Raw genomic sequence first — 454,057 nt, forward strand, 5'->3', positions numbered from 1 at the left:
GGGCCTTGCGGGCCGAGGATCTCGGGGAGGGCCGCGCGCCACAGGACATCGGTCGTCACGGGCTCGGCGGCGAAGAGGCGGTTGGACAGCAGCACGACCGATGCGCCGATGCCGGGGAGGACGCCGAGGGCGCAGCCTGTGAAGCCCGGATGCCACAGCATCCGCTCCGGCCGGCCGTCGACGCGCGCGAGCTCGCTGCGCCAACCCAGCGCCTGCCCCTGATCGGGACCGTCGCGGAAGAACTCCGTGACGGCCTCGACGGACCAGAGCTCCGGATGCTCCTGCGGCCGGGCGAGGGCGGAGCCGAGCTCGAGCAGCTCGCCGGCGGTCGAGAACAGACCGGCGTGGCCCGCGACGCCTCCGAAGGCGTGTGCGCAGTTGCCGTCGTCGGCGACCCCGAGGATCTCGTGGTCGCGCCAGGGGAAATCGCGACGCGGCGCCAACACCGGATAGGGCTCCCCCGTCTGAACCATCCGTCGTTCCGCGTCATCGCCGAGGGCGCTGGACGCGACGGGAGCGGCGACGGGCTCGAAGCTCGTGCGGGCGAGGCCGAGGGGCTCCGCGACCAGCGTCTCGAACGCCGCGCCGAGCGAGGTGCCGGCGACCTGCGAGATGATGCGGCCGAGCAGCATGAAGCCAAGGTCTGAGTAGTGGCGTTCCCGCCCTGGCGGGTACCTCAGTGGGAGCTCATCGATCGTCGAGGACGCAGCGGCGTCGAACAGGTACAGGGGCTGCCATTCCCACAGCCCCGCCCGATGCTGCAGGAGATCGCGCACAGTGGTCTGGGGCGCGCACGAGGTGCTTGGCAGCAGACGTGCCACTGTGTCATCGAGGGCGAGCACGCCCTCGGCGACGAGGCGCAGGATCATCGTGGTCGTCGCAGCGACTTTGGTCACCGAGGCCAGGTCGAACGCCGTCTCGGTCGTGACGGCGGTGCCGTCGAGCGAGGCCGTTCCGCCCGCTGACACGGATGTCCCGTGCGCCGAGGCGATTCCGGCGACCGCGCCGAGGGGAGCCGACGCATGGGCGAGAACCGCCCCGACGGCGGTGGCGACGCTCATGCTCGCACTCCTGCGCGGATGTCGAAGAGCACCTCGGCGTCGGCCTCGGGGTCGAGCCCGGCGACGCCGATCCCCACGACGTCGCCGAGTTCGAGCTGATCCGCGGCGGAGCGCGCTCCCCCGACGACCGGCGAGCGGCTCAGCCACAGCGCGGCGTCCAGGTCATGGGTCTCTTCGGGCGAGAGGGCGGCCGCGAGGTGCGCCGCCGCGGTCACCCCGACCGCCGACTCCATCATGCAGCCGAAGACGACGTCGAGGCCGTGCTCGCGGGCCGCGAGCGCCGCACGTCTCGCCTCGGCAGGCCCCCCCGTCTTCGCGAGCTTGATGTTGACGATCTGCGCCGCACCCCGCTCTGCGACGGCCCGCACATCGGCTGCCGTGCGCACGGATTCATCGGCCATGATCGGCGTCTGCACGGCTGCGGCGACGCGAGCGAGGCCGTCGAGATCCCCTGCCGCGACCGGCTGCTCGACGAGATCGAGCCCGAGTCCTGCGTCCTCGCACGAGCGGATGACGGCGATCGCCGTCGCGGCGTCCCACGCCTGGTTCGCGTCGACGCGCAGCGCGATCCCCTCTCCCACCGCGGCGCGCACAGCGCGGAGTCCGGCGAGCGCGTCCGTCTGGGCCGAGACCTTGGTCTTCAGACAGCGGAATCCGGCCGCGACATGCTCGGCCGCCTGCGCGGCGAGGTCGTCGGGGCCACCGGCGGAGAGCGTCATGTCGGTCCTGATGCGGAGGGACGGCGCGGAGGATGAGAAGGCTCCCTCGCCCTCGGCGAGCGCGACGTGCAGCGGGACGCCTCGTGCCTGCGCCGCGAGGTCGACGAGCGCGCATTCCATCGCGCTGCGCGCCGCCGCGTTGCCCCACACCACTCCGGCGAGACGCTCGCCCGCGTCGGCAGCGGCGGCATCGATGCCGAGCACGACGTCGGAGAACGGACCGGCCACGACCTCAGCGACGCTCGCAGGGCTCTCTCCCGTCACCCGCCAGCTGATCGCGGCTTCTCCCCATCCGCGACGCCCGTCGGAATCGGTCGCCTCGATCAGGACGACGTCGAGCGTGTCTGTGCGGCGCACGTTCGTGACGAAGGGGCGCACGAGCGGACTGGACACGCGCAGTACGCGCAGACGGTCGATCACGCTCATGGCAGCTCCCTGCGCATGCGCTGCTCCGGCTGCCCGAACTCGGGCTGCGTCCTGGTCGCGCCGTCGGCCCTCCACCCCTGCGCTTCGTAGAACCCGATCGAGGGAGCGTTGGCCGCGAACACCCACAACACGGCCGAGCGCGCGCCCGCTCCCGTCAACGCGTCGACGGCCGCAGTCAGCAGCAGACGGCCGACACCGCCGCCGTGCGCCTGCGGGGAGACGTACAGCGAGTGCACGATCCCCCGGTCCCCCGCGCGGACGAAGCGGGTGAGCCCGAGGATCGTCACCTCGCGCTCGGCGACACGCACCTCGCCCTCCTCGTCAGCGAGGGCTCTTGCCCACAGCGCCCGCGCGCGCTCGTCGGTCATGGCCTCGATGACTGCGGCCGGGAGGATGCCGCGATAGCTCTCGCGCCAGCATCCGAGGAACACGCCGAGCACCCCGGACAGATCGTCCGGGGTCGCACGGCGCACCTCGACCGTCATGACGCCGCTGCCGCCGTCAAGGTCAGCGTCGCGATGCCGCCGAGCGGCGCCGGCAGCACGAGGGGCCCGGCGCCCGGGGTGATGGTCCCGAGGATGCGGGGCTCACGTGCTCCGGTGCCGCCGGGCACGATCGCCGGCACTCCGTGCAGCGTGCACCAGCCGATCAGCGCGAGGAGGATCGCCTCCTTGCCGTCGGCTGGAGCCCCCAGCTGGTCAGCCAGCACGACCTCGGTCTCGGGAAGCGCGGCTCGCAGACCGTCGAGGATGAGGGGGTTGCGGCACCCGCCCCCGGAGACCGCGAGGAAGCCGATGCCGGCGGCGCGCACGTCGCGGGCGACCGTGCGCACCGTCAGCTCGGTCAGCGTTCGCACGAGATCTGCGACCGGGATCTCGCGCCCCTGCGCGGCCAGGTGCTCGTGCACGTAGCCCAGATGGAAGTGCTCCTTGCCCGTGCTCTTCGGCGGGGTGAGCGCGTAGTACGGGTCGGTGAGGAGCGCCTCGAGCAGGCGCTCGTCCACCTCACCCGTGCGAGCGATCCGAGCATCGTCGTCGTAGCCGAGCGGGTTGAGGCCCTGCTCGACGATCACGGCGTCGACCAGCGCATTGGCGGGGCCGATGTCGTAGGCGACGAGGCCGTCGGGTCCGACCACCGTCATGTTCGAGATGCCGCCGAGGTTGAGGGCTGCCGCGGTCCCCTCGCGCGAGCGCAGCAGCAGCTCGTCGAGGAACGACACCAGCGGCGCGCCGTGGCCGCCCGCGGTGATGTCGCGGATCCGGATGTCGGAGACGACGGGAACGCCGAGGCGCTCGGCGATCCAGGCCGGCTGCCCGATCTGCAGCGTCCCGAGGGCGTGCGCGCCGTCGACCCAGTGGTAGACGGTCTGGCCGTGCGAGCACACGGCGTCGACGCCCCCGGTCTGCGCGGTCACCTCGGCCGCGACCTCGGCGAACGCCTGTCCGATGAGGGTGTCGAGTTCGCAGATCTCGGCGAGCGTGGTCTGCGCAGGCGGGAGCGCGGCGATCAGCCGCGCTCTCAGCTCGGGGGCGTAGGGCACGCTGGTCGAGGCGAGCACCGCGCCGGTGAGCTCTGCGCCCTCCGTGGTGAAGTCGACGACGGCCGCATCGATCCCGTCGTGCGAGGTGCCCGAGATGAGCCCGAGAACGCGCATCAGTCCTTCTCCAGTGCAGTGCGCAGCCGGCCATCGGCCGCCCTGAGGCGTGAGGTCGCGGCGGCGAGGTCCTCGCCGCGTCTGATCATGATCGCCGCGACCTTGACGTCGTACTGCGCCTCGTCGAGGGCGCGGACCGCAGCATCGCGGTCGACGTCGGCGATCGTCCGCACCATCCGGATCGCGCGCTCGCGCAGCTTGTGGTTGGTGGCCTTCACATCGACCATGAGATTGCCGTAGACCTTGCCCTGGCGCACCATGACGATCGTGGAGAACATGTTGAGCACGAGCTTCTGCGCGGTGCCCGACTTCAGACGGGTCGAGCCGGTGAGCACCTCGGGTCCGACTTCGACCTCGATGCCATGATCGGCGGCGGCGCTGAGCTCGGTACCCAGGTTGCACGACAGGCCGACGGTCAGCGCCCCGCGCTCGCGGGCGCGGCGCACCGCAGTCACCACGAAGGGGGTCCGCCCGCTCGAGGCGATCCCGATCACAGCGTCCAGGGGGCCGATCGCCGCCTGGTCGACGGCGGCGGAACCGGCATCCGCGTCGTCCTCTGCGCCCTCCACCGGGTTCACGATCGCACCGGAGCCGCCCGCCATGATCGCGAACACGAGCTCGGGCGGGGTGCTGAAGGTCGGAGGGCACTCCGAGGCATCGAGCACGCCGATCCGGCCCGGCGTACCGGCGCCCACGTAGATGAGGCGCCCCCCGCGCGCCATCCGCTCGGCGGCTGCCTCGATCGCCGGCACGATCTGCGGCAGTGCGCGCTCGACGGCGGCCGGCACGGTCGCATCGGCCTCGTTCATGGTCCGCGCGAGCTCCGCCACGCTCATGCGGTCGAGATCCGCGTACCGCGGATCGCTGGCCTCGGTCACCAATGTGCTCAGATTCTCCACGGTCATCATCGCCTTCCCCTGTTGCGCGGATCAAGGCTGTCGCGCAGGCCGTCGCCCAGCAGGTTGAGTCCCACCACGAGCAGCACGACCACGGCCCCGGGAGCGATCATCGTCCACGGGGCGATGGTCACCAGCGTGCGGGCCTCGAAGATCATCGACCCCAGAGACGGGGCGGGCGGCGGCGTGCCGAGACCGAGGAAGCTGAGCGACGCCTCGGTGAGCACCGCCCAGGACAGAGACAGCGTGACCTGGACGATGATGATCGAGGTGATGTTGGGCAGCACGTGCCGGAACATCGTCGCCATGCGGCTCTGGCCCGTGCTCTTGGCGGCCTTGACGTACTCGACCTCTCGCAGCGAGAGCACGGGTCCCCGGGTGACGCGGATGAAGATCGGCACGTAGACGATCGCGATGGCCACCGCGATCGTGAACCAGTTGCGGTCGAACACCGAGGCCAGGGACAGCGCGAGCAGCAGCGGCGGGAACGCGAACAGCACGTTCGTCACCGCGGTGATCGCTCCGTCGGAGACGCCCCGGTAGAACCCCGCGACGAGGCCGCACACCGTGCCGACGACGGTCGCGAAGGCGACGGCGACGACGGAGATGAGCGCAGAGTTCGCGACGCCGGCGGCGACGCGCGCGAAGACGTCGCGGCCGAACTGATCCGTGCCGAACCAGTGCGCGCCGTTCGGAGCCTGCATCCGTGACGGCGGATCCTGCGCGAGCGGATCGAACGGCAGCATCCCGAATGCCGAGATGAGGCTGAGCGCGGCGAGCAGCACGACGATGATGAGCCCCGTGAGTCCGCTGCGGCTGTGCAGCAGCAGCCGCACGCGTTCGATGGTCCGGCCTCCGCCGGGGGCGAGGGTCGGGGTCTGCGAGATGTCTGTCATGCGGCACGCACCCGGGGATCGATGACCCGGTAGAGCAGGTCGGTGAGCAGATTGACGATGACGAAGGCGAGCGCGATCACGAGCACCGTGCTCTGGACCAGCGCATACTCCTTCTGCTGGATCCCGAGCAGAACCTGGCGTCCGATGCCCGGGAGGGAGAAGATCTGCTCGACGACGACGGCTCCGCCCAGCAGATAGCCGAACTGCAGACCGGTCATCGTGACGATCGGAACCAGGGCATTGCCGAGCACGTGGCGCAGCTGCAGCCGGCGCGGCGGCACACCCTTGGCGCGTGCGGTGCGGATGAAGTCGTTGGCGCGGATCTCCAGCACGGCCGTGCGCGTGGTGCGCATGATGGGCGCGGCGATCCCGAAGCCGAGCACGACCGAGGGAAGCAGCATCTGCTGCAGGTTGAGGACGGGGTCCTGAAAGAAGTGCGCGAATCCCTGGCCGTTGGGATTGAAGCCGAATGACGAGGCGAGCACTGCGAGCAGCGCCGTCCCGAGCAGGAACGCCGGGATCGACAGGCCGGCGAGGCCTACGACCTGACCGGCGCCGTCTCTGATCGAGTCGGGCTTCGACGCCGAGAGCATGCCGAGCGGGATGCCGATCAGCAGGGCGATGACGATCGAGAAGATCGCGAGCTCGAACGTGACGGGCAGTGCCGCCGCGGTGAGGTCGAGCACGCTGGTCTGCGCGCGGGAGGAGAAGCCGAGGTTGCCGGTGAAGATGTTGCCGAGCCATGAGAAGAACTGCACGAAGAGCGGCTGGTCGAGACCGTAGTACGCCTCGAGGGCGGCACGCTGGGCCGGGGTCAGGGCCGCAGCCTCTGTTCCGAGGCCGGAGCTGATCTGGTCGCCGGGGATGGCGCGCAGCATCAGGAAGACGAACACGGCGACGCCGAGGAGCGTGCCGAGGGCTGCGAGGATGCGGCGCAGCACGCTGTTGCGGAGGAGCTGTCTGAACATGCGCTGGTGGATGCCTGTCGTCGGGGCGGCGGTGCGAGCGGGACTCGCCCGCACCGCCGCGTCGCACTGCTTACTTGATGGAGGTCGTCCGCAGGTACTGCAGCGAGCCGTTCGCCATCGGGACGAAGCCGTCGACGGTCGACGCCGTGGCCGTGTAGGTGTAGCTGGTGAACAGCCAGATCCACGCCGCGTTGTCCTCGAGGTTCTCGGAGACCTGCGCGTAGATCTCCTTGCGCTTCTCGGGGTCGGCGGTCTGACGTCCCTCCGCGAACAGGGCGTCGAGCTCGGGCGACGAGTACCCCGCGACCTTGTTCAGGTTGCCGGTGCTGGTGAAGTAGCGGCCGTACATGCCGTCGGGATCGGGGCGTCCGCCGTTGAGGGCGACGGCGGCGTCGAAGTCGGCGGCGATCCAGCGGTCGACGAACGCTCCGGACTCGAGCACCTCGAGTTCGAGCGTGATCTTCGCGTCGGCGAGCTGCGCCTTGAGGTTCTGCGCTTCGTTGACCGATGTCGCGTACTCGCCCTGCGAGACGATGGCCTTGATGGTCACTCCGTCGGACTTGCCAGCCTTGTCGAGGTAGTCGGCTGCCTTGTCGAGGTCGCGCTCGGGGCACGGACGGGCGTCGGGGTCGGACTTGTACGCCGGCGAGGTGATCGGACCGGTGACTTCACCTTCGCCGAGTGCGGCGGTGTCGAGCACCTCCTGACGGTCGATCGCGCACTGGATCGCGAGACGAACGTTCACGTCGGCGAGGTCGCCGTGCGTGGCGTTGAGCTGAAGCGCGTGGTAGCTCAGCTGCGGGGTCGTCGCCACCGTCACGTTCGCGCCCTCGGCGGTCTGCGCGACGAGCGGGTCGTCGAACACGGCCAGCTGCACGTTGCCGGACTGCATCGCCGAGACGATGGAGGATTCGTCGGGGATCACCCGGAACTCGACCGTGTCCAGGAGCGCGGCGTCTCCCCAGTAGTCGTTGTTCTTCGCGAGGGTGAGCGACTGGCTGGGCGTGCGGTCTTCCATCACGAACGGACCGGTGCCGTTCGGGGTGGTGTTCAGGCCCTCCTCGGTGTCGTCCGAGGAGAGCATGGCCATGTTGATCACGGCGAGGTTCGCCGGCAGCGCGGCGTCCGGGGTCTTCAGGGTCACGGTGACGGTCTTCTCGTCGGTCGCCTCGACGCCGGCCACGGATGCGAGCGAGCTGCGTGCGACCGCAGCCGTCGCCTCCGCCGCGATCGCGTCGAGAGAGTACTTCACGTCCTCGGAGCCGAAGGTGCTGCCGTCGGCGAAGGTGACGCCGTCGCGGAGGTGGAAGGTCACGGTGAGGCCGTCTTCCGAGACATCCCACGACTCGGCGAGCCCGGGGACGACGTTGAGGTCCTCATCGAACTCGGTGAGGGTGCCGTAGATGTTCTGCAGGACGTTCACGGCCTGGAACTGCGTGGCCTTCCAGGGGAACAGGGTGTCCGGATCACTGGTGACGCCGATGACGAGGTCGCCTCCGGCGGCCGCACCGTCCGACTGCGCAGGCTTCGACGACGGGGCCGAACAGCCGGTGATGACGAGGGCCAGGGCGACTCCTGTCGCAGTGAGGGCGCCGAAGGACGCCCGCCGTGCTGTGCTCATTGCTGATTCCTCCAGGCTTGGGGATGCATCGCTTCGACGTCGGGTCAGCTGATCGCTGTTGTCGCCCCGCGAACATCATCGGTCTTGGTGAGTACCAAAAGTACACCAAGTTCGCTTCTCATGTAACAAAAATTCCTCTACTGTGTGATCAGCGATCGGAGACTGCCCATGCCCTACGAAGCCGCCCGCGACGACGCCGGCGCCCACCCCGTCCTCGTCCGCATGCGCGCGATACGCCCCGAGCTCCGCCCCAGCGAACAGCGCATCGCCGACCTGTTCCTCGCAGACCCCGCGACCACCGCCGGGTACTCGGTCGCCGAGCTCGCGCAGCGATGCGGCACGTCGACGACCTCTGTCGTCCGCTTCTGCAAGCGGCTGGGATACGACCACGTGCGCGAGCTGCGCAACCACGTCCTCCGCGACGTCGAGCGCGAGACCTTCGACACCGCGGCCCTGCCCGACGTCTCGGGCGACATCGACCGCAACGACACCCTGGCCGATATCGTCGCCAAGGTCTCGCTCGCCGAGACCCTGTCCCTCGCCGACACCGCGAAGGTCCTCGACACCGACGCGCTCAGGGCATCGGTCGACGCCATCACCGCCGCGAGCCGCGTCGACATCTTCGGCGTGGGCGCGAGTTCGATCGTGGGCCTCGACCTGCAGCGCAAGCTGACCCGCATCGGCAGGACCGCGCTCGAATGGTCGGACCCGCACGCGGCGTGGACTTCTGCCGCCACACTCCAGCCGGGCAACGTGGCCATCGCGGTGTCGCACAGCGGTGCGACCACCGACACGATCGAGTTCCTCATGCTGGCGCGGCACTCCGGCGCCACGACGATCGCGATCACGAACCACTCCGGCGCTCCGCTGGCCGGTCAGGCCGACATCGTCCTCACGACCGCGGCCAGGGAGACGGGCTTCCGCTCCGGCGCGCTCGGCAGCCGAATCGCCCAGCTGATGGTCGTGGACTGCATCTTCATCGGCGTCGCGCAGTCCAACTACGACCGGTCCATGGAGGCGCTCCGAGACACCTTCGCCGCCGTCCACCACGTGCGAGCTTCGGGCGCGTGAGCCGTTCGCGCCGCCATGCCCTCACCGGCTTGTTCGCGGCGTTCGCGAGCCTGGGCGTCACCGCATCGTTCGTGCCGGCGGTCCTGCCCGCGGCGGAAGCGAGCATCGGCGCCGATCTGAGCCCGGCCGTCCCCGCCCTGTTCGCCGGGCTACTGGTCGGAGTCCTGCTCTCCGGCCCCCTGATCCTCCGGCACCCCGCTCGCACGACCCTGATCATCGGCAGCGCACTACAGGCCGTCGCACTCGTGGCCGGAGCATGCGCTGACACCGCCGCGCTCTTCTTCGTCGCGGCCGCCATCGCGGGAACGGGATTCGGCCTGGTTGAGGCCTCAGGCTCTGTTACTGCGAAAGACGTGGCGACTGGCAGCGCCACGGGAGTGCTGAGCGCGCTCACCGGGACGGTGGCCGTGAGCGCGGCGATCACTCCGCTTGCAGTGTCGGCCGGAGCCGGCGCCCTGCCCGTGCTGAGCGCTCTCGCGGCGGTTCCGCTCACGACGATCCTGCTCCTCGCGATCGCGCGGACCGAACGCCGAGAGGCCGCCGCGCCTCTTCCCAGGAAGCTCGGGGTTCTGGCATCACTGGCGCCGTTCGCCGTGGCATTGCCGCTCTACGTCGGGGTCGAGACCGTCCTGTCCGGCTGGTCGGCCGTCATCCCCGAGCGCGCACTCCTCCTCTCTCCTGCGACCGCTGCTCTCGGCACGACGGCGTTCTGGACGCTGATGGCGCTCGGACGGTTCGGGGCCGCGGGACTCCGCAGGCGAAGCGTGCCCCCGATCGCCATCCTCGCCGGGGGCACGACGGGCGCCGCCGTGCTGATGGGATCCGCAGGACTCCTCGTCGCCGCGGCGCCGATCGGGGCGCTCATCGCGCTCGCGGCATCGGTCGCTCTGCTCGCCCCCAGCTACGGCCTCATCGTCGGCCTCGCGCTCGATCCGCTGGACACCGCGCAGAGCGCGGCGGTCACCGGCGCCCTGGTCGCCTGCGGCGCCCTCGGCGGCACCTTCGTGCCCGCTCTGGTGCTGCTGATCGGCCGCGATCCCGCGTCGAGCGCGACTTTGCTCGTGTCAGCAGGGCTGTGCGCGGCCGTGCCGGTTCTGACAGTGTTCGCGGTGCGTCACCCGTTCAGGGTCAGCGCAGAACGAACGCGGCCGCCCCGATGAGCGGCCCTTCATCGCCGAGACCAGAGCGCACCACGCGCGTCCGCCGCGAGTACTCGTGCGCGGCGCTCGCCGTGAGCGCCTGCTGCACGAGGTCGATGTAGTCGGCCGACACCCGCGAGAATCCGCCGCCGATCGCCACCGTGTCGAGGTCGACGAGCGTCGCGGCATCCGCCAGCGCTTCGCCGACCGCCTTCGCCGACCGCTCGATCGCCGCGCGGGCGACGGCGACGCCGGCTGCGGCATCCTTCGCCAGGTCTTCACCCGTGGAACCCGCCCACCCCTGCTGCCGCGCCCACGCGGCGCTCGCAGGCCCCGAGGCGATCTCCTCGAGCGTCAGCCCGCCCTCCCGGCGGACCTGGCCGAGGTGACCGGCGTTGCCCGAGGCGCCAGAGATGTAGGCGCCGTTCACCACGAAACCGCCGCCCACCCCCGTCGACACGACGATCGCGAGCGAGGAGCGCGCGCCCTTCGTGGCGCCGAGCCAGGACTCGGCGAGCGCGAGCGCACCGCCGTCGTGGCCGAACACCGTCGGCAGCTCACGGCCGAGAATCCCGGATGCGGTCCTGCGCACGGCATCCGCGAGTGCGTACCCGCGCGCTGCCGGCATGTTCACGGGGAGGATCTGGCCGGAGTTCCGGTCGATGGGACCTGCGCTGCCGATGCCGGCGCCGACGAGCTCGGCGTCTTCGGGGAGGCGGGAGAGAGCGTGGGCGACCACGGCCGCGATCGCGTCATCGAGCGACGCGGGGGTCGCCTCCCGTCCCGTCTCCCGGCGACTGCGACTCCCGCGCACGAGCGCGCCGTCCTCGCCGACGAGCGCGGCCTCCATCTTGGTGCCGCCGACGTCGACGGCGAGGGCGAGGCGCATCACTGCGGGTCGAGCCCCAGGTCGTCGAGGTCGAACGCGGCACGCCACTCGAGGCCCTCGGCCTCGATCGCGGCCTGCGCCCCGGTCTTGCGGTCGACGATCACGGCGACGGCGACTATCTCGGCGCCTTCCTTGCGCAGCGCCTCCACCGCCTTGAGCGCCGACTGCCCGGTGGTCGAGGTGTCTTCGAGCACGACGACGCGCTTGCCCTTGACGTCGGCGCCTTCGATCTGGCGGCCGCGCCCGTGGTCCTTCGGCTCCTTGCGCACGACGAAGGCATCCAGCGGCGTGCCGGCGGCGACCGAGGCGTGCAGCACCGAGTTCGCGATCGGGTCGGCGCCGAGAGTCAGTCCGCCGACGGCGACGACATCGAGGTCTGCGATCAGGTCGAGCATGATGCGGCCGATGGCGGGAGCTGCCCGATGGTCGAGGGTGAGCTTGCGCATGTCGACGTAGTACGTCGCCTTCTTGCCGCTGGAGAGCGTGAAGTCGCCGTGGAACACCGCCTCGTCCTTGATGAGATCGAGAAGGGCCTGGCGGTCTGCGTCGAGTGCGGTCACGCTGACCAGTGTAGAAGCAGCGGATGCCGGATTCCCCGTCCACGTCCTGGACAACATCCGCCTTCATGTCGTAGTATTCCATCATGCGAAATCACTTATTCGCATGATGAATAGTCAGAACAGGGAGGAGACGCCGATGTCTACCCACCGCCAGACGGTCGCGATCACCTACGAGACGGCCGTCCGCGCCGTCTCGATCGCCATGGAGGTCGGCGAGACCTCCGGCGTGAAGGCCGTCGTCTCGGTCGCCGACCCGTCGATGACCCTGATCGCCTACGGCATGGCCGATGGCGCGACGCCGCACAGCGCCGAGACGAGCAAGCGCAAGGCCGCCACCTCGGCATCCACCCGCCGTCGCACCGGCCTCATCCCCGAAGCGCTGACCACCGCACTTCCCCTGGGCACAGGGGGCGCGCTCACGACGATCGACGGAGGCGTGCCGATCTTCTTCGGCGAGACCTGCGTCGGCGGCCTCGGCGTCGCAGGCGGCAGCCCCGCCCAAGACATCGAGATCGCACTCGAGACCCTGAAGCGCCTCGGCGCTCGAGTAGAAGGACTGGAATCATGACCTCGTATCTCTCCCGTGCCGACCTCTCGGTCGCCGAGCCCATCGTCGAGTTCGCCGAGTCGGCGCTGGCCGATTCCGGCCGTGACGCAGAGGCGTTCTGGGCCGGGGCGAGCGCGCTGATCCACGACCTGGTGCCCCGCAACGCCGCCCTGCTGCGCACCCGCGATGAGCTGCAGCAGCGCATCGACGACTTCCACCGCGCGAATCCCGGCGTCCCCGACAAGGACGCCTATCGCGCCCTCCTCACCGAGATCGGATACCTCGCGCCTGTACCCGAGCACGTCGCCGTCACGACCGAGAACGTCGACGCGGAGCTTGCGACCATGGCCGGACCGCAGCTGGTCGTGCCGCTGCTGAACGCACGGTTCGCGATCAACGCCGCGAATGCCCGATGGGGCTCGCTGTACGACGCCCTCTACGGCACCGACGCGATCAGCCAGGAGGGCGAGCTCGCCCCTGGCAAGGAGTTCAACTTCACCCGCGCGGCCGAGGTCGTGGTCTGGGGTCGAGAGCTGCTCGACGAGATCGCCCCTCTCGCCGAGGGGTCGCACCGCGACGCCACCGGCTATCGGATCGACGCCGATGGGCTCATCGTCGACACCGCGGGCGGCGAGCGCCGCCTGCGCGATACCTCGGGGTTCGTCGGCTACACCGGAGCGGCGGATGCTCCCACCGCCGTGCTGCTCGTGCACAACGGCCTGCACGCCGAGATCGTGATCGATCGCGACGGCCGGATCGGGAAGACGGATGCTGCCGGCGTGCAGGACATCATCCTCGAGTCCGCGGTCACCGCGATCCTCGACCTGGAGGACTCCGTCGCGGCCGTCGACGGCGATGACAAGGCGCTCGGATACCGCAACTGGCGCGGCTTCATGGACGGCACGCTCAGTGAGACGGTGACCAAGGGCGGGCGCACGTTCACGCGCACCCTCGCGGCGGACCGCACCTACACAAGCGCAGACGGATCAGAGATCACCCTTCCCGGACGTGCACTGCTCTTCGTCCGCAACGTCGGCCATCTGATGCGCACCGACGCGGTGCTCGACCGCGAGGGCGAGCCGATCTTCGAGGGCATCCTCGACGCGATCATGACGGCTCTCGGGTCGCTCCCCGAGCTCGAGGGTCCGAACGCCGGCCGCAACTCGCGCACGGGGTCGATGTACATCGTCAAGCCCAAGATGCACGGACCAGAGGAGGTCGCGTTCGCCGCCGAGCTGTTCGGCCGCGTCGAGCAGCTGCTGGGGCTCCCCGAGCGCACCATGAAGGTCGGCATCATGGACGAGGAGCGCCGCACCTCGGCGAACCTCGCAGCCGCGATCGCCGCGGCATCCGACCGGGTGGTCTTCATCAACACGGGATTCCTCGATCGCACCGGCGACGAGATCCACACCTCGCTGCACGCGGGTCCGTTCCTGCCGAAGGCCGCGATCAAGCAGCAGCCGTTCATGAAGGCCTACGAAGACCGCAACGTCGCGATCGGCGTCGCGTGCGGCCTCGACGGGCATGCCCAGATCGGCAAGGGCATGTGGGCCGAGCCCGACCTCATGCACGACATGCTGCAGAAGAAGATCGCGCATCCCCAGTCCGGAGCATCCACCGCCTGGGTCCCCTCCCCCACGGCCGCGACGCTGCACGCCCTGCACTACCACCAGGTCGACCCGTTCGCGGTGCGCGCGACGCTCGCGCCCGTCGGCGACGACGCGCTCGACGCGCTGCTCGTTCCGCCGCTGGCCGGCGAGGGCGACCTCACGCCCGAGGTCGTGGCGGAGGAGATCGACAACAACGTGCAGTCGATCCTCGGGTACGTGGTGCGCTGGATCGACCAGGGCATCGGCGTCTCGAAGGTGCCCGACATCAACGGCGTGGGCCTCATGGAAGACCGCGCGACGCTGCGCATCTCGAGCCAGCTGCTGGCCAACTGGCTGCAGCACGGCGTGATCACCGAGGAGCAGATCGACGACAGCCTGCGGCGTCTCGCCGTGGTCGTGGACGAGCAGAACGCGGGAGATGAGAACTACGAGCCGCTGGCGTTCGGCGAGGGCGAGCAGCCCGGCATCGCGTTCACCGCGGCCCGCCGCCTGATCGTCGAGGGTGCGTCGCAGCCCAGCGGCTACACCGAGCCGCTGCTGCACGGCCTGCGGCGCGAGAAGAAGGCGCAGCAGGCGGCGCGGGTCTGAGCCCGAGGGGCGCCGGTCTTCGTGGGGCGCCCCACTCGGAGAAGTACGCTTCCCTCGGTTGAATTCACCGGATTCGACCGAGGGATGCGCACACTTCCGAGGCACGTGCTCGCGCCGGCCCCGGCATCCGCTGTCCGACCCCGCAACTAGGCTGGTCTCATGCGCTTGGCCACCTGGAACGTCAACTCCATCCGCACCCGCGTCACCCGCACCGTCGAGTTCGCCGTCCGTGAAGACATCGACGTGCTGGCGATGCAGGAGATCAAGTGCAAGCCCGAGCAGTTCCCGTACGGGCCGTTCGAAGAGGCCGGGTACCACGTCGAGGTGCACGGATTCAATCAGTGGAACGGCGTCGCGATCGCGAGCCGGCTTCCCATCACCGACGTGCAGACCGCGTTCGCGGGCATGCCCGGTTTCGCGAAGGGTCACGAGGGGCCGGATGCTCCGCAGGAGGCCCGTGCGCTCGGCGTGATGGTCGACGGGGTCCGGATCTGGAGCCTGTACGTGCCCAACGGCCGCTCGCTCGACGATCCGCACCTCGCCTACAAGCTGCACTGGCTCGAAGAGCTGAAGAAGTCCACCGCCGCCGAGCTCTCGGCCAACCCCGAGCTGCCGCTCGCGCTGGTCGGCGACTTCAACATCATCCCGTTCGACGCCGACAACGGCGACCCCGACATCGTCGTCGGCCGCTCGACGCATGTGTCGCCGCCCGAGCGCGCCGCGTTCTTCGCGCTGGCGGATGCCGGAGTCAGCGACGTCGTTCGTCCGCTGCTTCCCGAGGGGTACACCTACTGGGACTACCAGAGGCTGAAGTTCCCGCGCAACGAGGGCATCCGCATCGATTTCATCCTCGGTTCGAAGACCTTCGCAGATGCCGTCACCGGCGCGTCGATCCACCGGAACGAGCGCAAGGGCGAGCAGCCCAGCGACCACGTGCCCGTGGTGGTCGATCTCGACTTCGGCGGCTCCGCCGAGGACGACGATCTCCCCATGATCTTCTCCTGATCCCCCGCGCGGATCCCTGAGCCGTACCTGGGTCCCTGAGCCTGTCGAAGGGTCCGGTCATTGAGCGAGCGAAGCGAGACGAAATGCGCCTGATCGCCACCGATCTCGACGGCACGCTTCTCGACTCGGCATCCGCCGTGACCCCCCGTACCCGCCGAGCTCTCGACGCCGCCCGCGCCCATGGCGTCCACGTCGTCCCCGTGACGGCGCGCCAGCCGATCGGCCTGCGCGCGATCGCCGCCGAGGCCGGCTTCACCGATTGGGCCCTCTGCGGCAACGGCGCGTACGCCACGAATCTCTTCGATGGACGGCTGCTGTTCGCCGAAGAACTGCCACCCGAGACCATCCGCGCTCTCGCCGAGGCGCTGCGCGCCAGCATCCCGGGGCTCCTGTTCGCCAGCGTGCGGGAGGGCGGAGAGACCTTCGTCGCCGAACACGGGTACGCCGAGATCGCCGACTATGCCGACCACAAGCGCCATCCGCACTCCATGGGCGGCGTGCCGATCGACGACGTGCTGGCGGCACCGACACTCAAGCTCGTGATCCGGCATCCCGAGCTCGCACCTACCGTCCTCTTCGAGAGGCTGCAAGAGCTCGAGCTGGCAGGCTTCGAAGCGACGCTGTCGGGTGCTCCGTTCGTCGAGGTGATGGCGGAGGGCGTGACGAAGGCCACGGGCCTCGCGCGACTGTGCGAGCACCTGGGCGTCTCACAGTCCGACGTCGTCGCGTTCGGTGACGCCCTCAATGACGTCGAGATGCTGCGCTGGGCGGGCCACGGCGTCGCGATGTCAGGTTCCGCCGACGTCGTGCTCGACGCCGCCGACGAGGTCGCCGCATCGAACGACGACGACGGGGTCGCCCGAGTCATCGAGCGGATGCTGGCTCAGGCCTGATCGAAGTCCAGCTCAGCCTGATCGGCCGGTCTGCTCATGATTGGCCCTGAATCCTCTCGCAAGACCTCGAGCTCGTCGAGGTAGCCGTCCACCACGTGCAGGAGCAGATGCACCCGTACCCGGTCTCGATCGACGTAACTTGCCTCGACGGGGATTCGCCGGCCGACCGCAGCGCGCACCGATGAGCGCGTGGAGAGTCGGAGGCTCCCATCAGCATCGATCTCCGCGAGCGTGATCGTCCGAAGCTGCTCCCGGAGCTCGGCACTGCCAGGGAACTCCCTGGCGAGAAGGCGCTCCAGAAGAGCTGCCTCTTCGGCGCGGATCTCCCGAAAGCCCTCACGGCTGCGTCCGGCGCACATGCGTTACTCCGCCGAGCGCACTTCGTCACAAGACCTGTTCACTCAGGCGTCATGCCTTCGCAGCCCGACGACGCAGCAGCACCCCTCCGCACAGCGCGAGGAAGAGACCGGCGACCAGGATGCCGCCAGGGGCCTCAGCCCCGGTGCTCGCAAGTCCGGTGGCCGCCGCACCCCGAGAAGGCGGAGTCGACGCGGATCCGGACCCGCTTCCCGTACCCGTCGCTGCCGTGACCTGCAACGCGATGCTCGCCTCGATGGCGGACTCCGCGCCGAGCGCGACGAGCGTGTGCGAACCGGCGGGCACCGTGGCGGGGATGCGCAGAGACCCGCTCAGCCTTCCGTCACCGTCAGCGATGAGGGAGCCGAGCGCGATCGGGTCCGAATGCAGCTCGAATGCGACGACCTCGCCGGGTGTGAAGTTCGCGCCGGTCACGGCGATCTCGCCTCCAGCGGTCACCGAACCAGCGGCGACAGAGATGCGAGGCGTCGGAGCCGGGCAGTCGGTCGTGAGAGTCACGTCGACACCATGGAGCACGTCGCCGGCAGCAAGGTCGACGGACTCTGCATCACCGATCTCGCTTACCTCCCCGAGGAACTGGGTGCAGAAGCCTTCCGCCTCGACGCCGATCGTGTAGGTGCCCGCGGGCAGCGGGCCGCCCTCGGTCGGGAATGCCGGATCCATGTTGCCGAACCCGTACTCGCCGTCCGTATAGACGGTCGCCGCGGCGCGCCACGAGCCATTGCTCCACAGGTAGGCAGTCACGGCAACTCCCCCGTCAGGAAGATCTGCACCTTCCGCCGCCACCACTCCTCGAATGTCTCCGCCTCGAGACAGATCGAAGTCGATGCCAGTGGTGTCCGCGTCGGAACCGAGATCCACGGGAGTCGCCTCCGAGATCGTGTCCGCCGCGTCGTAGAACTGAGTCGCGTAGATCGGGTTATAGGTTTCACCCCGCGCGCTGACCATGTAGGAACCTGCCGGGAGCACGAGCTCATAGGCGCCTTCGCCGTTCGCATAGGCCATTCCGACGAGCTGTCCTTCAGACCACGCCTCGACGATCGCATCTCCAAGAGGAACACCCCCGGCGAGCACGCTCCCCGAAATCGCCGTGCCGCGTTCGAGTTCCGCGTTCAACGTCAATGGCTGTCCAGCGAGCACCATGACCGGAGTCGCATCAGCCTCATCGCGCGCGTTCTGCCAGTACTCGGAGAAGGCCCTCGGATCGTAGCTCACGAACTGCACCGTGTAGGTTCCGGGGGCGACGTCCAGCGAGTACGCGCCGTCAGCACCGATCGGTGCTGTCGAGGCGCCCGAGTCGCCTTGTACCCACACAGAACCGACAGCGGCGGCTCCGTCAGGCGACGTCGTCACGTGGCCGGAGATGTTCACCGATGCGACCAATGAGGCGTCGATGCCGGAGCTCTCGTGTCCGGCCGCCACGGTGACGCGCGTGGCAGCCCACTGCTGATGCGCACCGTCCCAGTACTCGTCCGACAGAGAAGCGTCAGGGCCGTCGAAGCCGATGACGTAGTTGCCCGGTGCGAGCCCTGTGATGCGGTAGAAGCCGTCAGGGTCGGTGAACGCCATTCGTTGACCTCCCACGAGCGAGTCCGGCATCGCCGAGACCCTCGCCCAACTGACCGCCGACCCGTCACTCTCGCGGGTGACCCGTCCGGTGATCACGCCGCCTTCTTGCAGGCTGGCGTCGATGCCGGAGAACGTCTCTCCGCCCGTGACCGTGATCAGCTGGGCGGTGTCACCCGTCATGGCGCCGTCCCAGAATTCCGAGATGAGACCGGTTCCGGTCGGCTCTGTGGAGAAGCGGACGGTGTACTGTCCGGGCTCGAGGCCCGCCACGGAGTAGTCGCCGTTCGCGTCGGTGATGTCCGTGCCGTTATGGGCGAAGTCGGTGCTGTTGACGAAGACCGTCACGCTTCCCACCGGCGCCCCGCCGTCTTCCCGCGTGACGTGTCCCGAGATCGTGGCGGTGGGCGTCTCCTCGGCAGCGGCAGACACTGCACCCGTGAGTGCGAGGGCCAAAGAACCCGTCCCGGCGAGCAGCATCCTCAGGAGCGCACTCCTCTTCGTCCGTCGTGACAGCATCGTCGGGTCCCCCTCAGGACTCGGGGCGCATCGCGCCGATCAGCAATCCGCCCGCCGACCTGGGTCGCAACGTGCCGTCCGAATCTATTGGGAAATCCACAGGAAAGGAATAGTCGAAACCAAAGAGATATTCCGGTGGTCTGAGCTACTCCCCCATCGTCCCCGTGCGCACCTCCCCCGACACCGGCGCATACCGCAGCAGCAGCGTTCCGCCGTCGCCCGACTCGGCGTGCAGCAGCTTCATGCTCGCGGGCGCCGCTCCGTCGGGGAAGACCTTGCGGCCCTGACCCAGCACGACCGGGTACACCCACAGCTGCAGCTCGTCGTACAGCCGCTCGGCGAGCAGGGTCTGCACGAAGTCGACGCTGCCGATCACGTGCACGTCCTGGTGCTTCTCGCGCAGCTGGGCGATCTCGGCCGCCAGATCGTCGCCGATCCGAGTGCTCCCCTGCCAGTCGAGCTGGATGTCGGCATCCCGCGAAGCGACGTACTTCGGCACCCGGTCGAACAGCTGACCGATGAAGCCTTCGGGACCGGTCGTGTGCTGGGGCCAGTATCCGGCGAAGATGTCGTACGTGCGGCGCCCGAGCAGCAGGGCATCGAGCGTCTCCATGCCCGCAGTCACGCTTCGCATGACGGCTTCGCTCGGGTACCCGGCCTGCCAGCCGCCGTATGGGAACCCGTCTCTGGTGTCCTCCTCGGGCCCGCCGGGGGCCTGGGCGACTCCGTCGAGGGTGGTGAACAGATCGATGATGATGCGTCCGGTCATGATGAGACTCCTTGCACTGTGAGCGGTGCGATGTGGAATGTGCGGGCGAAGTCGTCGAGCACCGAGACATCGCCGCGCACCACGGCGAGCACGTCCTGCTCGAGAGCTTCGGCGGGGGTGAGCTCCCCCGAGATCAGACGGCGGATGCCGGGACCGGCGACGATGACAGCATCCGCTTCTGCCTCGGATCCTTCGTCTCGTCGCTGCGCTCCTCCCACCCGCGCGACCGACAACCTCCCGTCGCGCACCGAGGCCCGCAGCGCCACGTCGCCGACGTGCACCTCGTACTCGGCATCCGCCGCGGCATCCGCCTGGAAGGCTGTGCGCAACGCCATCGTGAGCGAATCCGGGGTGACGATATCCCCCTCGCCGGGGTCTCCCATCGTCTGGAACCCCCACCGTCCGAGTGCGAGGATGACCGGCTCGAGAGCGCGGCCGTAGTCGGTCAGCTCGTAGACGAGCCCGCAGTTGTGCAGCGGCACCCGCCGCACGACTCCGGCCTCCTGCAGCTCTTTGAGCCTGGTCGAGAGGATGTTGGTCGGGATGCGCGGCAGGCCCTGTTTGAGGTCGGTGTAGCGTCGCGGCCCGACGAGCAGGTCGCGGACGATGAGCAGCGCCCATCGCTCGCCGATCAGCTCGACCGCCGTCGTCACACCGCAGTACTGGCCGTAGCTGCGCGCCGCCATGTCAGTGCGCTTCGACGTGCTCCGGACCGTTCTCCGCGGCCTCGGGGGTCATGTACAGGAACCCGAGCGAGTTGCCGTCGGGGTCGTCGATGTCGCGCGAGTACATGAATCCGTAGTCCTGCGCGGGCTTGGGCTCGGTACCGCCTGCGGCGAGGGCCTTCTCGACGATCGCATCGACGTCCTCACGCGAGTCCTGCGCGAACGACACCGAGACCTGCACGACCTGATTCGGGTCGGCGATCGGCTTGTCGGTGAACGTCGCGAAGAACTCGGTCTTCAAGATCATGAAGTAGATGTCGTCGCTCCACACGACGCACGCGGCGTTCTCATCCGTGAACAGCGGATTGATGTCGCAGCCGATCGCCGTGTAGAACGCCTTGCTGCGCTCGAGGTCGCTGGTGGGCAGGTTGACGAAGACCTTGGTCATGATGACTCCCTTGTCGATGGACCGGCGGATGTCGACCCGTTGGAGCTAGCTTGTTAAAAACAAGCAACTCTGTCAAGGGTGATCTGTGCACGCCCGCTGCGGCGCCCGGAAGGATGCTCGGCCCGAGCGAGAACGTCAGCGCCGCCGCAGGCCGAGCAGCGCGAGGCCGCCGGCCCCGAGGGTCAGCGCCGCGACCACGGCGAGGCCCAGACCGGGAACGGATGCCGTCGCCACAGCGCCGGCCACGAGCGGGCCGCCCGCATCGCCCAGTTCACGTCCCAGCTCCGCGCTGCCCATGGTTCGGCCCATGCGATCGGCCGGGGTGGATGCCGCGAGGTGCGAGAACGCGACCGGCGTCGCGGCCCCTACGCCGGCACCGATGAGGACGGCTGCTGCCACGAGTGACACCGGGTGATCGACGGCCGCGACCAGCCCGATGCCCACGGCGATGAGCGCGAGACCTCCGACGGCGCCCAGGCGGACGGACACGCGACCCCGGTCGTTCGCCGCCCCGACCAGCGGCTGCACGACGGAGGACACCACGGCGAGCACCGTCACGATGGCCATGCTGCCGACGGTGCCGAGGCCGATCTGGCGTCCGAGCAGCGGCAGGAAGCCGACCGCGACAGCGAGGCCGCCGGTGGTCGCGGCGAGCACGAGCGTCGGCACGAGGAACCCGGGTGCGATCAGTTCGCGACCGAGGTCGACGAGCGTGACGCGCTTGCGCGGGAGCACCGGCACGGCGGGCACGGCGAATGCCACCCAGGCCGCGGCCGCGACGCCCAGCACCGCGAGAGCCCAGAACAGCGCCGGCATCCCTCCCCACACCACCAGCACAGCCCCGAGCAGCGGGCCGAGGGCGTAGCCGAGGCTCTTCCACGAGCCGTAGCGACCGAAGTAGCGACCGCGCGAGGAGTCGTCGACCAGCCGCGCGACCGCTGCGCTGGACGCGGGTGAGAAGGCGGATGCCGCGGCGCCCTGCCCGAACCGGGCGACCACGAGCGCGGTCATCCCCGGCACGACCGCCCCCACGACCGAGAACGCCGTGAACGCGAGCAGACCGCCGACGATCACCGGGCGCACCCCGATGCGATCGCTGAGCGCCCCGAACAGCGGCTTCAGGAGCACCTCGGCCAGGTCGTACAGCGCGAGTGTGAAGCCGAATGCGAGCAGGGTCCACCCGATGTCCTCGCTCTCGGCGCCGAGGGCCGCGGCGATGCCGTGCGCACCGAATGCCGTCGTGAAGCCGGCGAGGTAGAGCGGGGCGAGGCGGGGGCGCGCAGAGGTCACGCTCGATTCTCCCAGAGAAGATCGGAGTGACCGCGGCGAGGGGCGGCATCCGCCGCGAGGGGGATGCCGCAGCATCCGCCTCCGCCCTACCGTGGAGGGCATGCCCTTCTCGCGCACCCCCTCCGCTCGCGACCACCGCGCCGACCTGATCCTCGCAGGCGTGCTGCTGGTCGGCGCCGTGCTCAGCGCCGCGCTCTCGTCGATCGCCCAGGTGTACGGCGATGAGGCTCGCGAGCTGTGGACCGCCCTGATCTACGCCGTGTTCATCTCGGTGCCCCTCGCCGCCCGCCGCCGCTGGCCCGGCATGGTCGCGATCGTCGTGTCGCTCGCCTACTTCGCCGCCGTCTCGCTGAAGGTGCCCGAGATCTTCGTCGGCAACATCGCGATGTTCGTCGCCCTGTACACGGTCGGCGCCTGGATGAACGACCGCCGCCGCGCCATGATCGTGCGGATCGGGATCATCATCGGCATGTTCGTGTGGCTCATCATCACGATGTACCGCGATGCGATCACCGAGGCCGACAAGGCCGACGTCGCCGCCGGCCTCTTCTCGCCCTACATCGCCTACATGCTGATCCAGCTGCTGCTGAACGTCCTCTACTTCGGCGGGGCGTACTACTTCGGCGATCGCGCCTGGGCCGCGGCGAGCGAACGTGCCGTGCTCGAGGAGCGCACCGTCGAGCTGGAGCGCGAGCGCGAGGTCACGGCCGCACAGGCGGTCGCGCTCGACCGCGTGCGCATCGCGCGCGAGCTGCACGACGTCGTCGCCCACCACGTGTCGGTGATGGGAGTGCAGGCGGGGGCGGCCAGGCTCGTGATCGAGCAGGACCCGGAGGGCGCGCGCCAGATGCTCACGGGCATCGAGACCTCGGCACGTGAGGCGATCCGCGAGCTGCACCAGCTGCTCGAGACCCTGCGCACACCCGGTGGTGAGACGACCGAGGCCGCGTCCACGCTGGGTCTCGACGACATCGCCGAGCTCGCGGCGTCGTCGACCGAGGCCGGACTGCCCGCCGACTACGCGGTGATCGGCGACCCCGTGCCGGTGCCGCCGATGATCGCGGTCAACCTCTACCGCATCGCGCAGGAGTCGCTCACGAACGCACGCCGGCATGCGGGAGCGGGCGCCACCGCCGATGTGCGCGTGCGGTACGACGACGAGGGCGTCGAACTCGAGATCGTGAACACAGGACGCAGCGTCGCGAACCTCCGCCCCGGCCTCGGCCAGCTCGGCATGCGCGAGCGGGCGGCCGCGTCGGGCGGCACCCTCGAGGTGACGCCGCGCGCCAGTGGCGGCCTGCGCGTGCGCGCCCGGGTTCCCCTGGAGGCGAGCGCGTGATCCGGGTGCTCCTGGTCGACGACCACGCCATGCTGCGGGCGGGATTCCGCACGATCCTCGAGAGCCAGCCCGACATCGCCGTGGTGGGCGAGGCTGGAACGGGCGCAGAGGCCACCGTGCTCGCGTCGACCCTGCGGCCCGACGTCATCACGATGGACGTGCAGATGCCCGACATGGACGGCATCGAGGCGACCCGCCGCATCGTCGCCGACCCGGAGGTCGCCGCCGCCATCGCGATCGTGACGACGTTCGATCGCGACGACTACCTCTTCCAGGCTCTGGATGCCGGGGCCGCCGGATTCCTCCTGAAGAACGCCGGACCGGAAGACCTCATCACCGCTGTCCGTGCGCTCGCCGCGGGCGATGGGATGCTCTCGCCCGAGGTGACGCGGCGGGTGCTCGCCCGGTTCGCAGCTCCCGCTGGGCCGGCCGCGCAGGCCGCCCCGGCCTCCGCCGCCTCCCCGGCCTCCGCCCTCTCTCCCGCTCCGCGACCCGCGCCCGTGACGCTGGCCGAGCCCCTCACCGACCGCGAGGCTGAGGTGCTCGTGCTGCTCGCCGACGCCCGCAGCAATGCCGAGATCGCGACCGCGCTGTTCATCGGAGAGGCGACGGTGAAGACGCACGTGTCGAGGATCCTGCAGAAGCTGGGCGCCCGAGACCGCGTGCAGGCCGTCGTGACGGCGCACCGGATGGGGCTCGCGTAGGCGACGAGCCGATTCGCACCAGTACCCTCGGAACCATGCCCGAGGCCGCACCGCTGACACGTCCGATCATGGCCGGCGTCGTGACGGCGCTGGTCGGCTTCACGAGCTCCTTCGCGGTCGTGCTCACGGGCCTCTCCGCCGTCGGCGCGACGCCGAGCCAGTCCGCGAGCGGCCTGCTCGCGGTGAGTCTCACGATGGGTGCCGCCTGCGTGGTGCTCGCCTGGCGGTATCGGATGCCGATCACCTCCGCCTGGTCGACTCCGGGCGCCGCCCTGCTCGCCGCGACGGGCGCGGTCGAAGGAGGATGGCCGGCCGCGGTCGGGGCCTTCCTGATCACCGGCGCCCTGATCCTGCTGACCGCGCTGTGGCCGGCCCTCGGCGCACTGATCGCCCGCATCCCGCCGTCGATCGCACAGGCGATGCTCGCGGGCGTGCTGCTGCCGCTGTGCCTCGCCCCGATTACGGGACTCGTCGAGAATCCGTGGGGCGTGGTGCCGGTCGTGCTGACCTGGCTGGTGTTCGCGCGGCTCGCGCCGCGCTGGGCGGTGCCGCTCGCGTTCGTCGCGGCATCCGTCGTCGTCGCGATCTCCCTCATCCAGGCAGGTTCCGCGGTCGACCCCGCGCTGCTCGTTCCGCGGGTCGAGCTGACGGCGCCGACGTTCACCCTGGGCGCCGCGGTGGGCATCGCGCTGCCGCTGTTCATCGTCACCATGGCCTCGCAGAACGTGCCGGGCATCGCCATCATGCGCAGCTTCGGGTACGAGGTCCCGTGGCGGCCGGCGATGCTGGTCACCGGATTGGGCACCGCGATCGGGGCCCCCGCGGGCGGACACGCGATCAACCTCGCCGCCATCAGCGCCGCCCTCGCCGCGGCGCCCGACGCCGACCCAGACCCCGAACGGCGCTGGGTCGCGGGCGTCTCCACGGGCATCTCGTACCTCGTGCTCGGCGGCTGCTCGGCGGCCTTCGCCGCCCTGGTGCTGCTGGCGCCGCACGCCGTCATCCCTGCGGTCGCGGGTCTCGCCCTGTTCGGCGCGTTCGGCTCGGCCGTGCAGCAGGCGATCGACGACCCCGGCGAGCGCCTGCCGGCTGTGGCGACTTTTCTCGTCGCAGCATCCGGCGTCGCCGTCCTGGGAGTGAGCGCCGCTTTCTGGGCCCTCGTCGCCGGCCTTCTCGTGCGGGCCGTGCTGCACACCGGAAAGCGCCCGCGGCGTTAGCGTGGAACTGTGAGCGCTCCAGGATTCTTCGACGCCAGGCCTCTCGTCGATCCCGTCGACAGCGCCGAGGTCGCGCGCTTCGCGCGAGAGCAGCGCGGGGCAGGGGCGTCGGCATCTCAGGTGATCGCGTGGGTGATCCTCGCGATCGTGGTGGTGCTCTTCATCGTTCCGATCGTCTACGTGATGGCGATGGGACTCGGGTACGCGATCGCGCGGGGCGCCGGCGTCGCCGTCGCCGCTCTGCTCGCCACCGTGTTCACGGGCGGGCTCGTCGCTCTCGGCGTCATCGCGGTGCAGCGGGCCAGGGCCGCTCGGGCGCTGGCCTCATACCGGCTCGCGAGCTTCGCGGCCGCGAACTCGATGCAGTACTTCGCGCGGTTCGACGCCCCGCCCCTGCCGGGCATGATCTACTCCCACGGCACGAGCCGCATGTCGACCGACGTCGTGCGGGGCACCTCGCCGCGCTTCGTCGAGTTCGGGAACTACCAGTACACGACCAGCAACGGCGAGAACTCGACCACCCACCGCTGGGGGTACGTCGCCATCAAGCTCGACGTGCCGCTGCCGCACATCGTGCTCGACGCGCTGAGCGACAACACCCTCGGCTCCGACGTCGCAGCCGGCTACTCCCGTGAACAGCGGCTGTCGCTCGAGGGCGACTTCGACAGGTACTTCTCGCTGTTCTGCCCCTCGGGCTATGAGGTCGACGCTCTCTACCTGTTCACCCCCGACGTCATGGCGCGCTTCATCGACAGCCTCGCGCAGCTCAACGTCGAGATCGTCGACGACTGGATGTTCTTCTACACCCGACGGCCCGTGTCGACGCTGGACCCTGCGACCTGGTCGTGGCTCTTCGGCGCGGTCGCGGCGATGATGACGAAGCTCGACCAGTGGGCGCGGTGGCGCGACGACCGGCTGCGTACCCTCGCCCAGCCTGCCGCTGCGGCGGCAGGGGCCGCGGCTGCGGGTCCGGCATCCGCCCTGCCCTTCGCCCCGCCCACCGCGCTGCTCACCCCGCCGCCTCCCGGCGTCGCCCCGCCGGGGCGACGGCTGCGCACGCGGAGCCCGTGGCTGATCATCGCGATCCTGGTGGCCGTCGTCGGCGGAATGGCTCTGCTGCCGTTCGCGCTCGGCATCGTGGCTGTGCTCTTCTCGCGCTGATCCGCCGCCAGGGGGACTCCGCACCAATCCGCCGTGCGGAGGATGCCCCGCCCTGTGCGCCGGTCATAGCGTGAGGTCATGCGTTGTACTGAGCGGACGGAGTGAGCCGAAGTGACCACAGGAAAGCTCGAACTGAGCGGCATCACCAAGAGCTACGGCGCGCGGCGCGTGCTCGACGACGTCTCGTTCCAGGTCGCCCCCGGGCGCCTCACGGGCTTCGTCGGCGGAAACGGCGCCGGCAAGACCACGACCATGCGGATCGTGCTCGGCCTGCTCTCGGCCGACGGCGGGCGGGTGGAGCTCGACGGCTCACCACTCACCGCCGAGGACCGCAGGCACTTCGGCTACATGCCCGAGGAACGCGGTCTGTACCCGAAGATGAAGGTGCTCGAGCAGATCGTCTACCTCGCGCGGCTGCACGGATTCAGCAAGACGGATGCCGCGGCTCGCGCCACCGCCCTGCTCACCGAGCTCGGGCTCGACGCCCGTCTGAACGACACGATCGAGTCGCTCTCGCTCGGAAACCAGCAGCGCGCGCAGGTCGCGGCCTCGCTCGTGCACGACCCCGAGGTGCTGATCCTCGACGAGCCGTTCTCGGGTCTCGACCCGCTCGCGGTCGATGTGGTCGCCGGCGTCCTGCAGGCGAGCGCCGCGAAGGGCGCGGCGATCCTGTTCTCCTCGCACCAGCTCGACGTCGTCGAGCGGCTCTGCGACGACCTCGTGATCCTGGCAGGCGGCACGATCCGGGCGGCGGGTTCCCGCGACGCGCTGCGCGCCGAGCACGCCGGCGACCGGTACGAGCTCGTCTCGGCCGGAGACGCCGGCTGGCTGCGCACGGAGCCCGGCATCACGGTCCTCGATTTCGAAGGCGGCTACGCCCTGTTCGAAGCCGAGAGCGCTGAGACCGCGCAGCGCGTGCTGCGCGCCGCGGTCGACCGCGGCGACGTCGCGAGCTTCGCCCCCAAGCATCCGTCCCTCGCGCAGATCTTCAAGGAGGTCATCCAGTGAACCCTTCATCCGCGATCTGGCTCGTCGCCGAGCGCGAGATCGGCTCGAAGCTGCGCAGCAAGACGTTCCTGATCTCCACCGGCATCCTGCTGCTCATCGCGCTCGCCGGCATCCTGATCGGCGGATTCACGAGCAAGAACCCCGAGGCCACAACGGTCGCTGTGACCTCGCAGACGATCGCCGCCGTCGAGGCGCTGCCGAACGTCGAGGTCACCGAGGTCGCCGACCGAGGAGAAGCCGAGAAGCTCGTGCGCTCGGAGGACGTGGAGGCGGCCGTGCTGCCCGATGACGGCCCGCTCGGCTACACCGTGATCGCCCTCATGGACGCTCCCGGCGACATCGTGAGCGGACTGTCGGTCTCGCCGTCGGTCGAGATCCTGGATCCCGCCACCACGAATCCCCTGCTTCGGTACTTCATCGCGATCGGCTTCGGCCTGGTGTTCTTCATGGCCGCGTCGACGTTCGGCGCCACCATCGCGCAGAGCGTCGTCGAGGAGAAGCAGACCCGCGTCGTCGAGGTGCTGCTGTCGTCGATCTCGGCCCGCACGCTGCTGGCAGGCAAGGTGATCGGCAACACGGTGCTGGCGATGGCGCAGATCGTCGCTCTCGCCGCGATCGCCACGGTCGGGCTCATCGTCATGGGTCAGAACGAGGTGCTCGCAGGTCTCGGGGCGCCGATCATCTGGTTCACGGTCTTCTTCCTGTTCGGGTTCGTGCTGCTGGCCGCCCTCTATGCCGCAGCCGCCTCGATGGTGTCGCGCATGGAGGACATCGGATCGACCACGACGCCGATCATGATGCTCGTGATGGCGCCGTACTTCCTGGTGATCTTCTTCAACGACAACCCGCTCGTGCTGACGATCATGTCGTACGTGCCGTTCTCGGCCCCGGTCGGGATGCCGATGCGCCTGTTCGTCGGAGAGGCGCAGTGGTGGGAGCCGCTGGTCTCGCTGGCGATCCTGCTCGCGTCGTGCGTGGCCGCGATCATGGTCGGAGCGAAGATCTACGAGAACTCGCTGCTGCGCATGGGTACGAAGGTCAAGCTCGCCGAGGCGCTGCGCGGCTGAGGCGATCACGCCCGGCACGCGGCGCGCTCACGGCCGGGTTGCGCGCCGACGCCCCACCCAGCTGACGACGCCCCACCTCACGGACGTCCGCGAGGTGGGGCGTCGTCGCGCAGGTGGGGCGCCGGCACCGTCTGGAGATGGGATCAGATCACGCCGTCGGCCAGGTTCGTCGGGTTGCCGAAGCGGTGGTTGGTGATCGAGACGGCCTGCTCGTGCAGGAACGGCAGCATCTCGACGCGACCGGCTCCGGTCACGGCGTGCGACCAGACCGCGACGTCGGGAATGCCGCCGAGCGCCTGGAACAGCGGCGCCGGGTCGCCGCCGACGAGACGAACCCGCCGCCAAGTGTGCGCGGCCTTCGACTGCGCCTTCGCGAAGCGCTTGACCCAGGCGGCGTCCTTCTCGTGCGTGACGTCGACGCCGGCCGCGCGCAGCGCCTTCTCGACAGGCGAAGGCAGCGCGGGCGCCGAGACCGTGAACGGGCTGCCGCTGCGCAGGGCGGCGGCGAGGACGCGGATGCCGTCGACGAGAGGCGCGCGCTCCGCGATGCGCACGTCGACCTCGGTCGGCCGGTACCGGAACACGTTGCGCTCGACTCCCAGGCCCGACTTGTCGCTGGTGATGCCGAACTCGCTCGTCCAGGCCTGCTCGTCGGACGCGGCCGCACGGCGCAGCCACTCGGATTCGACCGGGTCGAGCGCACCGTCGGCGGCGGAGAGCAGCCGGGCGATCGGGGCCGAGATCGCGGCCCCCGGTGCCGCGGCGGGCAGCTCGGCGGGCTGCCACTCTCCCAGGCCGAGCAGATAGTTCGGGCCGCCGGCCTTGGCCCCCGCACCCACGGCCGAGCGCTTCCACCCGCCGAAGGGCTGGCGCTGCACGATGGCACCGGTGATCCCGCGGTTCACGTAGAGGTTGCCGGCCTCGACACGGTCGAGCCAGGTGGCGACCTCGTCGGAGTCCAGCGAGTGGATGCCGGCGGTGAGGCCGTAGTCCACGGCGTTCTGCAGACGGATGGCCTCGTCGAGGTCCTTCGCGCGCATCACGCCGAGCACGGGGCCGAAGAACTCGGTCATGTGCGTGGTCGAGCCGGGCGCGACGCCGGTCTTCACGCCCGGCGTCCACTGCCGGCCCTCTTCGTCGAGCTTCTTGGGCTCGACGAGCCAGCGCTCTCCCCTGTCGAGAGTCGTGAGCGCCTTCAGCAGCTTGCCGTTCGCCGGTTCGATGATCGGCCCCATCTGCGTGGCGGGGTCGCTCGGCACGCCGACGCGCATCGAGGTGACGGCATCCACCAGCTGACGCTCGAACCTCTTCGAGTCGGCGACCGAGCCGACGAGGATCGCGAGGGATGCCGCCGAGCACTTCTGCCCCGCATGGCCGAAGGCGCTGCGCGCCACGTCGGCGGCTGCAAGGTCGAGGTCGGCCGAGGGCGTCACGATGATCGCGTTCTTGCCGCTGGTCTCGGCGAGCAGAGGCAGATCCGCGCGGAACGACCGGAACAGCTGCGCGGTCTCGTAGGCGCCGGTGAGGATCACCCGGTCGACGACGGGGCTCGAGACGAGCTGCGTGCCGAGATCGCGCGAGGCGAGGTCGACGAGGACGAGCAGGTCGCGCGGCACGCCGGCGGCCCACAGCGCCTCGACCATCACGGCGCCGCAGCGCTGGGTGAGCTTGGCCGGCTTGATCACCGCCGCCGATCCCGACGCGAGCGCGGCGAGCACGCCGCCTGCGGGGATCGCCACGGGGAAGTTCCACGGCGGGGTGACGACCGTGACCTTCGACGGCACGAACTCCGCGCCGGTGATCTTCTCGAGATCGAGGGCGCGCTCGGCGTAGTAGTTCGCGAAGTCGATGGCCTCGGAGATCTCGGGGTCGGCCTCGGCGATCGTCTTGCCCGCCTCGTGAGCCATGATCTCGATGAGCTGCCCTCGACGTGCTGCCAGCTCGGCCCCGGCGCGATGCAGCACGGCGGCGCGATCCGCGGCGGGGAGCGCAGCCCACTTCTCGGCGGCGGCGGACGCTGCGGCGAACACCTCGTCGAGCTGCGCGGCCGTCTCGATACGAGCGGCGGCGATCGCTCCCTCGCCGAGCGTGGAGTTCACGCTGCGGCGCAGGATCTCGCGGCCCCAGGCGCGGTTCGCGGCGAGGGCCGGATCGGTGTCCGGCTCGTTGTGGAAGCCCGTCACGGTGCGGGCCTGCTCGTCCGCGCGGTTCTGCACACGGTTCGGAGCCGGCACAGAGCGGTCGCGCTCGAGACCGGCGAGTGAGCGCTCGAAGCGCTCGCGCTCGCGCGTCAGCAGAGCGGGGTTCGAGGCGAGCTCGAACACGGCCGACATGAAGTTCTCAGGGCTCGCGTTCTCCTCCAGCCGGCGCACGAGGTAGGCGATCGCGACGTCGAACTCCGCCGGGTTCACGACCGGCGTGTAGAGGAGCAGGCGGCCCACGTCCTTGCGGACGGCCTCGGCTTGACCTGTGGCCATGCCGAGCAGCATCTCGTACTCCACGAAGGACTCGACGCCGCGCGCCTTCGCGAGCAGCCAGGTGTACGCGATGTCGAACAGGTTGTGTCCTGCGACGCCGATGCGCACGGCATCCAGCCGCTCGGGGGTCATCGCCCAGTCGAGCACGCGCTTGTAGTTCGTGTCGGAGTCCTGCTTGCTGGAGTAGGTCGCGAGCGGCCAGTCGTGGATCTTCGAGTCGACCTCCTCCATCGCGAGGTTCGCGCCCTTGACCACACGCACCTTGATGGGCGCCCCGCCGGCAGCCCGCCGGGCAGCGGCCCACTCCTGCAGGTGCTGCATCGCGCCGAGCGCATCGGGAAGGTACGCCTGCAGCACGATGCCGGCCTCGAGCTTCTCGAGCCCCGGCTGGTCGAGGATGCTGGTGAACGCCGCGATCGTCAGGTCGAGGTCGCGGTACTCCTCCATGTCGAGGTTGATGAACTTCGGGGTCGGCGACGCCGCCGCCAGCTCGTACAGCGGAGTGAGCTTGGCGACCACGTCGGCGACGGCCTCGTCGAACGACCACATCGACAGCTGGCTGACGACGCTCGACACCTTGATCGAGACGTAGTCGACATCATCGCGGGCGAGGAAGTCGTAGGTCCCCTTGAGGCGCCGGCCGGCCTCGCGCTCGCCCAGCACTGCCTCGCCCAGGAGGTTCAGGTTCAGCCGGTTGCCGCTCTTGCGGAGCTTCGCGATCGCGGGCCCGAGCTTCGCGGGCGTGGCGTCGAGCACGAGGTGGCCCACCATCGCGCGCAGCACGCGGCGCGAGATCGGCACGACGACGCCGGGGAGCTTCGGCGCCCAGAAGCCGCCGGTCTTGATCGCTGCGCGCAGGTAGCCGGGCAGGAGGGTCGGGGTGATCTCTGAGAGCTCGGCCAGCTTGCGTCCTGCGACGGAGAGGTCTTCTGGCCGCATCACGCCGTCGACGAAGCCGACGGTGAAGTCGAGCCCGTTGGGGTCTTTCAGCACCTCGGAGAGACGCTGCGCTGCGGGCTCGACGGGGTACGTCTCGCTCTCCTTCAGCCAGCGCTGCACGAGGGCGGCGACCTCTTCGGTACGCGGGGTGGTGTCGACGACAGACATTGGCGGGGAACCTTCCACAGACAGGGCGCACGCCCGGGGTCCGCGTGCGTCTGGTTCATTGTCCGACCCGCGAGTAGGCTACGTCTATCAACCGATCTGCATGATTTCTGTTCGGTTAGAGTGAACAATCGGAAGGATCGGATGCTCGACGTCAACCGCTTGCGGATGCTCGTCGAACTGAGCCGTCGCGGCACCCTCTCCGCGGTCGCCGACGCCCTGTCCTACAGCAAGGCGACGGTGTCTCAGCAGCTCAGCGCGCTCGAGCGCGAAGTCGGGGCTCCGCTGCTGCGGCGCGTGGGTCGCGGCGTGCAGTTCACTCCGCAGGGCAACGTCCTCGTGGAGCAGGCCATCGGCATCCTCGACCAGCTCGAGCACGCCCAGGTCGCCGTCGCCGAATCGCTCACCGAGGTCACCGGCACCGTGCGGATCGCCGTCTTCCAGACCGCGGCTCACGCGCTGCTTCCGCCGGCCCTTCTGGCTCTCCAGGCGCAGCATCCGGCCCTCCGCGTCGACGTCACCGAGAGCGACCCCGAGACCAGCCTGGTCGGGGTCGCGAGCCGCGACTTCGATCTCATGCTCGCCGAGCAGTATCCGGGTCGGACCCGGCCGATCAACGCGGACCTCGACCGGGTCGTGCTCACGCATGACGCGATCATGCTCGCCCGCACGCCCGGCGCGGAGAAGGCGGATGCCGCGGCCGCGCTCTGGGCGACGAGGAGCGAGCCCTGGGTGCTGGAGCCGGCGGGCACGGCGTCTCGCGCCTGGGCCGAGCAGCTGTGCCGCACCTCCGGGTTCGAGCCCGACGTGCACTTCGAGGTCGCCGACCTCACCACGCACATCCGCCTGATCAGGGCCGGGCTCGCAGTCGGACTGCTGCCCGAGCTCGTGTGGGCGGGAGACGCCCCCACGGTCGATCTCACCCCGCTGCCAGGGGCGCCCCGCCGGGAGATCTTCTCGTCCGCGCGGCGCGTATCGGCGGCCGCCCCCTCGATCAGGGCTGTTCGGCGTGCGCTCGCGGATGCGGCATCCGTGATCCTGCCCGGCTGACCTCCGCGGCGGTGACCACCACCTCGTCGAGCCGAGGCGGATCCGCGCCGGGGCGCGAGACCGTCACAGCCGCTGCCGCCGCGCCGAACTCGAGCATCTCGCGCAGATGCTGCTCCTCGATGCCGCGCAGCGGCTCGCGGGATGCCGCACCGGAGAGACCGGCCTCGTGCAGCGAGTGGATCAGGGCGCTCATGAACGTGTCGCCCGCGCCGACCGTGTCGACGACGTCGACGCTGTGCCCGTCCACGAACACCGTCCCGGTGGCGGTGACCGCGCACGCGCCGTCGCCGCCGCGCGTCACCACCACGACAGCGGGGCCGGACCGCTGCAGCCGCCGGGCCACGTCGAGCGGGTCGGCGCCCGGATACAGCCAGGCGAGGTCCTCATCACTCGCCTTGACGACGTCTGCGAGTGCGACGAGCGCCTCGACCTCGCGCACGGCTCGAGCGCGGTCGGGAACCAGAGCCGGGCGGATGTTCGGGTCGTAGCTGATCAGCGCGATGGGACGAAGGCTCTCGAGCAGGGCGCGTACCGTGTCAGCCCCGGGGTGCAGCAGCGCCGCCACCGACCCGACGTGCACGACCCCCGGGCTCTCGGCCGCAACCGCATGCGGATCGAGTCCCTCCAGCGTCCAGGTGAGATCGAACTCGTACTCGGCCGATCCGTCGGCGCTCAGCCGAGCGGATGCCGTCGAGGTGCGCTCCGCGCCGGCCAGGAGCAGCTCGACCCCCGACGCCTCCAGCCACGACCTCACGGTGCGGCCGCGCGGGTCATCGCCGAGCTGGGTCAGCAGCAGCGGCTCCTCCCCCAGCCGCGCGAGCGCGATGGCGACGTTCGCGGGGCTGCCGCCTGGCGTCTCCTCGATCCGCCCGGCATCCCGGTGAACGATGTCGACCAGGGCCTCCCCGATCACGAGCACGTCACGGCTCACGTGCGACGCACCGGCGTGAGGAAGCTGAGCACGCTGTGCGGCTCGACGATCAGCGGCTGCAGCCGGGCGTTGAAGGCGCGGCCTGCCTCGCCGCCGAGATGCTCCTCGAAGGCCGCCTGATCACGATAGACCTCGAACACGACGAACCGGTGGTCGTCCTCCCGGCGCCGGTACACCTCGAAGACCTGGTTGCCGGGCTCGGCGCGGACGACATCGGCGTAATCGCCGATCAGCCCCGCCACCGTGTCCGCGGCGCCGGGCACGGCCGTGAACTCCGCATACAGCGCGACCTGCTCGCTCATACGGTCGCCGCTCCCGTCATGATCGCGACGGCATCCGTCATCGAGTGCGAGTCGGGAGTGATCGTCGCGGCCTTCTTGCCCAGTCGCTGCACGTGGATGCGATCGGCGACCTGGAAGACGTGCGGCATGTTGTGCGAGATGACGATCACGGGAACGCGCTGCTCGCGCAGCCGCTGGATCAGCTCGAGCACCTGGTTCGACTCGCGCACGCCGAGCGCCGCCGTGGGCTCGTCGAGGATGACGACCTTCGAGCCGAACGCGGCCGCACGCGCCACCGCGACCGCCTGACGCTGACCGCCCGACAGGTTCTCGACCGGCACCGTGACATCCTGCAGTGTGGAGATGCCCAGTCGCTGCACCTCGGCGCGGGCGTCGGCCCGCATGCCCTTGGTGTCCAGCGCCCGGAACAGCGAGCCCATGATGCCGGGCTTGCGCCGCTCGCGACCCAGGTAGAGGTTCGAGGCGACGTCGAGCGCAGGCGAGACGGCGAGATTCTGATAGACGGTCTCGATGCCCGCGCTGCGGGCATCCTGCGGCCCGCGGAACTGCACAGGAGCGCCGTCGAGCAGCAGCTGCCCCTCGTCGGGGATGTACGCGCCGGTGAGGCACTTGATGAGCGTCGACTTGCCGGCGCCGTTGTCGCCGATGATGGCGAGCACCTCTCCGGGGAAGACCTTGAGGCTGACGCCGTCGAGACCGACCACGCGGCCGAAGGTCTTGACGAGGCGCTTGGCCTCGAGCACGGGGACGCCCTCGGGCGTCGGAGCCTCGAAGGGCTGGGTGTCGGTGGCGCTCACTTGCGTACCTTCCTGATCCACTGGTCGATGGCGACCGCGACGATGACGAGGATGCCGATCGCGAGGGTCTGGTAGAGACCGTCGACTCCGGCGAGGAACAGACCGTTGCGGAACACGCCGACGATGATCGCTCCCAGCAGGGTCCCCCAGATGATGCCGCGGCCGCCGAACAGCGACGTGCCGCCGATCACCACGGCGGTGATCGAGTCGAGGTTCAGATCTGCACCGGCGTTGGGGCTCGCCGCCCCCGAGCGGCCGATCTGAATCCACGCGGCGACGGCGAGCACTGCGCCGGCGGCCACGTAGACGCTCATGAGCACCTTCTTGGTCGAGATGCCCGCCAGGCGAGCCGCCTCGGCGTCGTCGCCGACCGCGTAGACGTGCCTGCCCCACGCGGTGCGGCCGAGGACGTAGGCGACCACGAGGTACAGCGCGAGCATGATGATGACGCCCACAGTGAGCCGCACGTCTCCGAGCGGGAGGGCGGTCGCGGTCCAGGTGAGGAGCTCGGGCATGTCCGCCTTGCGGATCGTCTGGCCGCCGCTGTAGAGCAGCGTCAGAGCGATGAAGACGTTGAACGTGCCCAGCGTCGCGATGAACGGGGGCAGCTTGACCCTGGTCACGAGAAGTCCGTTGAGCGCGCCGGCGGCGAGCGCGGCGATCAGGCCGGCCAGGAGCGCGATCGGAGCAGGCAGGCCGTTGTTCGCCGCGGTCTGCGCCATCACCATCGACGTGCCGATCATGAGGGCGCCGACGGAGAGGTCGATGCCCGCGGTGAGGATGATGAGGGTCTGCGCGATCGCGACGGTGCCGACGACGGCGACCTGGTCGAGCACGAGCGAGAGGTTCGCCGCCGCGAAGAAGCGCGGGTTGATGATGCCGAAGACGATGACGGCGATCACCAGAACCACTGCGGGGCTGATGGCCGGATATCGGTGGAGCAGGCCGCGGATGCGGTCGACCGGCGTGCGCCGATCGAGGAACTCGGCGGCGAGGTCCAGGGTCGAGGTGGCTGCTTGCTGAGTCACGGGGTCACTTCCGATCAGGGTTGGACGGATGCCGCGACCGGAACGGGTCGACGGCCGCGGCATCCGAGAGGGTGTTACTTGCCGCCCCAGCAGATGTCGAGGGCAGCGGCGGTGTCGATCGACTCCACGCCCTCGACGGGCGTGTCGGTGACCAGCTGGACACCCGTGTTGAAGAAGTCGAGGCCCTCGGAGTTCTCGGGCTTCGTGCCGTCCTTGACCAGGTCGACGATGGACTTCACGCCGAGCTCCGCCATCTTCACGGGGTACTGCTGGCTGGTGGCGTCGATGATGCCGTCCTTCACCTGGCCGACACCCGCGCATCCGCCGTCGATCGAGACGATCAGCACGTCGTCCTTGCTCTTGCCCGCGGCCTCGAGCGCCTGGTACGCGCCGTAGGCGGCCGGCTCGTTGATCGTGTAGACGACGTTGATGTCGGGGTTCTTGGCGAGCAGGTTCTCCATCGCCGTACGGCCGCCGTCTTCGGCGCCCTGCGAAGCCTCGTTGCCGACGATCTCGTACGAGCCGCCCTTGCCGCCGGTGTAGCTGCCGGTCGACTCCTCGTCGCCGTTCACGTTCTTATCGCCGAGGTCGACACCGAGGCCGGAGAGGAAGCCCTGGTCGCGGTTGTAGTCGACGCTCACGGCCTTGTCGTCGAAGAGATCGATCAGGCCGATGACCGCGTCCTTGCCGTCGAGCGCCCCTGCGGTCCACTCGCCGACATACTCGCCCGCGAGGAAGTTGTCTGTCGCGAAGGTGATGTCCACGGCGTCCGCCGGGTCGGGAACCGTGTCGAGAGCGATCACGTAGATGCCCGCCTGACGCGCCTTGTCGATCGCGTCGAGCACGGCGGGGCCGTTGGGCGTGATGAGGATTCCCTTGTCGCCCTTGGAGATGGCGGCCTCGATCGCCTGGATCTGGGTGTCCTCGTCGCCGTCCTCCTTGCCTGCGGCGAGCGTCAGCTTGACGCCGTCCTTCTCGGCTGCGGCCTTCGCGCCATCCTGCATCGCGATGAAGAACGGGTTGGAGTTCGTCTTGACGATCAGCGAGACGCCGATCTCGTCATCCGCGCCGCCGCCGGTCGCGGGGCCGGATCCGGCGCATCCGGTCAGGGAGACCGCGAGCGCGGCCGAGGCGCCGATGGCAGCGGCGAGCACGCGGCTGCGACGGGTGAAGTGCTTCGTCATTGAATGGTCCTCTCGGGCGGTTCGTCGCCTCATTGACAACGATGTCAGGGATAGTTGTACCCGCATCGCCCAGTAGAGTCAAGTGCAATCGCAAGAATCGAGATCATCCCGTGACACCGATGTCAGAACCCCGTCAGGGCAGCGGCGGCCGCCCGAGAGCCACCATGAAGCAGGTGGCCGCTCTGGCCGGAGTGGGCACCAAGACCGTCTCGCGCGTCATCAACGACGAGCCCAACGTCTCCGACGCGACCGCGGCCCGCGTGTGGGACGCGATCCGCGCACTCGACTACCAGCCCGATCTGCAGGCGGGCAGCCTGCGCCGCTCCGACGGGCGCACCCGCACCCTCGGCCTGCTGGTCGGCAGCGTCGACAACCCGTTCGCCGGTGCGATCCACCGCGTGGTCGAAGACCTCGCCGCCGAGCGCGGCATGGCCGTGTTCGCCTCGAGCCTCGACGACGATCCCGCCCGCGAGGGCAGTGCCGTGCGCGCCTTCCTGCAGCGCCGGGTCGACGGCCTCATCCTCACCACGGCATCCCGCCGACCCGACTACCTGCCGCAGCTGCGCGAACGCGGCATCCCCGCGGTGTTCGTCGACCGCGAGCCGCTCGTCGACGGGCTCGACACGGTGGCGAGCGACAACCGCGCGGGCGCAGAGGCCGGGGTCGCGCATCTCATCGAGCAGGGGCATCGCCGCATCGCACTCCTCGCCGACCGGCTCGACCTCGCCACCGCGAGTCAGCGCCAGCAGGGGTACCTCGACGCCCTGGCCGCTGCGGGCATATCCCGCTCGGACGCGCTCATGGCCACGGACCTTCACGACGTCGATTCGGCGCGCACGGCGCTGGAGCGGATGCTCGGCGCGGCCGAGCCGCCGACGGCCGTGTTCAGTGCGCAGAACCTCATCACGATCGGTGCGCTGCATGCCCTGCGCGATGCCGGATGCTCGCGCTCGGTCGCACTGGTCGGCTTCGACGACCTTCCTCTGGCCGACCTTCTCGACCCCGGCGTGACGGTCGTCGCGCAGGACCCGCAGGAGATCGGCCGCCGAGCGGCCGAACGGCTCTTCGCGCTGCTCGAGGGCGCGGATGAGGCGCCGATCCGCTCGGTCGTTCCGACGCGTCTGATCGCCCGAGGATCAGGCGAGATCACGCCTGCGGCCTGAGCGAGTTCCGAACTCGCTCTTGCGTTGTCCACCGGACAAGCCGTAAGTTCTCGCGTCAGAGATTGACATCGATGTCAATCCGGAGAGTCACGCACGAAGGAGCGCGAATGATCCCCCCACTGAACCCTTCTCCCGGCATCCGTCGGCGAGCCCGCGCCACCGCGGGCGTCGCGCTCGGCGCCGCCCTGATGATCGGATGCATCTGCCTGCCTGCCATGGCCGCCGAGAACACGCCCGGCGATGAGCAGTACCGGCCGCTCGTGCACTTCACGCCCGAGCAGAACTGGATGAACGACCCCAACGGGCTCGTGTATGTCGACGGCACCTATCACCTGTTCTTCCAGCACAATCCGCAGGGCACGACCTGGGGCAACATGAGCTGGGGGCACGCCACGTCGACCGACCTCCTGCACTGGACGCAGCAGCCCCTCGCGATCCCGCAGACCTTCGACGATCAGGGCCGCCCGATCGAGGACATCTTCTCGGGCTCGATCGTCGTGGATCACGACAACTCGGCAGGATTCGGGCCCGCGGGCTCCAGCCCGATGGTGGCGATCTACACCTCCGCGTACACGCCCCAGCATCCGGAGCACGCGGGAGTGCAGGCGCAGTCGCTCGCCTACAGCCTCGACGACGGCCAGACCTGGACGAAGTACGAGGGCAACCCCGTGCTCGATCGCGGCTCCGCGAACTTCCGCGACCCGAAGGTCTTCCGGTACGACGGCCCGGCCGGAGAGTACTGGGTGATGGTCGCGGTCGAAGCGCTTGAGCACAAGGTCGTGATCTCCAAGAGCACCGATCTGAAGAACTGGGAGCACCTGTCGGACTTCGGCCCGGCGAACGCGACCGGCGGCATCTGGGAGTGCCCCGACCTGTTCCCGCTCCCGGTCGACGGCGACCCGTCGAACACGAAGTGGGTCATGGTGGTGAACCTGAACCCCGGCGGGCCGAACGGCGGCAGCACAGGGCAGTACTTCGTCGGCGACTTCGACGGCACGACCTTCACCTCCGAGACGACGGATGCCGCGCCCGCAGCTCCTGAAGGGCGCGTGTTCGGCGGATTCGACGACGGCGACTTCGACGGATGGACCGTGCGCAACGACCCGTCGAGCGACGTCGCAGGCCCCTGGGGCGCAGCGCCCGCGACCGGCACGATCCCCGGCCAGCAGGCGGTGTCGGGCTGGGTGGGAGCGGGGCTCGTGAACGGGTTCCTCGGCGGCGACGCCCCGACCGGCACGCTCGAGTCTCCCGAGTTCACGATCGACGACGACTACATCGACCTGCTCGTCGGCGGCGGCGATCACCCGCACGTCGACGGCGCGCAGCTCTCCAACGAGCCGCCGGCCGGCTCCGCCACCCTGTTCGACTTCGAGCTGCCCGAGGGGCAGAACCTCGCCGAGTCGGGCTGGGCACTCTCGGGCGATTTCGCCACCGACCCCGACCGCAGCCCGTCGACACAGGGTGGCGAAGGCTACCTCGGCACGCGCCGTATCAACACCTTCGAAGCGGGGCCCGCCGGCGACGCGAACCGCGGCGACATGACCTCGCCGGCGTTCACGATCGACGGCGACTACGTGTCGTTCCTGATCGGCGGCGGCCGGAGGGCCGACGGATCGCTGCAGGCCGAGCTGCTCGTCGACGGCCAGGTCGTCCGCACTCAGACCGGAGCGAACTCCGGCAGCCTGAACTGGGCATCGTGGAACGTCGCCGACCTTCAGGGACAGCAGGCCGAGATCCGCATCCATGACGACGCAGACGGCGGATGGGGCCATCTGACGTTCGACAACGCCGTGATCGGCGACGCGCCGGCGCAGGTGCGCTCCGACGAGACGTCGGTGAACCTCGTGGTCGACGGGCGCGTCGTGCGCACCGCCACCGGCTCGAACAGCGAAGCGCTGAGCTGGAGGTCGTGGAACGTCGCCGACCTCCGCGGTCAGCAGGCCAGGATCGTCGCGATCGACAACAACCGAGGCGGCTGGGGGCATCTGCTCCTCGATCAGGTCACCTTCTCCTCTGCGGGGGTGCCGCTCCCGGCGGACGGGTACGACTGGCTCGACTGGGGCCGCGACTACTACGCCGGGGTCTCGTATTCGGGCACGCCCGACCCCGGCTCGCGCGTCATGCAGGCGTGGATGAACGACTGGGATTACGCGGGAGACATCCCGACGTCGACGTGGCGCAGCTCGATGGCGCTTCCCCGCGAGGTGCGACTCGTGAGCACGCCGGAGGGGCCGCGTCTGAGCCAGAGCGTCGTGCCGCAGATCGACGGCCAGCTCGACCTGAGCCGCACGCAGACCCGCACGGGTGTCGAGGTCGACGGGCCGACCGCCCTCGACCTCGAGGGGGAGGTCGCCAAGATCGACGTCGTCCTGGAACCGGGGGCGGCGCAGAAGGCCGGCATCACGGTCTTCGGCGATGAGACGAGCGGCACGCGAATCGGGTACGACACCGCCGAGCAGCGCGTGTTCATCGATCGCACCGCCTCCGGGAATGTCGGCTTCAACCCGTCGTTCGCGTCGGTCGACGACGCACCTCTGCCGCGCGCCTCGCTCGCGGCAGACGGATCGGTGACGCTGGAGCTCTACATCGATCGAGCATCCGTCGAGCTGTTCACGGCCGGCGGACGGGTGACGCTCACCGACCAGGTGTTCCCGAACGAGGGAGCGACCGAGATCTCGGCGTGGTCCCAGGGAGGCGCAGCCCGGATCCGCAGCATAGCGGTGACGCCGATCGCGCCGACGATGTGGCAGAGCGCGGAGGACGGGGCGACGGCTCCCCCGGCGAGGGGAAAGCTCTCGGAGTCGAAGGCCTCCGACGGCTTCACTGTCAGCATGACCCAGAAGAAGGGCGAGGACGCGACGGTGTTCCGGCTGTATGAGAACGGAACGCTGATCTCCACCACGCCTCTCGATGCAGATGCCGGGCAGCGCTCGGTGGACGTGCACCTGACCGCGCGTGCGCCCGGGACGTACGTCTACACGGGAGAGCTGGAGAACTCGCGAGGCGTGACGGCGACCTCGAGCACGAAGGTGAAGGTGAAGTGATCCGGGTCTGAGCAGGAGAGCGGATGCCGCGGCGCCCCGTCGCGGCATCCGCTTGCGTCGCAGCATCCGCCCGCGTCGCAGCATCCGCCCGCGTCGCAGCATCCGCCCGCGTCGCCGAGACCCCCAGTTCGTGCCGAGACCCCCAGTTGTTCGCGCGAATAAGTGGGGGTCTCGGCAACATGTGGGGGTCTCGGCAGGCACGACGAGCACGCCGGAAGTCATTTCTCGTCTCAGGGAATATGCATGCACATACATGCGTTTAGGTTCGATGTAACCCGGACGAAGGAGTCCGATCCGCTCCTTCTGAAAGGCACTTCAATGAGCACTCCCGTTCTCGACCGCACCGCCCCCACCGAGCACCCCGTTCTCGACGTGCTCGCAGGACGCTGGAGCCCCCGCGCCTACGACGCCGCCAACGAGATCGACGAGGCCAAGCTGAACGCCGCCCTCGAGGCAGCGCGCTGGTCGCCGTCCGCCTACAACCTGCAGCCGTGGCGCTTCATCGTCGCCCACCGCGGCACCGCGCTCTTCGACCAGGTCGTCAGCTCGCTCGTCGAGTTCAACCAGCTCTGGGCAGCCAACGCCGCTGTGCTGATCGTCTCGATCGCCGAGACCGAGTCCGAGGACGGCAAGCCGATCAGCCACGCCGTCTACGACCTCGGCCAGGCCGTCGCCCACTTCTCGGTGCAGGCGCACCACGAGGGCCTCGTCGTGCACCAGATGAGCGGATTCGACCCCGAGGTCGTGCGCGAGTTCGCCGACCTGGAGCCGCGCTTCAGCCCCACCACGGTCATCGCCGTGGGCGAGCTCGGCGATGCATCCGGTCTTCCCGAGGGCCTGCAGCAGGCGGAGACCGCTCCGCGCGTACGCCGCCCGATCGCCGAGACGGTCATCCTCAGCGCCTGAGGACATACGCCCTCGCGCGTCGACGCCCCTGCTCAGCATCGCTGAGCAGGGGCGTCGATCTGTCAGGACGCTCCGCCCTCAGCGCGGGCGGTGCGCGCTGCGCGCCAGAGCGTCGGCGGCGCGCACGAGCGCCAGATGCGAGAAGGCCTGCGGCGTGTTCCCGAGCTGCCGGCCGGCGACCGTGTCGTACTCCTCCGACAGCATCCCGACGTCATTCGTCAGACCGCACAGCCGGTCCATGAGCGCGTGGGCCTCTTCGTGCCGGCCGGTGACGGCGTACTGCTCGACGAGCCAGAACGAGCAGGCGAGGAAGGCCCCCTCCGTTCCGGCGAGACCGTCAACGCCGGTGTCTGTGCGGTAGCGCCGTACCAGCCCGTCGGGCATGAGGGTCTGCTCGATGCGCTCGACCGTCGCGAGCATGCGCGGGTCATCCGGCCGGCAGTACCCGACCTGCGGGAGCAGCAGCAGCGAGGCGTCGACCTCGGTCGTGCCGTAGTACTGCACGAAGTGCCCCTCGACGACGCCTTGCTCGTCGATCTCGTGCCGCATCCGATCGCGCAGTCCGCGCCAGCGCTCGACCGGACCCTCCAGGCCGAAGTCCTCGACAGCGCGCACGGCCCGATCGAACGCCGCCCAGATCATGACGCGGGAGTGCGTGAAGTGGTGCGGATCGCCGCGGATCTCCCACAGCCCCTGGTCGGGCCGCTCGATCTGCTCTGACGCGAACCGCACCAGCTGCCGCTCGAGCGGCCACGAGAACTCCGACTCGTCGAGACCCGCCGCGCGCGCGGCCGAGAGCGTCACGAGCACCTCGCCGACGACATCCGCCTGATACTGCGCGGCCGCGCCGTTGCCCACGCGCACCGGCGACGACTTCTCGAAGCCGGGGAACCCCGGCAGCACGCGCTCGAGCAGGTCACGCTCCCCCGCGAGGCCGTACATGATCTGCAGGTCGGCCGGGTCGCCGGCGACCGCGCGCAGCAGCCACTCGCGCCAGCGATCGGCGACCGTGAGGAAGCCGTGATCGAGCAGCGCCTCCAGCGTGAGCGCCGCATCGCGCAGCCAGACGTAGCGGTAATCCCAGTTGCGCACTCCGCCGATCTCCTCGGGCAGCGCCATGGTCGCGGCGGCCGCGATGCCTCCGGTCTCGTGATTGGTCAGTGCACGAAGCAGCAGCAGCGAGCGCACGACGTCGCCGCGCCTGGGGCCGTCGTGCGAGATGCGGTCGGCCCAGCTCTGCCACCAGTCCTTCGTGCGCTCGACCTCGTCGTCGACCACGAGAGGGGCCGGCACCTCGCGATGCGAGGGGAACCAGGTCAGCTGCAGATCTCGCTCGTCTCCGGCCGACACGGTCAGCTCGCCGCGGTGCTGGTGGTCGACGGCTGTCAGCTGCGCGCCGCGAAAGGCCACGGCATCCGGCCCGCCCATCGCAACCAGGCAGGGCTCGTCAGCGGTGCCCGTCTGCCGCACCCACGGCATGCCTCGTGCGTAGTCGAAGCGGATGCTGATCTGCTGCACGAAGTCCATCTCGCCCTGCACGCCGACGATGCGGCGGACGAGGTCGGTGCGGCGGATCGCGACGTCGGGGTCGAGCCCGATCGGCATGAAGTCGTGCACCTCGGCGATCGCGTCATCGAGCTCCCAGCGGGTGATGAGCACGAAGGTGTCGCCGTCGTAGCGACGGCTGCATTCGGCATCGGCGTCGGCCGGATGCAGCTCCCACCGGCCGTGCGCCTCGTCGCCGAGAAGTGCGCCGAACACCGACGGGGAGTCGAGACGCGGCAGGCACAGCCAGTCGATGCTCCCTGTCCTCGACACCAGCGCCGCGGTGCGGCAGTTGCTCAGAAGTGCGTAGTCCTCGATGCGGGCAGCCATGACCGGAGTGTGTCATCTCGCGGCATCCGACTCAAGCTCGCCGCTCAGTGCACGGACGCACGCACCCGCCCCCGGCCCACGCCCCACCTGCGAGTCGACGCCCCATCTGACGGACGTGTGCCAGATGGGGCGTCGACGCTCAGATGGGGCGCCGGGGTCAGTGCGCGGGTCGTTCGACGATGACCTCGTTGCCTTCCTTGTCGACGACCTTGCCGTCGACGACGGAATCGCCGTCCTCGAGGGCGTCGAGGATCGCGACGGGGATGCTGCGGGTCGGCGCCGACACGAACGCGTTCTTGCGCTTCGCGCTGCCGAGGTGGTTGAACAGCAGGTTCAGCAGGATAGCGGCCACGGCAGCGGAGCTGATGCCCGAGTGGAAGATCGTCACGAACCACGACGGCATCTGGTCGTAGATGGTCGGCGCGGCGATCGGCAGCATGCCGATGCCCAGCGCGGACGCCACGATCACCAGGTTCATGTTGTCGCGGTACTCGACCTTGGCGAGGGTGCGGATGCCGGATGCCGCGACCGAGCCGAACAGGACGATGCCGGCTCCGCCCAGGACGGGAGAGGGGACCGCGGCCACGACGCGGCCGAGCACGGGCAGCAGACCGAGGATCACGAGCACGGCGCCGCCGGCGGTGACCACGAAGCGGCTCTTGACGCCGGTGATGGCGACCAGGCCGACGTTCTGCGCGAACGCCGACTGCGTGAAGGTGCCGAACACGGGCGAGACCGCGCTCGAGAGCATGTCGGCACGCAGGCCCGCAGCGATCCGCTTGGAGTCGACCTTGGTGCCGACGATCTCGCTCACTGCGAGGATGTCGGCCGTCGTCTCGGTCAGCGTCACGAGGATCACGATGAACATCGAGATGATGCCCGCGATCTCGAACGTAGGCAGGCCGAACGCGAAGGGGGTGGGCAGCGCGAAGACCGGTCCTTGGCCGACGGTGCTGAAGTCGGCCTTTCCGATGATCACCGCGAATATCGTGCCGATCACGATCGCGAGCAGGATGGCGAGGCGCGAGATGGCGCCGACGCGGACCTTGCTGAGCACCAGCACGATTACGAAGGTGACGCCGGCGAGCATGAGGTTTTCGGGAGAGCCGAAGTCGTCGGCGTTGCGATTGCCGCCCATCGCCCAGCCTGCCGCGACCGGCAGCAGGGTGAGTCCGATCGTGGTGATGACGACTCCGGTGACCACGGGCGGGAAGAAGCGGATGATCGTCGCGAACACCGGCGCGATCAGCAGGCCGATGATGGATGCCACGATCACCGCGCCGAACACTGCCGGGAGCCCGCCACCGCTCGTGACGATCGCGCCCATGGTGGCGACGCCCGCGAACGACACACCCTGCACGAGCGGCAGCTGCGATCCGAAGAACGGGATGCCGACGGTCTGCAGGATCGTCGCAAGACCGCCCATGAAGAGGCATGCGGCGATGAGCACGCCGATCTCGGTGCTGTCGAGGCCGGCGATCTGGCCGATGATGAGCGGCGGGGCGATGATGCCGCCGTACATCGTGAGCACGTGCTGGAGCCCGTAGGCGATCGTGGAGCCGAGTGGCAGTCGCTCGTCTTCGGGGCGGCGGCCGGGGGCCTTGGTCTGTTTCGTCATGGCGACCTCTTCGTCGTGTGTTCCGGGTTCGGGTGGGTGGTCGGGGTTCGGGGTCAGACCTGCCGCGCGAGAAGGCTGCGGGCGGCCTCGCTGTGGTGGGCGATGAGACGGGGCACGTCGAGGTCGGCGATCTGCCCGTCGAGCACTCGCCAGCGACCGGCGACCATCACGCGGTCGGCGCGGTCGGCGCCGCACAGGAGCAGAGCGGCGACCGGGTCGTGGCTGCCCGAGAAGCGCAGCTCGTCGAGAGTGAACATCGCGAGGTCGGCCTGCATGCCGGGGGCAAGAGCGCCGATGTCGCTGCGTCCGAGGGCTCTGGCAGAGCCCGCGGTCGCCCAGCCGAGGGCGCGCTCGGGCGTGATCGCGGCGGCGCCGTAGCGCAGACGCTGCAGGTACAGCGCCTGGCGGACCTCCTGGATCATGTTCGAGCCGTCGTTCGAGGCCGAGCCGTCGACACCGAGGCCCACGGGTGCGCCGGCCTCCTCGAGTTCGAGCGCGCGGGCGATGCCCGAGGCGAGGCGCATGTTCGACGTCGCGCAGTGCGACACCGCGGTGCCGGCGGCTCCCAGCCGGGCGATCTCGGCATCGTCGAAATGGATGCCGTGCGCCAGCCAGGTGCGATCCGAGAGCCAGCCGACGCTCTCCAGGTAATCGACCGTGCGCAGACCGAACGTCTCGCGACAGAAGTCCTCTTCGTCGAGGGTCTCGGCGAGGTGGGTGTGCAGGCGCACATCGAGCCGCTCGGCGAGGGCAGCCGTGTCTCGCATGACGCCGGTGGTGACCGAGAACGGCGAGCACGGCGCGAGGCCGATCTGCACGAAGGCGCCCTCGCCGCGCTCGTGATACGCGCCGATCAGGCGCTCGCTGTCGGCGAGGATGATGTCGGCATCCTGCACGGTGCGCTGCGGGGGCAGGCCCCCCTCATCCTCCCCCAGCGACATCGAGCCGCGGGTCAGCATGGCGCGCATGCCGAGCTTTCGCACGACGTCGACCTGCACGTCGACGGCCTCTTCGAGGCCGTCCGGGAAGAGGTAGTGGTGATCGGCGGCCGTCGTGCAGCCCGAGAGAAGCAGTTCGGCGAGCGCGACGGTCGTGGCGAGCTCGAGATCACGGGGCGTGAGGCCGGCCCACACGCCGTAGAGGCCCTTCAACCAGGGGAAGAGCTCGGCGCTGACGACCGGCCGCCAGGCGCGTGTGAGCGTCTGGTAGAAGTGGTGGTGGGTGTTGATGAGTCCGGGGATGACGACGTGCCGAGAAGCGTCGAACACCTGATCGACGGGCGCGGAGGGCGCTCCGCCTGCCGGTACGAGCTCGCGAACGAGGGCGCCCTCGAGGACGATGCCGCCCGCGGCATCCGCATCGGTCCCGGTGTACACACCGAGGGGGTTCTTCAGCCAGGTGCTGGCGATTGACTGCGACATGAGCGACTCCATCTGTGACGGTGGAGCCGGGGAGCGGCCCCACGTGGGGCCAGCTCAGTTTCCCTGTCTGCTGATCCAGGTGCCCCGTCATCGGAACAGTTCAGGTCTACCAGTCACGCTTCGAACGAGTCAAGACTTTTCTCATATCTCGGACTCGTAATTTCACATCTTGGAAGCTCTGTAGGGTGTGATGGTCTACCAAATGCCTTCTCGCATCGCCAGAGGGTGGCCATTCCGGGCCGATCGGGCTAACGTCCTGGCCATGGCGACCACTCCCACGACCCTGTTCATCCTCGGCGCCTCGGGCGACCTGACGTCCCGGCTGCTGCTCCCCTCTCTCGCCGCCCTGCTCGCGAGGCAGCCGCAGTGGCGGGTGGTCCTTCGCGGATCGGGCACGGAGGAGCGCGACCCGGAGGCGTGGAAGAAGCTCGTGGGCGTCGCCTTCGCCGACTACCCCGGCGCGATCGACCGGGTCACGATCGGCGATTACACCTCTGCGGACGTCACAGACCGCGACGCCGTGGCGGCGCTCATCGAGACCCTCGAGCCCGGCACCGTGCTGTACTTCGCGCTCCCGCCCGCCGTGACGCGCGCCGCGATCGCCGCCATGCAGGGCATGACTCTTCCCGAGGGCACCGTGCTCGCGATGGAGAAGCCGTTCGGCGACGACGAGAAGACCGCGCGTGAACTCAACGACATGCTCACGGCTCTCGTACCAGAGCGTCAGATCTTCCGCGTCGACCACTTCCTCGGCCGTTCCATGCTCCTCAACCTCATGGGCGTGCGGCTGGCCAACCGCATCCTGGAGCCGGTGTGGTCGGCGGAGCACGTCGAGTCGGTGCTGATCCGGTTCGACGAGAGCATCGCCCTCGAGGGCCGGGCCCGCTACTACGACAAGGCCGGCGCGATGATCGACATGATCCAGAGCCACCTCCTGCAGGTGCTCGCCCTGGTCGCGATGGACCCGCCCGCGAGCATCGACGAGCGCGATCTGCGCGACGCCAAGGCAGCTGTGCTGCGGGCGACGCACGTACTCGGCGACGACCCGGCTCAGTCCTCTCGTCGAGCACGGTACACAGCAGGCCGGATCGACGATCGCGAGCTCCCTTCGTACGTCGACGAAGAGGGGGTGGATGCATCTCGCAACACCGAGACGCTCGCCGAGGTCGTCTTCGAGGTGGCCAACGACCGGTGGGCCGGTGTGCCGTTCACGCTGCGCTCGGGCAAGGCGCTGGCTGCGAAGAAGTCGGAGGTGGTGCTGACGTTCCGTCAGGTGAGGCACGTGCCGAAGGGCCTGGCCGGTTCGCCGGTCGACGGCGGGCGGCTGACGTTCTCGCTCGGCCCCGATGAGATGCGGTTGCGACTGCACGTCACGGGCGGCGATGACCCGTTCGCGCTCCGCGACGAGGAGCTGTGCGCCGATCTCGGCGAAGGGCAGCGCCGGTCGTACGAAGAGGTCATCGACGAGCTGCTGGACGGGGAGGTCGCGCTCTCGGTGCGCGCCGACGAAGCAGAGGAGTGCTGGCGCATCCTCCAGCCCGTCAGGGACGCCTGGGCGTCGGGTGCCGTTCCCCTCGAGGAGTATCCGGCAGGTTCCACGGGCCCCGAGGAGTGGGCGACCAGCTGAGAGCCTCGTGCACGGGTCCCGCATGAGGGATCACCACAGCGATTCCGGCCGCCTCACCACCCGAGGGCTTTGCTTCGTACTGTCTTCCGGGTGAAGAAGAACGCTCATGATTCTCGACATCCCTCTGCTCCCGGACTCGTCTCCATCTGGATCCTCTGGCCCGTCCTGACGCTGCTTTTCGGCAGCATCCCGTTCGTGGTGGTGCTGGTCCTGAGCACAGGTGCCCGCCCGCTCATCGCGGACTACTGGGCGGCGATCTCATCGATCGGGGAATGGCTCGCCCCGGCCTTCGCGAATGGATTCAGTGCACTGCAGACCGTCGGCATGCTGTTGGTCGCGGCCGCGGCCTTCACCGGGCTCGCCGGAGACTGGCAGTCCGTGCCACTCCGTGCGCGGCGGCTGATCCGTCCGCTTTCCACGGTGTGCCTCGTCACGATCGCCGCCATAGGAGTGTTCGCAGGGCCCGTCATCATCCACGCCCCGGAATCGGCGTCCAGCATGATCCTGCTCTGGATGTGCAGCTGGGCGGTCATGTTGTTCGCCCTCGGCGTCTCGGAGATAGCGCCCCTGCGGCGTCAGATGATCCTCGCCCGCGCCCGGCATGTTCGCGCCCTGCGGCTGCTCGGCACTGACGCCCTCACGGGCACCCCGAAGACATCGTCATTCGTGATCGCCCTCGTGACCGTCTTCGGCATCTCGATCGCCACCACGTATGCGACGAGCGGGATCGTCGCACTCGTCATCGGGCACCTCTGGCCGTTGAATCCGGTGATGCTGCTGCTCGCCTATGCCACCTTCGTCGGGCACGTCGGATGGACGATGCGCGCCGACAGGACTCAGAGCACCGCGCTTCGCCGGGTCGGGACGTTCATCATCCTTCTCGGCGGCGTAATCGGTGTCTTCTTCGGCGCCGCCCTGATGGCCGTCCCGCCGGCGGGGATCGCCTTCATAGCGTTGAGCGTGTCGTGGACCTTCGTCCTGTTGCGGCCGGGCACCCTCACGCGGCTCTGGCCCTATCGCGTCATCTCGGCCACCATAACGAGCCGCGCGCTGACGGCGCTCGACGAGCAGACGATCCGTATCCGGAAGGCATGGGAACGGGAGCATCGGCTCAGCGTCGCCGCTGTTCCACGTCGCGGGCTGAGAGAGATGATCCTCTCCTGGCTGGCATCGCGGTGAGAGGGGAACGCTGAGAAGAGGGACGGATGTCACAGCATCCGTCCCCCTTTTCGGCGACCCCTATTCGTCGAGCAGCTCGGCCTCGATCACGTCGTCATCGAGACCGCCCGTGTCGAGCTTCTCTGACGTGAGCACGAGCCCCATGCCGTCGGCCGCGAGGTCCACCCTCACCGTGTCGCCGTCGTGCACGCCGCCCGACAGGAGCGCCGTCGCGAGCTTGTTCTGCACCTCGCTCTGGATGAGCCGACGCAGCGGGCGGGCGCCGAACACCGGGTCGTACCCCCGCTCGGCGAGCCACGACCGCGCATCGGGAGTGACGGCGAGCGTGAGCCGGCGATCGTGCAGCCGCTTCTGCAGCGCGTCGATCGTGAGTTCGACGATCTGCGCGAGATCGTCCTCGCTGAGGGAGGAGAACATCACGATGTCGTCGAGACGGTTCAGGAACTCCGGGCGGAACACCTGCCGCACCAGCGTCATCACCTGATCGCGCTTCTGGTCGACCGACAGCGTCGGGTCGATCAGGACCGGCGAGCCGATGTTCGAGGTGAGCACCAGGATCACGTTCGAGAAGTCGACCGTGCGCCCCTGACCGTCGGTCAGACGCCCGTCGTCGAGCACCTGGAGCAGCACGTCGAACACCTCGGGGTGCGCCTTCTCGACCTCATCGAGCAGGATGACGCTGTACGGACGACGACGCACGGCTTCGGTGAGCTGACCGCCCTGCTCGTAGCCGATGTACCCCGGAGGGGCTCCGACCAGGCGCGACACCGAATGCTTCTCGCCGTACTCCGACATGTCGATGCGCACCATCGCGTGCTCGTCGTCGAACAGGAACTCGGCGAGCGCCTTGGCCAGCTCCGTCTTGCCGACTCCGGTAGGCCCGAGGAACAGGAACGAGCCGGTCGGGCGACCGGGGTCGCTGATGCCCGCGCGGGAACGGCGGACAGCATCCGACACCGCCTTTACGGCGTCCTTCTGCCCGATCAGGCGCTTGCCCAGCTCGCTCTCGAGGTGCAGCAGCTTCTCGCTCTCGCCCTGCAGAAGGCGGCCGACGGGGATGCCCGTCCACGCCGCGATCACCGCGGCGATGTCTTCGTCGGTGACCTGCTCATTGACCATGCGCCCCTCTGACGACGCGGCGGCCTCCGCCTGCTCGGCCTCGGCGATGTCGCGCTCGAGGCGCTTGATGGTCTCGTACTCGAGCTTCGACGCCTTCGTGTAGTCGGCGTTGCGCATCGCGAGATCGCGCTGCGTGATCGCGTCGTCGAGCTGCTTCTTCAGCTCACCCACCCGGTTCAGTCCCTGCCGTTCGCGCGCCCAGCGGGCTTCGAGCTCGGCGAGCTCCTTCTCCATCGTGACGAGCTGCTCGCGCAGCGTGCTGAGCCGTTCCTTCGAGGCGTCGTCCTTCTCGCGCTTGAGCGCGAGCTCCTCGAGCTTCATGCGGTCGACCTGACGCTTGAGCTGGTCGATCTCGACCGGCGAGGAATCGATCTCCATCTTCAGCCGCGACATCGACTCGTCGATCAGGTCGATCGCCTTGTCGGGCAGCTGCCGGGCGGGCAGGTAGCGGTTCGACAGCGCGGCGGCCGCGACCAGTGCGCTGTCGGAGATCGTCACACCGTGGTGCGCCTCGTACCGCCCCTTGAGCCCGCGCAGGATCGCGATCGTGTCCTCGACCGAGGGCTCGCCGACGTACACCTGCTGGAAGCGGCGCTCGAGCGCGGCATCCTTCTCGATGAACTCGCGGTACTCGTTGAGCGTGGTCGCGCCGATCATGCGCAGCTCGCCACGGGCCAGCATGGGCTTGAGCATGTTGGATGCCGCGACCGAGCCCTCTCCGCCGCCCGCGCCCATGAGCACGTGCAGCTCGTCGATGAAGGTGATGATCCGCCCGTCGGACTCGGTGATCTCCTTCAGGACGCTCTTGAGCCGCTCCTCGAACTGGCCGCGGTACATGGCTCCGGCCACGAGGGCGGAGATGTCGAGGGAGACCAGCTCCTTGTCCTTGAGCGACTCGGCGACGTCGCCCGCGACGATGCGCTGGGCCAGCCCCTCGACGACAGCCGTCTTGCCGACGCCCGGCTCTCCGATGAGCACCGGGTTGTTCTTGGTGCGCCGGGTGAGCACCTGGCTGACGCGACGGATCTCGCTGTCGCGCCCGATCACGGGGTCGAGCTTGCCCTGGCGGGCGCGGTCGGTGAGGTTGATGCCGAACTGCTCGAGTGCGGATTGCTGGTCTTCGGTCTGCGGGGTGGCCATTCGTCCTCCTGAGGAGACTCCTTCTGCTGGATCCCTTCAGGGATCAAAGTTGAGTGGTGATGACTCAACTTTACTCCTCACCCCTCTCCTCCGTCAACGCCGACTCTCCCGCCCCGAACGCCGAGACCCCCACCTGTCGCCGAGACCCCCACCTGTTCGCGTGAACAGCCGGGGGTCTCGGCGATAAGAGGGGGTCTCGACGTGCAGAGATCACTCCGCGTCGGTCATGCCCCGGCGCAGCAGACGGCCTCGCGGAGTCTCGAAGTCGACGACCTCGCCATGCAGGTACGTCTTGCGCACGCGACCGGCCAGCGCCTTGCCGTGATACGGCGTGAGGTGGTTCTTGTGGTACAGCTTGTCCACGTCGACCACGTAGGCGTCATCGGCCGCGAACACCGAGAAATCGGCGTCGTAGCCCGGGGCGATACGCCCCTTCCCGGTGAGTCCCGCGAACTGCGCCGGGCGCTCGCTCATCCACGACACGACCGTCTCGAGCGACAGTCCGCGCTGGCGCGCCTCGGTCCAGATCAGCGACAGGCCGAGCTGCAGCGAGGCGACACCGCCCCAGGCAACGGCGAAGTCGCCGTTCTCGAGGTCCTTGAGGTCGAGGGTCGAGGGCGAGTGGTCCGAGACGATGAAGTCGATCGTGCCGTCCTCCAGCCCCTGCCACAGCAGCTCGCGGTTGCCCGCCTCGCGGATCGGCGGGCAGCACTTGAACTGGGTGGCGCCGTGCGGGATCTCCTCCGCGGTGAGCGTGAGGTAGTGCGGGCAGGTCTCGACCGTGATCTTCAGCCCGTCGTTCTTGGCGGTGCGGAGCATGGCCAGCGCGTCAGACGACGACAGGTGGAGGATGTGCGCGCGGCCGCCCGTCCAGCGGGCTCGTTCGATGACCTCGGCGATCGCCAGGTTCTCCGCTCCCCGCGGGCGCGAGGCGAGGAACTTGCCGTAGTCGTCGCCCTCGGGCTGAGGAGCGCGGTCGATCGCCCGGGAATCCTCGGCGTGCACGATCATGACCGAGTCGAAGTTCGACAGCTCGCGCATGTCCTTCTCGAGCTCGTCGGCGTCGAGGGGCGGGAACTCGTCGACACCAGAGTGCAGCAGGAAGCACTTGAACCCGAAGACGCCGGCGTCGTGCAGCGGGCGGAGGTCGGCCGTGTTGCCGGGCACGGCACCGCCCCAGAAGCCCACGTCGACGTGGGTCTGGCCCTTCGCCGCCTCGCGCTTGATGTTGAGCGCCTCGACGCTGACCGTCGGAGGGATGCTGTTCAGCGGCATGTCGAGGATGGTGGTGACGCCGCCGGCCGCAGCCGCCCTGGTGGCGGAGGCGAAGCCCTCCCACTCGGTGCGGCCGGGCTCGTTGACGTGCACGTGCGTGTCGACCAGGCCGGGAATGAGGGTCTCGTCGGCGCCCAGCTCGACGACCTCGACGCCGTTCAGGTTGTTGCCGAGGGGCTGCATCGCGACGATGACGCCGCCTCTGACGCCGACCTCGCGGGGCTGGATGCCGGCCGAGGTGAGCACGCGCTCTCCGCGGATCACGAGGTCGTAGTGCTCCCCCGTCGGGTCGAGCGACGTGCTCTGCGATTCTTCAGCCTGCGACATGTCGCGATTCCCTTCTCGCGGCCGCCGGCCGCATGTACTGATTCTGTCCCCTCGCTGTGGGACTCGGCTCAATTCGACGCGCGATCGAGCACGAGATCGAGCGCGAGCCGCCCGCCCAGGTCGACCAGCAGCGAGACGGCGTTCGCCATGCTCGCGGCAGGATCGGGCTCGATCTCGCTGAGCGCATAGACGCGGCGAAAGCCGGCGTCGGTCGCCTGCTCTTCGGTGATGGCCGAGCGCCCGCACACCGCGATGACCGGGATGCCGGCGGCTCGAGCGGCGGCGGCGACACCCATCGGAGTCTTGCCGCCGAGACTCTGCTCGTCGAGGCTGCCCTCGCCCGTGATCACGAGGTCGGCGCCGGAGATGCGATCGGCGAGTCCCGTGAGCCGCTGGATCACATCGATGCCGGGTTCGCGTCGTGCGCCGAGCACCGCGAGAGCCGCATAGCCCACCCCGCCCGCCGCACCGGCGCCGGGAGCGGTCGCCGACGGCCGCACGCCCGGCTGCTTCTCGAGCAGCTCTGAGAATCGGCGGAGGCCCGCCTCGAGGGCGGCGACATCGTCGGCGCTCGCCCCCTTCTGCGGTGCGAACACCACAGCGGCCCCCCGGTCTCCCAGGAGCGGATTGTCGACGTCGCTCGCGAGCACGATCGTCGCGTCGGCGAGACGCGGATCGAGCCCCGACACGTCGACATCGGCCAGTTCGGCCAGCGCCGCACCTCCCGCGCGCACCGGCCGGCCGGCGGCACGCAGCGAGACGCCGAGCGCCTGCAGCATTCCCGCTCCTCCGTCGGTGCACGCGCTGCCGCCGACGCCGAGCACGATCGTGGTGCATCCGCGGTCGAGCGCCGCCGAGATCAGGTCGCCGGTGCCGTGGCTGGTTGCGGTGAGCGCCGCCTTCTCGCCCCTCGGCAGCACATCCAGCCCGCTCGCCGCCGCCATCTCGATGATGGCCTCGGCGCCGCGCACCGCGAATCGCGCCTCCAGGGGTGCGCCGGTCGGACCCGCGACCCGCGCCGTGACCGCCTCGAATCCGCTCGCGATCGCGGCCTCGACGGTGCCCTCGCCGCCGTCGGCGACGGGTACCGTCTCGATCAGGGCATCCGGAATCACCGAGCGGATGCCGTCGCCGAGCGAGGCCGCGACCTCGGCTCCGGTTGCGGAGCCTTTGAACTTGTCGGAGGCGATCACGACGCGCATGGCGTGCTCAGTCCAGCAGCGCGTAAACGGCTTCCGGCGCGTCGGCCGCCGTCGTCGCGAGGTCTTCGAACTCGTTCATGGTGTCGAGATCGGCGCCCATGGCGATGTTGGTGACCCGCTCGAGGATCACCTCGACGACCACCGGCACCTGGAACTCCTCGCGCAGGCGCTCGGCCTCGGCGAAGCCGGCGGCGAGGTCCTCCGGGCGCTCGACGCGGATCGCCTTGCAGCCCAGGCCCTCGGCGACCTTGACGTGATCGACTCCGTAACCGGTGGCGACGCTGTTCTCATCGAACGGGGTGTTGATGTTGTCGAAGGCGAGGGAGACCTCGTAGTCCATCTCGAACGGACGCTGCGACTGGCGGATCAGGCCGAGGTAGCTGTTGTTCACCACGACGTGGATGTACGGCAGCTTGTGCTGCGCGCCCACCGCCAGCTCCTCGATCATGAACTGGAAGTCGTAGTCGCCCGAGAGCGCCACGACCTTCTCCTCCGGCTTGCCGCGGACCACGCCGAGCGCCGCAGGCAGGGTCCAGCCCAGGGGGCCGGCCTGGCCGGCGTTGATCCACTGGCGCGGACCGTACACGTGCAGCAGCTGCGCGCCGGCGATCTGCGACAGGCCGATCGTCGTCACGTAGGTCGTGTCGTGGCCGAAGGCCGACAGCATCTCCTGGTAGACGCGATGCGGCTTCATCGGCACGTTGTCGAAGTTGGTCTTGCGCTGCAGACGTGCCTTGCGACCGCGGCATTCCTCGGCCCAGCCGTTGTAGTCGGGCAGCTCCGCGACGCGGCCACGGGCGGCCTCGAGGAGCTGGTCGATGAACGCGCCGGCATCCGACACCACGCTGTAGTCGGGCGCGAACACGCGGCCGATCTGCGTGGGCTCGATGTCGACGTGCACGAAGGTGCGGCCCTTGCGGTAGGTGTCGAGGCCGCCGGTGTGGCGGTTGGCCCAGCGGTTGCCGATGCCGAGCACGAAGTCGCTCTCGAGGAAGCTCGCGTTGCCGTAGCGCTGCGAGGTCTGAATGCCGACGAGACCTCCGGCCAGCGGGTGGTCGTCGCCGATCGCACCCCAGCCCATCAGCGTGGGGAACACCGGAACGCCCAGCGTCTCGGCGAGCTCGACGAGCTTGGCGGAGGCGCCGGAGTTGACGATGCCGCCGCCCGCGATGATCGCGGGATGCTTCGCACCGATGAGCATGTCGAGCACCTTGTCGGCCTGCGCGCGGGTCGCGGCGGGCTTCGCCACGGGCAGCGGCTCGTAGGTGTCGATGTCGAACTCGATCTCGGTCATCTGCACGTCGAACGGCAGGTCGAGCAGCGCGGGACCCGGGCGGCCCGAGCGCATGATCTGGAACGCCGTCTGGAAGGCACCGGGGATCTGGCCGGCCTCGAGCACGGTCTTCGCGAACTTCGTGACCGGCTTCGCGATCGAGGCGATGTCGACGGCCTGGAAGTCCTCCTTGTCGAGCTTGGCGACCGGCGCCTGGCCGGTGATGCACAGCATCGGGATGCTGTCGGCGATCGCGGCGTAGAGGCCGGTGATCATGTCGGTGCCCGCAGGGCCCGAGGTGCCGATGCAGATGCCGATGCGGCCGTCGCCGGTGCGGCTGTAGCCGTCTGCCATGTGCGAGGCGCCCTCGACGTGGCGGGCGAGGGTGTGGCGGATGCCGCCGTGCCGGCGCATCGCGGAGTACAGGGGGTTGATGGCAGCACCCGGCAGGCCGAACGCCTCGGTGGCGCCCTCCTTCACCAGGATCTGGACGATGGCGTCCACTGCGCGCATGCGGGTCATGAGATGTCCTTACCGGAGAGTTCGTTGGTGAGCTTGAAGAGCCCGGAGTGGTCGAGGCCGCCGTCGCCGCGGGCGACGAGGGCGTTCACGAGCTGTGCGACGGCCGCGCCCAGCGGGACGGTGACCCCGACGGAGCGCGCAGCGGAGGTGACGATGCCCAGATCCTTGTTGTGGAGGGCGAGGCGGAAACCGGGGTCGAAGTTGCGGTCGAGCATCTTCTGCCCCTTCTGGTCGAGGACCTTGGAGCCGGCCAGCCCGCCGCCGAGGACCTTGAGTGCGGCATCCGTGTCGACGCCGAACGCCTCGAGGAAGACGACGGCCTCGGCGAGCGCCTGGATGTTCACGGCCACGATGAGCTGATTGGCGGCCTTGACGGTCTGGCCGGCGCCGGCGGGGCCGACGTGCACGATGGTCTTGCCGATCGCGTTCAGCACAGGCTCGGCCGCGGCGAAGTGCTCGGGCGAGCCGCCCACCATGATCGAGAGGGCGGCGTCGATGGCGCCCTGCTCTCCGCCCGAGACGGGTGCGTCGACCGCGCCGAAGCCTGCGGCGACCGCCTCCTCTGCGAGGGTCTTGGCGACGTCAGGCCGGATCGAGGAGTTGTCGATCCAGAGGGCTCCGGCCTTGGCGTTGGCGAACACGCCGTCCTCGCCGCGCACGACGCCCTCGACGTCGGGAGAGTCCGGGACCATCGTGATGATGACATCCGCGTCCTTGACGGCATCCGCAATGCTGGTGGCGCCCTTGCCGCCTGCCTCGACGAGCTTGTCGATCGGCTCCTGGCTGCGGTTGAAGCCGGTCACGTCGTATCCGGCCTTGACGAGGTTGGTGGCCATGGGCAGGCCCATGATGCCGAGACCGATGATGGCGATGCTGGTCATGTCTTCGCTCCTTCGCGGATCTGAGTCAGTTGCTGGTGTTCGCGGGCTGATTCAGCCAGGCGAACGGGTCGGCCTGCGTGGCCTTGTACTCGAGGCCGATGACGCCCTCGTAGCCGCCGGCCTGGGCGTCGGCGATCCACTGCCCGAGGGGCAGCTCGCCGGTGCCCGGCTCGCCACGACCTGGCGCGTCGGCGATCTGGATGTGGCCGAACTCGGCCGCATGCTCGGCGATCACTGCGGCGACGTCGTCGCCGTTCACGGCCAGGTGGTAGAAGTCGGCGAGCAGCGTGACGTTGTCGACGCCGTGCTCGACCTTGACGCGGTCGATGATGGCGAGAGCATCCGCCGCCGTCTTCAGGGGATAGGCGTCCATGCCCGAAACCGGCTCGAGCAGCACGATGCCGCCGATCTTCGCGACCGCCGCTCCGGCGAGCGCGAGGTTCTGCACTGCGAGGTCGTCCTGCGCCTGCGGGTCGGCGCCCTCGATGCGGTTTCCGTACAGGGCGTTGAAGGCCTTGGTGCCGAGACGCTCGCCGATCGAGACGACGACGTCGACGTTGGCGCGGAACTCGTCCTCGCGGCCGATCCAGGAGACGAGACCCCGGTCGCCGCCGGGCATGTCGCCCGCGAAGAAGTTGAGGCCGGTGAGCTGCACCCCTGCGTCGCGGATCGCGGCGACGAAGGCGTCGACCTCGTCCTGCGCGGGCGTCGCCTCGGCGAAGGGCCACCAGAACTCGACGGCGTCGAAGCCGGCGGCCTTGACCGCGGCGGGGCGCTCGAGGATCGGCAGCTCGGTCAGCAGGATCGAGGCGTTCACGGTGTAGCTCATGAGATCATCCTTGATTTCGAATCGTGGAAGAAGAATTCCTTGTAATGAAAGAATAGATCGAATCGACGGATGCTGTCAACAGATCATCCGGAACCTGATCCGGTGCGTGAATTCCACGATACGGATGTCGACTTCTCTATTGCGGAATAGTTGCGCCCGGCGCTACTGTACTCGAACGCCCTCACCCGGAGAGGCGTCCAGACTCAACTCGATGACGAGCAAGAGAGGTCTCCATGTCTTCCGTCGACTCACCCCGTCCCGCAGGGCCGCCTTCCGGAGAGAAGGATCTGATACCCCGCACCGGACTGATCATCCCGAAGGCGAGGAAGATCGGCCGCGTCCGCTGGGCGATCGGCTTCCTGCTCTTCTTCGCGGTGCTGATCAACTACATCGACCGCAGCTCGATGTCGATCGCAGAGCACGACATGCGGATGGAGTTCGGGCTCACCGAGGGCCAGATCGGCATCATCCTCGGCAGCTTCGGCTGGTCGTACGCCCTCATGCAGATCCCGATGGGCATGCTGCTGGACAAGATCGGCATCAAATGGGTCATGCGGGCCGCGACCGTCCTGTGGGCGATCTCCTGCTTCCTCACCGCCATGATCAGCGGCATGGGCCTGCTTCTCATCGCCCGGCTGATCTTGGGCCTGGCCGAGGCGCCGATCTTCCCCGGCGCCATGAAGACCACAAGTTACTGGTTCCCCCGGAGCGAGCGCGGAATGGCCACCGTGATCTTCGACAGCGGCCAGCGCCTGTCGAACGTGATCGGCTTCCCGCTCGTCGGCGCCGCAGTGGCCCTGTTCGGATGGCGCGGGGCGTTCATCACGATCGGCGCGCTCAGCCTGATCTACTTCATCGTGTTCTTCGTCTTCTACCGCGACCCGAAGGAGATGAACCGCAAGGGCCGGCTGAGCGACGCCGAGCTGAGCCACATCCTCGACGGCGGCGCGCAGCACGAAGACGCCCCGACCACGAACCCGCTCGCCAATCTCGGCTACATTCTGCGCCAGCGCAAGGTGTGGGGCATGTCGCTCGGTCTCGGCTGCGCGGGCTACGTGCAGTGGATGCTGCTCACCTGGCTGCCCGGCTTCCTGCAGTCCCAGATGCACATGGACGTCGCCAAGTCCGGCCTGTTTACGGCCGTCCCCTGGCTGTTCGCCGTGATCGTGCAGTACCTGCTCCCCGGGTACTTCCTGGACCGTCTGATCCGCAACGGCAGGTCGAGCACCGCCGTCCGCCGGGTGTTCATCATCGGGGGCATGCTGCTGGCCACCACGATCGTCGGGACGGCATTCACGACCGACCTCGTCTGGTCGCTCATCTGGATCACGCTGGGGATCACCGGCATCACGATCACGTTCAGCGTGACGAACTCGCTGCCCGCCCTGATCGCCCCCGAGGGCTCGGTCGGCGCGACAGGCGCCGTCATGAACACGGTGAACAACCTCATCGGCACGACCGCTCCGATCGTCACCGGGTTCATCGTGCAGTTCACCGGCAGCTTCGCCTGGGCGTTCATCGTCGCCGGCATCATGCTCGTCATCGGCATCGTCTTCTACACGGTCGTGCTGGGGCGCATCGAGCAGATCCCGACGGTCGAGGAGCGCGCCGCAGCCAAGGCCGCCGCGCAGGTCTGATCCGTCGCCGCAGTCGAGGAGCGGGGTCCCTCGGGGGCCTCGCTCCTCTCGCGTGCGCGGCCCCGCAGCATCCGTCATCCGCTCCGTCAGGCGGAGCGCCGGAACACAGAGGCGCCGCCCCGACCGGGAGCGGCGCCTCTGTGTCGACAAGAACTGTCAGGTGAGCTTTATCTGGCGGTTCATGTCCTTGTAGAGCAGGTAGCGGAAGTCCTCGGGTCCGCCGGCGTAGCAGGCCTGCGGGCAGAACGAACGCAGCAGCATGTAGTCGCCCGCCTCGCACTCGACCCAGTCGTCGTTGAGACGGTAGACGGCCTTGCCCTGCAGCACGAACAGTCCGTGCTCCATGACGTGGGTCTCCGCGAACGGGATGGATCCGCCCGGCTTGAAGGTGACGATGTTCACCTGCATGTCGTGCGCCATGTCGTTCGAGTCGGCGAAGCGGGTCGTCGCCCAGGCATCCGTGCCCACCATGGGGACCGGCTCGATGTCCTTGTCGCTCGTGACGAAGGATGCCGGAGCATCCACGCCCTCGAGCCACTCGTACGCCTTGCGGATCCAGTGGAAGCTCGTGATCTCGTCGCCCTCGTTGGCGAGCGACCAGGTCGCACCCGGCGCGAGGAAGGCGTATCCGCCCTCCTCCAGCACGTGGGTCTCACCCTCGAGCGTGAGCGTGAGCCGTCCTGTCGTCACGAACACGACGCCCTCGACGCCGGCCTCGGGTTCCGGCTTCGCGGCGCCTCCGCCCGGTGCGATCTCGACGATCAGCTGCGAGAACGTCGTCGCCGAGCTCGGGGTCGGGCGCGCGATGATCCACGCGCGGGTGTTCGTGAAGCCGGGGAGGCTGCTGGTGACGATGTCGCGCAGCACGCCCTTCGGGATGAAGGTGTACGCGAGCTTGACGACCGCGCGGTCGGTGAGCAGGTCGGTCTGCGGGGGCAGGCCTCCGGCCGGGGTGTAGTAGGTGCGGGTGCTCATGCGTTCTCCTCCTTGGATGCTGCGAGCTTGGGGTGCGCGAGCCGGATGAGCTCGCCTCGGGTGGCTCCGGTCGCGGCGAGCGACTCGGATTCGGTGACGGCGCCGCATTCCAGTCCGCGCACGACGAATCGCGCGAGGGCGCGGGCCGTGGCCGGCTCGTCCATGATGGTCGCGTCGCTGCCGTGCAGGTAGTTGTCAAGACGTCTGGCCGCGGCGGCGAAACCCTCGCGGTAGAACGCATAGGTCGCGAGGTACCGGGTGGGCAGCTGCGGGGCAGCGAGGTCCCACCCCTGGTAGTAGCCGCGCTCGAGCGAGCGCCGCACGAGCCGCGCGTGCAGCTGCCACGCCGCCTGCGCGTTCTCGCCGATCGGGATCACATTCGTCGACCCGTCGGAGAGCCGCACACCGGTCTCGGCGACGGCGACCTGCATGACCTGCTTGGCGAAGTCGGCGGCCGGATGCTCCATCGACTGGTACGCCGCGGCGATCTGCAGCGACGCGCTGTAGTCGTAGGTGCCGTAGTGCAGAGCCGAGACGCGGCCGTGCGCACGGTGCAGAAGCGCGGCCACCGGCACAGAGCCGTCGGCGGCGACGATGAGCTGCGGGGTCTCCATCTGCACCTCGAAGCGCAGCCGCCCGGCATCCAGTCCCAGCCGCTCCTCGAAGATCTCGCACAGAGCGACCATCGCCTCGACCTGCTCCACCGTGGTCACTTTGGGCAGGGTCAGGACGAGGCCGTCGGGGAGAGGCCCGAGCGAGGCGAGCGTCGACAGGAAGAGATCGAGGGTGCGGATGCCGCGGCGCCGGGTCGGCGCCTCGAAGCACTTGAAGCGGATGCCGATGAACGGCGGCGCGACGCCTGCCGCCACCGCCTCCCCCACACGCTGCGCGGCGAGCACGGCATCCGCGTCCTCCTCGTCATCGGGCCGCGCGCCGTATCCGTCTTCGAAGTCCAGCCGCAGATCCTCGATCGGCTCGGCGGCGAGCTTGGCGTCGACCAGCGGCGCGAGCTCGCCGGCCAGGTGGCCGAGGCCGACCGCCTGGGCCAGTGCTGCCGTGCCGCCGAACGCGGCGACGGCCTCTGCCGCCTGCGCCCCGAAGCGCGCGGGCAGCTGCGGATCGTAGCGGTCGGCCGGAACGTACAGCGTGTGCACGGGCTGCCGGGAGCCGTCGTCACCGGGGTACTCGGTGGCGAGAAGAGCGTCGGTGCCGGAGAGCCGCGCATCGATGCCGGCGACGTCGTCTTCGGTGAGAGCTGCCATGACCGCGGTCACTCCTTGATCGCTGCGGCTTCGACGACGCGGACGATCGCGTCGGCGACCGCGCCGGCCACCAGCGGGTCGAACACGCTGGGGATGATGAAGCTCGCGTTGAGCTCGTCCTCACCCACACGCGAGGCGATCGCGTCGGCGGCTGCGACCAGCATAGGCGGCGTGATGTCCGACACGCCCGCGTCGAGAAGACCGCGGAAGAAGCCGGGAAACGCCAGCACGTTGTTGATCTGATTGGGGAAGTCGCTGCGTCCGGTGGCGACGACTGCCGCGTGTCTCGAGGCGACGATCGGGTCGATCTCGGGAGTCGGGTTCGCCATGGCGAACACGATCGCGTCGTCGGCCATGGCGGCGATGTCGGCCTCGTCGAGCACGTTGGGCGCGCTGACGCCGATGAACACGTCGGCGCCGACGACCGCGTCCTTGAGCGATCCCTGGAATCCGCGCGGATTCGTGGTCTCGGCGATCTCGATGCGGTGCGCGTCGGTGTACTCGCCACCGGCGTGGATCGCGCCGTCGCGACCTGCCGCCACGATGTCATGGGCGCCCTCGGCGAGAAGAAGCTGGATGATCGCGTTGCCTGCAGCGCCGACGCCGGAGACGACGATGCGCACGTCGCCGATCTTCTTGCCGACCACCTTGAGCGCGTTGCGCAGGGCTGCGAGCGTCACGATCGCGGTGCCGTGCTGGTCGTCGTGGAACACGGGGATGTCGAGCTCCTCGCGCAGGCGGGCCTCGATCTCGAAGCATCGGGGAGCCGCGATGTCCTCGAGGTTCACGCCGCCGTAGACCGGGGCGATCGCCTTGACGATCTTGATGATCTCCTCGGTGTCCTTGGTGTCGAGGCAGACGGGCCATGCGTCGACGTTCGCGAACTGCTTGAACAGCGCGGCCTTGCCCTCCATGACCGGCAGCGCCGCCTCAGGGCCGATGTCACCGAGACCGAGCACCGCGGTGCCGTCGGTGACGACCGCGATCGTGTTCCGCTTGACCGTGAGCTTGCGCGCCTTACTCTTGTCCTCGGCGATCGCCATGCAGACTCGGGCGACGCCCGGCGTGTACGCACGGGAGAGGTCATCGCGGTTGCGCAGCGGCACGCGCGGGTTGACCTCGAGCTTGCCGCCCAGGTGCATGAGGAACGTGCGGTCGCTCACCAGACGCACCGTGACGCCGTCGAGCTCGTCGATGGCCGCGCGAACCTGATCGGCGTGCTCTTCACCGGTCGTGTTGCAGGTCAGGTCGACGACGATGCTCGTCGCGTGCGACTCGACGACATCGAGGGCGGTCACGGCGGCGCCGGCCTCTGCGGCTGCGGCTGCGAGCTCGCTGGTGACGCTGAACTTCGACGGAGCGTCGATACGCAGGGTGATCGAGTTGCCGGGTCCTGGACCTGCCATGTTTTCCTCCTCGTCGAGGTGAGCCGCCGAGATCGGTGGCGCACGCGATGCACTTCAATGAAGTCTTTCACGATTTTTCGTATCGTGGACTCTATTATCTACTTTATGGAAAGTTGACGCAAGGGTCGATACGCTGAAGGTCGAGATTTTCGATACATGGCTTTCGCATGGTGAAATGATGGCGAGCAGGAGGTTCTTAATGGCTGAGAGCAAGACCCCGAAGAGCGCCGGATCCGGTGTGCAGTCGGTCGAGCGCGTGTTCGAGCTCCTGGAGCTGGTGACGGATGCCGGCGGCGATGTCACGCTGAGCGAGCTGGCGGCATCCACCGATCTGCCCCTTCCGACGATCCACCGCCTGCTGCGCACGCTCGTGACGCTCGGATACGCCCGGCAGCTGCCGAACCGGCGCTATGCCCTTGGCCCGCGTCTGATCCGCATCGGCGAAGGCGCGCAGCGCCAGTTCGGCGCCCTCGCCCGCCCGCAGCTGAAGGGCCTCGTCGACGCGCTCGGCGAGAGCGCGAACATGGCGGTGCTCGACGGCGACATGGTCGTCTACGTCGCACAGGTGCCTTCGCTGCACTCCATGCGGATGTTCACCGAGGTCGGCCGGCGCGCCCACCTGCACGACACGGGCGTCGGCAAGGCGATCCTCGCTCAGCTGCCCGACGAGACCGTGCGCGGCATCGTCTCGCGCGCCGGAATGCCCACGCCGACCGAGCACAGCATCGGCACGGTCGACGCCCTGCTCGCCGAGCTCGAGGTGATCCGCGAGCGCGGCTATGCGATCGACGATCAGGAGCAGGAGATCGGCGTCCGCTGCTTCTCCATGGCTGTTCCGGATGCTCCGACCCCGACAGCCGTGTCGGTCTCGGGTCCGATCTCGCGCGTGGACGAGGCGTTCGGCGCCCGCGCTGTGCCTCTGCTGCGCCGCGCCGCCGAGGCCATCGTCGGAGATCTCGCCGACTGACGCACCACCCATCGTTGAGCGCCCTTCGTCTCGGTCGCCTTCGGCGTCCTCGCTCAATCGAGACGAAGGGCGCCCTCGCTCAACGTCTAGAGGTTGAGCGAGGGAGCCCCGCGTTCTACTCGGCGTCCGAGCCGCTCGTGCCGGCGTTCACGTCGAGCAGACGGTACTTCTCGGCGGCCTGAGCGGGGAGCGCAGCATCCACCTCTCCGCGCTTGGCGAGCAGCTGCAGCGCACGCACCACGACCGATGGGCCGTCGATCTTGAAGAAGCGGCGGGCGGCGGCACGGGTGTCCGAGAAGCCGAAGCCGTCGGCGCCGAGGGTCGCCCAGTCGTTGGGAACGAACTGGCGCACCTGATCGGGCAGGTCCTTCGCGTAGTCGCTGACGGCGACGATCGGTCCGTCGCTGCCGGCCAGCTGCGAGACGAGGAACGGGGTGCGCGATCCTCGACCGAGGAACTCGTCCTCCTCGGCGGCGATGGCGTCACGACGCAGCTCGGTCCATGAGGTGACCGACCACACGTCGGCCTGCACGCCCCAATCGTCGCGCAGCAGCTGCTGCGCCTCGAGAGCCCAGGTCACCCCGATGCCCGACGCGAGCAGGTGCGTGCGGGGATTCTCGACGGGCGAGATCCGGTGGATGCCGCCCAGGATTCCGGCCACGTCGACGCCCTCGGGCTCCGCGGGCTGCACGATCGGCTCGTTGTAGACCATGAGGTTGTAGATCACGTTCCGGTCCTCAGACGAGGGCCCGTACATCCGCTCGATGCCGGCGCGCATGATGTGGCCGATCTCGTACCCGTATGCCGGGTCGTAGGTGATCACGGCCGCGTTCGTCGCAGCCAGCAGCGGCGAATGGCCGTCGGCGTGCTGCAGCCCTTCGCCGGTCAGCGTGGTGCGGCCGGCCGTCGCGGAGATCAGGAACCCTCTGGCCATCTGATCGGCGGCGGCCCACAGCGAGTCGCCGGTGCGCTGGAACCCGAACATCGAGTAGAAGACGTACACCGGCACGAGCGGCACGCCGTGCGTGGCGTAGGACGTGCCCGCCGCGGTGAACGCGGCGATCGATCCCGCCTCGTTGATGCCGACGTGCAGGATCTGGCCGCTCGTCGCCTCCTTGTACGACAGCACGATGTCGCGGTCGACCGCGAGGTAGTTCTGCCCGTTCGGGTTGTAGATCTTCGCGGTCGGGAAGAACGCGTCCATGCCGAAGGTGCGCGCCTCGTCGGGGATGATCGGCACGATCCGCGTGCCGAACTCGGGATCGCGCATGAGGTCCTTCAGCACGCGCACGAACGCCATGGTCGTGGCGGCCTGCTGCTTTCCGGAGCCGCGAGCGGCGACCTCGTACGCCTTCGCAGAGGGCAGCGCGATCTCGCCGGACGCGTTCGGCCGCCGCTCGGGCAGGTAGCCACCGAGCGCGCGACGGCGCTCCTGCAGGTATCTGATCTCCTCGGCATCCGCCCCCGGGTGGTAATACGGCGGCTGATAGGGATCGGCCTCGAGCTGAGCATCCGTGATCGGCACCCGCAGGTGGTCACGGAAGTCCTTGAGGTCCTGCAGGGTCAGCTTCTTCATCTGGTGCGTCGCGTTGCGCGCCTCGAAGCGCTGGCCGAGGCCGTAGCCCTTGACGGTCTTCACGAGGATCACGGTGGGCCTGCCGTTGCGTTCCATCGACTTCGCGTAGGCCGCGTACACCTTGCGGTAGTCGTGACCGCCGCGCTTGAGTCCCCAGATCTGGTCGTCCGTCAGCCCGTCGACCAGCGCACGGGTGCGCGCATCGCGGCCGAAGAAGTTCTCGCGGATGAACCCGCCCGACTCGGCCTTGTAGGTCTGGTAGTCGCCGTCGACGGTCGTGTTCATGATGTCGACGAGGGCGCCGTCGGCATCCGCCTCGAGCAGCGAGTCCCACTCCCGCCCCCAGATCACCTTGATGACGTTCCAGCCGGCGCCGCGGAAGAAGCCCTCGAGCTCCTGGATGATCTTGCCATTGCCGCGGACGGGGCCGTCGAGGCGCTGCAGGTTGCAGTTCACGACGAAGGTGAGGTTGTCGAGGCCGTCGTTGGCGGCGAGCTGCAGCAGGCCACGCGACTCAGGCTCGTCCATCTCTCCGTCGCCCAGGAACGCCCACACGTGCTGGTCCGAGGTGTCCTTCAGGCCGCGACCCTCGAGGTAGCGGTTCGACTGCGCCTGGTAGATCGCGTTCATCGGGCCGATGCCCATCGACACGGTCGGGAACTCCCAGAACTCGGGCATCAGGCGCGGATGCGGATACGACGACAGCGCATGGCCCTCGCGCGACTTCTCCTGGCGGAAGCCGTCGAGGTCCTCCTCGCTGAGGCGCCCCTCCATGAAGGCGCGGGCGTACATGCCGGGCGAGGCGTGGCCCTGGAAGTAGATCTGGTCGCCGCCGCCCGGGTGGTCCTTGCCGCGGAAGAAGTGGTTGAAGCCGACCTCGTACAGGGTCGCGGCCCCCGCGTAGGTGGAGATATGCCCGCCCACCCCGATGCCGGGGCGCTGCGCGCGGTGCACCATCACGGCGGCGTTCCAGCGCATCCATGCGCGGTAGCGCCGCTCCAGCTCCTCGTCACCGGGATACTCCGGCTCGGCCGACGCGGGGATCGTGTTGACGTAGTCGGTCGTCGCGATCGGCTCGGAGCGGATGCCGGCGTGGCCGACCAGCGTGCGGACGATGTGCTCGCCGCGGTCGGAACCGCGTTCGGCGATGAGCGCATCGAGGGATTCGAGCCACTCGGCGGTCTCCTCGGGGTCGAGGTCTGCGGAGGTGGCGGAGGCGCGATTGTCGGTCACGGTTCGGCCTTTCTTGTTAGATGGGGGTAGAGGTCAAGAATCTGAGAGGACTCGAAGATGAGTGCACGCATCGCCGTCGTGACGGGTGCGGGTTCGGGCATCGGGCGGGCCGTGGCCCGGGAGCTGCTGGATGCCGGCTTCCTGGTCGCCCTGGCCGGACGCCGCGAAGGCGCCCTGCGCGAGACAGCCGCCGAGCATCCGCACGCCCTCGTGGTCCCCACGGATGTCACCGTCGAAGCCGAGGTCGAGGCGCTGTTCGCTCGGGTCGTCGCCGAATGGGGCCGCGTCGACGTGCTGTTCAACAACGCCGGGGCGTTCGGCCCCGCAGCATCCGCCGCCGAGATCTCACTCGCCGACTGGCAGAGCACCCTCGACGTGAACCTCACGGGCGCACTGCTGTGCGCGGGCGCCGCCATGCGCGCGATGATCGCGCAGGAGCCGCAGGGCGGGCGGATCATCAACAACGGATCGATCTCCGCCCAGGTGCCGCGGCCGCTGTCGGTCGCGTACACGGTGTCGAAGCACGCGATCACCGGGCTCACGAGATCGATCGACCTCGACGGCCGCCGGTTCGGCATCTCGGCGGGGCAGATCGACATCGGCAACGCCAGGACGTCGATCATGACCGCGCTCGGAGTGAGCGAAGGCGCCCTGCAGGCGGACGGCTCTCGGCGGGTGGAGCCGACCTTCGATGTGGCGGATGCCGCGAAGGCCGTGCTGTTCATGGCGCAGCTCCCCGCAGAGGCGAACGTCGCGAGCATGACGATCGCGGCATCCGGCATGCCTTTCGGCGGCCGCGGCTGATCGCCTCGACCGCCGAAAGGACGATGCCCATCGGTCAGTGCCCCGCGTTCGAGGGCTCCTCGTCGACGACGGGGATCGGCGCCCCCTTCGCGTCGACGAGCTTTCCTCCGGTGTAGCGGTCGCCCTCGCGGAGAACCCGGATGACGTCGGTCTTGACGGCGCGCACAGGGCTTGCGGCGAAGACCGAGGGGTTCTCGGGTGTGCCCTGCGAGAAGTGGTTGAACACGAGGTTCAGCAGGATGGCCATGATCGCGGCCGAGCTGATCCCCGAGCCGAAGATGACCTGGAACCACGTCGGGAAGTTCATGTAGATGTCGTGGTTGACCTCGGGCAGCACGCCGAAGGAGAGCGAGGCTGCGACGATGATCAGGTTCATGTTCCCGTCGTACTTGACCTTCGAGAGGGTGCGGATGCCGGAGGCGGTGACCGTGCCGAACAGCACCAGTCCGGCGCCGCCGAGGACGGCGGTGGGGACGGCGGCGACGATGCGGCCGAGCACGGGAAGCAGACCGAGGACGATGAGGATCACACCGCCCGCGGCCACGGCGTAGCGGCTCTTGATCTTCGTGACGGCGACGAGTCCGACGTTCTGCGCGAATGCGCTCTGTGTGAACGAGTTGAAGATCGGCGACACGGCGCTCGAGACCATGTCGGCGCGGAGTCCTGCGGCGATGCGCTTGCGATCGACCTTCGAGCCGGTGATCTCGGCCACGGCGATGACGTCGGCCGTGGTCTCGGTGAGGATCACGAGCACCACGATGGTCATCGAGACGATCGCCGCGAGGTCGAAGGTCGGAACGCCGAACGCGAACGGCGCCGGGAAGGCGAAGATCGGGCCTTCGAAGACCTTCGAGAAGTCGGCCTTGCCGATCAGGGCGGCGAAGATCGTGCCGACCACCATGGCGATCAGGATCGACAGGCGGGAGATCGTCGAGTTGCCGAGCTTCGACAGCAGCATGATCACGAGCAGCGTGAAGCCGGCGATGCCGACGAACACCGGGTCGGCGTAGTTGTCCGCCTGCGGGTTCGCGCCGGTGATCCACCGCGCGGCGACAGGAACGAGCGAGAGCCCGATCATCGTGATCACGGTGCCCGTGACGACCGGCGGGAAGAACCGCACGATCTGGGCGAAGAACGGAGCGATCACGAGACCGATCAGCGAGGCGACGATGACGGCGCCGAACACGGCGGGCAGCCCGCTGCCCTGGTTGACGATCGCGAGCATGGTCGCGACGCCGGCGAAGGAGACGCCCTGCACGAGAGGCAGCTGCGATCCGAAGAAGGGGACGCCGAGGGTCTGCAGCAGCGTCGCGAGTCCGCCCATGAAGAGGCAGGCGGCCACGAGCACGCCGACCTCGGTCGGAGTGAGTCCGGCGGCCGCGCCGATGATCAGGGGCGGCGCGATGATGCCGCCGTACATGGTCAGGACGTGCTGCAGTCCGAACGTGAAGGCGGTGCCGATGCCGAGCTTCTCGTCTTCGGGGCGCGTGGATTCTGTTCTGGTCTTGGTGGAGTTGCGTACAGCGAACATCTGGTGGACCTCCTTGTCCGTGACCCGCTCGGGGTGGGCGCGATGGCATGACGAATAGCGGTCGCCTCGCATCGAGGCGACCAGGCGGGGTTCAGGGGTGAGCCCGGTGCGTCGGGAACGGACTCACCCCCAGCGTCGGATCGGCGACCCGGCGCGTTCTGCGGGCGGGGGTCACTCCCCGCGCGAGAGCATCAGCAGAAGCCGGCGGAGCCGCTCCACGACCAGTGGTCGGTGTCGGCGCCCTCGCGGAGGAACGACGCCTCGATCAGGCCGTACGGCCGGTCGGCGGCGTAGAACACCTCGTTGGGGTTCTCCAGGCCGAACGGCGACAGATCGACGACGAAATGGTGGCTGTTCGGGGTGGAGAAGCGGATCTCGTCGATCTCGGGGTGCGCGTCGAGCACGGCCTCGGCCATCTCCTTCAGCGTGTGCTGCAGCGCGTAGGAGTAGTTGCGCGAGAAGCCTGCGAGCAGGCGGCTGCGGACGTCGGCGAACACCTCGTTGAAGTCGAGATCGTTGCGGTTGTAGCGCCATTTCGCCGTGACGGAGGTGGCGAGGATGCGATCCTCGGTCTCCGGAAGGGTCGTGTACTTGTCCTTGGGGTAGCCCACGAAGCCGCTCTGCGTGGACTTGAGGACCTTGAGGTCCTGCAGCCCTGCGATCACGGTCGTGTCATCGCCGTCGATCTGCACCAGCGCGGTGCGGGTCTCGGTGCCGCCGGCGACGAACGCGTGGTCGTGCGGGCCACCGTCGCCCTCGATGCGCTGCCAGGTGTACTGCTCGGCCTCCCAGCGTCCGCCGGTCACCCAGTCGAACTCTCCCGTGAAGTGGCGGCCGAGTCGGAGCAGGAACTCCTCGGGGCTGCCGACGCCGTCCTTGGCGAAGGCGTAGACGGTGTTCTTCTGCGTGTCGGTCGCGACGACGTGCTCGTTGTTGCCGTCGAAGTGCGCGCTGGCGAAGTCGCCGCGCAGCTGCGACGTGACGTTCAGGTCTTCGATCTCGTGGCGGGCGGTGTCTCGTGTGACGCGCACGACGCGGACCTCGGCCTTGCCGTACTGGTTCTTGCCCAGAATGATGTCGGTCATCTCGATACTCAGCTTCCTCGGTAAGTGGAATAGGCGAACGGACTCAGCAGCAGGGGCACGTGATAGTGCGCCTGCTCGGCGTCGACCAGGAAGGTCAACACCACCTCCGGGAAGAAGGTGTCCGTGTCGATGCCGGCGAAGTAGGCCGCCGTGTCGAACCGGAGGCGGTACGCACCGCTCTCCAGCCGCTCGGGGCCCAGCTCTTTCACCCGCCCGTCAGCATCGGTGAGGCCCGAACCGATCCCGACCCATCCGTCGCCGACTCGGGCCTCGAGTTCGACGGCGACGCCGGGCGCGGGGCGCCCGATCGATGTGTCCAGGATGTGGGTGGTCACGTGAGAGACGCTCATGCGCGTGCTCCTTCAGTCTCGATGGCTCCGGCGAGGCGGAGCGCGGCGATCTCGCGCAGCTGCTGGTCGATCACGGCCAGCTCCTGCTCGGGTGTGTGGTTCAGCCGCTCCTGCAGCAGGGCGAGGATGTCGTCGGCCGATCGACCAGCGGCGCGCACCAGGTACACCCGGTCGAACTTCGCCTCGTACGCGCGGTTGCCGGCGGCGAGGGCCTCGGCCGCGCTCGCATCGACACCGGCCTGCTCACTGCGGGCGTGCGCTGCCTCGACGCTGTCGCCCTGGGCGCGCTCCCCGATTCGGGGGTGGTGCGCCAGGGCGGCGTCGAGCTCCGCTTCGGTCAGAGGCGCGGCCACGTGCATCGCGGCATCCGTCAGGGCTTCGACCGACGCGTAGGGGCGCCCGTCGACGATGGCGTCGTACCAGCGGGGGATGTCCAGCGCAGGCCGCGCGACGCTGAGAGCCGCGTCGCGGGTGCTGGAGTTGAACTCCTCGAGCAACATCTTCGATCCTCAATCACATGTTGGCATCCGACGTGTAAGGACTATACGGAGCCTCCCAGTTGCGAGGATTGTTTTTCCGTATGTCGGAACTGTTATTTCAACATGTGTAAACAGTATGAGCGCGGATGTCGGAAGCTGTCAACCCTCTGCGGCCACTTTCTCAGGTTTCGGAATGCGATCGACCAACGTCCGCGCCGATGTCGCCTTTCCGCATCGAAGCGACAACAACACGCACCCAGACAGAGGAAATCGGATGCGGCGTGCCCACGAGGATAGGTGCGACGAAGCGGCGGGGCGCGCATCGCGCCCCGCCGCTGCGGTTCCGCTGTCAGACGCCGAGCTCGGCGCGCAGGCGCGCGACGTGGCCGTCGGCGTCGACGCCGTACTCCGCGCGCTGCACGACGCCGTCGCCGTCGAGCACGAAGGTCGAGCGGATGACGCCGTCGAACGTGCGGTCGCCGACGGTCTTCTCGCCCCAGACGCCCCAGGCCTTCGCCACGGCGGCGTCGGGATCAGCGAGGAGCGGGAAGGTGAGAGCCTCGGCATCCGCGAACGCGCGGATCTCCTCGACGCTGTCGGGGGAGATGCCGATCACGGCGTAGCCTGCCGCGTCCAGCGACGACAGGTTGTCGCGGAAGTCGCAGGCCTCGGTCGTGCAGCCCGGCGTCGCGGCCTTGGGGTAGAAGTAGACGACGACGTTGCGGCCGGCGTAGTCGGCCAGCGAGACACGATTGCCGTCGGCGTCGGCGAGCGTGAAGGCGGGAGCGGTGTCGCCTCCGGTGAGCTGGGTCATGGGATCTCCTTTGTTCGGATGCTGCGTTTCGTCTCGCTCCGCTCGCTCAACGAGCGGGAGTTGGGATATTGCGTTTCGTCTCGCTCCGCTCGCTCAGCGAACGAGAGCGGGAGCTTCGGATGCCTCAGCGCGCGACGACGTGGACCTGGAACGCCTCGGCGAGATGCATGATCTTGCGGGCGCGTCCGAGGCGGGGAAGGTCGCTGCCGTCGCGCACGATCTGGCCGCGTGCGTCGAAGTCCTCGAGGAACTCGTAGGCCCATTCCACGTCGGTGCGCGTCGGGCTGATGACCTCGTTGACGACGGGCGTCTGATCGGGCGACAGGCAGAGCTTGCCCGTCATACCCATCGACACCGTGATCGCGGACTGCTCGCGCAGGATCGGATGACTCGATCCGACGGTCGGCCCGTCGATGGGCCCCGGCAACCCCGCCGCACGACTGGAGATGACAAGCCGGGCGCGCGGATAGGCCATCGCCTCGCGATCGGCCGACATGCCGGTGTCACGACGAAAGTCGCCGCTGCCGAACGCCAGCCGGAAGACGCCCTTCGCCCTGGCGATCTCGGTCGCATTCTCGATTCCGATCGCCGATTCGACCAGGGCGACGACGGGCACCTTCGCGCCGAGGCGGTTGTACGTGTCCATGGCCTGCCCGCCGAGCTCGGTCTTGGCGAGCATCACTCCGCGCAGGCCTGGGGCTGCGCGGAGAGCCTCGATGTCCGCAGCCCAGTGCTCGCTCGTCGCGTCGTTGATGCGCACCCACGCGCTGCCGCCCGAGCTGAGCCAGTCCACGACATCCTGACGCGCCGAGTCCTTGCGGCTGGCGTCCACCGCATCCTCGATGTCGAGAACGACCACGTCGGCGTGCGATGCTGCGGCGGCGTCGAACGTCTCCGGCCGGGTGGCGGCGACCAGCAGCCACGAGCGCGCCAGTTCGGGGGCGATCTCGCGCGTGGTCACTGGTGCCAGCGGTGCCAAGGGAGCGTTCATCGTTCTTTCCGTTCTATGAAATTTCATTTCTACAGCACGAAAAGTCTACTCCTCGTTCCTGATGGCCGTCCAGAGCGGGCGGAGCGCGTCGAGAACGGCCGCCGCGACCTCCCGCTTGGAGCCGGATGCCGTCGAGACCACGTCGCCGTCGGAGCCGATCATCATCACCGCGTTGTGCCCCTTCTCGAACCCGCGCTCCCAGCCGACCTCGTTCACGACGAGCAGATCGACGCCCTTGCGCTTCTGCTTGCGGCGGGCCCGCGCCAGCAGCTCGTCCTGGTCGCCCTCGGCGCCAGGAGTCTCGGCGGCGAAGCCCACGACGACCTGCCCGTCGCGGCGCGTGCGCACAAGCCCCGCCACGATGTCCTCGTTCTCGACCAGCTCGATCGAGGCGATCCCGCCCGCGTCCTTCGTCAGCTTGCGATCGGCCACCTCCAGGGGCCGGTAGTCGGCGACGGCAGCCGCCATCACGACCGCGTCGGCGGACGCCGCAGCATCCGCCATCACCCGCCCGAGCTCTGCGGCTGTTCCTGCCTGCAGGATGCGGATCGACGGATGCTGCGCCTCCGCGAGCACGTCGCCGGCGACGTTCGCCGCGACGAGAGTCACCTCGGCTCCCCGCACAGCCGCCTCCGCGGCGAGCGCGACCCCCTGCCTTCCACTCGAGCGATTGCCGAGATAGCGGACCGGGTCGATCGGCTCGCGGGTGCCGCCCGCTGAGATCGCGATCCGCATCCCCTCGAGGTCGCGCGGGGCGAGCAGCGCCAGTGCGGCATCCGCGACGTCCTCGGGTTCGACCATCCGCCCCGGCCCGCTGTCGCCTCCGGCCAGCTCGCCGACGGCCGGGCCGATGATGCGCACCCCGCGGCTGCACAGCGTGGCGATGTTCGCCTGGGTGGACGGATGCCGCCACATCTCCGCGTGCATCGCGGGCGCGATGAGCACCGGAGCCTCGGTCGCCAGCAGCGTCGTGCCGAGCAGATTGTCGGCGATGCCTGCCGACATCTTCGCGATGGTGTTCGCTGTCGCCGGCGCCACGACCACGAGGTCGGCGCCCTGGCCGAGCGCGACGTGGCGCACCTTCGCGACATCGTCGTGCACGCTCGTGGTCACCGGGTTGCGGCTGATCGCCTCCCAGGTGGGCAGGCCGACGAAGCGCAGCGCGTCTTCGGTGGGGACGACCGTCACCTCGTGCCCCGCCTTGATCAGCAGCCGGACGAGCTGCACGGACTTGTACGCGGCGATTCCACCGGTGACTCCGACGACGATGTTCACGGTTCGATTCTGCCTGGTCGGACGCTCCTGCGGGTCGCGGTTAGCATCGACTGCATGGGGGATCTCGAGGATTGGGAGGCGGGTGTCGTGCGCGACCCGCGCACGCCGCCGCAGGCTCTGGCCGACATCGCCGAACGGCGGTACGATCTGCACGCCGCGATCGCGGCTCATCCCCGCGTGTATCCGGGACTGATCCAGTGGATGGACTCGGTGAAGCCCCCCGCCGAGGCATCCGCTCTGCCCGACCCATCCGCTCTGCCCGAGCCGTTCACGCCCACGCAGCTCGGCCTGCCCGCCGACACGGCACAGCCGGTGTCGCCTGCGCAGCCGATACCCTCCGCACAGCCGCCCGCATCCCTCGGGCAGTCGGCGCCCGCGCCGTATGCGAACGCCGCGCCGTACGCGAACGCCGGGCCCTCCTCGCAGTATTACCCGATCTCCGCTGGACGCCCCGTTCCCCCGCCCCGCCGACGCGGTGTCGGATGCTGGCTCGCCGGATGCGGCTGCCTCACTCTGGCCGGGCTCTTCATGGTCGTGCTGTTCGTGCTCGGCGGTCTCGGTTCGCTGACGTCGTCGGGCAGCGGGACTCCGGCTGGCGACTCGGGTTCCGAGGAGATCGCCGAGAACATGGCGGCCTATCAGGCCGATCTCGAGGCGATCCGCACGCTGTCCGCCGACTTCGCAGGCAACCCGGTCGCGCCCCTCATCCTCGATCAGTCCGAACTCGACAGGATCGCCGCGCAGGCGGCCGATCCTGACATGACCGTGTTCGCCTCTCGGAGCGTCAAGCAGAGCATCAGCTGGTTCCGCGCGAACCTCGAAACGGTCGTCGCCGCCGCCCAGCAGCGTCGCACGAACGCGTCGGGCACCGCCTCGGAGGCACTCGTCGACCAGGCGGGCAACGGATACATCGACATCGCCTGGGACGCCGCGCAGGAGTGCAACGATCCCTCGAGCGAAGAGTCGGCGATCGGATGCGCAGAGGGAGGCTCCTCCCCCATGGTCCACATCATGGGGGAGTCGGACTTCCCGAGCGCCCTGGCCGTCGAGCATGTCGTGCTGCACGAGCTCGCGCACGTGTACCAGCGGGCCGACGCCGCGCGTTTCGACGACCAGAGCGGCGAGGCCGGCCGGCTCACCGCGCAGGGGCTGTTCAACGGCAGCGACGAGTCGTTCGCCGACTGCTACGCGCTCACGTACCAGAACCTCTGGTCTCTGGACTTCGGCGAGTGGGTCTACGGCTACGGCTACGTATGCAACGACTCCGAGCGGCAGGCCATGCGCGAGTGGGCGGCGTCGATGAACGTTCCCCTGCCCTGACACCCCGGCTCAGGACACGCCTTGACCGTCCACGGCACGAGTCATAGGCTTTCAGCACCCTGCATAAGATTTCAGAGTTCAGTATTGGAATTCCGCATCTCGGAATGAACTGACCGCCTCGATGAAGAGGAGACGCGCATGAGCGAATCCGCCCTGACCGTGAACGGCGAGCCTCGTTCACTCGACGACGTGGCTACGCACACGACCGCTCTCGACTGGCTGCGCGGCCGGGGATTGTCCGGCAGCAAGGAGGGCTGCGCCGAGGGCGAGTGTGGCGCCTGCGCGATGCTCCTGGCGACTCCTTCCGCCGACGGCGGCACCACCTGGACTCCCGTCAACGCCTGCCTGGTGCCCGTCTACGCGCTCGACGGACAGGAGATCGTGACGGCAGAGGGTCTCGGCGACCGCGATCACCTGCACCCAGTGCAGGAGAAGCTCGCCGAGGCCGGCGGCTCGCAGTGCGGCTACTGCACTCCCGGATTCGTGTGCAGCATGGCGGGTGAGTACTACCGGGCCGACCGCCCTTCGACCCAGGAGAGCACAGGGACCTGCGCCGAGCACGGACCGAACGGCTTCGACCTCCACGCGCTCAGCGGCAACCTGTGCCGGTGCACGGGCTACCGGCCGATCCGCGATGCGGCCTATGCACTCGGCTCGCCGGAAGACGACGATCCGCTGCGGCAGCGCCTCGCGCAGCCGGCCCCGTCCGCCGTCGCCACAGACGTCGAAGTGGGCGGTTCGCGCTTCGTGCGACCGGCATCCCTCGAAGACACCCTGCGGATCCTCCGCGACGAACCCGACGCGCTGCTGGTCGCCGGCTCCACCGACTGGGGCGTCGAGGTGAACCTCCGGGGCCGCCGCGCCCCGTTCGTCGTCGCCATCGAACAGCTCGACGAGCTGCGCGACCTCACCGTGACCGACGAGGCGATCGAGATCGGCGCCGCCCTCTCGCTCTCCGAGGTGGAGAAGCGACTCGGAGACACGGTCCCGCTGCTGGCGGAGCTCCTCCCCCAATTCGCCTCTCGGCTGATCCGCAACCGCGCGACCTTCGGCGGCAACCTCGGCACCGGCTCCCCCATCGGCGACACTCCCCCTGCGCTGCTCGCCCTCGGCGCCCGCCTGGTGCTCGCGAGCGCCGGCCCCGACGACGGCATCGTCGAGCGCGAGGTCGAGCTGTCGGACTACTTCACGGGCTATCGGCAGACGATCCGGCAACCAGGCGAGCTCATCAGGTCGGTACGCATCCCGCGACCGCTGGCACGCGTCACGGCCTTCCACAAGATCGCGAAGCGCCGCTTCGACGACATCTCCAGCGTCGCCGTCGCCTTCGCCCTCGACATCGACGGAGGCGTGGTCACCGCAGCGAAGATCGGCCTCGGCGGCGTGGCCGCCACGCCGCTGCGCGCCCTCGCCACCGAAGCCGCCCTCGTCGGTCGGCCGTGGAGCATCGAGACGATCCGGGCAGCATCCGAGGTCCTGGGCGCCGAGGGCACCCCGATGTCCGACCACCGCGCGAGCGCCGAATACCGCGCGCTCATGCTGAACACCGCGCTGCTCAAGCTGTACAGCCGAAATCCGGCGCCTGATATGGACAGCAGCATCGAGTCGAAGGAGGTGCCGGCATGAGCACTCTCGCCGACCGCCCCGAGAATGCCGTCGTCGGCCGCCGCGCCGCTCACGAGAGTGCGGCCCTGCACGTCACCGGGGCCGCGATGTACACGGACGACGTCGCAGAGCACACCGCCGGCGTGCTCACGGCATGGCCCGTGCAGTCCACGAACGCGCACGCCAAGGTGACGATCGACGTCTCCGGCGCCTACGAGGTGCCCGGTGTCGTGCGCGTGCTCACCGCCGACGACGTGCCGGGGCTCAACGACGCCGGCATCCGCAACGACGAGCCGCTGTTCCCCAGCGAGGCCATGTTCTACGGTCACGCCCTCGTGTGGGTGCTCGGCGAGACGCCGGAGGCCGCACGCCTCGGCGCGGAGCGCGTGCAGGTCGAGTACGAGCCGCTCCCCTCGATCATCACGGTGCAGGACGCGCTCGACGCGCAGTCGTTCCAGGGCACGCCTCGCACGGTGCAGCGCGGCGACGCCGCGGCCGGTCTCGCCGGATCCGCCCGCGTGTTCGAGGGCGTGACCGAGTTCGGCGGCCAGGAGCACTTCTACCTCGAGACGCACGCCTCCTTCGCGATCCGCGACTCGGAGGGGCAGTACTTCATCCAGTGCTCGACCCAGCATCCGTCAGAGACGCAGGAGCTCGTCTCGCACGTGCTCGGCATCCACTCGAACGAGGTCACCGTGCAGTGCCTGCGCATGGGCGGCGGCTTCGGCGGCAAGGAGATGCAGCCGCACGGCTTCGCGGCCATCGCGGCCCTCGGCGCCAAGCTGACCGGCCGCCCCGTGCGGCTGCGCCTGAACCGCACGCAGGACATCACGATGACCGGCAAGCGGCATCCGTTCCACATCGCCTGGAAGGCGGGCTTCGACGACGACGGGATGCTGCAGGCACTGGATGCCGTGCTCACCTGCGACGGCGGCTGGTCGATCGACCTCTCGGAGCCCGTGCTCGGCCGTGCACTGTGCCACATCGACAACGCCTACTGGATTCCGAACGTGCACGCCTACGGGCAGATCGCGAAGACGAACAAGACCTCGAACACCGCGTACCGAGGTTTCGGCGGCCCGCAGGGCGTGTTCCTGATCGAGGACATCCTGGGCCGGGTCGCTCCGCAGCTGGGCGTCGATCCGCTCGAGCTGCGGCGGCGCAACTTCTACCGGCAGGGGCAGACCACGCCCTACGGTCAGCTCGTGAAGGATGCCGACCGCATGTCGACGATCTGGGATCAGCTGGCCGCCGAGGCATCCGTCGACGAGCGCCGGGCCGAGATCGCGGAGTTCAACGCGACGAGTCCGCACACCAAGCGCGCGCTGTCGATGACGCCGATCAAGTTCGGCATCTCGTTCAACTTCGCCGCCTTCAACCAGGCGGGCGCCCTCGTGCACGTCTACAAGGACGGCTCGATCCTCATCAACCACGGCGGCACCGAGATGGGTCAGGGGCTGCACACGAAGATGCTGCAGGTCGCCGCGACCGCTCTCGGCGTCGAACTGGAATCCGTGCGGCTCGCCCCGACGCGCACCGACAAAGTGCCGAACACCTCGGCCACAGCCGCATCCTCGGGCGCCGACCTCAACGGCGGCGCCGTGAAGAATGCGTGCGAGCAGATCCGCGATCGGATGGCCGCGGTGGCGGGACGGATGCTCGGCGTCGACGAGCGCGACGTGCGCTTCGGCGGCGGCTTCGTGACGGCTCTGGGCTCCCCCGTCAAGAAGGTCTCGTTCGCCGAGGTCGCGAAGGCCGCCTACCTGCAGCGGGTTCAGCTGTTCGCCGCCGGCTACTACCGCACCGAGGGCCTGCACTGGAACCCCGAGATCATGCAGGGCTCGCCGTTCAAGTACTTCGCCTACGGGGCGGCAGCCACCGAGGTCGAGGTCGACGGGTTCACGGGCGCCTACCGGGTGCGCCGGGTCGACATCGTGCACGACGTGGGCGACTCGCTCTCCCCCATGCTCGACATCGGCCAGATCGAGGGCGCGTACGTGCAGGGCGTCGGCTGGCTGACGCTGGAAGAGCTGCGCTGGGACGAGAGCGAAGGGCCGCACCGCGGGCGCCTGCAGACCCAGTCCGCCTCGACCTACAAGCTGCCGAGCTTCTCGGAGATGCCCGAGGAGTTCTCGGTGCGGCTGTTCGAGAATGCCCGCGAGGAGGGCGCCGTCTACGGCTCGAAGGCCGTGGGCGAGCCGCCGTTCATGCTCGCCTTCAGCGCCCGCGAGGCGCTCAGGGATGCCGTGGCGGCGTTCGGGCCGCCCCGTCATTCGGTCGAGCTCGCGTCGCCGGCGACACCGGAGGCGGTCTTCTGGGCTGTGCGCAGCGCCCAGAAGGCGGCGGCCGAGGCCGGCGCCGATACGTCCGAGCGGGTGCTCGTCGCCGGGGCCTGAGGTCCGCCGTGGACTGGCTCGACGCCCTCCAGGAGCTGCGGACTCGGCGGATCCCCGCCGTGATCGTGACTCTGGCGACCGTGCGCGGCCACGCACCGCGCAACGGCGGAGCGAAGATGGTGGTCTCCCCGGACTCCGTGTTCGGCACGGTCGGCGGAGGCAACCTCGAGCAGACGGCGATCGAGAAGGCACGGCGGATGCTGTCGGACGGCGCTGCCGAACCGGAGCTGCTCGCCATGACGCTGAGCGACAAGGCCGTCACCGAGTACGGGGTGCAGTGCTGCGGAGGAGAGGTCACACTGATGCTGGAGCCGATCAGGGTCGTCCCGACCGTCGCCGTCTTCGGCCTGGGACACGTGGGACTCGAGCTCGCGCGCATCCTCGCCAGGCATGAGCTCGAGCTGCACCTAATCGACTCGCGCCAGGAGATGGTGTCTTCCGAGCGGGTGGGCGGCGCGTTCGCCGACGCCGTGGCGCGAGTCCACATCACGCATGCGCCGGTGCCGGAGTCGGCTCTCTCGCCGCTGCCCGCAGGGAGCCACGTGCTCGTCATGACGCACGACCACGTGGAGGACCTCGCGGTGGTCGACATGGCGCTGCGCACGCCGGGTCTCGGTTCGATCGGGTTGATCGGGTCGGCGTCGAAATGGGCGCGGTTCCGGAAGAAGCTCGTGGAGCTCGGGCAGACGGAAGCCGATCTGGAGCGCGTCACGACCCCCATCGGCGTCCCCGAGGTGTCCGGAAAGCAGCCGGCCGCGATCGCCGTCAGCGTGGCCGCGCGGATGCTGCAGCTGATCGACGCGCAGGCCCGGCAGGGCGGATAGTGCGGTGTGTCCCGGCCTCACGACACCGCGGGATCACCTCGTTCGCTTCTGCTCGATCCGCACCGCTACACCCGGGTGACAGCCACGTTACCGACGCTGTCCGGTGCATTCGTGGAGTCGGTGATGATGGACGACACCCGATCCATGCTGCAGACGGTGGCGAAGGCGGCGACGCCTATGGCGTTCTCGTCTGCGATCACGATCGTTCTCTGAGACCGCTCGACGAACGAGGACAGGAACTCGGAGGTGACGTCGTCCTTGACGGAAGGACCCTCGGCGGTCAGCCCGTCCACCTCGAGGAACAGACGATCGAAACGGTAACGGCGGATGCTGTCCTTCGCGATGTCGCCCGCCATGGAGAACGACCGAGGGCGCACCGCCCCGCCGGTCACGAGCAGCTTGATGTGCGGGCGAGTGCTGAGCTCGTACGCGACGTTGACCGAGTTCGTGACGATGGTGATCACCTCGATCTGGTCGACGAACTCCGGGCGCGCGCTCAAGGCTCTCGCGACCTCGAGCGCGAGGTGCCCTCCGGCGATGCCGACGACGTCTCCCGCCTCCACGCTCGCAGCGGCGAGCGCCCCGATCCGCTGTCTCGCATCCACGCTCTTGTCCGCCTTGTACCCCAGCGGCAGATCGTAGGCGAGCATCGCGACGGCACCACCGCGCGTGCGGCGCAGAAGCTGACGCGAGGCGAGATGGTCCAGATCGCGTCGGATGGTGGCGCCGGAGACATTGAACGCCTCCACTGCGTCATGCACGCTGATCCGTCCTTGATCCGCCAGCACATCGAGGATTTTGTTCAGTCGCTCGTGCTGCTTCAGGTCGCCAGACAGTTCGCGCGCATCGATCTCAGACACGATCCCCCTCCTCATGTTCATTCATGATCAAAACGGGCCAATGATTTCATGAAAGCTCATTCATGGCAAGTCTTCGCGCCACCTCCTTCATGTACTCCCAGACGGCTTCGGGAGAGCTCTCGCCGAGCTCGCTCATGTGGGCCGCCGCACCGAACCCCCAGAACCAGACACGTGAGGCGCCTTCCCCCCTGGCGGCAAGAGTGGCGGCCACGAAGTCGCGCTCGTCGTCCAGGTCCAGTCCGAAGCCCTGGATCCAGCACTCCAGCGCCACGGAGGTGTCGCCGATCGCAGCACGGAGGCGATGCAGAGAATCGGGCACGAACGGGAGAACGGGGAGATAGGCGTTCTTCCAATACGGATCGGTCGATAGAGCGTCGAGACCCGGGATCGCAGCAACCTCGCGCCACGGCTGCCCCGGAGTGAGCGCCAGCTCGTCGGGGAGCAGGCAGACAGTATTTCGAAGATCGAGTGCAGCAGCGGTCGCGATCGATTCCGCGAGAAACGCCACCAGCGCTTGCTCGGCGTCGAGTTCGGGAGCATCGCGGCAGGAATCGCAGGAGCACCGTCGGTGCTCACGCGTGTCGAATGCCCAACCGGGCTCATCCCAGAGGATCTCGTCGAAGCCGACAGCGGCGGCGTCCGCCAGCCAGTTGTCGATCAGCGCCCTGGTTGCCGGTACGCGCAGGCACGCAGCGGGGTAGATCCTTCCACCCTCATCGCGCTGCCGATTCCTCGGATGCTCAGCGAGGAAGAAGCTGGCCTCTTCACCGCCGAAGATCCCTGCAACCCCGAAGGGAGCAGCAGTAGCAGTGAGACCGCGAGCATGAGTCGCCTCCACGATCCGCACCATCTGATCGAGGTAGTACCGCTGGTCCCCTTCGGAGAAGGTGTGCAGCACGTGACGGTAGCCGGCAGCGGCGATCTCGTCGAGGTCGGCTTCGACGTGGCGGAGGATCCGACTGCCGAAGTACGCGATGCCCGAGTCCATTGCCTGGCCCTTCGTCCGATGACTGCGTATATCAAGGTTACTCAGCTCTCATGAAGATTTCATGTTGACTCATGAGCATTTAGCCCTTAGATTGCTCATCAGTAAACGCGCACGGTCACCCCGAACCACGGCGCGCTTCTCAGACGAAGGAGACAGAGATGATGCAGCGACGTTGGCGGTCGACGCTTGCAGGCAGCGCAATGGTGGCGCTCGCGGCGACAGCGTTCACCGGGTGCTCGCTCAACGGCGGCGGAGGAGGAGATGGCGGCGAGCAGATCGAGCTCACGCTGTGGACCCACGAATTCGCCCCCTTGCAGGATTCCATGCAGAAGAAGTGGATTCCCGAGTTCGAGAAGGCCAATCCGAACATCAAGATCAAGATGACCAGCGTTCCGCTCGCCGGCGCTGTGTCCTATGACTCCAAGCTTCTCTCCACGCTCTCGAGTGGCGCAGGGCCGGATGTCTGGGACATGGGGTCGTGGAACTTCCCGAGCTTCCAGGAGCAGGGGCTCCTCGCGCCGATCGATCCCGCCGCCTTCGGCTACGACGACGACACCGACCTGGTCGGCGCCTACGACCCGGCCTCGCTGAAGGAGCTCAGCTACGACGACAAGCTCTACGGCATGTTCTCGGAGTTCGACACGCTCGCCACCTACTACAACACCGATGTCTTCGCCGAAGCAGGCATCCCCGAGCTGCCGGCGGATAAGCCGGTGTCCTGGGAGGAGATCGGCGAGATCGGCAGCAAGCTGCATCAGGAGGAGGGCGGCGCCGTCACACGCACCGGCTACCAATTCGGGTTCTTCGCGAACTTCAAGGACGCCCAGTGGTACTCGCAGAACTTCTACACGCTTCTGCGCCAGTACGGCCAGGACGACGTCTACGTGGACGGGAAACCTGCCGGAGACACCGAAGCCGTGCGCAGCACGCTTCAGTTGTTCAGCGACTTCGTCTACAAGTACAAGGCGTACGACCCGACGTTCCTGAACAACTGGTTCGCAGACGTGCCCGACGGCCGCGCCGCGATGGTGAGCGCGGGCACCTGGTATGCCGGGGCCGCTCTGGCGAACAACCCTGACTTCAAGTTCAAGGTCGTGCCGAACCCCGTCGTCGACCCCGACAACCCCGACACGTACAAGGACATCTCTTACTTCTGGGGATGGGCGGTCAACTCGCACGCCGATGACGCCCATCAGGCGGCTGCCCAGAAGTTCCTCGCCTTCATTCTCGGTAAGAAGGGCGAGACCGCACAGGCCGACTACTGGTTCAACGAACTCGGGTACCTCCAGCCGAGTACCGCATACCTCGAATCGGACGAGTTCGCCGCAGCGATCGAGAAGGCTCCGTACCTGCAGACCTTCATCGACGCGCTGAGCAACTACCAGGTCTCACCGCCGCAGCACGTCTACGACGAGGCGGGTGCCGCGATCGTGGCCGCGATCGACGCCGTGATCTACGATCGCGCGACGCCGGAGGATGCCGCCGCGGAGCTGCAGGCGGCCCTGGAGCGCATCGACGGCTGAGAGAACGGGGCGCCGGCATCAGATCCTCTCCCGACTGATGCCGGCTCCCCCTCGCCGCCCGAACCCACCCCATCCGAGCCGCTCCCGGAGCACACATGACCCAGCGTCGACAGGCCCTCACCGGTCTCACTTTCACCTCCCCGGCGATCATCGCCTTCCTCATCTTCTGGCTTCTCCCGGTCGCCCTCACGCTCTTCTACTCGTTCACCACATGGCGGCTGGGCTCTGATCCGTCATTCGTCGGGGTCGAGAACTTCATCGATCTGTTGGCCGACCCTCTCTTCATCAAGGCGACAGGGGCATCACTCAAGATCGCTGCGTTCGCGGTGATCCCGAGCCTTCTGCTGGCGATGCTGCTCGCAATCGCACTCGCTGATCCGCGGATTCGACTCGGACGACTCTGGCGCGTGCTGTTCATGATCCCCGTCGTCACCGACTGGGTCGCGACGGGACTCGTCTGGCAACTCATCCTGCTGCCGAACCAAGGGGTTCTCGCCAGTGTGGCGCAGTCTCTGAACCTGGACTTCCTCGTGAGGGTGCCGTGGACATCGGATGCCACGCTGGCACCGATCGCGATCGCCGTCTTCATCATCTGGAAGCAGACCTCGCTGTACATGATCTTCTTCTACGCAGCGATACGGTCGGTCCCGCGCGATGTGATCGAAGCCGCCCATGTGGACGGCGCGACTCCCTGGCAGGTCTTCTGGCGAATCAAGTGGCCCCTCATGAGGCCGATCACCGTCTTCGTCGTCGTGCTCTCGTTCATAACGACCCTCGGACTCTTCGAGCCCGTCTACATGCTCACCGGTGGCGGTCCCGCGAACGCGACGCGCACCTTGCCGATCTTCCTCTACGAGAACTTCTTCACGTACTCCCAAAGCGGTTACGCCTCCGCGGCCGGCGTGCTGTTCCTGGCAGGGTCACTCGCCTTCGCCGTCATCTGCTCCCGCATCATGAAGGAGGAGGCATGAGCATCATGCGCCCTCGACGCCGTCCGACCGTGGCGAGCCGACCCACGGTCGGCCTGTATCTCAAGTACCTGCTGCTGGTCGTGTACCTGCTGTTCGCCCTCATCCCACTCGCATGGATGCTGTCCGCGGCGTTCAAGGCCCGTGAAGACGTTCTCACCGTGCCTGTGCAGTGGATTCCCCCGAGCTGGCATCCGGAGAACTTCCTGCTCGCACTGATCGAGCCTCGCTTCACCGGACATTCCTTCGGCGAGTTCCTTCTCAACAGCACGATCGTGGCGACAGCGACCGCTCTCGCGGCCGTCATCCTTTCGATCGCCGTCGGATATGGATTCGCCAAGTTCCGCTTCCGTGGGCGGGAGGGGCTGCTCTGGACGCTTCTCGGCTCCACGCTCCTCCCGTTCTCCTCTGTCGTGATCCCCCTGTTCCTGATCATCAAATCGATGGGGATGTACGACACCCTCATCGCCCTGATCGTCCCGTTCGTCGTTTCGGGCCAAGCGATCTTCATCTCCCGCCAGTTCCTCACGGCCATCCCCGACGACTACCTGGAGGCCGCCCGCCTCGACGGCGCGTCAGAGTTCCGGATCTTCCGCAGCATCATCGTGCCCATGTCCGGACCGGTCATCACGACGGTCGCCGTCATGACGTTCATGACGTCCTGGACCATGTTCCTCTGGCCGCTCGTGGTCGAATCGTCACAGGCGAACTTCACTGCCCCGCTCGGGCTCTCGCTTCTCGGCATCGGTGCGACTTTCCAAACCGACTACCAGGTATGGATGGCCGGCGCGACGATAGCGATCGTGCCACCGCTGGTGTTCTTCCTGATCCTCGAGCGGCCGTACATGCGTGGCCTCGAAGCGATGTCGGGTCTCAAGTGATGGCCTCGTTCGCGCCGCGTGACACTCTCGTCCTCACCGCGGACGAGGTTCGCACTCTCGACGACGACGCGCGGGATCGGCTGCTCGACGACGCCGTGACGCAGGGTATCGGCGACGTGATCATCGAGATCGACGACGTCGCGCCGGAGCTCAGCACCGCAGTCACGGCGAGGGGGTTGCGCCTCCTCATCGGTGTGACGTGCTTCCACGAACATGGCGAGGTCGCGTTCGGCCCGGAACGAGCCCTCCGTCCGATCGATGAGGCGGGTCAACCCAGAAGGAGACTCGAATGGTACGTCGGACTGCTGCCCACTGATGCGGTCGTCGTCGCCGAGCTCGTAGCGAGGTGCTCGCGTCTGGCATCGACACCCGGCGTCAGTGGGCTGGTGCTCGACTTCATCCGGTGGCCACTGCACTGGGAGCTCGAGCTGAGGGCGGACGGGCCTCGACAGCCTGAATCGTCCTTCGATCGGATCACGCTGGGCGACTTCAGCGCACGCACGGGTTGCGTCGTCTCCGCCGATCCGACGGAGGCCGCCGCGCAGATCTTCTCCCGGCACCGGCAGGTGTGGGACCGATACCGTGCGGACACGATCACCCGCCTCGTACGGCTTCTCGCCGACATCGCGCACGCCCGCGGGATCATGCTCGGGGCGTTCGTCCTCCCCCACGGGCGCGCATCCGTCGGCCAGGACATCGCGGCATGGGAGGGCGTCGTCGATGCGCTTTACCCCATGACGTATCACGCGATCCTCCATCGCCCTGCCCGCTGGGTCGGCGACGTCATCGGCGAAATCGAAGAGGAGACCTCCATCCCTGCGGTACCGATCATCCAGCTCACCGCCGCCGCAGAGCACTCGGGCGGATGGGACTGGGGAGATGACGTGGACGGCGTCCAACTCGAGGAGGCGATCACTGCGGGCGGAACGCGCGGTCCCGTCGGCTTCTTCCCCGGAACAGCGTTGCGTCTCCTCCCCGAGGTGCAGACCGTAGAGACGGAGAGAGCCCGATGAGCGACGGCATCCGCATCGGCATCGATATCGGCGGTACGAGTACACGTGCGGTCGCGATCGATGCCGAGGGCACTGTACTCATGGAGAACCAGTTCGCCACCCTGCAGGGCGCGGATGCGGTGCTGTCGCTCGTCTGCGCACTCGTCGCCGAGCTTCGGGATCGCTCCGGCCGGCCACTGCTCGGCGTCGGCGTAGGCGTTCCCGGCGTCGTGGAGTGGCCCGACGGGCTGGTCGCCCACGCCGTCAACATCGGCGTGGAACGGCTTGCCCTCGGCCGAGAACTGTCGGAGAGGCTGGATACACCGGTCTGGGTCGACAACGATGTGAACGTGGCCGCGCTCGGCGCGGCCCGGATCTACCCCGGAGGAGGATCACTCGGCTTCTTGAACGTCGGCACCGGACTCGCCGCGGGAGTCATCCTCGAGGGAGCCCTCTGGCGTGGAACCCGCGGCGTGGTCGGCGAGATCGGTCATGTCGCGATCGACCCCGCGGCGGGCAGATGCCCCTGCGGGCAGATGGGATGCCTCGAGTTGATCGCGTCGGGCTCCGCACTCGCCCGCGCGCTCCCCCGTGGCGTCACTCCGGGGGCGCTGACTTCACGGCTCCTCCTCGATTCCGCTGACGTCCGAACGGCGTTCGATGCCTGGGTCAGAGGCGTCGCGATGGCGGCGAGGATGCTCGTGCTGAGCGTGGGAGTCGATCGGGTCGTCGTCGGCGGCGGCGCGGCTGCTTTGGGGACGCTGCTCCACGACGCGCTGGTCGACGTCTTCGATGCCTGGTCGAAGGAGTCGCCGTTCATCGCCAGCCTGAGGTTGCCTGACCGGACGTTCGTCGGAGTTCCCGATCGGACTGCGACTCTCGGGGCGGCATTGCTGGTGGAGTCGGCCCCGGAGCTGCATCCGCGTGAGCGGTGAAAGGGCAGCAGGAGTTCTGAGAGTTCACCCCTCCCGAGGTACCTGGGCGTCCGGAGGGTGAAGGCGATGTGCGCATCGCCGCCTACAGAGGCGCAGTGCCGTTCGTTGATCGGTCCGCGCCATCCATCGAATGCAGGGAAGGGAACACCATGAATACGAAAAGTCAGCAAAGGCGCTGGAGTCGACAGGGAGCCACAGCTGCGGCGACAGTCCTCGTGGCAGGTCTGTTCGTCGCGATCGCGCCGTCAGCCGCCCATGCCGCGGACCCCGGGGTGCCGGTCGTTCCGCGGACCGACGCGTTCAGCGCAGGGACCGGGACGTTCACGCTGACGTCAGGGTCACGGATCATCGTCGACTCCGCGACGGCGGGCGCTTCCACGACAGGCCCCACGGGCACTCTCTTCGCGGGCTCCACACTCCAGGAGGCGGCGACAAGTCTCGCCTCGCAGTACCGCTACCTCTCGGGCTTGAGCCTGCCGCTGGTGACGGGCGGAACTCCGGACGCCGACGACATCCTCATCACCCTCGCTTCTTCGACGTCCCAGGGGGTCGAGGGCTACCAGGTCGAGACATCATCGAGCGCAGGCGCGCGCATCACCGCGGCGACGTCCGCAGGAGCTTTCTACGGCGGGCAGACTCTGCTCCAGCGCCTGCGCACCGGGTCGTGGAGCGCCCCGGCCGGGACGATCGACGACGTACCCGACTCGGGGCACCGCGCGGTCTCCGTCGACGTCGCCCGCAACTTCTGGACGGTCTCCGAGCTGAAGGATCTCATCCGCCGGATGGGCGCGCTCAAGCTCAACGCCCTGCAATTGCATTTCAACGAGAACGAAGCGTTCCGTCTGTACTCGACCAACCCGGCGTACAGCGGGCTGGCGCCCTCCAGCGCTTCCTTTCGCTACAGCAAAGCGGACATAGACACGCTCGTGGCGTTCGCCAAGGCGTACCAGGTCACACTCATCCCCGAGATCGACACCCCGTATCACTCCGGTGCGATCACCCGGCTCGACAGCTCGCGCTCCTTCGCAGCCAATTGCGGTGCGACCTACTCGGACACCCTCGACATCACCAACGCATCGGTGCGGTCATGGACCGTGGGGCTCTACCAGGAGTTCCTCTCCTGGTTCCCCGGAGCGTACTTCCACATCGGCAATGACGAGGTTCCGCTCACTCTCAACTCCTGCGCCTACGTGTCCGGCTCCGGCAAGTCGATCGAGCAGTGGCAGACCGAGTTCGTCAACCAGCTGGACACGGCAGTGAACGCCGCAGGCAAGACCACGATGATGTGGGCCAACGGGCCTGACATCCTGCCGAACACCGATATCACCTTCGTCAACTTCGGGTCCGTCTCCAACGCGGCCTTCCTCCGCGGCCAGGGCTACAAGGTCGTCGACACCGCGTGGGGCGCCAGCGGCTACCAGCGCTTCTTCCTGATCCCGGGGATGATCCGTGACAGCCGCACAGCGAGCGAGAGCCAGATCTATGGCTGGAGCTGGCCGGGAGGTGCGAACAACCTCGGGCAGCAGTTCGCGATCTGGATGGATTTCGCAAACACTCAGGAGAACTACTCCGTCGTCGACCTCTACTCCACGAAGCTCGCGACGTTCGCGGAGCGGATCTGGGCCACATCGGCTCCGACGCTGACCGCCACGCAGTTCGCCGCCCGGTGGGCTGCGATCGGGGATGCCGCCGGAGTCGCGGCCCGTCCCGCAGCAGCAGCGAGCACGACGACACCCGCTCTGAAGTATTCATTCGACAGCACGGTGGCTCTCTCTGCCAGCGAGTTCACCTCAGCGCCCACCGGATATGCGTCGACCGGCTCGCGTGCGCTCGCGGCCGTCCGCGGCGCGGGAGGGACACCGGGGACCACCACGGGCCGCGGGGGTTCAGGAAGCGCCGTTCAGTTCGGCGGAGCCGCGAATCAGACGCTGACCATCGGCGATGAGCGACTGCCGTCATCTTGGACCGTCTCGCTCTGGGTCAAGCCGACGGCGACGAACACCGACACATCACTGGTCAGCAGTTGGCGCAGTGCGCTGAAGCTGTCGCAGTACAACACCTCGAGCAAGGTCGGCGTCACGGTTTTCGGTGTCGGCGACTACACCGTGGACTACTCCGCACCCACAGGCACCTGGACGCATCTGGCGTTCGTCTCCAACGGTTCCCAGGTGCAGGTCTACGCCGCCGGTGCACTGGTGGGGACGATCGCCGCGACCGTCCCGTATCCGGCCGCCGGCGGGATCGGGGGGCAGAAGTCCGTCAACGGCGCGATCGATGACGTGGCCATCTTCTACGGGGCTCTGTCCGCGACCGAGGTCGCGGCACTGGCCGCAGGCTGATGACCGTGGGTGTGGCGCCCGATCACGGGCGCCACACCCACTCCGCTATTTGTCGGAAGCCCGGATAGCTGCGGGCCTGACCCTGGGTACTTAGCCCAACTAGACTAAGCCCATGGCGATCCAGGTGAACATGCACGAGGCGAAGAGTCAGCTCTCCGCGCTGGTCGAGCGCGTCCTCGCCGGCGAGCAGGTCACGATCGCGCGCGCGGGGAACCCGGTGATCGACCTCGTCATCCACCGGGAGGATCGCCCCGTCATCGGCGCCCTCAAGGGCACGTTCACCTACGACGCCGACGCGTTCGACGACGCCGACGCCGAGGTCCGCGAGATGTTCTACGGATCCGCCGACTGATGCTGCTCGACACGCACGCACTGCTCTGGCTCGCAACAGATGACGATCGCCTTGGCCCGCGCAGCCGCGCCCGCATCGCAGAAGCACCTCGCGTGCACTATTCCGCCGTGTCCATCTCGGAGATCGTGATCAAGCACATGCTCGGCAGGATCGACCTTCCCGGCGGCGACCGCTTCCCCGAGGTGTTCGCACAGATGGGTCTCGTGGAGCTTCCTTTCACGTCTCGCCATGCGAACGCGTTGCGCGAGGAGCCGGAGCTGGCGCGCCGCGACCCCTTCGACCGCTTCGTTCTCGCGCAGTCGTTCGCCGATGGGATGCCGCTGCTCTCCGCGGATCGCGCCCTCCTCGAACTCGGGCGCACCTGGGTGCACGATGCCCGCGCATAGTCCGACCGGATCAGCACCTTGGATCCACCATGCGGAAATCAGAGTCCGAACTGTGGACATGCTGGTCGGACTGATCTAGAATCTCTTCAGGCCTAGGCGGGTTTCCACAACCATCTACCGGGCATCCCACGGCGAAGACGCCGATGTGACCCGGAGGTGCTCCATGCTCGACCGTCTGCCCGACTACGCAGAATGCCTGACCGACCCCGATCGATGGGCGATCGCCACGATCGCCGAGGTCTCAGGCTCCGTGCCTCGCCCCGCCGGCACCTCGATGGCCGTGCGCGACGACGGCCGCACGATCGGCTCGGTGTCGGGGGGCTGCGTCGAGGGCGCGGTGGTGGTTGCCGCGATCGAGTGCCTCGCGAGCGGGGAGGTCGAGCTGCACTCCTTCGGCTACGCCGACGACGACGGCGTCTCGATCGGGCTCATGTGCGGCGGCGATGTGCGCGTGCTCGTGCAGCCACTGAGCACCATCCCCGCCGGCATCCTCTCCGATCTCGCCCGCCCCGGCCGCAGTCCGCGGATCGTGCGGGAGCTGCCGTGCGACGACGCGGCACGCAACGGCGGAGTACGCGCCTTCGGGAGGAGCCTGCCCGCAGATCCCTCCGCCCGAGCACGCGTTCTCCTCCCGACCGACCCGACCGACGCGACTGCCGGCACCGGCGCCGACACCGCCGACTTCGACGAACGCGTCCGTGCGGCGCTCGAGCTCGGCGGCGCGCACGTCGTCGAGATCACCGACCGCTCGCGGCCGGAGTGCCCGGTGGTGCGCCGTCTGCTCGTGGAGTCGACGACGGCCCCACCGCGCCTCGTGATCTACGGGGCGAACGACTTCTCGGCCGCTCTCGCGCAGGCGGCTGCGCTGCTCGGCCGGCACGTCACGGTGTGCGACGCCCGCCCGGTGTTCGCGACGCGCGCCCGCCACCCCGGCGCCCACGAGGTCGTCCTCATGCACCCCGCCGAGCACTTCGCGCGGGAGACGGATGCGGGACGCATCGACACCCGCACCGCGATCGTCGTGCTCACGCACGATCCGCGCTTCGATCTGCCCGTGCTCGCCCGGGCGCTCACAGCAGACCTCGCCTACGTCGGCGCGATGGGATCGCGCGTGACGCACGAGAAGCGGATACAGGAGCTGCGCGCCGGAGGACTCGCCGAAGCTCATCTCGCTCGTCTGCACTCGCCGATCGGCCTCGACATCGGCGCACGGACTCCGGCCGAGGTCGCAGTGTCGATTCTCGCAGAACTCATCCTCGTCGAGACCGCGGCGCGCACGGCTGTCTCGGCCACGTCGCGGCGCAAGCTGCGCGACACAACGGGCGATGTCCACGAGGCGGGCCGCACCTGCGCGACCGATCCGCAGCGCACCGAGGAGGCGATCGCATGGATGTGACGAGCGTCGACGAGGTCCTGATGTGCGCCGACCCGACCGCCTGGCGCCCCGGAGACTCCTGGCTGGCGGGCGGCACGGTCATCTACTCCTACGGCACCGACATCACGCGCGGAGCCCCGACCCGCCTGCTCGACATCACGGGCGCGGGATGGCAGCCGATCACGTGGCACCCGAACGGCGACCTCGAGATCGCGGCGACCTGCCGCATCGCCGAGCTGCACGCTCTCGCCGACGACCCGAGGCCAGGCGGCACGCCCCGCGGCGACCTGCGGGGGCTCGACGTGATCCCGCCGGCGTGCGACGCGTTCGTCGCCTCGTGGAAGATCTGGAATGTCTCGACCGTCGGCGGCAATGTCGCCACCGCCCTGCCGGCCGGCCCCATGATCTCGCTGCTCACCGCGTGGGACGCCACGGCTCTGATCCTGCGCCCCGACGGGCGCCGGCACCGCGCCGCGGTCGCCGACCTCATCGTCGGCCCCGCCCGGACCCGTCTCGGCTACGGCGAGCTGATCCGCAGCTTCCTGGTTCCCGGCGAAGCGCTGCGTCAGCCCCACGCCTTCCGTCGCATGTCGCTCACCGAGCGAGGCCGCTCTGCCGCGCTGCTGATAGGCCGCCGCACGGCAGAGCGCGGCCTGCGCCTCTCGGTGACGGCATCCGTCCCCCGTCCTGTCGTCCTCGACCTCCTCGCCGACGCCCCACCTGCGCGCCCACGCCCCATCACAGCGACGTCGGTCACGTGGGGCGTCGACGGGCAGGTGGGGCGCCGACGCGCAGGACGCCCCATCCCCGCGGATGCCGCGGCCTGGCGCACGGCGATCGACACCGCCGCGGCGAGCGCGGGCGGCTGGTACGACGACATCCACGGCGAGCCGGAGTGGCGGCGGCTGATGACCCACCGGCTCGGTGACGAGATCCTCGCCGAGCTGCTCCCGGAGGCGACCGGTGTCGAGCGGGCGAGAGGCCGCATCACGGGCGATCTACGCATCGAGAGGAGAACCGCATGAGCATCATCGACGTCGGCACGGATGCCGAGGCCACGACCGCGACGCGCACCACCACGCTCGACGGCCGCACAGTGGAACTCGCACCCGAACCCGGCCAGTGCCTGCGCACCTGGCTGCGCGACCAGGGCTCCTACGGCGTGAAGAAGGGGTGCGACGGCGGAGACTGCGGCGCGTGCACCGTGATCGTCGACGGCGACGCCGTGCACAGCTGCGTGTATCCGGCCCATCGGGCCGTCGACAAGAACATCGTCACGGTGCAGGGGCTCGGCACGCCGGAGCAGCCGCATCCCGTGCAGCAGCGGTTCCGCAGGGCCGCGGGCTTCCAGTGCGGGTTCTGCACTGCGGGCATGGTGTGCACCGTGGCGTCGATGCCCGAGGACGCCGAGCACGACCTCGGCCGCACGCTGAAGGGCAACCTCTGCCGCTGCACGGGTTATCGCGCGATCGAGGATGCCGTGCACGGCGTGGAGAACGTCGACGACCGAGCCGGCGGCGTGGGCCACGCGACGGGCGCCCCCGCAGCCCTCGGCGTGGTCACCGGCACCGCGAGGTACACCATGGACATCGACCCCGACGAGCTCCCCGGACCGCTCCTCTACGGGGCCGTGGTGCGCAGCCCGCATCCGCATGCCCGCGTCATCCGCATCGATGCCGCGCGCGCCCTCACCTCCCCCGGCGTCGCGCGCGTGCTCACCGCCGCCGATGCGCCGCGGACCCTGTTCTCCACCGCGCAGCACGAGCTCGTCGAGGACGATCCGGAGGACACCAGGGTGTTCGACGACGTCATGCGCTTCGTCGGCCAGCGGGTGGCCCTGGTCGTGGCCGAGTCGCAGCGGGCCGCCGTCCGTGCGGCGCGACTCGTCGACGTCGAGTACGAGGTGCTTGCGTTCAACCTCGACCCCGAGCTCGCAGACCACCCCGGCACGCCGGTGCTGCACGGCGACAGCAACGTCGTGATGCAGATGCACTCTGAGGTCGGCGATCTCGAGGCGGCGCTCGCGGCATCCGACCTCGTCGAAGACCTCACCTTCCACACACACCGCGTCTCGCACACCGCCCTCGAAACGCACGGCGCGATCGCCTGGCAGGACGACGGCGGCCGCTTCGTCGTGCGCAGCAGCACGCAGGTCCCGTTCCTGGTGCGGCGCTCGCTCGCGCGGGTCTTCGGGCTCCAGAAGGACGAGGTGCGCGTGTATGCCGCACGGGTCGGCGGCGGCTTCGGCGGCAAGCAGGAGATGCTCACGGAAGACCTCGCCCTGCTCGCGGCCAAGGCCACCGGTCGCCCCGTGCGGATCGAGTTCTCCCGCAAGGAGGTGCTGACTGCGACGACCGTGCGGCATCCGTTCCGCATGCGCGTGCGCATGGGCGCGGCCTCCGACGGCACGATCACCGCGATCGCGGTCGATGTGCGATCGAACACCGGCGCCTACGGCAATCACGGCCCCGGCGTGATGTTCCACGGCGTGGGCGAGTCGATCGCGGTCTACCGGGCGGCGGCCAAGAAGATCCACGCCGCGGTCGTCTACACGAACTCGATCCCCTCGGGAGCGTTCCGCGGCTACGGGCTCAGCCAGATGATCTTCGCGATCGAATCCACGGTCGACGAAGTCGCCCGCCGGCTCGGTCTCGACCCGCTCGAGATGCGCACGCGCAACCTCATCGGCCCTCACGACGCCATGATCGCGGCCCACGAGGAGCCTGACCTCATCATCGGCAGCTACGGGCTCGACGAGTGCGTCGCCGTCGTGCGCGAACGGCTGGCCGGCACACGCGAAGCGGATGCCGCGGCCCTCGCCCCCGGCTGGACGATCGGCGAAGGCGCCGCCGTCGCGATGATCGCGACCGTGCCTCCGCGCGGCCATCACTCTCACGTCACGATCCGGCTCGACGCCGACGGGGCGTTCGGCCTCGACGTCGGTACCGCCGAGTTCGGCAACGGCACCTCGACCGTGCATCAGCAGATCGCGGCGACCGTGCTGCAGAGCACGACGCGTCGCGTGCGGCTGCGTCAGGCCGACTCCGACCTGGTCGAGCACGACACGGGCGCGTTCGGCTCGACCGGCACCGTCGTCGCGGGGCGGGCGACGCATGCGGCCGCGACCTCGCTGGCCGAGATGATCCGCACACGCGCAGCCGCCGTGCTCGGCGCACCGGTCGACGAGTGCGTGCTCGCGGGAGACCGCGTCATGTGCAGCGGCTCTTCGATCGCGCTGCGCGACCTCGCGGCGGACGGCCCGCTGGAGGCGACCGGCTACTGGGGCGGCAGCCCACGGTCGGTCGCGTTCAACGTGCAAGGGTTCCGGGTCGCGATCGACGAGAGCACCGGAGAGCTGCGGATCCTCCGCTCGATCCATGCGGCCGATGCCGGAGTGGTCGTGAACCCCGAGCAGTGCCGCGGGCAGATCGAGGGCGGCATCGCCCAGGCGATCGGCGCGACGCTGCACGAGATCGTGCGCGTCGACGAGACGGGCCGGGTGACCAGCGACATCCTGCGGCAGTACCACGTGCCGACCTTCGCCGACGTTCCACGATCGGAGATCTCCTTCGCGAAGACCAGCGACGTGCTCGGTCCGCTGGGTGCGAAGTCGATGAGCGAGTCGCCGTTCAATCCGGTCGCTCCGGCGCTGGCCGCCGCGATCCGCGACGCCACCGGCATCCGCATGACCACGACGCCCTTCACCCGCGATCGGATCCACGCCGCGATCCTCGAGCGCGACACGCGACGGAGGGCGGACGGATGACACTGCACCACCGCCACGCGATCGTGCTGGCGGCGGGCACGGGCTCTCGGCTGGGGCTCGGCCCCAAGGCGCTGCTGCCCTGGAACGGCGAGGTGCTCGCGACGCGCGCAGCACGGGCGGCCGCGCTGGCGGGCTGCAGCGTGTCGATCGCGATCGGCCCAGGGGCTGTGGAGGTGCGCCGGTGGCTGCGGCGCCGCTCGTCTTCTGCCGTCGCGGTGCACGTGCACGACGCCGCGCTCGGCATGAGCGCCTCGCTGCGCGCCGCCGTGCGGCAGCTGCGGTCTGCCGGACCTCGGCCCGACGTCGTGATCGTGCTGCTCGTCGATCAGCCCGGAGTGGACGACGCTGTCATCCGCCGTCTCCTCGACGCGCACACGACGGGCCGCGCGACCAGGGCCGCGTGGAACGGCGTGCCCGGCAATCCGGTGGTCTTCGACACCGACCACCTGATCGAGGCGGCGGATGCGGCGCTCGGAGACTCCGCCGCGCGGGTGTGGCTCGCCCTGCATCCGCACCTCGTCGATGCCGTCGAATGCGGCGATCTGAGCTCCGGCGCCGACGTCGACGAGCCGTCCGACCTCGCCGCCTGGCCCGAACTGGGCTGACAGCGCCGCGGGCGCGCCTGCGCATCCGCCCGCCCTGCGCACCAACCTCCCCCGCCGACGCCCCACCTGCGCGCCGACGCCCCACCTGGTCGACGTCCACCCGATGGGGCGTGGACGGCCAGGTGGGGCGCCGGCAGAGAAGGCGCAAGAGGAACGAGGGCTCAGCCCGCGAGCGCCACCTCGATCGGACCTCGCACGAAGTACAGAGCGAAGCCCGCGGCGACGACCCACATCAGCCAGTGCACCTTGCGCGCGCGGCCGGCGAGCGAGTTCACGAGCGCCCAGGAGATGAAGCCGACGCCGATGCCGTTGGCGATCGAGTAGGTCAGCGGCATCGTGACGATCGTGAGGAACACCGGCAGCGCGACCGCGAAGTTCGTGAACTTGATCTCCTTGATCTGCCCCATCATCATCGCGCCGACGACCACGAGAGCCGCGGATCCGACCTCGATCGGCACCACGAGCGTGAGCGGCGTGAAGAACATCGAGAGCAGGAACAGGATGCCGACGACGACGGCGGCGAGACCGGTGCGGGCCCCCTCGCCGATCCCCGAGGCGCTGTCGACGTAGACCGTGTTCGACGAGGTCGAGGTCGCACCTCCCGCGACCGCGCCGAGACCCTCGACGATGAAGGCCGAGCGCAGCCGCGGGAACGTGCCGTCCTTGTAGGCGAGTCCGGCGTTCTTCGCGAGCCCCGTCATGGTGCCCATCGCGTCGAAGAAGTTCGAGAACACCAGGGTGAACACCAGCATGGTGGCCGAGAGGGCGCCGATGCGTCCGAACGAGCCGACCAGGTCGAACTGGCCGATCAGGCCGAAGTCGGGGATCGTGACCAGCGCCGTCGGGATCTCGGGGATCGTCATGTGCCAGCCGCCGGGGTTCTCGACGCTCGGGCCCAGCTTGAAGATCGCCTGCGCGATGATCGCGAGGATCGTCGAGGCGACGATGCCGATCAGGATGCCACCGGGCACCTTGCGGGCGACGAGCACGCCGATCAGCACGAGGCCGATCAGGAAGATGAGGGTCGGGATCGAGGTGATCGACCCGCCGTCGCCGAGCTGCACCGGCGGGCCGCCGGCCGTGCGGTTCACGAAGCCCGAGTCGACGAAGCCGATGAAGGCGATGAACAGCCCGATGCCGACCGTGATCGCCGCCTTCAGCTGGGCGGGCACGGCGTTGAAGATCGCGGTGCGGATGCCGGTGGCGCCGAACAGCACGATCAGGATGCCGTTGATCACGACGAGTCCCATCGCCTCGGGCCAGGTGACCTGACCGACCACCGACACGGCGAGGAAGGAGTTGATGCCGAGCCCCGCGGCGAGCGCGAACGGCAGCCGCGCGATCAGGCCGAACAGGATCGTCATGACGCCGGCTGTGAGGCCTGTCGCCGCGCCGATCTGGGCGCCGTCGAGGGCGTTGCCCGAGACGTCGGCCACGCCGCCGAGGATGAGCGGGTTGAGGATCACGATGTAGGCCATCGTCACGAACGTGACGATGCCGCCGCGGATCTCGCGCGCGACGGTCGAGCCGCGGCGACTGATCTCGAAGAAGCGGTCGAGGGCGTTCTTGGGCTCGGCGTCGACCGTGGCGGTCGCTCCGGTGGCCAGGGGCGGGAGCTCCGGTGCGGGGATCGCGCCGGTCTCGGGGTCGTTGAACACATGTGAAGACATCGTCGGCTCCAGAAATTGGTCGTGCAGAAAAGGGGGCCCTTCGACAGGCTCAGGGCCCAGTCGTGAGGTGGTGGCTCAGCCCTTCGACAGGCTCAGAAACCCGTTGGGTCGCTGAGCTCGTCGAAGCGTCCCGAGGGATGGTCCCGCGCGTCAGTACTCGGTGCGCGAGGTGTTGGCGTTCCACTCGGTGAACGGAGCGACGCGCTCATCGGAGCTCAGCTGCTCCTGGGCGACGGGCATGATGGCGCGATCCTCGGGTCCGCCCTCGAAGTAGCGGTAGAACACCGCGTCATCGAAGCCGGCGTCGGCCGCGTCGTGGCGGTCGGCGGCGAAGTACACCCGGTCGATGCGCGCCCACAGCGAGGTGGCGAGGCACATCGGGCACGGCTCGCAGCTGGTGTAGAGGGTCGCGCCGGTGAGGTCGAACGTGCCGAGCCCCTGGCAGGCGGCGCGGATCGCGGTGACCTCGGCGTGCGCCGAGGGGTCGAGGTTCGCGGTCACCCGGTTGACGCCCTCGAAGACCTGGCCGTCGGCCGAGACGACGATCGCTCCGAACGGACCGCCCGCATCGCGGACGTTCTCGGTGGCGAGCGCGACCGCCCTGGCGAGGTATTCGGCTGCAGTCGGCTGCGAATCGGTTGCGGGCATGCTGATGCTGCTCATGAAGGCTTCCTTGCTGTCGTCGCAGTGATACGGCTTCCGGCAGCCCCGTGAGGGTCGGCCTCGAGATATACGTCGAACCGCTAGGTTGTGCTTTCGCGACTGGCGACCATCATCGGTCGTTCAGTCAGCACCGACTGTACCCCCGAGGGCGACCCTCGTCCAGGGATTTTCGAAATTCAGATTCCGTTATGCGAAATCGGCAGTTGCCGTTCCGCACATGCGGAACTATCGTCGTCCATGTGACGCATTTCCGGATCAGTGAGGCAGCGAATCTTCTCGACGTGAGCGACGACACCGTACGCCGCTGGGTCGGAGACGGCGTTCTCCAGACCTCGCTCGACCGCGCCGGCCGTCAGGTCGTCGACGGGGCCGAGCTCGCGGCACAGGCCAAGAGGCTCGCCGGTGAGGCCGCCGACGGCGACCCCGTCCGTCGCAGCGCCCGCAATCGCTTCACGGGTCTCGTCACCAGCGTGGAGATCGACGGGCTGATGGCCCAGGTCGAGTTGCAGAGCGGGCCGCACCGTGTCGTGTCGCTGATGTCGGCCGAGGCGGCCCGCGAACTCGCGCTCGAGGTCGGAAGCAAGGCGACGGCCGTCATCAAGGCGACGATGGTCGTCGTCGAGACCGAGCGGGAGAGCACTCCGTGATCCGGCTCCGCACCGCCGCGCTCAGCGCGCTGGCGCTCGTGTCGGCACTCGCCCTCGCGGGCTGCAACCCGACTCCCGATGCGCCCTCCGAGACCGTGTCCGCCCCGGAGTCCGACGAGCTGTCCGGCGAGCTGACGATCTTCGCTGCAGCATCGCTCTCCGAAGCGTTCGACGAACTCGCCGCCGACTTCGAGGCGCAGCATCCGGACCTCGACATCCTGCCGATCAGCTACGACGGGTCCTCCGTGCTCGCCACCCAGCTGATCGAAGGCGCCGAGGCCGACGTCTTCGCCTCGGCGGACGAGAAGAATCTCGCCAAGGTGACGGACGCCGGGCTCGCGGGCGCCGGCGACGCGTTCGCCACCAATGTGCTGCAGATCGCGGTGGCCCCCGGCAACCCCACAGGCATCAAGACGCTCGCCGACCTGACGAACCCTGATCTGACCGTGGTCGCGTGCGCTGCCGAGGTTCCCTGCGGCAGCGCCGCGCACACCCTGCTCGACGCTGCCGATGTGCCTCTCGCCCCCGCGAGCGAGGAGCAGAACGTCACCGCAGTGCTGTCGAAGGTCGAATCGGGCGAGGCCGATGCGGGTCTCGTCTACGCGACCGACGTGAAGGCCGCAGGCGACGCGGTGACCGGCATCGAGATCGACGGAGCGGATGCCGCGACCAACATCTACCCGATCGCCGCGCTGACCGCGTCGAAGAACCCCGACGCCGCGCAGGCGTTCGTCGAGTTCGTGCTGTCCGACGCCGGGCAGAAGGTGCTCCACGACCTGGGCTTCGGGGCGCCATGACCCGCGGCCGGGAGGCCCCCGTCAGGGGGCGGCGGATACCCGTCTGGCTGTGGATTCCGGCCGGGCTCGGCGCCCTCGTGCTCACGCTGCCCTTCGTCGCTCTGCTGATCCGGCTGGACTGGACGTCGGTCCCCGCCGCGATCACCTCTCCCGAGGCGCTGCAGGCGCTGAGCCTCTCGCTGTCGACCGCCGCCATCGCGACAGCGGTGTGCGTCGTGCTCGGCGTGCCCCTCGCCCTCGTGATCGCGCGCACCGCGGGCCTTCTCGCTGCCGTGCTGCGCACCCTCGCCACGCTGCCGCTCGTGCTGCCGCCACTCGTCGGCGGAATCGCGCTGCTGTCGCTCCTCGGCCGCAACGGGCTGTTCGGCGGGGCGCTCGCAGTGCTCGGCATCCGCATTCCGTTCACGACCGCAGCTGTCGTGATCGCCCAGGTGTTCGTCGCCCTGCCCTTCCTGGTGATCTCGGTCGAGGGTGCCCTGCGCACGGTCGGCACGGGGCATGAGTCGGTCGCGGCGAGCCTGGGCGCCCGGCCGCTCACGGTGTTCCGCCGCGTCACGCTGCCGCTTGCGGCGCCCGGACTCGTCGCCGGCGCCGTGCTGTGCTTCGCACGCGCCATGGGCGAGTTCGGCGCGACGGCCCTGTTCGCCGGGAACGCGCCAGGCGTCACCCGGACCATGCCCCTCGCGATCTACACCGCGTTCAACGGCGCCGGCGTGCAGGAGGACACGGCGATCGCCCTCTCGCTGCTGCTGATCCTCGTCGCGGTGGCCGTGCTTCTTCTGATGCGCGGCTGGCGAGCGGATGCCGTGCGATGAGCCTCGCGCCGCACCCTGCCCGGTCAGGGCATCGCCGCACAGAGGACACCGTGCGATGAGCCTCACGCCGCGCCCTGCCCGGTCAGGGCATCGCCGCACAGAGAACACTGTGCGATGAGCCTCGATGTCGGCATCATCACCCGGGCGGGATCGTTCCAGGTCGAGGCGGCGTTCACCGTCGCCGCCGGCGAGGTGCTCGCCGTGCTCGGCCCCAACGGCGCAGGCAAGTCCACACTGCTGACGGCGATTGCCGGACACCGTCCGCACGCCTCGGGCACGATCGCGTTGAACGGCGCCGTGATCGACGCGTCGGTCCCGCCCGAACGACGGCGGATCGGACTGCTCGGACAGCGCGCGATGCTGTTCCCGCACCTCTCGGCGCTCGAGAACGTCGCCTTCGGACCGCGCGCCCAAGGCGTGCCCGCGGCCGAGGCTCGACGACGCGCGCTCGCGCACCTCGAGGAGGTCGGCCTGGAGGACATCGCCGGCCGCCGACCGGCCGAGCTGTCGGGCGGGCAGCAGCAGCGCGTCGCCCTTGCGAGAGCGCTCGCGGCGGACCCGCTCACCCTGCTCCTCGACGAGCCGTTCGCCTCGCTCGACGCCGAGACCGGCACACAGGCGCGTCGCCTGGTCGCACAGCTGCGCGACCGTCTCGCCATCCCGATCGTGCTGGTCACGCATGATCCGCTCGATGCGGTGATGCTCGCCGCGCGAACCGCCGTCGTGGACGGGGGTCGCATCGTGCAGCAGGGCGACACGGCCGAGGTTCTCGGGCACCCGCGTACCCGATTCGTGGCGGCGATCACCGGAGTGAACCTCGTGGAGGGCACCGGCGCCGACGATGGCGCACTGGTCACGGCAGACGGGCTCCGCTTCCGCGGGCACGGCGACAGCCTCCGCGCGGGCGAGGCGGGGTCCGCCGTGTTCTCGCCGGCGTCCGCGCGCATCCTGCGCGCCGGCGAGAGCGTCGACCAGAACACCTGGCGCGGCACGGTGTCGATCATGGAGGCCGCCGCCGGCGGCATCCGCGTTCTCACCGCCGAGCATCCGCAGCTGGCCGTCGACTGTCCGTCGGGAACCGCGGCGGCGCTCGGCATCCGCCCCGGCGCCGCCGTCGCCTTCCGCGTCGATCCCGCCGACGTCTCCGTGCGACGCGAAGGCTGACATGCCGGCGTCCGGTGCTACCGTTGCCACTCGAAGGGTGGACGATGGCGATCTCGACGTCTCGCGAAACCGGTGCGCGCGCTGCCGGCGCTCTTCGTCTGCCCTCCGTCGGGCTCGTCGACGCTCGCGACCGCCCGCTGCGCGACCTGCGGATCTCGGTCACCGACCGGTGCAACTTCCGCTGCGTCTACTGCATGCCACGATCGGTGTTCGGCAAGGACTACGCGTTCCTCGACCGTGACGAGCTGCTGAGCTTCGAGGAGATCGAGCGGATCTCGCGCATCGCGGTCGCTCACGGCGTGCGCAAGCTGCGCCTGACGGGCGGTGAGCCGCTGCTGCGCCGCGGCATCGAGGAGCTCATCTCGCGTCTCGCCGCGCTGCGGACTCCCGAAGGCGGCAAGGTGGAGATCGCGCTGACGACCAACGGCTCGGCGCTCGCGATCAAGGCGCAGGCGCTGAAGGATGCCGGGCTCGACCGGCTCACCGTCTCCGTCGACACGCTCGACGACGCGCTGTTCCAGCGCATGAACGACGTGCGGTTCCCGGTGACGAGGGTGCTCGAGGGCATCGAAGCGGCGCACGAGGCCGGCATCGGCCCGATCAAGATCAACATGGTCGTCAAGCGCGGGCTCAACGATCACGAGATCGAGCCGATGGCCGCGTTCTTCAAGGCGACGCCGTACACTCTGCGGTTCATCGAGTACATGGACGTGGGAACCTCGAACGGCTGGGACCTCGACGAGGTGGTTCCCGCCGCCGAGATCGTCGAGCGGATCGGAGCACTGTTCCCGCTCGAGCCGCTGGGCGCGCGGGCAGCCGGCGAGACCGCCAAGCGATGGCAGTACGCCGACGGCTCGGGCGAGATCGGGATCATCTCCTCGGTCACCAACACGTTCTGCGGCACGTGCAACCGAGCGCGCATCTCGACCGAGGGCAGGCTCTTCACGTGCCTGTTCGCGACCGAGGGGCACGATCTGCGGGCGCTGCTGCGCGGAGGAGCATCGGACGCGGAGCTGTCGCGGGCGATGGCCGGCATCTGGCACGCGCGGGACGACCGCTACTCCGAGATCCGCTCCGAGCTCACCCCGGAGCTGAGGGCTGCACGCCCCCGCATCGAGATGAGCTACATCGGCGGCTGAGTCCTACAGCCCGACCCACTCGGAGACGCCGTCGTCGTAGTGCTGGCGCTTCCAGATGGGCACGCCGCGCTTGATCTCCTCGACCAGGAGCTCGCACGCCTCGAAGGCTTCGGCGCGGTGGCCGGCGGATGCCGCGGCGAACAGCGCCACGTCTCCGATCCGCAGGTCTCCGACGCGATGCGCGGCCGCGATCCGCCGCCCCGTCTCGGCCGAGACGCGTTCGACGATCTCGCGGAGGAAGCGCTCGGCGTCGGGGTGAGCGCGATAGTCCAGAGCCTCGACCGCTCGGCCGCCGTCGTGGTCGCGCACGACACCGCAGAACATCACGACCGCGCCGTCTGCGTCGCCGCCGACGGCGGCGCGGACCGCCGGCTCGTCGATCGGCTCATCCGTGATCAGCGCGAACGTCATGCGTGAACTCCTTCACCTCGGGCGGCCGACGCGTCGATCGCTGATTCGACCTCGCCGCCGACCGCGACGAAGGAGCGGATGCCGCCCGCGACGTAGACCGCATCGACGCCGCGTCCGCGCAGTGCCGCCGCCGCGCGACGCGACCGAGGATCCTGCTCGCAATAGACGACGACGGGAAGCGTCGCATCGACGCTCTCGCCCGCGTCGATCCGGCCGACCGGCAGCAGCTCAGAGCCGGGGATGCGCCGCGCCGCGGCCTCCTCGGCCTCGCGCACGTCGAGCAGCAGCATCCGCTCCCCCGCCCTGCGTCGCCTCAGCAGCTCGGCCGCCGAGATCGACAGGTCGGGATCCGCGGCCGTGCCGCACAGGACTTCGTAGTCGTCGAGCCCGGTGAGCTCCTCGCGCGTCTCGTCGACGGCGTAGCCGATCTCCCGCGTCCGCGCGGTGAGCGCGTCGTAGAACAGCACCCGCCCCAGCAGCGGCTCGCCGACGCCGGTGATCACCTTGATGACCTCGGTCGCCATGAGCGAGCCGATCGCCGTGCAGAGGCTGGGCAGCACGCCGCCGAGTTCGCAGGAGAGCGCCTCATCGGCGGGCGGCGGAGCGGGAAAGAGATCGCGGAAGGTGGGACCGCGGCCCTTCCAGGCGACGCCGACCTGGCCGTGGAAGCGGAGGATCGAGCCCCACACCAGCGGTTTGCCGGCGAGCTCTGCGGCGTCGTTGGCGAGGTAGCGGGTGGCGAAGTTGTCGCTGCCATCCACGAGCAGATCGTAGTCTTCGAGCAGCCCTGGCAGGTTCGCGGTGCTGACGCGCTCGCGGTGGCGGACGACGACGATCGCGGGGTCGATCGCGGCCACGGTCTCAGCGAGCGAGTCCACCTTGGCCCGGCCGATGTCGGCGACGCCGTGGCTGAGCTGCCGGTGCAGGTTCGAGAGCTCGACGACGTCGTCGTCGACGACGCCGATCGTGCCGACGCCCGATCCTGCCAGCACGGGGACGAGGGCGCTGCCGAGTCCGCCTGCGCCGATCACGAGCACCCGGGCAGCGGCCAGCCGGCGCTGCGCCGACTCGCCGAATCCCGGCAGCATGAGCTGGCGGCTGTACCGCATGATGCGGTCGGGCTCCAGCGTCGGCGCCGGTTCGACGAGCCACGTGCCGCGGGGTCGGATGTCGGCGGGCGGGGTCATGCGGGAAAGTCTACGGCGCGGCATCCGGCGCGGCCCTGCTGCACCCCGTCATAGGATGAGCGGCATGGCGATCGTGATGCTGAGGTACTTCGCCGCGGCCGCCGACGCCGCAGGGCGCGAGGCGGAAGAGCTTGACATCGGCCCCGAGCACACCCTCGGGGCTCTGCGTGATGAACTCACGACCCGCTACGGCGACCCCATGGCGCGTGTGCTCAAGAGCGGCTCCTTCCTCGTCGACGGCGTCGTGCGCCGGGATCTGACGCTTCCGGTCGGCGAGCGCGTCGACATCCTGCCGCCGTTCGCGGGCGGATGACGATGGCCTCGACCCTCGACGAGCACGCCGCCCGCATCGCGAACCTGCTCGCACCGCTTCTCCGATCTGTCGCCGACCCGGCCCGGGCAGAGACCGTCACGCTCGCTCCCGGCGGCCCGGCTCGCGGTCGCGTGCTGGCGGCCGACATCGCGAGTCCTCTTCCGGTGCCGCCCTTCGCGAATTCGCAGATGGACGGCTATGCCGTGCGTTCCGCCGACATCGCCGCGGCCTCGGCCGATCACCCTGTGCGCCTGCCGATCGGACCTGTGCGCGCCGCCGGCGACGCGGCCGGCACCCACCGACCGGGCAGCGCGACGCCCGTCATGACAGGCGCTGCGATCCCCGCGGGCGCCGACGCGGTCGTGCCGATCGAGGTCGTCGATCCTCCGCGTTTCCTCGGCATCGGAGGGTCTGACGGCGACCCCGGCGCCGGCGTCGCCTTCTCCGCTCCGGTGGCGCCGGGAGCATTCGTCCGCGAGGTCGGCAGCGACGTCACAGACGGTCAGCTGCTCCTTACGGCGGGAACCCGCCTCGGCCCCGCCCAGCTGGCGGCTCTCGCTGCGGTCGGCCTCACCTCGGCCCGCGTTCGTCCGCGCCCCCGGGTGCTGCTCGTCTCCACCGGCCATGAGCTGCGTGCCCCCGGCGAGCAGCTCGAGTCCGGGCAGATCTACGACGCGAACACGGCATCGCTCGCGGCATCCCTGCTCGACACCGGCGCCGACGTCGCCTGTGCCACGGCTCCCGACGACGCAGACGCGCTGCTCGCGATCGTCGCCGCGCACCCCGACGCCGACCTGCTGATCACGACGGGCGGCGTGAGTGCCGGCGCGTTCGAGGTGGTGCGCGACGCCCTCGAGCCCCGCGGAGTGTCGTTCGGGCACGTCGCCATGCAGCCCGGCGGCCCGCAGGGCGCGGGGATGCTGCGCCGCGAAGGCCTGGCGCCGCTTCCCGTCGTCGCGTTCCCCGGCAATCCGGTCTCGGCGCTGCTATCGTTCGAGATGTTCCTGCGACCGCTGCTGCGGCGCGCGGCCGGTCTGCGGGAGCGACGCGAGGTGCGCTGGCTGCCGCTCGCCCACGCGATCGATTCGCCGCAGGGCAAGCACCAGATCCGCCGGGGGATGCTGCGCGACGACGGCAGCGTCTCGGTGGGGGCGCCCGGGTCGCATCTGCTGCACGATTACGCTCGGGCGACGGTGCTGGTGCACGTGCCGTCCGGTATCGCCGCGCTCCCTGCCGGTGCCGAGGTCGAGGTCTGGAGGATCGATGAGTGAGCTCTCGCATCTGCGCGCCGACGGGTCGGCGCACATGGTCGACGTCACCGAGAAGCAGGTGACGCGACGCGAAGCATCCGCGCAGGCCGTGCTGGAGACGACGCCCGAGGTCGTCGCGATGATCGCCGACGGCTCGCTGCCGAAGGGCGAGGCGCTGGGCACCGCGCGGCTCGCCGGGATCATGGGCGCCAAGCAGACCTCGACGCTGATCCCGCTGTGCCACCCGCTGCCGCTCACGAAGCTGGCCGTCGACCTGGAGCCGCAGGGCGATCGCGTGCGCATCGTCGCGACGGCCGTGACGAACGGCGTCACCGGCGTCGAGATGGAGGCCTTGACCGGCGCGACCGTGGCCGCGCTGACGCTGTACGACATGATCAAGGCCGTCGACAAGCACGCGGTCATCACCGACGTTCTCGTGCTCGCGAAGTCGGGCGGCAAGAGCGGCGACTGGTCGCGGCCGTGACCCGCAGCGCTCGCGTGCTCGTGGTCTCGACCAGGGCCGCGAACGGCGTGTACGAGGACCGCACGGGTCCTGTGATCGTCGGATGGCTGCGTGAGCGCGGATTCGAGGTGCAGATCGAGGTCGTGACGGATGCCGGCGTGGATGCCGCCCTGGGGGCGCTGCTCGCGGAGCATCCGTCGGTCGTGCTCACGACGGGCGGCACCGGCGTCTCGCCCGACGACCGCACACCCGAGGCGACCAGAGCCCTGCTCGATGTCGAGCTGCCGGGCATCATCGAGGAGGTGCGCCGCCGCGGCGCGGCGGTGACGCCCACGGCCGTGCTCAGCCGGGCGGTCGCCGGGGTCGCCGGGGAGACCGTCGTGATGAACCTCCCCGGCTCCACAGGCGGTGTGCGCGACGGGCTCGCGGTTCTCGACGGGGTGCTCGACCACCTTCTCGACCAGCTCGACGGCGGGGACCACTGATGTGCACGGTCGTGATCGACGCGGCGGACGCCGCATCCCTCCGTCTGCTGGCGGTGCGCGATGAAGATCCGCAGCGCGAATGGGATGCCCTCGGCGCCTGGTGGCCGGAGCGGTATCCGGGCGTGATCGGCATCCGCGACCGCCGAGCCGGCGGTGCGTGGCTCGCTGCGAACCCCGCCGAAGGCCGGCTCGCGGTGCTGCTGAATCGCGCCGATGTGCTCGATCTGCCTGCGGATCAGGCGCTGTCACGAGGATCTCTCGCGCTGGAATCGGTCTGGGGCCGCTCACCCGCAGGGACGGAGCGGATGCACGGGTTCAACCTGCTCGAGGTGCGCCCAGAGGGGTCGCGCGTGCTCGCCTGGGACGGCGCGACGCTCCGGGAGACGCCGATCGAGCCCGGCACGCACATGATCGCTCACGACGATCTCGACGACCCCGAGACGCCGCGCATCGCCGCCTGGCTGCCGCAGTTCCGCGCGCTGGGCCCGACCGCGCTGAGTACGGATTGGCGATCGGACTGGGTGGGGATGCTGGCCGCGTCCGCCGCGCTTTCGCCCGAGGACGACCGGGCCATCATCCGCGACAACAGGCCGCACGGCTACCCGACGCAGTCGCTGTTGTACTGCACGGCCTCGGTCGGCGCGGCGGGAATCGACCTCGACTACCACGCGCTGCCGGCACCTGCGCACTGGTCGGCGCCCACCACCTGACCCCGCTCCGCCGCTCGCCCGCGCGCCTCACCGGCGTGCGTGGTCAGAGTCACATCGGAATCGCCGGGTGCGGATGCGATCTTGACCGCCCAAGATCGAAACCCTTGACCGCTGTACCTACCTCGCGATACTCTTTCCACAAGTTAGAAGATTAGTTCCGTATCACGGAATGAACAGCTCGATGGAGAGGTGACGACATGGCACGCAACGACCAGACGCCGATGGATCGCGACGACCGCGAGCAGCCGATCGTCAACATCGATCCGGACTTCTACGTCCCCTCGGGCGCCGAGCGCACGAACAGCTACCTGCGCGCGCTGCGCATCCTCTTCCCCAAAGCCGCCTGAGTCAGGCTGCCGTACCCTCGTCGCTCAGGCACGAGAAGCGCGCCCGATAGGCGGTGGGCGTCATCGCGAGCACGCGGGAGAAGTTCTGCCGCAGCACTGCGGCGGATCCGAACCCGCACTCCTCGGCGATGTGCTCGAGCGGCAGGTCGGTGCGCTCCAGCATCCGCTGCGCATGCAGGATCCGCTGGCGGGCGAACCACGCCGCCGGCGTCACGCCATAGTCGGCTTTGAAGCGGCGCGCGAATGTGCGCGGCGACATCAGGGCTCGGGCCGCCATCTCGTCGACGCCGATGTCCTCGCGGAGGTTCTGCACGGCCCATTCGGCCACGGTAGAGAGCGAGTCGGATGCCACGTGCGGGATCGGCCGGTCGATGAACTGCGCCTGCCCGCCGTCGCGCTGGGGAGGCACGACCATGCGGCGCGCGACGCGGTTCGTGAGCTCGGCGCCGATCTCCTGACGCAGCAGGTGCAGGCATGCGTCGATGCCGGCGGCCGTGCCCGCGCTCGTGATGATACGGCCGTCCTGCACGAACAGCACGTCGGCATCGACCTCGATCTCGGGGTACATGGCGGCGAGGTGCTGCGAGTACATCCAGTGCGTCGTGGCACGGCGGCCGTCGAGCACGCCGGCCGCTCCCAGGATGAACGAGCCGCTGCACACGCTGATCACCCAGGCCTCCCGCGCGACAGCATCGCGTGCGAGGTCGAGCAGTGCGGGATCGATCAAGCCCCAGTACTCCCGCGGCACCGGGCAGAAGATCACGAGGTCGGCCTCGTAGGCGAAGGAGAGGTCGTTCTCGACGTTGATCGAGAAACCCATCTTCGAGTTCACGACCCCGGGGCGCGGAGCGACGACACGGAAGTCGAAGTTGGGCACGCCGTCATCCGATCGGTCGAGGCCGAAGGCCTCGCAGGCCACACCGAACTCGAAGGGTGCGAACCCCTCTTGGATCACGCAGGCCACAGTCTTCATGGTCGATCGCTCCCTCTGGGTTGCTGAGCTGGTCTGGATTGCTGAGCTCGTCGAAGCATGGCGGTTTTCCTACGTTCGGCGTCAGTTCTGCCACTCGTGACCGTTCAACTATGAACGTAGCGTTTCTGCCATGGTACTCCTCATCGCACTTCTCGCACTCATCGCCTGGGCCGCCATCGCCACCTTCTTCGAGGTGCGCCGCGACGGATACCGCGCGGTGCCGACCGACTGGACGCGCGTCGCCGGACGCGAATCGGGCGAGCAGCCCGAGGTCATCCAGAGATCTCTCTGATCGACTGCCCAAGACCGGTTGCTGCGGCTACGCTCGACTGCATGAGCGAGCCCCAGCAGCAGCCCTACCAGCAGCCGCAGCCTTACCAGCAGCCGCAGCCCTACCAGCAGCAGGCGCCTTCCCTCGACGGCGCCCCGCAGGGTCACCCGGGCGCCGGCCCGCAGTTTGCCGGGCAGCAGCCTCCGGCTTCCGGCAATCCCGGCCAGGCATATCCGGGCCAGGCATATCCGGGCCAGAGCTACCCTGGCCAGGCATACCCCGGCCAGAACTATCCGAACGCCGGCTACCCGGGCCAGGGCTACTCCGGCCCCGCACGCCCGGCCGCCTCGGGAAAGGCACTCGGACGCACGGCTCTGATCGTCGCTCTCATCGCGTTCGGGATCGGGGTGCTCGGCTCCTTCCTCTTCCCGATACTGTCCGGTGTCCTGCAGTACGGGTACGGGCTCGGATACGGCATCGTCAACGGCGTCATCAGCTTCCTGGTGCTGGTCGGCTCGGTGATCGCGCTCATCCTCGGCCTCATCGCCATCCGCCGCCCTGGTTCTCCGATCCTCGCCGGCATCGCGATCGGCATCGCCGCGAGCGAGATCGCGGCCACCGTGATCTCGTGGATCTCCTCCTTGTTCTACACCTTCGTCTGAGACCGGGAACCATCATGAGCGAATCGCAGCAGCCCTCCGCCCAGCCGTATCCTCCGGCATCGCCGTACGGCGCACCCCAGGCAGCCCCGCACGGTGCACTGCAGCAGGGCCCCCCTTCTCACGGCGCCCCCGCAGCAGCCAAGCCCCTGGGACGAACCGCGTTCCTGGTCGCCGTCGCGACCGCGGGTCTCGGTCTGCTGTTCTCGATGATCACGCCGTTCCTGTACACGAGCGGCAACTACGACGTCGCCGACTCGCTGGGCGCCGTGATCGGCATCCTCCTGCTGCTGGGCGGGATCGCCGGGAGCGTGCTCGCGATCCTCGCGCTGCGTCGCCCTGCCCCGCACCTGCTGGCGGCGATCGCTCTCGGCATCGCCGGCTCGCTGGTCGTCGGCCGCGTGCTCACGTGGATGTCGTCGCTGCTGTACTACTTCTTCTGAGCATCGGCGATCACGCGCCGGTAGATCTCGATCATCGCGGCGGTCCGCGAGGACTGCCGGAAGGCCTCGGCCGTGGACTCGAGCGGGACCGGGGCGGTTCCTGAGGCGATGTCGGATGCCGCCTGCCGCAGCGTCCGGGCGAGAGCGGCGATGCGCTGCGCCTCCACGTCCCGCCCCGAGCCTTCGGCGTCGGGCACCGCCCACAGGCCGCCGCCGAGCTCGGCGGCGATGTCGGGATCGCTGATCACCGAGGGTGTGCCGAGCGTGGCAGCCTCGAACGGCGTCATGCCCTGCGTCTCGAAGCCGATCGACGTCTGCACGAGAGCATCTGCGGCGGCGATCCTGGCCAGCGTCTCGGCGTAGGTGAGCTTGCCGGAGAAGCGCACATTCGGCGTCCCGGCGACGAGCTTCTCGGCGGCCGCGCGCTGCGCCCCGCCGCCGATGATCTCCAGCTCGGCCTCGACGCCCGACCCGACCCAGGCCTTGAGGAACGGAAGCAGACGCTTCTCGGGGCTCATCCGGCCGAGCCAGACGAAGCGGGGCGGCCCCGGCATCCGCTCGCTCGGGGCCTCGGCGAGCGTCGCCGCGCGCACGTCGTCGTCGATGCCGTTCCAGACCACGTCGACGTGGCCGAAGACCTCGTGCTGCTCGAGCCGGCGCGCGAAGTGCGTGGAGGGCGCCGTGACGGCCGATGCTCCGGCAGCGAGGCCGCGCAGGAACGCCCAGCCGTCAGAGCCGGCGCCGCTCCCTGGCAGGGCGCTGCGCCGCCACAGGTTGAGGACGACCAGCGCGGGACCTGCCAGCGGCGTGACGGCGCGGATGCCGACGTCGACCCTGTTGTGCATGGTGTGCACAACAGGGAGGCCGTGCCTCCGGGCGAAGCGGTGACCGATGAAGCCGCCCCAGAAATCGGCCTGCACGTGCACGAGGTCGACCGGCGGCCTGCGGGTCATCGCCCGATCGAGGAAGCGGTCGATCGAGCGCCCCGGCCAGCTCATCGAGTACTCGCGGTCGGTCGTGATCGGCATCGACGGGAGGTCGACGTTCGCAGGATCATGCGTGCCCGAATGGGCCCCTGAGCCTGTCGGAGGGTGCATCTTCGGCGCGACGACGGTCACGGTGTGGCCGGCGCGTTCCAGGAACTCGCGCTGCAGGCGCATCGACACCTGCGCCCCGCCCAGCGAGTCGAGGTGCTGATCGCCGAAGAAGACGATGTGCATCGTCACTCGGGAAGCGGCTCGTCGCGGTACAGCGCCTCGAAGGTGTCGAGAGTGCGGTTGATGTCGTGGATGATGACGCCGTCGAGAGAGGCTCGCTGCATCCGTTCGTACTCCTCCGGCGTCGCGGTGAGCACGTCGGTCAGGCGCGCGGCCAGCTCGTCGACGTCGCCCGGTTCGAACAGGTAGCCGTTCTCTCCGTCGTGCACGAGGTGCGGAAGGGCGACGGCGTCTGCAGCGACGATCGGCAGCGCCGAGGCCATGGCCTCCATGGTCGCGATCGACTGCAGCTCTGCGATCGAGGCGATCGCGAACACCGAGGCGCGCGAGAGCAGCGCGCGCAGCTCCTCGTCGGTCGTGCGACCGTGGAACGTGACCCGGTCGGCGAGGCCGAGCTTGGCGGTGAGGTGCTCGAGGTTCTTGCGCTGATCGCCGCCGCCGACGATGTCGAAGGTGGTCTCGAGAGCGGGGTCGAGCTTCGTCATCGCGTGCAGGATGACCTCGACCTGCTTCTCGGCGGTGAGCCGCCCGACGAAGACGATGCGGTTCTTCTCGCGCGGGCCGATGACCGGGGTGTACTGCGAACGGTCGATGCCGCAGCTGATGGGGATCACTCCGCTGACGCCCACGGTCTTCTCGAGGAAGTCGGCCGCACGGCGCGTCGGCGTGGTGACGGCGCGCATCATCTCGAAGGTGCGCTTCGCGTCTGCCCAGGCGAACTTCTCGACCTCACGGTCGACGAAGTCGGGGAAGATCGAGTGATCGAGGATGTTCTCCGCCATGACGTGGTTGGTCGCGATCACGGGGATGCCGCGCTCACGGGCGATGTGGGCCAGGCCCCGGCCGATCACGATGTGCGACTGGATGTGCACGACGTCGGGCTGCACGCGATCGAGCACGATGCGCGCGTAGTGCTTCGAGCGCCAGGGCCATACGAAGCGGATCCAGTCGTGCGCCAGCCAGCGGACGGACGGCAGCCGGTGCAGCGTCATCGGCTCGCCCTCGACGACCTCGGTCCGAGGCTTCGCCCGGCGATAGGCCTGGTTGGGGGCGGCCACGTGGACGTCGTGACCGCGCTGCACGAGGCCGGCGGCGAGGCGCTCTGCGAATCGGGCTGCGCCGTTGATGTCGGGGGCGAACGTGTCGCATCCGAGCAGGATGCGCAGCGGTCGCTGGTCGGTCGAGTCGGATGCGGGAGAAGACATGCTGCCTTTTTTTGAAGGTTCGACGGCCATGGAGCGCCCGGTCGGGCGGTGGCCACTCTACCCGAGGGCACTGGCCGGGCAGCCCAGGCATACCGGCATCCGCCCAGGCAGAGCGCCTAGCGTTGTCCTATGAGACTGACAGCATCCGCCGATCCCGCTCTCTGGATCCCCGTGACGGACTCGCTCGGCTTCAAGGGGCGCCGGCATCGCAAGGCCGCGATCAGGATGCTGCTGGGACAGGCGAATCAGGCGCTCGGACGTACGGAGCGCCGCGGCTCGAAGCTCGGGGCGTGGGCGATGAGCCAGGCGGCGCCGCTGCTGATGAAGCGCGCCGACGGCCGGGTGCTGGTGTGGACGTGGAAGGCCGAACCGGAACTCGTCGTCGCGATGGCCTCTGCGCAGGTGCTCACGCCCGACGTGCGCATCGCACGCGCGTCGATGCCGATGGACTACGACGACACCGAGGCCTTCCAGAGCCGGTGGCTCGGCATGGGCGAGAAGCTCGTCGCGCCCGCGCTCTCGGGCACTCCGTTCACGACCTACACGTGGGACACCGGAACGCACCTGGTGACCCTCACGGCGGTCTGCGGAGACCGCGAGCGCTTCGGCACTCTCGGCAGCGCGCTCGACGATCTGGCGCGCAGCATCCGCATCGCCGACGACCTGACCGGTGGCGAGTCCCCCGAGGTGCTGCGCCTGCCACCGGCCTGAGTCGGGGCCTTCCCTCCCGAGCCATACGAACGTATGCTCGTTGCCATACGAGTGTATGGGAGTGTGAGCATGAGCAAGATCATCGAGGCGCTGGGCGCCCTGGCGCCGTTCGCGGGCATCGCGCTGCTGTTCGTCTACAGGTCCCGATCACCGCGCCCCGCCGCGCTGGGCATGCTCGGCGCGGGTCTCGCCGGCTTGGGGTCGATCGCAGGGCTCCTCGGCGACCGGGTCGCGTTCTTCGGCAGCAGCGACGAGCTGCTGGAACGACTCGAGGGCTGGGCGCTCGTCCGTCTGGTGCTCCTGGTCACCGGCACCGCGATCCTGGTCATCGCCGCGGCTGCGGGTACATCGCGGGGGCGCGCGCACCGATGGTCGCTGATCGCCGCGGCACTGCTCTTCACCGTGGCCGGAACAGCTCTGCGGTTCGTGCACATCGATCTGGGCGACGACCACCACGGCCTGCAGCTCCTCGTGACCATGGCGATCGAGATGCTGCAGTTCGGCCTGCTCGGCATCGGCATCCTCGTGCTGTGCATCGCCGTCGTGAGTCGTCGCGTAGACGACGGGCGCCCGGAGCCGCTCAGGCTCGCTCGCGCGGCCGCGCAGCGGGCGTGGCAGGCGTATCAGCGCTCCGGCCGACGCGGATAGCATCGGAGCATGTCCCGGGATGCCGTGCTGCACCACCTCGTCGAAGCGATCGCCGAGGTCGGGATGAGCGGCCTCAGCGTGCGCACCGTCGCCGCACGAGCGGGCGTGGCGATCGGCACGGTGCAGCACCACTTCCCCACGAAGGCGGCGATGATCCTCGCCGCCATGGACGCCATCAGCGTCGACGCCGTGCAGGCGTACGCCGACGCGTCGGAGGACGCGGATGCCGAGGGGCGGCTGTTCGCCACGGTGCGCCTGCTCGTGCCTTCTGGACCGGAGAGCCGGGTGAGCAGGGTGTGGCTCGCCTTCGCCGCCTGCGCGCCAACCGACCCCGCCGTCGGCGCCCGCTATGAGCAGATGTGGGCGCGCACCGAGCGCGGTTTGGCGGAGCGGTTCGCCGACGCTGCACCCGGCGCATCGCGCAGCACTGTCGATGACGCCGCGGCCGAGATGCTCGCACTTCTGGACGGACTCGCAGTCACCGTGCTCGCAGAGCCGCAGCGCATGCCCGGGGAGCGGGCGCGAGCCATCGCGACCCGCCGGTGCGGCGAACTGCTCGCGCACCTTCGCGCCTGAGGACCTCTCGCGCTCTGCTACCGGGGCGACGCGGCCTCCTCGATCATGCGGAGGCCCTCCGCCCTCATCCTCCGCATCCGCTCCGGATCGCGACGTGCTTCGCGGAAGTCGCCGTGTCGGTACCGGCGCCAGGCCGCCCAGATCCTCGCCAGGGTCTCGTCATTGCCTGCGTCGAGCCAGTCGAGGGCAGGGATGCCGTACGCGAGCAGATCGCCGCGCATCGTGTCCGGGAGCCCCCACCCTCACCGCCTCGGCGAAGCCGCGCTCGACTCTGAACGTCGCCCAGCGCCGTCCGCGACTGACCGTGAGCTGCCAGACGTCCATCTGCAGCGGCCCCCAGAACACCTCGACCTGGCAGCCCTCGTCGAGCAGCAGGCGCGCGAAGGCGGCGGCATCGGCATCCCGTTCCGGCTGCCCGAGATGATCCAGGAACCTCGGCAGGTTCGCGAGGTCGATTTCGGGCTGAGGTGCGGTCATCACATCATGCTCGCAGGTCCGCCCGTTCGGGAGCGGCTCTGCTCGGCTGCGAGTGACGCGGCGTGCGCCATCGCCGAGCCGGATCCCACCAGGCCGGCCCGCGGATCTGCGGGACGCCCCCGTCCATGCGGATCTCCCAGCCCGAATACTCGAGTGACCGATGGTGGTACCAGCACAGGGGCACGCCGTTGTCGGTGTGAGTCGGGCCGCCGCGTGCGTGCTCGGTCACGTGATGGATCTCGCACCACGAGGCTGGAACGTGGCATCCCGGGATCAGGCACTCCTTGTCGCGCGCGACGATCGCCCGGCGCTGATGCACGGTGAACACGCGATCCGTGACGCTGATGCCGACGATCCTGCCCTCGTCGAACAGCACCCTCTGGACAGCGCCGACACACGCCGTGTGCAGCGCGACGGATGCCGGGACAGGACCCTCGACTCCGGGAATGCGGGCCCAGCCGGCCGCGCCGGCCGCCACGTCATTCGCGTCGACGTGCACCACGAGCGTGGGTGCGGCACCGCCCAGCGTGGACATCTCCTCGTGCCGGGCGGCGATCCCCAGCGCGACCGCCAGCGCATCGTGCCGCTTCTGCGCAGGGCTGCGCGAATCGATCACGTTGCGCGGGTCGGAGTTGAAGGGATCTTCGTCATCGGGTGCCGAGTCTGTGAACGCGACCCCCGGCGATGCCGGACCGCTGACCTTCGGGTTGAGCTGCGCGTCGATGATCTGCTGCAGCTGAGCCTTCACCTCAGGCAGCAGGTTGCCGCGCACCGGGAACACACCGTCGCGCTCACGTCCGAACGTGAGGTACCGCGAGTTCATCGCATTGCGGTCGTCGGGCTCCGCGCCGTCGGGGTCGAGGATCGTCGCGATCTCAGAGCCGAACAGCCGCAGGTCTTCAGGGGTCGCCGGAGGGGCGGCATCGCCGGCATCCGCACCGTCGACCGCGCTCGCGCCGCGCGCGAAATCGGCGAGCATGACGTCGGCGTGCAGCCGGTCGGTCGCGCCGATCCGGGTGCCCGCCCGCTCGATCGAAGCCGTGGCGGCGAGCAGCCCGCTGACGCCGATGGCGCCGTCGAGCAGCGCCGCCCGCAGAGCCGGCCACCGCGCGGGCAGAGGCGCCCCCGTGATCAACTCGGTCTCCCTGGTCACCAGCCGCGCCGCCTTCACCAGGAGCGCTGCCCCGCGAGCATCCGTCCGCAGCACGCGCTGCAGGAGCTCGTTCATGTTCCGGCAGCCGAGCCCCTGTGCGAAATCCACCGGATCGGCGGTGGCGACCGTCTCGACGACGACGGCCTCCACCCGCCGCAGCGCTTCTCCCGCGACCCGCAGAACGTGCATGCGCTCGGCATCCGACAGGGCCGCCAGCGAATCCGCGCCCAGCACGCGATCGAGGTCGGCGACGACCTGATCGAGGGTGGCGACGGGGCTGTTCATACCTCTATTCAACAGGGGGCCACCGACATTCACCGGCTCGCTTTAGCCTGGTCAGGTCCGATTCCAGCACACCGTCGACATTTGTGCAGATAGGTAATAGTGAAGTAAGGTAACGATCATGAAGCCGCTGCTCGTGGACCGCCTGCTCCAGATCGCCGACCTGTTCCAGAAGGACATGGCCCGCGCGTTCGACGGCACGGGACTCACCCCCGCACGCTTGCATCTGCTCTGGGCGCTGCAGCACGCGGGACCCTCCACGCAGCAGGCGCTCGCCCGCCTCTGCGGCGTCTCGCCGCGCAACATCACGGGTCTGGTCGACGCCCTCGAGGCATCCGGTCACGTGCGACGCTCCCCTCATCCCTCCGATCGGCGGGCCGTGCTCGTCGAACTCACCGGCACGGCGACCGAGACCATGGCGCAGATGCAGCAGGAGCACGCCGACCTCGACGCCACGCTCATCGCCGCGGTCGCGCCAGAGGATCGCGCGGCCGTCGAGCGCGGAGTCACGGCGATCGCTCTGCATCTCGAGGCGCTGGTGGCGGATGCCGCGGCGAGCGCGCCCGCAAAGGGGGCGCCATGACATCCACCGTCGCCCTTCCGACCCGAGGGGCCCGCATCGTCGACGCCGCACGCAGGGCGCTGCGCGCGGAGCTCCGCGTCTACTCGAGCATCGGCCGCGCGATTTTCCGGCGTCCGGCGATCCCTGCCGGCGGCACCGGCCTCGGCTATCACCGGCCCGTGCTGACCGTGCTGTTCATCTTCATCGGCCTGTCTGCGGTCGAGATCCCGATCATCGATCTCATCGTGCACCGGTGGCCGGCGGTGCGGATCGCGCTGCTCATCCTCGGCATCTGGGGTGTCACCTGGATGCTCGGCCTGCTGTGCGCGATGCTGATGCGTCCGCACACGGTCGGACCTGACGGCATCCGTGTGCGCAGCGGTCTGGAGATCGACGTCGCCGTCTCCTGGAACGACATCGCCTCGATCGCCGTCTCCCGCCGCGTCGACGAACCGAAGCAGCCGCGGGTGTCCGGCGGCGAGTACGCCGAGCGCATGCAGAACGAGACGAACATCCTCATCGAGCTCGAGCGCCCTGTCGGCATCCGCCTGCCCGGTCTGGCGCCGAAGGGCGGCGAGCATGTCGTCGACGGCATCCGATTGTGGGCGGACGAGCCGCGCGCCTTCATCGCTGCGGCACGCCCCTTCTTGACGGCGGCTTCTTGACGGCGGCCTGACCGTCATTCGAGCCCCTGCTCGGCGAGCCACTCCTTCGCGACGCGCGCCGGAGCGCGCACGAGCCACGCATCGGCGATGATCTCGGCCAGGCGGTCGCTCTCGATCGCGGCGAGGCGCACGAGAAGCCCCGGGTAGCCGTCGAAATGCGGAATGCTGAACAGCCATCCGGGCTCTGCGGCGAGCAGCGCCTCCTTCTCCTCAAGCGACCCGACCCGAACACCGAGCACCGGGCCATCCGGCCACGAGCGCCCCAGAGCCTCGAGCGAGCGCACGTCGGCACCCGTCGGGCCCCGGACCCACGCGATCTGCCCGCTCTTCAGCCGCCACGCCGGTTCACCGGTGTGACCTCCTGTGCGCTCCTCGACACCAGGCAGCGCCAGAGCGATCTCCCGCACGTCGTCGATCGTGGCCATGACGCCATCGTCTCGCGTGCGGGCCGCCGTCACAACGCTCAGCGCACGATGCGGACGGTTCGCACCTCGAAGGGGCGCAGCGACAGGGCCGTTCCCCGCCGCGGAGCCTCCAGCTCGTCCTCGATCAGCGAGACCTCGCGCACCTCTCGATACTCGAATCCGACCGAGAGCTCGCCCGAGACCCGACGGCCGAGCGACTCGTAGACCCGCACGATCACATCCCCCGATCCGTCGGCCGCGAGTTTCACACCCGAGACCACGATGCCGGATCCGGCGACCGTCACGAGCGGCGCGACCTCGCGCTCGCCCCGCACGACCGTGGGCGGGGCGTTGAGAGCGATGCCCTCGGCCGTCGCGGTCGCGGCATCCGCTCCGATCACGAAGCCGAGCCTGATCTCGTGACGACCGTGGTCGGTGTCGGGATCGGGAAAGCGCGGTGCGCGCAGCATCGACAACCGCACGGTCGTCGTGACGCCCTCGTCGGCGACCTCACGCGAGGTGTCGTAGCCGTAGATCGAGTCGTTCACGAGGGCGACGCCGAAGTCCTGCTCGCGCACCAGCACGAAGCGGTGCATGGACGTCTCGAACTTCGCCGCCTCCCAGCTGGTGTTCGTGTGCGTCACGCGCGCCTGGTATCCGAACTGGGTCTCCGCCTCGGTGTGCGTCGCCTGCACGTCGAGCGGGAACGCGAGCTTGAGCAGCTTCTCGGTCTCGTGCCAGTCGATGTCGTTGTGCAGAGCGACCGTCCGAGAACCGGGGCTCAGCGAGATGGTCTGCACGATGGTCGACTCGGAGAATCGCCGGGTCGCCGTGATGACGGCGACACCCTCGACGACGGATGCCGAGACCGACGCCGCCTCGATCAGATCAGTCACGCTGCCCAGGTAATAGCGGTCGATGTCCCACGCGTCCCACTTGTTCGGGAAATCCTGGTGCAGCTGGAACAGGTTCGCTGCTCGCCCCGGAGCCACCGCTTCGCGGCCCGTGGTCCTGTCGACGGCGGAGACGATCAGGCCGTCAGGGGAGACGAGCACCGAGACGAGGTCGTTCTCGAGACGGTACCCCCCGGCCTCCTCGGTGAGGGTGACGGATCCTTCGACGAGCGCAGGGGCGCAGGACCCACCCGTCGTCGGATCGAAGATCAGCTCGCGCTCACCCCCACCCGCGAGAGAGCGGCGTGCAGCATCCGACAGCGACCGCGCCTCGTCGAGCACGCCGCGGAGAACCTCGACCGCTTCGCGGTGCACCCAGGCGATCGAGGTGCCGGGAAGGATGTCGTGGAACTCGTGCAGCAGCACCGTCTGCCAGAGGCGGTCGAGCTGCGCCTGCGGATACTCCGTGCCCGTGCGCACCGCATCCGTCGCCGCCCACACCTCCGCCTCGACCAGGGCGTGCTCGGCTCGGCGGTGCAGCGCCTTCGTGGCGTGCTGGCTGGTGAGCGTTCCCCGGTGCAGCTCGAGGTAGAGCTCGCCGACCCACACCGCCGGGCTCGGCAGCTCGGCGCGTGCGGCGTCGAAGAAGACGTCGGGATGCTCCCACACCACCCTCGCGCTGCCCTCGAGGTCCGCGAGCCTGGCCGCCTTGCCCGTCATCTCGCGGGTGGTGCCGCCGCCTCCGTCGCCCCAGCCCACCGGTGCGATCGAACGGGACGAGAACCGGTTCTCCTTGAACTGCCGCGACGCCTTCGCGAGCTCGGCCCCGGAGAGCCGCGAGTTGTAGGTGTCCATCGAGGGGAAGTGCGTGAACACCCGCGACCCGTCGATACCCTCCCACAGGAACGTGTGGTGCGGAAAGACGTTCTGCTGGTTCCAGGAGATCTTCTGGGTGAAGAACCACTCGAAGCCGGCGCGTCTCATCAGCTGCGGCAGCGCCGGCGAGTAGCCGAAGCTGTCGGGCAGCCAGACGCCCTTCGAGCGGATGCCGAACTCGCTCTCGAAGAACCGCTGCCCGTACTGGAACTGGCGCACGAGCGACTCGCCGGACGGCATCACGGTGTCGGACTCGACCCACATGCCGCCGAGCGGCAGGAATCGTCCCTCGGCGACCGCCGCCTTGACACGCGCGTAGACCTCGGGGCGATGCTCCTTGAGCCAGGCGTACTGCTGCGCACTGGACATGCCGTACTGGAATTCGGGCTGCTCGTCGAGCAGAGCGGTCATCGACGACGTCGTACGGGCGACCTTGCGGATCGTCTCGCGCACGGGCCACAGCCAGGCGGAGTCGATGTGAGCGTGACCGATGGCCGAGATGCGATGCGCGCTGGTCTCGGCGGGCGCGGCCAGGACATCGGCCAGTTGCGCCCGGGCATCGGATGCCGTCTCGGCGATGCCGTGCAGATCGAGCACGTCGAGGGCATCGTCCATCGCCTGCAGAATGCGCATGCGCCGAGGCGAGGTGGCAGGAAGCTGTGCCTGCAGCTCGAACAGCACCTCGAGATCGAGGGAGAGCTCGAAGATCTCGGGCTCGAACACCGCGAGGTCGATGCGCCGGATGCGGTACAGCGGCTCGGGAGACGAGGTGCGGATGTCGCCCTGCCGCGTCGGCAGGAAGGGGTGGTGATCGAGCAGCACCGGGTTGGCTGCGGCCTCGAGGTAGAGCTCGACCGGCTCGTCGCCCTTCGCCGCCGCGGCGATCGGCAGCCACTGGTTGCGGGGGTTGATGCTCTTCACGGGCGTTCCGTCGGCGCGATAGGCGAGCGCCTCGCACTGGAACCCCGTCATGCTCGTGTCGAAGCCGAGGTCGATCACGGCCTCGACCCGCCGCCCCGCCCACTCCTGCGGTACGCGGCCGGTGACCCTGAACCACGTCGTGGACCAGGCAGGTCCCCACATCCTCGGCACGGATGCCGGCGAGTACTCGAGCGCCAGCGCCTCGACGGGCGGAATGGGCTCGCCCGGCAGCTCGTGGAGTTCCACGGCGAGCGGCGCGGACGCCGAGTGGATCGCAGGGCGGATGCGCTCGTCGAGCACCCTCTTGACGCGTCCGACGGTGAGCGAGGTGTCGTCATGCATTGAAGGCGATGTCTCCTGTGACGGGGTTTATTCAGGTCAATTTACTAAACCGCATCGTCCCCACGAACGCCATCACATCATGACACGCAACCCCCGGGGGCGGATGCCGCGGCACCCGCCCTGCATCCTCACCCCGCCGTCGCCTTCTCGTAAGCGCGCATCGCCGCCTGCTGCGCATCTGCCAGCGCATCCTCCGGGGATTTGTCGCCGAGCAGGGCGGCGGTGACGGCGTTGTTCAACTCGTTCTGGATCTCCTGACCGGCCGGCGAGGATCCGAACGACTGGCCGTAGTCGACCACGTCGTAGTAGGTGGAGATGACCTGGTCGAAGCCGGGGTTGCCGCTGTCGACGACCCACTTGTCCCTGATCGCCTTGTCCGCGTCCGGCGACCCGGTGAACAGCCCCGTGTTGATCCCGCCTTCGTCGGCCCGGGTCTTCGCCCGCGCCTCTCCTGCGGCCATCCATGCGTCGTCCGAGGTGAGACCGATCATCCACGCGCACGCCGCGGCCGGGTTCTTCGCGCCCACGGGCACGACGAACGCGGTGCCCGAGGCGACCGAGAACGGCTCTCCGTCGGCGTTGCGGAACGGCACCGCCTCGAGGTCGAGCTGATCGACGTAGGGCGAGAGCACGTTCGGATACCACTGGGCGTTCACCTGCGCTCCGACCTGCCCGGCGACGAACTGGTTCTTGTCGCCGAAGGTGTCGAACGAGTCGGTGAAGCTCTTCACGGCCGCGAAACCTCCCTGCGCATCCGTGATCTTCTTGAGCATCTCCATCCCCGCGGTGTTGGCCGGATCGTCGAGGGTCGGGGCGCCCTTGTCGTCGGTGAGGCGTCCGCCCATGCCGAGCACCCACAATCCGCTCTGCCCCGTCGCGACAGGGTCGAAGCCCAGGCGCGTCGGCACCCCGCCGGACTCCTGATACATGCGGGCTATCGCCGCGAGCAGGACGTCGGGCTTCGACGTGTCGATCTGGTCGGCGGTGACGCCTGCCTCGTCGAGCACCTTCTTGTTGAGCAGGATCGCGGGCGGCTGGTAGAACTGCGGCACCGCCCACACCGCGTCGTCGTAGGTCACGTCGTCTACGACGGCCGGGTACCAGTGGTCGCGCGGCGAGACGTCATGCGCCGCGAAGCACTCGTCGAGCGGCATGATGAGCCCCTGCGCCGCGTAGGTCGTGACGTACTGCCGGTCCATCTGCACGACGTCGGGCACGTCGCCGCTCGCGATGCGCGTGGTGAACTTCTGCGCGTCGAAGGCTGTCGCGTCGAGGTCGACCTTCACGTCGCCGAGCTCCTCCTCCACGAAGTCGAGGCGCGACTGGCCGACGTCGTCGGCGTTCTCGAAGCCCCAGGCGCGGAGTTCTCCCGACGGCTTCGCGGTGAAGTCCGCCGAGGACGACGCGGCATCACCAGAGCCCGCACACCCCGAGACCATCAGGACGGATGCCGCGACCAACCCGGCGGCGACCTTCTTTCGCATCTTCTTCTCCTTGTCTGTCATCCCTTGCGCCCCTGCGTCGCGACGCCTTCGATGAAGTACCTCTGCCCGAAGGCGAAGAGGATCAGCATGGGCAGCGTGACGAGCAGGGACGCGACCATCACGTACTGGTAGTCGCCGTGTCCGCCGGCGGTGGGGCTGTACTTCGTCATCGCGTACGCGATTCCGAGAGGGGCCGTGAAGTCTTCGGGCGAACCCGCGTTGAGGTAGATCAGCGCGGCCTGCAGGTTGTTCCAGCTGGCCTGGAACTCGAACAGGAACACGATCACGAACGACGGCACCGAGAGCGGCATCGCGATGCGCCAGAACAGCCCCCAGTAGCTCGCACCGTCCAGACGCGCCGCCTCGAACAGCTCGCGCGGCAGGCCCAGGAAGAACTGCCGCTGCAGGAAGATGTAGAACGCCGAGCCGAACAGGTTCATGCCCCACAGCGGCACCCACGTGCCCAGCATCCCGGACTGCTTCCAGATGAGGTAGATCGGGATCATCGTGACCGCGCCCGGCAGCATCATGGTCGCCAGCACGAGTCCGAACAGCAGACCGCGCCCCGGGAAACGGAAGTACGCGAAGCCGAAGGCGACGATCGAGCTCGACACCGCCACGGCGCCGGCGGCGAGGAGCGCGATGGCGACGCTGTTCCACAGCCAGCTCAGCAGCGGCAGCTGCTCCCACACCTCGGCGTAGTTCTGCGGGGTGAAGGTCTTCGGGATCAGCGCGTTGTCGAAGACCTCCCCACGAGGCTTGAGGCTCGCCGCGAGAAGCCAGGCGAACGGATACAGGAAGAGCACCGAGAACGCGAGCAGCGCGCCGGCGCGGATCACGCGACCGGCGAACCCGCCGGTGCGCGCGCCGCGTGCGCGACGAAGTCGCACCACCCGGCGCGGCCGACGATGCGGCTCGCGCGGAACCGTGACCAGGACGGTGTCGAGTTCCGGATCCGGCCCCGCGGAGGGCGGAAGCGGACGATAGGTCGTGCTCATCGCTGCTCTCCCTCGTAGTACACGAAGCGGTTGCCGAACTTCACCTGGACCATGGTGATGACGAGGATGATCACGAACAGCAGCCAGGCCATCGCGGCTGCGAACCCGAAGTCGAACTGCCGGAACGCCTGCTGGAAGAGGTAGATCGCGTAGAACAGCGAGGCCTCGGGCGAGGAGTTGCTCTGGTCCCGCCAGAACAGGACGTATGCCTGGTCGAACACCTGGAACGCCGCGATCGACAGGACGATGACGTTGAAGAACATCGCCCCGGAGATCATGGGGAGCGTGATGGCGAAGAACCTGCGCACCGCCCCTGCCCCGTCGAGGGAGGCGACTTCGTAGAGCTCGACCGGAACGTTCTTGAGTGCGGCCAGGAAGATCACCATCGTCCCGGCGACCGTCCACAGGGTCATCAGCACGATGCTCGGCTTGATCCACGCCGGATCGACGAGCCACTGCGGGCCGTTGATGCCGAACAGCCGCAGGAACTGGTTCACCGCACCCGTGTTCCCGTTGAGCAGGAGGAAGAACATCGAGGCCGTGGCGACGGCCGGTGTCATCTTCGGCAGGTAGTAGAGGGTGCGGAAGACACCCGCCCCTCGGCGCACTCCGGCGAGCAGCAGGGCCAGGCCGAGCGCCACGGCGATCTCCAGGGGCACCGCCATCACGGCGTAGAAGAGGGTGTTCGCCAGCGACGTCGCGACCCGGGGGTCGTCGAACAGATTGGCGTAGTTCGCGAAGCCGATCGGGCGGGCGGCGCCGGTGGCGAGGTTGTAGCTCGAGAAGGAGATGACGAGGCTGTAGATCATCGCTCCGGCGGTGAACACGAGGAAGCCTATGATCCAGGGCGAGATGAAGAGATAGCCGGCCAGCGCCTCTCTGCGGTCGTAGCCCGTCTTGCCCCGTCGGGCGCGCTCGAGACTCTTCTCGGGGTCGCGGGCACGCAGAGCACGGAGTGACATGTCGGGACTCTAGAAGCGCTTCTCGGTTCTCGCTCGGGGCTTGAAACCTGTCGAGAACTGTGCTTCTGCGAGGGCGGTCGCGCGGCCCCGCTCAGGGCGAGTCCGTAGACTCGCCGGGTGGCGCGGCATCCGCGCGGAAAGGGAACGGCGAGACAGTGCGGGCACGAGCGGTCTTCGGCGCCTTGCGCGTCACCGCGGCGATCGTGTGCACGATCGCGCTCGTGCATCGGCTGTTCTGGGGGCTGAGCTCGCGGACCATCGCGGGCGAGAACTTCTTCGCCTATCTGACGGTCGAGTCGAACTGCGCGCTGGTGGCCGTGCTGCTGATCGGCACCGCCCTCGCGTTCACGAGATCAGCGGACCCTCGCTGGTTCACCGTCGCACTGGCCCTCGTCCTCACGTGGACCATCACCGCCGGACTCGCGTTCGCATTGATCGTGTGGCAGGCCGGCATCCGCGGCATCCGCGTCGACGTGCCCTGGTCCGATCAGGTGCTGCACTTCTGGCTGCCCGCGTGCACCGCGATCGCATGGGTGCTCACCCCTGGCCACCGTCGCGTGACGTGGTGGATCGTGCCGTCGTCGCTCGCCTTCCCGCTCCTGTGGGGCGGTGTGACGATGTGGCGAGGACCCCTCGTCGGCTGGTACCCGTACTACTTCCTCGACCCTCGGCAGGTGTCGGGCATTCCAGAGTTCCTCATCACGAGCGCCGTGGCGCTGGCGATCTTCGCCCTCGTGGCCTGCGTCCTCGTGCTGATCAGCCGGATGCCGCAGGTCACGCTGCGGCGGGCTGCATGAACGTCGCGAGCGCCGCCATCGCCGCCGCCCGAGCGGCGGCGTCGTCGAGCGCCGCGAACTCCGCGGCATCCGCTCCCCCGACGATGCCGACCATGATCGCGTCTCCCGTGACCGGCGCGAGGTTGAACCACGTGCGGATCTTCTGGTCTCCGCCGACCGCATGCCAGATCGTCGCCTCGGTGTCGATGAGCGGCTCGTCGAAACGCAGCCACACGGTCTCGATGAACCCCATGCCCAGCTCGGCGATCGCACCACGCTGAGCGAACGGCAGCTTGGGGGCGAACTCGATGCCATCGCTCTGCAGCACCCCGAGCGGAACCGTGATGATGACGCGGTCGAACGACAGCGACTCGCCGGTCGCTATGCCCAGGCTCACGCCCGCGTCGTCGTAGGCGACGCGTGAGACGGCCGATGACAGGCTCACCTTGACGCCGTCGACGAGCTGGGCGAGCACGGCTCCGAGGTCGCCCAGGACGGCGGTGCGGGCATCGGGCGGCAGCATCGGCGGGAACCAAGAGGACGCCTGATCGGCGTCGGGGCCGGCGGATGCCGCGACGTAGGCCAGCAGCGCGGCGAGGCCCGGCTCTGCGGGATCGGCGCCGGCATCCGCAAGGGCCTGAGCGAGGGAGATGTCGGCGGGCAGCGCCTGAGCCGCGGTGATCGCGTCGGCGATGGGCTGAGTCGATGGGGCGGCGACCTCGCCCTCGGCCGAAATCCACATCGGGGTCTCGAGCACACCTGTGCGGATGTCGAGCGCGTTCAGCTGCTCACTGAGGTCGGTATCGTCGGCGCCGATCAGCCAACCGCCGAGCTGGGCGGGCACGGGCCAGAGCTCGTCGTCGACGATGCTCTGCACGCGGCCGCCGATCCGGTCCCGTGATTCGAACACCGTGAGCACCAGGCCTGTCGAGGCGAGACGGGACGCGGCTGCGGCCCCTGCGAGCCCGGCGCCGACGATTGCGACGCGCTCGCCCGCCCCGGCCGCAGCCAGCAGCTCCTCGGCCGCACGGGTGCCGGAGCGGAGGGCGCCCGCCATCGTGCCAGGAGCATCCGCGTCGGTCGCCTCGCCGGCGAAGAACAGCCGGTCGCGGATCGACGTGGCGAGGGCATCGCGCGATGCGCTCTGCACCCCGACCGGGGTGAAGCTCGCCGCGCCCAGCGCCGAGGGATCGGTCGACCAGGCGCTCCGCGCGAAGGCGACGGGTGCGGGGCCGCCCCCGGTCGGGGTCGGCGAGGGCGAGCGATCGGGCGTGGGAGTGGGCGCCGGCTCTGGTGTGCAGGAGGCGAGAAGCACCCCGATCACGCCGGCTCCGGCGCCGACCAGCAGAGTGCGACGCGTCATCTTCATCGTGACGCAACGATACCGCGCCCGCCGGAGGGATCAGTCGCGCGAGCGCGGATTCCAGAGGACGATCTCGGTGGAGCGGCGGATGCGGCGCCCCGTCGGCACCGGGACGACCCCTGCAGAACCGGCCGCGAAGACGCGGACGCCCGGGCGGTTCTCGCGCTCGGCGCGCAGCGCGGCCTCGAGGCTCGAGACCTGCCGGCGCAGCATCCGGTTCTCGTCTTCCAGATCGAGCAGCCGCGCGATCGCCGGCAGGCTCATCCCCTCGGAGGAGAGCTGGGCGACCTCGCGGAGCTGCTCGATGTTGCGGGTCGAATAGCGCCGCGAGCCGCCGGTCGTACGACCGGGGACCACGAGGCCGATCCGGTCGTACTGACGCAGCGTCTGCGGGTGCATGCCGGCGAGCTCGGCGGCCACGGCGATCGCGAAGACCGGGGTGTCGGCATCCATTCCGCGCTGCTCAGCCATGGCGTTCACCCGCACGCATCATCGCCGGGCCTTCGACATGAGGTCGGCTCGCGGGTTCTCGTCGGGCTCCAGTTCGTGGAACCTCTCGAGAGCCTCGCGCGCCGCCTCGTCGAGGTGCGACGGCACCGCGACCTGGAGCTCGGCGAGGAGGTCGCCGGTGCCCTTGGTCGTGGTGATGCCGCGTCCCTTGACGCGCAGCACGCGACCCGAGGGCGTGCCGGGGGCGACCCGGAGCTTGACCGTGTCGCCGCCCAGCGTGGGCACCTCGATCGTGGCGCCGAGCGCAGCCTCGGTGAACGTCACCGGGACCACGACGCGGAGGTTCAGGCCTTCGCGGGTGAAGACCGGGTGCGGGCGCACCGTGATCTGCACCACGATGTCGCCGTTCTCCCCGCCGTCCGGCGAGGGGCGCCCGCGTCCGCGCAGCTTGATCTTCTGCCCGTCGGCGACGCCCGCCGGGATCTTCACCTTGAACGGACGCCCGTCCTCCCCCTGCAGAGAGATGGTCTCTCCCTGCGCGGCGGTGGCGAAGTCGATCGTCGTGCGTGCGGTGACGTCGGCGCCGCGCTGCGGACCGCCGTAACCGCGGAATCCGCCCGATGTGCGCCCGAAGCCGCCGGTGCCGAAGCCTCCGGAGCCCTGGTTGAACATCGAGAAGATGTCCTCGAAGTCGGCGGTCTGCCCGCGGCCCTGCTGGCCGAACCGGCTGAAGACGTCTTCGAAGCCGCCCGCGCCCTGGCCACCCGCGGTGAAGCGGGCGCCCGAGCCCATCGCGCGGATCTCGTCGTACTCCTTGCGCTGTTCAGCATCCGACAGCACCGAGTAGGCCTCGCTGATCTCCTTGAACTTCGCCTCGGCGGTGGCGTCACCCTGATTGGAATCGGGGTGATACTTGCGCGCGAGCTTGCGATAGGTCTTCTTGAGATCGGCGTCGCTGACGTCCTTCGTGACCCCGAGGGACTTGTAGAAGTCCTTGTCGAACCAGTCCTGGCTAGCCATCGGTCCCCTACTCAGCAGGTACTGCGACGACGACCTTCGCGGGACGCAGCTCGACGTCGCCGAGCCGGTAGCCGACCTCGACGACCTCGAGGATCGTCGTCTTCTCGGCGCCAGGGGTGGGCTGCTGGAAGATCGCCTCGTGCTGCTGCGGGTCGAACTCGTCGCCCGCCTCGCCGTACGAGACGACGCCGAGGCGCTCGACCACTGCCCGCACCTTCTCGGCGATCACGGCGAAGGGCGTGCCCTCGACCAGATCGCCGTGCTGGGCGGCGCGGGCCAGATCGTCGAGCACCGGGATGAGGCCCTTGGCGGCCTCTCCCTTCGCGCGCTCGATGTCGGTCTGGCGCTGCTCCTCGGTGCGGCGGCGGTAGTTCGCGTACTCGGCCTGAAGGCGCTTGAGGTCGTTCAGCAGGGTCGCCTCGGCGTCGGCGATCGCGGCATCCTCTGCGGCGGCCTCGTCGGTCTGCTCGGCGTTCAGGATGTCGTCGACCGTGAGTGCTTCGACGGGCTCAGCAGCCCAGTCGTCGGCGCCTTCGGCGGCCCTGGCCTCATCGGAATCCGGGTTCTGCGGCGCGGGGCCGGATGCCTGAGCATCCGACCCCTCCGGAACCTCGTTCTCTTCGAAGTTCTTGTCCGTCATGATTACTTCTTCTCGTCCTCGTCGTCGACGACCTCTGCGTCGATGACGTCCTCGTCGGAGGAGGAGTCATCGGCAGGGGCGCCCTCGGATGCGCCGGCCGCGGCATCAGCCTGCGACTGCGCGTAGATGGCCTCGCCGAGCTTGGTCTGCGACTGGTTGAGCTTCTCGAAGGCCGTCTTCACTGCCTCGTCGTCGTCGCCGGCCAGCGCCGTCTTGAGCGCGTCGACGTCGGCCTTGACCTCGGTCTTCACGTCTTCGGGCAGCTTGTCGTCGTTCTCGGAGATGAGCTTGTCGATCGAGTACGCGAGCGTCTCGGCCTGGTTGCGGACCTCGGCGGCCTCGCGGCGCGCCTTGTCCTCGGCCGCGTGCTCCTCGGCCTCGCGGACCATGCGGTCGATGTCGTCCTTCGAGAGGGACGAGCCGCCCGTGATGGTCATCGACTGCTCCTTGCCCGTGCCCTTGTCCTTGGCGGACACGTGCACGATGCCGTTCGCGTCGATGTCGAAGGTGACCTCGATCTGGGGGATGCCGCGGGGAGCCGGGGCGATGCCGGTCAGCTCGAACGTGCCGAGCGGCTTGTTGTCACGCGTGAAGTCGCGCTCGCCCTGGAAGACCTGGATCGCGACGGACGGCTGGTTGTCGTCTGCCGTGGTGAAGGTCTCGCTGCGCTTGGTCGGGATGGCCGTGTTGCGCTCGATGAGCTTGGTCATCATGCCGCCCTTGGTCTCGATGCCGAGGCTCAGCGGGGTGACGTCGATCAGCAGCACGTCCTTGCGCTCGCCCTTGAGGACGCCGGCCTGCAGGGCGGCGCCGACGGCGACGACCTCATCCGGGTTGACGCCCTTGTTGGCCTCCTTGCCGGCCTCGCGCTTGACGAGCTCGGCGACGGCGGGCATACGGGTCGAGCCGCCGACCAGGACGACGTGCGCGATGTCGGACACCTTGATGCCGGCCTCGCGGATGACGTCTTCGAAGGGCTTCTTGGTGCGGTCGAGGAGGTCCTTCGTGAGGTCCTCGAACTTCGCGCGGGTGATGGTCTCGGAGAGGGACACCGGGCCCGACTCCGTGAGCGAGAGGTACGGCAGGTTGATGCTCGTCGAAGTCGAGGAGGAGAGCTCCTTCTTGGCCTGCTCCGCGGCCTCCTTGAGGCGCTGCAGAGCGATCTTGTCGCCCGAGACGTCGACGCCGCTGGTCTCCTTGAACTGCTTGATCAGGAAGTCGACGAGGCGCTGGTCCCAGTCGTCGCCGCCGAGGCGGTTGTCACCGGCGGTCGCGCGCACCTGGATCGTGGAGAAGTCGTCATCCTTGCCCACCTCGAGCAGGGAGACGTCGAAGGTTCCGCCGCCGAGGTCGAAGACGAGGATGAGCTCGTCTTCCTTGCCCTTGTCGAGACCGTAGGCGAGAGCCGCAGCGGTGGGCTCGTTGATGATGCGCAGGACGTTGAGGCCCGAGATCTCGCCGGCCTCCTTGGTGGCCTGGCGCTCGGCGTCGTTGAAGTACGCGGGAACGGTGATGACGGCATCCGTCACCGTGTCGCCGAGGTACGACTCGGCGTCGCGCTTGAGCTTCATGAGGATGCGCGCGGAGATCTCCTGCGGCGTCCACTTCTTGCCGTCGACGTCGAAGGTCCAGTCGGTGCCCATGTGGCGCTTGACGGACGAGATGGTGCGGTCGACGTTCGTGACGGCCTGGCGCTTCGCGGTCTCGCCGACGAGCACCTCGCCGTCCTTCGTGAAGGCGACGACCGACGGGGTCGTGCGAAAGCCCTCGGCGTTGGCGATGACCTTCGGCTCGCCACCCTCGAGGACGCTGACGACGGAGTTCGTGGTTCCGAGGTCGATTCCAACAGCACGTGCCATGTGTTCTCTCCTTGTATCTGTGGATCGGGAAGTCTGGGGCGATCAGGGAAACCTGAGTCGCGATGACTCAACTGTACTCCGGGGCGGGGATGCTGTCAAGAAAAGTTGATATGGGACGGCTCAACTTTTGGCGCGGGAATGACCCACACGCCGGAGGTGTTTCGCCCAGTGACGCTCGGCCTCCGAGCACCTCCCCTCCTCCTCATACGATGGGTCAGCCATGCCTGCACTCGAAGATCACGCCGCCTGGCGCGCCCAGCGCCGCGCCGCCGTCACCGCCCCCACCGGAAATCTCGCGCTCGTCGAGACGCGCTGGACAGGGGCTGAGCGCCCCGACATCGCCGCAGAGCAGGCAGGCGCTGCGGCATCCGTCACCGTCACGCCCCTCGAGCGCACCGACATCTCCACCGGTGCGGCGGAGTACGGTCTGCGGGTCTGGGATGCGGACTCCCCCGCGATCCGCGCGTTCGACCGCATCGACACCTACGACTACGACCCGGACTGGGTGATCGACGCGCAGTTCATCCCGGTCGACGCCTCGCGCACCGTGCCTTTCGAGCACATCCGCGACAACGGCGGCTCACGCGAGCTGGTCGTCCCCGGAGACATCGTCTTCACCCTGAACGGGGTCGAGCACCGTCTGGCCGCCTTCGACGACGGGGGCGTGCTGCTGCTCGTGTTCGGCGACGCCACCAACGGCTCAGAGACCTACGGATCCGGTCGCTTCCTCTTCGTCCGCCGCGACGACGACAGCGGCTTCGGCGATCCCGGGGCCGTCGTGCTCGACTTCAACCGCGCCTTCGTTCCGCCGTGCGGCTTCTCCGCGCAGTACAACTGCCCTCTCCCGCCCGCGCAGAACCGCTTCGCCGAGGCCATCCGCGCCGGCGAGAAGAACGTCGTCTTCACCGGCGGCTTCGACATCTACTCCGCCTGACCCGCAGCATCCTCACCCGAACACACATCAGGAGATCCCTGTGAAGAAGCCCTTCGCGCTCGGCGCGACCATCCTCGTCGCGGCGCTCGCCCTCGCCGGCTGCTCCTCGTCGAGCGGCACGCCCACCGACAGCGCCGACGCCACGATCCGCATCGGCTCGCTCTACGAGCCCGTGAACCTGTCGAACGTCGCGGGTGGCGGCCAGGGCGTCACCGAGGCGCTGACCGGCAACGTGTACGAGGGCCTGTACAAGCTCACCGACGACGGCGAGGTCGAGCCGCTGCTCGCCGAGAGCGCGGAGGTCAGCGACGACGGCCTGACCTACACGATCACCCTGAAGGACGGCGTCTCGTTCCACTCCGGCAAGGCCCTCACCTCCGCCGACGTCAAGGCGAGCATCGAGGCCGTCACCGCGGAGGACTCGCAGTCGGCCCGCAAATCGGCATTCGAGGTGATCTCGAGCATCGAGACCCCCGACGAGGCGACCGTCGTGTTCACCCTGTCTCAGCGCTCGATCTCGTTCCTGTACAACCTCAGCTACGTGTGGATCGTGAACGCCGACGCCACCGACCTCGAGACCACGGAGGACGGCACCGGGCCCTACACACTCGACGAGTGGAAGAAGGGCAGCACGCTGACCCTCGACCGCTGGGACGACTACTGGGGCGACGCGGCGAAGAACGCCGAGGTCGTCTACACGTACTTCACCGATGCGACGGCCGAGAACAACGCCCTGCTCACGGGCGAGATCGACCTCATCACGAGCGTGCAGAGCCCCGACGCGCTCGATCAGTTCACGGGCGACGACTACGTGATCGCCGAGGGCACCTCCACCACCAAGGAGCTGCTCGCGTTCAACGATCGTGTGGCGCCTTTCGACAACGCGCTGGTGCGCAAGGCCATCTACTCGGCCGTCGACACGAAGAAGCTCCTGAACTCCATCTGGGGCGACTACGGCACGCTGATCGGCTCGATGGTGCCGCCGACCGACCCCTGGTACGAAGACCTCACCGCCGTGAACCCGTACGACGTCGACCTCGCGAAGAAGGAGCTGGCCGAGGCGGGGTACCCCGACGGCTTCGAGTTCACGCTCGACACGCCCAGCTACGACCCGCACCCCGCCGTCGCGGAGTTCCTGCAGTCGCAGCTCGCCGAGGTGGGCATCACGGTGAAGATCAACACGATCAGCGCCGACGAGTGGTACACCAAGGTGTTCAAGGAGCAGGACTTCCAGGCGACCCTGCAGGAGCACGTCAACGACCGCGACGTGGTCTGGTACGGCAACCCCGACTTCTACTGGGGCTACGACAACGCCGACGTGCAGCAGTGGGTGGCTGAGGCCGAGCAGGCTCCGACGACCGACGAGCAGACCGCGCTGCTGAAGAAGGTCAACGAGCAGATCGCCGCGGATGCCGCGAGCGTCTGGCTGTACCTCTACCCGCAGATCGTCATCGCCTCGAGCGACCTCAGCGGATACCCTGTCAACGGCCTGAACTCGCAGTTCTTCGCCTACGACATCGTCAAGTCCTGATCCTCCTCGACGCCTCGTGGATGTCGTGCCCTTCCCGGGCGCTGTCCACGAGGCGTCGTCCGTTCCTCCCATTTGGCCCATGCTCTCCTACCTGATCCGCCGCTTCGCGTTCCTCCTGGTGTCGCTCGTCGTCGCCATGATCGTGATCTTCGTGCTGCTGCGCCTGCTGCCGGGTGACCCCGCGAACGCGCTGCTGTCCGTCAACGCCACGCAGGAGCAGATCGCGGCGGCGCGGGCACAGGTCGGATCGGATCAGCCGCTGCTGCAGCAGTTCCTCACCTGGGCAGGTCACATGCTGCGCTTCGACCTGGGCAGCAGCTACATCTCGACCCTGCCCGTGTGGCCCGAGATCTCGGCGCGTCTGGTCGTCACGGTGCCGCTCACGCTGCTCGCGTTCGCCCTCGCGCTGGTGCTCTCGCTCCTCCTCGGCATCACCGCGGCCGTGAAGGCCGACCGCTGGTACGGCGCGCTGCTGAGCGGATTCGCTCAGCTCGGCATCGCGGTGCCGGTGTTCTGGGTCGGCATCATCCTGGTCTGGATCTTCGCGCTCGGTCTCGGCATCCTCCCCTCCGGCGGGTTCCCCAGGGACGACTGGGAGGACCCGGCCGATGCGCTGCGCTCCCTGACGCTTCCGGTGATCACCGTCGCCCTCGTGATGAGCGCCTCCCTGAGCCGCTACGTCCGGGCCGCCACGCTCGATGTGCTGGGCAGCGACTACCTCCGCACCGCTCGCGCGGGCGGCTCCGGGCTCGGCGAGGCGCTGCTGAGGCACGGCCTGCGCAACGGCGCCGTGCCGGTGATCGCGGTGCTCGGCATCGAGCTGTCGACGACGCTCCTGGGCGCGGTCGTCGTCGAGAGCGTCTTCACCCTGCCCGGTCTCGGCAGCATGCTGCTGAAGGGCATCGAGCAGCACGACTTCGCGAACATCCAGGGCGTGCTCGTGGTGAGCACGCTGTTCGTGCTTCTGGTCGGCTTCCTTGCCGACATCGTCCAGCGCCTGGTCGATCCGCGGCTGCGTGCCAGGGTGGCCGCCCGATGACCGCCATCGTGGAGCAGGTGACGGATGCCGCGCCTCGACGCCGCCCGCATGCGACCCTGATCCTGGGGCTGTGCTTCACCGGCGCGATCGCGGTTCTCGCCCTGGTCTCGCTGTTCTGGCTGCCTTTCGATCCCTCCGACATCAGCGGAGGGCGCCTCGAGGGGCCGAACGCGGAGCATCTGCTCGGCACGGACAAGCTCGGGCGCGACCTGTTCACCCAGCTCATGATCGGGGCCCGCATCGCGCTCGTCGTGGGCACGGCATCCGTCGCCCTCGCCGCTGTGCTCGGCGTCGCGATCGGCCTGACCGCCGCGTTCGCACGGCCCTGGGTCGACGACTCGCTCTCGGCGACGCTGGACGTGATCATCGCGTTCCCCGTGCTGCTGCTGGCGATGCTCGTGGTCGCCGTGCAGGGGGCGTCGCTGTGGTCAGCGATCCTGGCGATCGGGCTCGCGATGTCGGCGGTGGTCGCGCGTCTCACCCGCATCCTCGCCCGCCGCGTCCTGCACGAGCAGTTCATCACCGCGGCGCGCACCAGCGGCACGCGTCTGCCCGGCATCATCGCCTTCCACGTTCTGCCGAACATCGCACCGACGCTCGGGGTGAACCTCGCTCTGCAGTTCGGCGCCGCGGTGCTCGCCGAGGCGAGCCTGTCGTATCTCGGGCTGGGGGCACCGCCGCCAAACGCCTCGTGGGGGCGCCTGCTGCAGGAGGCGCAGGGCACCGTGCTCACCGCTCCGGTCGGGGCGATCGCTCCGGGCATCGCGCTCGTCGTGCTCGTGCTCGGCGTGAACTTCATCGCCGACGGCCTGCGCGACTTCGCCGACCCGACCCGCAGGAGGAGCCGATGAGCCATCTCGAGGTCGCGGGCCTCACGGTCACCGCCGGGGGCCGTCGCCTGGTCGACGATGTCTCATTCTCGGTCTCGGCCGGAGAGCGTGTCGGCGTGATCGGCGAGTCGGGCTCTGGCAAGTCGGTCACTTCGCTCGCGGTGACGGGTCTCCTCGGCGGAGGGCTGACGGCATCCGGCTCCGTGCTGCTCGGCGGAACGCAGGTGATCGGCGCGCCAGACCGGATGCTGCGGCCGCTGCGCGGCCCTGTGGCCTCGGTGCTGTTCCAGGAGCCGCTCACGGCGCTCGATCCGCTGATGCGCGTCGAACGGCAGATCGCCGAGCCGATCAGGCGCCACCTCGGCCTTCGGGGTGCGGCGCTGAAGGATGCCGTGCGCCGGGCTCTCGACGACGTGTCGCTGCCCGATCCGCGCATCGCCAGGGCCTTCCCGCACGAGCTCTCCGGAGGGCAGCGCCAGCGCGTGGCCACCGCGATCGCCCTCGCCGCGTCGCCGAAGCTGCTGATCGCCGATGAGCCGACGACGGCTCTGGACGTGACGGTGCAGGACGAGATCCTCGCGCTGCTCGATCGTCTCGTCGCCGAGCGCGACATGGCATTGCTGTTCATCAGCCACGATCTCGCTGTCGTCGCGCGGATGACCGATCGCGTGATCGTGATGCGCCGGGGCGTGGCTGTGGAGCAGGGGCCGATCGCCGAGATCGTCGGGGCGCCCCGGCATCCGTACACGCAGGGCCTGGTGTCGAGCGCCCGGGCTCTGGACTCGGCGCTCGACGCCCCTGCGACGTCAGGGGAGGCGCGATGACGGCCCTCCTCGAGCTGCGGGATGCGCAGTTCTCCTACGGCCGGCGCACGGTGATCGACGGCGTCACGTTCGGCGTCTCGGCCGGCCAGGCACTGGGCCTGGTGGGCGAGTCGGGGGCTGGCAAGTCGACGATCTTCTCGCTGCTGCTGGGCCTCGCGGCTCCCCGCTCTGGCGGGGTGCTGTTCGACGGTGCACCGCTGGACCGGCGCGACCGGCGGCTCATGCGGCGCTTCCGCGCCGAGGTGCAGACGGTGTTCCAGGATCCGTACTCCTCACTCGATCCACGTCAGCGCATCGATCTGATCGTCGGCGAGCCGCTGCGTTCGCTGGCGATCTCACGCGGTGCCGAGGCGCGGCAGGCGGTGGCGGAGGCTGTGGGGGCCGTGGGTCTCGATGAGGACGTGCTCGGCCGTTACCCGCATGAGTTCTCGGGAGGTCAGCGTCAGCGCATCGCGATCGCGAGGGCGATCGTCTCCAAGCCCCGGGTGCTGCTCGCCGATGAGCCGGTCAGCGCGCTGGACGTGACCACGCGGATCCAGGTGATCGAGCTGCTGTCGCGCCTGCGTGCGGAGACTGGCATGGCGCTCGTGATGGTGTCGCACGATCTGAGCGCGGTCGCCGCGCTGTGCGAGCGCACGGTCGTGCTGCAGGGCGGCCGCGTCGTCGAAGAGGGGACGACCAGGAACATCCTCGACGCGCCGACGACGGCGTACACGCGCACCCTGGTGTCGGCGATCCCGCGGTTGCCGCGGGAAGTCTGAACTCGTTTCGCCTGCGAACCGCGGTCTCTGACGGACAGGGGCCCCTTCCTCAAAAGGGCGGCTCAGGTTCGGGGTCTTCCGTGAACGTGACCGTGTTCACCGGCGGTGGGCGGTCGATGTACACCTGGCCGGTGGGGCTCGTCCACGAATAGACGCCGCCCTCGAGGTGTTCGACGTGCCATGGGGTGTGATGCTTCAGGACATGGTGTCTTCGGCACAGCGCACCGAGGTTGGCGTGGGTCGTCGCGCCACCGAGGGCATGGTCGACCGTGTGATCGAGATCGCTGTCCCGAGCCGGCATGCCGCATCCGGGGAATCGACACCGTTGATCGCGAGCCTGGAGGTGTCGCCTCAGGTCGGCGGACGGCCGATAGCGGTCGACCGCGAGCACGCCAGCGGTGATGGGGTGGGTGAGCACGCGATCCCATCCGGACGCCGCACCCGCCAGCGCCTTCGCCGTCGAGAGGTCGATCGGGCAGCGGCCGTTCAGCTCGGCCGGCGTGCTGTCCACGCCAGCGAGGCTGAGCGCCGGCACTGTGACCGACACGGTCGCGGTGATCGCGGCGAGGAGCCCGTCGGGAGTGTCATGCCCGGCGGGAGCGCCGGTGAGAAGAACGTCGAGAGCGAGATCGCAGCGGACCTCGTCGAGCGTGCGAGTGTCAGACGCAGGCTCAGGATCTGCCGCAGATGCGCCCGACGCGGCAGGACCGAAAGACGCGCCCGGCGACGATGGACCAGCCTGCAGCGCTCTTCCCATCGCAGTGATCCGGTCGAACGCGCCGTGGATCAGGGCCGCCGGACCGAAGACACCCAGCTCGGCCATCCCATCAGGATGCTCTCTCACCCAGACCCGACGCTTCGCCCGAGCATCCTTGTGCCGGTCGTCGAGACTGCGCGACTCGAACCGCTCTGCGACCCGCCGGGCCATCCGGCCTACCCGATTCGGCGACTCCGTCTCGGCGAAGCCGATGATCTGCTCGGAGTAGGCGTCACGGCCGGCCGGGTCGTCGAGATGCTCGCCGGCCTCGACGATCACACGCGCATGCCCGGCGCTGATGCGGCCCGCTCCCTGCGCCTGCCACACGCGCGGGAATCGCTCGACGAGGTACGACGCCTCAGCCATGCGACGCTGCACCGTCCGGTCGGACACGCGCAGCGCGGCACCGAGCTCCGCGGCCACCGTGCGAATGGTCAGGTCGCCGAAATCCTCATGGCCGGCTTCGTCGGCGACCTGCATCGCCAAGCGGGACGCTGTGGCGAGGATGCCGTCACGCACAGCCTGCATCTGACCGATGGTGCGCTCGACCTCGACGAGCATGCCGGTGAGCGCCCCGAGCGCATCCACCTGCTCGATCGTCGCGCCCACCAGTGCCGTCATACCTTCATCATGCTCGGGGCCACCGACATTGCCGCCCTGATCAGAGGCGGAAACCGGCCATGAAGATCACGGAATGGCAACAAGACAATCCACCCCGGGATCGGGCTCTAGGTGAGCGAGGCCGAGCATCGTACCGAGGAAGGAACATGCCGCCCTGCGAGGGCATGAGCGCGGTCCGCCTACCATCGAGCCATGTCGATCCGCGCCCTCCGAATACGCGCTGCTTCTCCTGAAGATGCGGACGGGATTGCGGCTGTCCACACCGACTCGTGGAGGGAGACCTACAGCGGACTGATCCCGGACAGGTACTTCGATGCCACGGCTCTCGAGCACCGGAGGCGCATGTGGGCGCATATCCTCAGGCTCGATCCCGCGCCGGGACGGATTGTCGTCGCAGAGCGCGACGGGCGCGTAGCCGGCTTCGCGTTCGCCGGATCGGCACAGCATCCCGACGCGAGGAAGAACACCGAACCTGCACGCGACCTTCATCTCTTCTCGATCTATCTCCTGGCCGATGAGCACGGCGCAGGCGCCGGACATGCACTGCTGGAGGCCACGATCGGACAGAACCCGGCTCAGCTCTGGGTGATTGGCGCCAACGAACACGCGCGTCGCTTCTATGAACGGCACGGTTTCGAGCCGGACGGCTGCATGGTCGAGGACCCTGAACTCAACGGGATCGTGGAGTTCCGAATGGTCCGATGATGAGGCCGTGGCGACGTTTCGTCTCGCTGCGCTCGCTCAACGGCCGCGGGGGGCGTAACCGCGGCGCGGGCGCCTCATTGGCCCGCGGGAGCTTCGGCTCGGCCAGCAGCAGCCCCGCACGAAACACCACGGTCACACACACCCTTTAGAGTCGCTGCATGGCCCGCCCCACCCTCCTCGCCGTGTCTCACGGCACAGCCGACGTCGACGGCGCCGCGGCGATCGCCGCGCTCGTCGCCGAGGTGCGCGCAGCCCTGGCCGACGTCGACGTGATCGAGGCGTTCGTCGACGTGCAGCAGCCGGATGCCGCCGAGCTCGCGCCGCAGCTCGACGGACCGCTCGTGATCGTGCCCCTGCTCCTCTCGAGCGGATTCCACGTGCACCACGACCTGCACGGCATCGCCACGGCGCGACCTTCCACGGTCATCGCCGACCCGATGGGCCCGGATCCGCTCCTCGCCGAGGTCCTCGCCCAGCGCCTCCCCGCCGGCGACGATCCCGTCATCCTCGCCGTGGCTGGCTCCCGCGATCCCCGGTCGCTGACGGATGCCGAAGGCATGGGCGCGCTTCTCACACACCATCTGGGCCGCGCCGTGCACCTCGCCTACCTCGCCGCGCGGCAGCCCGACCTTCCGACGGCTCTCGCGGAGCATCCGAACGCCGTCGTCTCGACCTACCTGCTCGCGCAGGGCTACTTCTTCGATCTGGCCCAGCGCCAGGCGGCCGACCGGGCGCTCACGATGCCGCTCCTCGACGGCGGCCCCGTACCGCAGCCCCTCGTCGACCTCGTCGTCGCCCGCTACGAGGCGGCGGCCGCACAGCTCTGACCTGCGCAGCACAGAACCCCGCCGAGCACCAGACCCCGCCGTCATATTTCACGTTGCGTGACGTCATATGACGCTCCTTGACGTCACGTGTCCTCTCGAGTTCTTGAACGGGGTGCAACGTCCTTAGCGTGATGCGAAGCCATCCCAGGGAGCAGTGCATGACCATTCAGCAGCCGACGCCGATCCGCGGCGCTCGAACGCGCACCGCGCGCGTGCCCACGAAACCCCACGGACAGTGGGCGGTCGACGGCAACGAGCCCCTGAACGGCAACGAGGAGTGGAAGCTCGACGACAACGGACTCAACGTCCGGGAGCGCATCGAGAGCATCTACGCGCAGGGCGGCTTCGAGAGCATCGACCCGACCGACCTGCACGGGCGCTTCCGCTGGTGGGGCCTCTACACGCAGCGCAAGCCCGGAATCGACGGCGGCCGCACCGCCCAGCTCGAGCCGCACGAGCTCGAAGACGAGTACTTCATGATGCGCGTGCGCATCGACGGCGGGCAGCTCACCACCGAGCAGCTCCGCGTGATCGGCGAGATCTCGACCGAGTTCGCGCGCGACACCGCCGACGTCACCGACCGCCAGAACGTGCAGCTGCACTGGGTCGAGGTGCAGAGCGTGCCCGAGATCTGGCGCCGTCTCGAAGCCGTGGGGCTCAGCACGACCGAGGCGTGCGGCGACGTGCCGCGCGTCATCCTGGGCTCCCCCGTCGCCGGCATCGCGGCCGACGAGCTGATCGATCCGACGCCGCAGATCCGCGAGATCGCCGACCGCTTCATCGGCGATCGCAGCCTGTCGAACCTGCCCCGCAAGTACAAGACGGCGATCACGGGCCACCCGAGCCAGGACGTGGTGCACGAGATCAACGACTGCTCCTTCGTCGCCGTCGAGCACCCCGAACTCGGCATCGGCTACGACCTGTGGGTCGCGGGCGCGCTGTCGGTGGTTCCCCGCCTCGGCGAGCGCCTCGGCGTCTTCGTCACCCCCGACCGGGTGGCCGACGTGTGGCACGGCGTCACCCAGATCTTCCGCGACTACGGATACCGTCGGCTGCGCAACAAGGCCCGCCTGAAGTTCCTGCTCGCCGACTGGGGAGTCGAGAAGTTCCGCGAGGTGCTCGAGACGGAGTACCTCGACAGCCCGCTGCCCGACGGCCCCGCGGCCCCCAAGCCCACCAGCATCGGCGATCACGTCGGCATCCACGCGCAGAAGGACGGCCGGTTCTTCGTCGGCGCGGCCCCGCTCGTCGGCCGCGTCTCCGGCTCCACGCTCACGGCGCTCGCGAACCTCGCCGAGGCGCACGGCTCGCAGCGCATCCGCACGACGCCGCACCAGAAGCTCCTCGTCCTCGACATCGAGGAGAGCCGCATCGAGAGCCTCGTGAAGGGACTCGACGAGATCGGGCTGTCGGCCCGCCCCAGCCTGTTCCGCCGAGGCACGATCGCCTGCACCGGCATCGAGTTCTGCAAGCTCGCGATCGTCGAGACCAAGGTCAACGCCGCGAAGGCGATCGAGCAGCTCGAAGAGCGCCTCGGCGCGCTCGAGCCCGAGATCGGCCGCCCGATCACACTGCACGTGAACGGATGCCCGAACTCCTGCGCCCGCATCCAGACCGCCGACATCGGCCTGAAGGGCCAGCTCGTGCTGATCGACGGCGAGCAGGTGCCCGGCTACCAGGTGCATCTCGGCGGCGGCCTCGCGAACGTCGACCGCGAAGAGGCCGGTCTCGGCCGCACCGTGCGCGGACTCAAGGTGCCTGCCGACGGCATCGCCGACTACGCCGAGCGGGTCATCCGCCGCTATCTCGCCGACCGCGAGAGCAGCGACGAGACCTTCGCGGTCTGGGCGCACCGCGCTGATGAGGAGGCCCTGCAATGAGCCCTTCGACACGCTCAGGGACCCAGGCCGCGTCATCCGGCGCCGTCCCCGTGTCCATCCGCCCCGCCCGGCGCACGGCCTCGGAGCTCAAGGCGCTGGCAGAGCGCGGCAACGCCGAGCTTCGCAGCAGGCGGCCCGACGAGGCGAGCCCGGCAGAGGTCGTCGCGTGGGTCGCCGAGAACTTCGCCGTCGCACAGGCGGCCGTCGCGTGCTCGATGGCGGATGCTGCGCTCCCGCACCTGGTCGCGCAGAGCCTCCCCGGGGTCGACGTGCTCTTCCTCGACACCGGCTACCACTTCGCCGAGACGACGTTCACCCGCAACGAGGTCGCAGAGAGCCTCGACGTGAACATCGTCGACGTGAAGCCCGAGCAGACCGTACGAGAGCAGGACGCCGAGTACGGCAAGAACCTGTTCGAGCGCGATCCTGGCCTGTGCTGCCAGCGCCGCAAGGTCGAGCCGCTGCAGCGCGCCCTCGGCGAGTACGAGGTGTGGTTCACGGGGGTGCGCCGCGAAGAGGCGCCCACCCGCGCGGAGACCGAGCTGATCGTCTGGGACGAGCGCAACGGCCTCGTGAAGGTGAACCCGGTCGCGGCGTGGACCTTCGACGACCTGATCGACTACGCCACCGTGCACGAGGTGCCGGTGAACCCGCTGGTCGCGAACGGCTACCCGTCGATCGGCTGCGCCCCGTGCACGAAGCAGGTCGCCCCCGGCGAGGACCCCCGGTCCGGCCGCTGGGCGGGCCTGTCCAAGACAGAATGCGGACTCCACCTATGAGCATCGCCACCCGGACCCAGAGCCTCACCGCCCTCGACCAGCTCGAGGCCGAAGGCATCCACATCATCCGCGAGGTCGTCGCCGAGTTCGAGCGCCCCGTGCTGCTGTTCTCCGGCGGCAAGGACTCGGTCGTCGTCCTGCACCTCGCCGCCAAGGCCTTCGCCCCCGGCAAGGTCCCGTTCCCGGTGCTGCACGTCGACACCGGCCACAACTTCCCCGAGGTCATCGCGTTCCGCGACGAGACCGTCGCCCGCCTGGGTATCGACCTCGAGGTCGCCCGCGTGCAGGACTACATCGACGACGGCCGCCTCGCCGAACGTCCAGACGGCACCCGCAACCCGCTGCAGACGCAGCCGCTGCTCGACGCGATCGCGGCAGGCAAGCACGACGCGGTGTTCGGCGGAGCCCGCCGCGACGAGGACAAGGCGCGCGCCAAGGAGCGCATCATCTCGCTCCGTGACGAGTTCGGCCAGTGGGACCCGCGCAATCAGCGCCCGGAGCTGTGGAGCCTGTACAACGGCCGCCACCTCCCGGGTCAGCACGTGCGCGCCTTCCCGATCTCGAACTGGACCGAAGCCGACATCTGGAACTACATCGACCGCGAGAGCATCGCACTGCCGCCGCTGTACTACGCGCACGAGCGCGAGGTCTTCCGCCGCGACGGCATGTGGTGGGCGGTCGGCGAGTTCTCCCAGCCCCGCACGGGCGAGGACGTCGTGCGCCGCACCGTGCGCTACCGCACGGTCGGCGACATGAGCTGCACGGGGGCGGTGGAATCGGATGCCGCGACCACGGCATCCGTCCTGGCCGAGGTGCTGCGCTCGACCCTCACCGAGCGCGGCGCGACGCGCGCCGATGACCGCATCAGCGAAGCCGCCATGGAGGATCGCAAGAAGGACGGGTACTTCTGAGATGAGCACCGCAATCGACACGAAGACGCTGTTCCGCTTCGCCACCGCGGGCTCCGTCGACGACGGCAAGTCGACCCTCGTCGGCAGGCTCCTGCACGACGCGAAGGCGATCCTCGCCGACCAGCTCGAGCAGGTCGCCGCGACCAGCCGCCAGCGTGGCTTCGCGCACGGGGACTTCGACTTCGCGCTGCTCACCGACGGCCTGCGCGCCGAGCGCGAGCAGGGCATCACGATCGACGTGGCGTACCGCTACTTCGCGACCGACCGGCGCAGCTTCATCCTCGCCGACTGCCCCGGACACGTGCAGTACACGCGCAACATGGTCACCGGCTCCGCGACCGCCGACGCCGTGATCGTGCTGGTCGATGCGCGCAAGGGCATCGTCGAGCAGACCCGCCGGCACCTCGCGGTCGTGTCGCTGCTGCGCGTCGCTCACGTGATCATCGCGGTGAACAAGATCGACCTGATCGACTTCGACGAGAACCGCTTCGTCGAGATCGAGCTCGAGGCGGCACGCGTCGCCGAGCAGCTCGGCCTCAGCGGCATCCACGTGCTGCCCGTCTCCGCTCTCGAGGGCGACAACATCGTCGACCGCTCCGAGCGCACCCCCTGGCACCAGGGCCCGACCCTGCTCGACCTGCTCGAGTCGCTGCCCACCGCGGTCGAGGTCGAAGACGCCGCATCCCCGTTCCGTCTGCCCGTGCAGCTCGTGCTGCGTCCGCAGGGCGGCCTCTCTCCCGAGATCGCCGACCCCGAGCGCTACCGGGACTTCCGCGGCTTCGCCGGGCGCATCGCGTCGGGAACCGTGAGCGTGGGCGACGCCGTCGATGTGTTCCCCGGCGGCCACACCACCACGGTCACCGGCATCCACATCGCGGGGCAGGAGGCGGATGCCGCCACCGCCGCCCAGTCGGTGACGCTTACCCTCGCCGACGAGATCGACGCGGCGCGCGGCGCCGTGATCGCGGCATCGGGCACGGTTCCCGCGGGCCGCCGCGAGGCGGTCGTGGAGCTGTTCCAGCTCGATCCCCGATCGACCACCGCCGGCAGCAAGGTCCTCGTCAAGCACGGCACCGCGACCGTGCAGGCCCTGATCTCCGAGGTCATCGACCGGCGCGACCTCGAGACGCTCGGACACCACGACGCCGAGACCCTCGCCGTGAACGAGATCGGCCGCGTGCGCCTGCGCTTCGCCGCCGATCTGCCCCTCGAGCCGTACGCGCAGAGCCGTGAAGGCGGCTCGCTCGTGCTCATCCACCCCGCCGATGGTGCGACGCTCGCCGCCGCCACCGTCGCCAGGGACTGACCTGCAACACCCCTGACTCGCTAAGGAGGCGAAACCGTGAAGATCAACCGCACCACCACCGCTCTCACCGTCCTGGGGCTCACCGCGATGATGCTCGCCGGCTGCGCCTCGGCATCCGCCGATCAGGGATCCGGCGATGCGAAGGGCGACGACCTCGCCGAGGTGCGCCTGGGCTACTTCGCCAACGTCACGCATGCGCCTGCGCTGGTCGGCCTCTCCGAGGGGCTGTTCCAGGATGCTCTCGGCGACGTCGACCTGAAGACCGAGGTCTTCAACGCCGGCCCGGCCGCGATCGAGGCCCTCTCCGCCGGCGCGATCGACGCGACCTACATCGGCCCGAACCCCGCGATCAACACCTTCATCCAGTCGGGAGGCGAGTCGGCGAACATCATCGCCGGCGCCACGTCGGGCGGTGCCGCGCTGGTCGTGAACGACAGCATCCAGGACGCCTCTGACCTCAAGGGCAAGAACATCGCGACCCCGCAGCTCGGCAACACGCAGGACGTGGCGCTGCGCAGCTGGCTCGCCGACGAGGGCTTCGAGACCTCGACCTCCGGCGGCGACGTCACGATCACGCCGACCGAGAATGCGCAGACGCTGACGCTGTTCCAGGACGGTCAGCTCGACGGCGCCTGGCTCCCGGAGCCCTGGGTGTCGCGTCTGGTCGTCGAGGCCGGCGCGCACGTGCTCGTGAACGAGGCCGACCTGTGGCCCGACGGGAACTTCCCGACCACGGTGCTCCTGGTGCGCAAGGACTTCGCGAAGGAGCACCCCGAGGTCGTCGAGGAGCTGCTCGAGGGGCACATCGCCTCGGTGGCGTGGCTCGACGAGCACGCCGACGAGGCTCCGGCCGTGATCAACGACGCACTCGAAGAGGCGACGGGCAAGAAGCTCTCCGACGAGGTGCTCGCCCGAGCGCTCGAGAACGTGACGTTCACGGTCGACCCGCACGCCGACGCCTTCGAGACGCTCGTGAAGAACGGGCTCGCCGCCGGCACGCAGAAGGAGGGCTCGATCGACGGGCTCTTCGACCTGGCCCCGCTGAACAAGCTCCTGACGGATGCCGGTGAGGACACCGTGTCAGCCGCAGGGCTCGGGGAGGACTGATGAGTGCGCCCGCGGGCAAGACGGCGGATGCCGCGGCATCCGTGACCCGGCTGACGCCGAGCTTCGACGGCGTCACGCCGCTCGCCGCTCCCGCGCCCGCCGTCGACCCCGCGGTGCGCATCTCCCACGTCACGAAGCGCTACGGCGCAGGCCCGATCGTCCTCGATGACATCTCGCTCGACATCGCGCCCGGTGAGTTCGTGTGCCTGCTGGGCGCATCCGGCTGCGGCAAGTCGACGCTTCTCAACCTGATCGCCGGGCTCGAGAAGAAGACGGCGGGCAGCATCGAGACCCCGGCGAGCGGCGCATCCGTGATGTTCCAGGAGTCGGCGCTGATGCCGTGGCTCACCGCCCGGCAGAACGTCGAACTGGCGCTGCGGCTGCGCGGCGTGCCTCGCGCTGAGCGCCGGGAGGAGGCGCTGCGCCTGCTCGGCACCGTGAACCTCGCGGAGGCCGGCGACAAGCGCCCCCATGAGCTCTCCGGCGGCATGCGTCAGCGCGTGGCGCTGGCCCGCGCCCTCGCGCAGGACCGCGACGTGCTGCTGATGGACGAGCCCTTCGCGGCGCTCGACGCGATCACCCGCGACCTGCTGCACGAAGAGCTCGAGCGCGTGTGGCGCGCCACCGGCCGCACGATCGTCTTCGTCACCCACAACGTGCGCGAGGCCGCTCGTCTCGGTCAGCGCGTCATCCTGCTCTCCAGCCGTCCAGGCCGGGTGGCCGGCGAGTGGCACATCGCGAACACGCGCGGCCGGCGCATCGAATCTCCCGAGGTCGCGGCGCTCGCGACCGAGATCACTGCCGAGCTGCGGAAGGAGATCGCCCGCAATGCCTCTTGACACCGAGAACAGCGCCCCGAGCACGATGAAGGGCGACGACCTGGCCACGCTCTCCGCCGGACTCGACAGGCTGCAGTCCGACGAGGTACAGCGCACGCCGCGCTGGCGCGATCTTCTGGGCAAGACCGTGCCGCCCATCGTGCTGCTGCTCGTGCTGCTGGGCATCTGGCAGCTCTACATCGTGATCGCGAGCCCTCGACCGGACAAGGCGCCGAGCCCTACCGCCGTCGCCGGAGCCCTCGGAGACGCCTGGGCGTCGGGCCGCCTGCAGGAGGCGGTGCTGACCAGCCTCGAGCGCGGCGTGATCGGCTTCCTGATCGCGATCGTCGTCGGCACCGCTCTCGGGATGCTGCTCGCGGAGTGGCGGCTGCTGCGTCGCGCGGCCGGTCCTCTCATCTCCGGCCTCACCGTGCTGCCCTCGGTGGCGTGGGTGCCCGCCGCGATCATCTGGTTCGGCCTGACGGACGCCACCGCCTATTTCGTGATCCTGATGGGCGCGATCCCGTCGATCGTGAACGGGCTGCTCTCGGGCATCGACCAGGTGCCGCCGCAGCTGCGCCGGGTCGGCATCGTGCTCGGCGCGAGCCGCTGGCAGCTCGCGACCTCGGTGACGCTTCCTGCGGCGCTGCCCGGTTACTTCGCCGGTCTCAAGCAGGGCTGGGCGTTCTCGTGGCGCTCGCTCATGGCGGCCGAGATCATCACGGTCGGCGGGTCGATGGGCTTCGGCCTCGGCACGATGCTCAACCAGTCGCGCGAGCTCGCGGACCTCGCGAGCGTGCTGGCCACGATCCTGCTGATCCTCGCGATCGGCATCGTGATCGAGCTGGCACTGTTCGGCCCGCTCGAGCGACGGATGCTGCGCAACCGCGGACTGCTCCTGGGAGCAGGGCGATGACCGGACGCGTGGCTCTCGTCGGCGCCGGCCCCGGCGACGCCGGGCTCCTGACCGTACGCGGCCTGAAGGCGCTGCAGAGCGCCGACGTCATCGTCGCCGATCGCCTCGGGGCTCGTGCCGTGCTCGAGCAGCTCGCTGCGGAGGGCATCGCGCTGCCGGCCGAGGTCATCGACGTCGGCAAGCTCCCCGGCCACCACCCTGTGCCGCAGGACGGCATCAACGAGCTGCTGGTCGAACTCGCCCGCGCGGGCAAGAACGTCGTGCGGCTCAAGGGCGGAGACCCGTTCGTGTTCGGCCGCGGCCGCGAAGAGCAGCTGTTCTGCGAGGAGCACGGCATCCCGGTCGAGGTCGTGCCCGGCGTCACGAGTGCGATCTCGGTGCCCGCAGTGGCCGGCATCCCGCTCACGCACCGCGGTGTCGCGACATCGTTCACCGTCCTCAGCGGCCACGATCAGATCGACCGCGTCCCCGGCGGAGCCGGCCACACGGTCGTGCTGCTGATGGGCGTGAACACGCTCGGCCACTCCGCGCATGTTCTCGCGGCAGGCTCGCGCGGCGCCGACTGCCCCGTCGCGATCGTCGAAGACGGCTACGGCGAGAACCAGCGTGTCACGATCGGCACGCTGGGCACGATCACCGGGCTCGCCGCCGAACGACAGGTGCGCTCCCCCGCGGTCATCGTCATCGGCGACGTCGTGCGGCTCAGCCCTCAGGCCGGGCCGCCTGCCCTTTCCACCACCGAGAAGAAGACGCACTGGACCGAGGCCCTCACCGCGGGCCTCGCCGTCGACACCGGCCTCGTCCAGGTCGTCGAGTCCTCTCTCACCACCCGCTGACCTCCCGTCCTGCTGATCCACCGAAAGATACGTCATGTCATCGACCTCTCTGTCCCTGCGCGTCGCGATCGTCGGCGCGGGTCCCGCCGGAATCTATGCGGGCAACCTCCTCGCCAACGCCGTCGCCGCTCGTGAAGGCAGCGGCACGGTCGAGATCGACCTGTTCGAGTCGCTCCCGGCGCCCTACGGGCTGATCCGCTACGGCGTCGCGCCCGACCACCCCCGCATCAAGGGCATCGTGAACTCGCTGCACGAGATGCTCGACGCGTTCCCGGACGAGGATGCGGCGCGCCGCACGATCCGCTTCATCGGCAACGTCGAGGTCGGCCGCGACATCTCCCTCGAGGAGCTGCGCGAGCGCTACCACGCGGTGATCCTCGCGACCGGCGCGATCCGCGACGCCGCGCTCGACATCCCTGGTGTCGACCTGCCCGGCTCCTACGGCGCCGCCGACTTCGTCGCCTGGTTCGACGGCCACCCCGACGTCGCGCGCACCTGGCCCCTCGAGGCCTCGTCGGTCGCGGTGATCGGCAACGGCAACGTCGCGCTCGATGTCGCCCGCGTGCTCGCCAAGCACGCCGTGGACCTGCGCACCACCGAGATCCCCGACAACGTGCTCGCGGGCCTCGAGTCCTCCGCCGTCACCGACGTGCACGTGTTCGGCCGCCGCGGCCCCGCCGACATCAAGTTCACCCCGATCGAGCTGCGCGAGCTCGGCGAGGTGAACGACGTCGACATCGTGCTGCACGACGAGGACTTCGACGGCGTCGACCCGGCATCCGCCACGAACAACCAGCTCAAGGTCATGCTGCGCACCCTGAACAGCTGGCGCGATCGCCCCGCGGGAACGGCCTCCCGCCGCCTGCACCTGCACTTCTGGCACGCGCCCGTGGAGATCGCAGGCGACGGCAAGGTCGAGAGCATCCGCTTCGAGAGGACGCGGACGGATGCCGAGGGCGCCCTGGTGCGCACGGGAGAGTTCCGCGACTACGACGTGCAGGCCGTGTACCGCGCGGTCGGCTACTACGGCACCCGCGTCGTGGACGCCCCCTTCGACGAGGCGCGCGGGGTGATCCCGAACGAGGGCGGACGCGTCGACGGCGAGCCCGGGCTCTATGCGACCGGCTGGATCAAGCGCGGGCCTGTCGGCCTGATCGGCCACACCAAGTCCGATGCGCTCGAGACCATCACGAACCTGATCGCGGATGCCGAGGCGGGACTGCTCGGCGCGCCGACCTCGGAGGAGGATGTCCTCGACGTGCTCGACGCGAGCGGTACCGAGTACACGACGTGGGACGGCTGGCTCGCCCTCGACGCGCACGAGCGCGCGCTCGGGGAGAGCCACGTGCACACCCGCGAGCGCGTCAAGGTCGTGCCGCGCGAAGAGCAGGTCTCGGTGTCGCGCGACGCTCAGAGCGAAAGCGCACTCGTCCGATGACCTACGTCATCGCGCTCCCGTGCGTCGATGTGAAGGATCGTGCCTGCATCGACGAGTGCCCCGTTGACTGCATCTACGAGGGTGAACGTTCGTTGTACATCCATCCGGATGAGTGCGTGGACTGCGGTGCGTGCGAGCCGGTGTGTCCTGTCGAGGCGATCTACTACGAAGATGATCTGCCCGAGGAGTGGGCGGACTACTACAAGGCGAATGTCGAGTTCTTCGACGAGATCGGCTCTCCCGGTGGCGCCGCCAAGACCGGCGTGATCGCGCACGACCACCCCATCATCGCCGCCCTCCCGCCCCAGGACGGCGGTCATGACTGAGCCCTACGATGTCCTGATCATCGGAGGAGGGCCCGCCGGCCTGTCGGCGGCGCTCAACCTCGGCCGCTCGCTCGTGCGCGTGCTGGTGGTCGACGCCGACCGACCGCGCAACGCGGCGACGCTGAACTCGCACGGCTTCCTCACCCGCGACGGAGTGCCGCCGCACGAGCTGCGCAAGATCGCGCGGCAGGAGCTCGCGGCCTATCCGAACGTCGAGATCCGCTCGCGCGTGAAGGTGACCTCCCTCACGCAGACGGCCGACGGCTTCACCGCCGGGATCGGCCGCACCACGGCGACCGAGACGGCCGAGGCACACTCGGTGCTGCTCGCCACCGGCCTGCGCGAGACCCTGCCCGAGGTGCCGAACCTGCGAGGCTTCTACGGCATGAGCCTGTTCAGCTGCGCGGCGTGCGACGCGTGGGAGCTGCGCGGCAGGCGCATGGCCCTCATCGGCGAATCCGCCGACCTCGCCGACCGTGCACGCTTGATCGGGCGATGGACCGAGAGCCTCACCGTGTTCACGAACGGCTCCGACGCGGTCACCACCGCGGAGGAGGCAGAGCTCGCCGCCGCCGGAGTCAGCGTGCTCCGGCATCCCATCGTCGAGCTCGTCGGCGAGCGCGGCCGTCTCGAGGCGATCCGCCTGTCCGATGGCACGCAGGTCGACGTCGAGGGCGGCTTCGTACGCCCAGAGTGGGAGACCGATCTGTCGTTCCTCGACGGGTTCACGGCATCGGTCGATGGTCACGGGCACCTCGTGACCGACCGCTCGGGCCGCACCGATGTCCCCGGCCTGTACGCCGCCGGCGACGCGGCCGCACCCGGTCCGCAGCAGCTCATCGTGGCGGCGGGCGCAGGCGCGCGCGTGGCGGCCGTGATCGTGCACGACACGATCGGCGTCGCGACCGCGCATTGACCCTCTCGCCCGGGCCGCTTCGGAGATAGGCTGACCCGCATGACGCGTACATCGGGGGGCCGTCTCGCAGCGGCGATCATCGTGGGACTCGCGGTGCTGCCGCTGAGCGGCTGCCTGTACGCGCAGATCCCCGAGCATCCGCCCACCGATCAGGATCCGATCACGACCGACGAGCCGATCGACGAGCCCACGGACGAACCCGCTGACGGGCTGCCCTCGTCGATGAGCTTCGATGACGGTGCGGATGTGCCGTCGACCGCCTACATCGAATGGGCTGACGGGTTCTTCGCCGATGACGGCTGGAAGATCACGAAACCCGACGACGGGAACGGCGGCTGGGCGTACGGCACGATCGACGACGTGTGCATCGCGCAGTTCTGGCAGGGCGACATCTCGAGCCTGCCCCTCGTCGACGGCGACGACAGCGCCAGCTCCGATGCCGTGCTGGCCTACGTCCTGGGCGATTCGACCACCGCGGCCGACATCACGCCTCTCGCCGGGACCGTGCAACTCGGATACGGCGCCGGAGGCGCCCCCTCGCTCGACGCGCGTCAGGTCGTCGGGGCCGACGACGGGCGCGACTGGTACATCACGGCACGTGCCTTCACCGCGACGGGATACGGCGTCTACCTCATCACCGACTGCACCGGGGGAGACATCGCCGCGACCTTCAGCGAGATCGTCGAGAAGAACCCGGTCGTCATCACGCCGTGACGCGGGTCACTTGCCGCCGGGAGGGCCCACGAGCAGCAGGATGACGTAGAGCGCGACGACCGCGACGGCGATCAGCGCGCCGAGCGCCCACGGCCGGCGCAGGAACCAGCGCATCAGCCGATCGAACCACGTGCGGTCCCTCGGATCGTCGGTCTCGGCGAGGCGCCAGTCGCCCGCGAGGCGGCCCGTGCGGTGCAGCCAGATCTCAATCGGGATCGTCGCATAGGGCACGATCGCGCTCGCGACCGCGAGCACCGCCGTCCCGATCCTCCAGCGGTTGTTGAGCGCCACGAGAATCGCCGTGGCGCCGTAGGCGAGGAAGACGAACCCGTGGATGCCGCCGCCGATCGTGACGACGATCGCCGGCACCCCCACGGCGCGGGCGATGAGGGCTGCGATCAGGATCGTCCAGGTGATCCCCTCGGCGATCGCGAGGGCGCGGTACAGGCGGGATGGCTGAGTGAACACGGAGCTCCTGAGGTCGGGTGATTCCACGTTAGGCGAGGGCGCGGCATCCGAAATCCATCGAACGGTTGAGACGGATGCTGCGGACCTCAGGGAATAGCGCAGGATCGCCGGACGTTGCCGAAGGCATGGTGACCGTCGACCCCGAAGCCCTCTCGCAGGTGCTCGGCGCGATCGACCTCCGGGTCGGCGTCGGCCGCCGTGAGCACCTGAACGAGAACAGCCTGCTCGCCCTCGCACCCGGCGACGCGGTGCTCGTGTACGTCGCGGAGGGCGCGGTGCGCGGTATCCCCCCGCTCGATTCCGGATGCCGACTCGACGTCGACCGCGAATCGCACCGTGTCGAGGTCGACGCGCGCACGAGCCCCGCCACCCTGCGCACCGGCGATGCGTTCCTCACCCTCGGCGACGGCGCTGTCGCGCTCGAGGCGCAGGAGGCGACGAGCCTGATCGTCGTCGCTCTCGAGCTTGCGGCGCCGGCGCCTGCCGTGAGCGCGGCGCTGCCCGGCTACATCACCGTGACCGGCTTCGATGTGCTCGAGCCGGCCGCAGCCGCGCTGGTCGAGAGCATGGGGCCGGTGGCCCCGTCGTCACGACCTGCGCGACAGAGCGACCCGCTCATCTGCCGCCTCATGGCGACCACGGTGCTGCTCTCGGTGATCCGCGCCTGGGCCGAGAACGGCTGCGCGCCCGAGGGCTGGCCGCACGTCTCGAAAGACCCGTTCCTCGACCGCGTGATCGAGGCGATCCACGAGGCACCCGGACGCGAATGGACCGTCGAGCGTCTGGCCGGCGTCGGCGCCATGTCGCGCTCGGCCTTCGCCGAGCGCTTTCGCAGCACGGTCGGCCGCTCTCCCGCCGACTACGTCACCGAGGTGCGCATCGATGCCGCGAAGCGGATGCTCGAGGCGGGGCGCTCCGTGTCGGAGACCTCGCGCGAGCTGGGGTACGCCTCCGACGAGGGCTTCAGCCGCGCGTTCCGCCGTCGCACCGGCATGAATCCGAGCGCCTGGCGCCGGCTGCCCGTTCCCGCATAGCCGGGGCCGTCCGGCATCCGCCCCGGGCGTCCGTCCCCCCGGCGTCCGCCCCCGGCGTCCGTCCCCGTGTGGAAAGTCGGACTCACGGGGCGACACGCCGTGTTCCGGGGGGCGGCGCATCGGCGTGTCATCCGTCGGGTCCGACTTTTCGCACGGCACGGAAGCGCCTGCGCGGGGACGCGTGCGCCGACGCCGGGCGCGTGCGCTACGCGGCGCCCTGCACCCGCACCCGGTTCGACAGCCCGAACAGCACGGCGCCGACCACGAGCATCGCCGCCCCGATCGTGTAGACGACCTCGACGCTGAGCATGTCGACGAGCAGCCCGCCGAGTCCGGCGGCGATCGTGATCGCCAGCTGGAAGCCCACGACCACCAGGCTGCCGCCGGCCTCCAGGCGGTCGGGCATCCGGTGCCCGACCCACGTGTTCGCGACGATCAGCCACGATGAGAAGAGGAAGCCCCACACCAGCACGACGATGCCGACGCCAATCACGGTGCCCGAGAGCACGATCACCGAGATCACGGCAGCCGCGATCACGACCGGCACCACGACCGACAGGAACACGAAGGTGCGGTCGATCACGAGGCCGATCACGATGTTCCCGATCAGGCCGCCGAGTCCGAACAGCGCGAGCAGCACGACGATGGTCGACGCGTCGACGTCGGGGATGCGCTCGAGCGCGAGGCGCACGTAGGTGTAGGCGAGGAAGTGCCCGAGCACGACGGCGACGTGGCCGATGAGCCCGAGACCGATGCCGGGGCGGCGCACGGTGTCGACGAGCAGACGGATGCTGGACGCCTGCGCCGCGGGCACCGACGGCAGCGTGAAGCGCAGCGCGACGGCGAGCGCCACCATGAGCACGCCGGCGAGCGCGAACACGAGGTGCCAGTCGACGAGCTCCGCGAGCATGACGCCGAGGGGAACGCCGGCGACCGTGGCGAGCGAGACGCCCGCCGAGGTGAACATGACCCCGCGGCCGAGGCGCTCTGGCCCGGCGAGCGTGGCGGCGACCGTGATCGACATCGACCAGAACGCGCTGATCGCGGCACCCAGCAGGAATCGGGCGGCGAGCACGAGCACGAGGTTCGGCGCGATCGCGACGAGCAGGTTCGAGACGGCCGCGGCGAGCGCCATCCACACGAGCAGCGAGCGCCGGTCGAGCCGCGGGAAGATCAGGCCGATCGTCGGCGCCACGACCAGGCCGACGAGCGCCGTGATCGTCACGGTCTGCCCGGCCTGCCCCGGCGTGACGCCGAGAGACGCGGCCATCTCGGTGAGCACGCCGTTCGGCAGGAACTCCGCCGTCACCAGCAGGAATCCCATGAGCATGAGCACGATCAGCCCGCCGTATCGCATGCGGTCGGCGCTCGCGACGGGGGCTGTGGGAACAGGAGCGGTGATCGTCATGCATCCAGCTTCGCAGCGAGCGGATGCCGTCGCCCGACCGGCCGTCCACGGCATCCGACCGATCGTCCGGCGTGCCGGATGCCCGGGGGCTCGCGCGGAGGCGGGAACCCGCCCGGATGTCAGCGCAGGAACCTGACGACTCCGTCGACGGTGGCCCCGTCGACGGCCGCGACGACCATCAGCAGACCCCGGTCCTCGCCGTCGAGCAGACAGCGGAAGACCGGATGCCCGCCGGCCCAGCCGGCCGGCTCGACCTCGTATCGCGCGCCGCGACCGGCGGCGCTCGCACGAAGGAATCCCCCGATCGCAGCCCTCCCGTCGAAGCGGTGCGGCGCCGGAGGCATCGCGAGCCAGGAGCGATCCGTGAGAAGTGCGAGAACCCCGTCCACATCGTCGGCGGCATAGGCCCTGGCCAGCCGTTCGGCCAGCTGCAGCTCATCCTTCGACGCAGCGAGCGGGGCGATGGACGGCATCGCGGCACGCGCGCGCTGCAGCAGCCCCTTCACCGCGGTGGGAGACGATTCCAGCATCTCGGCGCACTCGGCCGCCGTGAAGTCGAGCACATCGCACAGGATCAGGGCCGCTGTCTGACGGGGCGGGAGGGAGTTCAGGGCGCACAGGAAGGCGTACTCGAGACCGCTCCGGACCTCCAGCGGGTCATCGGCCGACGGCGCGGAGTGGGGAAACGGCTCGCACCAGGTCACGCGCTTCATGCGGCTCGGGGCGGGGGCGTCGAATGGCGGCAGCGGAGCAGCCGGAGGGCGCCTCGCACCGGCGCGCACCGCGTTGAGGCAGCGTGACGTCGCGATCCGGTAGAGCCAGGTGCGCAGCGACGACCGCCCTTCGAAGCCGGGCAGGGCCTGCCAGGCCGAGAGCAGCGTGTCCTGCAGCGCGTCTTCGGCGTCGTGGAGCGAGCCGAGCATCCGGTAGCAGTGCACCCGCAGCTCGTGCTCGTAAGGGCGCACCAGCTCGGCGAACCCGTCGTCGCGCGGTCGTGCCAGCCAGCTGCCCTCATCCGCGCGGACCATGCAGTCATGATGCCACCGTTCCGATCGGGATGCGGCCGGTGTCTACCCGTTCACATCATCGCAGCCGCACGTGCGCCTGCACCCATCGGAAGGAACCGCCATGACCGCCCTCGAGACCTCTCTCTCCTACCTCCGCCTCTGGACCTCGGGCGCCTCCGACGACGCCTGGGCGCTGCTCGACCCCGACGTCGTCTGCGTCTCACCCGCCGGCGTGCTGAACGGCCGCGACGCGGTGGTCGCGTTCATGGCGCCGTTCGCCGCGGGACTCGTGAGCTCCGAACTGCTCGGAGCCTTCGGCGACGACGAGCGCGCCCTGATCCTCTACGACACAGCCACGGCAGCGGTCGCGAGCGCGCCGGCGGCCGAGCTGCACAGCGTCGTGGGCGGGCGGATCACCGGCATCCGCATCGTGTTCGATCGCCTGCCGTTCGCTCTCGCACGCGGCGATGTCGTCCCGAAGCCACAGGCGTGACCGGCTGCTGGTGGACAGATCCCGGTGCGGAGGCCTAGAGTCGATCGCGCACCGGGATCAGCCCGGAAGGCCAGAGCGAGAGGAGCCGAAGACATGACGAACGTCGTTGTCGCGCCCCTCGCCGACATCCTTCCCTGAGGCCGCCGCCTGCGTGGCCTCCGACTCCGGAGCCACACACTTTGTCTGATCCTTTCGCGTCTTTCGACGCACTCGAACTCTCCCTCACCTTCGCCGACGTCGAGCCCGGCGAAGGCCAGCGCTGGACCACCTGGCCGACGACCATCCCGACCCAGCGCGGTCCGCTCCCCCGGCCCGACTGGGTCGTGACGGATGCCGGCGCCCTCGACACAGAGCTCGGCATCCTCAAGACCGGTAAGGAGGCCGACGTGTTCCTGCTGGAGCGCGCCGTGCCCGACGACCCCGCCCAGCGCACCCTGCTGGCCGCGAAACGCTATCGCGGTGAGGAGACCCGCAGCTTCCACCGCTCGGCCGTGTACACCGAGGGCCGGGGCGTGCAGAACACTCGCGACGCCCGCGCCCTCGCGAAGAAGTCCTCGCACGGGCGGGAGGTCGCGGCATCCGCCTGGTCGATCGCCGAGTTCGAGGCGCTGTGCCGCCTGCACGAACTCGGCGCGCCGGTGCCGTATCCAGTGCAAGTGAACGGCACCGAGATCCTGATGGAGTTCATCGGCGACGCGTCCGGCGCCGCCGCGCCCCGCCTCGCGCAGGTGCGCGCTCCGCGCGAGGAGCTCGCGGAGTACTTCGCGCAGATCGCCGAGATCATGCGGATCTTCGCAGCCGCGGGCTTCGCGCACGGCGACCTGTCGGCGTACAACCTGCTCGTGCATGACGGACGCGTACGCGTGATCGACCTGCCGCAGATCGTCGACATCATCGCGAATCCGCAGGGGCTGGATCTGCTGCACCGCGACTGCGTCAACGTGTGCGACTGGTTCGCCAGGCAGCGGGTCGACTGCGACGCGGAGCAGCTCTTCGCCGACCTGCTCGCGGCCTCCTTCGCGTGAGGCGCGGGGTGCGGGCGGGGTGCGCCCGCCGGCATCCGCCCCCGGCCCCGTGTGAAAAGTCGGAGTTTCCGAGGACACGCCAGCGAGCGGATGCCGCGGGCCGGCGTGTCGCGCAGGAACTCCGACTTTTCGCACCGAAGACGGGGCCGGCCCCGCCCGGCCGCCTACCGAGCGAGCTGCGCGGCGAGCAGCGTCACGAGCTCGTACACGACGTGGCTCGCGGCGATGCCGGTCATCTGCGCGTGGTCGTAGGCCGGAGAGACCTCGACGACGTCGGCGCCCACGATGTTCGTCGAGGACAGCGCGCGGAGGATGCGCAGCAGCTCCCGGCTGGTGAGCCCGCCGGCCTCGGGCGTGCCGGTGCCCGGCGCGTGCGCGGGGTCGAGCACGTCGATGTCGATCGAGACGTACAGCGGCTTGTCGCCGATTCGCTGCAGGATGCGCTGGATGCCGGCATCGACGCCGTGCTCCTCGATGTACTCGCTCGACACGATCGAGAAGCCCAGCCGCTCGTCGTCGATCAGGTCCTGCTTGGAGTACAGCGGACCGCGGGTGCCGACGTGGCAGCTCGCCGTGAGGTCGATCAGCCCCTCTTCGCTCGCGCGGCGGAACGGCGTGCCGTGGGTGATCGGGGCGCCGAAGTACGTGTCCCAGGTGTCGAGGTGCGCGTCGAAGTGCAGCACCGCGACGGGCCCGTGCTTCGCCGCGACCGCGCGGAGCAGAGGCAGCGCGACCGTGTGGTCGCCGCCGATCGTGACGATGCGCTGCGCCTGTTCGCCGAGCGCCTTCGCGGCGCGCTCGACCTCGTCCACCGCCTCGGTGATGTCGAACGGGTTCACGGGGATGTCGCCGGCGTCCACCACCTGAGCGATCGCGAACGGCGACACATCCTGTGCGGGGTTGTAGGGGCGCAGCAGGCGCGAGGACTCGCGCACGTGCGACGGCCCGAAGCGCGTCCCTGGCCGATAGCTGACGCCCGAGTCGAAGGGGATCCCGACGACGGCGATGTCGGCGCGGGGCACGTCTTCGATGCGGGGAAGCCGTGCGAAGGTCGCGATGCCGGAGTAGCGCGGGTTCACGGAGGCGTCGATGGGGCCGACGTTCTCGGTCATGAGGGGTCCTGTCTGTCGGATGCTGTTCAGAGAGCGTTCTGAGGGATGTGCACGAGCTGCACGCCGCCGTCGGCGATCGCGTCGCGGATGCTGGAGACGATGTCGGCGCGGCGCTCGACCCGGCGCCCTGTCGCGCCGAATGCGGTCGCGAGGGCCGCCCAGTCGGGCTGCACCAGGTCGACGCCGATCGGGCTCATCCCGCGATCGATCTCGTTCTGGCGGATCTCGGCGTAGCCGCCGTTGTCGACGCACACGACCGTGACGTCGAGGCGCTGCTCTATCGCCGTCATCAGCTCGTTCACGCAGAACATCAGCGCGCCGTCGCCGATGACCGTGACGACCGGGCGGCTGGTGTCCGCCACGCGGGCGCCGATCGCCGCAGGCAGGCCGTAGCCGAGCGTCGCGTAGGTGGGAGTGTAGAGCAGGGAGTGCGGACGCCGCTGCCGCAGAACGCTGCCCAGCGCCATGTAGACGATCTGCGAGGAGTCGCCCGCGACGATCGCGTCGTCGGGGAGGCCTTCGGCGATGATCTCCGCGAGGGCCACGGTCTCGGGTGCGGTGTCGCGCATCTCCGCATCGATCGCGGAGCGCTCCGCGGCGAGATCGCGCGAGATCCGCGAACGGGGAGGCAGCAGCGCCAGCAGCGCATCCGCCACCGCCGCCGCATCGCCGGCGATCCCGATCGTCACCGCGAGGTTCTTGTCGAGTTGCGCCTCCGAGATGTCGATGCGCACCACGGCGCCGCGCGCCTCGAGCCGCGGAGCCCAGAGCTCGGCCTCGCCGAGCTTCGATCCGACGACGAGCAGCACGTCCGCGTCCTCCGCGACGGCACGGGCTGCGGCGAGGCGGAGGTTCGATCCGAGAGACAGCGGATGCCGTTCATCCACGACGCCCTTGCCGTTCAAGGTGGTGAGGACCGGCGCCCCGAGGCGCTCGGCCAGATCGGTGATCTCGGTCACGGCATCCGTCGATCCGCCACCCGCGATGATGACCGGGCGGCGGGACTCGGCCAGCAGCCGCGCGGCCGCCTCGACCGCGGCGGCGTCGCCCGGGGCCGGGGCCTGAGCCGGGCGAGCGCGCCGTGCCTCCGCGGGCACCTCCGCGGGCGCCTCGAGCACGTCGAGGGGGATCTCGATGTGCACCGGTCGCGGACGCCCGGAGCGGAACAGGGCGAACGCGTCGTGCACGGCGTCCACCGCCTCCGCAGCCGTGGTGACACGACGCGACCACTCGGCGATGGCGCCGACCATGGCGGTGGCGTCCTTCGTCTCGTGCAGGGTGCCGACGTCGGCGAACTCCGACCCGAGCGGGACTCCGGGCGACAGCACGAGCAGCGGTCGCGATTCGCAGAAGGCCGTGCCGATCGCGCTCATGGCGTTCTGCAGCCCGGGCCCGGACGTCGTGATCACCACCCCTGGCAGCCGGGTCTGCTGCGCCCAGCCGTCGGCGCCGTAGCCGGAACCCTGCTCGTGCCGGTTGGTGACGGCGCGGATGCCGAGATCGGCGAGCGGCCGGTAGAGCTCCAGGTTGTGCGTGCCGGGGATGCCGAAGACGGCGGTCACCCCGTAGGCGCGGATGGTCTCGAGGACCGCCCGGCCCGCGGTGTCGGCGTACGGCGCGGCGTGCATGATCAGGCCGCCCGGTGCCGGAGCTCGCCGTCGACCCAGGTCTCGCGCACGACGATCGAGGAGATGTCCTCGGCCGCCACCGCGAGCGGGTCGGCGGACAGCACCGCGAAGTCGGCGTGCTTGCCGACCTCGAGCGAGCCGAGGTCGTCCTCGCGGCCGAGGGAGATCGCGCCCTCGATCGTGTGCGCGCGCAGGGCGGAGGTCGCCGAGATGCGCAAGTCGTCCGGCCCCAGCCGGTGACCGCGACGGGTCACCCGCGTGACCGCCGTCTGGATGGCCTCGAGCGGAATGGGCTCGGCGACCGGAGCATCAGAGGAGATCGTGTAGCCGACGCCGGCGCGCTCGAACTCGCCGAGCGGGTTGAACCGCTCCCCCGGCGTGCCGATGGCCTGCTCGACGCCCTCACCCCAGTTGAAGTAGTGCTGGGTCTGGTTCACCGGGCGGATGCCGGCCGCCGCCATGCGCCCGATCTGCTCGGGCGTGGGCAGGCCGCAGTGCTCGATCCGGTGGCGGGCGTCGGCGTCCGGGCGCTCGGCGAGCGCGGCCTCGATGGCCGAGACGACCATCTCGATCGCGGTCGGCGCCTGCGCGTGCGTCGCGGTCTGCAGGCCGGCGGCGTGCGCCTTGCGGATCAGCTCCGCGTAGGCCGCCGGCTCGTGGTACAGCTGCCCCGTGCGGCAGGGGTCGCCCACGTAGCCGTCCGGGAAGTACGCCGTCCAGCCGCCGAGGGTGCCGTCGGCGTAGAACTTGATACCGGCGAAGCTGAGGAAGGCGTTGCCGAACTGCCCGACGAGCCCCATCTCGAGCGCCTCGTCGAGCAGGTGCGACAGCAGGTACATCGACACGCGCACGTCGAGGCGGCCCGCCTCGGCCAGACGCAGGTACATGTCGAACTCGCGGCGCGTGACCTGGCAGTCGCCGATCGAGGTCACGCCTCCCGCGAGGAAGCGCTGCGTCGCGGCATCCAGCTGGCGCAGGTGCTCCTCCGGCTCATCGGCGAGGTGGAAGTTCGGTCCATGGTGGCCGATCTTCACGCCGTGCAGGCCGGTGAGGATGTTGCACGCCGCATCCGACAGCTCCCCCGTGAGCTCGCCGTCGGCGTCGCGGAAGAACTCGCCGCCCTCGGGGTTCGGGGTGTCCCGGGTGACGCCGTTGGCGTCGAGCGTGTACGAGTTCACGACGCCGCCGTGGCCGGACGCGTTCATCAGGTACACCTCGCGGTCGGTCGCGACCTCGTCGAGCTCGAAGCGGGTCGGATGCCGCCGCTCCGCGAGGTTGCGCTGCTCGTAGCCGTAGCCGCGCACCGGCCGGCCGGCAGGGGTGCGCTCGGCTGCCTCGCGCAGCAGAGCCACGATCTCCGGGATGCTGCCGGCCTTCTCGGGGCCGCAGTCGACCCATGACATCATCTGGCCGAACATGAGCGGGTGCGCATGCGCGTCCACGAAGCCGGGGACGACCACGGCCTCGCCGAGATCGAGGTGCTCGGGCGTGAGGCCCACCCCCTTCGCCGCTTGCTCGCAGGCGGCGAGGTCGCCGATCGCGAGGATCCGGCCGCGATCGATCAGCATGGCCGTCGCCGTCGAGCCCTCGGCATCCACCGTGTGGATCGTGCGAGCCGTGACGATGCGGGGTGCGGTCTGTGCGGACGTGTCGAAGGGGGTGAGCTTTCTCATGGCAGCCTGTTCGCGGTGGTGTCGGTGCGGGCGGTGAAGGAGGCGGTGACCGGGGCCTCATCGGAGTGCTGCGGCGCGAGCTTCGTGCAGATGAACGCGATGGCGGCCATGCCGATGAACATGCCGATGACGGACCAGATGCTGCCCGTCCAGGCCACGAGCTGCGTCGCGAACCAGGGCGAGAACCCCGCCCACAGCGCGGCTCCGACGCCGTACGACAGGGCGATCGACGTGTAGCGGGCCTGCGGGCGGAACATCTGGGCGAGGATCGCCGCGATCGGCGCGTAGGTCGCGCTCATGGCGATGCGCACGAGCGAGGCGAACAGGAAGATCAGCGGCTCGACCCGTCCTGGCATCACGAGCAGGAACGGGATGAACGTGAGCACCGAGGTGATCAGTCCGATGTACATGATGTTCTTGCGACCCCACTTGTCGCCGAGCCAGGCGACCGGGAGGGTGACCACGAACTCCACGAAGGAGGCCAGGGTCATGGCGTCGAGGATGACCTGCTCGCTGAGGTGGATCGGCTCGCCGGTGGCGTAGGCCGTGGCGAACGTCGTGGCCAGGTAGTAGCCGCCGGTGGAGATCGGGAGGATGCCGATGCCGAGGAGGATCGGCATCCAGTTGGCGCGCAGGGCGAACCCGAGCGGCATCGACTGCTTGCGGCCCTCGACCTTCTCCTCGAAGACCGGGGACTCCTCGACGCGGTACCGCACCCAGAAGCCCACGCCGACCAGCACGATCGAGAGCAGGAACGGGATGCGCCAGCCGCCGTCCTGGATGAACGAGTCGCCGCCGCGCGACATGATCGCGAAGATGCCGGAGGCGAGCAGGGCGCCTGCCGGGTTGCCGAGCTGCGTGAAGCCGCCGTAGAAGGTCTTCTTTCCCTCGGGGGCGTGCTCGACGCTCATGAGCACCGCGCCGCCCCACTCGCCGCCGACCGCGAGGCCCTGCAGTGCGCGCAGCACGATCAGCAGGATCGGGGCGGCGAGCCCGATGTCGGCGTAGGTCGGCAGGCAGCCGACGAGCACGGTGGCCGCGCCCATCATGAGCAGCGTGATGACGAGTGAGACGCGGCGGCCGAACTTGTCGCCGATGTGCCCGAAGATGATGCCGCCGAGCGGACGCACGAGGAAGGCGACCGCGAAGGTGGCGAAGGCGCGCGAGGTCTCGACGAGCGGGTCCTCGCTGGGGAAGAACAGCGGACCGAAGACGAGGGCTGCTGCGGTCGCGTAGACGTAGAAGTCGTACCACTCGATGGTGGTGCCGACGAAGGCCGCGATGCCTGCGCGTCGCGCCCTGCTGTGGGTAGAGGTCATGGAGCCCGCTCCTTTGCGGAAGATGTCGGATAGCGAAGGATGCTACGGACGTCTGAGGCGCGCGACAAGAGCAGAACTCCAGTGGAAGAACTCATCAACTGGAGTTCTGTCATCCAATCCGCACAGAACTGTGCCTTGCGACGGATCAACGGCGTCGGGCACTGTATTCATGTACGCACTCCCGTGCGTTCGCAGGTATTCGACGGATTTCGGGAAGCACATGGATTTCGACGCTGAACTCATCCGCGCCCTGCAGGAGGACGGCCGCGCCAGCATCCGCTCGCTCGCCGATCGCCTCTCCCAGACCAGGGCGGCCGTCGCCGCGCGACTGCGGGTGCTTCTCGACGACCGCACCGTGCGGGTGGTCGCCGCAGTGGATCCGGTCTTCCTCGGCCAGCACGTGCTCGCGCACGTGTCGATCCGCACGGCGGGGCCTGCGGCGAGGGTCGCCGCGCCGCTGCGCGACATGCCGGAGACCGTGTTCGTGTCTTCTGTGGGCGGTGCGTACGACCTGGTCACCGAGGTGCGACTGGGCTCGATGGCCGAGCTGCACGACCTGCTCGCCCGCATCCGCGCGCTCGACGGCGTGCTCGACATCAGCACGATCATCTACTCGACCGTCGTCAAGGGCTTCTTCGTGTCCGAGTATCACGGTGACATCACCCTGGATGCGATCGATGAGGCGCTCGTCGAGCAGCTGCAGATCGACGGGCGCAAGAGCTTCCGGGCGCTCGGCGAAGCCGTGCGCCTGTCGCCCTCAGCCGTTGCGACGCGCGTGCAGCGGCTGACCGACGGCGGCGTGATCAAGATCAGCGCGGTGGAAGCCAGAGGTCTCGAGCATCGCCAGCTCTCCATGGGCGTCGGGGTGAACCTCGACGACGACACCGCGATCGTCGAGGAGCTTCGCACAGGACGGGGCGTCGATTTCGCGGCGCGGACTCTCGGGCGCTTCGACGTCGTCGCGACGCTGGTCGAGCCATCCGCCGGTGCGCTGTACGCGAGCCTGGAGCGGCTGCGGGCTCTGCCCGGCGTGACCCGGACCGAGGCGTGGCTGCATCTCGCGGTTCTGAAGGAGGACTATGCGCGCACGCTGAGGGATCCTCGGATCAGCGTCGAGGGCCGCTGGCCCTGACGGCGCGCCGTCACCGCCCGTTCACCACGCCCCGCCAGACTTCCCTCATGAGCGAACCCGAACGGCGCAGCGCCGCGCCCGAACCCGCCGCGACCGCCAACAGCGGAGCCGTCGGCGTGATCGGCCTCGAGCTGCGCGGCGACACCCCGGCCCCGAAGAAGCAGGTGTTCTCGTGGGCGCTGTGGGACTGGGCGACCCAGCCCTTCAACACCGTCATCCTCACGTTCATCTTCACCGCGCTGTATCTCACGACCGAGGCGTTCCTGCCCGCAGACATCGCGGCGCTCGGCGAGAAGGACCCGGTGCGCGTGGCCGCCGAGGCGGGCCTCGCCTCGGGCCTCGGGCTCGGCAGCACGATCGCCGCCCTCGCGATCCTGCTGCTCGCTCCGGTGCTGGGCCAACGAGCGGATGCCGCGGGCCGCCAGAAGCTGTGGCTGGGGATCGGCACCGGTGCGCTCATCCTCTGCATGCTCGGCCTGTGGTTCGTCGAGCCGACGCCGAGCCTGTTCTGGCTGGGCGTCGCGCTGATCTCGGCCGGTTCGGTGTTCGGCGAGATCGCCGCCGTGAACTCGAACGCCATGCTCGTCGGCATCGCGAACCCGAAGACGGTCGGACGCATCTCCGGCCTCGGCTGGGGCTTCGGCTACCTCGGCGGCATCGTCGCGCTCATCATCGTCGTGGTGTTCTACGCGATGGACTGGTTCGGGCTGTCTGCAGACGGCGGCCTGCCGTTCCGCATCATCGCGGTGGGCTGCGCCGTGTGGGCGATCGTGTTCAGCATCCCGATCTTCCTGAACGTCCCCGAGCCCTCGCTCGGACGCGCCGAGCGCAAGGTCGGCTTCTTCGCGTCCTACGGGCTGCTGGTGAGGGACGTCATCGGTCTCTACCGCAACCCCGAGACGCGCCCGACCTTCTGGTTCCTGCTCTCGAGCGCCGTGTTCCGAGACGGGCTCGGCGGCGTGTTCACCTTCGGCGCGGTGATCGCGGGGCAGGTCTTCCACTTCGCATTCCTCGAGCTCGTCGCCTTCGGCATCGCAGCCAACCTCATCGCGGGCGTGTCGACCATCATCGCCGGCCGCTTCGACGACAGCTTCGGCCCCAAGCGGATCATCCTGACCTCGCTGGGGTCGATGGTCGTCGCGGGGCTCGCGGTGTTCTTCCTGGTGGATGCCGGCCCGATCGTGTTCTGGATCGGCGGCCTCGTCCTGTGCGCCTTCGTGGGGCCGGCACAGGCCGCCGCCCGCTCGTTCCTCGCCAGGGTCACCCCGGCCGGACGCGAAGGCGAGATCTTCGGCCTCTACGCCACGACCGGGCGCGCGGCGAGCTGGATGGCCTCCGGCGCCTGGACGGTGCTGATCGCCCTGACCGCGCAGACCGCCTTCGGCATCCTGGGCATCGTCATCGTGCTGATCGCCGGCTTCCTGCTCCTGCTGCCGGTGAAGGCTCCGCGCTGAGAGGCGCCGCGCCCAGCGCGACGCCCCCTGAACGATCTCAGGAGCGGATGACGGCCTGTGGAACGACGATCACGGGAACGGTCGCGCTGCGCACGATCTTGGTGCCGTGCGAGCCCAGGAACACCCGCGCGAAGGGGTTCATGCTGCTCGAGCCCACCACGAGCAGATCGCCTTCGCCCCAGCCGATGTCGTCGACGGCGGCCGCCCACGACTCGCCCACGCCGATCGCGACCTCCTCGAGCGTCGGTCCGGGAGTGAGCTCCTCGATCTCGTCGATGATCGACAGCGAGTGATGCCGGATGCGATCTGCCCATTCTGTGAGCACAGGGTCCTCCGCGCGGCCGCCGGCGCCCGAGAGGATGCCGGTCTCGGCATCCGGCCTGACCGCGAACGAGGCGATCCTGAGCGCGGCGCCCGCTCGCGCTGCGACCGGGGCCGCTCCGCGCACCAGGTCCTGCGCGGCCTCCGAGCCGCCGTATGCGGCTGTGACGCGCGTGATGCGCGCGTCGAGCTGCACCCGGTAGCCGACGGGGGCGATCGCGACGGGTGCCGGCGAGGCATGGAGCAGCGCCTCGGTCACCGACCCGAGAGTGATGCGGCCGTGCTCTCCCCGCCCCGCGGAGCCGACCACCAGGAGCTCGGGCTTCTCCGCATCCGCGAGTTCGAGCAGCCCGCGCCGCGACGAGGCCGCTTCGTGCACGAGGTACCTGGCCTTCACCTGCCCACCGAGCACGCTCGCCGCATGGTCGAGCACCTGCTCGGCCGCCGCGCGGTCGTGCGCGCGCCACTCGTGGTCGACGCCGCCGCGCAGCGGCGCCCACGCCGAGCCGACGACAGCGGCGACGACCAGGTCGGTCTCCAGCGAGTGCGCGAGCTGGGCGGCGAGCGTGAGCACCGATGAGGAGCGCCGCCCCGTGTCGACGCCGACGAGCAGGCTCATCGCCGGTCGCCTTCCACGCGGACGGTCGTCGTGAACGGCACGTCGGCGCTCAGGGGAGCATTGCCGGGCTCGAGAGCCGATCGGCGACGGCCGTAGAAGTAGTAGAACGCGAGGAACGCGGCGACCCAGATCACGAACACGATGATCGTGATGGGGCGCAGCTGGGTGATGATCCAGATGCAGCCGGCGATCGACAGGAGGGGAGTGATCGGATACAGCGGAACCTTGAAGCCGCGCTCGAGGTCGGGCTCGCGGCGGCGCAGGATGATGAGCCCCACGGACACCACGAGGAACGCGGCGAGGGTGCCGATGCTCGTCATCTCGGCGAGGAAGGTGATCGGGATGACGCCCGCGAGCACTGCGACGACGCCCGACACGATGAGCGTGTTGTGCACGGGCGTGCGCGTGCGCTCGTTGACCTTCGCGAAGATCTTCGGGATCATGCCGTCGCGCGACATCGCGAACAGGATGCGCGTCTGGCCGTACAGGGTGACGAGCGTGACGCTGAAGATCGAGATGACCGCGCCGACCGCGAGCACGGTCGCCGGCCACGAGCTGCCGACCACCTGGGCGAGGATCGCGGCGAGCCCCGCCTCCTGACCCTCGAACTGACCGGCCGGCTGCGCGCCGATCGCGACGAGCGCGACGCCGATGTAGAGCGCGATCACGACCACCAGCGCGAGCAGGATGGCGAGGGGCAGGTTGCGCTTCGGGTTCTTGGCCTCCTCGCCCGCCGTCGACACCGCGTCGAGGCCGATGAACGAGAAGAAGATGACGCCGGCTCCCGCCGCGACGCCGCCGATGCCGTAGGGGGCGAAATCGGCGAAGTGGTCGGAGTTCCAGCCGGTCACGCCCAGCGCGATGAAGAACAGCAGCACGCCGATCTTGATGCAGACCATGACCGCGTTGGTGACGACCGACTCCTTGGTGCCGCGGATCAGCAGGATCGCGCACAGCGCGACCAGGATCACGGCGGGAAGGTTCACCAGGCCGCCCTCCTCCGGCGCGTTGATGAGCGCCTCGGGAAGACGGATGCCGAACACGTTCTGCAGCAGCTCGTTGAGGTACTGCGACCAGCCGACGGCGACAGCGCCGGCCGAGACGGCGTACTCGAGCAGCAGGCACGCGCCGACGACCATCGCGGTGCCCTCGCCCATCGTGGCGTAGGCGTACGAGTAGGTCGAGCCGGAGACCGGCACCGCCCCCGCGAGCTCGGCGTAGCAGAGGGCCGTGAGTCCCGCGACGGCGCCGGCGATCACGAACGACCAGACGACGGCGGGGCCGGCGAGCGGCACCGCCTGCGACATTATGAAGAAGATCCCGGTGCCGATCGTGCAGCTGATGCCGATCGCCATGAGCGGGAACAGCCCGATCGTCCTGTGCAGCGGCGAGTCCCCCGTGCCTCGTCCGATCGGTTTGCGCCTCAGCAGCTGTTGGGCGAGTGTCGTCATCTGGCTACCCGTTCTTCAGGGGTGACGGCTTCCTTGCTCGTCACCTTCGGACTACGGCCGGATCGGAGGATCCGACGATATCGGTGTCTGTCGGGGGTGCGTCCAGGCTACCCGCACGCACTCCTTCAGACGACGGCGAGCGCGGCCGCGCCCGCCGTTTCCGCCCCCGCCGACGCGTCGACGACGACCCGCAGGCCGTCGACCGCGGCATCGAGCGAGCCGCGCACATAGCCACCAGGAGTCGCCGCGATTCCGCGCAGGAACCCGATCGTGTCGGCAGTGAGCACTTCTCCGGGGAGGACGTTGGGGATGCCGGGCGGATACGCGGCGAGGGAGTCGGCCGAGACCCGGCCGATCGCCTGTGCGGCCGGCACGATCTCGGTGTGCGCGAAGGCGGCGTCGCGGGGGCGCATGACCGCGGGCCCCGGCTGAGGCAGCGCGACGGAGGCGTCGATGCCGCGCGCGGCGAGGTCGCCGACGGGGCGCAGCGCCTCGAGCGCCGCGACGAATCGCGCGGCATCCGGCGTGGTTCCCGGCCCGACGAAGGCGACGATGCACGACGCCGTGGAGATCTCGGTCATGATGCCGGCGGTGCGGATGAGCTCTTCGCGCACGGCATGGCCGTGCAGCCCCGCGGCGCCCACGTCGATCGACACGCGCAGCGGGTCGTGGTCGACGATGTCGGGGAAGGCCGAGAAGCCGTCGCTCACGATCGGAAAGCGCCCGGTGGCGCGCACGGCATCGCGCAGCTCCTGTGCGGCCGCGAGCGAGTCCGCGATGCGGTCGTGGCCCTCTTCCAGCGTCGCGCGGGCAAGGTCGAGCGACGCCAGCAGCAGCGAGCTCGCGCTGGTCGACTGCGTGTACATGAACGCCCGGTCGATCAGCGGCTCGAGCTCGGCGGCCCATGCACCCTCACCCAGGTGCAGCATGGCCGACTGCGTCAGACTGCCGCCCATCTTGTGCGTCGACGACACCACGAGGTCGGCGCCGAGCGCGAGCGGGTTGGCGGGGAGCTCGGGATGGAAGCCGAAGTGCGCGGCCCACGCGGCGTCGACCACGAGCGGCACGCCGGCCTCGTGGCACACCTCGGCGATGCCGGCGACGTCGGCCACAGCGCCGAAGTAGCTGGGGCTGATGATGTAGGCGGCCTTCGCGTCGCCGCGGCTCAGCGCCTCGCGCATGGCCGCCGGGGTCACGCCGTGGTTGATGCCGTGGTGCTGGTCGATGGTCGGCTGCACGAACCGCGGGTCGAGACCGCCCAGGATGATGCCGTCGAAGAAGCTCGAGTGCGCGCTGCGCTGGGCCACGACGACCTCGTCCGGCGTGCGGAACGCGGCGAGCGCGAGCGCAGCCATGCGGTTCGCCTCCGAGGCGCCGTTGGTGAGGAACCACGTCCGTCGAGCACCCCAGGCGCGTGCGGCTGCGGCGCGGGCCTCCTCGAGCGGGTTCGTCTCGCCCTTGTCGATGCCGTCGAGGAGCGGTTCGAGGTCGTAGCGCAGCACGTCGTGCCCGAAGAACTCCGTCAGCAGCGGGGCGGCAGCCGGGTCGGCGCCGTGCCCTGGGACGTTGAACCGCCGCAGGTCGCGTGAGGCGTAGCGGCGGATGGCGTCGGCGTAGGGCGTCTTCGAGGTCACGGATCGATCTTTCCGCGGACGGCTAGCATAGGGAATGGAGACATTTCTGGATTGGTCAATAACAGGTATGGAGCGCGGATGCTTGACCTGCGACAGCTGAAGGCGCTGCGCGCCGTCGCAGAGCACGGCTCGGTGCTCCGAGCCGCCGCCGCGCTGCAGTGGAGTCAGCCCACCGTCACGCATCACCTCCGGGGCATCGGACGGGTGCTCGACGCCGAGGTCGTCGCGGCCGGCCCGGAGGGCACCCGGCTGACCGCCGTAGGCGAGGCGATGCTGCCGCACGCGATCGCGATCCTCGACCGCTCCGACCGGGCGGTCGAGGAGATCCGATCGCTGATCGTCTCCGAGCGGCGGCGCATAGCGATCGGCGTCTTCCCTTCGGCAGGCGCGCGGCTGCTGCCACAGGTGGTGCTCACGCTGCAGGATGCCGGGTTCGCCCCCGACGTCACGGAAGCAGAGCTCGATCCCCTCATGGAGGCCGTGATCGGGCTGCGGCTCGACGCCGCGATCGTCTACGACGCACCCGGCCGGCCCACGATCCTGCCGCCGGGGTTCCGCATGGTTCCCGTGCGCCGGGAGCACCTGTCGGTCATCGTCCCGGCCGATCACCCGCTGGCCGGGCGCCCCGGCGTGCACCTCGCCGACCTCGCGGAGGAGTCGTGGGTGGCGGGCGCCGCCGAATCCGATCCGGTCGACGCCGCCCTCGCGAAGGCCGCCGAGCGGGCCGGGTTCACGCCGCGCATCGCGATCCGCAGTGACGACTACGCCGTCGTCGCCGCCTATGTCGCGGCAGGTTTCGGCGCCGCTCTCGTGCCCGAGCTCGCGCTTCCGACGCACCTCGACACGGTGGCCGCGCTGCCGGTGGAGGACAGCACACTCGAGCGCCGGATCTTCCTCGTGACGTCACCCTCGGTCGGGCTCGCGGCGCGCACGGCACTCGAGGCATCGCTGCGCGCCGTCGCGGATGAGGGCGTAGCCTGACCGCGTGACCGTCATCATCGCCTTCCTCGCCAACGTCCTGGTCGCGGTCGCGAAGACCGTGGCCGCCATCATCACCGCATCCGCGTCGATGGTCGCCGAGGCCGCCCATTCCTGGGCAGACGCCGGCAACGAGGTGTTCCTGCTCATCGCCGACCGCCGAGGCGGCCGCACGAAGGATCAGCGGCATCCGCTCGGATACGGGCGCTCCGCCTTCGTGTGGTCGCTGATCGCCGCATTCGGGATCTTCACGGCCGGATCGATCGTGTCGATCATGCACGGCATCCAGGAGCTCTCCGAGACCGGTCCCGTCGAGAGCCCGATCGTCGCCTACACGGTGCTCGGCATCTCGTTCGTGCTCGAGGGCGCCTCCTTCACGCAGGCCATGGTGAAGTCGCGGCGCCTGGCGCGCGAGCGCGGCGCATCCACGTGGGACTTCGTGCTCGAGACGAGCGACACGACCCTGCGCGCGGTGTTCTTCGAAGACGCGGCAGCCCTGATCGGCCTCGCACTGGCCGGCGGGGCGATCGCGATGCATCAGATCACCGGGGTCGCCGCCTGGGACGCCGTGGGATCGATCCTCGTGGGCGTGCTGCTCGGCGTCGTCGCCCTGATCCTCATCAAGCGCAACGTCGCGTTCCTCGTCGGGACCAATGCGTCGCCGACGCTGCGGGCGCGGGTCGGACGCGCGCTGCTCGCGTCACCGCATATCCAGCGCGTGACCTACCTGCACATCGAGTACGTCGGCCCGAACCGCCTGTTCGTGGTGGCCGAGGTCGACCTCGCGGGTGACGCCCGGGAGCACGACGTCGCACGCCGAATGCGCGCGATCGAGCAGCAGATCGAGGCGAATGCGGTCATCGAGACCGTCGTGCTCTCGCTGTCGGTCGACGACGAGCCGTCGCTCGACTTCGGCGAGACCGAGGCCTGATCGCTCAGCTCCAGTTGTCGGCGAGCTTGTTCAGCAGCCGGGCGAGTTCGGTGCGCTCGTCGTCGGTGAAGGCCGCCAGAGCCTTGCCGAGCGCTTCGCGCCGTTCGCCCTTGACGCCCTTCGCCATCCTTCGCCCCTCGTCTGTGAGCGCGATGCGGGTGCGGCGTGCATCGTCGGGGTCGGCTTCTCGGCGCACGAAGCCGTGCGCGACGCCCTGCTGCACGAGGCGCGAGGCGCGAGGCTGATCGACGCCGATAGCCGCTCCGAGATCGCTCACGCTGAGAGGAGCGGATGCCGCGGCGAGTGCCTCGAGCATCCGCATGCGTGCCAGTCCGCCGAAGCGGGACGCAGGGTCGCCCATCCACGGCGGGCCGCCGGCAGACCCCGGATGGCCAGGGTGGCGGCCGTGATGATCGGGATGCTCATGACCGGCCGGCTCCCCGTGCGGACCGCCGTGCGGGCCGCCATGCCAGCCGCCAGACCCCCGGCCGCCTGGCCTGCGCCCGCGCAGCCTGGACAGGGCCTGCGCGATGATCTCGGCGGGGTCGTTCTCTGCGGCGCTCACGGTTCGATTTTACATGCGACTTGACATGCATCGCTACCCCATGTCACCATACATATACATGCACTGTGACAAGCACATGCACACTGACATCAAAGGACTTCATGATGAACACCCACACAGACACACAGATCTCTCGCCCGTTCGGCTACTGGGTCAAGGCGGTCGACCGGCTGATGGCCGCCGAGTTCGCCCGCGCCTTCGAGAGCGAGGGAGCGACGCGCCGCGACTGGCGCCAGCTCAACGTGGTCGACGGCACGGCCGCATCAGGCCGCCCGCTGCACCCCGCCAGACTGCGGCGACTCGTCGAGCGGGGCTGGGTCGCGAAGACGGGTGAGGGCTGGACCCTCACCGACGAAGGGCGAGCCGCCAAGGAGCGCCTCGGCACGGTCGTCGACGGCATCAGGGCTCAGGTGGCGGATGCCGTCTCCCCCGAGGACTACGACACCACCGTCGCGACGCTCGAGCAGATCGCCCGCACGTTCGGCTGGGACGAGAACACTCCGCTGCCGCGTCGTCATCGCGGAGAGCGCGGAGGGGCTCACGGCTTCGGCCGGCGGCACGGACACCCGTTCGGACGCGGCCACGGCTTCGGTCCGGGCCTCGGACACGGCTTCGGCCACGACGGCCCCGGCGCACACGACGGCGATCACGGTCACCACCGCCACGAGCACGGTCACCCCGCAGGCGACCGCCGTGCGACTCAGGCGACCTTCGAACGCGGCTTCGACGCGGGCTACTCCCGCGGACGCGACGCCTGAGTCGCCACGCCTACCGGTCGTAGAGCGAGCGAAGCCAGACGAAACGCCTCACCCCTTCCGGTCGTTGAGCGAGCGAAGCGAGACGAAACGCCTCACCCCTCCCGGGTCGTCGAGCAAGCGAAGCGAGACGAAACGCCTCACCCCTCCCGGTCGTTGAGCGAGCGAAGCGAGACGAAACGCCTCCAGCCGAACTCGACGCAGGAGACATGCGTTCGTCTCGGTCGCTGGCGCTCCCTCGCTCAACGACCGGAAGCGGGAGCCGCCGATGACCGGAAGCGAGATCAGAGCGGGAGGGCGTAGTAGAACTGCTGCACGGCGTCGAAGTCGGTGCCGCGCACCTGCATGACCCAGGGCTGCGAGCCGTCTCCGAGCTTGCTCCACACGATCGTGCTCGCGGCATCGAAGGTGCTCTGCTCCCCCGTGCCGTCCTGGAACGCCGGTCCTGAATCCGAGGGCTCGCCGAGAGACTCGACGAGCGCCTTCTGCGCGGCCTCCGCAGCCTCATCGTCGGCGAAGCGCCACACCGTGAGCGTCAGGTCGCCGGCATCCGACGCGAACTCCGCGGCTGCCGCCTCCTCCGCCTGCAGAGGCGAGGTGTCGATCGTCGACCAGCCTTCTGCGCTGGTCCACGAGCGCGCCCCGTCTGACACCTCCGGCGCGACGAGCGCGGACAGCTCGACGCAGAAGTCTGTGCAGAGCGCACCGGTGAGGGGCTCGGGAGAAGTCTCGTCGCGAGGGGGCTGAGACTCGTCGACGGCGGTCACGACCGGTTCGGGCTCGGGCTCGGGCGTCGGGAACGACAGCGTCGTATGCCCGGCGAGGTAGACGATGAGTGCGATTGCGCCCCCGAGCAGCGCCAGAAGGAACACGACGATCACCGCGGTGAGCACGCGATAGTTTCCGGATGCCGGCACCGACCCGCCGATGTACGGCGAGGTCACGGCGTCTGCGGGCCACTGCTGATCAGGGGCGTCGAGCTGCGTACCGTCCGCGGGAGGCGGCGGCAGCACGGGATCCGCCTGCACCGGAGTCGGCGGCACAGGAGCCGGCGGCACAGGGGCGGGCGGTACTGGGAGCGGCACAGGGGTCGGCGGTGTCGGCGGCAGCGCGCCCGCGTCATCCGCCCGCTCGTCTCCCGTGTCGTCGCTCATGTCAGCCGCCGACGGCTCCCACATCGGTGACGCCGACGTCCGTGCGGTGGAAGTTCTGGAACGAACGGGATGCCGTCGGCCCCCGCTGCCCCTGGTACCGGTTGCCGTAAGGGCCCGAGCCGTAAGGGTTCTCGGCGGGTGATGTGAGACGGAAGAAGCACAGCTGGCCGATCTTCATTCCCGGCCACAGCTTGATCGGCAGTGTCGCGACGTTCGCGAGCTCGAGCGTCACGTGACCCGTGAAGCCAGGGTCGATGAACCCGGCCGTGGAGTGCGTGATGAGCCCGAGTCGTCCCAGCGACGACTTGCCCTCGAGGCGGGCGGCGATGTCATCCGACAGCGTCACCTGCTCATAGGTCGCCCCGAGCGCGAACTCCCCGGGGTGCAGGATGAACGGCTCGTCCGGGGAGACCTCGATGAGCCGGGTCAGCTCCGGCTGGTCGACGGAAGGGTCGATGAACGGGTACTTGTGGTTGTCGAACAGCCGGAAGTACCGGTCCAGCCGCACGTCGATGCTCGACGGCTGGATCATCTCCGGCTCGTGAGGCGCGAGGCCGATCCGGCCGGATGCGAGTTCTGCCCTGATGTCGCGATCGCTGAGAAGCACGGCACCAGCCTATTTGTTATAGTTGCCGAGCACCGAAACGGTTGCAACGGGGCTGTAGTTCAATGGCAGAACTTCTGCTTCCCAAGCAGACAGCGCGGGTTCGATTCCCGTCAGCCCCTCCACACGGTTCGGATCACCCCAGCCCCGCCCGCCGACTCCGCAGATACGCCACCTCGGCGGCGTTCTCCGCGAGGGCGATCGCCGCGTCGAGCGCCGCGCGCGCCTCGGAATCCCTGCCGAGCCGAGTGAGCACCTGCGCCCTCGCCGCATGGAACGGGTGGTATCCCCCGAGCTCTCCGGTGAGCTCGTCGATCAGAGCGAGACCCAGTTCAGGGCCGTCGCACTCCCCCACCGCGACGGCCCTGTTGAGCCGCACGATCGGCGAGGGGTCGAGACGCACGAGCTGGTCGTAGAGTGCGACCACCTGCGTCCAATCGGTCGACGCCCCGTCGGTGTGCACAGCGTTGACGGCCGCCAGCAGCTGATACCGCCCTGGCGCCAGACCTGACGCCAGCCGCTCACGCACGAGCGCGTGCCCCTCGGCGATGAGCTCGGCATCCCACAGCGCTCTGTCCTGCTCCGCCAGCGGCACCAGCTCGCCCGCCGCCGAGACGCGCGCCGGGCGTCGCGCCTCGACCAGCAGCATCAGGGCGAGCATCCCGGTGACCTCGCCGTTCGCCGGCAGCAGCTCCCGCAGCAGCCGGGCCAGCCGGATCGCCTCGGAGGTCAGCTCCTCGCGCACCGGTGGAGCATCCGACCCTGACGCGAGGTATCCCTCGTTGAAGATGAGGAAGAGGACCGCCAGCACTCCCGACACCCGAGCGGGAAGATCGTCGGCGCCGGGCGAGCGAAACGGGATGCCGGCTGCGGCGATCTTCGCCTTCGCGCGCGTGATGCGGGCGCCCATCGTGGTGTCCTGCACGAGGAACGCCCTCCCGATCTCGGAGACGCTCAGGCCGCCGACCATCCGCAGGGTCAGCGCGACCCTCGACTCCATCGCGAGCGCAGGATGGCAGCAGACGAAGATCAGCCGCAGCCGGTCGTCGTCGATCGCACCGAGCGGCTCGGTCGTGGTGTCGTACACGAGCATCGCCTCCCTGTGTCTCGCATCGCGCGTGCTCTCGCGCCTGATCCGGTCGATCGCCTTGCGCGTCGCCGTCGTCGTCAGCCAGGCGCCCGGTGCCGGCGGCACACCCTCGCTCGGCCAGCGCTCGGCCGCTGTCGCAAACGCCTCGGCGGCGGCATCCTCCGCCGTGTCGAGGTTGCCGAAGCGCTTGGCGAGCGTCGCGACGACCCGCGCCCACTCCTCACGGTGGACGCGGGTCAGCGCGTCGCGAACGTCGCTCACGCGGGCGGAGGCAGCATGGGGCGGATCTCGAGGCGGCGGTTGCACGCCTTCGAGCCCTCCGCCATCAGCTTCAGGGCGACGTCGAGATCGGATGCTTCGATGATCCAGAGTCCTGCCGCCCACTCCTTGGCTTCGGTGAACGGGCCGTCGGTGAAGATCGGCTCGTCGCCTCGGCCGTCGACGACGGTCGAGGCCGTCGGGTCGGCAAGGCCCGCAGCGAACACCCAGTGTCCGCCTGCCACGAGCTTCTCGTTGAACGCGTCGATCGCGACCGCCTCCTCGGCGGTTCCCGACTCACTGCGGCTGTCGATGACGTTGACCAGATACTGCATGTCGTCGATCCTCTCGTTCAGGCGTACTCGGGGCGTCCGCCCACGCGATAGGTCAGCGCCACGATCCCGGTGCGGAAGACGGTGGAGTGCTGCAGCTCGAGACCGAAGTCCAGGCCGTCCCGCGGGAACAGCCTCTCACCCTCGCCCACGATCACCGGGAACTGGATGAGGTTCAGCTCGTCGACGAGCTCGTTCTCTAGCAGCCAGCGGGCAAGGGCCGCGCTGCCGACCACGAGGAGCTCTCCGCCGGGCTGCGCCTTGAGCTCGCGGATGCGGGCGGCGACATCGCCGGAGATCACCGTGGTGCCCTCCCAGCTCGGCTCGGTCAGCGTGTTCGACACCACGTGCTTGGGCTTCGAGCTGATCGCCTCCCCGAACCCGCTGTCGTCGCTGCGCGCACCCCAGTAGGTCTCGAAGAGCCCGTACGTCTTCCGGCCCAGCAGGAAGGCGTCGGGACGCTGCCAGGTGTCGAGGATGTACTGCACGGCGTCGCCGTCGTTCAGCGGCAGCGCCCAGCCGCCGCGGGTGAACCCCGGGTCCATCTCCTCGTTGTTGCCGCCGTTCGCCTGGGCGACTCCGTCGAGGGTGACCTGCAGGCTGATCGTGAGCTTCATGATGAGTTCCTTTCTCTCACCACTGCTACGGACGGCACAGGCCCGTTTCGACAGCGCCGCGAAGAAATTTCTCGAAACCGGCAGGGCCGAATGCCTCACTCCACCTCGGGCGCCTTCGGGATGCTGTATCCGGAAGGCGCGACATTCGCATCCAGCGACCGCTTCCACGCCCCGGAGGAGATGTACTCCTTCAGCGCGTCGCGCACAGCATCCGCTCTGTCATCGCCCTTCTTCATGCCGATCCCGTAGCGCTCGTCGGTGAAGCCCTTGCCGACCACCCGCAGCACGCCGCTGTAGTCGGGCTGCGCCGCGAAACCGGCGAGGATCACATCGTCGGTCGAGACCGCGTCGACGGATCCTGCCACCAGGTCGCGCACACACTCCGACCAGGTCGGCACCTTCACCACCGAGATCTCTCCGAGGTAGTGCTCCGTCAGGTAGTCGACCGAGGTGGTGCCTTCAGCGGCGCACACCTTCTTGCCGTCGAGCGTCTCAGGCCCGGTGATGGTCACGTCGTTGCGGCGGATCAGCAGGTCCTGGTGCGCGACGAAGTACGGGCCGACGAAGTCGACCGTCTCGGCGCGCTCCTCCGTGATCGAGAAGGTCGAGACGACCAGATCGACCTCGCCGCTCTCGAGTGCGCTCACCCGCTCACCCTGATCGATGCGCTGCCACACGATGTTCTTCGTCGGGACCCCGAGCTTGCCGGCCACGTAGTTGGCGGTGTCGATGTCGAAGCCCGCATACCCCTCGTCGGTCTTCAGGCTGATGCCTGGCAGGTCGCCCGCCACGCCGATGGTGAGCGAGCCGTCGCCGCTGGCCTCGTTGTCTCCGGTCGAGGTCGGCGGCGTCTGCGAGCATCCGCTGATCGCGGCGGCGCAGACGATGGCGCCGACGAGAACTGCTGTCAGACGACGCATGTCATTTCTCCTTCTCGTCGGTCGGCCCGGTGCGCTTCGGCTTCTGCGGCTTCACCCTGGCCGTGCCCACCGCAGCGATCAGCTCGGTCTTCGGCGCCGCCTCGCGCACCGGCGCGTACCGCGGGCCGTCGTCGGTCCACCGGCCGAGCATCTGACCACCCGTGGCCTCGACGACGCGCGGCTTCACGATCAGCCATCCGACCTCGAAGATCACGAGAAGTGCGGGCAAGCCGATCGCCACCACGACGAATCCCGTCTTGTGCCAGAAGTACGGCGACGCCTGCCACCCAGAGATCGCCATGCCGATGACCACGAACACGAGGAACGCGAGGCCGAGATAGCTGGTCCACGGGGTTCCCGGTGCGCGGAACGGGCTGGCCGGCACCACCCCTCGATCCGAGAGCCTGCGCAGCCTCAGCTGGCAGACGAAGATGGTTCCCCACGTGAACAGCACCGCGATCGCGGCCGCCTCGAGCGCGATCTCGAACGCGTCGGGACTGAGCGCATTCAGCACCGATCCGAACACGTAGACCACCGCCGTCATCACGATCCCCGCCCAGGGGACGCCCGAGGTGCTCATCTTCAACGTGAAGCCCGGTGCCTGCTTCGCGATGCCGAGGCTGCGCAGCACGCGCCCGGTCGTGTAGAGGCCGGAGTTCAGTGATGACATCGCCGCGACGATGAGGACCGCCTGGATCACGCTCGCCATCCACGGCATCCCCATGCGGCCGAACACCGTGACGAAGGGGCTGATGCCCGGCGTGAACTCGCTGGTCGGCAGGATGCACACGAGCAGGAACAGGGCGCCGCAGTAGAACACCGCGATGCGCACGATCACCGCGTTGACCGCTTTGGGCACCTCGCGCTTCGGGTCCTCCATCTCGCCCGCCGCGATGCCGACCATCTCGATCGCCGCGTACGCGAAGACCACGCCCGACATGACCAGGATCGGCCCCGCCCAGCCGAAGGCGCCGTCCGTCGGCCAGAAGCCGCCAGGGTTGCTCCAGAGGTTCTGGATGCCGGCCCGATGGCCGCCCACGTCGAGACTCATGACCACCACGACCAGGCCGACGGCGAGGAACACGACGATGGCCGTGACCTTGAGAACGGATGCCCAGAACTCGAACTCGCCGAACGCCTTCGCCGACAGCAGGTTGACGACGAGCACGACGGCCAGAGCGATCAGCACCGTCGCCCAGGTCGGCATCTGCGGCCACCAGTACTGCACATAGAGGCCGACCGCCGACAGTTCGGCGATGCCGGTCAGCGCCCAGTTCGTCCAGTACATCCACCCGGTGTAGTAGGCGGCCTTCTCGCCGAAGAACTCGCGCATCCACGACACGAAGGCGCCGGACGTCGTTCGATAGAGCACGAGCTCGCCGAGTGAGCGCATCAGGAAGTACGCGATCAATCCGACGAACGCGTAACTCAGCACGAGAGCCGGCCCGTTGTCGTGCAGCCGGGACGCGGATCCGAGGAAGAGACCCGTGCCGATCGCGCCGCCGATCGCGATCATCTGCACCTGACGCCGCCCGAGGGTCTTCTTGTACCCCTCCTGTTCGGCGTCCTCGCTCTCCTCGATGAAGTCCGACGACGTGGAGATCTCGGCCTGCGACATCACTGCCCCCCATCTCGCCGACGCGAGAACACCGTACGCGTTCCGGGAGGCCGACGCTGACGGGGGTAGCTTGGCAGACGATCGCGCGGGAGACAATGGCCGATTCCCGCATCGCCGACGGCGGCTCAGCGCGTGGAACCTCGCGGAACCGGCCTCACGGCGCCCCGCCGTACGAGCGGATCTTGTACTCCGTGGTCTCCAGGGCGAGCGTCAGTTCTCCGAGCTGCCGTGAGATGCGATCGCGCTGATCGAGCATCATCTGCCGACGCTCCGGCATCGTCTCGGCGCCGCCCTCGACCAGCCGCACATAGTGCCGCAGGTCGCTCATGGTCATGCCCGACACCCGCATCCGGATGAGGAAGACCAGTCGGCGCAGGTGGGCGGGCGAGTACTCGCGGTACCCCGAGGCATTGCGGTCGGGATGCGCGAGTCCTTCCCGCTCGTAGTATCTGAGCGTGTGCGAGGACTGGCCAAGCAGCTCTGCCGCCTCGGCGATTCCGAGGGCCGAGGACGTGTCCTCGACCGTCGAATCGTCGAGAAGCGTGTGCCGGGCGTCGACGGCCGAGGCGGATGATGCGCGGGGCTCGGCGAGCATCAGCTCGATCAGATCTGCGGTCGCCATTCCCACACCCTACTTCTGCCGGAACGCCCGGGCTGACGGGGCCTGACCCGGGAAGTCGGCGGATTCGCTGAGCTCAGCCCAACGCCGGATCTCGACGAGGCCGTGCTCGTGCGCGGCAGTCAGATTCTTCACCGCTTCAGCACCGAGGGCGAGCCGCAGCGGCGCATCGGGCTCTTGCAGGACTCGTCGGATGATCGCCGCCGCCCTGACGGGATCTCCCTCCTGACGACCGTCTGCACCCGCCATGTCGGCGCGCACCGCCGCGACGACCCCGTCGTAGGTGGCGTTCTGCGTGGCCCCGCGAAGCACGTCACCCGCATTGAACCGCGTGCGGAAGCGGCTCGGCTCGACGATCAGCACCCGGATGCCGAATGGCGCCACCTCACCCGCCAGCGCTTCCGACCACCCTTCCAGCGCGAACTTTCCCGCGGAATAGCTGCCGACTCCGGGGAACGACATGCGTCCGCCCTGGCTGCTCATCTGCACGATCGCGCCCGATCGCGCTTCGCGCATGCCGGGCAGCACGGCTCGCACGAAGGCGGCGGGACCGAACAGGTGCTGATCGAGCATGTCTCGCAGTTCCTCGCCGGTGACGTCTTCGGCGGCGCCCACCTGGCCCACCCCTGCGTTGTTGACCAGGACGTCCACGCCGCCGAACTCGGCGACCGCATGCGCCACCACCGCCGCCGCGCCTTCTGCGTCGCGCACGTCATGCGCGACCGCGGAGAAGCGGCCCGGATGGCGCGAAGCGAGATCGTCCATCCGCTCTGGCCGACGGCCGGTGCCGACGACCCGATCTCCCGCGTCGAGCGCGGCCTCCGCAAGCGCTCGTCCCAGGCCGGAGCCTGCCCCGGTGATGAGCCACGTCTTGTGTCGTTGTGCTGTGTCCATGTCGGCCACGCTAGGGATTGAAGCGCGCTCGAAGGCAAATGGGCGGACTCAGCTTCTTCGTGACTCCAGGAGCTTCGAGAGCGCGGCGGTGTATGCGTCGCCGCTCGCCCGTGCGGCCTCCCCGTCGCGGAGCACCACGATGAACAGCCCCTGATCTCCCGAGGAGATGCGTGCCGCCAGAAGAGCGCGTTCCCAGAGCAGCACGACCTCCAGCCCGCCGGCATATGCAGGCTCGGCCATCGCGCTGGTCGTGAGGAACCGGCGTCGCTCGGTCGCTCCGGCGAGCGCCGCCAGTCGCGCACGAACCTCCCTGAACGGCTGAGGAGAAGGGGCGTCCGGGGTGAACACCTCGGCGAAGACCCGCGCCGCCACCTGGTCGGCGCCGCTGGCGAGAAGGTTCGAGATGGGGTCGCTCACGGCGTCGTGCCCCGCCCCTCGAGTTGCGCGACCCGCCGTTCCAGCGCGGCGATGCGGTTGTACAGGTCGACCAGCGTGACGCCGTCGGCGACCACTCCGGGTCGAGTGCTGAAGCGGCGGACGAAGTCTTCACGGGATTCCCCCGGCAACTGGTCGAAGTACCCCATCGCGATCTCCAAGTCTGTGACGGCGGATTCAGCCTGCGTCGAACCACCGTAGCGGCTCCGCCACCGCATCCGACGCTCAAAGCGTCAACGGCCGTGCACGACCATCGCCCCGCCCCTGCGCATCAGCCACGCTGCGGCGGCGAGTGTGAGCACCCAGCCGATCATCTCGATGAGCAGGTGATCGGTGGCGTACGGAACGGACTGCAGCAGGAACACGCGGATGCTGTTGATGGCTCCGTGCGTCAGGACGGCGGGCCAGACGCTCCCCGAGCGCCAGCGGAGTGCGAGCAGCAGCGGGGCCCACGGCAGCATGCCCGCGAAATAGATGACGATGTCCCAGAATGGCCGGTCCCCGATGACGGCGAGGACCGGAAGGTGCCAGACGATCCAGACGAGACCGCTGACGAGCGCGAGCCGCCAGAAGCCCCACGACGCTGCACGGGTCGCCAACCAGCCCCGCCAGCCGAACTCCTCGCCGGTCGCGAAGACCGACTGCATGACGAACACGGGGATGATCCACACCGACGCGGCCAGGATGTCGTCGATGGGGTTCAGCGGCCAGATCCCGGATGCCACGGCGATCGCGGTCTGGATCGCGGCGATCGCGGCGATGAGGCCGACGCCGACGCCGATCCATTTCGGTGCACCCCGCCAGCTGGTCGCGAAGGTGTCGCGGAACGGGACCGGTTGTCGCACGAGCCACATGATGATCGCGGCGAGCAACGGGGTCAGCTGCAGGATCGGAGTGATCAGGTTGTAGAGATCCGCCGGCACCAGCCGGAAGACCATCGGCACCGAGAGGGCGAAGCACAGCGCGATCGCGATCGTGAAGAACCACGTGACGTCGACGCCGACTGATCGGCGTGGTGCACGGTGGGAGGGAAGGGCTGTCATCGTCGGCCTCTGTTCGTCGGCGCGGGGAGCGAGGAGCTCCTCGCACTCTAGGAAGAACGGACCGGTCGCCGGAATGCAGGAAACCCGACGTTCTTTGGCGGATATCCGGAACGGACGATGCTGTCGTGGCCCACTGTGCGTGAGGCTCGCGAGGCACTGCCCTCATGGGCACCGCACCCGGCATAGTCTCGAAGGTATGACCCCTGATCCGCGATACGCGGCCCTGCTCGGCGACTGGTCGGGCGACGAAGAGCTCTTCCCGACCGCATGGACGGCGGCGGGCAGCGCGCGCGGCGCGCTCACCGTCGAGCCGGGCCCCGACGGCATCCTGATCGACTATGTCGAGCTGCAGGACGCAGGCCACCTCCTCGCGCACGCGGTGATCGTCGGCACGGGCTTCTGGTGGTTCGACTCCTACGGCTTCGTTCCGGAGACTCCCGGTACTGCACTCTGGGAGGGCGACACCCTCGTGCTCGATCGCCGCTCGGCGCGCGGGCGGACCGTCATGCGGCTGCGCCGCGACGGCGAACAACTCGAGGTCGCGCTCGACACGGCGGTGCCGGCGGATGCCGACCCGGCCCCGCTCGTGCGAGGAACCTACGACCGCCAGGGAGCGTGACCTGGAGTCGGCATCCGCATGGCCGTCGCGTCGCCCCTCATCGTCGCCGGCGCGCTGCGCGGATAGGATCGGGGAGGGGTCGCCCCCGGCGGATGAAGGGATGGGCATGTGAGCGTCGCACCCTCCTCCCGAGACCGACCGGCCACCGTCTACGACGTGGCGGCTCTGGCCGGGGTCTCCGCACAGACGGTCTCGCGCTTCGTGAAGGGATTCGAAGGAATCCGCCCGGCGACGCGTGAACGCGTGCAGGCCGCCATCGAAGAACTCGGGTACCGCCCGAACCACGCCGCACGGCTGCTCAGGACCCAGAAGTCCAACCGCATCGGAGCCCTGGTGCACGACATGTTCGAACGAGGCCCCGGGGAACTGCTCCGTGGTGCAGCGATCGAAGCACGCCGATGGGGCTACTCGCTCAACGTCGTCGGCATCGACAGCCTCGATGAGCAGTCGATCGACGACGCATTCGACCAGTTCGAGGTGGAGCAGGTCGCCGGCATCCTCGTCGTGACCCTCACGGAGGAGCTGCGAGAGGTCGTCCGCCGGCGGTCGTCGAACATCCCGGTGCTGATCGACCCGGCGGATGCACCCGGTCCGACGCCGACCACCAGCGAGAGCGGCGGCCGGGAGGCCGCGCTGCACCTTCTCGCACTGGGCCACCGGCGCATCGGGCTCATCAGCGGCCCCGAGGGACGGCTACCGTCGAAGCAACGGCGCGACAGCTTCATCCAGGCCGTCGATGCCGCGGGTGCGGACGTCGTCGCCGAATGGCCCGGAGACTGGTCTCCCGAGGCCGGCGCCGCAGCAGCCGAGGCCTTCGATCCCTCCGCGGGCGTCACGGGCGTCTTCGCGGCGAACGACGCCATGGCGATCGGCTTCATCCACGGTCTGATCCGACGGGGAATCGAGGTGCCCGGCGCGGTCAGCGTCGTCGGCTTCGACGACATCCCGGTCGCCGCCTACCTCCAGCCTGAGCTCACGACCGTGCGCCCCATCGTGAACGATGAAGGCAAGACAGCGATCGACGCGCTCATCGCGCTGATCGAGGATCGGCCAGCGGCACCCATCGTGCACTCGGGCACCGAGCTCGTCGCCCGCTCCTCGACGGCGCCCGCCCCGGCCGGCTGAGACCGACCGGGGCGTGCATCGCCGCTCATCGGGCCGGGATCAGCGCGGCTGCCCTCTCGATGATCGCGACCCCCAGCGGCGGCAGCGAGAGCATCTCGTCCTCGGAGACCGGATGGATCGCCGTCCCCACGGCAAGCCCCTCCAGCTCCACGGTCGCCCCGGATCGGTTCCTCAGGAACACGATCTCGCTCTCGCCGTCGGTGCGCACGGCCAGCTCGACCTCGCCATGCAGGGCGGGTGGCAGCTCACTCTCGACGCCTGCCGCCTCGGCCGCACGCAGCACCTCCGCCGCGCGCCCGCGCCCGTCGAGATCGCATGACACGTACGAAGCGGATCCGTCGCCGGCGGCCCGGCTCGTGATCGCCGCGCGACCGGCGCGCTCCCCGCCGACGTACGCGGCGATGATCTGCACAGCAGGATCGGCCACCTCCACGCGCTCGGTCCAGACCTCGGCGTGCGCCCCGTTGTCGAGCGCGACCGAGTCGCCTTCCAGAAGCGGATGGATCTCCTCTACCCGGATGCCGAGCAGGTCGCGCAGCGGCCCGGGGTACCCGCCCAGCCACGCCCGGTCGTTCTCGTCGACGAGACCCGAGTTATGCGTCACGAGCAGGTGCCCGCCGCCGTCGACGAATCGTGCGAGCCTCTCCCCCAGAGCCTCGGGCATGACGTGCAGCGCCGGCGCGATCACGACCCGGCATCCATCGAACGGCTGTCCGACCGGCCGCACGTCGGCGCGGAGTCCGGCGTCGAGCACGGCTCGATACCAGCTCAGCACTTCGTCGCGGTACCGGAAGCGCGTCGTGTGGTGCGAGTCCTGCTCGCTCGCCCACCACGAGTCCCAGTCGAACAGGATCGCGATGTCCGCCGGCTTGCGCCGGGTGCCCGCGACCTGCTCGAGACCCGCGAGCGTCGACCCCAGCTGCACGACGTCGCGAAAGAGCTGCGAGTCGGGGCCGACGTGCGGAACCATCGCCGAATGGAACTTCTCGGTGCCGCTGCGCGACTGCCGCCATTGGAAGTAGCAGACGGCATCCGCTCCATGAGCGACGTGGGTGAGAGCATCCGCCGCCATCGCACCGTGCGGCTTCGCCAGGTTCACCGGCTGCCAGTTGACGGCGCTGGTCGAGTGCTCCATGAGGAACCACGGAGCACCCTCGGCCAGGTTGCCCGTGAGATTCGCCGAGAACGACAGCTCGTCACGCGAGCTCGGCTTGGCCGATGCATAGTGGTCGTTCGAGACGAAGTCGACCTCCGCCGCCCAGTCAGCGAAGTTCATCGCCGTGATGTCCTCCATCACCATGAAGTTCGTGGTGACCGGCACGTCGGGAGTGAACCGGCGGAGCACCTCGCGCTCCACCCGCAGGTGCTCTTTGAGAGCGTCGGACGAGAAGCGCTTGAAGTCGAGAGCCTGGCTCGGGTTGGCGGCGGCCGCGTTCTGCCGCGGTGTGATGATCTCGTCGAAGGTCGAATAGCGCTGCGACCAGAACGCCGTGCCCCAGGAGTCGTTGAGCGTCGCGATGTCGCCGTACTTCGTGATGAGCCAGGCGCGGAAGGCGCGGGTGGCGTCTTCGGAGTGGTCCCACGCGTTGTGACAGCCGAGCTCGTTGCTCACATGCCACGCCGCCAGGGCCGGGTGGTCGGCGTAGCGCTCGGCGAGGCGCTCCACCAGTGCGAGAGCATGCTCGCGGAACACCGGCGAGGTCGGGCGCCAGTGCTGACGTCCACCCGGGTGCAGGATCTCGCCGCGCTCGTTGACCGGGAGGATCTCGGGATGCGCGGTCGTCAGCCACGGCGGCGGCGAGGCCGTGGCCGTGGCGAGGTCGACGGCGATGCCGTTGGCATGCAGCAGGTCGAGCACCTCATCGAGCCACGCGAAGTCCCACTCGCTCGCCGTCGGCTGCAGCCGCGCCCACGAGAAGATCGCGACCGAGACGATGTCGACGTGGGCTTCTCGCATGAGCCGCACGTCGTCCTGCCAGACCTCGCGCGGCCACTGATCGGGGTTGTAGTCGGCGCCGAACGAGATGCGGCGACGGCCTTCTCCGCTTCGGGCGAGCCAGCGTGGGTGCGACGGTGATTCAGACAACGGGTTTCGTCCTCTCGGGGTGGAGTGCGGATGCTGTGGGCTTCCGCGCAATGGCGACGGGCAGGGGCCGCGGCTCGGCCGCCGCCCCTGCCCGTGGGTGTTCAGTCGGCGATGTCGAAGCCCTGCGCCTTGCCGTAGGTGATGAGGTTCTGCTGCCATGCCTCGAGCCCGGCGTTCAGGTCGCCGCGGTCGAGGTAGGCCTTGCCCACGGTGTCGGCGAACGTGGTGTTCGCGTACACCTGGAACGGCAGATACTGCCAGTCGGGGACGACCTCGCCGGATGCCGCGACCAGCACCTCATTGATCTTCTGACCGCCGAAGTACTCCGGCGCCTCGCTCAGGAACTCCTCATCCTCGAGCTGAGCGACGGTGGCCGGGAAGCCGCCGCTCTTGAGGAAGATCTCGATGCTCTCGTCGGAGCTGTTGAGCCAGCGGACGAACGCCGCCGCGAGCGCCGGGTTCTTGCTCTGCTTGAGCACCGCCTGCGAGCTGCCGCCGTTCTCACTGGTCGCCGGCGACCCGTCGTAGCTGGGCAGCGGAGCGACCCGCCACTGACCAGCCCCCTCCGGCACCGAACCCTCGAGGATGCCGGGCATCCACGCCCCGGTGATGAGCGTGGCGACCGTGCCGTTGCCGACGGCCTTGTACCAGTCGTCGCTCCAGGTGGGGATGTCGGAGAGCAGACCAGGCTCCAGCAGCTGGTTCCACATGTCGGCCCACTTCTTGGTGCCGGCATCCTGCAGGTCGATCGTGACCTTGGTTCCGTCGGTCTTGTACGGCTGACCGCCGGCCTGCCAGATCAGGGGCTGCGCGAACCCGGGGTCACCGGCGTCGTTGGTGATGTACTTGGATGGATCGGCCTGATGCAGCTTCTCCGCCGCGGCGATGTAGTCGTCCCAGGTGGTCGGAACGTCGAGCCCGTACTGGTCGAAGACCGTCTTGTTGTAGAACATCACCATGGGTCCTGAGTCCTGCGGCAGACCGTAGATGCCGTCGTTGATGCTGACGGCGCTCCAGGTCGACGCGGTGTATTCGTCCTCGAGCTCGTCGAGCCCGTACCCGTCGAGGTCGAGGAGCGAGTCCGACAGCGCGAACTGCTGCAGCGCGTAGTACTCGATCTGCGCGACGTCCGGGCCGCCGCTGCCCGCGCTGATCGCGTTCTGCAGCTTCGTGTACTCGTCGGTGGCCGTGCCGGCGTTGACCACCTTGACCGTGACGTTCGGGTACTCCTTCATGAACGCCTTGGCCTGGTCCTCGCCGGACGGGGTCCAGTTCCAGTACGTGATCTCGCCGCCCTTCTCGAGAGCGGCATCGAGATCGGATGCAGACCCCGTGCCGGCTCCGGTCGGACCGGACGTGCATGCGGCGAGGGAGCCGACGGCAAGGCCTGCGATGGCGAGAGCGCCGAAGGCGCGAACGGTGCTGCGGGTGCTTCTGAGGGGGGACATGTGCCTGCTTTCACTTCTTCGTGGTGGGTGGGTGTTCGGATGGACGGATGCTGCGCCGCACTGTGTCACTGCTTGACGCTTCCGGCGCTGAGGCCGGATTGCCAGAAGCGCTGCAGGAAGAGGAAGATCGCGACGATCGGGATGATCGTGATCAGCGATCCGGTGATCACGAGGTTGTAGATCGGCTCGGCGGCGACCCCCGATGCCTGGGCGCTCCACTGGTTCAGGCCGACGGTGAGCGGGTACCAGGCGGGGTCAGACAGCATGATCAGCGGCAGGAAGTAGTTGTTCCACGTCGCGACGATCGAGAACAGCGCGACGGTGACGATGCCGGGGGCGAGCAGGCGGATCGAGATCGTGAAGAACGTGCGCATCTCGCTCGCCCCGTCCAACCGCGCCGCCTCAAGCAGCTCCGTCGGCACCGAATCGATCGTATACACCCAGATCAGATACAGCCCGAAGGGACTGATCAGCGACGGGATGATGATCGCCCACGGCGTGTTCGTCAGCCCCATCTGGCTGAACAGCAGGAACGTCGGCACCGCCAGCGCCGTACCCGGCACCGCGACGGCGCCGAGCACCACCGCGAAGTACGCTCTGCGCCCCGGGAAGCTGTACTTGGCCAGGGCGTACCCGGCCATGGTGGCCAGCAGCGTCGCCCCGCCGGCGCCCACGACGACATAGAGCAGCGTGTTGCCGAGCCAGCGCACGAAGATCCCGTCGCGGTAGGCGAAGGTGGCGAGGATGTTATCCCACAGGGCGAAGCTGCTTCCGAACGCGAGGCCGAACGAGCTGAACAGGTCTTCCTGCGTCTTGGTCGCGTTGATCACGAGCCAGGCCAGCGGCACGAGCGCGTAGATCAGGAACAGCACCATCGCGATGGTGAGCGCGATCGACTTCTTCGAACGGTGCGCCGATGAGCCGCCGCGAGCGCGGGCTGCAGGGTTGACTGTGCGCAGCGCGCTCGTGCGCGCCTCGCTCGTGCGGGCTGCGGCGGTGTCGGTCTTGCGTTCGGCGGTGGTCAGCGTGGTCATCGGTCCTCCTGGCGGGTGCCGCGCAGCTGCACCACGTACGCGATCACCGCAGTGATCACGCCCATGATGATCGCGACGGTCGCGGCGTAGTTGTACTGCTGTCCGGCGAACGACAGGTTGTAGGCGTACATGTTGGGCGTGAAATACGACGTGATCACATTGCTAGCCAGGGGCTTCAGCACGTTCGGCTCGTTGAACAGCTGGAACGAGCCGATGATCGAGAAGATCGTCGCGATCACGATCGCTCCGCGCACGGCGGGCAGCTTGATCGCCTTGACCACCTGCCAGCCGCGCGCACCGTCGATCTCAGCCGCCTCGTACAGGTCGACCGGGATCGTCTTGAGCGCCGAGTAGAAGATCAGCATGTTGTAGCCGACGAACTCCCACGTCACGATGTTGCCGATCGACGCGAGGATCCACGAGCGGGAGAACGGCTGCAGGAACTCGGCGCCCAGCATCCGATTGATGTCGGCAGTGAGACCGAAGTTGCCTCCGTACATGAAGCCCCAGATCAGCACCGCGACGACAGCCGGCACCGCGTAGGGAAGGAAGATCACCATGCGGAACAGGCCGGAGGCGTACAGGCGGGCGCTGTCGATCGCGAGCGCCGCGATCAGGGCGAGGCCGAGCATGACCGGCACCTGGATCAGCAGGAACAGCACGACCCGGCCGAACCCCTCCCAGAACTGCGAGTCGCCGAGCGCTGTCGCGTAATTGTCGAGACCGACGAAGGCGTTTCCGCCGATCAGCCGATTCTGAAACAGACTCAAGTAGACGGCGTACGCGAGCGGGGCGATGAACACCACCACGAAGACCACCGCGAAGGGTGCTCCGAACTGCCATCCGATCCACTCCCGACGCGGTGCGCGCACACGGGCTGGAGGGATCAGGGACGGGCTGGGCGACGCTGCTCGCATGGGTGCTCCTCGTGATGTTATCGATATCATGTTGTCGATAACATCAGTGATTGTCAATACCTGAGACAGAATCCGGGCTCCTCGGCTCTTCAGCCGATCAGCCCGCCGTGTTCGGGTCGAGGGCCTCCACGATCAGCAGCAGCGGTGCCCCCGTCCCGAACGCGGCATGCAGCCCCGGACGCAGAGATGCCGCGCCCTCCGAGGAGGACGCGGCATCTCTGCAGCCGAGTCTCAGGCGCCGATCTTCTTGGCGTCGTCGGTGTTCAGCAGGCGGAACAGGAGGGCGGCCACGACGGCTCCGACGATGGGAGCGACGATGTAGAGCCACAGGTTCGCCCAGTCGAACTGACCGCTGATCGAGAGGCCGAGGGCCACAGCCGGGTTGAAGCCGCCACCCGAGATGCCGCCGACCGCGACCGCTCCGACGAAGACGGTGCCACCGATCGCGAGGCCATAGAAGGAGTTGCCGTCGGTGTCCTTCGAGGTGGCGGTGTTCAGAACCGCCCAGACGAGGGCGAGGGTGAACAGCGCCTCGACGAGGAAGGCGGGGCCGACCTCGATCTGCTTCGGCTCGCCTGCGGCCCACAGCGCCTTGCTGACGAGCGCGGCGACCGCGCCGCCGACGAACTGCGCCACGATGTACGCGACCAGGTCGACGGCACTCAGGCCGCCGCGCAGGAACACGCCGACTGACACCGCCGGGTTCAGGTGGGCGCCGGAGATGTGCCCGGTGCCATAGATCAGAACCGCGAGGGCGAGGCCGATCGCGAGCGGCGTCAGCGGAGAGTCCGCGTTGACCGCGCCGATGATGCTGAGAACGAAGAGGAATGTGGCGATCGCTTCAGCGAGCGCCTTGCGTGCTGTCCCGTTCATGAGAGTGCTTCTTTCTTGAGAATCGAATGCGGTGAGCACTTCGACCGCCCGCGCACTCCGGCCGACGCACCCTCCCTGGCGACACCGAGAGTAGCGCCCTGGTATACAGAACGACGGATGCCGCGCGGTGATCCTGTGAATCGCCTGAGTCCTCGTGATTCCGGATTCGAGCGGTTGCGCGCCCCCTCTCCCCTGCGAGTCGCGTCGATCCATCACCGATGTGCATCTAGTTGCGTCGGGACGGCGGGAAAGCGCGATCCGCGGGGTAGATTTCCCTTGTGACCACCAGGACCTCCGACGACACGCCGGCCCGCAGGAACACCACCCCGGGCCCCGAGCGCTCGGGCGGTGCCAACCTCGCGGACGTCGCGCGCCTCGCCGGGGTCTCCCGCGCCACGGCGTCCCGCGTGCTCGCCGGACGCGCGGCGGGCAAAGCAGCGAGCCACGCTCGCGTGCTGGCAGCGGCTCAGGAGCTGGGCTATGTGGTCAACGGACTCGCCCGGTCGATGATGGGGGTCGGACGCCGCAGCATCGCCTTCGTGTCGAGCATGATGGTCGGCCCCACCTTCGCCTCGATGGCAGGCGGTGCCGAAGACGTCGCGACGGCGAACGGGCACCTGTTCACGATGTGCACGACCGGCGGTGACATCGACCGGGAGGCCGCGCTGATCGAAGCCCTCACCGAGCAGCGGGTGGCCGCGGTCCTCCTCGTCGGAGCCACCCCGCCGACCGAGGAGTTCGAGCAGCGCGCCGAGCGATACGCGGAGACGCTCGGACGCGTCGGCGCTCAGCTGATCCTGTGCGGGCGCGCCGCGCTGCCGCACCTTCCCCAGATCGCATCGATCGACTACGACCATCGCGGCGGCGTCCGCAGCGCCGTCGAGCACCTCGCCGGGCTCGGCCATCGCCGCATCGCCTTCATCGGGTCGCTCGACGACACGACGACATCCAGCCAGCGATTCCTCGGCTATCAGGACGGGTTGGCGGATGCCGGCATCCCGCTCGACGAGGAGATGACGGTGCGCAGCGGCAACACCTCCGACGACGCGGCGACGGCGACACAGGCCTTCATCGCCACTCATCCCGACGCCACCGCGATCGTGTGCCAGACCGACATCATGGCGGTCGGCGTCTGCCGCGCCCTCCACGCGTCCGGCATCTCGATTCCCGGCGACGTGTCGGTCGTGGGCTTCGACGACATGCAGCTCGTCGCCGATCTCACCCCCTCGCTCACCACCGTGCGAGCGCCCTTCCACGACGTGGGCGAGCTCGCCGGCCGCATCGCGGTCGGCGAGGCCTACACGGGCCCGATCGTGCTGCCCAGCGAACTGGTCGTGCGGGGATCGTCCGGCCCGGTCAGGGCCTGAAGGCGCCCATCCGCGGCCTTCACCTGCCGAGAAGAGATCGATCTTTTCCCGTCTGATTCTCTTGTCGTATTCGAATCTTTGTTCTAGACTCGAATCATGGCAACCATCGACGACGAGTACCGGCAGCGGGCGGATCTGCTGGACGAATGGGTCGAGAATCAGCGTCAGATTGCGGTTCTCCAGGCCCGTTCCGCGAGTCTCCTCTCGCGTCGCATCGAGTTGCACGATGAAGACGTGAAGTTCGACGGATTCCACCGTGACATCTACTACCGCTCGATGGTCGCCGAGTACTCCGCCGCAGGGCGGATCGCGAACGGGACGATGGACAAGGCGTTCAGCGATGCGCACTTCCTCTCCGAGTACCCCCGGCTGTGGGATGCGTTCCGGCGGGGCTCCGTGACGGCCGCGCACGTGCACGAGATCATCGGCGCAGGATTCGTCGTCAGTGACGCGGTGACTGCGGGGACAGCGGATGCCGAGGTGCAGACGCTCTTCGAGGTCTCGGCCCTCGTGATCGCCGAACGGTGCACGCCTGCGGCCACGCGGGTCGAGCTGCGTTCGCTCGCCGCGGCCCTCACCGGCTCGACGGTCGCAGAGCAGCAGAAGCGGGCGAGAAGCGAACGAGCCGTGACGATCCGCTCGGTCGGCGACGGCCTCGCCCTGCTGCAGATCGTGCTGCCCGAGCACCTCGCGGTGGCGATCCTCGACAGGCTCACCCGCATCGCCCAGCAGGTCATCAAGACCCGCGCCGACCTCGACCCCGTGCTCGACCTCGACGTGCTCGACTCCGGGGAGAACCCGCTCCGTCCCGAAGACATCGACCCCCGCTATGACGACGGCACGGCCGCGTACGCAGACGGGGTGATCTTCGGGGAATCCGGCACGTTCACCACCGATCCGCTGATCGATCCGCTCGTCGACGACTCGTCACCGGATCTGGAGCATCCGCCGGTGGACGAGCGGGGCATCGACGAGCTGCGCGCCGACATCGTGACAGATCTGCTGCTGGGCAGCGACCCGACCGCGACCCGCGGAACGGCCCTCGACGGGATCGCCGCGCGGGTGCAGGTCACGATCGCCGCGACCACGCTCGCCGGCGAAGACGACCGGCTGGCCGAGCTCGACGGGCACGGCCCCCTGCTTCCCGATGACGTCCGCGCACTCGCCGGCCGCGCGTCGCTGTGGTCGCGCCTGTTCGTCGATTCGACCGGAATGCTCGTCGAGACCGACTCCTACACTCCGACCGAGGCCATGAAGCGGTTCCTGCACGCGCGGGACCAGCATTGCCGGTTCCCCGGATGCCGCATGCCCGTGCACCGCTGCCAGATCGATCACAATCACGACCACGCCAAGGGCGGCAGGACGCACCTCGACAACCTCAGCGTCTTCTGCACCAATCACCACGCGCTCAAGCATCCCGACATCGACGAGCGCCACCGGTGGACGGCGCGGCAGCTTCCTGGCGGAGACGTCCAGTGGACCAGTCCGCTCGGCCGCGCCTACGCCGACCCACCGCCGCGACGCGTGATGTTCGTCTGAGCGCGCTGCGATCGTCAGTACGCACCCAGGTCCTGCCAGGGGCCGTTCGCCGCACCAGGCTGCTGACCGCGGGCCCACCACCTCGCACGGTAGGTGTGTCCTCCGAACTCCACGACATCGCCGTTCCGGTAGACCCACGACTGTGTCCAGGTCCGCACGCCCTCGCCCGCCGCAGGCACCAGAGCACCCTGGGCCATCCACGATCCGGTGGTCGTGGATCCCGGCACCTGACCCTTGGTCCACCACTGGGCGACGTAGACCACACCACCGTACGAGACGCGATCTCCCGAGTCGTAAACCGTCGCGGCGTCCCAGACCGGCTGGGTGGCGCCGAACAGGACGAGCTCGGCGACGTTGAGGATCTGACCGTTCACGAGCCGGACGTACCGGAACGGCGTGTCATCCGTGACGGTCCACTGCTGCCACGCCAGGGTCTTCGCCGGAGCCGCCGGCGTCAGACGTGTCCACGTCGCCATGTCGTTCGAGCCCTCCAGTCGCATGTCGGCGATCCTCGACGTCCCGTACCCGTCCTGGCGCACGAGGAGCTCGGCGCCGGTGAGCGACGCGGTCGCGCGGGGTCCGAAGTCCCAGACATTGCCGTACAGGCCGGAGTTCAGCCGGGTGTCGGAATGGGTCGCCGCGTCCCCGTCGAACATCTTCGCGGTGTACTGCGTCCAGGCCGCATCGACGACGCCGTCGGGCCGCAGCACGGCGGCGCCTGCGAACGCGTCGTCGATACGACCGCGGTCCGTCGACACGACGAGGCCGGTGCCATCCGTGGTGGCGTAGATCGTGTCGGCCGCACGCCCATCCGGAGTCGTGAAGTCGGCCGTGAATGTGACCGCAGTTCCTCGTTCGAGGCCCGTCGGGACGGTCGCAGTGGCCACCCACTCCCCTGCGTGTGGAGACTCCACACGAGCATCCGCACCCAGAATGCGCACTGCGACGTCGGTGTTGCCCTCGGGTCCGGTCATCCGCAGCCGGACCTGGTCTCCATCGACGACCCGTCTGGCCTCGGCGTCGGACGACGACAGCGACACGGTCTGCATCGAGCCGACGGTCTCGCTGCGCACGCCGTCGATGCGCAGATCGGCGATGCTCCAGATGCCGGGGAACGCCGGATCCGACGGCACGCCGGGTTCGTCGACCTGCAGCTTCACGAACCGGAAGGCGAGATCCCGGACCTCGGGTCGCACATCGATCCATTCGAGAGAGGCGTCCTGCCCGACGTTGGGATGCGCCGTCAACAGCGTCCAGGTCACGCCGTCGTCGGAGCCGTAGGCGTTAGTGCCCTCCGCGCGATTGGCGAACGTGTCGCGCGCCTGGAAGCCGAAGCGGTGGGCGGAGACCCGGAAGCCGGCCCCGAAGTCGAACACGATGCTCGGAACCTTCTGATCTCCCCAGGTCGTCTGGTTGTCGCCGTCGACCAGCGCGCTCAGCTGCGCCGCCGTGAGCGGCGGGGCAGACACGAGCGTCCGGTAGTCGAGAGAGCCGTCGGCGAGTCTCGGGCTGAGCGGAACCAGGGCGGATGCTGCGCCGCTGAGTCCGTCGAGCAGGCGCGCGAAGGCCGCATCGTCCGCCGAGGAGCTCTGCTGCACCGCCTCCTCGCGCGCGGCCGTGTACGCGGCCCAGCTGCTGGAGGTGTACGTCTCGGCCGCGGCCACGCGGCCGTCGATCACGCCGATCGCAGCCGGGCGGTCCTCCGCCACCACGATCGACACCGGCAGCGCGGTCACCGCCGTGCCGTCCGACGCGGCGACCACGAACTCGGTCGACCCCGGCTCTTCCGGCGTCCACGACACGGTTCCTTCGTCGAGGACCGCCCCGGCGGGCGCGTTCTGCAGCGTCAGCGCGGGCGCCCCTCCTCCCGCGTCCGAGGCGGCGAAGGCCCGCGTCCACGTCTCGTCCGCGACGGCCACGAGGTCGAGCGCGGGCGCGTCGGCGAACACGGGCGGGGTGAGCACGCCGTTCGCCTGCGCGAGCACCGACGCGACGTCGACGTGCGAATCCGATCCGCCGGCGCGGAGGAAGACGATGTTGTCCCCGACGGCCGCGGGGACGCTCTCGAGGGCGATGTCGAGCCAGACGTAGCGCCATTCGCCGCCGGTGTCGGGAACGACGACCTCGGCGAACGGTTCCTCGCCGGAGGTGCGCGAGGCCTCCAGTCTCGCGGCGCCGTCGCTGCGCACCTTCACCCCGACCAGCGCGGTCTTGCCGCGGTCCGCCCAGACCGCGCGCCGCACCGCCAGTTGCCCCTCGGCGGCGGCATCGAGGCGGATGTAGCCGGTGCCGTCGGCATCCGCTCGTCGCTGCGCACCTCCGTCGAGCGGCCGTCCGAACGTGCTGACCGACAGCTCCGCGCTGCTGGCAAGAGGCGCCGCCGCGCCTGCCTCGTCGGCGAGCTCGGCCGGGAACGCGACCCAGTACTCCGCGCCGGTGTAGTCGGAGCCGCGGTCGTTCCAGAAGTTCTGCACACCGGTGCCGTAGTAGTAGAGCGGCCCGTCGCGCTGCTCGTACAGCTCGGCGACATACGGAGCCTCTGCGGCGACGTCGACGCCCGCGACATAGCGGTACTGCAGATACGCCTCGCTGAGCGGGTCCTGCAGCCGGCCGCGGTAGGCCTGCGAGATGGAGCCGCCCTCGGTCGCGGGGATGTACGGCACCTCTTCACCCATCATGAACGCGTCGAAGACGTCGGCCCCTTCGAGGATCCTGTTGTCGAGGAACGCGTACGGCGACACCGCGTCCGCGGCATCCGACACAGTGCCGTGCACCGGATCGATCCGCGTGCCCTGCGTGTCGACGATGCGCGCGAGGGCGACGAGCAGATCGACGTCTCCCTGTCCGTGCGCCTGGTCGCGGAGCATCTCCCTGTGCTGCACGAACGCCGCGCCGGTGGTGTTCCCCGGGGCGTCGGCGGTGACCTCGCGGAAGATCGAGGCGAGGGCGCCGTTGACGTCGCCCCCGTACAGGTCGTGCTCGCTCTCATACCCGGCGTTCACCGTGAACCACTCGACTCGCTCGGCGTACAACTCGGCGTCGTCGAGGAAGATCGCGGCCGAGATCATTCCGATCACCCCGTAGAGGTGCTGGTTCCAGAGCCGGTTCTTCGAGTACAGGAACGTGTCGAGGACCGGGTGGATCAGATTGTCCTCGATGCGCTGCTCGTCGTCCTCGGTCCACCGGAGGTCGTAGCCGTCGAGCTCGGCGCTCGCCGGCTCTGTGCTGCGCACGAGCTCTGCCGCGATCAGCATGTAGTAGAGCGGGACGCCGGTGTGGATGTGCGCGTCGGCGAAATAGGCGTACTTTGCCGGATCGAGGCTGCTCCAGGTGCGGAGCACATGCAGGGCGTTCGCCCGGTACTGCTCGTCGCCCGTGACGACGTACTCCAGGGCCTGCGTCATGGCGCCGATGCTGTCACGCAGCGCCATCGACCGCATGCCGACGCTGGCATAGGCGTCGTCCTTCGGGAGGTCGGTCCCCGGCTGCGCGTTCTCGGCACGGTAGTCCTTCGACGCGTACTTCGTCTGCGTCATCGCCGCGTAGTAGCTCTTCCACGGGTCGACGCCGGCGAGCACCTGCGTGCGCATGGTGTCGAGATGGTCGGCCGAGAACCCGATCCCCGGGTGGGTGAAGCCTGCGTCGCTGACCGTCTGCGTGATCGCCGGAGGCGCGGATGCCGGGACGGCGGATGTCGCGGCAGCGGGCACCTCGGCCGATGCCGGCGCCGGCACGAGGGCGCCGCTCATCACGACCGCTCCGATGGCGAGGGCGCCGAGCGCCCGTCGGACTGTGCGGATCATCGTCGATCTCTCTTTCAGTGTCGCGGGAGGTGTGTGTCGGTATCAGCCGCGTGATCGCAGCCGTGCCCGGTCGAAATCGGCCGCCCAGCCGCGGCCGTCGAGGTCGTCTGCACGCAGGCCGAGGAACATGCCGGTGAAGCGCAGCCGACCGCCGTGGTCGTCGGACAGAGTCCACGCCGGATACCCGCCGTCGATCCGCCGCACCACGCCGTCGGGGCCCGCCCAGCCGAAGGTCAGCTCCGGTCCGCGGAGCCAGGCGTGCAGCTCGAGCACGCCCTCGGGCACGGTCACCGCGTCGGAGCGCACGGTGCGCGCACCGTCGCGGGACACCACCCGCAGGTGCCTGCCGTGCTCCTCGTCCCAGGTGACCTGCAGCTGGATCCAGCCTGCGCGGTCGTACCAGGCGATGATGCCCGCGCTCTCCCTGGTCGACGTCGGCTCGGCATCGATCACCGCGGAGAAGTCGGTCTCGTGCTCCTCGACGCGGGTGAGGATCGTGGACTGATCGAAGACGGATGCGGTGGAGTGTCCGCCGCGCAGCCGCAGCCACCCCGGTCGCACCTGAGAAGACGCGCCGGACAGCGCGGCGCGGAGAGTCGACCACCGGCGCGTGTCGAGCTCGGGGCCGTCGAGGTCGTCCGTCCACGATCGCTCCTGCACGTCGCCGGCGCCGATGGCGGCGTGGTGCCCACCCTCGGCGAGACGGAGCCAGCCCTCGTCGTCGAACACGACCGGCTGCAGGCAGGTCTCGCGCCCGAGGGTGCTGTACCTCTCGCCGAGATGCAGTGTCGGCCGGCTCGCGAGGTGCACCAGCATCCATTCGCCCTGCGCCGTCTGCACGAGCTCGCCGTGGCCCGCCTTCTGCAGCGGAGCGCCCGGCGCGTCGCGACTCGTGAGCACGAAGGGCTGCGGGTCGCGCTCGTAGGGACCGAGAAGGTGGCGCGAGCGGGCCGCCGTGACCGCGTGATTCCACCCCGTGCCGCCGGCGGCGATCAGCAGGTGGTACCAGCCTCCGATGCGATACAGGTTCGGTCCCTCGACGAGAGTCGGTTCCTGGTGGATGAGAACGGCCGTGCCGGAGGTGCGCCGCTCGTCCGGCAGGTACTGCTCGAGCACCAGCCCTCCGAACGACGGATGCTCCGGCCTCTGATCCCACTGCACGCCGACGATCCAGTGCGTGCCGTCGTCGTCATGGAAGAACGAGAAGTCGAACCCGCGCGAGCCGAGGTGCACGGGCTCGCTCCAGGGCCCGTCGATGCTCTCGGACGTGACGAGGTAGTTGTCGATGTCCTTGTCATCGCCGTCCATGGTGCGCACAATCGAGTAGGCCAGCCAGAACCGGTCGTCGGCGAAGGTCAGGCTCGGCGCCCACACCCCGCCGGAGTCGGGCACGCCGCGCAGATCCAGCTCGAGGGCGTGCCCGCGGACCGTCCAGTCCACCAGGTTCGTCGAGTGGTGGATGCGCACTGCGGGGTGGAACTCGAACGTGCTCGTGGCGATGAAGTACTCCTCGCCGACGCGCAGGATCGACGGGTCGGGGTTGAACCCCCGAAGGATCGGGTTGCGAGGCGTCAGCATCACACGACTCCGGGCACGCGCTCGAATCCGATGAAGGCCTCGCCCGCGACGTACCGCCCGACCTCGTCGACGACGTCGCGTCCGAGGCGATGCAGCTCGTTGCCGGTCGCCCCCGCGATGTGCGGCGTGAGCGTCACATTCGGCAGGCTCCAGAGTTCGTCATCGGCGGGAAGCGGCTCGGGCTCGGTGACGTCGAGGATCGCGTCGATGCGCCCGTCCCGCACGTGCGGGCGCATCGCCTCGTGGTCGATGAGCGAACCGCGGGCGGTGTTGATGATCACGGCGCCGTCGCGCATGAGCGCGAACTCCCGACGGCCGATCATGTGATCGGTCTCCGCGGAGGCCGGCGCGTGCAGCGACACGATGTCGGAGGCGGCGAGCAGCTCGTCGAGCGCGACCTTCTGCGCCCCGAGCTCGTGCACCTCCTCTGCCGAGACGTAGGGGTCGTAGACCAGCACCCTCACGTCGGTCGGGATGAGCAGCTGCGCGACGCGGCGCCCGATGCGCGAGGCGCCGACGAGTCCGACCGTGCGGCCGAAGTTGCCGGTGTCGACGAGCTCGGCCTCCCGGTCGACGAACGCGCGCCCTCGTCGGTAGATCTGCTCCGCGTACCTCGCCCGTTTGCCGGCGAGCACGATGGTCGCCACTGTGTACTCGGCGACTGCCTGCGCATTGCCTTCGCCGGCGTTCGTGAACACGATGCCGCGGCGCACGGCCTCGACGGTGTCGAGCACGGCGCCCGCGGCACCGCCCGCGAAGACGACCGCGGCGAGCCGTGGCATCCGCTCCAGCACCGCGGCGTCGACCTGCGGGCAGCCCCAGCCGGCGAGCAGGATCTCGGCGTCGGCGAGCAGTGTGCGCGCGTGATCGCTGTCGAACTCCGTGAGCACGTCTCCCTGGACGTCGACGAGAGAGGCGAGCCTGGCGCGATGAGGGCCGAAGAGGTTGTCGGCCAGCGCCGGCGGGTTCATGGCGATGACGGCGCGAGGTCGGGGGGTCATCGCGTCATCTCCTGGATGCTCCACTCGTCGCGCCAGTCCAGCCGCGCCGCGCCGTCGCCGATGTGCAGCGGAAGCCACACGGGAGCGGACGACGCCAGGTCGTCGCGCAGCCAGCGGTCGCCGATGTACACGTGCCCATCGCCGACCGGCACAACGACGCTCACCTGCGAGTCGAAGGTGCGGCTTCCCGGCGGCGCGAAGTCCGACCATTCCGACCACGGCCCTTCGAGGGCGGATGCCGTGGCGTACTTGTTGTCGTTGAGGTCCCACCCGGTGAGGTCGGAGCCGAAGAGGTAATAGGTGCCGTCGTGCCGGACCAGCGTGGGCGATTCGTAGCCGATCTCCGGCCGATCCTGCTGGCGCAGCGTCGCGACGATGCTCTCGACCCCGCAGTGGTCCGCGCGCAGCCGATAGATGTGCAGACCGTGATCCCGGTCTTCGGAGAGGAGGTAGCCCACGCCGTCCTCCTGGTAGACGCCGATGTCGCGGCTCAGGTTGCCCAGCGGCCGCTCGCTGCCGAGGTACTCGTACGGCCCCTCCGGCCGATCGGCGATGGCGAAGCCGACTCGGGCGTCGGAGTAGTCCGCGCTCTCGATGTGCAGCAGGAGCACCCAGCGCCCGTCGGGTCGCTGCAGCGCCTTCGGGCGCTCGACGATGCGGTCCGGAGCGAGGTCGCCCTCCCCCGCCGAGATGGCGGCGCCGCGGAACTCCCAGTTCGCGAGATCCGGCGAGCGGTAGCAGGCGACGGCCGTGAAGCGATCACCCGCGGTCTTGTCCTCTCCCCACGCGTACCAGTGCTCGCCGACGCGCTGGATGCCGATGCCGTGCAGCTGCGCGACCGCACCTCGATCGTCGACGAACAGCTCGCCGGGGCGGATCGTGGCGGTCACGACGCGACCTCCGCGACGCGCAGCACACGGGCGCTGACACCCTCGCCCGATCGGATGCGGATGCCGTCGCCCTCCTGCTCGACCGTCCATCCCGTCGCCCCCGCGGGGAAGATCTCCTCAGCGGTGCGCACGCCCGGGATCAGGAACGAGCCCGGTGAGCCGCTCCGGCTCCACACGAACAGGAGCGCCTCCTCGTGCCCGCGCAGGCCGAGGCAGACGACATCGTCGTCCCAGCCGGGCAGCCCGAGCGGCCAGAACGGGACCGACTCGGCGAGCCCCGTGCGCAGCCGCTTGTGCAGTGCGACGGCTTCGCGCACGAGGTCGCGCTGCGTGTCACGCAGGGAGTCGAGGAAGCCCGACAGATACAGCCGTCCGCTCAGGCCCGTCACGAGCGTGAACGCCGTCTCGGCATCCGTCATCGCCGCAGCGGGGTAGGCCCAGTTGCCGGCCTGCTCGGGCAGGATCGACGCCGGAGCCGAAGCGGCGATCGGCGGGTAGCGCAGGAAGTCCTGCTGGTCGCTCGTCGACTGCAGGTGGGTGCGCGACAGCAGCGCGTAGTCGGCGCGCATCGCACCGGACGAGCAGTTCTCGATGAGGAGATCCGGATGCCGGCGCTGCACCTCGTCGAGCCATTCCCCGAACGCGCGCACGTGACCGAGCAGTCCGTCGCCGGCGGCCGTGGCCCGATGCTCCGTGCCCGCACCGGGATTGATGTTGTAGTCGAGCTTCAGGAACCGGACGCCGAGTTCGCCCACGATCCGATCGACCGTCTCGTCGAGGTGGGCACGAGCGGCGGGATGGCGGAAGTCCAGGTGATAGCGGTCGTGCTCGCGCACCCGCTCGCCGAAGCGCTGGAAGAACGCCTCCTCCGGCAGGGTCTCCGCCGCCGCGCTGCGCACGCCGACCACCTCGGGTTCGAGCCAGAGACCCGACCGCATGCCCGCGGCGTGTATCTCGCCGATGATCCCGGACAGGCCCTCCTCGTCGAACCGGCTCGGCGCCTCCCGCCACTCGCCGACCGTGTCCCACCAGTCGCCGATGGCCGGGTCGGCGAACCAGCCGGCATCGATGCAGAACACCTCGACGCCGTCTTCGGCGGCCGCCCGGATCAACGGACGCAGCGCCTCGGACGACGGCTGCCCCATCAGCGTGTTCATGAAGTCGTTGTAGACGATCGGCAGGTCCGGTCCGTCGACGCGCCGGATCGCCCTGCGGTGCGCGGTGAGCGCCACGATCGCCTGCTCGAAACCGGCGGCGGCCGTGATCGCCACGGGCACCGTGGTGAACTCCTGCTCCGCGGCGAGCGCGTGCGCGAAGTGGTGCTCGAGATCGGCGGGGCCGAGCAGCGACACGGCGAGACCGTCGAGCCCCTGGCTGATGTCGACGTGCCAGGCGGCGCCGCTCTCGATCTGCCAGGCGAGCGTCGATCCGTCGCGATGCACGAGAGCTCCGACCGGCAGGTGCTCGCCTGTCGGCCAGGCGCCGTGGCTCGTGATCGTCGCGTGCCCTCGGCCGTCCTGCTCGTGCAGCGCAAGCGAGAGCTGCGGCAGGACGTCGGCGAGCGGATGCCGGTGCCAGCGGTTCTCGGCGAGCCACTCGCTGCGTGCCGACACCAGTTCGTAGTCGGCGCCGGCTTCGGGGCCCGCCCCCAGCCCGACGGTGGCCGAGGTCACGGCGGTGACGACGACCCGCTCCGCGCCGGTCGCCCGAAGCGTGTGCTGCACGCGCAGGGCGCCGCCGGAGACGACCAGGCTGCTGGTGACCTCGAGCCCGGTCTCCGGATCGCGCTGCACCAGAGTCACGGCGCCGGTGGCACCGGCATCCGCGTCGATGACGCGCAGCCGAGAGCCGACCGCTGAGCGGACATAGGCCTGGCTGGTGCGCGCGCGCTGCTCACGGGCGGTGAAGATCTCGACGAGCGGGATCTGTCGGCCGCCGTCGACCGCGAGTGCGGCTGGCGTGTCATCGCCCCAGCTGAGGGTGAAGCCGCAGAGCTCGATCATGCGCCCACCCGCTCACGGGCCGACGCGAAGCCGAGGCTGCGGTTGCAGATGTCGGCGGCCACGGCGGCGAGCGCCGGCGCCGAGAGCCATGCCACCGCACCGATCACGGGCAGGGTCGTCGCCAGGATCGCCAGCAGGGCGAGCAGCAGCCAGGCGAGGGCGAGGTGCGGGCGCAGCATGACGATGCGCACGGCGGCGATGAGGAGAGCACCGGCGCGCAGCGGGGAGTCGAGGAACGACGTCGCGATCACGACCGCCGACACCAGCGCTGCGATCGCCGTGGCGCCGAGCAGCACCGCGCCATCGGCGCCGAGAAGAGCGACGTCGTAGCCGAGCACGAGGGCGGCTGCGCTCGGCAGCAGTGCGGTCGCTCGCCGTGTGCGCACGGCATCCGCGAACCCGCGCCAGAAGGCGCCTGCGGCGCGGTCGCCGCGCAGCAGAGGGGCGGCGGCGGTGACGAGCGCCTGCAGCGCAGGCGCCGCGGTCGACAGCGATGCCGCGCCGAGCCACAGGGCGAGGTGCGTGCTCTGCCAGCCGACGAGGGCCTGGAAGGCGAGAGCGGGCGTCAGGCAGGCGATGAACGACAGCGAGACGAGGAAGAATTGGAACGCGCCGAGCAGCAGCGTCGCGATCACGCCGTCGTAGCCGAGCAGGCGTCCGAGCCGGGAGGGTGCCGAGATGCTCATCCCTTCACCGCCCCGACCGACATGCCCTTGATGAAGTAGCGCTGGAAGCCCGCGAAGATCGCCACCGAGGGGATGATCGCCAGGATCGCTCCGGTGTAGATCAGCTGCCATTGCGAGGTGAGCAGGCCCACCATGCGGTTGATCGCCACGTTGATCGTGCCTGCCGACGACGAGTCGAGGAACACGAGCGGGATGAAGAAGTCGTTCCAGAGTCCGAGCGACTGGATGATCACGAAGGCGCTCGTGACGGGCAGCAGCATCGGGAAGACGATGAGCCAGAAGGTGCGAAGCCGGCCTGCGCCGTCGACGTGCGCGGCCTCCTCCACCTCGATGGGGATGCCCTTGATGAAGCTGCAGTACAGCAGGATGCCGAAGCTCGCAGCCCCACCCAGATGCACGAGGATCACCGAGAGCAGCGTGCTGTACAGGCCGACGTCGTCGAAGCCCTTTACCAGCGGGATCATGCGCACCTGGAACGGGATCATGAGTCCGGCGATGAACAGCACGTACAGGAAGCGCGACGTGCGCCCGCCGACCCGTTCGATGCCGTATGCGGCCATCGGCACGATGAGCACGAGCATCACGACGGTGCCGACCGTGATGATCAGAGTGTTCAGCACGGCCTCGGGGAACGCCGTCTGCTGGAACAGCGCGACGTAGTTGTCGAACGTGAACGTGGTCGGCAGACCCATCGGGTCCTTCGTGATCTCGGCGTACGAGCGGAACGAGTTCAGCAGCGCATAGATCACGGGACTCGCGACGATCACCACGAGGACGGCGAGGACCCCCATCACCACGATCTCGCCGATCGTCCACTTCTTCTTCTCGCGCGGTGCGCGCGGCGAACGCGAGGGCTTCCCCGTGTTCTCGGCGGCCATCACGACCTGGGCCATCGTCTCGGTCATGCCTGGATCTCCCTCTTGCGCATGTAGGCGTTCGCGGCAACGGTGCTCACGATCACGACGATGAACAGCACGACCGCGGCGGCCGAGCCGAATCCGGCGCGGTACTCGCCGAAGCCGACCTTGTAGATGAAGAACGCCATGGTCTCGCTCACGAAGCCGGGGCCGCCGGAGGTCAGCACCAGGACCTGGTCGAAGATGACCCAGCCGGCGATCATCGCCAGCGTCATGTTGACCGTCACGGCGCCCGCGATCATGGGCCAGGTGACGTTCCAGAACACCTGGGCGCTGCTCGCACCGTCGATGCGGGCGGCCTCGATCAGCTCCTGCGGAACCGACTGCAGGTTGGCGAGGTAGATCAGCGTGGTGTTGCCGCCGAGCGTGAAGCACGTGATGAACAGGATGACCCACAGCACGATGCTGCTGTCGCCCAGCCAGTCTCTGGCCCACTCGGGCAGGCCCATGTCGCGCAGCACGGTGTTGACCGAGCCGAAGTTGTAGTTGAGCAGGTACTTCCAGATCGTCGCCATGATGAACGCGCTGACCAGCGCCGGCAGGTAGACGGCCGTGCGGAACAGGCCCTGCGCGTGGTTCAGCCGGTCGAGCATGAGAGCGACGACGAGGGAGATCACGTTCACGATGAGCGCCGACCCCAGGCCCAGGATCAGGGTGTTGCGCACGGCGTTCCAGAAGCGACCGCTGGCGACGATGTCCTGATAGTTCTGCACGCCGACGTAGTCGTAGCCGGCGCTGATGCCGTCCCAGTTCGTCAGGCTCAGCTGCAGCGTCTGCACCGAGGGCACGATGACCATCAGCAGGTAGATGACCAGGGCCGGCGCGACGAAGCCCAGCATCGCGAGGCGCCCTCGCCCGTATCTCGGTCGCCGGCGGATTGCTGCGGATGTGCTCATGATCTGTTTCCTTCGGGGTCGGATACCGGGGCGGGGTCGGGGGCGCGATCGCGCCCCCGACCCGTGCGCTCAACCGGCTGCGGCGACCTGCGCCTCGAGTTCGGCCTGCACCTTCGCGATCGTCTCGTCGATCGTCGTCTGACCGTCCTGCATCTCGATGCGTGACTGCCGGAAGAAGGTGTTCACCGAGCTGAACGTGCTGAACGACGGCGCGTTCTCGTACCAGACGAGGTTCGGGTTCTCGAGGAGGCCGAAGAAGTCCTCAGCCCCCGGGATCGAGTCGTTGCGCTTCACGTCATCGGACTTCAGGATGTTCGGCGAGATCCAGCCGTTCTTCTCCATCAGGTTCGCGGCGTCCACGGAGTAGAAGTACTTCAGGAACTCGACGGCCGACGCGTACTCGTCCTTGTCGTCGGCCGCTTGAGCCGAGATCGCGAGTCCGCCGGCGGTGTCTCCGACGACGCTGTTCTTGAGGACGTTGATCTTGCCGTCCTCGTCGGGGACGATGAACAGGCCCGCGTTGAAGTCGGGGTCGACCTTGTTGATGTCCATCAGGCGCCCGAGCCCTGCCGACGATGTCGCCATGACGGCCTGGTCGTTCACGAGCAGCGTGGTCGTCTGCGCATCGGCCGTCGACTGCCAGCCGGGCAGCACGTACTGGTCGACGATGCTCTTGAGCTCTTCGAGCGGCGCCTTCAGGTCTTCCATCGAGGCGTCGCCGGCGGCTGCGGCGTTCCAGAACCCGCCCTTGTCGCTGTACTCGGCGAACACCGGAGCGGCCAGCTGCTTCCAGAGCTGATCCGACGGCCACACCTCGGCGGCCGCCGTCGCGAGAGGCACGTCCCCGTTGTCCTTGATCGCCTTGAGCAGGTCGATGAAGTCGTCGTAGGTCTCGGGCACCTCGAGGTCGTGCTCCTCGAAGTAGTCCTTGTTGTAGATGATGTTCATGCCCAGCTCGCCGTTGAGGGCGCTGTAGGGAACCGTGTAGACCTTGCCGTCTTCAGCGGCCGCGTACGCGTCGGGCTCGAGCAGGTCGGTGACCTCCTCGGGGATGCCCGCGAGCTTGCCGGCGTTGACGTACGTGAGGGTGTCGCGCATGTCGACGACCGCCGGCCAGTTGCCGGTGGCGTCGACCGTCTTCAGCGCGGTGGCGTAGTCGGATCCGGCAGGCAGCGGGTCGAGCTTCACCTCGGTCGTGTCGCTCTGCGCGTTGAACGCGCTGACGACCTCGTCGACCACGCTGTTCCAGGTCTCGTCGCCCGTCGCGTAGAGGAATCGGATCGTGGTCTTGTCGCCCGAGGCGTCGGATTCGCCGCCGCCGCTGCCCGAGCATCCGGCGAGGGCGATGGCCGAGGCCGCGATGCCGGCCGTGATCAGCAGAAGGCGGCTGCGCGCCGTCCGCGTCGGTGCGTGGTGCATGTGATCTCCCTTGATTCGTGCCGGACCCAGGTCCGCTACAGCGACGGTAGCCGATTGGATAGCGGTTTCCAAGAGAAATCTGTAACTAGTTGCATATTGCTTTCAAATCGAGCATGATCGACCAGGGGGTGTTCGTGATGTCCGGATTCCGGAGGAGCCGAGCCCGCATGACCCTCCGCTGTCAAGCCCATCGCCTCCGTTCGCGCTCGGCACCTACGGTGGCCGGGTGATCGAGACGCTCCCAGACGCCGAATCACCCACCCGCCTGCGCCGCGCCATCACCGGTCCGCTGCTGTTCGCCTTCATTCTCGGCGACGTGCTCGGCGCCGGAATCTACGCCCTGATGGGCGTGCTGTCCGAGAAGGTGGGCGGGATGCTGTGGGCGCCGCTGATCCTCGCGCTCCTCCTGGCGCTGCTCACCGCCGGTTCCTACGCGGAGCTGGTGACGAAGTACCCCCGCGCGGGTGGTGCGTCGGTCTTCGCCGAGCGCGCCTTCCGAAGCCCGCTGGTGTCGTTCCTCGTCGGCTTCTGCATGCTCGCGGCCGGGGTGACCAGTGCCGCCGGACTCGCGATCGCCTTCGCGGGAGACTATCTCGGCACCTTCTTCGACCTGCCGACGATCCCTGTCGCGATCGCGTTCCTCGCCATCGTGGCAGCGCTCAACGCCCGCGGCGTGCGCGAGTCGCTCGGCGCCAACCTCGTGATGACCGGGATCGAGCTGAGCGGTCTCGTGATCGTGATCGTCGTGGTCGCGGGCTTCGTGACGGCCGGCGGCGGAGACCCTTCGCGGCTCACGCAGACTCCCGAGGGCACCCCTGCCGCCCTCGCCGTCCTCGCCGGAGCCGTCATCGCGTACTACTCGTTCGTCGGCTTCGAGACCTCGGCGAACATGATCGAAGAGGTCAGGAACCCTCGACGGACCTATCCGCGCGCACTCTTCGCGGCACTGTTCACGGCGGGCGCCGTATACCTGCTGGTCGGCCTGGCGAGCTCGATCGCTCTTCCCGCAGCCGAGCTGCAGGAGTCCAGCGGCCCGCTGCTCGCGGTCGTCGAGGCCACGGGCGTCAGCATCCCGTCGTGGCTGTTCAGCCTGATCGCCCTCGTCGCCGTCGCGAACGGCGCGCTGCTGACCATGATCATGACGAGCAGGCTCACCTACGGGATGGCAGAGCAGGGCCTGCTGCCCGACGCACTCTCGCGTGTGCTGCCCCGACGCAAGACGCCCTGGGTGGCCATCATCACCACCACCGCCGCCGCCATGCTGCTTACGCTCGTCGGCGACCTCGCCACGCTCGCAGAGACGGTCGTGCTGCTCCTGCTGTTCGTGTTCCTCAGCGCGAACGTGTCGGTCCTCGTGCTGCGGCGCGACCGCGTCGAGCACGACCACTTCCGGATCTGGACGCCCATCCCGGTGCTCGGCATCGGCTCCTGCATCCTGCTGCTCACCCAGCAGCGGCCGGTCGTCTGGCTGTACGGCGCCGCGCTGCTCGCCATCGGCGTCGTACTCCACATGCTCGCGCGCTGGCAGCGCTCGCGCAGCGCCGGGCGGAAGCCGACCACCACCACCGACGATCAGGAGACGAACCATGCTGCACGCTGACGACTCGAACGAGACGCCCGACGGCGACATCGACATGACACGCGAGGAGAAGCGACGTGATCAGCTCACCGCCGCACCCGACGCGGTCGACGCCGACGCCGCACCGCGCATCGCGGTGAGCGAGCACGACGGCGTCACCCGCATCGACATCGCGCCCGATGCTCCTGTGCGCCCTGGCCCAGGCCCTGGGGCACCCGGAGCGAACGGCGAGTGACCGAGCCCTCAGGTTCGCTCTACAACCAGCCGTTCTTCTTGAACACGAGATACAGGCCGCCGCCCATCGCGAGCATGAGCCCGATCGCCATCGGGTACCCGAACACCCAGTCGAGCTCGGGCATGCTGCGGAAGTTCATGCCGTAGATCCCGGCGACGAGAGTGGGCGCGAAGAGGATCGCCGCCCAGCCGGAGATCTTCTTGACCTCGTCGTTCTGGCGGATGCTCAGCTCAGTCATCCGCTGCATCTCCTCGTTCTGCCGGCGCGCGACGATCGTGGACTCGACCGTGAGCGCGTTGTCGAGGAGCGTGCGGAACGTGGTCGCCCTGTCAGCGATTCGAAGGGCGTGGTCCAGGACGTCGCGCAGGTACTTCTGCAGCTCGTCGTCGACCGAGTACTTCTCCGATCCGCGCAGCAGCGCCTCCAGCATCCCGGCCAGGGGCTGCGTCGCGCGCTGGAAGTCGATGACCTCGCGGCTCAGCTCGTAGATGCGCTGCGTCGCGTCGGTGTCCTGCTCGAAGAGCTGGCTCTCGATCTCGTCGATGTCGTTCTCGAGGCCGGCGAGCACGGGCGAGTACTCGTCGACCACCTCGTCGACGATCGCGTAGAGCACTGCCTCCGGGCCTCGTCTGAGCAGCGCAGGATCGCCTTCGAGTCGCCGCCGCACCCGCCCGAGATCCGGGGCTTCGGCGTGACGGATGGTCACGACGAAGTCGGGCCCGACGATGACGTGCACCTCTCCGAACTCGACCTCCTCGGCGGCGTCGAGGTAGCGCGCAGGCCGCAGCACCATGAAGAGGATGTCGCCGTAGCGCTCGAGCTTGGAGCGCTGGTGGCCGGTGAGGGCGTCTTCGACCACGAGCTCGTGCACGCCGAACTCGTCGGCCACGGCCCGGATCTCTTCCTCGCTCGGCCGGTACAGGCCGATCCAGCTCATCCCGCCCCGTTCGCGCATGCGCTCGAACGTCTCGCTCAGCGATTGCGGGTTCTCGGTGCGCACACCGTCGACGTAGATGGCGTTGTCGACGATGCTCATCGGGTGACGGTTATTCCGCGGGAGCGACGCACGGGATCGCCGCGTCGGTGATCGCCTGGTCGTACTGCTCGGCCGTGAACGGCAGCCCGAACTCGGGTGCGGTCTGCCCCGATGCCGCCGGCGCCTTCGACGCGATCGCTGCGAGCTCCCACGCCAGGAACTGGGCGAACGTCGCCCCTGCCGTGGAGTCGTTGAGAGCGACGGCGACGGTGAACCCGGTCGCGGGATCGGAGTATGCGGCGGTCGCATAGCCGGGCGTCCAGCCCTGCTGCCCGACCATCGAGCCTGCGAGGTAGCCGCCGCCGGTGGCCTGGAACCACGAGGGTGCGCCGTCGTAAGCGGGCAGTGGAGCGCCGTACCGGGCCGGCTTCGCGTCCTTGTCGCGCAGCGCCTGCGCGGCTTCGGCCTGCGCGTACCGGCCGAGGTCGTCGATCGTCGACACGACGCCGGAATCGGTGTAGCCCGTGCTCGACGACAGGGTCGTGATGTCGACGGGAGCGGCGCAGTTGTATCCGCCCTCGACGGCCGACAGATAGTGGCCGTTCATGACGGCTCCGGTCGACGGCGCGGCGGCAGCGGGCGCCGGGAGCGATGTACTCGTCAGCCCGAGCGGGGTGGCCACGTACTTCGCGATGAGCTCTGCGGCGGTGAGGTTCGATGCGCGCTCGAGAGCGAGGCCGAGCAGGAGGTATCCGGCGTCGGAGTCGCGGTACGTCGTGTGCGGTGCGGTGCGAGCCTGGCCGAGGCCGTACGAGGCGAGTTCGAGCGGAGCCCACTCGCGCGCCGGCGTGTTCAGCCATGCGTTCTTGGCCGTGGCCTCCGAGGAGCCGATGCCGCTCGTGCCGTTGCACAGGTCGAGCAGGGTGATGTCGTCCATCGCCGCCGTGCCCGAGACGTACTCCTCCACGGGCGCGTCGAGTTTCACGGTGCCGTCGTCTGCCAGGGCGTACAGCACATCGCAGGTCATCAGGCGCGTCACGTCGGCGATCCGGAACGACATGTCGGTGCTGAGCTCGCCGCCTTCACCGCCCGGCTTCTGGCTTCCGACGCCGGTCACCCAGGTGCCGCTCCACGGCACCCACACCCCCACGATCGCGCCAGAGGCGCCCGACGCCGTCAGCGCGTGCGTCACGGCATCCTGCATCGCCGAGACGGTGTCGTCGGGCAGCGAACCGTCGACCTGAGCGGGCGGTTCGTACGTGAAGGAGTCGCCGGGGGCGCAGCCGGTGAGCAGAAGGCTGAGCGCAACGACGCCGGCCGCGGCTGCGCGCACGCGGCGCGACGAGAGAAGCTGCATGAAAGGGAACCCCCGGAAGACGTGTCTGCAAAGTCTAGAACGCGGATGCTGAAAACCCGCATCGTGCGACGGCTTAGGGTGGGCGACGTGACCCACTTCTTCGACCCCGACGTCGTCACCGCCGTCCTGCGACACATGAACGGCGACCACGGCTCCGACAATCTGCTCATCGCCCGCGCGTTCGCACCGGAAGAGCAGAACGCGATCACCGATGCCGCCATGACCGGGTTCGACGGAGAGGGCGGAGAGTGGACGTACACGCGCGGCGGGACAGCATCCGTGCTTCGCGTCCCCTGGCCCGGCGGTCCGATCGCCGAGCGCCCGGCCGTGCGGCGAGAGGTCGTCGCGGTCTACCAGTTCGCGTGCGAGCGCCTCGGCGTGGAACCTCGCCCGCACGCCTGACCTTTCCGGCCGATCTGCGGACCCTGGATATCAAGTTAGGTAACCCTTACACTGAAGCCATGTCCGAGATCCTCTCCTTCTCCGCAGCCCTTCGCGAGCGGTCGTCCGGCTCGCACTCGCAGAGCGAAGGCGCAGGGTTCATGTCCGACCTGCTCAAGGGCGAGGGCTCCCGCGACGACTACATCTCCCTCGTCGCGCAGCACTACTTCATCTACGAAGCGCTCGAGAGCGCGGGCGAGCGGATGCGGGCGGATGCCGTCGCATCCGTCTTCCTGAGCGACAAGCTCACGCGCCTTCCCGCTCTCGAAGCCGATCTCGAGTTCCTGCTCGGCGCCGACTGGCGCGAGCAGATCGCTCCCCTGCCCACGACGCGGCGCTACGTCGAGCGCATCCGCGAGGTGGGCGCCACCTGGGCCGGCGGCTTCATCGCGCACCATTACACGCGCTACCTCGGCGACCTCTCGGGCGGCGTCTTCATCGGCCGCGTGATGGCCCGCCGGTTCGGCTTCGAGACCAACGGCATCGGCTTCTACCTGTTCGACGACATCGCGGACCCCGCTGCCTTCAAGGACGTGTACCGCGAGCAGCTCGACGCGGCGCCCTGGGACGAGGCCGAGCGCGAGCGCGTGACGCGCGAGGTGCTCCTCGCGTACCGCTTCAACACCGAGCTGTTCGACGACCTCGACAGGGCCCGGGCGGCGGCCTGAGAGCTGCCCTCGTGCTCTAGGCCTGAGGCAGCTGGGGCGTCGACCTGGCCTCCCAGGCCTCGCGCATGAAGCGCCGCACGTCCTCGTCGACCTTGATGTCGCTCGGCCGCAGCGGCCGAGACAGGTAGAGGCCGTCGAGAGAGGTCAGCCGGCTCAGCGCCACATAGGTCTGCCCCGGCGCGAACGCCCCCGACCCGAGATCGATGATGGCGCGATCGTAGGTCTTGCCCTGGGACTTGTGGATCGTGACCGCCCACGCCAGCCGCAGCGGAAACTGCGTGAACTCGGCCACGACGTCACGCGTGAGCTTCTTGGTGCTCGGCTCGTAGGAGTATCTGAAGCGCTCCCACACGGCGGGCTCGACGTCGACTTCCTCGCCGTCGATCTCGACGCGCACCTTGTCGCCGAGGATCCTCACGACGGTTCCGATCGTGCCGTTGACCCAGCGCGGAGGCTCGCCCGACATCGCCGTGTCGTTGCGCAGGAACATCACCTGCGCTCCGACTTTGAGCTTCAGCTCCGACTCGGCCGGCAGCGCGGCCTCACCGCGCCCGAAGTCGCCGCTCACCTCGGCGCGCGCGGTCTGCTCCTTGCCGGGGAGGGCCGCGAGGTGACGGCTGTTGATGCCGTTCACGATGTCGTTGCGGGTCGCCAGCGTGATCATCGGGACCTCGCCCGGTTCGGGGTCGGGAGGCGTCCGCGCGCCCTGGGCGTTCAGCACCCCCGCGATCTCGGCGGTCACCCGGCCGTAGCGCACGGCGTTCAGCATCGCCTTGAACCCGTCGTCGGCTTGACGGTGGATCTGCACGAGTTCGCGGACGTGCAGCTCGGCTCGGGTGTCGACCGCGAAGAGGCTGTCGCCCGCCCCCTCGTCGTGAGACCCCGCCCACACCTTCGCATCGAAGAACCAGAACGACCGGTAGTGGTCGCGCACGTACGCCAGCTCGTCTCCGCGTGGCGGGACAGGAGCGAGCTGGTACGGGTCGCCGAACATCACGATCTGCACGCCGCCGAACGGGATTCCCCGCTTGCCGCGCGCCTGCCGGAGCGAGCGGTCGATCGCATCCATCAGATCGGCGCTGACCATCGAGATCTCGTCGATCACGAGCGTCTCGATGGCGTTCAGGATCCGCCTCGTGTTGTCGTTCTGATCGATGTCGCTGTCGCCGATCAACCCGATCGGCAGGCGGAACAGCGAATGGATGGTCTGCCCCTCGACGTTGAGCGCCGCGACGCCTGTCGGTGCGCAGATCGCGATCTGCTTCTTGGTGTTCCAGGCGAAGTGCTGCAGCAGGGTGGACTTGCCGGTGCCGGCGCGACCGGTGACGAACACGTGCTCGCTGGTGTCCTCGATGAGCCGGAACAGCTCTTGCTGCTCTTCGGACAGGGCGGGAAAGGACACGGCTCACTCACGAAGGAAGGACGGATGCAGGGCGCACCCCATGCTACGTGGCATCCGCAGTCGCGGCGTCACCCTCGGCGTCGTCCCAGGCCGCGCTCATAGACTGGCGCCATGGACCACGCGGAGACGACGGCGCCTCGGCGCTCCCGTCTCGGCGCCGACCTGGCGATCCTCGCTCTCGTCGGCGTTCTGCTGATCGCCGCGGTCGGCGCCGGCATCTCCACCCTGTACACCTCGTACTACGGGCCGTCCGCGTTCGTCACGCGCTACCTCGAGCTGCTCTCCGCCGGTCGAGCGGCCGACGCCCTGCGGGTCCCCGGCGTCGCGATCGACAGCGCGACCCTGGAGGCCGCAGGCATCACGAGCAGCCCCTCGGAGGCCCTGCTGCGCGCCGCCGCCCTCGCTCCGCTCACCGACGTGTCCGTCGTCTCGGAGAAGACCGCCGACGCGCGGACGTCAGTCACCGTGTCGTACGAAGCGGGCGGGCACGCGGGAAAGACCACGTTCCAGGTCGAGCAGGACGGCTGGGCGGGCATCGCCCCGAACTGGAGGTTCTCGACGAGCCCGCTGGCCGTGATCGATCTCACGCTTCGCGGCGCCGACAGATTCTCCGTGAACGGCTTCGAGGTCCTGCGCGGGCAGATCTCGCCTGCCGGAGCGGATGCCGCGCCGCTCGATCCCCTGCCGATGCTGGTCTTCACGCCGGGGCTGTACGCGGTCTCTGTCGACACCGCGATCTCCACGGCATCCGGCATGGGCGTTCTCGCCGACACCCCGCTCGCGACCACCCCGCTCGATGTGCAGACGACTCCGACGGACGACTTCGTCGCCGTGGTGCAGCAGCGCGTCGAGGAGTTCCTCACCCAGTGCGCGACGCAGGAGGTCCTGCAGCCGACCGCCTGCCCGTTCGGGCTCGAGGTGCGCAACAGGCTCGCCTCCCTGCCGGAGTGGTCGATCACCGTGCAGCCCAAGGTCTCGGTCGCGCCAGACGGCGCGCAGTGGCAGATCCCGCCGGCCAGCGCCGTCGCTCACATCGAGGTCGAGATCAAGTCGCTGTTCGATGGCAGCGTCGAATCCGTCTCGGAGGACGTGCCCTTCCAGGTCGACGGGACGATCACGATCCTCCCCGACGGCTCCGCCTCGATCCGAGTCGGGTCTCCGGGCGAATCCGCGCCGCAGGACTGACGGGGTCGGCTCGCCCCGGACCGGCTCCTGCTACCGGGCCTCGCGCTCGGCCTGTCGCCGGTCTCGCTCGGCGATGCGCGCGAGACGGGCGTTGTACTCCTCGAGCTCCGCATCGCCGGTGCGATCGGCGTGCCGATCACGACGCTTCTGCAGCTTGGTGTCGTTGCGGCTCCACTGGATCGCGACCGTGATCGCGAGGATCAGCGTCGGGATCTCCCCGATCGACCACGCGATGCCTCCGCCGATGTACTGATCGTCGAGCGGAGAGGGCCCCCAGGTGCGCCCCATCGAGCCGAACCAGTCGGCCACCATCAGGCCGCTCTGCATCATGATGGCGATGCCGAAGAACGCGTGCATGGCCATCACGGCGATGAGCGTGATCAGCCGGCCGGGATAGGGCAGGCGGTACGGCACCGGATCGGCGCCGATCAGGCTCATCACGAACAGGTACCCCGAGATGAGGAAGTGGATGACCATCCACTCGTGACCGAGGTGCTCGTACATCGACCAGCGCACCAGGTCGGTGAAGTAGAACGCCCACAGCGACACGATGAAGATGGCGGCCGCGACGAAGGGATGCGTCACGATGCGGGCGAAGGGCGAGTGCACGGCCCACATGATCCACTCGCGGCCCCCGCGAGTGCCGTCGTCGCGCTTGTGGATGGCGCGCAGCGCGAGCGTGACCGGAGCGCCGGTGACGAGCAGCAGCGGGATCGCCATCGTGAGCATCATGTGCCCGAGCATGTGCACGCTGAAGAGGTACTCCTGGTACGCGTTGATGGGCCCGCCGGTCACCCACACCAGCATCAGCATCCCGAGCACCCAGAAGACGGTGCGATGGATCGGCCAGCGATCGCCGCGGCGGTGAAGGCGGCGCACGCCCGCGAGATAGAAGAACACGCCGAACCCGGCGGCGACGAGCCACAGGATGTCGATGTTCCACTGCGTGAACCAGCGGTCGATCGTGAACTCCGGGGGCAGTGCGGTGCCCGTCAGATGCTCCGCAGGAGTGCGCACGAAGGCGGCTTCGGTGCCGGCGGGGGGCGGTGTGCGGGCGAGAGCTGCGGCCGCGCCCGAGGCGAGGCCCATCAGACCGACTTCGCACAGTACGAGCAGCCAGAACCAGCCGGCCGCGCGATCGCTCTCGAGCTTCGGGATCAGGCGCACGCGGTACCAGGCGCCGAGCACGCCCATCGCGCCGAGCAGCACGATCTTCGCCAGGACGATGAAGCCGTACGGGCTGAACACCGAGCCCCAGTCGCCGATCGCCACGATCGACCGGGTCACTCCCGACACCGCGACCACCGTGAAGGCGGCGATGGCCAGCGTGGAGTACCGGCGGACGAGGTCGGAGACCGGCACCCGCCCTCGCAGCAGCACGACGAGCAGCAGGCCGCCCAGCCAGACCGCGGCGCCGACCGTGTGCAGCAGGATCGAGTTGACGGCCATGGTGTGGCCTGAGAGCTCGCCCGAATGGCCCTGGGTTGCGAGCGGGACGAAGGATGCCGCGGCGAGGAGCGCGGTGATGAGGGTCGCCGTCCAGCTGCGCCAGGCGAAGGCGAGGATCGTCACGACGGCGCCGACGAGGGTCGTGATGAGCCACGACTGACCGAGGGGCAGGTTGAGCAGGAACTTGCCCAGCTGCGCGCCGAACAGGGGGTCGGCGCTGAGCTCCGGGGTGAAGGCCGCCATGAAGGCGAAGAAGCCGCTGACGCCGGAGGCGATCGTGAAGACCGCGGCGCTCACGGAGGCCGTGTTCAGGGCGACGTCGAAGCTGTCGTCGCCGCTGCGCAGGGCGAACAGCGCCAGCACGAGCGAACCCAGCATGCCGGCCGCGGCGAGGTTCATGACGAGCTTGACGAGCGGCAGGGCCCAGCGCACGAAGGGGCCCGGGTCTCCCAGGAGCAGCGGTGCCGCGGCTCCGCCGAACATCATGGCGATCGTCACGGACACGAGTCCGGCCGCGAGCAGGATTCCGATTCCGCCGAGACGGAACGCCGTCGTCGAGGTCTGGGCGGAGGAGGTCACCCCTCAAGCCTAAGCCGCGGTGGCGAGGGGCCCGACCGGGACGCTGTCCCCCGCGGTGCCCCGCCCCGCCGCACCGCACCGCACCGCACCGCACCGCACCGACGCGGAGGTAGGCGATCTCGCCGAGGTAGGACGTTGGTCGCAGAATCCGCCTACCTCGGCGGAATCTCCTACGCCGGCGAAGCGTGCGACACCCGGCATGCGGCGTCCGTGGCCCGGCATCCGTGGCCCGGCATCCGTGGCCCGGCATCTGTGGCCCGGCATCCGTGGCCCGGCATCCGCCATCAGGATGCGGAGACGCGCGAAGGCCGCCACCCCGAGGGGCGGCGGCCTTCGAACAGGAAGCGGTCTTACTTGACGGCTGCCTTGAGCTTGGAGCCAGCGGTCACCTTGACGCGCTTGCCGGCCGGGATCTTGATCTCGGCGCCGGTCTGCGGGTTGCGGCCGGTGCGAGCGGCGGTTGCGACCTGCTCGAACGAGATCCAGCCCGGGATCGAGACCTTGCTGCCCTTGGCGACAGCGTCGGAGACAGAGCCGAAGAGTGCGTCGAGGACACCGGAGACGGTGGCCTGGCTCTGGCCGGTGGCGGAAGCGATGCTCGCGACGAGCTCGGTCTTGGTGATGGACTTGTCAGCCATGTCATCCTCCAGCGACGAGGATCCCGTCGCATCGTTGTGTGAATCGGAGCGGATGCTCCTGGTCGAGTGACCGCCTTGAATGTATCAACGACAGACGACATTTCCGCGTAATTTCGCGGGTTTTGGGGTTTTTCAGGGCGTGTCGCGCCACTTTTGTCACTCCAGTCACAGGTTTCGGGCTCTCGTGGGGCTTCCGGGGCGGGTCGGCGCCCGTCGCCCCGCCCTCCGGAGGAGAACTCCTGCTCGGGAGGAAGATCCCGCCACAGAGCTCCGCCCGAGCGTGAGAAGTCCTCCCGAACGGGAGGGACTGAATGCGCGTGGGGCGCCCGCGCGGCGACGGTCGCGAGCGTCTCACGCAGACACGTGCAGTCGCTGCCCGATCGCGGCGAGGATCAACCGCAGAACATCCGCCCAATGGTTCATGAGCTGGTCATAACTGATGCGGATCACGTGGTACCCGTGAAGAGTGAGGAGCGCATCGTGCGCGATATCGCTGTCGCGCTGCGCTCCCACGTGATGGGCGCCGTCGATCTGCACGACGAGCCGATCGCCGATCAGGAAGTCGACGCGGTGGCCGAGGATCCACACCTGCGGAGTGATCGGCAATTTCAGCCATTTCAGGCGGGTGTGGAGGATCGTCTCAGTTCCGGCATCCGCGAAGGGGCTCGCCTCGGCAAGCAACCGACGCGCTGCCGGTGGAAGTTGCGCCCGCTCCAGCGCTCCTGGATCGACCTTCCTCTGACGCAGAGCGGACTCCCACGTCGCGAGGGCGCTCTCGTACGGCTGACATCCCGACATGATGATCAGGGCGTTCTCGAGCGAATCCTCGAGCGAATCGGGATGTCGCGGCAGAAGCGGCCGATTCCAGTGGATGACGCCGCGCGAGATGGCGGCATGGCCTGCGTTCGGGGGCGCCGCGACATGATGCGTCGACGAGTCCAGCACCCACAGACCTTTGCGAGCGGCGAGCGTCACACAGCTGAGAACGACACCGCGACGTGCTGCGGCGACGAGCATCGCGTCCGCTCCGGGGAGGGCGACCCATCCCCGGCGCACGGAGAAGATCGCCCCGGACTCGCGCGCTTGGCGGAGCGCGTGCGCCGTCACACCGTCACGACGCAGTGTGTCGACCCTCGCGACTCCCCCGCGCGCCGTCAGCGCCTCTGCAGCATCCATGCGTCGATGATGACGCTTCACTGCATCCGCTCGGCGTCCAGAACGCGCCACCGGCGGAGAGCCGGTATCGATTCGGTATATGTGCAGGAAGAGTGCCCACGCCCCCCTGGAGGAGAACCCCGGCCCGGGCGGGCGATGACACCGCAGCACTCCTCCCGTGCGTGAGAAGTCCTCCCGTGCACGCCGCCCCGGGACGCGAAAGGGGCGGGGATCCGAAGATCCCCGCCCCTTTCGACTGTCTGCTGAGACTTACCAGCTCGACTTGGTCACGCCGGGCAGCTCGCCACGGTGCGCCATGTCACGGAAGCGGACACGCGAGATGCCGAACTTCGTGAGGACACCGCGGGGGCGGCCGTCGATGACGTCGCGCGAACGCACGCGAGCCGGCGACGCGTTGCGCGGCAGCTTCTGCAGGCCGACGCGTGCGGCCTCGCGGGCCTCGTCGGTGGCGTTCGGGTCGACCAGGGTCTTCTTCAGCTCTGCGCGACGCTCTGCGTAGCGCTCGACGATGACCTTGCGCTGCTCGTTGCGAGCGATCTTGCTCTTCTTAGCCATTGATCAACGCTCCTCTCGGAATTCGACGTGCTGACGGATGACCGGGTCGTACTTCTTCAGCACGAGGCGGTCGGGGGTGTTGCGGCGGTTCTTCTTCGTCACGTAGGTGTACCCCGTGCCAGCGGTCGAACGCAGCTTGATGATCGGACGGATGTCCTGAGCCTTCTTGGCCATTAGAGCTTCACACCCTTCGCCTGGAGGTCCTTGACGACGTTCTCGATGCCGCGGACGTCGATCACCTTGATGCCCTTGGCGGACACGTTGAGCGTGATCTTACGACCGAGCGAGGGAACGAAATAAGTCTTCTTCTGCACGTTCGGGTCGAAGCGGCGCTTCGTCCGGCGGTGCGAGTGCGAGACGTTGTGACCGAAGCCGGGAACAGCTCCAGTCACCTGGCACACTGCTGCCATGATGTGACTCCTTCTATACCGTGAGACCGGACGGCCTCACCCAAGATCCCTTGTCTGCGTGCAACCCACGACTCGCCGCCCTTCGACAAGCTCAGGGACCGATGAAGAGGGGGAAGCACACGAACTGCGCACAGGAGTGTGCGCAGACAAAGAGCAATCCTAGCACGGGTCGAGATTCGTCGCCGAACCGAGCCCCCGGCGAGGACGCAGGCGGATGCCGCCCTCCTCCCTCCCGGGACGGGTCAGCCCTCCGAGTCCACTGCCCGGTTCGTGCACCCCGGTCGCAGGGCTCACCGCGCCCAGCGCATGCCCGAGCCGGATCAGGCCCTCGCCGTCCCACTCCGACGCGAGCTGTCGGATCCGATCCGCTGCTTCCCCGTACAGAGCGTCAGCACGGGCCGGCCGTTCCGCGAAGGTCTTCACCTGCCGACACGAGGCGAACTCCGCCATTCCCGCCACCAGCGCTTCGGTCGCCGCCTGGACGGGCTCGGCGAGCTCAGGCACCGGCACGATGCCGACCGCGTAGACCAGTCCCTCCCCCTCGATCCCCGCCAACGCTCCAGCCCTTCCCCCGGGGCGAAGCGCGCCGCCGAGGTGGCGCAGCTCGACCGAGACCAGCGAGGAGCCGAGCGGCCCGAGAACGACGTCGAGCATCGCGTCGACGGCATCCGCGGTGATCTCGGCGAGCAGAACCGACTCCCCCAGAGCGGGCGCTGGGTCCACCGGGTCTCCGTGCACCGCGCCCAGCTCCGTCGGTCCGAGATCACGGAACGAGTCGGCCTCGGGAGCGAGCGACCGCAGCGGCGCGAGCAGGCTGGACGCAGCCTCGGGATCCGCCTGTACCGCCGCTTCCACCGCGACGAATGAGCGCCCACGTAGAGGCTCAGGGATCTCGGGCAGTGGCGGGAACCGCAGAACCCGCACCAGCGAGGTGACCGTGTCCGGCACCGTCGCGATCCACTCCCGCCACGCGTGAGCGACCTCGACGGCGCGATCCAGCGGCCACATCAGGGCGCCGGCGTGCAACGACGGGACCTCGTGCAGACGGATCCGCACGCTCGTCACGATCGCCGGCAGCATCCCTCCCCGTGCGGCCCACAGCAGTTCCCCATTCTGCTGCGGATCCACCGTGAGCACGCGACCACGAGCGTCGACGACCTCCATCGACAGGATGCTGTCGGCCCCGAGCCCGTGCGATCGGGCGAGCCAGCCGAGCCCTCCTCCCAGCAGGAACCCGGTCACCCCGACCCCCGGCGCCATCCCCGCCACCGCGGTGAGTCCGTGCTCGGCGGCGCGGGCGATCACGTCTGCCCACAGCGCCCCCGCACCGACACGCGCCGTCTTCTCGACAGGATCGATCTCGATCTCGTCGAGCCCCTGCGTACGAAGCAGGATCACGTCGCCGAGCGCCCCCAGTGCCCCGGCGGCGTGCCCCGTCCCCTGAGGGGCGACGCCCAGGCCGAGGCGCCGTGCCGCGACGACCGTCTCCACGACGTCAGCGGCATCGAGCGCCTCGACCACAGCCGCGGGCTGCTGATCCACCAGCAGCTGCCAGGGCCTGCGCGCCCTCTCCCATTCCCCCTGCCCCGGCAGCACGAGCGTCCCCTTCAGACGCGCCGCCAGAGCGGCGTACTGCTCCCCTGGCAGCACGCCGATCGAATCCCCAGTTCGAACATCCATCTTCTGTCTCTCCCTTTCCTCGGAGTCCTGGTCAGCCGACGCGCGCGGCCAGCAGCCCGCGGACCACGGCCTCTATGCCCGCCGGTCCGGGCGCCACGGCGATCTCGGCACCGATACGCGCGGCATGGTCGCGGAAGGCCGGGTCGTCGAGCACGCGCCGGACAGCGGAGCGGATGGCTCGGGCCGGAAGCCCTCCGCGGCCAGGCCGCAGACGCACGCCGGCGCCGCTCCACGCGACTCGGGCCGAGACCTCGGCCTTGTCTTCGGTGTTCCCCGCGGCGATCACCGGAACGCCTTGGGCAAGCGCGAAGTGCACGCCGCCGTATCCGCCATTGGTGACCACGGCGTCGGTGTGCGCGAACAGCCGGTCGTACGGCAGGTACGGTGCGATGCGAGCGTTGGCGGGGAGCGCCGCACTGGGCACCGGCCGGCCTCCGGTCGACGCCACGACGAGAAGATCCTCATCGGCGAGCGCGCGCATGGTCGGCAGCACGAGTTCCTCGAGATCGGCGTTCGCGACGGTCCCCTGCGTGACGTGCACGACAGTGCTGCCCTCGAGATCGCCCCACCAGTCGGGCTCGGACGTGTCGGATGCCGAGGCCAGCGAGACGGGACCGACGAAGTGCACGGGCACGGTGAGATCCCGACGCGGGTACTCGAAGGCCGGAACCGTGAACTGGACGATCGCATCCGCCAGTGACGGGTAGTTCATGGCTCCGGTAGGCAGCCGCGCGCCGACGACCTCCGACACCATGCGCTCGGCGGCGGTCTGCAGCTCGCCGAACACGAGACGATCGGTCACGGCGTTCAGGATGCGGTTGCGCAGCGTTCCGAGCGGACCGCGCATCGGCGGGATGCCGAGCGCGAACGGGGCGGTGTCACGGCTGCGGAGACCGAGGGGCACGATGCCGAGGTTCAGCACCGGAGGACGTTGCGCCGCCGGACGGCACAGCAGCAGCATGCCTCTCAGGAACAGGCTCTCGACGAGCACCGCGTCGACAGGCGCCGCGCGGAGCTGCTCATCGATCGCGCTCAGCTGAGCGGGCGCCGGAGCGAGGAAGATGTGCTCCAGGTCCCACCGCGCGCCGTCGACTCCTCGCCGTCCTGAGCGCTCCGGAAAGGCACGGTCCATGTCGCTGTCGTCGTAGTCGGCCTCGCGCGGCAGCCCCACCCAGCGGGCGCCTGTGCCCTCGACCGCCGAGCGATAGCGCGCGCCCGTGAGGAACCGCACCTCGTGACCCTGCGCGACCAGTGTGCGCGCGACCGCGAGCAGCGGAACGACGTGACCGTGCACCGGGGTGGAGCAGATCAGCAGGGACAAGGGTCCGTCTGCCCGGTAAGATGTTGATGGCATGCAGGAAGTATTCACCACCCTGAGAGGAAAGTCAATGGCTCCGCCCTACGTCTCTCCGCTGCGCGAGGCCCAGGCCGCCGAGACTCGGCGCCGCATCCTCGAATCGGCGGCCATCGTGTTCAGCACCTCCGGGTACACCGGCACCTCCCTCGCGCACATCGCGCGCGACGCAGGCGTGTCGGTCGAAACGGTCAAGCAGAACGGCCCCAAGGCGGCACTGCTGCTCGCGACGTTCGGCCACGCCTTCGCGGGCAGCGAAGAGGACACTCCCCTGCACCAGCGCCGCTCGCTGGAGGGCATCCGCGCCCTTCCCGACGACGAGTTCCTGCCCGGGTGGCTCGGTTTCGTCGCCGCCGCCAACGCGCGGGTCGCCCGTCTGTGGCCGCGCCTGCTGGAAGCCGCACTCGTGGATGCCGAAGTGGGCGAGCGCATCGGCGCCCTTCAGCGGAACCGCGCGCTCGACATGAGGTCGGTCGTGACGATGATGCGCGAGCGGGGCATGTGCCGCAGCGCCCGCGGCGATGACGTGCTCGCGGCCTCGCTCTCGTTCCTCATCTCTCCGGAGAGCTACGACCAGCTCGTGTTCGAGAGCGGGTGGACCCCCGAGGCCTATCTCGACTGGCTCATCGACGCCGTGGAGCGCATGATCCTCAGCGAGTGAACTGAGCGGCCTGCGCCCCGCGCCCCCATCTGAACGGCGACACCGTCGGGTCGCCGGCGATCCAGAAGCGCCAGGGGAAGGCATCCGTCCCGGCGATCCCGGCCACGCCGACGCGGGGCCCGCTGGCCATCTCGACGGGATCGTCCGACAGCCACAGCTCGGCCGTGGCGTCGTGCCACTCGGCTCCCGTGACCGCGTCGATGCCGTCGTGTCGCGGATGCCGCAGGCCGCACGCCTGACCGAACCTTCCGGGTCCGCGCGCCAGATCCCGCCGCGCCACAGCAGTCAGCGGCAGCGCCGCACCACGGCGGCGGGCCGCGGCATCCGCCCCGTCGATCACCTCGCCCGCACGCAGCAGCACACCGCCGGCGACCCCCTCAGGGCCGCACACGACGTTGATGCACGAATGGATGCCGTGGCTCAGGTACACGTACAGATGCCCCGGCTCGCCCCACATCGTGGCGTTCCGGGCCGTTCGGCCCATGCGTGCGTGCGACCCCGGGTCGGAGACGGGCCCCGTGCCCTGCCCGTGATACGCCTCGACCTCGGTGATGCGCAGGCGAACGGCGTCTCCGTCGACGGCTGTGCGCAGCTCGCCCCCCAACAGCCGGGGAGCTGCGTCGAGGGGCAGCGGCCGCAGGTCGTCGCGGGTCGCCCGGCGCATCAGTAGTGCGGGGCCGTGGCGCACCACGACGAGTCGAAGCCGGTCAGCGCGACCAGTTCCTTGCCTGTGCGGAGGTCGAGCAGGTGCGTCTCGACCTTCTCGGGCAGCGGCAGCAGCATCTGGTCGTAGGCGTTCTTCGCGAGATCGGGGGCGATCGCGATCGCGGCGTACTGCCCGCTCGGCGACGCGCACGCCTGGAGGATCGAATCGGTCGACCCGACCTCGACGAGCGAGGTCGCCGTGCCGTCGTCGTCGACCCGGACGATCGCCTGCCCGCTCGGATACCCGGTGTCGTCCACAGAGACGACGTGGCGCAGGGTTCCGCCCGGGAAGGGAACGATCGTGATCGCGCTGCCGTAATCGGGGTTCGAAGGAGGCAGCGGCTGCTCAGAGCCGTCGGCGAGGTTGAGCTCGACCACGCTGCCGTCGACGCGCTCGACGATCGCCGTATAGGTGCCGCGGGAGATGCCCTGGATATTGGCGGCCAGTCCGAGAGACTGCACGCCCGCATCGCTGGAGTGATCGATGAGCGAGAGCGCGCCGTTGAAGTCGATGAACAGCATGGCCGCCGAGTCGGGAACGAACTGCCACACCAGGATGCTGGTCTGCTCCCCGCCGACCTCGGCGATCTTCGGCTCGTCGTCGCCCGAGAGCGATTGGGTCACGAGCACGCTCGCGCGCCCGGAGTCCTCGCTGATCTCCTTGTCGGAGTACGTGTAGCCGACGAGTCCACCGCGTTCGGAGACCTGGATCGAGCCGATGTAGCCCTCGCCCGGAAGCTTCAGCTCGCGGGGATTCTTGCCGTCGCGATCCATCACGTACAGCTTCGACAGATCGTCGTCCTCGACCGAGACGACGAGCTTGGTCGAGGTCGCGCGGAAGTCGTCGATCTTGTCGTGGCTGTACACGGGCACCGCGTTCTCGCCGCTGAGATCGGTGAGGAAGATGGTGTCCTCGCCGGAGGCGTCACGGCGCAGGAGGAACATCGTGGATGCCGGGGTGCTGAAATGCGCCGTCAGAGTGGCCTTCGGGCCGCCGCCCGTCGATGTGACGTCTGCGACCGTGATCTTGTACTTGGTCGCGTCGTCGAGCGGAACGGTGAAGCGGATGCCGATGCCCCGTCCTGCCGCGTCGACCGTGAAGGGCACGGCGGGCTCGACGGACACCTGCGAGGCGTCGATCGCCGACAGCGCCTGGTTCGCGGTGAGGATGACCCGGCTGCCACTCGACTCGATCGCCTCCGCGGGTGCGACCTGCACGTTCGTGATGCGCGGACCCTGCGTGAGGCTCACGACTCCGAGGCCGGCGCCGATCACGACGAGGATGCCCAGAACCGCTGTGAGCGTGAGGAGGAATCGGCGGGAGGGGGTTCGCAGTGCTGACGCGGCGGATTCCCCAGACGACGCAGGGGCGGCTTCCCCGGTCGTTGAGCCGGCGGGCTCCCCGGTCGTTGAGCGAGCGGAGCGAGACGAAACGTCGTGAGCCGACGTCGACGCAGGAGGCACGCGTTTCGTCTCGTCGCTGCGCTCCTCGCTCAACGACCGCGGGGATTCCCTGGCCGTCGCACGGGCGGGATCCCCGGTCGACGCACGGGCGGGATCCCCGTTCGTGGAGCGAGCGGAGCGAGACGAGACGTCGTGCGCCGACCCCACGCTGGTGGAGCGCGGAGCAGCCGCCTCGCGCGCAGCTGCCTCGGCGGCCGCGGCGGCTTCGACCATCGCGGCCCGCATCGCCGCCTCCCGCTCAGCGGCGGGGTCGGCCGCCGTCTCAGCAGCGGGGTCGGTGATCGGCTCAGCGAGGGGAACGGCGGATGCCCCGGCATCCGCCTCCGCGTCGCCACCGTAGGAGGCGGCAGCAGCCGCCGCGGCCTCGCGGGCGGCGCGCAGCTCGGCGCGAGTGCGCGGGACGACGGGGACCTCGGGCTGCTCGTCGTCAGTACTCATACGGGTCCCCCGGCTCGTCGATCGCCTCGACCGTGGTCGGGTCCACGTGCAGAGCTCCGTCGGCATCCGCCTTCACCGTGCCTGTGACCTTGACCCACTGACCGGTCTTGTATTCGCCGGCGTCGATCGTCACCGGCACGTTCGCGGGCTGCGCGTCGATCACGCAGTGCGTGATCACGAGGCGGGTCAGGTCGACCCCGTCCTTGCCCGGCGTGATGAAGCCGGTGAGCGTCACGGTCGTGCCGTCATACGACGCGGTGTTGGTGGCGGTGGCGAAGACGCTGGCCCAGTCGCCCACGCCGAAGGTCGAGGTGTCGGCCTTGCCGAGCGTCACGTCGTCGGCGCCTGCGAACAGGGCCGTGGACTCCCCTGCCCGCGACATCGCGAGCTCGACCGACAGAGATGCAGGCGGCAGCACGAGCGCGGCGACGACGACGCCCGAGGCGATCACGCCGCCGGCCACCGTCGCGGTGGTGCCGAGCCTCCCGGACTCGGCGTGCTCGTGCCCGTGATCGTGCCCCTCTTCGGCGCCCAGCGGCAGCGTGCACGACCAGATCGCTCCGATCAGCGTCACGACCGCCGCCGCGCACGCGAACCAGACCGACTCGGGGCTGATGTAGAGCGTGAGCCTCCCCGTGACGCCGAGGCCGAGGGTGACGACGGAGAGGACGGTCGCGAGGCCGATGCCCAGCCAGCGGGAGCCGAGGGAACGCGTGCGCTCAGACAAAGACGTTCACCCCGATTCCGATCGCGAAGGCGGCGAGCACCACGACGCCCACGATGCTCGCGAGCACCCGGGTGGTGAACGTGGTGCGCATGAGGGCGAGCATCTTGACGTCGACCAGGGGACCGACCAGCAGGAAGGCCACCAGCGCGCCCGAGGAGAACGTCGAGGCGAATGACAGCGCGAAGAAGGCGTCGACGTTCGAGCAGATCGCGACCGTCATGGCGAGCGCCATCATGGCCACGATCGAGAGCACCGGGTTCGAGCCGATCGCGAGGAGCACGTCGCGCGGGATCAGCACCTGCACGGCGCCGGCGAGCGCCGAGCCGATCACGAGCGCAGGCATCACGGCGCGCAGCTCGACGAGGAACTGCGTGAGGCTGCGGCGCACGGGCGTGCCGGGCTCGTGGGTCACCCGCTCGCAGGTGTCGACGAAGCGCTGGGTGAGCAGGGCATCGGGCGAGGGATGCCGGCTGTAGATCCAGCCGATCAGGTTCGCGATCAGGTACCCGCCGACGAGGCGGGCGACGAGGATGCCGTCGTCGAAGCCGAAAGCCGCGTGAGTGGTGAGAATGACGATCGGGTTGACGATGGGAGCCGCGATGAGGAACGTCAGGGCCTCGGCAGGAGCGAGGCCGCGCATCATCAGGCCACGGGCGAACGGCACGTTGCCGCACTCGCACACGGGGATCAGCATCCCGAGTAGCGACAGCACCGCACGGCGCGCCCACGCGCGTTTCGGCAGCCAGCGGTGGATCACATCGGCGGGCAGCCAGACCTGCACGACGATCGACAGCAGCACGCCCAGAACGACGAAGGGCAGCGCCTCGATCAGCACGCTCATCGCGAGGGTCAGCCCGTCCTGCGCGCGGTGCGGCAGGGATGCGGTGTAGAGCGTCGGGACGAAGCGGTCGATCAGGAAGAGCGCGGCGACGATGGCCGCCCCCAGGGCGACGCCGATCCACGGAGATCTGCGCGTCCGACCTCCCCCTTGGGTCCCCGAGCCTGTCGAAGGGTGCGAATGCCCGGCGTGCTCTTCGGCAGCCGTGCGCGTCGCAGATGTCACTCGCCCGGTTCCTGAGCCTGCCGGAGCTCCCCGGCTTCGCGCTTCGCGGTGCAGGCGGCGCACAGGCCGAAGATGTCGACCACGTGCGCGGCATCTGTGAATCCATGCTGCGCCGCGGTGCGGTGCGCCCAATGCTCGACGTCTTTGGCCTCGATCTCGACGGTCAGACCGCAGGATCGGCAGATCAGGTGATGGTGATGTCCCTGGGTCGAGCAGGCGCGGTACAGCGCCTCTCCCTCGGGACTCTGCAGCGAGTCGGCGTCACCGGAGGCGGCGAGTCCCGCCAGCGCACGGTAGACCGTCGCGAGACCTATGCCCGTGTTGTCGTCGCGGAGGCCCGCGTGCAGGGTCTGTGCGCTCACGAATCCGCGCGCGTCGGCGAGCGCTTCGCGCACGCGCTCGCGCTGCCAGGTGTTCCGCTGAGCCATACCCCGAGTCTAATCGCCGGGCTTCTCCGTGGGCTGGGAAGCCCGTTCAGTCCTTGCGGAGCACGTGGATGAGCTTCGGGTTGACGTAGAACGACACCTCGCCGGTCTCGACATCGACGCGCGCGGAGACCGCCATGCGCCTCGAAGAGAGAGGGCCTCCCGACGACACGGTCACCCTGTTTCCGACGGCGTGGACCTCGAGGTCTTCGATGTACTCGGCCATGGCGCACACCATACCCGGGTTCGACATCACGCGTTCTCGCCGAGCGGACCCCCGGTACTCGCCGGGAGGCCGTGCACTCGCCGGGAGGCCGTGCACTCGCCGGGAGCGCTCGGCGGATGCTCCGCGTCTCCGCGACGCCCGGATCAGTGCCGGCTGAGCCGCGTGACCCGCTCGCGGCGCGCGCCGATGACCCGGCAGACGAGGTAGATCACGAAGGAGATGGTCGTGATGTAGGGGCTCACAGGAAGGGTGCCCATGATCGCGAGCAGGATGCCGCCCACGGCCGAGACGATCCCGAACACCGCGGCGAGAACGGGAACGGCGACAGGGCCGGTGGCCACCCTCAAGGCGGCGGCGGCGGGGGTCACGACCAGCGCCATCACGAGCAGCGCGCCGATGATGTGCACGGCGACGGCCACGACGAGCCCGAGCAGCAGCATGAAGGCGAACGAGACGCCGACTACGGGGACGCCCCGCGCCGCGGCCGACTGCGGGTCGAGCGAATCGAAGCGCAGCGGACGCCAGATCAGCAGAAGTCCCACCAGCACGAGTCCGCAGATCCCGGCCAGCCAGCTCAACTGGGCCGACTGCACCGACACGATCTGCCCGGTGAGGAGGCTGAAGCGACCGGCCGCCCTGCCGTTGTAGAGAGACAGGAAAAGGATGCCCAGGCCCAGCCCGAAGGGCATCAGCACGCCGATGATCGAGTTCCGGTCCCGGGCGCGCGCGCCGAGCCAGCCGATGATCGCGGCGGCGAGCAGCGAGCCGACGAGCGATCCGGCGACCACGTCGACGCCGATCAGCAGAGCCGCCGCCGCACCGGCGAAGGAGAGCTCGCTGATGCCGTGCACGGCGAACGCCATGTCGCGCTGCATCACGAACAGGCCGATGAGCCCGCCGACCAGTCCGAGGATCGCGCCGGCCCAGACGGAATTCGAGACGAGGGCGAGGATGTCGCCGTACTGCGCGAGGCCGCCGAACATGGCGTCGCCGATGTCGTCGAGGTTCACGCCTCGTCTCCTTCCTGATCGTGGTGGTGATGAGCGGTCTGCTCGGCATCCGGCGCACCGACGACGACGAGCCGCCCGCCGGCTTCGAGAACGTAGACGGGCGCCCCGTACAGCTCGGACAGCACCTCTGTGGTCAGCACCTCGCGAGGCGTGCCGAGCGTGAACTGCCCGTTCGCGATGTACAGGATGCGGTCCACGATCTCGAGCACGGGGTTGACGTCATGCGTGACCAGCAGCACTCCCGCGCCCGTGCGGCGGTGCGCGTCGATCAGACCGACCACGGCCTGCTGATTCGCGAGGTCGAGACTCGTGAGCGGCTCGTCGCACAGCAGCAGCCGCGGGTTGCCTGCGAGGGCCTGGCCGACGCGGAGCCTCTGCTGCTCTCCCCCGGAGAGGATGCCGACGGGCTGGTCCGCGAACGCCCGAGCACCGACCGCGTCGATCAGCTCATCCGTGCGCGCCCGGTCTCCACGGCGGGGGAACGGAAGGCCGAAGCGATGCCCGTCGATGCCGAGCGACACCAGGTCGCGACCGCGCATCGACGTCTCGGCGGCCAGAGGCCGCGCCTGCGGGAGGTAGCCGATCCGCCGGTTGCCGTGACCGCGCACGGGCCGGCCCAGGGCGGTGATGCTCCCCGCGGAGAGCTGCTGCAGTCCGAGGATCGCCCGCAGCAGGGTGGTCTTGCCGGATCCGCTGGGGCCCAGCACGGCGACGAGTTCGCCGGGGGCGACGTCGAGATCCAGGCCCTGCCACAGCTCGCGGTCACCACGCCGTATCGCGGCGCCGCGGATCTGCAGCGGCGCCGCGTCGGAGGGAGAGGTCACTTGTCGAGATTACCCGCGAGAGTCGTGATGTTGTCCTGCATCCACGTGATGTACGTCTTGCCGTCGGGAACCAGCTCGGTGACCTCCTGCACGGCGGTGCCCGCATCCTTCGCCGCGTCGATCACCTGGGTGGTCTCGGCGCCGCCGGTCTGGGCGTTGGCGAACAGCACCTTGACGTCGCCGGCCTTGATCAGATCGAGTGCGTCGAGCAGAGTGGCCGGCGGCACGTCCTGCCCCTCCTCGACGGCTTCGCTGAAGGCCTCGGGGGTGACGTTCACGAGGCCCGCGCTCTCGGCGAGGTACACCGGAACCGGCTCGGTGACGAACACCTTGTCGCCCTCGTGAGCGCTCTTGATCGTCGCGAGCGAGTCCTCGAGGCCCGCGATGTCCTTCTGGAAGTCGGCGAGGTTCTGCTCGTAGTCGGCCTTGTTCGCCGAGTCGAGGTCGATCAGCTGCTCGGCGATCGCCTCGGCGACGTGCTCGATGGTGTGCGGGTCGTACCAGACGTGCTCGTTGAACCCCTCGATGTGGTCGTGACCCTCATGCGTGTCGGAGCCGTCCGCTTCGCCCTCATGCGTGTCGGAGCCGTCCGCTTCGGAGTCGTCGTGATCGTGGTCGTGCTCATGCCCGTCGTCCTCGACCTTGGTGCCGGGGTAGTCGTGCGAGTACTCCACGGCGGTCACGACCGCGGCATCCGAACCCGACGCATCGCGCAGCGACTCCATGTACGAGTCGTAGCCGCCGCCGTTCTCGACGATCAGCTTCGCCTTCTTGACCGTGAGCTGATCGGATGCCGACGCCTCGTACTCGTGCGGATCCTGAGACAGCGAGGAGATGATCGACGTCACATCGACGTGGTCGCCGCCGATGCGGCTCGCGATGTCGCCGTAGACGTTGGTCGAGGCGACCACGCTGAGGCCGTCGCCACCCTCTGTCGCCGCCGATCCGGACGTCGTCGAGCACCCCGCGAGGGCGAGAACGGCGACGGAGGCGAGCGCGAGGGAGGCGAGGGGCTTGTGCATGCCTCCACTCTAAACGCTAATGAGAACCATTATCAACTTGAGTGGGAATGACGCTTCGGATGCCGGCCGCGCGGCGATCCGAAGCAGGGGCCGACACGCCACATCGGGGGACGAATCCCCCGAGACGTCCCCCGATGTGGCGTGTCTGCCCCGGAAATGTGATGCCGAGGCGGTGCGGCGGCGCGGTGCGGCGCCGCACCGGTCCTCCGCTGGCGTCAGCCGAGCAGGCCGGGCGGGGCGATCCAGACCGTGCTGTCGCCGGGCAGCGCGCCATCGATCACCGGTCCGAGCACGACGTGCGCAGCATCCGCACCAAGGTCGAGGGGCTCCGAGCCGAAGTTCGTCACCACCTGCCATCCGTTCGGGCGGGCGAAGCGCAGCACGTCGGCGCGCCCCGTCTCGATCCACTCCAGCGCTTCGTCGGTCTGCAGCCGGTGACGAAGGCGCAGGGCCTCGCGATACAGCGACAGGGTCGAAGCCGGGTCGGCGGCCTCGACCTCGACCGCGTAGTCGGAGAACCAGGATGGCTGCGGCAGGTGCGCGTCTCCGGCGCCGAATCCGAACGACGAGCCGGATGCCGTCCACGGCAGCGGCACGCGGCATCCGTCCCGTCCGAGGCCGTCGAACTCGCCGCCGCGGAAGAACGCCGGATCCTGGCGCTGCTCGGGAGCGATCTCTGCGACCTCCTGCAGACCGAGCTCCTCGCCCTGGTACAGGTACGTGCTGCCGGGCAGCCCCAGCAGCAGCAGCGTCGCGGCGTGCGCGCGGCGCAGCCCGCGCACCATGTCGATGGCGTCGGTCGGTCCGCCTGCGGCCACCCACTCGGTGCCCTGCTTGACCGGGCGACCGTCGAGCGCCGGCAGCCCGTAGCGGGTGGCGTGGCGGGTGACGTCGTGGTTCGACAGCACCCAGGTCGTCGACGAGCCGCTCATCGCGGACTGCGCCAGGTTCTCGGCGATGATGCTGCGGAACTGCGTGGCGTCGAAGTCCGCGACCAGCAGGTCGAAGTTGAACGCCTGACCGAGCCCCTCGGCCGAGGCGTACCTCGCGCGACGCTCGGGCGTCGACACCCACGCCTCGGCGACGGCCGTGCGCGGGGGCTCGTACTCGTTGAACACCTTGCGCCACTCGGCGTAGATCTCGTGCACGTCGTCGCGGTCGATGAGCGGATGCTTGCCGTCCTGCGGAAGCCGCTCGAGCTCCGCGCGGCTCGGCAGCGGCTCGGCGAGGTCCTTGGTGAGCATGTGTGCGACGTCGATGCGGAAGCCGTCGACTCCGCGGTCCGACCAGAAGCGCAGGGTCTTCAGGAAGTCCTCCCGCACCTCGGGGTTGTCCCAGTTGAGGTCGGGCTGCTCCGGCGCGAAATTGTGGAAGTACCACTGGCCGTCCTCGACCTGCTGCCAGGCGGGGCCCCCGAACACCGATTCCCAGTCGGTCGGCGGCTCGGCGCCGTCGGGGCCCTTCCCCTCGCGGAAGATGTAGCGCTCGCGCGCGGCCGAGCCGCGCCCGGCTTCCAGCGCCTCCTGGAACCACTCGTGCAGGTCGGAGGTGTGGTTCGGCACGATGTCGACCACGACGCGGATGCCGCGGGCGTGGAGAGCTGCGACCATGGCGTCGAAGTCCTCGAGTGTGCCGAGGCGCGGGTCGACGTCGCGGTAGTCGGCGACGTCGTAGCCGCCGTCGGCGAGCGCCGAGGGGTAGAACGGGCTCAGCCAGACCGCGTCGATGCCCAGCTCGGCCAGGTAGTCGACGCGGGACAGGATGCCGGGGATGTCGCCGATCCCGTCACCGTTCGCGTCGGCGAAGCTCCGCGGGTAGATCTGGTAGACGGCGGCCTGGCGCCACCACGTGGCGTCGTCGGCGGCGGGGGCGCGGGTCTCGGCGAGAAGCGCATCGGTCATGAGGGGTGAAGCTCCTTCGTGTGGTGGTGGTCGGGGCGGATGCCGGGCCCCGTCAGGACCCAGCATCCGATGTCATCGCGGTGATCTCATCAGCCCTTGACAGCGCCCTGGGTGACGCCCTCCATGACCCAGCGCTGCGTGAACAGGTAGGCCACGATAGCCGGTGCCATCGCCATCAGGTACGAGGCGAACGAGACGTTGTAGTTGTTGCTGAACTGCGTCTGGAACAGGTTCTGTCGCACCGGCAGGGTCTGCAGGGCCGGGTCGGAGATGATCAGAGACGGCATCATGAAGTCGTTCCACGCGTACAGGAAGGCGAAGATGCCGACCGTGGCGCTCATCGGTCCGAGCAGCGGGAAGATGATGCGCCAGAAGGTCTGCCACGTGGTGGCCCCGTCGATGCGGGCGCTCTCCTCGAGCTCCAGCGGGATCGAGCGCAGGAACGCCGTGAACAGCAGCACGCTGAAGCTCAGCTGGAACATCGTGGCGAGGATGATGACGCCTGCGGGGTTGTCGAGTCCTACGCGCCCGGTGAGCTGGATCTGCGGCAGCGCCACCACCGGGAACGGGACGAACATCGCCGCGAGCAGGTAGAAGAACGACCAGCGGAAGAGCTTGCGATCCCAGTTGCGCACGATCGCGTAGGACGCGAACGCCGCGAGCACGATGGTCGCGATCACGGTGCCGGCGGTGACCAGCATCGAGATGCCGGCGCCCACCGGGAACTTCGTGAGCGTCCAGGCCTGCACGAAGCCGTCGATCGAGAAGGGCGCAGGCAGCGAGAACGCGTTGCCGTCGGCGACCTGCGCCGACGTCTTGAACGCCATCGAGATCGTGACGTAGAGCGGGAGCAGCACCGTGACGGCGCAGAGGATGAGGATGATCGTGCCCGACCAGTTCACCCGCTCCATCCGGATGCGGGGCTTGCGTCCGCGGGTCGTGAGGGCTTCGGTCGTGAGGAGTGTCTGCGTCGACATCAGAGTGCGTTCCTTCCGCGCGTCATCGACAGCTGGAGGAGGGAGATGAGGATGGCCACGACGAAGAAGATCGTCGCATTGGCCATCTGGTAGGCGTAGTCGCCGCCGTTGAAGCCGGTGATGATGGTCATCGCCACGCTGCGCGTCGCGGTGCCGGGCCCGCCGCCCGTGAGACCGACGATGATGTCGTACGCGTTCAGGAAGCCCTTGAATCCGAGGATGACGTTGATCACCACGTACCCGGCGACCAGCGGCAGCGTGATGCGGGTGAGCTGCTGGAGCTTCGTCGCCCCGTCGATGTCGGCCGCCTCGTAGACCTCGCCAGGCACCGAGAGGAGCCCGGCGATGTAGATGAGGAGCGTGCCCGGGATCGCCTGCCACGCGGTCACGATCACGATCGCGACCCAGGCGAGGTCGGGGCTGGCGAGGATGCTGGTCTGCAGCCACTCCATCCCCGTCGCCGTCCCCAGCGCCGGGATCGAGTTCGAGAACAGGAAGTTGAACACGTAGGCGATGATGATGCCCGAGATCACCATCGGGATCACGAAGATCGTGCGGAGCCCGGTCTTGAAGCGGATGCGGGAGGTCAGTCCGACCGCGAGGAGGAACGCGATGACGTTGACCACGATGACCGTGGCGAGCGAGAACCCGAAGGTGAACAGGTAGCTCTGCAGGATCGCCGGGTCGCCGAAGGCAGCGATGTAGTTCGTCAGTCCGTTGAAGCTCCAGTCGCCGATGCCGATCGAGTCGGTGAAGCTGGAGAAGATGCCCATGACGGCCGGGACCGTGATGGCGAGCGTGAACAGGATCAGGCTCGGGAGCAGGAACAGGTAGTAGATCGGCTCCACGCGCTTGGTGCTGCGGGCGATCTTGCTGTCGCCGCGGGTGACGATGGTCGTCGTGGTGCTCATTTCTCGGTCTCCTTCTTCACCGGAGCGCGGAACGCGAGTCGCGCCCAATCCGCGTCGAGCGTGCTCAGCGTCTTCGCCGGGTCGGCGCCGAGGGCGATCGACTGCGCGTAGTTGAAGACCGGAATGGTCTTGGGGATGAGCACCGAAGGCCCCTGGTACACTCGGCCCTCGTCGATGTAGTCGATCATCCCCTCGATGCGGGGGTCGCTCGGAGCATCCGCCGTCTTCGTCGGGGTGAACCCGAGCTGGGAGTCGTTGTAGGCCTGGATGTGCTCGGGGAGGAACAGGTACTCGAGGAAGTCGGTCGCGGCCTCCTTGTGCTTCGAGCCCTCGGGGATCATGGCGGCGAGGTCGAGGTTCACGCGCACAGCCAGGTCGTCTTCGCTGTCGGTCATCGGCAGCGGGAAGGTGCCCAGGTCGAGGTCGGGTGCGGTCTTCGCGATCTCGCTGAACGCCCACGGGCCCTGCAGGTACATCGCGGCCTCGCCCTTGCCGAACGCGAGGTTGCCGTCGCCGTATCCGCGGCTCTGCGCATCCTTGTTGACGTAGTTCTCGAGCAGCAGCTGCATCTTCTCCATCGGCTCGGTGAAGGAGTCCTGGAACGAGATCTCGGAGTCCGGGCCGACGTCGGCGCCCTCGGCCGCGAGCTTGTCGTAGAAGTCGACGACGTCGAGGGACCCGCCGACCGCGTAGTCGAACCATCCCTGGCCGATGGTCCAGGCGTCGTTGGATGCGAGAGTCGCGTAGAAGGGCGTGATGCCGGCGGCCTGGAGTTTGTCGCAGGCGGCGATCAGCTCGTCCCAGGTCTTCGGCACGTCGATGTCGTTGGCGGTGAAGATCTCCTTGTTGTAGATCACCGATTCCGCCATCACCGAGTACGGCAGGGCGCTCTGGCGGCCCTCGCAGATGCCGTATTGATCGAGCAGCGGCTGATAGGTGTCGGCCATCTCCGCGGCTGCATCCGTGCCGCTCAGGTCGCTCAGCGTGCAGCGGTCGACGAACCGGGCGACCTCCATGTTGTAGTTGGCGAGCATGATGTCCGGCGGGTTGCCGCGGACGAAGCTAGCTGAGACGACGTCGACGCCCGAGGTGTCGATCTCGACGCGCACCTTGTCCTGAGAGGCGTTGTAGTCGGCGACGAGCTCGGTCATGAACTCGATGGCCTCGCGCTTGCTGAACGTGAAGCGGATGGTCTCGCGGCCGTCGCCGGCTGCGCATCCGGCGAGCGCCGTGCCGAGCAGGGCGAGAGCGGTCGCGCCCGCCGCGAGACGTAAAGGTTTGGGAGACACCGTCGTCCTTCCGATTGCTAGATCCAAAGACTAAATCTAGTGAGCGAATTTACTTCGTCAGGAGGTACTGTCTCATTGGGGAGAGGGACGGGTCAAGAGCCATGGCAGAAGTTTCCGCAGATCTCGGCACCGGGCGCGCGAGCGTCGGAGCCGTGCTCGACTTCGCCTGGACCGCTGGAGAGTTCACCGCCACCGAGGTCATGGCGAGCACGTCGTTGACCCGATCTACCGCGATCGACGCCGTCGACACCCTGGTCAGCGCGAGAATCCTGCGTGAGCTGCCGAACGCACGAGCCGTCGGCGCCTACCGCTCGGGGCGGCCGGCTCGGCGCTTCGCGCTCTCCTCCGATCTCGGCGTCGTGATCGGAGTGGATGCCGGAGACACCCACCTCGAGGTCACGGTCGCCGATCCGCTCGAGACCACCCTCGTGAGCCATCGCACGCAGCTCGATCCTGCGCACGCCCCCGCCGAGCGCCGAGCGGAGATCCTCGCGCAGCTGGCGGCGGCCATCGCCGAGGCAGGGCGCGAACGCGACGACGTGCTCGCGATCTGCATCGGAGTAGCAGCTCCCGTCGACCGCGAGGGCATCTCGCCGCCGCATCCCGACGGTTTCTGGGAGCGCACGAATCCCGGCCTCGCCGTGGCGCTTCACGACTGGGCGCCCGTCGTCGACGTCAAGAACGATGCACTGCTCGCGGCCGTCGCGGAAGGATCGCAGGGAGCGGCTGTCGGATGCCGCGACTACGTCGCCCTGCTCGCAGGAGAGCGCTTCGGCGGCGGCGTCGTCGTCGACGGCCAGCTGCTGCACGGAGCCCACGGCGGCGTCGGAGAGGGAGTCGTCTTCGATCACATCATCGGGGTCGGCTCGGCCTTCGGTCTCAGCTACGCCCTGCAGGACGAGGTGCGCGCGGCCGCGTCGAACGGCGACATCCCCCGCGAGGGACCCATCGGCCGGCTCGCGGGCGCCCGGCGCGTCGACCCGCGCACGGTGCTCGCCCTCGCCGCCGACGGCGATGCGGATGCCGTGCTCGTCTGCTCACGGGTCGGCGAGACCCTCTCACGGGTCGTCGGGGTGCTCGGCAGCATGTACGACCCTGCCCGAGTGATCATCTGCGGCGCCGTGGCCGAGAGCATCGAACCGGTGCTCTCGGCGGCCCGCGCCGTGCTGCCGTCGCAGCTGCACCTGCCGGCCCCCGAGCTTCTCGCGTCGACCCTCGGCGCGGAGGTCGTGTCGCTGGGCGCGGTCGCGACGGCCCGGCGTGCAGCGCAAGAGCGCGCCGTGCCGCTGCTCGCCGAGCGGCGGCTGGCCGCGCGGGCCTAGACCCGGGTCTTCGGGCGCGAGACGCCCGCGCAGCGGCGCCGGCATCCGCTCCGGCATCCGCCCCCGTGTTCGCGGGACACATGCACGACCCGGGCCCACCTGCACGGCGCGGAAACGTGTTCTGGTCGTGCAGATGTACCCCGGTCGCGCAACCGTGCGTGCGCGGTGCGCGCAGACGACAGGGCAGGCCTCAGTCGACGAGCAGCGCGGGCTCCTCCAGCACGCTCGCCACGTCGGCGATGAAGCGGCTCATGCCGTCGCCGTCGATCACGCGGTGGTCGAACGAGCCGGCGACCGTGGTCACCCAACGAGGGCGCACCTCGCCGTCGACGACCCACGGCTTCTGGCTGATCGTGCCCATCGCGATGATGCCGGCCTCGCCGGGGTTGATGATCGGCGTTCCCGCATCCATCCCGAACACGCCGATGTTGGTGATCGTGATGGTGCCGCCCTGCTGGTCGGCGGGGCTGGTCTTGCCCTCGCGCGCCGTGAGCGTCAGGCGGTTCAGGGCGCGGGCGAGATCCTTCATGCCGAGGTCCTGCGCGTCCTTGATGTTCGGCACGAGCAGGCCCCGCGGAGTGGCCGCGGCGATGCCGAGGTTCACGTAGTGGCGCACGACGATCTCGGCGCCGTTCTCGGTCTCGACCCACGCGGCGTTCACCATCGGAGTGCGGCGGGCGGCCCAGATCACGGCGCGGGCCATGATCAGCAGCGGTGAGACGCGGATGTCGGCGTAGTCGGGCGAGGCCTTCAGGCGCTTGACGAGCTCCATCGTGCGGCTCGCGTCGATCTCCTTCCACACCGTCACGTGCGGCGCGGAGTACGCGCTCTGCACCATCGCCGACGAGGTCGCCTTGCGCACGCCCTTCACAGGGATCGACTCGGAACGCGCGTCGTCGTGCGAGGCGGATGCCGGAGCAGGCGCGATTCCACGGGCGAGGCCTGCCGGGGCAGCCTGCGGCGCGGGCACGGTCTCCTCGCGCACGGCACCCCATTCGGGAGTCTGGATGTTGCGGAACACGCTCGCCTGCGAGGCGTGCTTCACGACGTCGTCGCGGGTGACCTCGCCGTCGGCGCCCGTGGGAGTCACCGAGGTCAGGTCGACGCCGAGATCGCGCGCGAGCTTGCGGATCGGCGGCTTCGCGATCACGCCGACCGATGAGCGCACAGGCCGCTCGGCCGGCCGCTTGCGGCGAGAGGTCGCCCCTCCCCCGGTGCCGTAGCCGACGAGCACGGAGCCGCCGCCCTCCTCCGGCGCCGGAGCCTCGGCCGTCACGATGTGGCCGGGACCCGCGTCGTCTCGAGCATCCGTCACGAACGTGATGATGGGCGTGCCGACCTCGACGGTCGTGCCCTCGGCGACGAGGAGCTCACCGACGACGCCCGCGTGCGGCGACGGCAGCTCGACGAGCGACTTGGCCGTCTCGATCTCGCAGATCACGTCGTTGATCGCGACCGAGTCGCCGGGCGCGACCTTCCAGGTGACGATCTCGGCTTCGGTCAGGCCCTCGCCGACGTCGGGAAGGGTGAAGTTCTGCGTGCTCATGGTTGATCCTCTCGCGCACGGCGTTCACAACTCCGCAAAAGCGCGCGGGAATCGGCCGAAAACGCGATTCCGGGGCCGGGATCCGGCGTTCTTTGAGGAGTTGTGAACATGGAACGGCTCATCAGTAGGCCAGCGAACGGTCGACGGCCTCGAGGATGCGGTCGGCATCCGGAAGATACGCGCCCTCGAGCTTCGCGGGCGGGAACGGGGTGTCGTAGCCCGACACCCGCAGCACCGGCGCCTCGAGCGCATAGAACGCGCGCTCCATGACGGTCGCCGCGACCTCGCTGCCGACGCTCGTGAAGCCCTGCGCCTCCTGGGCGTAGACCATGCGGCCGGTCTTGCGCACGGAGTCGAGGATCGGCTCGTAGTCGATCGGCGACAGCGAGCGCACGTCGACGACCTCGCAGCTCGTGCCCTCGGCTTCGGCGAGCGCCGCGGCCTGCAGCAGCGTGGTGACCATGGCGCCGTGACCGACGAGGGTGACGTCGCTGCCCTTGCGGACGACGCGCGAAGCGTGCAGCGGCACGGCCGAGGCGTCGAGCTCGACCTCGCCCTTCTGCCAGTAGCGGCTCTTCGGCTCCATGAAGATCACGGGGTCGTTCGAGCGGATCGCCTCCTGCATCATCCAGTACGCGTCGTTGGGCGTCGACGGCGACACGACCCGCAGGCCCGGGGTGTGGGCGAAGTACGCCTCGGGACTCTCCTGGTGGTGCTCCACCGCGCCGATGTGCCCGCCGTACGGGATGCGGATCACGATCGGCAGCGACAGCCTGCCTTCGTGCCGGTTCGTGAGCTTCGCGAGCTGAGTGGTGATCTGATCGAACGCGGGGAAGACGAACCCGTCGAACTGGATCTCGATCACGGGGCGGAAGCCGGCCATCGCGAGGCCGATCGCGGTGCCCACGATCCCCGACTCCGCGAGCGGGGTGTCGAGAACCCGCTTCTCGCCGAAGTCGCGCTGCAGGTGCTCGGTGACGCGGAAGACGCCGCCGAGCTTGCCGATGTCCTCTCCCATGAGCAGGACCTTGTCGTCGTCCTCCATGGCCTTGCGCAGTCCGGCGTTCAGAGCCTTGCTCAACGGCATCGTCTCGAGCGTCATCAGTTGCCTCCTTCGAACGACGCCTCGTAGGCGGCGCGCCACGCCTTCTGCTCGTCGATCAGCGGGTGCGGCTCGCTGTAGACATGGTCGAAGATCTTGTCGGCGCTGGGCGCGCCGAGCTCCACGCTGCGCGCGCGGAGGTCTTCCGCAGCATCCGCCGCCTCCGCCTCGACGTCGGCGAAGAACTGGCCCCCGGCGCCGCGGTTCTCGAGGAAGGCCCGCATGCGCGCGATCGGGTCACGCCGCGCCCACGACTCCTCCTCGTCGCTGCCGCGGTACTTCGTGGGGTCGTCGCTCGTGGTGTGCGCGCCGAGCCGGTAGGTGACGGCCTCGATCGCGCGAGGACCCTCGCCGCTGCGCGCCTCGTCGAGGGCGACGCGCGAGACGGCGTAGCTCGCGAGGACGTCGTTGCCGTCGACGCGGACGCTGGGTATGCCGTAGCCCGCGCTGCGCTCGACGAGCGGCACCCGCGACTGGGTCGACACCGGTACCGAGATCGCCCAGTGGTTGTTCTGCAGGAAGAAGACCGTCGGCGCCTGGTAGCTGGCAGCGAACACCATGGCCTCGTGTACGTCGCCCTGGCTGGAGGCGCCGTCGCCGTAGTAGACGATGACGGCTTCGTCGTGGTCGAGGTCGCCGGTGCCGCTTCGTCCGTCGAAGGCGAGTCCCATGGCGTACCCCGTGGCGTGCAGCACCTGCGAGCCGAGCACGAGGGTGTAGAGCCGGGTGTTGCCGTTCTTCGGATCGGTCGGATCCCAGCCGCCGTGCGAGACGCCGCGCATGAGCTTGATGATGTCGACCGGGTCGACGCCGCGGATGCGGGTGACCGCGTGCTCGCGGTACGACGGGAAGATCGTGTCCTGCGCACGGGCCGCGCGCCCCGATCCGACCTGCGCGGCCTCCTGGCCGCGGGACGGCGGCCAGAGGGCGAGCTGGCCCTGCCGCTGCAGGTTCGTGGCCTGGATGTCGATCGCGCGGATCGAGACCATGTCGCGGTAGAACTGCTCGAGCTCAGCGTCGCTGATCTTCTCGATCAGCGGGAGATAGCGCTCGGCGGACGCGGACGGCGCGAACCGTCCGGATGCATCGAGGACTTGCACGAGGGGGGTCTCGGAGGTGGTCACGGCACCCACGCTACCCGCGCCCGCATGCCGGGTCACGCATACCTAGGACGCCCTCGTATCTGCCGGGAACCCGGAGGAATGCGCTCAGCGAGCGGCCTGAGCGACCTCGAGCACGCGCCCGATCGACGCCTCTTCGCCGACGGAGATGCGGATGCCGTCGCCCGAGAACGGGCGCACGACGAGGTCGTTCTCGGCGAAGTGCGCTGCCACGGCATCCGTCTGCTCCCCCGTCGGGAGCCATACGAAGTTGCCCTGCGCGTCCGGCACGTCCCAGCCCTGCGCCCGCAGGCCGTCGATCAGGCGGGTGCGGCGCTCGGCGATCTGCGCGACCCGCCGCAGCAGCTCGGGCTCGGCGTCGAGGCTCGCGATCGCCGCGTTCTCGGCGGCGGACGTGACGGACAGCGGGATGCCGGTGCTGCGCGCCGCGTTCAGGACGGTCTCGTTGCCGATCGCATAGCCGACGCGGAGCCCTGCGAGCCCGTAGGCCTTCGAGAAGGTGCGCAGCACGACGACGTTCGGGTGCCGTTCGAACACTCGCTCGGCGAGGCCGTCTACCGCATCGGGGGCCGTGACGAACTCGGCGTACGCCTCGTCGAGGATGATCAGGACGTCGCCGGGCACCCGTGCCACGAAGTTCGCGAACTCGTCGCTCGTGATGATGGGCCCCGTGGGGTTGTTCGGCGTGCAGAGGATGATCGCGCGGGTGCGATCGGTGACGGCATTCGCCATGGCATCGAGGTCGTGGCGGAAGCCGGCCGTCAGCGGAACCTGGATGCCGGTCGCGCCTGCGACCAGCGGAAGGCTCGGGTAGGCCTCGAAGGAGCGCCACGCATAGACGACCTCGTCGCCCGCGGACGCTGTCGCGAGGATGAGCTGATGCAGGATCGACACGCTGCCCGCGGCGACGTGCACCTGGTTCGGGTCGACGCTGAAGCGGATGCCGAGGCGTTCACGCAGGCGCCCGGCCGTCGCGTCCGGGTAGCGGTTGATCGGGGTGGTGTGCTGCAGCGCCTCGAGAACCGACGGCAGCGGCTCGAACGGGTTCTCGTTGCTCGAGAGCTTGAACGCGTCGGGGCCGGCCTGCTTGCCCTGTCGATACGGCGCGAGGGCGGCGATGGCAGGACGGATGCGAGGCAGGATCGGGTCGGTCACGGTTCCGAGTCTAGAGATTCCCGCGTCGCCCCACCCGCTGACATCTCGCGCGGACCGTGTGACACTGAGAGGACTATGCGCTTCATCATCAGAGTCGTCGTGAACGCGTTCGCCCTGTGGGTCGTGACGCTGATCCCCGCGCTGCAGGTCACCGTGACCGCATTCGCACCAGGCGAGACACTGCAGCTCGTGCTCACGCTGCTCGCAGTCGCCGCGATCTTCGCGCTCGTCAACACCATCATCGGCACGTTGGTGAAGATCGTGGCGTTCCCGCTCTACATCATCACGTTCGGACTCATCGGGTTCGTGATCAACGGCTTCCTGCTGTGGCTCACCGCTTGGATCACGCAGTCCTTCGGCTGGGGCCTCACGGTCGGCGACTTCTGGTGGGGCGTGCTGGCCGCGCTCATCATCTCGGTCATCAACGGCATCTTCGGCTTCATCCTGCGCCCGCAGGCGAAGCGCTCGCGCCGCAGCTGACTGAGCGGCTCACGCCGGTCGATGCGTTCAGCGCAGAGCCGACACGAGCCCGGCGATCACCACGATCACGGCGATGCCCGCCCACGCGAACGCGAGGTACTGCATCGGGATGAAGAACAGCGTGTGCACGTTGTAGGCCTTCTTGGTCTGCTCGACCTCGTGCGCGAGCACGGCATCCGCCATCAGCCGCGCCTCGTCGAGGGACCTGGGCTGGGGCTGGCCGGGGCCGAGCGAGAACTGCCCCGTCGCGACGAGCTCGTCGAGCTGCGCACGACGCCCCTGTGCCCACGCGTCGATCTTGCGCTGCGGAGCGGTGCGGTTCATCGCGATACCGGTGAACCATGTCGCCGCAGCGGCACCCAGAAGACCGATCGCCGCGGTGAACGGCAGTGCGGCGTCTGGCACGAGAGCCGAGGCGAGGCCGAGGAACAGCATCATGGCGACCGCCGCGTAGATGAACGCCAGAATCCCCCACCCGCGCCAGATGATCATCGACAGTCCCCCGGTCGTGCTCGCTCTCGACGCGCTCGCGTCGCTGCCCAACACCCTACCCACTCCTCTCGGCCTGATACTCCGTCCGCTCGATCTCCACGGCCTCGTTCAGTCCCGACCAGAAGTCGTCGAGCGACTCGACGCGGGGGTCTCCCGACTGCTCGGCCATCTCGGCCGTCTCGATGTAGGAGTCGAGCATGTGCGTGTCGAGCAGCACGTCCTGCAGCCCCGGCAGCGGGTCACCCACCCTGGTGACCGTGAAGCTGTCGGGACTCCCGCTCGCACCGGGCGAACCGCCGCCCGCAAGGCTGCTCACCACGTCGTCAGTGTGCCGGAACTGCACGAGCGTCTGGTCGTCGTCCACCGTCGGCTCGACAGGGCTGCCGGCCGTGATCTGCACGTGCACGTCGAACTCGCTCTCCATCGACAGATGGGCCGCGATCATGCCCGACTGCGAGTGCGCCACGATGTCGACCTCATCGCCGGGCCGGGCGCCCGCCGCCTCGAGAGCGTCGAGCGTGGCCTGGTAGGAAGCCGACTTCTTGCCCGAGTACAGCTCGACGTTCGACTTCATGTCCCACGGCTGGGAGCCTCCGAAGCCGGCGAACTGCGTGCCCTTGATCTGTGTGCCCTTGACGTACGCGACGTACTTCGTCGTGCCGTCGGCCATCGTGTACTTCTCCACCGCCACCTGGGCGCCGGGGGTCTGCGGCATCCGCCGGAAGGCGTCGGGGATGCCGGCCGGCGCCGCCGTCGGAGAGGAGGTCTGCACCGGCTGCACCCGCACCGGGTCGGGCACGCCGGTGAGCCGCATGCCCGGCCAGACCTTGCCCAGACCGCCTTTGGCGCCGAAGAGACCGGCGGCCCCGAAGAGCACGCCGAGACCACCGGGGACGAACTGGCTGTCGAGCCCTTCGAAGCGGTCGTCCTTCCAGCCCTGCACGAGCATGGTCGACATCTCCGCCACCCGCGGATCTGCCTCGGCGAGCGCCTCCATGCGCAGATACAGGGCGTCTGCCGCTGCACGGTCGCTCAACGCGAGCGCGTCGGCCTCCGCCTTGAGCTCGGTGTACTCGTACACGTCGGCCATGAGCCGTGTGCCCACGACAGCCGACTCGCAGTCCGCCTGCAGCTGCTCGACCACGTCGCCGCTCGCCCACAGCGCCACCGTGTCGACCTTCTCGCTGAGCCCCGCGGTGTCGACGACGAGCTGATGCGCGAGTCGGATCGCCGCACATGCCTCGCCGAAGTCACCGCCCAGACCCGCCATCCGCGCGGCCACCGCGCGCAGCGCCTCGGGGTCGACCGAGATCGCCCCGCCGTAGCCGATGTCGATGCCGGCGCTCACGACAGGGCCCGATCGAGTTCCCAGGCGCGGCTGCTGAGCCTGCCGACCTCGGCGCCGGCGGCGCTCTGGAAGGCCACGAGCCGCTCGTGAAGGGCTCTCACGCCGTCGGCCTGCCATTCGGTGTCGACGGTGAGGCCGACGAGGGCGGCGCCCGCCGAGTTCAGCGCGGTGACCGCATCATCGACAGCGGAGGCCGCCTGCAGGCAGGCCCAGGCGTCGGCGGAGGTTCCGGTTTCTGCGATTGCGAAGGAGTGCATGGCGACAGCATCCGCTCGTCGAGCTCGGCGTCGCTCGCGAAAATCGGCCGATCATCGGCTTCTGTGGAAAGCCCGCCGCAGGTACGGACTGTGCAGGAACAGAGCCCGACCGGCAGAATAGGTGAGTGATGTCCCCGGATCCCTTCCGCGTGCTCTTCGTGTGCACGGGGAACATCTGCCGATCGCCCATGGCGGAGGTGGTGTTCCGCGATCTCGCCGAGCGCCAGGGACTCGGCGCGCGCATCGTGTCGCGCAGCGCCGGCACCGGCGACTGGCACCTCGGCGAGCGCGCAGATGAGCGCACGATCGAGTCGCTCGCCCGCCGGGGATACGACGGCTCGCAGCACCGCGCGAAGCAGTTCACCGCGGCATCCTTCTCCGACAACGACCTGATCGTGGCCCTCGACCGCACGCACGAGCGCATCCTGCGCGAGTGGGCGCACGACGAGGACGAGGAGGGCAAGGTCACTCTGCTCCTCGCCTTCGACCCCGATGCCTCCACGCAGGACGTGCCCGATCCCTACTACGCCGGCACTGAGATGTTCGATTCCGTGCTCGGTATGATTGAGTCGGCGACCCGCGGTCTGTTCCGTCAGCTCGAACCGGCCCTCCGCGCCCCTCGCACGCCCCGCGCCTAGGGGCCCGATCAGGAGGAACTCCCCTGACTTTCCAGCCCTCGCTTCCGCCGCAGCCCCTGAGCCCGCTCGACGGCCGCTACCGCTCCGCCGTCACCGGCCTCGCAGACTTCCTCTCGGAGGCGGGCCTGAACCGCGCTCGTGTCGAGGTCGAGGTCGAGTGGCTCATCGCTCTCACCGACCGCTCGCTGTTCGAGACCTCGCCGCTGTCGGATGCCGACAAGGAGCGCCTGCGCGCCCTGTACCGCAACTTCGGCCAGGCCGAGATCGACTGGCTCGCCGAGAAGGAAGCGGTCACGCAGCACGACGTCAAGGCGATCGAGTACCTGGTGCGCGACCGCCTGTCGATGCTCGGACTCGACCGCATCGCCGAGCTCACGCACTTCGCGTGCACCAGCGAGGACATCAACTCGGCCTCGTACGCGCTCACCGTGAAGCGCGCGGTCGAGGAGGTCTGGCTGCCAGGCCTCGACGCCGTGATCGCCAAGCTGCGCGAGCTGTCGGTCGAGCACGCGGATGCTGCGATGCTCTCCCGTACGCACGGCCAGCCCGCGACCCCCTCCACCATGGGCAAGGAGCTCGCGGTGTTCGCGTGGCGCCTCGAGCGCGTGCGCGGTCAGATCGCCGCGTCCGACTACCTGGCGAAGTTCTCCGGCGCCACCGGCACCTGGTCGGCACACCTCGCCGCCGATCCGGATGTGAACTGGCCCGAGGTCGCGCGCGAGTACATCGAGGGACTCGGTCTCGGCTTCAACCTCCTGACCACTCAGATCGAGTCGCACGACTGGCAGGTCGAGCTCTACGACCGCGTGCGTCACGCCGGCGGCATCCTGCACAACCTCGCCACCGACATCTGGACCTACATCTCGCTCGGCTACTTCGCGCAGATCCCCGTCGCGGGCGCGACGGGCTCGTCGACCATGCCGCACAAGATCAACCCGATCCGCTTCGAGAACGCCGAGGCGAACCTCGAGATCGCCGGCGCCCTGCTGAACTCGCTGTCGCAGACCCTGGTGACCTCGCGGATGCAGCGCGATCTCACCGACTCGACCACGCAGCGCAACATCGGCGTCGCGTTCGGGCACTCGCTGCTCGCGCTCGACAACCTGCGCCGCGGCCTGAACGCGATCTCGCTGTCGCGCGACGTGCTGCTCGCCGACCTCGACGTGAACTGGGAGGTGCTCGCCGAGGCGATCCAGACCGTCATCCGCGCCGAGGTCGTCGCCGGCCGGTCCACGATCAGCGACCCCTATGCGCTGCTCAAGGAACTCACCCGAGGGCACCGCGTCGGCGCCGCCGACCTCGCCGAGTTCGTCAGAGGCCTGGAGATCGGGGATGCTGCGAAGCAGCGCCTGCTCGCGCTGACCCCCGCGACCTACGTCGGCATCGCGGAGCAGCTCGCGAAGTAGCCCCGCCGCGTCGACTTCACGTACTCTCGCCGAGTGCACGGCCCGCTGACGTCAACGTGCCGTGCACTCGGCGACTTCATGTGAACTCGCCGCCACCCGGGCGCGTCAGCGCTAGGTGCGGCCCTCCCCTACTTCGAGGAGGTGCCCTCCGAGGCGCCCGCAGCCGTGTCGTCGCCGGGCTCCGCGTCGTACAGCACGGGGCGGTCGATCGTCTTGGTGACCTTGGTCGGATCGACCGCGAGGATCAGCATCGACAGCAGCAGCAGCGTCACGATGAAGGCACCGCCGCCCACCACCAGGCCGAGCGCGAGAGGCGTCAGCCCCTGGTAGGTGCCGGCGATGATCGCGTTGTTGACCCGCGCCGTGAACGCCCCCGTGGTGACCAGGGTCACGACGGCGGCGAACACACCGCAGCCGAGGGCGATGCCCAGCAGGTGCAGGGGCCGCAGGATGTCCCGGCGGGTCGGCTTCTCGTCGCTCATCGCTCTCCTCCGGGCGCGATGCGGCTCGCGCTCCGTTCGTTCTCGGTTGCCGCGGCGACGGCATCCGCTCGCTGCGGGGTGAGGCCGGCGATGCCGAGGAACACGGCGACGATCGCGGCGTACCCGCCGAACATGCCCACTCCGAGGATGATGCCGGTCAGCATGAACTCTCCGGCGTCGGCGATCGCGTAGGGTTGCGCGAGCCCCGCGGGGATCGCGAGAAGCACGACGCCGAGCAGGATGCCGAAGGCGCCCACCGTGATCGCATCGCGGGCGGCCTGTTCGCCGGCGCGCCGCGCACGGAGTCCGGCGACCAGCTCGATCGCACCCGAGACCAGGCCCCAGGAGATGACGACGGCGAAGAACACGTCGTTCGTGCGCCACGCGGGGATGCCGCCTGCCATGCCCGCGAGGAGGCCGGCGATCGCCAGCAGCACGTGCGGCCAGCGTCCGCCCGCGCGCAGCACGAGCCATGCCGAGAGCGCGAACACCAGGGCCGTCGCGATCGCGAAGCCGCTGAAGACAGACAGGCCGACCGCGGCCGAGTGGTCGGGAGAGAACGTGATCATGACTGCGGCGGCGGCGGCGAACAGCGCGCGCACGAGTTGAACGTTGCGCACGGTGAACGTGCGGGCAGGGGCAGACATGACGGTTCTCGGTCCTCCGAAGTGGTGTTCCCAGTCTACGCGCGGGCAGAGGGGTCTACGCGCGGGCAGAGGGGTCTACGCGCGGGCAGCGGGCGGCACCGCCGGAGACGTTCGTGGGGCCCGGGCGGATCTCCCCAGATCGTCCACCGGACCCCACGAGAAACGCAGCGAGGGGGGCATCACTGCGTGAGGCTGGTCGTACGCAAGGTCGGGCACCCTGCTTGCGCCGAGACAGCCGTGCGACTCCACAGCACGCGTCAAGGTCCCCAGAGTCGCGTGTGTGCGGTCGTATGCTCACTCTAGAGTGCAGTTCTTCACATACCGGAGGGGGACTGTGATGAATGCAGCGGGCGGGTCGCGCAGGTCGCCGGCGGATGCTCTCGCGAGCACGCTGCGCGACGGCATCAACGCGCGCGGTGTCACCCTCGCCTGGCTGCACGATCAGCTGCGCCTGCGCGGCAACGCCGTCTCGATGGCGACCCTGAGCTACTGGCGGTCGGGGACGCGCCGGCCCGAAGGGGCGCAGTCCATCGCGGCGCTGAGCGACATCGAGGAGCTGCTCGAGCTGGCCGCCGGCGCTCTCACCGGCAGCCTCGGCGACACCAAGCGCACCGGCCCCGTCGGGAGATCGCGGTTCCCGATCGACGAGCGCGACCTCGAGCAGATGGTGAAAGACGCCTTCGCGGCGCTCGGCACGCCCTATCCCGACAGCACCCGCGAGGTCACGACCCACTCGGTCACCGACGTCAATGCCCAGGGCAACGTGTCGTACTGCCTCACGCGCAGCATCGTGCAGTCGACCACCGGCACGGTCGCCGCGATTCCGTTCCTCGAGTTGAGCCCAGGGGTGAGAACCCCGGCGCCCGTGCTCTCGGCCGTCTCGGGCGGGCGCATCTCTGCAAGGTACTCGCACCCCAGCGGCGAGGTGCACGGTGCGCTGTTCGAGCTGGAGTCGCCGCTGACGGCTCCGGAGACAGCGGTCATCGAGTGGTCGATCGGCTTCCCCGCCGGGTACCCGCCGACCCAGGAGACCGGACATGCGGTCGCCAGGCAGTGCCGCGAGCTCATGGTGTGGACCCGATTCCACCCCGACGCGCTTCCCGACTGGATCGAGGAGAAGATCGAGACGCCGACCGGCATCCGTCTCGCCCCGCTGTCCCTCGCGGGCCGCACCTCGATCCATCAGGTGCGCAGGGCCTTCGGCCCCGGCGCCATCGAGCTGCTCTGGGGATTCGGCGACCGCGAGGATCAGCCGGGCTGATCGCCCGTCGCGACCGGTCGTCCGGGGGTGTTGGACCATTGGCTCCACGAACCGGGATACACCTTCAGCGCGATCCCGACCTCGTCGGCGACGAGCGCGGTGTGCGCCGCGGTCACGCCCGAGCCGCAGTATGCGGCGACCGGGATGCCGGGGGCCACACCGACCGACGCGAAGGTCTGCCGGAGGGTGTCGGCGTCGAGGATCTTGCCGTCGGCGTCGAGATGAGCGGCCATCGGCACATTGAGGGCGCTGGGGATGTGCCCGGCGACCGGGTCGTAGGGTTCGGTCTCGCCTCGGTACCGCTCGGCGGCGCGGACGTCGAGCAGGATGCCGGATTCGGGGAAGGCGGCCGCCTCGTCGATCGAGATCGCATCCTCGCCGATCTGCTCGAGCACCACATCGCCTTCCTCGACGACGACATCATCGGTGGCGAGCTCGAAGCCGGCGGCCTTCCACGCACGGATGCCGCCGTCGAGCACCCGCACATCGACGCCCGCCTGGCGCAGCAGCCACCAGGCACGTGCGGCGCCGAGGCCCTTCGAATCGTCGTAGGCGATCACCGTGTTGCCCTGCGTCACGCCCCAGCGGCGCGCGGCCGCTTGCAGCTTCTCGACGGAGGGAAGCGGATGCCGCCCCTCGGCCGCGTCGCCGTGGGTGGCGAGCTCTGTGTGCAAGGGGACGAAGACGGCGCCGGGGACGTGGCCGGACAGATACTCGCCGTGCCCATCCGGACGATCGAGGCTCCAGCGCACGTCGATCACTCGCACGGACGGGTCGGAGAGGAGGTCGTGCAGCTCGGCCGCGGAGACGAAGTTGCTCATGCTCCCGAGAGTACCGGGCGCTCGAGACCGATATCCTCGACGTGGCAGATCGAGAAAGGCACCGAATGCCCGCTCGTCTGCGATTTCTGCGCTTCCGCCCGCAAGAGGCGGCCCTCGTCGCCATCACGGCGGTCTGGGGCAGCACGTTCCTGCTCGTGCACTGGGCGATGGAGCACTCCGGCCCCTGGTTCTTCATCGGCATCCGCTTCCTGGTGGCCGGCGTCATCAGCGCGATCATCTTCCGGCGCGCGCTGCGCGGCATCCGCTGGACCGACATCGGCGCGGGCGCCGCGATCGGGGTGATGATCCACCTCGGCTACGGCCTGCAGACCGTGGGACTGCAGACCATCGACTCGAGCACCTCGGGCTTCATCACGGCGATGTACGTGCCGCTCGTGCCGTTCGCGCAGTGGGCGGTGTTCCGCACGCGTCCGCCCGCCATGGCGTTCGTCGGCGCCGGTCTCGCGTTCGCCGGGCTTCTGCTGATCGCAGGACCCGAGTCGATCCTGACCCTGAGCCTCGGCGCGGGCGAGATCGCCACGATGATCGCGACGCTGCCGATCGCCGCAGAGATCATCCTCATCAGCGTGTTCGCGACGAGGGACGTCGACCTCGGCCGCATCACGATCGTGCAGCTGTTCACCGCCGGCGTGCTCGGCATCCTCACGATGCCGCTCGTGGGGGAGACCGTGCCCGCGTTCAGCTGGGTGTGGGCGGGAGCCGCCGTCGGGCTGGGGGTCGCGAGCTGCGTCATCCAGCTGACGATGAACTGGGCGCAGAAGTCGGTGTCCCCGACGCGGGCGACGATCATCTACTCCGCCGAGCCGGTCTGGGCAGGCGTCGTCGGACGCATCGCGGGCGAGCGTCTGCCGCTGACGGCGCTGATCGGCGGCGCCCTCGTGGTGCTCGGCATCCTCGCGAGCGAGCTGCGCATCGTGCGCCGACGGGAATAGATCCTCACGACCACGCGGTTGCACCCGACATGATTGAAACTTCAACCGTCGTTCCGGTCGTCACCGAGCGGACTCGCGTGCGAGTGCCGATGCGCTTCGCCGACGGGTTCGCCACCACGGCCGACGTGATCACGTTCGACGGTCTCGTCGACGGACGCGAGCACCTGCTGCTCGGCCTCGGCGACTGGCGCGCCGCTCTCGAGCGCGCAGCCGACGGAGGCGAGGCTCCGCTCGTGCGCCCGCACAGCGAATGCCTGACCGGAGACGTGTTCGGCTCCGAGCGCTGCGACTGCGGCCCGCAGCTGCGCGAGGCGGTCGAGCGCATCGCCGCGGAGGGCGGATTCCTGCTCTACCTGCGCCAGGAGGGTCGCGGCATCGGCCTGTACGCCAAGCTCGACGCATACGCCCTGCAGGACGCCGGCCTCGACACCTACGAGGCGAACGTCGCCCTCGGCCACGGCGAGGACGAGCGCGACTACACCGCAGCAGCGCAGATGCTGCGGGCGTTCGGCGTCGACAGCATCCGCCTGCTCAGCAACAACCCCGACAAGGCGCTTCAGCTCGAGGTCCTCGGCATCCACGTGGCTGAGAGCGTTCGCACCGGGGTGCACCTGTCCGAGGCGAACACCCGCTATCTGCAGGCCAAGCGCGACCACACCTCGCACACGCTCGACCTCTCCGCGGCGTGATGAGCGACCGGCGGCTCGACGACGCCGAGATGGCGACCTGGCTGCCGACGATCCGGTTCGTGCAGCTGCTGCCGCAGGTGCTCGATCGCGCCCTGAAGGCCGAGACCGGTTTGAACCACGCGCACTACGCGATCCTCATCACGCTCGCGAACGATTCGGAGAGGGCGATCCCGATGACGGAGCTCGCCCGCATCGCGGGCCTGAGCAGGTCGCGGCTCAGCCACGCGATCGACTCGCTCGAGGAGCGCGGCTGGGTCATCCGCACCTCGTGCAGCAGCGACAAGCGCACCCTCACGGCCGCGCTGACGGATGCCGGACGAGAGCTGCTCCGCTCGGCGGCGCCCGTGCACGTGGCGCAGATCCGCGAGCTGGTGCTCGACCCGCTCAGCGCCGAGGAGCGCGACCAGCTCGGCGGCATCCTGTCGAAGCTGCTGCCAGGGGTGACGGCCGCGCTGTAGGTCTCACCTCGCCGCAGGGCGCCCTCGCCGGCCGCTGCTCGTGCTCGTGCTCGTGCTCGTGGTCGTGGTGAGCATCATCAGGCCTCGGGGATGGGCCGGCCGAAGGTCTCGAGCGTGATGGCCTCCGGCTCGGGTCCGCGGCGGACGCCGGTGTCCAGCGCGTCGATAGACGCGAGCTCGGCGTCGGACAGTGCGAAGTCGAAGACGTCGAAGTTCTCGGCGATGCGCGCAGGGCGCACCGACTTCGGCAGCGCCGAACGCCCCTGCTGCAGGTGCCAGCGGAGCATGACCTGTGCGGGGGACTTGCCGTGGACTGCGCCGATCGCTGCGAGGGTCTCGTCGTCGAACGCGGATGCTCCGCCTTCCCGGTAGGAGGTGATGCCCCCGATCGGCGACCACGCCTGCGTCACGATGCCCGCCGCAGCATCCGCCCGCTGCACCTCGCGCTGCGAGAAGTACGGGTGCACCTCGATCTGATTGATCGCGGGCACGATGCTCGTCTCGGCGGCGAGCTGGGCAAGATGGTCGGCCATGAAGTTGCTGACGCCGATCGCGCGCACGCGCCCGTCGGCCAGAAGGGTCTCCAGCGCCTTGTACGCGCCGAGGGTGAGGTCGAACCGGCTCGGCAGCGCCTGGTGCAGGATGAGCAGGTCGAGCCGGTCGACGCCGAGCTTGCCTGTCGACTTCTCGAAGGCGTGCAGGGTCTCGTCGTAGCCGAAGTCGCTGATCCACACCTTGGTCTCGATGAAGATCTCCTCACGCGGGATGCCGGTCCGGCGGATCGCCTCCCCGACCTCGCGCTCGTTGCCGTAGGCGGCGGCCGTATCGATCAGCCGATATCCGGTCTCGAGCGCCGCGCCGACCGCGGCGACGGTCTCCTCGGGCGCGGCCTGGAAGACGCCGAACCCGAGAGCCGGCATCGTGACTGCGTTGTTGAGGGTGATGTTCATGGTCATGTCCTCAGTCTGCGCGGCCGTCCGCCTGCGAGGGAGTGACTGGCATCACCCCCTTCGGATCGCTGAGTTCCGGCACGGCGGATGCCGGTGCGGGGCAGCCGACCTTCCGGGTACTGCCAGTACCTGTCTGAAGACGCGCCCAGGGCGTAGCGTCGGAGGCATGGACACCCGCAGCGAGGTGCGCGAATTCCTCTCCACCCGGCGCGCACGGCTCACGCCCGATCAGGCAGGCCTGCCGGCCTTCGGCGGCAACCGCCGTGTCCCCGGCCTGCGCCGCGAGGAGGTGTCGCTGCTCGCCGGCGTGAGCGTCGACTACTACACCCGGCTCGAGCGCGGCGACCTGTCCGGAGTCTCCGACACCGTGCTCGAAGCGCTCGCGCGGGCGCTGCAGCTCGACGAGGCCGAGACCGCCCACCTCTTCGATCTCTCCCGCCTCGCCAACGTCTCGCCGGTGGCGCGCCGACCCCGTAAGAAGACCGGCGAGCTGCGGCCCAGCATCCTCCGCCTGCTCGACGCCATGACCGAGGCGCCCGCGATCATCCGAGACAATCACTTCGACTATCGAGCGGGCAACGCACTCGGGCGCGCGCTGTACGCCCCTATCTGGGCCGAGGCGCAGCCGAACAGCGCGCGCTTCGCCTTCCTCAACCCCGCCGCACGCGACTTCTACCCGGAGTGGGAGCGCAACACCGAGGAGCTCGTCGCAGCCATGCGCGGTGAGGCCGGACGCAATCCGTTCGACAAGAGGCTCACCGACCTCGTCGGAGAGCTGTCGACGCGCAGTGAGCGGTTCCGCACGCTCTGGGCCACGCACGACGTGCGCTTCCACCGCACCGGAGTGAAGCGGATCGACCACCCGGTCGTGGGCGAGATCGAACTGACCTACGAGGCCTTCGAGCTGCCTGCCGACCCGGGTCTGCAGCTGTCGACGTACACGGCCGAGCCCGGCAGTCCCTCTGCGGAGAAGCTCGGACTGCTCGCGAGCTGGGCGGCGACGAGTGCCCCGGCATCCGCGCCTGCCGACACCGCCGCGATCGCGGAGGCCTGACTCTTCTGTTCACAGCTCCTCAAGAACCCGAGGTGCCGCGCCGCGACGCCCGAGAGATCCCGCGGGGCCGCCGTCGACGATCCTGCGTTCTTGAGGAGCTGTGAACGACGAGATCTTCATTCTGCTCTGAGCAGAACCGCTCGAACCTCCGCGAGCCTCCGGATTATCGTGAGGCATGGCCGACATCGTCCCCTTCCCGCGCACCCCGCGACGCCCCGCCGACCCCGAGCCGCTGTGGCGTCACCTGCTCGGCGACCAGCTGCGCCGACGGCGGCATGACCGCGAGGAGACCCTCACCGAGACCGCCGAGAAGGCCGGCGTCTCCCCGCAGTACCTCTCAGAGGTCGAGCGCGGGCTCAAGGAGCCCTCGAGCGAGATGATCGCGGCGATCGCGGGCGCCCTCGACACCTCGCTGATCGAGCTGACGAGCGCCGTCGCCGACGAGCTGCGGTCGGCACCGGCATCCGCCTCCGCCTCCGCCTCCGCCTCGGCGTCGCGCGGCGCCTTCGCCCTCGCCGCCTGAGTCCGCCCGGTCGGCCGGCGCTCGACCGGGCCTCGGCAGGGCCGTTCATAACTCAGGAACATCGTCAGGGAACCGCCCGTAAACCGGCCGTTCTGCAGGCCTGCGGGCGATTCTTCCTGAGTTATGAACCATGGTTCAGGCGCTCCGCTCGCCCAGCACGGTGTCGATCAGCCCGTAGTCGAGGGCGGCGGATGCCGTGAACACGCGATCCCGGTCGGTGTCCGCGCGGAGCTCGGCGACAGAGCGGCCGGAATGCCGGGCGAGCACGGACTCCATGTCGGCGCGCACACGCACCACCTCATCGGCCGCGAGGATCAGATCGGGGATCGCCCCGCGCGACTGACTGGCCGGCTGATGCAGCACGATGCGGGCGTGCGTGAGCGCCGACCGCTGCCCCGGAGCACCGGCCGCGACGAGCAGAGCCGCCGGCCCGATCGCCTGCCCGACGCAGGTCGTCGCGATCGCCGGACGGATGTGTTGCATGGTGTCGTAGATCGCGAGCGCGGCACCCGGATCCCCTCCCTCGCTGTTGATGTAGAACTGCACGGGACTCTCGGGACTGTCGGCGTCGAGGTGCAGCAGCTGGGCGATCAGGGCGTTCGCGACGCCGGCGTCGATGCCGGTGCCGAGGTACGCGACCCGCTCGGCGAGCAGGTGCGAATACACATCCATCACCCGCTCCCCGCGCGGATGCTGTGCGATCACGTTCGGGATCGTGTAGCTGCTCATGCGCCGGCCCCCAGTCCGACCCGTGCCCGGCGGCGAGGCATGACCTCGGCGAACGACGAGACGATCTCGTCGATGAATCCGTAGTCCCTCGCCTGCTCGGCCGTGTACCAGCGGTCGTGCAGGGAATCCTCGAAGATGCGCTCGCGCGGCTGCCCCGTGTCGTCGGAGATGAGGCCGAGCACGGTGTCGCGCATGAGGCGGAGGTCGTCGGCCTGCGTCTCGATCTCGACCGCCGATCCGCCGATGCCTGCCGACCCCTGATGCATGAGGATCCGCGCATGCGGCAGCGCACGGCGCTTGCCCGCGGTCCCCGCGGAGAGCAGGAACTGCCCGGCGCTGCAGGCGAGGCCGAGCGCGAGGGTGGAGACGTCGTTCGGCACCAGCTTCATGAGGTCGCGGATCGCGAGCATCGAGGGAACGGAGCCCCCGGGAGAGTGGATCCACAGGGCGATGTCACAGGCCGGGTCCTCGGCCGACAGGGTGAGCAGCTGCGTCATGAGCAGCGTGCCGTTGTCGTCGTCGAGGGCGCCGTCGAGCACGAGGATGCGCTCGTGGAACAGCGCCCTGCGGGCCTCGGGTCCGAACTGCGGGATGGGGTTCTCTTCGCTCATGACCCCAGCATCAGCCGTACTCGGAACCCGCGCACCGGAATCCGCTGTGGGCGGCTCTGCCCTGGGCAGACGGCCCCGTCAGCGCGCCTCGCGCAGCTCCCGCTCGAGTGCGGGTGCCGCCGCGAACGCGCGGGCGAGATCGGCGATCAGGTCGTCGGCGTTCTCGAGTCCGATCGACAGCCGCAGCACGTCGGCGGCAGGGCGAGCCTCCGGCGGAACCGGGCGGTGGGTCAGGGCGGCCGGATGCTGGATGAGCGAGTCGACACCGCCCAGCGACACCGCATGCGTGAACAGCTCGGTCGCGGAGGTGACGGCGGATGCCGCGGCGTAGCCGCCCCGCATCCGCATCGCGATCATCGCTCCGGTTCCACGCATCTGCCGCTCGAGGATGCCGCGCGGGTCTCCATCGAGCCCGGGATAGAAGACCTCGGCGACCTCGGGGCGGTCGATCAGCCACTGCACGATCCGGCGCGCGCTCTCCTGCTGTGCGCGCATGCGCACCGGGAGCGTCGTGAGTCCTCGGTGCAGCAGGTAGGCGCCGAGCGGATGCAGCAGCCCGCCGGTCACCGCGCGCACGCGCCGCAGCGCCTCGGCGGTCTGCTCGCTGCAGGCGACGACGCCGGCGATCACGTCGCCGTGGCCGCCCAGGTACTTCGTCGCGCTGTGCAGAGACATGGCGGCCCCGAGGTCGATCGGGTTCTGCAGCACCGGCGTCGCGAAGGTGTTGTCGACGACCACGGGCACGCCGCCGGCCTGCGCGACGACGGCCGCGATGTCGGCGATGTCGAGGGTGGGGTTCGCGGGGGTCTCGACCACGACGAGTCCGGTGTCGGAACGGATGCTCGACGCGACCTGTTCCGGATGACAGTACGTGGTCTCGATGCCGAGCAGGCCGGAGCCGAGCAGATGGTCGGTGCCGCCGTAGAGCGGTCGCACCGCGACGACGTGGTGCTTTCCGGTCGCCGGCCCGTGCGCGAGGATGACGGCGGTCATCGCGGCCATGCCCGAGGCGAAGGCGACCGACGCCTCCGCGTGCTCGAGTTCGGCGAGCGCCTCTTCGAAGCGTGCGACGGTGGGGTTCCACAGTCGCGCGTAGACCATGCTGCCGTCGGCGGGCGGACGCCCACCGGTCGCCATCGCCTCGTAGGAGTCTCCGCCCCGCTCGATGTCAGGCAGCGGGTTCGTCGTCGAGAGGTCGATCGGCAGCGCATGAACGCCGAGGCTCTCGAGGTCGGAGCGTCCGGCATGAACGGCGAGGGTGTCGGGATGCAGCACTGCAGTCATGCTTCTACGTTGCCGGAATCTCAACGAACGCGCAGATATTCGACAGCATCCGCTGTCCAGAGAGCAAAAGTGGCTATTCTGAGTCGAATCCGGCATCGGAGGAGGGACCACGTTGGCCAAAGCGCAACTCGACGAGATCGATCTCGAGATCCTCGCTGCCCTCACCCGCGATGCCGAGATCACGAACAAGGCCCTCGCGCATCGGCTCGGCCTCGCCGAGTCCACCTGCGCGCACCGGGTGCGTGCTCTGCGAGAGCGCGGTGTCATCCGCGACACCCGCATCCGCGTCGACGAGGCCGCTCTCGGATTCCCGCTGCAGGCGATCATCAAGGTGCGCCTCGCGAACCACACGGGACCCAAGGTGACCGCGCTGTTCGACGCACTGGTCGGCATCCCCCGTGTGCTGCAGGTGTTCCATGTCGCCGGCGTCGACGACTTCCTCGTGCATGTGGCCGTGCAGGATGCGACGGCGCTGCGCGACATCGTGCTCGAGCACATCACGGTGCATCCGGTCGTGCGCGGCACCGAGACGCAGCTCGTGTTCGAGCTCCGAGACGGCCGAGGTCTGCTCGCCCGCTGACCCGAGTGATGTCGCCCATGGATGACGCTGCGCGCCGCGCTCGCATCGCAGCGCCGCGAGCGCCAGGATGGAACAGCACGGAAGCAAGGGAGCACCGAATGAGCCGCAGCGCCACCGCAGCCACGAACGCGATCCGCGAGATGCGCGACTTCCTGTTCGCGAACGCCACCGACTACGACGCTGCGAGTGCCGGGTTCTCGTGGCCTGAGACTGCCGAGTTCAACTTCGCGCTGGAGTGGTTCGACGTCGTCGCAGGTGAGAACCCTGATCGCCCCGCCGTGCAGATCGTCGACGCCGACCTGTCGCTGCACGCCTGGACGTACGGCGAGCTCTCGGCGCGTTCAGACCAGGTCGCCAACTGGCTGACGGGACTGGGCATCAGCCGCGGCGACCACGTGATCGTGATGCTCGGCAACATGATCGAGCTGTGGGAGGTCATGCTCGCGATCACGAAGATCGGCGCGGTGTCGATCCCGACCTCGACGCTGCTGTCGGCATCCGACCTCGCCTATCGCATCGAGCACGGACGCGCTCGCACGGTCGTGACGCTCGGTTCGCTCGCGAGCAGGCTCGAGGGCGTCGACGTGCTGCGCATCGGCGTCGGCGACGACATCCCGGCGGGATGGGAGCGCTTCGCCGATTCGCATGCAGCCGCCACACTGTTCGAACCGGATGCCGCGACCCCGGCATCCGACACCGCCCTGCTCTACTTCACGAGCGGCACCACGAGCCGCCCCAAGCTCGTGCAGCACACCCACGTCTCGTACCCGATCGGGCATCTGTCGACCATGTGGTGGCTGGGGGTCCGGCCCGATGACGTGCACCTGAACATCTCCTCCCCCGGATGGGCGAAGCATGCCTGGTCGAGCTTCTACTCGCCGTTCCTCGCGGAGGCGACCGTGTTCGTCTACAACTACGACCGCTTCGACGCGAACACGCTCATGCAGGTCATGGACACGCATCGCGTGTCGACGTTCTGCGCACCGCCGACGGTGTGGCGCATGCTGATCCAGGCCGATCTCGGTCGGCTCGCGCACCCTCCGCGCGAGCTCGTCGGCGCGGGCGAGCCGCTGAACCCGGAGGTCATCGAGCGGGTGCAGGGCGCCTGGGGCGGCACGATCCGCGACGGATTCGGGCAGACCGAGATGACGGCCTGCATCGGCAACTCCCCCGGCCAGCCGATCAAGATCGGCTCGATGGGGCGCCCGCTTCCCGGCTATCCGGTCGTGCTGCTCGATCCGGTGACGGGGCAGGTGACGGATGACGAGGGCGAGATCGCCCTCGACCTGTCGCAGCCGCCGCTCGGTCTCATGGCCGGCTACTACGACGACCCGCAGAAGACAGCCGAGTCGCGCACCGGCGGGTTCCACCACACCGGCGACATCGCCACCCGAGACGCCGACGGCTACCTGACGTATGTGGGGCGGGCGGATGACGTCTTCAAGGCGTCGGACTACAAGATCTCGCCGTTCGAGCTCGAATCCGTGCTGCTCGAGCACGACCTCGTCGTCGAGGCGGCCGTGATCCCGAGTCCCGATCCCACCCGTCTCGCGGTGCCCAAGGCGTACGTGTGCCTGCGGCCGGATTCGACGGATGCCGAGGCCGACGCCGCCCGCGCGATCTTCGCCTATGCGCACGACCGGCTGTCATCGCACCTGTGGGTGCGCATCATCGAGTTCGTGCCGGAGCTGCCGAAGACGATCTCGGGCAAGATCCGCCGCGTCGAGCTGCGGGCACGCGAGGAGGCGCGTGTGAAGGAAGGTGACGAGACCGGCCAGCACCGCGACCGCGACTATCGCTGACGCACGCGGGCTGACGCGTCAGGTCAGACCGCGCGCACCGGATTCGATCGCGTGAGCACCGGAACCGCGGTGGTCGCGGGCGCGGGAGCAGATGCCGGGACGGAGTCGGTCTCGGCCTTGCGCTGCGGCAGCTCGATGCCCCTAGCGTTCATGACCCCGCGCACGACACCGCCGATCACGAGCATGCCCACGAGGGCGGCGCTCGCCAGCAGCAGCGGCATCCACTGATTCGCGAAACCGGCCACCGAGCTGAGCATCGCCGCCGGGATCCAGACGCCCACGGCGCCGCCGGTCAGGCCGCCGGCCCTTCGCACGATCGCGATGCCCGCGAGCACTGCGCACAGCCCCGCGATCACTGCGCCGGCTACACCGATCGGCACCATGATCGCCGCCAGATCGCTGGCCACTCTCCATGTCGTCATGACGACCCCCCGTCAACGGACTCTCCGTATCTTCGAAGGTACGCCGATCATCGGACATCGGCATCCCTCTGAAGGATGATGTTTCCTGCAACGACAGGTTAACGCCGACGCAGCCGCGACAGCGGTGAGCGCTTCACGACACGCACGGGCTGCGTGACGACGGCATCCACGACCATCGATCCGTCGACGGGGCCGACGATCGCGATCGCCGAGGTCTCGGTGGCCTCGACCGGGTTCACCGGCATGCGACCGAGATCGCGGTGGGCGCGGATGTACGCGGGCACGAGCAGCACGATCGCACTGACCCACGCCAGCGGGTTGCTGAGCGCGACGCCGGTGAAGTCGATCAAGGCGCCGAGCACGAGCGCGGCGGCGACGCGCGCCACGAGCTCGATCACGCCCGTGACCGTCGGCACCACGGTGTGGCCGAGCCCCTGCAGGGCGCCGCGCAGCACGAACAGCACCCCCAGCGCCCAGTAGCCCAGGCCGTTCACGATGAGCATGTGATGCGCGAGCTCGACCACGCGGTCGGAGCCGTCGCCGACGAACAGGCGCACCATGGGCACGCCGAACGCGATGATGAGGGCGCCGATCGCCGCCCCGCCGACGATCGCCATCCAGGTGGCCTCGATGACGCCGCGGCGGATGCGGTCGGGGCGGCGGCCGCCGAGGTTCTGCGCGGCGTACATGGAGACCGCCAGTCCCAGAGACGAGAGGAAGGCGACGCCGAGGCTGTCGACGCGGGCTCCGGTCGTGTACGCGGCGACCGCCTCCGCGCCGAGCGTGTTCAGCGCGACCTGCACGGTCAGCGTGCCGATCGCGATGATCGAGGCCTGGAAGCCCATGGGCAGACCGAGACGCAGGTGCTCGGCGATATCCGCACGCGTGATGCTCCAGTCGACACGGCGCAGGTGCAGCATCGGCAGACGCCGGCGCACGAATTCCAGGCACAGCAGCACCGAGACCGCCTGCGAGACGACGGTGGCGAGCGCGGCGCCCGCCACGCCCCACCCGAGCGGACCGACCATGAGGATCACGAGGCCCGCGTTCAGGGCGCAGGAGACGGTGAGGAACACCAGAGGCGTCCGGGAGTCGCCGATCGCGCGGATGATCGCGGAGAGGAAGTTGAAGAACATCGTCGCGCCCGAGCCGATGAAGCTGATCTGCGTGAACACGGTCGCCTCGGCCATCAGCTCGGGCGGTGTCTGCAGCAGCGCGAGCAGCGGGGCCGAGATCAGCGGAGCCACGATGGTGAGGATCACGCTCGTGATGCCGGTGAGCAGCACCCCCGTCGCGACGGATCGCCGTACGGCGGCGTCGTCACCGGCGCCGAACGCCTGCGCGATCGGGATCGCGAAGCCGCTGGTCAGACCCCAGGCGAAGCCGAGCAGCAGGAAGAGAAGCGGACCGGTCGCGCCGACGGCGGCGAGCGAGTCGACGCCGAGGTGCCGCCCGACGACGATCGCGTCGACGAACTGGTACAGCTGCTGGACGACATTGCCGAGCAGGAGAGGAACGGAGAAGGCAAGGATGACACGCCACGGGCGACCCGTGGTGAGGGAGGTGGCCATGAGGGAGCGGCTCGCAGAGCTGAGTGATGGATCGGGGGACGACCAGTTTATCGAATCGATTCGGAGCAGACCATCCCGAATGCGCGCGCGATGGCCTCGTGGGGCTGCTTGGATTCGGAACTCGAACCGATTCGATCCGTGCGGTGCCGGTGGATCGCCTGGTCTCGCGCTCTGATAGCGCGCACATCAACGAATCACGAAATGATCACGAAGGCTTGACTTCGAGACTCGAACTCAAGGAAAGTATCTCCGAAGCGAGTCCCGAATGGCCGGGATTCCGGTCTCGGGGCGATGGCGCCGAAGACGCATGCACAGCGAAGGAGCTCGTGATGAAGAAGAAGTACGCACTGGCCGCACTCGGTCTGGTCGGGGCGCTCGCCCTTGCCGGCTGCGGTGGAGGCGGAGCCGGCTCGACCGGCGGATCGGGTGGCTCCGAAGGGGCCGACAAGGGCGACATGCTCATCGGCGTCTCGATGCCGACGGAGACCTCTGAGCGCTGGATCGCCGACGGAGACGCGGTGCAGTCGGGTCTCGAGGACGCCGGCTACCAGGTCGACCTGCAGTACGCGGGCGACGACATCCCCACCCAGGGCCAGCAGATCGACCAGATGATCACCAAGGGAGCCGACCTCCTGATCATCGCCGCGATCGACGGCACGGCGCTGTCCTCGCAGCTCGACGCCGCGGCCGCCGCGAACATCCCGGTCATCTCCTACGACCGCCTGATCCGCGACAGCGAGCACGTCGACTTCTATGTGACGTTCGACAACTACAAGGTCGGCGTGCAGCAGGCCACCTCGCTCCTCACCGGCCTCGGCATCCTCGATGCCGACGGCAAGGAGACCGGCGAGAAGGGCCCGTTCAACATCGAGCTGTTCGCCGGATCGCTCGACGACAACAACGCCCACTTCTTCTGGCAGGGCGCCATGGACACGCTGCAGCCCTTCATCGACGACGGCGTGCTCGCCGTGCCGTCGGGTCAGGTCAAGATCGAGCAGGCCGCGACGCTGCGCTGGGCGCAGGAGACCGCGCAGAAGCGCATGGAGGACCTGCTGACCGCCACCTACGGCAACGGCACCAAGCTCGACGGCGTTCTCTCTCCCTACGACGGCATCTCCCGCGGCATCATCACGGCGCTGCAGGGCACCGGCGGATACGGCGCGACGATCGCCGACGGCCTCCCGGTCGTCACGGGTCAGGATGCCGAGATCGCGTCGGTCGCGCTGATCAACCAGGGTGTGCAGTTCTCCACGATCTTCAAGGACACCCGCAAGCTCGCCGAGCAGTCGGTCGTGTCGGCGGAGTCGATCCTCGAGGGCAAGGACCCCGAGGCGAACGACACGAAGACCTACGACAACGGCGTGAAGGTCGTGCCGTCGTACCTGCTGCAGTCGGACATCGTCCACAAGGACAACATCACGTCGCTCCTCGTCGACTCGGGCTACTGGACGCAGGCCGAGGTCGACTCGGGCGTCGCCGAGTAGTCTCCTCCCGTCGGGGCGTGCGGCCGGCAAGGCCGCACGCCCCGACTCTTCACGAAAGGACATCGGGTCATGACGACACCGGTTCTGCAGATGCGGGAGATCGAGAAGAGCTTCCCGGGTGTGAAGGCGCTCCAGGGCGTCAGCCTCGATGTGAACCGCGGCGAGATCCTCGCGATCTGCGGCGAGAACGGCGCGGGCAAGTCCACTCTCATGAAGGTGCTGTCGGGCGTCTACCCGCACGGCAGCTACGAGGGCGAGATCATCTACGAGGGAGAGGAGGCGACCTTCGGCTCGATCAACGACTCCGAGCAGAAGGGGATCGTGATCATCCACCAGGAGCTCGCCCTGATCCCCTATCTGAGCGTCGCCGAGAACATCTTCCTCGGCAACGAGCGGCGCGGGAAGAACGGCCTGATCGACTGGGATCGGGCGAATGCCGAAGCATCCGCTCTCCTGGCCCAGGTGGGCCTCGACGAGAACCCGACCACGCCCGTCGCGCAGCTCGGCGTGGGCAAGCAGCAGCTGGTCGAGATCGCCAAGGCGCTGTCGAAGAACGTGCGCCTGCTGATCCTCGACGAGCCGACCGCCGCTCTCAACGACACCGACTCCGCGCACCTGCTCGATCTGATGCGACGGCTGCGCGACGAGGGGATGACGTCGATCATCATCTCGCACAAGCTGAACGAGATCGCCGAGATCGCCGACCGCACCACGATCATCCGCGACGGCAAGTCGATCGAGACTCTCGACATGAAGGACCCGGCGTCCACGCAGGAGCGGATCATCCGCGGCATGGTCGGACGCGACCTGGCCCACCGCTTCCCCGAGCGCACATCGAACCCGGGCGACGAGGTGCTGCGCATCGAGAACTGGTCGGTGAGCCATCCGACCCAGCCTGGCCGCGTCATGGTCGAAGACGCCTCACTGACCGTCCGCGCCGGCGAGGTCGTCGGCATCGCGGGTCTCATGGGCGCCGGCCGCACGGAGCTCGCCATGAGCGTGTTCGGCCGCACCTACGGCAGGCACGCCCGCGGCAAGGTCTTCGTGCGCGGCAAGGAGGTCGACACCTCGACCACGAGCGCAGCCATCCGCGCCGGCATCGCCTACGCCACCGAGGACCGCAAGAAGTTCGGCCTCAACCTGATCGACGACATCCGGCACAACATCACGATGGCCTCGCTGCGACTCATCAGCCCTGGCGGCTGGATCGACGCGAACCGCGAGCTGCAGGTCGCCGAGCAGTACCGCGCCGAGATGAACATCAAAAGCCCCAGCGTGCTCCAGCTCGTCGGCAACCTCTCCGGAGGAAACCAGCAGAAGGTCGTGCTGAGCAAGTGGATCCAGACCGAACCCGACGTCCTGATCCTCGACGAGCCGACACGAGGGATCGACGTCGGCGCCAAGTACGAGATCTACACGATCATCAACCGCCTGGTCGCAGAGGGGAAGGGCGTGCTGGTGATCTCCTCCGAGCTCCCCGAGCTCCTCGGCATCTGCGACCGCATCTACACTCTGGCCTTCGGGAGGATCACCGGTGAACTCCCCGCCAGCGAAGCCACACAGGAGAACCTCATGCACCTCATGACCCTCGAAAGGACGGCCGGGCGATGACCACCGTCAACAACCTCTTCAGCCTCGCCACGCGGAACCTCCGTCAGAGCGGCATCCTGGTCGCGTTCATCGCGATCGTCGCGTTCTTCGCGATCCTGAACCCGACGTTCCTCTCGCCGGGCAACCTCACGAACATCGTGCTGCAGTACTCCTACATCCTGATCCTCGCGATCGGCATGGTGATCGTGATCATCGCCGGGCACATCGACCTCTCCGTCGGGTCGGTCGTCGCTCTCACGGGCGCCACCGCCGCGGTGATCGTGATCCGCGGCCAGCAGCCCTGGTGGGTCGGCGTGCTCGCGGCGATCGCCGTGGGTCTGCTCGTCGGAGCCTGGCAGGGCTTCTGGGTCGCGTACATCGGCATCCCCGCGTTCATCGTGACCCTGGCCGGCATGCTGCTGTTCCGCGGCCTGACCTTCATCGTGCTCAGCAACGTCTCGCTGTCGCCGTTCGGTGGCACCTACTACTCGATCGCGAACGGCTTCTTCAACGGGTTGTTCGGCGGGTACGGCGTCGACGTGTTCACGCTCGTGATCTTCGCGATCGGCGTGGTCGGCTATGCGGTGTGGCAGGTGCGCAGCCGTCGCTCGAAGCTCGCCCACCAGCAGTCGGTAGAGGCCCTGGGCTGGTTCATCGCGAAGATCGTGCTGATCGCGGCCGTCGTGATGTGGTTCGGATACCAGCTCGCCACGAGCCGCGGCCTGCCCTTCGTGCTGATCATCCTCGCCGTGCTGATCATCGCCTACTCGGTGATCACGCAGAAGAGCGTCTTCGGCCGCCACGTCTACGCGATCGGCGGCAACCTGCACGCGGCTCTGCTCAGCGGCGTGAACGTGCGCAAGGTCAACTTCTGGATCTTCGTGAACATGGGACTGCTCGCCGGCATCGCGGGCGTCGTGTTCTCCTCGCGCACGAACGGCGCGCAGCCGGGTGCCGGCAACATGTTCGAGCTCGATGCGATCGCTGCCTGCTTCATCGGCGGCGCGGCGGTCACCGGCGGCGTCGGCCGGGTCGGCGGTGCGATCGTCGGCGGTCTGATCATGGCCGTGATGAGCAACGGCATGCAGCTCATGGGGCTCGACCAGGCGACCCAGCAGGTGGTCAAGGGCCTCGTGCTGCTGATCGCCGTCGCGTTCGACGTCTGGAACAAGCGCCGGGCGGGCGCCGCCCGTTGACCCTGACGACGGCGTCGACGCGCGATATGCTCCCGCTATGAGCAGATGGTCCGGCGGATCCCAGTCGGGGCTGCGCGAGGCCAACACCGCGAAGATCGTCGACGCCGTCAAGCGCTTCGGCGGGCTCACCCAGGTCGAGCTCGCCGAAGCGACCAGCCTGTCGACGGCGACCGTCTCGGCCATCGTCAAGGAGCTCAGCCTCTCGGGTCTCGTCGAGACCCACCCCACGTCCCGCAGCGGGCGCCGCGCGCAGCTCGTCACGATCGCCCGCAGGGCGGGCCTGGTCGCCGCCGTGCAGATCGGCAGCCGCAGCATGCGCGTGCGCCTGTCGGACGTGGGGCAGGACGTGCTGGCAGACCGGTCGATGCCCCTGCCGACCGATCACGCCGAAGACACGGTCCTCGACCGCATCACCCTGCTCATCATCGACATGCTCGGCATGATCGCGGCAGACCCGGGCGATCTGCTCGGGGTCTGCATCGCGATGCCTGCGCCGGTCGACCCCGCCACGGGCCTGATCGCGTACCGCGGCGTCATGCGCCGTTGGGAGACCCAGCCGGTCGCCGAGGTCGTCGCGCAGCGCATCGGATGCCCGGTGCTCGTCGAGAAGGACGCGAACCTCGCAGCCCTCGCCGAGGCGACGCTCGGCACCGCGCGCGACGTCGAGGACAGCGTGTTCGTGCACGCCTCGTACACGATCAGCGCCGGCGTCGTGCTGAACTCCCAGATCTACCGAGGACGCGCGGGCACCGCGGGCGAGATCGGCCACGTGCAGGTGGATCCCGCGGGCTCGATCTGCGCCTGCGGGCAGCGCGGATGCCTCGAGACGATCGCGGGAGCCGAGGCCGTGACCGCTCCGCTGCGCGCCACGTTCGGCCAGGTCACGTTCAAGGACGTCATCGCCCGCGCAGCGGCCGGAGACCCCGGATGCGCCCGCGTGATCGCGGATGCCGCCACCGCGCTCGGACGCGTGGTCGCCGCCGCGCATCAGTCGCTCGCGCCCGAGGTGATCACGGTGGGCGGGGAGCTCGCAGAGGCCGGCCCCATCTTCCTGCTGCCGTTCGCCACCGCCGTGCGCGACAACGCACCCCAGGCGCGCACCCTCCGCAACGACCCGGTGCCCTCCTCCTTCGGCAAGGACGCGGTCCTCGTCGGCGCGACGATCCACATCCTGCAGTCGACAGACCCCTCCCAGCTGCTGGAGGACCGGTCATGAGCCTCACGGCTGCGCAGGCCGAGCCTCTGCTGACCCTCCGGGGCATCTCGAAGAGATTCGGAGCGGTCGAGGCGCTCACCGACGTCGACTTCACGGTCAACGCCCGAGAGGTCGTCGGCCTCGTCGGCGACAACGCGGCCGGGAAGTCGACGCTCGCGAAGATCATCGCCGGAGCGCTGACGCCGACCGACGGCGAGATCCGCATCAACGGCGAGCGCGTGGAGATCTCGACCCCCGCCGAGGCGAACCGGCTCGGCATCGCGACCGTGTTCCAGGACCTCGCGGTCTGCGAGAACCTCGACGTCACCGCCAACGTGTTCCTCGGGCGCGAGCTGCGAACGCACAACGGCATGCTGCGCGAGGCGGAGATGGAGCAGGCGACCCGGCAGGCGCTCAGCGACCTCGCCGCGAACATCCCCTCGATCCGCTCGCCGCTGAACATGCTCTCCGGCGGTCAGCGGCAGGCCGTCGCGATCGCCCGCACCCTCATCAGCCAGCCCCGGCTGGTCGTGCTCGACGAGCCCACGGCCTCTCTCAGCGTCGCGCAGACCGCCGACGTGCTCACCCACATCGAGCAGCTGCGAGAGCTCGGTCTCGGCGTGATCTTCATCAGCCACAACATCGCCGACGTGCAGGCCGTGTCCGATCGGGTCGAGGTGCTGCGCCACGGGCGCAACAACGGCTCGTTCGTGAGTCAGGACGCCGCATACTCCGATCTCATCGCAGCGATCATCGGGACCTATCGCGGGCCCGCCTCCTCACCGCGGAGCTGAATCGCGGCGGATCGCCCGGATGTCGGCATCCGCGTGCATTAGCCTGCACACCGTGCCCGCTCGCGGGCCGTACTCGACGACCGGAGGACGACAGTGACGGATCAGCACCCACGTAGCACGGCGACAGGACAGGGCGAGGAGGAGCACCTGCGGCGGGCGCTGAGCAACCGCCACATCCAGCTGCTCGCGATCGGCGGGGCGATCGGCACCGGCCTGTTCATGGGCAGCGGCAAGACGATCTCGGTCGCAGGCCCCTCGGTGATCTTCGTCTACATGATCATCGGCTTCATGCTCTTCTTCGTCATGCGCGCGATGGGCGAGCTGCTGCTGTCGAACCTCAAGTACAAGTCGTTCAGCGACTTCGCGAGCGACCTGCTCGGGCCGTGGGCCGGGTTCTTCACCGGCTGGACGTACTGGTTCTGCTGGGTGGTCACCGGAGTCGCCGACGTCATCGCGATCGCGGGTTACACGGATGCGCTGATCCCCGGCATCCCGCTGTGGATCCCGGGGCTCCTGGTGATCGTCATCCTGCTCGCGCTGAACCTGCCCACGGTCGCCGCGTTCGGCGAGATGGAGTTCTGGTTCGCGCTCATCAAGATCGTCGCGATCGTCGCGCTCATCATCACGGGTCTCGTGATGATCTTCACGGGTTTCCAGCACGACGCGGGCACGGCCTCGTTCGCGAACCTCTGGAATCACGGCGGCATGTTCCCGCACGGCTTCATGGGCTTCGTCGCCGGTTTCCAGATCGCGGTGTTCGCCTTCGTGGGCATCGAGCTCGTCGGCACCGCGGCCGCCGAGACGAAGGACCCGGAGCGCAACCTCCCGAAGGCCATCAACGCGATCCCGATCCGCGTGCTGCTGTTCTACGTGGGCGCCCTCATCGTGCTGATGGCAGTCACCCCATGGACCGAGTACGTCGCCGGTGAGAGCCCGTTCATCGCGATGTTCGCTCTCGCGGGGCTCGGCATCGCCGCCACTGTGGTGAACCTCGTGGTGCTGACCTCCGCCATGTCGAGCGCGAACTCGGGCATCTACTCGACCTCGCGCATGGTGTTCGGACTTGCGCAGGACGGCGATGCCCCGAGCCTGTTCGGCCGGCTGTCGCGCCGCAAGGTGCCGCAGAACGCGCTGTTCCTCTCGTGCGTGCTGCTGCTGTCGGGCGTCGTGCTGCTGTACGCGGGCAAGGACATCGGCACGGCCTTCGACATGGTCACCACGGTCTCGGCCGTGTGCTTCATGTTCGTGTGGACGATCTTCATGATCAGCTACGCGGTCTACCGCCGGCGTCGCCCGGAGAAGGCGGCGTCGTCGATCTTCAAGATGCCCGGTGGTGTGCTCATGGTCTACGTGGTGCTGGCGTTCTTCGTCTTCATCATCTGGGCCCTGACCACCCAGCCCGACACGCTCACCGCTCTGCTGGTGACACCGATCTGGTTCGCGCTGCTCGTGGTGGCGTGGCTGTTCGTGCGGCGCTCGCCTCACCACATCGCCCGCCATGAGGCGCACATCGCGCACCTGCGGGATGACTCGGAGGAATAGCCCGTACACAACTCCTCTAGAATCGGCCGATTTCACCCGGAATCGGCCGATTCTCGGCTGTCGGCCCGCTTTCTGAGGAGTTGTGGACCGAGAGCCGGGTCAGGCGGAGACGGGATTCGCGGCGAACACGCGCTTCCGCAGAGCAAGGAAGAGCAGCACCATCCCTGCTGAGAGCAGGATGTGCCCGAGACCAGCGATGCCGGAGATCATGGCCGAGGACTCCTGTCCGAGCACGGTGAGGCACCCGTGCCACACGAGCATGGCCGAGGTGAGCACGAGACCGGCGTTGTAAGTCCAGAAGAACCAGCCGAACAGACGGCTCTCGCTCAGCGCGAACGACTTCTCGAGCAGCAGCACGATCAGCAGCACGACGAAGCCGAGCACGAGCAAGTGGGTGTGCACGAGACCGAGCTGCGTCGGCGCTCCATCGGGGAAGTTGTTGGCCTTGGTGAACTCGCGGAAGAAGAGTCCGGAGAGCACGCCGGCGAGCATGTAGGCGAACGCTGCGGTGAAGAGCTTGCGCATGAGGGGTGTCCTTTCGAGGCTGACTCCAGCCTCGCGCGCCGCTCCGCCCGCCGGATCCATCGATCGGTTGAGATCGAGCCGTTGTGCGGAACGGATCGGTCATGGTCCCCTGGGTGCATGAGTTTCTTCCCGCAGGACCCGGAGCTGCCAGACCCCGAGCATCACGAGCCGGAGTCGCCGCCGTGGTGGGGGACCGAAGACATTCACTTCTGCAGATGAGCTCTGGCTCTGGCCGCTCCCGCCGGCAGGACCGATCGATCTGGTGCTCCGATGGCCCGCCATGGGCATCCGCGAACGGCGCGTGACGTTCGACGGATCGCAGATTCCTGAGCTCGCTGAGCAGGCCCGTCCGATCTGGGAATGAGTGACCGCCGCGCACATCCGCGCGCCGGATCCATCGATCGGTTGAGACGGGTCAGAGGATGCCGGTGTCGCGGGCGATCGCGATGGCCCGCGCGCGGCTGTCGGCGCCGAGCTTCTCGAAGATGTGCACGAGATGCGTCTTCACCGTGGCCTCGGTGACGAACAGCGTCTTCGCGATCTCGCGGTTGGACGAGCCGGTGTCGAGCAGCCGCAGCACGTCGAGCTCCCGCTCGGTGAGCCGCACGCGGGGCGCGCGCGAGACCGCGACGACTCGTTCGCTGAGCTCGGGCGAGAGCACGAGCCCACCACCGGCCGCGCGACGGATCGCCTGCACGATCTCGTCCGGCGCCACGTCTTTCAGCAGGTAGCCGGCCGCACCCGCTTCGATCGCCCCGAGGATCTCGGCGTCGCGATCGAAGGTGGTGAGGATGATGACCGCGGGGGCCGGATGCTCGGCCCGCAGCTGCCTGGTCGTCTGCACCCCGTCGAGGCCGTCGCCCAGGCGCAGATCGCACAGCACCACGTCCGGCTGCAGATGCCGGGCGAGCGCGATCGCCTCTTCTCCGGACGCGGCCTCGCCGACGACGGCGATGTCGTCGCGCCGGTCTATCAGCGAGCGCACCCCGGCGCGGACGATCGGATGATCGTCGACGAGCAGCACGCGCACGGCGGTCACGGCGCAGCCCCCTCACCGGGACGTGCGCCCGGTGCAGGCCGATGCCCGCCATCCGGCATCCGGGCCGAGCGGCGGCCGATCGGCACGTGCGCAGACAGCGCCGTGCCGTCGCCCGGCGCGCTCTCCACGTCGAGCCCGCCGCCGAGCTCTCGCAGCCGCGCCCGCATGGCGCGCAGCCCGTAGCCGCCCTCGGGTCCGGGGGCGTCGAGCCGTGCGGGGTCGAAGCCGCGTCCGTCGTCGACGATGTCGAGCCGGACCGCGTCGCCGGCATCAGCCAGGGTCACCACCACCCGCGAGGCGCCCGCATGCGCGCGCACGTTCGCGAGGGCCGACTGCGCGGTGCGCAGCAGCGCGACCTCGGCGTCGAGGCCGAGCGAGGGCAGATCGCCGTCGGCCTGCAGCGCCGCCGCGATGCCCGTCTCGTCCGACAATCTCTCGAGCATCCTGCCGAGCGCGTCTCCCAGCGCGGTGCCGTCCAGCTCTGCGGGCATGAGGTCGTTCACGATGCGGCGGGCGTCGGCCAGGCCGCCGGCTGCCAGCTCGGAGATCTGCTCGAGCGAGCGGGTGACGTCCGCATCCGGCTCTCCCGCCATCCGCGCCAGCATGCCGATCGACGTCATGCTCTGAGCGACCGTGTCGTGGATGTCGCGCGACACCCTGGCACGCTCCTCGTTCGCCCCCGACTCGCGCTGGGTGCGGGCCAGTTCGTCCTGCAGCGCCGCCATCTCCTGCTGCGTCGCGACGAGCGAGGCGATCAGGCGGCGTCGCTCGCGCGCATCGCGCACGAGCTCGAGGTAGCCCCGCGCGATGCCCAGCGCGAAGACCCCGCCGACCAGCGGACCGATCACGTTGGCGTAGCTGGTGGAGCCGTGGTGCAGCACCGGCGCCGCGATCACGACCGCCAGGATCAGGATGCTGAGAACGGCGGCCCACCGCATCCGCAGCACGAATCCGGCGAGCAGCCAGAGCGCGAAGGCGAGCCACACGTACTCGGGAGACACCGCGACCGCGCCCAGCCAGATCAGCGTCAGGCCGATCAGCCAGCCGGCCGCGAGACGCGGACCGCCGGTGCGCTCGCCGAGCAGCAGACCGCCGACGTACCAGCCGAGGAAGACGAGGCCGATCGCGAGGACCCACGGCAGCGGCACGCCATCGAGCAGCGCCCGCCACGAGCCGACGGCGACGAGCACCACGGTGATCGCGGCCTGCCCCACCCGCACGGAACGGATCAGCCCGGCCCACGTGCGCACGTGCCCGGAGGCGGGGAGGCGATCGTCCGACGGCATCCTCACATTCTCACCCTGCCGGCGTCGCCGCGCCTCCATCGTTCGATTGAGGGGGTCCATCAGCCCCTCCCACGCGCCGTCGCTCCCGGCGTAACGTCGACTCACATCACGACAGACGAAAGGGAAGAGCTGATGCACACGCGCACACTCGGACAGGGACTCGAGGTCTCAGCGGTGGGACTCGGATGCATGGGGATGTCGCAGAGCTACGGCCCGAATCCCGGCGACCGCGGCGAGATGATCGCGGTGCTGCGATCCGCCCTCGACCTCGGCGTCACCTTCTTCGACACCGCCGAGGTCTACGGTCCGTACGTCAACGAAGACCTGGTCGGCGAGGCTCTCGAGCCGGTCCGCGACCAGGCCGTGATCGCGACGAAGTTCGGCTGGAGGATCGAGGACGGAAAGAGCGTCGGGCTCGACAGCCGCCCCGAGCAGATCCGCCGCGTCGCCGAGGAATCGCTCCGGCGCCTGCGCACCGACGTGATCGACCTGTTCTATCAGCACAGGGTCGACCCCGCGGTGCCGATCGAGGACGTGGCCGGCACCGTCGGCGAGCTGATCGCCGAGGGCAAGGTCAGGCACTTCGGCCTCTCGGAGGCCTCGGCAGAGACGATCAGGCGGGCGCACGCCGTGCATCCGGTGACCGCGCTGCAGAGCGAGTACTCGCTGTGGACGCGCGACCCCGAGGAGTCCGTGCTGCCGACGCTCGGCGAGCTCGGCATCGGCTTCGTGCCGTTCAGTCCGCTCGGCAAGGGATTCCTGACCGGGACCGTTGACCAGAAGACGTCCTTCGCCGAGGGCGACATCCGCGGCACGATCCCGCGCTTCACGGAGGAGAACCGCGCCGCGAACCAGGCGCTGGTCGAGCACGTCGCCGCGCTCGCTGCTGCGAAGGAGGCGTCTGCGGGGCAGATCGCCCTGGCCTGGCTGCTCGCCCGGGAGTCGTGGATCGTGCCGATTCCGGGGACCCGCCGCACTGCCCGCATCGCGGAGAACGCCGGTTCGACGGGCGTCGCGCTGTCGGCCGACGAGGTCGCCGGCCTCGATCGTCTGGCCGCCACGGTCGGCGTGCACGGCGATCGCTACAACTCGCAGCAGATGTCGTTCGTCGAGCGCTGAGTCGCGGTCGGGTCTCGACCCCGTCTGGCCGCGCCGAGCGCACGTTCACTGCGCCAAGTGCACGCGAACTCGTCGAGTGCACGCGCACCCGGCGTCGACAGGCCGTGCGCTCGGCGATATCGCGTGCACTCGACACGGGGCCCGAGGGTAGCGTGGGCGCGTGAGCACCCGCCGGTACCCCTCGACGATCGCCGCGGCGGTCGAGCACGAGCTGGTCGTCAAGAAGTCGCGCTTCATCGCGAGGATCGAGCCCGTCTCCTCAGTGACAGAGGCGGATGCCGTGATTGCCGGCATCCGCAAGCGGTTCTGGGATGCGCGGCACAACTGCAGCGCCATGGTCACCGGGGTCCTCGGCGACCAGGCCCGGTCGTCGGATGACGGCGAGCCATCGGGCACGGCCGGCGTGCCCATGCTCGAAGTGCTGCGGCGACGAGAGCTCACCGACGTCGTCGCCGTGGTGACACGGTACTTCGGCGGGGTGAAGCTCGGCGCGGGAGGCCTCGTGCGCGCCTACTCGACGGCCGTCTCGGAGGCGCTCGACCTCGCGGCCACGGTGCGCCGCGAATCGCTCACTCAGGCATCGATCGACGTTGCGCACGCAGACGCCGGCCGCTTCGACAATCTGCTCCGCGACTGGGCTGGACACCACGGCGCCACGCTCGGCGAGCCGCGGTATGCGTCGCAGGTCACGCTGGAGCTGTGGGTTCCGGCGACGGAGCTGCTCCGCCTGGCGGACGATCTCGCCGCGGCATCCGCAGGTGCCGTGGCCCCCGTGTTCGGCGTCGAACGCATCGTCGACGTTCCGGACTGAGCCCTCTCCCGCACGGCATCCGCCGGTCCTACGATGGGCCGATGACCCGACCTCTCACCAACTGGCACGCGGACCAGGCCGACCGGCTCACCCCCGGGGAGCGTGCGGCCGATCGCATGCGCAACGGCATGGGCTCGTGGCGGTTCATCGCCGCTTTCGTGCTCTTCATGATCGTCTGGGCGGTGATCAACCTCACAGCCCTCTCCTGGGATCCCTACCCGTACATCCTCCTCAACCTCTTCCTCAGCATGCTGGCCGGACTGCAGGGAGCGATCCTGCTCATCGCCGCCAAGCGGCAGGACGCGATCGCCGCGGCTCTCGCTCAGCACGACTACGAGACGAACCTGGCGGCGAAGCGGGAGATCGAAGAGCTCATGGCGATCAACCGCGAGCAGCTCGAGATCCTCCGCGACCTGCGGGCACTCGGCATCGCGCCTGCGGCGCCCGATCGCCCCTGAGCAGCGACTAGCCTGAGAAGGCGGTCGGAAGGAGCGAGATGTTCGACAGCCCGCTCTCGGCCTCGGCGTACGAGGTGCTCGGCGTGGACCCGGCGGTCGACCACGAGGAGCTGCGCCGCGCATACCGGCTGCGGCTGCGGCAGACCCACCCCGACACCGGCGGCGACGCGGCGGTGTTCATCCAGGTCCAGTACGCCTGGGAGCTCGTCGGCACCCCCGAGGGCCGCGCCGCGTACGATCGCGGTCACGGCTTCGCCGCCGAGAGCGAGTGGAGCGGATGGCGCGCGCAGACCACGCGGCCCGATACGCGTCCGCGGGCGCGCTCCTACGGACAGCCGGGCGGCTGGCGCCGCGAGAGGTATCTCACGCTCATCCGGGAGTGGGCCGGCATCGGCGCCGAGGTGCCCGATCCCTACGACCCCGCACTGGTGCGACAGGCTCCGCGCGAGCTCCGGAGGCTCCTCGCCGACGCCCTCGCCGAGGAGGCGACGGCCCGCACGGTCGCCGACCTGGGCATGGGCTTCACCGTGTGGCACGATGTCGCCACCGGAGCGGACCCCGAGGACAAGCTCGACCACGTGGTGCTCAGCCCATCGGGTCTGTATGGCGTGATGTCGGAGGATTTCGGCGGCGTCGTCGGGTTCCGCCGCGGCGAGATCACGGGCCCGAGCGTCGGCGTCAGGGCGCCGGTGACCGCACTGCTCGGGCGCATGCGCGCCACCGCGCGCGCCGCCCGCGTGCGCTTCGGCGGCGCGATCGTGGTGCTGCCGGACGACGATCTCGTGCAGGCCGTCACCCCGATGGGCACGGTGCGCGGCATCCCCGTCGTGGTGGTGCGCCGCAGCGCTCTGGCCATGGTGCTCCGACAGGGCGTGCCGGGGGTCAGAGCGATCGGCGGCAACGAGCTGTTCGACGTGCGCACCCGCCTGCAGCAGACCGTGCGCTTCGTCTGAGCGCCGCTCCGCGGCCGGCATCCGCTGGGCACCGCCTCCGGGCTCCTCTCTTCCGGATGCCGAGCGTTCCGCGATACCGTGCGAAGACCACGAACGAGGAGCATCGATGACCGATCTGATCGCCGAGCTGGAGCTGCAGGAGAAAGAGCTCGTCTTCGACCGCTTCGACCACGCAGACGCCTGGCGCCTGGGCACGCGCATCACCGAGATCGCGCAGACCGCCGGGCACGGGGTCGGCATCGACATCCGCCGCCCCGGTCTCATCCTGTTCCGCGCAGCGCTCCCGGGGATCACCCCTGACCAGGAGGTCTGGATCGCACGCAAAGCGGCGCTGGTGCTGCGCATGGAGACCAGCAGCGCCCTCGTCGACGCGCGCTTCACCGCCGCCGGGATCGACGCTGCGGGCTCCGGCTGGCTGGGCGACGAGTACGCGATCACGGGCGGTTCTTTCCCGATCCGCGTCCGCGGGGTCGGGGTCGTCGCGGCGGCAACCGCGTCCGGCCTGTCGTCGCAGGACGACCACGACCTCATCGTCGACGGCATCCGCTCCTTCCTCGCGGAGCGCGCATGAGCCGAGGGCGCGAACTGCGACCCGGCCAGCGGTGCCGGCTCCGGGTGTGGGATCGGGCCACCGGCGCCGTCCGCACCGTGTTCGAATCGCGGGACGTGCTGTTCGAGGCACCGAACTGGACCGCGGACGACCGCCTGCTCGTCAACGGCGACGGTCGGCTGGGGCTGCTGCCCGTCGACGGCTCGGCCGCCCCGGAGGAGATCCTCGCCGAGGGACTGCCCGACGCGAACAACGATCACGTGCTCGCCCCCGATGGGCAGACGGTGTTCGCCTCGGCGAACGACTGGCACATCTGGCAGCTGCCTCTGACCGGCGGCGCCGCGACCCGCGTGACCCACGACGACGGGGCGATGCACTTCCTGCACGGGGTGAGTCCCGACGGTCGCCGCCTCGCGTATGTGCGGCTGCAGCCGGAGGGCGAGAACTGGTGGGCCTCGGCGACGATCCATACGATCGGCGTCGACGGGCGGGACGACAGAGCGGTCACGACGCATCCCGGCCCGGCCGACGGATGCGAGTGGACGCCGGACGGCGAATGGATGCTGTTCAACACCGAGCAGTTCTCACCCGGCCGCGCCCAGATCGCGCGAGTGCGGCCGGACGGGTCGGAGCTGACGCAGCTCACCTTCGATGAGCGAGTGAACTGGTTCCCGCACGTCTCGCCCGACGGGGAGATCGCCGTGTACCTCAGCTATCCCCCGGGCACGACGGGTCATCCCGCCGACCTGGAGGTCGAGCTGCGGCTCGTATCCGTCGACGCGTGGGGCTCGCCGACGACCATCGCGACCCTGCACGGCGGACAGGGCACGATCAACGTGCCGAGCTGGGCTCCGGACGGATCAGGATTCGCGTTCGCCGACTACCCGGTCGACTGAGTCGTACGCGGTACCGGGCATTGACCCGGGTCATCAAACCGGTTTACACTCATCAAACCGGTTTACACGGATCCACGAGGAGGTGGCATGAGTCGCACGACGATCGCCGATGTCGCCCGCGCAGCGGGTGTGACGAAAGCGACGGTCTCGCACGCATTGAGCGGCAACCGGCCCATCTCCGAGGAGACCAGGGCCAAGGTCCTCGCCGCGGTCGACAAGCTCGGCTGGGTGCCGAGCCAGAGCGCACGGGCACTCGCGAACCGCCACGCCAATGCGGTAGCCGTAGTGCTCGCACGCAACCCCGACGTGATCGCGAACGACTCGTTCTTCCCCGCCTTCATCGCCGGTGTCGAGTCGGTGCTGGCCGAATCCGAGACAGCGCTCGTTCTGCAGGTCGTCTCGGGCCGCGAGGCGGAGGAGCGCGCATACCGCTCACTCGCCAACGGGCGAGCGGACGGCGCTCTGCTGCTCGACCTGCGGGTCGACGACTGGCGCGTGCCGTTTCTCGACGAGCTGGGTCTTCCCACTGTGCTGGTCGGCGCCTACGACCAGCAGCATCCGTTCTCCTGCATCCGCACCGACGACGCGGCGCCGATCCGCGACATCGTCGCTCACCTGCGCGAGGCCGGTCACGAGCGCATCGCCCACGTCTCCGGACCCCTCGACTACGTGCACTCGCGCGCTCGAGCCGAGGCGTACATCGACGAGATGCACGGCGACGAGCTGCTGCGCGAGGGCGACTTCACGGCCGCGAGCGGTCGGGCCCTCACCGCCGAGCTGCTCGCCCTGCCCGAGCGACCCACCGCGATCATGTACGCGAACGACACGATGGCCATCGCCGGGCTCTCCTACGCGAGGTCGCAGGGCCTGAAGATCCCCGACGACCTGGCCATCTCCGGTTTCGACGACGACCACCTCTCAGCGCACCTCTCCCCCGCGCTGACCAGCGTCTCGTCCGACCCCGCCGCGCGCGGTCGCGCGGCCGCCCGCCTCCTGCGGGCAGACATCCTCGGCGCGCAGCCGCGCACCGAGACCGTCGACTGCAACGTCGTGCACCTTCGAGAGAGCACCTCGGCGCAGTCATCCGCCGTATCCACCGTGTCGAGGAGGACACCATGAAGAAGATCCGCGCAGCAGCAGTGATCAGCGCCGTCGCGCTCCTGGCGACGGGATGCTCATCGGGTGGTGGCTCCGCCGGCTCCGCCGACGGCAAGGGCCCGATCAAGGTCTGGCTGTCCAACAACGAGCAGGAGGTCGCCTGGGGTCACGCCGTCGTCGACGCCTGGAACAAGGAGCACCCCGACGAGAAGGTCACCGCGCAGGAGATCCCCGCCGGCTCATCCTCGGAAGAGGCCATCACGGCCGCGATCACGGCGGGCACCGCGCCGTGCCTCGTCTACAACGTCGCTCCTGCGGCCGTCTCGGGCTGGGTCAAGCAGGGCGGCCTGGTCGACCTCAACTCCATGAAGGGCGGCAGCGACTACATCACCGAGCGCGGCGGAGACCTCGACGCCTACGCCACCGACGGCGACTTCTACCAGCTGCCGTGGAAGTCGAACCCGGTCATGGTGATGTACAACAAGGCGCTGTTCCAGGCGGCGGGCATCGATCCCGAGAACCCGAAGATGGCGACCTACGACGACTTCCTCGCCGGTTCGCGTGCGATCGTCGCCTCCGGCGTGCAGAGCGCGATCTGGCCGGCGCCGACGAGCGAGTTCTATCAGCCGTGGTTCGACTTCTATCCGCTCTACCTGGCGGAGACCGACGGGACCATGCTCGTCGAAGACGGCAAGGCCACTTTCGATTCGGATGCCGGTCGCACGGTCGCCGAGTTCTGGAAGACGATCTACGACGAGAAGCTCGCACCCAACGAGGCATCGACCGACGACGCGATGTCGGCGGGCACGACCGCGATGCAGCTCGCCGGTCCCTGGGCGATCCCCTCGTACGCCGACACGGTCGACGTGGGTTTCATGCCGGTGCCGACCAGTGACGGCCGCGAGAACCCGACCACCTTCGCCGACTCGAAGAGCGTCTCGATGTTCACCTCGTGCAAGAACCAGGGCACCGCCTGGGACTTCCTGCAGTTCTCCACCAACGAGGAGAACGACGGGCAGCTGCTCGAGCTCACCGGACAGATGCCGATGCGCACCGATCTCGCCGGCACGTACCCCGACTACTTCTCCGCGAACCCGGCATACGAGGCCTTCGCGAAGCAGGTCGAGGCGACGGCGGATGTCCCCAGCATCCCCAACTCCGTCGAGGCCTGGCAGGCGTTCCGCGACGAGTACTCCTCTGCGGTGATCTTCGGCAAGGAGTCGATCGACGACTTCCTGAAGACGGCCGCCTCGAAGATCGACAAGCTCGTCGCCGAGTGACGCCATGACCGAGAACCGGCGGCTGCGCGTCAGATGGCTCGGCGCGCAGCCGATCGGCGGCCTCTTCGCGCTGCCGTACTTCGTGTTCGTGATCGCGATCTTCGCGTACCCGCTCGCGTTCGCCGTCTACATCGCCTTCCACGACTACTTCTTCACGGCGCCGAACGTCGAGGTCGACCGGCCCTTCGTCGGCTTCGACAACTTCGTCACGGTGCTCACGGATCCGAGGGTGCTCGAGTCGTTCCGCAACACGCTCGTGTTCCTCGTGATCAACGTGCCGCTCACGGCGGTGCTGGCGCTCGTGCTCGCGGCGGCGCTGAACACCGGCATCCGGTGGGTGGCCTCATATCGCGTGGCGTTCTACGTGCCCTATCTGACCGCGAGCGTGTCGCTGGTCGGCGTGTGGATGCTGCTGTTCTCGGGCAACGGCCTGATCAACACCCTTCTCGGCCCGCTCGCCCCCGACCCGTCGTGGCTCGTCAACAGCGGGCTCGCCATGCCCATGATCGCCTTCTACGTGACGTGGAAGCAGCTGGGGTTCTACATCCTGCTGTACCTGGCCGCTCTTCAGAACGTGCCGAAGGAGCTGTACGAATCGGCCGAGACCGACGGGGCCGGGGCGCTCTCCCGGTTCTGGAACGTCACCGTCCCCGGGGTGCGCAGTGCGACCACCCTCGTGCTGATCCTGTCGATCATCACCGGCGCGAACCTGTTCACCGAGCCGTATCTGCTCACGAACGGCGGCGGCCCGGACGGAGCGTCCTCCACTCCGGTGCTGCTCATCTACCAGCTGGGCATCCAGCAGCAGAACCCCGACACGGCCGCGGCGATCGGCATGATCCTCGTGATCCTGGTCGGGATGCTGTCGCTGGCCGCCAACCGCGCGACGGGGGAGCGTTGACCCATGGCCCGCAAGCGTTCACTCCCCCGCATCCTGAGCCTGATCGTGCTCACTGTGGCGGCGATCGGCTTCGCGTTCCCGTTCTACTTCATGCTCGTCGGGGCTTTCCAGCAGAATCCGACCAACTCGCCGAGCGAGGTGCTGCCCACGAGCGGCTGGACGATCGACAACTTCACCGCGATCGACTCCCGCATCGACCTGGCAGGGTCCCTGCTGAACTCGCTGATCTTCACCGCGGGCGTGCTGCTCGGGACCGTCGTGTTCGGACTGCTCGCCGGCTACGCGATCGCGCGGCTCGACTTCCGCGGTCGCGGCGTGATCTGGGTGCTGATGCTGCTGGTCCAGATGGTGCCGTTTCAGCTGCTGATGATCCCGCTGTACGTGCAGATCACCCGCAACTACGGACTGGGCGACTCGTATCTCGGCATGATCCTGCCGTTCCTGATCAACACCACCGCGGTGTTCATCTTCGTGCAGTTCTTCAAGGCCCTGCCCGTGGAGATCTTCGAGGCCGCCCGGATCGACGGCGCCGGCGAGATCCGGCTGCTCACCTCGGTCGCCATCCCGCTCATCCGGCCCGTGCTCGTCACGGTCGTCCTGGTGACCTTCATCGGCCCGTGGAACGAGTTCCTCTGGCCGTTCCTCATCACGAAGGATGCGTCGCTGCAGCCGCTGGCCGTGTCGCTCGCGAACTACATCTCGAACGTCGCGCAGTCCACGGCGAACCCGAACGGCGCGATCCTCGCCGGGGCGACCGCGCTCGCGTTCCCCGTCGTCATCCTGTTCATCGTCTTCCAGCGGTTCTTCACCGCGACCGACCTCGGCGCCGCCGTCAAAGGCTGACCAGAAAGGCCCCCATGTTCACTGGAGCATCCTTCCCCCTGGGTCCCTTCACCCCCTACGAGGGAAACCCCATCCTCCGGCCTCGCGGCGACAGCTGGGAGTCGGCGAACCTGTACAACCCGGCCGCGATCGTCGACGGCGACGAGGTTGTGCTGCTGTACCGCGCGCACGCCGACGACATCGTGTCGCACATCGGAATGGCCCGCTCGCGCGACGGCGTGAACTTCACCCGCGAGGACGCGCCGATCCTCTCCCCCTCCGAGGACTACGAGCGCTTCGGATGCGAGGACCCGCGCATCGCCCTGATCGACGGTACCTACTACCTCACGTACACCGGGTGGGACCGGCACAGCGCGCAGCTGTGCCTGGCGACCTCGACCGATCTGCGCGAGTGGACGAAGCACGGTCCGCTGTTCGACGACTTCGACACCTTCAAGACCATGGACCCGCGCGGGTTCAACTGGTCGAAGGCCGGAGTCATCGTGCCGCAGAAGATGCAGGGGAAATGGTGGATGTACTTCGGCGAGGGGTCGATCTACTGGGCGACCAGCGACGATCTGATCCACTGGACGCCGGGCACCGCCGACACCGAGCCGATGTACTCCCCGACTCCTGGCACGTGGGATGAGGCTCTCGTCGAGATCGGCACCTCGCCCGTGCTGGCCGACAACGGATTGCTCGTCTTCCTCACGAACGGGGCGACCAGGGTCGTGCATGACGACGGCACCGTCGACGTCGACTACCGCTGCGGGCAGATCGCGATCGACCCCGACGAGCCCACCAGGGTGATCGCCCGCCTGCAGGAGCCGTGGCTGCGCCCGCAGACCTTCGAGGACAGGAACGGCCTGGTCTCGAACGTGACCTTCGTCGAGGGACTGGTGAAGTTCCAGGACAGGTGGTTCGCGTACTACGGGCAGTCCGACACCACTCTCGCGGTCGCCATCCATGACCCGGCTCAGCCGTGGGGCCGGGCGCTGCGGAATTCCGGAGAGGAGCGCTGAGGACATGGAGACGTCACGCCGCACGTTCCTCACGCTCGCGGCGGCGGCATCCGCTCTCGCCCTGCTGCCCGTCGACGCCGCCGTCGCGCAGACCGGCGCGATCCGCTCCGGCGCATCCGTCGCGGCGGCGCAGGGTCTCCGCCTGACCAATCTCGCCCACCTTCGCTTCCTCCTCGCGGACGTTCCCGTGGCGGCGAGCGCTGCGCACACGACGTTCGGTATCGATGCGGCACCCGTCGTGCGAGCGCCGTGGACCTACGCGGATGCCGACGGGGCGGGCGGCTTCCGCCGCGTCGGCGGAGGCAGCCTCGACTCGAGCACGGGCTACTGGAGCCAGGGCGCGTTCAACGCCGACGACATCGCACGGGCCGCCGTCGTCTTCGTGCGCGACTGGATCGCGACGGGAGATGCCCGGAGCCGCGACGATGCGCGCGACGTGCTCCGCGGACTCGCCTACCTGCAGACCGTCTCAGGTGCTGATGCCGGTCGCGTGGTGCTGTGGCAGCAGCAGGACGGCACGCTCAACCCGAGCGCCATCCCGGTCGAGCTTCCCGACCCCTCCGACTCGGCTGAGTCTTACTGGCTGGCGCGGACCGTGTGGGCGTTCGGGGAAGGATACGCCGCCTTCCGCAACGAGGATGCCGCGTTCGCCGGCTTCCTCCTGGATCGACTTCACCTGTGCCTCGATGCGCTCGAGCGCGAGTCGCTGAGTCGCGCGGGCCAGTGGGTGCTGAGCGACGGGCGGCCGCTGCCCGCGTGGCTGATCGCGGGAGGAGCGGATGCCACAGCCGAGGCCATGCTGGGACTCGCGTCTGCCGCCGGCGCCGGCGACGACCGCAGCAGGGCGGCACTGGAGACGTACGGCGAGGGCGTCGCCGCGATGGCGACCGTCCCGCGCGTGGGGTGGCTTTTCGGGGCTGTCCTGCCGTGGACGGGTTCGCTCGGCTTCTGGCACGCCTGGGGCGCCGCCGCTCCGGAGGCGCTCGGGCGCGCCGGCACGGTGCTCGGACGCCAGGCGTGGACGGCGGCCGCGGTCGCCGATGCGGCACGCTTCACGCCTCAGGTGCTCGCCACCGGCGGGCCGCACAACGCGTGGGCGCCCCTGCCCGCGGAGGCGCAGATCGCGTACGGCGCACACGGCCGCGTCGCCGGGGCGGTGCAGGCGGCCGCCTCGGGCGGCGAGGGCCTCCGGGTGCTGGCCGGGCTCGCGGCCGGCTGGTTCTTCGGGGCCAACACGGCGAACGTCGCGACATACGACCCCGCGACCGGCGTGACCTTCGACGGCGTGGAGACAGACGGGCGCGTGAACCGCAACTCGGGCGCCGAGTCGACCATCCACGGGCTGCTGACAATGCTCCTGCTCGACGCGAATCCCGACATCGCCGCGGTCGCGACGTCGATCACGGGGCTGAGGTCGTTCTCGGGGTTGCGTGCCGTCGACGCCGAGAACGCCCGCCTCTCCGCCGGGTGCACCGTCGTGCACCCCGAGGGCGGCGCCTGGACCGGGGAGGGCAATCTCTCCGGCGGCGCCTTCGTGCAGGTGCCGGCCGGTGAGTGGGTCGAGTTCGACGTGACGGAGGCCGGCGGCATCCTGCACGGTCTCGTGTGGCGGCAGGCCGCCGATTCCGGCGAGGCGGAATGGGAGGTGCTCCAGGGCGGTCGAAGCCTGTGGAGCACACGGACGCCGGCCGGCGGGGCCGGAGATCGCGGCCTCACGGAAGCGGAGGGGATGCTCGTGCCTCAGCTGCTCGGCGGCAGCCTGCCGGACGGCCCGGTGACGGTGCGGTGCACGAGCACCGGTGACCTTCGTCTCGATGCGCTCGTGATCCAGCCGCAGGTCGCGACCGCGGTGTACGCCACCACGACGGGCTCTGCCGTCCTGTACGCGAACGGCTCCGGATCGGACGCGCGCGTGACGCGGCTCGCACCCGGCGACGGTCGCGCCTACGACGCCGGCGGCTCGCAGCGCGGCCAGGCGGCGGCGAGTGGACAGGTTCGCGTGCGCGGCGAGGGGTTCACGATCACCCGCTCCTGAATCCCGACCCTGGGCCGTGAGCCGCTACGGTAGCCGACATGAGCGATCCCACAGGTCGAGTTCCCCTGGCTTTCGCCATGTGGATCGCACAGCTGTTCTTCACGATCCTCGGCGCAGGGCACACCGTCCTCTCGGCGTTGAGCATCGCGAGTTGTACGGCCACGTCATGCGACTACGCCGCTTTCGCCGCGTCCATGAACGCCTTCTACATCGGGTCGGTCGTCCTGCTCGCCCTCGCAGGAGCCGCGATCGTCCTTCTTCGGCATCATCCCGCGGTCGTGCTCGCCCCCGTCATCGGCATCGTGCTTCTGGTCCTGCTCTTCGCCCTCACGTACGCGGCAGGGCGAGCGGCGCTGACTCTCCCCCTTTTCGGAAACAGGCCCGCGTGACATCCCGACGGCATCCGGCATCCACCAACCGACATGCCGATACTTCTTTTGAATCACTAAAAACAACGTGTACAGTCGAGGCATGGACACCGACCTCGACTCCGCGCTTCGCGACGCGGGTCTTCGTGCGACCGCGGGGCGCGTCGCCGTTCTCGAGGCACTGGAGTCCATGCCCCACACGGACGCCGAGCGGGTCTACCGCACGGTGTCCGACGTGCTTCCGACCACGTCGATCCAGTCGGTGCACAACATCCTCGCGGACCTGACGACGGCGGGCCTGATCCGCCGGATCGAACCGGCGGGTTCCGCGGCGCTGTACGAGCGGCGCATCGGAGACAACCACCATCACGTCGTCTGCAGCTCCTGCGGTGCGGTCGGCGATGTGGACTGCGTCACCGGCGTCGCGCCGTGCCTGACCCCCTCGAGCACGGGGGGATTCACCGTCCAGACAGCAGAAGTCACCTTCTGGGGCTTGTGCCCCAGTTGCCAGAACGCCGCGCGGTAGTCCGGCGCCCGCCACCCGCCCTCCCCAGAAGGGCAGGGGTGTTCGTCGTACCCGCGCGCAGAAGGAGAAACATGACCGAGCCCACCACAACCCAGACCGGAACGCCGGTTCCGAGCGACGCTCATTCGCTCACCGTCGGAGCAGACGGCCCCACCGTCCTCCACGACCGCTACCTCGTCGAGAAGCTCGCGTCGTTCAACCGTGAGCGTGTGCCGGAGCGCAACCCGCACGCCAAGGGCGGCGGCGCCTTCGGAACCTTCACGGTCACTGAAGACGTCTCGGCCTACACGAAGGCCGCGGTGTTCCAGCCCGGCGCGGTGAGCGAGACGCTGCTGCGCTTCTCGTCGGTCGCCGGCGAGCAGGGCTCCCCCGACACGTGGCGCGACGTGCGCGGCTTCGCGCTGCGCTTCTACACGACCGAGGGAAACCTCGACATCGTCGGCAACAACACCCCGACCTTCTTCCTGCGCGACGCGATGAAGTTCCCCGACTTCATCCACTCGCAGAAGCGCCTCGGCGACTCGGGCCTGCGCAACGCCGACATGCAGTGGGACTTCTGGACGCTCTCGCCCGAGACCGCGCACCAGGTCACCTACCTCATGGGCGACCGCGGCCTTCCCCGCAGCTGGCGCCACATGAACGGCTACGGCTCGCACACGTACCAGTGGATCAACGCCGAGGGCGACCGCTTCTGGGTGCAGTACCACTTCCTCTCCCACCAGGGCGTCGAGGCGATGAGCCCCGAAGAGGCCGAGAAGCTCGCAGGGTCAGATGCCGACTACTACCGTCGCGACCTGTTCGACGCGATCGCGCGCGGCGAGAACCCGTCGTGGGACGTCTTCGTGCAGATCATGCCGTACGAAGAGGGCAAGACGTACCGCTTCAACCCGTTCGACCTCACCAAGACCTGGTCGAAGAAGGACTACCCGCGCATCAAGGTCGGCACGTTCACGCTCGACCGCAACCCGCAGAACTTCTTCGCCGAGATCGAGCAGGCGGCCTTCTCCCCGGGCAACCAGGTGCCCGGCACCGGGATCTCGCCCGACAAGATGCTGATGGCACGCGTGTTCGCGTATTCGGACGCTCAGCGGTACCGCATCGGCGCGAACTACAACCAGCTGCCGGTCAACCAGCCGCACGCGGCCGAGGTGCGCAACTACATGCACGAGGGCCAGATGCAGTACAAGTTCAACCCGGCGGAGCATCGCGTGTACACGCCGAACTCCTTCGGCGCCGCCGGCGGCCCCACCGCCGACCCGGTGGCGGGTGCCGAGGCGAGCTGGGAGTCGGACGGTGAGCTGATGCGCGCGTCGGCGACGCTGCGGGCCGATGATGACGACTTCGGCCAGGCCGGCACGCTCTACCGCGAGGTGTTCGACGACGCACAGCGGGCTCGGTTCCTCGACGTGCTCACCGGACAGGGCCGAGGCATCACGATCGACGCGATCCGCGAGCGGTTCTACCAGTACTGGACCAACGTGGATGCCGGGCTCGGCGAAGCGCTGCGCCAGAGCGTCCCCGCCGTCGAGGACGATCTCGACAAGGAGCTCGCGAGCCTCTGAGACCTGGTCGCCTCGACCGCTTCGGGGGTCGACACGCCACATCGGGGGACGTTTCGACGGATTCGTCCCCCGATCTGGCGTGTCGGCACCCGTTGTGTGCGCGGGGGTCGTGCGCGCCGACGCCCGCGCGCACCATCCCCGCGGCGATGCCCCCGGCATGCCGCCCAGACTCCACGAGATGCGGCGCGACGCGACGCGCGCGCGCCGAGGGACGCGCCGGATCCCGATGGGCTTCCGACGCGTCCCCTTTGCTCAATCTCCACTCATCTGGGGGCTCTCCCCGGGTGCGGGCCTCAGCCCAGCGTCCACCTCTGGTTCGCGCCACCGTTGCACGGCCATTGGCCGATTGCCGCTCCGTTGCTCATGGACCCTCCGAAGACCTCCAGGCACTGGCCGCTGCTCCCGTTGCGCAGCGTGAACGAGCCGTCCGCAGCCGTCACGCGCGTCCAGAGCTGATTGCCGCCGCCGTTGCAGGTGAACTGCGTGGCTGCGGCTCCCGCGATGGCGCTGTACGCACCGATCTCGAGGCACTTGTCACTGCTCGCGCTGACCAGTTCGACGCTGGCACCCACCGAGCGCACCTGCCACTTCTGGTTGAGGCCCGCTCCGCAGGCGTACTGCTTGATGGGGCTCTGGTTCGAGACCTTCCGATCCCAGACGTCCGCGCACAGCCCGCTGCCCGCGTTGCGCAGGCTCTGCGAGCCCGCCGACTCGGGCACGAGCTGCCAGTCCTGGGATCCGTCGTTCGCCTGAGTCTGAGTGGTCACTGGACCGCCCGCAGCGGCGCCCGTCATGTAGAGCGCGGCGTCTGCCGTCGACTGGAACCGGACGTATCCGTTCCCCGCGTCGACGACGTGCCACAGTCCGCCTATCTCGTCATCGACCCACTGACCCAGACGCTGTCCGGCGCTCGGCGTGCCCGTCCAGATGCCCGCGGCCCTGCCGCCCGATTTGTTGAGAAGCGTCACCGTGTCGTTCGGCTTCGGGGTGACGTGCCAGAGCTGCGTCGCCGGATTCGCCGCAGACCATGCCGCCTCGAGCCGGACGTCGGGTTGATCACCGTTTCCGAGGTTCGCGTCGTTCGTGCTGCTGCCCGTTCCGAGCACCTGACCGGTCTTACGGTTCACGATCCGGTAGTACGTCCCTGCCGAGAATCCGAGGTCCACTTCGCCGTACGCAATACTGGGCTGGCTCGACGGGCCACCCCACGTCGCCTGGAGGATCATCACGGTTCCGCTGGCGCTGAGCGGCTGCAGCGTGCGCGTGTAGCCGCCTCCGAGAGTGGTCTGATATTCGGTCCAGATGTCGGTGCTGGCGCCGTCGTTCACCCAGATGCTGCCGCTGCCCGCGGCGTTGAACGCGATACGCCCGTCGGGGAGACCGACGATAACGGGGCTGCCACCGGTCGAGAGCCGCCGCGAGCCGGCGTCGACCGGCAACTGACTGATGTCGGTGCCGTTCGGGTCGCCGTCGGCGTAGAACTTCAGCGGATCGTTCGAGAGCTTGTACCGGACGTTGTCACTACCGCCGAAGTACTCGAAGGTCATGAACCAGCGCCCGTCGCTGGTCGGCGCGACCGTCGTCATTCCCGGTCGTCCACCCCCGATCTGCTGGCCGCCGTTGAAGGCGAACGTGTCGCCCGCGACATCGACCACGGGCTGGCTCCACCCGACCGCGGTGCCGTCCCACGTCTTGTGCACGAGGATCTGCGCGCGCGAATCCGGTCCGGTCTCGTTGTACGGAGCGATCGTGGGGACGCCGGTCGTCGAGTCGTAGCCGATGTAGTCGTTCTCATCCGAGTAATAGGCGACGAGCCGCCCTCCGATCACGGTCAGATGCGGTTCCCACACGGGGTCCTGCTGCCGGGTGGAATTCGCCTGCGCGATGTTCACGCCGATGGCGCCGGCGCTGCCGCCCTGCCATCCGCCCGCGGCCACGATGTTCACGAACGACCAGGTGCGACCGTCGTCGTCGCTGCGGTACAGTGCGACCGCCATGTCGCGTCGGTCGCCGTCGTTGGTGGGCACCCAGTTCGGATCCCGCAGCTTCTGCTCGCGGTAATACTCGTCTTCTCCTGTGACCACGCTGGCCAGCAGGAGAGTGCCTGCGGGAAGCGAGCCGACCGTCTGCGGCAGCACGTACAGGTACGGGCTTCCCCAGTTGCTCGAGTACTTGTCCAGCGCCGGGTCGTCGGTCATCGCAGCCGGTGAAGCGACGTCCGACAGGTGCTGCCAGGAGGTGCCATGGTCATCGCTCTTCCACACCGGCATGGTGCCTCCGATCGCTCCGCCGATCGTGTCGGGAGCGGGGTAATCGGTGACCGTCGCCTCCTCGAAGGCTGCCACGAGACGGCCGCTCGCCAGCTCGGCCGACTTCGCATAGATCACGCAGTTGCCGCGCCCTTTCAGACAGTCCTCGCTCCCGGGGAGCTGGTAGAGCACGTTCGGCACGGGCGTGTACGCGCTGGCGCTGATCGCCGGTGCGACCGCCAGCAGCGCGGCCGCGGCGCACGCAGTAAGCCACTTCACGAAACCTCTTCGTCTCACGTCGTTCTCCTTCGAATACGCGATGCAGCCCCGGCACCCGGAGCGCATGTCAGCGGCCACAGCCCCGATGGCCGGTGGACCGCGCGGCTCAGCGTATCGAAGAATGTTATCGTTGCCAAGTGATGTCCGGGGGTGAAGGCTTCTCGAGCCGGCAACGCCGGTCAGCGCGCCGCAACGGACGCCGGGGCAGAGCTGCAGGAGCATGATTGATCCGTGGCCGTTCCTCTTGCAGACCTCACATCCATGCCCGCACCTCAGCAGGTGTACGCCGCCGACGGAACCCGGCTCGCGACGTACACGTGGGGTGATCTCGACGCTCCGGTGGTGGTCGCCGTGCACGGGTTCGCCTCGAACGCGCGCGACAACTGGGGGCTCACGGGCTGGGTCCGCGAGCTGACCCGCGCAGGCTATCGCGTGCTCGCGCTCGACCAGCGCGGTCACGGGCTGAGCGAGAAGCCGCACGAAGCGGGCGCTTACGGCATCCGAACTCTGGCGACCGACGTCGAATCCGTGCTCGACACCTACCTGGTCGACGATGCGCTGTACGTGGGCTACTCGCTGGGCGCCCGTGTGGGCTGGGAGGTGGTGCGCGATCTGCCGCACCGCATCGGCCGTGCGGTGCTCGGCGGCGTGCCAGACGGCATCCCGCTCGCCCGGCTGAACCTCGACCAGGTGCGCGCGTACATCGCAGACGGCACGCCGGTCGCCGATCAGACCACGCAGAACTATATCGCGCTGACCGAGCGGGTGCCCGGCAACGACCTGCAGGCTCTCGTCGCTCTGGCCGAGGGCATGCGGGCGTCTGGCACGATCGATCCGGACCCCGCGGATGCTCCCACCCGCCCCATCCTGTTCGCGACCGGTTCGAAAGACGCGATCATCGAGGGATCGAAGGCGCTCGCATCCGCCGCGCCGAACGGCACGTTCTTCGAGATCCCCGACCGCAACCACTTCAATGCCCCGGGATCGCGGGCGTTCAAGGAGGCGGCGATGGCTTTCCTCGCCGAGTGAGTTGCCCCTTTCCGCGTGAGACCCAGCTTTCCGCGTGAGACCCGGCGGCGAGCGCACGGACCTCACTCGGAATCAGACGTCTCACGCGGAATGGCGGGTGTCACCGCGCGCCGACGCTGCTGCAGCGCCGGCGCCGCGCTCAGACCTCAGCGCGCTTCGGCAGCACCCATCCCGCACGCGGGAAGTGGCAGGTGTAGCCGTTGGGGTACTTGATCAGGTAGTCCTGGTGCTCGGGCTCGGCCTCCCAGAACGGGCCAGCGGGCTCGATCGTGGTGACGGCCTTGCCCGGCCACAGACCTGACGCGTCGACGTCGGCGATCGTGTCGCGGGCGACGGCCTCCTGCTCCGGTGAGAGCGGGAAGATCGCCGAGCGGTAGCTCGAGCCGATGTCGTTGCCCTGACGGTTCAGGGTCGACGGATCGTGGATCTGGAAGAAGAACGCCAGGATGTCCCGGTACGTCGTCACGGTCGGATCGAACACGATCTCGACGGCTTCGGCGTGTCCGGGGTGGTTGCGGTACGTGGCGTGATCGTTGGTGCCGCCGGTGTAGCCGACGCGCGTGTCAAGCACGCCGGGCTGGCGGCGGATCAGGTCTTCCATGCCCCAGAAGCAGCCTCCGGCGAGGACCGCGGTCTCGGTGCCGGGCGTGCGGGTGATGGTTCCGGTGTCGGTCATGACTGCTCCTCAGCGATGTCGGAAGTGTTGTCGGTGAACAGGCCGCTGTATCGACCGTAGCCCTCCTCCTCCAGGCGGGATGCCGGGATGAAACGGAGCGCGGCGGAGTTCATGCAGTAGCGCAAGCCGCCGTCTTCGACGGGGCCGTCGTCGAAGACGTGTCCGAGGTGGCTGTCGGCGCCGGTGGAGCGCGCCTCGGTTCGCGTCATCCACAGGGTCCGATCGGTGCGGGTGGTGACGGCATCCGCGTCGATCGGCTTCGTGAAGCTCGGCCATCCGGTTCCGCTGTCGAACTTGTCGATGGAGGAGAACAGGGGCTGGCCCGAGACGACGTCGACGTAGATGCCGTCGTCGTGGTTGTCCCAGTAGGCGTTGCGGAACGGCGGCTCGGTGCCGTCGCGCTGCGTGACGGTGTACTGGGAGTCGGTGAGGGCAGAGACTGCCTCGGGCGTCTTGCGGTACTCATTCGACATGATGCTCCTTGTCTGACGCCGCTGGCTGCGGCGTCATTGAGAAGAACGGACGCGGTGGCTGTTTTGGTCCCGCGGGGCTGGGAGCGGGCTGTGAGTTTCTGCCGACTCGGTAGAGTTGCTCCCCGACACACATCACAGGGGGACGCTCATGTCGGTTGGACTGCTCGCTGTCGTCGACGACATCCTGAGTGCGGCGATGAAGGCTTCGGCCAAGGCCGCAGGAGTCGTGATCGACGACGCCGCCGTGACACCGCAGTACGTGCAGGGCATCACGCCCGCCCGCGAGCTGCCGGTCGTCGGAAAGATCGCGCTCGGATCGCTCGCGAACAAGTTCGTCATCATCATCCCCGTGGCGCTGCTGCTCACGGCGTTCGCTCCGTGGGTGCTGCCCTATCTGCTCATCGTCGGTGGTCTCTACCTCTGCTTCGAGGGCGCCGAGAAGGTTCTCGAGTGGTTCGGGATCCAGCACGGCCACGAAGACGAGAGCGCACGCGATGAGCGGAAGCTCGTGCTCGGGGCCGTGCGCACCGACCTCATCCTCTCCACCGAGATCATGCTCATCTCGCTCGCGAGCCTCGACACGGGCCTCGGCATCTGGATGACCCTCGCGATCCTCGCCGTGATCGCCGTCATCATGACCGCCGTCGTCTACGGGGCGGTCGCTCTGCTCGTGAAGATCGACGACATCGGCTTGAAGATGGCGACCAGCTCGGACAAGCGCGTCAGCCGCAACGGCACCCGGCTGGTCAACGCGATGCCGGCTGTCTTCCGTTTCATCAGCATCCTCGGAACCGTCGCCATGCTCTGGGTGGGCGGCCATCTGCTGCTCGTGAACCTCGGCGAAGTCGGGGTGCACTTCGGCGCCGACATCCTGCACGGAATCGAGCACGCGCTCGAGCCCGCGGGCGCCGTGATCGTGTGGATCGGCGACACCCTGTTCTCCGCGATCGCGGGGCTGGCTGCCGGATTGATCATCGTCGGCATCGTGCTCGGAATCGGGCGGATGCTCGGCAAGCGCCCGACGTTCCACGAGGGCGAGGAGACGCCGGCCTCCGCCGCGCACTGACGGACTTCGGCGGCGGTACAGCAGTCCACGGGCCGGCACTCCCTCCGCGAGACCCGGGTCCGACAAGCCACGTGCCAACAGACCGCGTGTCGCCAAGCGACGTTGACGAACTCGGGATGCCGCCTCGCGGATCCCGCCCCGAGGCACTCATGCGGCCACGTCATATCGAGCTCTGCCGCCGAGTCTCGGCGTTCGCGCGGGATCGACGTTCGCGGGCGGAATGATCCACACGCGCGCCGCCACACCGGCCCCATCGATGCGGATGTCCCATCCGTTCTCATGAATGCGGTGATGACAGCTCTCGCAGAGCAGCACGCCGTTGTCGAGATCTGTCGGACCGGCATCCCGGCTCCACCATCGGAGGTGATGCGCCTTGGTCATCTGCGGTGGAAGCCCGCACATCGCGCATCCGCCGTCTCTTTCGACGAGGGCGAGACGCTGCGCTCGGGTGAAGAGGCGCTTCTCACGGCCCCAGTCGAGAATGTCTCCCACAGACCCGAGCACGAGGGGAATGATCCCGCCGCCCGCCGCCATGCGCCGGCATGAGGAGATGCTGATCGGGTTGTCGCTGCCGTCGATCGTCGCGAAGCCCCGGCCCTCGGCGAGGCTCTCGAGGTCTACGCGCACCACAACCGTCGCGCCGGCCATGGGCAGGTCGTCATGGCAGCCGAGCACGTGTGCGCAGATGTCGGCGATGGCGTCGGCCTGGATCATCTGCACGGTGCGGCGGTCGGCATCGATCGCATCAGGGTGCGGCGCGACTTGCCTCGCCTGGAATGCCGCTGCCACATAGGCCTGCACGGCCGCCTTGATCGATGCGCCTGCGGCCACGTCGATCGTGAGACTGAGATGCAGCGAGCCGTCGCGCTCGAACATCGTCAGCGATCGACTGCCTCGCGCTTGGTCTTCACGAGGCGCGACCCCGTCGGGATCGATCCACGCCTCCGCACGAGCGATGAGCTTGCGCACCTCATCGAGCGAGAGGCCCGAAGCACGCTCGGCGAGGATCACCTCGGCTTCGGCCAGACGTGCCGGATCGGCCTTCAGCCGCGCACGGTCGAGCAGAGCCACGATCAAGGCTGCTGCAGCTGCACTGATCAGACCGGCGCACACGGCCGATCGCACAGCGGGATACTTCGCGGGAAGCCGATCGCCCAGCAGGCTCTCGCGCGGCGCGGTCGCCTCCCCCACCTTCACAAGGCGGAACGCGTCGCCTGATGATCCGCCCGTGGCTGCGGCGATCATCGCTGCAGGGTTTTGGAACCCCTGCTCCTTCGCCAGCCCCGCCGAGCCGAGTTCGACACGCGATTCGTGTGCGATGCCGGCGGCGATCTCGGTGTGCAGCCCGTCGATCCGGCGCTGAAGCACGCCCAACGCCGCATTGGCCGCGACCAGCTGCTCCCGAGACAGATCGATCCCGCTGTCAGCATCCGCCCACGCCTCTTCGAGGCGGGCGATCGCCTCCAAGAGCGGAAGCAGATGCTGGTTGGTCATGCATCGAGTTTAGAACATATATACGAAGTCAGGAAGCCCTGTGGATAACTTCCTCGGGCTGTCTTTTTCAAGCTGATCAGGGAATGTCTCGGCCTTCGGCCTCCCGTTCGCTCGAAGCCCTAACCCCGCGCCTTCTCCAGCCAGCGCGTGCTGATCTCGGCGATGAGCGCGGTGTCGGCCCATGGCATCTCGGGGGCCTCTGCGCGCCCTTCGGCGAGCGCGCGCGAGACGGCATCCGCTTCGGCGCCCATCGGCTGCACCGTGGGTGCGGTGAGCATGCGCTCTTCTCCCTCAGAGCGAAGGATCAGCGACGACGGGCTTTCGATGCGGCTGCCCCACGCGTCCGGCAGCACGATCTCGCCGCGCTCGCAGCGGATCACCGCCGCTCCGGGCATTTCGCGGATCACCGCGGTGCGCAGCTCGACCGCCAGATCTCCGATGGTGAGCGTGGCGGTCGTGTCGGCATCGACGCCGTTCACCCGCTCTGCCGTCACCTCGCTGAACTCGACAGGCAGCGCACTCCGACCGGTGAGACGCGCCACCTCCACGGCGAGCGAGGTCGGATAGCAGCCGACGTCGAGGATCGCCCCACCCGCGAGAGCGGGATCGAAAGCGCGACCGGTGCGCGGATGCTGGTCGTATCCGAACGCCGCCACGACCTCGCGAACCTCTCCGAGTTCGCCCTCCGTCACGATCGTGCGCAGCAGATCCGCGAACGGTCCGAAGCGCTGCTTGAACGCCTCGACGAAGGGACGCCCCGACTCGGCGGCAGCCGCGAGCACCCGCGCGGTCTCGTCGGCGGTCGGCGTGACCGGCTTCTCGCACAGCACGGCCTTGCCCGCCTCGAGTACGCGGATGGCGAGTTCGGCGTGGGTTGTGTGCACGGTGCCGATGTACACCGCGTCGACGTCATCGCGGGTCAGCACATCGTAGGTGCCGGATGCTGCTGCGCCGTGCTGCTCGGCGAAGGCCGCTGCCCGCCCGGCATCCGAGCTGCCGACCGCATGCAGCACCCCGAACTCCGAGCTGCGGAGTCCCGTGACGAAGTCGCCGCTGATCGTGCCGGGGCCGAGAACGGCCCATCTCGTCTTCTCCACAGAGCTCTCCTCGGGGTCATCCGCTGGTCTCACCCGATTCTGCCTTGATCGCCGGCCGTGCCGTAGTCTCACGTCCATGTCCTCCGCGCGCCGACGCCCTCGACCACGCCCCCGAGCCGACGCTCCTGCGAGCATCCGCCGGGATGCCGACCGCTGGTTCCGCGAACAGGGGCTGCCGACCTTCGTGCCGCTGCGGCGCTGGTTCACCGACCTGCCGCGCCGCGTCGCTCCGCTGCTCACCTGGGTGACGGTCGCGCTGGGGCTGCTCACCGAGGGACTCGATGCGGCGATCGCGGTGACGCTCGAGACCGCGGGTGGGGACGAGACCGTCCTCGCGGTGGCCGTGCTGATCCTGCTGCTGCTCGCGCTGGCGCTCGCCTGGGTCGCGTTCCTGCTCGTCCGGCTCGCGGTGCGGCGGCTTCCGGTCGGCATGGCGACGGCGGCGGCCTCGGTCGTCATCGTCCTGTGCGCGGCCGCGCTCATCGCGGGCGGCTACGCGCTCGACCCCCGGGCCACGGTGAGCCCTGTGGTCGAGACCCTCGTGATCATCGCCGTGTGCGTCCTCGTCACAGGCATGGGCGGTGGCGCCCTCATCTCGTGGGCGTCGCGGCTCGCCGTGCGCAACGCCTCGGCGATCGGGCACATGGCGTCGATCGCACTTCCCGTGATTCTCATGCTCGTGGTCTTCGCCTTCTTCTCCGCCGAGGTGTGGCAGATGGCATCCGCCCTGCACGGCAGCTCGCTGGCGCTCGTCGGTCTCGTGATCGGAGCCCTCGCGACCATCGTCGTGCTGCGGGTCAGCGCCGGCGAGATCGACGACGAGACCTATGCGCCGACGCTCGAGCAGCGCGCCGCACTGCTGTCGGGCACCCCCGCAGAGCACGTCGCGGGTGCGAGCGCGGCACGGCATCCGCTGCGCTGGCCGCAGCGGGCGAACATCCTGCTCGTCATGACCTTCGCGCAATTGCTGCAGGCACTGTTCTTCGCGGCGCTGCTGTGCGCTCTGCTCATCGTGATCGGATCGGTCGCGATTCCGCCCGGAGTGGTCCAGATCTGGGTCGGCCCTGGCAGCGCCGCGCAGCCGCTGCCGGTCGAGCCGCTCGTGATCGGCGGGGCCGAGCTGCCCGTCACGGTCAACCTCATCAAAGCCGCGACCCTGCTGTCCCTGATCGCCACGCTGCCATTCATCTTCTCCGCGGTCAGCGAGCCGCGCTACCGCGAGCGGTTCTTCGACCCGATCATGGTCGATCTGCGGCGCGCGATCGTCGTGCGCGACGCGCTGGCCACGAGAGGCCGGGCGGCCTGACTTCCCGCCCCACGCGTGAGTTCCCATGTCCAGCGCACGGATCTCATGCGCAGATCCGGAGCTCGCGGCATCCGCCCGCGCCCCACCCGCCGCCCCCGCAGCCTGCACCCGGCAACGCTGACGGCGCCCCCGTCGCTCAGCCCAGCGCGCGAAGAGCGTCTGCTGCGATCTCGGCGAGCCGATGGTCGCGGTGCTCCTCGTGCGCAGTGATCGTGACGACGGCATCCGCCCGCTCGTCGACGATCACGTATTGGCCGTAGAGACCGTCCAACCGCCAGGTGCGGCCCGGCCCCTGCCACACGGCGAGAGCGTAGTTCGAGGAGTCTCCCGCACCGCCCGTCGGCACCCAGTCGGAGTGCATGCGCTCGATCCAGCCGCGGCTGACCAGCCCGGCGCCGCCGTCGCGCAGCACCCTCCCGATCCGCGCGAGCTCTTCGGTGCGCAGCTCGAGCCCGCTGCCGCCCACGATCCAGCCGAGCGGGCACCGGTGCCACTGTGGATTGTGGATGCCGAGCGGCTCGAACAGGCGCGGCATCAGCCAGTCACGCACGTCGCCGACGATCGCGCCCAGCATCCGCATCGCGGTGTAGGTGCTCGCATCCGAGTACTGGAAGACCGCACCGGGCCCGCGCGTCGGCCGTCGGAGCATCTCGAGCGCGAGGTCCGGCCACGTCACAGGCTGGCTGCCGAACCAGGAGAAGTCGATGCCGCTCGTCATCGTGAGCAGGTGCTCGAGCGTGACCTCCTCCACTCCCGCTCCCGGGGCCGGCACGCTGATGTGTTCGAGCACGGAGGTCTGCAGAGTCAGCAGCCCCTCATCGATCGCGATTCCGGCCGCGAGCGCGCTGACGCCCTTCGACACGGAATACAGGTTCTCGCGGTCGTCGCTGCGCCAGCGGTGGCCCGCCTCGTCGTCCCCGATCAGCACGTGGATGCCGTAGGCGCCGAGTTGCTCGCGGTCGATCGCCGACACCATCTGATCGCGCACGGCCGTTGCGTTGCTCATACCTCCACTCTGGCATCGGGGGGTGACATGCGGCGGCATCCGGTGTCGGGCTCGTGGACTCCCGATCTGCGCGCGAGCTCCCGGATGCCGCGTGAGCTCCGCCGTCAGGAACACGGTTCTCGCGCCGACAGCAGGAGGTCACACTGAAACCAGGAGGTCACACCCGCGGCGAAAGAGCGGCAGAGGCGCCACTGCCAGCCTCCCTGCTAGCGTCGGCATGCGCCCCACGCCCCAGAGGAGACCGCCGTGCACATCAGAGACGCCGAGATCGCCGACCTCGAGACGATCGCCGACATCTACAACGACGCCGTCGTCAACACGACCGCGATCTGGAACGAGACGGTGGTCGACGTCGACGACCGTGCGGTGTGGATGGCCGAACGACTGCGTGGCGGATACCCGGTGATCGTGGCGGCGGATGACAGTGAGGTGCTGGGCTACGCGACCTTCGGCCCCTGGCGTCCCCACGACGGTTATCGCCACACGGTCGAGCACTCGGTGTACGTGCGCGGCGATCAGCGCGGTCGCGGCATCGGCAAGGCACTGATGCTCGAGCTGATCGCACGAGCCCGCACCAACGGCACGCACGTCATGATCGCGGCGGTCGAGAGCGAGAACCAGGGATCCATCGCTCTGCACGAGCGTCTCGGATTCGTGCAGACCGGTCGTCTGCCCCAGGTCGGCGCGAAGTTCGGTCGCTGGCTCGACCTGACCTTTCTGCAACTGAACCTCGACGATCGGCCGACTCCCGCATGAACCTGTTCACCTGGCTCGTCGAGCTGTTCAATTCGACCTGGGTGCTGCCTGGAGGCCAGACGCTGCTGGTGCGCGAAGTCGTCGGCAACGCCTTCGGCCTCGCCAGCGCCCTCGGCGGCATGCGCCGCAAGGTATGGGCTTGGCCGGTGGGCATCGTGGGCAACGTGCTGCTGCTGACCGTGTTCCTCGGGACGATCCTGAACCCCGACCACCAGCTGCCGAGCCTGCTCGGCCAGGCGGGGCGCCAGGTCATGTTCATCACGGTCGCCGTCTACGGCTGGGTGCGGTGGCGCCGGGCGGCATCCGACGGCGGACAGGTGACGCCCCGATGGGCGCCGTGGAGCGCGCGCATCGGCATCGTTCTCGTGATGATCGTCGGAACCGTCGCGCTGACGCCGCTGTTCCGTGCGCTCGGCTCATGGGAGCCGGTGTGGGCGGATGCCTGGACCTTCGTCGGGTCGCTGATGGCGACGTACGGCATGGCGAAGGGCTGGACCGAGTTCTGGCTCGTCTGGATCGCCGTCGACCTGGTCGGCGTGCCGCTGCTGTTCAGCTCGGGCTTCTACGCCACCGGCTTCATGTACGTGTTCTACGGCGTGTTCACCGCGGTCGGCTTCGTCGTGTGGGCGCGAGCGCAGGCGAACGCGAAGCCGCGGGTCGACACGATCATGCCCGATCCGCGGCCGCAGAGCCCCGAGTCCTGAGTCCCGAGACGGACGCCCAAAGGCCGACGGGCCTCAGGAATATCCTCGTCGAAGCAGCATCCCCGCAGCGCGATCGAACTCCGCCGCTGACGGGATGTCGAAGTCGAGGGCGTTGGCATTGCGGGTGATCACGGCGAACACCGACGCCACGGCTGCAGCGTCTTCGATGTCCTGCCGCGACAGTCCCGCAGCCATCGCCGCCTGCGCGTCGGCAGCGCCGACAGCGCCCGGGTCGGTGGTCAGGCGTTCGATGAACGCGAGAGCCGCCCGCAGCCGTTCGCTGATCGGAGCGGTGCGGTAGTCGGCCAGCACGGCGTCGGCGATCTCGGGGTCGATGCCGTGCACGGCGATCGCGCGATGCGCGCCCACGCAGAACGGACAACTGTTCCACGATGCGACCATCGCCGCCATCAGCTCGCGCTCGGCGACGGTCCAGCCGCTCTCGCCGCGCATGGCCTGCTGCGTCCACCTGCCGAGCGCCGGTCCGGCAAAGGCCTTGTCGTAGAAGGCGACCCGCGCAGCATCCGGCAGCCGATAGCCCGCGACCCGCGATATCACCCTGATCAGCAGGCGGTGCGCGACCGTGTCGCCCCTCGTCACCTCAGCGAGACGCATCCTGCGCCTCCTCCAGCGCGGCGATGGCCGCATCCCACCGCCGCAGCCCCGCTCCGATGCTCGCCGACATGATCACCTCGAACGCCGCCCTGTCAGTGCCGGCGGCACCCCGCGCCGCGGCGACCTGGGCATCGGTGACCCGATACGAGTGCTCGCCGATCGTGCGCGTGAGGGCCGCGTAGGGTTCCGGCAGGGCAGCATCCTCTCCCGCGCCTGCGCGCATAGCGCCGTTCCTCAGTGCGCTGTCGATCACACCCGATTCGAGCACGCGCGTGCGCAGCGCCTCGGCGTGATCCGCGTGTCTGGATTCCATGATCCGCACCCTACGCCCGCCCGGCGACGTGCGGAAAGCGAATCCACACGGCGGTGTCAGCGCCGCACGCGCGCGAGGAACTCCGCAGTGGCCGGATGCTGCGGAGCGTCGAAGATCTGCTCCGGCGGGCCCTGCTCGACGAGCACGCCCTCCTTCAGGAACACGACGCGATCGGCGACCTCGCGCGCGAACGACATCTCGTGCGTGGCCATCACGATCGTCGTGCCGCGCCGCTTGAGCTCGCGCACGAGGTCGAGCACCTCGCCGACGAGCTGCGGGTCGAGCGCACTCGTGATCTCATCGAGCAGCAGCACCTCGGGCTCGGTGAGGATCGCGCGCACGATCGCGACGCGCTGCTGCTGACCGCCGGAGAGCCGGTCGGGGTACTCCCCTGCCTTCGCGGCGAGGCCGAGCGTCTCGAGCAGCTCCAGCGCGCGCACACGCGTGTCGGCGGCTCGCCAGCCGTGCACCTTGCGCGCCGCGAGGGTGATGTTCTCGAGCACAGTGAGGTGCGGGAACAGGTTGAACAGCTGGAAGACGACGCCGATGCGGGCGCGGATGCTGTCGGCATCCGCCCGCGGGTCGGTGATGTCGTCGCCTGAGAGGAAGATCTGCCCGTCGTCCACGCGCTCGATGAGGTTCATGGTCTTCAGCAGCGTCGACTTGCCCGAGCCGGAGGCGCCGATCAGCACGACCACCTCGTGCGGGGCGACCGCGAGATCGAGCCCGCGCAGCACGTCGTGGTCGCCGAAGCGCTTGCGCACGCCCCTGGCCTCGATCACGGGTACGACGCTCATACGACTCCTCCGGCCTGCTCGCGCCTGTTGAGCCTGGCGGTCACGGCATCCGTGAACCTGATCATCGGCCAGCTGAGGATGATGAAGAACAGCCCGGCGACAACGTACGGCGTGTAGTTGTAGGTGTCGGCGACCTGCAGCTGAGCGGCGCGCACGGCGTCGATCACGCCGAGCACCGAGATGAGACCGACGTCCTTCTGCATCGACACGAAGTCGTTCATGAGTGCCGGGACGACCTTGCGCACGCCCTGCGGGATCACGACGATCCGCAGGGTCTGCGCGTGGCTGAGACCGAGCGATCGCGCGGCGACGCGCTGTGAGGGGTGCACGGCCTCCATGCCGGCGCGGAGCACCTCGGCGACGTAGGCCGAGTAGGTGACGATGATCGCGATCGTTCCCCAGAACGCCGGCGGCATGCGGGGGAAGATCATCAGCGCGGGGATGCCGTAGCCGATCAGGTAGAGCACGATCAGCAGCGGGATGCCGCGGAAGAAGTCGGTGTACGCCGCGGCGAGCGCGCGCAGCGGGAAGAACACCGGACCGCGCAGCGAGCGCAGCGTGGCCAGCAGAGTGCCGAGGATCGCGACGCCGATGGCCGCGATGACGAGCACGAGCAGGTTCGTCAGCAGACCCTGGAAGACCGGACCGACGCTCTGCAGCGCGATCTCCGGGTTGAAGAACGTCTGCTGCACGACCGCCCAGCCGGGGGTGTTCACCACCACGATCACGACGACCGCGATCAGCACGATGCTGCTGAGGAACGCGATCAGCACCGAGCGCGTGGTCGCGCGGCGCCGCAGAGCCCGGCGCGACAGCTCGAGTTCGCTCGGCTGCCACGCCGTCTCTGCGGTGGTGTTCGTCACTTCAGGACGGGGACGTCGACCGCGTCGCTGAGCCATTCCTGCTGCAGCGCGTCAAGGGTGCCGTCTTCGCGCAGCGCGTCGACCGCGTCGGAGACGGCCGAGGTCAGGGCTGAGCCCTTCGGAAGCACGAACGCGAACTCGTCGCCGCCGTCGGAGCTTTCGAACTGCCCGGTGACGGACGAGTCGTCGACCACGGCGCCGGTCACGTAGAACGCGCCGGGCAGGTCGGTGATCATGGCGTCGATCTGGCCGGCCTGCAGTGCGAGCACGACGTCGTCGACGGTGTTGAAGACGCTGAGGTTCGCGTCTCCCAGCTGCTCCTTGGCGACCGTGTAGCTGGTGGTGCCGGCGGCGACGCCGACCTTCGCCTTCTTGAGCGCGTCGATCGTGGTGGCGGATGCCGCCGGCGAGCTGTTCAGCGCCACGACGGCCTGAGTGGTCGTGTAGTACGGCGACGAGAAGTCGACGGCGTTCTTGCGCTCATCGGTGACCGAGAACTGCTGGATGTTGATGTCCCAGTCCTTGGGGCCGGGGGCGATCGCGGCGTCGAAGCCGGTGCGGGTCCACACGATGTCGGAGGCGTCGAAGCCGAGCTGCTCGGCGACGGCGTTCGCGACCGCGCCTTCGAAGCCCTTGCCGTTCGAGGGGTCGTCGTCGACGAACCAGGGCTCGTAGTTCGGCTCGCCCGTGGCGATCGTGAGCTTGCCTGCCGTGACGGTCTGCAGCTCTCCGTCGGCCGCAGCGGTCGACGACGACGAAGGGCTGCCGGCGCAGGCGGCGAGTGAGGCGGCGGCGGCGATCGCGATGACAGCGGCTGCGGCGCGACGAAGGGTACGGGGCACGATTGCTCCTGAAGAAGGGTGTTCGGGTGCGTCTCTCACGGGAGAGCGTTCGGATTTTGCTTAACAGTAGGCGATTCGGCGAGTCGCCAATCGGCGAAATCGAAACCTGGCGACACGAAGCACGACACCAGCACCTCGCTGTCGTCGAGTGGTCGGGCGGCCTGCCAGACGCCGGCCGGAACCAGCACCTGCGCGGCATCCGTCCCGCTGAGCACGACCGTGGTCGCCTCTCCAGGCTCGGAGCCGTCGCCCCCGAGGCTCAGCTCGAGGCGGCCGGGGCCGTGCCACAGCCACAGCTCGTCGCTCGTCACGACGTGCCACTCGCTGCGTTCGTCGGCCTGCAGCAGGTAGTGGATGCAGGTTCCCGCAGGTCGCGCACCGTTCGGGGTGTCGACGGCGATCGGGCTCGTCCAGGTGCGGCGGAACCAGCCGCCCTCCGGGTGCGGGGCGAGGTCGAGGCGCTCTGCGGTGGCGGGTCGTTCAGCGGTCATCGGATGCTCCTTCGAGATCGTCGCGCGCCCAGCGCACCTCGCCCGAGACGATCGTCGCCGCGGCGCGCCCTGCGCCGGCCTCGACCAGCTCGGGGATCGCGTCGGCTCCGGCCGGCACGTCGAAGAAGGTGAGGTCGGCGAGCGCGCCGACGGCGAGGTAGCCGGTGCGATCGGGCCCGACGTCGATGCCCATCGCGTGCGCACCGCCGAGCGTGGCGGCGCCGAGCAGCCGGGTGTGCAGGTCGCGGTCGGTGTAGCCCTGCGACCGGGCGATGCGGGCGAGCTCTGCGACGTCGGCGAGCACGTCGAGCGAGGGGCTCGACGACAGCGAGTCGGTGCCGACCGCGATCGGGCTGCCCTCGCGGAGGTACGCGGCGATCGGCGGCTCCTCGAGTCCGATCACGGCGTTCGACCGCGGGCACAGCGCCACGGTCGTGCGCCGCTCCCGCAGGATGGCGCGGTCGCGCGCGCTCATGTACACCCCGTGCGCGATGTGGCAGTCGGGGCCGAGCACGCCGAGCTGGTCGACGAACTCGGTGGCGCTCGTGCCGAAGCCGGCCTCTCGCAGCTCCTGGAAGCTCGCGAGGCCGGCGGTGTGCCAGGCCTGCGGATGCTCGTGGGCGATCTCCCTCTCGAACGCGGCCTCCCCGAGGTGGATGTGGATGCGCCCGCCGCGCTCGCGCACGATGTCGGGGATCTCCAGCAGCGGCTCGATGTCGAGCGAATAGGGGGCGTGCGGCGAGAGCCCGGTGCCGGGGGGCGTGGGCAGGGCGTCGAGCGCCTGCTCCACCTGCGCGCGACCCGTGCGGGCCCAGTCGGTGTTGGTCCAGCTCATCACCTCCCAGTAGGTGATGCCGTGCAGCCGCGCATCGTGAAGGGCCGAGGCTGCGGACGGATCGGTGACCACGTCGGCGACCGCGGTGGTGCCGCTGCGCAGCGCCATCTCGGCGCCGGCCGCGGCATCCGCTCCCCAGTCCCTGCCCGCCTCGTACACCGGGTCGAAGGCCTGCACCCAGTCGTCGAAGCCCGTGTACTGCCCTCGACCGACCACGGCCATGCCCGTGTACTGCAAGTGCGTGTGCGCGTTCACGAGACCGGGGGTGAGCACGCCCGGCCAGCGGACCTCGTCGAAGGCGATGCCGCGCTCGGACAGCGACCGCAGCACCCAGGCCCTCTCGCCGACGTGCATGATGCGGCCGTCCCGCACGGCGACCGCGCCGTCGGCGATGGGCGGCGCCGTCACGGGGACGACGAGGCCTGCGGAGTAGACCGTGATCACGCCGAACCCTCCTCCGCCACGAATGCGGACGAGGCGAGATAGCGCCGCGAGCGCCATTCGCTCTCGGCCTGCTGCTGCTCGGGACTGCGGGAGTCGATCGTGTCGCCGCGTGCGTCGAGCGCCGCGCGGGCGATCGCCTGATCGGCCTCTTCGGGGAACGGATGCACCCCCGCCGGGAGTGCACCGGCGAGCAGCTGCTCGACGGCGCCGAGCTGCACCGCGAAGGAGAGGTCCATGATCTCGATCGGGTTGCCCTCGGCCGCGGCGAGGTTCACGCAGCCGCCCTGGGCGATCAGCAGGGCCCCGTCGCCGACGCGATCGAGGTGCACTCCCTCGGGTCGCAGCTGCGAGATGTCGACGTCGACCTCGCCCGGCACTCCACCGGCGACTGCGACGATCCTCGCCGCCCCCAGGGTCGCCGTGTCGACCGTGTGCGCGGCGCCGGTCGCCGAGATCACCAGCGCGCCCTGCGCGACGTCCGCCAGACGGCCGATCGCGAAGCCGTCGTGAGCGGCGCGCAGAGCCCTCACCGGGTCTGTCTCTGCGACGGCGATGTCGACGCCGAACGCACGCAGGTGCGCGGCGACGCCCTCGCCGACGGGGCCGTATCCGATCACGACCGCCGGCTGGTCTCGCAGGCCGATACCGGCGGCGTCGAGCACGTCGGCGATCGCGAAGACGCACGACTGGCCGGTGCCGTAACGATTGTCGAACGAGGTCTTGAGGCGTGCGTCGTTGACCGCGATGACCGGAATGCCGAGAAGCCCCTGCTGCTGCATCAGACGCAGCGGGGCGAGTCCGCTCGTGGTCTCCTCCGCGGCGCCGCGCAGGGCGATGCCCTCTTCGTGCGCGAGGCGGATCAGGTGCGAGCCGTCGTCGAGCAGCAGATCGAAGCCACGGCGCAGAAAGGCCACGGCGGCCGCTCGCTCCTCGGCACCGCCCAGCGCGGGGTCGCCGTCGACGGGGATCCCGCGATCGCGCAGCACCTCGGCCACCGCGACATCGATCTCATCGGGGTGGGCGTACACCGCGACATCGGCCCCGGCATCGCGGAGCAGCAGGGCGAGCTGGGCGGTCTTGGGCTCGAGCACCATCGCGATGCCGATGCGGATGCCGCGGACGATCCCCTGCTCGCGAAGACGAGCCGCGATGAGGGTCGAGACGGGCATGTGCGCGCCCGCGTTGTCGACGCGGTGCGCGGCATCCGTGCGCGCGGGCGGAGCGGCCCCGTCGATGAGGATCTCGGTCTCGGCACCGGGCGCGAACGAGACGCCGCGCGTTCCGAGGCGCGCACCCAGAGCAGGAAGCAGCCGGCGCAGCTCTTCGGCCACGGCATCCGTGCCCTCCACGGCGAACGCACGACCTGCGACGAGCAGATTGGTCTCACGGGCGAATCGGCGCACAAGTCGCTCGGCTGTCGTGCGCGGGTCGGTCACGGCTCAATCGTATTGCGCCTGGACCTTCGCCCCTGTGTCGGGAAGTGCGGGGCCGATGCCGCCCGACGGAGGTTCCGGCGACCGCGACGCGCACCCCGTCGCCGAGCACCCATCGCCCGCCCATCGATCCCAGCGCCCGCCGATCGAGGTGCGCGAAGAAGCCGCCCCGTGCTCAGAAGCCGACCACGACGCGCACCTCCGTCTGCGGTGCCCTGCCAGAGCCTGTTTCCTCGCAGCCGCGTGCGGTTCACTGGAGGTATGAAGACCGACACGATCCGTACCGTCGTGTGGAACCCGCGTGCGGAGGTGCGCGCATTCCTCACGCGCCTGTTCGAGCGTGCGTTCGTGCCGTTCGCACCGCTCACTTTGAGCGTCCCGGCCGAGATCGCCCGCCGCGACGAGGCTGCACGCGCGGCATCCGCCGGCCCCGCCCCGCTCGGCCCCGAGCAGGAGCGTCTGCCCTAGAGCACCCGCCAGCCCATCCCGTCCACCACGAGATCCGCACGGCCCCTGGTCTGCTCGATCTGCGCGGCGTTGGCGCCGTCGACCTCGCGCGCCCACGCCCTCGCGGCCTCCGGCGAGCGGCCGTGCCGGGTGTGCCGGTCGACCAGCCGCGTCTCGCGCTCGGACGCCGGTGCGGCGCAGAACCAGACCGCGTCGAGCCGATCCCGAACTCCGTTCCACGGCTCACTCCCTGCGAGCAGATAGTTGCCCTCGACCACCACTGTCGTCGCCGAGGGCCGGATCGCGATCTCGCCGGCGATCCCCTCGTCAGCCTCGCGCCGGAAGCTCGGCGCATAGACGACATGCTCGGTCTCGACCCGCACCCGATCGAGGAGCGCGAGGAAGCCCCAGCCGTCGAACGTCTCGATCGCGCCCTTGCGATCACGGATGCCGAGAGCGTCGAGAGTCGCGTTGGCGAGATGGAAGCCGTCCATCGGCAGGTAGGCGGCCGTGCCCGGTGCGAGCTCGTCGAGACGCGCGACGAGCGCCTTCGCGAGCGTGGTCTTGCCCGCGCCGGGGCTCCCCGTGATCCCGATCAGGCGGCGGGCTCCCCGCGCCTGCGGGAACCTGGCGATGAGACCATCGAGCGCGGCATCCGTCATGTCCGCCAGTCTGGCACCACGCCCTCGACGATACGATCGAGGCATGGCCCCCTCGATCGACGACGTCTCCATCGGCGGAGAGATGATCCGCCTCGGGCAGTTCCTCAAGTTCTCCGGCCTCATCGACAGCGGCGGCGACGCGAAGGAGGCCATCATCGACGGCTTCGTGAGCGTGAACGGCGAGGAGGAGCGCCGCCGCGGCCGGCAGCTGCACGACGGCGACCTCGTCTCCTACGAAGGCCGCACGGCCCGCGTCAGGCCCTGACGACAGCCTCGGCCGGGGCGCTTACTGGGCCGGCAGGCAGCCGCCGTCCATGATGAACCCGCCGGCCTCGATGGTCAGAACGTCGGCGGACACCTCTCCGAAGATGCAGCCGCCGAACGGGGCAGCGACCCCGTATGCCACGGCACGCGCGTCGCCGATCGTCTGCGCGTGGAGAAGACCCGCGTCTGCGAACACGTCGACGACGGCATCCGTGGAGAGCGTTCCCGACGTCCTCAGGGCCTCGAGTGCGGGGCGCACATCGGCGATCGCCTGCTCTGCGGCGAGGCGCGCCTCTTCCGTGATGTCCATCCGCTCGCGGTATCGGTCGTTCTGCGCCATCGACTTCTCGGGGTCGTAGGGGGCGCATTCCGGCGGCAGCTCGACCCCTTCGACGAGCGGACACGCGGCCGTCGGCGTGGGCGTCGGCATCTCGGACGGCGTGCCCCCGGCCTGCGTCCGCGCCGTGGTGCACCCCGCCGTCATCATCGTGGTCAGCACAGTCGCGCCGAGGAGCGACAGCATCCGCGCCCTCGACCGATCCCCCCGGATTCCGGTCATGCGCTCATGCAATCACATCGGTACGGTCAGAGGAAGACATCCGGCCGCCATCGGTCAGTCCGTCGACGATGTCCATCCCGCGAGCCGCCGCCGCTCCAAGCCTTCGAGCAGCAGTTCGAGGGCGAAGGCGAACTCGGCGTCGTCGTCGCACGCGGCCCCGGCATGGGGCGCGGTCGTGGTCATCCGCACGATCGCGGGGTAGTCGCTCCGGAACACCGCGAGGGTGGCCTCGAGCGCCGCCGGATCCTCCGGGACGGACGGCGTGGGCATGACCTCGCGCGTGAAACCCCACATGCGCGTGCTGAGCGCGTGCATGCCGTGGTGCACGAGGTCGGCGGAGAGCCCGCCGGCGAACATGATCGCCATGAGCGAGTCCATGTAGCCGAGGATCACGGGACTCGCGAGCGTGCGCGTCTCGATCGCGTCCTGCGCCCAGGGATGCGCACGCACCACCGCGCGCGTCATCAGGATGCGTGCGGTGAGCGTCCGCCGCCAGTCGTCGACGGTCTCGGATGCCGGGATGCCCTCGATGAGGCGGTCGACCATCCGGTCGATCAGCTCCTCGCGGGAGCCGATGTGCTTGTAGAGCGCCATGGGAGTCACTCCGAGCCGCTCGGCGAGCCGGCGCATCGTGGTGGCGTCGAGCCCATCGTGGTCGGCCAGCGAAATCGCCGCGTCCACGACGCGGCGCCGATCGAGCGGGTGACGGACGGTTGACACGTATACAGCGTAAACCTATGCTCGAGTTCAGCGGGTATACACCGTATACCTCAGAGATGGAGAATCCATGGACCGCACCCCGCGGATGTACGCGCGCATCGCCGGCGTCCTGTACCTGACCACCCACGTCACCTCGGTCACCGCCGTCATCTCCTACGGAGGCGGGAGCATCCGGCTCGGGGTGCTTCTGGAATTCCTCCTCGCGCTCGGATGCCTGGGTACCGGCCTCCTGCTCTGGCTCCTGCTCCGCGAGCGCGGGCCCGCGCGGGCGGCGGGGTTCCTGATGCTCCGGACCCTCGAGGCGGCGGTGATCCTCGCCGGAGCGCTGCCGATGCTCGCGATCGCGCTCGGCGGATCCCCCCGCCTCACCGGCCTGCACACCGCGGCCTTCCTCCTCGGGCAAGGACTCGTGATCAGCGTGAACACGATGATCCTCGGCTGGCTTCTGATCGAGTCCCGCGCGGTGCCCCGACCGCTCGCGGTGCTCGGCGCGACGGGCGGAGCGATCGTGCTCGCGAGCAACCTCGCGCAGCTGTTCGCCCTCATCCCCCTGAACGGCGCGATCGCGGGCCTGTGCGCCGCTCCCGTGTTCGTGTTCGAGGTCTGGTTCGCGATCCACCTGATCGTCCGCGGTCTCCGCTGCTGAAGATGTCGCCAGCCCTCCTCGCCGCGGCGAGCGGGGGTCAGACCGGCGGGCCGTCGAGAACGGTGGGGATGTACTCCAGAAGCTGGGTGCGCATGTCGAAGGTGCGGGCCTCGACGAGTTCGAGTGCGACATCGGGATAGTCGTCGAAGATCCGCTCCTGCCCCGTGGCACCCGTGATCACCGGGAAGATCACGACGCGATACCGGTCAACGAGTCCTGCGGCCAGGAGCGAGCGGCACAGCGACCGGCTGCCGATCGTGCTCAGCGGGCGATCGGACTCCTCCTTCAGCCGGCGCACCGCCTCCACGGCATCCGTGCTGATCAGCGTCGAGTTCTCCCAGGCGAGGGGCGCCTCGAGAGACGAGGAGAAGACATACTTGCGGATGCCGTTCAGCACCTCGGTGCCCGGCTCTCCCTCGGCCACGAGCGCGGACATCACGCGGTACGTCGTCGCGCCCATGAGCAGCGGCTGATCCTTCTCGGGCCGCGTGTCGAGCCACTCGAGATACTCCGGGCTCTCCATGCCCCACCAGCCGGGCCAGCCCACCGCAGAGCCGTAGCCGTCGAGAGAGCAGATGAAATCGATCGTCAGGGTCTGCATGATCGCCTCCTTCTTCGCGGCCGGCGGAGCGCGAGCCGAGCGGATGCCGTCGGGCAGGAGTCTAGGTCGGCTGATCACCCGCCGAAACCCCTATCTGCGGCCGAACTCCCGAGCCGAGCGTGAGCTCCCCGCTCGCGCGCCCGGAAGTCATGCGCAGATCGGGAGTTCACGGTCGCAACCCGTCGCTGAGGGACTACCGTGGCGGTGTGGACGCACCTGACCCGCTGCCCGAACACCCCGCCCCCGACAACCCGCAGGGCAAGCTCGTGCTGCTGCGCCACGGCGAGACGGAGTGGTCGCGGACCGGTCTGCACACCGGCCGCACCGACATCCCGCTGACTCCGAGGGGCGAGGAGCTCGCGAGGGCCGCCGGCAGGCTCGTGCGCGGCTACGACTTCCGGCTCATCCTGACCTCGCCGCTGCAGCGCGCACGCCGCACCGCCGAGCTCGCCGGTCTTCGCGCCGAGGTCGATCCTCTTCTCGTGGAGTGGGATTACGGCGGGTACGAAGGGCGGAGCACCGCCGACATCCGCGCCGAGCTCGGCTACAACTGGACCGCCTTCAACCACGGCGTGATCAGGGGCGAGACGCCCGGCGAGACCGTCGAAGAGGTCGCGGCGCGTGCATCGCGGGTGCTCACCCGGGTGCTTCCGGCCATGGCCGACGGCGACGTCGCGCTGATCGCGCACGGGCACTACCTGCGCATCCTGACCGCCGTGTTCCTGCGCGAGGCTCCGCGCTTCGGGGCGCAGATCACCCTCGATGCCGGGTCGGTGTCGGTGCTCGGCTTCACGAGGGAGCAGCCCGCGATCCTCGCCTGGAACCACGGCCCCGAGCTGCCGCTGAAGCCCTCGGAGTCGTAGCATTCCCTCTGTCGGCGGCCTCGGGCACGATGGTCGCATGACCGACGGATACGACAGCGAGTTCCTCGCCACCCCGGTGCCCCTCCCCCGATCGACGGCCGAGACGCGGGTGCTCGATTACCCCCGGTTCACCGTGCTGCTCGATCCCTCGCGACGGCTGGCGGTGGCGACAGGGGTGAACATCGACGGCGCGCGGATGCTCGACCTGGCCCGCGAAGGCGAGTGGCGTCTCGATCCGCGGATCGACGAGGACGAGCAGACGGGCGCAGCCGTGTACGCGCGCAACGACCTCGACCGCGGTCATCTCGTGCGCCGCCGCGATCCCGGCTGGGGCGAGGTCGACGACGCGCGCGCCGCAATGGAGGCGACATTCTTCTACCCCAATGCCGCCCCGCAGGCCGCCGGGTTCAACCAGTCGAAGGAGCTCTGGCTCGGACTCGAAGACCACGTGCTCGCCTACGCCGAGTCGACGGACCAGCGCTTGTCGGTGTTCACTGCCCCCGTGCTCGGCGACGACGACCCTCCCTACCGCGGCATCCGCATCCCGCTGCGGTTCTGGAAGATCGCCGCCTGGGCAGCGCCCGACGGGCTCGCGACCGCCGGGTTCGTGCTCGATCAGACCGAGCTGGTCCACACCCGCGACGGCCTGCTCGCCGCTGCGCCGCTGGGCGCGTTCCGCACCTTCCAGGTGCCGGTCTCGGAGATCGCCGCGCTCACCGGACTTGACCTCGGGCGGATGCCGCAGGCCGACGTGCTCGACGAGCAGACGGTGCGAGCGCGGGAGTGGCGAGCGTTGACCCGCACGGATGACATCGTGCTCTGACCGCCCGGGGCCTGCTCGTAGAGTCGACGCATGGCGTCGTATCGACTCTCCTCCCCCGTCGCCGGCGTGTTCTTCGCGGAAGGCCCGTCGGTGAACTGGGTGATCGTGGCCGGCAGCCGCGGTCCTGTGCTCATCGACACCGGCTACCCGGCGGACGCGGATGCCGTCAGAGCGAGCCTGCACGAATCCGGATGGCAGGTGTCGGATCTGGTCGCGATCCTGATCACGCACGGTCACGGTGATCACATCGGAAACGCCGCGGCCCTCGCCGAGGAGGCGGGGTGCCCGGTCTACGCCGATGCCGACGAGCTCCCCAACATCCGCCGCGAGATCCTCGAGCAGGTCGGCGTCTCCGATCTCCTGCCGCACCTGTTCCGCGCTGGAGTGGCCCGCTGGGCGCTGCACGCGATCAAGGCCGGCGGCAAGAAGGCGGCGCCGGTCGCCTCGGTGCTCCCGTTCCCCGAAGACGCGGCCGAGCGGCTCGGCGTCGAGATCGCAGCCGTGCGCCTGCCGGGGCACACCCGAGGACACTCGGGGTATCTCCTCCCGGCGCACGACGTCCTGGTCGTCGGCGACGCGCTCGTCACGGCGCATCCGACCAGCCCGCTGCATGGCCCGCAACTGCTGCCCACCGTGTTCCACGATTCACCGGCCGCCGCGCGAGAAGCCCTCGGCGCGCTCGGCGGGATCCCGGCGCGGATCGTCCTGCCCGGTCACGGCCCGCTGCTGCGGACGACACCGGCGGATGCCGCGGCTCGCGCCGCGGCATCCGCACCGGTGTTCTGAGAGCCTGAGTTCGTAAACCCGGGGGTTCAGCCCGACGCGGGTCAGTGCGCTGGCGTCTGGGCCGCAGCAGCCGGACGGCGCACCAGCAGAGCAAGCGCGATCACGCCGAAGGACAAGAACCCGCCGGCGAGGAAGGCCAGGTGCGAGCCCTGAGCAGCGGCAGCTGCGGAGGGGACATCGGGGCTGCCGCCGACCGCTGAGACGCCCGTGGCGTAGAGGGCGACGAAGATCGCGGTGCCCGCAGCGCCGGCGACCTGCTGCAGCGTGGCGATGGTCGCGCTGCCGTGCGAGTAGAGCCGAGGCGGCAGTGAGCCGAGGGATGCGCTGAAGGCGGGCGTGAACAGGAACGCGAGTGACAGCATCAGCACGATGTGCGCGGCCAGCAGCACCACCCACGACGACCCCGGGCCGAGCCCGAGTGCGAGCGTCCAGAGCGCGACGGCGAGGCCGATCGACCCGGGGATCACGAGCGGGCGCGGGCCGAAGCGGTCGTACAGCCGGCCCACGGTGGGACCGGCCAGCCCCATCAGCAGCCCGCCGGGCAGAAGCATCGCCCCCACCCACAGCGGGTCGAGCCCGAGGGTGTAGCGGGCGAACTGCGGCAGCACGATGAAGGCGCCGAACAGCGAGACCATGCCGGCGGTCATCATGGCGACCGAGACGGCGAAGTCGCGGGAGAGGAAGGTGCGCAGATCCAGCAGGGCCGAGTCGGTGCGCTGCAGGGCGATCTGCCGCCATCCGAACGCTCCCAGCGTCACGAGTCCGATGACGATCGGGACCCACGGCTGGATGGCGACCTCGCCGACCGCCGCCGCACCGATCTGGCTGAGGCCGAAGACGAGAGCCGAGAACGCGAGGGCCGCGAGGACCACCGAGAGCACGTCGAGCGGCACGCTGCGGGTCTCGGAGACGTTCGGCACGCGGCGGACGCCGATCGCCAGCATCGCGAGCGCGATGGGCAGCATGACCCAGAACAGCCCCTGCCAGGGCAGCACCTGGATGAGCGCGCCTGACACGATGGGGCCGACGGCGGGCGCCACCGACATCACGATGGAGACCCGCCCCATGACTCGGCCGCGCTCGCCCTCGGGAACGACCGTCATCACGGTCGTCATCATGAGCGGCATCATGATGGCCGTGCCGACGGCCTGGATCACCCGCCCTGCCACGAGCACCTCGAACACCGGCGAGAGCGCCGCGACGACCGTGCCGAACACGAAGCTCGACATCGCCAGGGTGAACACGGCCCGCGTGCTCAGCCTCTGCATCAGCCATCCGGTGATCGGGATGACGACGGCCATGGTGAGCGCGAACGCGGTTGTCAGCCACTGCCCGCGGGTGGCGTCGATATGCAGCGCCTCCTGGATGCGGGGCAGTGCGACGCCCATCATCGTCTCGTTCAGGAACACCACGAAGACTGCGGCGAGCAGCAGCGCGAGGGCCGTGCGATTGCGCCGTGCGACGTCGGGGTCGGATGCCGGTGCGGTCGCGAGGTCCGCGCGGGCGATGGTGTCGGTCATCTCGATCTCCTTCGATGTTCACTGCACAATCTGAAGTACTTGATAAAGTGAAGCACGCTGCATTGTTTGCAGTCAAGTGGTAATATCAGAGCATGACGAATCAGCACTACGGCCAGTTCTGCGGTCTCGCCAGGGCGGCGGAGATCGTCGGACAGCGGTGGACGCTGCTGATCCTGCGCGATCTGGCCGTGAGCCCTCGGCGGTACTCCGATCTGGTCGCCGGACTCCCCGGCATCCCCACGAACACGCTCGCCTCGCGCCTGAAGGATCTCGAAGAGGCCGGCGTCGTCCGGCGCGCTGTCACCGCCGGCGAGCGCTCCCTCATCTACGAGCTCACTCCGCGCGGTGAGGAACTGCGCCCGGCGCTCGACGCCCTCGGGCTGTGGGGCGCCGGTGGCATGCGCTCACCGCGTGATGGCGAGGTCGTGACGACGGCGTCGATCATCGCGGCGCTGCGCGTCGCCGCGGGTTCGGGTACGGTGCCGAGCAGCTGGAACACCGCCTTCACGGTGCACGTCGCAGACGTCGAGGTGCACGTGCTGATGCGCGACGGCACCATCGAGGTGGGCGAGGGCCCGGCCGCGGCCGCAGATCTGGTCATCACCGCGGGCCCGCAGATCCGCGACATCCTCGCCGGCGAGCTCGACGCGCAAACGGCGATCGAGACCGGTGCGGTGCAGCTGGAGGGCGACGCGTCGCTGTTCGAGCGCTTCGCGGAGAGCCTTCGCGTGCCGTACAGTCCGCACGTCCCGGCCGACGCCTGAGCGGGGTCAGCGAGCGCGCTTGATCTCGTCGTAGGCGCGCAGCGCCGCACGGCGGGTCGCCTGCAGGTCGACGATCGGCTCGCCGGTGCTGTCAGGCGCCCAGCGATCGATGTACGTCCGGTGGGGATCGAACTTCTCTGCCTGGAGCATCGGGTTGAACACGCGGAAGTAGGGCGCGGCATCCGCCCCCGACCCTGCGACCCACTGCCAGTTGAACGGGTTGCTCGCGGCATCCGCATCGACCAGCGTGTCCCAGAACCATTCCTCGCCCACCCTCCAGTCGATGAGCAGGTTCTTCACGAGGAACGACGCGACCACCATGCGGACGCGATTGTGCATGTGCCCGGTCGTCCACAGCTCGCGCATCCCGGCGTCGACCAGCGGCACTCCCGTCTGTCCGCTCCGCCATGCGCCCAGCGCATATTCGTCGGGCTGCGGCCAGGGGAACGAATCGAACTCCGCCCGGAGATTCTTCGTGGCGAGGTCGGGGAACCGGTCGAGCGTGTGCCAGGCGAATTCGCGCCAGCCGAGCTCCGTGAGGAATCTCCCTCCGCCGTCGGCCGCGACCGCCTCGTGCCAGACCGTGAACGGACTGAGCTCGCCCCAGCGCAGTCGGGGCGAGAGTCTCGATGTGCCCTCCAGGCCCGGCTCGTCGCGGGCGCGGTCGTAGTCGGCGAGTCCGCCGCGCACGAACTCCAGCAGCTGCCGGCGCGCGGCAGGCTCGCCGGGTTCCCAGGCCTCAGCCAGTCCGCGCGACCAGTCGGGAGCTCGCGGCAGCAGGCGCCAGTCGGCGAGATCGTCAGACGGTACGGAAGCGGTCTCCGCCGCGGCCTCGAGCGGCGCGGGCAGCGGCAGCCGCGGGGTCGGCCGGCTCAGGCACGCCCGCCAGAACGGCGTGAACACCGAGTAGTGGCTGCCGGTTCCCGTCGTCACGGTCCAGGGCTCGTGCAGCAGCGACGCGGCGAACGAGGCGACGTCGGTCCCCTCGGCACGCAGCCGGCTCTTGAGATCGGTGTCGACGGTCCGCTCGGGCAGGCTGTACCGCCTGTTCCAGAGCACCGCCTCCGCGCCGGTCTGCGCCACGAGCTCGTGCACGACGCGCTGCGCCTCGCCTCGGCGCAGCACGAGCTGCACGCCGAGATCGCCGAGGCCACGGGCCAGCGATTCGAGCGAATGGTGCAGCCACCACCTGGCGGCGCCGCCGAGGGGACGGATGCCGGCAGACTCCTCATCGAGGACGTACAGTGCGACGACGGCTCCTCCCCGCTCGATCGCGGCTGACAGCGCCGGATTGTCGTGCACCCGCAGATCGTCGCGGAACCAGACGATGCTCGTGCCGGTCATGCTCGGGCGTCTCGGTTCACGGCGCGACTCCCGCCGCGGCGGGTTTGAAGCCGGCCCTGACGTTCTCACAGCATCCGGGCCGGCACACGTCGAACCACGGCCCGAGAGTCGTTGCCGCCGGACGCAGAGACGGATCCACCGCCGACATCCGCTCCTCGATCAGGTCGACGATCCCGGCGACGAACAGCGGATCGACGCCGGGCGTCGCCGTGCGGACGGCTCGGATGCCGGCGGATGCCGCCGCTTCGAGGGCCTCGGTGTCGAGGTCCCAGAGCACCTCCATGTGGTCGCTGACGAAGCCGATCGGCGAGATCGCGATCGCCGCGACGCCCTCGCCGGGCAGCTGCTCGATGCGATCGCAGATGTCCGGCTCCAGCCACGGCTGCGAGGCGGGCCCCGAGCGCGACTGGTACACCAGCTCCCAGCCGATCCCGTCGAGCCGGCCATCCCGGGCGACCACCCGCTGCATGACCGCGGCGGCGACCGCGAGGTGCTGCGCCTCGTACGCGCCACCGGGACCGAAGTCCCGGTCACGGGGGCCCGACCGCTGCGCGTCGGCGACCGGGATCGAGTGCGTCGTGAACTGGACGCGGACCGACTCGGCATCCGTCCCCTCGTCGAGGAAGCCGCCCAGCGTCGCGGCGATGCTGTCGACGAACGAGTCGACGAAGCCGGGGTGGTCGAAGAACTGCCGGATCTTGTCGATCGTCACGGCATCGCCGAGGCCGGTCTCGCCCAGCGCCCGCGCGAAGTCCTCCCGATACTGCCGGCAGCTCGAGAACGAGCTGTAGGCGCTCGTGGCGAATGCGAGCAGCCGGGTGCGGCCGGCATCCGCCGCCTGCTGCACCGCCTCGGAGAGGTACGGCTGCCAGTTGCGGTTGCCCCAGTACACCGGCAGGTCGATGCCGCGCGCCGCGAGCTCGGCCTCGAGCGCCGCCTTCAGCGCGCGGTTCTGCGCGTTGATGGGGCTCACGCCTCCGAAGTGGCGATAGTGATGGGCGACCTCTTCCAGCCGCTCGTCGGGGATTCCGCGGCCGCGTGTCACGTTGCGCAGGAACGGGATGACGTCGTCCTGCCCCTCAGGACCGCCGAAGCCGGCGAGCAGGATCGCGTCGTAGGTCTGGGCCGTGTCGGCGAAGGGCTCGCCGGCGACGCACGCCGGTGAGGCGAAAGGGACGGAGGATGCAGATGTCATTGATGACTCCAGGGTGTCGGGTTCAGTCGGTGCCGATGACCGACCAGATGAGAAGCATGGTCACGAGGAAGCCGCAGAAGTAGTTGATCCAGAGGAAGTGCCGCCAGCCGCGATTCGCCTCGCCGGAATCGGCGTCGCTCACGCGCGCGAAGGGGGCCGCCGCGCACAGGTACGGGATCGCGAGCGCGGCGGCCCACGCCGCGGGACTGCCCGTCGTGAGCATGAGCACCGCTGCAGCACCCCACAGCATGAGCGCCAGTCGCACGGTGCGTGCGGCGCCGAGCACGGTCGCGATCGATGCGATGCCCGCGTCGCGATCGGGAACGACATCCTGTACCGCGCCGAAGGCGTGGCTCGCCATGCCCCAGAGGAAGAAGGCGAGCAGGATCGCTCCCGACCGCAGATCCGGCACGCCGCCGGCCAGCACCATCCCGTACAGAGCCGGGCTGACGAAATGCACGCTGGATGTGACGGAATCCAAGACGGGAACCTCTTTGAACCGCAACGGCGGCGCCGAGTAGGCGACCACGGCGAACAGGCTCACCGCAAGGACGATCCACGAGACCGGAGGGCCGAGGATCACGAGCACCACGACGAACGGCAGGCAGACGCCGAGCGCGGAGAGCAGCACGGTGCGATGATGCCGCGGATCGAGAAGCGCCCCCTCGACGCCGCCCTTGCGGGGGTTGGCGAGATCTGAGGCGTAGTCGAACACGTCGTTCACCCCGTACATCGCGAAGTTGTACGGGATGAGGAAGAAGATCGTGCCGACGACGAGGGCGGCGTCGACCCGACCGGCGGCGAGCAGATACGCGGCGGCGAACGGGAACGCCGTGTTGATCCAGCTCAACGGCCGGGATGCGGTGAGCAGCTCAGCGATCATCGCGCCTCCGAAGCCTCATCCAGAGCGCCGGGAGCAGGATCACTGCCGCAAGCGGGTAGGCGAAGTCCTCGACGGGGGCGAGGCCGATCCGCGGACCGAGAATCAGGGCATCGGCATAGGTGAACAGCCCGGCGGCGATCATGATCGTGTCGAAGACCGCGGTGAGCACGAGAAGGCACAGTGCGGCGATGCCGAGAGCGGCGGCGCCGACCCCACGGATGCCGAGCCCTGCCGCCAGGGAGAGGAGCACCGCGATCAGCAGGAAGCAGGCGGCGAGCAGGAGATAGGTCATCGGTGCCGCCTCGGGCCCGATCGTCCTCGCGCGGAGCGGCGGCCGAGGATCTGCTGCGCGCCGAGGACCAGGACCATGGTCGCCTCGCACAGGAACAGCAGGAAGATCGGCTCCTCCACCGGAAGCTCGGGAGCGAGCATGAGGCCGACGAGATACGGGGCGTCGCCCCGTGAGAAGACGCCGATGCCGATGCCGGCCAGATCCCAGGCGAGGAAGAAGACGAGCCCTGCGGCGAGCACGAGCAGCGCGGGCCGCCACGAGCGGCCGAGGAAGAGCCGGAAGCGCAGGTCGACGGCGATCACGCACACGGAGGCCGAGAGCAGGCAGAGCAGATAGATCGCGTTCACACCGGCACCGCCAGGGGCCCGGCCGTGCGGTCGCCGCGGACGCGCTTGAGCACGAGCTCGGCGCTGATCAGGCACATCGGCAGCCCCACTCCCGGAATCGTCGTCGCACCGGCGAGGAGCAGCCCGTCGACCCCTCGGGCCTTCGTGCTGCCGCGGAAGAACGCGCTCTGCCGCAGCGTGTGCGCCGGGCCGATGGCGCCGCCGCGCCACGATCCGTACTCCCGCTCGAAGTCCGCCGGTCCGATCGAGCGTCGCACCGTGATCCTCTCGGCGAGGTCCTCAGCACCCGTCCAGGTCGAGATCTGCGCGATCGCGGCATCCACGATCCTCTCCACCTCCGCATCCCCTGTGCCGTCTTCTGCTCCTGCGCCGATCGCGGTGTCCGCCGGCACCGGGATCAGCACGAAGAGGTTCTCGTGACCGTCGGGGGCGACCGTGCGGTCGGTGGCGCTAGGCCGGCAGACGTACAGCGAGGCAGGATCGGGCACCCGCGGCCGGGATCCGTAGATCGCCTCGAATCCCTCCTCCCACTTCTCCGTGAAGAGCAGGGTGTGGTGCGCGAGCTCGGGGATCTCGCCTCGTACGCCCAGCAGCGCCAGCACCGCGCCCGGGCCCGGGTCGCGGCGCTTCCACCAGCGGATGCCGTGCTGACGATGACGCGGTTCGAGCAGCTGCTCCGTGACGTGCAGATCGGCCGTGGACACGACTCGATCGGCGGAGAAGACCCGCTGCACGCCCTCAGCCGTGACCGCCTCGACCCCCCGCGCCCGCCCCTTTTCCACAAGGATGCGGGCCACGCGGTGCCCGGTCAGCACCGTCACGCCTTTTTCTTCGGCGAGCCGGGCGACGGCCTGGATGACGGATCCGAATCCCCCGCGCGGATACAGCACGCCCTGGTCGACGTCGAGATGGCTCATCAGGTGATACATGCTCGGGGCGGCAGCCGGCGAGGTGCCGAGGAACACCGAGAGGTATCCCAGCACCTGCTGCACCCGGCGCGAACGCGAGTGCGCGGCGATGAAGCGGTCGAGCGGCTGGGCGAGCAGACGCGCGAGCCGAGGCAGGCGCCGCAGGGTCTCCCGATCGGTCAGCCCGTCGAGCGACGAGAAGTTCGTGTAGAGAAACCGCCTGGTCGCGATGTCGTAGGCGTCGGCGGCAGAGTCGAAGTAGCGCGTGAGCGGACCGGCGGATGCCGGGTCCAACCCGATGATCGCCTCCCTCGCACCCTGCGCGGGCAGGTCGAAGGGCGTCTCATCGCCCTCGAAGTACACGCGATAGCCGGGATCGAGCCGCGCGAGGTCGAGCTGCTCATCCGCCGTCGTTCCCAGCATCCGGAAGAAGTGGTCGAACACCTCGGGCATCAGGTACCACGAGGGGCCGGTGTCGAAGGTGAAGCCGTCTTTCCGCCACGTTCCCGCCCGCCCGCCGAGCTGTTCACGTGCCTCGAGCAGCGTGACCTCATGGCCGTCCTGCGCGAGAAGCGCGGCGGTGGCGAGCCCTGAGATGCCTCCTCCGACGACCACAATCGATTCGCCCGTCATCGTGTGCCCCTGCCCGAGAGCGCTCGCATCAGAACCCACGCTTTGACAGCGGGCGGCACGGAGACGCGGCGGCGGATGATCTCGGCGGCTGGCGTCTTCGACAGCCGGTCGTTCAGCTGCGCGAACAGTCCCGCGGCGGCGCTCGTCGCCTTCCGTGCGCGAGGGGGCAGTGCGGTGATCGCGTGCCGGGCGGCGGCGAGGTCCGCCGCGATCTCCGCGACGACCACGTCCTTGTGCGCGTCGCCGAACTCGTGCCGCGCGACGCCGGGAAGATACACGCGTCCCAGCCGGTCGCGATCCTCGGCGAGATCCCTCAGGAAGTTGACCTTCTGGAAGGCGGCGCCCAGGCGACGCGCACCCTCCTCCATGTCCTCGCTGATCTTCAGACCCGGCCGCTCCAGCATGAACACCCGCAGGCACATCGAGCCGACCACCTCCGCCGATCCGTGGATGTACCGACGGTAGGCGATCTCATCGAAGACGGCGGGCGGGTCGAGATCGGTGCGCATGGACTCGAAGAACTCCACCACCAGCTCAGGCGGGATGCCCGCGTCGCGAGCCGTGGCGGCGAAAGCGTGCACCACGAGATTCGCGCTGAACCCTCTCCGCATCGCGGCGAGCGTCTCGGCCTCGAGCGCGTCGAGCACGGCGCGCGTCTCGGCGGCATCCATCCCCGCCTCCTCCGCCGGGCCGTCGACGATCTCGTCGGCCACGCGAACCAGCGCGTACACATCGGCGATTCCCGCCCGCACGCGGCGGGTCAACAGCCGACTGGCGAGGCCGAAGGAGGTCGAATACATGCTGATGACGCGGGCCGACGACGTCCGCGCGGCGCTCGTGTAGAGCGCAAGCCCGGTGGCGGTCACGACTCGCGCTCCGCGCAGCGCCGGGCGAGGAGGATCAGCTCGGCCTTCAGCTTCTCCGGCAGCCCTGATCCGGCGATCCGCTCGCAGGCCTTCTCACACTGCCTCGTCAGCTGCAGCTCGGCGCGGGATCGGGCGCCGCTGTCGGCGAGGGCGCCGCGCAGGCGCTCGGCGTCTTCGGCTTCGAGAGAGCGTCGGCCGAAGAGGTGACGCACGCCCTCCCAGGCATCCGTGCCGTCGGCGTAGGCGACGAGCAGGGTTCGCTTGCCCTCGCGCAGATCGCTGTCGACGGGCTTGCCCAGTGCGGCGGCAGAGCCGAACACCCCGAGGAGGTCGTCCCTCAGCTGGTAGACGAATCCCAGCATCCTTCCGATCTCGGCGAGCTCGGCCTCAGCCTCGGGGCCCGCCCCCGCGAGCAGGGCACCCGCGCGCAGCGGCGCCGCGAAGGAGTACACGGCCGTCTTGTCGTTCATCATGCGGGTGATCTCCGAGGCGGTGACGGGGATGGCCCCGAGCGCGAGCCCGACATCCGCGAGCTCACCGGCTGCGGTCGAGAACAGGCACTCGTCGATGAGCTCGTGCAGCGCAGGCGCGGCATCGCCCGGGATCCCGGCGACCACCGCGTGCGCCGCGCTGATGAGCAGGTCGCCGGCGAGCACCCCTGCCGCCTCGCCCCACGATGTCGATTCCTCGGCCCCGAGGCCTTCATCGAGAGCATCGCCGAGGAACGAGCCCTGCAGATTCGGCCGACCGCGCCGCACGAGGTCGGCGTCGAGCACGTCATCATGCAGCAGGAACGCGGTATGCAGCAGCTCGAACGCGACAGATGCCGTGACGGCATCGTCGTGCGCATCACCGCCGAGGCCGTCATGCGCGAGCAGCAGCAGCCGCGGACGGATCCGCTTGCCGCCGGCGCACGATGCGCCGATGCGCTCCCACAGGATGCGATAAGCGGGCCCGACGGCGGACGCTCGAGCGATGCGGCCGGCGAGGAAGGCATCGATGGCCGCGTCGACTGCGGCGAGCGCGTGCCGTTCGCCGGTGATCATCTCTGCATCTCCGGGAACGGCAGCGCGTCCCTCAGGCCGGACATCTCCTCGAGCTGCCCCACGAGCCACGGGCTGAACGCCCATGGCGAGAGCCGGGCCGACTCGGCGAGCGCCGCAGGCTCGACCCACCGCGCCTCCATGGCCTCGTCGGGGTTGCACACCGGCTCGCCGACCACCGTGGCCACGTACACGGGACAGATCTCGTTCTCGACGACTCCCGAGGCGTCGACGGCGCGGTAGCGGAAGTCGGGAAGCACCAGCCGGACTCCGCTGAGTCCGATGCCCAGCTCGTGCCGCGCGCGGCGGACCACGGCGTCGGGAATCGCTTCGAACGGCTGCGGATGGCCGCAGAACGCGTTGGTCCAAGTGCCGGGCCACGTCTTCTTGGAGAGCGCACGTCGGGTGACGAGAACCCGTCGCCCGTCTTCGTGCACGACATGGCACGAGAACGCCAGGTGCAGGGGCGTCTCGGCGTGGTGAACCTCGGACTTGAGGGCGGCGCCGATCCCCCGGCCCTCCTCGCTCAGCAGCACCACGCGCTCATCGCCGGTCATCCCGCACCCCTCTCGTTCAAAATATTTAACTTAGTTAATAGTATTCTTGGCGTACTTTCAAACCGGATTAGGATCGATGGATGCGCACACCCGCCCGAGATGGGGCCCCCGAGGGGATGTCTCTGGTCGACCCTCGCGTGATGGACCCCGATCATGAGCTCGTCGTGCGGGAGCACCTGTCGGCTCAGGAGATCGAGGAGACCGTCGCCGTGCTCGAGGCGATGAGCTCGTGGCGAGAGCGCGAACGGTCGATGAGCGAACAGGCGCGGCGGTACATGCGGCTCGGGGAGACCGACATGAGGGCGCTGCGTTTCCTCATCGCCGCGCAGAGACAGGGCGTCGTGGCCACTCCGGGTTCCATGGCCGCGCACCTGGGCATCTCTCCGGCGGCGGCCACCAAGCTCGTCGACCGGCTCGAAGCCGGAGGGCACGTCCGCCGCATCGCCGACACGGACGATCGCCGGCGCACGTCGATCGAGGTCACCGAATCGACGAGGGCGTCGGCGAGAGCATCCGTCGGCCGCAGCCATGCGCGCCGCTTCGACGCCGTCGCCGGGCTGTCCCCCGACGATCGTCGAGCCGTGATCCGCTTCTTCGACGCTCTGCTCGAGTCCTCGGAATGGACGGTTCCCGACGAGGGCGACCATTCCTGATCACGTCCTCGGCGACGACGTGGCGTAGATCGCCGCCTGTGTCCGGCGTTCCATTCCGAGCTTCGCGAGCAGCCCCGACACGTAGTTCTTGACGGTCTTCTCGGCGAGGCCGAGGCGCTCTCCTATCTGCCTGTTCGTCAGTCCATCGCCGATGCATCTCAGCACCTGACGCTCGCGAAGAGTCAGGTCCACGCGGGGCAGGCCCCTGGAGCCGGGGGACGTCGGCGCGTTCGACACCGCCCGCACCACCCGCTCGGCGAGCCGGCGGGGGATGAGCCGCTCTCCGGCCGCGATGCGCCGGATGACGTCGGCCAGGGTCCGGCCGCGGATGCTCTTCAGCTCGTATCCCGAGGCTCCGGCGAGCACCGCGGCGATCGTGGCCTCGTCATCGTGGTGGGCGGTGAGGATGAGACAGCGCACGTGCGGATGCACGGAGCGGATGCTGCGGCACAGCTGAACGCCGTCTCCGTCGGAGAGCCGGAGGTCGAGCACCACGACATCCGGCGACGTCACCGGGATCCGCGCGGAGGCCTCCCGTATCGTGGCCGCCTCTCCGACGACGGCGAGATCAGGCTGCTCCTCGATCACGCTCGCCACTCCGCGGCGGACGATCTCGTGATCGTCGACGAGGAAGACCCGGGTCATGCCCGACCCCCGCTCCCCCCTCCTGGATGCATCGCCAACAGTATTCAGGTCCTCCGGCACCTGAATCACCCCCTCATATGCGAGGCACGGTACCGGAGTTCGGCAGGACCTTCGACCCTATTGACACGGACCCCGCGAGAGGACAGTGGAAACGTCATGGCCGCGCTCAGCAGCACTTTGCTCGCCGCATGGTCGGAGTCGACGGCCCCGATGCCGACCTCTCGGTGCGCAGGCGCATCGCTGCTGCTCGGCCACGCGAACCCGTGGGACTTTGGTCCCTATCGCGCCGCGCATTCGGCCCATATATTGGCATTCTGGTGGCACCGCTCCGGCTGAAGCATCCGCATCGACGTCCCACTCCCACTCCCCCGCACCCCTGCGAAAGGCTCCCCCATGTCCGCTGCACCCCGTCGAAACCGCACGATCGCAGCTCTCGTCATCCCCGTCTCCGTGCTGCTCGCAGGCGGCCTGGTGTGGCAGAGCTCCTACGCCGCCTTCTCGGCCCGCACCGAGAACTCCGGCAATTCCTGGAGCACGGGCCGGGTGGCCCTCACCGACGACGACCGCGGCGCCGCCGCCCTCACCGTGGAGAACATGGTTCCCGGCGACACGGGCCAGAAGTGCATCGTCGTCACGTCGAACTCCACCGTGGCGGGAGAGGTCCGCACCTACGTCGAGGACGCTCTCAAGGACCGCGGCCTCGAGAACCACATCGTGATCTCCATGGAGAAGGGCAGCGGCGGATCGTTCAACGACTGCGCCGGCTTCACGCCCGAGACCGGATCGACCCCGCTCACCGGCACGCTCGCGCAGCTCTCGGCCGCCGACACCGACTGGGCCACCGGATCGAACAGCTGGGTCACCACCGGCACCCCGGGAGAGTCGAAGACCTTCCGCGCGAAGTGGACGTTCGACACCACCGGCATGACGCAGGCCGAGATCGACGCCCTGCAGGGTGCCCGCGTCGGTCTCGACGTCGTCTGGGAGCTGCAGAGCACCGACAACTGATCCGCTGAGGAGCGCCGCAAGGCCGAGTATGACCGCCCCCATCCCCCTGAGGCGCACCCGCCGTACCGCTGAGGAGAGCTCTGCCTCCTCCCGGGCGTCGGGTGCCTTCGGGAGGGACGGCTGGGTGAGGTTCGTGCTGCTGCTCCTTTCGCGCGCGTACCTCACCGTGATGGCCACGCTCGCGATCATCGCGCTCCTGCCCGTCCTGTGCGGATGGCGTCCGATGGTGATCCTCAGCGGCTCCATGGAGCCGACCATCTCGGTCGGAGATGTGGTTCTCCTCTCCGATCTGCCACCCGGGGAGACGTACGGCGAGGGGCTCGTCGTCGCCTTCGACGCGGTGGATGCCGACGGCGCCCCGATCATCAAGATGCACCGGATCGCGGAGACCGTCGACGGGGGATTCGTCACGCAGGGCGACGCGAACAGCGACCCCGACTCCGGCATCCGCACCGAAGACGACCTGCACGGCGCGGGTCGCCTGCTGGTGCCGTTCATCGGGTTGCCCGCGTACTGGATCGGCCGCGATCCGCTCGCTCTGGTCGCGTGGATCCTGGGGACTCTCGTGACCATGGTGCTGGCCTTCCCGACGCCGTCGCGTCCGCGCCGCGCAGAGCACGTCGCGGTGGCCGCCCTCACGGTCGCCGCGATCACCGCCGGGCTCGCCTCGCCGTCGGCGCAGGCGTACGCGGCCTTCAGCGTGCGCACCACGACCTCTGCGACGTGGTCGGCTGCAGCCCTCCCCGCCATCGCCATCGGCCGCGCCGATCCGTTCTCCCTCCTGGCCGCCACGTCGGTCACCGACGGCGTGCTGAGCTTCACCGACGTCGACGGCAGCGTGGGCACCACGCCGGGTACGACGATCTCGAACTTCAGCATCCTCGACCGCTACGCGTCACTCGAGCGGAACACGAGCGCCGCGCGCAACGCGATGGCTGACGCCCGCACGCTCGCGACCGCCCTCGAAGCGCGAAAGGCGACGCCGCGGACCGGAACCCTCACGGGACGCGTCACACCGGGAACCTACTCGTGGACCACCCTCAGCGCCTCGGGCAACATCGCCGTCGACGCCGGGGGCGACCCGAGCGCACGATTCGTGTTCATCGCGAACAGCCTGACGGTGGCCAACGGCACGCACGTCGAACTCGCGGGCGGCGCGACCTCGGCCAACATCTTCTGGCGCATCCGCGGCAACGCCACACTCAACACGAGCACGCTGCGCGGCACACTGCTGGCCGACGGAGCGATCTCCGCCTCGACGACCACCGTCGTCGGCCGGCTGGTGTCGTTCAACAGCTCGATCACGGCCGGCCGGTACCTCATCTCCCGGCCGTAGCGGGCGGGTGAATCAGTTGAAGTCCCCGCCCGGAGCCATGTCGGCGAAGCGCGAGTAGTGACCCTGGAACGCCACGGTGATGGTCGCGGTCGGGCCGTTACGGTGCTTGGCGACGATCAGGTCGGCTTCACCGGGACGCACGTCCTTGTCGTACACGGAGTCGCGATGCAGCAGGATCACCATGTCGGCATCCTGCTCGATCGATCCTGACTCACGAAGGTCGCTGATCGCGGGCTTCTTGTCCTGCCGCTGCTCCGGACCACGGTTCAGCTGCGACAGCGCGATCACGGGCACCTGCAGCTCCTTGGCGATGAGCTTGAGGCTACGGGAGAACTCCGAGACCTCCTGCTGACGCGACTCGACGCGCTTGCCCGAGGTCATCAGCTGCAGGTAGTCGATGATGACCATGCGCAGCCCCTCGCGCTGCTTGAGGCGACGGCACTTGGCGCGGATCTCGACGAGAGTCATGTTCGGGCTGTCGTCGATGTAGAGCGGCGCGTCGTTGATGCGCCCGCGGGTCGCGGCGACCGTCGTCCAGTCGCGCGGGTCGAGGTTGCCCTTACGCATGTTCTGCAGCGGAATCGCGCCCTCGGCGCTGAGCAGACGCATCGCGATCTCGCTCTTGCCCATCTCGAGCGAGAAGAAGACCGAAGGGAGGTTGTGGCCGATGGATGCCGAGCGCGCGAAGTCGAGGGCGAGCGTCGACTTTCCCATGGCGGGTCGCGCGGCGACGACGATCATCTGGCCGCCGTGCAGGCCGTTGGTCAGTTCGTCGAGTTCACGGAAGCCGGTCGGTACACCGGTCATCGATCCGTCGCGGCCGTTGGCGGCCTCGATCTCCTCGATCGCGGCATCCACCGCCGTCTGCAGCGGCACGTAGTCCTCTGCCGTCTCGGATCCGGTGATCGAATAGATCTCCGCCTGCGCGTTGTTGACGATGTCGGTGGCATCGCCCTGGCCGTCGTAGCCGAGCTGCACGATGCGGGTCCCCGCGTCGACGAGACGCCGGAGGATCGCACGCTCCGACACGATGCCGGCGTAGTAGCCGGCGTTCGCGGCCGTCGGCACGATCGAGGTGAGAGTGTGCAGGTAGTCGGCGCCGCCGGCGCGGCTGAGCTCACCGGTCTTGATGAGCTCGTCGGTCACCGCGACCACGTCTGTCGGCTCGCCGTGCGAGTAGAGCGACAGGATCGCCTCGAAGATCAGCTCGTGCTTCGGGATGTAGAAGTCGGCGCCCTTGAGGGTCTCGATGACGTCGGCGACGGCGTCCTTCGACAGCAGCATGCCTCCGAGCGCGCTCTGCTCGGCGAGCAGATCGTGCGGCGGCGTGCGCTCCGGTTGACGTTGCCCTCCGAGGCGTTCCTCCGAGATGTCGGCGATCGACACAGGCTTCCCTTCGATGCGACTGGTGACGTGCTCCACGACCTCATCCGGCCAGGTGCACAGCAAAACACCATCCCCCGACATTCGGTCGCTCGACCACGGTATTCACGCGCGAGAGCGGGTGCAACAGAGCCTGTGGATAACCATGTGGAAAGGATGCGGAGAAACTCGGAGTGTCTGTGCACAACGCATGTGGATAACCCGGTGGACTACCGGAATTTCGGACCATTTTATCGTAGTTGAACTGGTATTTTTTGTTTCCCCACCCTGTGCACAACATTCGATCTCAAGCGGGCGTTGAAGGTTGGACCCATCGATGTCCGCATGTGCAGAACCTGGGGAAAGTCAAGCCGGTGCCGCAGTCGGGCGCGTCACCGGCGGCCGTATGCTGAAACACTCGTATATCCCGACCTGGACACGCGCCCGAGGCGAGGGGTAGTCTCGGCGCAGCGACGCAATCGCGTCGATATTACGTTTGCCTTCAGAGGGGGAGGTGGAACGTGGACGCTCGGGCCACCCGGGCCGGCTCCGCCGGCCTTCTCTGGGGCGGCATTGCTGTGCTCGCCTGGGCCGCGTTCACGCTTTTCACCGGCGGAGGCGCCGCCCACGCGGACGACGACGGCCCGCTCGACGGCGTCACGGGTCTCGTCAGCAACGCGGTCTCAACCGTCACCGCCCCAGTGACCCCTGTGGTCACCCAGGTCGTGAGCCCCGTGGTCACTGCGGTCGCGGCCCCGGTGCAGCAGGCGGTGCCCGCCGTCGTCACCACGGTCACGCAGACGGTCGCCCAGGTGCCGGTCGTCGGACCGGTGACCGCTCCGGTCGTCCACACCGTGACGGACACCGCGCAGGCGGTCGTGCAGCCCGTCGTCGCCATCGTCGAAAGCCGTCCCGTCTCGCAGATCACCGACCCTGTGATCGACATCGTCACCGGTCTTCCCATCGTGGGCGACCTGGTCGATGACCTCGGCGTGCCCCAGGTGATCGACGACCTGGTCGGCATCGTCGACGACACCACCGGCGTGGTCGGCGGCATCGTCGACTCGACCGTTCCTCCGGTGCTGGGTTCTCTCGAGCCGCAGGTTCCCGGGCTTCCCAGTCTTCCCGGAGCACTTCCGGCCGTCGACACGGACGGCGGGGCGTCGATCCCCATCGCCGCAGCGGCGGCATCCGCTCTCTCCGATGGCGTGGCGTCCGTCACGGCAGCGACGCCGCGCTCAGACCGGGAGCCCGGATCGGGCGCAGATGAGGCCCTGAGCGGCTCTCCCGGCCCTGGCGCCGGCGCTCCCGCACCTGCCGACTCTCCGGCGACCGCTCCCTCTGGGGCACCGATCTCCCCGTCTTCCTCTGCCGGATCCGGCGGAGGAGCATCAGCCGCCGCCGCTCGCGTCAGCGACGGAGGCCTCTTCCTGCTGCCCGCTGTGACGCGGGACTCCGGCGCATCTGCCGACGCTCTTCCGGCGTCGGCTGTCGCCGACACCGACGTATCTCCTGACTGATCCGGCTGTCGTGTCGTCCCTGTTGAGGACGACGGATGCTGTGCTGCGCGCGCACCTCTGATCCCGCGCGCACCCGTCCTACGACACCGGCTCAGTCAGGAGCATCATCATGCGCACTCTCGTGAGGCGCGACGTCCGGCGTACCCGTTCCATGACCTCGGGCGCCACGCGCAGCGCCGCCCAGGCACTCGTCGATCTTCTGGGCGCCCTCAGCGCGCCGATCGGCGACCTCCACGGGGTCCCCGGAACCAGCTCGACACGGCAGCACCTGGTGCGCCGCCCCCAGACCAGCACCCCGGCCCCAGATCCCCAGTACGGGGCTCCCCAGGCCTCGACGGCGGCCGGGGTGCCGCCTTTGACGACCGGCAGCACAGACGACGGGCTTGCGAGCTCGGCGCCGGTGCTGCCGGTCGTCGACATCCGGGTGGCGACCGCCACCGTGGATGGGACTTCTCCCGCCTCGGGCGGGTGCGCAGCCGAATGCGTCGCCGGAAGTGCAGACGTGCTCGCCGCCACCGGAGGGCTCATGGCACGCGTCTCCACCGCGCCAATCCCGCACCGGCTGCCGCACCCGCACGGCGGGAGACTTCGTCGACATCCCCTGCCGACGTAGCCCGACCCCGGCGGTGCGGCTGTCCTCGGGGGAGGAGACGCCGCACCACCGGAGCACTGCGTGAACGCGCGGACGATGCCCTGCCCCTCAGGTCTCGTCCATTTGATTCGCGAGTGCGGACGGCGAATGCCCCGTGGCCCTCACCACGGGGCATTCGTCTTGCTCGAGGACGACGGATGCTGTTGCGCAGGTTGTCCCGGACACGAGAGAAGCCGCGGTCCGATCGTGGATCGGGCCGCGGCTTCTCGTCACTCTCAGGCCAGGCGACGCCTCCTCGTCGCGAGGAGTCCGCCGATGGCGAGCAGGAGGACGACCAGCCCGAGTTCAGGCTGGCCACCGCCGGTCGTGGCGAGCGACCCCGACTCCGTCTGCACTGCCGACCGAGTGGACCCGGAGCGTGCTGCCGTACCGCGCGTCGATCCGTTGCCGGATGCGGTTACGATCGGCGTTCCGGAGGTGCCGGGCGTACCCGGCGTACCCGGGGTACCAGGCGTTCCGGGGGTTCCCGGGGTACCCGGCGTGCCGGGCGTTCCCGGCGTACCCGGGGTTCCGGGGGTTCCGGGAGTGCCGGGCGTACCCGGGGCCGGCGTGACCTGGTCGATCACGTCATCCGCTACAGACAGGAGCCGATTCACCAGGGGCGAAATCAGGCCGGGGAGGCCGCCGACAGTGTCGACGACCCCTCCAACCACACCCGTCACATCCGACAGACCCGGAACGGACGGTGCACCCGGAAGACCTGGAATGCTCGGCAGGCCCGGAAGGCCACCGACGAGACCACCAACCGTGTCGACGAGATCACCGGCGCCGGGAAGCGAGCCAGGGAGGCCGCCGACAGCGTCGACGACCTCTCCAACCACACCCGAGACATTCGACAGACCCGGAACAGAGGGTGCACCCGGAAGGCCCGGGAGGATGCCACCGACGGAGTCGACGACACCACCCACGAGACCACCGAGATCAGGAACTCCCGGAAGACCCGGAAGCTCACCACCAGGAAGACCCGGCAGCGACGGAACACCAGGAAGGCCCGGGAGGATGCCGCCGACAGAGTCGACGACACCACCCACCAGACCGCCCAGGTCAGGAACTCCCGGGAGACCCGGAAGCTCCCCACCAGGAAGACCCGGAAGGATGCCGCCGACGAGGTCGGTGACACCACCCAGGTCAGGAACTCCCGGGAGACCCGGAAGCTCGCCACCAGGGAGACCCGGCAGCGACGGAACACCAGGAAGGCCCGGGATCAGACCACCAACGATGTCAGTGACATCACCCAGGTCAGGAACACCCGGAAGCTCGCCACCGGGGAGACCCGGCAGCGACGGAACACCCGGAAGAGCCGGGAGGATGCCGCCGACAGAGTCGACAACATCACCCACGAGACCACCCAGGTCAGGAACTCCCGGAAGGCCCGGAAGCTCGCCACCGGGAAGACCCGGCAGCGACGGAACACCCGGAAGACCCGGAATCAGACCACCGACGATGTCGGTGACGTCACCCAGGTCAGGAACTCCGGGAAGAGCAGGGATCAGACCACCGACGATGTCGGTCACGTCACCCAGACCCGGAAGACCCGGAAGACCCGGAAGCTCGCCACCGGGAAGACCCGGAAGCGACGGAACACCCGGAAGACCCGGGAGGATGCCGCCGACAGAGTCGACAACATCACCCACGAGACCACCCAGGTCAGGAACTCCCGGAAGAGCAGGGATCAGACCACCGACGATGTCGGTGACGTCACCCAGACCCGGAAGGGACGGCAGACCCGGCTCACCACCAGGAAGCCCACCGATCAGATCGCTGAGCGTGTCGACAACCTCACTCGCGGGACCGCCCACAAGAGGCAGCTGCCGCACCGCGTCACTGATAGGACCGAGGGCACCGCCCAGCTCGGGCAGACCCGGAAGACCGGGGATGCTCGGGTCAGGCAGACCAGGAACTCCCGGCAGGCCCGGTAGGCCGGGAAGCCCACCGATCAGACCGCCGACAGAATCGACGATCCCTCCTGCCACGCCGCCGAGATCCGGAAGACCCGGCAGCGACGGCAGACCCGGAGCACCCGGAAGACCCGGAAGACCCGGAAGACCCGGAAGACCCGGAAGACCCGGAACGAGGCCACCGACAGAGTCGACAACATCGCCCACGAGACCGCCCAGATCAGGAACCCCCGGGAGACCCGGCAGCTCGCCACCAGGAAGGCCCGGCAGCGACGGAACACCAGGAAGGCCCGGGATCAGACCACCAACAATGTCAGTGACGTCACCCAGACCCGGAAGGCCCGGAAGCTCACCACCAGGAAGACCCGGAAGCGACGGAACACCAGGAAGGCCCGGGATCAGACCACCAACGATGTCAGTGACGTCACCCAGACCCGGAAGAGCCGGGAGGATGCCGCCGACAGAGTCGACAACATCACCCACCAGACCACCCAGATCAGGAACCCCCGGAAGACCCGGAAGCTCGCCACCAGGAAGACCCGGAAGCGACGGAACACCCGGAAGGGACGGAACGAGGCCGCCGACAGAGTCGACAACATCGCTCACGAGACCACCGAGGTCAGGAACTCCCGGGAGACCCGGAAGCTCGCCACCGGGAAGACCCGGAAGCGACGGAACACCCGGCGGGCCCGGGATCAGACCACCAACGATGTCAGTGACGTCACCCAGACCCGGAAGAGCCGGGAGGATGCCGCCGACAGAGTCGACAACATCGCTCACGAGACCACCGAGGTCAGGAACTCCCGGGAGACCCGGCAGCTCGCCACCAGGAAGACCCGGAAGCGACGGAACACCCGGCGGGCCCGGGATCAGACCACCAACGATGTCAGTGACGTCACCCAGACCCGGAAGAGCCGGGAGGATGCCGCCGACAGAGTCGACAACATCGCTCACGAGACCACCGAGGTCAGGAACTCCCGGGAGACCCGGCAGCTCGCCACCAGGAAGACCCGGAAGCGACGGAACACCCGGCAGGCCCGGGATCAGACCACCAACGATGTCAGTGACGTCACCCAGACCCGGAAGAGCCGGGAGGATGCCGCCGACAGAGTCGACAACATCACCCACCAGACCACCCAGATCAGGAACCCCCGGAAGACCCGGAAGCTCGCCACCGGGAAGACCCGGCAGCGACGGAACACCAGGCAGGCCCGGGAGGATGCCGCCGACAGAGTCGACAACATCCCCGACCAGACCGCCCAGGTCAGGAACTCCCGGAAGGCCCGGAAGCTCGCCACCGGGAAGACCCGGCAGCGACGGAACACCCGGAAGACCCGGGATCAGACCACCGACGATGTCGGTGACGTCACCCAGGTCAGGAACTCCGGGAAGAGCAGGGATCAGACCATCGACAATGTCAGCGACGTCACCCAGACCCGGGAGACCCGGAAGCTCGCCACCGGGGAGACCCGGCAGCGACGGAACACCCGGAAGACCCGGGATCAGACCACCGACGATGTCAGCGAGGTCACCCAGACCCGGAAGACCCGGAAGCTCACCACCAGGAAGACCCGGAAGCGACGGAACACCCGGAAGACCCGGGAGAATGCCCCCGACGATGTCAGTGACGTCACCCAAGTCAGGAAACCCCGGAAGGCCCGGAAGCTCGCCACCGGGAAGACCCGGAAGCGACGGAACACCCGGAAGACCCGGGATCAGACCACCGACGATGTCGGTGACGTCACCCAGGTCAGGAACTCCGGGAAGAGCAGGGATCAGACCACCGACAATGTCAGCGACGTCACCCAGACCCGGGAGACCCGGAAGCTCGCCACCGGGGAGACCCGGCAGCGACGGAACACCCGGAAGACCCGGGATCAGACCACCGACGATGTCAGCGAGGTCACCCAGACCCGGAAGACCCGGAAGCTCACCACCAGGAAGACCCGGAAGCGACGGAACACCCGGAAGACCCGGGAGAATGCCCCCGACGATGTCAGTGACGTCACCCAAGTCAGGAAACCCCGGAAGGCCCGGAAGCTCGCCACCGGGAAGACCCGGCAGCGACGGAACACCCGGAAGAGCCGGAACGAGGCCACCGACAGTGTCGACGACTCCACCCACGACACCGCCCAGCTCGGGCAGACCCGGAAGACCGGGGATGCTCGGGTCAGGCAGACCAGGAACTCCCGGTAGACCAGGAAGGCCCGGGAGCCCAGCGATCAGACCGCCGACAGAATCGACGATCCCCCCTGCCACACCGCCGAGATCCGGAAGACCCGGCAGCGACGGCAGACCCGGAGCACCCGGGAGCGACGGCACACCGGGCAGACCCGGAACGACGCCGCCGACCGTGTCGATGACACCGCCCACGACACCGCCCACGTCCGGCAGGCCCGGAAGACCGTGCTCACCGGGAGTACCGCCGATGCCGCCGATAGCGTCCCCGACGGATCCGGCTGCGTCGCTGACGACGTCGCCGATTCCGCCGACCGTGTCGCAACCGCAATCGGTGACGTCACCGATCACGCCGCCCACGTCGGGCAGCCCAGGCAGGCCAGGCAGCGAACCGAGCAGATCGCTCAGGTCGAGCACGGGACCGTTCGGCTCGCCCGGGAGCACCGGGAGACCCGGCAGACCCGGCACGAGAGAACCGATCACGCTGTCGAGTCCGGGGACGAGGCCCCCGAGGCCCGGAATCGACGGAGCACCCGGAACGGAAGGTGCCGACGGCACCTCCGGGAGTCCGCCGCCGATGACCGTCCCGATCGCGTCGACCGCGTCACCGAGAGAACCGCCGAGCTCCGGCACGCCGGGGATCGAGGGAATGACGGGGACGCTGCCGATGACACCGTCGAGGAGGTCGCCCGCACCCGGCACAGCCGGGCCGCCAGGCTCGCCACCGACGATGCCGCCGATCACGTCACCCACCTCGGAGACGCCCGGAAGCGCCGGGACACCGGGAATGCTGCCGATGAGCTCGCCCGCGGCATTGCCGAGGTCGGGCACCGGAAGCGAGGGAACACCCGGGAGGCCCGGGTTGATCGATCCGGGCGCACCCGGGTCGATGACGACGATCTCGTCATCCGACGTGACTCCCCCCACCGGGGTCACGGCGTTGCCGACGAACGTGAGCGGTGTGGTGATGCCGACGGCGACGTCCCACCCGGAGCCGACACCGGCACCTGCGTTGGGCAGGTCCCCGAAGCCGTCCGATCCGTGGATCACGACGGACGAGTCATCCGTCGCGACGTCACCGGCCACCGCAGCGGCGTTGCCCGAGGCGGTGACCGGGGCGACGATGCCACCCACGACCTGCCACCCTGTGCCGACGCCGATACCCGAGTTGGCCGCATCGCCGGAGACGATCGCGCCGTCCGCCGTCATCACAGCGACATCGGAGTCGAACGAGTCCGCGTCGCCGAAGACGGTCGCCGCGTTGCCGGAGCCGGTGAACGGCATGACGACGTCGCCGACGACCTGCCATCCTGAACCGACGCCGATACCCTCGTTCTCCGCCTGACCGGCCGCGCCGATGACGGAGGTGTTGTCGACGATCGCGACGCCCGAGTCCGTGGTGACTGCGTCACCCGTGCCTGCGAGCACGTTGCCCGAGAACGTCACCGGAGCCGTCACGTCGCCGAGCACCTGCCAGCCGGAGCCGACACCGTACCCTGCGTTCGCGACCTCGCTGTTGCCGTTCAGGACACCCGCGTTGTCGACGACCGACACACCGGAACCTGCGGTCCCGGCGTCTCCGAACACGGACCCCGCGTTGCCCGACGCCGTCACCGGAGCCGTCACATCGCCGAGTACCTGCCAGCCGACTCCCCAGCCGATGCCGGTGTTCGACACCTCGCCCGAACCGTCGACCGCGTCACCGTGGTCGACGACGCCGACGCTCGAACCCGAGGCGACGACGTCGCCCGTGCCCGAGAAGGCGTTGCCGGATGCCGTGACCGGCGTGCTCCAGTCGGTGACGATCTGCCAGCCGGAGTCCTTGCCGACTCCGACGTTGGAGATCTCCCCCGCGCCGTCCACGACGTCCGCGTCATCCACGATGCCGACCTGGGAGTCGTCGGTGACCGCTTCACCTGCACCGGAGAGGGCGTTGCCCGAGAACGTCACCGGAGCGGTGACGTCGGCCGGGATCTGCCAACCCGAGTTCAGGCCGTAACCGGCGTTGTCGATCTCGCTTCCCCCGGCGACCACGCCGCCGTTGTCGACGATCGCGACGTCCGAGCCCGTCGACGTGGCGTTGTCGAGCACGGAGCCCGCGTTGCCCGTCACCGTGATCGGTGCCGTGATGTCAGCCGGGATCTGCCAGCCCGTACCGACGCCGTAACCGGCGTTGTCGATCGAGCTGCCGGAACCTGCGACACCCGCATCGTCGACGATCGACACCGTCGAGCCCGAGGTCACCGCATCGCAGTCACCCGAGATCGCGTTGCCCGAGATCGTCACCGGTGCGGTGACATCGGCCGGGATCTGCCAGCCGGATCCGAAGCCGTAGCCCACGTTCCCGACCTCGCCACCACCGTTCGCGACACCCGCATCGTCGACGATCGTGACGTCGGAGTCCGACGTCCCTGCGTCACCGAGAAGCGAGCCCGCGTTGCCGGAAGCGGTCAGCGGAGCGGTCACATCGGCCGGGATCTGCCAGCCCGAAGCGACGCCGTAGCCGGCGTTGCCGACCTCACCGCCACCGTTCGAGACACCAGAGCGATCGATGATCGTGACGTCCGAGTCGTCGGTGACCGCGTCACCAAGACCCGAGAAGGAGTTGCCGGATGCCGTCACCGGAGCGGTCACGTCAGCTGGGATCTGCCAGCCCACGCCCCATCCGATGCCGCCGTTCGACACCTCGCCGCCGCTGTTCGCGACTCCTGCCTGGTCGACGATCGCGACGTCCGAGCCCCTGGTGACTGCCTCACCCGTGCCCGAGATCGCGTTCCCCGAGAACGTGACCGGTGCGGTCACATCAGCGGGAATCTGCCAACCCGTATCTTTGCCGATGCCGGAGTTCGCGATCCCCCCACCGGAGTTCGCGACTCCGGCCTGGTCGGTCACGGACACCGACGATCCGCTGGTCGTGGCGTCATCGAACACGGATCCGGCATTGCCGGACGCCGTGATCGGCATCGTCACATCGGCGGGAATCTGCCATCCGGTGTTGAGACCGATCCCCGAGTTCGAGATCGTGCCCCCTCCGGATGTGGTGCCGGCGCCGTCGTTCACTGCGACATCGGAATCATCGGATTCCGCGTCGCCGAACACGCTGGCTGCGTTGCCGGAGGCGGTGAGCGGAGCGGTGACGTCGGCAGGGATCTGCCAACCCGTTCCGACGCCGATGCCCTCATTCGACACGCCGTTGTTTCCACTTGCATCTGTCGCTGCTACTGCCGAGTCCTGCGACTCCGCGTCACCGAAAACGCTGAACGCGTTGCCCGATGCCGTCAGAGGCGCCGTCACGTCGACCGGTGCCTGCAGGCCCGATCCGACGCCGACCCCCGAGTTGTCGGCACCGCCGCCCGCCGACCCGACGGCATCTGCCGTCGAGACCGTCGAACCGTCGGTGACCGCGTCGCCGAAGACCGAGACCGCGTTGCCCGAGACCGTCACGGGTGCGGAGACGTCGACGATGCCCTGGACCCCCGAGAGGGCCCCCACGGCATCCGTCGTTCCCGCTGTTCCCGTCGCCGTCTGGGTGTTCGTCACCGACGAGTCGGTCGACGACGCATCACCCACGACGCTGACCGCGTTGCCCGCCACCGTCACCGGTGTCGATACCGCGGCCACCGCCTGCTGGCCGGAGAGAACTCCGCCCACGGCGCTGAGGTCCACCGTCACGATCGGCGCGGTCACCGGCGCAGGGGCGTCCTGAGTGGACTCTCCCGTCGCCGATGCCGCCACGCCTGAGACGGTCAGTGGCACTTGGACGTTGACGACTGCCGAGGTGTCATCCTGCGGCGGTGCCTCGTCGGCATTCGCGATGCCGGTGCCGGCGGCCCAGAAGCCGGCGGCGAAGCCCGCGAGTAGCAGGCTTCGCATCACGTACTTGTTCATGCCAAACCCTTTCTGAGATTGAGGAAGATGCGATCCAGGAAGTGGATCGCGGATGATCGCGCACGCAGCGCGATGCTCCCTCACTCAGTCAGGGGTGGAGTCGGTGTCGAACACCGGCGACGAGGGCAGCTCGTCGTGAACGGTGCTCAGCACCAGAGAGGCGTTCGCCTCGAGAAGGTACGCGGAGGAGACCGCGTCGGAGATCGTGGATGCGCCGGCGGAGCCGGAGCCGTTCGCTCCCCCGCCGGTGCCCGTACCACCAGGGAAGGGCGCGCCAGGCGGCGCCGCGGGGGCAGTCGGGGCATGCTCTGTCGGGGCGGCGGGATGCTCGAGCGCTGCGCGCAGAGGTGCCGCGAACAGAGGTGTCGCGAGCACAGGCGCCGAATGCGCTCTCAGAGACGGATCAGAGATCCCGAAGAGGGCGCGGTCGACGTCGGCCATCGTCGCACCGGAGGCGACAGGAGCGGGCGGGGTGAGCGCGGCGTCCGCTCGGTGGAGGATCGGGTCGACGAGGGATGCGACAGGCGCGGTTCCCAGCAGGGTTCCGACGGTCGATCCGAGGACCGGGACGGCGCTCGTCGTGGCGCTCAGAACGCCGTCAGCGAATGCGGCGACGGGCTGCACGACGTTCGAGACGTCGAGGTTCAGGCCCAGGTCAGAAGCTGTTTCGGTGATCGCTGTCGTCGCCGATGTGATCACTGTCGCCACCTGCGGCGCAGCGCTGACGACGGTGGTGACGGCGCTGGTCGCGATCGGCTCCTGAGCGGGCGCAGCGACCTGTGCGGCCTGCTCCACGGGCTGCGCCACGGGCTGCGCCACGGGCTGCGCCTGCGCCACGGGCTGCACCGTCGCGACGATCGGCGCAGCGGCCGGGACGGCGGTCTCGACGACGGTCTGGGTGGTGCTGACCACGCCCGCGACGACGGAACCGAGCCCGTCGCCGAGCGAATCGCCGTCGTCCGCGGAGGCGCTCATGCCCCCGGTGAGAAGCGTGACGCCGAACCAGACGGCGCCGACCGCGAGGCCGATCAGCCCGAGCCGCACGGCGGGGCGCACCGACGCTGTGCGTCGTGTCACCACCTGGGCCGTGGACATCGGTCTCCCCCGTCGTCGTTCCCGGGGGACTCCGAAAGGTGGCGGCCCCCCCAGTCCTGCTTGGAACATACACCCGGCATCGACGATTGTCACGAAGAAGTTCTCGCGAGCGCGGCCGCCTGTGCGGGGAAGAACGCAGAACGCCCCCCGTCCCGGAGGACGGAGGGCGTTCGAGCTTCGACAGGGCGTGCCTTACTTGGCAGCGACCACCTGAAGCGTGATGACAGCGGTCACGTCGTCGTGCAGACGAACCGTGGCCTCGTGCTCACCGGTCGACTTGATGGTCGACGTGATGTGCACCTTGCGCTTGTCGATCGAGCCGAGACCGGCGGCTGCGACAGCATCCGCGATGTGCTCGGTCTTGACGGAGCCGAAGAGGCGACCCTCGGCGCCGGCCTTGACGGCCAGACGCACCTTGGTGCCCTCGAGGGCGTTCTTCAGGGCCACGGCCTCGTCGCGGTCGTGGATCGCGCGAGCCTGACGAGCAGCCTGGATCGAAGCGACCTGCTTTTCGCCACCGCGGGTCCACGCCGTAGCGAAGCCCTGGGGGATGAGGTAGTTGCGGGCGTACCCGTTCTTGACCTCGACCACGTCACCGGCGCTTCCGAGCCCGGCGACCTCGTTCGTGAGAATCAGCTTTGCCATGTCCGTACCCCTCAGCGGCCAGCGCCGGCGTAGGGCAGGAGAGCCATCTCGCGAGCGTTCTTGATCGCGCGGGCGATCAGACGCTGCTCCTGCACCGAGACACCGGTGATACGACGGGCGCGGATCTTTCCACGCTCCGAGATGAACTTGCGAAGCGTGGCGACGTCCTTGTAGTCAATGACGCCGACCCGGATCGACTTCGCGGGAGCGGTGGGCTTGCCACCCTTCCGCGGCTTGCGGCGGTCGCCGCTCGACTTTCCAGCCATAGTTTTTCCTTAGTTATGAGACGGATGCCGAAGCATCCGGAGATCCTTGATCAGAACGGGGTGTCGTCGCCGAAGCTGCCGGGCGTGCTCCACGCGTCAGCGCTGGTCGACGAGCCGGGAGTGGACCACGGCTCCTCCGACACCTGCTGAGCGGGACGAGCCTGCCCGCCGCCCTGGCCCCCACCCTGGAAGCCGCCACCGGTCGACGCCGCACGGGTGACCTGCGCGGTCGCGTAACGAAGCGAGGGGCCGATCTCGTCGACCTCCAGCTCGATCGCGGTGCGCTGGTTGCCCTCGCGGTCCTGGTAGGAGCGCTGACGCAGACGGCCCTGCGCGATGACGCGCATGCCCTTGGTCAGAGAACCCGCCACGTGCTCGGCGAACTCACGCCACACGGACGCGCGGAGGAACAGCGCTTCGCCGTCCTTCCACTCGTTCGCGGCGCGGTCGAAGTTCCGAGGCGTCGATGCGATGGTGAAGTTCGCCACCGGCAGTCCGTTCTGCGTGTAGCGCAGCTCGGGGTCGGCCGTGAGGTTTCCCACCACGGTGATGACTGTTTCGCCGGCCATGAGACTCAGGCCTTCGCAGCCTTGGCGGCCTTGCGAGCAGCCTTCTCCTCGGAGCGCTTAGCCTCCGAGGCGACCATCGCCTGAGCTTCCTCTGCCCGCAGCACCTTGGTGCGCATGATCGTCTCGTTCAGCTTGAGCTGACGATCGAGCTCCTGCGTGGCCTCGCTGGTAGCGGTGAAGTTGACGACGGCGTAGATGCCTTCGTTCTTCTTCTGGATCTCGTAAGCCAGACGGCGCTTGCCCCAGATGTCGACCTTGTCAATCGAGCCACCATCGTTGGTGATGACCTTCAGGAACTTGTCGAGCGTCGGGGCGACCGTGCGCTCATCGATCTCGGGGGTCAGAATGACCATGAGTTCGTACTGGTGCGTCACTTACCCACCTCCTTCGGACTAGAACGGCTCCCGGGACTTTCCCGGAAGCAGGAGGGTGTGTAGCACGTCGCCCGCCCGTGCCTCCGAGTGGGGGCCTGAGGGCAGACAACCTCCACAGTCTACCCGACAAAGCTCGGCACCGCTGCCAGCGAGACCCTGCCGGAGTTGGCATGCTTGATCCGGTGCCGCGAACGTCGCGCCACACGACCGAAGGGGGGACGCCATGCGCGTCAACAAGTGGGGAGTCGGCGTCGTTCTCGCCGCCGCCGTCATGCTCACCGGATGCTCCGCAGGAGCCTCGGACAAGCCGGCAGCAGAGGACAAGCCCAGCAGCAGCGCATCGCAGGAAGCGGAAGCGCCCGCGACTGACTGCCCCGAGCTCAAGGAGGGCGCGACCGTCGACGGCGCCGCCCTCGGCGCCTGCATCGCCGACACCGCCCAGTCGATCTCCGGCTACGCGGCCACCTCGACAGTGATGGGCATGGAGACGACCGGCCGATACAACCCCTCGGAGAAGGCTCTCGAGACCACCACCCCGATGGGCTCGGTCATCGTGATCGGCGACGACGCCTGGGTGAAGACCGCGACCGGCGCCTGGCAGGTCGCCGACGCCGCATCGAGCGACCCGATCGTCGCCGGCCTCAGCATGGGCGCCGCAGCCGCCGCGCAGACGAGCCCCGCCATGATCGCCGACCTTCTCGCCGGCGACTTCACGATCACGGGCACCGGCGAGCGTCTTGGCCAGCAGGTGTACCTGGTGTCGGGAACAGTCGAGGTGCAGGGCGCATCCTCCGAGATCGTCCTCGAGGTCACGAAGGACTATGCGCCTCTCGCGACGACGACCAAGTCCGAGGTCAGCGGCACGAGCATCGAGTCGACGACGGTCGTCACCGAGTGGGACGTCCCGCAGGACATCGTCGCTCCGCTCTGAGCGGGTCTGGATCAGGGGAGGGCCGGGGCGCATGCCCCGGCCCTCCCCTGCGTCGCGGCGCCGCTCGTCGATCGGGAAAGGTCGTCCTGGACGATCGGCGAGACATGCTTCGACGAACGGCGAGAAAGCCGAGCGACGGATTGTATTCCAGCATTCTGGTTGGCACGGTGGTTGTGCGCTCACCGGGCGCAGCACATCGGAAGGGCTTCGGCCCCTCGAACAAAGGGAATGACAATGGACGCAATCCTCGGCCTCATCACCTCGCTCCTCAACACTCTCCTCGGCCTGCTCGGCGGCATCGGCGGCTGAGCCCGCCACACGCAAAGGCCCCTGCGGACACGCATCCGCAGGGGCCTTCGTCGTCCCGAATCAGTCGATGACGGCAGACTCCTCCGACCACAGCATCCGATCCTCCGTGGAAGGGGCCTCGGGGATCCGCCCCGCGCCGTCAGGCTCCGGGATCGCGGCCAGGAGCGCCTGGGTGTACGGATGCTGGGGGTTCGACCACACCCGAGCTGTGGCGCCCGACTCCATCACGCGGCCCGCGTAGAGCACGACGGTGCGGTCGGCGATGCGGCGGACCACGGCGAGGTCGTGCGAGATGAACAGCATGCCCGCGCCCGCCTCGGCCACGAGGTCGCGCATCAAGCCGGCCACGCTCGTCTGCGTCGACGCGTCGAGCGCCGAGATCGGCTCATCCGCGACCAGCAGCGAAGGCCTCGCGGCAAGCGCACGCGCGATCGCGATGCGCTGCTTCTGCCCTCCAGAGAACTGATGCGGGTAGCGCGAAGCCGCCGTCGCCGGGAGCCCGACCTTCTCGAGCCACTCCTCGACCGTCGAACCCGCCGCGCCTCGCGCCAGAGCCGTCGCGATGCCGTCGGCGATCTGGTCTCCGATGCGGCGACGCGGGTTCAGTGAGGTCGCCGGGTCCTGGAAGACCATCTGGATGCCGGTGAGGGCGATCGACCGGCGACGGATGCCGAGCGGCGTGACCGGGGCGTCGTGGAACAGCACGGTTCCTGCCGCGAGCTTCTCGATGCCCACCGCCGCACGGGCGAGGCTCGACTTGCCGCTGCCGGATTCGCCGACCAGAGCCACGGTCTCTCCCGGCGCCACGCGCAGCGAGACGCCGTCGACGGCGACGACCGGCGGGTTGCCGGGGTAGCGCACGACGACGTCCTGCGCGTCGAGGACGGCGACTTCACTCATCTGCGGCCTCCTCGGTCGCTGCATCCGCTTCGCCTGCGGCATCCGCCTCGTCGATCTTCGAGCCGGGCAGAGCGGCGAGCAAGGTGCGGGTGTACTCGTGCTGCGGATCGAGGAACAGCGTCGCACGGTCGGCCCGCTCGACGATCTCGCCGTTCTTCATGACGGCCACCTCATCCGCGATCGCGCTCATCACTCCCAGGTCGTGGGTGACGAGCAGCACGGCGAGATTCCGTTCGGTCGCGAGATCGCGCAGCAGCCGCAGGATGCCGGCCTGCACGGTGACGTCGAGCGCGGTGGTGGGCTCGTCGGCCAGCAGCACGTCGGGGTCGCACGCGAGTGCGCACGCGATCGCGATGCGCTGGCGCTGCCCGCCGGAGAACTGGTGCGGATAGCGCTTCAAGGCCTCGGCCGGGTTCGGCACCTGCACGATCTCGAGCAGCTCGATCGCGCGGGCCCTGGCCGCATCCTTCTTGAGAGAGAGGTGCACTCGCAGATGATCGGTGAGCTGACGGCCCACCGGCAGCTGCGGATGCAGCGACGCCGACGGGTCCTGGAACACCATCGCGATCCGCCTGCCGCGAATGCGGTTGAGCTCGCGCCGGCGCATGCCGAGCAGCTCCTCCCCCGCCAGCGAGATCGATCCACCGGTGCGTGCGCCCCGCGGAAGGAGCCCCAGCACGGCCAGAGACGTCAGCGTCTTGCCCGACCCCGACTCGCCGGCGAGGCCATGGATGCGCCCCGCCTCGAGCTCGAGGGAGACACCGCGAACAAGGGGCCGCCCGATGTCGATCGTGAGATCGCGGATGCTGAGCGCGGCGGTCATGCGAGCACCCCCTTCGCGTCGGCCTTGTGCTCGGCCTGCTTCTCATGCGTCATCTCGGCCGTCGGGTCGAGAACGTCGCGCATCGCGTCGCCGAGGAAGTTGAAGGCGAGTACGACCGTGAGGATCGCAAGCCCCGGGAAGACGCCCAGCCACCAGGCGTCGAAGTTCTGGATGGCGGCGGAGATCATCGAGCCCCACTCGGCGGTCGGCGGCTGCGCGCCCAGCCCGAGGAAGGACAGGCCCGAGAGCAGCAGGATGGCCGCGCCGATGTCGAGCGTCGCGAGCACGAGCATGGGTCCCGCGATGTTCGGCAGGATGTCGACGAACAGCGTGCGCACGGGGGAATGCCCCAGCAGCCGGCCGGCGATCACGTAGTTCTGTCCGCGCAGGCCCAGCACGATGCTGCGCGTGACACGCGAGTACTGCGGCCAGGAGACCACGATCGCGGCGATCACCGCGTTGAACAGCGACGGACCGAGTGAGGCGGCGACCACCATCGCGAGGATCACGGTGGGGAAGGCCATGAAGAGGTCGGTGATGCGCATGAGCGTCTCGTCGACCCATCCGCCGAAATACCCGGCGAGCGCCCCGATCACGGTGCCGATGATCATGGCGGCGATCACGAGCATGAGCGCGAGCGGCAGGCTCACCGTCGCGCCCGTCATCAGGCGCGAGAAGATGTCGCGGCCGTTGCCGTCTGTGCCGAGCAGCGTGTCGAGGCCGGGCGGCTGCAGCCGCGGCAGCACCTGCGCGTTCGGGTCGAAGGGCACCCACCACTGAGCGGTGAAGGCGATGATCACCCAGGCGAGGGCGATGACCGTGCCGACGACTCCGAGCGGGGTGCGCCAGGCGCGCGGCCACCGGAATCGGAATCGCCAGGGACCGGATGCCTGCTCGATGCGGCTCATGCGATCCTCACTCTCGGGTCCAGGACGCCGTAGAGCAGGTCGACGACGAAGTTGATGAGGAGGTAGATGAGGCCGACCACCAGGCCGACGCCCATGATGCCGGGGAGGTCGAGGTTCGACGCCGAGTTGTAGGCGTAGGTGCCAAGACCCGGCCAGGCGAACACCGACTCGACGAGCACGGTGCCCGACAGCAGCGAGCCGAAGGCGACGCCGACGACGGTGAGGATCGGGAGGGATGCTCCGCGGAGCACGTAGTCGAGGATCACGCGCATCGCGGGGAGGCCCTTGGCCCTGGCCGCCCTGACGTAGTCGCTGCCGAGGACCTCGAGCACCGAGGTGCGGATGAAGCGGGTGAGCAGCCCGATCGTGACGAGCGAGAGCACGAGAACCGGAAGTGCGAGGTGCGCCAGGGCATCGAAGTACCCGACGCCGTCGCCGTTCAGGAGGAAGTCGATCGTGTACATGCCGGTGACGGTCGGCGGCGGGGTGATCGACGGCGAGATGCGCCCGGAGCCCGGTGCGATGTGCAGCTGCAGGAAGAACACGTAGAAGCTGACGAGTGCGAGCCAGAAGGTCGGCACGCTGAGGCCGACGAGGGTCACCACGCGGATGACCTGATCGGTCACGAGTCCGCGGCGGTAGGCCGCGAGGGTGCCGAGCACGATGCTCACGACGAGGCTGAGGAAGATGGCGCCGATGGCCACCTCGATCGTCGCGGGCACGGCGGTGGCGAGGTCGCTGGTGACCGGGCGACCGGTCACCAGCGACGTGCCGAGGTCTCCTCGGAGGAGGTTCCCCATGTAGATGAAGTACTGGACGATCAGCGGCTGGTCGAGGCCGTGGGCCTTGATGAACGCGTCGCGCGTCGCCGGGTTCTGCGACGCCCCCTCGCCAAGCGCTGCGGAGACGGGGTCTCCGGGCACCAGGTTGGTGAGCGCGAACGTCACGATCGTGACCCCCACCAGCAGGAGCAGCGAGGTGCCGACCCGGCGCAGCAGGTATCCGATCAGCGGAGACCTGCGGCGCTGCGCCTGTCTCTGCACGGCCACTGTCGTCATGAGTGCCTCAGCCGGCGGGGTTGATCTCGGCGATGTCCATCTCCCACACGGAGTTGTACACCGCACCGGTGACGTCGTCGGCCGTGGCGATGTTGCGCCCGGGGACGATCAGCGGCACGAACGGCCCCTCCGCCTGCATCGCCTCGGCGAACTTGGTGAAGTCCTCGGCGCGGGTGGCGGCATCCGTCGCGCTGGCGGCATCCGCGGCGATCCCGGCGATCTCGGGGTTCGCCTCCGCAGCCCAGCCCGAGCGCAGGCCCACCTTGAGGCCGGGTGCGAAGGGCAGGAAGTTCGCCGAGTCGGCGTAGTCAGGGCCCCAGAACCACAGGCCGAAGCCCTCGGTGCCGGCGACATATGCGTCGAGCTCGGTCGCGAACGGCTGCGGAGCCAGCTCGACCGTGATGCCCGCATCCTTCAGCTGCGCCTGGATGCGCTCGGCGAGAGGCGTGAACTCCACACCGCCGACCGGGTAGTCGTTGGGGAACTGCAGCTTCAGGGTCTGCCCGGTGTAGCCGGCTTCGGCGAGCGCGGCCTTGGCCTTCTCGGCATCCGGCTTCACACCGCTGTCGAGAGCGCCCTCGAATCCGGGCGGGATCACGCCGGTGGCCTGCACGGCACCGGCGCCTGCGAGCTCGAGCAGCGCGTCGTAGTCGAGCGAGTAGCGGATCGCCTCGGCGATCTTCACGTTCGCGAGATCACCGGCGACGGCCGGCGACTGGTTCAGGAGCAGGAAGATCGTCTGGCCCGAGGGCACCGAGTCGACCTTGACGCCGTCTCCGAGGCCGGCGACCTGGTCGCCGTTGAGGTCCATCGCGACCATGGAGTCGCCGCCCTTGAGGTTGGCGAGCTGGGTGGCGCTCTCGGTGACGTTGCGGACGACGACGCGGTCGTAGCCGGCCTCCTCGTCGCCGTTGTACTCGTCGTTCTTCTTCAGCACGACCTGCGAGGTGAGATCGAGCGAGTCGAGCACGTAGGGGCCGGAGCCGGCCGAGGCGCCATCGAGGTACTTCTGGGCGCTGTCGGAGCCGTCGGTCGCGCCGCCGTTCTCCATCACGACGTCGGAGTTCACGATCCCGAGCGCGGGGTTCGCGAGGATCGCGGGCAGCTGCAGCAGCGGTGTCTCCGAGCTGATCTTCACGGTCTTGTCGTCGACCTCGGTGATCGTGAGGCCGCCGAGAAGGAAGTTCGGCTTGGCGTCTTCCATGCCCTGGATGCGCTGCAGGGAGAACACGACGTCCTTCGCCTCGATCGGCGAGCCGTCGGAGAAGACTCGATCACCCTCGAGCGTGAAGGTGAACTCGGTCGCGGCGTCGTTCTGCTCCCACGAGGCGAGGCCGGGGATCGGGGTCGAGACGTCGGAGCCCTTGAAGTCGACGAGAGTCTCGTAGAGGGCCTTCGCGATCATGTTGCCGGTGGGGTCGTAGGTGTGGCCCGGGTCACCGGTCTCGATCGAGAACGCGGTGTCGATGACGAGCGAGTCGCCCTTCGAGCCGTTGCTTCCGCCGTTCGCGGAGTTGCCGCCGGAGCACCCGGCGAGGGCGAGGAGCGCGACGGCTCCCAGTGCGATGAGAGAGGTGCTGCGACGCGTCACCATGGTGACCTCCAGGGGCGAGGAGTACATTTCGGGTAGGTCGACCGAAGTGGACGACCTTCAACAGATTCCCATGATGTGCGACGATCTGTCTATCAAGAATGCATAACGCTGGCTGGATCTGATTCCGGCCCTATCCAGGAGGTGCAATATGTCCAGCAGGGACGCCGAAGTCCTGAAGCAATCTGGACGAAGTGCCATGCCTCTCGACGACATCGCGTACAGAATTCTCGACGTGCTGCGTGAGAACGGCCGCGTGTCGATCGCCGCTCTCGCCGAGAAGGTGGGGATCTCACGGGCCAACGCCTACACGCGGGTCGAATCCCTCGTGCACGACGGCGTGATCACCGGCTTCAGCGCGCGCATCGACCCGGCGAAGGCGGGGCTGTCGATCGGGGCGCTGGTCTTCGTCACCGTGCTCCCGCAGGCCTGGGCCTCGTTTCGCGAGCGGGTGTCGGAGATGCCCGACGTCGAGTGGTGCGCGATCACGACCGGCGAGCACGATGCGATGCTGCTGATCCGCGCGGTCGACGTGAGCGGCGTGCACGAGTTCTCGACCGGCGTCATCGCGCAGCTCCCCGAGGTGCGCACCGTGGTGAGCGTCGTGGTGCTCGACGAGGTCGTGCGGCGTTCCTTCCTGCTGCCGTCGGACCTTCCAGAGCGGAACACCGAGATCCCGCTGGGGATGACGCGCTGGACGCCGGCATCGCCCGGCCGCGACACGCTTCCACCGCGCTGACACGTCTCGCCTGAGTCGCTGCGCTCCTTCGCTCGACGACCGGCGCGTGCCTCAGACGGCCGCGATCTCCTCGCACACGCTGAGCTGAGGCGCGCCGTGCATCTCGTAGTGCTCGACGAGCCGGATGAGCCCGGCATCCGTCATCTCGAGGTCGCTCTCGCCGTCACCGGTCACCACCGTGCCGTCCGCGACCAGCACGTGCACGAACGACACCCAGATCGAGTCGCCCGTCCGCGTGCCGACGAAACGGCCGAAGGTGACCGTGTCGCCCTCGTAGTCTCCCCAGATCGCGCCGTCGCGCTCCCAGTAGGTGAAGACGCTCGGAGCGTCGGGATCGACCGCCGAGGTGGTCGAGGAGACCATCCGGAATCGGCGGCCGTCGAGGGAGGGGATGGATGCTGTCGCGGTCACTTCTCGATTATGGACGATCTCCACTCGTGCTCGAGCAGCGCGTAGATGAGCAGCGTCGTCCACTCCCCCTTGAACCAGGAGCTCTCCACCAGCCGGGCCTCGCGGCGGAAGCCGAGCCGCTCGACGACTCTGACGGATGCCGTGTTCCGCTCGTCGATGCGCGCAGCGATGCGGTGCAGGCCCAGTCCGCCGAACCCCAGAGCGAGGAGGGCTCCGACCGCCTCTGCCGCGTAGCCGCGGCCCGCGAAGGCAGGGTCGAGGATGTAACCGACCTCCCCTTCGCGGTCGTTCTCGCTGCGCCAGAACAGCACGACGTCGCCCACCAGGCGTCCGCTCTCGCGCTCCTCGACGGCGAGGCAGACCGCGTCATCCTGCTTCTCGAAGCGGGTTCCCGCCCAGCGGGTGGTGATCCGCTCTTCGACGTCGTCGAGCGTGAGCGGCCCGTAGGGGACGTAGCGGACGTTCTCGGCATCCGATTTGTAGACCAGCATCGCCTCGGCGTCGGACAGCGCGATCGGGCGCAGCAGCAGCCGGTCGGTGAGGATCGGGTAGTCGGGGGCGAACACCGTCACTCCAGGTCGAGGGAGATCAGCCCCGGCAGGTGCGCGGTCTCGGAGCGCAGCGCCTGCAGGAACTCCTCGTACGACGGGGTCATCGTCACGCGCGTCGAGCCCACGATCACGGTCATGCCGCGCCCGCCCGCCCTGTCGAGTCTGATGCGTTGCACGGGGTAGGCAGGCGGGGTGAGCCAGATGCGGCTGAGCTGCGCGTAGGGCAGTTCGGTCTCATCGAGGCGGATGCTGAGGTGACCGATCGCGATCTGCGACGGCGTCGATCGTGCCGTCCGGTAGCGCAGCGCGGCTCCGATCGCAAAGCCGATCGCTGCGACGGCGGCGAGGGGGATGAGCAGAACGAGCGCCGAGAGCTCCCCCTCGAGGAATCCGGGCGACAGGGCGAGCACGCCGACCACCGCGGCCACGGCGAACAGCACGATCGCCGTGATGAGCGAGCCACGCCCGACTCGGCGTTCCGCCGCGGCGTCGAGCCGGAACGTGGTGGGCAGCTTCGCGCGCTCGCGAGCAGCGGTCACCGGATCGGCGGCGGGCGGCTGGGCGATCGGGGCGAGCTCCGCCATCAGCTCGTTGAACATGGTCCTGCTGTAGCCGGGCAGATCGATCAGGGTCTCGCGGCCGTCCGTCCACACGACCAGTGCCCGCGTCGTCCCGGTGCGCAGGCCGTTGGTGCGGTGCTCGGTGACCTTCGAGCGGAACGCCGTGGTCGCGCGGGGGTAGCTCTGCGTGCCGCCGGGGCGGCCGATCTCCACGGTGTCCGGCCGCACGATCACCCGGATGTTCCGCAGCCAGAAGGCGCCCACCCAGACTGCGACCGTCAGCGCGATCGCGGCGGCCAGCACGATCTGACCGCGCGTGGAGATGTTCATGGTGCGCGGCAGCAGCACCGGGATGATGAACAGCGCCGCAGTGGAGAGCACGGCGGACAGCACGAGCGCGCCGAGAGCGATGCGCAGCGGATGCCGGCGGAACACCCGCTCGGCAGGAGCGACGGAGACGTGAGTCATGCGCTCAGTCTGCCGCACAGCATCCGCTCCCCGCTCAGGACACCGAGCGGAATCTCGCTGACTCCGACGGTGACGGGCGCAGTGGGTACCGTGGTCTCATGCAGTGGATCGCAGGACCTGCCGACAGGATGCGCGAATGAGCTTCGACGCACGCCCCCTGACCGACCCGGTCGATCCGCGCGCGGTTCGCGCGTTCGCCGCCGAGCTCCGCGCCCGCGGGGCCACGGCCATGAGCGGCGCGGCGGTCTTCGCCATCGTCGTCGTGGCGCTCATGGCGGTGATCATCGTTCCCACGCTGGCATCGGTCATGATCGCGGTCGTGTCCTCATCCGGGCGCGGGCTCGGCTGGGGCGTGATTCCGTTCGCCCTTGTCGGAATCGCGGTCGTGCTCGGCATCGTGCTGTCGCTTGTCGGCTGGCGTCGCTCCAGAGTCACGCGCTACCGCCTGAACCGCTTCGCCCAGGCGAACGGCATGGCCTACCTGGCGCGCATCGCCGACCCGCCGCTTCCCGGCATGATCTTCGGGATGGGCCGCTCGCGCGCGTCGAGCGACGTCGTCCGCGGGACCAGGCCCCGCTTCGCCGAGTTCGGCAATTATCAGTACACGACAGGTTCCGGAAAGAACTCGACCACGCACCACTGGGGGTACGTGGCCGTGAAGCTCGATGTGCCGCTGCCGAACATCGTGCTCGACGCCAAGGGCAACAACTCCTTCGGCTCGAACCTGCCGGCGTCCTTCCGCAAGGCGCAGCGGCTCTCCCTCGAGGGCGACTTCGACCGCTACTTCGACCTGTACTGCCCCGAAGGCTATGAGCGCGACGCGCTGTATCTGTTCACGCCCGACATCATGGCGCGCTTCGTCGACAACGCCGCCCAGCTCGATGTCGAGATCGTCGACGACTGGCTGTTCCTGTACACGCAGCGCAAGGTCTCCACTCTCGATCCCGCCACGTGGGCGTGGCTGTTCGGCACCGTCGGTGCGCTGATCACGAAGTTCGATCAGTGGGCGCGGTGGCGAGACGACCGGCTGCTCGCGGAGCACCGCGCAGCCACGGCATCCGCCGGGATGACGACGGATGCCGGCGCCCTGCCGTTCGCGGCGCCGGCGGGGATGCTCACCCCTCCCCCGGGCGTCGCTCAGGAGGGACGTCGTCTCAAGCGCGGCGTCAGCTGGGTCACGGTCGCGGCCGCGATCGTGATCGGCGTCGTCTGGATCGCGCTGCGCCTGATCGGCTAGGCGCGCCTCACACGGGCGGCAGAAGGCCACCGGCATCCGCCGTGCGATACGCACGAAAGGACGCCATCAGGCTGTCACCGAAGGGTGAGTGTGGGGGTGGGTGCTGCTTTGGGGATTAGCGCCCACCCCATCCCCCCTCGGGATCAGAAGAAGCTGGGGACCTCTTCTGCATGGCGGCCAGGCCGCCCCGCAGACGCTGTCGGCTGGGGACCGACGTATGTGCACTGCGTTCATCAACATGGTATGCCAGTGAGGGTTGCAACCGGTTGCGGGTCAGCGGTTCAGCGCGGCCCATTCCGCCCGTCGTGCCGCCTGCTCCACGGGATCCGGAACCGGCAGGGAGGCGATGAGCCGTTTCGTGTACTCGTCCTTTGGTGCACCGAGCACCTCGGCCGTGCGCCCGTACTCCGCGATCTCGCCACGATGCAGCACGACCACCTTGTGGGCGAGCATGTCGACCACCGCCAGGTCGTGGGTGATGAACAGGGTCGCGAATCCGAACCGCTCCTGCACCTCGCCGAACAGCTCGAGCACCCGCGCCTGCACCGACACGTCGAGCGCGCTGGTGGGCTCGTCGGCGATCAGCAGCTTGGGGTCGAGTGCCAGAGCTCGGGCCAGCGAGGCGCGCTGACGCTGGCCGCCCGAGAGCTCGTGCGGATAGCGGTCACCGAAGGCACCGGGCAGCTGCACGGCCTCGAGCAGCTCGTCGACCCGCGGTCGCGCGTCGGACGGGTCCTTCGCCATTCCATGCACGATGAGCGGCTCAGCCACGTTCTGCGCGATCGTCAGCAGCGGGTTGAAGCTCGTCGCCGGGTCTTGGAACACGAAGCCGAGGTCCTTGCGCAGAGGCCGGAACTGCCGCTCCTTGACACCCAGCATCTGCATGCCGAGCACCTCGAGCGAGCCGTCGGAGACGGGGGTCAGACCCGCGATGGCGCGACCGATCGTGCTCTTGCCCGAGCCGCTCTCACCCACGAGGCCCACGACCTCGCCGGGCGCCAGCGTGAAGCTGACTCCGTCGACGGCGCGGAAGCCTCCTCGACCGAATCGGCCGGGGTACTCGATCACGAGGTCTTTCGCGACAACGAGGGGGGCGGCATCCGTCTGCGGAGCCTGCCGGTCGGTGACCTCCAGGCGCGGCACCGCCGCGAGCAGACGCTGCGTGTACTCGTGCTGAGGTGCGGCGAACAGCTCCCCCACGGGTGCGGTCTCGACGAGCTCGCCGTTCAGCATCACCGCGACCCGATCGGCGAGGTCTGCCACGACGCCCATGTTGTGCGTGATGAGCACGATGGCCGTGCCCTCCTCGTCGCGGAGGCTCCGCAGCAGGTCGAGGATCTCGGCCTGCACAGTGACGTCGAGCGCCGTGGTGGGCTCGTCGGCGATGATCACCTTCGGCTTCAGCGCGAGCGCCATCGCGATCACGATGCGCTGCTTCTGCCCGCCCGAGAACTGGTGCGGGTAGTAGTCGACACGGCGCTCGGGCTCAGGGATGCCGACACGACGCAGCATGTCGATGGCAACGGCCCTCGCGTCCTTGCGGCCGACCCCACCGTGGGCGCGAAGCCCCTCGGCGAGCTGCCAGCCGACCGGGAACACGGGGTTGAGCGCGCTCGACGGCTCCTGGAAGACCATGGCGGCCTTGGGCCCGCGAACGGCGCGGAGACCGGCCGGGTCGAGCCTCGTGATCTCGGTGCCGTCGAGGATGACAGCGCCGCGGGTGATCGCGGTCTCGGGCAGGAGGCCCAGGATCGTGCGCGCGGTGACGGTCTTGCCGCTGCCCGATTCGCCGACGATCGCGAGCACTTCGCCCGGCTGCACCTCGAGCGTCACGCCGCGCACGGCCTGCACGTCGCCGCCGTCGGTCGCGAACGTGATGCTCAGGTCGCGGATGTCCACTGCGGTCGTCATCACTGCACCTCTCCCAGGTCTTCGCGGGTCACCGGCTGCGTGGCAGCGACGGCATCCGCCGGCGTCGTGCCTCGTCCTGCTCGGCGGCGCGCCCGCAGGCGCGGGTCGGCGAGATCGTTCAGGCTCTCGCCGATGAGCGTGATGCCGAGAACGACGCTCACGATCGCGAGCCCCGGCGGGATCGCCGTCCACCAGATGCCGGCGGCGACGTCGCTGATGGACTTGTTCAGATCGAAGCCCCACTCGGCGGCTGCGGTCGGCTCGATGCCGAAGCCGAGGAAGCCGAGCGCCGCCAGTGTCGAGATCGCCTCTGCCGCGTTCAGCGTGACGATGAGCGGCAGGGTGCGGGTGGAGTTGCGCAGCACATGCCGGAACATGATGCGGTTCGTGGAGGCGCCGATCACCCTGGCCGACTCGACGAACGCCTCGGCCTTCACGCGAAGCACCTCGGAGCGCACGACGCGGAAGTACTGGGGAACGAAGACCACGGTGATCGACACGGCCGCGGCGAGCACGCCGGGCCAGAGACCCGACTGGCCTCCGCTGATCGCGATGGCCGCGACGATCGCGAGGAGCAGCGTCGGGAACGCGTAGATCGCATCGGCGACGACGACGAGCACGCGGTCGACCCAGCCGCCGAGATAGCCGGAGACGAGCCCCAGGAGCACACCGATCACGACCGAGAGAGCGACCGCGACGACGATGACCAGCAGCGCGGTACGCGAACCCCAGATCACCCGGGAGAGCACGTCGTAGCCGCCGACGGTGGTGCCGAGCAGGTGGGCGCCGCTCGGCGCCTGCTGCGCGCCGAAGTTGCCGTCAGGCCCCTTGAGCTGGTCGTAGCTGTACGGCGCGATCCACGGCGCCAGCAGCGCGGTGAGCAGGAACAGGCCCGTCAGCACGAGGCCGGCGACCAGCATCCCGCGTTGGAGTCCGACGCTCTGCCTGAGCTGATGGATCACCGGAAGACGGTCGAAGAGCGAGGGCTTCGCCATGTCAGTACCTCACCCTCGGGTCGACGAACGCGGCGATGATATCGACCACGAAGTTGGTGACCGCGACGATCACGGCGATCATCGCGACGATGCCCTGCACGGCCACGAAGTCGCGAGCGCTCAGGTAGGCCGCGAGCTGGAAGCCGAGACCCTTCCACTCGAAGGTCGTCTCCGTGAGCACGGCGCCGCCGAGCATGAGGGCGATCTGCAGGCCGATCACCGTGATGATCGGGATGAGGGCGGGGCGGTAGGCGTGCGTACGGACCAGGCGTCCCTCGCTGACGCCCCGCGAGCGGGCGGCGTCGATGTAGGGCATGTTGTAGGTGCCGATCAGGTTCGTGCGCACGAGGCGCAGGAAGATGCCGGCGGTCAGCAGACCGAGAGTCGCTGCCGGGAGGATGGCGTGCAGCAGCACGTCTTGCACGTACGCCGCGTTGCCCGAGGCGATCGCGTCGATCAGGTAGATGCCGGTGCCATCCTTCAGCGCGATCTCGGTGCGCACGTTGGCGCGACCCGAGACGGGCAGCCACCCCAGCCACACGGAGAAGACGAGTTTGGCGACCAGTCCCGAGAAGAACACGGGTGTCGCGTAGAAGAGGATCGCCGAGACGCGGAGCGAGGCGTCGGGCCAGCGGTCGCGCTTGGCGGCGGCCACCATGCCCAGGGGGATGCCGACGACGAACGCGATGATCAGCGCGTAGATCACGAGCTCGAGCGTGGCAGAGCCGTACGTGAGGAGCACTTCGGTCACGGGCATGCGGTTGCCGGTGAGCGTGGTGCCGAAGTCGAATGTGAGGATCTGGCCGAGGTACTCGAAGTACTGCACCAGCACCGGCCGGTCGTATCCGGCGGCGTGGATGCGCTCGGCGAGCTGATCGGGTGTGAGCTGTCCGCCGAGCGCCGTGGTGATCGGGTCGCCGGTGAGGCGGATCAGGAAGAAGACGACCGTGACGAGGATGAGCACGGTGGGGATCATCAGCAGGAAGCGGATGAGGATGTAGCGCCCGAGCGACGTTCCGCCGGATCGGCGGCGAGCGGTGCGGGCGGGTGGGATGCCGTCGGCCGGGGTTGTCCCGGCGGACGACGCAGCGACGTTGCTCGTCATATGAAGGGTCCTTCGCGCAGATCAACGACCCCGCCGGCTTCGACTCGGCGAGCGGAAGCGGACGGGGTCGTGATCGTGATGCTACTTGGTGATGGAGGCGAAACGCAGCTTGAACGACGCGTCGAGGGTCACGCCGTCGACGTCGGTGCCGGCGATCGCGACCTGGGCGCCCTGCAGCAGCGGAACCGTCGACAGGTCACCCGCGACGAGCTCCTGGATCTTCTCGATGTCGGCCTTGCGCGCGTCGGCATCCGGCTCGACAGCCTGCTTGAGGATCAGGTCGTTCACCTCGGGGTTGTCGTAGTGGTTGCCGAGGAAGTTCTCCTTGAGGAAGAACGGCGTGAGGTAGTTGTCGGCGTCGGAGTAGTCCGGGAACCAGCCGAGCTGGTACGCGGGGTAGACGTCGGCGGTGCGGTCCTCGGAGTACTGCACCCACTCGGTCGACTTGAGGTCGACCTCGAACAGGCCGGACTCCTCGAGCTGCGACTTGACCAGGGCGTACTCGTCACCCGAAGAGGGGCCGTAGTGGTCGGGGCTGTACTGCAGGCTCAGCTTCACCGGGGTGGTGACGCCCGCCGCCTCGAGGGTCGCCTTCGCCTTGTCGGCATCCGGGGCGCCGTTGCCGTCTCCGTACAGGCCCTTCAGAGCCTCGGTCGCACCGGCGAAGCCTTCGGGGACGTAGGAGTACAGCGGGGTGTAGGTGCCCTTGTAGACCTGCTCCGAGATCGCGTCGCGGTCGATCAGGTCGGCCACGGCCTGGCGGACGGCGAGAGCCTTGGCCGGGTCGGCGTCGGCGGTCGTCGCACCGTAGGGCTGCGTGTTGAAGTTGAACACGATGTAGCGGATCTCGCCGCCGGGGCCGTCGATGACCTGAACCTTGTCGTTGCCCTTGAGGTCTTCGACGTCGGTGGCCGACAGGCTGCGGTAGGCGACGTCGACATCGCCCTGCTGCACGGCGAGCTTGAGGTTCGAGGACTCGGCGAAGTAGCTGAGCACGACGCTGCTGTTGACCGGTGCGTCGATCAGGCCCTTGTAGTTCTCGTTCGGAGTGAACTCGACGGTCTTGTTGAAGTCGTACGAGGAGATCACGTACGGACCGCCGAACGCATTCGCCTTGACGATGTCGTCATCTGAGGTGAGCGCGTCTGCCGAGAACACCTCGTCGTCGACGATCGCACCCGGGAAGCTGGTGAGGATGTACGGGAAGACCTGGTCGTTCTCGGTCTTCAGGTGGAAGACGACCGTGGTGTCATCCTTGGCCTCGACGCTGTCGAGGTTGTACAGCAGGCTCGAGGCGCCGTTCGGGTCGGCGATCTTGATGTTGCGGTCGAACGAGAACTTCACGTCAGACGACGTGAGGTCGTTGCCGTTGGCCCACTTCAGGCCCTTGGGGAGAGTGACGGTGTACTCGGTCGGCGAGGTGAACTCGGCCGTCTCGGCGAGGTCGGGGACGACCTCGGTGCTGTTGTAGTCGGTGTTCACCAGGTACGGGAACACCTGGGTCTGCACCGCGAGCGAGCCGTTGTCGTAGGAGCCGGCCGGGTCGAGGGTGGTGACCTTGTCGGTGGTGCCGACGATGATGTCGCCGCCCTTGGCGTCACCCCCGCCGCCGTTGTCGCCGCCGCCGGATGCGCAGCCGGCGAGGACCAGGGATGCGACGCCGAGGGCGCCGACGGCGAGGCCGAGGCGGCCACGCGTGGTTTTACGCAGAGACATGAATCTCCCCATCTGTGAAGGTGCAGCCTCGTCTGGTGGACGGGCTCAAGGCACCATCATGCACACGCATGCACCCGGATGCCGAGAGGCTGCCCGAATTCGTAACGAGACTGAAACCCGGCCCAGGTGGGACGCGGATTCAGGCGGAGAGTCCGAAGTGCTCGAGCTCGGCGGCATCCAGCATCCGCGATCTGATCAGGAATCGCATGCCGGTGGGTCCTTCGACGCTGAACCCGGCGCCGCGCCCCGGCACCACGTCGATGGTCAGATGGGTGTATTTCCAGTACTCGAACTGCGACGCCGACATGTAGACCTCGACCGGGTCGTCGAGGCCGACCTCGAGATCTCCGAGGAGCACGTCGCCGGGCCCGGTGATGAACATGCCGATCGGGTAGCACATGGGTGATGAGCCGTCACAGCATCCTCCCGACTGATGGAACATCAGCGGCCCGTGCTGAGCGGTGAGCTTGCGGATGAGGGATGCCGCGGCATCCGTCACGTCCACCCGCTGGTACATGTCAGCTCCCTTCAATTGCCGGTCGTCGCGTGCGCGAAGCGAGACGGAACGCAACTCCCCATCTTGCGTTCCGTCTCGTCGCTCCGCTCCTCGCTCGACGAACAGCGGCTGGTGCGGAGATCAGAAGAAGCCCATCGGGCCTTCCGCGTAGGAGACCAGGAGGTTCTTGGTCTGCTGGTAGTGATCGAGCATCATCTTGTGGTTCTCGCGGCCGACGCCCGACTGCTTGTACCCGCCGAATGCGGCGTGCGCGGGGTACTGGTGATAGGTGTTCGTCCACACGCGACCGGCCTCGATGGCCCGCCCGGCGCGGTACGCCGTGTCGCCGCTGCGGCTCCAGACACCCGCCCCGAGCCCGTAGAGGGTGTCGTTGGCGATCGAGATGGCGTCGTCGAAGTCGTCGAAGCTCGTCACGGACAGCACCGGCCCGAAGATCTCCTCCTGGAAGATGCGCATGTCGTTCGTGCCCTCGAACACCGTCGGCTGCACGTAGAAGCCCTCGCTGAGATCGCCGCCGAGATCGGCCCGCTCACCGCCGACGAGCAGCTTCGCGCCGCCCTGCTTCCCGATGTCGATGTAGCTGAGGATCTTCTCGAGCTGGTCGTTCGACGCCTGCGCGCCGATCATCGTCGCGGGGTCGAGCGGGTTGCCCTGCACGACCTTCTTGACCCGCTCGAGCCCGTCGGCGAGGAAGCCGTCGTAGATCGAGCGCTGGATCAGCGCACGCGACGGGCAGGTGCAGACCTCGCCCTGGTTCAGCGCGAACATCGTGAAGCCCTCGAGCGCCTTGTCGTAGAACGGGTCGTCGGCACGGGCGACGTCTTCGAAGAACACGTTCGGGCTCTTGCCGCCCAGCTCCAGCGTGACCGGGATGAGGTTCTGCGACGCATACTGCATGATCAGGCGACCGGTGGTGGTCTCGCCCGTGAACGCGACCTTGCGGATGCGCTTGTGCTGAGCCAGCGGGGCGCCCGCCTCGATGCCGAAGCCGTTCACGATGTTCACGACACCGGCCGGCAGGAGGTCGCCGATGATGTCGAACAGGAACAGGATGGATGCCGGCGTCTGCTCGGCCGGCTTGATGACGATGCAGTTGCCTGCGGCGAGCGCGGGCGCGAGCTTCCAGACCGCCATGAGGATCGGGAAGTTCCAGGGGATGATCTGGCCGACGACCCCCAGCGGCTCGTGGAAGTGGTACGCGACGGTGTTCTCGTCGAGCTGGCTGATGCCGCCCTCCTGGGCGCGCAGCACGCCGGCGAAATAGCGGAAGTGGTCGATCGCGAGCGGGATGTCGGCGGCGAGCGTCTCGCGCACCGGCTTGCCGTTCTCCCACGTCTCGGCGATCGCGATCTCCTCGAGGTGCTGCTCGATGCGGTCGGCGATCCTGTTGAGGACCACGGAGCGCTCGGCGGGGCTCGTCTTGCCCCAGCTCGCGAACGCCTTCCAGGCGACCTCGACTGCGCGGTCGATGTCTTCGCTCGTGCCACGGCCGACCTCGGTGAACGGCTTGCCGTTGACGGGGCTGACGTTCTCGAAGTACTGGCCTCTGACGGGTTCGACGAACTCGCCGCCGATGTAATGGCCGTAGCGCGGGCGGTAGTTCGCGAGAGCACCCGGCTGTCCGGGCGCGGCGTAGGCGGTGGACACGTCTTCTTCGACGATGGTCATCTCGGCTCCTTCGACGGTGCCGCGGGCGTCGGTGCTGCGCGGCTCTGCTCTGAAGGTAGATCTGCAACCGTTGCACGCTCGTGCGTCACGTTGCAGAAGGTTGCGCGCGGGAGCACGCGAGCGTCAGGCCTCGAGTTTCTCGATGCGCGCCACGAGCCCTGCGCGCTTGGGCGAGCGTGCAGGCAGCATCTCGAGCGCCAGGCGCAGCACCTCGGCGTCGTTCTGCCCCTCGGGGATCTCGGCGTACGCGAGCAGCACGTCGAGGCTCGCCTCGGAGAACATCACCTCGCGCAGCGCCGATCGCACGGTCTCACGCAGCTCTTCCACGCCCGGCGACGACGACTCCGGCAGCACGGGCCCGCGGTACGCAGTGAGGGCGACCCTGTGGGCGCCCCGGTCGAGGAGCGACAGCACGTCCTGAGCATCCGTCTCGAGCGTCATCGGCAGACGATAGGGCCGGGATTCGGGGATCAGGCCGGATGCCGTGCGCTCGAGCACCTTGCGCAGCCGCACCATCTCGGGCCTGAGCGTGTCGGGCGAGGCGCCCTCGCCGTAGACGAGCTCGGCGAGGCGCTCGGCAGAGAGCCCCTGCCGGTGCACCGCGAGCATGAGCATGATCGCGGCGTGCCTCGCGCTCAGCTCGATCACGCGTTCGCCGAACTCGGAGTCGGTCTCGAGCAGCGCCCTGTCACGCCCGAGCACGTGGAGGACTCCGCGGGTCGTTCCTCTGCCGCTGTGCACCGGGGCAGGAGAGCGATGAGCGGCGGCGCGCGACCGCAGCCGCGAGACCAGAAGCTCCGACTCGACCGCCCGCGCGGTCGCATCGACCAGCAGGCGCGCCTGCGTGGAGACGACCTCGTCGCCGCCCGTGATGTCGATGACGCCGAGAACGTGATGCGTCTCGGGGTCGCGCACCGGGGCCGCGGTGCACGACCACGGATGCACGAGCCGGTTGTAGTGCTCGGCACCGCGGATCTGCACGGATTGCCCGAGCGCCAGCGCGGTGCCGGGGGCGGCCGTGCCGACGGCATCCTCCGACCAGTTCGCGCCCGCGACGAACCCCATGTCCCCCGTGAGGGTGCGCACGTGCGGGTCGCCCTCGACCCACAGCAGCCGGCCTGCCTGATCGCCGACCGCGACGATGACGCCGGAGTCCTCGGCGCTGCCCGGCAGCAGGAGCGCGCGGATCATGTCCATCGCCGAGGCGAGCGGGTGCGCCAGGCGGTACTGCTCGAGCTCTTCGCTGACCAGCTCGAGCTGCGGGGCTCCCTCGGGTCCGACGCGGCGGCGCCATGAGCGCTCCCAGGAGTCGCGCACGAGCGGACGGACCTGCTGGAGGCGGCTGTCGTCGAGATTGCCGGCGATGAGCTCCTCGTGGGCGCGCTCGATCAGAAGACGCGACGCCTCAGGGCGCGCATCTCGTGACGCGTTCCACGACGCTGCCACAGCGGTCTCCGATCATCGTGAGCGGGGCGATTCTCAGTGTACGAGTCGACGGTCACGGGCGGAACAGCGCGTGCCGAACGGCCCGCGAATCCGTGGGCCAGCCGGAGAAGCGGCAATGACCTCTCCTGGGTCCTTGAGCTGCCTCAGCCCCTGGGCGCCTGAGCCTGTCGAAGAGCCCACCAGTCGCGCAGACGCTGCTCGGCGGCATCCGCTCCGATCACGCCCTCGTCGAGGCGCACGTCGAGCAGGAACCGGTAGGCCTCACCGACCTCTCGGCCGGGCTTGATGCCGAGGATCTGCTGGATCTGGTTGCCGTCGAGCTCTGGGCGGATGCTGTCGAGCTCCTCCTGCTCGCGCAGCGCCGCGATGCGCGACTCGATGTCGTCGTAGGCGTTCGCCAGCCGCGTCGCCTTGCGCTTGTTGCGCGTGGTGACGTCGGCCCGGGTGAGGATGTGCAGGCGCTCGAGGCGGTCTCCGGCGTCGCGCACGTAGCGGCGCACGGCGGAGTCGCTCCACGCGCCTTCCGCGTAGCCGAAGAAGCGCAGGTGCAGCTCGATGAGCGTGGCGACGGCGTCCGTCGTCTCGGTGTCGAACCGCAGCGCCTGCAGGCGCTTGCGGGCCATGCGCGCGCCGACCACGTCGTGGTGATGGAAGCTCACCACTCCCCCGTCTTCGAGTTTGCGCGTGCGGGGCTTGCCGATGTCGTGCAGCAGTGCGGCGATGCGCAACGGCACATCAGGGGCCTCGCCGGGGTGGCGTGCATGCTCCAGCTCGATGGCCTGGGTCAGCACCGTCAGGGAGTGCTCGTAGACGTCTTTGTGGTGGTGGTGCTCATCGATCTCGAGGCGGAGAGCGCTCACCTCGGGCAGGAACTCGTCGATCAGCCGGGTGTCGACGAGGACGCGGATGCCGCGCACCGGGTCGTCGGTCTGCATGAGGCGCACGAGCTCGCCCTGGATGCGCTCGGGGCTGACGATCCTGAGCGTCTCGCGCAGACGCTCGATCGCCTGCTCTGTGGCCTGCTCGATCGAGAACCCGAGCTGGGCGCTGAACCGCGCAGCGCGGAGCATGCGCAGCGGGTCATCGCCGAAGGAGACGTTCGGATCGGTCGGGGTGCGAAGCACGCCCGAGACGAGGTCTTCGACTCCCCCGGTCGGATCGATGAGCTTCACGGCGGGAACCTGAAGCGCCATCGCGTTGACGGTGAAGTCCCGTCGGATGAGATCGCCGTCGATCGTGTCGCCGAACTCGACGGTGGGCTTGCGAGTCACGCCGTCATAGCTGTCGGCGCGGTAGGTGGTGATCTCGACCTGCTCGCCCTGCACGCGGGCGCCGATCGTGCCGAACGCACGCCCGATGTCCCAGTGCGCGGTGGAGATCGGCTTGACGATCTTGAGGATGTCGTCGGGATGCGCGTTGGTCGTGAAGTCGAGGTCGTGCGTGGCGCGTCCGAGCAGGGCGTCGCGCACCGGACCGCCGACGACGGCGAGATCGAAGCCGGCGGCGGCGAAGGCTTCGGCGAGGGTGCGGACGACCGGATTCTCGGCGAGCGCGCCGAGACGGGCGAGGCCGTCGGCCATGTTGAGCATGGGTTCCAGCGTACCCGGCGGGCGGATGCCGTTCAGAAGAGCGGGTTCTCGCCCTTGGCCTGCGCGATCGCCCGCGTGCGCGCCTGCATGTGGCGCATGAGCAGCGCGCTGAGAGCGAATCCGCCGATCGCCGCGATCGCGACGAGGATCCAGATGACGACCTCGGGATCGACGAGCCTGAACACGTACACGATCAGCACGGCGGCCACCAGCAGGGCCGCCTCCGCCATGGCGAAGCGGACGAACAGCTTCGCCTGCCGTGCGGTGTACTCCTTCTCGACAGCGGCGACGCGCGATTCGATCGAATCCCCTGTGTAGCTCATGGCACCCACCGTAGCGGCCCGGCCGTCCTAGGATCGGCACGTGGCCGAACACGACTCCCCCGGAGGCACCGACCGACGCGGGTTCCTCAAGTTGGGCGGCGCCGCTGTGGCCGGCGCCGTGATCGGCGGCGCGGGCGGCGCGGCGATCGGCGCCTCGCTCGCCGGCGACCACGACGGCGGGTTCGCGCAGGAGCCCGACCCCTTCGCAGCGCTCACGCCGCGAAGCGAACCCGGCTTCGACCACGTCGTAGTGCTGATGGGCGAGAACCGGTCGTTCGACAATCTGCTGGGCTACCTCTACACGCCGCAGAGCCTTCCCGCCGGGGAACGCTTCGAGGGTCTCGCCTTCGGCGCGCATAGCAACACGGCGCCCGACGGCACCGTCGTCGAGGCCCACGTCTACCAGGGCGCCACCGATCGCATCATGAGCCTGCCGGATCCGGATCCGGGCGAGGAGTACCCGCACGTCAACACGCAGATCTTCGGCACGATCGACCCGCCGGGAAACTCCGAGCTGTACATCGATCAGATGAGCGCGCCGTTCAACGCGCCGCCGCGCGGCGCGAAGGCCGACATGTCTGGTTTCCTGAAGGACTACATCGTCAACTTCCGGAGGCTGCGCCGAGGCGTCGAGCCGCGCGCCGAGGAGGCGGCGCACATCATGGGCTCCTTCTCACCCGAGATGCTGCCGGTGCTCTCGACCCTCGCCGCGGAGTTCGCCGTGTTCGACCACTGGTACGCCGCGGTGCCCTCCCAGACCTTCTGCAATCGATCCTTCTTCCACGCGTCGACGTCGCACGGCTTCGTGACGAACGTGGGAGGCGGCGGCTATCGCAAGTGGCTGGACGCGCCGGCGGCCCCCACGGTGTTCAACCGCCTGGAGGATGCCGGTCTGACGTGGAGGATCTACTTCGACGAGCTCCAGCTCGTCTCGTTCACCGGCCTGCTGCACGCGGGGGCTCTCGAGAAGTACTGGCGCACCGATCACTTCGGCACCATGGCGGACTTCTACTCCGATGCCGAGAACGGCACGCTTCCCGCATACGCCTTCATCGAGCCGCGTATGGTCTACGACCACAACGACTTCCATCCGCCGTTCGGGGTGCTGCGCGAGGGTGAGGCCGACGGCGAGCCGGTGCTCGACAGCGCGATCTCCGATGTCCGCGCGGGTGATCGTCTCGTGCACGACGTGTACGAGGCGATCCGGACGAGCGCGTCGCCGCACGGCTCCAACGCCATCAACACCCTGCTGCTGATCACGTTCGACGAGCACGGCGGATGCTACGACCACGTGCCGCCTCCCGAGGCGACGACGCCGACCGCGGCATCGGGCGAAGGCGAGATGGGCTTCACCTTCAACCGCCTCGGATGCCGGGTGCCGGCCATCGCGGTGTCGGCGTACACGAAGCGCGGAACGATCATCCACGACGAGATGCACCACGGATCGGTCACCGCGACGCTCTCGCGCCTGCACGGACTGAAGCCGTTGAACGACCGCGACGCCTCGGCCAACACGCTGCTCGACGTCGTGAACCTCGACAGGCCGCGGCATCCGTCCGACTGGCCGGTCACCGTCCCCGCCTACACTCCGCCGAACCCCGAACAGGCGCCCCCAGGCGATGCCGACCGCGCCAAGCCGCTCACGCCGCCGGCACGCGGACTGCTCGGTCTGCTGATCGCGCGGTACGGCCGACCGGATGAGCCGGAGCCCGAGACGTTCGCCGACGCGTACCGCCTCCTGCACGAGCACGGTGAGGAGCTGTTCGGGCCGCCGAAGGGGAACTGAGCGTCAGCGGAGCCGGCTCCGAGGAGAAGAGGACGGGCGGATGCCGCGGCATCCGCCCGTCGCTCGCTCAGCTTCTGCGGCGGCCTCGCAGCAGCATCCCTCCGCCGACGGCGAGCACGAGCACCGCCGCCAGCCCGAGGCCGCCGAGCCACGCGCCCGATGCCCCGGTCGTTGCGAGACCCCCGCTCGAGCCTGCAGAGCCGCCCGATCCGGATGCTGTCGCACCACCCGCATCCGATCCTCCCCCGGCGGATCCGCCACCGGCCGATCCACCGCCGGCGCCCGATCCGCCATCGCTGCCACCGTCGCTGCTTCCGCCGCCGGTCTCGCCGGCGATCGTGGTGAAGGTGCGCACCGCGGTGTACTCCACGCCGCCGAACGGTCCCGCGGTGCGCACGTACCAGCCGTGGGTCCCGTCGGAGAGGCCGTCCCAGGTGACCGAGGTCGCCTGACCGCTGACGACGCCCTCGGCGCAGCCGACCTCCTCCGAGGTGAGGATGTCGGCGCGGAACGAATCGGTCGCGAGGGTCTTCGCCGTCGACACGATGCCGCCGGCCGCGTAGGGGATCTCGAATTCCTGCATGCCGGCCGGGCTGTTCAGCGAGGGCTCGTCGGAGTCGAAGTCGTCGAGCGACGGCGAGTAGGTGCGCACGATGATGCGGCCCCCGTCGTTGTCGAAGTGCAGCAGGCGCAGGTACCCGAGGCCGCCCTCGGGCAGGCCCTGGTAGTCGAACAGCATCGAGTACACGGTGCGGTCGGCGGTGCCGTCTCCGTCGTCGTCGAAGTCGTCGAGGCGGGTGTAGGCGTCGTGGTAGTGCCCGGAGCCCACTGCGATCACGTTCGCGTTCGGCGCGACGACCTCGTCGTAGATGCGCTGCGGGAACGGGCCGAGGCCACCCGTGGTCAGCATGTACTCGTGGAGGTTGATCATCACCTTGCGCTCGGGGTACTGCGCGATGACCGAGTTCATCCACGCGATGTCCTCCGAGTTCGACGCGGTGTCGTTCGGGTCGGGCCAGCCCATGTACATCATGAGCAGGTCGACGCCGTCGACGCTGACCAGGTCGTAGTGACCGCGGTTGTCCTTGTAGGAGCCGCCGTACCAGGGGTTCTGCTCGAACCGCGCGGCGCCGAAGTACGTGCTGTACGGCCCGTAGTCCCCGTCGAAGTGCCCGACGTCGTGGTTGCCGGCGAGCACACCGTACGGCAGACCGGCGTCGTCGAGGATGTCGTAGGCGGCATCCGCGTTGTCCCACTGGTGCTGCTCGTTCTGGTTGTCGACGATGTCGCCGGTGTGCGTCACGTACTGCAGGTTGAGGTTCTCGCGCTGCGCGACCAGGAATCGGTTGATGTCGATCTGGTGCTGGTAATAGGTGTCCGAGCCGCCGGTGCCGGCGCCGTGACCCTCGTTGCTGTTGTAGTACTGCGTGTCCGACTGCCAGGCGAGGGTGAAGTCGTAGTGCTGACGTGGGGTGGCGGCCTCGTTGTAGTCGGTCACCTGCGAGTCCCTGGTGCTCAGGTCTGTCGCCGCCCACCCTTCCGAGTGCTGCACGAGGAATGTGAGTTCGCCGTTCTGCGCGCGCCCGGCGACGGGCACCTGCGCGCCGAGGGTGAAGCTGGTCGGCGATCCCCCGGTGGTCACGTAGCGGTCCACCTCCTCCCACGCGCCGCCGGTCGTCTGCACATACAGCAGCACCTTCGCGTCGGCGTTGGCGGATCCCGCCCAGGCCACCCGCACGTCGGAGCCTTCGCCTGCGCCCTCGGGCACGGCGACCGTGAACAGCTGGTAAGGCATGGCGCTGTCGCTGGTCTCGGCGACCTCGAGCCCGTCGGTGCCGGTGAGCTTCGCGATGTCGTCTGCGCTCAGCGGCTCGCCCTCGCGCGCTGTCGAGCCGGCGTCGGTCGTGGTGCCCGAGACGACGTGCACCGATGCGTCGGCGGCCGTGTACGTGTAGCCCTCGGCGAAGCACACCGCGAGCCGGTCGTCGACGTTCGACCCGGGGATCGCACTGAGCTCGACGGAGTCGCCCTCGATCACCGCGCCGTCGGCGGGGTTCACGAGCATGGTGTGCGGCCGCTCGTCGGCGGTCGTGAAGCTCACGGTGCTCGTCGACACGTTGCCGACCGCATCCGACGCCGTGACGACCGCGACGTGATCTCCCGGCGTCAGGGTGAGCGACGACGTCTCCGTCGGCAGGGTGATCTCATCGCCGTCGAGAGATGCGGTCATCGACGCGAAGCCCGATCCTGCATCCGTCGCCGAGGCGTCGATCGTGAAGGGTCCGCGATACAGCTCGCCCTCGTCGAGGGTCGTCGTGATCTCGGGTGCCGTGTTGTCGACGATGACCGTGCGCGTCACGGTGCCGGCGACGGCGGCGCGCAGAGCCTCAGCCTGACCTGCGGATGCCGTGATCTCGTGCGGACCGTCGGCGACGGCCGTGGTGTCCCACACGGTCGAGACCGAGTCGAAAGCGTCGTCCGGGATCGTGAACGTGGCGAGGAAGTACACGAGGTTCGCGTCGCTGAGGTTGATCCGCTCGGCGGAGTCCTTCGGGCAGGCGCGCGCCGCGACCTCCTGACCCTCCCCTGCACCCGAGCACGAGGTCGGGCGCAGCACGCGCCCGTCAGGCAGTGCCAGGCGCGGGTTCATGATCGTGTAGTCGTCGTTGTTCTCGTTCACGTCGGGCTGAGGCCAGGCCTTCGTGCCGGCGTAGACGCCGATCGTGAGCTGCTGACCCTTGACGACCTCTTCGACCGGGACCGACGCGTCGACGGTCACGATGCGGTCGTAGAAGCCGCCGTCGAAGATCTTCAGCACGTTGTCGCCGAGCTTGATGCCGTTGCGGAAGAAGGCGTCGGTCGCGGTCGCCTCGACCGCGAAGACGGGCGCCTTCTCGAGCGATGCCGTGCCGTCGGCGACCTGCGCGCCGTCGATGCTGAGATCGAGCGCGCCGACGTCGCCGTCGGTGGTGGCGACCACGGGCGTCTGACCGTTGACGAACTGGCCGTCGGCCACGTTCAGACGCACGGGCTCGACGTCTGCGGAGTCGAGCGTGAGCCGCACGGGGCCGAGCGTGCTGACCTGACCGCCGTCGCCGGCGGTGACGGTGTACTCCACCCAGCGCTTGCCGTACACGTCGACCGAGGGGATCGAGTACAGATAGCGTCCGGCGGCCGAGAACGTGAGGTTGCGCGTCTCGGTGCCGCCGAGGTCGTCGGTGACCGTGAGGGTGACGCGACGCACGAGAACGTCGTCGGTGATGTCGAAGCCGAGCTCGATGCCTCCCGTGTCGGGGACCTCGGAGCCGCCGGTGAGGTCGACGATCACGGGCGCCGCCCCGGGGACGGGATGCGGCACGAACGAGGCCGCGACCTGGTCGTCGGTCACCGCTCCCGGCGTCGGAGTCGCGAGGCCGAGCATGGTCTGGACGGTGCCGGCCGGATCGGCCGGTGCCCACAGAGCGGATGCTGCGGCGCCGGGGTTCCAGGAGTACTGGATGGCCGTGCTCGCCGTGGTCTGGGCGTCGTCGAAGTAGTAGGCGCGGGAGATGTCGTGACCGCTCTTGGTCTGCAGCTGCAGCCCGCGGGATCCGCCGTTCGCCATGCCCCCGGAGGCGATCGTGAGGATGTCGGTGCCGAGGGCGAGATCCGTGCCGAACGCCGTGTTGAAGTCGTCGACCGTGAGGCCGGCGGCGAGGACGGCCGGGTTCTGCACCCACAGCACCAGCGTGCCGCCGGCGGCGATCACGGGTTCGCCAGGACCTGCGGGCCACAGCGTCGAGGAGTTCGTCTTCGGGGCAGTGAGGTCGTTGTCGGTGGTCAGGTAGCTGAGCACGTAGTCGCCGAAGTCGACGGGGGCGTCTGAGGCGTTGTAGATCTCGATGTACTCGTAGGCGTCGGAGCCCGAGACGTTCGCAGTGTCCGGCGCGACCTCGGTGATCTGAAGGATCGGCCCGTCCGAATCCGGGTCGGTCGGCTTCGTGAGGGCGCTGGTGACCTGTTCGGCCGTGACGACGCCTGGCGTCGGCTGGGCCGTCGCACCGGTGGTGTCGTAGGTGAGCAGACGCGAATCGGCATTGCCGATCAGGTCGGAGACGGCGAACTGCGCGTTCCACGGCGTCGAGCCGACGGCGTCGTCTGCGGGAACCCAGGCGCGTGACAGGGTGGCGCCGTTCGCGTCGGTGAGGCTGAAGCCGCGGTCGCCGCTGTTGGCGAAGCCGGCCTGCGGCCCGAAGCGGTAGATCGGCGCATCCGCGGCGATGCCGTAGAACGCCCGGAACTGGTCCTTCGTGAGGCTGCGGCGCGCGTCACCTGTCGCGTAGTTCATCCAGAACACGGCCGATCCGTTCGCCGGGATCACGGCGGGTGCGTCCGCCTCGCCGTCGAGGTGGATCAGCGGCTGCACGGTTCCCGTATTCCAGCGGCTCGTGTGGTACCTGATCTGGATTCCCGCCGTCTCGAGGTCGATCGCGGCATCCGTCGTGTTGGTCACCTCGAGGAACTCATAGTTGTCGGCACCGGGGTTGTCGCCGTTGATCTCGGTGATGACGAGGGGCCAGTAGGCGCCGGCGTTGCTCGCAGGCGCTTGCGCCGGTGCGGCCGGCGGCGCGGTGTCGGATGCCGGCGGCTGCTCGATCGGCGCCGGCTGCTCGGTCGGCGGGGTCGTCGTGTCCTCGGTCGGGAGCGGGGTCGGCTCCTCCGTGGGGGTTGCGGTCGGGGTGGGCGCCGGCGTCTCGGCCGGCGCGGGCGTCGGCGTCGGCGTCTGTTCGGGCGTGGTCGAGTCCTCGGCGAAGGCCGAGGACGAGGCATCGGGAAGGATGCCGGCGCTGAGAGTCGCGGTGACGACCACGACGCCGAGGGCGACGGCGAGGGCGCGACGGAGGGAGGGAGAGGGCATGGGGAACCTGTTCGGGATCGAGCGGCGGGGCCGTCGACCTTTCTATGGCTCGCAGATGACCCGGAGGTGCCGGAATGCGTCCGTGCGGTGCATCCGGTGTGAACGGAGCGTTAACTTCCGCAGGCGTGCCTGCGCCGGTCAGTCGCCCTTCGAGCGACGGCGCGACACGACGACGAGAATGCCGCCGATGATCAGCACCGCAGCTCCGATGCCCGCCCAGAGGAAGGTCTCGGGCGCGAGTCCGGTCGCGGGTAGCTTCGTGCCGCCGGTCGGGGCGGGGCCGCTGTCGGTCGGAGTCGGAGTCGGAGTCGGGGTCACCACGACTGCACCGAGGGTGAAGTCCTGATCGACGACTACCTCGCCGGCTGCGGTGATGACGACAGTGCGGCTCGCGGCGCCGACCACGGCCGTTCCGGCCGGGGGCGTCACGGTGATCGTGTACGTACCCGGCGGGAGCGTGCCGAGACCGTACGCGCCGTCGGCGTCGGTGGCGACCTGCTGCGTTCCGTCGGGACCCTCGACGGTGATCGCGACCCCGGCCACCGGTGTGCCGCCGTCGGTCCGCACCACTCCGTCGATCGCGCCGAGGCGGGCGAGTTCGAAGTCCACGTCTTCGACATCGGTCGCGCCGACGCTCTCGTCGCGGGCGACGGGTCCCGAGGCGCTGTAGCCGCTCGGCACCTCGATGCCGACGGTGTACTCGCCGGCGGGCAGACGCGGGAACGAGTAGTCGCCGTTCGCGTCGGTGACGGCGGAGAGCGTCGATCCGCCCGGTCCGGATGCCGTCACCGTGACGCCCGCGACACCCGCGCCGTTGGACTGCACGGTGCCGCTCAGAGAGGGATGCTCGGCGACGACGAAGTCGACGTCGGTGATCGGCGTCTCGCTGTCCTCCGGCACGGTGAACGGCGGCGCCGAGGTCACGAGCGTGTAGCCGTCGGGTGTCGTGATCGTGGCTGTGTGGTCACCGACCGGAACGTCGTCGATGACATAGCGACCGTCTGCGTCGGTCGTGGTGGTGAGACCGTCGATCGTCACAGTGACTCCCGCGATCGGCAGTCCGTCGGTGTCGGTGATGCGCCCGGAGACAGCCACGGGGACGATGTCGCGCACCGTGAAGTCGGCGACACCGTCTTCGTCCGTCAGGTCGACGTCCTGCGAGACCGCGCTCTGGGCGATCTTGCCGTCCGGCGGTGTGACGCGCACCGAGTATCCATCAGTGGCGACGAAACCGGGGAACGCATACGTTCCCCCCGTGGTCGTGGTGGTCGTGGCGACCACCGTGCCGTTCGCGTCGGTGAGGCTCAGCTCGACTCCCTCGAGAGGCCCCTCGGCGACGTCGGTCACGGTGCCGGTGATGTCGCGGGCGATCGAGGCGAACCACGTCTGGTAGACGGGGAAGCCGGCACGACGAGTGAAGAAGAAGGTCAGCGAGCTGATCGGAGTCGACGGCTCGAACCATGCGGCCGCGCCGCTGGTGTCGGCAGCCGCCTGGTTCCCGGTCAGCGTGAGGGTCGTCGGGTTCCACGTCGGGACGTCTGCGGCGTCGCCGGTGCACGAGGGCTTGCCGACGACACCTGGTGCGCAGTAGTTGAAGCCCTCTCGGAAGCCGAGCTCGGCCGCGTCGAGCACATGGCCGTCACCTGCCACGGCGTGGATGCGCACGGAATCGGCGTCGATGTCGCCCAGCACGAACGTCCAGCCGGAGGCCGGCGTCGGTGCCGCGAAGGAGTACGTCGTTGTCGACGGGCTGGTGGCGTTGTCGGCCTTCGGCCGGAGGTTGACGTACGGCTGCCCGGCGCTGCTGCCGTACTTCGCACCGACGGGCGTCCCCTCCGCGAGCCAGGTCGAGGCGCCGGAGATGACGCCGACCTGTCCGCCGCGGGAGTCGCTCGTGACCGTCGCGCTGACGGCCGGCTGCGCTGCGATCTGCACCGAGGATGTGTAGGCGCCGGGCGAGCCGCTCAACAGCTCCCAGCCCGCCCACGATGTCGTCGTAGCGGCCGCAGCGGGAAGCGCCCCGACCATCACCGCGACAAGCGCCACAGCTCCTGCAAGAACTCCACCCCGGTATGCACGCATGGCGCCAGAGTACCGGCATGCTGGATCGATTCGCCAGAGCCAGGGCCGCGCGGTCGCCGCCCGCAGGGCGACCCTCGGATGCGTGGCCGGACTCAGACGGCGTCGCCCTGAACGGGACCCTCCGTGTTCGGCTTCCACCCCAGGGCGGGTGCCACGTGCTCTGCGAAGGCCTGCAGGACGTGCAGGTTGTACTCGGGACCGAGCTGGTTCGGAATCGTCAGCATGAGCGTGTCGGCGGCCATCACGGCCTCGTCGGCGAGCAGCTGCCTGATCAGCACATCGGGCTCGGCGGCGTACGTCTTGCCGAAGGTCGAGCGGTAGCCGTCGATGATGCCGATCTGGTCGGCGTTCTCTGCGCTGCGAAGACCGAAGTAGGCCCTGTCCATGTCGGAGACCAGAGGGAACACGCTGCGGCTGACCGAGACGCGGGGTGCGCCGGTGTGGCCTGCGTCCTTGTACGCGGCGCGGAACAGCTCGATCTGCTCGCGCTGCAGCTCGTGGAACGGCTGCCCCGTCGCCTCGGTGAGCAGAGTCGAGCTCATCAGGTTGAGGCCCTTGCGACCAGTGTCCTCGGCGGTCGCCCGCGAACCTGCGCCCCACCAGATGTGGTCGCGCAGCGTCGGCGAGTGCGGTTCGATCGACAGGTAGTGGCCCGCGCCCACCATCCGCGGGTCGCCCGGTGCGACGCGCGCGCCGTCGATCACCTCGAGGAAGAGGTCGAACTTCTCACGCGCCATCACGCTGCCGCGCTCGGTGTCCTCTTCATCGACGAATCCGAAGGTCTCGTATCCGCGCAGGGCGGTCTCGGGTGAGCCGCGGCTCACGCCCAGCGCGATCCGGCCGTCGGCGATGTAGTCGAGCGCCGCCGCCTCCTCCGCGAACTGGAACGGATTCTCGTAGCGCATGTCGATCACGCCGGTGCCGACCTCGATGCGCTTCGTGCGCGCGGCCATCGCGCTCAGCAGCGGCATCGGCGATGCGGCCTGCCGCGCCCAGTGATGCACGCGCACGTACGCGCCGTTGACGCCGATCTCGTCGGCGCCCTCGGCGATCTCGATCGTCTGCTTCAGCATGTCGCCGGCGGTGCGCGTGGAGGAGCCGGGCACATCCGCGTAGTGACCGAACGAGAGGAAACCGAAAGCCTTCATATTTCTATGCAACAGAATGGATGGTGCGCTATTCCCTTCTCATGTCGATGTAGGCGTGCGGATCGCCTCCGACCACGACGAAGCCGTGCCTCTCGTACCAGCTCCTCGCCGGAGCGTCGTGCCAGACTGACAGCTCCAGCGGGGCACCTGCGGCATCCGCCTCGTCGAGAAGATCGCGAAGCAGCAGGGTTCCGTATCCGCGACCGCGAGCGGGCGTCGACACCGCGATGTCGCACAGCCGGATCACTCCCGCCGCCCGCGCGACGACCCGATACCCGTACCCGGCGATCAGATGGGCGACGGCATCCGGATGCTGCGCGATCAGACTGCGGAACTTCGCGGCGAGCTGCGCGCTCACGAGCGACGCTGCGACCCCATCCGGTAACCCGGCGAACCGCGCGCGGATCTCCTCCGCCGCGATCTCCTGCACCCGCGGGTCATCGATCGAGACCTCATCCACGCGGCGGGAAGATCCCTGTCATCGCTATCACGAAGGTCATGGTCAGGAAGGGCGGCATGTTCTCGTGGGGCTGGTTGCCGCCCGCAGCGGTGAGTGCATCCGCGGCCATGACCTGACCGCCCGTCGCCGCATAGGCGGGCCGCACCGCTCGACCGTAGCGGGGCTCGGCCCAGACCCGCCCCTCAGGGTCGCCGCTGTTCCCCGCCGCAGCGACCGCATTCGCGACGTGCGTGTGCAGCGGCATCTCCGACTGCGTGAGCGTCACGGCCGACACCCCGCCCATCTCGCCGAGGGCGCGCTCGGTGAGACCGGGACCCCGCCCCTGGCCGATCGCGAACGTGCGGTTGAGGTTCGGCAGCGCGAACGTGGTCTTGCCGTCGCCGCCGTAGTAGGTGCCGAGCAACGAGAAGAGCGCGGTGTTCTGCGCGATCGGCAGGATCTGCCCGTCGCAGGTCGCCCACCCCTGCGGCGCGAAGTTGAAGCCGACCGTGCGGATCTCTCCGAGGTACTGGTCTGACACGCTGTGCTCCGATCCTCAGTTCCGCGACGGGTAGATCCCGGAGAGCGCGATGATGTAGTTGATCACGACGTACGGCGGCCTGTTCTCATGAGGCTGTGACTGACCGCTCACGGAGACAGCCGCGGCGTTCACGACCCCCGCGACGTCGGCGCCGAAAGCCGGCTGCCCCGTGCCCGCCCAGTGGCCGCCCTGCGGGGACGTCGCGGTCGCCGCGGCCGACGACACCTGCGGCACATGCGAATGCGCGGGCAGGTTCTGAACGTTCAAGGCGACCTGCTCCTGTCCGCCGACCTCGCCGCGCCACGGGGTCTGACCGGCATGGATCGGAGCGCGGCCACGGAGGTCGGGAAGTGCGAAGGTGGTCCGCCCGTCGCCGCCGTAGTTGGTGCCGAGCAGGGAGAACAGCGCCTGGTTCTGCGAGATCTGCATCAGCTGCCCGTTGCAGAGCGCCCAGCCGCGCGGCGCGAAGTTGAAAGAGACCCGTCGAATCTCACCCACATACGCTTCACTCATCTGCTCACCAGTCTCGCGTCGGATAGATGCCATAGGTGGCGATGATGTACGTCACCGCGAGATACGGCGGCATGTTCTCGTGCGGCTGATTTCCCCCGGCAGGAGACAGCGCATCTCCGGCGAGCTGTGCGTTCGGCGCCGCATCCGAGAACGCCGCGGCCGTCTGTGCTGCCCAGCGATTGCCCGTGGGATCAGCCGTCGTCGCGGCGGCCGCGTGCGTCGCCTGATGGCTGTGTCCCGGCATCTGCGCAACGGAGAGCGTCACCTGCTCGACCCCGCCCAGCTCGCCGATCGTGTGGTTGCCGAGGCCTGGCCCCTGCCCCTGATGAAGTGGCGAACGCCCGCGGAGATCCGGCAGGCCGAAGGTGCTCACCCCGTCACCGCCGTAGGTCGTGCCGATCAGGCTGAACAGCGCGTCGTTCTCAGCGATCGAGACGAGCGCGCCGTTGCACAGCGCCCATCCGACCGGCGCGAAGTTGCCCGCGAAGACTCGGATCTCGCCAATGAACGGCTCGCTCATGCGCCTTCCTCCCGCCGGTCGACGATCGCTTCGAGAATCGGCGCGTCCGTGACGGCAGCGAGGAACAGGGAGGCGACGATCGCGCCGTCCTTCAGGATGCGGTAGATCCCGTCGCGTGCGCCTGCATCGGTCGTGAAGGCGAGGCGGAAGCGGTGCTCAGCATCCCCTGCTCCCGTGAGGTCGCCGACCTCGACGAGCACGAGGCGATGCTCGGACCACGGGGAGAAGCCGACGAACTCGACGCCTTCACGGCCCGTGAACAGCGAGCGCACGGGCAGCAGCGGGTCGACCTGCACGGCGGATGCCGAGGCCGCGGCCGACGAGTGGATCGATGTTGCGGCAGAGGCCGGAAGCCCTCCGGAAGCGAGGCCGACGCCGACCGCGACCGCCCCCGCTCCGAGCACGCCGCGGCGTGAGAGAACAGCAGTCATGAGCGCTCCTGCGATCGGGTCGCACCCTGGGGATACGTCCGCTCGGGACGGGTGCGGGACTGACGCTATCACTCCGAGATCGCCGCCGATAGTATGCCGATACACCAGTTTTGCGTCGTGCATCTCCCCGCAGTCAGACAGGACCTCGATGTCTTCTCCCCGGAAGTCTGCCCGTTTCATGCGCTCGTCCGTCGCGGGATTCTCGGCTCTCGCGCTCGTGGCCCTCGGACTCGTCGTGGCTGATCCCGCCTCGGCCGCCACGACCATCACGGTCGGCACCACAGTCGATTCCGATGCGAACGGCGCCTGCTCGAACACGGCGGTCACGACGCCCGCCTCGCCGACGAGCCTGCGCAACGCCCTGTGCGTGGCGAACAACGTCGGCGGTGCGACCACGATCACGGTCCCTGCCGGTGCCTACACGCTCTCGAGCGGAGCGCTCGTCGTCGGCAAGACGCCGGGCACCAGCATCGAGCTGCGCGCCGCCGGCGGTCGCCCCGTCATCACGGGCAACGGCTCGACGCAGCTTCTCACGATCGACCCCGACATCCTGGGCGGCGTCGACGTCGACATCGCCGGATTCGAGTTCCGCGGCGGGAAGGACAGCGTCTTCGGCGGCGGGGCGATCATCGCGGGAAGCATCGACGCTCCGGATCCGGACACTCTTGTGATCGACGACACCGTGTTCAGCAACAACACCGCGACCGGGGGCACGGCGAACCCCGGCGGCGCGATCCAGTTCATCGGCGGCGACCTCACGATCACCGATTCGACCTTCATCGGCAACAGCAGCGGGTCGGCCTCGGGCGGCGCCGTGTACTACGAAGCCATGGCCGCCGGCGATGCTCTGACCGTCTCCGGCTCCGAGTTCACCGCGAACGCGGTCGGCGCCGGGACGATCCCCGCCGGCGGTGGCGCCATCGCGATCGACTCGAACGGCGTCGGCAGCTCCTCGATCACCAGCAGCATCTTCACGGGGAACACGGTCACGGGTGCCGGAGCACGCGGCGGTGCACTGGATGCCGTCGACGGCGCGATCACGGCGCAGTACAACTCCTTCGTCGGCAACACCGGCAGCGCCTCCGTGCGCGCGGCGGGCACCCTCACGAACAACTGGTGGGGATGCAACGCAGGGCCCGGTACCGCCGGCTGCGACACCGCCGACCTCTCCTCCGGTGCCGCGGGCCCGTACCTGGTGCTGACGGCGCTCCCGACCGCGAGCACGATCGAGACCTCCGAGACCGTCCCGCTCACGGTGTCGCTGCTCGTGAACTCCGCGGGCCAGATGCTCCCGCGCGAGGTGCTGGACGGATTCAACAACACCACGGTCTCGTGGAGCGGCGCGTCTCCGGCTGGCTCGATCGTCTCGGCCGTCACCCCGTTCACGCTCGGGGAGTCCACGGGCATCTTCACGGCGGGCACGACCGGTGGCGCCGGCGGCGCCACCGCGACCTACGGCTCGGCATCCGTGCCGTTCACTCTCGGCGTGCGGCAGAACGCCGCCTTCACGAGCCCGAACACGGCGACGGCGACCGTCGGCACGCCGTTCCTCTTCGCCGTCACGACCACGGGCTACCCCGTGCCGGATGTGAGTCTCACCTCGGGCGCGCTGCCGGCGGGACTCTCGGTCACGCCCGCACCCGGCGGGCTGAGCATCTCGGGGGTGCCGAGCACCTCGGGCACGTACATTCTCATCCTCACGGCCGACAACGGCGGCACACCCGTGCAGCAGACGCTCACGCTGATGATCGGCGCCGCACCGGCGTTCACGAGTCCTCTCGCTGCGGAGATCGCGGCAGGTGAGACGGTCGACGCGACCATCACCACGACGGGGTCGCCCACGCCGTCGATCACCGCCCAGGGCGCGCTGCCCGCGGGCCTCGAACTGAGCGACAACGGCGACGGCACGGCGCTTCTGCACGGCACCCCGACCGTCGCACCGGGTACGTACCCGATCGGCCTGGCCGCGAGCAACGCGTTCGGCGTCACGCCCGGCCTGTTCACCCTGACCGTCACGTCGGCGCCGAGCTTCACGAGCGCCGATCACGCAACCTTCGCAGCCGGAGCACCCGCCGAGTTCGCCGTGACGATCGATCCGGGCTTCCCGGCGCTGAACGCCGCCACACTCACGGGCGCTCCCGCATGGCTCAGCCTGACAGGAGCACCGGGAGCACAGCTCCTCGTCGGCACACCGCCCGCAGAATCCGGCGGCGTGTACACCTTCACTCTGGCGATCACGGGCAGCGCCGTCTCGCAGACGTTCACTCTGACCGTGAACCAGGCCCCGTCGATCACTCTCCCGCCTGTCTCGGCCTCCGTGCTCGAGGGCACGGACGCGACCTTCACCGCGACGGCTTCGGGTCATCCGATCCCGACCGTGCAGTGGCAGCGCTTCACCGGGGGTACGTGGGTCGACATCGCGAATGGGACGTCGACGACACTGACGATCGCGGCGACCATGGCGGATGACGGAGCCCAGCTGCGTGCGGTGTTCACCAACGCCCTGGGCACATCGACCTCGAACACCGTGAGCCTCGCCGTCGGGCAGGCCCCGCGACTCGTCGCGGTCGACCCGATCGTCGCCGACGCCGGATGGCCGCTCACCGTGAACCTCACCACCACGGGTCTGCCGCACGGCGCGATCACGGCCAGCGGAGTCCCCTCGTGGCTCACGTTCACCGACAACGGCGACGGCACCGCGCGGCTCGCAGGCCTCCCCTCGATCGCGAACGTGGGCGCGTACACGGTCACCCTCGCGGTCGACAACGGCTTCGGCACCGACAGCATCATCGTGCAGATCACGGTGATCGGGGCCGTGCCGGCATTCACCAGCACACTGTCGGCGACGATCGCCGAGGGCGAGGCGCTCGACGAGGTCGTCACCTCTGCCGGCATCCCGACTCCCGCGCTGTCGGCGGCCACGCTGCCCTCGGGGCTCTCCTTCACCGACGAGGGCGACGGCACCGGGCGCCTGACCGGCACTCCCGCCCTGCCCCCTGGCGTGCACACCTTCGACCTCACGGCCGCCAACGCCCACGGGTCCGTCACACGCACGTTCACCCTCACGATCACGGCCCCGCCCGCATTCACGAGCGCCGACCACACCTCTTTCACATCCGGAGTCGCCGGCAGCTTCGCGGTGACGGTCGATCCGGGCTATCCGCAGCTCGCCGCGGTGAGCATCACGGGCGCGCCCGCCTGGCTCGGCCTGGCCGGCGGCATCCTGGTCGGCACTCCGCCGCCTGGAAGCGGCGGAACCTACTCGTTCGACCTGTCGATCGACGGCAGCGCCGTGGTGCAGAGCTTCACCCTCACGGTGAACGAGGCGCCGATCGTCACGGGTCACCCCGGCTCGCAGACGCTTCTCGAGGGAGCGGATGCCGTCTTCACCGCGGCCGCGTCGGGATATCCAGCGCCGGCAGTGCAGTGGCAGCGATTCGTCGGCGGCTCCTGGACGGATATCGCCGGAGCCACCGCGACCACACTGTCGTTCACTGCGACCATCGCCGATGACGGCGCTCGTGTGCGGGCCGTGTTCACGAGCACGTCGGGGACGGCGACGAGCGACGAGGCCGTCCTCACGGTCGGCCAGGTTCCCGCCTTCGTCGAGGTCGATCCTGTGGCGGCTCTCGCCGGCGGCGCGCTCGCGGTCGACATCGAGAGCACCGGGCTCCCCGTGGGCGTGATCTCGGCATCCAGGCTGCCCGCCTGGCTGAGCTTCACCGACCACGGCGACGGCACCGCCACCCTCTCGGGAACACCGACGCTCGCTGACGCGGGTGATGCCACGGTCGTGCTGGCGGTCGACAACGGCTTCGGGGCGGACGAGATGACGGTGCGGATCTCGGTGAAGGCCGAGGTACCGCTGCCGCTTGTGATCGACGTCGCCGACGGCGCTCTGACGGGCGTTCCGCCCACGGTCGTGCGCAGTCAGCGGATCACCGTCGCCGGAACCGGATACCTCCCGGGCTCCGTGATCCGGCTCGGCATCTACTCGACCCCGACGAGCCTCGGAACGGTCGTCGCGGATGCCACTGGCGCCTTCTCGGTCGCCGTCACGATCCCCGCCGACCAGTCGCTGGGCGCCCACACGGTCGCCGCTTCCGGTATCAGCGCGTCGGGGACCGCACGGCTGCTGACGGCGGGAACCACGGTCGTGCTGCCGCCGTCGACGGGTGCAGGGTCGTCCACCAGCACGCTTCCGGCCACCGGTGTCGACGGCTCGCAGTCGCTCGGCCTGATGCTCGTGGCACTGCTCGCGATTCTCGCGGGTCTCACACTCGCGCGCAGAGCCCACCGCCGCTCGGCGTGAGCTCGACGGCCTTCCGCTCAGCCGAGCAGCAGCCCGTCGAGCACGAGCTGTCGGATGCGGGGCTCGATGTCGGCCCAGAGATCTGCCAGCGGCACCTCGAAGAGGTCGGCGAGAGCTGCGACGATCTGCACCACCGTGAGCTCGCCGTCGCATGCCCCGACGAATGCGGCGAGCGCGGGGTCGACGGCGATCGTGCGACCGAAGCCGCCGCCCTGTCGCAGTTCGATCACGCTCGGGTCGTCGTTTCCCGGCAGCAGGTGGCGCGCTTCGGTGACGTCGGCGGCCGTGACGAGAGTGTCGGGGAGCCCTCTGTCCGCGATCAGGTCGAAGGCGGCGAGCCCGTGGCGCAGCGCCCCGCCGACGTTCGACACGGGCTGCGGCATCCGCTCCACCCGGCGCAGTCGCTCGCCGTTCGTGGCGGGGCGACGGAGCAGCACGTAGCCGAATCCCACCGCCGTGACGCCGCGGGCGGCGAAATCGTCGAGCCAGGCGGTGAGCAGCGCGGTGAACGCGGAGTCGCGAGGAGTGATGCCGCCGTCGCGGATCCAGAGCTCGGCGTAGCCGAGCGGTGAGAGCTCCTCGCGTTGGATCGCCCAGAGATCGATGTCATCCGGAACCCAGGACGAGAGCCGGTCGAGCCCTTGCTCCTCTCCTCGCCGCGCTCGCTCAGGAACCGGCGAAGAGGATGCGCGCGACTCCCAGTTGCCCAGCAGCTGCGCGACGCCGCCCGCAGTCAGATACGCGGGAGCCGTGCGGACGAACTGCTCGACGAGAGCGTCGCCGACCAGACCGCCGTCGCGGTACTCGTATGCGGGCACGCCCTCGACCCGCGGAGTGATCACGAACGGCGGATTCGACACCACGAGGTCGAAGGCCTCACCCTCGACAGGCTCGAACATGCTCCCCTCGCGGAAGTCGATGTTGTGCACGCCGTTGAGCAGGGCGTTCAGCTCGGCATACGCCAGGGCGCGTGCTGAGATGTCGGTCGCGACGACCGTTGCTGCGTGCCTGGCGACCAGGAGGGCCTGGATGCCGCATCCGGTGCCGAGGTCGAGGGCACGGTCGACCTCGATCGGCATCACGATCTCGGCCAGCGTGCGCGAGGCCCCGCCGACACCCAGCACGTGATCCGCCGGCAGTGCTCCGTCGAGGGCGACCTCGTCGAGGTCGCTCGCGATCCACCATTCGCCGATGCCGTCTGCATCGACGAACGACTGCGGGCGCAGCAGGGCGGTCGGGCGCACCGAATCCTCGTCGGTGACGGCGAGCCCGAGTCGCTCGAGACCGTCGACGCCGAGCTGGGTCAGTGCCGCGGCGACGGCGTCTCTCGGCTGTGGCATGCCCAGCACGAAAAGGCGCCCCAGCGTGGCGAGCACGCCGTCGTCGCCGGAGATCGCACGCAGGATCGGCTCGCGCAGACCGCGCGCGAGAGCGTCGTCGGCCTCTTCGCCCCAGAGGCGCCGCAGGGGCTCGGAGCGGAAGTCCGCCAGGTCGAGATCGGTCGCCAGAGCGGCGCACAGCAGAGGCTCTGGGCGGGGGGAAGCACTGTCGGACACGGCCGTCACTCTACGCGCCTTCAGGGATCTCACCTGCGCGCCCGCCTAGAATCGCAGGGTCAGCACTCACGATCGGCCCCCTCTCGGGCGCTCGAGGAAGACCCCCATGACCGTGACCATCTTCGAGAACGGCTTTCGCGCGCGCCTCGCCTGCGGAACCGTGGCCTTCGCGATGGCACTCGGTACCGGCGTGGTCGCCGCCCCGGCGGCTCAGGCTGCTCAGGGCGATGCCGAGCCCCCGGTGCTCCACGTGTCGGCCGGGTCGAACGGCGTCGTCGCCCCCGGGCTGCCGACCACGGCATCCGTCACCGTCGAGAACACCGCAGACCAGGCGCTGCCATCGGGGCGCGTGACGGTCTCGATCAATCGCACGCCCCTCGCAGGAGAGGATGCGGTCTCGTCGTGGCTGGACTCGGACGACGTATCGGGAGACTTCGACGTGATCGCCGAGGACAGCACGGAGCAGGTGGATGCCGGGGCCTCCGTGACCACGAGCCTCGCGATCCCGGAAGAGGTCCTGGCGACCCTCGCACCGGGCGTCTACCCGGTGCGTGCCGCGCTGAGCGGAACCGACGCCACCTCCGGTGCGGATGTCTCCACTGCGAGCGTCCTCGTGATCTCCGCCGACCCGCATCCGCCGGTGACCGTCTTCGTGCCGATCACGGCGACCCCCGCCGACGGCGCCGCGCTTCTCAGCTCGGACGAGCTGACGGAGCTCACCGCCGCCGACGGTGATCTCACCGCACAGCTCGACGGCGTCAGCGGGACCTCCGCCGTTCTCGCCATCGACCCCGCGATCGTCGCAGCCATCCGCGTGCTGGGCTCGTCGGCGCCCACGACCGCGGTCGACTGGCTGGCGCGCCTCGAGAATCTGCCGAACGAGCGATTCGCTCTGCAGTTCGCGGATGCCGACGCCACGACTCAGGCGCAGGCCGACCTTCCGGCTCTCCTGACCCCGACGACGCTCACGCCCTTCCTCGATCCGGCGAACTTCTCCTCCGCTCCCCCGGCCTCGGCAGGTCCGACGCCCACGGGCACCCCCGCGCCCAGCCCCAGCGGAGGTCCGGCCCTTCCGGGCGACGACGCACTGACGGCGATCGATCGTGCGGCCGAGGGCATCCTCTGGCCGCGAGCGGATGTCACCCACGAGGATCTCGAGGCGTTCCGCTCGTACCTCGGCGGCACGGCGACGACGATCCTGCCCTCGACCGCTGTCGGCGGCGTGGTCGGCGGTCACGCGAACGTCGGCGCGGAGGACGTGCTCGTGACGGATTCTGCGGCATCGGATGCCCTGTCCGACGCCGCCGGAGAGTCGGATGCCGAGGCTCGCGCCCAGTCGCTCGCGGCAGCCAACGCCTTCCTCTACCTCGCCGCGCAGGCCACCTCGGCCACTCTCGCCATCGGACTCGATCGCGATGAGAACCGCACATCTGATGCTCTGCGCGACGCGGTGACGACGGTCGACTCGCCCGGCGTGAACCTCACCTCTCTGCGTGCGGAGCTCTCCGTCGATGCCGCCATGGACCCCGAAGCCGAGCAGGATCGCGGCGCCTCGCTGCAGCTGCTCCTGTCGGACGAGCAGACGCTCGGACAGTTCTCGACCATCCTCGACGACCCGCAGGTGCTGCTGAGCCCTGAGCGCATCCGCATCATGCGCACGATCGGCGCCGGCCTCGGGGCCACGAGATTCGATGAGGCTCTGAGCGACCACCGCCAGGCGACACGGGAGACACTCGACTCGGTCGGCATCCCGCCCGCCAGCACGATCCAGCTGCTGTCGGCCAACGCCGATCTGCCGTTCGCCGTGCGCAACGACCTCCCTTGGCCCGTCAACGTCGTGCTCACGGTGCTGCCGAGCGATCCGCGACTCGAGGTCGAGTCGGTCACGCGCGCCACGATCCCCGCCGGCACCACCACCCGGGTCAAGGTCCCGGTGTCGGCCCGCGTCGGCAGCGGAGAGCTCGACCTGCGCCTCTCGCTCACAAGTCCCACCGGGGTGCCGCTCGGCCAGTCGCAGACCGTTCGCGTGGCCGTGCGGGCCGAATGGGAGGGCATCGGTCTCGCGATCTTCGGCAGCCTGATCGTCATCCTCATCGTGCTGGGCGTGGTTCGCACCGTGCACCGCCGACGCAAGGGAGCGGATGCCGAGACAGAGGCGTCCGGCGAAGATGACGAAGCGACGGCGACCGACGTCGTCGAACAACCTGCGTCGTCACCGGACGCTTCGCCCTCCGACCCGGGATCCGCGGCGGCCGCTGATGATGCCGCGGCGACTTCCACGCCGACCGACGTCGTCGACACCAAGAAGGACTCCCAGTGAGCAGTCTCGGCCGCGCCAGCGCCCTCCTCGGGGCCGGCACCCTCGTCTCGCGCGTCACTGGGCTCGTGCGCACGATCGTGCTGCTCGCGGCCATCGGCAGCTTCGGTCGCCCTGGCGATGCCTTCGGCGTCGCCAACCAGCTGCCCAACAACGTCTTCACCATCATCCAGACCGGCATCCTCACGGCCGTGATCATCCCCCAGATCGTGAAGGCGGGCGCCCACAAGGACGGCGGCAGGGCGTACATCTCGAAGCTGTTCACGATCGGAACGGTCGTCTTCCTCGCCGCCACGGTGGTCGCCATGGTGGCGGCTCCCTGGCTGGTGGCCTTCTATGGCCCGAAGTTCACGCCCGATCAGCAGGCTCTTGCCACGGCGTTCGCGTACTGGTGCCTTCCGCAGATCTTCTTCTACGGCCTCTATGCGCTGATCGGTGAGACGCTCAACGCCAAGCGCGTCTTCGGTCCCTACACCTGGGCTCCGATCGCGAACAACATCGTGTCGATCGCCGGCTTCCTCATCTTCATCGCCCTGTTCGGCTCCGATCGCAACCAGGTCGGCGGCTGGACTCCCACCATGATCGCTCTGCTCGCCGGGACGGCGACCCTCGGAATCGCGTTGCAGGCGGCACTGCTGCTGTTCTCATGGCGACGCACGGGCCTTCGACTGCGTGCCGACTTCCAGTGGCGGGGCGTCGGCCTGCGCGCTGTCGGCCGACTGGCCGGCTGGACGTTCCTCATGGTCATCGCCGGCCAGATCGCCGGCTGGGTTCAGACAGCGGTCGTCGGCGAAGCCTCGGGGGAGAATCCCTCGGTCATCTTCATGCAGGCGGCCTGGCTCGTCTTCATGCTCCCGTACTCGATCTTCGCCATCTCGATCGGTACACCGTACTTCACGCAGATCGCGGAGCATGCGGCCGAGAACCGCGATGCCGAGGTTCGCGGAGACGTCGCCCGCTGCATCCGCGTCATCTCGCTGTTCGTGGTCGGCTCCGGCATCGCACTCGCGGTCGCTGCGGTTCCTGCGACGCGGATCTTCACGGCATCAGCGGAGCAGGCTCTGCAGGCTGCCCCGGTGCTGATCTGCTACCTCGTGGGACTCCTGCCGCTCGCTCTGCTGTTCATCGTGCAGCGCGCTTTCTACGCGTACGGCGACACCCGCACGCCGTTCTACTTCACCCTCGTGCAGGTCGCCCTGATCATCGTCCTGTCCCTGATCGCGGGCGCCCTGGCGCCCAAGGAGCAGCTGGCCGCCGCGATCGCCCTCGGTCAGTCCGTCGCCGGCGTCGTGCAGACGATCGTGGCGATCTGGATCCTCCGCAACCGCCTGGGCGGTCTCGAGATCCCCCGGACGCTCCTCTCTCTGCTCCGCTTCACGGTCGCCGCCATTCCTGCCGGCTTCGCGGGCTGGGGAGCCTACCTCCTGCTCGGCGCGGAGAACGGCTGGATCGTCGGCAACACCGGATCGAACTTCGTCGACCGCATCCTCGGGGCCGTCGGCACCGGCGTGATCGGGCTCGTATCGGTGATCGTCTACGTCATCGTGCTGCTTCTGCTGCGCGCCCCCGAGCTGTCAGCCGCGACGCGGATGCTGCGCCGGTTCCTGCCAGGGCGCTGAGCCGACGGCATCCGCTCCCGCATCCGGTGACTCACCCGGTATCGGATGAGGGTTATCCACAACGCGCTCGCACGTCGACGAGCGACCGTCGACCGGCCTCTAGGCTCGCGATATGCCCGAACCTGCGATCGAACACGACGGGCCGGCTGATGCTGCGATGCCTCCCGAGCCTGCGGACGACACGGTGGCACCCGACGTCACGGTGACGCCCGAACCCCGGGAGAACGCCGATCTGCTGATCTGGATGACGTGGCCCCTCGTCTCGTGGACGATGCCGGTGCTGATGTACCTCCTCATGCTCAAGAGCGGCGGCTGGGAGATGCTTCTGCTGCTGCCCTTCATGATCCTGATCGTGCCGGGTCTCGCTCTGCTCGGGCTGCTGCCCCGCTTCATTCTGCGGCGGGCGGGGGCGAAGACCTCTCCCTCCATCGTCAGCATCGCGATGATCGTGAACTGGTGGAGCCAGATTCTGCTGGCGTTGTCTCATCGAGGACTGGGAGACTCGGGCGGGATCGACTCGATCCTCGGCGACGCATTCGGGATCCGCGACGGAACGCAGGCGAGCCTGTCCGGTATCGCCATCATCGTGGCCGTCCTGAGCTACTTGGCGGCGGTCGTCTCAGCGAGCATGCTGGCGGATGCGCCCGGCAGAAGGAGGATGCCCTCATGGGTCGTCGCTGTGGTGATGCTCGTCGTCCCGTTGCTGTTCCTCGGCGTGGTCAAGGGTGTGGCGATGGCCGGAGAGGCCCAGGAGGAGGCAGCAGCTGCCGCGGAGGCTCGGGAGTGGGACGACGCTCAGCGTTCGCTCGTTCCCCTGCGTCAGGACATCGCGGAGAACGGATGGACCATCGACTGCTGCGGAATGGATGACGACGACCCGCGCAGCTACGAGAACGGTCAGAAGCGACTCGCGTCGATGAGCGTCTACATGAGCGTGCAGATGGAGGGCGTTCCTGCTGACCTGTTCGACGAGATGGTCGATGTCGCCGCTGCGCACGACTGGGAGGTCACCGACACCGAGATCCCCGCGTCCGAGCCGACGACGGATGCCACGCCGGCCCCCGCTCCCGATCCGACAGCCGTTCCCGCACCGCTTGCTCGCGGGCAGGCCTGGACGGGCACCCTGACCGCGACCGACGACGAAGAACGACTGCTCACGATCCGTGTCGAATCGGTCGCCGGCGCGGCCGATCCGTCCTCCATCGTCTCCGTGGAGCTGCGCACCGTTCCACGACCTGCCGCTGACGTGGTCGAGGTCCTCTGGTGGGAGCGCCTCACCGAGGAGGACGAACGTCAGCCGCCGGTGGATGGGATCACCTTCCGCTACGACGAATGGCCGAGCCTGCTCCGCCTGGCCGTTTGAGGACACCGCGTGCCGATCCGCTTTCTGCTCCCGACCAGACGCACAGCGTCCGGGGAATGCCCCGCGGTTACCATTGGTTGAAGCAGCCGTACGCCCTTTTCGGGGAAGAGAGAGAGCACATGCGTCAGGTCATCATCATCGGATCGGGACCGGCCGGGTTCACCGCCGCCATCTACGCGGCGCGCGCGAACCTCAAGCCGCTGCTCATCGCGAGCTCGGTCGAGGTCGGCGGCGAGCTGATGAACACCACCGAGGTCGAGAACTACCCGGGCTTCCCTGACGGCATCCAGGGACCCGAGCTCATGGCCAAGTTCCAGGAGCAGGCCGAGAAGTTCGGCACCGAGGTGCTGTACGACGACGTCACCTCGCTCGACCTGAACGGCCCCGTCAAGACGGTGACCCTTGGCAGCGGCGCGGTGCACGAGACCCGCGCACTCATCTATGCGACCGGATCCGCCTACCGCAAGCTCGGTATCGAGGGCGAAGAGCGCCTCTCCGGCTACGGCGTCTCCTGGTGCGCCACGTGTGACGGCTTCTTCTTCCGTGAGAAGACGATCGCGGTCGTCGGCGGCGGCGACTCGGCGATGGAAGAGGCGACGTTCCTCACCCGCTTCGCGGACAAGGTGTACGTCATCCACCGCAAGGACAGCCTGCGTGCATCCAAGATCATGCAGGAGCGCGCGTTCGCGAACGAGAAGATCGAGTTCGTGTGGAACAGCGAGGTCGCAGAGGTTCTCGGCGGCGACTCCGTGACCGGAGTGCAGCTGCGCGACACTGTCGACGGCACGCTCCGCGACCTCCCTCTCGACGGGCTGTTCATCGCGATCGGCAACGACCCTCGCACACACCTCGTGCACGACAAGCTCGAGCTCACCGCCGAAGGAACCATCTGGGTCGACGGCCGCACGTCGAAGACCTCGGTTCCGGGTGTGTTCGCGGCGGGAGACGTCATCGACCCGACCTACCGCCAGGCGATCACGGCCGCCGGCTCCGGCACGGTGGCAGCCCTCGACGCCGAGCACTTCCTCGCGGATTTCGATGACGCCTCGGTGGAGGTTCCCGCTGCCGAGGCCGCTGAGGTCATCGTCGCCTGAGGCGGCGGGAACACTTTCCCCACGCCCGTTGTTGTAGCGGACGAACCTCGAATCAAGGAGAAACTCTGATGAGTGCAAAGGCTACGAGCCAGGCGACCTGGGAGCAGGACGTTCTGCAGGCTGAGGGACCCGTGCTGGTGGACTTCTGGGCCGAGTGGTGCGGTCCGTGTCGCATGGTCTCGCCGGTGCTGGATGAGATCCAGTCCGACAACCCCGACAAGATCACCATTCTCAAGCTCAACGTCGACGAGAACCCGCAGCTCGCGATGCAGTACCAGATCACCTCGATCCCGGCCATGAAGGTCTTCGTCGGCGGAGAGGTCAAGCAGAGCATCATCGGCGCCAAGCCGAAGTTCGCTCTCGAGCAGGATCTCGCCGCGTTCATCGGCTGAATCCCCTCAGACGCTCGAAGGCCCGTCTCCTGTGTGGAGGCGGGCCTTCTGCGCATCTGCGCGCGTGCCATTTGTCATAGACCGGCACCGATGCGAGCACGAGCGCCGCGCGCGACCGGTCGACGGATCTCCTGGATGTCGGCTGTCTTCCGGGCGTTGTCGGTGCGTGCTGCCTCCCTCTTCGCGGCCACGTAGCGCGCCGCATCCGCGGGGTGCGTGCGCAACCAGTCGCGGAAGATGCGCTGGTTCACGGCATCCACCCCTCGGCCTCGAAGACGTGAGTCGTACGGGGCGGGCGTCGAGGCCATGTCAGGACGCGACGGTGGGATCCCAGCGGCGGTGGCGCTGCTTCTCGTCCAGCAGGCCCCACACGGCAGGCGTCAGTTCGGGGTACTCGAGGGCGATCTGCCGCAGCACCCGGTAGTGCCGAGCCTCGTTCGGTCGCACACCATCGTTCGCCGCGATGTTATCGGCGCGCAGCAGGTAGACGACGAGCTCGTCGACGCTCGGCAGCTCCTCCATGAACTCCCAGGGGTCCTCTCCCCCGAGCAGGCGTTCCTGGATGAGCACCGCAAGCTCGTCCGACGCTTCAGCACGCAGAACTTCGAGGCTGGCGCGGCGGGGAACGAGCTCGGTCATACCTCCAGCCTATGCGCGTGCAGGACGGGTACGGCGCTCGACCTTCGCATCGTCGGTCATCTCCTCGAGCTCCTTGCCCTTCGTCTCTGCGACCTTGAAGTACACGAAGAAGAACGACAGCAGCGCGAAGAACGCGTAGAAGCCGTAAGCGAAGGTCAGGCCGATCTCGGCGAACGCCGGGAACGTCGTCGAGATGAAGAAGTTCGCGGCCCACTGCGCGGCGGCCGCGACAGCCAGGGCACCCGCACGGATCGAGTTGGGGAACATCTCGCCCAGCAGCACCCACACCAGCGGCCCCCACGTGGCGCCGAAGAAGACCACGAAGCCGTTGGCGCAGATGAGCGCCACCGTCGCCCACGGGTCGGGAAGGGTGACGGAACCGGCCGCGTCGAGGGTCCCGAACGAGAAGGCCAGCGACATCATCCCGAGCGTCACGGTCATTCCGACGGATCCGACGAGGAGCATGATCCGACGACCGATGCGGTCGACCAGAAGAATCGCCACGATGGTCACGACGATGTTGGTGACCGAGGTGATCACCGACGTGAGCAGAGCGCTCGACTCGTCGAAGCCCACCGACTGCCACAGCGTCGTCGAGTAGTAGAAGATCACGTTGATGCCCACGAACTGCTGGAACACGGACAGCAGAATGCCTACCCACACCACGGGCTTCAGACCGAAGCGGCTGCCGAGGAGGTCACGCAGCGACTCCTTGCGCTCGGTGTCGATCGTGTCGGTGATCTCCTTGATCTTGCCCTTGACGTCGATGGTTCCCGTCACGGTCGTGAGCACTTCGGATGCTCGATCGATCTCGCCCTTGCGAACCAGGTAGCGCGGGGACTCGGGCAGCCGCAGCGACATGATGCCGTAGACGAGGGCGGGAAGGGCAGCCGAGATGAACATCCACCGCCACGCGGTCAGTCCCCACAGGGGTGCCGCGGCCTCGCCGGCGATGCCTGCCAGCAAGGCGTCGGTGAGCAGTGAGGCGAAGATGCCGGTCACGATGGCCAGCTGCTGGAGCGACCCCAGTCGACCGCGGATCTTCGCGGGCGACACCTCGGCGATGTAGGCGGGAGCGATGACGGATGCCGCACCGACCCCGAATCCGCCGATCACTCGCCAGATGATCAGATCCACGACGCTGAATGCCAGCCCTGACCCGATCGACGAGATGAGGAACATGCCGGCGGCGACCACCATGACAGGTATGCGGCCGTACTTGTTCGAGATCGGGCCGGCGAACCAGGCGCCGACCGCGCAGCCGATCAGGGCCGATGAGACCGCGAACCCTTTCAGCCCGACGTTGAGATCGAAACCCGAGACGTTGCCGGCCAGGGCGTCGACCGCGCCGTTGATGATCGCCGTGTCGAATCCGAACAGGAAACCACCGAGAGCCGCCGCGATGCTGACCGCGACCACCCGCCTCTGGAATCCGGCTGGAGTCTGAACCTTGGACATGACTACCCCCTCATCGTCGAAGATGACGCGAGTCTAGGGGATGAGGCCCGCCGCCACGCCGTCAGCTTCGGCCGTAGCCCTCTTCGCCGAGCTCGTCGAGAATGCGGTTCAGGTCCTGGATCGACGAGAATTCGATTGTGACCTGCCCTTTCCTGGTGCCGAGGGCGATCTTCACGCGAGTGTTGAGCCGGTCTCCCAGCTTGCCCGCGACCTCGTCCAGATAGGCGCGCCGTGCGCCCGGCGTGGGCTTGGCAGTGCGAGTCCCCGCCGATGGGAGGGTCTTGGCGGCGACCTCGGTGGCACGCACCGAGAGATCTTCGTTGACGACCTTGTCTGCCAGGCGCTGCATCGCCTCGGGGTCGTCGAGGCTCAGGATGGCGCGGGCGTGGCCTGCGCTGAGGACCCCCGCAGCGACTCGCTGCTGCACGGGAACCGGCAGCTTGAGCAGTCGGATCGTGTTGCTGATGCGGGGACGAGAGCGGCCGATGCGGGTGGCGAGCTCTTCCTGCGTGATCCCGAAGTCCTCGAGCAGCTGCTGGTACGCGGAGGCCTCTTCCAGCGGGTTCAGCTCGGAGCGATGAAGGTTCTCGAGCAGCGCGTCGCGGAGCAGGTCCTCGTCAGCGGTGTCGCGCACGACCGCGGGGATCGAGGTGAGCCCGGCCTCGCGCGCAGCGCGCGTGCGGCGCTCCCCCATGATCAGCTCGTAGGCGCCGTCGCTGTTCTTGCGAACCACGACGGGCTGCATGACGCCGAACTCCTTGACGCTGTGCACCAGTTCGGCCAGGTGCTCGGGGTCGAAGTGCGTTCGCGGCTGACGCGGGTTCGGAACGATCTCGTTCGGATCGATCTGGATCAGGTGAATGCCGGGAACGGGCTCGAGCTCTGCGTCGACCTCTGCCTGAGCATCCGTCTCCCCCTGCTGAGCCTCGGCAAGCTTCTGAATCGATGCGCCGGGGAAGAACACGTCCACCGGGCGCTCAGACTGATCTGCGGTGGGGATGAGGGCGCTGATCCCGCGACCCAGTCCTGTGCGCTTCGCCATCATTTCTCCTTGCTCTGCGTCGCACGCGACGCGATCTCGACGGCGGCCTCGCGGTAGGCGACGGCGCCGGCGGACTGCCCATCGTAGGCGATCACGGTCTGTCCGAAGCTCGGTGCCTCCGAGACCCGCACCGAGCGCGGGATCACGGTGTCGAGCACCTGCGTCGGGAAGTGTGTGCGTACCTCTTCGGCCACCTGGTGCGCCAGCCGGGTACGGCCGTCGAACATCGTGAGCAGGATGGTCGACAGGTGAAGTGAGGGGTTCAGGTGCTTCTGGATCATCTGGATGCTGCCGAGGAGCTGGCTGAGGCCCTCCAGGGCGTAGTACTCGCACTGGATAGGGATGAAGACCTCGGATGCTGCTGTGAAGGCGTTGATCGTGAGGAGACCCAGCGACGGCGGGCAGTCGATGATGACGAAGTCCATCGGATGCTGCTCGAGGTAGTCGAGCAGCGCTCGGCGCAGCCGGTGCTCGCGCGCGACCTGGGCCACGAGCTCGATCTCCGCGCCGGCGAGGTGGATCGTGCTGGGGGCGCAGAAGAGAGTGTCGCTCTCGGGGCTCTGCTGCACGATGTCGGCGAGGGGCAGGTCGTTGATGAGGACGTCGTAGATGCTCGAGACCTCTGTCGTGTGGGTGACACCCAGGGCCGTCGAGGCGTTCCCCTGCGGATCAAGGTCGATCACCAGGACCTTTGCGCCCAGCCCCGCCAGGGCTGACGCGATGTTCACCGCCGTGGTCGTCTTGCCGACGCCGCCCTTCTGGTTCGATACCGTAAGAATGCGGGTCTCACCGGTGAAGTCGATGCGGACGTCTTCGAGGACTCGGCGACGTGCGCTCAGGTCCGCGATCTCCCGCGCGAGCGGGGTATCCATCCCGAAGGTGTTCGGCGATTCCTTTTCGGATTGTTTCACGTGAAACATCCACTCCTTTCGGGGCCGTGTTCCACTCTAACTGCATGCGCCGACGCTGTTCACCGTATCGCCGCTGTTGCGTGGATGCTGGCGCCGATATGTTCTCGAGATCGCGTCGTTTCCGCCGCCCAGGGGTGGATTCGTGGCGGAGCCGATCTCGCTCGCTGGCAATCTGGTCGCACTCTCCCTGCTTTGGGCGATGGTGTTTCACGTGAAACGTCCGGGCCACGCTCCCCTGCTTCGAACTCGTTCGAGCCGTAACCCCGTGCGGAGATCGCGCACAGATCCCGGCGGGGTGAGTTCCTTGTTCCCATTGACCATGCACATCACGAGAGCTGCGCTCTGCAGACCGCGTCTCGTCTGCCTGTGAGCGTTCGATCCGTGCTTCCCGGCTATGTTTCACGTGAAACGTCCGGGCACTTGGCCCCACTCCCCCGGCTTCAGATTCGTTCGCGCCTACTCGCGGACGGAGATGACGGATAGATCCCGGTGAGGGTGTTCCTTGTTCCCCCTGACCATGCACATCACGAGAGCTGCGCTCTGCAGACCGCGTTGCGTCTGCCCCTGTGAACCTTCGATACCCTGCATCCGCGCGATGTTTCACGTGAAACATCCGGGTGCACGGTGATCACCGCGGATGAGATGAAGGCCCCTGCTACTCACGCCTGGCGTGAGCCAGCGTGGAGCGGCCTCAGCCTGGCTTCCTGTGCTCGCGTGTGCTCTTCCGTGGCGAGGCCGTAGTCCTGCGTGACTCACCTGGTGACCTTCCTCGGTGGTCGACTGCTTCTTCTCGTCCGCCGTGAGTGTTCATCGTGGCCACTCCCCCGCAGGCTGTACACGGTCCGCTATCTAGAGAGGATGCAGTCCCTCGCGCCTATCCCACCCACGAGTCGACGCAGAGGAGCGTTCTGGTACTGGCTTCACGTGAGAGCGGAGGGTGCCCATGATCGGGGCTGCTCGTCTCATGGGACGCATTCCCATACCCACCCGGCGGTGCGGAGTTGATGTCGGGAAACTCTGGGGCGGCGTGCACCCCGTCCCTTCCAGGCCCTTGAGTGCTCTTGGTCAGTGATGCCCCGGAGAATCAAGGGACTCGCCAGGACTGGTGGTGTCTTTGTCGAACGGCCTGGCCGCTTCTTCTGCCCCGCTGCCCGAGGAGAGCCTCTGGTCGGGCGCGGGAGAGATAGCGCCCGGGTATCGGCGCGATACCGGAGCACCCTCGCACCGGGGCCCACCACCGGGAGCACCTGAGCGCAGGTGGGGCTTAGACGTGAGGTACGTTTCACGTGAAACACCATGCGCCGCGCTCGACCTCTCCCCGTCGATGCCGACGTCGCGCAGCCAGGCGCGGGAGCTGGCGCGCTGGGGATGAACCGCTATCTCCGTGCGTGGTCTTTGCGGATGCCACCTGTGACACCTCTATTCGCAATGGAATGCGCAGGGGATGGCGACTCGTCTGTCGCACGGTGCGGTGGTGTTTCACGTGAAACACCACCTATCGCCCCGATCACTTCCGACGGGCGGAGCACCGCACGCAGTGGGCGGGATAGAGGAGCACCTCCCGACTTGGGAAGTGAGAGCGCGTGCATCCGGCACACTGAATCCCGGATGAGTTCCTCGCTATCTACCTCGGGCAGGGAAAAGTCGACTGACGGCGGAAGCTCCATGTCGGCCGGCCATCTGGTCCCCGGCGCGATTCGACACAATCGACTCCTCTCCAAGAAGAGACGAGGACTGAGGTCGTATCTGCACAGTCCCCGCGCCACCCTGTTGCGTTCTATGGCCCTCAAACACGGCCGATCTCCCCGGCCAGTATCGCGACAGGTACGCGCGGCAGGCACGAGACCGCACTACACCACGTACGCATGTGGCGTATTACTCACATCTTGCTGACACGGCGGTGTGGTTTCACGTGAAACGGCCGGGTCGCGAAGCGCATCAGCCGATGGGCCCCGGTCCCACAGGAGTCGGGTTACCCGACCATCCCGACGGTTCTCACCCGCCCTAAACGACCGCGTGTCGTCCATTCGAAAGGTGACTCCCACCCGATGCTCCTCCGAATCGCGGTCTCACTCACTCCTAGGCAGACGCGTGACAATCGAGGGTGCTACCTCCGGGCGCCTGCGGTGCGAGCGACATTCGGGTCCCTTCATCGCCGACTAGAGCCCCACCCGATCGTCGGTAGCCGTCCTCACGCGTAGTGTTTCACGTGAAACATGTAGGACGCAGGGTGTCATTGCAGCCCGTAGCCTGCAGATCCCCATGCGGGATCATGCCCCGTCCTGTGCCTCTCGACACCTGGCTCTGTCGCTTTGCCCCCCGGGTTCTTATGACCCGGGAGGCCCCAGGTGCAACCCCATACCCCGCGCTCACCAGCACTGCACCTCGATCACTGCGAGTGCGCCGCGGCATAGGCGGCTTTCGTGCCGCCAATCGCAGACGTCGCGCTCATTCATGCGCCCGGATACGTCCACGTGCAAGTACTTCCCGCCTACCGCTGCGCGTACGTAGTCACCGTATGTACGACCCGCAGCGTATTCGAGCCCAAAAGCCACGGCAGCCCCTCGGTTTCACGTGAAACATCACATATCCGAGGGCACAGTAGAAGCGGGCTGCACGGACAACAGATGAGACCCGACACCATCAGGGATCCACACGCCGCTCCGCACTTCAGCCGGCCAAGCACCCATCCCCTTTGACTCCGATCCGGAGCAGACACGTGTTGCTGATCACCACTTGGCCAGCCGACCGTACCTCGCCCCCAGTGAACGCTCGGTTTGCCTGATTTCGCCGCTGCATACGTGGATGCCAGCGCGGCGATGCTCCGATGCCCACAACGGAGCCGAGTGTCACTCTGTCACCGCCCTGTGGGATACGCAAGGGTGCATCAAGCAAATAATGCCAGGACCCGAACAGTGCCCGAACGGTTTGAGTGAGTACCCAGTTGCATGTTTCACGTGAAACATGGCTAGGAGCCAAAGGCATCGTAAGCCACTCTCCGAGTTAGATCAGAAGAGGTGCAGCCGATACTCGAATCGAGGATGTTTCACGTGAAACATCGACAGAATCTCAGCGGACGGTCGCTCGCAGGACTCGCGTCGTCTCCGCCAAGACGCCTTCACCAAGCACCTCGACCCGAACATTCGACAGGCGGTGCTTCTTGATCGCCTTCTGCGCCGCGTCGATCTCGTTGGAGACGTTGAGCCCCTTGAGGAAAGCAAGCTCTCCCCCGTCACGGACCAGCGGTGCAGTGATGGGAATCAGAGTACGCAGCGCACTGACCGCGCGTGCTGTGACGACATCGAAGCCCTCGGGCCGCCGGACATCCTCGGCACGGGCGCGAAGCACCTCGACGTTGCTGAGTCCCAGCCCCGCGACCTGCTCGTTCAGCCAGGTGACTCGCCGTTCCATCGGCTCGACGAGCGTCCACTGAACATCCGGACGCGCGATCGCGAGCACCACACCCGGCAAACCTGCACCGGACCCGATGTCAGCGACCGAGCCATGGAACAGCGGCGCAGCGATCACACTGTTCAGAATGTGCCGAGTCCACAGACGAGGAAGCTCCAGCGGGCCGATCAGGCCCCGCTCCTCTCCCTCGCGGGCGAGAGAATCGGTGAACTGGCGAGCCAGATCGATGCGGTCACCGAACAGCTCGGCCGCGATGGCCGGCTCGACCTCTACCTCAGCGGCATCCGCCTGAGTCATCGATTCTGCTCCCCGGTTTCTGGAATCGTGAGACGTCAGTGACGGCGAAGCACGGTGTGGCGGTCAGCGCCCTCGCCGTACGACTCCGAGACGAGTCCCCGCTCAGCCGCGATGTCGTGCACCAGCTTGCGCTCGTAGCTCGACATGGCCGGCAGGGAGGCCTGGGATGCGCCCTCGTCGAGCTTCACCGCAGCGGCGTTCACGAGAGTCTCCAGCTGACGTCGACGAGTGTCGCGGGATCCGCCGATGTCGAGGATCAGACGTGAGAAGGAGCCCGTCTTGCTCTGCACCGCGAGACGGGTGAGCTCCTGCAGAGCCTGCACAGTGTCGGGGGCTGAGAGCAGAGCCAGGCCGTCGCCCTCGGCTTCCACCGAGACATAGGCCCGGCCCTGACGTACGTCGAGGTTCAGATCTCCGTCGATGTCGGCGATGTCCAGGAGCTCCTCAAGGAAGTCCGCGGCGACATCGCCTTCGTTCTCGAGCTGAGCGACGGTCGGCTCGGTCGACTCGATGACGTTCTCACTCATGCGGCTGGGCCCTTCTTCTTCGCACGCTTCTTACCCACGGGCTGCTGACGCTTCGGGGCCTCAGCCTTGGCCTTCTCGACCTCGGCGACCAGACGCTGCTGCTCCGCTTCGTAGACGGAGATCGGCACGACCTTGCCGTCGGAGTTGATCGCCTTGCCCTTGCGAGCAAGGCGCTCTTCACGAGCCTTGGCCGCTTCAGAACCAGGCGTCGGCATCTCGCGGATGACGAGGAACTGCTGGCCCATGGTCCACAGGTTCGAGATGAACCAGTACACGACCACGCCGAGGGGGAAGAACACACCCGAGAAGATGAAGCCCAGCGGCAGCACGTAGAGCATGATCTTCTGCATCTGATACGCCTGGCCGGTCTTGGCCTCGGGCGACAGGTTCTTCGAGATGATCTGCAGCTGGGTGAAGAACTGCGAGCCGATCATCAGCACGACGAGGGTGACGAGGATCACGATGGCCGTGGTGTTCTGGGCGTCGACCGCGTTGCCGAGCGTCTGGTGCAGAGATGCGACGCCGAAGAGCTTCGCGTTGTAGAACTCCTGGGTGAGCTCGGCGTTCAGCAGACCGACGCCGCCGATCTCGTGCGTCGCGTGCTTGGTCACATCGCTCAGAACCGAGTACAGCGAGAAGAAGACCGGCATCTGCACAAGGAGCGGAAGACAGCTCGACATCGGCGTCGTGCCGTGCTTCTTGTACAGCGCCATGGTCTCGCGACTCATCGCCTCACGGCTGAGCTGATCCTTCTTGCCGCGGTACTTCTCCTGGACTTTCCGCAGTTCAGGAGCAATTTCCATCATCTTGCGCTGGCTCTTGATCTGCTTCACGAAGAGCGGGATCAGCGCCGCGCGGACGACGATGACGAGACCGACGATGGACAGCACCCACGTGAGTCCGCTGTCCGCCTCGAGCCCGACGGCGGTCAGCAGCCAGTGCCATGCCACCAGCACGAGCTCGACCAGCCACTTCAGCGGCCAGAGGATCGTGCCGAGCAGGTCGAAGCCGCCGGCGGCGGCTCCCGACGGTGTCGGCGACGGCGTAGCCGCAGCGAGCAGGAGGTCAAGACCCACTGTTCAGTCCTTTCGGGCAGGGACGACGAAACCGCGGGCGGTCAGGTCGTAGCGGAAGTGTTCGTGCGGATGGACGTCGTCGACGCCTCCGCGAGTCCAGGGATTGCAACGGAGGATGCGCCATGCCGAGAGCAGAGCTCCCCGCACGGCGCCGTGTTGTTGCACCGCACCTACAGCGTAAGCCGAGCAGGACGGATAGTACGCACAGACGTCGCCATACAGCGGCGAGATCACCTTGCGGTACGCCGTGAGAAAGCCCAGCACGAGATTCCTCGGGATCAGCGGGATGCTGCGCAGCAGGTCTTCCGGCTGCATCCGAGCCGTGCCGACCGAGCTCGCCGGCAGGGCGCTCATGACGGCATCCGCTCGAGGCGTCCGATACAGCGGTTCACATCTGCACTCAGCTCGGCATAGCTCGCCGTCGCCGACGCAGGAAGGGCACGGATGACGACATCCGTGCCCTCGGGAACACGCTCGAGCGCCTCCGCACACACGGCTTTGAGTCGCCGGCGCACGGTGTTGCGCACCACAGCGGTGCCCACCTGCTTGCTGATGATGAACCCGAACCGCGGGACTCTGCTCTCACCCGTCGACAACATCGAGGTCACGACGCGCGACCCGCCACAACGGGAACCGCGCCGAACGACCAGTCGATAGTCGCTCCCGCGAGTCAGCCGGAACGGGCGGGCTAGCACAGTGGCTTACGCGGAAAGCTCGACGCGGCCCTTCCCGCGGCGAGCCGACAGGATTGCGCGGCCGGCGCGGGTGCGCATGCGGGCACGGAAGCCGTGCTTCTTGGCGCGACGACGGTTGTTGGGCTGGAAAGTGCGCTTGCTCATGGAATCACTCCGGGAATGCTGCCACCGGAATCAGTTTCGACCGGAGACATAGGGATCTGCCGTTCAGGCATAAGTCAACCGATTAAGGGTACGTCCTGCCGGCGCGCAGAGCAAATCTGCGCGCTCACCGGGTTCTCATCCGCCGAAATCCGCACAGCCATTATCCACAACCTTCTCCCCGGCGGCACACTCAACACGCCCGCGGATTTTCAAGGGCAGGTTGCTGTTCTCTCCACAGGTGACTACCGTGGCATCCGAAGTTATCCACAGGGGGGACGCGTTCTCGTGCCTTCCCACTCGATCCCTGCCCGGAGCGTCATGTCCTCACCTGCCCAGCCCGACGTCCCGATCTGGACCACTGTGCAGGAGCTCCTCGAGGCGGACGACCGGGTGACCCCCCAGCTCCAGGGGTTCCTGAGCCTCGCGGTTCCCGCCGGCGTCATGGCGGCGACCCTCTACCTCGAGGTGCCGAACGACCTCACCGCGGCGCAGATCAACAAGCGCCTGCGGCTGCCGATCATGGAGGCACTCGCGCACGTGGGCGAAGAGGTCACCTCGTACCGCGTCGTCGTGAACCATGAACTCGCCGAGCAGCCGACCGCCCCGATCGCCGTCGCCGACTACGGGCGCCAGGAGCAGCAGCGGCCCGAGTCGCCCATGGAGCAGCCCACCCCCCTGCGCCACGAATCGCGGCTGAACCCGAAGTACACCTTCGACAACTTCGTGATCGGGCAGTCCAACCGGTTCGCCCACGCAGCGGCCGTCGCGGTCGCCGAGGCCCCGGCCAAGGCGTACAACCCGCTGTTCATCTACGGCGACTCGGGTCTCGGCAAGACCCACCTCCTGCACGCGATCGGCGACTACGCGCAGTCCCTCTACGCGGGGGTGAAGGTGCGGTACGTCTCCAGCGAGGAGTTCACCAACGATTTCATCAACTCGATCGCCAACAACCGCGGCGCAGCGTTCCAGGCGCGGTATCGCGAGGTCGACATCCTCCTCATCGACGACATCCAGTTCCTCCAGGGTCGCGCCGAGACCCAGGAGGCCTTCTTCCACACGTTCAACACGCTGCACGACCACAACAAGCAGGTCGTGATCACAAGCGACGTCGCACCCAAGCTGCTCACCGGGTTCGAAGACCGCATGCGCAGCCGCTTCGAGTGGGGCCTCATCACCGACGTGCAGGCGCCCGACCTCGAGACGCGCATCGCGATCCTCCGCAAGAAGGCGCAGAGCGAATCGCTGCACATCCCCGACGAGGTGCTCGAGTACATCGCCACCGTCGTCTCCTCCAACATCCGCGAACTCGAGGGCGCTCTCATCCGCGTCTCCGCCTTCGCGAGCCTGAACCGTTCGGCGCTCGACATCTCGCTCGCCCAGACGGTGCTGCGCGACATCATCGACACGGCAGAGGACAACATCATCTCGCCGACCGACATCATCACGGCGACCGCGCAGTACTTCAAGCTCACCGTCGACGACCTCTACGGATCGAGCCGATCGCAGCAGATCGCGACGGCACGACAGATCGCGATGTACCTGTGCCGCGAGCGCACGAGTCTGTCGCTGCCGAAGATCGGCCAGCTGTTCGGCAACCGCGACCACACCACGGTCATGTACGCGTACAAGAAGATCAGTGACCTCATGAAGGAGCGGCGCTCGATCTACAACCAGGTCACGGAGATCACCACGCAACTCGGACGGCGCTGAGCGCCCCCCATCCGCCTCTCTTCGAAAAGGGGGACACAGTGTCTGATCGGGCGCTGTGTCCCCCTTTTCGCGGTTTTCGCGGGCATCTCAGAGTCACGGGACCGCGTTTGCACACATGTGGATAACTTGTGGATGAATCCCGATCGGGTCGGGACGGCTGTGGTGTTAACGGGACAACCTGTGGATAACTCGGGGATACTCCACAGACGGGCGGATGCCGTCCACCCGCGGTTTCCTCAGGGATTCCACAAGTGACAAGCGTGTAGTTCCCTACTCGCGTCTGCTTTCCACCGACTTATCCACAGTTTCCACAGTTGTTAACACCGTTAAGGAGTTAACCCGTTTCAGGCGCGATCCGATCACCAGACGGTGTGGAACCGTCGACGCGACGGCGAAGCCCGTCGACGAATCACAAGTCGTAGGGAAGTGTTCGAGTGTGGGGCTAGCATGGGAAGCCCTGCAGTGGCAGGGCCGCGCACATCGTGTCATTCCACCGGCGATGCGACGCTCAGAGAACGACGAGGAGCACCCGTGAGGTTTCAGGTCAACCGCGATGTCTTCAGCGAGGCTGTCTCCTTCGTGGTCAAGCTGCTGCCGCAGCGCAACCCGCAGCCGATCCTCGCGGGAGTGCTGATCGAAGCCGACGGCACGGGGCTCACCCTCTCGGCGTTCGACTACGAAGCATCCGCTCGCACGACGATCGAGGCGACAGTCGACACACCGGGCACGATCCTCGTGCACGGCCGCCTGCTGTCGGACATCGCGAGCCGTCTTCCGAACGCGCCGATCGAGATCGCGGTCGAGGAGGACGGCGGGATCGCGGTCACCTGCGGATCCGCCCGCTTCACCCTGGCTGCGATGCCTGTCGAGGAGTATCCGTCGATCCCCGAGGTGAGCGGCACGTCGGGTGTCGTTCCCGCAGACGACTTCGGCACCGCCATCTCGCAGGTCGGATTCGCCGCGTCTCGCGACGACGTCACCCCCGTGCTCACCGGTGTGCAGCTCGAGGTCTCGGGCCAGAACCTGAGCCTGGTCGCCACCGACCGCTACCGCGTCTCGCTGCGGGATGTTCCGTGGGATGGCGAAGCCGTCGAATCGAGCGCTCTCGTACCCGCGCGGACCCTGGTCGAGGTCGGCAAGACCTTCGGACACGCGGGAACCATCCAGATCGCCTTCTCGGGTGCAGGCGATCGCGAGATCATCGCGTTCACCGCGGGCAACAAGACCGTGACCTCCCTCCTGATCAAGGGCAATTTCCCCCCGGTCCGCCGACTCTTCCCCGAGCAGACCGATCACTACGCGGTCGTGAACACCGCCGACCTCATCGAGGCCGTCCGCCGAGTGTCGCTCGTGCTCGATCGCGCAGCTCCCCTGCGGTTCACGTTCACGAGCGACAGCGTCACGATGGATGCTTCGGGCAGCGAGCACGCCCGCGCCTCCGAGTCGGTGGACGCCATCCTGCACGGCGGTGATGAGGTGACGCTCGGACTGAACCCGCAGTACCTGACCGAGGCGCTCGGCGCCGTCAAGAGCGAGTTCGTGCGCGTCACCTTCACCTCGAGCGACAACGCGAACAAGCTCAGCCCGGTGCTGATCACCAGTCAGACCTCCGTCGACCAGGCCGGCCTCGACTCGTTCAAGTACCTGCTGCAGCCCAACCTGCTTCTCCGCTGAGCATCCACGACAGGGTCTGATCGACGCCGATCGGGCGCGCTCGGCATCGCCAGGAGCCGTCGACTCCGTCGATCGACGCAGCCGAGACCGGTCTGAGCTGCCGCGCCGCGGGGTCGGACCTTCGCTCTCCGTGGCTCTCAGCGCCGATTTTCGGCCTGCGCGCCTCGAAGTCACGTCGAATCGGGTCGAAATCGCCTCTCAGAGCGATTCTCCGGTGGACCAGGAGACGCCGATCCTGGCCGTTCGCTGCCTGACGCGACAGCAGACACGACCCTGCACTGCCGTTACGTCTCGGAAACGGCGGCGCAGAGTCCGCGAAACATGACCCTGCGAGAGTCGCCGTACCCGAAGAGCACGGCGGCTCCGCACCCCGCCGTGCTGCCGCGCTCGTCTTCCCCCGAGACGAAAGACGCCTCCGCATGTCGCATCATCCCCCTGCCCGAATTCCCCGGCTGCTCCTCGCAGCGTTGTCGATCGGCGTCGTCGCGTTCGTCCCGCTCGGCGGTGCGGTACCGGCATCCGCCGCAGTCGTCCCCGACGACACACTCGTTCTGACCGCAGAACCGGCTTCTGTCTCCGTGGGCGACACCGTGACCGTGACTGTGTCGGCGACTGGATTGACCGACCTGTATGCCTACGACCTGGACGTCGCCGCCGACCCGGAGCTTCTCGCCTTCGTCGCAGGGAGCGGGACGACACCCGCCAGAGGGTTCGGTTCCGCGACGGGAGAGGCCGGCACGGTCTCCGTGATCGCGACACGGCTCGGCACGTCGCCGGGACTCGTGGGCGACCAGACGCTCGTCACTCTGAGCTTCACGGCCCTGACCGCGGGGACAGCCGAGATATCCCTCGCCGCGGGAAGCCTGGTCGACTCCGCCGGAGCCGCGACACCGATCGACACCTCGGACGAGTCGTTGACGGCAGCCGTCGAGATCACCGGTGTCGACGACGCGGGAGCCGACGCGCAGGGAGCCGCCGACGGCGCCGGCAACGCCGGCTCCGGGGGCACGGACGGATCGACCGGGGGCGCCCCGACGAGCTCGGGATCACTCGCGATCACCGGAGCGGATGCCGCGCCATGGCTGATCGCCGCCGGCATCGCGGCGATCTTCGCCGCAGCCGGAGCCGTCCTCGCGATGCGACGGAGGACTCGATGACCCGCAACGCCCGCACACCCGACCTCACCATCGGAGGGAACACCGTGAAGAGCACGACCATCCGTCTCACCTCCATCGCCGCAGTGTCGGTCGCGATCGTCGCCGCCTCCGGAGTCTCCGGCGCGGCCGCCAGCGCGGCATCCGCCACGACCGCGCCGATCCTGGCGCCGTACTACACCCAGCTCGACGTCACGGGAGACGATCGCGTGACGGCCGAAGACCTCGCCGTCGCAGCTGCCGCCATCGGCATCACCGAGACCTCGAGCGAGTGGGCGTCGCTGTCGATCCTCGACACCGACGCAGACGGAGAGCTCACGATCTCGGATCTGACCGACCTGTCGCACCGGATCATCTACGACGACGGCCCCTTCGAACTCGTGGAGGCGTCGGTGCTGGACATGCAGGCGGCCATGAACGCGGGAGTGGAGACGTCCGTCAGCATCACGCAGGAGTATCTCGACCGGATCGCCGCATACGACCGGGTCACGGTCGCAGGCGCCAGCCGACCGCTGAACTCCGTCATCACCGTGAACGACACGGCTCTCGACGCGGCTGCGGCCGCCGACGCCGTCCGTGCGAGCCAGGGGATGACGACCATGCTCCTCGGAGTGCCGATCGCGCTCAAGGACAACTACGACACGGTCGACATGGTCACGACCGGGGGCTGCGGCTGCTGGAACGAGAACCAGACCGACACGGATGCCGCCATGGTCGAAGGGCTGCGCGCCGACGGCGCGGTGATCATCGCGAAGACCAGCCTGGATGAGTTCGCGTACGGCTTCGTCTCGGAGTTCTCCTCGTTCCAGGCACCGGGTTCGACGCTGCTGGTGGCGAGTCCCTACGACACGTCGCGCACGGCCGGCGGGTCCAGCGGCGGCACGGGAGCTGCGATATCGGCGAACCTCGCAGCGATCGGCTTCGGGACCGACACCGGCGGGTCCATCCGGGTCCCGTCGTCGTACAACCAGCTCGTCGGCATCCGTCCCACCGTGGGACTCGCCAGTCGTGACGGCATCATCCCGCTCGCTCTCTCGCAGGACACGGGGGGCCCGATGGCCCGATCGGTCCTCGACGCCGCCGTCGCCCTGGACGCGGTCGTCGGCGTGGATGACGCTGATCCGGTCACCGCGCGTCAGACGGGCAGAGTCCCGGAGTCGTACACGGAGTATCTCGACCCGGCGGCGCTCGCGGGAGCGCGGATCGGCTACTTCGGCTCCATGGTGGGCAGCGACCCGGGCACCGTGAGGCTGTTCGGTCAGGCGACCGCTGCTCTCGCCGCACAAGGCGCGACGGTCGTCGAGGTCACTCCTCCGCAGGGGCTCGCCGCGGTGCTCGGCGAGGGATCCGGCTCGACCAACGAGTTCCTCCACGACCTCAACGGCTACATCGCCACCCATCTCGGCGCCGATGTCGAGCCTCGGACTCTCAGCGACATCCTCGCGACGGGCAACTACGTCACCTCGCGGCAGTCGGTCTACGTCGCCCGGAACAATGTGACGGAGGAGACCTATCAGGGTTGGGCCGGACCCAGCGGCAGCCACACGATCCAGCTCGCCGCCGGAAAGGATCTGGTCACCCAGTTGATGGACGACCTCGACCTCGATGCGCTCATCTACCCGAGCACGAACGCCTACGGAACTCAGGGCACCAACATGCGTCTGAGCCCGAACACGGGCATGCCCGCGGTCACGGTGCCGATGGGGCAGACGGCTCAGGGAGAGACGGCTCCGGGGAGTGGCGTGAACCTCGAGTTCCTCGGTCGCGACTTCGACGAGGGGATGCTGCTCGGTCTCGCCTACTCCTTCGAGCAGGCGACGCACGCGCGCACGAGCCCGTCTCTGTTCGGTCCGCTCGGATGACCGGCCGGCGGGGGCGCTCCGAGCGATCGGGGCGCCCCCGCCGCCACTGCGCGGCCACTTCGCTGTCGGAGTCGGCGGCTAGGCTGACTCCCGTGATTGTGGAGCACCTGAGTCTGGTCGATTTCCGCAATTACGCGACCGCTGAACTCGCTCTGCACAAGGGCCCGAACGTCCTCGTCGGCCGCAACGGACAGGGCAAGACCAATCTCGCCGAGGCCGTGGTCTTCCTCGCGACGCTGGGTTCGCATCGCGTCTCCGCTGACGCGCCCATGGTGCGCGACGGGCAGGAGTACGCGATCATCCGCGCGCGCCTGTCGCACGGCGAGCGCAAGGTCCTCGCCGAGGTGCAGCTGAACCGGCAGGGTTCGAACAAGGCGCGCATCAACGGATCACCATCGAAGACGAGCGAACTCCCCCGCTACGCGCACGTCGTGCTCTTCGCACCGGAGGACCTGCAGATCGTGCGCGGCGATCCGTCCTCCCGTCGGCGATTCGCCGACCAGCTGCTGGTCCAGCGGACCCCGCGGATGTCGGCGGTGCTCGCCGACTACGACCGGGTGCTCAAGCAGCGCACCGCGCTCCTGAAATCGGCGCGCGCCCGTGGCGTACGCGGTGAGGGTCTGAGCACGCTCGACGTCTGGGATGACAAGCTCGTCGCGCTCGGCTCCGAGATCATCGCCGCTCGTCTGAAGCTCGCAGCCGATCTGCAGCAGCCGGTCGCGGCGGCCTATGCGGCGATCGCCGGTGAAGACCATCGTCCGCAGCTCGAATGGGCCCTCTCGGTGCGCGGCGGAGATCCCGAGGAGGGCACGGATGCCGCGCTCCCCGATTCGACCGGTGATATATCCGAGATGTTCCGAGCATCCCTCGCGGCGAAGCGCGCGCAGGAGCTCGACCGGGGCCTGACGCTCACCGGTCCGCACCGAGACGACCTGATCCTGCGGGTGCGCAGCCTTCCGGTCAAGGGCTATGCCTCGCACGGCGAGTCCTGGTCGGTGGCCCTCTCGCTGCGGCTCGCCTCGGCCGAACTGCTGCGCAACGAGTCTCCGGCCGGCGATCCGGTGCTCATCCTCGATGATGTCTTCGCCGAGCTCGATGCCGACCGCCGACAGCGTCTGGCGACTCTCACCGCCGACTACGAGCAGGTGGTCGTGACCGCGGCTGTGGAGGAGGATATTCCCGAGATCCTGCACCGCCACGTGGTGCGGATCAGCGCAGGGACCATCAGCGACGAGCGCGCCGCACCGCTGAGCGAGCCGGGCGAGGCGATCGATCCGGAGCCGGATGACCGAGAGGACGAAGGATGACCGACATCTCCGACAACCTCGCCGCCGCGGCATCCGACACTCCCGAGACCGTCGCGACCTACCTCCGACTGCGCGGCCTGCAGCCGAGTTCGAAGAACTGGAAGCGCAAGCGCCGAATCTCGACAGACGACGACAATGCGCCCTTCACGCCGGGACGCGACCCTGGACCTCTAGGAGCAGTGCTCGACAAGCTCACCAGGGACTCCGGCTGGGAGGCGGCTCTCGCCCGCGAGAACGTCGTGCTGCAGTGGGACGAACTGGCAGGCGCCGACACCGCCAAGCATTCCGAGCCGGTGTCGCTCGAGCGCGGCCTGCTCACAGTGAAGTGCGATTCGACGGCCTGGGCCAAGAACCTTCAGTACATGCGGGCGACCATCCTCACCGAGATCGGCAGGCGGTATCCGGATGCCGGAGTGCAGAACCTCCGCTTCATCGGACCGGACGTCCCCTCGTGGAAATGGGGCCCCAGAGTCGTTCCAGGGCGGGGCCCGCGCGATACCTACGGGTAGGGGACCAGATATGGGGTCCGAATCGCTCAGACGGCCACACACGGCGTTCTAGCGCAGATTTCACTCCGAAAGCCCGCTAGAATGGGAGTTCGTGATATCGATGTGGAGACTGCCCTCTGATGACGCCTGAATCCCCTGACGAGACGGACCCTTCGACCAGCTCAGGGACCCAAAACCCCTCCGGTACCCCGGCACCCCGGGCGCAGCAGCCGGGTGAGTACGGCGCAGATTCCATCCAGATCCTCGAGGGTCTGGAGGCGGTCCGCAAGCGTCCGGGCATGTACATCGGCTCGACCGGCCCCCGGGGTCTCCATCACCTCGTGTACGAGATCGTCGACAACTCGGTCGATGAGGCTCTCGCCGGCTACGCCGACACGATCTTCGTGACCATGCTCGCCGACGGCGGCGTGCGAGTCATCGACAACGGCCGCGGCATCCCGGTCGATCCGCACTCCTCCGACCCGACCAAGTCCACGGTCGAGGTCGTGCTGACGATCCTGCACGCCGGTGGAAAGTTCGGTGGTGGCGCGTACGCGGTCTCCGGCGGTCTGCACGGCGTCGGCTCGTCCGTCGTGAACGCGCTCTCCACGCGGTTCGATGTCGAGGTCAAGCAGAAGGGCTTCGTGTGGCGGCACAGCTTCGCGAACGGCGGAGTCCCGCAGCAGCAGCTCGAGAAGGGCGAGGAGACCGACGAGACCGGAACCAGCATCACGTTCTGGCCGGACTCCGAGATCTTCCAGGAGACCGTCGAGTTCGACTACGACACCCTGCGCACCCGCTTCCAGCAGATGGCGTTCCTCAACAAGGGCCTGCGCATCGAGCTGACGGATGAGCGCGAAGCATCCGCCTACGAGGTCGAGGTCGACGGTCAGACCGTCACCCAGCAGCCAAACGACGTGTTCTTCTACGAGCGCGGTCTGGTCGACTACGTCGAGTACCTGAACAAGGTGCGTCACGCCGAGGTCGTCAATGAGGAGATCATCGCCTTCGAGTCGGAGGACACCGAGCGCAAGATCTCGCTCGAGGTCGCGATGCAGTGGACCACCTCGTACACCGAGAACGTGTTCACCTACGCCAACACGATCAACACGCACGAGGGTGGCACGCACGAAGAGGGATTCCGTGCGGCGCTCACCACGCTCGTCAACAAATACGCCCGTGCGAACAACCTGCTCAAGGAGAAGGACGACAACCTCTCCGGCGACGATGTGCGCGAGGGGCTGACGGCTGTCATCTCGATCAAGCTCGGCGAACCGCAGTTCGAGGGCCAGACCAAGACGAAGCTCGGCAACACCGAGGCGAAGGCGTTCGTGCAGAAGGTGGTCGGCGACCAGCTCGGCGACTGGTTCGAGCGCAATCCCTCGCAGGCCAAGAACGTGATCCGCAAGGCGATCGACGCCGCGACCGCACGTCTCGCGGCCCGCAAGGCGCGCGAGACCGCGCGCCGCAAGAGCGTGTTCGAATCGGCCGCGATGCCCGACAAGCTCAAGGACTGCACGAGCAAGGACCCGTCGATCAGCGAGATCTTCCTCGTGGAGGGAGACTCCGCAGGCGGCTCGGCCGTGCAGGGCCGCGATCCGCACACGCAGGCGATCCTCGCGCTGCGCGGCAAGATCCTCAACGTCGAGCGCGCTCGCCTCGACAAGGCGCTGGGCAACAAAGAGGTCCAGGCGATGATCCAGGCCTTCGGCACGGGCATCGGCGAGGACTTCGACATCGAGAAGGCGCGCTATCACAAGATCGTGCTGATGGCGGATGCCGACGTCGACGGTCAGCACATCACGACGCTGCTGCTGACGATGCTCTTCCGCTACATGCGCGGTCTCATCGAAGCCGGTTTCGTCTACCTCGCGATGCCGCCGCTGTACCGCCTGAAGTGGACGAACTCGGCGCACGAGTACGTGTTCAGCGACGCCGAGCGCGACGCCCTGCTCAAGCACGGCCTCGAGAACGGTAAGCGCATCCCGAAGGATGCCGGCATCCAGCGCTACAAGGGTCTCGGCGAGATGAACCCGAAGGAGCTGTGGGAGACCACGATGGATCACACCACGCGCACCCTGCGTCAGATCACCATCGAAGATGCCGCAGCCGCCGACGAGATCTTCAGCGTGCTGATGGGCGAAGACGTCGAGTCGCGGCGTGGCTTCATCCAGCGCAACGCCAAGGACGTCCGCTTCCTCGACATATGACGCTCGGCGAGCGAAGCGAGCTGCCCCGTTCGTTGAGCGAGCGCAGCGCGTCGAAACGCCGTAAGACGATCTCGAAACGCAACGAAGAATCGACACACACATGACTGACGAAGAACGCCCCGACATCAACGAGGGTCACGACCACGGCCGGATCGACCAGGTCGACCTGCAGTCCGAGATGCAGCGCAGCTACCTCGACTACGCCATGGCCGTCATCGTGGGCCGCGCGCTCCCCGACGTCCGCGACGGGCTCAAGCCCGTGCATCGGCGTGTGATCTACGGCATGTACGACGGCGGCTTCCGCCCCGACAAGTCGTTCTCGAAGTGCGCCCGCGTGGTCGGCGAGGTCATGGGTCAGTATCACCCGCACGGCGACTCGGCGATCTACGACGCCCTCGTCCGCCTCGTGCAGCCGTGGTCGCTGCGTTATCCGCTCGCGCTCGGCCAGGGCAACTTCGGCTCGCCCGGCAACATGGGCGCCGCGGCCCCTCGGTACACCGAGACGAAGATGGCCCCTCTCGCGCTCGAGATGGTGCGCGACATCGAAGAGGACACGGTCGACTTCACCGACAACTACGACGGTCAGACCCAGGAGCCGACCGTCCTGCCGTCGAGGTTCCCGAACCTCCTCGTGAACGGCTCGGTCGGCATCGCGGTGGGCATGGCGACCAACATCCCGCCGCACAACCTCCGTGAGATCTCGGCGGCGGCCCTGTGGGCGCTCGACAACCCCGGCATCTCCCGTGAGGAGCTGCTCGAGGGACTCATCCAGCGCATCCCCGGGCCCGACTTCCCGACCGGCGCCCAGATCCTGGGCACGAAGGGCGTGCAGGAGGCGTACCGCACCGGGCGCGGCTCGATCACGATGCGCGCGGTCGTCAACGTCGAGGAGATCCAGGGCCGCACGTGCCTGGTCATCACCGAGCTGCCGTACCAGGTGAACCCCGACAACGTGGCGGTGAAGATCGGCGATCTCGCCCGCGACGGCAAGATCACCGGCATCGCCGACATCCGCGACGAGTCGTCCGACCGCACCGGTCAGCGTCTGGTCGTCGTGCTCAAGCGCGACGCCGTCGCCAAGGTCGTGCTGAACAATCTGTACAAGCACACGCAGCTGCAGGAGAACTTCGGCGCGAACATGCTCGCGATCGTCGACGGGGTGCCCCGCACACTCGCGATCGACGGGTTCGTGACGCACTGGATCACCCACCAGCTCGAGGTCATCGTCCGCCGTACCGCCTTCCGCCTGCGCAAGGCCGAGGCGCGCATGCACATCCTGCGGGCGTACCTGAAGGCGCTCGACGCGCTCGACGAGGTCATCGCGCTGATCCGCCGCTCGCCCACCGTCGATGAGGCGCGTGAGGGTCTGAAGACCCTGCTCGACATCGACGACGATCAGGCCGACGCGATCCTGGCGATGCAGCTGCGCCGCCTCGCTGCCCTGGAGCGCCAGAAGATCCTCGACGAGGCCGAGGAGCTCGAATCCCTGATCAAGCAGTACAACGCGATCCTCGCCGACGAGGCTCTGCAGCGCGACATCATCCGCGAGGAGCTCACCGGCATCGTCGACCGCTTCGGTGACGAGCGTCGCACGCACATCCTGCACGGATTCGACGGCGACGTCTCGATGGAAGACCTCATCGCCGAGGAGGAGATGGTCGTCACCGTCACGCGCGACGGCTACATCAAGCGCACGCGCAGCGACAACTACCGCTCGCAGCACCGCGGCGGCAAGGGCGTCAAGGGTGCACAGCTCCGAGCGGATGACATCGTCGAGCACTTCTTCGTGACGACGACGCATCACTGGCTGCTGTTCTTCACCGACAAGGGCCGCGTCTACCGGTCCAAGACCTACGAGGTCCCCGAGTCCGGTCGCGACGCGAAGGGCACGCACGTCGCGAACCTTCTCGCGCTGCAGCCGGGTGAGAAGATCGCGCAGATCCTCGACATCCGCGACTACGAGGTCGCCGACTACCTGGTGCTCGCGACCCGCGACGGACTCGTGAAGAAGACGAGCCTGTCGAGCTACGACACCAACCGTCAGGGCGGCGTCATCGCGATCCGTCTCAATGACGAGGACGAGCTGGTCTCGGCGCTCATGGTGAACGCCGAGGACGACATCCTCCTCATCAGCCGCCGCGGCATGTCGGTGCGCTTCAGCGCGACCGACGAGGCCCTTCGTCCGATGGGCCGGGCGACCGCCGGCGTCAAGGGCATGAAGTTCCGCGACGGCGACAGCCTGCTCTCGGCATCCGTCGCCGCCCCCGGGCAGTACGTGTTCGTCGTGACCGACGGCGGCTACGCGAAGCGGACCGCGATCGACGAATACCGCGTCCAGGGACGCGGCGGATTCGGCATCAAGGTGGCCAAGCTGAACGACGATCGGGGCACTCTCGCGGGCGGTCTGATGGTCGCCGAAGACGACGAGGTCCTTGTGGTTCTGTCCAGCGGCAAGGTGGTACGCTCTGCCGTGGCCGAGGTCCCTGCCAAGGGCCGCGACACCATGGGTGTCGTGTTCGCTCGGACCACAGAAGCAGACCGCATCCTCGCGATCGCCCGAAACGGCGAGCGAGGGCTCGGTGAAGACGAGGCGGATGCGGATGCTGAATCCGCAGCCACGAGCACGGGTGATTCTGACGAGTCGACCACCCCCGGAGAGGGCCAAGACGCATGAGCACAGTAGCCGACAAGCTGGCGAAGAAGTCCACGCGCAAGACCAGCGGCAAGCAGGTCCGCCTGCGCCTGGTCTACGTCGACTTCTGGTCGGCCGTGAAGCTCTCGTTCCTCGGCGCCGTGGCGCTCGCGATCGTCACGATGGTGTCGTTCTTCCTGATCTACATGGTTCTGCAGGCCACGGGCGTCATCGCCCAGGCCGACGACTTCGTCGCGCAGTTCACCGACAACAGCATCCGGCTCACAGAGGTGGCGGGCCTGCCGCAGGTCATGGCGTTCGCCGCCGTGGTCTCGATCCTGAACCTCATCGTCTTCACGGTGCTCGGCGCCGTGATCGCGGGCATCTACAACCTGGCGGTCAAGGTCACGGGCGGTCTGCTCGTCGGCTTCATGTCGAACTGACCATCGGCGGCGCCGAGAGGTCGTGGCCGTGACGCTGACGATCGCGGAGGTGGCGGAGCGGACCGGATTGAGTCCGCACACGCTCAGGTACTACGAGCGCGACGGCCTGCTCCTGCGCGACGTGGAGCGGGCGCCTTCGGGGCGACGCGCCTACAGCGAAGACGATGTCAACGGCATCCAGGTGATCGCGCGGCTGCGGGCGACGGGGATGCCGGTCGCCGAGATCCGCCGGTACGCGCAGCTCGCGAGGCACGGCGACACCTCGGTGCTCTCGCGCCTGCAGCTCCTGCAGGCGCACCGGGAGCGGGTCGTGGCGGAGCTGAGTGAGACGCAGCGGCACCTCGAGGCGATCGAGACGAAGATCGCGCTCTATCAGCGGATGCTCGACGGCGACTTGACTTAGAGCGCGCTCGAAGGGGTTGGCTTGTGTCATGACCATTGCGACACGAACCCTCGGCTCCGCCTCTTCGCTCACCGTCTCCGCTCTGGGCCTCGGCTGCATGGGGATGTCCGAGTTCTACGGCGCCCCCGATCCCGACTCCGGCTTCGCGACGATCCGGCACGCGCTCGATCTCGGGGTGACCTTCCTCGACACGGCCGACATGTACGGGCCGTTCGTCAACGAGCAGCTGGTGGGACGCGCGATCGCCGGGCGCCGCGACGAGGTGCAGCTCGCCACCAAGTTCGGGATCATGCGCGGTGAGGCCGGCGAGCGGCTGGGCATCAACGGGTCGCCCGAGTACATCCGCGCCGCCTGCGACGCCTCACTGCAGCGTCTCGGCGTCGACCACATCGACCTGTACTACCAGCACCGCGTCGATCCGCAGGTTCCCATCGAGGAGACCGTCGGCGCGATGTCCGAGCTCGTCGCGGCGGGGAAGGTGCGCCACCTCGGCCTGTCCGAGGCATCAGGATCGACCATCAGGCGGGCACACGCCGTTCACCCCATCACCGCCGTCGAGACCGAGTACTCGCTGTTCACGAGAGACGTCGAGGACGAGGTGCTCCCGGTGCTCCGCGAGCTGGGGATCGGGCTGGTCCCGTACTCGCCGCTGGGTCGCGGAATCCTCACCGGACGGATGACCGTCGAGTCCGTCGCCGGTGCGGGCGACGTCCGCGCGACCGCGGCGTTCCCCCGGTTCCAGGGCGAAGCGCTGCAGACGAACCTGACGATCGCGGCGAAGGTGACAGAGATCGCCGAGGCTCGCGGCTGCACGCCGGGTCAGCTCGCTCTCGCGTGGCTGCTGGCGCAGGGCGACGACGTGGTGCCGATCCCCGGTACGCGTCGTGTCGAGTATCTCGAGGAGAACGTCGCGGCGGCCGACCTGTCGCTCACCGATGCCGAGGTGACGGAGCTCACGGCCGCCGTCCCTCGCGAGGCCGTGGCCGGATCCCGCTACGGGGACATGAGCGCGATCGACGAGTGACGCGTGCCGGCTCGGGGCGGCGTGTCAGACGACGCCGGCCGTCCCGAGCAGCGTGCCGATGACCCAGGTGGCCGCCAGGGCGAGTCCACCGCCGATCACGAGGCGTATCGACGCCCGAACGGGGTTCGATCCTCCGATGCGCGCACTCACGGCCCCTGTGACGGCGAGAGCGATCAGCACGGCGGCGAAGGTGATCGGCACGCGGACGGAAGCCGGCGGAAGCAGGATCGCGAGCAGAGGGAGCAGCGCGCCGAGGGTGAACGCGATCGCGGATGACATCGCCGCGTGCCAGGGATTGACCAGATCGTTCTGGTCGATGCCGAGCTCGACCTCGAGATGAGCGGCGAGAGCGTCATGGGCGGTCAGCTCTTCGGCGACCTGGCGCGCGGTCTGCTCGCTGAGGCCGCGGTCGCGGTAGAGCGAGGTCAGTTCGGCGAGCTCGGCATCCGGCATCGTACGAAGCTCTTCGCGCTCTTTGGAGATCAGCGCCCGCTCGCTGTCGCGCTGGCTGCTCACCGATACGTACTCGCCCAGCGCCATCGAGATCGCACCGCCTACGAGTCCGGCGATGCCGGCGGTGAGCAGTGCGGCGTTGTCCGTCGTGGCACCGGCCACGCCCACCACGAGCGACGCCACCGAGACGATGCCGTCGTTCGCGCCGAGCACGCCCGCCCGCAACCAGTTCAGGCGCTGGCCGAGACCGCCCTCGTGCGCCTCACCCTCATGAGTCGTCATGGTGACAGTGAATCAGAAGCGGGGATGGTCAGGGGCGGCACTCGATAGGGAAAACCCGAAGAGCAGTGTCCGGGTGCCTCCGTGTCGCGTCTCTCGCTGCCGCCGTACCTTGGGATCATGACCACACAGACTGCGACCCCAGAGGAGAAGGCCACGGCGAGACCGCCGTTGCGGATCCTCCTGACGATTCTTCATCTCGGCGCCCTCGGCGTTCTGGGTGCCGCGATCCTCGGAACCCTCTCCGGCCTCTTCGGCGCCGGCCTCGGACTGCTCTTCGTCTTCGGCGTCGGCATCTTCCTGCTTATCGGGCTCGTCTATGCCCTGTTCGGCCTGGGCTGGTTCGAGGTCGCCAGGGTCGCGGCGCTCTACAAGGTGCCGATCGCCCCGCTCGGCCGTCGGCGCAGCACGCAGTCGGGCTTCGCCGGCTGGATCCGGTCGATCGGGCGTCAGACCATCGACGGCCGCATGTGGCGGGCTCTGGCGAACTTCGCGATCGCCTGCATCGCCGGCGCGCTCGTCCTGCGCCTGATCTGGGGGCTCGTCTGGTCGGCGATGATCTCCTTCGCCCCGCTCACCGGCAGCGGCGCGGTGGCAGGGCCCTTCGGCAACGTCATCGACGCCTCGTGGGCTCCTCTCCTCGGCATCCTCGGCGTCCTCGCCTCTGCGGCGGGCATCATCGGTCTCGCCCTGCTGCATCGTGTGCTCTCGCTCGCGATCGTCGCGCAGAGCCGAGAGGCCGAGCTCACGGAGCGTGTGCGCACCACCACTGCGCAGCGTGAGGGTGCGGTGCGCGCCGCCGACGTCGAGCGCACGCGCATCGAGCGCGACCTGCATGACGGCGTGCAGCCGCGACTGGTCTCGGTCGGCATGACGCTCGGTCTCGCGCATCAGAAGATCGACGAAGACCCGGCGGCCGCCAAGGAACTGATCTCTGAGGCGCACACCTCTACCAAGGCGGCGATCACCGAGCTCCGGCAGCTCGCCCGCGGCATCCACGCGTCCGTGCTCGACGATCGCGGTCTCGACGCCGCCCTCTCAGCCCTCGCCAGTCGCTCGCACATCCCGGTGAGCCTCGACGTCCGCATGGACCCTGCGACAGGTGCGGGAACGCAGCGGGTGAGCAGAGAGGCAGAGGCGGCCGTGTACTTCGCGATCGCCGAGTCGCTCACCAACGCCGCCAAGCACTCCCGCGCCAGTGAGGCGAGGGTGACGGTGCGCATTCGCGGGGGCAACACCCTCTGGGCACGCGTCGAGGACAACGGCATGGGCGGCGCGCAGGTGCAGCCCGGCGGCGGCCTCGACGGGATCTCCAATCGCATCCTCGCCGCGGGCGGCACCTTCCGTCTCGACAGTCCTCTCGGCGGCCCGACCAGTCTCGAGGTGAACGTGCCATGCGCATCCTGATCTGCGAGGACTCGGTCCTGCTGCGCGAGGGGCTGGTGCGCCTTCTCGAAGACGCCGGCCACCAGGTGGTCGCCGCGCTCCCCGACACAGAAGGGCTGACCGAGGCGGTGGCGGATGCCGCGCTCGAACTCTGCATTCTGGACGTCAGGCTTCCTCCCACCTTCACGGACGAGGGCATCCGCGCAGCTCTCGCGCTGCGGGTGACCGACCCGCAGCTGCCGCTGCTCGTGCTGTCGCAGTACGTCGAGGAGCGCTACGCCTCCGACCTCATCGCGGCGCAGGGCGGACCGCTCGGCTATCTGCTCAAAGACCGGGTGGCAGACGTCACCGAATTCCTCGAGTCGGTGACCCGCATCTCGGAGGGCGCCACCGTCCTCGATCCCGAGGTTGTCGCACAGCTGCTCACGCGTCGCCATCGCGACGATCGGATGCTGCGTCTCACCGAGCGTGAGCGCACGGTGCTCGCGCTGATCGCCGAGGGCAAGTCGAATCAGGCGATCGCCGGGCTGCTCTTCCTCTCCGAGGCGAGCATCGAGAAGCACATCACCTCCATCTTCCAGAAGCTGGGTCTCGAGCAGGACGAGTCGGGAAACCGTCGCGTGCTCGCCGCCCTCGCCCACATCGAGAATCTCGGCGGCGCGACGCCGCCGGCAGGTCAGACAGGAGCCGCACGATGAGCATCAGCACTCCCCCGCCCGCCCGCAACGCCGGGCAGCCGTGGATCACCATCACCCTCGCCGTCTTCGGCGGTCTCGCTCTGGCGGGAACCGGTGCGACGGCCGCGGTCGCAGCAGCCGCCGATCTCGATCGCACCGACGTCGTGCGGACGATCGACGTCACCGGTGTCGAGAGCCTCGACCTCGACGCCAGCGCGAGCGACGTCCGCGTCGAGTTCGGCGACGTCGACGAGGCGGAGCTGACGGTCAAGGGCGGCCGAGGAGGTGCCTGGGTTCTCGAGCGGGATGACGACGAGCTCCTGGTCCGCAGCCCGGACTCGACGTTCGGCTGGTGGTTCGGACGCTGGTTCGACGACGATCGCACGGCGGTGCTCACGCTGCCGAACGAGCTCGAGGGACTCGACGCGAGCTTCCACCTCAACGCGGGCGGTCTCGATGTCACGGGTGCGTATGGGGAACTCGATGTCGAGCTCGGCGCCGGTGAGCTGAACGTCGACGGCTCGGCGAGGTCGCTCGACGCCGATGTCAGTGCCGGCGGCGCCGATCTGCTTCTCGACGGGGTCGACGAGGCCGAGCTCACCGTCGCGGCGGGAGACCTCTCGGTCGAGCTGACCGGAACCGCACCGCGCAGCGTCACGATCGACGCGAACGCCGGTTCAGCCGACCTCACGGTGCCCGACGGCGACTACCGGGTCATCCAGAACGTGAGCGCGGGCGACCTCGACAACAGGCTCGAGCAGTCGTCGGACTCGCGGAACTCGATCGAGGTGACCCTCTCCGCGGGGACGGTCACGCTGCGTCCGGGCAGTTGATCGAGAAGCGGATGCCGGGCGGCAGCGCCCGGCATCCGCTGTTCCCGGCTCGATTGGGATTCTCGCTGATCTTCCGGTAAAGTCTTTGAGGTTGCGGGGCTATAGCTCAGGCGGTTAGAGCGCTTCACTGATAATGAAGAGGTCCCAGGTTCAAGTCCTGGTAGCCCCACCCTGTAATTCAAGAAATCCCGCTACGGGGCCTTAGCTCAGTTGGTAGAGCGCCTGCTTTGCAAGCAGGATGTCAGGAGTTCGAATCTCCTAGGCTCCACAGATTTTCGAGAAGGCCCCCGAGTGGATGCTCGGGGGCCTTCTTCGTTCGCCGCTCACGCATGACAGACACAGGTATCCTGCCGGTTCACACCAAGCAAACGATAGAATTGAATGAGCGAGAGGGGGCATCATGCTCAGCAATCAACAAAAGCGCGATCTGACGGTCGACACGATGGGGAGCTGGGCTCTCGAAGGAATGAAGCCCGAGCCAGACACCCTCGATCGTCTTCGGTCATTCGTCATCGGCGCGGTGACGCTCGATGAGGCGATCGACCGCGCGAAGACGCGCTATGCGGCACACCGCTGACGACTTCGTCGACCCGTACACCTATCCGGGCTCAGCGGTACTTCGAAACCTCCTCGACGAACAGAACGCCTCGCGCCTCGAAGCAGCCGAGTACGAACTCACTCTGTACCGCCGTATCGAACTGGACGAGAAGCCGATCAAAGGCGCGTTCGACTTCGCGCGTTTGAGAGAGACGCATCGCCGCTTGTTCCAAGACATCTATGCATGGGCCGGCAAGACGCGCACGGTCGAGATCAATAAGGGCGGCTCGGATTTCCACCCGTCGCCTTACATCGGCACTGCCGCCGACCAGACGTTCGAGTGGCTGGAAACATCTGGGCTGCTGTCACCTGAGGTCGACGACGAGAGCTTCGTCCGACTTTCGGCGGATCTCTTGGAGAAGCTCAACTACATCCATCCGTTCCGCGAAGGCAATGGCCGCACGCAGCGTGCGTTCATGGATCAGATCGCCGAACTGTCGGGGAGACGGCTTGCCTGGCGCAACGTCAGCCCCGAGGACCACCTGCGCGCGTCAGTCAACGCGTTTCGCGACGCCAGTGGGGATCCGTTCCGGAGTGTGATTCGCCAGGTCATGGGGCCGCCGATCGACGGGCTCTCACCGCTCGATCCTCAGGTCTACGACGTATCCGCGCCGCTCGTCTCCTCGTTGAACGCTGAGGATGCCGAGGAGCGTCAGCGGGCCTTCTACGCGCGGTTCCCGGAACTGCGGCCAGATGGGTCGGTTGGCGACAAGCATCCCGAGGAAGACTTGGAACTCGATTAGCGAGGACATCGACGTCTTCCCTCTGCACCTACGCAAGCGTGCAGTCTCGAGGTCAGCACTCGAGCATGAGACCCGCGAAAGCCTTACACCTGGGCCTGCTTTCCATGCGTCCGTGTGCGAGGGTGGGATGCATGGCATCTCCCCAGGCGCTCAGCGAGGACGATCGACGCCTTGTTGCGCTGTGGGCGGCGGACTGCGCGGAGCGGGTGCTGGCCTTGTTCGAGGCTGAGGCTCCCGACGACGATCGGGCGCGAGACGGCATCCGCCGTGCCCGTGCCTTCGGCCGGGGCGAGCTCGATACTGCGGGCGAGATCGGTCGGCGATTCGAGGCCGGTCGTGCGGCTCAGTCTGCGACGACGCCCGCCGCCGTCGCCGCCGCGCGGTCGGCGGGCCAGGCGTCGGGCGTGGCGCACATGGGCGCTCACGCTCTGGGCGCGGCCGCGTATGCGGCGAAGGCCGCGTCCTTGGCGGCGGCCGATCACGACACCGCGCGGCGCACCGAGGTGCTCTGGCAGCTGCAGCAGATGACCCACGAAGTGCGTGCCGCTCTCGCGCGCCTTCCTCTGCTGGGAGCCGACTCGTCCGGTCCGCTGGGAGCGGGGCTGCTGGCATCCGGGATCCTCGCGACGACCATCCGCGAGATCCAGGCGGAGCTGCAGAGATGACACGCACCCGCGTCGCGACGGCGCTCATCTGCGTGGTGGTGCTCCCGCGGCAGTGATGGCGAGGCCTGCGGGCGGCTCAGCTCCTCGCCGCGAAGCGCACCCTGGTCTCAGCATCCGCGGTGTAGACCACGAGCTGCACGTCTGTCTGGTCCGAAGGGCGCATCTGGTGGTGCTCGAACACCAGCCTTCCGAGGGTCGGATGCTGGAACACCCGCTCGCGCGACTCGAATCCGCCGACGCCGTGGCTCTCCCAGCGCTCGCGGAACTCGGCGCTCGCGTCCATCAGCCGCCCGATGAGGTCGCGATAGCGCGTGTCCCCGAGGCGGGGCCCCGCCTCGGCGCGAAACTCGGCGAGGAATCGTCGGCTGGTGTCGTCCCAGTCGTCGAGCAGCGATCGCACAGCCGGGTCGGTGAAGATCAGCCAGAGCAGGTTGCGGTCCTCGGGCGCGGTATGTGCGACGTTCGGATACAGCGCCTCGTATGCCGGGTTCCACGCCGCGATGCCCCAGTCCGGAGCCAAGGCATAGGCCGGATGCTCGTCGAGCGCGTCGAGGAACCTCTGCACATGCGCGGGGGCGGCCGCGACGGCTGACACCGACCCCGGGCGCGCGGGCGCGAATCCCGCCAGGGTGAGCACATAGTCGTGTTCGGCCATGGTCAGGTGCAGCGCGGTCGCGACGGCATCCAGCACCTGCCTCGACGGGTTGATGTCGCGCCCCTGCTCGAGCCAGGTGTACCACGTGACGCTCACGCCGGAGAGGAACGAGATCTCCTCGCGCCGAAGACCGACGGTGCGTGCGCGGCCGGCCGGCGGCAGACCGTACTCCGCGCGGTCGAGCTTCTCCCGCCGGGCTCGCAGAAAGCTCCCGAGCTCCTTGCGCTGCTGTTCGTCCGTCGCCACATCACAAACCTAGTGCTCCCACTACTAGTATCAGCGCCGTCTTCCCGGCACGCCGACGACCAGGCAGGGTGGAAGAATGCCCACCCCTCTTCGCTCCCGCACCGTCACGCACGGCCGCAACGCCGCCGGCGCCCGCGCCCTGTTCCGCGCCGCCGGCGTGAACGCCGCCGACTTCGGCAAGCCGATGATCGCCGTCGCGAACAGCTTCACGGAGTTCGTTCCCGGCCACACGCACCTGCAGCCCGTCGGCCGCATCGTCTCCGAGGCGATCTCCGCCGCAGGCGGCATCCCCCGCGAGTTCAACACGATCGCGGTCGACGACGGCATCGCGATGGGTCATGGCGGGATGCTGTACTCGCTGCCGTCGCGCGACCTGATCGCAGACTCGGTCGAGTACATGGTCAACGCGCACCAGGCCGACGCCCTCGTGTGCATCTCGAACTGCGACAAGATCACTCCCGGGATGCTCATGGCCGCTCTGCGCCTGAACATCCCCACGGTCTTCGTCTCGGGCGGGCCGATGGAGTCGGGACGCGCCACGCTCGTCGACGGCTCCGTGCGCACCCTCGACCTGGTCGACGCGATCTCCGAGGCGGCGAACGACACGGTGTCGGATGCCGACATCCAGCGCATCGAGGAGAACGCCTGCCCGACCTGCGGCTCGTGCTCGGGGATGTTCACCGCGAACTCGATGAACTGCCTGGTCGAGGCGCTGGGGCTCGCCCTCCCTGGCAACGGCTCGGTGCTCGCCACCCACACCGCTCGCCGCGCGCTCTACGAGCGGGCCGGCGAGGTCGCCGTGCAGATCACGAAGGCGTTCTACGACGACGATGACGCCTCGGTGCTCCCCCGCGCGGTCGCGAGCCCCGCGGCCTTCGCGAACGCCATGGCACTCGACATCGCGATGGGCGGCTCGACCAACACGATCCTGCACCTGCTCGCCGCAGCTCATGAGGCCGGCATCGACTTCGGCCTCGACGAGATCGACGCGATCTCGCGCCGAGTGCCGTGCCTGGCCAAGATCGCGCCGAACCCCGCCTACGGCCGCATGTACTACATGGAGGACGTGCACCGCGCTGGCGGCATCCCCGCCATCCTCGGCGAGCTGCACCGCGCAGGACTCCTGAACGACGATGTCTCCTCGATCCACTCCGAGTCTCTCTCGGCGTGGCTGGCCGAGTGGGACATCCGCGGCGGCGCAGCATCCGACACCGCTCAGGACCTCTGGTACGCCGCACCCGGAGGCGTGCGCTCGTCGAGCGCCTTCTCGCAGTCCGAGCGCTGGGCGGCGCTCGACACGGATGCCGAGGGCGGATGCATCCGCGACGCCGCGCACGCCTATTCGGCCGACGGCGGCCTCGCGGTGCTCCGCGGCAACATCGCGGTCGACGGCGCGGTCGTCAAGACCGCCGGCGTCGACCCCTCGATCCTCGTGTTCTCGGGCCCGGCGGTGGTGTGCGAATCGCAGGAGGAGGCCGTTGCGAAGATCCTCGGCAAGAAGGTGCAGCCGGGTGATGTGGTCGTGATCCGATACGAGGGTCCCAAGGGCGGACCGGGGATGCAGGAGATGCTGCATCCGACCTCGTTCCTCAAGGGACGCGGTCTCGGAAAGGTCTGTGCGCTCATCACCGACGGCCGCTTCTCGGGCGGCACATCGGGCCTGTCGATCGGTCACGTGTCGCCGGAGGCGGCGAGCGGCGGCGTGATCGCCCTGGTCGAAGACGGCGACATCATCGACATCGACATCCCGACCCGCGGACTCAGCCTGCGCGTCGACGAGTCGGTGCTCGAGGAGCGCCGTGCGCGTCTGCTGGAGAACGGCGGCTACCGTCCGGTCGACCGGCAGCGACCCGTCTCCCTCGCGCTGCGCGCCTACGCGGCCATGGCCACGTCGGCCGACCGCGGTGCGGTTCGTGACGTCGAGGCGGTCGAGCGCGCGATGCGCGAGCAGGAGCTCCGGGGAGCCGGCGCACTCGTCTGATCGGCGGCCCGGGGGTGCGCACTGTGGTCGCCTTTCAGCGATGAGGCGACCTCGACGCGCACCTCGGGACGACGGTATGACGCTCGCCATGGGTCGAGTGCGGGGCTCTGCGTTTCGTCTCGCTTCGCCCGCTCGACGACCCGCGGGGGAGCCGGTCGTTGAGCGAGGGAGCCAAGCGGTCGAGACGAAACACCTCAGGCGCCGCGGACGATCAGCCGCATCGGGAGCACCACGTTCTCGAACGCGCGACCGCGGTCGCCGAGCCGGGCGACGGCCAGCCGTGCGGCCTGCCGTCCGAGCGCCTCGACGTCTCCCGTGACGACGGTGATGCCCAGCACCTGGGCCCACTCGGGATCGTCGAATCCGAGTACCGCGGGGCGCTCTCCCGCTCTCTCGGCGAGTTCTTCCATCACGCCGAGCAGGATGCGGTTGTTCCCCGCGACGATCGCGGTGGGCGGCTGAGCGAGCGACAGCAGTTCGCGCACGCGAGCACGCGATGAGACGACATCGTGCGCGTCGGTGCGCAGGAGGTCACGCCAGTTCGCGCCCGAGGGATCGAGCACATCGCCCATTCCGGCCATGCGCTCGCGGAAGGTCGGCAGCCACGCGTAGTCGCCGATGAACGCGATGCGGTGATGCCCTGCGTCGATGAGGTGGCGAGCCGCGAGGCGTCCGCCGTCGCGGTTGTCGAACACGACCGAGTCGGCGTCGAGGTCGTCGGCCGGTCGGTCGACGAAGACGACGGGGATGCCGCGGGCCTGCAGCGCGGCATAGTCCCCGTGATCGAGAGTCGCCGACACCGTGATGACCGCCTTGGTCTGGCGATCAGCGAGGTCGAGGGCCACACGGTGCTCCTGCTCGGGGGACTCGCGGGAGTTCGTGACGGACAGATGCATGCCGTGCGTGCGGATCTCGTCTTCGATGCCCTGAGCGAGCGCCGAGTAGAACGGGTTGGTGAAGTCGCCGGTGATGAGGCCGATCGAATCGGCCAGACGCCCCGAGGCGAGAAGGCTGGCCGCTGAGTTGCGCTGATAGTCGAGCTCTCTCGCCGCCTCGAGCACCACGGCGAGGGTCTTCTCGCTCACGTACGACTCGCCGCCGAGTGCGCGCGATGCCGTCTTGAGGCTGACTCCGGCGCGCGCGGCAACCTGGGCGAGCGTCGGGCGCGGCGGAGTCGCGGGTGGCACGGCATCCGGTCTCGTCATGGTTCCCCCTGTGGACGGTCGGCGGGGCATCCCCATTATCGCGGTGCCGTGACCTGAACGTGGTCTTCCGCGCACAGCATCCGCTGTGATAGCGTCCCCCATATGACAGCGCTGTCATGACGGACAGCGCGGCGGCACCGCACGAGAAGCCGCAGACGACACACCGCAGTGGAGTTCAAGGAGCAACCATGACCGTTCCCTTCCCGAGGAACGCACGACCCGGCCGCGGCTGGGCGGCCGCAGGCATCGCCCTGACCGTGACCCTCGCCGCGCTCACGCCGGTGCAGGCCACGGCGGCGCAGGCGACGGCGTTCCGGTCGTCGTTCGAGACGACGGATGCCGTGCCGACCCTGGTCGGCACGGGCGCACCCGTGAACGTCACGGGCGACCGGTACACCCCAGGCAGCGTCCTCGGGCAGATCGCGGCGGTGACGGCATCCGCCGAGAACGGGCCGAACGAAGGCGCGGCGAAGGTCGCCGACGGCGACGCCGGCACCAAGTGGCTGGCGTTCCAGAACACCGGCTGGGTGCAGTACCAGCTGACGTCGCCGCAGCCCATGGTGCGCTACACGCTGACGTCCGGCGGTGACGCCCCCGAGCGCGACCCCAAGGACTTCCGCGTGCTCGGCTCGAACAACGGCACCGACTGGACCACGGTCGACCAGCGCACCGGCGAGCTCTTCAGCGGTCGGGGTGAGACCCGCAGCTTCACCCTCGCGACCCCGAGCCCGGCGTTCACGTACTACCGCCTCGAGGTGCAGGCCGTCCGCGACCCGAGCAAGAACATCCTGCAGCTCGCGGGGTGGGAGCCGATCGCGGTCGACGGCGCCACTCCGCCGCCGGGCGATCTCTTCCTCGCGACCGGATCGGGGCCCGCCAGCTCCCACACCGCCAAGACCGGCGTCGGCTTCACCGGCGTGAAGGCCCTGCAGTACTCAGGACGAAACCTCGCCGAGGGGCCGGCGTCATCGACCACCACGCTCTACAGCGATCTGGGCATCGACGTCGAGGACGACACGGCGCTCTCCTACGCCGTCTTCCCCGTGCTCGACGGCGAGCAGACGTACGCGGCGACCTTCGTCTCAGTCGACCTGCGCTTCACCGACGGCACGACCCTGTCGACGAGCGGCGCGGTCGACTCCTACGGCTACCCCGCGAACGCCCGTGCCAAGGGCCAGTCGAACAGCCTCTGGCCCGACCAGTGGAACAAGGTGACGGTCGACCTCGGCCAGTTCGCCGGACGCACCGTCGACGACATCCTGTTCACCTACGACCACCCCGGCGCCGACGTGCACGCGGTCGAGACGCCCACCGCGGCGACATCTTTCACCGGCTGGATCGACGACATCACGATCGCCGAGGTCCCCGCACGCGACACCTCTGCGGGCCTCGTCTCGTACGTCGACACGCGGCGCGGCAGCAACTCGACCGGCGGCTTCTCGCGCGGCAACAACTTCCCTGCGACCGCGTGGCCGAACGGCTTCAACTTCATCACCCCGATGACGAACGCCGACAACGCGGGCACGCTGTACCAGTACCAGCGTGCGAATGACGCGCAGAACCGGCCCGCGCTCAACGGCATCGGCATCTCGCACGAGCCCAGCATCTGGATGGGCGACCGCAACTCCTTCGCGGTGATGCCGGCCGCGAACGGCAATCCCACGTCGTCGCTCAACGACCGCAAGCTCACGTTCACGCACGACCACGAGACCGCGCGCCCCGACATCTACAGCGTCGACTTCGACAACGGCATCCAGACCGATGTCACCGCCACCGACCACGGGGCGATCTACCGCTTCGAGTTCACGGGAGATGCGAGCTCTGTCGTGATCGACCAGCTCGTGAACTCGTCCAAGCTCGCGGTGAACGGCGACACGGTCAGCGGCTGGGTCGACGGCGGCTCGGGATGGCCGGGGCGGACCCGCATGTTCGTGTACGGCACGTTCGACCGTCAGCCGACGGCATCCGGAGCCACGACCACGGGCGACCGGAATGGCACCGCCCGCTACGCGGCCTTCGACACGACCACTGACCGCACGGTCGAGCTGCGGGTGTCGACCTCGTTCATCTCGCAGGATCAGGCGCGGCACAACTACGACCTCGAGCTCGTCGGCGTCTCGTTCGAGCAGGCGCACTCCGCGGTGCAGAAGGCGTGGAACGACCGCCTCGGCGTCGTGCACGACGTCAAGGGCGCGACGGATGCTCAGCTCGTGAACCTGTACTCGAGCCTGTACCGGCTCAACCTCTACCCGAACTCGCAGTTCGAGAACACGGGCACGGCTGCAGACCCTGTCTACAAGTACGCGAGCCCGGTCTCGCCGACCAGCGGCTCGGCGACCGACACCCAGACGAACGCCAAGATCGTCGACGGCAAGATCTACGTCAACAACGGTTTCTGGGATACGTACCGCACGGCCTGGCCGCTGTACTCGCTGCTGTACCCCGACGTGACCGAAGAGCTCGTGGACGGGTTCGTGCAGCAGTTCCGCGACGGCGGCTGGGTCGCCCGGTGGTCCTCGCCCGGATACGCCGATCTGATGACCGGCACGAGCTCCGACGTCGCGTTCGCCGAGGCGTACCTCGCGGGCGCGCTCGACACCGGCACGGCCCTCGAGGCGTACGACGCCGCCGTGAAGAACGCCACGGTGCGGCCTCCCTCGAACGACGTCGGGCGCAAGGGCATCGCCCAGTCGATCTTCCTCGGCTACACCGAGGCCACGACGCATGAGAGCGCCTCGTGGGGCCTCGAAGGCTTCATCAACGACTTCGGGATCGCCGAGATGGCCAAGGCCCTCGCCGAAGATCCGAAGACCCCGGCATCACGCGTCGAGCAGCTGAAGGAGGAGGCGACCTACTTCGAGGCGCGCGCCCAGCACTACGTCGAGATGTTCAACCCCGAGGCGGGCACGTTCACCTCGCGCAACGCCGACGGCAGCTGGACGACCGGCGCCGACTTCGACAAGAAGGCCTGGGGCGGCGCGTTCACCGAGGCCAGCGCCTGGACCTTCGGGTACCACGCTCCGCACGACGTCGACGGTCTCGCCGCGCTCTACGGCGGCCGTCAGGGTCTGCTCGACAACATGCACGCCTTCCTCACGACGCGTGAGAAGGCCGACTACTCGGGCATCCACGAGGCGCGCGAGGCGCGCGACGTGCGGCTCGGGATGCTGGGCATGTCGAACCAGATCTCGCACCACATCCCCTACGTGCTCGCCGAGGCGGGCGACCCGTCAGGGGCGCAGAAGCTGATCCGCGACATCCAGGATCGCCTCTTCGTGGGCTCCGACATCGGCCAGGGCTACCCGGGCGATGAGGACAACGGCGAATTCTCGGCCTGGTACGTCTTCTCGGGACTGGGCTTCTATCCGATGGAGGTCGGCTCGGGGAACTACACGGTCGGCACCCCGCTGTTCGACAGCGCGACGCTCTCGATCGGTGACACCGACCTCGTGATCAACGCCCCCGGTGCCTCCGAGGGCGAGGACTACGTCGCCGGCGTCAGCATCAACGGCCAGCCGATCACCGAGACCACCTTCGACGGCGATCTCGTCCGCTCCGGCGGCACGCTCGACTTCACGATGAGCGCGACTGCGTCGACGTGGGGCGCGAAGGACCTGAACGAGCAGCTCGAGGCGCCGAAGGCGCTGGTGGATGCGACCAAGGCGGGCTATGGCACGACCGCGGCATCCGATGGCACACCGGTCGGAGCGCTCGTCGACGACACCATGAACTCGACGGTGACGTTCTCGGGCAAGAGCGCAGAGCTCACCTGGACCTCGCAGTCCGGTCCGGTCGCGGTCAGCCAGTACACGCTGACGGATGCCGCGAAGAGCGCGGCACCTGCGAGCTGGACGCTGTCGGGCTCCACCGACGGTACGACCTGGACGGAGCTCGACTCTCGCGCAGATCAGGCGTTCGCGTGGGATTCGCAGACAAGGCCGTTCACCCCGGCGCGCACGGGCGGATTCACCAGCTACCGGCTGTCGCTCTCGACAGGCGGCGACGCGCTCGCGCTCGCCGAGATCGAGCTGTTCGCGACGTCCGCCGGTTCCGGTGCGCTCTCGGTCTCGGCCGCGGCCCCGCAGCGGGTGGCCGTGGGCACGTCGTTCACGGGCGGGCTCGCGACGATCATCGGTCAGGAAGCGGATGCCGCCGGCTACGCCGTCACGGTCGACTACGGTGACGGCTCGCCCGTCGCCGACGCGACGCTGACCCGGGACGCGCTCGGCGGCTGGAAGGTGAGCGCTCCGCACACCTTCGCGGCACCCGGCACCTACACCGCGACGATCGTGGCGGCCGACTCGACGGGTGAGACGGCATCCGCTGCGGCATCCGTCGTCGTCTACCGCGACGAGACCCTCGTCGGGAGCTTCAACGCGGTCTGCATCGGCGACCTCGGCGTCACGGCCGCGAACTGCGACGACCAGGGCTACGGGTACTTCCGCGACAAGCTGGCAGCCGACGGGTTCGTGCAGGGTCAGACCCTGACCATCCCCGGCACTTCGCTCACCTACGACCTGCCCGCCGTCGCACCCGGTGCGCCCGACAACATCACGGGTGAGGGTCAGACCGTGAAGATCGATCTCGGCGAGGGCGCGACGCAGATCGCGTTCGTCGGCACGGCGACCGAGAAGGCCCGTCAGCCCGAGGCGGTGCTGCACTTCACCGACGGAAGCACGCAGACGGTGCAGATCTCCTTCGGAGACTGGGTCGGAGCATCCGGGAGCCCGGCGTTCGGCAACACCGTGCTCGCGGTGTCCGAGGGGCGTCTGTCCGGCACCGCCGCGGAATCCAGCGTGAAGAACACGGCGATCTACGCGACCGCGCCGATCACGCTCGATCTCGACGGTGACGGCGCCCCCAAGGTCGTCGAGTCGCTGACCATGCCGAAGGAGGCCGGAACCCTGCGCGACGGACGCGTGCACGTGTTCGCGATCGCTTCCGACGGTGACCGCACCGCCGTCGCGCCGCTCACCGTGACGGCGCAGGCGGTGTCCGACCAGATCGCCGGCAGCGAGTTCGATGCCGCACTGGCCACGGTCTCCGGCGGAGCGGGCGAGGTCTCCGCGATCGTCAACTGGGGCGACGGCAGCCCGGTCTCGGCGGTGGATGCCGCAGAGGGTGCGGTCTCGGGATCTCACACCTATGCGACGGCCGGCACCTACACGGTGTCGATCACGGCCGACGACGGCGTGAAGTCCGCTGACGCGTCGCTGCAGATCGTCGTCACCGAGCCCGAGCCGGTCTACGACCCGGTGATCACTGTCGACGCGGGCACGGTCGAGCCGGGCGACACCGTGCATGTGTCGGGCACCGGATTCGCCCCCGGCGAGAGCGTCTCGATCCGCATCGACGACGAGCAGCCGGTGATCGTGAAGGCACTCGATGACGGCACCGTGAGCGCGGACGTCGTGGTTCCTGCGGATGCCGTGGACGGCGTGCATCCGGTGATCGCCCTCGGCACCGAATCGAACATCGAGGCGCGCGCGGAGGTGCAGGTGGAGACGCCGAAGCCGGCCGAGAAGACCACGGTGTCGCTGTCGACCACCGCTGCCGACCCTGTGGCCGGCGAGTCGATCCCGCTCACCGCGACGGTGTCGCCGGCAGACGCGGCCGGGCAGGTGGAGTTCCTCGAGGGTGACACCGTGGTCGGCTCGGCGACGGTGACCGCGGGCAGCGCGACCGCCGACGTGGTCGTCGCGAGGCCTGGGACGCATCACTACGTCGCACGGTTCACTCCGGCCGACCCCGAGGCGTACCTCGGGTCGACCTCGCAGACGCTGAAGGTCAAGGTGCGCAACGTTCCCCCGGGCCACAGCGAGATCGTGCCCGGAAAGCCGAGCGTGGTGCAGGGCGCGCCGTTCGACCTGATCGGCCGCGGCTTCGATCCGGGCGAGAAGGTCTCGATCGTGCTGCACTCCGACCCCGTGCACCTCGCCGATGCGGTCGCCGACGAGAACGGCGGGTTCCGCATCACGGTGACGATCCCGGCGAACGCTCCGGCCGGTGCGCACACGCTGATCGCGACGGGCGCCGACAGCGGCCTGACCGCCGAGAGCGCGCTGCAGGTGACTGCTGCGGCCGCCACCGGGAGCGGGCTGGCGGTGACAGGAGGTGCCGTGCCGTACGTCCTGATCGGAGTGATGATGGTGCTGCTCGCGGCGGGAGGCGTGCTCGTGATGCGTCGTCGTCGCCAGTCTTGACGCTCCGCTCGCTATGATCGACCGCCCCTCCCGGACACTCGGGAGGGGCGGTCGAGTTCCTGGGCGCTGGGGTCTGCCGCCCGAGACCAGACGCTGACAGACTGGGCGACATGAGCCTCCCTCACGACGACATCGATCCCGACGGTCTGCTGGAGTACTCGGTGGTCTTCACCGACCGCTCTCTCAACCACATGTCGGCCCGCTTCATCTCGGTGATGCAGCAGACGCTCGAGATCCTGCGCGAGGCCTACAACGCGACGGATGCCGTCGTCATCAACGGTGGCGGCAGCTACGCCATGGAGTCGGTGGCGCGGCAGCTCGCCACCGGTCGCCGCGCGCTCGTGGTGCGCAACGGACTGTTCTCGTATCGGTGGTCGCAGATCCTCGAGACCGGCGGGATCGCGGCATCCGTGATCGTCTGCACTGCGAGACCCGACAGCGACGACGCTCAGGCGCAGTGGAGCCCTGCACCGATCGACGAGGTGATCTCGGCGATCCGCAGCGCCCGGCCCGAGGTCGTGTTCGCGCCGCATGTCGAGACGGCTGCGGGCATCATCCTCGGCGACGACTACGTGCGCGCGCTCGCCGACGCCGTGCACGAGGTCGGCGGCGTCCTCGTCCTCGACTGCATCGCCTCGGGCGCGATGTGGGTGGACATGCAGGACCTCGGCGTCGACGTGCTCATCAGCGCTCCCCAGAAGGGCTGGAGCGGAACGCCGGGCACGGGCTTCGTGATGCTGGGCGAGCGAGGAAGAGATGCCGTCGTCGGCGGCTCATCGACGAGCTTCGCACTGGACCTCGGCCGCTGGCTCACGATCTCCGACGGCTATCGCGATGGCGTCGCGGGCTATCACGCGACGATGCCGACCGATTCGATCGCGCACAACCTCGCGCAGATGATCGAGACGCGCGACCGCGGATTCACCGCGCTGCGCAATGCGCAGATCGAGCTCGGCGGGCGCGTGCGGGGCCTGCTCGCCGAGCGCGGGCTGCCATCCGTCGCGGCAGCAGAGGTCGCCGCGCCCAGCGTCGTCGTGGTGCACACCCACGATCCGGGGCTCCGCAGCGGCGCGCTGTTCCGCGGGCAGGGGGTGCAGATCGCCGCCGGTGTTCCTCTGCACTGCGACGAGCCGGAGTCGTTCTCGACGTTTCGCGTGGGTCTCTTCGGCCTCGACAAGCTGGGCGACGTCGAGGGCACGGTCGAGCGCCTCGCCGCGGCTCTCGATCGCATCGGCCGCGCCTAGAATCGAGACGTGCTCATCGGTCTCATGCGTCCCGTCGAAACGACTTCCGTCGCCGTCGAGGGAGCGAGCCTCGAAGAGATCCAGACTCAGCTCGAGGCGCACCGCCCCGCCGGCTTCGACCTGATCTCCTCGCCGGTCGAGATGATCAAGGGCGCGGCCGTGCTGAAAGCCGTCGGCACGTACGCCCGCCGGGACCAGGTCACGGAGATCCAGGCCGACGACCTCGACGCCCTGCACGCGAAGGTCCCCGAGGGCTGGCAGCTCCTGAACGTCCGCTCCGCCTGATCGCGATGGCTCCCCCAACACCCGATGACGAGGAGCTGACGCGCCTCCGCGCCCGTGCGTACGGTCGCGAGGCGGACATCCATGCGGACCCCGATGCGCTGCAGCGGCTAGAAGAGCTCGAGAATGCAACGGACGAGGCGTCCTCCCCTGGAGAGCCACAGACGCCCAGCACGGAGGAGGAGCCTGCGGCCAACGCTCAGCACGACGCCGAACCGGTGCCCTCCCGCGGATACCCATCCCGATTCCGACTGTCGCGCCGCACGCTTGGCGGCGTCTGGATCTCGAGCGTGGTCCTCGCCGGCATCGGCGGCGGAGTGCTCGGTGCCGCTGTCGCCGAGCACGACCCTTCCGTCATCGCTGTGCTTTCCGAGGCGAAGGAGCAGGGCGTTCCCACCGATCCGGCCCTCGCCGACTTCCCCGACCCGATCCGCTTCCAGGACTATCTCGGGCTTCACGTCATCGTGTACACGATGACGCCATCCGATGACAGCGTCGCGCAAGACTGCATAGCCGTGGGTGACTCCGCAGGAGGCGCCCGAGGAGGATGCCTGCCCGAAGCGCTCGATGCCATCGCCGTGATCGAGGTCAACGCGAGCAGTCCGCAAGTGCTCCGCGAAAGCCATCCTGTCGGCAGCATCATCCAGTTCACCCACGTCGGAGATCACATCGAGGTGCGCGCGAGCGAATGACGTGCGCGCGAGGGAATGACGCTGGTTCCGCGCCCGATCAGCGGCGCCGGCGCACGCCATCGGCGAGCTGGGCGAGAGCCGTCACCGTCGGCTCCCAGCCCATGCAGGCATCCGTGACGCTCTGACCACGCACGAGGCCGGCGGGGCCCGTTGCCACATCCAGCTTCTGCGCCCCCGCGACGAGGTTGCTCTCGAGCATGACGCCGGCGATCGCCTCGCCTCCGCGCGCGACCTGGTCCGCGATCTCGGCGGCGACCGCCGACTGGCGCACATGATCCTTGCCGCTGTTGCCGTGACTGGCGTCCACGACCAGTCGGCTCGTGAGCCCGGCGGCAGACAGCCGCTCCGACGCCCGGCGCACGTGCTCGGCGCCGTAGTTGGGTCCGTCGGCGCCGCCGCGCAGGATCACCGAGGTGTCGGGGTTGCCGGTGGTCGTCACGAGGCTCGCCCGCCCGTCTGCCCCGATGCCCAGGAACGCCTGTGGAGCGGATGCCGCGGCCGCAGCATCCAGTGCCACCTGCAGCCCGCCATCGGTGCCGTTCTTGAACCCGATCGGCATCGACAGTCCGCTCGCCAGCTGACGATGGATCTGGCTCTCGGTGGTGCGCGCCCCGATCGCGCCCCAGCTGACGAGGTCGGCGGTGTACTGCGGGCTGATCGGCTCGAGGAACTCGGTGGCGCACGGCATCCCGAGCGCGGTCACGTCCCTCAGGAATGCGCGCGCCATCCGCAGCCCGGCCTCGATGTCATGGCTTCCGTCGAGGTGCGGATCGTTGATCAGGCCCTTCCAGCCGACCGTCGTCCGCGGCTTCTCGAAGTACGTGCGCATCACGATCAGCAGGTCGTCGCGGTGCTTCTCGGCTTCGCGCACCAGCCGTCCGGCGTATTCGAGACCGGCTTCGGGATCGTGGATGGAGCACGGGCCCACCACCACGAGCAGTCGGTGGTCCTCACCGAACATGATCCGGCGCACCTCTTCGCGAGTACGGGAGACGAGCGCCGCACGTTCCTCCCCGACGGGCAGCTCGGCCGAGATGTCCGCGGGCGAGGGGATCGTGGTGAAGCTCGCGACGTGCAGGTCGGAGGTCGCATCGAGTGTGGCGTCGTGCATGGTCGGGTTCCTGTCCGGTGAAGGGGCGGACCCGGTGCAGAGCCCGCCGAAACGGCGAAAGCCAGAGCGAATGCTCTGGCTTGTCGGCTCTGAAGGTTCGGTACGCGTCAGTGTCGCGACGGCCCCTCCAGAGCCGACTCGAAATACGCATACCACTTGGTCATGCAGATGACCCTACCTCATTCGGGAGCTCACGATGCCGCGCGCTTCACTCGATCGGCGAGGAACGCCAGATCGGCGTCCGTGGCATCCGTGATCGCGTAGGCGGTCGGCCACAGGGTGCCTTCATCGAGGTTCGCGGCCGTGTCGAACTCGAAAGTCGAATAACGCACCTTGAACTTCGACTTCGGCTTGAAGAAGCACACCACCTTGCCCGCGGCATTGGCCCAGGCCGGCATCCCGTAGTACGTCTTCGGAACCAGGTGACCCGCGGCCTCGGCGACCATCGCGTACAGCCTCTCGCCGAGCATCCGATCGTCATCGGGGAATCCTGCGATCTTCGCGAGGACCTCGGCCTCCCCCTCTGCACGGATCTCCTCAGGAGTCTTCTTGGCACGCGAGCGTGCGGTCTTCTTCTCGGCCGCGGCGGCCTTCATGGCCTCGCGCTCCTCTGCGGTGAAGTTCTTGGTCTCTGACATGGTGTGCTCCTCCTGTGTGGTGATCTCAGCCTAGGAACGCGCACACGGCGCCGCTTCTCGATTCCTGATCGATGGACGACATCGTGTCTGGACACTCCCCTGTCATCTCGTAATCGGTATATCGCCCCGGGGGCTATGGTGTGATCCATGGACATGCGCGTCGCAGCATATGCGGTGGTCACCGACGATGACGACCGCATCCTCCTGGCGCGCTGGATCGAAGGTCGCCGGGTGGCGTGGACCATGCCGGGCGGCGGGCTGGAGCCGGGTGAGGCCCCCGAAGACGCCGTGCGCCGGGAGCTGCGCGAGGAGACGGGCTATTCGGTCAAGGTCGGCGAGCTTCTCGGCATCCACTCGCGGGTGATCCCCGCGAGTCAGCGTGTGCAGAAGTCAGCCGCACCCCTGCACACGCTTCGCATCGTCTACCGCGCGACCGTGAACGGCGGCAAGCTGCGCTTCGAGCAGGACGGATCCACCGACATGGCGCAGTGGTTTCCGCGCAAAGCGGTCGCGGGACTGCAGCGTGTGAAACTCGTCGACATCGCCCTGCGGATGGCCGGACTCTTCTAACGCTGTTCTTCAGGCACCGAGATGTCGGCCACGGTCGCGCCGTAGGCGGCGATGAGATCGTCGGCGTCGACGAACAGGCTGTAGCCGTGGGCTCCGGCGCCCATCGCGATGCGCTGGCCCACGATCGCCTCGTCGGCGTACACCGGCCAGTCCGTGGTGCTCCCGATGGGCACGATCGTGCCCCGCTCATAGCCCGTCGCAGCGAGGGCGAGCTCGGGCTCGGGCAGACGCAGCTTGTTCACCCCGACGATGGCGCGGAGCTTGGGCCAGGAGATGGATCGGCCCCCGGGGACGAGGGCGAACAGATACGTATCGTCTGACCGCTTGACCACGAGGGTCTTCACGATGCCCGAGGGGTCGATGCCCAGGATCTCGGCGGCCTCGAACAGGCTCCGAGCATTCGGCCGCTCGCGGATCTCGATATCGAGACCGCGGGCGGCCGCAGCATCACGCACCCGGGAGTGCGGGTCGTCTGTCACGCGTCGGGAGCGGACAGCGGGTCGTCTGCGACCCAGAGCTCGTCGTCGGCTCGCAGTGCCTGCCATGCGGCGTAGAGCACACCGGCGGCCGCGGCTGCGCCGAGGATCAGGGCGACGACCGAGCCGAGACCCGGGCCCTTCTTCTCCGGAACGACGACGCGCGGACGCGGCGTGATTCCCTGGCGCTTGGCGTTCGCGATGTCCCACGCGGTCAGCGCGGTGCCCACGACACCGCCGACGATCGGGACGACCTTGTCGTCGACGACGTGCTTGCCGAAACGCACGCCCTGGTCGACGACCGGGGCCACCTTGCGGTTGTACGTGTCCTGCACGACCGGAACGACCTGCTCCCGATTGAAGTGACCGAGCTGGCGACCGGCCTCGCGGGCCACATCGGCGGCGTGGCCGACGAGCACCTGCTGGTTCTCCCAGAGCTGAGTCGCTTCTTCCTGAAGACGACGCAGTTCCTTCTTCCGCTTGCGGCTGAGGCTCACGATGCTCTCCTGTCCATTGGAGTACGGGTTCCCCATCTTGCCACGCCTGGCTGTAAGGGGGGAGGGAATCGCCGCCCCCTTGCGCGAACGCACGATCAGTGCCATGAGCAGGGCGAACTCACCGAAAGCTCTGCGAGAATATGGGCATGGTTCTCGCATCTCATGTCGCAACCCTGCACACCAACCACGGTGACATCGTCATCAACCTCTTCGGCGACCACGCCCCCAAGACGGTCGCCAACTTCGTCGGCCTCGCCGACGGCACCAAGGACTGGACCCATCCCGCCACGGGCAAGCCGGGCGACGGCCCTCTCTACAAGGACGTCATCTTCCACCGCATCATCCCGAACTTCATGATCCAGGGCGGCGACCCGCTCGGTCAGGGCGTGGGCGGACCCGGCTACAACTTCGACGACGAGATCCACCCCGAGCTCGACTTCAACGAGCCCTACATCCTCGCGATGGCCAACGCGGGTCTTCGCCGTAACGCCATCACGGGCAAGGTCGAGGGCACCAACGGCTCGCAGTTCTTCATCACCACCGACCCGACGCCGTGGCTGCAGGGCAAGCACACGATCTTTGGCGAGGTCGCCGACGACGCGTCCAAGGCCGTCGTCGACGCGATCGCCGCTGTGCCGACCGCCGCAGGCGACCGCCCGATCGAGCCGGTCGTCCTCCAGTCGATCGACATCGTCGCGGCCTGACGCCGAGCGAGCCGATCCGGATGACGAGCTCTGAGTTCACGAGCAATCGCGACAACTTCTGCTATCGGCATCCGGATCGGCAGAGCTTCGCGCTCTGCCAGCGGTGCATGCGCACCATCTGCCCTGAGTGCCAGACTCAGGCTGCGGTCGGAGTCATCTGCCCCGAGTGCATGAAGGCCGAGCGCCAGAACCGCACGCCGGCCCAGAAGAAGGCCGCCCGCCGCTGGCGCGGTGGCGGCTCTGCGGCGATCGTCCGCAGCGGCAGGCCTGTCGTCACGTATGTGCTGCTGGCCGTCACCTCCTTCATCGGGCTGCTTCAGATGATCCCGGGCGCGGGCGGGGTGATCACGAACGCCCTGTTGTTCAACTCCTTCTTCCTCGATCCGCGACTGTTCGAGCCGTGGCGTCTACTCACCGCTGTCTTCGTGCACGGCGGTTTCATCCATCTCGCTCTCAACATGCTCGGCCTGTGGATGCTCGGCCAGACGCTCGAGCCTATGCTCGGCCGTGCCCGCTACCTGGCGCTGTATCTGATCAGCGGGCTGGGTGGGTCGGTCGGAGTCGCTCTGATCGCACCGGGCACTTCGACAGTCGGCGCATCCGGAGCGATCTTCGGTCTGATGGCTGCCCTCCTCATCATCGGGCGCCACATCGGAGCGAACGTGACCGGCATCCTCGTGATCCTCGGAATCAACCTCGTCTACGGGTTCTTCGTCTCCGGCATCGCATGGCAGGCGCACGTCGGAGGGCTTGCGATCGGCGCGCTCGTCGCCTTCCTGTACACGCGTACGCGCCGCCGCGAGCAGCGGACTATCCAGATCGTCTGGCTCTCAGTTATCACCATCCTGTTGATTGTTGCGGCACTCGTCGCTGGGCCGCTCGTTCTTAACGCCTGATCGAGAGTTGTTAACAGGGTTGTTAACCCCTGTGAATAACACCGGTGTAATTCTCCCCAGTTGTGGAGAGATCTGTGGATAACTCTCTCGGAAGTTTCTGGTGGGGCGGGCTCCGGGATGTTCCCTTCGCTCGCAGAGCGGGGACCCTCCCGCTTCGCGGGCCCCTCCCGATGCTCGCGCCGGGAACATCCCTGCGCCCTCACGCAGCGCTTCGTTCGATGCACGGGCGGTGGGTCGCATCGCTCCGCTCGCTCGAGGCGTGGGGAGACCACGAAACGAAGAAGGCCCCTCGCGAAGCGAGGGGCCTTTCGAAGCGGATGCTGGTCAGCGCCAGCGGGTGGTCATGAGGAAGCCGATCAGCGCGATCCCGAGGCCGATGGCGAGGTTCCAGTTGCCGAGGCCCGGAATCGGAAACGCCATGCCGGAGATGTAGAACACCAGGATCCAGGCGAGGCCCAGCAGCATGAAGCCGACCATCACGGGCTTGAACCACACCGCGTTGGGCGCGGCGTCGCCTTCGGCGCGCGTCACTTCGGGTTCGTCGATCTTGCGGTCTCGTGCCATGCCGACATTCTACCCATGAGTGTGTCGGCCTCCACATCCGGTCTCAGCCCGGATCCGAGGCGCGTGCACAGCAATGCCGGATAGGATCGGCGCCATGAGTGCATCCGTCGTCTCGGGGGAGCGACGCAGGCGCAACCGCCGTCCCCGTTCGCGCGCCACCGTCACCAGCGTTCTCGGAGAACTGCTGCTGACCGCGGGCGTGATCGTGCTGCTCTTCGTCGCCTGGCAGATGTGGATCGGCGACATCATCATCCTCGCCCAGAAGAATGACGAGGGCGCGGCGATCTCCCAGCAACTCGCGTCCACACCTGCCCCCGAGCCTCCTCCTTTCGAGAAGACGGACGACGGCACGATCGTCTACGAGCCGGTGATTCCCGCTGCGCCTGCAGACGGCCAGTGGCTCGCGCAGATGCACATCCCGCGTTTCGGAGCCGACTACAACTACGGGATCTTCGGTGGAACCACGCGCGCCGGCACGCTCGACCACAAGGGAATCGGCGTCTACACCGACTCCAAGATGCCGGGCGAGGTCGGCAACTTCGCGATGGCCGGTCACCGCACCACCTGGGGCAAGCCCTTCAACCAGCTCGACAAGCTGCAGGTGGGCGACGCGATCGTCGTGGAGACTCCGGACGGCTGGTTCACCTACCGTTTCCGCACGCTCGAGTACGTCAAGCCGAACCAGACCGAGGTGCTGCTCGATGTCCCGCAGATGCCTGGCGTCGAGACCGGCGAGCGATACATCACGCTGACCGCATGCTCCCCCCTGTACTCACTGGCCGAGCGCATCGTGGCGTACGGCATCTACGAGAGCTTCCAGCCGCGCGCCGAGGGCCCGCCCAAGGCGCTGACCGATCCACCGCCTCCCCCGGCGGCCCCGTCGGTATAGGAACGAGAGGAATCATGTACGCCGCACTCTGGCGCCTGCTGCCCGGCCCCTGGTGGCTGAAGCTGTTCATCCTGCTCGTGCTCATCGCCGCCGTGCTCTACGCGCTGTTCTGGTACGTGTTCCCCTGGGTGAGCCCCTTCATCACGCCGGGCGAGGTCGACGTCGAATGACGCGAGTGCTCGTCGTGGACAATCACGACAGCTTCGTGCACACCCTGGTCGGCTACCTGCGTGAGCTCGGCGCCGATGTGTCGATGATCGAGGCCGATGCCATCGACGCCGCAGAACTCGAAGGCCTCTTCCCCGCGTTCGACGCGGTCATGCTCTCCCCCGGACCCGGCGCTCCCGCCGACGCCGGCGCGTCGCTCGATGCGGTGCGTCTCGCGGTCGAGAAGCGGATGCCGCTGCTCGGCGTGTGCCTTGGGCATCAGTGCATCGCCGAGGCGCTGGGAGCCCCGGTGTCGGAGGCGCCCGAGCTCATGCACGGCATGGTGTCGGCCGTGGAGCACGACGGATCGGCGCTGTTCGCCGGCATCCCCTCGCCGTTCGACGTCGGCAGGTACCATTCGCTGGCCGTACCGGCATCCGCTCTTCCCGCGGAGCTCCACGTCACCGCTCGTACGGACACCGGCACCGTCATGGCCATCGCCCACGTCGAGCTCCCTCTTCTGGGGGTGCAGTTCCACCCCGAGAGCGTGCTGACCGAGGGCGGCTATCGGCTGCTCGCGAACTGGCTCGCGTCGGTCGGAGATGCGGATGCCGTCTCCCGAGCCGAGTCGCTGCATCCGCTCACCCGCGGCTGAACCGCCGGGGGCGCCCGGACCGGGATTGCGTTTCGTCTCGCTTCGCTCGCTCAACGACCGGGGGTCCCGCGCGCTCAACGACCGGGGGTGCCGCGCTCAACGACCGGGGTGACGCTCGGTGAAAGACCGCGAGTGGGAGCGGGGCGGAACTACTGGGCGGGAGCCGCGCAGAACCGCAGCTCGACGGTCGAGCCGATCGCGACATCGCCCGGTGCCGCCGACATCGAGACCACCGTCGCGGGATCGGTCGCGGGGCAGTCGGTGAGCTCGGTGGGCTGAGCGGCGAGGCCGATCTGCTCGAGCTGCCGCGTCGCGGCATCCACCGTCCAGCCGGTGAGGTCGGTGAGGGTGACCCGCCCGCTGGCGACCACCAGGTTGATGACCGTGTCGGGGGCGACCTCGGCATCCGCCTTCTCGCTGGCCTCCATGACCGTGTCTGCCTGCAGGCTCTTGTCGTTGCGCTGGATCACGGTTCCGAGCTGCAAACCAGCGGCCCCCAGAGCATCCTTCGCCTGAGCGAGAGACAGCCCGACCAGCGTCGGCACCACGACCGTCTCCTTGCCAGACGACACGTACACCGTGATCTCGTCTCCCTCGGCGACGGCGACGCCCGCCTTGGGATCCGTGCGGATCACATTGCCCTCGGCGATCTCCGAACTCGACTCGAGTACGAGCTTGGCCGTGAGATCGAGCTCGCCCAGCGCGTTCTGTGCGCGCTCCGACGACATGTCGACGACGTTCGGCACGACACGGGCGTCCGACGGGGTGTCGGGGGTGCTGATCGAGACGACCCAGAAGAGCACAGAGGTCAGCAGCACCGCCAGCAGTGCGACGCCGGCCCAGATCCACGCGACCGGCGGACCGGACTGCGTGCGGGTCATCGTCGTATCGGCCGACAGCTGTCGCAGCGATCGTGCCGTCTCCTGTGCCTGCTTGGGGCTCGGGCCGTACAGCTCGCTCGTGAGCGCGCCGATCTCCTTGCGGCTCGGCGCCCGGCCCTCGACGGCAGCATCCAGAGCCGCGCGGAAGTGCGCGGCATCCGGGTAGCGCTGATACGGATCCTTCGCGAGCGCGCGCAGCACGATCGGGTCGAGGGCTCCTGGTGAGTCCTCGTTCACCTCGCTCGGCGGGAGCGGCGTCTCGCTGACGTGCTGGTAGGCGACCGCGACCGGTGACTCGCCGCGGAACGGCTGGCGTCCTGTGAGCAGCTCGTAGAGCACGACGCCGGTCGAGTAGAGGTCGGCGCGCGCGTCGACGGGCTCGCCCTTGGCCTGCTCGGGTGAGAAATACGCGGCGGTGCCGATGATCTGCGTGGTCTCGGCGACCGTGGACGAGGAGTCGGACACGGCACGGGCGATGCCGAAGTCCATGACCTTGACCTGGCCCTTTTCGGTCACCATGACGTTGCCGGGCTTGATGTCGCGGTGCACGACTCCCGCGCGGTGCGAGTAGTCGAGAGCCTCGAGGATGCCATCGACGTATCGGACGGCGTCGTCGACCGGCACGGGGCCTGACGAGATGATGTCCTTCAGGAGCGTTCCGTGGATGAGCTCCATGACGATGTACGGAGTGACGGTCCCTGAGCCGGGGGCGTCTGCCTCGTCACCGGCGTCGAAGACGCGGACGATCGACGGATGCGACATGCGCGAGGCCGACTGCGCCTCGAGGCGGAACCGGGTGCGGAACGCGGTGTCGCGAGCGAGCTCGGGATCGAGGATCTTGATCGCCACGGCGCGCCCGAGGGTCAGGTCGTACCCGCGGTACACCTTGGCCATGCCTCCGTGACCGATGAGCTCGTCGACGCGGTATCGACCCGCGAGAACACGTGGCTCTGTGGACACGGACTAAACCCCCTGGAAAACCTGACGACGCTTCGATCAGCCTACGACGTGCCGCTTCTAGTTCCCTGTATCAGCGCCGCCATCGACGGCCGGAAGGATCGGCGAGGACTGCCCCTGAAGGGAGATGTCCGACGGACGGTCGCCGCAGAACGCACGGTACGTCGCGGTCACGACCTGACCCGCCTTGCCCGCGTCGACCGTGAAGGTCGAGGTGCGGGTGTTCGCGTCGAAGCTGCTCACCGGAGATCCGTTGGCGAAGGTGCCGTTCGTGAGCGTCACCTCGTAGGCGGTCAGGTTGGGGGTGCCCGAGGGGCAGGTGAAGTTCGTCCAGTTGACGGTCGCCTGGCCGCCCTCGACGATCGTCGTCGCGGCAGAGAAGGTCGGCGCGTTCGCCGGTGCGCCGATCGGGATCTGATCGGTGAAGCGGTACAGCGTGATCGGCGTGCCCTTCTTGAGCTGACCTTCTGGGCTCACCCGCTCGACAGTGCCGACCTGATCGGCGCTGGCAGCAGGAGAGCCGTCCTCGCAGGCCGGGACGAGCCCTGCCTCGGTGGCGATGCCGATCGCCTCTTCGCAGTTGAGGCCGATGAGTCCGAGATCTCCGACGTTGATCGGCGGCGCCTCGGTCTGGGTCTGCGTGGGCTTCGGGGTCGGGGTGTTCTTCGGCGTCTGCGAGGTCGTCGAAGACTCCGTCGGGTCGGCGTCGCCGCCCGGGTTCTGACCGAACAGCGCCCACAACGTGCCGCCCAGCACGATCACGAGAAGCGCGATGAGCGCGACCAGAGGCCACGTCCACGGGCTGCGCTTCTTCTTCTCGGGCTCCTCGACCTCACCGTCCACAGGAAGGCTGGCGGTCGTCGGAAGGATGCGCGTCGCTCCGCCGTCATCGGAGGCGGACAGCATCCGCGTCGCGTCGTCGACTGCGCCGCCGGTGGCGATCGCGGGCACAGCGATGGCCGCCGAGTTCAGGTCGCCTCGGCGCAGCGCCTGCGCGGCGCGCGCGACGGTCGCCGACGACGAGGGGCGATCACCGGGCTTCTTGGCGATCATCGCCATCACGAGGTTCTGCACGGGGATCGGCACGGTCGGCGGCAGCGGCGGGGGCTGCTCGTTGATCTGCGCCATCGCGATCGCGACCTGCGACTCTCCCGTGAACGGGCGCTTGCCGGCGAGGCATTCGTAGGCGACGATGCCCAGCGAGTACGTGTCGGTGGCAGGTGACGCAGGGTGGCCCGACGCCTGCTCGGGCGACAGGTACTGCACGGTTCCCATGACCTGGCCGGTCGCGGTGAGGGGCACCTGGTCGGCGATCCGGGCGATGCCGAAATCGGTGATCTTGACGCGCCCGTCCGGCGTGATCAGCAGGTTGCCGGGCTTGATGTCGCGGTGCACGAGGCCGGCGGCGTGTGCGGCCTGCAGAGCGGATGCCGTCTGGGCGACGATGTCGAGCGTCTTGTCGGCGCTCAGCGCACCGTCGCGCTCGAGGATGGTCGACAGGGCCTCGCCGGGCACGAGCTCCATGACGAGGAAGGCGCTGCCGTTCTCCTCGCCGTAGTCGAACACGCTCGCGATGCCCTCGTGGTTGACGAGTGCCGCGTGCCGCGCTTCGGCGCGGAACCGCTCGAGGAACCCGGGGTCCCCCATGTACTCGTCTTTGAGGATCTTGATGGCGACGGTGCGTCCGATGACGTGATCCGTCGCCTCCCACACCTCGCCCATGCCGCCGATCGCAATACGCGACTGCAGCTCGTAGCGACCACCGAACGACACACCCTGCGTCGGTCTCATCTGCCCAGCACCGCCTCTATGACCTTCTTCGCAATCGGAGCGGCGATGGTGTCGCCGGATCCGGACTGCCCTTTACCGCCGCCGTTCTCGACGACGACTGCTACCGCCACCGCGGGATCGTCCGCCGGCGCGAAGCCGGTGAACCACAACGTGTACGGATTGCTTCCGTTCTCCGCGGTTCCGGTCTTCCCGGCCACGTCGACCCCGTCTATTCTTGCACCCTGCGCTGCTCCGGTATTGACGCTGGCGACCATCGCGGCGGTCACGGCGTCGGCGACCTCCTTGTCGGTCGCCCTGGCGAACTCGGTGCCCTCGTAAGAGCGCACGACCGAGAGGTCGTTGCCGATGACAGCATCCACCATGTGCGGATTCATCACCACCCCGTCGTTCGCCAATCCCGCTGCGACCATGGCGATCTGCAGCGGCGTCGCGGTGACCTTGCCCTGACCGAATCCGGTGAGCGCGGTCTGCGCGTCATCGAGCGCCCGAGGATAGCTGGATGCTGTCGACGCCACCGGCGTGTCGAAGCTCTTGTTGAAGCCGAACTTCTCCGCCATCTCGCGGATGGTGTCGTCTCCGAGCTGCACGGCGAGCTCCGCCATCGGGATGTTGCAGCTCAGGCGGATCGCCTCGGCGATCGTGACGGTGTCTCCGGCTCCGCACGTTCCGCCCCACGCGTTCGAGACCGTGTTGTTCGACTGCGGCAGCTGGTAGCGCGCCGGGTTCGGCAGCGTCGAGTCGGGCGTCCACTCGCCGGTGGCGAAGGCCGCCGCCGCGACGAGGATCTTGAAGGTCGAGCCGGGCGGGTTCAGGTCGCCGGCGATCGCCCGGTTGTACAGCGGGTTCGCGGGATCGGCGTCGAGCTGGTCGTAGGCCGCGTTCGCGGCGTCGGAGTCGTGAGTGGCGAGGAGGTTCGTGTCGAAGCCCGGAGTGGACACCATCGCGAGGATGCGCCCGGTCTTGGGCTCGATCGCGACCACGGCGCCCTGCAGGCCCTGCAGCGCCTCATAGGCCGCGCGCTGCGCGGCCGTGTTCAGCGAGAGCTCCACGCTGAGACCTGTCTGCGGCTGCCCCGAGACGATCCGCTCGATCTCCGAGAAGAACGCGCTCGAACCGGTGCCGGAGAGGTCGGCGTTCAGCGCCTTCTCGATGCCCGTCGCCGACTGCAGCGCCGGATTGAAGTAGCCGGTCACCGGCTCCCACATCGCAGCATCCGTGTAGGCGCGCTGGAACTGGTACATGTCGCTCGTCGGCACGGATGACGCGATCGCGACCCCGTCGACGATGATCGATCCGCGCTGGATCTCGTAGCTGTCCAGGCGCGTGCGCTTGTTGTTGCTGTTCTGACCGAGCGCATCGGCGTCGACGACCTGGATCCAGCTCGCCGCCGCGAACAGGGACAGGAACATGAACAGCATCACGATGCTGAGGCGGCGCAGCTCTTTTGTCATGCGACGCCCCCTGGGGCGGAGTGCAAGCCGGTCACTGAGCGAGGAGCGAAGCGACGAGTCGAAGAGTTGGTCATCCGATCACCATCCTCGGCTGGGAGCGCACAGCATCCGATATCCGCAGCAGCAGCGCGACGATGAGCCAGTTCGCGACCAGCGACGACCCGCCCGCGGCCAGGAACGGCGTGGTGAGACCCGTGAGGGGGATGACCCGAGTCACTCCGCCGACCATGATGAACACCTGCAGCGCGATCGTGAACGACAGCCCGGTGGCGAGCAGCTTGCCGAAGTCGTCCTGACCGGCGAGCCCGATGCGGATGCCGCGGCTCACGAACACCATGTACAGGCAGAGGATCGCGAACAGCCCGATCAGGCCGATCTCCTCGCCGAGGCTGGTGATGATGTAGTCGCTCTGCGCGAGCGGAGTGACGGCGGGGCGCCCCTGGCCCCAGCCGGTGCCGACGAGCCCGCCGTGCGCGAGCCCGAACAGGCCCTGCATGGGCTGGTAGCCGGCGCCCTCCGGGTCGACCTGCTTCGGGTCGAACAGGAAGAGCCAGTTGATGAAGCGTCCGTGCACGTAGCTGAGCACCTGGGTGGCCACGACGGCGCCGGCCAGGACGAGCCCGAGGCCGATGAGCACCCAGCTCGTCTTGCCTGTGGCCACGTAGAGCATCGCGACGAACATGCCGAAGATCAGGGTTCCCGTGCCCAGGTCGCGCTGGAACACGATGATGGCGAGCGAGATGACCCAGACGACGAGCACAGGGCCGAGTTCGCGCATGCGCGGCCAGGTGATGCCGAGGAAGCGCGTTCCGACCGAGGCGAGGCTCTCGCGGGTGCGCACGAGGTAGCCGGCGAAGAAGATGGCGAGGCACAGCTTCGCGATCTCACCCGGCTGGAACGAGATGAATCCTCCGAGAGACACCCAGACGGCCGCGTTGGCGTCGTCGACGCGCAGCCCTGGCACCAGCGGCAGGAGCAGGAGCACGATGCCGGTGAGGCCGAAGATGTAGGTGTAGCGGAACAGCACGCGGTAGTTCCGCAGCAGGATGACGGTGGCGATGGCGCCGGCGAGAGAGATCGCCGTCCACGCGAGCTGCTTTGTCGAGTACGCGGTCCAGCCCGTGTACGACTTCGCGATGTCGATGCGGTAGATCATCGCGATGCCGAGACCGGTGAGCAGGGTCGCGATCGGCAGCACGAAGGGGTCGGCGCCGCGGGCGACGACGCGCAGCACGATGTGCAGAGCGAAGGCGAGGGCGGCGAGCCCGCCGCCGATCGCGAGGATCATCGGATCGATCGCGCCGAGGGCTCCCAGCTGCACCAGGGTCAGCGCGCCGCCGCTGATGACCGTGGCGAACAGCAGCAGGCCGAACTCGCGGTTGCGTTGCGTCTGCGGCATGCGGATGCTGCGCAGAGCCTTGATGACGCTGGTGTCGGCGGCGACATCGGTGCTCATCCTGCACCCTCCGTCGGCGTCGGCACGGGCGTCGGCAGCGGAGTCTGCGTCTGCTGCGAGGTGATCGCGTCGGCGCCCGCCTGCAGTCGCGCGACGATCGCCTCGGCATCCGACAGCGAGCGCGCCGTGATCGTGCGCTCGACTGACAGCCGCTGATACTCGGGGAGGTCGGCGAGCAGGATGTCGGTGTCGCGCAGCGGCGTCGAGAGCGTGATGGGCCCGATGTTCTGCTGCACGCCCTGGAAGATCACGACGCTGTCGTCATCCGCTCCGATGAAATAGCGAGTCTGCGTCCAGCTGTATGCGGCGAATGCGGCGACGCCGAGCATCGCCAGCACCACCAGCATCCCCGCGATCCAGCCCAGGCGGCGGCGCTTCGCGCGACGGCGGTCTTCCTCGATGAGCTCCTCGAGGTACTCGGGGGCCGGCTCGAAGTGGCTGGGCTCGTTCGCGGCCTGGCGCACGGGGTGCAGCCAGTTGCTCAGCGTGGAGCGGGCGGCCGGGATCGTGATGTTGGCGGGGTTCGACGCCGACCCCACGATCGTGGGGGTGCCCGAGGAGATCGCGTGCTGACCACCCACATCGACCAGCACGATCGTGACGTTGTCGGGGGCTCCGCCGTCGAGCGCCTGCTTGAGCAGGTTGTCGGCCGTGCGCCCGGGGGCCGCGCCCATGCGCATCGCCTTGAGGATGTGCGCTTCGTCGACGACGCCCGAGAGTCCGTCGGAGCACAGCAGCCAGCGGTCGCCCGGCTGGGTGTGCATGACGAACATGTCGAGCTCGGGGTCGGCGTCCATATCGCTGAGCACGCGCATCAGCACCGAGCGCCGAGGGTGGTAGCGGGCCTCTTCCGGCGTGATGCGGCCGGAGTCGACCAGCCGCTGCACGAAGGTGTGGTCGGCCGTGATCTGGGTCAGCGCGTCGTCGCGGTAGAGATAGATGCGGGAGTCGCCGATGTGGCCGATGACGGCGTAGTCGTCGACCATGATGATCGCGCTGAGGGTGGTGCCGAGACCAGCGAGCTCGGGCCGCTCCTTGGCCGCGCGGATCAGATCGCCTGCGGCCGTGGTCGCGGCGGCCTGGAGAGATGCCTGCGCATCGTCGGTCGACGCGTAGACCTGGTCGAGCGGCTCCATGCGGTGGATCGCGATGCTCGAGGCGACGTCGCCGCCCGCGTGGCCGCCCATGCCGTCGGCGACGACGAACAGGTTCGCTCCGGAGTATCCGGAGTCCTGGTTGTTGGAGCGGACCTTCCCGGTGTGGGAGATCGCGACGCTCGAGCCTTCGAAGACCATGTGTCCCGGGGCCTTATGCTCTCAGCTCGAAGGTCGTGGCGCCCACCTTGATGGGGGTGCCGAGGGAGAGCGAGACGGATGCGCCGGTGACGCGCTTGCCGTTCACGAAGGTGCCGTTCGTGGAGTCGAGGTCTTCGATGGTCCAGGAGTCGCCGCGGAGCACGAGTCGCGCGTGATGGCTGGACGTGTAGTCGTCGCGGATCACCAGCGCCGACTCGCTCGAGCGTCCGATCGAGAGGCTCTCGCCGGTGAGCGGCAGCTCGAGGCCGGCCTTCGGGCCGGACGTGATCACGAGGCGCTTGGCGGTGGCGAGGATGGCGGGGCCGGTGGTCGGCTTCGCGGATGCCGGTTTCGACGTGGGAGCGGCAGGGGCGGCGGGGGCGGATGCCGGAACCGCCGCCGCCTGTTCGGCGGGGAGCTTTCGCACCTTCACGCCGAACAGATCGGCGCGCAGGGAGTAGACGACCGCGAACACGAAGAACCACAGCAGCAGCAGGAATCCGAGCCGCAGCAGGAGAAGAGGCAGCTCAGCCATCACAACGGCTCCTCTCCCCGGCGGCGCAGGTCGCGGCCGGTTCCTGAGCGAGCGTCGGGGCGAGCGTCGCACGGAGCGAGCGAGGCGAGTCGGAGTGCGGGCATCAGATCACTCCGAAAGCACGCGTCGCGTCGTCGTCGCGGGGGCGCGCAGGGCGTGCGGGGGCCGTGATCGGGACGATCTTGAACACGAGCTCGGTGCGGCCGATCGTGATGGTCGTGTCGCTCGGCAGAGCTGCCTCTCGCACCTTCTCGCCGTCGATCTTGGTGCCGTTGGTCGAGCCGAGGTCGCGCATCATGGCGCGCTCGCCGTCCCACAGGATCTCCACGTGCTTGCGGCTCGAGCCCGCGTCGGAGATCGTGATGTCGGCATCCGATCCGCGTCCGATGATGGTGCGAGCACGGGTGAGGGCGTGGCGGCGCCCGTCGACGTCGATCACGGCCTGCCAGCTCACACGGCCCTCGACCGAGCCCGAGCTCACGCGGACGGTTCCGGTCGTGATGCTCTCGTCGGCCTCGAGCGAGATGGTGAGAGGACCCGAGAAGCTGTAGCCCTGGGACTTCGCGTGCGTCGTGAGGAGCGCGTGGAGCTCGTCAGTCAGCGCGCCGCCGAGCGCCAGCATCCGCTCCGCATCGTCGGGGCTGAGCCGTGCGACGTAGCTGTTGGGCGTGATGATGCGGTCGCGGCTGACCACAGCCGCCTTCGTGTCGGCCTCTCGCCGCAGAGCGGAGGCGATCTCGACGGGCTGGATGCCGCTGCGGAAGGTCTTCGCGAACGCGCTGTTCACTGCGCGCTCGAGACCCTTCTCAAAGCTGTCAAGTAGTCCCACTGGGCTCCTCTGGCATGCCGACCGGTGGGTACATCGTAGCCAGGTGTCCTGAGTGAACGCCGTTGTGCGACGCCGATGCGGCCCGCGCGAGGGCGTGAGATCCCGGTTTGCGCACGACCTCCGGCGCGGGAACACGGGTCTCGTCGTCGAATCGAGAGTTCGTCGGGCGCGAGTTTTTGCCCGGGCGGAACGCGTGATATCTTTGGGAAGTTGAGTTCTTCGGAGCGAGACACTCGCGCGAGTGGCGGAATGGTAGACGCGCTGGCTTCAGGTGCCAGTGTCCGTATGGACGTGGGGGTTCAAGTCCCCCCTCGCGCACAGCGAGTCGAGAAGAGCCCCGGTCGAAAGGCCGGGGCTCTTCTTCTTTGTCCGGCCGACGATCGTCCCGGCCGCGCAGTGTCGCCCCTTCCGCGGGCCCGCGTCAACCCCTGAGCGCCGACCACTCTGTGCGAATACGGTCGCAGGACCGATCAGAGGAGAACGACATGAGCGATCCGCAGAACACGCACGGAACCCCGGGCGAGAACGAAGAGGCCGACACGGCATCCGGTGGTGCCCCTGACGCCCCCGACGGCCAGTCGCCCGACGGGACCACGTCCACGGACGACATCCTCGACGACGAGACGACCGACGAAGACGGCTCGCCGCTCGAGAACCCCTCGGGAGGCTGAGCGAGTCCTTCACTCCCCCGGGTGCAGCACCACCTTGATGCAGCCGTCTTCCTTGCGCTGGAACGTGCGATACTGCTCGGGTGCGTCGTCCAAGGGGGCGTGATGCGTGGTCAGATCCATCACACCGAGAGGGTCGGACGGATCCTCGACCAGAGGCAGCAGCGTGTCGATCCAGTTCTTCACGTTGCACTGCCCCATGCGCAGGGTGAGCTGCTTGTCGAACATCGTCTTCATGGGAAGGATGTCGGCATCCCCCGCGTACACGCCGCTCAATGACACCGTGCCGCCTCGCCGAACCGCGTCGATCGACGCGTGCAGTGCCGCCAGGCGATCGACGCCCGCCTTGTCGAGCACCTGCCGGGCGACCGGTGGCGGCAGCATCCCCACCGCCTTCTGGGCGAGCGCGACACCGCCGTTGCCGTGCGCCTCGAGGCCGACGGCATCCACCACCGAATCCGCCCCGCGGCCGTGGGTCATGTCCCGCAGGTGCGCGACGACGTCGTCGTCGAGATCGAGCGTCTCGATGCCGTGACGTTCGGCCATCGCGCGCCTTTCGGGTACCGGATCGACCGCCAGCACCCGGTGACCGCGGTGCCGAGCCACCCTGGTCACGAGCTGACCGACCGGCCCGAGTCCCATCACGGCGAGCGTCCCGCCCTCGGGCACGTCCGCATACTCGACGCCCTGCCACGCGGTCGGGAGGATGTCGCTCAGGAAGAGGTACCGCTCATCCGGAAGGTCGGTGCCGACCGCGATGTGGTTGTAATCGGCGCGCGGAACGCGCAGATACTCCGCTTGACCGCCCGGCACCTGTCCGTAGAGCTTGGTGTAGCCGAACAGGGCGGCACCGCTGCCGTACTCGCGAACCTGGGTCCTCTCGCACTGAGACTGCAGGCCACGACGGCACATGAAGCACTCGCCGCAGGAGATCGTGAACGGGATCACCACGCGCTGCCCGACGGTGAGGGTCGTGACACCTGATCCGATCTCGACGACCTCTCCCATCGGCTCATGGCCGAGGATGTCGCCGCGGTCGAGGAAGGGCCCGAGCAGCTCGTAGAGGTGCAGATCGGATCCGCAGATCGCGGACGAGGTGACCCTGATGATCGCGTCGCCGGGCTCGTGGATCGCAGGATCGGGAACGTGCTCGACCGTCACCGTGCGCTTCCCCTGCCAGGTCAGTGCCTTCATCGTCTTCTCCTGTTCTCGAGGGCGTCGGTTCGTCGGTTCAGTGGAACGGGCAGCCGGACGCGGATCGGATGCTGCCGCCGGACGCCGGCTTGGTGGGAAGTCGTCGGCGGTTGACGCCGAGGCCCTCATCGAGGATCGTGAGGGCGGGATCGCTCAGCACGGCGATCGCTGCGGTCAGCCCCGCGATGACCAGCTTCTCTCCCGGGCAGCGGTGACCGGTGGCCACGTCGGCGCCGCCCTGGGGGACGAAGGCGGCGAGGGCCTCGTAGTCGCCGACGTCGCGGAACCGCTCCGGGTCGAACACCTCGGGGCGCTCCCAGGACCGGTCGTCGGTGTTCGTCCCGAGGATGTCGAGAACGATCCGGCCGCCCTGCGGCACGGCCTGCCCCTCGAAATCGACGTCGACGGCGGCTTTGGCCGGCAGCATGGGGACGAACAGGGCCGTTCTGCGGACCTCCTGTGCGAACATCGTCGCCAGCGGGCCACCGACGAGGGCCTCGCGCTCCGCCGTCTCCGCCGCGATCCGCTCTCGCCACTCGGGATGGTCATGGAGCTCTTTCGCTGCGAAGGCGACGAACCTCGCGGCGGCGCTCATGGGCCGGATGCTGTTCTGAAGCTCGACCCCGGCCGTGTGCGCCGACAGCAGCTCACCGTCTCGGGAGCGATGATGCGCCCAGCGGTCGAGCGCGGTGCCCGGCGCCGCCGGGAGCGTCCCTGCACGGACCGCCTCGATGAGCTGCGTCGTGTGCCGATCCGACCACGCCCGGTTGAGGAGCGCGAGAACGTACTGGGGTGAGTACGGCACGCCGAATCCGTCGACGATCTGCGCCAGGCGCGCCGACCACCTGCTCTTCGCGGCCTTCGTGCCGGGCAGCCCCGCCCAGTTCATGATCGCGCGACCGAACGCTCCGACCGCCGCGTCGTAGGCGCTCGTCTCGCCGCCGTCGAGCCATGCGTCGCGCTCGCGCGCCCACTCCCCTTCGAGGAACGGCGTCAAGCGGGCGACCTGCTCGTCGTCGTACAGAACATCGACGAACTCGGCCTTGCGGTGGCGGTGGTCCTCTCCGTCGAGAGCGTGCACCGAGCCGTGGCCGAAGAGCGGTTCGCGCACGATCGCCGGCATCGCGCCGGCGCGCACCACACGCTGCCCGTCGTAGAACAGTGCGACGCCTTCGGCTCCGCGTACGAGCATCGCGTCGTCGCCCAGCAGGCGCAGGGGCGCGGATCGCGCGCCCGGGCGGACGCGACGCCAGATGTGCGCGCCGAAGTCGTAGCCGCGGGTCAGCAGGCCGGGAGAGTCTTCGGAGATGTTTCGGGAGGCGGTGCTGGTCATGCCTCCGACCGTGTCAGCCGCGGTCGGGCTCGCCAAGGGGGAGGCGTCAGCGACGAGGGTGTGATAACGGATGCCGGGTGCCCGTTAAGGCGCGGAGCGCCCGGTTGCGAAACCCGCCTTACCGGACGTGCGCCTCGAGCCAGGGCACCGGGTTGATCTGCGCGCCGTTGATGCGCACCTCGAAGTGCAGGCACGATCCGATCGTGTAGCCCGTGTTCCCGACCCGACCGAGGAACTGGCCGGCGACCACGTGATCGCCCGGCTGCACGGCACGGGTGCCGTAGTTCATGTGGCCGTAGAGGGTCGTCACGCTGCCGTCTTCGTCGTGCTGCACCTGGACGGTCACGCCGTAGCCGCCGTAGGAGTCCTGCGACATCGTGACCACTCCGTCGGCGGAGGCGTAGATGGGGGTGCCGATCGGGGCGGCGTAATCCTGACCCATGTGGCTGCGGCCCGGGCGGCTCGCGCCGAACCCGTCGGTCATCGTGTAGGTGCCCGCGGCCATCGGGACGATGATCTGCCCCGGCTTCGCGATCGGGGGCACGCCGCTGCGCGCCGTGGCGGCCGCGACGGCCTGCAGATCCTTGAGCTCGTCGGGAGTCGTCGCCGAGAACTCGCCGCTCACCACGACGTCGGGCAGAACGTCGGCGCCTGCCGTGAACGACTGCGTGCGCAGATCGGCGGAAGCGGATGCGGTCACCGCCGAGGTCTCGCCACGCACCATGCCGAGTGCCGGAAGGGCGGTTCCGCCCACCAGGCTCGCGACGGCGAGTGCTGCGCCGGTCATCTGCCAGACGCGCCGGCGGCCGGAGGTGCGAGGCGCGCGTGCGGGGCGTGCCGCCTGCGCGGGCTTCGCTGCTGACGATGCCATGCTTGCGGGCCGGCGGTGCGGCCCGGCGGTCTTTCGAGCGCGGGCGGACGGCCCTGAGGCTGCGGCCGGATGCTCGTCGGCGGTAGGCGTCTGCTCTTCAGCGGAATCCGCGGCGATGAACGGTGCGGCCGGATCTGCATCGGCGGAAGCGGCCGGATCCGCGGCGGCGAAAGCCGCTTCGGATGCCGCAGCATCCGAAGCGAGGGGCAGCGATTCGGGAGTGGCGTCGACGACCTCGTCGGCCGCCTCCGCGATGTCGGCGGCGGCTTCTGCCATCGGGCTGGTGGCGGCGGCTTCCACGGTCTGCGCGACTGCCGCGGCGACAGCTGCCTGAGCGCGACGGCGATCGCGGCGGAGCAGGGGGGCAGGGGCGACGGGGTCTGCGACGCGCGCCTCGTCGAGAGGCGCAGAAGACGGCGCTGTTTCGGGGGAACGCGAAGTGATGATGAAGCTCCTCGGGCAGGCGGTATCATCCGTTATCGATCTGTAACCTTAGGACGATTCCTGGCCCGGCCCAAATCGAGAGCGATTCTCACGGCTCAGTCACAGGTGCGAGCGGGAGCTACTTCGGCCGCCCCTGTCTGTCAACGGTCCTCCCCCGCCGCTTTCAGGCGCGGATGCTGGTCTCCACGTGACGAGCAGAGGAGTGCATCATGATGAACCCCGAGGCCTTCATGGGCCGCCAGGAGCCGCTGGTGCCTGAAGAGGCGGACGACGATTTCACCGACGGAACGTTCCCGGCCGAGAAAGATCAGCCCGAGACGCAGGGCGAGGATCCGCTCGACGCCGAGATCGGGGAGGACGGGCAGGGAGACCTCGACCTCCAGGATGACGGCGGCGAGGCGGATGCTCCCACTGACCTGCGGGACGGCACGGAATGAGCGGCATCGGAGATCAGGGCATGCGCGCGGATGACGTCATCTCACCCGGCGATCCCGATGCGCAGGAGCGGATCCGGGAGCACCTGCACGAGCACGCGCAGGAGAAGCCCGACGGCGATGCCGCCGAAGAAGTGCCTGCGGGCGGATCGGGTGCGGATTCGGGAGCGGCGGATGCCGTGGGCATCGACCCCGGCAGTGAATCCTCCGTTCCTGATGAATCGGTGCACAACGCCGAACCCGGTGTCGGGACGCGGCGGGCCGACGATACGGAGAGCTGAGCGCGGCATCCGTCAGTCGGCGATCGCCGCGTCGCGAAGGCACTCGATGAACGCTCCGCAGACCGGGCTCTCGTCCTCTCGGCTGCGCCAGGCGGCCATGAGCCGCGTCGTCGGGGAGCCGGCGAGAGGGACGACGGCGATCGACGGCGGGACGAGCTGGCGGACGGACTCCGGAAGGATGCTGGTACCGACCCCCGCGGCGACGAACCCCAGAGCCGTCTCCTGGTGCACCACCTCTTCCACGACACGCATGCTCCCGGCGCTCGAGAGCATCTCGGTCACGCGGTCGACGTAGCCCGGCATCAGGGCCCGCGGGTAGGCGATCATCGGCACGTCGATGATCTCGTCGACCGTGATCTCGGCGCGCGCGGCGAGCGGGTGATCGACGGGAAGGCACGCCACCAGACGTTCCTCGAACACGACGGCGGTCGACAGTGCGGCGGGTCCCTGGCTCGTGCGCGGGAACTCGTCGCGCACGATCCCGATGTCGAGGCTGCCGTCTCGGAGCCGGTCGAACTGCTCACCTGACGTGAGCGGCACCAGCGTGAGGTTCACCTTCGGGCGGCGCGAGCGGAACAGCCGGACGACCTCGGGCAGCACGGTGTAGTTGGCGGAGCTGACGAACCCCGCTGTGAGCTGACCGGCGATCCCGTCGACGTGGTCGCGCATGTCCGCGCGCACCGCATCGACTTCATCGAGGATCCTCCTGGCGCGCTCCTGCAGATGCATCCCGGCTGCGGTGAGTGTCACTCTCCGCGTGCTGCGGACGAACAGCGGCGTGCCGACCTCGCGCTCGAGGCGCCCCACCTGCACGCTCAGCGGCGGCTGCGACATGTGCAGCTTCTGCGCGGCGCGACCGAAGTGCAGCTCGTCCGCGACGGCCAGAAAATAGCGCAGTTGCCGCAG

Annotated in this window: 422 protein-coding genes and 4 tRNA genes (2 of these 426 running past the window's edge); 190 read left to right on the forward strand and 236 right to left on the reverse strand. The window is 68.9% G+C overall.

The window, feature by feature from the left end; genetic code table 11:
* From RS84_RS07000 to RS84_RS07035, 8 genes are all read right to left on the reverse strand, one after another.
* Positions 1-1,061 carry the 5' portion of a serine hydrolase domain-containing protein gene (locus RS84_RS07000; RefSeq protein ID WP_052676266.1) on the reverse strand. Its footprint begins 25 nt before the window's first position, so 1,061 of the gene's 1,086 nt are visible here — the first part of the coding sequence; its start codon is at positions 1,059-1,061; its stop codon lies beyond the left edge, outside the window.
* On the reverse strand, positions 1,058-2,206 hold the full coding sequence (locus RS84_RS07005) for a mandelate racemase/muconate lactonizing enzyme family protein (RefSeq protein ID WP_045257078.1): 1,149 nt from the start codon (positions 2,204-2,206) through the stop codon (positions 1,058-1,060). The genes RS84_RS07000 and RS84_RS07005 overlap by 4 nt, the downstream gene beginning before the upstream one ends.
* Positions 2,203-2,691, reverse strand: coding sequence for a GNAT family N-acetyltransferase (locus tag RS84_RS07010; protein ID WP_045257079.1), 489 nt, complete (start codon positions 2,689-2,691; stop codon positions 2,203-2,205). Before RS84_RS07010 ends, RS84_RS07005 begins: the two co-directional genes overlap by 4 nt.
* A complete protein-coding gene (locus RS84_RS07015; RefSeq protein WP_045257080.1) occupies positions 2,688-3,860 on the reverse strand; it encodes an anhydro-N-acetylmuramic acid kinase in 1,173 nt (390 codons plus the stop codon). The genes RS84_RS07010 and RS84_RS07015 overlap by 4 nt, the downstream gene beginning before the upstream one ends.
* Complete coding sequence (gene murQ, locus RS84_RS07020; protein WP_045257081.1) at positions 3,860-4,765, reverse strand: N-acetylmuramic acid 6-phosphate etherase; 906 nt, start codon at positions 4,763-4,765, stop codon at positions 3,860-3,862. The genes RS84_RS07015 and murQ overlap by 1 nt, the downstream gene beginning before the upstream one ends.
* Positions 4,765-5,652, reverse strand: coding sequence for an ABC transporter permease (locus RS84_RS07025; RefSeq protein ID WP_052676267.1), 888 nt, complete (start codon positions 5,650-5,652; stop codon positions 4,765-4,767). Before RS84_RS07025 ends, murQ begins: the two co-directional genes overlap by 1 nt.
* Positions 5,649-6,620, reverse strand: a complete 972-nt coding sequence (locus RS84_RS07030) for an ABC transporter permease (RefSeq protein WP_045257082.1) — start codon at positions 6,618-6,620, stop codon at positions 5,649-5,651. Before RS84_RS07030 ends, RS84_RS07025 begins: the two co-directional genes overlap by 4 nt.
* Positions 6,621-6,690: 70 nt before the next feature.
* Entirely contained in the window at positions 6,691-8,241 is a 1,551-nt protein-coding gene (locus tag RS84_RS07035; protein WP_045257083.1) for an ABC transporter substrate-binding protein, read from the reverse strand.
* Between the two features lie 168 nt (positions 8,242-8,409).
* Between RS84_RS07035 and RS84_RS07040 the strand changes: the two genes are divergently transcribed.
* Entirely contained in the window at positions 8,410-9,312 is a 903-nt protein-coding gene (locus tag RS84_RS07040; RefSeq protein ID WP_045257084.1) for a MurR/RpiR family transcriptional regulator, read from the forward strand.
* Complete coding sequence (locus RS84_RS07045; RefSeq protein ID WP_045257085.1) at positions 9,309-10,472, forward strand: MFS transporter; 1,164 nt, start codon at positions 9,309-9,311, stop codon at positions 10,470-10,472. Before RS84_RS07040 ends, RS84_RS07045 begins: the two co-directional genes overlap by 4 nt.
* On the opposite strand, the gene RS84_RS07050 is transcribed toward RS84_RS07045, so the two are convergent.
* Together RS84_RS07050 and pyrE are read right to left on the reverse strand one after the other, a co-directional pair.
* Positions 10,441-11,340 carry an ROK family protein gene (locus RS84_RS07050; RefSeq protein ID WP_045257086.1) on the reverse strand — a complete coding sequence of 300 codons (900 nt, stop codon included), beginning with the start codon at positions 11,338-11,340 and terminating at the stop codon, positions 10,441-10,443. The two genes, RS84_RS07045 and RS84_RS07050, sit on opposite strands and share 32 nt — an antisense overlap.
* On the reverse strand, positions 11,340-11,900 hold the full coding sequence (pyrE, locus tag RS84_RS07055; protein WP_045257087.1) for an orotate phosphoribosyltransferase: 561 nt from the start codon (positions 11,898-11,900) through the stop codon (positions 11,340-11,342). Before pyrE ends, RS84_RS07050 begins: the two co-directional genes overlap by 1 nt.
* Positions 11,901-12,036: 136 nt before the next feature.
* Here pyrE and RS84_RS07060 point away from each other — a divergent pair, with 136 nt between their 5' ends.
* The 4 genes from RS84_RS07060 to RS84_RS07075 all read left to right on the forward strand — a co-directional run bounded on the left by RS84_RS07060 (position 12,037) and on the right by RS84_RS07075 (position 16,543).
* Positions 12,037-12,468 (forward strand): GlcG/HbpS family heme-binding protein, encoded by a 432-nt coding sequence (locus tag RS84_RS07060; protein ID WP_045257088.1) that lies wholly within the window; start codon positions 12,037-12,039, stop codon positions 12,466-12,468.
* Positions 12,465-14,645: a malate synthase G gene (locus tag RS84_RS07065; RefSeq protein ID WP_045257089.1), complete on the forward strand. Its 2,181-nt coding sequence runs from the start codon at positions 12,465-12,467 to the stop codon at positions 14,643-14,645. The genes RS84_RS07060 and RS84_RS07065 overlap by 4 nt, the downstream gene beginning before the upstream one ends.
* Before the next feature lie 159 nt (positions 14,646-14,804).
* Entirely contained in the window at positions 14,805-15,650 is an 846-nt protein-coding gene (locus RS84_RS07070; protein ID WP_045257090.1) for an exodeoxyribonuclease III, read from the forward strand.
* A gap of 83 nt (positions 15,651-15,733) precedes the next feature.
* A complete protein-coding gene (locus tag RS84_RS07075; protein WP_045257091.1) occupies positions 15,734-16,543 on the forward strand; it encodes a Cof-type HAD-IIB family hydrolase in 810 nt (269 codons plus the stop codon).
* On the opposite strand, the gene RS84_RS07080 is transcribed toward RS84_RS07075, so the two are convergent.
* From RS84_RS07080 to RS84_RS07105, 6 genes are all read right to left on the reverse strand, one after another.
* Entirely contained in the window at positions 16,534-16,902 is a 369-nt protein-coding gene (locus RS84_RS07080; RefSeq protein WP_045257092.1) for a DUF6984 family protein, read from the reverse strand. The two genes, RS84_RS07075 and RS84_RS07080, sit on opposite strands and share 10 nt — an antisense overlap.
* 49 nt (positions 16,903-16,951) lie before the next feature.
* Complete coding sequence (locus tag RS84_RS07085; protein ID WP_160298167.1) at positions 16,952-18,919, reverse strand: collagen binding domain-containing protein; 1,968 nt, start codon at positions 18,917-18,919, stop codon at positions 16,952-16,954.
* 232 nt (positions 18,920-19,151) lie between these two features.
* Positions 19,152-19,775, reverse strand: coding sequence for a dihydrofolate reductase family protein (locus RS84_RS07090; RefSeq protein ID WP_045257094.1), 624 nt, complete (start codon positions 19,773-19,775; stop codon positions 19,152-19,154).
* Entirely contained in the window at positions 19,772-20,461 is a 690-nt protein-coding gene (locus tag RS84_RS07095; RefSeq protein ID WP_045257095.1) for a winged helix-turn-helix transcriptional regulator, read from the reverse strand. Before RS84_RS07095 ends, RS84_RS07090 begins: the two co-directional genes overlap by 4 nt.
* Before the next feature lies 1 nt (position 20,462).
* On the reverse strand, positions 20,463-20,888 hold the full coding sequence (locus tag RS84_RS07100) for a VOC family protein (RefSeq protein ID WP_200891993.1): 426 nt from the start codon (positions 20,886-20,888) through the stop codon (positions 20,463-20,465).
* Positions 20,889-21,023: 135 nt separating this feature from the next.
* Entirely contained in the window at positions 21,024-22,178 is a 1,155-nt protein-coding gene (locus RS84_RS07105) for an MFS transporter (protein WP_235281416.1), read from the reverse strand.
* Between the two features lie 100 nt (positions 22,179-22,278).
* Between RS84_RS07105 and RS84_RS07110 the strand changes: the two genes are divergently transcribed.
* The 6 genes from RS84_RS07110 to RS84_RS07135 all read left to right on the forward strand — a co-directional run bounded on the left by RS84_RS07110 (position 22,279) and on the right by RS84_RS07135 (position 28,674).
* Positions 22,279-23,517, forward strand: coding sequence for a sensor histidine kinase (locus tag RS84_RS07110; protein ID WP_045257097.1), 1,239 nt, complete (start codon positions 22,279-22,281; stop codon positions 23,515-23,517).
* Positions 23,514-24,221 (forward strand): response regulator, encoded by a 708-nt coding sequence (locus RS84_RS07115; protein ID WP_045257098.1) that lies wholly within the window; start codon positions 23,514-23,516, stop codon positions 24,219-24,221. The genes RS84_RS07110 and RS84_RS07115 overlap by 4 nt, the downstream gene beginning before the upstream one ends.
* 35 nt (positions 24,222-24,256) lie before the next feature.
* Complete coding sequence (locus RS84_RS07120; protein ID WP_045257099.1) at positions 24,257-25,438, forward strand: benzoate/H(+) symporter BenE family transporter; 1,182 nt, start codon at positions 24,257-24,259, stop codon at positions 25,436-25,438.
* A gap of 9 nt (positions 25,439-25,447) precedes the next feature.
* Positions 25,448-26,599: a hypothetical protein gene (locus tag RS84_RS07125; protein ID WP_045257100.1), complete on the forward strand. Its 1,152-nt coding sequence runs from the start codon at positions 25,448-25,450 to the stop codon at positions 26,597-26,599.
* 111 nt (positions 26,600-26,710) lie between these two features.
* Entirely contained in the window at positions 26,711-27,607 is an 897-nt protein-coding gene (locus RS84_RS07130) for an ABC transporter ATP-binding protein (protein ID WP_045257101.1), read from the forward strand.
* Positions 27,604-28,674, forward strand: coding sequence for an ABC transporter permease (locus RS84_RS07135; RefSeq protein WP_045257102.1), 1,071 nt, complete (start codon positions 27,604-27,606; stop codon positions 28,672-28,674). The genes RS84_RS07130 and RS84_RS07135 overlap by 4 nt, the downstream gene beginning before the upstream one ends.
* A 143-nt stretch (positions 28,675-28,817) precedes the next feature.
* Here RS84_RS07135 and RS84_RS07140 read toward each other — a convergent pair whose 3' ends face one another.
* The gene (locus tag RS84_RS07140) at positions 28,818-32,258 is read right to left on the reverse strand and encodes a bifunctional proline dehydrogenase/L-glutamate gamma-semialdehyde dehydrogenase (protein ID WP_045257103.1); all 3,441 of its coding nucleotides are present in this window, start codon (positions 32,256-32,258) and stop codon (positions 28,818-28,820) included.
* A 141-nt stretch (positions 32,259-32,399) separates the two neighbouring features.
* Here RS84_RS07140 and RS84_RS07145 point away from each other — a divergent pair, with 141 nt between their 5' ends.
* Positions 32,400-33,305, forward strand: a complete 906-nt coding sequence (locus RS84_RS07145) for a LysR family transcriptional regulator (RefSeq protein WP_045257104.1) — start codon at positions 32,400-32,402, stop codon at positions 33,303-33,305.
* On the opposite strand, the gene RS84_RS07150 is transcribed toward RS84_RS07145, so the two are convergent.
* From RS84_RS07150 to RS84_RS07170, 5 genes are all read right to left on the reverse strand, one after another.
* A complete protein-coding gene (locus RS84_RS07150) occupies positions 33,250-34,236 on the reverse strand; it encodes a carbohydrate kinase family protein (RefSeq protein WP_045257105.1) in 987 nt (328 codons plus the stop codon). The two genes, RS84_RS07145 and RS84_RS07150, sit on opposite strands and share 56 nt — an antisense overlap.
* A complete protein-coding gene (locus RS84_RS07155; RefSeq protein ID WP_045257106.1) occupies positions 34,233-34,538 on the reverse strand; it encodes a putative quinol monooxygenase in 306 nt (101 codons plus the stop codon). The genes RS84_RS07150 and RS84_RS07155 overlap by 4 nt, the downstream gene beginning before the upstream one ends.
* A complete protein-coding gene (locus tag RS84_RS07160; protein ID WP_045257107.1) occupies positions 34,535-35,335 on the reverse strand; it encodes an ATP-binding cassette domain-containing protein in 801 nt (266 codons plus the stop codon). Before RS84_RS07160 ends, RS84_RS07155 begins: the two co-directional genes overlap by 4 nt.
* Complete coding sequence (locus RS84_RS07165; protein WP_192625259.1) at positions 35,332-36,363, reverse strand: ABC transporter permease; 1,032 nt, start codon at positions 36,361-36,363, stop codon at positions 35,332-35,334. Before RS84_RS07165 ends, RS84_RS07160 begins: the two co-directional genes overlap by 4 nt.
* Before the next feature lie 74 nt (positions 36,364-36,437).
* A complete protein-coding gene (locus tag RS84_RS07170; protein WP_045257108.1) occupies positions 36,438-37,547 on the reverse strand; it encodes a substrate-binding domain-containing protein in 1,110 nt (369 codons plus the stop codon).
* Between the two features lie 119 nt (positions 37,548-37,666).
* Here RS84_RS07170 and RS84_RS07175 point away from each other — a divergent pair, with 119 nt between their 5' ends.
* The 3 genes from RS84_RS07175 to RS84_RS07185 all read left to right on the forward strand — a co-directional run bounded on the left by RS84_RS07175 (position 37,667) and on the right by RS84_RS07185 (position 42,660).
* Positions 37,667-38,710, forward strand: coding sequence for a LacI family DNA-binding transcriptional regulator (locus RS84_RS07175; RefSeq protein ID WP_235281418.1), 1,044 nt, complete (start codon positions 37,667-37,669; stop codon positions 38,708-38,710).
* A 107-nt stretch (positions 38,711-38,817) separates the two neighbouring features.
* Positions 38,818-41,754, forward strand: a complete 2,937-nt coding sequence (locus tag RS84_RS07180; protein WP_321163033.1) for a glycoside hydrolase family 32 protein — start codon at positions 38,818-38,820, stop codon at positions 41,752-41,754.
* Between the two features lie 318 nt (positions 41,755-42,072).
* The gene (locus RS84_RS07185) at positions 42,073-42,660 is read left to right on the forward strand and encodes a nitroreductase family protein (protein ID WP_045257110.1); all 588 of its coding nucleotides are present in this window, start codon (positions 42,073-42,075) and stop codon (positions 42,658-42,660) included.
* Positions 42,661-42,738: 78 nt separating this feature from the next.
* Here the strand turns inward: RS84_RS07185 and RS84_RS07190 are convergent, their stop codons facing one another.
* The 3 genes from RS84_RS07190 to RS84_RS07200 form a co-directional block, all read right to left on the reverse strand.
* Complete coding sequence (locus tag RS84_RS07190) at positions 42,739-44,535, reverse strand: glycoside hydrolase family 15 protein (RefSeq protein WP_045257111.1); 1,797 nt, start codon at positions 44,533-44,535, stop codon at positions 42,739-42,741.
* Positions 44,536-44,692: 157 nt separating this feature from the next.
* Positions 44,693-46,153 (reverse strand): nucleobase:cation symporter-2 family protein, encoded by a 1,461-nt coding sequence (locus RS84_RS07195; RefSeq protein ID WP_045257112.1) that lies wholly within the window; start codon positions 46,151-46,153, stop codon positions 44,693-44,695.
* 53 nt (positions 46,154-46,206) lie between these two features.
* On the reverse strand, positions 46,207-47,574 hold the full coding sequence (locus RS84_RS07200) for an 8-oxoguanine deaminase (RefSeq protein WP_045257113.1): 1,368 nt from the start codon (positions 47,572-47,574) through the stop codon (positions 46,207-46,209).
* A 262-nt stretch (positions 47,575-47,836) separates the two neighbouring features.
* Between RS84_RS07200 and RS84_RS07205 the strand changes: the two genes are divergently transcribed.
* Both RS84_RS07205 and RS84_RS07210 read left to right on the forward strand, forming a co-directional pair.
* Positions 47,837-49,201 (forward strand): glucose-6-phosphate dehydrogenase, encoded by a 1,365-nt coding sequence (locus RS84_RS07205; RefSeq protein WP_045257114.1) that lies wholly within the window; start codon positions 47,837-47,839, stop codon positions 49,199-49,201.
* Between the two features lie 90 nt (positions 49,202-49,291).
* Positions 49,292-50,380 (forward strand): hypothetical protein, encoded by a 1,089-nt coding sequence (locus RS84_RS07210; RefSeq protein ID WP_045257115.1) that lies wholly within the window; start codon positions 49,292-49,294, stop codon positions 50,378-50,380.
* Positions 50,381-50,440: 60 nt separating this feature from the next.
* Here the strand turns inward: RS84_RS07210 and RS84_RS07215 are convergent, their stop codons facing one another.
* From RS84_RS07215 to RS84_RS07240, 6 genes are all read right to left on the reverse strand, one after another.
* Positions 50,441-52,639, reverse strand: a complete 2,199-nt coding sequence (locus RS84_RS07215) for an ATP-dependent Clp protease ATP-binding subunit (protein WP_082062082.1) — start codon at positions 52,637-52,639, stop codon at positions 50,441-50,443.
* 210 nt (positions 52,640-52,849) lie between these two features.
* A complete protein-coding gene (gene allB / locus RS84_RS07220) occupies positions 52,850-54,241 on the reverse strand; it encodes an allantoinase AllB (RefSeq protein ID WP_045257116.1) in 1,392 nt (463 codons plus the stop codon).
* A 68-nt stretch (positions 54,242-54,309) separates the two neighbouring features.
* Positions 54,310-55,443, reverse strand: a complete 1,134-nt coding sequence (locus RS84_RS07225) for a glycerate kinase (protein ID WP_045257117.1) — start codon at positions 55,441-55,443, stop codon at positions 54,310-54,312.
* Between the two features lie 7 nt (positions 55,444-55,450).
* Positions 55,451-57,238: a glyoxylate carboligase gene (gene gcl, locus RS84_RS07230; RefSeq protein WP_045257118.1), complete on the reverse strand. Its 1,788-nt coding sequence runs from the start codon at positions 57,236-57,238 to the stop codon at positions 55,451-55,453.
* Positions 57,235-58,119 (reverse strand): 2-hydroxy-3-oxopropionate reductase, encoded by an 885-nt coding sequence (locus RS84_RS07235; protein ID WP_045257119.1) that lies wholly within the window; start codon positions 58,117-58,119, stop codon positions 57,235-57,237. Before RS84_RS07235 ends, gcl begins: the two co-directional genes overlap by 4 nt.
* A 25-nt stretch (positions 58,120-58,144) precedes the next feature.
* Complete coding sequence (locus RS84_RS07240; protein WP_045257120.1) at positions 58,145-58,948, reverse strand: hydroxypyruvate isomerase family protein; 804 nt, start codon at positions 58,946-58,948, stop codon at positions 58,145-58,147.
* Positions 58,949-59,181: 233 nt separating this feature from the next.
* Between RS84_RS07240 and RS84_RS07245 the strand changes: the two genes are divergently transcribed.
* Positions 59,182-60,585, forward strand: coding sequence for an MFS transporter (locus RS84_RS07245; RefSeq protein WP_052676269.1), 1,404 nt, complete (start codon positions 59,182-59,184; stop codon positions 60,583-60,585).
* A 156-nt stretch (positions 60,586-60,741) separates the two neighbouring features.
* On the opposite strand, the gene RS84_RS07250 is transcribed toward RS84_RS07245, so the two are convergent.
* From RS84_RS07250 to RS84_RS07260, 3 genes are read right to left on the reverse strand one after another with little or no spacing between them, the layout of a single operon-like run.
* Positions 60,742-61,560, reverse strand: a complete 819-nt coding sequence (locus RS84_RS07250; RefSeq protein ID WP_045257121.1) for a bifunctional allantoicase/(S)-ureidoglycine aminohydrolase — start codon at positions 61,558-61,560, stop codon at positions 60,742-60,744.
* Positions 61,557-62,822 (reverse strand): DUF6986 family protein, encoded by a 1,266-nt coding sequence (locus tag RS84_RS07255; RefSeq protein ID WP_045257122.1) that lies wholly within the window; start codon positions 62,820-62,822, stop codon positions 61,557-61,559. Before RS84_RS07255 ends, RS84_RS07250 begins: the two co-directional genes overlap by 4 nt.
* An 8-nt stretch (positions 62,823-62,830) precedes the next feature.
* Positions 62,831-64,228 carry an NAD-dependent malic enzyme gene (locus RS84_RS07260; protein WP_045257123.1) on the reverse strand — a complete coding sequence of 466 codons (1,398 nt, stop codon included), beginning with the start codon at positions 64,226-64,228 and terminating at the stop codon, positions 62,831-62,833.
* 199 nt (positions 64,229-64,427) lie between these two features.
* On the opposite strand from RS84_RS07260, the gene RS84_RS07265 reads away from it, so the two are divergent.
* Complete coding sequence (locus RS84_RS07265; protein ID WP_045257124.1) at positions 64,428-65,195, forward strand: IclR family transcriptional regulator; 768 nt, start codon at positions 64,428-64,430, stop codon at positions 65,193-65,195.
* A 115-nt stretch (positions 65,196-65,310) separates the two neighbouring features.
* Here the strand turns inward: RS84_RS07265 and aceE are convergent, their stop codons facing one another.
* Complete coding sequence (aceE, locus tag RS84_RS07270; RefSeq protein WP_045257125.1) at positions 65,311-68,004, reverse strand: pyruvate dehydrogenase (acetyl-transferring), homodimeric type; 2,694 nt, start codon at positions 68,002-68,004, stop codon at positions 65,311-65,313.
* Positions 68,005-68,061: 57 nt separating this feature from the next.
* On the opposite strand from aceE, the gene RS84_RS07275 reads away from it, so the two are divergent.
* Positions 68,062-68,808 carry an SDR family oxidoreductase gene (locus tag RS84_RS07275; RefSeq protein ID WP_045257126.1) on the forward strand — a complete coding sequence of 249 codons (747 nt, stop codon included), beginning with the start codon at positions 68,062-68,064 and terminating at the stop codon, positions 68,806-68,808.
* Between the two features lie 34 nt (positions 68,809-68,842).
* Here the strand turns inward: RS84_RS07275 and RS84_RS07280 are convergent, their stop codons facing one another.
* From RS84_RS07280 to coaBC, 7 genes are all read right to left on the reverse strand, one after another.
* Complete coding sequence (locus tag RS84_RS07280) at positions 68,843-70,339, reverse strand: nucleobase:cation symporter-2 family protein (RefSeq protein ID WP_045257127.1); 1,497 nt, start codon at positions 70,337-70,339, stop codon at positions 68,843-68,845.
* Positions 70,340-70,530: 191 nt separating this feature from the next.
* Positions 70,531-71,424, reverse strand: a complete 894-nt coding sequence (gene pucL, locus RS84_RS07285) for a factor-independent urate hydroxylase (RefSeq protein WP_045257128.1) — start codon at positions 71,422-71,424, stop codon at positions 70,531-70,533.
* An 8-nt stretch (positions 71,425-71,432) separates the two neighbouring features.
* Positions 71,433-71,774, reverse strand: coding sequence for a hydroxyisourate hydrolase (gene uraH / locus RS84_RS07290; RefSeq protein WP_045257129.1), 342 nt, complete (start codon positions 71,772-71,774; stop codon positions 71,433-71,435).
* Positions 71,771-72,274 carry a 2-oxo-4-hydroxy-4-carboxy-5-ureidoimidazoline decarboxylase gene (uraD, locus tag RS84_RS07295; protein ID WP_045257130.1) on the reverse strand — a complete coding sequence of 168 codons (504 nt, stop codon included), beginning with the start codon at positions 72,272-72,274 and terminating at the stop codon, positions 71,771-71,773. Before uraD ends, uraH begins: the two co-directional genes overlap by 4 nt.
* Before the next feature lie 328 nt (positions 72,275-72,602).
* Complete coding sequence (gene bcp, locus RS84_RS07300; protein ID WP_045257131.1) at positions 72,603-73,067, reverse strand: thioredoxin-dependent thiol peroxidase; 465 nt, start codon at positions 73,065-73,067, stop codon at positions 72,603-72,605.
* Between the two features lie 124 nt (positions 73,068-73,191).
* A complete protein-coding gene (locus RS84_RS07305) occupies positions 73,192-74,058 on the reverse strand; it encodes an HpcH/HpaI aldolase/citrate lyase family protein (protein WP_045257132.1) in 867 nt (288 codons plus the stop codon).
* Positions 74,059-74,103: 45 nt separating this feature from the next.
* Entirely contained in the window at positions 74,104-75,333 is a 1,230-nt protein-coding gene (gene coaBC, locus RS84_RS07310; RefSeq protein WP_045257133.1) for a bifunctional phosphopantothenoylcysteine decarboxylase/phosphopantothenate--cysteine ligase CoaBC, read from the reverse strand.
* A 54-nt stretch (positions 75,334-75,387) separates the two neighbouring features.
* Between coaBC and RS84_RS07315 the strand changes: the two genes are divergently transcribed.
* From RS84_RS07315 to xdhC, 4 genes are all read left to right on the forward strand, one after another.
* Positions 75,388-76,653 (forward strand): hypothetical protein, encoded by a 1,266-nt coding sequence (locus tag RS84_RS07315; RefSeq protein WP_045257134.1) that lies wholly within the window; start codon positions 75,388-75,390, stop codon positions 76,651-76,653.
* Positions 76,654-76,791: 138 nt separating this feature from the next.
* Entirely contained in the window at positions 76,792-78,279 is a 1,488-nt protein-coding gene (locus RS84_RS07320; RefSeq protein WP_045257135.1) for a xanthine dehydrogenase small subunit, read from the forward strand.
* On the forward strand, positions 78,276-80,654 hold the full coding sequence (gene xdhB / locus RS84_RS07325) for a xanthine dehydrogenase molybdopterin binding subunit (protein WP_045257136.1): 2,379 nt from the start codon (positions 78,276-78,278) through the stop codon (positions 80,652-80,654). Before RS84_RS07320 ends, xdhB begins: the two co-directional genes overlap by 4 nt.
* Before the next feature lie 8 nt (positions 80,655-80,662).
* The gene (gene xdhC, locus RS84_RS07330; protein WP_045257137.1) at positions 80,663-81,478 is read left to right on the forward strand and encodes a xanthine dehydrogenase accessory protein XdhC; all 816 of its coding nucleotides are present in this window, start codon (positions 80,663-80,665) and stop codon (positions 81,476-81,478) included.
* Between the two features lie 65 nt (positions 81,479-81,543).
* Here the strand turns inward: xdhC and RS84_RS07335 are convergent, their stop codons facing one another.
* Both RS84_RS07335 and RS84_RS18635 read right to left on the reverse strand, forming a co-directional pair.
* Positions 81,544-82,338 (reverse strand): DeoR/GlpR family DNA-binding transcription regulator, encoded by a 795-nt coding sequence (locus tag RS84_RS07335; protein WP_160298168.1) that lies wholly within the window; start codon positions 82,336-82,338, stop codon positions 81,544-81,546.
* Between the two features lie 46 nt (positions 82,339-82,384).
* Positions 82,385-83,326, reverse strand: coding sequence for a hypothetical protein (locus tag RS84_RS18635; protein ID WP_052676271.1), 942 nt, complete (start codon positions 83,324-83,326; stop codon positions 82,385-82,387).
* A gap of 158 nt (positions 83,327-83,484) precedes the next feature.
* Between RS84_RS18635 and RS84_RS07350 the strand changes: the two genes are divergently transcribed.
* The 12 genes from RS84_RS07350 to RS84_RS07405 all read left to right on the forward strand — a co-directional run bounded on the left by RS84_RS07350 (position 83,485) and on the right by RS84_RS07405 (position 97,448).
* The gene (locus RS84_RS07350) at positions 83,485-84,849 is read left to right on the forward strand and encodes an ABC transporter substrate-binding protein (protein WP_082062083.1); all 1,365 of its coding nucleotides are present in this window, start codon (positions 83,485-83,487) and stop codon (positions 84,847-84,849) included.
* Between the two features lie 95 nt (positions 84,850-84,944).
* Positions 84,945-85,820, forward strand: a complete 876-nt coding sequence (locus tag RS84_RS07355) for a carbohydrate ABC transporter permease (protein WP_045257141.1) — start codon at positions 84,945-84,947, stop codon at positions 85,818-85,820.
* On the forward strand, positions 85,817-86,698 hold the full coding sequence (locus RS84_RS07360; protein WP_045257142.1) for a carbohydrate ABC transporter permease: 882 nt from the start codon (positions 85,817-85,819) through the stop codon (positions 86,696-86,698). Before RS84_RS07355 ends, RS84_RS07360 begins: the two co-directional genes overlap by 4 nt.
* The gene (locus tag RS84_RS07365) at positions 86,698-87,711 is read left to right on the forward strand and encodes a hypothetical protein (protein ID WP_045257143.1); all 1,014 of its coding nucleotides are present in this window, start codon (positions 86,698-86,700) and stop codon (positions 87,709-87,711) included. Before RS84_RS07360 ends, RS84_RS07365 begins: the two co-directional genes overlap by 1 nt.
* Positions 87,708-88,625, forward strand: coding sequence for an ROK family protein (locus tag RS84_RS07370; RefSeq protein ID WP_045257144.1), 918 nt, complete (start codon positions 87,708-87,710; stop codon positions 88,623-88,625). Before RS84_RS07365 ends, RS84_RS07370 begins: the two co-directional genes overlap by 4 nt.
* A gap of 215 nt (positions 88,626-88,840) precedes the next feature.
* Positions 88,841-90,964, forward strand: a complete 2,124-nt coding sequence (locus RS84_RS07375) for a family 20 glycosylhydrolase (protein ID WP_045257145.1) — start codon at positions 88,841-88,843, stop codon at positions 90,962-90,964.
* A 112-nt stretch (positions 90,965-91,076) separates the two neighbouring features.
* Positions 91,077-91,316: a type II toxin-antitoxin system Phd/YefM family antitoxin gene (locus RS84_RS07380; RefSeq protein WP_045257146.1), complete on the forward strand. Its 240-nt coding sequence runs from the start codon at positions 91,077-91,079 to the stop codon at positions 91,314-91,316.
* Complete coding sequence (locus RS84_RS07385) at positions 91,316-91,702, forward strand: type II toxin-antitoxin system VapC family toxin (protein ID WP_045257147.1); 387 nt, start codon at positions 91,316-91,318, stop codon at positions 91,700-91,702. The genes RS84_RS07380 and RS84_RS07385 overlap by 1 nt, the downstream gene beginning before the upstream one ends.
* A 163-nt stretch (positions 91,703-91,865) precedes the next feature.
* Positions 91,866-93,098, forward strand: a complete 1,233-nt coding sequence (locus tag RS84_RS07390) for an XdhC family protein (RefSeq protein ID WP_045257148.1) — start codon at positions 91,866-91,868, stop codon at positions 93,096-93,098.
* The gene (locus RS84_RS07395) at positions 93,089-94,102 is read left to right on the forward strand and encodes an FAD binding domain-containing protein (protein ID WP_045257149.1); all 1,014 of its coding nucleotides are present in this window, start codon (positions 93,089-93,091) and stop codon (positions 94,100-94,102) included. Before RS84_RS07390 ends, RS84_RS07395 begins: the two co-directional genes overlap by 10 nt.
* On the forward strand, positions 94,099-96,843 hold the full coding sequence (locus RS84_RS07400; RefSeq protein WP_045257150.1) for a molybdopterin-dependent oxidoreductase: 2,745 nt from the start codon (positions 94,099-94,101) through the stop codon (positions 96,841-96,843). Before RS84_RS07395 ends, RS84_RS07400 begins: the two co-directional genes overlap by 4 nt.
* Positions 96,840-97,448, forward strand: coding sequence for an NTP transferase domain-containing protein (locus RS84_RS07405; protein WP_045257151.1), 609 nt, complete (start codon positions 96,840-96,842; stop codon positions 97,446-97,448). Before RS84_RS07400 ends, RS84_RS07405 begins: the two co-directional genes overlap by 4 nt.
* Positions 97,449-97,609: 161 nt before the next feature.
* Here the strand turns inward: RS84_RS07405 and RS84_RS07410 are convergent, their stop codons facing one another.
* Together RS84_RS07410 and RS84_RS07415 are read right to left on the reverse strand one after the other, a co-directional pair.
* Entirely contained in the window at positions 97,610-99,118 is a 1,509-nt protein-coding gene (locus RS84_RS07410) for an NCS2 family permease (protein WP_082062085.1), read from the reverse strand.
* Positions 99,119-99,268: 150 nt separating this feature from the next.
* Positions 99,269-99,781, reverse strand: a complete 513-nt coding sequence (locus RS84_RS07415) for a nucleoside deaminase (protein WP_321163034.1) — start codon at positions 99,779-99,781, stop codon at positions 99,269-99,271.
* Between the two features lie 239 nt (positions 99,782-100,020).
* Here RS84_RS07415 and RS84_RS07420 point away from each other — a divergent pair, with 239 nt between their 5' ends.
* The 5 genes from RS84_RS07420 to moaA all read left to right on the forward strand — a co-directional run bounded on the left by RS84_RS07420 (position 100,021) and on the right by moaA (position 104,343).
* On the forward strand, positions 100,021-100,428 hold the full coding sequence (locus RS84_RS07420; protein WP_152641779.1) for a TOBE domain-containing protein: 408 nt from the start codon (positions 100,021-100,023) through the stop codon (positions 100,426-100,428).
* Complete coding sequence (gene modA, locus RS84_RS07425; RefSeq protein ID WP_321163035.1) at positions 100,425-101,225, forward strand: molybdate ABC transporter substrate-binding protein; 801 nt, start codon at positions 100,425-100,427, stop codon at positions 101,223-101,225. Before RS84_RS07420 ends, modA begins: the two co-directional genes overlap by 4 nt.
* Positions 101,222-102,040: an ABC transporter permease gene (locus RS84_RS07430; RefSeq protein WP_045257153.1), complete on the forward strand. Its 819-nt coding sequence runs from the start codon at positions 101,222-101,224 to the stop codon at positions 102,038-102,040. Before modA ends, RS84_RS07430 begins: the two co-directional genes overlap by 4 nt.
* 114 nt (positions 102,041-102,154) lie before the next feature.
* A complete protein-coding gene (locus RS84_RS07435; protein ID WP_045257154.1) occupies positions 102,155-103,204 on the forward strand; it encodes a sulfate/molybdate ABC transporter ATP-binding protein in 1,050 nt (349 codons plus the stop codon).
* A gap of 44 nt (positions 103,205-103,248) precedes the next feature.
* Positions 103,249-104,343 carry a GTP 3',8-cyclase MoaA gene (gene moaA / locus RS84_RS07440; RefSeq protein ID WP_045257155.1) on the forward strand — a complete coding sequence of 365 codons (1,095 nt, stop codon included), beginning with the start codon at positions 103,249-103,251 and terminating at the stop codon, positions 104,341-104,343.
* A 3-nt stretch (positions 104,344-104,346) separates the two neighbouring features.
* Here moaA and RS84_RS07445 read toward each other — a convergent pair whose 3' ends face one another.
* Positions 104,347-104,754 (reverse strand): molybdenum cofactor biosynthesis protein MoaE, encoded by a 408-nt coding sequence (locus RS84_RS07445; protein ID WP_045257156.1) that lies wholly within the window; start codon positions 104,752-104,754, stop codon positions 104,347-104,349.
* Complete coding sequence (locus RS84_RS07450; protein ID WP_045257157.1) at positions 104,751-105,941, reverse strand: ThiF family adenylyltransferase; 1,191 nt, start codon at positions 105,939-105,941, stop codon at positions 104,751-104,753. The genes RS84_RS07445 and RS84_RS07450 overlap by 4 nt, the downstream gene beginning before the upstream one ends.
* 64 nt (positions 105,942-106,005) lie before the next feature.
* On the opposite strand from RS84_RS07450, the gene RS84_RS07455 reads away from it, so the two are divergent.
* The 6 genes from RS84_RS07455 (at position 106,006) to RS84_RS19295 (ending at position 109,509) form a co-directional block, all read left to right on the forward strand.
* Entirely contained in the window at positions 106,006-106,254 is a 249-nt protein-coding gene (locus tag RS84_RS07455; protein ID WP_045257158.1) for a MoaD/ThiS family protein, read from the forward strand.
* Between the two features lie 2 nt (positions 106,255-106,256).
* Positions 106,257-107,525, forward strand: a complete 1,269-nt coding sequence (glp, locus tag RS84_RS07460) for a gephyrin-like molybdotransferase Glp (RefSeq protein ID WP_045257159.1) — start codon at positions 106,257-106,259, stop codon at positions 107,523-107,525.
* The gene (gene moaC / locus RS84_RS07465) at positions 107,518-107,988 is read left to right on the forward strand and encodes a cyclic pyranopterin monophosphate synthase MoaC (RefSeq protein WP_045257160.1); all 471 of its coding nucleotides are present in this window, start codon (positions 107,518-107,520) and stop codon (positions 107,986-107,988) included. The genes glp and moaC overlap by 8 nt, the downstream gene beginning before the upstream one ends.
* Positions 107,985-108,452, forward strand: coding sequence for a molybdenum cofactor biosynthesis protein B (locus tag RS84_RS07470; protein WP_045257161.1), 468 nt, complete (start codon positions 107,985-107,987; stop codon positions 108,450-108,452). The genes moaC and RS84_RS07470 overlap by 4 nt, the downstream gene beginning before the upstream one ends.
* Positions 108,452-109,162 carry an NRDE family protein gene (locus tag RS84_RS07475; RefSeq protein WP_045257162.1) on the forward strand — a complete coding sequence of 237 codons (711 nt, stop codon included), beginning with the start codon at positions 108,452-108,454 and terminating at the stop codon, positions 109,160-109,162. Before RS84_RS07470 ends, RS84_RS07475 begins: the two co-directional genes overlap by 1 nt.
* Positions 109,163-109,359: 197 nt before the next feature.
* A complete protein-coding gene (locus RS84_RS19295; RefSeq protein ID WP_160298169.1) occupies positions 109,360-109,509 on the forward strand; it encodes a hypothetical protein in 150 nt (49 codons plus the stop codon).
* A 1-nt stretch (position 109,510) separates the two neighbouring features.
* Here the strand turns inward: RS84_RS19295 and RS84_RS07480 are convergent, their stop codons facing one another.
* On the reverse strand, positions 109,511-110,482 hold the full coding sequence (locus RS84_RS07480) for a GlxA family transcriptional regulator (protein WP_045257163.1): 972 nt from the start codon (positions 110,480-110,482) through the stop codon (positions 109,511-109,513).
* Between the two features lie 130 nt (positions 110,483-110,612).
* Between RS84_RS07480 and RS84_RS19440 the strand changes: the two genes are divergently transcribed.
* The 3 genes from RS84_RS19440 to RS84_RS07490 are packed head-to-tail and all read left to right on the forward strand — an operon-like array spanning position 110,613 to position 111,855.
* The gene (locus tag RS84_RS19440) at positions 110,613-110,774 is read left to right on the forward strand and encodes a hypothetical protein (RefSeq protein WP_192625304.1); all 162 of its coding nucleotides are present in this window, start codon (positions 110,613-110,615) and stop codon (positions 110,772-110,774) included.
* A 41-nt stretch (positions 110,775-110,815) separates the two neighbouring features.
* Positions 110,816-111,415: a hypothetical protein gene (locus tag RS84_RS19445; RefSeq protein ID WP_045257164.1), complete on the forward strand. Its 600-nt coding sequence runs from the start codon at positions 110,816-110,818 to the stop codon at positions 111,413-111,415.
* A 14-nt stretch (positions 111,416-111,429) separates the two neighbouring features.
* Complete coding sequence (locus RS84_RS07490) at positions 111,430-111,855, forward strand: hypothetical protein (protein ID WP_045257165.1); 426 nt, start codon at positions 111,430-111,432, stop codon at positions 111,853-111,855.
* Here the strand turns inward: RS84_RS07490 and RS84_RS07495 are convergent.
* The gene (locus RS84_RS07495; protein ID WP_045257166.1) at positions 111,843-113,075 is read right to left on the reverse strand and encodes a glycosyltransferase; all 1,233 of its coding nucleotides are present in this window, start codon (positions 113,073-113,075) and stop codon (positions 111,843-111,845) included. The two genes, RS84_RS07490 and RS84_RS07495, sit on opposite strands and share 13 nt — an antisense overlap.
* Positions 113,076-113,077: 2 nt before the next feature.
* Positions 113,078-114,277 carry a glycosyltransferase gene (locus tag RS84_RS07500; RefSeq protein ID WP_192625307.1) on the reverse strand — a complete coding sequence of 400 codons (1,200 nt, stop codon included), beginning with the start codon at positions 114,275-114,277 and terminating at the stop codon, positions 113,078-113,080.
* 129 nt (positions 114,278-114,406) lie between these two features.
* Here RS84_RS07500 and RS84_RS07505 point away from each other — a divergent pair, with 129 nt between their 5' ends.
* The 3 genes from RS84_RS07505 to RS84_RS07515 all read left to right on the forward strand — a co-directional run bounded on the left by RS84_RS07505 (position 114,407) and on the right by RS84_RS07515 (position 116,212).
* Positions 114,407-114,988, forward strand: a complete 582-nt coding sequence (locus RS84_RS07505) for a hypothetical protein (RefSeq protein ID WP_045257168.1) — start codon at positions 114,407-114,409, stop codon at positions 114,986-114,988.
* A 69-nt stretch (positions 114,989-115,057) separates the two neighbouring features.
* Positions 115,058-115,636 carry a hypothetical protein gene (locus RS84_RS07510; RefSeq protein ID WP_045257169.1) on the forward strand — a complete coding sequence of 193 codons (579 nt, stop codon included), beginning with the start codon at positions 115,058-115,060 and terminating at the stop codon, positions 115,634-115,636.
* Between the two features lie 9 nt (positions 115,637-115,645).
* Positions 115,646-116,212, forward strand: coding sequence for a TetR/AcrR family transcriptional regulator (locus tag RS84_RS07515; RefSeq protein ID WP_045257170.1), 567 nt, complete (start codon positions 115,646-115,648; stop codon positions 116,210-116,212).
* A gap of 159 nt (positions 116,213-116,371) precedes the next feature.
* Here the strand turns inward: RS84_RS07515 and RS84_RS19145 are convergent, their stop codons facing one another.
* Positions 116,372-116,689: a hypothetical protein gene (locus RS84_RS19145; RefSeq protein WP_152641780.1), complete on the reverse strand. Its 318-nt coding sequence runs from the start codon at positions 116,687-116,689 to the stop codon at positions 116,372-116,374.
* A 4-nt stretch (positions 116,690-116,693) separates the two neighbouring features.
* Positions 116,694-118,127, reverse strand: coding sequence for an HNH endonuclease signature motif containing protein (locus RS84_RS07525; protein ID WP_045257172.1), 1,434 nt, complete (start codon positions 118,125-118,127; stop codon positions 116,694-116,696).
* A gap of 118 nt (positions 118,128-118,245) precedes the next feature.
* On the opposite strand from RS84_RS07525, the gene RS84_RS07530 reads away from it, so the two are divergent.
* Positions 118,246-118,707 (forward strand): MarR family winged helix-turn-helix transcriptional regulator, encoded by a 462-nt coding sequence (locus RS84_RS07530; RefSeq protein ID WP_045257173.1) that lies wholly within the window; start codon positions 118,246-118,248, stop codon positions 118,705-118,707.
* The gene (locus RS84_RS07535) at positions 118,704-119,351 is read left to right on the forward strand and encodes a hypothetical protein (RefSeq protein WP_045257174.1); all 648 of its coding nucleotides are present in this window, start codon (positions 118,704-118,706) and stop codon (positions 119,349-119,351) included. Before RS84_RS07530 ends, RS84_RS07535 begins: the two co-directional genes overlap by 4 nt.
* Positions 119,352-119,365: 14 nt before the next feature.
* On the opposite strand, the gene RS84_RS07540 is transcribed toward RS84_RS07535, so the two are convergent.
* The 5 genes from RS84_RS07540 to RS84_RS07560 form a co-directional block, all read right to left on the reverse strand.
* Positions 119,366-119,776: an MmcQ/YjbR family DNA-binding protein gene (locus tag RS84_RS07540; RefSeq protein ID WP_045257175.1), complete on the reverse strand. Its 411-nt coding sequence runs from the start codon at positions 119,774-119,776 to the stop codon at positions 119,366-119,368.
* Positions 119,777-119,814: 38 nt separating this feature from the next.
* A complete protein-coding gene (locus tag RS84_RS07545) occupies positions 119,815-122,787 on the reverse strand; it encodes an alpha-mannosidase (RefSeq protein WP_045257176.1) in 2,973 nt (990 codons plus the stop codon).
* 128 nt (positions 122,788-122,915) lie between these two features.
* Positions 122,916-124,271: an ABC transporter substrate-binding protein gene (locus RS84_RS07550; protein ID WP_045257482.1), complete on the reverse strand. Its 1,356-nt coding sequence runs from the start codon at positions 124,269-124,271 to the stop codon at positions 122,916-122,918.
* Positions 124,272-124,288: 17 nt separating this feature from the next.
* A complete protein-coding gene (locus tag RS84_RS07555; RefSeq protein WP_045257177.1) occupies positions 124,289-125,269 on the reverse strand; it encodes a carbohydrate ABC transporter permease in 981 nt (326 codons plus the stop codon).
* Entirely contained in the window at positions 125,266-126,231 is a 966-nt protein-coding gene (locus RS84_RS07560; RefSeq protein WP_045257178.1) for a carbohydrate ABC transporter permease, read from the reverse strand. The genes RS84_RS07555 and RS84_RS07560 overlap by 4 nt, the downstream gene beginning before the upstream one ends.
* 155 nt (positions 126,232-126,386) lie before the next feature.
* Between RS84_RS07560 and RS84_RS07565 the strand changes: the two genes are divergently transcribed.
* Entirely contained in the window at positions 126,387-127,028 is a 642-nt protein-coding gene (locus RS84_RS07565) for a Pr6Pr family membrane protein (protein WP_200891994.1), read from the forward strand.
* Here the strand turns inward: RS84_RS07565 and RS84_RS07570 are convergent.
* The 5 genes from RS84_RS07570 to dnaK are packed head-to-tail and all read right to left on the reverse strand — an operon-like array spanning position 127,006 to position 132,339.
* A complete protein-coding gene (locus tag RS84_RS07570; protein WP_235281420.1) occupies positions 127,006-128,370 on the reverse strand; it encodes an FAD-dependent oxidoreductase in 1,365 nt (454 codons plus the stop codon). The genes RS84_RS07565 and RS84_RS07570 overlap by 23 nt on opposite strands.
* A 39-nt stretch (positions 128,371-128,409) precedes the next feature.
* On the reverse strand, positions 128,410-128,841 hold the full coding sequence (locus RS84_RS07575; protein ID WP_045257180.1) for a heat shock protein transcriptional repressor HspR: 432 nt from the start codon (positions 128,839-128,841) through the stop codon (positions 128,410-128,412).
* A gap of 18 nt (positions 128,842-128,859) precedes the next feature.
* Positions 128,860-129,840 (reverse strand): DnaJ C-terminal domain-containing protein, encoded by a 981-nt coding sequence (locus RS84_RS07580; RefSeq protein WP_045257181.1) that lies wholly within the window; start codon positions 129,838-129,840, stop codon positions 128,860-128,862.
* A 7-nt stretch (positions 129,841-129,847) separates the two neighbouring features.
* The gene (locus RS84_RS07585; RefSeq protein WP_045257182.1) at positions 129,848-130,480 is read right to left on the reverse strand and encodes a nucleotide exchange factor GrpE; all 633 of its coding nucleotides are present in this window, start codon (positions 130,478-130,480) and stop codon (positions 129,848-129,850) included.
* A 2-nt stretch (positions 130,481-130,482) separates the two neighbouring features.
* On the reverse strand, positions 130,483-132,339 hold the full coding sequence (gene dnaK / locus RS84_RS07590) for a molecular chaperone DnaK (protein WP_045257183.1): 1,857 nt from the start codon (positions 132,337-132,339) through the stop codon (positions 130,483-130,485).
* Between the two features lie 220 nt (positions 132,340-132,559).
* Between dnaK and RS84_RS07595 the strand changes: the two genes are divergently transcribed.
* From RS84_RS07595 to RS84_RS07620, 6 genes are all read left to right on the forward strand, one after another.
* Positions 132,560-133,273 carry a DUF1684 domain-containing protein gene (locus RS84_RS07595; RefSeq protein WP_045257184.1) on the forward strand — a complete coding sequence of 238 codons (714 nt, stop codon included), beginning with the start codon at positions 132,560-132,562 and terminating at the stop codon, positions 133,271-133,273.
* A gap of 40 nt (positions 133,274-133,313) precedes the next feature.
* A complete protein-coding gene (locus tag RS84_RS07600; protein WP_200891995.1) occupies positions 133,314-134,804 on the forward strand; it encodes an ABC transporter substrate-binding protein in 1,491 nt (496 codons plus the stop codon).
* 79 nt (positions 134,805-134,883) lie between these two features.
* Complete coding sequence (locus RS84_RS07605; protein ID WP_045257186.1) at positions 134,884-135,843, forward strand: ABC transporter permease; 960 nt, start codon at positions 134,884-134,886, stop codon at positions 135,841-135,843.
* Positions 135,840-136,694 (forward strand): ABC transporter permease, encoded by an 855-nt coding sequence (locus RS84_RS07610; RefSeq protein WP_045257187.1) that lies wholly within the window; start codon positions 135,840-135,842, stop codon positions 136,692-136,694. Before RS84_RS07605 ends, RS84_RS07610 begins: the two co-directional genes overlap by 4 nt.
* The gene (locus tag RS84_RS07615; RefSeq protein ID WP_045257188.1) at positions 136,691-137,497 is read left to right on the forward strand and encodes an ABC transporter ATP-binding protein; all 807 of its coding nucleotides are present in this window, start codon (positions 136,691-136,693) and stop codon (positions 137,495-137,497) included. Before RS84_RS07610 ends, RS84_RS07615 begins: the two co-directional genes overlap by 4 nt.
* Positions 137,494-138,258 carry an ABC transporter ATP-binding protein gene (locus RS84_RS07620; RefSeq protein WP_045257189.1) on the forward strand — a complete coding sequence of 255 codons (765 nt, stop codon included), beginning with the start codon at positions 137,494-137,496 and terminating at the stop codon, positions 138,256-138,258. The genes RS84_RS07615 and RS84_RS07620 overlap by 4 nt, the downstream gene beginning before the upstream one ends.
* A gap of 49 nt (positions 138,259-138,307) precedes the next feature.
* Here the strand turns inward: RS84_RS07620 and RS84_RS07625 are convergent, their stop codons facing one another.
* The gene (locus tag RS84_RS07625) at positions 138,308-139,636 is read right to left on the reverse strand and encodes an HNH endonuclease signature motif containing protein (RefSeq protein ID WP_045257190.1); all 1,329 of its coding nucleotides are present in this window, start codon (positions 139,634-139,636) and stop codon (positions 138,308-138,310) included.
* A 192-nt stretch (positions 139,637-139,828) separates the two neighbouring features.
* On the opposite strand from RS84_RS07625, the gene RS84_RS07630 reads away from it, so the two are divergent.
* The 14 genes from RS84_RS07630 (at position 139,829) to RS84_RS07695 (ending at position 153,115) form a co-directional block, all read left to right on the forward strand.
* Entirely contained in the window at positions 139,829-140,341 is a 513-nt protein-coding gene (locus RS84_RS07630) for a GNAT family N-acetyltransferase (RefSeq protein ID WP_052676273.1), read from the forward strand.
* A gap of 158 nt (positions 140,342-140,499) precedes the next feature.
* Complete coding sequence (locus tag RS84_RS07635; protein ID WP_045257191.1) at positions 140,500-141,168, forward strand: sirohydrochlorin chelatase; 669 nt, start codon at positions 140,500-140,502, stop codon at positions 141,166-141,168.
* A 158-nt stretch (positions 141,169-141,326) separates the two neighbouring features.
* Positions 141,327-143,048, forward strand: coding sequence for a nitrite/sulfite reductase (locus RS84_RS07640; RefSeq protein WP_045257192.1), 1,722 nt, complete (start codon positions 141,327-141,329; stop codon positions 143,046-143,048).
* Complete coding sequence (locus RS84_RS07645; protein WP_045257193.1) at positions 143,045-143,827, forward strand: phosphoadenylyl-sulfate reductase; 783 nt, start codon at positions 143,045-143,047, stop codon at positions 143,825-143,827. Before RS84_RS07640 ends, RS84_RS07645 begins: the two co-directional genes overlap by 4 nt.
* A complete protein-coding gene (gene cysD, locus RS84_RS07650) occupies positions 143,824-144,738 on the forward strand; it encodes a sulfate adenylyltransferase subunit CysD (RefSeq protein WP_200891996.1) in 915 nt (304 codons plus the stop codon). The genes RS84_RS07645 and cysD overlap by 4 nt, the downstream gene beginning before the upstream one ends.
* A 1-nt stretch (position 144,739) precedes the next feature.
* Entirely contained in the window at positions 144,740-146,044 is a 1,305-nt protein-coding gene (locus RS84_RS07655; protein WP_045257195.1) for a sulfate adenylyltransferase subunit 1, read from the forward strand.
* Positions 146,045-146,131: 87 nt separating this feature from the next.
* Positions 146,132-147,151 (forward strand): aliphatic sulfonate ABC transporter substrate-binding protein, encoded by a 1,020-nt coding sequence (locus RS84_RS07660; RefSeq protein ID WP_045257485.1) that lies wholly within the window; start codon positions 146,132-146,134, stop codon positions 147,149-147,151.
* The gene (locus RS84_RS07665) at positions 147,151-147,990 is read left to right on the forward strand and encodes an ABC transporter ATP-binding protein (protein ID WP_082062086.1); all 840 of its coding nucleotides are present in this window, start codon (positions 147,151-147,153) and stop codon (positions 147,988-147,990) included. Before RS84_RS07660 ends, RS84_RS07665 begins: the two co-directional genes overlap by 1 nt.
* The gene (locus RS84_RS07670) at positions 147,980-148,885 is read left to right on the forward strand and encodes an ABC transporter permease (protein WP_045257196.1); all 906 of its coding nucleotides are present in this window, start codon (positions 147,980-147,982) and stop codon (positions 148,883-148,885) included. The genes RS84_RS07665 and RS84_RS07670 overlap by 11 nt, the downstream gene beginning before the upstream one ends.
* The gene (cobA, locus tag RS84_RS07675; protein ID WP_082062087.1) at positions 148,882-149,721 is read left to right on the forward strand and encodes a uroporphyrinogen-III C-methyltransferase; all 840 of its coding nucleotides are present in this window, start codon (positions 148,882-148,884) and stop codon (positions 149,719-149,721) included. The genes RS84_RS07670 and cobA overlap by 4 nt, the downstream gene beginning before the upstream one ends.
* Before the next feature lie 34 nt (positions 149,722-149,755).
* Positions 149,756-151,159, forward strand: a complete 1,404-nt coding sequence (locus RS84_RS07680) for an FAD-dependent oxidoreductase (RefSeq protein ID WP_045257197.1) — start codon at positions 149,756-149,758, stop codon at positions 151,157-151,159.
* On the forward strand, positions 151,156-151,485 hold the full coding sequence (fdxA, locus tag RS84_RS07685; RefSeq protein ID WP_045257198.1) for a ferredoxin: 330 nt from the start codon (positions 151,156-151,158) through the stop codon (positions 151,483-151,485). Before RS84_RS07680 ends, fdxA begins: the two co-directional genes overlap by 4 nt.
* The gene (locus tag RS84_RS07690; RefSeq protein ID WP_045257199.1) at positions 151,478-152,401 is read left to right on the forward strand and encodes an NAD(P)/FAD-dependent oxidoreductase; all 924 of its coding nucleotides are present in this window, start codon (positions 151,478-151,480) and stop codon (positions 152,399-152,401) included. Before fdxA ends, RS84_RS07690 begins: the two co-directional genes overlap by 8 nt.
* Positions 152,402-152,440: 39 nt before the next feature.
* Positions 152,441-153,115, forward strand: a complete 675-nt coding sequence (locus RS84_RS07695; protein ID WP_045257200.1) for a hypothetical protein — start codon at positions 152,441-152,443, stop codon at positions 153,113-153,115.
* Positions 153,116-153,121: 6 nt separating this feature from the next.
* Here RS84_RS07695 and RS84_RS07700 read toward each other — a convergent pair whose 3' ends face one another.
* The gene (locus RS84_RS07700; protein WP_045257201.1) at positions 153,122-153,583 is read right to left on the reverse strand and encodes a DUF3817 domain-containing protein; all 462 of its coding nucleotides are present in this window, start codon (positions 153,581-153,583) and stop codon (positions 153,122-153,124) included.
* A gap of 125 nt (positions 153,584-153,708) precedes the next feature.
* Between RS84_RS07700 and RS84_RS18905 the strand changes: the two genes are divergently transcribed.
* Positions 153,709-154,617 carry a helix-turn-helix transcriptional regulator gene (locus RS84_RS18905; protein ID WP_082062088.1) on the forward strand — a complete coding sequence of 303 codons (909 nt, stop codon included), beginning with the start codon at positions 153,709-153,711 and terminating at the stop codon, positions 154,615-154,617.
* Positions 154,618-154,822: 205 nt separating this feature from the next.
* On the opposite strand, the gene RS84_RS07710 is transcribed toward RS84_RS18905, so the two are convergent.
* Both RS84_RS07710 and RS84_RS07715 read right to left on the reverse strand, forming a co-directional pair.
* Complete coding sequence (locus tag RS84_RS07710) at positions 154,823-156,025, reverse strand: MFS transporter (RefSeq protein ID WP_045257202.1); 1,203 nt, start codon at positions 156,023-156,025, stop codon at positions 154,823-154,825.
* A 119-nt stretch (positions 156,026-156,144) separates the two neighbouring features.
* Positions 156,145-157,053, reverse strand: coding sequence for an RNA polymerase subunit sigma-70 (locus RS84_RS07715; protein WP_045257203.1), 909 nt, complete (start codon positions 157,051-157,053; stop codon positions 156,145-156,147).
* Positions 157,054-157,153: 100 nt separating this feature from the next.
* Here RS84_RS07715 and RS84_RS07720 point away from each other — a divergent pair, with 100 nt between their 5' ends.
* Positions 157,154-157,525, forward strand: a complete 372-nt coding sequence (locus tag RS84_RS07720; RefSeq protein WP_045257204.1) for a nuclear transport factor 2 family protein — start codon at positions 157,154-157,156, stop codon at positions 157,523-157,525.
* 179 nt (positions 157,526-157,704) lie between these two features.
* Positions 157,705-158,550 carry a serine protein kinase RIO gene (locus RS84_RS07725; RefSeq protein WP_045257205.1) on the forward strand — a complete coding sequence of 282 codons (846 nt, stop codon included), beginning with the start codon at positions 157,705-157,707 and terminating at the stop codon, positions 158,548-158,550.
* A 164-nt stretch (positions 158,551-158,714) separates the two neighbouring features.
* Here the strand turns inward: RS84_RS07725 and speB are convergent, their stop codons facing one another.
* Genes speB through RS84_RS07745 form a run of 4 tightly spaced genes read right to left on the reverse strand, consistent with a single transcriptional unit; the run spans position 158,715 to position 164,282 of the window.
* Positions 158,715-159,662: an agmatinase gene (speB, locus tag RS84_RS07730; protein WP_045257206.1), complete on the reverse strand. Its 948-nt coding sequence runs from the start codon at positions 159,660-159,662 to the stop codon at positions 158,715-158,717.
* A 26-nt stretch (positions 159,663-159,688) separates the two neighbouring features.
* Positions 159,689-161,290, reverse strand: coding sequence for a thiamine pyrophosphate-binding protein (locus RS84_RS07735; protein ID WP_045257207.1), 1,602 nt, complete (start codon positions 161,288-161,290; stop codon positions 159,689-159,691).
* 2 nt (positions 161,291-161,292) lie between these two features.
* Positions 161,293-162,963 carry an amidohydrolase gene (locus tag RS84_RS07740; RefSeq protein WP_045257208.1) on the reverse strand — a complete coding sequence of 557 codons (1,671 nt, stop codon included), beginning with the start codon at positions 162,961-162,963 and terminating at the stop codon, positions 161,293-161,295.
* Positions 162,960-164,282: an MFS transporter gene (locus RS84_RS07745; RefSeq protein ID WP_045257209.1), complete on the reverse strand. Its 1,323-nt coding sequence runs from the start codon at positions 164,280-164,282 to the stop codon at positions 162,960-162,962. The genes RS84_RS07740 and RS84_RS07745 overlap by 4 nt, the downstream gene beginning before the upstream one ends.
* Positions 164,283-164,502: 220 nt before the next feature.
* On the opposite strand from RS84_RS07745, the gene RS84_RS07750 reads away from it, so the two are divergent.
* Positions 164,503-165,414: an Lrp/AsnC family transcriptional regulator gene (locus RS84_RS07750; RefSeq protein WP_045257210.1), complete on the forward strand. Its 912-nt coding sequence runs from the start codon at positions 164,503-164,505 to the stop codon at positions 165,412-165,414.
* A gap of 47 nt (positions 165,415-165,461) precedes the next feature.
* The gene (locus RS84_RS07755) at positions 165,462-166,868 is read left to right on the forward strand and encodes an MFS transporter (protein ID WP_052676274.1); all 1,407 of its coding nucleotides are present in this window, start codon (positions 165,462-165,464) and stop codon (positions 166,866-166,868) included.
* A gap of 37 nt (positions 166,869-166,905) precedes the next feature.
* Here RS84_RS07755 and RS84_RS07760 read toward each other — a convergent pair whose 3' ends face one another.
* The 3 genes from RS84_RS07760 to RS84_RS07770 form a co-directional block, all read right to left on the reverse strand.
* Positions 166,906-167,808: a universal stress protein gene (locus RS84_RS07760; RefSeq protein WP_045257211.1), complete on the reverse strand. Its 903-nt coding sequence runs from the start codon at positions 167,806-167,808 to the stop codon at positions 166,906-166,908.
* Complete coding sequence (locus RS84_RS07765) at positions 167,805-169,259, reverse strand: amino acid permease (protein WP_045257212.1); 1,455 nt, start codon at positions 169,257-169,259, stop codon at positions 167,805-167,807. Before RS84_RS07765 ends, RS84_RS07760 begins: the two co-directional genes overlap by 4 nt.
* A 125-nt stretch (positions 169,260-169,384) precedes the next feature.
* On the reverse strand, positions 169,385-170,893 hold the full coding sequence (locus tag RS84_RS07770; protein ID WP_235281423.1) for an aminotransferase class I/II-fold pyridoxal phosphate-dependent enzyme: 1,509 nt from the start codon (positions 170,891-170,893) through the stop codon (positions 169,385-169,387).
* Between the two features lie 78 nt (positions 170,894-170,971).
* On the opposite strand from RS84_RS07770, the gene RS84_RS07775 reads away from it, so the two are divergent.
* Positions 170,972-171,874 carry a LysR substrate-binding domain-containing protein gene (locus RS84_RS07775; protein ID WP_052676275.1) on the forward strand — a complete coding sequence of 301 codons (903 nt, stop codon included), beginning with the start codon at positions 170,972-170,974 and terminating at the stop codon, positions 171,872-171,874.
* A gap of 4 nt (positions 171,875-171,878) precedes the next feature.
* Complete coding sequence (locus RS84_RS07780) at positions 171,879-172,802, forward strand: cation diffusion facilitator family transporter (RefSeq protein ID WP_045257213.1); 924 nt, start codon at positions 171,879-171,881, stop codon at positions 172,800-172,802.
* Positions 172,803-172,806: 4 nt separating this feature from the next.
* Here the strand turns inward: RS84_RS07780 and RS84_RS19575 are convergent, their stop codons facing one another.
* The gene (locus RS84_RS19575) at positions 172,807-173,367 is read right to left on the reverse strand and encodes a MarR family winged helix-turn-helix transcriptional regulator (protein ID WP_235281424.1); all 561 of its coding nucleotides are present in this window, start codon (positions 173,365-173,367) and stop codon (positions 172,807-172,809) included.
* A 104-nt stretch (positions 173,368-173,471) separates the two neighbouring features.
* Between RS84_RS19575 and RS84_RS07790 the strand changes: the two genes are divergently transcribed.
* Complete coding sequence (locus RS84_RS07790) at positions 173,472-174,125, forward strand: hypothetical protein (protein ID WP_235281426.1); 654 nt, start codon at positions 173,472-173,474, stop codon at positions 174,123-174,125.
* Positions 174,126-174,406: 281 nt separating this feature from the next.
* Here RS84_RS07790 and RS84_RS19300 read toward each other — a convergent pair whose 3' ends face one another.
* Both RS84_RS19300 and dcd read right to left on the reverse strand, forming a co-directional pair.
* On the reverse strand, positions 174,407-175,276 hold the full coding sequence (locus tag RS84_RS19300) for a hypothetical protein (RefSeq protein WP_045257216.1): 870 nt from the start codon (positions 175,274-175,276) through the stop codon (positions 174,407-174,409).
* Between the two features lies 1 nt (position 175,277).
* Positions 175,278-175,883, reverse strand: a complete 606-nt coding sequence (dcd, locus tag RS84_RS07800; RefSeq protein ID WP_045257217.1) for a dCTP deaminase — start codon at positions 175,881-175,883, stop codon at positions 175,278-175,280.
* A 48-nt stretch (positions 175,884-175,931) separates the two neighbouring features.
* On the opposite strand from dcd, the gene RS84_RS07805 reads away from it, so the two are divergent.
* Positions 175,932-176,005, forward strand: a tRNA-Gly gene (locus RS84_RS07805).
* Between the two features lie 11 nt (positions 176,006-176,016).
* Here RS84_RS07805 and RS84_RS07810 read toward each other — a convergent pair.
* From RS84_RS07810 to RS84_RS18640, 10 genes are all read right to left on the reverse strand, one after another.
* Positions 176,017-177,231, reverse strand: a complete 1,215-nt coding sequence (locus RS84_RS07810) for an RNA polymerase sigma factor (RefSeq protein ID WP_045257218.1) — start codon at positions 177,229-177,231, stop codon at positions 176,017-176,019.
* A complete protein-coding gene (locus RS84_RS07815; RefSeq protein ID WP_045257219.1) occupies positions 177,228-177,563 on the reverse strand; it encodes a YciI family protein in 336 nt (111 codons plus the stop codon). Before RS84_RS07815 ends, RS84_RS07810 begins: the two co-directional genes overlap by 4 nt.
* A 17-nt stretch (positions 177,564-177,580) precedes the next feature.
* Positions 177,581-178,177, reverse strand: coding sequence for a dihydrofolate reductase family protein (locus tag RS84_RS07820; RefSeq protein WP_045257220.1), 597 nt, complete (start codon positions 178,175-178,177; stop codon positions 177,581-177,583).
* A gap of 95 nt (positions 178,178-178,272) precedes the next feature.
* Positions 178,273-179,097: a glutamate ABC transporter substrate-binding protein gene (locus tag RS84_RS07825; RefSeq protein WP_045257221.1), complete on the reverse strand. Its 825-nt coding sequence runs from the start codon at positions 179,095-179,097 to the stop codon at positions 178,273-178,275.
* 1 nt (position 179,098) lies between these two features.
* On the reverse strand, positions 179,099-180,715 hold the full coding sequence (locus RS84_RS07830; protein WP_082062090.1) for an amino acid permease: 1,617 nt from the start codon (positions 180,713-180,715) through the stop codon (positions 179,099-179,101).
* 154 nt (positions 180,716-180,869) lie between these two features.
* Complete coding sequence (locus RS84_RS07835) at positions 180,870-181,337, reverse strand: MerR family transcriptional regulator (RefSeq protein WP_045257222.1); 468 nt, start codon at positions 181,335-181,337, stop codon at positions 180,870-180,872.
* A gap of 9 nt (positions 181,338-181,346) precedes the next feature.
* Positions 181,347-182,228 carry an SDR family NAD(P)-dependent oxidoreductase gene (locus RS84_RS07840; RefSeq protein WP_045257223.1) on the reverse strand — a complete coding sequence of 294 codons (882 nt, stop codon included), beginning with the start codon at positions 182,226-182,228 and terminating at the stop codon, positions 181,347-181,349.
* 48 nt (positions 182,229-182,276) lie between these two features.
* The gene (locus RS84_RS07845) at positions 182,277-182,645 is read right to left on the reverse strand and encodes a hypothetical protein (RefSeq protein WP_045257224.1); all 369 of its coding nucleotides are present in this window, start codon (positions 182,643-182,645) and stop codon (positions 182,277-182,279) included.
* Entirely contained in the window at positions 182,642-182,812 is a 171-nt protein-coding gene (locus RS84_RS19305; protein WP_160298170.1) for a hypothetical protein, read from the reverse strand. Before RS84_RS19305 ends, RS84_RS07845 begins: the two co-directional genes overlap by 4 nt.
* A gap of 84 nt (positions 182,813-182,896) precedes the next feature.
* Positions 182,897-183,706 carry a type II CAAX endopeptidase family protein gene (locus RS84_RS18640; RefSeq protein WP_052676276.1) on the reverse strand — a complete coding sequence of 270 codons (810 nt, stop codon included), beginning with the start codon at positions 183,704-183,706 and terminating at the stop codon, positions 182,897-182,899.
* Between the two features lie 196 nt (positions 183,707-183,902).
* Here RS84_RS18640 and RS84_RS18645 point away from each other — a divergent pair, with 196 nt between their 5' ends.
* The gene (locus RS84_RS18645; protein ID WP_052676277.1) at positions 183,903-184,325 is read left to right on the forward strand and encodes a hypothetical protein; all 423 of its coding nucleotides are present in this window, start codon (positions 183,903-183,905) and stop codon (positions 184,323-184,325) included.
* A 108-nt stretch (positions 184,326-184,433) separates the two neighbouring features.
* Positions 184,434-185,450 carry a LacI family DNA-binding transcriptional regulator gene (locus RS84_RS07865; protein ID WP_045257226.1) on the forward strand — a complete coding sequence of 339 codons (1,017 nt, stop codon included), beginning with the start codon at positions 184,434-184,436 and terminating at the stop codon, positions 185,448-185,450.
* A 25-nt stretch (positions 185,451-185,475) separates the two neighbouring features.
* Here the strand turns inward: RS84_RS07865 and RS84_RS07870 are convergent, their stop codons facing one another.
* The 5 genes from RS84_RS07870 to RS84_RS07890 all read right to left on the reverse strand — a co-directional run bounded on the left by RS84_RS07870 (position 185,476) and on the right by RS84_RS07890 (position 191,808).
* Positions 185,476-187,536: a beta-galactosidase gene (locus RS84_RS07870; RefSeq protein WP_045257227.1), complete on the reverse strand. Its 2,061-nt coding sequence runs from the start codon at positions 187,534-187,536 to the stop codon at positions 185,476-185,478.
* A 101-nt stretch (positions 187,537-187,637) separates the two neighbouring features.
* Positions 187,638-188,984 (reverse strand): ABC transporter substrate-binding protein, encoded by a 1,347-nt coding sequence (locus RS84_RS07875; RefSeq protein WP_045257228.1) that lies wholly within the window; start codon positions 188,982-188,984, stop codon positions 187,638-187,640.
* Positions 188,985-189,049: 65 nt separating this feature from the next.
* Positions 189,050-190,018 (reverse strand): carbohydrate ABC transporter permease, encoded by a 969-nt coding sequence (locus RS84_RS07880; protein ID WP_045257229.1) that lies wholly within the window; start codon positions 190,016-190,018, stop codon positions 189,050-189,052.
* Positions 190,015-190,935: a carbohydrate ABC transporter permease gene (locus RS84_RS07885; protein WP_045257230.1), complete on the reverse strand. Its 921-nt coding sequence runs from the start codon at positions 190,933-190,935 to the stop codon at positions 190,015-190,017. The genes RS84_RS07880 and RS84_RS07885 overlap by 4 nt, the downstream gene beginning before the upstream one ends.
* A 231-nt stretch (positions 190,936-191,166) precedes the next feature.
* Positions 191,167-191,808: an MIP/aquaporin family protein gene (locus RS84_RS07890; RefSeq protein ID WP_045257231.1), complete on the reverse strand. Its 642-nt coding sequence runs from the start codon at positions 191,806-191,808 to the stop codon at positions 191,167-191,169.
* Between the two features lie 278 nt (positions 191,809-192,086).
* On the opposite strand from RS84_RS07890, the gene RS84_RS07895 reads away from it, so the two are divergent.
* On the forward strand, positions 192,087-193,175 hold the full coding sequence (locus RS84_RS07895; protein WP_052676278.1) for a LacI family DNA-binding transcriptional regulator: 1,089 nt from the start codon (positions 192,087-192,089) through the stop codon (positions 193,173-193,175).
* 96 nt (positions 193,176-193,271) lie between these two features.
* Positions 193,272-194,714, forward strand: coding sequence for an HNH endonuclease signature motif containing protein (locus tag RS84_RS07900; protein WP_045257232.1), 1,443 nt, complete (start codon positions 193,272-193,274; stop codon positions 194,712-194,714).
* Positions 194,715-194,728: 14 nt separating this feature from the next.
* Here RS84_RS07900 and RS84_RS19720 read toward each other — a convergent pair whose 3' ends face one another.
* From RS84_RS19720 to RS84_RS07945, 9 genes are all read right to left on the reverse strand, one after another.
* The gene (locus RS84_RS19720; RefSeq protein WP_045257233.1) at positions 194,729-198,517 is read right to left on the reverse strand and encodes a carbohydrate-binding protein; all 3,789 of its coding nucleotides are present in this window, start codon (positions 198,515-198,517) and stop codon (positions 194,729-194,731) included.
* Positions 198,518-198,559: 42 nt separating this feature from the next.
* Complete coding sequence (locus RS84_RS07910) at positions 198,560-200,095, reverse strand: family 43 glycosylhydrolase (protein WP_045257234.1); 1,536 nt, start codon at positions 200,093-200,095, stop codon at positions 198,560-198,562.
* A complete protein-coding gene (locus tag RS84_RS07915; protein WP_045257235.1) occupies positions 200,095-201,096 on the reverse strand; it encodes a hydroxyacid dehydrogenase in 1,002 nt (333 codons plus the stop codon). The genes RS84_RS07910 and RS84_RS07915 overlap by 1 nt, the downstream gene beginning before the upstream one ends.
* Positions 201,093-201,986 (reverse strand): family 43 glycosylhydrolase, encoded by an 894-nt coding sequence (locus tag RS84_RS07920; protein WP_045257236.1) that lies wholly within the window; start codon positions 201,984-201,986, stop codon positions 201,093-201,095. The genes RS84_RS07915 and RS84_RS07920 overlap by 4 nt, the downstream gene beginning before the upstream one ends.
* Positions 201,983-203,989 (reverse strand): alpha-galactosidase, encoded by a 2,007-nt coding sequence (locus RS84_RS07925; protein WP_045257237.1) that lies wholly within the window; start codon positions 203,987-203,989, stop codon positions 201,983-201,985. Before RS84_RS07925 ends, RS84_RS07920 begins: the two co-directional genes overlap by 4 nt.
* Positions 203,986-204,675 (reverse strand): hypothetical protein, encoded by a 690-nt coding sequence (locus RS84_RS07930; protein ID WP_045257238.1) that lies wholly within the window; start codon positions 204,673-204,675, stop codon positions 203,986-203,988. Before RS84_RS07930 ends, RS84_RS07925 begins: the two co-directional genes overlap by 4 nt.
* Positions 204,672-205,580, reverse strand: a complete 909-nt coding sequence (locus RS84_RS07935; RefSeq protein ID WP_235281428.1) for a carbohydrate ABC transporter permease — start codon at positions 205,578-205,580, stop codon at positions 204,672-204,674. Before RS84_RS07935 ends, RS84_RS07930 begins: the two co-directional genes overlap by 4 nt.
* Entirely contained in the window at positions 205,577-206,488 is a 912-nt protein-coding gene (locus RS84_RS07940) for a carbohydrate ABC transporter permease (RefSeq protein ID WP_045257239.1), read from the reverse strand. Before RS84_RS07940 ends, RS84_RS07935 begins: the two co-directional genes overlap by 4 nt.
* Positions 206,489-206,557: 69 nt before the next feature.
* A complete protein-coding gene (locus RS84_RS07945) occupies positions 206,558-207,907 on the reverse strand; it encodes an ABC transporter substrate-binding protein (RefSeq protein WP_045257240.1) in 1,350 nt (449 codons plus the stop codon).
* A gap of 226 nt (positions 207,908-208,133) precedes the next feature.
* Between RS84_RS07945 and RS84_RS07950 the strand changes: the two genes are divergently transcribed.
* Together RS84_RS07950 and RS84_RS07955 are read left to right on the forward strand one after the other, a co-directional pair.
* On the forward strand, positions 208,134-209,507 hold the full coding sequence (locus tag RS84_RS07950; RefSeq protein WP_045257241.1) for an APC family permease: 1,374 nt from the start codon (positions 208,134-208,136) through the stop codon (positions 209,505-209,507).
* A complete protein-coding gene (locus tag RS84_RS07955; RefSeq protein ID WP_045257242.1) occupies positions 209,494-209,721 on the forward strand; it encodes a hypothetical protein in 228 nt (75 codons plus the stop codon). The genes RS84_RS07950 and RS84_RS07955 overlap by 14 nt, the downstream gene beginning before the upstream one ends.
* Positions 209,722-209,740: 19 nt before the next feature.
* Here RS84_RS07955 and corA read toward each other — a convergent pair whose 3' ends face one another.
* Both corA and RS84_RS07965 read right to left on the reverse strand, forming a co-directional pair.
* Positions 209,741-210,757, reverse strand: a complete 1,017-nt coding sequence (gene corA / locus RS84_RS07960; protein WP_045257243.1) for a magnesium/cobalt transporter CorA — start codon at positions 210,755-210,757, stop codon at positions 209,741-209,743.
* 10 nt (positions 210,758-210,767) lie between these two features.
* Positions 210,768-212,054: a serine hydrolase domain-containing protein gene (locus tag RS84_RS07965; protein ID WP_045257244.1), complete on the reverse strand. Its 1,287-nt coding sequence runs from the start codon at positions 212,052-212,054 to the stop codon at positions 210,768-210,770.
* Positions 212,055-212,141: 87 nt separating this feature from the next.
* On the opposite strand from RS84_RS07965, the gene RS84_RS07970 reads away from it, so the two are divergent.
* Both RS84_RS07970 and RS84_RS07975 read left to right on the forward strand, forming a co-directional pair.
* Positions 212,142-212,456, forward strand: coding sequence for a DUF2470 domain-containing protein (locus RS84_RS07970; protein WP_200891997.1), 315 nt, complete (start codon positions 212,142-212,144; stop codon positions 212,454-212,456).
* Positions 212,457-212,515: 59 nt separating this feature from the next.
* Positions 212,516-213,163, forward strand: a complete 648-nt coding sequence (locus RS84_RS07975; RefSeq protein WP_045257245.1) for a heme oxygenase (biliverdin-producing) — start codon at positions 212,516-212,518, stop codon at positions 213,161-213,163.
* 16 nt (positions 213,164-213,179) lie between these two features.
* On the opposite strand, the gene RS84_RS07980 is transcribed toward RS84_RS07975, so the two are convergent.
* Positions 213,180-214,565 carry an ATP-dependent DNA helicase gene (locus RS84_RS07980; RefSeq protein WP_045257246.1) on the reverse strand — a complete coding sequence of 462 codons (1,386 nt, stop codon included), beginning with the start codon at positions 214,563-214,565 and terminating at the stop codon, positions 213,180-213,182.
* 111 nt (positions 214,566-214,676) lie between these two features.
* Between RS84_RS07980 and RS84_RS07985 the strand changes: the two genes are divergently transcribed.
* On the forward strand, positions 214,677-215,750 hold the full coding sequence (locus tag RS84_RS07985) for a hypothetical protein (RefSeq protein WP_045257247.1): 1,074 nt from the start codon (positions 214,677-214,679) through the stop codon (positions 215,748-215,750).
* A 30-nt stretch (positions 215,751-215,780) separates the two neighbouring features.
* On the opposite strand, the gene RS84_RS07990 is transcribed toward RS84_RS07985, so the two are convergent.
* The 8 genes from RS84_RS07990 to RS84_RS08025 form a co-directional block, all read right to left on the reverse strand.
* Positions 215,781-217,685, reverse strand: a complete 1,905-nt coding sequence (locus tag RS84_RS07990; RefSeq protein WP_082062119.1) for a cytochrome c oxidase assembly protein — start codon at positions 217,683-217,685, stop codon at positions 215,781-215,783.
* A 443-nt stretch (positions 217,686-218,128) separates the two neighbouring features.
* Positions 218,129-218,416 (reverse strand): HU family DNA-binding protein, encoded by a 288-nt coding sequence (locus RS84_RS07995; RefSeq protein WP_045257248.1) that lies wholly within the window; start codon positions 218,414-218,416, stop codon positions 218,129-218,131.
* Between the two features lie 351 nt (positions 218,417-218,767).
* Positions 218,768-219,592 (reverse strand): endonuclease domain-containing protein, encoded by an 825-nt coding sequence (locus tag RS84_RS08000; protein ID WP_045257249.1) that lies wholly within the window; start codon positions 219,590-219,592, stop codon positions 218,768-218,770.
* A 249-nt stretch (positions 219,593-219,841) separates the two neighbouring features.
* A complete protein-coding gene (gene rpsN / locus RS84_RS08005) occupies positions 219,842-220,147 on the reverse strand; it encodes a 30S ribosomal protein S14 (protein ID WP_017829734.1) in 306 nt (101 codons plus the stop codon).
* 3 nt (positions 220,148-220,150) lie between these two features.
* Entirely contained in the window at positions 220,151-220,321 is a 171-nt protein-coding gene (rpmG, locus tag RS84_RS08010) for a 50S ribosomal protein L33 (RefSeq protein ID WP_045257250.1), read from the reverse strand.
* The gene (gene rpmB, locus RS84_RS08015; RefSeq protein WP_017203559.1) at positions 220,321-220,557 is read right to left on the reverse strand and encodes a 50S ribosomal protein L28; all 237 of its coding nucleotides are present in this window, start codon (positions 220,555-220,557) and stop codon (positions 220,321-220,323) included. Before rpmB ends, rpmG begins: the two co-directional genes overlap by 1 nt.
* A 159-nt stretch (positions 220,558-220,716) precedes the next feature.
* Positions 220,717-222,237 carry an FAD-binding oxidoreductase gene (locus RS84_RS08020; protein ID WP_052676279.1) on the reverse strand — a complete coding sequence of 507 codons (1,521 nt, stop codon included), beginning with the start codon at positions 222,235-222,237 and terminating at the stop codon, positions 220,717-220,719.
* A 31-nt stretch (positions 222,238-222,268) separates the two neighbouring features.
* Positions 222,269-223,591: a glycosyltransferase gene (locus RS84_RS08025; protein WP_045257251.1), complete on the reverse strand. Its 1,323-nt coding sequence runs from the start codon at positions 223,589-223,591 to the stop codon at positions 222,269-222,271.
* Positions 223,592-223,625: 34 nt separating this feature from the next.
* On the opposite strand from RS84_RS08025, the gene RS84_RS08030 reads away from it, so the two are divergent.
* Positions 223,626-224,252, forward strand: coding sequence for a TetR/AcrR family transcriptional regulator (locus RS84_RS08030; protein ID WP_045257252.1), 627 nt, complete (start codon positions 223,626-223,628; stop codon positions 224,250-224,252).
* Here the strand turns inward: RS84_RS08030 and RS84_RS08035 are convergent.
* From RS84_RS08035 to RS84_RS08095, 13 genes are all read right to left on the reverse strand, one after another.
* The gene (locus tag RS84_RS08035) at positions 224,242-224,916 is read right to left on the reverse strand and encodes a DNA-3-methyladenine glycosylase (protein WP_045257500.1); all 675 of its coding nucleotides are present in this window, start codon (positions 224,914-224,916) and stop codon (positions 224,242-224,244) included. The two genes, RS84_RS08030 and RS84_RS08035, sit on opposite strands and share 11 nt — an antisense overlap.
* Positions 224,916-226,859: an Ig-like domain-containing protein gene (locus RS84_RS08040; protein ID WP_052676280.1), complete on the reverse strand. Its 1,944-nt coding sequence runs from the start codon at positions 226,857-226,859 to the stop codon at positions 224,916-224,918. Before RS84_RS08040 ends, RS84_RS08035 begins: the two co-directional genes overlap by 1 nt.
* On the reverse strand, positions 226,849-227,586 hold the full coding sequence (locus tag RS84_RS08045; protein WP_045257253.1) for a TIGR03943 family putative permease subunit: 738 nt from the start codon (positions 227,584-227,586) through the stop codon (positions 226,849-226,851). The genes RS84_RS08040 and RS84_RS08045 overlap by 11 nt, the downstream gene beginning before the upstream one ends.
* Positions 227,579-228,649 (reverse strand): permease, encoded by a 1,071-nt coding sequence (locus RS84_RS08050; protein WP_045257254.1) that lies wholly within the window; start codon positions 228,647-228,649, stop codon positions 227,579-227,581. Before RS84_RS08050 ends, RS84_RS08045 begins: the two co-directional genes overlap by 8 nt.
* On the reverse strand, positions 228,646-229,077 hold the full coding sequence (locus RS84_RS08055; RefSeq protein ID WP_045257255.1) for a Fur family transcriptional regulator: 432 nt from the start codon (positions 229,075-229,077) through the stop codon (positions 228,646-228,648). Before RS84_RS08055 ends, RS84_RS08050 begins: the two co-directional genes overlap by 4 nt.
* A gap of 46 nt (positions 229,078-229,123) precedes the next feature.
* On the reverse strand, positions 229,124-229,300 hold the full coding sequence (locus RS84_RS19310; protein ID WP_160298171.1) for a hypothetical protein: 177 nt from the start codon (positions 229,298-229,300) through the stop codon (positions 229,124-229,126).
* A gap of 143 nt (positions 229,301-229,443) precedes the next feature.
* Entirely contained in the window at positions 229,444-230,310 is an 867-nt protein-coding gene (locus tag RS84_RS08065; protein ID WP_045257257.1) for a metal ABC transporter permease, read from the reverse strand.
* Positions 230,307-231,134, reverse strand: a complete 828-nt coding sequence (locus tag RS84_RS08070; protein ID WP_045257258.1) for a metal ABC transporter ATP-binding protein — start codon at positions 231,132-231,134, stop codon at positions 230,307-230,309. The genes RS84_RS08065 and RS84_RS08070 overlap by 4 nt, the downstream gene beginning before the upstream one ends.
* Entirely contained in the window at positions 231,131-232,156 is a 1,026-nt protein-coding gene (locus tag RS84_RS08075) for a metal ABC transporter substrate-binding protein (protein WP_045257259.1), read from the reverse strand. The genes RS84_RS08070 and RS84_RS08075 overlap by 4 nt, the downstream gene beginning before the upstream one ends.
* A gap of 215 nt (positions 232,157-232,371) precedes the next feature.
* Entirely contained in the window at positions 232,372-234,057 is a 1,686-nt protein-coding gene (locus RS84_RS08080; RefSeq protein ID WP_045257260.1) for a glycoside hydrolase family 13 protein, read from the reverse strand.
* 89 nt (positions 234,058-234,146) lie between these two features.
* Positions 234,147-235,034: a carbohydrate ABC transporter permease gene (locus RS84_RS08085; protein ID WP_045257261.1), complete on the reverse strand. Its 888-nt coding sequence runs from the start codon at positions 235,032-235,034 to the stop codon at positions 234,147-234,149.
* Positions 235,034-235,945 carry a carbohydrate ABC transporter permease gene (locus RS84_RS08090; RefSeq protein ID WP_045257262.1) on the reverse strand — a complete coding sequence of 304 codons (912 nt, stop codon included), beginning with the start codon at positions 235,943-235,945 and terminating at the stop codon, positions 235,034-235,036. The genes RS84_RS08085 and RS84_RS08090 overlap by 1 nt, the downstream gene beginning before the upstream one ends.
* Positions 235,942-237,234, reverse strand: a complete 1,293-nt coding sequence (locus RS84_RS08095; protein WP_045257263.1) for an ABC transporter substrate-binding protein — start codon at positions 237,232-237,234, stop codon at positions 235,942-235,944. Before RS84_RS08095 ends, RS84_RS08090 begins: the two co-directional genes overlap by 4 nt.
* Before the next feature lie 101 nt (positions 237,235-237,335).
* Between RS84_RS08095 and RS84_RS08100 the strand changes: the two genes are divergently transcribed.
* The gene (locus RS84_RS08100) at positions 237,336-238,556 is read left to right on the forward strand and encodes an ROK family protein (protein WP_045257264.1); all 1,221 of its coding nucleotides are present in this window, start codon (positions 237,336-237,338) and stop codon (positions 238,554-238,556) included.
* 190 nt (positions 238,557-238,746) lie between these two features.
* Here RS84_RS08100 and RS84_RS08105 read toward each other — a convergent pair whose 3' ends face one another.
* The 4 genes from RS84_RS08105 to RS84_RS08120 all read right to left on the reverse strand — a co-directional run bounded on the left by RS84_RS08105 (position 238,747) and on the right by RS84_RS08120 (position 243,480).
* Positions 238,747-240,102, reverse strand: a complete 1,356-nt coding sequence (locus RS84_RS08105) for a dihydrolipoamide acetyltransferase family protein (protein ID WP_045257265.1) — start codon at positions 240,100-240,102, stop codon at positions 238,747-238,749.
* A 121-nt stretch (positions 240,103-240,223) separates the two neighbouring features.
* Entirely contained in the window at positions 240,224-241,204 is a 981-nt protein-coding gene (locus RS84_RS08110) for an alpha-ketoacid dehydrogenase subunit beta (protein ID WP_045257266.1), read from the reverse strand.
* On the reverse strand, positions 241,204-242,328 hold the full coding sequence (locus RS84_RS08115) for a thiamine pyrophosphate-dependent dehydrogenase E1 component subunit alpha (RefSeq protein ID WP_045257502.1): 1,125 nt from the start codon (positions 242,326-242,328) through the stop codon (positions 241,204-241,206). The genes RS84_RS08110 and RS84_RS08115 overlap by 1 nt, the downstream gene beginning before the upstream one ends.
* Before the next feature lie 84 nt (positions 242,329-242,412).
* Complete coding sequence (locus tag RS84_RS08120; protein WP_045257267.1) at positions 242,413-243,480, reverse strand: histidinol-phosphate transaminase; 1,068 nt, start codon at positions 243,478-243,480, stop codon at positions 242,413-242,415.
* 75 nt (positions 243,481-243,555) lie between these two features.
* Between RS84_RS08120 and RS84_RS08125 the strand changes: the two genes are divergently transcribed.
* A complete protein-coding gene (locus tag RS84_RS08125) occupies positions 243,556-243,960 on the forward strand; it encodes a phage holin family protein (protein WP_045257268.1) in 405 nt (134 codons plus the stop codon).
* Between the two features lie 27 nt (positions 243,961-243,987).
* On the opposite strand, the gene RS84_RS18650 is transcribed toward RS84_RS08125, so the two are convergent.
* The 3 genes from RS84_RS18650 to RS84_RS08140 are packed head-to-tail and all read right to left on the reverse strand — an operon-like array spanning position 243,988 to position 246,057.
* A complete protein-coding gene (locus tag RS84_RS18650) occupies positions 243,988-244,506 on the reverse strand; it encodes a hypothetical protein (RefSeq protein ID WP_052676281.1) in 519 nt (172 codons plus the stop codon).
* Position 244,507: 1 nt separating this feature from the next.
* Positions 244,508-245,800 carry a hypothetical protein gene (locus tag RS84_RS08135; RefSeq protein WP_045257269.1) on the reverse strand — a complete coding sequence of 431 codons (1,293 nt, stop codon included), beginning with the start codon at positions 245,798-245,800 and terminating at the stop codon, positions 244,508-244,510.
* Complete coding sequence (locus tag RS84_RS08140) at positions 245,797-246,057, reverse strand: hypothetical protein (protein WP_045257270.1); 261 nt, start codon at positions 246,055-246,057, stop codon at positions 245,797-245,799. The genes RS84_RS08135 and RS84_RS08140 overlap by 4 nt, the downstream gene beginning before the upstream one ends.
* 128 nt (positions 246,058-246,185) lie before the next feature.
* Here RS84_RS08140 and RS84_RS08145 point away from each other — a divergent pair, with 128 nt between their 5' ends.
* Both RS84_RS08145 and purB read left to right on the forward strand, forming a co-directional pair.
* A complete protein-coding gene (locus RS84_RS08145) occupies positions 246,186-246,695 on the forward strand; it encodes a low molecular weight protein-tyrosine-phosphatase (RefSeq protein WP_045257271.1) in 510 nt (169 codons plus the stop codon).
* A 23-nt stretch (positions 246,696-246,718) separates the two neighbouring features.
* Positions 246,719-248,101, forward strand: a complete 1,383-nt coding sequence (gene purB, locus RS84_RS08150; RefSeq protein WP_045257272.1) for an adenylosuccinate lyase — start codon at positions 246,719-246,721, stop codon at positions 248,099-248,101.
* A gap of 128 nt (positions 248,102-248,229) precedes the next feature.
* Here the strand turns inward: purB and RS84_RS08155 are convergent, their stop codons facing one another.
* Both RS84_RS08155 and RS84_RS08160 read right to left on the reverse strand, forming a co-directional pair.
* On the reverse strand, positions 248,230-248,583 hold the full coding sequence (locus tag RS84_RS08155; RefSeq protein ID WP_045257273.1) for a hypothetical protein: 354 nt from the start codon (positions 248,581-248,583) through the stop codon (positions 248,230-248,232).
* On the reverse strand, positions 248,580-249,230 hold the full coding sequence (locus RS84_RS08160) for a hypothetical protein (protein ID WP_045257274.1): 651 nt from the start codon (positions 249,228-249,230) through the stop codon (positions 248,580-248,582). Before RS84_RS08160 ends, RS84_RS08155 begins: the two co-directional genes overlap by 4 nt.
* A 337-nt stretch (positions 249,231-249,567) precedes the next feature.
* Here RS84_RS08160 and RS84_RS08165 point away from each other — a divergent pair, with 337 nt between their 5' ends.
* The gene (locus RS84_RS08165) at positions 249,568-250,491 is read left to right on the forward strand and encodes a hypothetical protein (protein ID WP_045257275.1); all 924 of its coding nucleotides are present in this window, start codon (positions 249,568-249,570) and stop codon (positions 250,489-250,491) included.
* On the opposite strand, the gene RS84_RS08170 is transcribed toward RS84_RS08165, so the two are convergent.
* On the reverse strand, positions 250,479-251,312 hold the full coding sequence (locus RS84_RS08170) for a sulfurtransferase (protein WP_045257276.1): 834 nt from the start codon (positions 251,310-251,312) through the stop codon (positions 250,479-250,481). The two genes, RS84_RS08165 and RS84_RS08170, sit on opposite strands and share 13 nt — an antisense overlap.
* Positions 251,313-251,377: 65 nt before the next feature.
* Here RS84_RS08170 and RS84_RS08175 point away from each other — a divergent pair, with 65 nt between their 5' ends.
* The 3 genes from RS84_RS08175 to RS84_RS08185 are packed head-to-tail and all read left to right on the forward strand — an operon-like array spanning position 251,378 to position 253,412.
* Entirely contained in the window at positions 251,378-252,265 is an 888-nt protein-coding gene (locus RS84_RS08175; RefSeq protein ID WP_045257277.1) for a DMT family transporter, read from the forward strand.
* 29 nt (positions 252,266-252,294) lie between these two features.
* Positions 252,295-252,954, forward strand: a complete 660-nt coding sequence (locus tag RS84_RS08180) for a GTP cyclohydrolase II (protein ID WP_045257278.1) — start codon at positions 252,295-252,297, stop codon at positions 252,952-252,954.
* A complete protein-coding gene (locus RS84_RS08185; protein WP_045257279.1) occupies positions 252,954-253,412 on the forward strand; it encodes a MarR family winged helix-turn-helix transcriptional regulator in 459 nt (152 codons plus the stop codon). Before RS84_RS08180 ends, RS84_RS08185 begins: the two co-directional genes overlap by 1 nt.
* Positions 253,413-253,489: 77 nt before the next feature.
* Here the strand turns inward: RS84_RS08185 and RS84_RS08190 are convergent, their stop codons facing one another.
* Positions 253,490-254,362, reverse strand: a complete 873-nt coding sequence (locus tag RS84_RS08190) for an aldo/keto reductase (RefSeq protein ID WP_200892005.1) — start codon at positions 254,360-254,362, stop codon at positions 253,490-253,492.
* 166 nt (positions 254,363-254,528) lie between these two features.
* On the opposite strand from RS84_RS08190, the gene RS84_RS08195 reads away from it, so the two are divergent.
* The gene (locus RS84_RS08195) at positions 254,529-255,416 is read left to right on the forward strand and encodes a helix-turn-helix transcriptional regulator (protein WP_045257281.1); all 888 of its coding nucleotides are present in this window, start codon (positions 254,529-254,531) and stop codon (positions 255,414-255,416) included.
* A gap of 175 nt (positions 255,417-255,591) precedes the next feature.
* Positions 255,592-255,939 carry a helix-turn-helix domain-containing protein gene (locus tag RS84_RS08200; protein WP_045257282.1) on the forward strand — a complete coding sequence of 116 codons (348 nt, stop codon included), beginning with the start codon at positions 255,592-255,594 and terminating at the stop codon, positions 255,937-255,939.
* Between the two features lie 135 nt (positions 255,940-256,074).
* Here the strand turns inward: RS84_RS08200 and RS84_RS08205 are convergent, their stop codons facing one another.
* The 3 genes from RS84_RS08205 to RS84_RS08215 all read right to left on the reverse strand — a co-directional run bounded on the left by RS84_RS08205 (position 256,075) and on the right by RS84_RS08215 (position 258,563).
* Positions 256,075-256,668 (reverse strand): ClpP family protease, encoded by a 594-nt coding sequence (locus tag RS84_RS08205; RefSeq protein ID WP_045257283.1) that lies wholly within the window; start codon positions 256,666-256,668, stop codon positions 256,075-256,077.
* Positions 256,665-257,279: a ClpP family protease gene (locus RS84_RS08210; protein WP_045257284.1), complete on the reverse strand. Its 615-nt coding sequence runs from the start codon at positions 257,277-257,279 to the stop codon at positions 256,665-256,667. Before RS84_RS08210 ends, RS84_RS08205 begins: the two co-directional genes overlap by 4 nt.
* Positions 257,280-257,357: 78 nt before the next feature.
* Positions 257,358-258,563: a trans-sulfuration enzyme family protein gene (locus RS84_RS08215; RefSeq protein WP_045257285.1), complete on the reverse strand. Its 1,206-nt coding sequence runs from the start codon at positions 258,561-258,563 to the stop codon at positions 257,358-257,360.
* A 112-nt stretch (positions 258,564-258,675) separates the two neighbouring features.
* Here RS84_RS08215 and RS84_RS08220 point away from each other — a divergent pair, with 112 nt between their 5' ends.
* On the forward strand, positions 258,676-259,143 hold the full coding sequence (locus RS84_RS08220; protein ID WP_045257286.1) for an Lrp/AsnC family transcriptional regulator: 468 nt from the start codon (positions 258,676-258,678) through the stop codon (positions 259,141-259,143).
* A gap of 98 nt (positions 259,144-259,241) precedes the next feature.
* A complete protein-coding gene (locus RS84_RS08225) occupies positions 259,242-260,945 on the forward strand; it encodes an AMP-binding protein (RefSeq protein ID WP_045257287.1) in 1,704 nt (567 codons plus the stop codon).
* A 23-nt stretch (positions 260,946-260,968) separates the two neighbouring features.
* On the opposite strand, the gene RS84_RS08230 is transcribed toward RS84_RS08225, so the two are convergent.
* Positions 260,969-261,367 (reverse strand): hypothetical protein, encoded by a 399-nt coding sequence (locus RS84_RS08230; protein ID WP_152641781.1) that lies wholly within the window; start codon positions 261,365-261,367, stop codon positions 260,969-260,971.
* 98 nt (positions 261,368-261,465) lie between these two features.
* Positions 261,466-262,938 (reverse strand): MATE family efflux transporter, encoded by a 1,473-nt coding sequence (locus RS84_RS08235; protein ID WP_045257289.1) that lies wholly within the window; start codon positions 262,936-262,938, stop codon positions 261,466-261,468.
* 329 nt (positions 262,939-263,267) lie between these two features.
* Here RS84_RS08235 and chvE point away from each other — a divergent pair, with 329 nt between their 5' ends.
* From chvE to cycA, 6 genes are all read left to right on the forward strand, one after another.
* Positions 263,268-264,422 carry a multiple monosaccharide ABC transporter substrate-binding protein gene (gene chvE, locus RS84_RS08240; RefSeq protein ID WP_045257290.1) on the forward strand — a complete coding sequence of 385 codons (1,155 nt, stop codon included), beginning with the start codon at positions 263,268-263,270 and terminating at the stop codon, positions 264,420-264,422.
* 69 nt (positions 264,423-264,491) lie between these two features.
* Positions 264,492-266,033, forward strand: coding sequence for a multiple monosaccharide ABC transporter ATP-binding protein (gene mmsA, locus RS84_RS08245; RefSeq protein WP_045257291.1), 1,542 nt, complete (start codon positions 264,492-264,494; stop codon positions 266,031-266,033).
* Positions 266,030-267,208: a multiple monosaccharide ABC transporter permease gene (mmsB, locus tag RS84_RS08250; RefSeq protein WP_045257292.1), complete on the forward strand. Its 1,179-nt coding sequence runs from the start codon at positions 266,030-266,032 to the stop codon at positions 267,206-267,208. Before mmsA ends, mmsB begins: the two co-directional genes overlap by 4 nt.
* Positions 267,209-267,245: 37 nt before the next feature.
* Positions 267,246-268,424 (forward strand): ROK family transcriptional regulator, encoded by a 1,179-nt coding sequence (locus RS84_RS08255; protein WP_045257293.1) that lies wholly within the window; start codon positions 267,246-267,248, stop codon positions 268,422-268,424.
* A complete protein-coding gene (locus tag RS84_RS08260; RefSeq protein WP_045257294.1) occupies positions 268,421-269,197 on the forward strand; it encodes an ATP-binding cassette domain-containing protein in 777 nt (258 codons plus the stop codon). The genes RS84_RS08255 and RS84_RS08260 overlap by 4 nt, the downstream gene beginning before the upstream one ends.
* Positions 269,198-269,290: 93 nt before the next feature.
* A complete protein-coding gene (cycA, locus tag RS84_RS08265) occupies positions 269,291-270,739 on the forward strand; it encodes a D-serine/D-alanine/glycine transporter (RefSeq protein WP_045257295.1) in 1,449 nt (482 codons plus the stop codon).
* Between the two features lie 99 nt (positions 270,740-270,838).
* Here cycA and RS84_RS08270 read toward each other — a convergent pair whose 3' ends face one another.
* From RS84_RS08270 to RS84_RS08280, 3 genes are all read right to left on the reverse strand, one after another.
* Positions 270,839-271,264, reverse strand: coding sequence for a DUF2871 domain-containing protein (locus tag RS84_RS08270; RefSeq protein ID WP_045257296.1), 426 nt, complete (start codon positions 271,262-271,264; stop codon positions 270,839-270,841).
* Positions 271,265-271,679: 415 nt separating this feature from the next.
* Complete coding sequence (locus RS84_RS08275; RefSeq protein ID WP_045257297.1) at positions 271,680-272,303, reverse strand: response regulator; 624 nt, start codon at positions 272,301-272,303, stop codon at positions 271,680-271,682.
* Positions 272,300-273,589, reverse strand: coding sequence for a sensor histidine kinase (locus RS84_RS08280; protein ID WP_045257298.1), 1,290 nt, complete (start codon positions 273,587-273,589; stop codon positions 272,300-272,302). Before RS84_RS08280 ends, RS84_RS08275 begins: the two co-directional genes overlap by 4 nt.
* Before the next feature lie 132 nt (positions 273,590-273,721).
* On the opposite strand from RS84_RS08280, the gene RS84_RS08285 reads away from it, so the two are divergent.
* The 15 genes from RS84_RS08285 (at position 273,722) to RS84_RS08355 (ending at position 287,990) form a co-directional block, all read left to right on the forward strand.
* Positions 273,722-274,708, forward strand: coding sequence for an aldo/keto reductase (locus tag RS84_RS08285; RefSeq protein WP_045257299.1), 987 nt, complete (start codon positions 273,722-273,724; stop codon positions 274,706-274,708).
* Between the two features lie 160 nt (positions 274,709-274,868).
* Entirely contained in the window at positions 274,869-275,519 is a 651-nt protein-coding gene (locus RS84_RS08290) for a YigZ family protein (protein ID WP_045257300.1), read from the forward strand.
* Positions 275,520-275,560: 41 nt separating this feature from the next.
* A complete protein-coding gene (locus RS84_RS08295) occupies positions 275,561-275,977 on the forward strand; it encodes a DUF1003 domain-containing protein (protein ID WP_045257301.1) in 417 nt (138 codons plus the stop codon).
* 38 nt (positions 275,978-276,015) lie between these two features.
* On the forward strand, positions 276,016-276,930 hold the full coding sequence (locus RS84_RS08300; protein ID WP_045257302.1) for a J domain-containing protein: 915 nt from the start codon (positions 276,016-276,018) through the stop codon (positions 276,928-276,930).
* A 106-nt stretch (positions 276,931-277,036) separates the two neighbouring features.
* Positions 277,037-277,501 (forward strand): heme-degrading domain-containing protein, encoded by a 465-nt coding sequence (locus RS84_RS08305; RefSeq protein WP_045257303.1) that lies wholly within the window; start codon positions 277,037-277,039, stop codon positions 277,499-277,501.
* Entirely contained in the window at positions 277,498-278,376 is an 879-nt protein-coding gene (locus RS84_RS08310; protein WP_045257304.1) for a TolB family protein, read from the forward strand. The genes RS84_RS08305 and RS84_RS08310 overlap by 4 nt, the downstream gene beginning before the upstream one ends.
* A gap of 87 nt (positions 278,377-278,463) precedes the next feature.
* Positions 278,464-279,495, forward strand: a complete 1,032-nt coding sequence (locus RS84_RS08315; protein WP_045257305.1) for a LacI family DNA-binding transcriptional regulator — start codon at positions 278,464-278,466, stop codon at positions 279,493-279,495.
* On the forward strand, positions 279,492-280,754 hold the full coding sequence (locus RS84_RS08320; RefSeq protein ID WP_045257306.1) for an ABC transporter substrate-binding protein: 1,263 nt from the start codon (positions 279,492-279,494) through the stop codon (positions 280,752-280,754). The genes RS84_RS08315 and RS84_RS08320 overlap by 4 nt, the downstream gene beginning before the upstream one ends.
* 4 nt (positions 280,755-280,758) lie before the next feature.
* Positions 280,759-281,655, forward strand: a complete 897-nt coding sequence (locus RS84_RS08325) for a carbohydrate ABC transporter permease (protein WP_045257307.1) — start codon at positions 280,759-280,761, stop codon at positions 281,653-281,655.
* Between the two features lie 3 nt (positions 281,656-281,658).
* Entirely contained in the window at positions 281,659-282,498 is an 840-nt protein-coding gene (locus RS84_RS08330) for a carbohydrate ABC transporter permease (protein WP_045257308.1), read from the forward strand.
* A gap of 14 nt (positions 282,499-282,512) precedes the next feature.
* Positions 282,513-283,499: a glycoside hydrolase family 130 protein gene (locus tag RS84_RS08335; RefSeq protein ID WP_045257309.1), complete on the forward strand. Its 987-nt coding sequence runs from the start codon at positions 282,513-282,515 to the stop codon at positions 283,497-283,499.
* 4 nt (positions 283,500-283,503) lie between these two features.
* Complete coding sequence (locus RS84_RS08340) at positions 283,504-285,534, forward strand: hypothetical protein (RefSeq protein WP_045257310.1); 2,031 nt, start codon at positions 283,504-283,506, stop codon at positions 285,532-285,534.
* A 38-nt stretch (positions 285,535-285,572) separates the two neighbouring features.
* Positions 285,573-285,923: a hypothetical protein gene (locus tag RS84_RS08345; RefSeq protein ID WP_152641782.1), complete on the forward strand. Its 351-nt coding sequence runs from the start codon at positions 285,573-285,575 to the stop codon at positions 285,921-285,923.
* Between the two features lie 82 nt (positions 285,924-286,005).
* Positions 286,006-286,428, forward strand: coding sequence for a Fur family transcriptional regulator (locus tag RS84_RS08350; protein ID WP_045257312.1), 423 nt, complete (start codon positions 286,006-286,008; stop codon positions 286,426-286,428).
* A 71-nt stretch (positions 286,429-286,499) separates the two neighbouring features.
* The gene (locus tag RS84_RS08355; RefSeq protein ID WP_045257313.1) at positions 286,500-287,990 is read left to right on the forward strand and encodes a catalase; all 1,491 of its coding nucleotides are present in this window, start codon (positions 286,500-286,502) and stop codon (positions 287,988-287,990) included.
* Between the two features lie 293 nt (positions 287,991-288,283).
* Here RS84_RS08355 and RS84_RS08360 read toward each other — a convergent pair whose 3' ends face one another.
* Entirely contained in the window at positions 288,284-290,536 is a 2,253-nt protein-coding gene (locus RS84_RS08360) for an RICIN domain-containing protein (protein ID WP_200891998.1), read from the reverse strand.
* Positions 290,537-290,749: 213 nt separating this feature from the next.
* Between RS84_RS08360 and RS84_RS08365 the strand changes: the two genes are divergently transcribed.
* On the forward strand, positions 290,750-291,547 hold the full coding sequence (locus tag RS84_RS08365) for an alpha/beta fold hydrolase (RefSeq protein WP_200891999.1): 798 nt from the start codon (positions 290,750-290,752) through the stop codon (positions 291,545-291,547).
* A gap of 139 nt (positions 291,548-291,686) precedes the next feature.
* Here RS84_RS08365 and msrA read toward each other — a convergent pair whose 3' ends face one another.
* Both msrA and msrB read right to left on the reverse strand, forming a co-directional pair.
* Entirely contained in the window at positions 291,687-292,223 is a 537-nt protein-coding gene (gene msrA / locus RS84_RS08370) for a peptide-methionine (S)-S-oxide reductase MsrA (protein ID WP_045257315.1), read from the reverse strand.
* Positions 292,220-292,696, reverse strand: a complete 477-nt coding sequence (gene msrB / locus RS84_RS08375) for a peptide-methionine (R)-S-oxide reductase MsrB (RefSeq protein ID WP_045257316.1) — start codon at positions 292,694-292,696, stop codon at positions 292,220-292,222. Before msrB ends, msrA begins: the two co-directional genes overlap by 4 nt.
* A gap of 148 nt (positions 292,697-292,844) precedes the next feature.
* Between msrB and RS84_RS08380 the strand changes: the two genes are divergently transcribed.
* Positions 292,845-293,762 (forward strand): DUF808 domain-containing protein, encoded by a 918-nt coding sequence (locus RS84_RS08380; protein WP_045257317.1) that lies wholly within the window; start codon positions 292,845-292,847, stop codon positions 293,760-293,762.
* Between the two features lie 147 nt (positions 293,763-293,909).
* Here the strand turns inward: RS84_RS08380 and RS84_RS08385 are convergent, their stop codons facing one another.
* Positions 293,910-295,256, reverse strand: a complete 1,347-nt coding sequence (locus RS84_RS08385; protein ID WP_045257318.1) for an HNH endonuclease — start codon at positions 295,254-295,256, stop codon at positions 293,910-293,912.
* A 119-nt stretch (positions 295,257-295,375) separates the two neighbouring features.
* Entirely contained in the window at positions 295,376-296,353 is a 978-nt protein-coding gene (locus RS84_RS08390; protein WP_045257319.1) for a Gfo/Idh/MocA family protein, read from the reverse strand.
* A gap of 76 nt (positions 296,354-296,429) precedes the next feature.
* Here RS84_RS08390 and RS84_RS08395 point away from each other — a divergent pair, with 76 nt between their 5' ends.
* On the forward strand, positions 296,430-297,659 hold the full coding sequence (locus tag RS84_RS08395; RefSeq protein WP_045257320.1) for a hypothetical protein: 1,230 nt from the start codon (positions 296,430-296,432) through the stop codon (positions 297,657-297,659).
* 136 nt (positions 297,660-297,795) lie between these two features.
* Here RS84_RS08395 and RS84_RS08400 read toward each other — a convergent pair whose 3' ends face one another.
* Complete coding sequence (locus RS84_RS08400) at positions 297,796-298,665, reverse strand: serine hydrolase domain-containing protein (RefSeq protein ID WP_045257321.1); 870 nt, start codon at positions 298,663-298,665, stop codon at positions 297,796-297,798.
* Between the two features lie 246 nt (positions 298,666-298,911).
* Here RS84_RS08400 and RS84_RS08405 point away from each other — a divergent pair, with 246 nt between their 5' ends.
* Together RS84_RS08405 and pnuC are read left to right on the forward strand one after the other, a co-directional pair.
* The gene (locus tag RS84_RS08405) at positions 298,912-299,421 is read left to right on the forward strand and encodes a GNAT family N-acetyltransferase (protein ID WP_045257322.1); all 510 of its coding nucleotides are present in this window, start codon (positions 298,912-298,914) and stop codon (positions 299,419-299,421) included.
* A complete protein-coding gene (pnuC, locus tag RS84_RS08410) occupies positions 299,418-300,125 on the forward strand; it encodes a nicotinamide riboside transporter PnuC (protein ID WP_045257323.1) in 708 nt (235 codons plus the stop codon). Before RS84_RS08405 ends, pnuC begins: the two co-directional genes overlap by 4 nt.
* Positions 300,126-300,158: 33 nt before the next feature.
* Here the strand turns inward: pnuC and RS84_RS08415 are convergent, their stop codons facing one another.
* The 8 genes from RS84_RS08415 to RS84_RS08450 are packed head-to-tail and all read right to left on the reverse strand — an operon-like array spanning position 300,159 to position 306,761.
* Positions 300,159-300,740 carry a carboxymuconolactone decarboxylase family protein gene (locus RS84_RS08415; RefSeq protein WP_200892000.1) on the reverse strand — a complete coding sequence of 194 codons (582 nt, stop codon included), beginning with the start codon at positions 300,738-300,740 and terminating at the stop codon, positions 300,159-300,161.
* On the reverse strand, positions 300,727-301,053 hold the full coding sequence (locus tag RS84_RS08420) for a hypothetical protein (protein WP_045257324.1): 327 nt from the start codon (positions 301,051-301,053) through the stop codon (positions 300,727-300,729). Before RS84_RS08420 ends, RS84_RS08415 begins: the two co-directional genes overlap by 14 nt.
* A gap of 56 nt (positions 301,054-301,109) precedes the next feature.
* Positions 301,110-301,850, reverse strand: a complete 741-nt coding sequence (locus RS84_RS08425) for an amino acid ABC transporter ATP-binding protein (RefSeq protein ID WP_045257325.1) — start codon at positions 301,848-301,850, stop codon at positions 301,110-301,112.
* On the reverse strand, positions 301,847-302,749 hold the full coding sequence (locus RS84_RS08430) for an amino acid ABC transporter permease (protein ID WP_082062097.1): 903 nt from the start codon (positions 302,747-302,749) through the stop codon (positions 301,847-301,849). The genes RS84_RS08425 and RS84_RS08430 overlap by 4 nt, the downstream gene beginning before the upstream one ends.
* The gene (locus RS84_RS08435; protein ID WP_321163036.1) at positions 302,710-303,555 is read right to left on the reverse strand and encodes an ABC transporter substrate-binding protein; all 846 of its coding nucleotides are present in this window, start codon (positions 303,553-303,555) and stop codon (positions 302,710-302,712) included. Before RS84_RS08435 ends, RS84_RS08430 begins: the two co-directional genes overlap by 40 nt.
* 35 nt (positions 303,556-303,590) lie before the next feature.
* Positions 303,591-304,046: a cupin domain-containing protein gene (locus RS84_RS08440; RefSeq protein ID WP_045257327.1), complete on the reverse strand. Its 456-nt coding sequence runs from the start codon at positions 304,044-304,046 to the stop codon at positions 303,591-303,593.
* Positions 304,036-305,325, reverse strand: coding sequence for an amidohydrolase family protein (locus RS84_RS08445; RefSeq protein WP_235281430.1), 1,290 nt, complete (start codon positions 305,323-305,325; stop codon positions 304,036-304,038). The genes RS84_RS08440 and RS84_RS08445 overlap by 11 nt, the downstream gene beginning before the upstream one ends.
* Entirely contained in the window at positions 305,322-306,761 is a 1,440-nt protein-coding gene (locus RS84_RS08450) for an adenosylhomocysteinase (protein WP_045257329.1), read from the reverse strand. The genes RS84_RS08445 and RS84_RS08450 overlap by 4 nt, the downstream gene beginning before the upstream one ends.
* A gap of 258 nt (positions 306,762-307,019) precedes the next feature.
* Between RS84_RS08450 and RS84_RS08455 the strand changes: the two genes are divergently transcribed.
* On the forward strand, positions 307,020-307,226 hold the full coding sequence (locus RS84_RS08455; RefSeq protein WP_045257330.1) for a hypothetical protein: 207 nt from the start codon (positions 307,020-307,022) through the stop codon (positions 307,224-307,226).
* Here the strand turns inward: RS84_RS08455 and RS84_RS08460 are convergent.
* Positions 307,223-307,867: a nucleoside/nucleotide kinase family protein gene (locus RS84_RS08460; RefSeq protein WP_082062098.1), complete on the reverse strand. Its 645-nt coding sequence runs from the start codon at positions 307,865-307,867 to the stop codon at positions 307,223-307,225. The genes RS84_RS08455 and RS84_RS08460 overlap by 4 nt on opposite strands.
* Before the next feature lie 43 nt (positions 307,868-307,910).
* Between RS84_RS08460 and RS84_RS08465 the strand changes: the two genes are divergently transcribed.
* A complete protein-coding gene (locus RS84_RS08465) occupies positions 307,911-308,132 on the forward strand; it encodes an RNA-binding S4 domain-containing protein (RefSeq protein ID WP_045257331.1) in 222 nt (73 codons plus the stop codon).
* 21 nt (positions 308,133-308,153) lie between these two features.
* Here RS84_RS08465 and RS84_RS08470 read toward each other — a convergent pair whose 3' ends face one another.
* A complete protein-coding gene (locus tag RS84_RS08470) occupies positions 308,154-308,690 on the reverse strand; it encodes a hypothetical protein (protein WP_152641783.1) in 537 nt (178 codons plus the stop codon).
* 54 nt (positions 308,691-308,744) lie between these two features.
* Positions 308,745-309,410 (reverse strand): TetR/AcrR family transcriptional regulator, encoded by a 666-nt coding sequence (locus RS84_RS08475; protein ID WP_045257333.1) that lies wholly within the window; start codon positions 309,408-309,410, stop codon positions 308,745-308,747.
* A 67-nt stretch (positions 309,411-309,477) separates the two neighbouring features.
* On the opposite strand from RS84_RS08475, the gene RS84_RS08480 reads away from it, so the two are divergent.
* Entirely contained in the window at positions 309,478-310,056 is a 579-nt protein-coding gene (locus tag RS84_RS08480; protein WP_045257334.1) for a DUF4386 domain-containing protein, read from the forward strand.
* 37 nt (positions 310,057-310,093) lie between these two features.
* Here RS84_RS08480 and RS84_RS08485 read toward each other — a convergent pair whose 3' ends face one another.
* Positions 310,094-310,657: a dihydrofolate reductase family protein gene (locus tag RS84_RS08485; RefSeq protein WP_045257335.1), complete on the reverse strand. Its 564-nt coding sequence runs from the start codon at positions 310,655-310,657 to the stop codon at positions 310,094-310,096.
* A 206-nt stretch (positions 310,658-310,863) separates the two neighbouring features.
* Here RS84_RS08485 and RS84_RS08490 point away from each other — a divergent pair, with 206 nt between their 5' ends.
* The 3 genes from RS84_RS08490 to RS84_RS08500 are packed head-to-tail and all read left to right on the forward strand — an operon-like array spanning position 310,864 to position 313,129.
* Complete coding sequence (locus tag RS84_RS08490) at positions 310,864-311,520, forward strand: histidine phosphatase family protein (RefSeq protein WP_052676297.1); 657 nt, start codon at positions 310,864-310,866, stop codon at positions 311,518-311,520.
* 37 nt (positions 311,521-311,557) lie between these two features.
* On the forward strand, positions 311,558-312,343 hold the full coding sequence (locus RS84_RS08495; protein WP_045257336.1) for a DNA/RNA non-specific endonuclease: 786 nt from the start codon (positions 311,558-311,560) through the stop codon (positions 312,341-312,343).
* A gap of 30 nt (positions 312,344-312,373) precedes the next feature.
* Positions 312,374-313,129: an MBL fold metallo-hydrolase gene (locus tag RS84_RS08500; protein WP_052676282.1), complete on the forward strand. Its 756-nt coding sequence runs from the start codon at positions 312,374-312,376 to the stop codon at positions 313,127-313,129.
* A gap of 41 nt (positions 313,130-313,170) precedes the next feature.
* On the opposite strand, the gene RS84_RS08505 is transcribed toward RS84_RS08500, so the two are convergent.
* Entirely contained in the window at positions 313,171-314,649 is a 1,479-nt protein-coding gene (locus RS84_RS08505; protein WP_045257337.1) for a DHA2 family efflux MFS transporter permease subunit, read from the reverse strand.
* A gap of 92 nt (positions 314,650-314,741) precedes the next feature.
* On the opposite strand from RS84_RS08505, the gene RS84_RS08510 reads away from it, so the two are divergent.
* Entirely contained in the window at positions 314,742-315,413 is a 672-nt protein-coding gene (locus tag RS84_RS08510) for a winged helix-turn-helix transcriptional regulator (protein WP_045257338.1), read from the forward strand.
* 6 nt (positions 315,414-315,419) lie between these two features.
* Here RS84_RS08510 and RS84_RS08515 read toward each other — a convergent pair whose 3' ends face one another.
* The 9 genes from RS84_RS08515 to idi are packed head-to-tail and all read right to left on the reverse strand — an operon-like array spanning position 315,420 to position 323,481.
* Positions 315,420-316,757, reverse strand: coding sequence for a cryptochrome/photolyase family protein (locus RS84_RS08515; protein ID WP_045257339.1), 1,338 nt, complete (start codon positions 316,755-316,757; stop codon positions 315,420-315,422).
* A gap of 16 nt (positions 316,758-316,773) precedes the next feature.
* Positions 316,774-317,952 (reverse strand): ferrochelatase, encoded by a 1,179-nt coding sequence (locus RS84_RS08520; protein ID WP_045257340.1) that lies wholly within the window; start codon positions 317,950-317,952, stop codon positions 316,774-316,776.
* Positions 317,953-317,974: 22 nt separating this feature from the next.
* A complete protein-coding gene (locus RS84_RS08525; RefSeq protein ID WP_045257341.1) occupies positions 317,975-318,835 on the reverse strand; it encodes a prenyltransferase in 861 nt (286 codons plus the stop codon).
* On the reverse strand, positions 318,825-319,127 hold the full coding sequence (locus RS84_RS08530) for a lycopene cyclase domain-containing protein (protein ID WP_045257342.1): 303 nt from the start codon (positions 319,125-319,127) through the stop codon (positions 318,825-318,827). Before RS84_RS08530 ends, RS84_RS08525 begins: the two co-directional genes overlap by 11 nt.
* Positions 319,124-319,474: a lycopene cyclase domain-containing protein gene (locus RS84_RS08535; protein WP_045257343.1), complete on the reverse strand. Its 351-nt coding sequence runs from the start codon at positions 319,472-319,474 to the stop codon at positions 319,124-319,126. The genes RS84_RS08530 and RS84_RS08535 overlap by 4 nt, the downstream gene beginning before the upstream one ends.
* A complete protein-coding gene (gene crtI, locus RS84_RS08540) occupies positions 319,471-321,015 on the reverse strand; it encodes a phytoene desaturase family protein (RefSeq protein ID WP_045257344.1) in 1,545 nt (514 codons plus the stop codon). Before crtI ends, RS84_RS08535 begins: the two co-directional genes overlap by 4 nt.
* Positions 321,012-321,881, reverse strand: coding sequence for a phytoene/squalene synthase family protein (locus RS84_RS08545; RefSeq protein ID WP_235281431.1), 870 nt, complete (start codon positions 321,879-321,881; stop codon positions 321,012-321,014). Before RS84_RS08545 ends, crtI begins: the two co-directional genes overlap by 4 nt.
* Positions 321,878-322,927, reverse strand: coding sequence for a polyprenyl synthetase family protein (locus RS84_RS08550; protein ID WP_045257346.1), 1,050 nt, complete (start codon positions 322,925-322,927; stop codon positions 321,878-321,880). The genes RS84_RS08545 and RS84_RS08550 overlap by 4 nt, the downstream gene beginning before the upstream one ends.
* The gene (gene idi / locus RS84_RS08555; protein ID WP_045257347.1) at positions 322,924-323,481 is read right to left on the reverse strand and encodes an isopentenyl-diphosphate Delta-isomerase; all 558 of its coding nucleotides are present in this window, start codon (positions 323,479-323,481) and stop codon (positions 322,924-322,926) included. The genes RS84_RS08550 and idi overlap by 4 nt, the downstream gene beginning before the upstream one ends.
* An 80-nt stretch (positions 323,482-323,561) precedes the next feature.
* Here idi and RS84_RS08560 point away from each other — a divergent pair, with 80 nt between their 5' ends.
* Complete coding sequence (locus tag RS84_RS08560) at positions 323,562-324,134, forward strand: MarR family winged helix-turn-helix transcriptional regulator (protein WP_052676283.1); 573 nt, start codon at positions 323,562-323,564, stop codon at positions 324,132-324,134.
* On the opposite strand, the gene RS84_RS08565 is transcribed toward RS84_RS08560, so the two are convergent.
* A complete protein-coding gene (locus RS84_RS08565) occupies positions 324,135-324,779 on the reverse strand; it encodes a response regulator (protein WP_045257349.1) in 645 nt (214 codons plus the stop codon). It lies immediately after the preceding gene.
* Between the two features lie 393 nt (positions 324,780-325,172).
* On the opposite strand from RS84_RS08565, the gene RS84_RS08570 reads away from it, so the two are divergent.
* Positions 325,173-325,787, forward strand: a complete 615-nt coding sequence (locus RS84_RS08570) for a hypothetical protein (protein ID WP_052676284.1) — start codon at positions 325,173-325,175, stop codon at positions 325,785-325,787.
* 28 nt (positions 325,788-325,815) lie between these two features.
* Positions 325,816-327,123 (forward strand): signal peptidase I, encoded by a 1,308-nt coding sequence (locus RS84_RS08575; protein WP_082062101.1) that lies wholly within the window; start codon positions 325,816-325,818, stop codon positions 327,121-327,123.
* A gap of 12 nt (positions 327,124-327,135) precedes the next feature.
* On the opposite strand, the gene dnaB is transcribed toward RS84_RS08575, so the two are convergent.
* Positions 327,136-328,509, reverse strand: coding sequence for a replicative DNA helicase (dnaB, locus tag RS84_RS08580; RefSeq protein ID WP_045257511.1), 1,374 nt, complete (start codon positions 328,507-328,509; stop codon positions 327,136-327,138).
* Between the two features lie 497 nt (positions 328,510-329,006).
* On the opposite strand from dnaB, the gene RS84_RS08585 reads away from it, so the two are divergent.
* Together RS84_RS08585 and RS84_RS08590 are read left to right on the forward strand one after the other, a co-directional pair.
* The gene (locus RS84_RS08585; protein WP_045257351.1) at positions 329,007-330,005 is read left to right on the forward strand and encodes a hypothetical protein; all 999 of its coding nucleotides are present in this window, start codon (positions 329,007-329,009) and stop codon (positions 330,003-330,005) included.
* Positions 330,006-330,114: 109 nt separating this feature from the next.
* On the forward strand, positions 330,115-330,618 hold the full coding sequence (locus RS84_RS08590; protein WP_045257352.1) for a hypothetical protein: 504 nt from the start codon (positions 330,115-330,117) through the stop codon (positions 330,616-330,618).
* Between the two features lie 254 nt (positions 330,619-330,872).
* Here RS84_RS08590 and RS84_RS08595 read toward each other — a convergent pair whose 3' ends face one another.
* From RS84_RS08595 to rpsF, 6 genes are all read right to left on the reverse strand, one after another.
* Positions 330,873-338,621 (reverse strand): beta strand repeat-containing protein, encoded by a 7,749-nt coding sequence (locus tag RS84_RS08595; protein WP_045257353.1) that lies wholly within the window; start codon positions 338,619-338,621, stop codon positions 330,873-330,875.
* Between the two features lie 84 nt (positions 338,622-338,705).
* The gene (locus RS84_RS08600; protein ID WP_045257354.1) at positions 338,706-339,716 is read right to left on the reverse strand and encodes a hypothetical protein; all 1,011 of its coding nucleotides are present in this window, start codon (positions 339,714-339,716) and stop codon (positions 338,706-338,708) included.
* A 192-nt stretch (positions 339,717-339,908) separates the two neighbouring features.
* Positions 339,909-340,361: a 50S ribosomal protein L9 gene (rplI, locus tag RS84_RS08605; protein WP_045257355.1), complete on the reverse strand. Its 453-nt coding sequence runs from the start codon at positions 340,359-340,361 to the stop codon at positions 339,909-339,911.
* A gap of 11 nt (positions 340,362-340,372) precedes the next feature.
* Entirely contained in the window at positions 340,373-340,627 is a 255-nt protein-coding gene (rpsR, locus tag RS84_RS08610) for a 30S ribosomal protein S18 (RefSeq protein WP_045257356.1), read from the reverse strand.
* A gap of 50 nt (positions 340,628-340,677) precedes the next feature.
* Positions 340,678-341,196: a single-stranded DNA-binding protein gene (locus RS84_RS08615; RefSeq protein WP_045257357.1), complete on the reverse strand. Its 519-nt coding sequence runs from the start codon at positions 341,194-341,196 to the stop codon at positions 340,678-340,680.
* 5 nt (positions 341,197-341,201) lie between these two features.
* Positions 341,202-341,570 carry a 30S ribosomal protein S6 gene (rpsF, locus tag RS84_RS08620; protein WP_045257358.1) on the reverse strand — a complete coding sequence of 123 codons (369 nt, stop codon included), beginning with the start codon at positions 341,568-341,570 and terminating at the stop codon, positions 341,202-341,204.
* 223 nt (positions 341,571-341,793) lie between these two features.
* Between rpsF and RS84_RS08625 the strand changes: the two genes are divergently transcribed.
* Entirely contained in the window at positions 341,794-342,501 is a 708-nt protein-coding gene (locus tag RS84_RS08625) for a hypothetical protein (protein WP_045257359.1), read from the forward strand.
* Positions 342,502-342,870: 369 nt separating this feature from the next.
* Here RS84_RS08625 and RS84_RS08630 read toward each other — a convergent pair whose 3' ends face one another.
* From RS84_RS08630 to RS84_RS08650, 5 genes are read right to left on the reverse strand one after another with little or no spacing between them, the layout of a single operon-like run.
* Positions 342,871-343,710 carry an ABC transporter ATP-binding protein gene (locus RS84_RS08630; protein WP_045257360.1) on the reverse strand — a complete coding sequence of 280 codons (840 nt, stop codon included), beginning with the start codon at positions 343,708-343,710 and terminating at the stop codon, positions 342,871-342,873.
* On the reverse strand, positions 343,703-344,533 hold the full coding sequence (locus tag RS84_RS08635; RefSeq protein WP_045257361.1) for an ABC transporter ATP-binding protein: 831 nt from the start codon (positions 344,531-344,533) through the stop codon (positions 343,703-343,705). Before RS84_RS08635 ends, RS84_RS08630 begins: the two co-directional genes overlap by 8 nt.
* Positions 344,530-345,441, reverse strand: a complete 912-nt coding sequence (locus RS84_RS08640; RefSeq protein ID WP_045257362.1) for an ABC transporter permease — start codon at positions 345,439-345,441, stop codon at positions 344,530-344,532. Before RS84_RS08640 ends, RS84_RS08635 begins: the two co-directional genes overlap by 4 nt.
* Positions 345,438-346,499, reverse strand: coding sequence for an ABC transporter permease (locus RS84_RS08645; RefSeq protein WP_045257363.1), 1,062 nt, complete (start codon positions 346,497-346,499; stop codon positions 345,438-345,440). Before RS84_RS08645 ends, RS84_RS08640 begins: the two co-directional genes overlap by 4 nt.
* 7 nt (positions 346,500-346,506) lie before the next feature.
* Complete coding sequence (locus RS84_RS08650) at positions 346,507-348,093, reverse strand: ABC transporter substrate-binding protein (protein WP_045257364.1); 1,587 nt, start codon at positions 348,091-348,093, stop codon at positions 346,507-346,509.
* A 196-nt stretch (positions 348,094-348,289) separates the two neighbouring features.
* Between RS84_RS08650 and RS84_RS08655 the strand changes: the two genes are divergently transcribed.
* Positions 348,290-348,829, forward strand: coding sequence for an Lrp/AsnC family transcriptional regulator (locus tag RS84_RS08655; RefSeq protein WP_045257365.1), 540 nt, complete (start codon positions 348,290-348,292; stop codon positions 348,827-348,829).
* Positions 348,830-348,880: 51 nt separating this feature from the next.
* Here RS84_RS08655 and RS84_RS08660 read toward each other — a convergent pair whose 3' ends face one another.
* From RS84_RS08660 to RS84_RS08670, 3 genes are read right to left on the reverse strand one after another with little or no spacing between them, the layout of a single operon-like run.
* Complete coding sequence (locus RS84_RS08660; RefSeq protein WP_235281432.1) at positions 348,881-349,240, reverse strand: hypothetical protein; 360 nt, start codon at positions 349,238-349,240, stop codon at positions 348,881-348,883.
* Positions 349,237-349,806, reverse strand: coding sequence for a GNAT family N-acetyltransferase (locus RS84_RS08665; RefSeq protein ID WP_045257366.1), 570 nt, complete (start codon positions 349,804-349,806; stop codon positions 349,237-349,239). The genes RS84_RS08660 and RS84_RS08665 overlap by 4 nt, the downstream gene beginning before the upstream one ends.
* Before the next feature lie 2 nt (positions 349,807-349,808).
* On the reverse strand, positions 349,809-350,819 hold the full coding sequence (locus RS84_RS08670; RefSeq protein ID WP_045257367.1) for a hypothetical protein: 1,011 nt from the start codon (positions 350,817-350,819) through the stop codon (positions 349,809-349,811).
* A 136-nt stretch (positions 350,820-350,955) separates the two neighbouring features.
* Between RS84_RS08670 and RS84_RS08675 the strand changes: the two genes are divergently transcribed.
* Complete coding sequence (locus RS84_RS08675; RefSeq protein WP_045257368.1) at positions 350,956-352,056, forward strand: hypothetical protein; 1,101 nt, start codon at positions 350,956-350,958, stop codon at positions 352,054-352,056.
* Positions 352,057-352,329: 273 nt separating this feature from the next.
* On the opposite strand, the gene RS84_RS08680 is transcribed toward RS84_RS08675, so the two are convergent.
* From RS84_RS08680 to RS84_RS08720, 9 genes are all read right to left on the reverse strand, one after another.
* A complete protein-coding gene (locus RS84_RS08680) occupies positions 352,330-353,967 on the reverse strand; it encodes an ABC transporter ATP-binding protein (RefSeq protein WP_045257369.1) in 1,638 nt (545 codons plus the stop codon).
* Positions 353,967-354,962, reverse strand: a complete 996-nt coding sequence (locus RS84_RS08685) for an ABC transporter permease (protein WP_045257370.1) — start codon at positions 354,960-354,962, stop codon at positions 353,967-353,969. The genes RS84_RS08680 and RS84_RS08685 overlap by 1 nt, the downstream gene beginning before the upstream one ends.
* A gap of 1 nt (position 354,963) precedes the next feature.
* Positions 354,964-356,067: an ABC transporter permease gene (locus RS84_RS08690; RefSeq protein ID WP_045257371.1), complete on the reverse strand. Its 1,104-nt coding sequence runs from the start codon at positions 356,065-356,067 to the stop codon at positions 354,964-354,966.
* 81 nt (positions 356,068-356,148) lie between these two features.
* Complete coding sequence (locus RS84_RS08695; RefSeq protein ID WP_045257372.1) at positions 356,149-357,783, reverse strand: ABC transporter substrate-binding protein; 1,635 nt, start codon at positions 357,781-357,783, stop codon at positions 356,149-356,151.
* Positions 357,784-357,922: 139 nt separating this feature from the next.
* The gene (locus RS84_RS08700; protein WP_045257373.1) at positions 357,923-358,300 is read right to left on the reverse strand and encodes a DUF779 domain-containing protein; all 378 of its coding nucleotides are present in this window, start codon (positions 358,298-358,300) and stop codon (positions 357,923-357,925) included.
* 120 nt (positions 358,301-358,420) lie between these two features.
* The gene (locus tag RS84_RS08705) at positions 358,421-359,968 is read right to left on the reverse strand and encodes an aldehyde dehydrogenase family protein (protein WP_045257374.1); all 1,548 of its coding nucleotides are present in this window, start codon (positions 359,966-359,968) and stop codon (positions 358,421-358,423) included.
* A gap of 123 nt (positions 359,969-360,091) precedes the next feature.
* Positions 360,092-361,414, reverse strand: coding sequence for a transcriptional regulator (locus RS84_RS08710; RefSeq protein ID WP_045257375.1), 1,323 nt, complete (start codon positions 361,412-361,414; stop codon positions 360,092-360,094).
* A gap of 143 nt (positions 361,415-361,557) precedes the next feature.
* Positions 361,558-363,003, reverse strand: a complete 1,446-nt coding sequence (locus tag RS84_RS08715) for a CCA tRNA nucleotidyltransferase (protein ID WP_045257376.1) — start codon at positions 363,001-363,003, stop codon at positions 361,558-361,560.
* 32 nt (positions 363,004-363,035) lie between these two features.
* Positions 363,036-363,326 (reverse strand): hypothetical protein, encoded by a 291-nt coding sequence (locus RS84_RS08720; protein WP_045257377.1) that lies wholly within the window; start codon positions 363,324-363,326, stop codon positions 363,036-363,038.
* A gap of 40 nt (positions 363,327-363,366) precedes the next feature.
* Between RS84_RS08720 and RS84_RS08725 the strand changes: the two genes are divergently transcribed.
* Entirely contained in the window at positions 363,367-365,112 is a 1,746-nt protein-coding gene (locus RS84_RS08725) for an alkaline phosphatase family protein (protein WP_045257378.1), read from the forward strand.
* A 67-nt stretch (positions 365,113-365,179) separates the two neighbouring features.
* On the opposite strand, the gene RS84_RS08730 is transcribed toward RS84_RS08725, so the two are convergent.
* From RS84_RS08730 to RS84_RS08765, 8 genes are all read right to left on the reverse strand, one after another.
* Positions 365,180-370,009 (reverse strand): lamin tail domain-containing protein, encoded by a 4,830-nt coding sequence (locus tag RS84_RS08730; protein ID WP_052676287.1) that lies wholly within the window; start codon positions 370,007-370,009, stop codon positions 365,180-365,182.
* Positions 370,010-370,147: 138 nt separating this feature from the next.
* Complete coding sequence (locus RS84_RS08735; protein WP_045257379.1) at positions 370,148-372,091, reverse strand: collagen binding domain-containing protein; 1,944 nt, start codon at positions 372,089-372,091, stop codon at positions 370,148-370,150.
* Positions 372,092-372,183: 92 nt separating this feature from the next.
* Positions 372,184-373,239, reverse strand: coding sequence for an LLM class flavin-dependent oxidoreductase (locus tag RS84_RS08740; protein WP_045257380.1), 1,056 nt, complete (start codon positions 373,237-373,239; stop codon positions 372,184-372,186).
* Between the two features lie 28 nt (positions 373,240-373,267).
* Positions 373,268-373,699 carry a GNAT family N-acetyltransferase gene (locus tag RS84_RS08745; RefSeq protein WP_052676288.1) on the reverse strand — a complete coding sequence of 144 codons (432 nt, stop codon included), beginning with the start codon at positions 373,697-373,699 and terminating at the stop codon, positions 373,268-373,270.
* Positions 373,692-374,219 carry a phage tail protein gene (locus RS84_RS08750; protein ID WP_045257381.1) on the reverse strand — a complete coding sequence of 176 codons (528 nt, stop codon included), beginning with the start codon at positions 374,217-374,219 and terminating at the stop codon, positions 373,692-373,694. Before RS84_RS08750 ends, RS84_RS08745 begins: the two co-directional genes overlap by 8 nt.
* A gap of 15 nt (positions 374,220-374,234) precedes the next feature.
* Entirely contained in the window at positions 374,235-374,732 is a 498-nt protein-coding gene (locus RS84_RS08755; RefSeq protein ID WP_045257382.1) for a phage tail protein, read from the reverse strand.
* Between the two features lie 4 nt (positions 374,733-374,736).
* Positions 374,737-375,252, reverse strand: coding sequence for a phage tail protein (locus RS84_RS08760; protein ID WP_045257383.1), 516 nt, complete (start codon positions 375,250-375,252; stop codon positions 374,737-374,739).
* Complete coding sequence (locus RS84_RS08765; protein ID WP_045257384.1) at positions 375,249-375,683, reverse strand: hypothetical protein; 435 nt, start codon at positions 375,681-375,683, stop codon at positions 375,249-375,251. The genes RS84_RS08760 and RS84_RS08765 overlap by 4 nt, the downstream gene beginning before the upstream one ends.
* Before the next feature lie 178 nt (positions 375,684-375,861).
* On the opposite strand from RS84_RS08765, the gene RS84_RS08770 reads away from it, so the two are divergent.
* Positions 375,862-379,995 carry a beta strand repeat-containing protein gene (locus RS84_RS08770; RefSeq protein ID WP_045257385.1) on the forward strand — a complete coding sequence of 1,378 codons (4,134 nt, stop codon included), beginning with the start codon at positions 375,862-375,864 and terminating at the stop codon, positions 379,993-379,995.
* Between the two features lie 17 nt (positions 379,996-380,012).
* Here RS84_RS08770 and RS84_RS08775 read toward each other — a convergent pair whose 3' ends face one another.
* A complete protein-coding gene (locus RS84_RS08775; protein WP_200892001.1) occupies positions 380,013-381,560 on the reverse strand; it encodes a N5-glutamine methyltransferase family protein in 1,548 nt (515 codons plus the stop codon).
* Positions 381,561-381,657: 97 nt separating this feature from the next.
* Here RS84_RS08775 and RS84_RS08780 point away from each other — a divergent pair, with 97 nt between their 5' ends.
* From RS84_RS08780 to trxA, 5 genes are all read left to right on the forward strand, one after another.
* The gene (locus tag RS84_RS08780) at positions 381,658-383,871 is read left to right on the forward strand and encodes a DUF6049 family protein (protein ID WP_152641784.1); all 2,214 of its coding nucleotides are present in this window, start codon (positions 381,658-381,660) and stop codon (positions 383,869-383,871) included.
* Positions 383,868-385,487, forward strand: a complete 1,620-nt coding sequence (gene murJ, locus RS84_RS08785) for a murein biosynthesis integral membrane protein MurJ (RefSeq protein WP_045257386.1) — start codon at positions 383,868-383,870, stop codon at positions 385,485-385,487. Before RS84_RS08780 ends, murJ begins: the two co-directional genes overlap by 4 nt.
* A 112-nt stretch (positions 385,488-385,599) precedes the next feature.
* The gene (locus RS84_RS08790; protein WP_045257387.1) at positions 385,600-386,850 is read left to right on the forward strand and encodes a hypothetical protein; all 1,251 of its coding nucleotides are present in this window, start codon (positions 385,600-385,602) and stop codon (positions 386,848-386,850) included.
* A gap of 119 nt (positions 386,851-386,969) precedes the next feature.
* Positions 386,970-387,944 carry a thioredoxin-disulfide reductase gene (trxB, locus tag RS84_RS08795; RefSeq protein ID WP_045257388.1) on the forward strand — a complete coding sequence of 325 codons (975 nt, stop codon included), beginning with the start codon at positions 386,970-386,972 and terminating at the stop codon, positions 387,942-387,944.
* Between the two features lie 68 nt (positions 387,945-388,012).
* On the forward strand, positions 388,013-388,336 hold the full coding sequence (trxA, locus tag RS84_RS08800) for a thioredoxin (RefSeq protein ID WP_045257389.1): 324 nt from the start codon (positions 388,013-388,015) through the stop codon (positions 388,334-388,336).
* A 74-nt stretch (positions 388,337-388,410) separates the two neighbouring features.
* On the opposite strand, the gene RS84_RS08805 is transcribed toward trxA, so the two are convergent.
* The 11 genes from RS84_RS08805 to rpmH all read right to left on the reverse strand — a co-directional run bounded on the left by RS84_RS08805 (position 388,411) and on the right by rpmH (position 398,536).
* Complete coding sequence (locus tag RS84_RS08805) at positions 388,411-388,644, reverse strand: GrpB family protein (RefSeq protein ID WP_082062103.1); 234 nt, start codon at positions 388,642-388,644, stop codon at positions 388,411-388,413.
* 1 nt (position 388,645) lies between these two features.
* The gene (locus tag RS84_RS08810; protein WP_045257391.1) at positions 388,646-388,975 is read right to left on the reverse strand and encodes a hypothetical protein; all 330 of its coding nucleotides are present in this window, start codon (positions 388,973-388,975) and stop codon (positions 388,646-388,648) included.
* A 9-nt stretch (positions 388,976-388,984) separates the two neighbouring features.
* Positions 388,985-390,433: a sugar porter family MFS transporter gene (locus RS84_RS08815; RefSeq protein ID WP_082062104.1), complete on the reverse strand. Its 1,449-nt coding sequence runs from the start codon at positions 390,431-390,433 to the stop codon at positions 388,985-388,987.
* 61 nt (positions 390,434-390,494) lie between these two features.
* Complete coding sequence (locus RS84_RS08820) at positions 390,495-391,475, reverse strand: ParB/RepB/Spo0J family partition protein (protein ID WP_082062105.1); 981 nt, start codon at positions 391,473-391,475, stop codon at positions 390,495-390,497.
* Entirely contained in the window at positions 391,475-392,395 is a 921-nt protein-coding gene (locus RS84_RS08825) for a ParA family protein (RefSeq protein WP_045257394.1), read from the reverse strand. The genes RS84_RS08820 and RS84_RS08825 overlap by 1 nt, the downstream gene beginning before the upstream one ends.
* Before the next feature lie 3,060 nt (positions 392,396-395,455).
* Positions 395,456-396,094, reverse strand: a complete 639-nt coding sequence (gene rsmG / locus RS84_RS08830; protein WP_045257395.1) for a 16S rRNA (guanine(527)-N(7))-methyltransferase RsmG — start codon at positions 396,092-396,094, stop codon at positions 395,456-395,458.
* 35 nt (positions 396,095-396,129) lie between these two features.
* Positions 396,130-396,621 (reverse strand): protein jag, encoded by a 492-nt coding sequence (locus RS84_RS08835; RefSeq protein WP_045257396.1) that lies wholly within the window; start codon positions 396,619-396,621, stop codon positions 396,130-396,132.
* Positions 396,618-397,697 carry a membrane protein insertase YidC gene (gene yidC, locus RS84_RS08840; RefSeq protein ID WP_045257397.1) on the reverse strand — a complete coding sequence of 360 codons (1,080 nt, stop codon included), beginning with the start codon at positions 397,695-397,697 and terminating at the stop codon, positions 396,618-396,620. Before yidC ends, RS84_RS08835 begins: the two co-directional genes overlap by 4 nt.
* Before the next feature lie 3 nt (positions 397,698-397,700).
* A complete protein-coding gene (gene yidD, locus RS84_RS08845; protein WP_045257398.1) occupies positions 397,701-398,051 on the reverse strand; it encodes a membrane protein insertion efficiency factor YidD in 351 nt (116 codons plus the stop codon).
* On the reverse strand, positions 398,048-398,392 hold the full coding sequence (gene rnpA / locus RS84_RS08850; protein ID WP_082062106.1) for a ribonuclease P protein component: 345 nt from the start codon (positions 398,390-398,392) through the stop codon (positions 398,048-398,050). Before rnpA ends, yidD begins: the two co-directional genes overlap by 4 nt.
* Positions 398,393-398,398: 6 nt before the next feature.
* The gene (rpmH, locus tag RS84_RS08855) at positions 398,399-398,536 is read right to left on the reverse strand and encodes a 50S ribosomal protein L34 (protein WP_045257399.1); all 138 of its coding nucleotides are present in this window, start codon (positions 398,534-398,536) and stop codon (positions 398,399-398,401) included.
* A 318-nt stretch (positions 398,537-398,854) separates the two neighbouring features.
* On the opposite strand from rpmH, the gene dnaA reads away from it, so the two are divergent.
* From dnaA to RS84_RS08910, 11 genes are all read left to right on the forward strand, one after another.
* Entirely contained in the window at positions 398,855-400,246 is a 1,392-nt protein-coding gene (gene dnaA, locus RS84_RS08860; protein ID WP_045257400.1) for a chromosomal replication initiator protein DnaA, read from the forward strand.
* Between the two features lie 531 nt (positions 400,247-400,777).
* Complete coding sequence (dnaN, locus tag RS84_RS08865) at positions 400,778-401,920, forward strand: DNA polymerase III subunit beta (RefSeq protein WP_045257401.1); 1,143 nt, start codon at positions 400,778-400,780, stop codon at positions 401,918-401,920.
* 419 nt (positions 401,921-402,339) lie between these two features.
* Complete coding sequence (locus RS84_RS08870; RefSeq protein ID WP_082062107.1) at positions 402,340-403,077, forward strand: cohesin domain-containing protein; 738 nt, start codon at positions 402,340-402,342, stop codon at positions 403,075-403,077.
* Positions 403,074-404,936 carry an amidase family protein gene (locus RS84_RS08875; RefSeq protein ID WP_082062108.1) on the forward strand — a complete coding sequence of 621 codons (1,863 nt, stop codon included), beginning with the start codon at positions 403,074-403,076 and terminating at the stop codon, positions 404,934-404,936. Before RS84_RS08870 ends, RS84_RS08875 begins: the two co-directional genes overlap by 4 nt.
* Before the next feature lie 92 nt (positions 404,937-405,028).
* Entirely contained in the window at positions 405,029-406,243 is a 1,215-nt protein-coding gene (recF, locus tag RS84_RS08880; RefSeq protein WP_082062109.1) for a DNA replication/repair protein RecF, read from the forward strand.
* Complete coding sequence (locus RS84_RS08885) at positions 406,240-406,752, forward strand: DUF721 domain-containing protein (protein ID WP_045257403.1); 513 nt, start codon at positions 406,240-406,242, stop codon at positions 406,750-406,752. The genes recF and RS84_RS08885 overlap by 4 nt, the downstream gene beginning before the upstream one ends.
* A gap of 119 nt (positions 406,753-406,871) precedes the next feature.
* A complete protein-coding gene (gyrB, locus tag RS84_RS08890; protein WP_082062110.1) occupies positions 406,872-408,941 on the forward strand; it encodes a DNA topoisomerase (ATP-hydrolyzing) subunit B in 2,070 nt (689 codons plus the stop codon).
* A 100-nt stretch (positions 408,942-409,041) separates the two neighbouring features.
* Positions 409,042-411,615, forward strand: coding sequence for a DNA gyrase subunit A (gene gyrA / locus RS84_RS08895; RefSeq protein ID WP_045257404.1), 2,574 nt, complete (start codon positions 409,042-409,044; stop codon positions 411,613-411,615).
* A complete protein-coding gene (locus tag RS84_RS08900) occupies positions 411,612-412,016 on the forward strand; it encodes a DUF3566 domain-containing protein (RefSeq protein ID WP_045257405.1) in 405 nt (134 codons plus the stop codon). Before gyrA ends, RS84_RS08900 begins: the two co-directional genes overlap by 4 nt.
* Before the next feature lie 28 nt (positions 412,017-412,044).
* The gene (locus RS84_RS08905; protein ID WP_235281433.1) at positions 412,045-412,419 is read left to right on the forward strand and encodes a MerR family transcriptional regulator; all 375 of its coding nucleotides are present in this window, start codon (positions 412,045-412,047) and stop codon (positions 412,417-412,419) included.
* 34 nt (positions 412,420-412,453) lie between these two features.
* Positions 412,454-413,443, forward strand: a complete 990-nt coding sequence (locus RS84_RS08910) for an aldo/keto reductase (RefSeq protein ID WP_045257521.1) — start codon at positions 412,454-412,456, stop codon at positions 413,441-413,443.
* Positions 413,444-413,467: 24 nt separating this feature from the next.
* Here RS84_RS08910 and RS84_RS08915 read toward each other — a convergent pair whose 3' ends face one another.
* A complete protein-coding gene (locus RS84_RS08915; protein WP_045257407.1) occupies positions 413,468-414,178 on the reverse strand; it encodes a VIT family protein in 711 nt (236 codons plus the stop codon).
* Between the two features lie 117 nt (positions 414,179-414,295).
* On the opposite strand from RS84_RS08915, the gene RS84_RS08920 reads away from it, so the two are divergent.
* From RS84_RS08920 to RS84_RS08950, 8 genes are all read left to right on the forward strand, one after another.
* Positions 414,296-415,582: a sensor histidine kinase gene (locus RS84_RS08920; protein ID WP_045257408.1), complete on the forward strand. Its 1,287-nt coding sequence runs from the start codon at positions 414,296-414,298 to the stop codon at positions 415,580-415,582.
* A complete protein-coding gene (locus RS84_RS08925; protein ID WP_045257409.1) occupies positions 415,570-416,259 on the forward strand; it encodes a LuxR C-terminal-related transcriptional regulator in 690 nt (229 codons plus the stop codon). The genes RS84_RS08920 and RS84_RS08925 overlap by 13 nt, the downstream gene beginning before the upstream one ends.
* Positions 416,256-417,071: a DUF4097 family beta strand repeat-containing protein gene (locus RS84_RS08930; RefSeq protein WP_160298172.1), complete on the forward strand. Its 816-nt coding sequence runs from the start codon at positions 416,256-416,258 to the stop codon at positions 417,069-417,071. Before RS84_RS08925 ends, RS84_RS08930 begins: the two co-directional genes overlap by 4 nt.
* A 95-nt stretch (positions 417,072-417,166) precedes the next feature.
* Positions 417,167-417,240 (forward strand) — tRNA-Ile (locus RS84_RS08935).
* 26 nt (positions 417,241-417,266) lie between these two features.
* Positions 417,267-417,339, forward strand: a tRNA-Ala gene (locus tag RS84_RS08940).
* 132 nt (positions 417,340-417,471) lie between these two features.
* On the forward strand, positions 417,472-417,648 hold the full coding sequence (locus RS84_RS19315; RefSeq protein WP_160298173.1) for an antitoxin VbhA family protein: 177 nt from the start codon (positions 417,472-417,474) through the stop codon (positions 417,646-417,648).
* Complete coding sequence (locus tag RS84_RS08945) at positions 417,632-418,411, forward strand: Fic/DOC family protein (protein WP_052676289.1); 780 nt, start codon at positions 417,632-417,634, stop codon at positions 418,409-418,411. The genes RS84_RS19315 and RS84_RS08945 overlap by 17 nt, the downstream gene beginning before the upstream one ends.
* Positions 418,412-418,542: 131 nt before the next feature.
* A complete protein-coding gene (locus RS84_RS08950; RefSeq protein WP_045257410.1) occupies positions 418,543-419,076 on the forward strand; it encodes a putative immunity protein in 534 nt (177 codons plus the stop codon).
* A 76-nt stretch (positions 419,077-419,152) separates the two neighbouring features.
* On the opposite strand, the gene RS84_RS08955 is transcribed toward RS84_RS08950, so the two are convergent.
* Positions 419,153-419,977 carry a helix-turn-helix transcriptional regulator gene (locus tag RS84_RS08955; RefSeq protein WP_045257411.1) on the reverse strand — a complete coding sequence of 275 codons (825 nt, stop codon included), beginning with the start codon at positions 419,975-419,977 and terminating at the stop codon, positions 419,153-419,155.
* A 76-nt stretch (positions 419,978-420,053) separates the two neighbouring features.
* On the opposite strand from RS84_RS08955, the gene ilvD reads away from it, so the two are divergent.
* Positions 420,054-421,958, forward strand: a complete 1,905-nt coding sequence (gene ilvD / locus RS84_RS08960; protein ID WP_045257412.1) for a dihydroxy-acid dehydratase — start codon at positions 420,054-420,056, stop codon at positions 421,956-421,958.
* 194 nt (positions 421,959-422,152) lie between these two features.
* Here the strand turns inward: ilvD and RS84_RS08965 are convergent, their stop codons facing one another.
* Complete coding sequence (locus RS84_RS08965; protein WP_045257413.1) at positions 422,153-423,163, reverse strand: LacI family DNA-binding transcriptional regulator; 1,011 nt, start codon at positions 423,161-423,163, stop codon at positions 422,153-422,155.
* Between the two features lie 188 nt (positions 423,164-423,351).
* Between RS84_RS08965 and RS84_RS08970 the strand changes: the two genes are divergently transcribed.
* The 4 genes from RS84_RS08970 (at position 423,352) to RS84_RS08985 (ending at position 431,584) form a co-directional block, all read left to right on the forward strand.
* On the forward strand, positions 423,352-429,366 hold the full coding sequence (locus RS84_RS08970; RefSeq protein WP_052676290.1) for a GH92 family glycosyl hydrolase: 6,015 nt from the start codon (positions 423,352-423,354) through the stop codon (positions 429,364-429,366).
* A gap of 110 nt (positions 429,367-429,476) precedes the next feature.
* Positions 429,477-430,610, forward strand: coding sequence for an aminotransferase class V-fold PLP-dependent enzyme (locus RS84_RS08975; protein ID WP_045257414.1), 1,134 nt, complete (start codon positions 429,477-429,479; stop codon positions 430,608-430,610).
* 9 nt (positions 430,611-430,619) lie between these two features.
* Entirely contained in the window at positions 430,620-430,895 is a 276-nt protein-coding gene (locus RS84_RS08980) for a hypothetical protein (protein WP_045257415.1), read from the forward strand.
* Between the two features lie 5 nt (positions 430,896-430,900).
* Positions 430,901-431,584 (forward strand): hypothetical protein, encoded by a 684-nt coding sequence (locus tag RS84_RS08985; protein WP_045257416.1) that lies wholly within the window; start codon positions 430,901-430,903, stop codon positions 431,582-431,584.
* A 37-nt stretch (positions 431,585-431,621) separates the two neighbouring features.
* Here RS84_RS08985 and RS84_RS08990 read toward each other — a convergent pair whose 3' ends face one another.
* Positions 431,622-432,695, reverse strand: coding sequence for a 3-deoxy-7-phosphoheptulonate synthase (locus RS84_RS08990; RefSeq protein ID WP_045257417.1), 1,074 nt, complete (start codon positions 432,693-432,695; stop codon positions 431,622-431,624).
* A gap of 191 nt (positions 432,696-432,886) precedes the next feature.
* A complete protein-coding gene (locus tag RS84_RS08995) occupies positions 432,887-433,333 on the reverse strand; it encodes a hypothetical protein (protein WP_045257418.1) in 447 nt (148 codons plus the stop codon).
* 147 nt (positions 433,334-433,480) lie between these two features.
* Here RS84_RS08995 and RS84_RS09000 point away from each other — a divergent pair, with 147 nt between their 5' ends.
* Positions 433,481-433,903, forward strand: coding sequence for an NUDIX hydrolase (locus tag RS84_RS09000; protein WP_045257419.1), 423 nt, complete (start codon positions 433,481-433,483; stop codon positions 433,901-433,903).
* Here the strand turns inward: RS84_RS09000 and RS84_RS09005 are convergent.
* Entirely contained in the window at positions 433,900-434,382 is a 483-nt protein-coding gene (locus tag RS84_RS09005) for an aminoacyl-tRNA deacylase (protein WP_235281435.1), read from the reverse strand. The two genes, RS84_RS09000 and RS84_RS09005, sit on opposite strands and share 4 nt — an antisense overlap.
* Entirely contained in the window at positions 434,379-434,876 is a 498-nt protein-coding gene (locus RS84_RS09010; RefSeq protein ID WP_045257420.1) for a hypothetical protein, read from the reverse strand. The genes RS84_RS09005 and RS84_RS09010 overlap by 4 nt, the downstream gene beginning before the upstream one ends.
* A gap of 146 nt (positions 434,877-435,022) precedes the next feature.
* On the opposite strand from RS84_RS09010, the gene RS84_RS09015 reads away from it, so the two are divergent.
* Together RS84_RS09015 and RS84_RS09020 are read left to right on the forward strand one after the other, a co-directional pair.
* Positions 435,023-435,580, forward strand: a complete 558-nt coding sequence (locus tag RS84_RS09015; protein ID WP_045257526.1) for a peptidylprolyl isomerase — start codon at positions 435,023-435,025, stop codon at positions 435,578-435,580.
* Between the two features lie 20 nt (positions 435,581-435,600).
* Entirely contained in the window at positions 435,601-436,476 is an 876-nt protein-coding gene (locus RS84_RS09020; protein WP_045257421.1) for a rhomboid family intramembrane serine protease, read from the forward strand.
* A gap of 324 nt (positions 436,477-436,800) precedes the next feature.
* Here RS84_RS09020 and RS84_RS09025 read toward each other — a convergent pair whose 3' ends face one another.
* Positions 436,801-437,040, reverse strand: a complete 240-nt coding sequence (locus RS84_RS09025; RefSeq protein ID WP_045257422.1) for a cell division protein CrgA — start codon at positions 437,038-437,040, stop codon at positions 436,801-436,803.
* A 94-nt stretch (positions 437,041-437,134) separates the two neighbouring features.
* Here RS84_RS09025 and RS84_RS09030 point away from each other — a divergent pair, with 94 nt between their 5' ends.
* The 3 genes from RS84_RS09030 to RS84_RS09040 are packed head-to-tail and all read left to right on the forward strand — an operon-like array spanning position 437,135 to position 438,731.
* Positions 437,135-437,929 (forward strand): class E sortase, encoded by a 795-nt coding sequence (locus RS84_RS09030; protein WP_045257423.1) that lies wholly within the window; start codon positions 437,135-437,137, stop codon positions 437,927-437,929.
* Between the two features lie 14 nt (positions 437,930-437,943).
* The gene (locus RS84_RS19320) at positions 437,944-438,099 is read left to right on the forward strand and encodes a hypothetical protein (protein WP_045257424.1); all 156 of its coding nucleotides are present in this window, start codon (positions 437,944-437,946) and stop codon (positions 438,097-438,099) included.
* Positions 438,096-438,731, forward strand: a complete 636-nt coding sequence (locus tag RS84_RS09040) for an anthranilate synthase component II (RefSeq protein ID WP_045257425.1) — start codon at positions 438,096-438,098, stop codon at positions 438,729-438,731. Before RS84_RS19320 ends, RS84_RS09040 begins: the two co-directional genes overlap by 4 nt.
* Before the next feature lie 149 nt (positions 438,732-438,880).
* Here the strand turns inward: RS84_RS09040 and pknB are convergent, their stop codons facing one another.
* The 7 genes from pknB to RS84_RS09075 form a co-directional block, all read right to left on the reverse strand.
* Complete coding sequence (pknB, locus tag RS84_RS09045) at positions 438,881-440,572, reverse strand: Stk1 family PASTA domain-containing Ser/Thr kinase (RefSeq protein ID WP_045257426.1); 1,692 nt, start codon at positions 440,570-440,572, stop codon at positions 438,881-438,883.
* A 57-nt stretch (positions 440,573-440,629) separates the two neighbouring features.
* Complete coding sequence (locus RS84_RS09050; RefSeq protein WP_045257427.1) at positions 440,630-442,360, reverse strand: protein kinase domain-containing protein; 1,731 nt, start codon at positions 442,358-442,360, stop codon at positions 440,630-440,632.
* Positions 442,357-443,811, reverse strand: a complete 1,455-nt coding sequence (locus RS84_RS09055; protein WP_045257428.1) for a peptidoglycan D,D-transpeptidase FtsI family protein — start codon at positions 443,809-443,811, stop codon at positions 442,357-442,359. The genes RS84_RS09050 and RS84_RS09055 overlap by 4 nt, the downstream gene beginning before the upstream one ends.
* A gap of 70 nt (positions 443,812-443,881) precedes the next feature.
* Complete coding sequence (locus RS84_RS09060) at positions 443,882-445,267, reverse strand: FtsW/RodA/SpoVE family cell cycle protein (protein ID WP_045257429.1); 1,386 nt, start codon at positions 445,265-445,267, stop codon at positions 443,882-443,884.
* Entirely contained in the window at positions 445,264-446,562 is a 1,299-nt protein-coding gene (locus RS84_RS09065) for a PP2C family protein-serine/threonine phosphatase (protein WP_045257430.1), read from the reverse strand. The genes RS84_RS09060 and RS84_RS09065 overlap by 4 nt, the downstream gene beginning before the upstream one ends.
* A 13-nt stretch (positions 446,563-446,575) precedes the next feature.
* Positions 446,576-447,097 (reverse strand): FHA domain-containing protein, encoded by a 522-nt coding sequence (locus RS84_RS09070; RefSeq protein ID WP_045257431.1) that lies wholly within the window; start codon positions 447,095-447,097, stop codon positions 446,576-446,578.
* A gap of 103 nt (positions 447,098-447,200) precedes the next feature.
* On the reverse strand, positions 447,201-447,926 hold the full coding sequence (locus RS84_RS09075) for an FhaA domain-containing protein (protein WP_045257432.1): 726 nt from the start codon (positions 447,924-447,926) through the stop codon (positions 447,201-447,203).
* Between the two features lie 235 nt (positions 447,927-448,161).
* On the opposite strand from RS84_RS09075, the gene RS84_RS09080 reads away from it, so the two are divergent.
* Together RS84_RS09080 and RS84_RS09085 are read left to right on the forward strand one after the other, a co-directional pair.
* A tRNA-Leu gene (locus RS84_RS09080) sits at positions 448,162-448,244 on the forward strand.
* Between the two features lie 167 nt (positions 448,245-448,411).
* Positions 448,412-448,597 carry a hypothetical protein gene (locus RS84_RS09085; protein WP_045257433.1) on the forward strand — a complete coding sequence of 62 codons (186 nt, stop codon included), beginning with the start codon at positions 448,412-448,414 and terminating at the stop codon, positions 448,595-448,597.
* Positions 448,598-448,606: 9 nt separating this feature from the next.
* Here RS84_RS09085 and RS84_RS09090 read toward each other — a convergent pair whose 3' ends face one another.
* The 3 genes from RS84_RS09090 to RS84_RS09100 all read right to left on the reverse strand — a co-directional run bounded on the left by RS84_RS09090 (position 448,607) and on the right by RS84_RS09100 (position 452,268).
* Positions 448,607-449,788, reverse strand: a complete 1,182-nt coding sequence (locus RS84_RS09090; protein ID WP_045257434.1) for a zinc-dependent alcohol dehydrogenase — start codon at positions 449,786-449,788, stop codon at positions 448,607-448,609.
* 37 nt (positions 449,789-449,825) lie between these two features.
* Positions 449,826-451,121: a cytochrome P450 gene (locus RS84_RS09095; protein ID WP_045257435.1), complete on the reverse strand. Its 1,296-nt coding sequence runs from the start codon at positions 451,119-451,121 to the stop codon at positions 449,826-449,828.
* A gap of 118 nt (positions 451,122-451,239) precedes the next feature.
* Positions 451,240-452,268 carry a M23 family metallopeptidase gene (locus RS84_RS09100; protein ID WP_235281437.1) on the reverse strand — a complete coding sequence of 343 codons (1,029 nt, stop codon included), beginning with the start codon at positions 452,266-452,268 and terminating at the stop codon, positions 451,240-451,242.
* Positions 452,269-452,645: 377 nt separating this feature from the next.
* On the opposite strand from RS84_RS09100, the gene RS84_RS09105 reads away from it, so the two are divergent.
* Positions 452,646-452,873 (forward strand): hypothetical protein, encoded by a 228-nt coding sequence (locus RS84_RS09105; RefSeq protein WP_045257436.1) that lies wholly within the window; start codon positions 452,646-452,648, stop codon positions 452,871-452,873.
* Positions 452,870-453,151, forward strand: coding sequence for a hypothetical protein (locus RS84_RS09110; protein ID WP_045257437.1), 282 nt, complete (start codon positions 452,870-452,872; stop codon positions 453,149-453,151). The genes RS84_RS09105 and RS84_RS09110 overlap by 4 nt, the downstream gene beginning before the upstream one ends.
* A 12-nt stretch (positions 453,152-453,163) precedes the next feature.
* Here RS84_RS09110 and RS84_RS09115 read toward each other — a convergent pair whose 3' ends face one another.
* Positions 453,164-454,057 carry the 3' portion of a LysR family transcriptional regulator gene (locus RS84_RS09115; protein ID WP_045257438.1) on the reverse strand. 6 nt of this gene lie beyond the right edge of the window, so 894 of the gene's 900 nt are visible here — the last part of the coding sequence; its start codon lies beyond the right edge, outside the window; it ends in the stop codon at positions 453,164-453,166.

It is taken from the genome of Microbacterium hydrocarbonoxydans (assembly GCF_000956475.1).
GTDB lineage: Bacteria > Actinomycetota > Actinomycetes > Actinomycetales > Microbacteriaceae > Microbacterium > Microbacterium hydrocarbonoxydans_A.

What these genes read in the sequence shown, in the direction of transcription:
- RS84_RS07005 (WP_045257078.1), bottom strand. Translation starts at nt 2,206, where the DNA reads ATGAGCGTGATCGACCGTCTGCGCGTACTGCGCGTGTCCAGTCCGCTC.
- RS84_RS07010 (WP_045257079.1), bottom strand. Translation starts at nt 2,691, where the DNA reads ATGACGGTCGAGGTGCGCCGTGCGACCCCGGACGATCTGTCCGGGGTG.
- RS84_RS07015 (WP_045257080.1), bottom strand. Translation starts at nt 3,860, where the DNA reads ATGCGCGTTCTCGGGCTCATCTCGGGCACCTCGCACGACGGGATCGAT.
- murQ (WP_045257081.1), bottom strand. Translation starts at nt 4,765, where the DNA reads ATGACCGTGGAGAATCTGAGCACATTGGTGACCGAGGCCAGCGATCCG.
- RS84_RS07025 (WP_052676267.1), bottom strand. Translation starts at nt 5,652, where the DNA reads ATGACAGACATCTCGCAGACCCCGACCCTCGCCCCCGGCGGAGGCCGG.
- RS84_RS07030 (WP_045257082.1), bottom strand. Translation starts at nt 6,620, where the DNA reads ATGTTCAGACAGCTCCTCCGCAACAGCGTGCTGCGCCGCATCCTCGCA.
- RS84_RS07035 (WP_045257083.1), bottom strand. Translation starts at nt 8,241, where the DNA reads ATGAGCACAGCACGGCGGGCGTCCTTCGGCGCCCTCACTGCGACAGGA.
- RS84_RS07040 (WP_045257084.1), top strand. Translation starts at nt 8,410, where the DNA reads ATGCCCTACGAAGCCGCCCGCGACGACGCCGGCGCCCACCCCGTCCTC.
- RS84_RS07050 (WP_045257086.1), bottom strand. Translation starts at nt 11,340, where the DNA reads ATGCGCCTCGCCCTCGCCGTCGACGTCGGCGGCACCAAGATGGAGGCC.
- RS84_RS07060 (WP_045257088.1), top strand. Translation starts at nt 12,037, where the DNA reads ATGTCTACCCACCGCCAGACGGTCGCGATCACCTACGAGACGGCCGTC.
- RS84_RS07065 (WP_045257089.1), top strand. Translation starts at nt 12,465, where the DNA reads ATGACCTCGTATCTCTCCCGTGCCGACCTCTCGGTCGCCGAGCCCATC.
- RS84_RS07070 (WP_045257090.1), top strand. Translation starts at nt 14,805, where the DNA reads ATGCGCTTGGCCACCTGGAACGTCAACTCCATCCGCACCCGCGTCACC.
- RS84_RS07075 (WP_045257091.1), top strand. Translation starts at nt 15,734, where the DNA reads ATGCGCCTGATCGCCACCGATCTCGACGGCACGCTTCTCGACTCGGCA.
- RS84_RS07080 (WP_045257092.1), bottom strand. Translation starts at nt 16,902, where the DNA reads ATGTGCGCCGGACGCAGCCGTGAGGGCTTTCGGGAGATCCGCGCCGAA.
- RS84_RS07090 (WP_045257094.1), bottom strand. Translation starts at nt 19,775, where the DNA reads ATGACCGGACGCATCATCATCGATCTGTTCACCACCCTCGACGGAGTC.
- RS84_RS07095 (WP_045257095.1), bottom strand. Translation starts at nt 20,461, where the DNA reads ATGGCGGCGCGCAGCTACGGCCAGTACTGCGGTGTGACGACGGCGGTC.
- RS84_RS07100 (WP_200891993.1), bottom strand. Translation starts at nt 20,888, where the DNA reads ATGACCAAGGTCTTCGTCAACCTGCCCACCAGCGACCTCGAGCGCAGC.
- RS84_RS07110 (WP_045257097.1), top strand. Translation starts at nt 22,279, where the DNA reads ATGCCCTTCTCGCGCACCCCCTCCGCTCGCGACCACCGCGCCGACCTG.
- RS84_RS07120 (WP_045257099.1), top strand. Translation starts at nt 24,257, where the DNA reads ATGCCCGAGGCCGCACCGCTGACACGTCCGATCATGGCCGGCGTCGTG.
- RS84_RS07140 (WP_045257103.1), bottom strand. Translation starts at nt 32,258, where the DNA reads ATGTCTGTCGTCGACACCACCCCGCGTACCGAAGAGGTCGCCGCCCTC.
- RS84_RS07145 (WP_045257104.1), top strand. Translation starts at nt 32,400, where the DNA reads ATGCTCGACGTCAACCGCTTGCGGATGCTCGTCGAACTGAGCCGTCGC.
- RS84_RS07155 (WP_045257106.1), bottom strand. Translation starts at nt 34,538, where the DNA reads ATGAGCGAGCAGGTCGCGCTGTATGCGGAGTTCACGGCCGTGCCCGGC.
- RS84_RS07170 (WP_045257108.1), bottom strand. Translation starts at nt 37,547, where the DNA reads ATGACGAAGCACTTCACCCGTCGCAGCCGCGTGCTCGCCGCTGCCATC.
- RS84_RS07175 (WP_235281418.1), top strand. Translation starts at nt 37,667, where the DNA reads ATGTCAGAACCCCGTCAGGGCAGCGGCGGCCGCCCGAGAGCCACCATG.
- RS84_RS07180 (WP_321163033.1), top strand. Translation starts at nt 38,818, where the DNA reads ATGATCCCCCCACTGAACCCTTCTCCCGGCATCCGTCGGCGAGCCCGC.
- RS84_RS07185 (WP_045257110.1), top strand. Translation starts at nt 42,073, where the DNA reads ATGAGCACTCCCGTTCTCGACCGCACCGCCCCCACCGAGCACCCCGTT.
- RS84_RS07190 (WP_045257111.1), bottom strand. Translation starts at nt 44,535, where the DNA reads ATGGCTGCCCGCATCGAGGACTACGCACTTCTGAGCAACTGCCGCACC.
- RS84_RS07195 (WP_045257112.1), bottom strand. Translation starts at nt 46,153, where the DNA reads ATGACGAAACAGACCAAGGCCCCCGGCCGCCGCCCCGAAGACGAGCGA.
- RS84_RS07200 (WP_045257113.1), bottom strand. Translation starts at nt 47,574, where the DNA reads ATGTCGCAGTCAATCGCCAGCACCTGGCTGAAGAACCCCCTCGGTGTG.
- RS84_RS07205 (WP_045257114.1), top strand. Translation starts at nt 47,837, where the DNA reads ATGGCGACCACTCCCACGACCCTGTTCATCCTCGGCGCCTCGGGCGAC.
- RS84_RS07215 (WP_082062082.1), bottom strand. Translation starts at nt 52,639, where the DNA reads ATGGCCACCCCGCAGACCGAAGACCAGCAATCCGCACTCGAGCAGTTC.
- allB (WP_045257116.1), bottom strand. Translation starts at nt 54,241, where the DNA reads ATGTCGCAGGCTGAAGAATCGCAGAGCACGTCGCTCGACCCGACGGGG.
- RS84_RS07225 (WP_045257117.1), bottom strand. Translation starts at nt 55,443, where the DNA reads ATGCGCGTCGTGATCGCCTCCGACAAGTTCAAAGGCTCCGCAACCGGA.
- gcl (WP_045257118.1), bottom strand. Translation starts at nt 57,238, where the DNA reads ATGACCCGCATGCGCGCAGTGGACGCCATCGTCCAGATCCTGGTGAAG.
- RS84_RS07235 (WP_045257119.1), bottom strand. Translation starts at nt 58,119, where the DNA reads ATGACCAGCATCGCCATCATCGGTCTCGGCATCATGGGCCTGCCCATG.
- RS84_RS07240 (WP_045257120.1), bottom strand. Translation starts at nt 58,948, where the DNA reads ATGAGCTACACCGTGAACGCCTCGATCCTGCTGACCGAGCTGCCGATC.
- RS84_RS07245 (WP_052676269.1), top strand. Translation starts at nt 59,182, where the DNA reads ATGTCTTCCGTCGACTCACCCCGTCCCGCAGGGCCGCCTTCCGGAGAG.
- RS84_RS07250 (WP_045257121.1), bottom strand. Translation starts at nt 61,560, where the DNA reads ATGAGCACCCGCACCTACTACACCCCGGCCGGAGGCCTGCCCCCGCAG.
- RS84_RS07255 (WP_045257122.1), bottom strand. Translation starts at nt 62,822, where the DNA reads ATGGCAGCTCTCACCGAAGACGACGTCGCCGGCATCGATGCGCGGCTC.
- RS84_RS07260 (WP_045257123.1), bottom strand. Translation starts at nt 64,228, where the DNA reads ATGGCAGGTCCAGGACCCGGCAACTCGATCACCCTGCGTATCGACGCT.
- RS84_RS07265 (WP_045257124.1), top strand. Translation starts at nt 64,428, where the DNA reads ATGGCTGAGAGCAAGACCCCGAAGAGCGCCGGATCCGGTGTGCAGTCG.
- RS84_RS07275 (WP_045257126.1), top strand. Translation starts at nt 68,062, where the DNA reads ATGAGTGCACGCATCGCCGTCGTGACGGGTGCGGGTTCGGGCATCGGG.
- RS84_RS07280 (WP_045257127.1), bottom strand. Translation starts at nt 70,339, where the DNA reads ATGTTCGCTGTACGCAACTCCACCAAGACCAGAACAGAATCCACGCGC.
- pucL (WP_045257128.1), bottom strand. Translation starts at nt 71,424, where the DNA reads ATGACCGACATCATTCTGGGCAAGAACCAGTACGGCAAGGCCGAGGTC.
- uraH (WP_045257129.1), bottom strand. Translation starts at nt 71,774, where the DNA reads ATGAGCGTCTCTCACGTGACCACCCACATCCTGGACACATCGATCGGG.
- uraD (WP_045257130.1), bottom strand. Translation starts at nt 72,274, where the DNA reads ATGTTGCTCGAGGAGTTCAACTCCAGCACCCGCGACGCGGCTCTCAGC.
- bcp (WP_045257131.1), bottom strand. Translation starts at nt 73,067, where the DNA reads ATGACCCAGCTCACCGGAGGCGACACCGCTCCCGCCTTCACGCTCGCC.
- RS84_RS07305 (WP_045257132.1), bottom strand. Translation starts at nt 74,058, where the DNA reads ATGAACGCTCCCTTGGCACCGCTGGCACCAGTGACCACGCGCGAGATC.
- RS84_RS07315 (WP_045257134.1), top strand. Translation starts at nt 75,388, where the DNA reads ATGGGGGATCTCGAGGATTGGGAGGCGGGTGTCGTGCGCGACCCGCGC.
- RS84_RS07320 (WP_045257135.1), top strand. Translation starts at nt 76,792, where the DNA reads ATGAGCGAATCCGCCCTGACCGTGAACGGCGAGCCTCGTTCACTCGAC.
- xdhB (WP_045257136.1), top strand. Translation starts at nt 78,276, where the DNA reads ATGAGCACTCTCGCCGACCGCCCCGAGAATGCCGTCGTCGGCCGCCGC.
- RS84_RS18635 (WP_052676271.1), bottom strand. Translation starts at nt 83,326, where the DNA reads ATGGACTCGGGCATCGCGTACTTCGGCAGTCGGATCCTCCGCCACGTC.
- RS84_RS07350 (WP_082062083.1), top strand. Translation starts at nt 83,485, where the DNA reads ATGATGCAGCGACGTTGGCGGTCGACGCTTGCAGGCAGCGCAATGGTG.
- RS84_RS07355 (WP_045257141.1), top strand. Translation starts at nt 84,945, where the DNA reads ATGACCCAGCGTCGACAGGCCCTCACCGGTCTCACTTTCACCTCCCCG.
- RS84_RS07360 (WP_045257142.1), top strand. Translation starts at nt 85,817, where the DNA reads ATGAGCATCATGCGCCCTCGACGCCGTCCGACCGTGGCGAGCCGACCC.
- RS84_RS07365 (WP_045257143.1), top strand. Translation starts at nt 86,698, where the DNA reads ATGGCCTCGTTCGCGCCGCGTGACACTCTCGTCCTCACCGCGGACGAG.
- RS84_RS07370 (WP_045257144.1), top strand. Translation starts at nt 87,708, where the DNA reads ATGAGCGACGGCATCCGCATCGGCATCGATATCGGCGGTACGAGTACA.
- RS84_RS07380 (WP_045257146.1), top strand. Translation starts at nt 91,077, where the DNA reads ATGGCGATCCAGGTGAACATGCACGAGGCGAAGAGTCAGCTCTCCGCG.
- RS84_RS07385 (WP_045257147.1), top strand. Translation starts at nt 91,316, where the DNA reads ATGCTGCTCGACACGCACGCACTGCTCTGGCTCGCAACAGATGACGAT.
- RS84_RS07390 (WP_045257148.1), top strand. Translation starts at nt 91,866, where the DNA reads ATGCTCGACCGTCTGCCCGACTACGCAGAATGCCTGACCGACCCCGAT.
- RS84_RS07395 (WP_045257149.1), top strand. Translation starts at nt 93,089, where the DNA reads ATGGATGTGACGAGCGTCGACGAGGTCCTGATGTGCGCCGACCCGACC.
- RS84_RS07400 (WP_045257150.1), top strand. Translation starts at nt 94,099, where the DNA reads ATGAGCATCATCGACGTCGGCACGGATGCCGAGGCCACGACCGCGACG.
- RS84_RS07405 (WP_045257151.1), top strand. Translation starts at nt 96,840, where the DNA reads ATGACACTGCACCACCGCCACGCGATCGTGCTGGCGGCGGGCACGGGC.
- RS84_RS07410 (WP_082062085.1), bottom strand. Translation starts at nt 99,118, where the DNA reads ATGTCTTCACATGTGTTCAACGACCCCGAGACCGGCGCGATCCCCGCA.
- RS84_RS07415 (WP_321163034.1), bottom strand. Translation starts at nt 99,781, where the DNA reads ATGAGCAGCATCAGCATGCCCGCAACCGATTCGCAGCCGACTGCAGCC.
- RS84_RS07430 (WP_045257153.1), top strand. Translation starts at nt 101,222, where the DNA reads ATGACCCGCGGCCGGGAGGCCCCCGTCAGGGGGCGGCGGATACCCGTC.
- RS84_RS07435 (WP_045257154.1), top strand. Translation starts at nt 102,155, where the DNA reads ATGAGCCTCGATGTCGGCATCATCACCCGGGCGGGATCGTTCCAGGTC.
- moaA (WP_045257155.1), top strand. Translation starts at nt 103,249, where the DNA reads ATGGCGATCTCGACGTCTCGCGAAACCGGTGCGCGCGCTGCCGGCGCT.
- RS84_RS07445 (WP_045257156.1), bottom strand. Translation starts at nt 104,754, where the DNA reads ATGACGTTCGCGCTGATCACGGATGAGCCGATCGACGAGCCGGCGGTC.
- RS84_RS07450 (WP_045257157.1), bottom strand. Translation starts at nt 105,941, where the DNA reads ATGACCCCGCCCGCCGACATCCGACCCCGCGGCACGTGGCTCGTCGAA.
- RS84_RS07455 (WP_045257158.1), top strand. Translation starts at nt 106,006, where the DNA reads ATGGCGATCGTGATGCTGAGGTACTTCGCCGCGGCCGCCGACGCCGCA.
- glp (WP_045257159.1), top strand. Translation starts at nt 106,257, where the DNA reads ATGGCCTCGACCCTCGACGAGCACGCCGCCCGCATCGCGAACCTGCTC.
- moaC (WP_045257160.1), top strand. Translation starts at nt 107,518, where the DNA reads ATGAGTGAGCTCTCGCATCTGCGCGCCGACGGGTCGGCGCACATGGTC.
- RS84_RS07475 (WP_045257162.1), top strand. Translation starts at nt 108,452, where the DNA reads ATGTGCACGGTCGTGATCGACGCGGCGGACGCCGCATCCCTCCGTCTG.
- RS84_RS19295 (WP_160298169.1), top strand. Translation starts at nt 109,360, where the DNA reads ATGGCACGCAACGACCAGACGCCGATGGATCGCGACGACCGCGAGCAG.
- RS84_RS07480 (WP_045257163.1), bottom strand. Translation starts at nt 110,482, where the DNA reads ATGAAGACTGTGGCCTGCGTGATCCAAGAGGGGTTCGCACCCTTCGAG.
- RS84_RS19440 (WP_192625304.1), top strand. Translation starts at nt 110,613, where the DNA reads ATGGTACTCCTCATCGCACTTCTCGCACTCATCGCCTGGGCCGCCATC.
- RS84_RS19445 (WP_045257164.1), top strand. Translation starts at nt 110,816, where the DNA reads ATGAGCGAGCCCCAGCAGCAGCCCTACCAGCAGCCGCAGCCTTACCAG.
- RS84_RS07490 (WP_045257165.1), top strand. Translation starts at nt 111,430, where the DNA reads ATGAGCGAATCGCAGCAGCCCTCCGCCCAGCCGTATCCTCCGGCATCG.
- RS84_RS07495 (WP_045257166.1), bottom strand. Translation starts at nt 113,075, where the DNA reads ATGCACATCGTCTTCTTCGGCGATCAGCACCTCGACTCGCTGGGCGGG.
- RS84_RS07500 (WP_192625307.1), bottom strand. Translation starts at nt 114,277, where the DNA reads ATGTCTTCTCCCGCATCCGACTCGACCGACCAGCGACCGCTGCGCATC.
- RS84_RS07505 (WP_045257168.1), top strand. Translation starts at nt 114,407, where the DNA reads ATGAGACTGACAGCATCCGCCGATCCCGCTCTCTGGATCCCCGTGACG.
- RS84_RS07510 (WP_045257169.1), top strand. Translation starts at nt 115,058, where the DNA reads ATGAGCAAGATCATCGAGGCGCTGGGCGCCCTGGCGCCGTTCGCGGGC.
- RS84_RS07515 (WP_045257170.1), top strand. Translation starts at nt 115,646, where the DNA reads ATGTCCCGGGATGCCGTGCTGCACCACCTCGTCGAAGCGATCGCCGAG.
- RS84_RS19145 (WP_152641780.1), bottom strand. Translation starts at nt 116,689, where the DNA reads ATGACCGCACCTCAGCCCGAAATCGACCTCGCGAACCTGCCGAGGTTC.
- RS84_RS07525 (WP_045257172.1), bottom strand. Translation starts at nt 118,127, where the DNA reads ATGAACAGCCCCGTCGCCACCCTCGATCAGGTCGTCGCCGACCTCGAT.
- RS84_RS07530 (WP_045257173.1), top strand. Translation starts at nt 118,246, where the DNA reads ATGAAGCCGCTGCTCGTGGACCGCCTGCTCCAGATCGCCGACCTGTTC.
- RS84_RS07535 (WP_045257174.1), top strand. Translation starts at nt 118,704, where the DNA reads ATGACATCCACCGTCGCCCTTCCGACCCGAGGGGCCCGCATCGTCGAC.
- RS84_RS07540 (WP_045257175.1), bottom strand. Translation starts at nt 119,776, where the DNA reads ATGGCCACGATCGACGACGTGCGGGAGATCGCTCTGGCGCTGCCTGGT.
- RS84_RS07545 (WP_045257176.1), bottom strand. Translation starts at nt 122,787, where the DNA reads ATGCATGACGACACCTCGCTCACCGTCGGACGCGTCAAGAGGGTGCTC.
- RS84_RS07550 (WP_045257482.1), bottom strand. Translation starts at nt 124,271, where the DNA reads ATGCGAAAGAAGGTCGCCGCCGGGTTGGTCGCGGCATCCGTCCTGATG.
- RS84_RS07555 (WP_045257177.1), bottom strand. Translation starts at nt 125,269, where the DNA reads ATGAGCACGACCTATCGTCCGCTTCCGCCCTCCGCGGGGCCGGATCCG.
- RS84_RS07560 (WP_045257178.1), bottom strand. Translation starts at nt 126,231, where the DNA reads ATGTCACTCCGTGCTCTGCGTGCCCGCGACCCCGAGAAGAGTCTCGAG.
- RS84_RS07570 (WP_235281420.1), bottom strand. Translation starts at nt 128,370, where the DNA reads ATGACGCGTCGCACTCTGCTGGTCGGCGCCGGAGCCGGCGTGATCGGG.
- RS84_RS07575 (WP_045257180.1), bottom strand. Translation starts at nt 128,841, where the DNA reads ATGGCTGAGCAGCGCGGAATGGATGCCGACACCCCGGTCTTCGCGATC.
- RS84_RS07580 (WP_045257181.1), bottom strand. Translation starts at nt 129,840, where the DNA reads ATGGCTAGCCAGGACTGGTTCGACAAGGACTTCTACAAGTCCCTCGGG.
- RS84_RS07585 (WP_045257182.1), bottom strand. Translation starts at nt 130,480, where the DNA reads ATGACGGACAAGAACTTCGAAGAGAACGAGGTTCCGGAGGGGTCGGAT.
- dnaK (WP_045257183.1), bottom strand. Translation starts at nt 132,339, where the DNA reads ATGGCACGTGCTGTTGGAATCGACCTCGGAACCACGAACTCCGTCGTC.
- RS84_RS07595 (WP_045257184.1), top strand. Translation starts at nt 132,560, where the DNA reads ATGCCTGCACTCGAAGATCACGCCGCCTGGCGCGCCCAGCGCCGCGCC.
- RS84_RS07605 (WP_045257186.1), top strand. Translation starts at nt 134,884, where the DNA reads ATGCTCTCCTACCTGATCCGCCGCTTCGCGTTCCTCCTGGTGTCGCTC.
- RS84_RS07610 (WP_045257187.1), top strand. Translation starts at nt 135,840, where the DNA reads ATGACCGCCATCGTGGAGCAGGTGACGGATGCCGCGCCTCGACGCCGC.
- RS84_RS07615 (WP_045257188.1), top strand. Translation starts at nt 136,691, where the DNA reads ATGAGCCATCTCGAGGTCGCGGGCCTCACGGTCACCGCCGGGGGCCGT.
- RS84_RS07620 (WP_045257189.1), top strand. Translation starts at nt 137,494, where the DNA reads ATGACGGCCCTCCTCGAGCTGCGGGATGCGCAGTTCTCCTACGGCCGG.
- RS84_RS07625 (WP_045257190.1), bottom strand. Translation starts at nt 139,636, where the DNA reads ATGACGGCACTGGTGGGCGCGACGATCGAGCAGGTGGATGCGCTCGGG.
- RS84_RS07630 (WP_052676273.1), top strand. Translation starts at nt 139,829, where the DNA reads ATGTCGATCCGCGCCCTCCGAATACGCGCTGCTTCTCCTGAAGATGCG.
- RS84_RS07635 (WP_045257191.1), top strand. Translation starts at nt 140,500, where the DNA reads ATGGCCCGCCCCACCCTCCTCGCCGTGTCTCACGGCACAGCCGACGTC.
- RS84_RS07640 (WP_045257192.1), top strand. Translation starts at nt 141,327, where the DNA reads ATGACCATTCAGCAGCCGACGCCGATCCGCGGCGCTCGAACGCGCACC.
- RS84_RS07645 (WP_045257193.1), top strand. Translation starts at nt 143,045, where the DNA reads ATGAGCCCTTCGACACGCTCAGGGACCCAGGCCGCGTCATCCGGCGCC.
- cysD (WP_200891996.1), top strand. Translation starts at nt 143,824, where the DNA reads ATGAGCATCGCCACCCGGACCCAGAGCCTCACCGCCCTCGACCAGCTC.
- RS84_RS07655 (WP_045257195.1), top strand. Translation starts at nt 144,740, where the DNA reads ATGAGCACCGCAATCGACACGAAGACGCTGTTCCGCTTCGCCACCGCG.
- RS84_RS07660 (WP_045257485.1), top strand. Translation starts at nt 146,132, where the DNA reads ATGATGCTCGCCGGCTGCGCCTCGGCATCCGCCGATCAGGGATCCGGC.
- RS84_RS07665 (WP_082062086.1), top strand. Translation starts at nt 147,151, where the DNA reads ATGAGTGCGCCCGCGGGCAAGACGGCGGATGCCGCGGCATCCGTGACC.
- RS84_RS07670 (WP_045257196.1), top strand. Translation starts at nt 147,980, where the DNA reads ATGCCTCTTGACACCGAGAACAGCGCCCCGAGCACGATGAAGGGCGAC.
- cobA (WP_082062087.1), top strand. Translation starts at nt 148,882, where the DNA reads ATGACCGGACGCGTGGCTCTCGTCGGCGCCGGCCCCGGCGACGCCGGG.
- RS84_RS07680 (WP_045257197.1), top strand. Translation starts at nt 149,756, where the DNA reads ATGTCATCGACCTCTCTGTCCCTGCGCGTCGCGATCGTCGGCGCGGGT.
- fdxA (WP_045257198.1), top strand. Translation starts at nt 151,156, where the DNA reads ATGACCTACGTCATCGCGCTCCCGTGCGTCGATGTGAAGGATCGTGCC.
- RS84_RS07690 (WP_045257199.1), top strand. Translation starts at nt 151,478, where the DNA reads ATGACTGAGCCCTACGATGTCCTGATCATCGGAGGAGGGCCCGCCGGC.
- RS84_RS07695 (WP_045257200.1), top strand. Translation starts at nt 152,441, where the DNA reads ATGACGCGTACATCGGGGGGCCGTCTCGCAGCGGCGATCATCGTGGGA.
- RS84_RS18905 (WP_082062088.1), top strand. Translation starts at nt 153,709, where the DNA reads ATGGTGACCGTCGACCCCGAAGCCCTCTCGCAGGTGCTCGGCGCGATC.
- RS84_RS07710 (WP_045257202.1), bottom strand. Translation starts at nt 156,025, where the DNA reads ATGACGATCACCGCTCCTGTTCCCACAGCCCCCGTCGCGAGCGCCGAC.
- RS84_RS07715 (WP_045257203.1), bottom strand. Translation starts at nt 157,053, where the DNA reads ATGGTCCGCGCGGATGAGGGCAGCTGGCTGGCACGACCGCGCGACGAC.
- RS84_RS07720 (WP_045257204.1), top strand. Translation starts at nt 157,154, where the DNA reads ATGACCGCCCTCGAGACCTCTCTCTCCTACCTCCGCCTCTGGACCTCG.
- speB (WP_045257206.1), bottom strand. Translation starts at nt 159,662, where the DNA reads ATGACCGAGAACGTCGGCCCCATCGACGCCTCCGTGAACCCGCGCTAC.
- RS84_RS07735 (WP_045257207.1), bottom strand. Translation starts at nt 161,290, where the DNA reads ATGCACGCCGCGCCGTACGCCGACACCGCGGGCCGGGCGGTCCTCGAG.
- RS84_RS07740 (WP_045257208.1), bottom strand. Translation starts at nt 162,963, where the DNA reads ATGAGAAAGCTCACCCCCTTCGACACGTCCGCACAGACCGCACCCCGC.
- RS84_RS07745 (WP_045257209.1), bottom strand. Translation starts at nt 164,282, where the DNA reads ATGACCTCTACCCACAGCAGGGCGCGACGCGCAGGCATCGCGGCCTTC.
- RS84_RS07750 (WP_045257210.1), top strand. Translation starts at nt 164,503, where the DNA reads ATGGATTTCGACGCTGAACTCATCCGCGCCCTGCAGGAGGACGGCCGC.
- RS84_RS07755 (WP_052676274.1), top strand. Translation starts at nt 165,462, where the DNA reads ATGAGCGAACCCGAACGGCGCAGCGCCGCGCCCGAACCCGCCGCGACC.
- RS84_RS07760 (WP_045257211.1), bottom strand. Translation starts at nt 167,808, where the DNA reads ATGAGCCTGCTCGTCGGCGTCGACACGGGGCGGCGCTCCTCATCGGTG.
- RS84_RS07765 (WP_045257212.1), bottom strand. Translation starts at nt 169,259, where the DNA reads ATGACGACACTCGCCCAACAGCTGCTGAGGCGCAAACCGATCGGACGA.
- RS84_RS07775 (WP_052676275.1), top strand. Translation starts at nt 170,972, where the DNA reads ATGCTTGACCTGCGACAGCTGAAGGCGCTGCGCGCCGTCGCAGAGCAC.
- RS84_RS07790 (WP_235281426.1), top strand. Translation starts at nt 173,472, where the DNA reads ATGAACACCCACACAGACACACAGATCTCTCGCCCGTTCGGCTACTGG.
- RS84_RS19300 (WP_045257216.1), bottom strand. Translation starts at nt 175,276, where the DNA reads ATGAGCGACGACACGGGAGACGAGCGGGCGGATGACGCGGGCGCGCTG.
- RS84_RS07815 (WP_045257219.1), bottom strand. Translation starts at nt 177,563, where the DNA reads ATGCAGTATCTGGTCAACGTCATCGACAGCCGCAGTGAGTCGGGAACC.
- RS84_RS07820 (WP_045257220.1), bottom strand. Translation starts at nt 178,177, where the DNA reads ATGAAGCTCACGATCAGCCTGCAGGTCACCCTCGACGGAGTCGCCCAG.
- RS84_RS07825 (WP_045257221.1), bottom strand. Translation starts at nt 179,097, where the DNA reads ATGCGTCGTCTGACAGCAGTTCTCGTCGGCGCCATCGTCTGCGCCGCC.
- RS84_RS07830 (WP_082062090.1), bottom strand. Translation starts at nt 180,715, where the DNA reads ATGTCGCAGGCCGAGATCTCCACGTCGTCGGACTTCATCGAGGAGAGC.
- RS84_RS07835 (WP_045257222.1), bottom strand. Translation starts at nt 181,337, where the DNA reads ATGGCGACCGCAGATCTGATCGAGCTGATGCTCGCCGAGCCCCGCGCA.
- RS84_RS07840 (WP_045257223.1), bottom strand. Translation starts at nt 182,228, where the DNA reads ATGGACACAGCACAACGACACAAGACGTGGCTCATCACCGGGGCAGGC.
- RS84_RS19305 (WP_160298170.1), bottom strand. Translation starts at nt 182,812, where the DNA reads ATGGGGTACTTCGACCAGTTGCCGGGGGAATCCCGTGAAGACTTCGTC.
- RS84_RS18640 (WP_052676276.1), bottom strand. Translation starts at nt 183,706, where the DNA reads ATGACAGCCCTTCCCTCCCACCGTGCACCACGCCGATCAGTCGGCGTC.
- RS84_RS18645 (WP_052676277.1), top strand. Translation starts at nt 183,903, where the DNA reads ATGACCCCTGATCCGCGATACGCGGCCCTGCTCGGCGACTGGTCGGGC.
- RS84_RS07875 (WP_045257228.1), bottom strand. Translation starts at nt 188,984, where the DNA reads ATGTCCCCCCTCAGAAGCACCCGCAGCACCGTTCGCGCCTTCGGCGCT.
- RS84_RS07880 (WP_045257229.1), bottom strand. Translation starts at nt 190,018, where the DNA reads ATGACCACGCTGACCACCGCCGAACGCAAGACCGACACCGCCGCAGCC.
- RS84_RS07885 (WP_045257230.1), bottom strand. Translation starts at nt 190,935, where the DNA reads ATGCGAGCAGCGTCGCCCAGCCCGTCCCTGATCCCTCCAGCCCGTGTG.
- RS84_RS07890 (WP_045257231.1), bottom strand. Translation starts at nt 191,808, where the DNA reads ATGAACGGGACAGCACGCAAGGCGCTCGCTGAAGCGATCGCCACATTC.
- RS84_RS07900 (WP_045257232.1), top strand. Translation starts at nt 193,272, where the DNA reads ATGGCAACCATCGACGACGAGTACCGGCAGCGGGCGGATCTGCTGGAC.
- RS84_RS19720 (WP_045257233.1), bottom strand. Translation starts at nt 198,517, where the DNA reads ATGATCCGCACAGTCCGACGGGCGCTCGGCGCCCTCGCCATCGGAGCG.
- RS84_RS07910 (WP_045257234.1), bottom strand. Translation starts at nt 200,095, where the DNA reads ATGCTGACGCCTCGCAACCCGATCCTTCGGGGGTTCAACCCCGACCCG.
- RS84_RS07915 (WP_045257235.1), bottom strand. Translation starts at nt 201,096, where the DNA reads ATGACCCCCCGACCTCGCGCCGTCATCGCCATGAACCCGCCGGCGCTG.
- RS84_RS07925 (WP_045257237.1), bottom strand. Translation starts at nt 203,989, where the DNA reads ATGATCGAGCTCTGCGGCTTCACCCTCAGCTGGGGCGATGACACGCCA.
- RS84_RS07930 (WP_045257238.1), bottom strand. Translation starts at nt 204,675, where the DNA reads ATGAGCATCTCGGCACCCTCCCGGCTCGGACGCCTGCTCGGCTACGAC.
- RS84_RS07935 (WP_235281428.1), bottom strand. Translation starts at nt 205,580, where the DNA reads ATGACCGAGACGATGGCCCAGGTCGTGATGGCCGCCGAGAACACGGGG.
- RS84_RS07940 (WP_045257239.1), bottom strand. Translation starts at nt 206,488, where the DNA reads ATGAGCACATCCGCAGCAATCCGCCGGCGACCGAGATACGGGCGAGGG.
- RS84_RS07945 (WP_045257240.1), bottom strand. Translation starts at nt 207,907, where the DNA reads ATGCACCACGCACCGACGCGGACGGCGCGCAGCCGCCTTCTGCTGATC.
- RS84_RS07955 (WP_045257242.1), top strand. Translation starts at nt 209,494, where the DNA reads ATGCTGCACGCTGACGACTCGAACGAGACGCCCGACGGCGACATCGAC.
- corA (WP_045257243.1), bottom strand. Translation starts at nt 210,757, where the DNA reads ATGAGCATCGTCGACAACGCCATCTACGTCGACGGTGTGCGCACCGAG.
- RS84_RS07965 (WP_045257244.1), bottom strand. Translation starts at nt 212,054, where the DNA reads ATGCAGCTTCTCTCGTCGCGCCGCGTGCGCGCAGCCGCGGCCGGCGTC.
- RS84_RS07975 (WP_045257245.1), top strand. Translation starts at nt 212,516, where the DNA reads ATGTCCGAGATCCTCTCCTTCTCCGCAGCCCTTCGCGAGCGGTCGTCC.
- RS84_RS07985 (WP_045257247.1), top strand. Translation starts at nt 214,677, where the DNA reads ATGGACCACGCGGAGACGACGGCGCCTCGGCGCTCCCGTCTCGGCGCC.
- RS84_RS07990 (WP_082062119.1), bottom strand. Translation starts at nt 217,685, where the DNA reads ATGATGTTCGGCGGAGCCGCGGCACCGCTGCTCCTGGGAGACCCGGGC.
- RS84_RS07995 (WP_045257248.1), bottom strand. Translation starts at nt 218,416, where the DNA reads ATGGCTGACAAGTCCATCACCAAGACCGAGCTCGTCGCGAGCATCGCT.
- RS84_RS08000 (WP_045257249.1), bottom strand. Translation starts at nt 219,592, where the DNA reads ATGGATGCTGCAGAGGCGCTGACGGCGCGCGGGGGAGTCGCGAGGGTC.
- rpsN (WP_017829734.1), bottom strand. Translation starts at nt 220,147, where the DNA reads ATGGCTAAGAAGAGCAAGATCGCTCGCAACGAGCAGCGCAAGGTCATC.
- rpmG (WP_045257250.1), bottom strand. Translation starts at nt 220,321, where the DNA reads ATGGCCAAGAAGGCTCAGGACATCCGTCCGATCATCAAGCTGCGTTCG.
- rpmB (WP_017203559.1), bottom strand. Translation starts at nt 220,557, where the DNA reads ATGGCAGCAGTGTGCCAGGTGACTGGAGCTGTTCCCGGCTTCGGTCAC.
- RS84_RS08020 (WP_052676279.1), bottom strand. Translation starts at nt 222,237, where the DNA reads ATGGATGTTCGAACTGGGGATTCGATCGGCGTGCTGCCAGGGGAGCAG.
- RS84_RS08025 (WP_045257251.1), bottom strand. Translation starts at nt 223,591, where the DNA reads ATGCCATCAACATCTTACCGGGCAGACGGACCCTTGTCCCTGCTGATC.
- RS84_RS08030 (WP_045257252.1), top strand. Translation starts at nt 223,626, where the DNA reads ATGGCTCCGCCCTACGTCTCTCCGCTGCGCGAGGCCCAGGCCGCCGAG.
- RS84_RS08035 (WP_045257500.1), bottom strand. Translation starts at nt 224,916, where the DNA reads ATGCGCCGGGCGACCCGCGACGACCTGCGGCCGCTGCCCCTCGACGCA.
- RS84_RS08040 (WP_052676280.1), bottom strand. Translation starts at nt 226,859, where the DNA reads ATGAGTACTGACGACGAGCAGCCCGAGGTCCCCGTCGTCCCGCGCACT.
- RS84_RS08055 (WP_045257255.1), bottom strand. Translation starts at nt 229,077, where the DNA reads ATGGCTCAGCGGAACACCTGGCAGCGCGAGCGCGTGCGCGAAGCGCTC.
- RS84_RS19310 (WP_160298171.1), bottom strand. Translation starts at nt 229,300, where the DNA reads ATGGCCGAGTACATCGAAGACCTCGAGGTCCACGCCGTCGGAAACAGG.
- RS84_RS08075 (WP_045257259.1), bottom strand. Translation starts at nt 232,156, where the DNA reads ATGCACAAGCCCCTCGCCTCCCTCGCGCTCGCCTCCGTCGCCGTTCTC.
- RS84_RS08080 (WP_045257260.1), bottom strand. Translation starts at nt 234,057, where the DNA reads ATGACCGATGCGCTTCTCGCCGAGACCCGCGCCCCCGCCGCCGACGAC.
- RS84_RS08085 (WP_045257261.1), bottom strand. Translation starts at nt 235,034, where the DNA reads ATGTCGACGCAGACACTCCTCACGACCGAAGCCCTCACGACCCGCGGA.
- RS84_RS08090 (WP_045257262.1), bottom strand. Translation starts at nt 235,945, where the DNA reads ATGAGCACCACGACGACCATCGTCACCCGCGGCGACAGCAAGATCGCC.
- RS84_RS08100 (WP_045257264.1), top strand. Translation starts at nt 237,336, where the DNA reads ATGGCAGAAGTTTCCGCAGATCTCGGCACCGGGCGCGCGAGCGTCGGA.
- RS84_RS08105 (WP_045257265.1), bottom strand. Translation starts at nt 240,102, where the DNA reads ATGAGCACGCAGAACTTCACCCTTCCCGACGTCGGCGAGGGCCTGACC.
- RS84_RS08110 (WP_045257266.1), bottom strand. Translation starts at nt 241,204, where the DNA reads ATGACGCTCGAGACGATGCCGTTGAGCAAGGCTCTGAACGCCGGACTG.
- RS84_RS08125 (WP_045257268.1), top strand. Translation starts at nt 243,556, where the DNA reads ATGCGCTTCATCATCAGAGTCGTCGTGAACGCGTTCGCCCTGTGGGTC.
- RS84_RS08140 (WP_045257270.1), bottom strand. Translation starts at nt 246,057, where the DNA reads ATGCACTCCTTCGCAATCGCAGAAACCGGAACCTCCGCCGACGCCTGG.
- RS84_RS08145 (WP_045257271.1), top strand. Translation starts at nt 246,186, where the DNA reads ATGTCCCCGGATCCCTTCCGCGTGCTCTTCGTGTGCACGGGGAACATC.
- RS84_RS08155 (WP_045257273.1), bottom strand. Translation starts at nt 248,583, where the DNA reads ATGAGCGACGAGAAGCCGACCCGCCGGGACATCCTGCGGCCCCTGCAC.
- RS84_RS08160 (WP_045257274.1), bottom strand. Translation starts at nt 249,230, where the DNA reads ATGTCTGCCCCTGCCCGCACGTTCACCGTGCGCAACGTTCAACTCGTG.
- RS84_RS08165 (WP_045257275.1), top strand. Translation starts at nt 249,568, where the DNA reads ATGAATGCAGCGGGCGGGTCGCGCAGGTCGCCGGCGGATGCTCTCGCG.
- RS84_RS08170 (WP_045257276.1), bottom strand. Translation starts at nt 251,312, where the DNA reads ATGAGCAACTTCGTCTCCGCGGCCGAGCTGCACGACCTCCTCTCCGAC.
- RS84_RS08175 (WP_045257277.1), top strand. Translation starts at nt 251,378, where the DNA reads ATGCCCGCTCGTCTGCGATTTCTGCGCTTCCGCCCGCAAGAGGCGGCC.
- RS84_RS08180 (WP_045257278.1), top strand. Translation starts at nt 252,295, where the DNA reads ATGATTGAAACTTCAACCGTCGTTCCGGTCGTCACCGAGCGGACTCGC.
- RS84_RS08185 (WP_045257279.1), top strand. Translation starts at nt 252,954, where the DNA reads ATGAGCGACCGGCGGCTCGACGACGCCGAGATGGCGACCTGGCTGCCG.
- RS84_RS08190 (WP_200892005.1), bottom strand. Translation starts at nt 254,362, where the DNA reads ATGAACATCACCCTCAACAACGCAGTCACGATGCCGGCTCTCGGGTTC.
- RS84_RS08195 (WP_045257281.1), top strand. Translation starts at nt 254,529, where the DNA reads ATGGACACCCGCAGCGAGGTGCGCGAATTCCTCTCCACCCGGCGCGCA.
- RS84_RS08200 (WP_045257282.1), top strand. Translation starts at nt 255,592, where the DNA reads ATGGCCGACATCGTCCCCTTCCCGCGCACCCCGCGACGCCCCGCCGAC.
- RS84_RS08205 (WP_045257283.1), bottom strand. Translation starts at nt 256,668, where the DNA reads ATGAGCAGCTACACGATCCCGAACGTGATCGCACAGCATCCGCGCGGG.
- RS84_RS08210 (WP_045257284.1), bottom strand. Translation starts at nt 257,279, where the DNA reads ATGAGCGAAGAGAACCCCATCCCGCAGTTCGGACCCGAGGCCCGCAGG.
- RS84_RS08215 (WP_045257285.1), bottom strand. Translation starts at nt 258,563, where the DNA reads ATGACTGCAGTGCTGCATCCCGACACCCTCGCCGTTCATGCCGGACGC.
- RS84_RS08225 (WP_045257287.1), top strand. Translation starts at nt 259,242, where the DNA reads ATGAGCCGCAGCGCCACCGCAGCCACGAACGCGATCCGCGAGATGCGC.
- RS84_RS08230 (WP_152641781.1), bottom strand. Translation starts at nt 261,367, where the DNA reads ATGACGACATGGAGAGTGGCCAGCGATCTGGCGGCGATCATGGTGCCG.
- RS84_RS08235 (WP_045257289.1), bottom strand. Translation starts at nt 262,938, where the DNA reads ATGGCCACCTCCCTCACCACGGGTCGCCCGTGGCGTGTCATCCTTGCC.
- chvE (WP_045257290.1), top strand. Translation starts at nt 263,268, where the DNA reads ATGAAGAAGAAGTACGCACTGGCCGCACTCGGTCTGGTCGGGGCGCTC.
- mmsA (WP_045257291.1), top strand. Translation starts at nt 264,492, where the DNA reads ATGACGACACCGGTTCTGCAGATGCGGGAGATCGAGAAGAGCTTCCCG.
- mmsB (WP_045257292.1), top strand. Translation starts at nt 266,030, where the DNA reads ATGACCACCGTCAACAACCTCTTCAGCCTCGCCACGCGGAACCTCCGT.
- RS84_RS08255 (WP_045257293.1), top strand. Translation starts at nt 267,246, where the DNA reads ATGAGCAGATGGTCCGGCGGATCCCAGTCGGGGCTGCGCGAGGCCAAC.
- RS84_RS08260 (WP_045257294.1), top strand. Translation starts at nt 268,421, where the DNA reads ATGAGCCTCACGGCTGCGCAGGCCGAGCCTCTGCTGACCCTCCGGGGC.
- RS84_RS08270 (WP_045257296.1), bottom strand. Translation starts at nt 271,264, where the DNA reads ATGCGCAAGCTCTTCACCGCAGCGTTCGCCTACATGCTCGCCGGCGTG.
- RS84_RS08280 (WP_045257298.1), bottom strand. Translation starts at nt 273,589, where the DNA reads ATGCCGTCGGACGATCGCCTCCCCGCCTCCGGGCACGTGCGCACGTGG.
- RS84_RS08285 (WP_045257299.1), top strand. Translation starts at nt 273,722, where the DNA reads ATGCACACGCGCACACTCGGACAGGGACTCGAGGTCTCAGCGGTGGGA.
- RS84_RS08295 (WP_045257301.1), top strand. Translation starts at nt 275,561, where the DNA reads ATGACCCGACCTCTCACCAACTGGCACGCGGACCAGGCCGACCGGCTC.
- RS84_RS08300 (WP_045257302.1), top strand. Translation starts at nt 276,016, where the DNA reads ATGTTCGACAGCCCGCTCTCGGCCTCGGCGTACGAGGTGCTCGGCGTG.
- RS84_RS08305 (WP_045257303.1), top strand. Translation starts at nt 277,037, where the DNA reads ATGACCGATCTGATCGCCGAGCTGGAGCTGCAGGAGAAAGAGCTCGTC.
- RS84_RS08310 (WP_045257304.1), top strand. Translation starts at nt 277,498, where the DNA reads ATGAGCCGAGGGCGCGAACTGCGACCCGGCCAGCGGTGCCGGCTCCGG.
- RS84_RS08315 (WP_045257305.1), top strand. Translation starts at nt 278,464, where the DNA reads ATGAGTCGCACGACGATCGCCGATGTCGCCCGCGCAGCGGGTGTGACG.
- RS84_RS08320 (WP_045257306.1), top strand. Translation starts at nt 279,492, where the DNA reads ATGAAGAAGATCCGCGCAGCAGCAGTGATCAGCGCCGTCGCGCTCCTG.
- RS84_RS08325 (WP_045257307.1), top strand. Translation starts at nt 280,759, where the DNA reads ATGACCGAGAACCGGCGGCTGCGCGTCAGATGGCTCGGCGCGCAGCCG.
- RS84_RS08330 (WP_045257308.1), top strand. Translation starts at nt 281,659, where the DNA reads ATGGCCCGCAAGCGTTCACTCCCCCGCATCCTGAGCCTGATCGTGCTC.
- RS84_RS08335 (WP_045257309.1), top strand. Translation starts at nt 282,513, where the DNA reads ATGTTCACTGGAGCATCCTTCCCCCTGGGTCCCTTCACCCCCTACGAG.
- RS84_RS08340 (WP_045257310.1), top strand. Translation starts at nt 283,504, where the DNA reads ATGGAGACGTCACGCCGCACGTTCCTCACGCTCGCGGCGGCGGCATCC.
- RS84_RS08345 (WP_152641782.1), top strand. Translation starts at nt 285,573, where the DNA reads ATGAGCGATCCCACAGGTCGAGTTCCCCTGGCTTTCGCCATGTGGATC.
- RS84_RS08350 (WP_045257312.1), top strand. Translation starts at nt 286,006, where the DNA reads ATGGACACCGACCTCGACTCCGCGCTTCGCGACGCGGGTCTTCGTGCG.
- RS84_RS08355 (WP_045257313.1), top strand. Translation starts at nt 286,500, where the DNA reads ATGACCGAGCCCACCACAACCCAGACCGGAACGCCGGTTCCGAGCGAC.
- msrA (WP_045257315.1), bottom strand. Translation starts at nt 292,223, where the DNA reads ATGACCGACACCGGAACCATCACCCGCACGCCCGGCACCGAGACCGCG.
- msrB (WP_045257316.1), bottom strand. Translation starts at nt 292,696, where the DNA reads ATGTCGAATGAGTACCGCAAGACGCCCGAGGCAGTCTCTGCCCTCACC.
- RS84_RS08380 (WP_045257317.1), top strand. Translation starts at nt 292,845, where the DNA reads ATGTCGGTTGGACTGCTCGCTGTCGTCGACGACATCCTGAGTGCGGCG.
- RS84_RS08385 (WP_045257318.1), bottom strand. Translation starts at nt 295,256, where the DNA reads ATGACCAACCAGCATCTGCTTCCGCTCTTGGAGGCGATCGCCCGCCTC.
- RS84_RS08395 (WP_045257320.1), top strand. Translation starts at nt 296,430, where the DNA reads ATGTCCTCCGCGCGCCGACGCCCTCGACCACGCCCCCGAGCCGACGCT.
- RS84_RS08400 (WP_045257321.1), bottom strand. Translation starts at nt 298,665, where the DNA reads ATGAGCAACGCAACGGCCGTGCGCGATCAGATGGTGTCGGCGATCGAC.
- pnuC (WP_045257323.1), top strand. Translation starts at nt 299,418, where the DNA reads ATGAACCTGTTCACCTGGCTCGTCGAGCTGTTCAATTCGACCTGGGTG.
- RS84_RS08415 (WP_200892000.1), bottom strand. Translation starts at nt 300,740, where the DNA reads ATGCGTCTCGCTGAGGTGACGAGGGGCGACACGGTCGCGCACCGCCTG.
- RS84_RS08420 (WP_045257324.1), bottom strand. Translation starts at nt 301,053, where the DNA reads ATGGAATCCAGACACGCGGATCACGCCGAGGCGCTGCGCACGCGCGTG.
- RS84_RS08425 (WP_045257325.1), bottom strand. Translation starts at nt 301,850, where the DNA reads ATGAGCGTCGTACCCGTGATCGAGGCCAGGGGCGTGCGCAAGCGCTTC.
- RS84_RS08430 (WP_082062097.1), bottom strand. Translation starts at nt 302,749, where the DNA reads ATGGCTCAGCGACGCGGTCGACGTCCCCGTCCTGAAGTGACGAACACC.
- RS84_RS08440 (WP_045257327.1), bottom strand. Translation starts at nt 304,046, where the DNA reads ATGACCGCTGAACGACCCGCCACCGCAGAGCGCCTCGACCTCGCCCCG.
- RS84_RS08455 (WP_045257330.1), top strand. Translation starts at nt 307,020, where the DNA reads ATGAAGACCGACACGATCCGTACCGTCGTGTGGAACCCGCGTGCGGAG.
- RS84_RS08460 (WP_082062098.1), bottom strand. Translation starts at nt 307,867, where the DNA reads ATGACGGATGCCGCGCTCGATGGTCTCATCGCCAGGTTCCCGCAGGCG.
- RS84_RS08465 (WP_045257331.1), top strand. Translation starts at nt 307,911, where the DNA reads ATGGCCCCCTCGATCGACGACGTCTCCATCGGCGGAGAGATGATCCGC.
- RS84_RS08470 (WP_152641783.1), bottom strand. Translation starts at nt 308,690, where the DNA reads ATGACCGGAATCCGGGGGGATCGGTCGAGGGCGCGGATGCTGTCGCTC.
- RS84_RS08480 (WP_045257334.1), top strand. Translation starts at nt 309,478, where the DNA reads ATGGACCGCACCCCGCGGATGTACGCGCGCATCGCCGGCGTCCTGTAC.
- RS84_RS08485 (WP_045257335.1), bottom strand. Translation starts at nt 310,657, where the DNA reads ATGCAGACCCTGACGATCGATTTCATCTGCTCTCTCGACGGCTACGGC.
- RS84_RS08495 (WP_045257336.1), top strand. Translation starts at nt 311,558, where the DNA reads ATGACCGACGGATACGACAGCGAGTTCCTCGCCACCCCGGTGCCCCTC.
- RS84_RS08500 (WP_052676282.1), top strand. Translation starts at nt 312,374, where the DNA reads ATGGCGTCGTATCGACTCTCCTCCCCCGTCGCCGGCGTGTTCTTCGCG.
- RS84_RS08505 (WP_045257337.1), bottom strand. Translation starts at nt 314,649, where the DNA reads ATGACCGACACCATCGCCCGCGCGGACCTCGCGACCGCACCGGCATCC.
- RS84_RS08510 (WP_045257338.1), top strand. Translation starts at nt 314,742, where the DNA reads ATGACGAATCAGCACTACGGCCAGTTCTGCGGTCTCGCCAGGGCGGCG.
- RS84_RS08515 (WP_045257339.1), bottom strand. Translation starts at nt 316,757, where the DNA reads ATGACCGGCACGAGCATCGTCTGGTTCCGCGACGATCTGCGGGTGCAC.
- RS84_RS08520 (WP_045257340.1), bottom strand. Translation starts at nt 317,952, where the DNA reads ATGACATCTGCATCCTCCGTCCCTTTCGCCTCACCGGCGTGCGTCGCC.
- RS84_RS08525 (WP_045257341.1), bottom strand. Translation starts at nt 318,835, where the DNA reads ATGATCGCTGAGCTGCTCACCGCATCCCGGCCGTTGAGCTGGATCAAC.
- RS84_RS08530 (WP_045257342.1), bottom strand. Translation starts at nt 319,127, where the DNA reads ATGACCTATCTCCTGCTCGCCGCCTGCTTCCTGCTGATCGCGGTGCTC.
- crtI (WP_045257344.1), bottom strand. Translation starts at nt 321,015, where the DNA reads ATGACGGGCGAATCGATTGTGGTCGTCGGAGGAGGCATCTCAGGGCTC.
- RS84_RS08550 (WP_045257346.1), bottom strand. Translation starts at nt 322,927, where the DNA reads ATGATCACCGGCGAACGGCACGCGCTCGCCGCAGTCGACGCGGCCATC.
- idi (WP_045257347.1), bottom strand. Translation starts at nt 323,481, where the DNA reads ATGACCGGCGATGAGCGCGTGGTGCTGCTGAGCGAGGAGGGCCGGGGG.
- RS84_RS08560 (WP_052676283.1), top strand. Translation starts at nt 323,562, where the DNA reads ATGCGCACACCCGCCCGAGATGGGGCCCCCGAGGGGATGTCTCTGGTC.
- RS84_RS08565 (WP_045257349.1), bottom strand. Translation starts at nt 324,779, where the DNA reads ATGACCCGGGTCTTCCTCGTCGACGATCACGAGATCGTCCGCCGCGGA.
- RS84_RS08570 (WP_052676284.1), top strand. Translation starts at nt 325,173, where the DNA reads ATGTCCGCTGCACCCCGTCGAAACCGCACGATCGCAGCTCTCGTCATC.
- RS84_RS08575 (WP_082062101.1), top strand. Translation starts at nt 325,816, where the DNA reads ATGACCGCCCCCATCCCCCTGAGGCGCACCCGCCGTACCGCTGAGGAG.
- RS84_RS08590 (WP_045257352.1), top strand. Translation starts at nt 330,115, where the DNA reads ATGCGCACTCTCGTGAGGCGCGACGTCCGGCGTACCCGTTCCATGACC.
- RS84_RS08595 (WP_045257353.1), bottom strand. Translation starts at nt 338,621, where the DNA reads ATGAACAAGTACGTGATGCGAAGCCTGCTACTCGCGGGCTTCGCCGCC.
- RS84_RS08600 (WP_045257354.1), bottom strand. Translation starts at nt 339,716, where the DNA reads ATGTCCACGGCCCAGGTGGTGACACGACGCACAGCGTCGGTGCGCCCC.
- rplI (WP_045257355.1), bottom strand. Translation starts at nt 340,361, where the DNA reads ATGGCAAAGCTGATTCTCACGAACGAGGTCGCCGGGCTCGGAAGCGCC.
- rpsR (WP_045257356.1), bottom strand. Translation starts at nt 340,627, where the DNA reads ATGGCTGGAAAGTCGAGCGGCGACCGCCGCAAGCCGCGGAAGGGTGGC.
- RS84_RS08615 (WP_045257357.1), bottom strand. Translation starts at nt 341,196, where the DNA reads ATGGCCGGCGAAACAGTCATCACCGTGGTGGGAAACCTCACGGCCGAC.
- RS84_RS08625 (WP_045257359.1), top strand. Translation starts at nt 341,794, where the DNA reads ATGCGCGTCAACAAGTGGGGAGTCGGCGTCGTTCTCGCCGCCGCCGTC.
- RS84_RS08630 (WP_045257360.1), bottom strand. Translation starts at nt 343,710, where the DNA reads ATGAGTGAAGTCGCCGTCCTCGACGCGCAGGACGTCGTCGTGCGCTAC.
- RS84_RS08635 (WP_045257361.1), bottom strand. Translation starts at nt 344,533, where the DNA reads ATGACCGCCGCGCTCAGCATCCGCGATCTCACGATCGACATCGGGCGG.
- RS84_RS08640 (WP_045257362.1), bottom strand. Translation starts at nt 345,441, where the DNA reads ATGAGCCGCATCGAGCAGGCATCCGGTCCCTGGCGATTCCGATTCCGG.
- RS84_RS08645 (WP_045257363.1), bottom strand. Translation starts at nt 346,499, where the DNA reads ATGACGACAGTGGCCGTGCAGAGACAGGCGCAGCGCCGCAGGTCTCCG.
- RS84_RS08650 (WP_045257364.1), bottom strand. Translation starts at nt 348,093, where the DNA reads ATGGTGACGCGTCGCAGCACCTCTCTCATCGCACTGGGAGCCGTCGCG.
- RS84_RS08655 (WP_045257365.1), top strand. Translation starts at nt 348,290, where the DNA reads ATGCCTCTCGACGACATCGCGTACAGAATTCTCGACGTGCTGCGTGAG.
- RS84_RS08670 (WP_045257367.1), bottom strand. Translation starts at nt 350,819, where the DNA reads ATGACTCACGTCTCCGTCGCTCCTGCCGAGCGGGTGTTCCGCCGGCAT.
- RS84_RS08675 (WP_045257368.1), top strand. Translation starts at nt 350,956, where the DNA reads ATGAGCTTCGACGCACGCCCCCTGACCGACCCGGTCGATCCGCGCGCG.
- RS84_RS08680 (WP_045257369.1), bottom strand. Translation starts at nt 353,967, where the DNA reads ATGACGACCGCAGTGGACATCCGCGACCTGAGCATCACGTTCGCGACC.
- RS84_RS08685 (WP_045257370.1), bottom strand. Translation starts at nt 354,962, where the DNA reads ATGGCGAAGCCCTCGCTCTTCGACCGTCTTCCGGTGATCCATCAGCTC.
- RS84_RS08690 (WP_045257371.1), bottom strand. Translation starts at nt 356,067, where the DNA reads ATGACGAGCAACGTCGCTGCGTCGTCCGCCGGGACAACCCCGGCCGAC.
- RS84_RS08695 (WP_045257372.1), bottom strand. Translation starts at nt 357,783, where the DNA reads ATGTCTCTGCGTAAAACCACGCGTGGCCGCCTCGGCCTCGCCGTCGGC.
- RS84_RS08700 (WP_045257373.1), bottom strand. Translation starts at nt 358,300, where the DNA reads ATGTACCAGCGGGTGGACGTGACGGATGCCGCGGCATCCCTCATCCGC.
- RS84_RS08705 (WP_045257374.1), bottom strand. Translation starts at nt 359,968, where the DNA reads ATGACCATCGTCGAAGAAGACGTGTCCACCGCCTACGCCGCGCCCGGA.
- RS84_RS08715 (WP_045257376.1), bottom strand. Translation starts at nt 363,003, where the DNA reads ATGCTCAACATGGCCGACGGCCTCGCCCGTCTCGGCGCGCTCGCCGAG.
- RS84_RS08720 (WP_045257377.1), bottom strand. Translation starts at nt 363,326, where the DNA reads ATGAGCTACACAGGGGATTCGATCGAATCGCGCGTCGCCGCTGTCGAG.
- RS84_RS08730 (WP_052676287.1), bottom strand. Translation starts at nt 370,009, where the DNA reads ATGCCCTCTCCCTCCCTCCGTCGCGCCCTCGCCGTCGCCCTCGGCGTC.
- RS84_RS08735 (WP_045257379.1), bottom strand. Translation starts at nt 372,091, where the DNA reads ATGCGTGCATACCGGGGTGGAGTTCTTGCAGGAGCTGTGGCGCTTGTC.
- RS84_RS08740 (WP_045257380.1), bottom strand. Translation starts at nt 373,239, where the DNA reads ATGAAGGCTTTCGGTTTCCTCTCGTTCGGTCACTACGCGGATGTGCCC.
- RS84_RS08755 (WP_045257382.1), bottom strand. Translation starts at nt 374,732, where the DNA reads ATGAGTGAAGCGTATGTGGGTGAGATTCGACGGGTCTCTTTCAACTTC.
- RS84_RS08760 (WP_045257383.1), bottom strand. Translation starts at nt 375,252, where the DNA reads ATGAGCGAGCCGTTCATTGGCGAGATCCGAGTCTTCGCGGGCAACTTC.
- RS84_RS08765 (WP_045257384.1), bottom strand. Translation starts at nt 375,683, where the DNA reads ATGACTGCTGTTCTCTCACGCCGCGGCGTGCTCGGAGCGGGGGCGGTC.
- RS84_RS08770 (WP_045257385.1), top strand. Translation starts at nt 375,862, where the DNA reads ATGCGCTCGTCCGTCGCGGGATTCTCGGCTCTCGCGCTCGTGGCCCTC.
- RS84_RS08780 (WP_152641784.1), top strand. Translation starts at nt 381,658, where the DNA reads ATGACCGTGACCATCTTCGAGAACGGCTTTCGCGCGCGCCTCGCCTGC.
- RS84_RS08790 (WP_045257387.1), top strand. Translation starts at nt 385,600, where the DNA reads ATGCCCGAACCTGCGATCGAACACGACGGGCCGGCTGATGCTGCGATG.
- trxB (WP_045257388.1), top strand. Translation starts at nt 386,970, where the DNA reads ATGCGTCAGGTCATCATCATCGGATCGGGACCGGCCGGGTTCACCGCC.
- trxA (WP_045257389.1), top strand. Translation starts at nt 388,013, where the DNA reads ATGAGTGCAAAGGCTACGAGCCAGGCGACCTGGGAGCAGGACGTTCTG.
- RS84_RS08805 (WP_082062103.1), bottom strand. Translation starts at nt 388,644, where the DNA reads ATGGCCTCGACGCCCGCCCCGTACGACTCACGTCTTCGAGGCCGAGGG.
- RS84_RS08810 (WP_045257391.1), bottom strand. Translation starts at nt 388,975, where the DNA reads ATGACCGAGCTCGTTCCCCGCCGCGCCAGCCTCGAAGTTCTGCGTGCT.
- RS84_RS08815 (WP_082062104.1), bottom strand. Translation starts at nt 390,433, where the DNA reads ATGTCCAAGGTTCAGACTCCAGCCGGATTCCAGAGGCGGGTGGTCGCG.
- RS84_RS08820 (WP_082062105.1), bottom strand. Translation starts at nt 391,475, where the DNA reads ATGGCGAAGCGCACAGGACTGGGTCGCGGGATCAGCGCCCTCATCCCC.
- RS84_RS08825 (WP_045257394.1), bottom strand. Translation starts at nt 392,395, where the DNA reads ATGTTTCACGTGAAACAATCCGAAAAGGAATCGCCGAACACCTTCGGG.
- rsmG (WP_045257395.1), bottom strand. Translation starts at nt 396,094, where the DNA reads ATGACTCAGGCGGATGCCGCTGAGGTAGAGGTCGAGCCGGCCATCGCG.
- RS84_RS08835 (WP_045257396.1), bottom strand. Translation starts at nt 396,621, where the DNA reads ATGAGTGAGAACGTCATCGAGTCGACCGAGCCGACCGTCGCTCAGCTC.
- yidD (WP_045257398.1), bottom strand. Translation starts at nt 398,051, where the DNA reads ATGAGCGCCCTGCCGGCGAGCTCGGTCGGCACGGCTCGGATGCAGCCG.
- rpmH (WP_045257399.1), bottom strand. Translation starts at nt 398,536, where the DNA reads ATGAGCAAGCGCACTTTCCAGCCCAACAACCGTCGTCGCGCCAAGAAG.
- dnaA (WP_045257400.1), top strand. Translation starts at nt 398,855, where the DNA reads ATGTCCTCACCTGCCCAGCCCGACGTCCCGATCTGGACCACTGTGCAG.
- RS84_RS08870 (WP_082062107.1), top strand. Translation starts at nt 402,340, where the DNA reads ATGTCGCATCATCCCCCTGCCCGAATTCCCCGGCTGCTCCTCGCAGCG.
- RS84_RS08875 (WP_082062108.1), top strand. Translation starts at nt 403,074, where the DNA reads ATGACCCGCAACGCCCGCACACCCGACCTCACCATCGGAGGGAACACC.
- RS84_RS08885 (WP_045257403.1), top strand. Translation starts at nt 406,240, where the DNA reads ATGACCGACATCTCCGACAACCTCGCCGCCGCGGCATCCGACACTCCC.
- gyrB (WP_082062110.1), top strand. Translation starts at nt 406,872, where the DNA reads ATGACGCCTGAATCCCCTGACGAGACGGACCCTTCGACCAGCTCAGGG.
- gyrA (WP_045257404.1), top strand. Translation starts at nt 409,042, where the DNA reads ATGACTGACGAAGAACGCCCCGACATCAACGAGGGTCACGACCACGGC.
- RS84_RS08900 (WP_045257405.1), top strand. Translation starts at nt 411,612, where the DNA reads ATGAGCACAGTAGCCGACAAGCTGGCGAAGAAGTCCACGCGCAAGACC.
- RS84_RS08915 (WP_045257407.1), bottom strand. Translation starts at nt 414,178, where the DNA reads ATGACGACTCATGAGGGTGAGGCGCACGAGGGCGGTCTCGGCCAGCGC.
- RS84_RS08920 (WP_045257408.1), top strand. Translation starts at nt 414,296, where the DNA reads ATGACCACACAGACTGCGACCCCAGAGGAGAAGGCCACGGCGAGACCG.
- RS84_RS08925 (WP_045257409.1), top strand. Translation starts at nt 415,570, where the DNA reads ATGCGCATCCTGATCTGCGAGGACTCGGTCCTGCTGCGCGAGGGGCTG.
- RS84_RS08930 (WP_160298172.1), top strand. Translation starts at nt 416,256, where the DNA reads ATGAGCATCAGCACTCCCCCGCCCGCCCGCAACGCCGGGCAGCCGTGG.
- RS84_RS19315 (WP_160298173.1), top strand. Translation starts at nt 417,472, where the DNA reads ATGCTCAGCAATCAACAAAAGCGCGATCTGACGGTCGACACGATGGGG.
- RS84_RS08945 (WP_052676289.1), top strand. Translation starts at nt 417,632, where the DNA reads ATGCGGCACACCGCTGACGACTTCGTCGACCCGTACACCTATCCGGGC.
- RS84_RS08950 (WP_045257410.1), top strand. Translation starts at nt 418,543, where the DNA reads ATGGCATCTCCCCAGGCGCTCAGCGAGGACGATCGACGCCTTGTTGCG.
- ilvD (WP_045257412.1), top strand. Translation starts at nt 420,054, where the DNA reads ATGCCCACCCCTCTTCGCTCCCGCACCGTCACGCACGGCCGCAACGCC.
- RS84_RS08965 (WP_045257413.1), bottom strand. Translation starts at nt 423,163, where the DNA reads ATGACGAGACCGGATGCCGTGCCACCCGCGACTCCGCCGCGCCCGACG.
- RS84_RS08970 (WP_052676290.1), top strand. Translation starts at nt 423,352, where the DNA reads ATGACCGTTCCCTTCCCGAGGAACGCACGACCCGGCCGCGGCTGGGCG.
- RS84_RS08975 (WP_045257414.1), top strand. Translation starts at nt 429,477, where the DNA reads ATGAGCCTCCCTCACGACGACATCGATCCCGACGGTCTGCTGGAGTAC.
- RS84_RS08985 (WP_045257416.1), top strand. Translation starts at nt 430,901, where the DNA reads ATGGCTCCCCCAACACCCGATGACGAGGAGCTGACGCGCCTCCGCGCC.
- RS84_RS08990 (WP_045257417.1), bottom strand. Translation starts at nt 432,695, where the DNA reads ATGCACGACGCCACACTCGATGCGACCTCCGACCTGCACGTCGCGAGC.
- RS84_RS08995 (WP_045257418.1), bottom strand. Translation starts at nt 433,333, where the DNA reads ATGTCAGAGACCAAGAACTTCACCGCAGAGGAGCGCGAGGCCATGAAG.
- RS84_RS09000 (WP_045257419.1), top strand. Translation starts at nt 433,481, where the DNA reads ATGGACATGCGCGTCGCAGCATATGCGGTGGTCACCGACGATGACGAC.
- RS84_RS09015 (WP_045257526.1), top strand. Translation starts at nt 435,023, where the DNA reads ATGGTTCTCGCATCTCATGTCGCAACCCTGCACACCAACCACGGTGAC.
- RS84_RS09020 (WP_045257421.1), top strand. Translation starts at nt 435,601, where the DNA reads ATGACGAGCTCTGAGTTCACGAGCAATCGCGACAACTTCTGCTATCGG.
- RS84_RS09025 (WP_045257422.1), bottom strand. Translation starts at nt 437,040, where the DNA reads ATGGCACGAGACCGCAAGATCGACGAACCCGAAGTGACGCGCGCCGAA.
- RS84_RS09030 (WP_045257423.1), top strand. Translation starts at nt 437,135, where the DNA reads ATGAGTGCATCCGTCGTCTCGGGGGAGCGACGCAGGCGCAACCGCCGT.
- RS84_RS19320 (WP_045257424.1), top strand. Translation starts at nt 437,944, where the DNA reads ATGTACGCCGCACTCTGGCGCCTGCTGCCCGGCCCCTGGTGGCTGAAG.
- RS84_RS09040 (WP_045257425.1), top strand. Translation starts at nt 438,096, where the DNA reads ATGACGCGAGTGCTCGTCGTGGACAATCACGACAGCTTCGTGCACACC.
- RS84_RS09050 (WP_045257427.1), bottom strand. Translation starts at nt 442,360, where the DNA reads ATGAGACCGACGCAGGGTGTGTCGTTCGGTGGTCGCTACGAGCTGCAG.
- RS84_RS09055 (WP_045257428.1), bottom strand. Translation starts at nt 443,811, where the DNA reads ATGACAAAAGAGCTGCGCCGCCTCAGCATCGTGATGCTGTTCATGTTC.
- RS84_RS09060 (WP_045257429.1), bottom strand. Translation starts at nt 445,267, where the DNA reads ATGAGCACCGATGTCGCCGCCGACACCAGCGTCATCAAGGCTCTGCGC.
- RS84_RS09065 (WP_045257430.1), bottom strand. Translation starts at nt 446,562, where the DNA reads ATGGTCTTCGAAGGCTCGAGCGTCGCGATCTCCCACACCGGGAAGGTC.
- RS84_RS09070 (WP_045257431.1), bottom strand. Translation starts at nt 447,097, where the DNA reads ATGGCTGAGCTGCCTCTTCTCCTGCTGCGGCTCGGATTCCTGCTGCTG.
- RS84_RS09085 (WP_045257433.1), top strand. Translation starts at nt 448,412, where the DNA reads ATGAGCGATCCGCAGAACACGCACGGAACCCCGGGCGAGAACGAAGAG.
- RS84_RS09090 (WP_045257434.1), bottom strand. Translation starts at nt 449,788, where the DNA reads ATGAAGGCACTGACCTGGCAGGGGAAGCGCACGGTGACGGTCGAGCAC.
- RS84_RS09095 (WP_045257435.1), bottom strand. Translation starts at nt 451,121, where the DNA reads ATGACCAGCACCGCCTCCCGAAACATCTCCGAAGACTCTCCCGGCCTG.
- RS84_RS09100 (WP_235281437.1), bottom strand. Translation starts at nt 452,268, where the DNA reads ATGGCAGAAGCCGCCGCCGACATCGCGGAGGCGGCCGACGAGGTCGTC.
- RS84_RS09105 (WP_045257436.1), top strand. Translation starts at nt 452,646, where the DNA reads ATGATGAACCCCGAGGCCTTCATGGGCCGCCAGGAGCCGCTGGTGCCT.
- RS84_RS09110 (WP_045257437.1), top strand. Translation starts at nt 452,870, where the DNA reads ATGAGCGGCATCGGAGATCAGGGCATGCGCGCGGATGACGTCATCTCA.